This is a genomic window from Zhongshania sp. R06B22, from assembly GCF_040892595.1.
Classification (GTDB): Bacteria; Pseudomonadota; Gammaproteobacteria; order Pseudomonadales; family Spongiibacteraceae; genus Spongiibacter; species Spongiibacter arctica.
The window spans coordinates 516901-978273 of record NZ_JBFRYB010000001.1; the positions used below are offsets into that span (position 1 = coordinate 516901).

Consider the following 461373-nt stretch of genomic DNA (forward strand, 5'->3'; position numbering starts at 1 on the left):
CAGGATCAGCGAGCCCTCAAACTTAATGGTTGCGCTTAATAGGCTGGCGGCGGCGAGGAACTCGCCTAGCAAATTTGCCACCCCTGGCGGGTAGTGGTGGATGCTCAGAATATCTCGGTAGCTTTTTTCTAAACGAACGTGCTCACCGCGAACATCGGTATTGTCGAAAATAAAGCGGTTGATGGTGTCGCTCATGGGGGTATTGAATTCCGTAACTGAGTTGAGGAGGAATTATATCGCTTCCGCTTATATTTATCTGTGTTGAACGTCATTCGAGACTTTGGGCCGGCGGTAATTTTGCGCTCTGGCCAGTGCCAAGGTGAGTTATTCGCCTATGCGTTGAAAGCGATGAATTTGCCTGCGCTGTTTTTTGTTGGGGCGCTCTGGGTGGGCGAAGGCTGAACCGAGGGCTTTGCGATCGGCGGCGTCTTGCTCGCGCTTGGCAATACTGTCGGCGGTTTCCTGATAAAGCAGCGCTGCTTCGCTTGCGCCGCGGCGTTGATCAGACAGTGCGATGACGGTGACGATCTTAGTATCGAAGCCGACCTTAAGACTTAATTCGGCGGCAACTTGGACTTCTTTGCTGACTTTGCAGCGAGCGCCATTGTATTGAACTTTGCCACCCTCGATGGCTTGTTTGGCTAGGCTGCGAGTTTTATAAAAACGCGCTGCCCATAGCCATTTATCGAGACGAATGCCGCTGCTAGATGTTTGTGTCATACCGTTACTTTATATCGAAGATATACGTGAAGGATAGTGCCTAAGCGGTCGGCGGAGTAATAGGTAAAACTTCCGCAAAACTCAGAACCGCGGGATAAGTGAGCAAGTCGCGTGCGGCCTGCTTGCTATCTGGTTGGCGCAAAGTAAGCAGGTGGCGAATACCGAATGTCGCCGCCGCGTCTAGAACGCTGGCAGTGTCATCGACCAAAAGGCTGCGCTCTGGGTCAAAATGCCAGTGTTGCTGCAGTTCACGCCAAAATTCAGGATCTTCTTTGGGCTTGCCGAACTGGTGTGAGCTGATGATTTTACTGATCTGCTGGCCAAGATCGGTGTACTCAAGTTTGAGATTCAGACTGCCGTGGTGCGCATTGGTGACTAGCCAGGTTTCACAATGACTGGCGCTGAGCGCGTCGAGAAAGGCTTTGGTGCTGGGGTGTGGCGCAATCAGGTGAGCGACTTCGCGCTTGAGCGCAACAATATCTACCTTGAGCTGGTCTGACCAATAATCTAGGCAATACCAGTTTAGCGAGCCTTTCTCCGCCATTATGCGATTCATTAATTGTTCGCTAACGCGATCTGGATCTCCACCATGGATTTCGACGTAGCGTCGTGGCAGATGTTGGGTCCAGAAAAAGTTGTCGTAGTGCAGGTCTAAAAGGGTGCCGTCCATATCGAGAAGGACAGTGTCTATTGCTTGCCAGTCAATCATAGGGTGCCATAGCTGACGGCACAGGTCTTAGTTGGTGACTCTGGCCGAATTGAATTTGGTGCTGACCGCATCACGCATTTCGATGACTTCAGCGTAGTTTACATTTAACCACCACTCGGCGCGTTTGCTACCGAATTGGCTGATAGCATTCAGATTGCGACGAATTTCCTGGAAAATAGCGCTGTCTTGTTTGCCTGATGCATTCATTGTGAAACCCTCGTGTTCTTGTCAGCTGGATAAGTACTGCTTACCGAGTGATCAAGGTACAGCTGGGGCCGTGAACGAAGTATAGGGAAAAGCACTTACTGAGTGAAGCCGCATGCTTAAAGTGTGAGCTGCGTCTACTTTTTGCTGTCGCAGCGGCACCCGATTTGGCACTTCATGGCCAAAATCGAATGCCAGCGCGAAGTTTAACGACTTTGATTGCCGCTGGGAATGTCACTAAAGGCTAGGCCTTTATCGGCGCGTGGCTCCTGGGGCAAGCCTAGGACTTGCTCGGCAATTACGTTGCGCATGATTTCGTCGGTACCGCCAGCGAGTCGTATGCCTGGCGAAAACAACACGGTTTTTTGGAAGTGTGCCTGTTGCTCGGCGAAATCTGGCTCGCTAATGACGCCTGATTCGCCCATCAGCTGAATGGCGTAATCAGCGATGTCCTGGTTCATGACCGCGCCGACTAGCTTACCTAAGGCTGCTTCCGCGCCCGGCATGCCGCCCTTGGCAACAGCAGTGAGCATGCGATTAGTGGAGGCTTTGATGCCGGCATGTTTGTAATACCACTCGGCGAGGTGCTCGCGTACCGCTGGATTTGCACTAATAGGCTCGCCATCGATATGAAGGGTTTTTACCAGTTGCAAAAACTCGGGAAAGCAGTCGGGCTGAACGCCAGCTATTGCCAGGCGCTCATTCATTAATACCAGTAGCGCTGCGCCCCAGCCACCGCCGACTTCGCCGAGTCGATAGGCATCAGGGATAATCGCATTATTGAAAAACACTTCATTAAAATGCGAGCCGCCATCCATTTGTTTGATGGGCTTTACTTCAACGCCGGCTTGATTCATGTCGATAAAGAACATGGTCATGCCGCGATACTTAGAAATTGTGGGATCGGTGCGGCATAGAATCACGCCGTAGTCTGAGTGTTGGGCACCGGATGTCCAAATCTTTTGGCCATTGATAATCCAATTATCGCCGTCGGCAACTGCAGTGGTGCGCAGTCCGGCAACGTCCGAGCCAGCGCCGGGTTCTGAAAACATTTGGCACCACACGGTCTCTGCGCTGGCCATTGGGGGCAGTAGTGCTAGCTTCTGCTCTTCTGCGGCAAAATGCATGATGGCTGGGCCACAATTGCCAATACCAATCACAAAATAGCCGTCTGGTTCAGCGTAGTTGCCAACTTCTTGTGACCAAATGACTTTGTGAATATCGCTGAGCCCAGCGCCGCCATATTGCTTAGGCCAGTTCAGCGAGGCGTAACCGGCATCGGCGACTTTTTTGTACCATGCTTTGGCGTCTTCATAAGCTTCGGACTGATCTTTGCGTCCGCCGGTGGCTGATTTTGGTCTGGCATTACTTTCTAGCCAGCTGCGTATTTCGGCGCGAAACGCCGCTTGTTCTGGTGAATCTTTAAAATCCATGAGTATTCCTCAAAAATCATCTAGCAGCTTAGGCTGCTAGCAGCCGGTCGACGAGCAGACTTTTCCAATAGGGATTGCCGCCTAGCAGTGTCGATAGCGCTTGCGCGCGGCGGTAGTAGAGATGGCAGTCAAATTCCCAGGTGAACCCCATGCCGCCGTGGGCCTGAATGTTTTCTTTGCTGCAGAGATAGTAGGCGTCAATGGCGCTAACTCGTGCAGTGGCTGCGGCAAGGGCAAGTTCGGGTGCGTTGGCTGACAGTGCCCAAGCGCCATAATAGGCGTTGGACTTGGCGAGCTCTTTAGCCACAAACATATCGGCCATTTTGTGCTTGATGGCTTGAAACGAGGCAACTTGGCGGCCAAAGGCGTAGCGATCAGTGGTATAGGCTTTGGCCATATCGATGGCCGCTTCACAGCCACCGACTTGTTCAAATGCCAGCAGGACTGCCACTCGATCGCAAACTGTTTGAATCGCTTGCGACGCGCTTATTGTGCCTTCAAGCGCAACGGCGGGCGTGTCGCTAAAAATTAGCTCGGCTCGGGGTAAGCTGGGGTCTAGGCTATTTTGCTCGGTGCGGCTAACGCTGCTGTGCTTAAGCTCGACCAGATATAACCCCAACTCATCAGCATCATTGGTGGCTGCGACAATGGCATGATCGGCGATCATGCCATGCAAAACGGCTGATTTACGGCCGTTCAGCTTATTCTCTTTTACGTGGCATGATGTCATATCGCCGCTGATGGCAGCGGTACTGATAACGTCGCCATTGGCCAGCGCCGGCAGCCACTTGGCTTGCTGTTCGTTTGAAGCAGCGGTTTTGATTAACTCTGTGCCGAGATATACCGACGCGATAAACGGAACCGGGGCTAAAGAGCGTCCCAATTCGGTGGCGATAACGCACAGTTCAAGATAGCTGAGGCCGAGTCCGCCATGCTCTTCGGCAATGGTGGTGGCCGGCCAGCCGAGGGCAACAATTTGTTGCCAGAGCTTGGCGTCGAAGCCGGTGTTGCCATCAATGACTTGGCGTACTACAGCGCTGTCGCATTCTTTGGCCAGCATTGAGCGGGCTTGCTCTTGGATGTTTTTTTGGTCGTCAGAAAAGTCGAAATTCATAGTTTGCTCCTAGGCACCTCGCCGCGGTTTAACACGGCAGGACGATGCCTTGAAGCATAGGCTTGCGCTTAATTCGGCACAATGGCAAAACTGACCAAGAGAATACCCGATGGGGCCAGCGGGCTAGGTGCCCGCATAGATTAGAGCATTAAGGCTTTGAGGCTGGCTTTGAAGCTTTCTTTGGTGGCAGGTTGCTGCCGGTAAGATATTACTAGGCGGCCCACAATTCTTATAAGGTCGTCGAGATCAATGTTGCGATTGTTACGCGTATTGTAAGCATCAAGAGGCTCTTTGAGTAGCTCGCGCCAATGCTCGTCGGATTCGTCAGTGTCTACATGCGGCGCTGCTTCCGAGGCGTTGGTGCCGGAAACTAGGTCGAGCTTGCCAGCTTCTGGCGGCTTGTAGCTAGAGGCAAACCAAATGCATTCTTCCAGCATCAGCGGGAAGTTATTATCATGCAGGGCGGCAATGTCATGAATTTTGATAAACATGCGTTCGCGTTCGATATCAATCAACGCAGCAATGATGTCAGACTTGCCGTTAAAATAGCGGTAGACGGTACGTCTGGTTACGTTAGCAACTTTGGCGATATCTTCTATAGTCGTCGATTTAATGCCCTTGGTAATAAAGCAATCTATCGCGGATTTTAGGAGGATTTTTTTCCCGGTATCGAGATCGTCAACTCTGGCTCCACTTCCCCAGCGCTTGTTCGTTTTCATTCAGTGCACCTAGCTAAATTGGCATTGTCACCATCTTAACATGTTGTAATCTTGTGTTTGAGCCAAAATGGGTCTTATTTCATAAGGGATTGTACGCATTCTGGCGGTGATTCAGCCCTTTGGCAGAGGGCTGGGTCGAGCTGCATTAGCGATCGCATCGGTTTGGATATAAAAAAGGCCGCGTGTGGCAGCCTTTTTGATGGGTTTTGTTTAGTTATCTACGCCGCGGGTTTCTCGAGCACAAATTGGTAAACATCGATTGAATTTCCTCGGAAGCCACCTTCACAGTAGGTCAGATAGTAGTGCCACATTCTTTGGAAACGCTTATCGAAGCCCAGCGGCACGATTTCTTCCCAGCGCTGTTGAAATGCATCGCGCCAGTCTCTGAGTGTGCGGGCGTAACCCATGCCAAAGGCCTCTTCGTCAGTGACCTTTAAGCCCGCCGATGTGGCCTGTTCTTTAAAGATGTCTGGTGTTGGCAGCATGCCGCCAGGAAAGATATAAGTTTGAATAAAATCGGGACTGCTGCTGTAAGGTTCAAAACGCTTGTCTTCAATAGTAATAACTTGAATTGAGGCGCTGCCACCCGGCTTTAAACGTTTGTACACAGTGTCAAAATACGTTGGCCAATATTTTTCTCCAACCGCCTCCAGCATTTCTATAGACACGATATGGTCGTATTCGCCATCAGCGTCCCGGTAGTCAGTGAGAGTAAAGTCTGCTGTACCCAAGGTGTCTGCTTTGGCTAAGCGCTGTTGGGCGAATTCTAACTGGCGTTCAGATAGCGTGATGCCGTGCAAAGACACTTTTTTCTGGCGGCATACTTGCTCTGCGAACCCGCCCCAGCCACAGCCAATTTCCAGAATACTGTCGCCGTCTTTAATATCTAGAAAATCAATGATGCGCTGATATTTGGCGTATTGCGCCTCGGCGAGAGTTTGGTGCTCAGACGTATAGTACGCCGCTGAGTAGGTCATGCTCGGATCTAGCCAGTGCTGATAGAACTCATTGCCCAGATCGTAGTGGTAGGAAATATTGCGGCGACTGCCGCGCTTGCTATTGGCATTGCGCTGATGCCGCCATTTTTGAAAGGCGCCTTCAACCTTGCCACTGTCTAGCATGCCGCCAAAGTTTTCTTCATTGACGACAATCCATTCCACCAACATGGCGATATCAGGACTGTCCCAGTCTCCGTCCATATACGCTTCACTCCAGCCTAAATCGCCGCCGGTAAAGGCCTTGCGTACGGCTTTCCAATTGTGAAGCACAATGACGGGGTTTAGATGTTCGCAGCTGTGTTCTCCAAACTCGACACTATTGCCGTTTGGCAGAGTCAGACTCAAAACTCCGCGAGAGGCATTTGCGAGGGGAGCGAGAACTTTAGCGACCATCTGCTGTTGGCGTTTTGCCCACCAGCCAGAACCTATATTATTTTCTAGAGCAGCAGTGGCTGTCTTCATTGTGACCCCTTATAGTTTTCTAATGCAATTATTGGTCGATACGTGAAATAGATGTCTTTGGTTCAGGGGGGCGGGGTACTAATTTCACTCCCTTGATAAAAAGTTTCAAGGCTTCCCAGTGAATACCAGCAACTGCCTTAATGGTCATTAGCGGTAAGCTAAAAAAATTCTTAATTAACTCGTGGTCTGAGAAAGAGCGGCGTCCGCCGCGGAATACCGCGTGAAGAAGGGCCTTGTCTTGCTCGGTCTCTCTAATTGCTAAGCCAATATATTCGCCCGGTAGATGCATGCGAAAATGGTAGCGCACTGCCATGGGAATAAACGGCGAGACATAAAAGTTCTTATCGCATTGCTGGCGGACAATGCCCTTGCGCTGTTCGCTCTCGGAGACCGGAATTAAATAGCTGTGCCGTTCTTTGAAGGTGTTACTGACTTCATACAAAATAGCGAATAGCTGTCTATCTTCGTTGTAGCAGTAATACACACTCAGGGGGTTAAAGGTGAACCCCAAGATGCGCGGGTAGCAAAGTAAGCTTGCCGAGCCCAGGGTGTCACTGACGCCGTGTTCCCGAAGGGCGCGCTCCAAGTATTGGCGCGGGGCTTCTCCACTGCCATTGCCGAAGTCGCGATGATAGAAGCTAAATATATTAAATTTATTGACCGAAAACAGTTTGCAGCGCTGAGCGGTCTCGCTCAGCTTGTCGAGATCAAATAAAAAACTACTCATGCGATAGACAAAGCGATGTCGACGCGGGTAGAAGCGGTGGTGCAGCACTTCTCCACTGTAGATTGCAGTGTGATCGTCGCTATTCATGCGGCAGCAGTGAGAGGGTCGGGGGTGCTTACATGGATGCGACCGCTGGCATTTTCTACGCTCCAGGGACGTGGGCTGCCTCCCAGTTGTTCCGCAACGGCTAGGCCCGATTGAATACCATCTTCGTGGAAGCCATAGCCAAAATAGCTGCCGCAAAACCAAGTTCTCTGCGTGCCTTGTAGGCTCCAAAGGTGCTTTTGAGCATCGAGGGCGGCGTCATCGAATACTGGATGCTGGTAGCTGAACTGTTTATACACCAGATGTTTACGAGGCTCTCTCAAGGGATTTAGTGTTACAACAATCTGCTCTGAACAAGGTAGATGCTGCAGAGAGTTCATCCAGTAGCTGACAGAAACCTTGCTGCCCTGCTGGTCATTATCGGCGAGGTAGTTCCAGCTAGACCACACTTGGCCCAACACTGGCATCAGCTTTTCATCACGGTGAAGTACGGCGTCATTTTGTTCGTAGGCAAAGGTGCTGAGCAGCCTTTTTTCGTCGGCACTGGCGTCTTCGAGTATGCTTAGAGATTGGTCGGCATGTCCGGCCATAACAATGTGGTCAAAACGATGACTGTCGCCGTGGCTGTCAGTGACCATGACGTGGTCTGAAAAGCGACGCACCTTGGTGATTCCGCAGTTAAGACGGATATCGCCAGTGAAAGCCTGCTTAATACGCTTCACGTATTCCCGCGAGCCACCTACTACGGTTTGCCACTGGGGGCGCTCGTTAACTTGTAACAGGCCGTGATTGTCGCAGAAGCGCAGAAAAGTTTTGGCTGGGTAGGCCATAAATTTTTCTACTGGGGTCGACCAAATGGCGGCGCCCATTGGCAGTAGATGATCTTCCCGGAAACCTGGGCCAAATTTTTCACGCTCTAGTAGTTGCCCCAAAGACATATCGTCCGGCAGGGTCTCCATCCACTCGGCACTTTGCTTGTAAAAACGCAGTAGGTCGCGAATCATGCCCCAAAACCGGGGGCGAAATAAATTGCGCTTTTGCGCAAATAAAGTAGATATTGAATCAGAGCCGCTGTATTCCAAACGACCTTTGTCCAGCGAAACGCCAAAGGACATGTCGGTGCCTTGGTAGGCCACGCCCAGCTCTTTAAATAGGGCCACTAAATTTGGGTAGCAGCGCTCGTTAAATACAATAAAGCCGGTGTCTACCGCGATAGTACCCGCGCTGGTTGAGATGTCGACGGTGTTGGTGTGACCGCCTAAGCGCGAGTCTTGCTCGAACAAAGTAACCTTGTGATTTTTGCTAAGCAGCCACGCACTGCTTAGGCCCGCAATACCGGAGCCGATGACAGCGATGTTTAGAGGTGTGTGGGGTGATGAGTTTGGCATAGTATTATCAGTGATCTCTCGGACTGGTTGGTACGTATAAAGCCTTTTTCCAGATCACGTTGAGTGGGTCTGTCTTGGGCTAGTCATTGCCTCTACGGAGTAAGTATGCGCATTTCATTTCAGTATTGGCGATTTTTTCGCTATGCGCTGCCGGGTTTACCGTTAGCGGCTTTAGGCCTGCCTTTCTATATATACGCCCCGCTGTGGTTGGCTGAGCAAGGTGGTTATGGCTACACCCTAGTCGGAGCGATCTTCTTTTTGGCGCGGATCAGTGACGTTGTCAGTGATTTGCCGCTAGGCGCTTGGGTGGATCGTCGAGGCAGTCATCGAGCCTTATGGCTAGGTTCTTGGCTTTTGATCACCGTTAGTGCGCTTTTATTAGTATTGCTTCCCCACCCATGGTCAGCGAGTGCTTTGGCACTCGCATTAGTGCTGCTGATGCTGGGCTGGACCGGAATAACTGTACCGTGGTTAGCGCTTCCTGTGAACCTTTCGCGGAACAATATTGATCGCCTACGGTATAACAGTAGCCGCGAGGGTATGTTGTTACTGGGCACCTTAATGGCGATGCTTGCGCCCGCGATTGTGGCGCCGTCTGCGCTGCCTTGGGTGTTGGTATCTTTATTACTGATCTTGCTTCTTGCGGTGTATTTGCAAGGCAGCCAGGGTGCCGCTGAGACCACAAAAAACATCCTGAGTTTTAAGGTGCTGTTGGCAGACGTTCGAGTGCGGAGTTTGGCTTTACCGTGGTTTTTGAATATGCTGGCCAATGCGATTCCGGGAACTGTTCTCCTGTTATTTATGCGCGAAGTGCTGGGGGCCGAGGATGCAGTTCCACTGGCTTTGTTGAGTTATTTCTTGGCGGGTTTGATCGGCGTACCGTTCTGGTATTTGCTAGCGAAAAAGTTGGGTGATTTAAGATCTTGGCGAATCGGTCTTTGTAGCTCGGCAATTTTATTTAGTTTTGCGGCATTGCTTGGTGACGGTGATGTGTATTGGTTTATTGCCATTAGCATTGGCACCGGTCTCGCTTTAGGTGCCGACCAAGCGCTGCCATCGGCAATGCAAACAGGCTTGGCGCAGGCCTTGTCCGCAGAGCATGGCGGCGCGGCACTGGGCGCTAGAATGTTTGCTTTGTGGAGTATGCTGAGCAAGGCCGCCATGGGATTAGCGGTGGGCGTGTCATATTTGTGGCTGGGTAGTCAGGCTGATATTAATGTGCCGCCGGTATGGGCGATTACGGCAGTGTACGTGCTTGCTCCAGTGATATTAAAATTAGTGGTTTTTTACATGCTGGGACGCTCAACAGTGGCGTGGATTGGCAAGAGGGAGATGTATGACTCGTGATATTAAAGTGCAAACTTCAGTTTGGCTGAAGCCCCTTCTGTTAATACTTATGTTAACAGCGCACAGTGCGGCCTATGCAGTTGATTGGCGCACGGTCAGCAGTGAGACCTACACTCTGTTGTGGAAAGACCTGACGTTTACTCAGCTGCAAGTGGACCCAGGGCAAGCACGACCTGAAGATGCCGATATTTTGGATCCAGCCTATGCCAAGCAAATAATTATTGAATATAAGGTCGGGGTATCGGCGGATCGATTTAAGAAAATGACGAATAAGGCCTTGGAAGGCGCATTTAGTGAGACCGAGCTAGCACCTGCGGCTGACGACATCGCTCGCTTTTCCAGCTGGTATTTGGCGGTGGAGAAGGGGGATCGCTACCGGCTCACGTGGCTGCCTAGTATCGGTTTAGGTTTGTATCTCAACGACAAGCCGCTGGGCGTGATTACTGCGCCAGAATCGGCTGCACTTATTCTAAGCGTTTGGCTGGGTCGCGCGGCAGTCAGCGAAGAGCAACGTGACATCATGCTTGCAGCTTGGCGGGCGACCTTTCTAGGTGCCTAGTCGCTAGCGCCTGCGCTAGTGTTTTTCTGCAAGCGAAGGGTTTGAAAATATTGCCTAATAACTTATTGATCTAAGCTTAGAATATTTGGCGCAACAAGGTCCTGTCTGCTTGAAATGCCAAGGCCGAATCCCTAGCATGCGCTGCTGATAGCGTGCTGGGAGAAGGTCTGGGTGAACACTGCAACAAAAATGACATTGATACTACTGGGTGTAGTTCAGACTGCGGCTATTAACGCGCAAGAAGATAGCCAAAATCGGCGGGGCCTCAGTATTGAAGAAGTCTTGGTTACCGCGCAAAAGCGTGAGGAGGGCGCCAACGATATTCCCCTTGCTATTGTCACTTATACCGGCGAAGACCTGATTGCCCTAGGCGTTAGCGATACTCGCGATCTCGGTAAGTTACTGCCTGGCTTTACCTATGCCGATGGTGGCTTTAATACCCCGATCTACACCCTGCGCGGCGTGGGCTTTAATGAAAATAGTCAAACCGCCAGTGCCACGGTTGGGGTGTATATAGACGAATTTAATTTGCCCTTCCCAATTATGACCAAGGGCAGCAATTTAGACCTTGCTCGGGTGGAGGTGTTAAAAGGCCCGCAGGGCACGCTCTATGGCCGCAACACCACCGGCGGCGCCATAAACTATATCGCCAATAAGCCCAGTGACAGCCTGATCTATGGTGGCAGCCTAGGGTATAGCAGTTATGAAACCAGCGAAGCGAGTGGCTTTATTAGTGGGCCGCTGGCGGAGACCGTGAGCGCGCGTTTAGCGCTGCGTACCATCATGCGTCGCGACGGCTGGCAGCGCAGTCGTACCCGTCACCCTAGCAGCGAAGCTTACAACGGAAAAACGGGCCGCAATCTCGGTGGTGAGTACCAACAGTTTGGCTATGATACCTTGGGCGAACTCGACAAGCAGAGTGGCCGTTTTTCATTGAGCTGGCTGGCTGCTGACAATATTGATGTTAGCTATCACCTCGACGGCTGGCGTGACCGCTCCGAGCCGCAAGCCCTGCAAGTTATTGCTATTGAATCCCAGAACGCGATTTTAGGCGCCGCCGGCTTGCACCCTGAAGTGGCCGATTACCCCGTTAATGACAAGAACACTCAAGATAGTCGCGCTGCCGACTGGCCGAGTAACGGTATGGAGTTCCGTTTAAACGACAGCTTTTATTCTAGCGGTGTGCGAGTGGGCTGGACCTTGTCAGAAAATTTGGACGCGGTATTTTTGGCGTCGCTAGGTCGTTTCGAGTCCGATGGCAGCTTTATCCCCCAGTCCGGCGTGGATACCGTGAATACCGAGCGCAATGTGTTTGCGACCACCGACTACTATAATTTGGAGTGGCGTTTATCGGGCAATTACAGCGATGACGTGTTCTGGCAGTTCGGTGTCAATTACAGTGAAGACGATGTTGCCGAATTCCAGCGTTTGCATCATGAGACAGTAAGTATCATTTTCCCGGTGGATGCGCCGAATGGTGACGGTTTGGCTGGCTTGGATAATCGCTCGGGTTTTGGCGGCAATCAGTTGGCCGAAGTCGCCGCCGTGTTTGTTCATAGCGAATGGGATGTTACCGACAGCCTGACCCTGAGTGGCGGTGCGCGCTACACCGACGAATCACGTAAGTTTAATGGCTGTGGTCAAGACGTTGACGTTGGCGATGAGCCTGGGGCTGACCAAGACTCAGCCGGAGCGCGGGACGAGGGCGTGGGTTTAGCCACGGCCTTTAGCGCCTTAAGCTTGCTGCAATCGCCGCTGGCAGGTTATCTACCCGGCACCGCTGCGAGGGGTGGCTGCTTTACTTTGGACAGCGAAACCCGTCGTCCTGGCCGCTATTTTGGCGAGTTGCACGAAGATAATGTATCTGGCCGGCTGGCACTCGATTGGCGCTTTGCTGAAGACATGCTGGGGTATATTGCACTGAGTCGCGGTTTTAAGTCAGGCAGCTTTCCAGTAATTAATATTTCCGATTCGGTGCAGTTTGAACCGGTGACACAAGAGCAGCTTGATGCCGTGGAGATTGGCGGTAAATTTACCCTGCTAAATAAAACCATGCAGCTCAATGCCTCGGTGTTTGATTATCGCTATAAAGACAAGCAGCTGGTCACTAATTTCCGCGACCCGGTGTTTGGCGCGCTACCGATTTTGCGCAATGCTCCTAAGTCCACGGTGCGTGGCGCGGAGCTGGACATAAAATACACGCCGGTCGAGGGCTTATATTTGTCATTGGCGGCGGCGTATTTAGATACCGAGGTTAAGGAGTTTGTCAGCGGCGATAGCAATGGCGATGAGTTCGATTTTGCCGGCAAGCCGTTTAATTACAGTCCGCGCTGGGAATACACCTTGCTGCTTGACTATGTGCTGCCGGTATTCGAACGCTATGACTTGTCAGTGGGTATCGACTATAGCTACAGCGGCGAAACTAATGCCTCGCTGGAGCAGGATGAGCGCTTCTTTATTGACGATTATGGCGTGATCAATGCGCGACTGGCTTTTGCGCCGAGTGCAGGGCCTTGGCAGTTGATGTTTTGGAGCCGCAACCTCAGTGATGAGTACTACTATAATAATGTGACTAATCAGCTCGACACGATTGGCCGTTACACCGGAATGCCGGTGACCTATGGCGTCAGCTTTACTTGGCAGCCGTAAACAAGCTGGGGGTTATGTGCGCAAAGGCCTATATTAAAAAATAGTATAGGCCTCGTGGCAGTTGCTGATTTAGTTGTTTATCTCGACCCAAACATAATAGGCCATGCCTAAGTCAACGCGTCCAGAGACGGCTGGCGTAGGCAGGGTGTTTATCGTTTGCGAAGAATTAGGCTGCCAATAGAGTAGCCCGCCCCGAAAGAACAAATCACGCCAATATCGCCGGCGGCTAAATCTTCATGAAACTTAGCAAAAGCAATAATAGACCCTGCAGACGCGGTATTTGCATACTCGTCTAGCACAACCGGCGCTTCTTCAAGTGTGGCACTGCGTCCTAATAATCGCTTGCTGATCAACAAGTTCATATTGAGATTGGCTTGATGCAGCCACCAGCGTTTTAATTCCGATACTTGAATGCCTTCGCTGAGCAAATGGCTCTCGATGTGATCGGCTGCCATTGGGCAAACTTCTTTAAAGACTTTACGGCCATTCTGATGGAATAATTTATCCGGCGCATACGGGTCTTCGTCAGTCGCGCGTGTGGTATAGCCAAAGTTCGAGCGAATATTATTGGAGTATGAGGTCACGCATTTGGTACTGATAACATCAAAGGAGTGAGCAGACTGACACGTGTCACCGCTTTCTACTACGACGGCGGTCGCCACATCACCAAAGATAAAGTGTGAGTCTCTATCCATAAAATTGACTTGAGGCGAGGTCAGCTCTGGATTAATGACCAGCACACCTTTTGAGGTGCCGCCTTTAACGGCGTCAACTGCCCGTTCTAGACCAAAGGTTGCGGCGGAGCACGCCACTAACATGTCAAAGCCAAACCCTTGAATCCCTAGAGCTGCTTGCACTTCAATGGCAATGGCAGGGTAGGAGCGCTGGGTATAGGCGCAGGACACAATTACCATATCAATATCGGCGGCGGTTTTATTCGCAGCGATGAGGGCTTTCTTTGCAGCGAAAATAGCCATTTCTGCTTGATGCGAGACTTCATCGTCACCGCGTGCATCAAGCAGCGGACGCATGCGATTTATATCTAAAACGCCCTCTTTTGCGTAGACATAGCGACTTTTAATACCGGACGCTTTTTCAATAAACTCAGGGCTGGAAAGTGGCTTAGCGTCTAGTTCTCCGGTTTCAATGGCGGCTTGGTTTTCTTGGTTAAACTGGTCTGCCCACGCGTTGTAACTTATAACGAGTTCTTCATTGCTAATGCTATTTGCTGGAGTCCATAGGCCCACTCCGCTAATAACGACTGAGGAGTTCATGTGAGTATTCCTGATATTGTTTTAAGTAAGGTAAAGAAGAGAGTGTGGCCGACATCGCTCATGCAGTCCATATATAGGAATAACAAATGCCAAATGGCACTCAAAATACATAAATTTAGACCCGCTTGTACCGAATGGTCTTAAAGCACCGTGTATTGATGAGGCCTTAGTAGTGTTAATGCAATCGCTACCGGGACGGCGTAGCATGGGGGGCAGATATACTGATCTAAGTGCTTGCCTTGCAAATTACTACGACTCAGAGAGCTTATTATGACTGGCCTATTCGCATTTCTTGCAATCATTATCGTCACCGCCGTTATTTTTTCATTGCGTTTGTCCCGTCGCAGCGGCTGTATCGCTTTTGCCGGAGCCTGGTTATTGGCAGGCTTGTGCAGCGACTTCTTTGTTCACCCCTTGGCACTGCTGGCATTGTTACTGGTATTGGCAGTGATTATTGTCGACAGTTTACGTATTCGGTTTGTTAGTTCGCCAGCGATGGTGGCCTTAAAGAAAATGATGCCGCCCATGAGCAGCACTGAGCGCGAGGCACTTGACGCCGGCACCACGTGGTGGGAAAAGGATCTATTTTCTGGCCATCCCGACTGGTCTAAATTTGAGAAAATAGCCCTTTCAACCCTAAGCGAATCCGAACAAGCTTTTCTGGACAATGAAACTGCAGAGCTGTGCGCTATGCTCGACGAGTGGCAAATCCACCACCACGATAAAGACCTCAGTCCAGAGGTTTGGCAGTTCATCAAAGATAATGGCTTCTTGGGGCTGATTATTCCCAAGGAATACGGGGGGCTCGAATTTACGCCTTATGCCCAAAGTCGCGTGGTCAGCAAAATTGCCAGTCGCTCAGCGGTGGCGGCAGTGAGTGTGATGGTACCGAACTCACTGGGGCCGGGTGAATTGCTAATGAAGTACGGCACCGCTGAGCAAAAAGATTTTTGGCTGGCGCGCTTGGCGAAAGGCGAAGAATTACCCTGTTTTGGCTTAACCGGCCCAGAAGCGGGCTCAGATGCTGGCGCGATTCCGGACACCGGTGTGGTGTGCGAGCAGGAGTTCAAGGGTGAGAAGGTCTTGGGCGTAAAGCTTAATTTTTCTAAGCGTTGGATCACCCTTGCACCGATCGCAACGGTGGTGGGCTTGGCGTTTCGGCTGAGTGACCCAGACGGCCTAATTGGCGATGAGATTGAACGTGGCATTAGCTGCGCCTTAGTCCCTGCGGATTTGGCGGGGATGGAAATTGGCCGCCGCCACTATCCCGGTTCGGCCTTTATGAATGGCCCCATCACGGGGGTGGATGTATTTATTCCCATGTCGATGTTAATCGGCGGGCAAGCATATATTGGTCAGGGTTGGATGATGTTGGTGGAATGTTTGGGTGCTGGGCGAGGTATTTCTCTGCCCGCGCTATCCACCGCCGGTGGTGAAATGAGCTACTTACTGGTTGGCGCTTTTGCCCGGATTCGTCGCCAATTCGGGATTCCGGTGGGTAAGTTTGAAGGCGTTCAAGAAGCTAGCGCGGAGATTGCTGGCGGCGCCTATATGTTGGAAGCTTACCGCGCTCTCGTCACCCGGGCCTTGGCGGATGGTGCGCCGTCAGTGTTGACGGCAATGGCCAAATATCACGCCACAGAGAATATGCGTGTTCTTGTTAATCACAGCATGGATATTCTGGGTGGCCGCGCTATTCAAATGGGCCCACGTAACTTTATGGCCTTGTTGTACCAGACGGTTCCCATTGCGATCACCGTGGAGGGGGCCAATATTCTCACCCGATCGATGATTATATTTGGCCAGGGCGCAATGCGCTGCCACCCCTATTTGGCGGATGAATTAGAAGCCTTGTCCGACGAAAGCGACGGTGCAGTGGAACGGTTTGATGGCTTGTTGAGCAACCATCTAGCGCATACCGCTGGGGTTTTTAGTCGCGGCTTTCTGCTGGGTTTAACGGCCGGAAAATTTACTAAGTTAGCATGCGGAAACAGCGAGCTGTCGACGCGTTGGTATCCAAAGATTGATCGCTACAGCGCAGTTTTTGCCGCCACGGCTGACTTTGCCTTGCTGCTGCTTGGCGGTGATCTCAAGCGTCGAGAGCTGCTCTCTGCACGCTTAGGGGATATCCACAGTCAACTTGTTATCGCCTGCGCTATTTTGAAGTTCCACGATCATCAAGCCCCTAGCGAAGCAAATACACTGCACGCAGAGTTTGCCTTAAAACGCAGCTTTTCCGACTTGAATAAGGCCTTGTTAGGTTTTTATCGAAACATGCCGCAGCGGTGGATGGGTCGGGTATTACAGACAGTATTTTTCCCTTGGGGCGTGCCAAATTTTGAGGTGTCAGATAATGATATTCGCGGTTTGGGCGAGATGATAATGAAGCCTAACTCGGTGCGTAGCATGTTCGCTGAGGCGGTATATATGAGTGCCGACGATCAGGATGCACAAGGGCGTATTCATTGCGCTTTTCAATTGCTAACGGAAATTGACAAGGACTATAACCAGTTTCTTGAATACGAGCATCGTGGCCGTTTACCCGGAGAGACCATGGCTGAAAAATTACAGCTAGGGGTTAGCCAAGGCTTATTCAGTGAGGAGCAGGCTGCGCGCTTAGCTGAGTACGATGAGCGTCGCTACGACTGTTTACTGACGGATGCCTTTGATGCCCAGTTGAATAATGTGGATGTGCGACCTGTTCGGCCAAAGTCATTGGAGCGGTAGGTGAAGAAGATATTTACTGACCAAAATTTGATGATGGTTGTGCATGTGCAAAATTTATTGGCGACCGCTGGGGTGTCTGCTGAGCTGAGAAATGTCTATGCTGGCGGTGCATCTGGTAGCTTGGCGTTTACCGATGTTTGGCCGGACCTGTGGATTGATGCACAGAGCGTGGCGCGGGCAGAGGCATTATTGATACAGATGCGCAGCCAGTCGGAATCGGTATGGACGTGTTCGGCTTGTGATGAAGAGAATGCTTCGAGTTTCGATTATTGCTGGCAGTGCGGTGAGGCCTCGCCGGAAATAGTGATTGATTAGCGCGTGTTCACACGGTAGTGACAAGATAGATATCTCGGGAAATACTAGGGGTAATTGCCTATCAAAAAGCGCAAATGCTTGCGCTATATTGAAAGCTGTTATCTTTTTGACAATGAGCTTTGTTAAAAGATGATGGGACAGGTCTTGTCTTCTGTTGCGTGAAGATGCGACTGATTTTTTGGGGCCTCGCGGCCCCTTTTTTATGTCTAAAAAGTGATTACAGCTGGCTTATATCCCTCACCGCGCCTTTGTCGGCACTAGTGGCCATTTTGGCATAGGCTTTTAGCGCCGCTGACACTTTTCGTGGACGCTCATTTAGCGGCTTCCAAGCCTCGGCGCCCTTGGCGTCCATCGCCTTTCTGCGCTTATTAAGTTCGCTTTCGTCTATCAGCACATTAATACTGCGATTGGGGATGTCGATACGAATAATATCCCCTTGTACTACTAGGCCAATCGCACCGCCGGCTGCGGCTTCTGGTGAGGCGTGACCGATAGATAAGCCAGATGTGCCGCCCGAGAAACGACCATCAGTGAGCAGAGCGCAGACTTTGCCTAAATCCTTCGATTTAATATAGCTCGTAGGGTAGAGCATCTCTTGCATACCGGGGCCGCCTTTGGGGCCTTCGTAACGAATAATAACCACATCGCCTGCTTTAACACGGTCGTTGAGAATATCGTCAACCGCACCTTCTTGGCTCTCGCAAATATGCGCCGGGCCTTCAAAGACCAGTATGCTTTCATCAACGCCCGAGGTTTTTACCACACAGCCGTCTTCGGCAATATTGCCATGCAAGACCGCTAAACCACCCTCGGTAGAAAAGGCATGCTCTAGGTTGCGGATACAGCCATTGTCGCGGTCGGCATCTAGGGACGTCCAGCGAGTGTCCTGACTAAAGGCCGTTTGGGTTGGAATGCCTGCTGGGCCAGCCTTGAAGAAGTTTTTCACTGCCTCGTTGTCGGTGGTCATAATATCCCACTGCGCCAGTGCCGCGCCCATCGTGCTGGCGTGAACTGTGGGTAGACTGACGTCAATTAAGCCAGCGCGGTCAAGCTCGCCAAGAATAGCGAAGACACCACCGGCTCTATGCACGTCTTCCATGTGGTAGAGCGGGGTATTCGGCGCGACCTTGCACAGCTGTGGTACTTCACGAGATAGCTCGTCGATGTCTTTAAGGGTGAAATCCAGCTCAGCTTCTTGCGCGGCGGCTAATAAATGCAAGATGGTATTGGTGGACCCGCCCATGGCGATATCCAGCGTCATCGCGTTTTTAAAGGCGCCGTAGGAGGCAATGTTGCGTGGCAGCATCGTCTCGTCGTCTTCTTCATAGTAGCGTTTGGTAATCTCTACAATGCGGCGACCAGCTTCCAAGAACAATTTTTTGCGATCGGCATGGGTGGCCAGCATAGAGCCGTTGCCGGGCAGCGACAGACCGAGGGCTTCGGTTAGACAGTTCATCGAGTTGGCGGTGAACATACCAGAGCAAGAGCCGCAGGTTGGGCAGGCAGAACGTTCGTATTCAGCGACTTTTTCGTCGGATGCCGTGTCGTCTACCGCAATGACCATAGCATCGACCAAGTCGAGTTTATGTTCAGACAGCTTGGTCTTGCCTGCCTCCATGGGGCCGCCAGACACGAATACCACGGGGATATTTAGGCGTAGCGCAGCCATCAACATACCTGGGGTGATTTTGTCGCAATTCGAGATACACACCATGGCATCGGCGCAGTGGGCATTGACCATGTATTCCACTGAGTCGGCGATGATATCGCGGCTGGGCAGGCTGTAAAGCATGCCGTCATGGCCCATGGCGATACCGTCATCCACTGCTATGGTATTGAATTCTTTGGCAACGCCACCTGCGGCTTCGATTTCACGGGCCACTAATTGGCCCATATCTTTGAGGTGGACGTGGCCGGGAACGAATTGCGTAAAGGAGTTAACCACCGCAATAATAGGCTTATCAAAATCGCCGTCGGTCATGCCGGTTGCGCGCCACAAAGCGCGGGCGCCCGCCATATTGCGGCCGGCGGTGGTGGTTTTTGAACGATAAACAGGCATAAATAGTCCTCGTAGGCGGTCGTCAGGCCCTGTCGTGCATATAGTGTAAAGCGCGGCAGTTTAACACAGCGCGGGCTGCCGTCGCATAGTGTAAAACCCGGGGTGTTTATGCTGCTTATGCGTTAATCTGATTATAGTTAGCAGATAATCTATCTTGCTTGCAGATCGGTCAATTCTGATAATGACCTTGGCCAGCTAATAAAAAGACATACCACTCTTGGAGTTAAATAATGGATGAAGCCTTAGGCGCAGTAAGCAGCGTCGCACCGGATTGGCTTGGTGAGTGGGGCCCGTTTGCGGTACTCATGGTGTTGTTATTCGCTGTATGGCTCTTTACCCGTAAAATCTTTGCGGTACAGAAGGATCACGGCGCAGACATTCGTTATCGGGAGCAGGGTACCAAGCTGGTCTTTCGCTTGAGCGGGGTGTTGTTGGGCATTACCACGTTTCCCATGGATAGCGAGCTGCGCGGTCAATTGCTGAGCCTGGTTGGCTTGCTAATGAGCGCGGCAATAGCCCTGTCTTCAACATCGGTGATGGGTAATTTGATGGCGGGATTCATGCTGCGGACGGTGAATAGCTTTCGCGCCGGTGATTATATTGAGTTTCGCAACGAACTCGGCCGCGTTTCTCAGCGTGGTTTACTGCATGTGGAATTTCAGAACGAAACCAGTGAGCTGGTTACCGTGCCGAACCTATTGTTAGTGCAAGAACCCTACAATGTAGTGCGATCGTCCGGCACGGTGGTTTCAGCGGAAGTGTCGCTGGGTTATGACGTCGATCGCCGTGATATTGAAACGGCCTTGCTAAAAGCTATTGAAGCTGCGGAACTTGGCGATGGCTTTGTCCAAATTCGTAATTTGGGCGATTTTTCTGTTAATTACCGAGCCAGTGGCTGGCTTAAGGAAGCGGCTCTACTAGTCAGCGCGCGTTCTCGCCTACGCGGCAAAATGATCGACGCCCTTCATGACGCTGGTGTTGAGATTGTGTCGCCTTCCTTTATGAATCAGCGACCCTTGCCACCTGAGTTAAAATTTATTCCCAAGCGCAAAAAGGTGATGCATCCAGAGGAAGATAAAAGTGGTCATGCGGAAGAGATTCTCTTTAGCAAGGCCGAGGTTGCTAGCGCAGTTGAAAATTTAGAAGGGAAAATCAAAAAATTAAAGGAAAAATTGAAAGCTGAACCTGAAGAAGGGGCCGAAGAGCTGGATAGGGACGCAGTAAAAGCAGAGTTATCAGCGTTGACCGAAGAGCTTGAGCAGGCAAGAGACAATGCCAAGGAAGATGCAGCAAAAGATCGCCACACCAAAGATGATAGCGACCTTGATGACAGTAATGAGGAAAAAAATATCAAAAATTAGACTAGGATGTAGTGGCCCCTGCTATAAGTGACGCTGCAGCGGTTTCGCGATTGCGCTTGCCTGTCTTGAGGGTGGCGAAGGTGTGATTATTAGAACTATAGCAAAGTTAGGTGGATGCGATGGATCACGACAAACGCAGGGGTGAAGACCCAGTGCCGCATAATGCGGAAAAAATGCTTAATGAATTACAACGCTTGTCATTGAAGCGGTTAGAAGGCTATGGCTGGCGGCTTCATTTTATCCGTAGGCCATTATTCCAAGAAGTTGTGGTAGTGGTGATTGACTCCGCCGGTGAAAAAATGGGCATTCTAGAAGAAGATGGAAGTGTTGATATGTCGCCAGCTATTAAGCTGCGCGAGTAAAAATAATGAACGAGTATAAGCGCCGATAAAGATGGCGCTTATACTCTCGGTTTTACAATCAAGTTATCAAAATCATTAGTTAATTTGCGTTTTTATCCAATCGCTTAATGCCAGACCTGTGCCCATCGGCCAAGGTTTAATGTCTTGCACAGGCACAATTTTGTAATCGTCTAACTCGTGATTAAGTTTTACTTCTCCAGCCGCTTTTACGTGATAGGCAATAATCACCTGATTTTGCTGTGCGAAGGGATATACGCCAACGAGTGACGTTTCCAGAGCGTGGAGATTTAGCTCTTCCATGGTTTCGCGGCGCGCGCACTCTTCCGGGTCTTCACCGGCTTCTAAAAAGCCTGTGATAATAGAGTAAAAGGTTTTTGGCCAGCTCACGTTATGCGCCATCACTACGCCACCTTCCACTTCAACAATCATGGCCACCACGGGCACCGGGTTGTTCCAGAGCACGAATCCACAGCTTGTATCGGAGCAGCCCTTGCGGATTTCACTTTCTATTAAAATTTCGGCAATGGGGTTTGCGCATTGGGGGCAGAAATTCATGGTGGGGCCTCGTCATTATTGTCGTGTAAAATCCTTAAGTTCGAGATTTTGCCACAGACAGGCTGTGCGCGACCATGTTTACGGCTAAGGTAATGCCTACAATAGAAACAAATAGCGAGTTGGTATGGATCTGAAATTAGTTAATAAAACCGCCCTAGTGACAGGAAGTAATCGTGGCACGGGGGAGGTGATCGCCCAGACCTTAGCAAGAGAAGGCGCTATTGTGGTCTTTCACAGCAATGAAGAAGGTGCTGCGCTTGAGCCGGCGGCCGCAACCAAGTTTGCTCACGCGGTGTGGGGGGATATTGCCACGGCGGCTGGCTGTGATCAGGTGTTGGCGCAAACTAAAAATGCCGTAGGCGATATCGATATTCTGGTTAATAACTATGGCACGGCGACTGCGGGAAAGTGGGCGGTGAGTGCGACAGATGATTGGCTGGATATGTATCAGAAAAATGTCTTGTCAGCGGCGCGCTTAATCCAAGGTTTGACCCCCGCAATGACAGCCCGAGGCTGGGGCCGAATAGTGCAGTTAGGTACTATCGGCAGCCATCAGCCCAATAATATTATGCCGCATTACTATGCCTCTAAAGGCGCTTTGGCGACCATGAGCGTGAGTTTGACCAAAGAGCTTAGTAATACCGGCATCACCGTGAATACCATCTCCCCAGGTTATATTCGTACTGCGGAGCTGGAAGCCGGCTTTCGTCGTCGGGCGGAGAAAAAAGGCTGGGGCGATGACTGGAGTGAGATTGTCAAAAAAATTGTCGAAACCGAATATCCAAACCCATCTGGCCGTATCGCGGAGCGTCAGGAAGTTGCTGATCTGGTGGCCTTTATTTGTAGTGATCTAGCTGGTTTTATCAACGGACAGAATATTCGTATTGATGGCGGTGCCGTGCGTTATGTATAAGATCTTTAGACCTTGCCCAGCAAAGTCACTCGGGTAAGAACTCCGCTAACACGCTATCGAGCATGTCATAGCCTCGCGGGCTTGGCCTATATTTACCGTCGGTCTTTTGGAGTAAGCCGGATAACATCAAATCATCTACGGTGCGGGCAATATGTGACCATGGTAAGCCGCTGCGCTGCTCAAACAATTCGCTTGAAAAGCCCTGCTGTAAGCGCAATGCATTCATCATGAATTCTAGTGGCAGATCAGCGTTTTCTATCTTAGTGGTCTTGCTACTTCGCGACGGGCTGCGCTGCAGGTAGTCTTCAGGCGTGCGGGTTTTCTGATAGCGAATAATATTGCCCTTGGCCTGGGTGATTTTTCCGTGCGCGCCAGCACCTATCGCCAGATAATCGCCAAACTGCCAGTAGTTGAGATTGTGGCGTGACTCATGCCCCGCCTTTGCAAACGCCGACACTTCGTAGCGCTGAAAGCCGGAATAGGACAGCGAGTTAACACCGGCACTTTGAATGCGGTGCATCTCGGTTTCTAGCGGCAAGCTTGGCGGACGTTTAAAAAATTCTGTATTGGGCTCAATAGTAAGTTGATACCAGCTGATGTGCGGCGCACCGGCGTCGATAGCTATTTGTAAATCACTCAAGGCGTCCGTCTGGGTTTGATCATTAAGGCCGTGCATAAGATCGACATTAAAATTATCGAAACCAGCTTTTTGGGCACAGTGAATGGCACGCAGCGCGTCGTCACTATTGTGTATTCTGCCGAGTTTTTTGAGCTGACGGGGATCAAAACTCTGTACGCCGATTGATAGTCGGTTGATACCTGCATGTCGATAACCATCAAAGCGGGTTTGCTCAACGGTGCCGGGGTTGGCTTCCAAGGTAATTTCGATATCACTGGCAAAATCTATGCGCTCACGCAATTTGGCAAAAAGTGTTTGGTAAGCTTCAGGGCTAAACAAGCTGGGTGTGCCGCCGCCGATAAAAATACTTTGCAGTTCTCGACCTTGAATAAACCCTAAATCCTGGTCAAGATCCTCCAGCATCGCATCGATATAGGCCTGTTCTGGCAGATCCCCTTTTTGTTCGTGGGAATTAAAGTCGCAGTAGGGGCATTTGCGCACACACCAGGGAATGTGAACGTATAGCGATAAAGGCACCGGTTTTAGTAGGCGCGGTCCGGCGTTCATGGTCGATAATGTGGAATTATTCATAGCCGGATTTTACTTTTGCTGGCCTGCTGCGGGCGCCAAGTTTAGCATTATTAAGCGACTTGTTTTTACCTTCTAGCGCAGTTAATAATGGCCTGATTGGTCCTCGATGGGTTTTGTAGGTTTGCTGCGAGTCTTGGTTTTGTCCTGCGCTTCGCAAGCACCGGCGCGGCCAACGTGCCCCGGAAATAACTGCCCTTCGGCTCAAACAGTTTCCCTTGCTGCAGTGCTCAGCATTGCTGAAGGGAAATTGGCGTAAGCTGCGAGTCTCTTGGTAAAAATAAGCAGTAATCAGATAGCAGATTGCGGGACGGTTTTAAGTCCCGCTTTTGAACGCACCGAGCATCGCTGCCGTATCGGAGCATCAGCACCAATAGCTGCGCCTGTCGCAAGGAGCCCGCTTCAGCCGCTCAGTGTCCCAGAGACTTCATACGCGCCGATGAAAATCCAGCACACTGTTTTTTTACCTCCAGTACAAGCGGCCATTTTTACTCAACGAGATTGTTTCACCAGGGCCACCGTTGTCATCGATCGAGGTGTAAGTCGTTTCTAGGTACATATAATCCCAAGTCAGAGACTCCAGAAACCTATCATCGTCACTGGACGCGTTCACCTGGATCGTTGCGAGAACCGCCTGGGTAAGAACCGCTTGGTACACAACGACTGGTCTTGAACACCCTTCTTCAATTTCAATAGTAAGTTTTTCATATGGTCTTCCCGTAACTAAGGCGGAACGGAATGCAGGACTGTAGGAGTCGATGTCTTTGATCATGTGCACTTGTTGTCCGACTTCCTCAACGCGGGCCACAGAAATCCATTCTTTGCGGTGCGCCTCATCCGTGCTGCTTGTCCGGGCCGGGGAAGGATGGGGGGCTTGGGCGATCATATACATCCGTTTCCCAGGGTCGCAGCGCGCTGCGACTTCTGGCGGCGCAGCGCCCACCCTTTCGAGGCCGTCTATCTCTACGTTATTCGCCTCGCATGCCGTCAGAAACAGCATCAAGACAAGGACCGAAATACTAAGTTTCATCGGTGTGCCCGATTCTCTACAAAGTCCCAGCCTTCTATCACATCGGTATCCGGGGCCCCATTGGCCTTCTGTGGGGTATACGTCCATACAACTTTTTGAAAGGTCAGCTCAACTTTCTCACTCAAGCGAGCATCTTCGCCACCCCCACCCATCGATACCTTCGTTACATACACCTTTTTGAGTTTGATGACAAAATAAACGAAAGGCTCGCTACCTCCTTTTCTCACTCTGAGTGTCACCTCTTGTATCATACGACCTTCCACGAGCGCCTTCCGTAGTGCTGGACTGGAACTATCAAGGTACTTGGTCACAGCGAGGGCGTTTGCAGTTGGTCGCCCGTTGCTCTGTCCGCCGTACTGTCCGGTATTTGGGTTACTACTCATGCCTTCCGAAAATTCCAAGACATCTATTTGACCCTCGGAATCTCGGTCCTGCGTCTCACCTCGAATTCCGCTCTCGCTGGAGAACTCCAAAAACATGGAGATGCCCGCCTGGGCGGTATAGGGCAAGATCATAAAGAGTGGCAGCAGGAGCCAGGAAACTCGCTTCATCATTGAATGTGATTTTTTCATGGTGGGTTCCGTTGTGGATATGCTTATGGCTTGCAGGATGCCACTAGCCGAGAGAGTTTATTGTTGACGGAGGGTACGGGTATTTGCGTACACATCATAGCGCTATTCCTGATTCTCCTCTTCCGCTTGTATGCGGCGGCGCCCCGGTGCACTGCGACCTCAAGCGGAGCCTTGCTGCCGATACGCACTTGATTGCTGGGTCGAGTGCTGCGATGGCGGGTATTCTTTAGTATCTCGTCATACCCGACCCCGATCGGGTATCCATTTGAGTGCAGCGAATGCCGTTGTTTCGATATCTGATCTTCGGAATATTTTGTGCGCCGACTGCTAGCCTCGATTTCGCCCCGCTGGGTGACTCACTTTATTCGGCACTACGTGCCTCACCCTACGGGTCGCCAAAAAGCGGCGATCAAATAGGAAGCTTTGTCTTTTTGCTTGGCCCAAAAATAAAGTAAGCAAAGAAAAAGGGCACCCGTGCATCACCGTTGATGGCAAAAAACGCCATCGATGTAACTCGGGGCTTCCTGCCCCTCGGCCTAAAGGCCGACCCTACGGGCGTTCAAAACGGCTATCCTGCCGTTTTGTCATCCGCGCTTCGCAAATAACGGCGCGTGCAGCGTGCCCCGGGAAAAACTCGCCTTCGGCTCAAACAGTTTCCCGCTTAATCCCTTACTTGCTGAAGTGCTCAGCGGTGCTGAAGGCGATTGATGTATGCTGGGAGTGTTGTGGTGACAACCGTCGTTTTCGTAATGGCTAGTTTCTTTATGATGCCGCCATACCCGACCCCGATCGGGTATCCATGTGAGCGCAGTGAATGCCTTTGTTAGATGCCAGATCGATAGCCTGTTGTGTGGTTTTACCGCTAGCCCGGTTTTCGCCCTCGCTGGGCGACTCACTTTCTTTTTGCTTTGCCCAAAAATAAAGTAAGCAAAGAAAAAGGGCACCCTGCATCACCGTCGATGGCAAAAAACGCCATCGATGCCTTCCGCGCTTCGCAAGTAACGGCGCGTGAAAAACTCGCCTTCGGCTCAAACAGTTTCACGCTTGAATCCGTTACTTGCTGAAGTGCTCAGCGGCGCTGAAGGGAAATTGGCGTAAGCCGCTAGTTCTGTGCTAAAACAAAATTGTTTATTATTTGATACCAGAACGTGGCACGGTTCTTAGCCCCGCTTTTGAACTCACCAAGCATCGCAGAAATTCAATGGGATGTTTTTAGCGAGGACTGTCTGACCCGAAGGCGAGTTCCGCAGCGATCCCATTGGATTTTTGCGAGGTGAGGGTACCCGAAGGGTGAGTGATAGCGGGCGAATTTCTTGCTTACTTCTTTTTTCGCAAAAAGAAGTAAGTCGCCCAATGAGGGCGAAATAAAAGCAAGCAGAAGGTCTTAATAATGCAATGCAGAATGATTTACCGACTTGTTTGGAGTTTTACTTGGCCCCAAAAATCTAAATGGAGTTCATTATGAAGCAAACAACTGATTACCTAAGACTTAATGCCTTTAACAGACCGTTGTGGACAACAGATGTTTTTTTTGGGGAAAAAACGGCCTTTTTCCGTCTGTGTTTCCATGCGTAACGCGGGCTGTCAAATTTACGCCAGACGTTTCCTGTCCAAGAAGTATTGAAAAGTATACTAAGTATTTTTTCAGCATGCTCCTCGTCCAATCCGTACTCCTTTAGACTGTTTTTAAAGTCTTCAGTTTCAAATCTTGGGCCTATGTCTGATAATATGCCTCCAATATTACTTCTCACATCTTCGTCAACTAAACCAACTAAAGAGTCACCTAATTCTGATGCGAACCACTCGGAATAGGAGTTAATTGCGGAGAAAACATCTTGTTCAGTAAATGGCGGCTCTTTCTTTAAAGACTGCATTGCCCGAAAGAAGCTTATTAGATCTCTCGGCAAGTATCTCGTGCTATCTAAAACAAAAAGAATGCTATCTTTCCCTGCAATTTTTGTCGGAAACCATTCCTTCCATAAATAACGAATATCTTTATTGAAACCAAAAAGATGTGCTCTATTTTCAATCACCCTTAAAAGGTAGCTGTCAAATGGTTTTCCTTCCTTATCATACCAATCTAAAGGAATTCCATTGTCATTGGCACGTTTAGTGAGATTAGGATCGGGAACCAAGTCGAGGACTTCATCGCGAAACAAAATTATAACTTTGCTGTTATTTTTTTTCTCGGAAAAGAAATTATTAACTTGTCTTATGGCTGCAACCAAGTCAGCTAAGTATCCCGCATGACTTCGCCCATTTCGCAAAAGATAGTCTAAGCCATCTAAAACCAAAAAATGCGAAGCATCTATATTTGGAAGCTCGGATAAAGCTAACTCAATGGTTTCGACCAATTCTGCAGGATCTTTCACCTTAGAATCTGCAGATTTATCATACTTCCCTTGTATGGACAATATTGTAGACGCAAATTTTGAATAGAGGCCCTTTCTAGATGTTTCTTGAACCACCTGCACCAAGCTATTTGAACCGAGTAAACCATACTTTTTTAGATCATCAAATAATGCAACAGCAGAGCTTCCTGAATCAGTTAGATTAGCATTGCCTTGGTAAAGGGATACTATTCTTATGTATAGAAGTAACTTCCATACTGTTACGCTACCTCCAACCTTTTCACCTGAAGTGCCTGATGTTTTCTTTAGCAGATTAAACTCAAATTCTTCTAGATCATCTACCTCACAGAAAAAGTCCCACCTTGACTCGGACATTGCTTTAAGCTTCGAGGCTAGAGCTGATTTTCCTGCTCCTTTCGAGCCGTAAACAAGATATTTGTTTCGCTTGAATATTTCTTCAGTAATGCCATTTATGTCGACATATGCAGAGTCAACTAATTCTGGAGCGTGAATACGCTCTTCTTGAGCATCAGTATATTCAAAGTTTATTTCTGAAAATCTCATTTATCCCTCGGTGTTAATATTATTTGTAACTGTCCACAAGGCTCATCCGTCTCAAATTGATTGTCAGGAGCTCTTGATTTTTGGATGCGAGTAAAGAAGCTTATAATATGCTGATTAACATCAATATTTTCAAAGACTCAATAACCCCGCAAAATTAAACCGGTCAGTAGGCCATGCTATTAAAAAGCTGCGCTATACCAAATATGAGGAAAGTCTATTGAATGCCCGCTGCGGGACGATGCATTTCCTTTGCTCGTGGATTAGAACAGCCATGTTCATTGTTGAGTTCGAACAGTAGTCCCTTAGGAACGACTTAACAAGCCATTCCCGTGGAAAGTTGATGTAGAAGTGGCTCTACTTGAAGAGTGTGCTGGGCTTAGCTTAAGCCCAGCTGATCCCAAATATCGTCTATTTTCTGAATAACGGCAGGATCTTTTACAATCGGTCGGCCCCATTCACGGGTGGTTTCGCCGCCCATTTTATTGGTGGCGTCCATTCCCATTTTGGAGCCTAGGCCAGAAACCGGTGAGGCAAAATCGAGATAATCGATAGGCGTGTTTTCTACCAGTACGGTATCTCGCGCTGGGTCCATGCGGGTGGTAATCGCCCAAATAACATCATTCCAGTCACGGGCGTTTACATCGTCGTCACAGACGACAACGAATTTGGTATACATAAACTGACGCAAAAACGACCACACACCAAACATGACGCGCTTGGCGTGACCGGGGTATTGTTTCTTAATGGTAACTATCGCCATGCGGTAAGAGCAGCCTTCTGGCGGCAGATAGAAATCGACGATTTCTGGAAATTGGCGTTGTAGCATGGGTACCAAGACTTCGTTTAAGGCGACGCCAAGTACTGCTGGTTCGTCAGGCGGACGGCCAGTATAGGTGCTGTGATAAATTGGTTTTTTGCGGTGACTGATATGCGTAACGGTGAATACCGGAAAGCTATCTACTTCGTTGTAGTAGCCGGTATGGTCACCGTAGGGTCCTTCATCGGCCATTTCTTCTGGGTCGATATAACCCTCAAGAATAAATTCCGCGGTTGCCGGCACCTGTAAATCATTACTTAAACATGTGGTGAGTTCGGTTTTGCTGCCGCGCAATAAACCGGCGAAAGCATATTCACTAAGTGAGTCTGGGACTGGTGTCACGGCGCCCAAGGTGGTTGCCGGGTCTGCGCCTAGCGCGACTGATACCGGAAACCGTTCTCCGGGATGAGTCGCTTTAAATTCTTGGAAGTCTAAGGCGCCACCACGGTGAGACAGCCAGCGCATAATCAGCTTATTTTTGCCGATCAATTGCATGCGATAAATGCCGAGGTTTTGCCGTTCTTTATTCGGGCCGCGAGTGATGACTAGCGGCCAAGTGATTAGTGGTGCGACGTCGTCGGGCCAGCAGGTTTGGATGGGCAGGGTGTTTAGGTCAACAGCATCGCCTTCAATGACACATTCCTGACAGGGGGCATTACTCACCATTTTCTGACCCATATTCAAAACTTGCTTGAATATTGGTAGCTTGCTCCAGGCGTCGCGCAGTCCTTTAGGGGGATCGGGTTGGCGCAAGAAGGCGAGTAATTCCCCTACTTCATGCAAGGCCTTAACATCGTCCTTGCCCATGCCCATGGCGACACGCTTGTCGGTGCCAAATAAATTCGCGAGAACCGGAATGCTGTAGCCAATAGGGTTTTCAAATAACAGGGCCGGACCGCCGGCACGCAGCACGCGGTCGCAGATCTCGGTCATTTCCAGATTTGGATCAACAGGATAGCTGATGCGTTTCAGCTCACCCTGCTTCTCTAAATGCCGAATAAATTCTCTGAGATCTTTATACATAAGCTCGACGTGGTTGCTGAATCTGGAGAGTTAGTAATCTTGTACGGCTAGATCTATAGATTGGTCTAGCCGCACCGGAATTTATTTACTTCCGCTTCATCGAATCGAAGAATTCTGCATTCGTCTTGGTGTCTTTGAGTTTGTCGATTAAGAACTCAATGGCAGCGGTGTCTTCCATGCCGTGCAGTAATTTACGCAGTATCCACATTCTTGCTAATTCTTCTTCACCGGTCAGCAGTTCTTCGCGACGGGTGCCTGAACGACGAATATTAATAGCAGGGTAGACACGTTTCTCGGCGATTTTGCGGTCGAGATGTAGCTCGTTATTACCTGTGCCTTTAAATTCTTCGTAAATAACTTCGTCCATTTTCGAGCCGGTATCGATCAAAGCCGTCGCGATTATGGATAAGCTACCGCCTTCTTCGACGTTACGTGCAGCACCGAAGAAACGTTTTGGACGCTCTAGAGCGTGGGCGTCAACACCGCCGGTTAGCACCTTGCCAGAGCTGGGAACGATGGTGTTGTAGGCTCGAGCGAGACGAGTGATCGAATCTAGCAGAATTACCACGTCGCGTTTGTGTTCTACCAAGCGCTTAGCTTTTTCTATAACCATTTCGGCTACTTGGACGTGACGGGCTGGTGGCTCGTCAAAGGTAGACGCGACAACTTCGGCGCCGCGAACACCGACCGAGCGTTGCATCTCGGTAACTTCTTCTGGGCGTTCGTCGATCAGCAAAACGATGACATAACACTCTGGGTTGTTGCGGATGATACTCGCTGCAATGTTCTGCAACATCAATGTCTTACCCGCTTTTGGCGGCGCAACGATCAAACCGCGTTGTCCCTTACCGATGGGGGCAGCCAAGTCGATGATGCGACCGGTTAAATCCTCGGTTGAGCCAGTACCTAATTCTAATGTCAGGCGCTCATTCGGGAATAACGGAGTAAGGTTTTCGAATAGAATTTTGTTCTTGGATTGTTCTGGACGGGTGAAGTTAACTTCGTCGACTTTCAATAATGCAAAGTAGCGTTCGCCTTCTTTGGGCGGGCGGATCTTGCCGGCAATGCTGTCGCCAGTGCGCAGATTAAAGCGTCTGATCTGGCTAGGAGATACGTAAATATCGTCTGGCCCTGCTAAGTAGGAGCAGTCCGCAGATCGCAAGAAGCCGAAGCCGTCCTGCAAGATTTCCAAGACGCCATCGCCATGAATATCTTCACCACTTTTGGCGTGGCGCTTGAGGATGGAGAAGATAATGTCTTGTTTGCGAGAGCGGGCAACATTTTCTAGGCCGCTTTCTTTGGCAATATCGAGTAATTCTTGGGCTGATTTTGTTTTTAGATCGGTCAGATTCATAGGTATATGGGTTTAGTGGTATCAATTAGACAGGATATGAGCGAGACGTGGGAACGGCAAAAAATGATAAGCCGGGACGAACTCGACGAGTTAAGCTGAAGCGAATATAAGGTTATTTATTGGGTATTGTTTGAAGAATCTTGCGCACTCTAGCACTGAAAAGACAGGTCGTCCAGCTTTTAGAGTAAGCCCGCACAGTTAAATTTGTACGGGCTGCGATAGCACTACAGTGCTGAGTTTACGAAATCTAGCAGCTGTGTTTTAGACAGAGCGCCAACTTTAGTCGCCTCTGCATTGCCACCTTTGAAAATCATCAGTGTTGGGATGCCGCGAACGCTGAACTTAGCTGGCGTATCACTGTTTGCATCAACATCGATTTTGCAGATTTTCAATTTCCCAGCAAACTCGCCGGAAATCTCATCAAGAATGGGGGCTATCATTTTACATGGGCCACACCACTCAGCCCAAAAATCGACCAGTACAGGCAAATCAGACTTAAGCACGTCTTCGTCAAAGCTGCTGTCGGTGACGTGAACGATGTTGTCGCTCATGTTAGTTCTCCGAATAGAAAATTATAAGATTTAGGATGTGCGATGATAGCACAGGAATTAACGGTATGTGAAAAGGGGTAGCAATGTGAATTTGGCCGTCGGCTCGTATTTAGCGGCTATCGACATGGGCTCGAATAGTTTTCATTTGTTGATTGCACAGCGGGAGTTTGATGGTTGGCGAGCTATTCATACCGAAGAACGCCGGGTGCAGCTGGCGGCAGGTAGTGACACCGGCCGCTTGCAATCTGAGGCTCAGCACCGCGCCCTGCAGTGCTTGCGGGATTATAGAGAAATCATCGCGCGCTACGCTATTTCTGAAATACACGCGGTGGCTACGGCGTCTTTGCGCGACGTCAGTAATGCGGAGCCTTTTTTATCATTAGTTGAAGGTGAGTTGGGAGTGCGGCCCACTATTATTAGTGGTGAGCGAGAGGCCGAGCTGGTTTTCCGCGGTGTGACGGCGGGCTTGCTGTCACCCAATGATGGCCAATACTTGGTTGTGGATATCGGTGGTGGTAGCACTGAACTTGCCTGGGGTTCTGCGACACAGATGCATGGAGGAGTCAGTGTTGACGTTGGTTGCCTGCGTTATTTACGCCATTTTCCCGGTGGTGAATTGCAGCAGCGGTATTTTGCTGCGGCCCGCGACGCTGCTGCAAAAAGCTTCCGGCATGCGCTTGCTGATTTCCCAGTGTCATTTACCGCGTCGCCACCGCAGGTGATTGCCTGTTCCGGGACGGCATTGGCGGTGGGGCAGGTGCTGATGGCGCAGCCCGGGTATCCGCAAAGCGCGGGTATTCGCTCGATGGAGTTACGGGGGCTGGCGGCCGATTTATCGTTTTTTAACTCAGTAGAAGAAGTGCATTATCCCGGCTTAGCAGAAGATCGGCGGTCTATTTTTGCCTCGGGAGTCGCTATTGTTTTGGCGCTGTTCGAGGTTTTAAATATTGATACCATGCAACTCTCACAGCGCTCACTGCGTGAGGGTATTATCGAAAATCGGCTCGCTTAAAGCGGGCTAAAATGTCAGCAAGGGGAGCAGCAATAATGAAAAAAGTCGCACTGATATTATCTGGTTGTGGAGTTTACGATGGCTCTGAGATCTATGAGTCGGTACTTACTATGTTGTCTCTAGAGAATCATGGCGCCAGCTACCAGTGCTTTGCGCCGAATGTGGAGCAACTTCACGTTATAAACCACCTAGTGGGTGAGGTGGCCGAGGGTGAGAGTCGCAATGTGCTGGTTGAAGCGGCGCGGTTGGCAAGGGGCGAGGTAAAAGATTTGGCGGACGCGCAGGCAGCGGATTTTGATGCAGTGATTGTTCCCGGTGGTTTTGGCGCGGCTAAGAACTTGTCAGATTTTGCAGTTAATGGCGCGGCTATGAGCGTGCAAGAAGATGTATTGCAGTTTGTTCGGGCCATGCACAAAGCCGGTAAGCCTACCGGTTTGATATGCATTGCACCCACCATGGCGGCGCGAATTTTTGGTGATGGCGTCAAATGCACAGTGGGTAATGACGCTGATGTCGCCGCGGCCATTAACAGTATGGGTGGCTTTCATCAGGCCTGCGCAGTCGATGAGGTATGTATTGACGACAAAATGAAGTTGGTGACAACCCCTGCATACATGTTGGCGACTAGTATTGGCGAAGCCGCTAAAGGTATTAATCGCTGTGTGCGTGAAGTGCTAAATATGGCCTAGAGCAGCTTTTGCCTGCGGGTTTGTAGTTTGCGGCTGGTCTGTTGATGCGCTGGCCGTTATGCTTGCCGCATTTGCTTGAGTATGGGAATGCATCTTCGATATGCCCCGATTTTTATACAGCGTGTTTTTTTATCTGATCTTACCCTTGGTGCTGCTGCGCCTGCTTTGGCGCGGCCGGCAGGCGCCGGCTTATCGAAGCCGTATTGCTGAGCGCTTCGGTTTTTTTAAGGCCCCTGCGCAAAAAAATGGTCTTTGGGTGCACGCGGTTTCCGTCGGAGAGAGTATCGCTGCCGCGCCAGTCATCGAGCATTTTTTGGCGACATATCCGAATTTATCTGTGGTGGTAACCACCATGACGCCAACCGGCTCTGAGCGTGTGAGGGCGATGTTTGGCGACCGGGTCTTCCATGTTTATGCGCCCTATGATTTACCTGATGCGGTCGAGCGATTTCTCAAGCGCGTGCAGCCTAGCGTGGCCGTTATTATGGAAACTGAGATTTGGCCTAATATGGTCTGCCAGACGGCGGCCAAAGGTATTCCGGTGATATTGGCGAATGCGCGCCTATCGGCCCGCTCCGCTCGCGGTTATTCGCGATTATCAGCATTAACGCAGTCGGTGTTTTCGCAGTTTTCTCAGGTGGTGGCGCAGTCAGCGGATGATGGTGCGCGATTTGTGAGTCTGGGGGTGGCGGCTGAAAAAATGACGGTGTCTGGCAGCATTAAGTTTGATTTGGCGATTTCTCTATCACTTCGTGCCCAAGCTCGCGCATTGCGTGAGCGATGGCTTGGATCTCGGCCGGTGTGGATAGCAGCGAGTACCCATGCAGGTGAGGATGAAATATTACTGGCGGCGCACCGCAGTTTATTGCTGCAGGAGCCCAGTGCACTATTGCTATTAGTGCCAAGGCATCCTGAACGCTTCGCCAAGGTTGCCGAGCTAATAGCCGTTAATGACTTCAATTTCCAACGTCGCAGTGACTATCAAGATGGCATTTGCGCTGCTAATACCCAGGTGATTTTGGGCGATACCATGGGCGAGCTATTACTCTTGCTCGGTTGTGCGGATATTGCCTTTGTTGGCGGTAGTCTCATCGAGCATGGCGGCCACAATACCTTAGAACCCGCTGCTTGGGGCTTGCCAGTGCTAAGCGGTCCTAGCGATTTTAACTTTGCAGAGATTAGTGCCTTGTTAGAGGCTGCGGGCGGCTTGAGGAAGGTTGCCGACCGCGAGGCGCTGGCAGTTGAGTTGCAGCGGCTGTTTGCCAGTCAAGACTGCGCTCAACAGCAAGGGGCAGCGGCAAAGCAGGTAGTGGATAATAATAGGGGGGCTTTGCAGCGCTTGCTTGCGGTAATCAAACAAGCGCTATTAGAGCGCGAGGCCATTTAAGGCCTGCGCTGGGGCGTTTAGCTTTTATTGCTCAATGACACCGGTTTAGGCAGTTGTAGCGACTTATTCAGACCGATAATGTCGCTGGGGCTGAGCGTGCCGGCATTCAATTTCAACTTCAATACATCAATAACGTAGTCATAGCGCGCGTTAGTGTAGTCGCGCATCGCCCCATATAGACGACGTTGGGCTTCCAGGACGTCCACAATATTTCGTGTTCCTACTTCATAGCCAGCCTCGGTGGCATCCAGTGCGCTTCTGGTCGAGATAATGTTTTGACGGCGTGCATTGACGATTTGAACATCTGTGTAGACGGCAATGTGCTGCGCGCGAGTGCCGGTAATGACTTGGCGCTGGGTGGCCTGGGCATTGTAGGTGGCCGCATTGTATTGCTCATAAGCCTGGCGACGGCCTGCGCTGATACCACCACCGGCAAATAGAGGCATTGTTAAGGTGATGCGAAGCGCCTCGGATTCATTGTTGGCATCAGGCGGTAAAGCAAAGGTGCTGCTGGGGTTGAAGCGGGTCGTGCCGTCTAGATTATCTTTGTTCGCGGTAAAGCTACCGACTACTTTAGGTAGGTGCTCCATTTTTTTGGACTGTGCTGACTGATAGGCGGAGCTTGCACCGGCGTTTGAAACCTGCAGTAACTTGTTGTTGGCTAGAGCAAAATCAACCCATTTAGCTCGGTCCGCCGGTTCGGGCATCACAATCGGGAAATCGGATTTTAAGGACCACAAATTATTGTGTACTTGGCCGGTTAAGTTGCTTAGATCTTCCCTTGCGATTGCCAGCGTTCCTTCAAAACCTAGGCGCTGAGCCACCGTGCTGTCGAAGACGGCGCGGGCCTCATGAACGTCGGTTATGGCAATTAGCCCCACATCAAAGCGCTGTTGGGTCTGTTCAAGCTGGCGTTTTGCAGCGCGCTCTTCCGCTTTGGAGGCGTCTAGGTTTTCGCGGCCGCGCAAGACATTGAAATAGGCCTCTGCGGTGCGCACGATCAGTTGCTGTTGGTCATAGGCTAACTGGGCTTCGGCTTGCTCCGAGATTTTTTTGCCAGCCTGAAAAGTAAACCATGCAGGCAAATCGAAAATGGCTTGGCTTAGTGACACAGAGTAGGACTCGGTTTCGCTGTCAGTCGATGATTGTTGGTCGATGATCGTAGCGGCGCCAAAGTTTGAGGTGGTGATGCCTTTTCGCTGTGATTCGCTTTCAGTGTCTTGGTAAGACGCTTGCGCTGTAACTTGGGGCAGCAGTGCGGCGCGGCTTAAATTCTTGGCTTCGATATTGGCGCGGTAACTCGCTTTAGCGGCTTGAAGCTGCGGATCATTTTTAACCGCGAGTTCGTATACATCGAGTAAAGTGTCGGCGCGGACAAGTTGGCTGCTAAATATTACAGCAATTGAGATACTGAGAAGATGACGTTTGGCAATCATAAAGGTAACCTGTCCCCAAAGAGCGAAGGTGTAAAGCGCCAAAGTGTATCAAACTAACGCGCATTGAGAATGAAAATTAACTAAAGTTATGGATTGGCTGTACATTCCATTGGGAGGGATGTGGATAAACATCAGTACCGCATTGACCTCAACGGTCACCTTGCTGACTGTGAAATGAATTTTCGCCGTTTGCAAAAACTGCTGCCGGCCGACGCGGCGGCCGGTGATTGCTTGCGCTTCGCGGTAGCGGCAAATGCAGTTGAGTTGCGCATTAAAGAGCGCGCGCCGTATACAACGATGATCGAGTTGTGCCTGGAAAAACCCTTGTTTGCTGAGCTTCCCGTCCCGTCTTTGCAGGTGCGAATATACCACGACGCCAGTCTTGCCGAAGTTATGGGTGCCCGGGGTTTACGGCCGGTGAAACCACGTTATACCTACCCCAATGTCGCCATGTATCACCGCGATGAAAAGGCCCAGCAAAATCGCTACCTCGGCGAATGGCTTAGCTTGTGTCTTAGTCATGGTCGATCTTTAGATAATCCCCTGAATATTCTCGAAATATGACGCCGTTCGCGTAATTTCTCTGGCGGATGGCGAGGGCATCCCGTATAAAATAAACATGTAATCATGGGGTATCCAGTGACTTTTCCTGTTCAAACAAATTCAGCGCCGCTCACGGTGGTGCAAATTACCGATTGTCATCTCGGCAGAGAGCTGGGCGACGATTTGCTGGGCATGGACACTGACAATAGTCTAGAAGCCGTGTTGGCAACCATGGTTGAGGAATGCCCGCAAATTGATTTATTGGTGGTCTCGGGGGATATTGCCGCCCACGGCGACGCAGAATCTTATCGACGTCTGCATGCGCGCTTAGACGGCATTGCGCCGCAGATGGTTTGGCTGCCAGGGAATCACGACGACGCCAATTTAATGCGCAGCGTGGTTGGTGATCAGATGATGCCGTCGGCTGTCGACTTGGGCGCCTGGCGTTTGGGGTTTTTAAATTCTGCGGTGAAGGACGAAGTAGGCGGCTTTTTGGCGGACGACCAGTTGGCGGCGCTGGCCGGTATTGCCGAAAGTGGGCGGCCTAGCCTGGTGTTCTTACATCATCATTTGCGCCCGCTAGGTTGCGCATGGCTGGATGAACAGCGGGTAAAAAATGCGGATAAGGCGTTTGCCACCATCGCTGACATGCCCCAAATTAAGGCCTTTGTTTCCGGGCATGTCCATCAGCAGTCAGAAGCGCTGTTTGAGGGTGTGGGTTTGCTGACCACGCCGTCGACCTGTATTCAGTTTGCTCCCTGCAGTGACACCTTTGCACTAGATGACTGTAATCCTGGATACCGCATATTTTACTTGGCTCAAAACGGGCAATTTCAGACAAGAGTGTCACGGGTAAAAGGTGTAACATTCGCGGTCGACAATCTGGCAAGTGGTTACGAATGACAGCAGGACTTATTTATATACACGGGTTTATTTCTTCCCCTCAATCGCTTAAAGCACAGCAGTTGGGGGCTTACGTCGCTGAACATCATCCTGACCTCCATTATATGGTGCCCTCGTTGGCGAACACGCCGGCCGAGGCATTTCGTCAATTAGATCAATTAGTGCAAGATTTTTTGCAAAAGAAGACCGGGCCACTGGGCTTGGTGGGGAGCTCAATGGGTGGTTTTTTTGCAACCGCCTTAGCTGAGCGCTACCGCTTGCCCGCGGTACTAGTGAATCCGGCGGTTCAGCCCCATACCTTTGGTGAGCATTTCACCGGCGCTCACCACAATCCATACACCGGTGTGGATTTCACCTTGGGCCAGGCCGATATTGATGTACTGCAATCATTGGTGGTAAAACCGGTGACTGGTCGCTATTGGGTCATGGTTCAAGAGCAAGACGAAACCTTGAACTACCGCGATGCGGTGCAATTTTATAGCGGCGTAGAGATGACAGTGGAGGCGGGTGGCGATCACAGCTTTCAGCATTTTGATCATCATTTAGAGGCTATAGTGGCGTTTCTGGATTTACAGCCCTTAGTGAATTAGCTGGTAACAACACATAATATTGTATCCACCCCCCTGTCTTGGTGTGGATTTTTAGTTTAATTAGTCGATGCGGCGCAGCCGCTAACAATGGTTTTAGATGTCACAATATAACGCGCAATCAATTGAAGTACTTACGGGTTTAGAGCCGGTGCGCAAGCGCCCGGGTATGTATACCGATACCACTAAACCTAATCATCTCGCCCAGGAAGTGATCGACAATAGTGTTGATGAAGCGCTAGCTGGGCACGCGAGTGAAATTGTCGTCACGCTGTTTGCTGACGGATCGCTTGCCTGTTCTGATAATGGTCGCGGTATGCCAGTAGATATTCATGCTGAGCAGGGCCTACCGGGTGTTGAGGTTATTTTGTCGACGCTGCACGCGGGCGGTAAATTCTCTAACGACAATTATCAGTTTTCAGGTGGCTTGCACGGTGTCGGCGTGTCGGTGGTCAACGCGCTGTCAGAAGCGCTGGAAATCATCATTAAACGCGATGGTGAAGTTCACCAGATGTTTTTTGCAAACGGCGACAAAACCTCTGAGCTTGCGGTGATTGATAGCTGTGGCAAGCGCAATACCGGCACCTATATTCGGTTTACCCCCAATCCAAAATATTTCGATACGGCAAAGTTTTCGGTGCGGCGCTTAAAGCATGTGCTGCGCGCAAAGGCGGTATTGTGTCCAGGTCTGCATGTTCGCTTTGTTGATGAAACTGGTACTGAGAGCGAGGAGTGGTATTACGAAGATGGCTTGCGCGATTATTTGGCCAACCATACCCGCGAATACGAGACCCTACCAGCGGAGCCATTTATCGGTCATTTCAGCGGCCGCAGCGAGGCCGTTGATTGGGCTGTGCAGTGGTTGCCAGAAGGTGGCGAACCATTAGCGGAGTCCTATGTAAACCTAATACCCACCGCGCAGGGTGGTACTCACGTCAACGGCTTGCGCAGTGGTTTACTCGATGCCATGCGCGAGTTCTGTGAGTTTCGTAGCTTAATTCCCCGCGGAGTGAAGTTGGCACCAGATGATATCTGGGAAAAATGTAGTTACGTGCTGTCGTCCAAATTGGCTGACCCCCAATTTTCTGGGCAAACCAAAGAGCGTCTTAGCTCGCGGGAAGCCGCCGCCTTTGTCGCCGGCGTTGCCAAAGATGCCTTTAGCTTGTGGTTGAATCAGCACACTGAAGATGCAGAAAAGCTTGCAGAACTGTGTATAAATAATGCCCAAACTCGGCTTCGCAAAGCCAAGAAAGTAGTGCGTAAAAAAATCTCTGCTGGGCCGGCACTGCCCGGTAAATTAGCGGATTGCTCCGGTGTTGATACCGAGCGCTCGGAACTGTTCTTGGTAGAGGGAGATTCGGCGGGTGGTTCTGCCAAGCAGGCCCGTGACCGGCAGTTTCAAGCGATACTACCGCTGCGCGGTAAAATCTTAAATACCTGGGAAGTCGACTCTCAGCAGATCTTGGCTTCCCAAGAGGTACACGATATTTCGGTCGCCATGGGGATAGACCCAGAGTCCGAGGATTTAAGTGGTTTGCGCTACGGTAAAATTTGCGTGCTCGCCGATGCGGACTCCGACGGGCTGCATATAGCGACCTTGCTATGCGCTTTATTCTTGCGTCATTTTCGACCCTTAGTGCAGCAGGGGCATGTGTATATTGCGATGCCACCGCTATACCGTATCGATATTGGTAAAGAAGTATATTACGCCCTAGATGACGCTGAAAGGCAGGGCATAATGGATAGACTGGAGGCGGAGAATAAGCGGGGCAAAGTTTCCGTTACTCGCTTCAAAGGTTTGGGTGAAATGAATCCGCTTCAACTCCGCGAAACCGTTATGGATCCCAATACTCGTCGTCTGGTGCGTCTCTCTATAGAAGACGGTGATGAAACCGATGGATTGATGGATATGTTGCTATCCAAAAAGCGGGCGCCAGATCGTAAAACTTGGCTGGAAGCCAGCGGCGACGAAGCCGAGGTTTTGCTGTAGAGTCACTGGGAAATAGCTTGGAAGCCTTGCTACAAAAGCTCTTTAATAGGGCTTTTTTTATCTTCGAATCAACATAACGCTCGTCTTTACGTAGTAAAAGTTTTGATAAGTGTTCCTTTGAATTACATAAGTGGAGAATAAAAAATGTTTAGTCATATGATGGTTGGTGCAAACGACGTCCAGGAATCTAAGGTATTTTACGATGCCATATTAGGCGCTATGGGCCACAAACCCGGTGTTATCGATGAGAAAGGCCGTTGCTTTTATTTCACTGAAACCGGTATTTTCGCGGTTACGCCGCCGATCGATGGTAAACCGGCTACCCACGGCAACGGTTGTACCGTAGGTTTTGCAGCGAAGGATCCTGCGCAGGCTGATGCGTGGCATGCTGCGGGTGTGGCGAATGGTGGCGTAAGTTGTGAAGATGCACCGGGCGTGCGTGAAGGTGGCTTGGGTAAACTGTACCTAGCGTATTTGCGTGACCCTTCAGGCAATAAGGTTTGCGCTCTGCACATGATGGGGTAATAACAGGTAATAGAAAGGGCTGGTTATTGGTGCGGAAGCGTATTGGTAGCTGGCCTTTTTTTATTCTGGGATCAGTCATCTATTCTTATAGACTGGACAAATAATAAAAACAGGATCAGTCGAGATGAAAATCACCTTGTTTGGTGCGACCGGCGCGGTGGGTGGCGAATGCCTTCGCCAAGCCCTTGATGCGGGGCATGATATAACAGTGTTGGTGCGTTCAGCGGCGAAGTTGCCGGCAGACTTGCGCGATCGTATTGGTGTTGTAGAGGGTGATGCGCTGTGCGCGGATGATGTGTGGCGAGTGATCAGTGCGGATACCGAGGCGGTATTGTTTGCGATTGGCGTCGATAAGCGGTCTATGCCAGGTCTGTGTACGGATGTTAGTCGCCATATTCTAGATGCTCTGCGTGATGAGCCAGCAGTTCGTTTTATTTGGTGCGGTGGTGGCAGCACCTTTGTCGAAGACGATCACATTACCTTAGGAGGCCGTTTTGTCAGGAAGTTTGCTGCGGTCTTTATGAGTTTGCGGCATGAGGACAAAGAGCATCAGTATGCCTTGCTGAAGCAGTATTCCGATGTGTCGTGGTTTGGTGTGCGTCCCTTGCAAATGCGCAAGGGTGAGCTAACTGGCCAATATCGCATGGGTTTCCATGCCTTCAATGGTTTTGCGGCGATAAGCTTTGCGGATTGTGCCCATGCCATGTTGAGTATGCTGGAAGGTGATGTTTGGCTGCATAAAGCCCCTATTATTCAGTATTAATGGGGGCCATAGTTTGGCGGCAACAGTCTCTGTTGTTCTAAAAGTGGAACTAGGGTCTTTATGGGGTGGAATACTATCTTTGGTGACCATCCTATTGGAGTAATCGCGGTCATGCCGTTATAATGCCCACCAGATTATTATGCGGGGTCGCTAGGCCTTGTAAGCAATGAGGACGTTAACGGTGAATAGTGCAGTATTAAAGAAATTGGCCGCCACCCTTGGTTTGGTGATGGTATGTGCGTCTGCTTGGGCGTTAACGGACAAGCAACTTGCTGATGTCGAAAGTCGTATTCAGCCTGCGGGTAAAGTATGTTTGCAAGGTGACAATGCTTGCGGTGCAGCGGTTGCCTCAGTGGGTGGAGCGGCCAAGTCTGGTGAAGAAGTTTATAAAAGCAGCTGTCAGGGCTGTCATGCTTCTGGTGCGGGTAACGCTCCGAAGTTTGGCGACGTAGCTGACTGGGGCAAGCGTGCTGAACAGGGCCTAGATACTGTGTATAAGCACGCAATAGAAGGCTTTAGTAATATTGGTATGATGCCGGCCAAAGGTTTGTGCATGAGCTGTTCTGATGACGAAGTGATGGCAGCGGTGGATTACATACTGGAAAACAGCAAGTAATAGACAGTGATTTCGATAAGCCGCGCATTGCGCGGCTTTTTTTTGCCTATATAAATCTGCCGCAAGTATATTGACGTAGTAATTCCGTCTTAGGATTTGCATTGTAGACTGATAAAGACCGCGTTTCTGCGCTACTCTGTAAGCAATAATAATTATATGGATGCTGCTCTTATGGATCGTTGGCTAGCTTTTATTTTTGTGGCGTTGTTGTCCGCGTGTGGCGGCTCATCCAATTCGAGTTCGTCAAACGCGGCGAACGACAGCGATACTAATGGCGAAATGACTTCCTCGCCCGGCGGTGGTGGCAACGCTGCCGTTCCAGGCAGTCCGTCCTCTTTTGGTGTGCCGGTGGCTAATCAAATACGGCCTGGCGTTGAAATCAGCGCAGATGGCAGTGGTTGCACAGGCAATTTTTTGTTTTCACCCAATGCCCAAACTGTATATATCGGTGTCGCGGCGCATTGTTTCAGTGAAGATACCAACAGTGGGGTTGATGCCTGCGAAACGAATAATTTGCCAATAGGGTTTAATCAAGTCGTTATTGAAAACGCGACCCAAGCCGGCGAAATAGTCTACTCCAGTTGGCGTGCAATGCAGGAGAGCGGTGAAACCCCTGGCTCTAATGCCTGTGTTTACAACGATTTTGCGCTGGTAAAAATTCACCCGGACGATTTGGCAAATATTCATCCTGCAGGTTTTGCCTTTGGTGGACCGGTGTCATTGCGCACTGGTTTAGCGGCAGTGGGCGATGATGTGTTCGCCTATGGGCGCTCGCCCTTCCACTTTGGCCAACGCAATTTAGAGGCAAAAAGCGGCACTATTACTGGGGTGTCAGGGGATGGCTGGGCCTACCAAATCCAAACGGATAATCCCGGTGTTCCGGGTGACAGCGGCGGTCCCATCTATGGTCCTAATGGTGAGGCCTTGGCGGTACTCAGCGTGTTGTCGGCAGGGGTCGGTGGGCTTAGTGTGATTAATGTCAGTAATGGTGTGACCAATCTGGATCGTGCATTGCGGTACGCGATTGACGGCGGATTCATTAATGCCAACACCAAAGTACTGCTTTGGCCGGACTTTTATCCCGCGGGCGATTTTTAGATATTAGCCGGCGAGTTAGCCGAGAATATCTCGCAGACTCGCCAGGGTTTCGCCACCGCGCTTCTGGTTTTGAGCTGGATCGTTATCGCCGCGACCCTCCCACTCCAGATCCTCTTGCGGTAGCTCCGCCAAAAACCGGCTGGGATCACAGCTGCTAAATTCACCAAAGCTTTTGCGCTTGGCGCAGTAGCTCATCGTCAGAGTGCGCTGGGCGCGGGTGATGCCTACATAGCAAAGTCGGCGTTCTTCTTCGATCATGCCGTCATCTATGCTGTTTTGATGGGGTAAAATGCCCTCTTCCAAACCAATCATGAATACATGCGGAAACTCCAAACCCTTGGCCGCGTGTAGGGTCATGAGCTGTACTTGGTCATCGCTTTCTTTTTCGTCTTCCTGACGCTCCATTAAATCCCGCAGTACCAAACGGCTTATCGCACCCTCGATGGCATTTTCACTGTCGTCGTCTTTTATTGATTTTTCTAGGGAGCTAATCAGGATATGAACGTTGGCCATGCGACGTTCAGCGATGGCAATCGAGGAGGCGTTTTGTATCAGCCAGTCTAGGTAGTCGATGTCATTGACTAACTGGCGAACGCTGGCAACGGGGTCGCCTTCGTAGCACTGGCGGCGCAGATTGCCTAGCCAGCTGGTAAATTCTCGCAGACGTGACACCGCCGCTTCCGGCAGGTGTTGGCTTAGACCCATTTCATCGCAGGCGTCGTACATGCTGACTTCACGCTCGGTGGCGTAGCGGCCCAAACTTTCCAGCGTAGACGTGCCGATCTTGCGGCGCGGGATATTCACAATACGCAAAAAGGCATTGTCGTCGCCGGGATTAATGATCAGCCGCAAATAGGCCATGATGTCTTTGATTTCATTGCGGGCAAAAAACGAGGTGCCGCCACTGAGCTTGTAGGGAATTTGATGTACCTGCAATTTCAATTCAAGCAGGCGAGACTGATGGTTGCCTCGGTATAGCACCGCGTAATTACCAAAACGTCCCTGGGTGCGCAGTTTATGGTCAAGGATTTCGGTGACGACGCGCTCGCACTCGGCATCGTCATTGCGACAGCGAATGATGCGAATATGCTCGCCGTGGCCCAGCTCTGACCACAACGCTTTGATGTGTTCGTGAGGATTATTGGCGATAACAGTATTGGCGGCCTTGAGAATGCGCGCAGTGGAGCGGTAATTTTGCTCCAATTTGACCACCTTTAGATGCGGATAATCCTTGCCCAGTAGCGACAGGTTTTCTGGCTTGGCCCCGCGCCAAGCGTAAATCGACTGATCGTCATCGCCTACCACGGTCAGTCCGCCGCGATCGCCAACTAGCTGCTTGACCAAATGGTATTGCGAGCCATTGGTGTCTTGATATTCGTCTACCAGCATATAGCGAATTTTCTGCTGCCATTTTTCTAAAATCGCAGGCTGTTGTTCAAATAATAGCGCCGGCAGCATAATCAGATCATCAAAATCTAAGGCATTGTAAGCTTTTAAGGCATTTTGATAGCGCAAATATGCCTGTGAACACAGAATGTCGGCTGGACCTTCGGCAGTGGCAATGGCCTGCTGCGGAGTAATGAATTCGTTTTTCCACTGCGAAATGCGGTGTTGGATACGATCGGCATTGTCGCTCTCCGCGCCGTGATCTTGCATCAGCAAATCGCGGATCAGGGTTTGCGCGTCTTGGCCGTCAAAAATTGAAAAGCCAGATTTATACTGCAGTGCCTTGTATTCGCTGCGCAGTATGGTCATTCCCAGATTATGGAAGGTGGATACCGTTAAGCCTCGTGCTTGCTTGCCTTTAACGAGGTGCGACACCCGCTCTTTCATTTCGCGGGCCGCTTTATTGGTAAAGGTCACCGCGGCGATATGACGCGCTGGAATACCGCATTCCTCGATTAAATACGCCATTTTGCGAGTGATGACGCTGGTCTTACCGCTGCCCGCGCCGGCCAAGACCAAGATCGGACCGTCGATATAAAGCACCGCTTCGCGTTGTTTGTCGTTGAGTTTGCTCACGCGGTTGCTGTGTCCTGGGCCGAGGTTGAAAAGGCTGGGCATTGTAGCAGTGGTGGCGCTCTACAAGAACTGTTGTTAGTGATGCTTGCTAAAGACCTTGGCTCCCAGCCCGATAAACCACTATTGCTAGCCTTGATCGCGGGCGTGGCGATTATTGTGGGGTGTGTACTTGTTGGCAGCTTGATATATTCAGGGTAGTATTTTCATATTGTTTCCAATGGCTTGCGTTATATAGCGGCCTTTAAATATGTAAGAAAGAGTTTAGCTGATGAGTCGTAGTGAGTTTTCTCAAGAAAAGCCTTGGCAACAAGCGCTCAATATTGGAATTTTTGGTCGGGCTTTAGTGTGGTGCTTGGGTAAGGCTCAAGCCTGGGGTTTGAATTACCCAGATTTCTCGGAAGAGAAGCTATTGGCGGCGGCGCGTAAAAAAACCGGGCTTGACGATTTTGGTAATGAGCGCTTTCTTGAGCCGTTTCGTTTGCGCTTAGAGCATTCGAAGCATAATCAGCGCCTGAGTCCACTGGGTCGAGTGGTCGCTTGGCAGGTCTTGCTAGCGCCGCTGGTGAATCGTCTGCGTATCCAGGATCTGCTGAAGCGCCATCCTGAAATTCGTGAGCAACGTATTGAGCGGCCTTTATTTGTTACTGCTTTTCCGCGTACGGGCACAACCTTATTAAGTCAATTATTAGCTCTGGATCCGAATGCGCGGCCATTGCTGTTTTGGGAGGCGATGCAGCCAACCCCGGATGAAAGTCACGCCCCCGGTCAAGCAGACCCGCGAATGGCTAGAGCAGATACTGTTATCGGTCGTATGCGGCGGATGATACCCGCCATCCGGAAGATTCATGACATCGATCCACGCGGGCCTGACGAGTGCGCAGGCTTGCTCGCCAATGCCTATATCACGCCGAATTTTGAGGAGGATGATATTAATTATCGGCGATGGATTGAGGGCCTAAGTACGGAGCAGGTGTGTGCAGCTTATGAAGAATACAAAGAGCAGCTGCAAATTTTACAATGGCAGCGAGGCGGTGGCCATTGGGTACTGAAGAGCCCGTTGCACTTGAATTGGCTCGATGCATTATTGACGACTTTTCCCGATGCTTGCGTAGTGCAGACCCATCGCGACCCAAAACAGGTTTTACCGTCTATCTGTAGCTTGGTCGCCGTTATGCAGGACGCGGCCTGTGACCAAGTGGATTGCATTGAGGTGGGTCGGCATTTGAGTAGTCAGCTCTCTGATTCGCTGCAACGCGGTATGCAGGCCCGGCTTCGTCATTCACCCGAGCGGGTGTTTGATGTTCAGTATGCCGATTTACTTAGTGACCCTGAGGCGGTGGTGCGCAATATCTACGCCCATTTTGGCTATGGGTATTCAGATGTGATGGCTGGCAAAATTGCTGACTATTTAGCGGCCAACCCCCAGCATAAGCACGGCAGTCATAAATATCAGCTCAGCGACTTTGGTCTTACTGGCGAGGGTGTCGACCGCTCCTTTGCGGATTACTGTCAGCGGTTCCAGATTCCACTTGCGACAGGTGGATAGCCCATGGCCAAAACCGATACCGATACCGATAATAAGCGAGTGACAAAGTCGCCGTGGCGACCGCGCCATCTAATCCTGCGTGGTAGTTACGGGCTATTTAAGCTCTGCGGGAAGTTACCTCTACACAGACAACTCGCTCTGGGCCGAGGCTTAGCGGTGATCCTGTGGCCTTTGCTTGGCCAGCGTATGCATGTGGCGCGCACCAATATAGCCCTGTGCTTTCCTGAGCTGGACGAGGCCGAGCAAGAAGCGCTGCTACGCCGCCATGTTCAGGCTTTAGGAATGGGCATCTTTGATTCGGTAGCCAGTTGGTTTAGCGCCGATGCGCTCCTGAGGGATCAATATCGTATTGAGGGCATGGAATATTTAGATGAAGCATTGGCCCGCGGCAAGGGGGTGTTGCTATTAGGTGCGCACTTTACCACTCAAGAACTGGGTGTGCGTATGCTTAGTTTTCATTACAAGATTCACGGTGTCTACCGGCGTCACAGCGATCCAGTGCAAGAGGCAACCGTGTTAGAGGCGCGCTTAGCGCGGTTTGCCGATATGATTCCCAGTGACGATATGCGCAAGGCGCTCAAATACCTGCGCCAGGGAAAAATTGTCTGGTATCCGCCAGATCAAGACTTTGGTGAGTACGGTATGGACCATAGCGCTTTTTTGCCCTTCTTTGGAATCGACGCGGCCACGGTCACGGTTCCGGGCCGATTGGCGCGAAGTACCGGCGCGGCTCTGGTACCGTTCTTTTTCCGTCGTGAAGAAGATGGCAGATACCTCTTGCGTATTCGGCCCCCTCTCGACGAGGTGGCGAGTGACCCAGTTGCTGTAGCCGGGGTGTTTAATGATTTGCTGGAAAGGGAAGTTAAAGAAGTGCCAGAACAATACCTCTGGGTTCATCAGCGCTTTAAGACCCGTCCTAATCCCGCAGATCCCTCGCCATACCTTTTAGCAGGGGAATAAACTAGGCGGGCAGGATATTTAAACTCTCCTGGGTAAACTACTGCTACATTGGGTTGGGGCCGCACTGTGCGCTACTTTCTTCATTGCTCGAGTTTTGCAGAATTCCGCACGGAAGCTTTGGCGAGGAGATACACAAATTAATGCGGTCTAAAAGCGGGGCAGATAATTTACTGCGACTGGCAGCTGGAAATGACCTGATTTCTTCCCTGCTCTTTGGCTCTATAAAGGTTGAGGTCAGCAGCGTGGATGCTGGCGTCGAGCTGTTCATTCTGCACACTGGAAATACCAATACTGACAGAAAATCCGAATTGGTAGTTGTCTTCATGTACGAGGCTGTCTGCAACTTTGCGTCTAAATTCGTCAAAGCGTTTATAAGTATTAGCGCTATCGGTGGTACTTAAAATACAAAACTCTTCACCGCCAAAACGTGCAACGAGATCATCTGGAAATTCACCACGCAGTAGATCCGCCATATGCTTCAATGCGGTATCGCCTGCCTCGTGGCCATAGCGGTCGTTGATTTTCTTAAAGTGGTCAATGTCAATCATGGCTAGCGATAGCGGTGTTTCTTGAAACAGTGCTCTTTGATGCAAGAGTTTCCCTTCGTTAAAGAAATAGCGACGATTGTGAAGCTTGGTTAAGTAATCGCGGTTGGCGGCGTCGCGAATATCTTGAATATGATCGAGATAGTCGAGATTCTGATTAACCCGGCACAGTAACTCTTCATAGCTAAAAGGCTTGCCAATAAAATCGTTGGCGCCACTCTTGAGCAGCTGCGCGGACAGTCGCGCCTCCCCAGAACTGGATAGGCCAATAATAGCGAGCTGGTCTTTGGGGTGGCGTATCCTAAGTTGTTGAATAAGTTCGAAGCCATCCATTTCTGGCATATTGTAGTCTGTGATAACCAGTTTGATATCTGGATGCTCGGCCATTTTGAGCAAGGCATCTTTGCCGTTTTCGGCGGTGATAACTTGCAGGCGCTGGATCTCCAAATGACGTTTCAGCATTAATAATGCTGACTTTGAATCGTCGACAATAAGGACTTTGGTCGAGTGATTGCGATGCACTCGCTGGGCTAGGTGGCAGGCGTATTCGTAGGCGCTAATATTTTTCTTTAGGACGTAATCTACCACGCCCAGTTCAATCATTTTTTTACGCAATTCGTCGCCGAAATAACCGGTGAGCACTATCACCGGAATATCGTATGATTGCACGACAGGTACTATTTCGCCGTTAGGTGCATCTGGCAGATTTAGGTCCACCAGTGCGACGGTAAAGCGCTGAGGGTCATTCTTTAGCAGGGATTTGGCCTCCGCCCCATTGCGGGCGACACAAGCCGTGAAGCCAATAATATCTTCGATGATCGCTTTCGCCATGCTGGCTAGCGCCGCGTTATCTTCTACAACCAGGACGCTTGGCATTGCTATTAGTGCCTTATTATCGGTTCATAGGTCGGTTCATAGAAGGGAGTCTACAATTCGCTCCTTGTAAGGGGGATCAGTAATGTTGCCTATGCGTTTGAGTGAGCCAGGGTCTATTGGTCACCGCGATACATAATGGCTTCTTGTAAGTGTGCAAGGCTAATGCTCTTGTCGCCCGCAAGATCGGCAATCGTGCGGGCGATTTTGATCAGGCGGTGGTGGGCGCGGGCGCTCAGACCTAGCTTTTGCTCGGCGCGGAGCATGAATTTCTTACTGGCTTCATCTAACTCGCAGAATCTGGCTACTTCCTCGGCGCTAAGTCTCGCATTGATATTGGGGCTGCGCTCATGCTGGCGGTTTCGAGCTGCACAAACACGCTCCCGAACCACTGCGCTAGTTTCTGCCTTACTCGCATCTTGCAGAACACCGGGCGGAAGCCTAGGCACGGTGATACGCAGATCAATACGGTCTAAAAGCGGGCCGGATAATTTACTGCGGTAACGCTGAATCTGGTCGGGCGTGCAGCGGCAATCTTTACTTTCGTCCCCGTCATAACCGCAGGGGCATGGATTCATTGCCCCTACCAACTGAAATTTTGCCGGAAATGTTAGTTGTTGCATGGCTCGGGAGATAATGACTTCCCCCGATTCCATCGGTTCACGTAATACTTCCAGCACTTTGCGCGGATATTCCGGCAGCTCATCTAAGAACAAAACGCCGTTGTGGGCCAGGGATATTTCGCCCGGCCGAGGATAGCTTCCGCCGCCCACTAAGGCTGCAGCAGAGGCGGTGTGATGGGGCGATCGGAAAGGTCGATGCAGCCGCAATGGCTGGCCGGCGACAGATTGCACGGTGGCGATATCTAGGCGCTCTGATTCGGTTAAGGGCGGCAAAATTCCGGGTAGACGATTGGCGAGCAGGGTTTTCCCGGTTCCCGGTGGGCCGCATAGTAATAAGCTATGGCCGCCAGCCGCCGCAATCTCTAGCGCACGCTTGGCACCGACTTGCCCTTTAACGTCGCAGAGATCGGGGTAGTTATTGCTATCTATGGCCTCAACGCTGGCGCCCGCGAAGGGTAGGGCGTTTTGGCCGTGTAAGTGTGCGGCCACCGCGAGTAAGGAGTCCGCTTCGCGCAGGCCAGTGTCGTCGACAATGGAGGCCAGTCCGGAATTTGCAGCGGGTAAAATGAGAATATGACCTGCCAAATTTGCCTGAATAGCGGCTGGCAGGGCGGCGTCGACGGCGCGTAGTTCGCCGCTTAAGCCCAGCTCGCCAATAAGCTCCAAATCCTTTAAGGGCGCGGCTGGCACCTGCCCGGACGCGAGTAAAATGCCAACTGCAATTGGCAGATCAAAGCGGCCGCCCTCCTTGGGTAAATCCGCCGGCGCGAGATTGACGGTTATGCGACTGACGGGAAAGTCGAAGCGCGAATTAATCAGCGCTGAGCGCACCCGGTCGCGACTTTCGCGCACAGAGGCTTCAGGTAGACCAACAATATTGAAGGCGGGAAGCCCGCCAGATAAGTGGACTTCAACGGTGACTAGCGGAGCATTAATGCCCAGTTTGGCGCGACTGTAAATGGTGGCTAGCGGCATGTCTTCATCCTTGAAGGCTGCTTAATGGGGTATTTCCATACCGAGAATAAAATCCCGGCCCAGGTAAAAACCGCAGATAGCTTGGGCTTGAAACTTACGTCTTGTCTGCAGCTTGGCTTTCTAACTGAGCGCTCAGTTCGGCAAGTTGTTTTTCTAGGGCTTCTAGCTTGCTGCGGGTCCGATTGAGTACCGCGACTTGGGCGTCAAATTCGTCGCGAGAAACCATATTTAAGCGACTGAAACCGCCTTGCAGTAAGACCTGCACTTTTTCTTCGATGTCCTGCTGAATTTCAGGACCGTTGTTAATTAAGCGGCCGGCTTGCTGCGCCAGCTGAGAAATAAAATCGGGTTTGGCCATGGGGTATTCGCCTCTGTAATAAGGCTAAGTGTATCTTAAAAATGCCATTGGCATGAAGTCACGCGCCGCCTGTCACTGAGATTAAAACCGATTCAATACTGTCACGCGCTTTACCTTGGTGCGCTAATATTAAATATAGGAACTGATTTGGCGCAGCTCGGTGCCGCTATGCACAGTGATGGTACAGATATTGCTGTTGTTCAGGAGTGACGTCGCGCTGGAGTAAACATAAACATGCCGTGCGTCATCGCTAACTCTAACGATAAATGCCCCTATAAAAGGATCCTTCCTTGACGGCCCGTGCAAGCACACCAGACCTATCGCCAGTGACAAGCGCCGAGCTGATACCAACTAAATCTTGGCAAGCGTCGATTGAGCTAGGTTTTCGAGCAGGCAAGATCCGCACTGATTTGGTGCGATCTCTACATAAGGGGCCGTTGCGTGTGCAGCGTCCGTTCTACCCAGAAGAAGAATGCTGTCACGTTTACCTACTTCATCCGCCCGGAGGAATGGTGCCGGGTGACGCTTTGCGGGTGGCTTTGAATCTTGATCCTGGTGCCCATGCTCTGCTAACCACGCCATCCGCCGGTAAGGTCTATCGCAGTGACGCAGCTAAAACTGTCCAGTCGCAGGGTGTGTCGGCATACATCGGCAACGATGCCTGTCTTGAGTGGCTCCCGCAGGAGACCATTATTTTTGAAGGCGCAGAGGCCGAGTTGAGTAACCACTTTGCTCTGCATGGCAATGCCTCTCTATGCGCTTGGGATATTGTGGTGCTTGGGCGTCGCGCCAGTGGTGAATGTTTTAGCCGTGGTCGCTGTACCCAGAAAATTGATATTAGTCGAGATGGTGTTGTGTTGCTGAAAGAGCGCACCGAGTGGCTTGGCGGCAGCAGAATGCTGGATGCACCCTGGGGGATGGGGGGAATGTCGGTCAGCGGCACCTTATTTGCTACGCTGCAATGCGACCAACACATGATGGACACCTTGCGAGAGGGCTTGGCCGAGCTTGTTGTCAGCCGCGGCTGGTTGCCGGCAGAGTGGGGCCTATCGCAAAAGCGCGATATTTTTCTGGCGCGTTACTTGGGGAATTCACCGGAACAGTGTCGCAAAGGTTTTATTTGGTTGTGGTCGCAATTGCGGCCTTTATTGAATGGTCGGGCCGCGTGTCCGCCGCGAATTTGGAATACTTAGGTGTGCTTAGATAAGAGCACACAATGTGAAAACGGGAAGTTACTGCGATGGAACTGAGTCCGAGAGATAAAGATAAATTATTGATTTTTACCGCCGCGCTGCTCGCGGAGCGTCGCAAGGCCAAGGGCTTGAAATTAAATTATCCAGAGGCGATTGCACTGATCTCCGCCGAGGTGATGGAAGGCGCAAGAGAAGGGCGCAGCGTGGCAGAAATGATGAGCGCAGGGCGCGAGATCTTGGGTCGCGATGATGTGATGGACGGCGTCGCCGAGATGATTCATGAAGTGCAGGTTGAGGCCACGTTTCCAGATGGCACCAAGCTAGTTACCGTGCACAACCCCATTGTTTAAAAGAATTTGCGGCTACTCGCTGCAAGAAGGGAGGCTCTATGATTCCAGGTGAAATGCATGTTGCGCAGGGCGATATTATTTTAAATGTGGGCCGCGAGACCTGCACCATAGACGTTGCGAATAGCGGTGATCGGCCTATTCAGGTGGGTTCGCATTATCATTTTTTTGAGGCCAATCCCGCCTTGGTATTTGATCGCCAAGCCAGTCGCGGATTTCGTTTAAATATTGCCGCGGGAACGGCGGTGCGTTTTGAGCCGGGTCAGAGCCGAGAGGTCGAGTTAGTAGCCTTGGCCGGTAAACGCGAAGTCTACGGTTTTCGCGGTGAGATTATGGGGCCCTTGGATGGTGCGGCAAATAAAGGAGCAAAGTCATGACAACGATTGACCGCCGCGCCTATGCGGATATGTATGGCCCGACTGTGGGCGATCGGGTTCGTCTCGCAGATACGGAATTGTGGATAGAGGTGGAAAAAGACTTCACTACTTACGGTGAGGAAGTGAAGTTTGGTGGTGGCAAAGTTATTCGCGACGGCATGGGTCAGAGCCAATTAGGTGATGCCCTGACACCGGATACCGTCATTACCAACGCTCTGATTTTAGACCACTGGGGTGTTGTGAAAGCCGATGTGGCCATTAAGGCGGGTCGAATTACCGCTATCGGTAAGGCCGGTAATCCAGATATTCAACCAGATATCGATATTATTATTGGGCCGTGCACGGAAGTGATTGCCGGTGAGGGGCAGATATTAACCGCCGGTGCCATAGACGCGCATATCCACTTTATATGCCCTCAGCAAATTGAAGAAGCGCTGATGAGTGGCGTGACAACCATGCTCGGCGGAGGCACTGGCCCCGCGACTGGCACCAATGCCACAACCTGTACGCCGGGGGCGTGGCATCTGGGTATAATGCTGCAGGCAGCAGAAAGCTTTCCCATGAACTTGGGTTTTCTAGGCAAAGGTAATGCGAGCTTGCCGGCTGGTTTGGAAGAACAATTACAGGCCGGCGCAATGGGTTTAAAGCTCCATGAAGATTGGGGCACCACGCCAGCGTCCATAGACTGCTGCTTAAGCGTAGCGGAAAAATACGATGTGCAGGTGGCAATTCACACCGACACCCTCAATGAATCGGGTTTTGTTGAAGATACCTTAGCCGCCTTCAAAGGCCGGACGATTCATACCTATCACACCGAAGGTGCCGGTGGTGGTCATGCGCCAGATATTATAAAGGCCTGTGGCTCGGCTAATGTCCTGCCGTCGTCAACCAATCCAACCCGTCCCTATACTGTGAATACGGTGGATGAGCATTTGGATATGTTGATGGTCTGTCATCACCTTGATCCTAATATTCCTGAAGATGTAGCTTTTGCGGATTCCCGTATTCGCAAGGAAACGATTGCGGCCGAAGATATTCTTCATGATCTAGGTGCATTTTCGATGATCTCATCTGACTCGCAGGCCATGGGCCGAGTGGGGGAGGTGGTCTGCAGAACGTGGCAGACCGCTCACAAGATGAAGGTGCAGCGCGGCCCGCTGGTGGAGGATAGCAGCGGCAATGATAACTTCCGCGCCCGCCGCTATATTTCTAAATACACTATTAATCCCGCTATCGCCCACGGCATCTCCCATGAAGTAGGCTCTATTGCCGTCGGTAAACTGGCAGATTTAGTTTTATGGAAACCCGCCTTCTTCGGGATTAAACCGTCGATGATTATCAAAGGTGGCGCTATCGCCGCTGCCCCAATGGGTGACCCAAATGCCTCAATCCCCACGCCGCAACCGGTGCATTACCGCATGATGTTTGGGGCCTTTGGCAAAGCCTGTGTGCAAACCTCGGTGAGCTTTGTGAGTCAGGCTGCTATCGATGGCGGTTTAGCAACAACATTGGGGCTAGAACGGCCTTTGGTGGCCGTAAAAAATTGCCGTAACGTCACCAAGGCTGACATGGTATTAAACAATTATCAGCCGCTAATGGAAGTTGATCCCGACACCTATGAGGTGCGGGCCGATGGGCAATTATTGATTTGCGAGCCGGCCAGCGAACTGCCGCTGGCGCAGTTGTACTGTCTGTTTTAAAGACTGCCTTGCAGCTAAGAATAGGAATTTAAAAAATGTTGGAATGCTATGAGCTGGGTGATGGCACTAGCGACATCCGCTTGGTATTAAATTATCAGGAGCGGCAGCGCAGTCGCTATCGCGCAAAATCGGTGTGCGGCTTAGATGTGGCCTGGTTTGTTGAGCGTGGAAAAGTGCTCGCCGACGGCGAAATATTAGTCGCCAATAGTGGCGAGAAAATCATGGTGGTGGCGGCCGAAGAAACCGTGTCAGAAGTGTGTAGTGACGATGTCTTACTGCTGACGAAAGCGGCCTATCATTTAGGGAATCGCCATGTCCCCTTGCAAATTGAGGCGGGCGAACTGCGTTATCAGCACGATCATGTGCTCGATGATATGTTGCGGGGTCTCGGGCTTACGGTGTTAGTCACCGATAAAACCTTTCATCCAGAAAACGGTGCCTATCACAATAGCGGTGGCCATGCGCAAAGCCACAGCCATGACGACGGCCATAGCCACTCTCATCATGAGCATCAACATGGCTAAACCATTATTGCACCTCATGCAGATAGTTAGCCCGGCCCTGCCGGTGGGCGCCTATGCCTATTCTCAGGGTTTAGAGTATGCGGTAGAGCGCGCATGGGTTAGTGATTTGGATGGCGCCGCTGACTGGATTGGCGAAGTACTGAGTCACAGTGTGGGTGGGCTAGATTTGCCGGTCCTGCTGCGTTTGTTAGCCGCATGGCGGCACAATGATATACAGATGGTGCAATATTGGAATCACACCTTGCAGGCGTCGCGAGAGTCGCGCGAGCTACTGCTAGAGGATGTGCAAATGGGTGAAGCACTGCTGCGCCTTTTAGTTTCCTTGGAGGTCCCCTCTGCGGTTCAGTGGCCTTTAGCTGAACCCATCAGTTTTGCTACCGGATTCGCGATGGCCGCTCGTCATTTTGAAATAGATGATGATGACGCGCTTAGTGGTTTCGCGTGGAGTTGGCTGGAAAATCAAGCGGCCGCCGCAGTCAAGCTAGTGCCGCTGGGTCAAACCGATGGCCAGCGTTTATTAATGGCGTTAATGCCCCGCATCGAAAAGACCGTGGCAGATGCCTATCTGTGTGCAGACGACGATATTGGTGCGGGCTTGCCGGGTTTGGCGATGGCGTCTATGCAGCATGAAACCCAGTATTCAAGATTATTTCGCTCTTAATGTAGTGCAAATAAATGATCGCAAATATTTTTTAAAGAGTTGGAGTTAGAATTATGAAAAAGCCCGCCTTACGGCTTGGTATTGGTGGACCGGTTGGCTCCGGTAAAACGGCCTTGGTGAAAACCCTGTGCGCTGAATTGCGTGGCCGTTTCGATATTGCGGTCATCACCAATGATATTTATACCCGCGAAGATGCCGAATTTTTATTGCGTCATGAGGTCCTGTCTCAGGATCGTATCCTCGGTGTAGAAACCGGTGGCTGCCCCCACACCGCTATTCGGGAAGATGCCTCTATGAATCTTTCTGCGGTGGCTGAGCTAAGTGGCCGCTTCCCAGATCTTGAATTGATCATGATAGAGAGCGGCGGCGATAATTTAGCTGCCACGTTCAGCCCGGAGCTGTCTGATCTTACTATCTATGTGATCGACGTTTCTGCCGGTGACAAAATCCCCCGTAAAGGCGGCCCCGGTATTACTCGCTCCGATTTACTGGTGATCAATAAAACCGATTTGGCGCCGCTGGTAGGTGCTGACCTAGGGGTGATGGATAGAGACGCGAAAAAAATGCGTGGCGACAGGCCGTTTATTTTTAGTAATTTAAAAGACGGAAGTGGCGTTGCCGAGATCGTTAGCTTTGTCGTCGAACAGGGCATGTTGGGACGCTAAAGTAGGATCGTGAAGGAGCAATATTAATGGCTGACATGGCGCCCTTATTAAGTATGTTGCTGCTGGGGTTTTCGGCAGGGGTTATCCACGCCTTTGATGCTGATCATATCGCCGCTGTGAGTGGCATTGGTGGGCAGAATGGCGGGCGTCATAGTTTTCGATTTGCCCTGCACTGGGGTTTTGGCCATGGCATTGCAGTGATCGCTGTCGCGACGCTTGTATTGGTGGCCGGCGCGGCAATACCTACTCAATTTAGCGCGGTCGCAGAGTCTGCGGTGGCGTGGATGCTGATTGCGATTGGCGCGATGACATTTATCCATCTGTGGCAGCAGCATCAGAACACAGAAGCCGCCGCACCGCGGAGCCACAATGCAAGCTTGATCGGTTTGGTCCATGGTAGTGCAGGATCGGCGCCCTTATTGGCCGTTATTCCGGCGGCGGGTATGACCAGCCCCACTCTGGGGATGTTGCATGTCGTGGTGTTTAATATTGGTTTAATATTGGCGATGGCTGGCGTGGGTGCCGCACTGCGCAGCGGTTTGTCGGCGGCGGGTCGTTATCATCACGCATTCCAGCTTTCTATCCAATCGGCCTTGGGTGTATTCGCTACCAGCTTCGGTGTTTTTCTATTGTTATCTCATTAAATTGCATAAGAGTTTATTTTGGTGCGGGCGCACTAATGTTGCGCGCTGCACTGCACTTTTATAAAAAGATGTGTCTTCTCAGATTGTGTATTTCCACCTGATTTTTCGCCTCTATCGTCATTTACCGTATGGCTTTTTAAGCAAAAGCATGCCGCTTCTGCAGTGCATCTCCTTCTTTTATACCTATTGGCACCAATTCTGCAGACACCCAGTGGAGTTTTGCCAGGGTTCGTTAATCGCCAGTGTGCAGATTAACGATATATACAAAAAAAAGAGTATGGAGCTAAGCATGAAGAGTCCTAAATCTATAAAGGCTTTTGCCAAGCACAGTAGTATTGTGCTGGCAGCCGCGACGCTGTCGTTAAGCGCCTCGATTGCACAGGCCGCAGACACTATTAAAGTCGGTGTACTGCATTCGCTGTCCGGTACGATGGCAATCAGTGAAACAACCTTGAAAGATACGGTGTTGATGCTGATTGAAGATCAAAACAAAAAAGGTGGAATTTTAGGCAAAAAGTTAGAAGCCGTGGTTGTTGACCCCGCATCTAACTGGCCGCTATTTGCAGAAAAAGCGAAGGAGCTATTAGACAAAGACAAAGTTGATGTCATCTTCGGTTGCTGGACTTCGGTTTCTCGTAAATCAGTACTGCCCGTTATCGAAGAATTAAATGGTCTTATGTTCTACCCCGTTCAATACGAAGGTGAAGAATCTTCTAAGAATGTTTTCTACACCGGCGCTGCGCCTAATCAGCAGGCTATCCCTGCTGTTGATTATTTGATGAGTGAGTCAGGTGGTTCTGTTAAGCGCTGGGTATTGGCAGGTACGGATTATGTTTATCCCCGTACTACCAATAAAATTCTTGAAGCCTATCTTAAAAGCAAAGGTGTTGCTGAAAAAGATATCATGATCAACTACACGCCTTTCGGTCATTCTGACTGGCAGACTATTGTCTCTGATATCAAGAAATTCGGCTCACAAGGTAAAAAGACCGCTGTTGTTTCTACCATCAATGGTGATGCCAACGTGCCCTTTTACAAAGAGCTGGCTAATCAGGGTATGTCTGCAGAAGATATTCCTGTAGTGGCTTTCTCGGTTGGCGAAGAGGAGCTTAGCGGTTTCGACACTGGTCCGCTGGTTGGGCATCTTGCCGCATGGAACTACTTCATGAGCGCAGACGCAAAAGCGAATGATGAGTTCATCGACAAGTGGATTGCCTATATTGGTGATGACAAGCGCGTGACTAACGATCCAATGGAAGCTACTTACATTGGCTTTAACATGTGGGTAAAAGCCGTTGAGAAGGCTGGTACAACTGATGTGGATAAAGTTTCATCTGCGTTGATTGGTGTTAGCGTGCCTAACTTAACCGGTGGCGTTGCAACGATGCTGCCAAATCACCACCTGACTAAGCCGGTTCTTATTGGTGAAATTCAGGAAAATGGTCAGTTTGATATTGTTTGGCAAACTGAAGCTGCCGTGCCTGGTGATGCCTGGACTGACTTCCTTCCAGAAAGTGCCAAATTGATTGCGGATTGGCAAGATCCAAAAATCATGTGTGGTAACTACAACACTGAAACTAAAAAGTGTTCAGGTCAAAACTACTAGTCCACTAAGGAAGCGTCTCGGCCGAGACGCTTTTATCAGTGCTACCCCGCCACTGCAAGGTGGCGGGGCCTTGATCGCAAATGGATGTTTCGATGAAACTTTGCCATGTATTCCGTGTATTTGTATTGTCGCTTTTTCTCCTTGGTTTTCAGGGAGTACAGGCCGAGCAAGTTACGCCAATAGAAAATAAAGCTGACAGCGCGCTTTTACTCAATCAATTAATAACGGCGAAATCAACGGCAGATAAGACAAATCTTATCAACATGATTGCGCATTCAAATTTAGCTCAACGTGCAGAGGTTTTAAATGCTTTGCAAGACGGTGAGCTCTATTACACCAAGGCAGATGATCAATTGGTCTACGCCTATCCCCATCCAGATGGCTATGAAATAAGGTCGGTTATAGAAGGCGAGAGCCTAGGGGTAATAGGTAGTCGAAAAGTCAGGAAAATAAGTATCAATAATGAATTGCGTACTTTGTTGCGTGGTGTGTTAGCGGAATTGTCCCTGCGCAGTGAAGATGTCGGCGTGCGCTTAGCAGCGGCCAAGGATCTGATTCGCAGTCCTGCGCCAGAATTCTTGCCTGCGATAGAGCGCGCAAAATCGATTGAATCTAGCAAGAAAGTTTTAACGTCTTTAAATATCGCGTCGGCGATGATCAACTTAAATTCAGATCAGCAGGTATTACGCCTGGATGCTATTGAAGCCTTCCGTGGCAGTTTAGATAGTGATGCAATGTCGATCTTGGCTGGGATGCAGTTGAAAGATGACGATGGCAATTATCGTGAAGAAGATGAGCTAGTTCGAGAGTCTGCAGCTGCGGTATTAAGCGAAATGCGCGCTGAGGCAAAGATTTATAAGTTAGTGGAAAATGTATTTTTCGGTCTAAGTTTAGGTTCGGTATTACTGCTTACAGCGGTAGGTTTGGCCATTACCTTCGGGGTAATGGGGGTAATTAATATGGCCCATGGCGAAATGATGATGCTGGGCGCGTATACCACCTACGTTATTCAATTGTTGATGCCAAATTATATCGACTACTCCATTATTGTCGCGATTCCCGCCGCGTTTATGGTGTCGGGCTTAGTTGGAATTGTGATTGAGCGCGGTATTATTCGCCATCTCTATGGCCGTCCTTTAGAAACCTTGTTGGCAACGTTTGGCGTTAGTCTTATTTTGCAGCAAGCGGTGCGCAGTATCTTCTCACCGCTGAATAAATCGGTAACTGCGCCGAGCTGGTTAAGCGGTTCATGGGAAATCAATGGCGCCTTATCGCTCACCTATAATCGTCTTTACATTATTATTTTCAGCTTGATTGTGCTGTTGCTACTGGTGTTTCTACTTAAGAAAACCTTTGTCGGTTTGCAAATGCGCGCCGTCACCCAAAACCGGGCTATGGCAAACTCCATGGGAATTCGCGCTGGTTGGGTAGATGCGCTGACCTTCGGGCTAGGATCAGGTATTGCCGGCATTGCCGGTGTTGCGCTGAGTCAGTTAACTAATGTCGGCCCCAATCTTGGTCAGTCCTACATTATTGATTCCTTTATGGTGGTGGTGTTCGGCGGTGTGGGGAATTTATTTGGTACCTTCTTCGCCGCAATGAGCCTGGGTGTTGCGAATAAATTTTTAGAGCCTTTTGCGGGCGCGGTACTGGCGAAAATATTTGTATTGGTTTTCATCATTCTGTTTATTCAGTGGCGGCCCCGGGGCTTGTTTGCCCTGAAAGGTCGCTCGGTAGAGGATTAATCGGCAATGATAAATAACAAAATATTTGAGCGCAGCGCGATTGGCAGATTATTACTAGCCGATAAGGCCGGCCGCTATTTGGTCGCCGCTCTCTTGGCCGTCACTGTGCTAGTGCCGCTGTGCAATTTACTTATGCCAGCAGGCAGCTTTTTCCATATTCCCACATATGTTGTGGTCTTGCTGGGTAAGTACCTCTGTTACGCGCTATTGGCCTTGGCATTAGATTTAATTTGGGGTTATTGCGGGATTCTCAGTCTGGGCCACGGTGCCTTTTTTGCCTTGGGTGGCTATGCCATGGGTATGTACCTGATGCGTCAGATTGGCGAGCGCGGCGTATATGGTAATGCTGATCTGCCTGATTTTATGGTGTTTTTAAATTGGACTGAATTGCCTTGGTATTGGTACGGATTTGATAACTTTTTCTTTGCGATGTTTATGGTTGCGCTGGTGCCCGCGGTGCTCGCCTTTGTGTTTGGCTGGCTGGCATTCCGTTCGCGAGTGAGCGGAGTGTATTTATCCATTATTACCCAGGCGATGACTTATGCCTTGTTGCTGGCGTTCTTTCGCAATGATATGGGTTTCGGCGGTAATAATGGCTTGACCGATTTCAAAGATATTTTGGGCTTTAGTTTGCAGTCTGATATCACTCGCTGCGTATTGTTTGCGCTATCAGCATTAAGTGTCGCGGGGGCCTATGTTTTGTGCCGGGCGATTGTGACCAGTAAATACGGTCGGGTCTTGGTAGCGATACGTGACGCCGAGAGTCGCACCCGTTTTATGGGTTACCGTGTTGAGCACTTTAAATTATTTGTGTTTGTGGTGTCGGCAATACTTGCTGGTATCGCCGGGGCCTTATACGTGCCGCAGGTCGGTATTATTAATCCCGGTGAGTTTGGCCCCATTAACTCGATTGAAATTGTGATCTGGGTTGCTATTGGTGGGCGGGGCACCCTATACGGTGCGGTGATTGGCGCGATTGCGGTTAACTACGCCAAGACCTATTTTACCGGTGCATTTCCAGAGGTGTGGTTGTTTATGCTCGGCGCCCTATTTGTGATCAGCACCTTGTATTTACCCAAGGGTATTGTTGGTGTGGTGACCCAAATACGTGAGCGGCGAGCGGAGCGCGATGCGACGTCGACACCAGAACCGGGAGCAGGCTCATGAGTGCAGTGATTAAAAGTCCTGGATTTCATAGCAGTGAAATCCAGAGCATGTTGTACCTGAACGGCGTCACCAAAAGTTTTGACGGTTTTAAGGCGATTAATAATTTATCGCTGGATATTGCGCCGGGGGAGTTGCGGGCGATTATTGGTCCCAATGGTGCCGGAAAAAGCACCATGATGGATATTATTACCGGCAAGACCCGGCCAGATAAGGGTGAGGTTCGGTTTAGGGACACCATTGATCTTATTCAATACGATGAGGCCGATATCGCCAATCTTGGTATTGGTCGCAAGTTTCAGAAGCCTACCGTAGTTGAAACCCTGACAGTGTGGGAAAACGTGGAGCTGGCGTTGGCAGGCACGCGCAGTGTGCTTCGCGCTTTATTTCATAAGCTGAGCAGTGAGCAGGGCGATAAAATTAATGAGGTCATTAAGCTTGTGGGGCTAAAGGCAAAAACCAGTGATCTGGCTGGCAGTTTGTCCCATGGCCAAAAGCAGTGGTTAGAAATCGGTATGTTGATTGTGCAGGGTCCTGAGCTTTTGCTGGTAGATGAGCCGGCGGCGGGAATGACCGATCATGAAACGATGGAAACCGCGGCACTGCTAAAAGAAATTAATAAAGACCATACCGTGGTGGTCGTTGAGCATGATATGGATTTTATTAAAGCGCTGGACAGTAAAGTGACGGTCTTGCATGAGGGGAGTGTATTAGCTGAGGGGCGGCTTGAAGTAGTCTCAGCCAACCCCCGTGTTATCGAAGTCTATTTGGGGCGCTGATATGTTGCTTGTGAATGAAATTGATCTTTATTACGGCGCGAGTCAGGCGCTTAAGAAAGTAGATGTGGTGGCAGAGAAAGGCCAGGTAACCTGCATATTAGGGCGTAACGGGGTAGGAAAATCTAGCTTGGCGCGGGCGATAACTGGCCGTCATCCGATTCGTGGTGGCAACATTACGTGGGAAGGCAAAGATATTAGCGGCATGGGCCCAGCCGATCGGGCGCGGGCGGGAATTGCCTATGTGCCCCAGGGCCGAGAAATCTTTTCGCAGCTCACTGTTCAGGAGAATTTGTACACGGGTTACGCGCCGTTAAAGCGCAGTCAGCGGACTATTAGCCCGGAGATTTTTGATTTGTTTCCAGTACTTAAAAGCATGCTGCGTAGACGCGGCGGAGATTTATCTGGTGGTCAACAGCAGCAGCTGGCGATTGCCAGGGCCTTAATCACGCGGCCGCGCTTATTGGTGCTGGATGAACCCACAGAGGGTATTCAGCCCTCTATTATTAAAGATATTCAGAACGTGATTACCATATTGCGCCAGCAGGGTGAGATGGCAATTGTCTTGGTTGAGCAATATTTCGATTTCGCTCGGGCATTGGCGGACAATTACGCGGTGATGGATCGCGGCGAAGTCATTCTTTCCGGCCGCGGTGACGATATGGTGGAAGAAGACGTGCGCCGGCATATGACGGTGTAAGGCCAGGGTTTATACTATTAAGCTTATGTCTTTCCCGTTAAAGGATAAATCGCTCATGAAATACCTTGCCACTCTAGCGCTGGCGTTCACACCACTTGCCGGTCTAGCTGCGGACCTTAGCATTCCCGCCGGTAAAACCTATGTCGTAGGTATCGATCAGCAGGAAATGGTACTAGACACCCTGCGAATTGGCGACGGCGCCAAAATCACCTTTTCCTCGGCGGTTGTGGGTTGGCGTGTTCAGGCTCGGCATGCCTATATCGGTAAAGATGTTGTGATTGAAGGCAATGGTAGTGCAGGTGTTGCTGGCGGCGCAGCGAAGCCAGCGTCAGATTGCGCTAACGGTGAGATAGGCGGTAATGGCGGCGACGGCAGTGACGGCGTAGAAATTCGCTTGCAGCTAGGTATAGAGGCGCTCGGCGATCTCAAGATCCTGGCTAACGGCGGCAATGGTGGCGATGGCGGCGCCGGCAGCGATGGCGCCGATTGTGATGGGGCGAATGCTGGCGAAGGCGGTAATGGCGGAGACGGCGGCGAAGGCGGTCGCGGCGGAGATATTACTATTCTTTACCAAGTGCTTGCCAAGGGTGTTTCTGGCGATGACCTAGTCAAGCGAATTAACATTAGAAGTGAGGGTGCCGACGGCGGTCGCGGCGGTGACGCGGGTTCTGGCGGTGCTGGTGCAGATGGATACTACATTAATAGGAAAACCCTTACAGGGTCTCGCAAATGGGTTGAGGGCGGAGAAGGTGGATTGGCGGGTAGCCCCGGGTCGACAGGATCGGCTGGCAATCCTGGCCGTATCTTGGTGGATCAGTTGATTTTATCGTCGGCGCAGCCTGTTGAAGTGAAGTCTTCGGCCACAACTATTATGGAGCTGCAGCGCCAAATTGAGCGCCTGCGCGCTCGTGTTGATAAGTTAGAAGCTAAATCGAACGGGCAGTAAGCTGCAAGTGCAATATTTTTAAAGGGATGCCAAATGGCATCCCTTTTTGCATTCTAGGCATCATTAAATTGCATACCCACTGAAATACAGTGCACCAGCACTGAATTGGTGCGTCGGTTTTTTTACTACTCTAATAGAAGGATCAAAATGAGGCAAAATACAGTTTAACCTATTGTTTTTATTTAAATTATTAATAATTTATTAAGTTCAGAAGGTCACGCTTGCCGGGCTGTAAAGTACATATAGTGCTTATTTTTGATGCACTAAATGGCAGCATTATTAAAAAGTGCTCTATATTTGAGCGTAACGATCGCGTGAAGTTAAGCCCCGCAACGCATCCGTAAGCACTAGTATTGCGGCATAGCTTAAAGCTCTCTCTAAGTCATTGTTTTAAATAATAAAAAATATAGTTGGCATTGAAAGTGCTAAAGCTTGAGCAGGATTGTGCTTGAACACTTCCTTAATACCTTAGTGGAGACTAAAGACATGAAAAAAATGAAAACCCTTTTGGCTGCAAGCGTTGCAGCTGCATCAATGACCATGGTTGCTGCTCCCGCTTCTGCAGAAGTAAGTGCCAGCGTTAGCGTTGCTAGTTTGTACCTTTGGCGTGGTTTCGACCTAAGTGATGGATCGCCTGCAGTTTCTGGTGACATTACTTATAGCACCGGTGGTTTTTACGCGGGTGTTTGGGGATCTAGCGGTGATGATACATACGGTCAAGAAGTTGACTACTATGCTGGCTTCGCTACTGAAGTAGGACCATTAAGCGTTGACCTAAGCGTATGGAACTATGTGTATCCAGGTGTATCAGCGGGCTTTGCTGACAATGGCGACACGTTTGGTGATCTGAGCGAGATTATTCTTGGTTTGGGCATGGGTCCGGTTAGCGTAACAATCTATGACAATATTGCTGGTGCCAATGGTTACTTCTACTACACTGCCGGTCTTGATGTAGGGAGCTTCTCTTTCCTAGCCGGTGGTACTGACAATAAAGACGAAGATGCAAACTACGCTCACTTCGACGTGTCTTACGCTTATAACGACAATGTGAGCTTTACTTTTAGCCAGATGATTGACGAAGATAATGATGACGATTTGAGATTCGTTGTTTCTTATAGCTTGCCAATCGCAATGTAATACCCTGGCCGGCGGCAAGGTTGTCGCCGGCCATTTTCTTAACTCAATCCTAATGTGTGGCTAACGCACATTGACAGGAGATATCCGATGAAATTGATTACGGCTGTTATTAAGCCATTCAAACTCGATGATGTGCGCGAAGCGCTGTCTGACATCGGCGTACAGGGCATAACTGTCACCGAAGTAAAAGGTTTTGGTCGTCAGAAAGGTCACACTGAACTTTACCGTGGCGCTGAGTATGTTGTCGATTTTCTGCCTAAGGTGAAGATTGAAGTCGCTGTCGCAGATGACTCGGTTGAACCGACCATCGAAGCAATAAGCAAGTCAGCTAACACTGGCAAAATAGGCGACGGCAAGATTTTTGTCACTGCGCTTGAGCAGGTTATTCGAATTCGTACCGGTGAAACTGGCGAAGAAGCCATTTAGTAATACCGCTGCGTTTTCTGTTAACTAATTAAATTAAAAGACTTATCTCTTTCCCTTTGGAGGGCATGTGATGGAAGACATCATACAGGTCAAGTACGCCCTGGACACATTTTACTTCCTGGTTATGGGCGCGTTCGTAATGTGGATGGCAGCAGGTTTTGCCATGCTCGAAGCCGGTTTGGTTCGTGCAAAAAACACCACAGAAATCTTAACCAAGAACATCGCGCTATTTGCGGTGGCTTGTACTATGTACTTATTGTGTGGCTACACAATTATGTACGGCGGTTCAGAAGGTGGCATTCTGCCAGACGCATGGTTCGGTAATTCAATTGCTGACGCGTCGGTAGAAGAAGTGCTGGCTTCAAACGGTGACACTTACTACTCTGGTTCATCTGACTTCTTCTTCCAAGTGGTATTCGTGGCAACCGCTATGTCTATCGTTTCGGGTGCGGTTGCAGAGCGTATGAAGCTGTGGGCTTTCTTGGCCTTTGCAGTTGTCATGACTGGTGTTATCTACCCACTTCAAGGTTCTTGGAGCTGGGGCGGCGGTTTCTTGTCTGAAGCAGGTTTCTCTGACTTCGCAGGTTCCGGTATTGTCCACATGACAGGTGCTTCTGCAGCACTGGCTGGTGTATTGCTGCTTGGCGCTCGTAAAGGCAAGTATGGCGAGAGCGGTCAAGTGAATGCGATCCCTGGTGCGAACATGCCAATGGCAACATTGGGTACCTTCATCCTGTGGATGGGCTGGTTCGGCTTCAACGGCGGCTCTGAGTTGATGGTGTCTAACATCGACGAGGCGAACGCAACTGCTCAGGTATTTGTTAATACTAATGCTGCGGCAAGTGGTGGTTTGATTGCTGCGATGATCGTTGCTCGCTTGTTGTTCGGCAAGACAGATTTAACCATGGTGCTGAACGGCGCGCTGGCTGGTCTGGTTGCAATTACTGCTGACCCGCTTTCTCCTGATCCAGTTGTTGCTACATTGATTGGTGCTGTTGGCGGTGTGTTGGTTGTGTTCTCAATCCTAGCCCTAGACAAAATCAAGATTGACGATCCAGTGGGCGCTATCTCTGTCCACGGTGTTGTTGGTCTTTGGGGTGTGATGGCGGTGCCATTCAACAACAGCGATGCTACTTTCGGTATGCAGATCTACGGTGCGTTCGTGATCTTTGCTTGGACCTTCGTGGCCAGCCTAGTGATCTGGGGTATCTTGAAAGCAGTCATGGGTATCCGTGTATCAGAAGAGGAAGAGTACGAAGGTGTCGACCTCTCTGAATGCGGCATGGAAGCTTATCCAGAATTCACCAACAAGTAAGTCTCCCCCGTTAGGTGATTTTCAGGGCGCTCTTTGAGCGCCCTTTTTTTGTTTGAAGTAGCGGTTTTGGCGCTTATTTCGCTCTAATGTGGGGATAACCTTGCCAAATCCGTGTTGCCTGAGCTAACTTAACGGCAGGTAGTTATTCGTAGTAAGCTCTGATTAATTACTGCGCTCGGTATTTTAAATGTCAGCGGTGCTCAGAATGCCCAAGGCACTCTCATTACTTGCGGACAGGCTCTACACATTTCTCGCGTGTTAAGCTGTTTCCTCCGCCCTGGAGGTCTTTAAACTACCCTCGCTCGCTACAGTAATGAGAGCTTGCCTTATCATAAGAGGAAGAATTGGCGATGAAATTAGTCAGTGCGGTGATCAAACCGTTTAAGTTAGATGATGTCCGTGCGGCGCTGTCAGAGATTGGCGTGCAAGGTGTAACCGTGACCGAGGTAAAAGGCTTTGGTCGGCAGAAGGGGCATACCGAGCTATATCGCGGCGCCGAGTACGTGGTCGATTTTTTACCTAAGGTAAAACTAGAGATTGCGGTTGCAGACGATTTACTTGAAAAAGTGATCGATACTGTGACCAAGGCGGCGAATACCGGCAAAATTGGTGATGGCAAGATTTTTGTTACCACCCTCGAGCAGGTTATTCGTATCCGCACCGGCGAAACCGGCGAAGACGCAATTTAGCACCGCGTTTGCACATGAAGTAGGCGGCCACAGGCCGCCTTTTTTGTGCTCGGTATTTTTACATATAGCTCGAAAAGTGATGACGATATTTGTTTGTAATAACAAAAAAGCCTAATCATTTGCTTGTCAAAACGCCTTATATACACGTATAAATCGCTTCGTAAACGCGGATTTTTTATTCTCGGGAGGCGGTCTTATGGGCTCGCATATTCGTAGTAGCAATATTCAAACCTCAAGCGCGCAGCTGCATGCTTCATCACTCACAATACGCGATCGTATGCGTGACCAATTAGCCAAAGATATAGAGGCTTATCTTGCCCAGGGTGGTGAGATTAAACATTTAGATCCGCATATGCGTAGCACCCCAAACGATATCGACACCGATACCGAATCAGACAGCTACTAGGCTGCCACTGCATCAGCAAGGTCTGGTGGTTAGCGTGATGTTAGCCGCTGGATCTTGTCCGGTAAATCTCGCCAATCATGAAAGTGATCGTCGGCGAGGGCGTGAGGCAGCGGTGAATCTGGCTTCAGACAAGCCTGAATGGCGAGTAAGCCGAGTGCCTTGGCGCCGCTGACATCATCAATCACATGGTCACCAATGTGTATCGCCTCATCTGCTTGGCAGTCGGCGATCTCTAAGGCTTTTAGAAAAAGCTCAGGGCTCGGCTTGGCGGCCTTTACGTGCTCGGCTTGGTAGTTGGCGCTGAAGTATTTACCTACCGCTTGTCTGCTGAGGTCGGCATTACCGTTAGTTAAGCTGATGAGTATATAGTTTTCGCTGAGTCTTCCTATGACGTCTTCGCAGTGTGGGAAAAGCGTAATTTTTTGTCTTGCTTCAAGAAATACCTCAAAAGCTTGGCGCGCTAAATTTGCGCTTTGGCTTTGGTAGCCGCTGAGTGCTAATGCTTCGGTAAGGCTTGCAGTGCGCCACTGAGAAATTTGGTGTTCAAGCTCGGGGTGGCGGCTTAAATATTCTGCGCGGTGGGCACGGAGGGACTCTGGGCTGAAGCGCTTAGTCAGTTCAGGTGTTATATCTGACAGATAATTATAAAAAACCTGCTCAGCTTGTTCGATGACGGGCCTACTTAGCCATAGCGTATCGTCTAGGTCGAAGCATAGTAGTTTAATCTTTTTCATATCTGAGAGTTTTACCTTAACTAATTTGTGTTGTGCGCAAGCGATTGCCAATAGCATTGCTTACGTGTGTTGCAGTAGCCTAGATGCGATTCATTAGCTGCATCGCCTGTAATTACACAGTATAAGTATTTTACTTAGTTTCGAGACATTATAAGATGGCGGGATGATATTCATTTTATAGTGTTGATATAGACCCTATGGTGCAACAGTGGCCTAGTAGAAGCCTGTTCACGGTGAAATTTCAGCAAATAATAGATTATGGTCGAGACTAAACTTATGGCAAAAACTTCGTTGCAGCCAGTGAAAAAATCGCCGCCGTGGTGGCGGTCCTTGCCTGACGACTTTTATTGCCAGTCTGATGGCACCGAACTTGACAGCGAATACCCGCTAAAAGTTTACGGCACGGCGATGATGGACCGGGTGATGCGGACGGGCTTGTCCCTGATGATTTCTGGTGCTTTGCTGCCCCAGGTAATAAAGCGCGAGGGTTTGAGCCGCGAGCGTGAATGGATGGATTTTTATGCTCATTTAGCCGAGCAGCGCGATGTCGATCAGGTTTTTATAGCCCCGCCAAAAGTAGATATTACTGAGCATAAAATTGGCAAGTTCGCCTACAAGCCCAAAGATATCCCGGCGGTAGAGTTACGCTTTGAAAGCCCGTTTACTCCCTTAAATCCCGCACTTACCGAGAGCTATTTAAGCTACACCCGCAACCGCACTGCCAGAGCGCAGTATTGGCGTCATCCTGACGGGCCTCGTCCAACCTTAATTTTTGTACATGGGGTCGTTGAAAGCTCGTATGCCTTTAATAGTCTGTTTTTCTCGCTCAAAACGTTTTATGACAACGGCTACGATGTGTTGCTAATGATTCAGCCTTTTCATGGTGATCGTGCCGAGCGCTGCCATCCATTTAGCGGCTATGGCTTATTTTCCGGGGGCTTCTCGCAATTGAATGAGGGCCTGCTGCAGGCGGTGTCAGATTTAAGAGTCTTTGTAGATTACTTGTTTGAGCGCGGCGCTCCCCATGTGGGAATTAGCGGTTTGAGTTTGGGCGGATACTTAAGTTCGGTGATGGCGGTGGTGGAACCACGGCTGGCGTTCTGTATCCCCAATTCACCGCTGGTTGCGCCGGTGGACACCGTGCGTGACTGGGTGCCTATTGGTCGTGCAATGGAGATAGTTGGTAAGCGTATTGGCTTGAGCCCCTTAGATTTACGACGTGGAATGGCGATACACAGCCCGCTTAGCTATCAGCCGAAACTCGATCCAGACAGGGTGATGATAATTGGTGGTGCGGGCGATAGATTTACACCGCCACGCTTCGTGCGATTATTGCACTCGCATTGGCCTGAATCACATTTGCATTGGTTCCCCGGCAATCATCTTGTGCATCTGGGGCAGCAAGAATACTTGAAGCTAATGCGTCATTTTATGGATAGTCACTGCCAGAACATAAGCTATTCGTAGGTGGGGGGCTTAAATAAATGGCCCTTTCATTAGCTTTGGTAGCGTACGGTTAACAACGTCGGCAATATATTCTAGGAATATTGTGCCCATGCTGGATTTAAAGTGTTGTGGGTCCTTGCTGGCGATAGCGACAACCCCGTCAATATTGCCAGCTTGAATAGGCATCAAGGCAGCGGAGCCAATATGATCGGCATGTTTGCCAAACAGAAAGCTCAATTCCTCGCCTCGCAGCACACCGCAGACCGCTTTTTTACCGCGTAACAAACTACCAATTTGTTCTTGTGCTTGCTCGGGGCTCACAACTCTTAGGGCATTGCCGCCAACCCTGTTGGGGTCGGCAAATATAATCAGGCTTGCGTAATCGATATCTTTAAAGTCGCTTACCAAATGACGACAAAGGCTATTGCTGAACTCTTCCGCACGGCGCGCCTCTAGAAGCGCTAAAATCAGGGTTTTGCTCTTCTCGAACAGCAGATCATTGCGCTGGGCATTGTCTAGCATACTGCTGATGCGTGAGCGCATGTCCATATTGCGCTCGCGCAATACTTCTACCTGCCGCTCTAACAAGCTGACCGCTTTTCCGGTTTTGTGGGTGATCTTAAGTTCTGTCAGTAGATCTTCGTTATTCAGAAAGAAACCGGGATGATTGCGAAGATAACGCGCTACTTCGCTTTCGCTGGGAAGTCCGTCTTTTTTCGAGCTTACAGTGTCCACAGGGTATCCTATATTTGTATCTGGCCTTCAAAAACCGTCGCTGCTGGACCGGTCATAATAACGGGCTGTCCTGGGCCTTGCCAGTGAATACTTAAGTTGCCGCCCGGCAGGTGTACGGTCACCGTTGTGTTGAGCTTGCCCTGAACGATGCCGCTTACCACCGCTGCGCAGGCGCCAGTGCCGCAGGCCAGCGTTTCGCCAACACCGCGTTCGAATACTCGCAGCCGAATCGTGTCTCGGTCGACTATCTGCATAAACCCAACGTTGACGCGTTGCGGAAAGCGCGGGTGGGACTCAGTGACTGGGCCAATGGTTTCTACCGGCGCGGTATCGACATCGGTAACCGGGAAAATGACATGGGGGTTCCCCATCGAAACCGCGCCAACGTGCCAAGTATCGCCGTTTACATCCAAAGCGTAGTCGCTTGCTTGCTGGTCTGCTGTGAAGGGAATCCGCTTCGGGTCGAGTATGGGTTCGCCCATATCGACGCGAACTTGCCGATTTTCAGTAAGTTCTAGCTCAATGATGCCGGCCAGTGTTTCAACTTTGATCTTGTGCTTGCCGGTCATCCGTTTGTCGCGAATAAAGCGCGCAAAGCAGCGCGCGCCGTTACCGCACTGTTCAACTTCACTGCCTTCGGCATTGTAAATCCGATAGCAAAAGTCGACATCAGGCTGAGTGGGAATTTCGACGGTAAGAACTTGGTCACAGCCAATGCCAAAATGGCGATCAGCTATTTTGCGAATATGGTGCGGTTTGAGCTTGAAGCGCTGGGTAATGAGGTCGATAACGACAAAATCATTCCCCAGGCCATGCATTTTGGTAAAGCGTAATAGCATCGTAGAACCCTATGTTGCGCCTCACCGGTGGCGCTAAGTAACGATACGGGCGCGATGCTATTGTCTGAGAGAGGGGAAGGTAGACGCGATTGCGTCAGCATTTCTCTCAGGGCAGCAAAGTTTCACCACGCATCAAGTCGGTGACAGTTTCGCGTGCGCGGATGAGGTGGCATTTATCGCCGTCCACCATGACTTCCGCCGCACGTCCTCGGCTATTGTAATTGGAACTCATGGTAAAGCCATAGGCTCCGCTAGATGCTAAGGCTAGTAAATCCCCTTCTTCAATGCAAAGTTCACGGTCTTTAGCTAAGAAATCGCCGGTTTCGCAGACTGGGCCTACAAAATCATAGCTGCGTGAGACGCCGTCTTCCCGAGGTTGCACGGCCATTAAGTCCATCCATGCGGAGTACAGCGCCGGCCGAATCATGTCGTTCATGGCGGCATCAATAATGGCAAAATTCTTGTGTTCGTTGAGCTTTAAATATTCTACGCGGGTTAGTAATACACCTGCATTGGCGGCAATAGAGCGGCCGGGCTCAAACATTAGGGTTACTTTGCGTTCGCCCAGCTTCGCCCTAATGGCGCGAATATAATCACCGGTATCTGGCGCAGTTTCGTCGCGATAGCGCACACCTAAGCCGCCACCTAGGTCGAGGTGAGAGATAGTGATGTTCATGCTCGCCAAGACCTCGACCAGCTTTAAGACCCGCTCAAGGGCGTCTAGGAATGGGCTGGTGTCTATGAGCTGTGAACCGATGTGACAATCTACGCCCTTAATTTTAATGTTGGGCAGGGATGCAGCGCGACGGTAGACCTCGGGAGCACGTTCAATGTCGATACCAAATTTGTTGTCACGCAGGCCCGTCGAAATATAAGGGTGGGTTTTGGCGTCTACATCGGGGTTGACGCGTATCGAAATTGGCGCCTTAACGTTCATCGCCTCGGCAACACTGTTTAGGCGCTCTAGCTCGGCTTCGGACTCGACGTTAAAGCAATGGATACCGACTTCTAATGCGCGCTGCATTTCTGCCGCAGTTTTACCGACCCCAGAAAACACAATGCGATCGGGTTTGCCACCGGCCGCAAGCACCCGCTCTAATTCGCCACTGGAAACAATATCAAAGCCCGCCCCAAGTCGAGCCAATACATTGAGCACCGCAATATTAGAATTGGCTTTTACTGCGTAACACACCAAATGATCCTGGCCTTCCAGTGCCTCGGTATATTCTGTAAAGCGCTGCTCAAGGTAGGCGCGCGAATAGACGTAGCAGGGACTGCCAAACTCCTCAGCAATCTTACTCAGCGGCACGGATTCGGCATGGAGTTCGCCATGCAGGTAATGAAAAGGAGACATATAGGCTTACTCGGCAGGCGACGTGGTCGCCGTATTGGTGTTGGTTTGCTGACGCGGCTTGGGGCTTGTCGCTATATTGGCACTGCTACTGTCTTCATTCGCTTTTGTGCCGTCGTCTTCGGCGAGTATAAGCGGACCAGTTTGGCCGCATGCGCCTAACAGAACAGCGCTGCACAATGCGAAAATGCGAATGTTAACCATAACAATGCCCCGAAATTAGCGTAGTCGCGCATTATACCTAGCTGAGGCATCAAGCCCAATGCCCATGTTCTACTGCAGATTGATTCGAGGCTTAGTATACTGCCGCCACCAATCCAAACTGAAAGCCTAATAGTGGATGCCACAAATGAATGAAGTCGAATTCAACGATAATATTGATGAATTGTTTACCACCATCGAAGATGCCATTGATGAGCTAGAGGCGGATGTAGACTGCGAAATTAGCGGCGGCGTACTCACTCTGAAATGTCCAGACGGCAGCGCCTTAATATTTAGCCGCCAAACCCCCAGTAAAGAACTGTGGCTAGCCGCACGCTCGGGCGGTTTTCACTACACGTGGAAAAATGAAGAGTGGTACTGCGCGCGAACGGAGCAAACATTGGTGGAAATGCTGGATGAAATTGGCCGCGAACAAATTGGCGAAGCATTAATAATTAATTGATTGGGTTTGTTATTGAATGATTAAATTCTTAAATCATTCAAACGATGAATCATCGATTACACCTACCGCTCAAGCTCGACGTCCCCAGTCAGCTGATACTTCCCGTCATGCTATGCCCGCATCGGCCTAGGCCAAACCCCCCGTCATACTTTGCTCGCATCGGCCTACGCTAAAACCCCGTCATCCCCGACCCCGATCGGGGATCCACGTGAGCGCAGCGAATGCCTTGGATCTTTCCGGAATATTCCTTAACTCAAAGCCCGAGGCTTATGGATCCCCGGTCGAGCCGGGGATGACGGCTTTATACCATTTGAATGGCGCGCGACGATGATTTATTTCTGGGGCAGTGTGTGGTCTGTAGTAAGCCTTTTAACGCGGGCGCCATATAGCATTTGTATAGGGCCGCTTAACACCGACTCCATACTGGGTTTGAACCGAGCCTCTTAACATGGACGCCATGCTGAATTTGCGCCAAACCTTTTAAGATGGAAGTCATACTAGATTTGGCTGAGCCTTATAAAAACCCGGTCATACTATGCTCGCATCAGCCTAGGCCAAACCCTCCGTCATACTATGCTCGCATCGGCCTAGGCTAAAACCTCGTCATCCCCGACCCCGATCGGGGATCCACGTGAGCGCAGCGAATGCCTTGGATCTTTCCGGAATATTCCCTAAATCAAAGCCCGAGGCTTATGGATCCCCGATCGAGCCGGGGATGACGGCTTTGTACCATTTGAATGGTGGGTGACGATGATTTATTTCTGAGGCGCTTAATGGTCTGTAATAAGCCTTTTAACGCGGGCGCCATACAGCATTTGCACCGAGCCTCTTAACATGGACGCCATACTGAATTTGCGCTAAACCTTTTAACATGGAAGTCATACTAGATTTGGCTTAGCCTTATAAAAACCCCGTCATCCCCGACCCCGATCGGGGATCCATGTGAGCGCAGCGAATGCCTTGGGTCTTTCAAGAATATGCCGTAACTCAAAGCCCGAGGCTTATGGATCCCCGATCAAGCCGGGGATGACGGCTTTGTACCCATTTGAATGGTGGGCGACGATGACTTATCTGTGAGGCGTGAAGTGGTCTGTAATAAGCCTTTTAACGCGGGCGCCATACAGCGGTACCGAGCCTTTTAACATGAACGTCACGCTTGATTTGCGTCGAGTCTTTTCACACCGACGTCATATTAGTCTCGCGCCGAGCCTTTTAAAATGGAAGTCATACTAGATTTGGCTGAGCCTTATAAAAACCCGGTCATACTATACTCGCATCAGCCTAGGCCAAACCCCCCGTCATACTATGCTCGCATCGGCCTACGCTAAAACCTCGTCATCCCCGACCCCGATCGGGGATCCACGTGAGCGCAGCGAATGCCTTGGGTCTTCAGAATATGCGGTAACTCAAAGCCCGAGGCTTATGGATCCCCGATCAAGCCGGAGATGATGGCTTTTGCGCTAGATAATAAAGCCCGCCGCACAGCAAGACCTCTAGCGCGCTAACACGGAGGTATTTAATATTTCCTCAATATGCTGTTTATAACGCATATACACGCAGGTTTGCTGCGGCGGCATGATGCTAAGGTCGACTCGATCTAGGTGGTAATGTTGTGGTGCGTCGCTGAGGAGTTGCAGCTGTTTGGCTAGTTTATCAAATAATTCCTGGCCCGCTTGGGCGTAACTAAATAGCTGATCGCCGCAGCGCATATCAAACACTAAGCGTCCAGATTCTTGGATTTGCGCTATGGCCTCAAGGTGGATTTGTGGGTCTTTCTGGTGGTCGTAAACTGTACCGTCTAAGTCTGGTTTATATTCAGTTTTGGCTTCGCTGCGCCACTTGTCGTTTTCCTGATGTAGTTCAAATACATGATATTGATGTTTGCTCTGCTGCTGCTTTTTACATTGGTACAAAAACGCTAAGAGTGGTTGGATCAGCGCATCGGTGCTTGTATACGCGACGGTGTTGAAGTGCAGAGAGCCGCGTTCATCACGTAAAAACAGGTCGGCCTTAGGGCCTCTCCGATGGAAAAACACATAGCAGTCAGCGGTATTTGCGGTGTGGACGATATTGGCGAGGGCGGAGTTAGGAGCGCAGTAGCGGTCCATAATAATAGGGCTATATTCCGGCTGCCCGCGGCCAAGGCATTGAATCAGTGTGTCGTAGCCGGCCGCGTGAATACTTTGTAGCTCGTCGTTTTGCGATTGCAGAATATAAAAGCCATTGCTCAACTTTATGAGCAAGCGCTTATTACTTGGTTTGGTGTAAAAAGCACGGTAGAGCAATTTGGGCAGATGCCGGATACCGTTGAGTAATTTATCGTCGGGGTCGTTAAAACATAGGGCATGTATCATAGGTGGATGACTGCCGCTCGAGGCTGCAACCATCATTTGTTGATAGGTTCTAAATGCTTCCAGTAAGGCTTCTGCGCCTTTAAAGGCGATAGACGCAACTTCCCCCCAGCTATTGATAATGACGACCTCTATCTGATCAATAGGGTAGTTATTACTGTGGTTGCTGAGGCCAGCGGCACCAAGTGCATTTAGGGAGTGTTGTCCCAGATTAAGGTAAAACAGCATTGTCTCCGGCACTTTTGGCCGATTAAACGCTTCGTGTTTGTCAGGGTCAGCGGCGTAAGCGTGGCGCGGCAGATACTGACCTAAATGTTCTGCCAATCGACGCAAATCCGTTTCAGTTATCCCGTCTTGTCTACCATTGAGGCGCAGGCGGCTGTAGTCGTTGATGAGACCGTTGCAGTAACACCAACAGAGCAACTCGCTGAGGTGATCGTGCTCTTGCAATATGGCGTCAGCTTCAATGTCATGGCGGGCGCTAGTACTCACCGCCCAGCGGCGCTGGCTGCCGAAGCCGGACGAGTGGAAAAACAATTGCTCTTCCGACAGATCGGGTGCGATTCCGGGGTTTAGCCATTCAACTTTATAGCGCTTGCGCTCAAAGGCGGCGTATAGCTTGCGGCCCAGCAGCGTCATTTCTTGCGACTTGATCAGTGCCGGCCGTTTACTGCGTGCAGCAAAGTCTTGCAGAAACCGATAGCTATTCGTTAGTTCAGCCACCAAAAAACGATGCTCTTCTCGCACTCGGCGTAATTTCCAGCGGCTGCGGGTATCGAGGTTGAGAAGTTGCTCTGGCCGCCACTGCCATTCCGTTATCAAATTTTGTAGTAGTTGCTGGCGCCACGTCGTATTGCTAGTACTGACCTGCGACAGCCGTATACCAACTTTGAAATAAAAGGCGCGACGTATTAATTCTAGGCGATCAAGTTCATTGCGCTCGCTCAAATAACTGGCCAGTCGTTGATACACCATAATATATGGGTCGAGGATGTCGGCGTCGGTTATGCCTTGATAAATAGAGCGTTTAAGACTCACACACAGCGGTAATACTCCAGGGAAGTCGCGCGCATAGGCCTCGGTGAGCAGTAATTTCAGAACAGCTTTATAGGGTGAGCTAATCGCCTTATAGAGCTGCCAAACCCCGGCGCCGATAAACTCACCTGCAGGGATTTGTGAGACGCCACCGAAATCGATAGATTCATGAGGGCCAACGAAACCCTGGGAATGGAGCAGGGCGATATATTCCTGATAATTAACCTCTTCCTCCGGTGGCACCAACCACCAGATTGGGTACCGTCCCGCCACCAGCAAAGCGCTGCGGTAAAATTCATCTAAGAGTAAAAAATGCTGACTGGTGCCCGCTGACTCAGCACTAATACGGTCGCGCTGCCCACGCCGAAACTGGTCGTTATTCATTAGGAAGAAGTGGATTTCTAATCCCAAGCTTTTTGCCCACTCAGAAATCGCGCCAGCCTTGTGGTAGAGCTTCTCTAAACCGGCTTCATCGATGCTGGCGTGGTGGCAAAGCCATACATCTAAGTCAGAATTTTCTGCTTGCGCTATCGTGCCGCAGGAGCCCATCAGGAACACGCTGTGGATCAGCGGCGCGGCTTGGTCTTCGGGGCGGTATTCAACACTGCGGGCGATATTGTTGCGCACTCGATCCAAGGTCAAAGTATCGGGTTGATAGCCGTCGATCCCGCAGGGTGCACTTAGGCTGTTATAGCCGGGTAATATGGGGTGGTTGATGTGAATTAGCAGTGGCAGTAAATCTAAAAATATTTGCTGTCGGGGGAGTAGTGCTGTGCGGGTGCGAATCAGGCGCTCACGATTTAGGTTTAAAAAACGCTCGCGAACCAACGCCAGTCCATCGTGGGTAATGCCACGATCGAACAAGGGGTTGTGGGGATAATTGTGGGTGGACGTATCCGCCATGCTGTGTGACCCGATATAACGCTAGCACTACTTTACCGGCAATGACGACCTGTTGTCATGTACGGTATTACCTCAGTCTATGGTGCTGCTATTAATGTGCTAGAGTTTGCGCTTATGCCGGTGTTATTCACAACGACTGAGTATTAGATGCCCCTGCCGATCTACCCGAGCCTGCCATTTTTTTTCTAACCACAGGGTGGCAACCGCATCGCTAATCAGGGCAGGGCCATGGATAACTTGATCGCAGTTAAGCTGCGGTCGCTCGTAGCGCGGTACATTGGCTAGCGCTTGCGGGTTATTTTTCGTCGCTGCGATCATGACGGTTTGGGTTTCTACTGCTGAGGCAGGCGGACCTTCGGCAATGCTAGGGAGGGTGATGGACAGGGTTTCTGCTCGTAAAGCCTGGCGAATATTAATCAGTTGGACTGGGATTGCCAGCTCATGTCCATAGAGTTCGCGGTGAGCGCGATGAAACCCGCGTTCGAGGCTGTCGAAATCTTCCTGCCATGCAATATTCAGAGTATAGGACTGCCCTAGGTAGCAAAGGTCGACTGTGGGGTGGGCAGTAATTTGATCGGGGTTAATACCCTCTGCCAATAACTGCTGACGGCCAGTGTCTGCCAGTTCGTCTAAGGCGCGGCGTAAATTCGCAGCATCGGTTTCTGCTAGACCAGTGTTGATCGTGCGGGAAAGTTGCCGCTCCCTTGGCGCTAACAGCATACCCAGCGCTGAAAAAACGCCCGCGTAGTTGGGTACAATAATCTCTGGGCAGTTCAATGTATTGGCCAGCGCACAAATATGAAGGCCGCCCGCGCCACCAAAACAACATAGACTAAAATCTGCAGGATCATGGCCGCGTTGCACTGAGATTACTCGCAGCGCGCGCACCATATGTTCATTGGCAATATCGATAATCCCTTCGGCGGTGCTTTCAATGCTCACCCCAAGTGTCTTGGCAAGCTCGCCCACGGCTGCTCTTGCCGCATCGCAGTTTATCCCCATGGCGCCGCCCAGGCGCGCGCTGGCGGGTAGTCGTCCTAGCACCACATTGGCATCAGTGACGGTAGGTTTTATACCCCCCTTGTTGTAGCAGGCAGGGCCGGGGTCAGCGCCTGCAGATTCTGGTCCTACCCGCAGCATGCCGCCCTCGTCGAGATAGGCAATAGAGCCGCCACCTGCGCCGATGGTATGCATATCAACCATTGGAACCGCCACCGGATAGGGCCCAATACGCCCTTCGTTAGTCAGCTTGATGTCGCCATTAATCAAGGCCACATCGCTTGAGGTGCCCCCCATATCAAAGGTCATTAATTTAGGCCGATGCAATATTTGACCAAGGTGCTTGGCGGCGGCTAAACCGCCTGCAGGACCAGAGAGCAATAAATTCACGGCGCGCTGGGCGGCATTGGCGGCGTCGGTGGTGCCGCCAGAAGATTGCATTACTGAGATCGGCGTGGTTTTTAAGGCATCCTGTAAATTACCTAAATAAGTCGCCACTTTGGGGCCTAGCCACGCGTTAAGCCACGTTGCCATCCCGCGCTCGTACTCCTTGTATTCAGGCAACACCTCCGAGGAGCGTGATACAAAAACATCATCGGGAATATGCGCCGCAATAGCTTTTTCAAAATCAGGATTAATAAATGAGAATAATAGATTTATCGCTACTGCTTCGGGCTTAAGCGCCTTTAAGGAGGCACTAAGTGTGCTTAAGTCATCGGCAGTTAGTGCTTCGACAACGCTGCCATCAGCGCCTAATCGGCCACCGGTCTCTAGGCACAACGATTTTGGAACAGGAACCGTCTTTGCTCGGGGCCTGAGATCGTAAAGTGCTTCTCGGGTTTGCCGAGCAATGGTCAATGTATCGGCAAAACCGCGGTTGGTAATAAAAACGGTCTTTGCACCCTTGCCCTCTAAGGCCGCGTTTGTTGCAACGGTTGAGCCGTGAACAACCACCAAGCGACCGGCTTCAACTAAATCCATCAAACCCAATTCGCGAATACCATTTAAGATGGCGAGTTCAGGATTATCTGGCGTGGATGGGCATTTAAAGCAGCGAATTTGCTGATCTTGAAATAACACAAAATCAGTAAACGTACCGCCGGTATCAACACCAAGATAAGCAAGTGGGGCTAGCTTAGACATAGCAAACTCGAATTAGGACATAGCGCTATTGTCGCTAGCCAAGCGGCGTTTGTCATTGTTTGGTGGTGGATTCGCTTTGCTCATATGGATCCCCGATCGGGGCCGGGGATGACCGGAGTTATTTGTGATCGTAGAATTCTTGTACGAATGCCGCTTTGATCCGAACTGCAATCAGCGTTGAGCTTCGCATACTCCTTCATCGTCATCCCCAACTTGATTGGGGATCCATAAACCTCGGGCTATGGGCCAGCACATCTCACGCAGGATCACAGGCATTCGCTGCGTTCATATGGATACGCGATGGGGGTCGTGTATGACGGTAGTTTTTGGGACCGGGTATGACGTGAGCATCAAAATGGTTTTGGAGCACGTCAGGTATAGTCGGACTATTGAATGGCTGCCCCAGCGCTTCATTGTATCCACCGTCGTCATCCCAGCTTGATTGGGGATCCATAGACCTCTGTCTACGGTCAAGTGCATCTCACTCAGGATCTAAGGCATTCGCTGCGCTCATATGGATACCCGATCGGAGTCGGGTATGACGGTGGTTTTTGGGACCGGGTATGACGTGAGCATCAAAATGGTTTTGGAGCACGTCACGTATAGTCGGACTATTGAATGGCTGCCCCGACGTTTCATTGTATCCACTGTCGTCATCCCCAACTTGATTGGGGATCCATAGACCTCTGTCTACGGGCCAGTGCATCTCACTCAGGATCTAAGGCATTCGCTGCGCTCACATGGATACCCGATCGGAGTCGGGTATGACGGTAGTTTTTGGGACCGGGTATGACGTGAGCATCAAAATGGTTTTGGAGCACGTCAGGTATAGTCGGACTATTGAATGGCTGCCCCAGCGCTTCATTGTATCCACCGTCGTCATCCCCAGCTTGATTGGGGATCCATAAACCTCTGGCTACGGGCCAGTGCATCTCACTCAGGATCTAAGGCATTCGCTGCGCTCATATGGATACACGATCGGGGTCGGGTATGACGGTGGTTTTTGGGACCGTGTATGACGTGAGCATCAAAATGGTTTTGGAGCACGTCACGTATAGCCGGACTATTGAATGGCTGCCCCGACGTTTCATTGTATCGACTGTCGTCATCCCCAGCTTGACTGGGGATCCATAGACCTCGGGCTATAGGGGCCCTGTAAAGTTCTAAAGCAGTCATACATCCAAAAGTTAACAATGCTTCTATGCCCACGCATTACGGCAGCCACCAAGCTGATATACAATCGGCATCCACAAATAATCCTGAAAGAGAATGTTGTGCCTGAATTACCCGAAGTCGAAACCGTGAAGCGCGGTATTGAGCCGCATCTTGTGGCGAGACGTTTTGAAAAAGTCGTCGTTCGAGATCATCGTCTTCGCTGGCCGGTCGATCCTAATTTAGCGGATCATTTGCTGGGCCATGAGATCCTCAGTGTAGAGCGGCGAGCGAAATACGTTTTGGTACGCTTAGCCACTGGGTATTTGGTAATACATCTAGGTATGTCGGGCCGCTTGTACTTTGTCAGCGCCGACACGCCGGTTGCCAAGCACGACCATCTAGATTGGCAACTGAATGATGGCCAGGTATTGCGTTACACCGATCCACGGCGGTTTGGCGCGGTGATTTGGATCGCGGGCGATGACGTGTCGGCACATAAGTTATTTGCCCTACTTGGACCTGAGCCCCTGCAGGAAGAATTTGATGCCAAGTACCTATTTAAGCGCTCAAGAAAGCGTAAAGTGCCGATAAAGAGCTTTTTGATGAATGCACATGTAGTTGTGGGTGTCGGGAATATCTACGCCAACGAAGCGCTTTTTATGGCGGGCATATCACCTCTTCGTGAGGCCGGTAGCATTAGTCTCGCTCGCTATACCCGTTTAGTGAGCGCGGTAAAACAGGTGCTCGAAAAAGCGATAGCGCAGGGCGGTACGACCTTAAAAGACTTCGTGGGCGGGGATGGCAAGCCGGGATACTTTAAGCAAGAACTGCAAGTCTACGGTCGCGGCGGCGAAGCATGCGCAAACTGTGCAAAATTACTGCAAGAAATTAAATTGGCGCAGCGCACAACGGTGTTTTGTATAACATGCCAGCGCTAGATGGTTGAATATTTATGACGTCTGGATACTGAGCTGGTGCACTAGATTCTGCGTGGTTTGTTGCAGGTCATAGCACGAGGTCTATGGATCCCCAATCAAGTTGGGGATGACGAAGGTCTGGGACTTTATACTTGGTACCCACTTTCTAAGCCCCTCCACGGTCATACCCGACTCGATCGGGTATCCATGTGAGCGAAGCGAATGCCTTTGATCTTTCCGGAGTACGCATTCACTCATAGCCCGAGGTCTATGGATCCCCAATCAAGTTGGGGATGACGAAGGTGTGAAACTTTATACTTGGTACCCACTTTCTAAGCCCCTGCACGGTCATACCCGACTCGATCGGGTATCCATGTGAGCGAAGCGAATGCCTTTGATCTTTCCGGAGTACGCATTCACTCGAAGCCCGCGGGCTATGGATCCCCAGTCAAGCTGGGGATGACGAAGGTCTGGGACTTTGTACTTTGCACCCGCGTTCTAGCCCCTGCACGGTCATACCCGACCCCGATCGGGTATCCATGTGAGCGAAAGCGAATGCCTTATAACCTCTCACCAATGTATAAAATCAAAACCCCAGCACTTGCCCCTCTCTGCGAGGATCGGCAGCGCCTTCTAAGCCTGACTCTTTAATCACAATTCCATGTAAGCCGCTGGTTTGATCGCGCTCTGTAAATTGGTGGCCGCGCAGCTGTAGCTCATTTTTTACTTCCTCTGAAAAGCGGCCGGTCTCTAACTCGGTAGTATCGCCCATGGCAATCACATGCCCTGCGCTTATTGCGTGGGCAATATCTTCGTCTTCAGCGAGAATGCGATAAAGACTAGCCGCGACATAATCAATAATACGTGCACCACCGGGCGAGCCGATCGCCAGCAGCGGCTTATCATCCTTAAAAACGATCATAGGTGACATCGATGAGCGCGGGCGTTTTCCAGCCTGAATGCGATTTGCTATTTTGCTGCCATCAGCATTTTCAGGGGTGAAGGAAAAATCAGTGAGCTGATTGTTAAGTAAAAAACCATCGACAAAAATACGTGAGCCAAAGGCGGTTTCAATACTACTTGTCATGCTCAGTACATTGCCATTGGCGTCCACAATGCTGAAATGGCTGGTAGAGGGAAGCTCGGGTGACGCACTCCTTATCCGGATTGGCGCCGCAGGCGGTTTCCCGGCGGCAACGCTCAAAGCGCGTTTTTCAATATCAATTAGAGCCGCCCTTTGGTTTAAATACCCCGAGTCCACCAACCCAGCGGTCGGAACTTCCACGAAATCAGGATCGGCTACAAAGGCATTCCGATCTTCGAATGCCAGCCGCGATGCCTCGATAAAGGTATGTAAAAAATCCGCCTCTGAGAATGCTGGGCTGCGATCTTCGACTGCTTCAATCATTTTTAAAATGGCGATAACCGTGGTGCCGCCAGACGAGGGTGGCGGTGCGCCACAGACTTTGTACGAGCGAAAGGTGGCGCATACCGGTGCTCTTTCGCTAGCTTTGTAATTCGCTAAGTCTGACTTGCGTAATAAACCAGCGCGGTTTGGGTCTGACTTAACCGCTTTGACGATATTGTTCGCGATATCACCTTTATAAAAGACCGCACTACCTTTGGAAGCTATCTTCGATAACGCTCTAGCGTAGGCAGGATTTTTAAGTACCGTGCCAATAGGTTTCGGCGTCTTCGCATCGCTAAAGAAATAAGACTCAATGGCCGGGTTAACTGCCACCTTCGGCATTTTCACAAGCAGGGTATGTAAGCGGGGCGATACAATAAATCCATTGCTCGCTAGTGAAATTGCGGGAGCAAACAACGCCTCCCACGGTAGCTTGCCGAACTTATTATGTGAAGCTTCCAGCATAGCTAATACACCGGGAACGCCAACTGAATAGCCCCCGATAACAGCATCAAAGAATCCCATCGGCTGACTGTCTGACGTTAAAAAGTGATTTTCATCAACTAATTGCGGCGCGGTTTCCCTGCCATCCCAGCTACTTAGCTGCTTTTGGCTCGCATCCCAATACAGCATGAATGCACCGCCGCCGATACCCGAGGACTGTGGCTCTACAAGACCAAGCACTAATTGCGCTGCGATGCCCGCGTCGATAGCCGAGCCTCCGGCGCGCAATATCTTTTCCGCGGTATAAGTGGCGTAAGGATTGGCGGTAACTGCCATTGCGGATTTGGCGCTGACGGTGGTGGTATCCCTAAATCCACTAGCGGCCTCGGGAATAATGACCGGATCGCTGGCGTAGGTTGCGGAACTCATCGCCGCAAATAGAATGGCTGCAGTAATTGAAAGGCGTGGTTTATTAAAAAACGTAGACATGGCAAGATTCGCAGAAAATGAGATCAAAGGCAGCTTGCCACGCTGCAAGAAAAAGCGCAAAGGAGAGGCTCCTGAAAAAGCTCGTGAACCGATGCTAACCCACCGTCATCCTATGTTCGCATCGGCCTATGCTAAGACCTCGTTATCCCCGAATCACCCGGTACTAAATTAAAACCCCGTCATCCCCGACTCACACGCTCCTAAACTAAACCCTCCGTCATCCCCGACCCCGATCGGGGATCCACGTGAGCGTAAGCGAATGCCGTTGATTTTAACGAAGTGCGTTCCAGCTCAAGGCCCGAAGGCTGTGGATCCCCAATCAAGTTGAGGATGACGGCATAAATGAGCTGAAGAGCCCCGTCATTCCCGATGCATATGCTGCTAACTGTAAAACCTGTCATCCCCGACCCCGATCGGGGATCCACGTGAGCGAAGCGAATACCGTTGATTTTAACGAAGTGCGTTCCAGCTCAAGGCCCGAAGGCTGTGGATCCCCAATCAAGCTGGGGATGACGGTATAAACGAGTTGAAGAGCCCCGTCATCCCCGACTCACACGCTCCTAAACTAAACCCTCTGTCATCCCCGACCCCGAACGGGGATCCATGTGAGCGTAAGCGAATGCCGTTGATTTTAACGAAGTGCGTTCCAACTCAAAGCCCGAGAGATATGGATCCCCAATCAAGTTGGGGATGACGGCATAAATGAGCTGAAGAGCCCTGTCATTCCCGATGCATATGCTGCTAACTGTAAAACCTGTCATCCCCGACCCCGATCGGGGATCCATGTGAGCGCTAGCGAATGCTTTTGATTTTAACGAAGTGCGTTCCAACTCAAAGCCCGAGGCTTATGGATACTCAATCGAGTTGAGGATGACGGCCAAGAAGTGTGCTGTAACTAAATTGGTGTAGGCGCCAACCTGCATCATTCACAAAATACTAAAATAAAGGTCTTCCCAAATTGGGTTCTCGGACTCAATAAGCTGAATCTTCCATGCTCGATTCCAGCGCTTTAGCTGGCGTTCCCTACAAATAGCCGCGTACATATCGTCGCACTGCTCAAAATACACTAGCGAATGCACGCCATATTTTGTGCAAAAACTATCGACCAAATCACGTTTATGCTGCCAAACACGCTGGGTCAAGTTGCTTGTTGAACCTATATACAGCGTGCCATGTGGCTTACTGGCGAGAATATAAACAGTGGGGGAAATCATGCGTGACCATCCTTGGTGACGTGATTTAAACTATTGACCTAAGCGACGGCGATTAACTTCTCGTACTTCTCCATTAACTGCTCTTCGGTTTCCATAAATGCGGGATCGAGGGGAATACAGTCTACGGGACAAACCTGCTGACACTGGGGTGCGTCAAAATGGCCAACGCATTCTGTGCATCGATTAGGATCGATTTCGTAAATACTGTCGCCCTGGTAAATGGCCTCATTCGGACACTCGGGTTCACAGACATCACAGTTAATGCACTCGTCAGTGATGATTAGAGCCATAGCATACTCATTTGCGCGGCGGGAAGCGGGCGTTCAGCGCCTTGCTGACGTTATCTGGCACAAAGCGTGAGACATCACCGCCCATGCTAGCAATTTCGCGCAGCAGCGAGGAAGAAACATAAGAAAGGGATTCGCCGGGAGTGAGGAACACCGTTTCAATACCGGGAGCGAGTGAGCGGTTCATATTAGCGAGTTGCAATTCATACTCGTAATCGGCCACGGTGCGAACGCCTCGCAATATAATTTTACAGTTCTGCGCCTTGGCTAATTCAACCGTCAAGCCAGTGAAGCTGCAGACCTCAATATTCGGTACATGGGCTAGGGCCTCAGCACACAAATCCATCCGCTCTTTCAGTGCGAACATAGGCTGTTTTTTCTCACTATTGGCAACCCCAATAACAACGGTATCAAACAGCTGGCAAGCACGCTCTACCAAATCAATATGTCCGCGTGTGATAGGGTCAAACGTGCCAGGATAAACAATACGCTTCATAAAACACCGCTGGGTCTGTGGGTCGGAAATGGTAGCGAATATAGACGGAGGTAACAAGGTGATACTGATTGGGACGCGATATGCCTAATATTGCGACGGAATTAAAGACTCCGTCATGGCGGTTCACGCAGCACTAATTTACAACCCCCTTAATCCCCGAGTCTCACCATACTAAATTAAAACCTCGTCATCCCCGACCCCGATCGGGGATCCACGTGAGCGAAGCGAATGCCTTTGACTTTACCGAGGTACGTTCCGGCACAGAGCCCAATGACTATAGGTTCCGAATCAAATTGGCGATGACGTAGCAGAGTAATGCGTCTTGTTTTATTGGTAAGAAAAAGCAGGAAGTGCTGGCAGGAAGAAGCAACAAGAAATATCAACGGATACCCAGCCAGGCCAGGTATCCGTTAAGAAAGAGCTTAAGACTTATCAGACTTATATTCGTATTGGTAATAGCCATAACCATAGCCGTAACCATAGCCATAACCGGCAGCACGACGTTCAACGGCATTCAACACAACGCCTTTGACCGTAATACCATTTTGCTCAAAGCGCTGCTTGGTCACTTCCAGCTCTTTAATCGGGTTCAAACCAAAGCGTGCAACAATCATGGTTACGCCACACTGGCGGCCTACAATCGCAGCATCGGTTACCGCCATAATTGGCGGAGTATCAACAATAATTAAATCGTACTGATCTCGGACTGTTTCGAACAGCTCGCTTAAACCCTTGCTCATCAATAGCTCAGAGGGATTGGGCGGAATAGCGCCGCGGGGCAATATAAATAGCTCATTTATTTTGGTGGGTCTAATCGCTTTTTCTAAGTCTACGCGCTTAGCCAAAACATCAGATACGCCATCCTCTGGGCCCATATCAAACATTTTGTGCATATAGCCTTTGCGTAAGTCCATATCGATTAGCAGCACGCGTTGGCCGGCCTGTGCTATAACCGCAGCTAAGTTACCCGACACAAACGATTTACCCACGTTGGGGCTTGGGCCAGAAATCATCATGATGTTGTTACTGGCTTCCAGCATGGCGAAGTGCAAGCTGGTGCGCAGGCTGCGCAGTGCCTCAATAGTAATGTCGGTAGGATTGCGATGCGCCAGTAAGGCAGTGGGGTGTTGGTTCTTTACTTTTCTTAGATTTTTCGCGGACCGGCGGCCACCAAAGTCTAATTTACGTTGTTCGTCAGACAGTGGAATAGATGCGTAAACGGGTAAACCAATTGCCTCTAGGTCGTCTGGGTTTTCAATGCCTCTATTCAGCGCTGCGCGCACAAGCACCAAGGCCACACCTAAAAATCCACCTAATAGCGTAGCAATAACGACAATTAAGGCTTTCTTAGGTTTGACGGGTTCTTCAACATTCACCGCCGCGTCATCGATAATACGCACGTTACCCACTGTGCCGGCACGAACAATATCCAACTCTTGAATATTGTTGAGCATTTGGGTGTAAATTTCTGTGCCCACTTCTAGGTCGCGCTTTAAACCTAGTAATTCTTGCTGAGTGGCAGGTAAGCCTTTTATGCGCTCGCTGAACTCTTCTTTTCTTGATCGCTGCTCAGCCATTTGCTCGCGCCATGCTTGGTAGGCTGGGTGGTCGCGGGTGTATAGGCGGTCTAGTTCGGCCTTTTTAAGCTGAAGTTCAGCAATACCAGATTCAATTTCAACAACTTGTTCAAGCAAGGCTTCAGCTTCTGCGCTGATGTTCACAGAGCCCGCTTTAACCTGATAGGCGTTAAATTTACGTTCGGCCTCTTCCAAATCTTTTTTGATGGTGGGCAATTGCTCGGTCAAAAAATCTAGACTTTTTGCCGCTTCAGCAGATTGACGTTCTACATTTTGACGAAGATAGGTTTTGGCCACCACATTTAGTATATCTTCTGCATGGCTGGGCGTGGTGTCTTCAAGCGACAAGGCGATTATGCCGGAGTCCTTGCCCCGCTCAGAGGCACCAAGTGATTCCTGAAGCGCAATGATCGCGCTCAAGCGACGCTGACGGCTGAGCGCAAACTCAGTGCCCTCCCGAGCCTTCAGCGAGCCGACGTATAGTGAATAACCAGAGGCTGTTGCCGTAACGCCTTCTTGGCCACTTAAAATTTCATCGCCATCGGGTGAGACTAAAGTGTAACTGCCATTACCACTGGCAATCAGGGTATGTACTTCATTGAAGAATGACGCGGGAACATTGAACTCAGTGACGTTAATGTCTTCGCCGCCCCAAGCATAACTACCCAATCCTAAGAAAGGCGCATTGAACTCCTCTTCTTCGGGGGTGAAACGGCGAGCAATGGCCTGACCAATAATCGGGAAATAGTTGGGCTCAACTAAAATATCTAAATGTAGGTCATCAACTGCCGTACCAATCACCTTGCGGCTTTTGAGTAGTTCAATTTCAGTTACCGCTGCAGATTCACCGCCAAACATTTCAGTTACATCGCTCATGCCGGGCAGGCTGGGCGACTTTTCTTCTACTTGGACAATCGCATTAGCACGGTATACCGGGGTAGCCAGCAAAGCATAGCTCACACCAATAACCATAAATATGGCGGTGCTGGCGGCAATAATCAGTTTTTGATTCCACAAAGTGCCGAATAGCGCGAGTAAGTCTATTTCGTCATCTTGTTGCTGCCTTGGACTTACTCGATCTGGTGTATTACTTTGCGCTGCTGTTGTCATAAAATCTAATACCGAAAATGTTGTCGTTAGCGACAGGTCATTCCTGCTGAATGTGTTAAAACGCGCAACTGCGGAGCCGCAGTGGCAAATGCTTAGTTACTTTCAATATCTCCAATTCGGTCGGTAGCGAGAATTGAGGGCAATAATTGGCTTAAAAAGCGATTCCAGCGTGTAATTGGCGCGGGTGACACGTAAACTACGTCGCGAGCTTCAAGCGGAAATTTGTCGGCCAACATAAAGCCAACGGCAGACGAAGCATTCAAATGATAGATAGTGGCCTGATAAACCGGCAGCCCTTCAGTGTCTTTACTGATTCCCGCATTCCGCAAAACGTAAATGCCGCGGCCATCGGCGCGGTTCTCGTTTATGCCGTTTGCATCAGCTAGAGCCTCCGCCAAGCTAGTACCGTTGCGAGACATATTTAAGCTTTGCGGCCGATTAACTTCACCCAAAACAAAAATCTTTTCGGCGTCATTGCGTGGCACATGAATTAAATCGCCATTTTGCAGCAATAAGTTCTCTTCCCAGCGACCATCTTCATATAAGGAGCGTAATGATATGTTGCTAGCTATACCGTTGCGGGTAAGTGTAATAGAGCCCCAAGCCGCGGTGTCGGTCAAACCGCCAAGGCGTTCAATAGCGTCTAACAGCGTGAGTGGTACAGCTGTTATTGGAATAATTCCCGGCTGCATAACAGAACCGCTGACATAAACCATTTGGCTGTTAAAAGAGGCAACGCGCACATCTAGTTGGGGTTTCTTGATTACTGAGCTAAGCCTGTTTTCCAGTAAAGTCTTAACTTCATTGGTCGTTAAGCCAGCGACAGCAAAGTTGCCTGCATAGGGATAAAACACGGTGCCGTCTGCTTTAACCTCGTTACCGCCTTCTGCGGCCGTTCTAAATGAACCCGCCGGAATCGTTAGCTCAGGGTGTTCCCATACTGTAATGGTCAGCACGTCACCGGGCCCAATACGGTATTCGTAATTTGTTAGGGCATCTTGCAAGGCTAAGTTTAGCGATGGTTTCTGCGGTGCAAAGGTATTCAAATGGCTTAGAACGGTGGCATTTATCGGTATGTAGCTTGTTACTGTCGTTGCCGGAGTGTAATTCTCTGGAGTGTCATCAAACCATCTTGAATTAAAAGAGTTCATACTGCTGCCCGGAATAATAGTGCAGGCAGAGGTAGTAGCGATTAACACCGCTAACGCTGAGGCTTTGATTATATTCATGCAGAAAAATCCATTACAACAGTCATTGTTGAGCAGTTAACAAAGGCGATCGTTGAAACAAGCGAGCCTTTAAGTAATTTAACGAGCGGGCGATGTCTATAACACCCCATCCCTGTTTTATGTCGCGGCATAGTTTACCATCCTTGAAGCATTTCTTTGAATTTGTATACAGATCCGACTCAAGGGCGCTAATCATATCGACATAGCCTAATTCCTACCAGCGCTCTTTTAGTGCAATACAGCACAAAACGGGCCACCCTAACATCGAAAATGTGGCAATCAAGCATTATTACGCCTTTTCGTCGCTTGCCTTAAGTTTTTTGAGATTAATGCGTGGATTCCCGTTAAGGCCCGTCATCCCGGGTCTCTTCAAGTACCGTTATTCCAGCCCCAGTCAGGCTGGGGGTGCTAAGTAGGTCGCGCCGACCTCCTTAAATGCCGTCATCCCCGACCCCGATCGGGGATCCACGTGAGCGCAGCGAATGCCCTTGGTCTTTAAAGGCTCAAAGCCATCAGTCTCCGCATTGCCATCCCGGGGCTTTTTAAAAGCCGTCATTCCAGCCCTAGTCAGGCTGGGGGTGCTAAGTAGGTCACGCCGACCTCTTTAAATACCGTCATCCCCGACTCCGATCGGGGATCCATGTGAGCGAAGCGAATGCCCTATGTCCTTCTAACTGCTCAATGCTCAAGAAAACCAACTATTAACGTTAGCCCATCAAAACCTTGGCCTATTAATTGCTGTAACTACAGCCAGATGAGTTACTACGATCCAATTTGATACCTACTGCAACAAATGCCTACCTGTAACATAGGCCAAGCATAATGTGCTTTAAAATGACTTATTCACGATCAAATGCGCGGGGCAGTACTTGGAATTCGCCCCTAATTGGCGCAGAATTGCGCGCTTGGTGCGAACAGTGAGTCAGATTTAGTGCAAAACTCTGTTTTGCCACTAAACTTTAATGCCTTGAATGTTAACGTTCGGCTGGTATGAAGTTTTTGAGCCAATAGTTCGAAACATGCAGAAGGTCGTCAAAGGATTGCCCGCTTTCTATCTATAGTAAAAGACCAGATTCCTAAGCGAGGGAGATGCTATGAGCGGTTGTGTTAAATTTGGCAGCATATTTTTCTATTATAAGGAGCCCTTATTTGAGGTTGTTTATAATAGCAGCTCCCTTCATCCTGAAAATCCGCGTTTGTTGTTTGGGCAAGCTAGAGCTAATAGTGTCGGTGCGTGTGATGCAAAATAAACCTTTTATTTCAGAGTCTAAATTACGTTTAGCGCTGCTTCATCGAATAGGCGATCTCGCAGTTATTCCATTGACAGCGTATTTTTCTCACGGGCTTATATACCAAAGCTTGAGTTTGAATAATTTCTTGGGTTTAAGTGTCGCTATGAGTGTGCTCATAGCTTTGTGGTTGTACCCCTCTTTTGGGCTTTACCGGGCATGGCGCGGGGAAAGCGCCGGGAAGGAGTTGTTAAATGCCGCCCAGGCTTGGACGTTCAACTTTATTGTCTTGGCATTCGTACTCTATTTCACCAAGAACGGAGATCCCTCACGCTTAGACTTTTTTTCGGCTTGGTTTTTGTCGGGTCTATTTGGAATAATTCTAGTGAGAGGGTTCGTCAGAGAGATTCTAATTGGGATGCGCAAGAGGGGAAGAAATAAAACGCATGTGGTTGTTGTTGGTGATAACGGATTGGCTACGAGTACGATCAAGAATCTAAGGAATGCCGAGTGGGCGGGCTTTAATGTTCGTGGGTATTTTGGGGAGGGTGAGATAAAAGGTGAGCATCGCTTAGGCGGCTTCCATGAAATCTATAAATTTTTAGACGACTCGGATGAAGCGGTCGACCAAATTTGGATTGCAATGCCTCTCTCCAGAGAGAAAGAGATAAATCAAATATTGGCCGAACTACGTTTTGCAACCCAAGATGTTCGTCTAATTCCAGGGATAGATGGATTCCGATTGATCAATAATTCTATTGCGCAAATTGCAGACATGCCCGTTATTAACCTTCAAATCTCACCAATGACAGGTATGAATAGGGCGGTGAAAGCAATTGAGGACAGGGTTCTCGCCGCGTTAATTCTTTTAGCAATTAGCCCGGTTATGATAGCGCTTGCGATTGGGGTGAAACTATTCTCTAACGGGCCTGTTTTTTATCGCCAAGAACGAGTGAGCTTGGCAGGTAAGCCGTTCATGATGTACAAATTTAGATCAATGCCGGTGGATACCGAGAAAGACGGTATTCAGTGGGGGAATGCCGGAGCAAAAGCAACGAATAAATTCGGCCAATTTATCCGAAAGACAAGCCTTGACGAATTGCCGCAGTTTTTAAATGTATTGTTCGGAGATATGTCGATCGTCGGGCCGCGACCAGAGCGAACTCAATTTGTGCATGAGTTCAAGCATGACGTTGACGGCTATATGCAAAAGCATATGGTTAAGGCGGGTATTACCGGTTGGGCGCAAGTTAATGGGTGGCGCGGTGATACGGATCTTTCTAAACGAATTGAATGTGATTTGTATTATATCAATAACTGGTCAGTATGGTTGGATATGAAGATTATATTTATGACGTTTTTAAAAGGGTTTATGCACGAAAGTGCAGTTTAATGGTGGGGTGTGATTGTGGGCAGTATATATGTAATGGGATACGGTAGGAGTGGCTCAACTGTGTTCGAATCAATACTTGTCAAAAGGGATGGTGTGAATTCCTTTGGAGAGGTTAAATATTTCCCAGATCGAGGCTGTCTGAAAAATGAGCTATGTTCGTGTGGTGTGAGCGCCTGTGACTGCAGTTTTTGGGCTCCGGTAATTAGTAAGATGGCTTATTGGGATCATTCTGAGATGGCGTCTATTACTAGGCAGTTCGAGTCAACAAAATATTTTTTGTGGAATCTGATTTTAATAAAACTGGGTGTTTACCGCAATAAGCTGAAGTTATATCAGAAATATAATTACGAGTTATATTCGATTTTAGAAGAGCATGGCAAGTTTGTCGACTCTTCAAAAATGCCTGCTAGGGTTTATTTTTTAGCAGCTGGAGCTGGTGTGCGTTCATTCCCATTTGAGCGTATCTATTGGGTTGTTCGAGATCCCAGGGGTGTGGCATGGTCGTGCGGTAAATCGGTTGCGCGGCCTGAAGCAACTGCGTCTGAGGACAGGATGATGCCGAAATTTGGATATTTCTCGTCGCTGGGTAAGTGGTTCTTAAATGTTTTAGTTTCAGGTTTTGTTTATATCAAATATCGTGAGTATGTTGAGCTCGTTAAATATGAGGACCTTAGCGCTATGACCGTTGGTCAGAGTGGTCCGCTAGATTCTGTGGTTAGCCTGCATTCCATTTCAGGGAACCCTAGGAGGTTTACGGGTGGGTTAAAGGAAATAAAAATCGATGTCGAATGGAAGAGTGGTTTAACTACCTGGCAAAAAAAAACTGCCTATTACTTGCTTTACCCGTTAATGAAATCATTTGGTTATAAAAGTGTATAAAATAATAGCAAAGATAAGAAACAGCAAAGTTTCAAGATTGGATTTTGTGGAGTACCTTTTGTCAAAAGGTGTTTTTAGCTTTTTAAGGGGTTTAATCGCGTCACCTTTTTTGTCTCGGCGGTTTCCTTTTTTTATGGGGGCGGGGGTCAGAATTTTTCACGCGAACAATGCAAAGCTTGGGGCTTGTGTCTATATAGGTGATTATTCGGTTCTGAATTTTCTGTCGCTAGGAGGGGTCCTGATTGAAGATAATGTCACAATTAGAGAGTTTTGCTGGATGCAGCTCACTAGCTCGTTGAGCAATCCAGGTGGCAGTATTTATATCGGTGAAAACACATATATCGGGCCTAGGGCAAACCTTGGTGCTGCGGGGGATTTGGTTATTGGTGCTCGATGTCAAATAGGCGCTTCTGTTAGCTTTATCGCGGAGAATCATAATTATTCAGGTGGCGTTGAAATATACGGTCAAGGTGTTAGTCGAAAAGGTATTGTAATTGGCGAAGATTGTTGGATTGGGAATGGCGCCATTATTTTAGATGGGGTGGAGCTTGGTAATGGGGTTGTTGTTGGTGCAGGCTCTGTTGTTACAAAATCCTTTCCGGCAGGCGCGGTGATAGTTGGTAATCCCGCGCGACTACTGAAGTGCAGGGTTTAGTGTGCTGTCAAAGGTATCAATTTTAGCAGCAGCCTTGTTGTTGTTTTCTTTTAAGTACCCTTTGGACGGATTTTATGATTCCGGTTTGCGCATGGATGACGCCATAATATTGGTATATATTATATTTTTTGTGTATTTAACAGGAGTTGTAGATGCTCCCGTGTTTATAAAGCTGATTAGCGTATTTGTTCTATTGGGAGCGATATCGGGATTTATTTCATCTCTTGCGGGTACCGGGGTAAGTTTTCTAACGTCACTGCTTTATTCGCTTCGGCATCTTGAGTATATGTTTATATTTAGCATAGGAAGGTATGTCGGGTTGCGTACATTCTCACGCATGCTGAAACTCTTTGTTTTGTATCAATTTGCTATTGTTCTATTACAAAAATTTGGTTATTTAAGTTTCGGCACTTTGTATAACGTGGTCGAGCGTCAGGTTGGGAGTACGGGCGGACCATGGGAGCTTGCTGTTATTATATCAGCGCCGCTTTTCTTTTTTATTTGGGAAAAAAAGTATTTTTATGTTGCAATCTCGATTTTCATTCTTTGGTCAACTGGTTCGAGAATAACCGTAGTCGCTGTCTTTTTGGCTTTGTTGGCACTGCTTTTTTTGTCGGAGATTCGACGTAACCGAATTGCGCCTTTCGTTGTTTTTGTAGTAGGGGTCATTTTTGTACTTGCGAGCTTTTTTTATGGTGTCGGAACTGCATTTTTCGATAGGCTTTTTTCGTTGGTTAATTTTGATTTTTCAATTCTGTCAGTTGCGCCTGAAATGGCGTTGTCACAGACACAATATTCGGACTTTGACGCGAAATATATAAAAAGCGGACTGTCTGAGCTTGGTGATGAAGCATCGGCAATATCTAGATTCTCTCGGTGGGCTCTTGCATTGTCGGTTTTCAATAGTTACCCATTTTACTTTCAGATATTCGGGCTGGGACCAAGTTTTTTTGGTGACGCTTTAGATGGATCATTTTTGCGAATTTTTTTGACGACCGGTTTTATGGGATTAGGATTGTATTTGCTTTTTGTCTATAAGGTTCTTACGTTTTATCGTCGATCGAATTATTATCTACTATGTTTTGTGGGGGTTTTCTTTGTCTCTGCAATTTTCATTGATGTGGTTTACGCATTAAAGGCTAATGTGATGTTTTGGTTGTTGTTGGGGGTGATGTATTCATATGAAAAAGAACGCCAAAAAGATATTGGTGGTTCATCGCTCTGACGGCGTTGAGAAGTACGGTGGTGATATAAGCCTGTTACAGGCTTTTGGTCGAGAGTTGTCAAAGAAATACTTGGTTTCCGAGTACTATGGGGTACCGCCTCGACACATTATTTCTGATTTTGATGCGGTACTCGGATGTAATTTGGATAGGCCTGTTCAGGCTTGCTTGACGCTTCGGCGGTGCAAGCAGGAGTCTGTGAAGTTTATTTTCTATACGCTGCATCATCCGCATGATGGTATTGAGGCATATCTAAAGCAAGGTGTGAGCGGTTGGAAGCGGCTTGTGGCTCGCGTTGCTAGGTATTCGCCAGTAATTTATGAAGAGTTTCTATGGGTTCTGCGGGTGTTTTTTTCGTTGCTCCGATATCGTACGTTTATCGGGTTTGTCCCAGTTAAGCGGGCTCAAATTGAGTTGCTGCAACACGCTGATGCGCTTTTAGTATCATCTCAATTGGAGCATTCGCAGATAGAGAAAGATATGGCGGTTCCGCTTCGCTCGCACGTTGTGGCTCATGTGGACGATTCACTTCCTCGCAAACGATGCCCTGTTGACAATAGAATATTGGTGCCTGGTAGGATCGAGTGTAGAAAGAATCAAATTTTGATCTTGGATGTTGCTCGAAAATTTCCCAATTTTGAATTTGTTTTTGTTGGGGTGGGGACGAAATCTGAACCTGAGTATGTTAACGAGTTTAATCGGATTTTGTCACTTTCGGATAATTGCAGAAGCATAAATGGGTTGGAGAAGGAAGCGTTCTATGATTTGTTGGCAACGTCTTATTTTGTAGTAACAGCCAGCTGGTTTGAGGTTACGTCGTTAATTGAGCTTTATTGTTTGAATAATGGTATTCCATTGGTTTGTTCGAAGTACTCATACTTGAATGGCAAGGGGGCTGTGGTGAAGTGCGATCCGTCATCGAGTGATTTTCTGGCGAGCGGCATTTTGGACATGCTAGACATACTTAAATTCTGTAATGTTGCTGTTAATGCAGAGCAAGCCGAGAAGAAGCTTGCCGATATAATCGGTGAGGTGCTATGAGAGTTTTAGTGGCTGGAGCTAGCGGATTTGTTGGTGCGGCGCTAATTAGTCGCCTAGTAGATTTTGAGAGCTACGAAATCATGGCTTTGTCGAGAACAGGAGTGGTGCACGATGGTCTTCGTTCAATTAAATGCGATTGGAAAGACGCATATTGTAATAAACAAGTTCTAGCTTATTCTCCGCATATCCTTATTAATCTAGTTGGAAGCTCGCATCCTCGCTCGTCGATTGGCAAGGAGATCGACGAGATTGAAAATGCGCTGCTGCCATTTATGAAACTGATTAAGGCCTTGGAAAGCGCGGAACTGAAGATGGTTGTTTTTGCTTCGAGCGCTGGAGCTATATATGAGTCAGGTGTTAGTAGAGTTGTTCGCTTTCCAGTTGATTCGGCATATGGTGCTACTAAAACAAGTGTAGAAGTTTACATGCAGGCCTTGAGTCAGAGCCTTCATTGTTCTTTTGTTTCGTTAAGAATTTCCAATCCAGTCGGTTTTCACAATAAAGAAGGCTTCGGTGTCGTAAATTCATTTAGTGAGCTGGTGCTTCATAATTTAAGCCCAGTTTTTATAGGAGATTTTGAGGTACGGAAAGATTACATCGATGTTTCAGATGTTGCTGATGCAGTAGTGTCTGTTTTGTCCTTTGCCGACAGCTTCAGTGGATATAGTTGCTATGACGTTGGAAGTGGGCGTGCGTTGAATGCAGTTGAAATATACGAGTTAATAAGTTTATTTAGTGAGTGTCGGGACTTTTCGGATTTCCCCTTTACGTCCAGCGCTCTGGATATTGATAAGCTTTATAGGGTGACTAAGTGGCGGTCTAAGATCGATGTTGTAAGCTCTATGTGTAAAATATTTGAGGTTAAAAAGAATTTTTTGGGAGAATTTTTGTGAAGGTATTAGTCACCGGCGGTGCCGGCTTTATAGGTAGTGCGGTCGTCCGACATATTCTCGAAGATACTGACGCGTCGGTGATCAATGTTGATGCCCTGACCTACGCAGGTAATTTAGAGTCCATACCCGGCGCGGAAGGCAGTGGTCGTTACGCGTTTGCCCAAGTCGATATCTGCGATTTTGCTGCTTTAAGTGCCGTCTTTACTGAACATCAGCCTGACTTAATCATGCACCTCGCGGCAGAGAGTCACGTTGATCGTTCAATTGATGGTCCCGGTGATTTCATTCAGACCAATATTGTCGGCACATACAATATGCTCGAAGTTGCTCGCAGCTATTGGCATAGTTTGAGCGGAGACAAGAAAGCAAATTTTCGTTTTCATCATATCTCCACCGATGAAGTTTACGGCGATCTGCACGGCACCACTGATCTGTTTACCGAAACCACGTCCTACGAACCTAGCTCACCCTATTCGGCCAGTAAGGCAGGGTCAGATCATTTGGTTAGGGCTTGGGGTCGCACCTTCGGCTTGCCGATTGTTGTTACCAATTGTTCAAACAATTATGGCCCCTACCATTTCCCCGAAAAGCTTGTCCCCCACATTATTTTGAATGCCCTGCACGGCAAGCCCCTGCCGGTGTATGGCGATGGCAGTCAGATTCGTGATTGGTTGTATGTGGAGGACCATGCTCGCGCGCTCTATAAAGTCGTTACCGAAGGCAAGTTGGGCGAGACCTACAATATCGGTGGCCACAATGAGAAGCGCAATATTGAGGTGGTACACACCATCTGCGACTTGCTGGAAGAGTTGGCATCAGAGAACGAAAATTCCCGCGCCAGTGGTAAAGGCTTCAAAGACTTAATCACCTTTGTGAAAGACCGTCCCGGCCACGACGCTCGCTATGCCATCGACGCTAGCAAGATACAGCACGAGCTGGGCTGGACACCGCAGGAAACCTTTGAGTCGGGCATTCGTAAAACCGTGCAATGGTATCTCGACAATCCACAATGGTGGCAGCGGGTACTATCTGGGGATTACAAATTGGATCGGATTGGTGGTGCGGACGAATAATGATTGGGTGATCTAAAGTACGTCATACCCGACCCCGATCGGGTATCCAAATGAGCGCAGCGAATGCTTTTGGTTTTTACGACGCGCGGTGTTGCTTAAAGCCTGAGGTATGTGGATCCCCAATCAAGTTGGGGATGACGGTAGGCTTGCGGGGATGACGGTAGGCTTAGTGGGAATGACGAGAGGCTTCGCTGGGAGTGATGTAAAAAGTACGTCATACCCGACCCCGATCGGGTATCCAAATGAGCGCAGCGAATGCTTTTGGTTTTTACGACGCGCGGTGTTGCTTAAAGCCTGAGGTATGTGGATCCTCAATCGAGTTGGGGATGACAGGGGCGTTGGGGATGACGGGAGGCTTTACTGGGATGACGGTAGGTTTCGCGGGGATGACGGTAGGCTTCACTGGGATGACGGTAGGCTTGCGGGGATGACAGTAGGCTTAGTGGGGGATGAGGAGAGGCTTCGCTGAGAGTGATGTAAAAAAGTACGTCATACCCGACCCCGATCGGGTATCCAAATGAGCGCAGCGAATGCTTTTGGTTTTTACGACGCGCGGTGTTGCTTAAAGCCTGATGTATGTGGATCCCCAATCGAGTTGGGGATGAGGGGGCGTTAGGGAAGACGGAGTGTGTTGGGGATGACGGTAGCCTTCACCGGGAGTGATGTAAAAAGTATGTCATACCCGACCCCGATCGGGTATCCAAATGAGCGCAGCGAATGCTTTTGGTTTTTACGACGCGCGGTGTTGCTTAAAGCCTGAGGTATGTGGATCCCCAATCAAGTTGGGGATGAGGGGGGTGTTGGGGATGACGGTAGGCTTGTGGGGATCACGGTAGGCTTAGTGGGAATGACGAGAGGCTTCGCTGAGAGTGATGTAAAAAGTACGTCATACCCGACCCCGATCGGGTATCCATGTGAGCGCAGCGAATGCGTTTGTACAACAAGAATGCTAGGCACGTTAATTGAATTTTAGGGATATCGAATGAGCAAGAAATACAAAGGCATTATTCTCGCGGGCGGCTCCGGCACTCGGCTTCATCCGATCACTATGGGCGTTTCCAAGCAGTTGCTGCCGATCTACGATAAGCCGATGATTTACTATCCCTTGTCAGTGCTGATGTTGTCAGGTATTCGGGATATTTTGGTTATTTCTACGCCAACTGATTTGCCTGGCTTTCAGCGCCTATTAGGCGACGGTAGTAGGTTCGGTATTAATATCTGCTACGAAGAGCAGCCTAGCCCCGATGGGCTGGCACAGGCATTCACCATTGGCGCCGACTTTATTGGCAATGACAATGTCAGCTTGGTGCTGGGTGATAATATATTCTACGGCCAGCACTTCTCAGATAATCTCAAAAGCGCTGTTTCCAAGGACACAGGTGCCACCGTGTTTGGTTACCATGTGACCGACCCGGAGCGCTTTGGGGTAGTGGAGTTTGGTGATGACGGTAAAGCGATCAGCATCGAAGAGAAGCCGGCCAAACCAAAGTCTGCCTACGCGGTAACGGGTCTGTATTTTTACGATAATGACGTGATTGAGATCGCTCGTAGCATTAAACCCAGTCCCCGTGGCGAGCTAGAAATCACCGATATCAATCTCGCCTACCTCCATCGTGGCGACCTAAACGTGGAAGTGCTGGGCCGCGGCTTTGCATGGTTAGACACCGGCACCCACGATTCTCTTATCGATGCAGGGCAGTTTGTACAAACCGTTGAGCACCGTCAGGGGCTTAAAGTGGCCTGCTTAGAAGAGATAGCCTATCGTCAGGGCTGGGTGAGCGCCGATGAATTGATACAACAGGGCGAGCTTCTAAAGAAAACCGGTTACGGTCAATATCTGCTGCGTGTTGCCGCTGGCTACAAATAATATAAAGGCAAAGAATGAACGTTATCCCAACCAAGCTCAAAGACTGTGTGATTATCGAACCCAAGGTGTTTGGTGATCATCGCGGTTTTTTCTTAGAGACCTTTCAGGCTGACCGCTACCGCGAGCAGGCTGGAATAACGCTGCCCTTTGTGCAAGACAACCACTCCCGCTCCGCCAAAGGCGTGCTGCGCGGACTACACTTCCAAAAGACCAAGCCGCAGGGCAAATTAGTGCGGGTGGTGAGTGGCGAAGTCTATGATGTTGCAGTAGACATTCGTCAGGGCTCACCCAGCTTTGGGCTGTGGGAAGGCGTGTTTCTCTCTGAAGAAAACAAGCGCCAGTTCTGGGTGCCGCCGGGTTTTGCCCATGGCTTTTTGGTGCTCAGCGATACCGCTGATTTTGAATATAAGTGTACGGACTATTACGATCCCAGCGATGAAGGTAGCCTGGTTTGGAATGACCCCGCGATGGCTATTACTTGGCCCTTGGATAAGCCCACCCTGTCAGACAAAGACAGCAAGGCCCCGACCTTTGCCGAGTTATTTGAAGCATGAGCCAAGCTAATAATGATATGCATCTACTTGTAACCGGTGCCAACGGCCAATTGGGTCAATGCTTGGCTGATCAGCTTAAAGCCCAGGGCATAGTCCATACACTGCTAAGCCGACAAGACGCCGATATTAACGACACCGTGGTTTTGGAAAAAATCGTTGCCGATAAAGGCGTCACCGCCATCATTAATGCGGCTGCTTATACCGCCGTAGACAAAGCTGAATCCGAACCGGAGTTGGCGAAACGCATTAACGAAGACGGCCCTGCGGCGCTGGCCAAGTTGTGCAGCCGCTTTGATATTCCCTTGCTGCATGTTTCAACGGACTATGTGTTTGACGGCAACAATCAAACACCCTACGTCGAAACCGACCAAACCAACCCTAGCGGTGTGTACGGACACACCAAGCTCAATGGCGAAATCGCGGTGCAGCGCCATTGCCCCAAGCACATCATCCTGCGTACTGCGTGGGTGTTTAGTGAGTACGGCAATAACTTTATGAAAACCATGCTGCGCTTAGCCAAAGAGCGTGACACCTTGGGCGTTGTGGCAGACCAGTTTGGTTGCCCGACCTATGCCGGTGATATCGCGAAAGCCCTGATTAGTATCGCCCAGCAAATACACGCGGCAGAGCAAGACAAAAGCGGGGCGCAAGCCCGCTATGGGGTTTACCACTATGCAGGTGATGAGGCGGTAAGCTGGCATGGCTTCGCAATGGCCATTTTTGAAGAAGCTCACCAGCAAGGTGTGCTTAAAAGCTTGCCCACAGTCAATGCGATAGCGACTGAGGCCTACCCGACGCCGGCTAAGCGTCCGGCGTACTCGGTCTTAAGTACGGCAAAGATTGAGGGTGATTATGGTGTGCAGCCTAGTGAGTGGCGCCTAGCTTTTGCAATATTACAAAAGAATCGAATGGCGATGTAATTTTAATTTAGGCTAACCTTATGAGTTTTACTGTAGTAATACCTACCTACAACGCAGGCGATATTTGGAGTGAAGTTATTGGTGCTTTACAAGGGCAGTCGATTAATCCGGATAAAATCATAGTGGTTGATTCAAGCTCAACCGATAATACTGTGGAGTTAGCGCGAGCAGCTGGATTTGAAACACATACAATAGACAAAAAGGATTTTGATCACGGCGGTACGCGCTCATTTGCGTTGGGTTTCGTGGTTACAGGAATAGTTGTCTTTCTCACGCAAGATGCAATTTTAAATGATGCTCGAGCTGTGGAAAATTTATTGGGCGCATTTGACAATGATGATGTGGGTGCCGCATTTGGGCGGCAGCTTCCACATAAAAATGCTAATCCGTTAGCGATATATGCCAGAAATAACAGCTATGGTTGTGAAGGCTATTTGACTGACTTGAAAAGTAGTTATCCGTCAGGTTTTCGTAAAGCGTTTTTGTCTAATTCTTTTGCTGCGTATCGATGTAGCGTTCTTCGCAGGTTCGGGGGGTTTCCTTCAAAATTGATTTTAGGTGAGGACTCTTACATAGCTGCGAAAGTACTGTTATCTGGTGGTAGTGTCGCCTATGTCGCAGATGCTTTAGTTCGCCATTCGCATAATTATTCTATTTTGGAAGAATTTAAAAGATATTTTGATATTGGTGTGTTTCATGAAACACAGAAGTGGATGCTTGAGGAGTTGGGTTCTGTAGAGGGTGAGGGTGTCAAGTTTGCTTTGGGACAAATCCGGTTTTTGATGTCTAGATCCGAATACTATTATGTGCTGGTTTCTCTTCTTGCATCATTAGCTAAATTTATTGGGTATAGAATGGGAAGAAATTATCATGTGTTTTCTGTTAAGCAATGTCGAAATTTTTCTATGTATAAAAGCTATTGGAATCGCTGATCGCTTTTTGAAAGTGGCGGTTGAAAAAATGAAATTTTGACAGTTGATGCATGTGAAATTACGTTTTAAAAATGGACAAATTTTTCTCCGGAATTGAGATTTTTTTTGTAATTTGATTAACTTCCATGGTGATTCTATTGCTTCGTTATAAAATAAAAAAAATACTAGATAACGAGGATAACAAGAGTCTGATAGTAGGTAGTTTTTTTGCTTTTATTATTCGTATTGTAGGTGCGTTAAGTGGGTTTGCAGCAACATTTTTTATAGCGCGCAATTTAGGTCCGGGAGAATCTGGTTATTATTTTTTAGCATTCTCAGTCGTGGTGGTAGTCTCGGCCTTTTCACGGACTGGTTTGGATAATACAGTATTGCGTTTTACGGGAGGTTCGCCCGAGCTAGCGGTGGATGCAATTTTTAAGTCATTGCTGTTGATTTTGTCGGTTAGCTCGCTTAGCGCGATGGCTTTATATTTTTGTGCGCCATACCTGGCTACGCAGCTCTTTTCGAAACCTGAATTGGATCCCGTCTTAAGATATATGTCTTTAGGGGTTGTAGGGCTATCGGTTTTGACTATTTCTGCGATGGCTTTACAGGGCATGAGACGAGTGTTGGCATCTGTTTTTGTGCTAAATATTGCGGCTAATTTATTGCTTATTGCGAGCTTGTACCTGGTTTCTGATTTATCTGCTGTACAGTTGGCTGGTCTATATGCTTCTGCATCCTTGCTGGTAGGCGGTGTGGGTTTTAGCTTTTTTTATCTGTATAGGCCGCGTGAACGTAAGTCAGCCATTTCGTGGCGCGATTTGTTTGCTAGCTGCGGCCCACTTTGGATTGTGGTTATTATGTCGCAAATGGTGGAGTGGTCAGGGCAGTTTATGGCTGGTGCTTATGTGAGCAGCGAGGCTTTGGCCCAGTTAGCGGTTGCGCAGCGTACGGCAATGTTAAGTAGTTTTATTTTGATTGCAGTGAATTTGTTCGTTGCGCCGAGGTTTGCTAGTTTATATCGCAATAACGACATGCTGGCTTTGGAACATTTGGCGATAAAATCGGTTAAATTAATTAGTTTATTTGCCTTGCCTGTAATTGGTGGCATGCTTATTTTTCCTTCCTTTTTAATGGGCTTGTTTGGGGCGGAGTTTGCGGAAGGTGCTGTGCTATTGCAGATTTTGGCAGTAGGGCAGTTTATTAATGCTATTACCGGTTCGGTTGGTTTTCTCCTTATAATGTCGGGGCATGAGCGCGATATGCGTAATGTAACGCTTATTTCTGGTTTTTCTGCAATTTTTTTGGCTTGGTTTTTAACGGCACAGTTCGGCATCATTGGTGCAGCTACGGGTACAGCAATAGCGGTGGCTACTCAGAATTTACTTGCCGTCTATTTTGTTAAGAAGCGCTTGGGTTTTAATACTTTGGCGGTTTGGCGATAAAACGAGTAAGTTACAATAATATCGAGTTTTAAGTTACCAATGGTGATTTTATGAATGTAGTTGTCATGGCGGGTGGAAGCGGAAGCCGATTATGGCCATCGAGCAGGGGTTTGTTTCCTAAGCAGTTTCTTTCTGTCGCGTCAGAAAACACCATGCTACAAGAGACGTTGGCTAGAACTGATGGTTTGGCTTCTGATATCACAGTGATCTGTAATGAAGAGCACCGGTTTATTGTTGCTCAGCAATCTCAAGAATCTAAACACCATTTAACTTCAATTATATTGGAGCCTGTGGGCCGCAATACAGCTCCGGCAGTCGCTCTTTCTGCATTTGAGGCGCTCGAGTCGGCTATCGACGAATCCTCTGCTCCGTTACTCTTAATTATGGCCGCCGATCATGTGATTGAGGATGTAACCGCCTTCCACGACGCTGTTGCCGTTGCGAAGGTCCAAGCTGAAAGCGGGAAAATTGTAACTTTCGGTATTGTGCCTGATTCAGCTCATACAGGTTACGGGTATATTCATCGCGGAGATGAGTGTGGTGTAGGTTCGTTTTCGGTTTCTCGGTTTGTAGAAAAGCCTGACGCTAAAACTGCTCAGTCTTATTTAGAGGATGGCGGTTATTATTGGAATAGCGGCATGTTCTTGTTTGCCGCTGATGTGTATCTGGCTGAGCTAAAAGCATTTCGTCCCGATATATATGAAGCCTGTGAAAAGGCTTATTTAGGGAAAAATCGTGACGTAGACTTTTTGCGGGTTGATGCTGATGCGTTTAAAGCGTGTCCTGGTGAATCTATTGATTACGCGGTAATGGAAAAAACAGATAAGGCGGTGGTTGTGCCTTTGTCTGCTGGTTGGAGTGATGTTGGTGCTTGGTCTTCTCTTTGGGATATTGGCAATAAAGATGCTGCTGGCAATGTGAGTAGCGGGGATGTCTTGAGTCACAATACGTCTAATTCTTATATCCGTGCTGAACATCGTTTGGTGGCAACTGTAGGTTTGGATAATATTGTGGTAGTTGAAACCAATGATGCGATATTGGTGGCCGCGAAAGACCAGGTTCAGGATGTTAAGAAGATTGTTGAGTCTTTGAAGGCAAAAGGCCGTAGCGAGGTGAGCCAACACCGGCATGTATATCGCCCCTGGGGTGTTTACGATTCCATTGATAATGGTGATCGTTATCAGGTTAAGCGGATTACCGTAAAGCCGGGCGCGAAATTGTCAGTACAAATGCATCACCACCGGGCAGAGCATTGGATTGTTGTGTCGGGTACCGCCAAGGTTACTAATGGCGATAAAGAGATAATGCTAACAGAAAACCAATCAACCTATATTCCGGTTGGCGTTGTGCATGCTTTGGAAAACCCTGGTGTGATTCCGCTGGAGTTGATTGAAGTGCAGTCGGGCTCGTACTTGGGGGAAGACGATATAGTGCGTTTTGAGGATCGGTATGGACGGGTGCCTAAGGGTTGAGGCATATGGATCCTCAGTCAAGCTGAGGATGACGGAATAAAAGGGCGGGGAGTACGGCCGTCATACCCTACCCCGATCTGGTACCCATGTGAGCGAAGCGAATGCACTTGGCTTTAATGGAGTACATAGCGGCTCAAGGCTCGAGGCTTATGGATCCTCAATCGAGTTGAGGATGACAGAAGGGAGGTGACAAGGAATATTGTCATACCCGGCCCTGACCGGGTATCCGCGTGAGCGGGTACAAACCGAGCACATAGGTTACAGATTAGCCTGATCAGATGGGTAACACTGCTTATTCCTCAGTGATAAGGAGTGTGGATCATGCCTTGGCAGAAGACTAACCACGTGAACGAAAGGCAGCGATTTTTAGATGCATGGTTAACGGGTCGACATACGATAGCAGCCCTTTGCCGTGGTTTTGGCATAAGTCGTAAAACAGGTCACAAATGGATTGACCGCCTTAAAACAGAGGGTATGAGTGATTTAAGTGATAGGTCGCGCGCGCCTCATCAGCAGGCGCTCCAGACTACCGATGCCGTCATTCAAGTCCTTCTCGACACCAAGTATGTGTTTCCTGACTGGGGCCCTCGGAAAGTTGTTGAATATTTAAAGCGTACCCAGCCTAATATTTGCTGGCCAGCTCATAGTACGGTTAGTAGCATATTTACTCGTCATGGTCTCGTAAAGCCTAGAGGGCATCGACATTACAAGTCCCCCGCTAGGACGGCGCCACTATCACATGCAAGCGATTCTAATTGTGTTTGGAGTGTCGATTTTAAGGGCGACTTCCTCATGGGTGACCAGAATCGGTGTTATCCGCTCACGGTTTTTGATAATTACAGTCGCTACCTTCTTGACTGTAAAGGCTTGTACTCAACAAAGTCAGGGGCCGTTATTAGTGCTTTTGAACGCCTTTTTATGGAATACGGTCTTCCAGAGTACGTGCGTTCGGACAATGGTTCACCATTTGCGTCTACTCGTATCGGTGGGCTGAGTCGATTTAGTGTATGGCTGTTGAAGCGAGGAGTGATGCCTGAACGCATACGACCTGGGTGTCCTCAAGAAAATGGTCGCCATGAGCGTTTTCATCGAAGCTTAAAGGCTGCTGTGTCTCCTAAAGGAAATCTATCAGCGCAGCAGCGGGCATTTAATAAATATCGACATAGCTATAATTACTATCGCCCACATGAAGCTCTCAACGATGCCCCGCCGATAAGTCACTACCAAAAGTCTTTTCGAAGCTATGCCGGCCAAGAAATTGAGTTTGTTTACCCAGATCACTTTGAGATAAGAAAAGTGCGATCAGATGGCAATATGAAATGGAAACAACAAATACTCTATGTGGCGAATCTACTTGCTGGTGAGCACATTGGTTTAGAGCCGGTAGAGGAAGGACGTTGGATGGTATACCTATCAACATTGAAATTAGGTGTGTTGGATGAACAAGAAAAGCGGATAATAAGACCCGGTTAATATGAAAAATGTGTTACCTATGTGACTGGGCTAATCTGTAACCTATGTGGGTGTTTGTACAGCGAAGCGAATGTCGTTGATTTTAATGGAGTGCATAGCGGCGCAAAGCCTGAGGCCTATGGATTCTCAATCGAGTTGAGGATGACAGAAGGGAGGCGACAAGGAATATTGTCATACCCGACCCTGATCGGGTATCTATGTGAGCGAAACGAATGCCTTCGGTTTTATTCGATTGCATAGCGGCGCAAAGCCTGAGGCCTAAGGATCCTCAATCAAGTTGAGGATGACAGAAGGGCGGCGACAAGGAATATTGCCGTCATACCCGACCCTGATCGGGTATCTATGTGAGCGAAACGAATGCCTTTGGTTTTATTCGATTGCATAGCGGCGCAAAGCCTGAGACTTATGGATCCTCCATCGAATTGAGGATGCCGTGATGAAGGCGGATGACCGAAGGAAAATCGCTTAGTGTCTATTTGAAGTCGCTCTGCTGTTTCGGCGGCGGACACTCCACTGATATCGATGGGCTAAGCTCGATTCTGGGAATCACGCATCAATGCGTCCAATATTTTACGAATCTGTAGATTGAATTTTACCAGTTCGCGTACTCACATTGTCTGGGGGAGTGCAGTGGCTACTTGATTCGAGATTGGTAAGGTTCGCTAAGGTGCTCTGGCGATCTGTTCATTCATTGGGGCTATTACTGTTAACTACGGCGGATATTCGCCACCAGTTTATAATACTCCTATTCTTCCTTCTAATTGCGCCTAACACCGGCAGTGAGAATACCTTTGCCGCTAGAATGCGAGCTGTTTGCTTATAGGTGGGGCATCGATACGGCTATTATCGATTTTAATCGGTAAATATCTAGGAAGTGCGCTAGCATTAGAACAAAGCTTATGGCCATTGAGTGATTCTTTAGCTGAGGTCTTGGGGCTCCCGAAAGATCACTCACCGAGATGCGCGACGATCACCATTCTAGACGAGGAGAAGTTTCTCGAATATTTTCGTCGCCAGATAAGATAGCAAATATTTAGCTTGAGAGGTTTTTGTGAAAGTCGCGCTAATAACGGGTGTAACAGGGCAGGATGGATCGTACTTGGCTGAGTTTCTCCTTGAAAAAGGTTATGAAGTTCATGGCATTAAGCGTCGCGCGTCGTCGTTTAATACCGAGCGCATTGATCATATATATCAAGATCCACATACAAACGACAAAAATTTCATATTGCACTACGGGGATTTGTCGGACTCTTCAAACCTTACTCGGATTTTAAAAGAAGTTCAGCCTGATGAGGTTTACAACCTAGGCGCGCAGTCTCATGTGGCGGTCTCTTTTGAAAGCCCTGAATATACCGCAGATGTTGATGCGCTCGGCACATTACGTATTCTAGAGGCTATTCGATTATTGGGCCTAGAAAAGAAAGTCAGATTTTATCAAGCGTCTACCTCTGAGCTTTATGGCAAAGTTCAGGAAACGCCACAGACCGAAACTACGCCATTTTATCCGCGCTCGCCTTATGCCGCGGCGAAGCTCTATGCATACTGGATTACAGTCAATTATCGTGAATCTTATGGTATGTATGCGTGTAATGGCATTTTGTTTAATCATGAGTCGCCGCGTCGTGGTGAGACATTTGTAACGCGAAAAATTACTCGCGCAGTCGCGAATATCGCGCTGGGGTTAGAGAAGTGTTTGTACTTGGGTAATATGGATGCGCTCCGTGATTGGGGGCACGCAAAAGACTATGTTCGTATGCAGTGGATGATGCTTCAGCAAGAGCAGGCTGACGATTTTGTAATAGCAACGGGTCGACAGATATCGGTGCGAGAGTTTGTTCGTATGTCTGCCAGAGAGGCTGGTATAGAGCTGGAATTTTTTGGTAATGGACTTGATGAAGAAGCGACCGTCGTCTCGGTGAATTCTGATCTAGCTCCCAGTGTAAACGTTGGGGACATTATCGTACGTGTTGATCCAAGGTATTTCCGCCCTGCTGAGGTAGAAACTTTATTGGGTGACCCGAGTAAGGCGAAAGAAAAATTAGGTTGGGTGCCGGAAATTACAGTTGAGCAAATATGCGCTGAAATGGTGGCTTCTGATCTTGATAAAGCAAGGCGAGATGCGCTATTAAAAGATCATGGCTTTGATGTGTCTGTAGCTCGTGAAAATTAAAAGGAGTTCGTCTTTGTGAGGCGTGTTTTTGTTGCGGGCCATAATGGCATGGTTGGTTCTGCTATCGTGCGTCAGCTCAATATTGCTGGTGGCTGTGATGTGATTACTTGCGATCGTCAAGAATTGGATTTGCTAAAACAGTCGTCAGTAGCAGAATTTTTTGCGGGACAAGAAATTGATGAGGTGTATTTAGCCGCCGCAAAAGTAGGTGGCATCCTAGCGAACAATACATACCCCGCAGATTTTATCTATGAAAACCTGATGATCGAATGCAATATTATTCATTCAGCATTCAAGTCTGGTGTGCGCAAATTGTTGTTCTTAGGCTCTTCATGTATTTATCCAAAACTTGCGGAACAGCCTATGTCGGAATCTGCCTTGCTTACAGGTGCTTTAGAGCCGACTAATGAGCCTTATGCCATAGCGAAGATTGCCGGTATTAAGCTTTGCGAATCGTATAATCGGCAATATGGTGTCGATTATCGCAGCGTGATGCCGACTAATCTTTATGGTGAGAATGATAATTTTCATGCTGAAAACAGCCATGTTATTCCTGCAATGATGCATCGCTTTCATTGTGCGGCGAAAAGTCAGGCTGCGGAAGTTGTTGTTTGGGGTACGGGTACACCAATGCGTGAGTTCTTGCATGTAGACGATATGGCTCAAGCTAGTTTATTTGTAATGAACCTAGATAGAAAATCATATGAATTGAATACCGAAGCAACGCTGTCGCATATAAATGTAGGTACTGGAGTTGACTGTAGTATCGCAGAGCTAGCTTATACGGTGGCGAATATTGTTGGGTTTGAGGGCCAGATTATCTTTGATAAAACAAAGCCTGATGGTGCGCCTCGTAAGTTGGTCGATGTTTCGCGCTTGAAGGGGATGGGCTGGCAGTCGAAAACTACTCTCGAAGAGGGGCTTCGTTTAACGTACGAGTGGTACTTAAAGAATGAAGCTAATATCCGATTGTGAGTGCTGGGCTAGCTTGTCATTGTAAGTTTTTACGCTTTTCGATTATTCGGGAGCCCATGGGTCGAATTCCCGTTTTTATAGGGGATACGAGTTTCCTGATTCTAGCGGTGATGAGCGCGGATTAGATAATCGAGGATTTAGGCGCGTTTCGCGCCGAGGTAGATATCCTTAGTTACATATCTTGATATTCATACGTTCACGAGGAATACTGGCTAGCTGCTTCGATGCCAGTGAAAGCTGTGGCAGATATCCTATTTGAAAGTTCTGTTTTGCCCAGAGTGAGAGGTATATGAATCCTTGCGTTCGTAAGGATGACAGTTGAGGAGGGGGAAGGAATATTGCCGTCATACTCGACCCCGATCGGGTATCCACGTGAGCGAAGCGAAGGCTTTTGGTTTTAGTGGAGTGCATAGTGGCGCAAAGCCCGAGGCCTATGGATCCTCAATCGAGTTGAGGATGACTGAATAAAAGTCCGGGGGGAAAAGTGGCCGTCATACCCGGCCCCGATTCGGGTATCCATGTGAGCGGAGCGAATGCACTTAGCTTTGGAGCACATAGCGGCGCAAAGCTCGAGGTTTATGGATCCTCAATCTAGTTGAGGATGACAGAATGGGAGCGCGACCGGAAATATCCCCGTCATACCCGGCCCTGATCGGGTACCCATGTTAACGAAGTGAATGTATTTTGTTTTTCCACGACCCGCCTTTTTCACGTGCTAGAATCTCCCTCCTAAACATAATTTGATTTGCGAGACTGTTTTATGAGAGTCACGGTTTTCGGTATTGGCTACGTTGGCCTCGTTCAGGCGGCAGTGTTGGCTGAGGTGGGGCATGACGTTGTTTGTGTGGATGTAAATGTTGAGCGGGTCGAGAATTTAAAAAAGGGCATTATTCCGATTTATGAGCCGGGCCTAACGCCCTTGGTGCAGCGGAATTTTGACGCAGGTCGTTTGCAGTTTACAACTGATGCTGAGCTTGGTGTGAAGCACGGGCGCATTCAGTTTATTGCGGTGGGAACGCCACCCGATGAAGACGGCTCTGCGGATTTGCAGTATGTGTTGGCGGTGGCTAAGACGATTGCGACGTATATGGTTACGCCTAAGATTATTGTGGATAAATCCACTGTGCCGGTGGGGACTGCAGATAAGGTGGGGGCTTGTGTCAGTACTGTATTGAAGGAGCGAGGGCTTGATCTTGGCTTTGATGTTGTGTCTAACCCGGAATTTTTAAAGGAGGGTGCTGCGGTTGCGGATTGTCAGCGACCTGATCGGATCGTTATTGGTACAGATAGCCCTGCTGTAGAAAGTAAGATGCGTGAGTTGTACGCTCCCTTTAATCGCAATCATGAAAAGTTAATTGTGATGGATGTGCGCTCTGCAGAGCTGACAAAGTATGCGGCCAATTGCATGTTGGCGACCAAGATTAGTTTCATGAATGAGATGGCTAATTTGGCGGAAAAGTTGGGCGCCGATATTGAGAAAGTGCGTCAGGGGATTGGTTCTGATCCGAGGATTGGCTACCACTTTATTTATCCTGGCTGTGGTTATGGCGGTTCTTGTTTTCCCAAAGATGTTCAGGCCTTGGTGCGTACCGCTGAGAAAGTCGGTTATGTGCCAGAGTTACTAAAATCTGTTGAGGCAGTGAATAGTCGTCAAAAAGAAAAGTTGTTTACGCATATTCAGGCATATTTTGGTGGTGATTTACTTGGCAAGAAAATAGCGCTGTGGGGTTTGTCGTTTAAGCCTAATACCGATGACATGCGTGATGCCTCAAGTCGCGTACTGATGGAAAGTTTGTGGGCTGCAGGTGCGGTGGTTCAGGCTTATGATCCGGAGGCGATGAATGAGGCTCAACGTATTTATGGTACGCGCTCTGATTTAACGTTGATGGGTACTAAAGAGTCGGCATTGAATGCTGCTGATGCTTTGGTTGTGTGTACAGAATGGAATGCGTTTAAGGCGCCTGATTTTGATTTGGTGAAAGAGCGTTTAAGCCATGCAGTCATTTTTGACGGTCGTAATTTGTACGATCCAGCAATGTTGGAGCAGCAGGGTATAGCCTATTACGGCATTGGCCGTGGGCGCAGTGTGTTGAGCTTTTCATAGTGCGATGTAGTCATGATTAGGTGGTTTAGGTAATAAGGTGTTTATTCAGCACCGGCGGTATTTGGATCCCCGATCACGTCGGGGATGAAAGAGCGGATACTGGAGTAATGTGTTTCCCCACCTAGTGTTGCGGCAAGGTGTGCTTTTCCTAATGACCCCTGAGTATTCTGGTGACAATCCTTCCCCGCTGGGGCTCCAATCCTTCTATCGTCATACCCGAGAACGATCGGGTATCCATGTGAGCGCAGCGAATACTTGCCGTGATGATGAGTTCGGAATAGCCCATAGCCTGAGGTTTATGGATCCCCGATCAAGCCGGGGATGACGGTTGGTGGGTTTATGTGCGAGTGCTGGTAGAGCAACGTTCTGTATAAGTGGCAGATCAACAGCCTGTAGCCGACTTAGAGCAGCGGTCTGCAACAGAGCTAGAACAACGGTCTGGAGCAGAGCTCGATAAAACCTGCGGTCATACCCGACTCCGATCGGGTATCCATATGAGCGCAGCGAATACTTCCCATGATGATGAGCGCGGAATTGCCCATAGTCCGAGGTCTATGGATCCCCGATCAAGCCGGGGATGACGGTTGGTGGGTTTAGGTGCGAGTGCAGGTAGAGCAACAGTCTTTAGCTGAGTTAAAACAACGGTCTGTGACAGGCATGTAGCAGCTTGGAGCAGAGCTCGATAAAACCTGCGGTCATACCCGACACCGATCGGGTATCCATATGAGCGCAGCGAATGCCTGCAGTGATGATGAGTTCGGAATTGCCCATAGTCCGAGGTCTATGGATCCCCGATCAAGCCGGGGATGACGGTTGGTGGGCTATGTGCGAGTGCAGGTAGAGCAACGGTCTTTAGCTGAGTTAAAACAACGGTCTGTATCCGAGTTAGGGCAACCTCTGTAGCTGGGGTAGAGCAGACTGGAACGGAACTGGATAAAACCTGCTGTCATACTCGACCCCGATAGGGTATCCATGTGAGCGCAGCGAATACTTCCCATAATGATGACTGCGGAATTGCCAATAGTCCGAGGTCTATGGATCCCCGATCAAGCCGGGGATGACGGTCAAATTCAGTGAAGAGTAAAAACTTCGTCATACCCGACCTCGATCGGGTATCCATGTGAGCGTAGTGAATGGTTCTGTTAGTCGTTCGGAGTTTACTGGGGTTCAACGTTCGAGGTATATGGGGGCTCGCGTCTGCATGAGTGACGGCTAGGGAGCTTAAAGCACTAATTGCATGGCGAAGTTAAGTCACTGAAATATAAGTGTAATGTGGTGCTGGTTGGGGCAATGATTATATCCGGAGCGGACAAATAATCTTTTCTATATTACTTCTATGCCGGAGGCCGATCCGGTATCTATATGAGCTTAAACGAGAGTTTATGCTAGTTTTTAGTTAATGTTGTGTTACTTAAAATTATTAAATAAATATAGTTGCCTTGCGATGATGGTCGCGCTATCGAGATATTTAATTTGCATTTAGCGTTATCGACGTTAAACTTAAAATTGCTCAGGAAGAGCACTTGGCAGGGACGCTGACCAAGGAACGGTCATGCGTAAAGGACTATGTACATGAATAGATCTCAAGGCGTTCCTGCCACCTTTTTTTACTCTCCGGTCTTTTTTACTCTGTAATGGAGTAGAGTTTTAGCCAGTTTTAAATTTCCCACATACCTTTCGCCGACACATAGTTTAGGTCTTATTTGATGTGAATGGCTTTATTAGTTGTTGGGAGCCCCGAGTATTTCAAAGCCCATTGCCTATGGATCCTCACGGTCGCAAGGATGCCGGTTTGGGAGCTTGATATGTTTGTTAAATATTTGCCTGAGTCTAATCCGTAGTGATTTGGAGCTATGCTGATTTGTCTTAAGTTATGGAGTAGTCGGCGCATCCGGATAGCTAGCGATTCTATAGCTAAGTTATAAATTCGGCCTCATTTGCTTTAGAATACCTGTTTATTTATTGGGTATCGCACATGAAGTCAATTCTCGTCACTGGTGGCGCTGGGTATATCGGTAGCCATACCGTCGTCGAATTACAGGCGGCGGGTTATGGGGTTGTTATTGTCGATAATCTTGAGAATAGTAATCCTGCGGTCCTTGAGCGGATTGAGAATATCTCTGGTATTCCCCCGGTTTTTGTTAAAGCGGATATACGTGATGCCGACGCTTTAGCGGCAGTATTCTCCCAGCATAGTATTGATGCGGTTATTCATTTTGCAGGTTTAAAAGCGGTTGGTGAGAGCGTCGAGCAACCACTTCGTTACTACGATAACAATGTCCATGGCACGATGGTCTTGTGTCAGGCCATGGCTGATGCGGGCGTTTTTAAACTGGTGTTTAGCTCTTCGGCGACAGTTTACGGTCCTGATGCGCCGGTGCCTTATGAAGAGTCTATGCCTCTAGGGCAACCCTCTAGTCCCTATGGTGCGTCTAAGGCGATGGCCGAGCGTGTGCTGGCTGATTTATGTGTGTCTGATTCGCGCTGGGCGGTAGCTGCCTTGCGGTATTTTAACCCCATAGGTGCGCATTCCTCTGGCTTGATTGGCGAGGATCCCTTGGGAATTCCAAATAATCTAATGCCTTTTATAAGCCGTGTTGCCGTTGGTAAATTAGCCGAGCTATCAATCTTTGGTGGTGACTACGAGACGCCTGATGGCACTTGCGTACGCGATTATTTGCATGTAGTGGATTTAGCTGTAGGTCATTGTCGGTCCTTGCTGTCTTTGGAGAAACCGGGCTTGCATGCGTTTAATTTAGGCACGGGTCAGGGAGTCTCTGTATTGGATATGGTTAAGGCATTTGAGTCCGTTACTGAGCAGCGGGTGCCATATAAAATAGCTCAACGCCGTAGCGGTGATTTACCGGCATTTTGGGCGAATGCAGATAAAGCAAAGCATGAGTTAAATTGGGTTGCTGGAAGTTCGCTCGAGCAAATGATGGCGGACACATGGCGCTGGCAAAGCGGAAATCCTGACGGTTATGGTGGGGAGTAAAGTCCTAGCATTGTCGCGCTTAGTTTTTATGAAAATAGATTCTGATGGGTGTCTAGGTTGGGGGTGTTGCTAAGCTAGTCCGTCATTCTTTATTTATATTATGTCTGGCGGAGATAGTGCGAGCGGCTTAATACTTTCGTCATCCCCAACCCCGATTGGGGATCTAGGTGAGCGAGGCGAATGCCTTGGATCCATCAGGAATATGCAGTAACACAAAGCCCGAGGCTTATGGATCCCCAGTCAAGCTGGGGATGACGTGTGCCGGTAGGACGACATAGCGCGTGATTTTGAGTATATGCCGTATCAACGCTCCGTATACCCAAGACCCAAGACCCAAGGCTCAGGACTCAAGACTCAAGACTCGCCCCTGGCTTCGCTAAAACCTCTGTCATCCCCGACCCCGATCGGGGATCCGCGTGAGGGTAAGCGAATGCTTTGGATCTTTCCGGAATATGCAGTAACACAAAGCCCGAGGGCTATGGATCCCAGATGACGTTGGCAGAGAGGATATAGCGCGACGTTGAGTATATGCCGTTTTAAAGTTACGGATACCCAAGACCCAAGACCCAGGACTCAGGACTCAAGACTCGCCCCTGGCTTCGCTAAAACCTCTGTCATCCCCGACCCCGATCGGGGATCCATGTGAGCGTAAGCGAATGCTTTGGATCCTTGCGGAATATGCAGTAACACCAAGCCCGAGGTTATGGATCCCCAATCAAGTTGGGGATGACGGTTGGTGGGTTTGTGTGCGAGTGCAGGTAGAGCTGTGGCCTTTAGCAGAGTTAGAACAGTGGTCTGGAGCAGGGGTGGAACAACAGTCTGGAGCAGAGCTCGATAAAACCTGCCGTCATCCCCGACCCCGATCGGGGATCCATGTGAGCGAAGCGAATGCTTTGAATGTTATATCTTATTTAAGGTTTTATCTTTTTCTAATTGATAGCTTTGTAAATCCTCAGCCAGCTGCAAATTCCCTTGATAATAATTCTGCGCTTCGTCGTATAGGTCCTTCACGGTATGTTCTTTGGTGCTTTTTTCTGCTCGGTAACGTTGGCTAAAGTGGGTAAGTATAAGGTGCTTTAGTTCTGCATCGGCTGCTGTTTTGGCGACCATCGCTGCAGTGCTATGCATATATTGTGGGCCGACGCGGGCGAGCACGTCTTCTGTGAAAGTGGCCTCGTGAATTAGTAGGTCACTCTTCTTTAAAGTCTCTAACAGTAAATCCGGTTTGTCATTGTCACCACCGATGACGGCACTGCGAGGTGGCCACGCGACATTGCGAACGTGTTCGGCTCGAACAACATCGCCGTTTTCAAGAGTAACGTCGTTCCCTAATTGTAATTCGTGCCATAGTGGGCCGCGCGGAATGTCGAGAGAATCCAAAACACTTTCATTAATATGATACGGCGGTTTTTCGGTAACGTGATAGGCGAAGCAGGGTACTCGGTGTGACATGGCTATCGCGTCAACCGAGATGTGGCCGTCGTCATAGTGGAAGTCGTCCTGGTCCGAGCGCACAAAGTTGAGGGGGAATCGTAAATTATGTACGTCGGTGTAGGCGAAGGTGTTTCGTACATATTGCTCAATACCATCGGGGGCGCAGACGGTGAGAGGCGCTGTGCGGCCACTCATATTTGCACTGGCAATCAGGCCCGGCAGACCGTAGCAGTGATCGCCATGTACGTGAGTAATAAAAATGGTTTTAAGTTTAGCGGATGAGTAGCGACTTTTTAATACGCGATGCTGTGTGCCTTCGCCGCAGTCGAATAAATACCACTCGCGATGGTCTTCAATTGCCAGCGCGAGTGCGGTGACATTGCGACTAACGGTTGGCGTGCCGGCGCTGGTGCCTAAGAAAGTAAAACGCATAAGCTGAGTATATTCATATCGTAAATAAGATTCATGATGACATTGTGGTCTATTTTACATAAATGTGCCTGTTTGGCGTGGCTGACTATTTGTATTTTCTGGGTACTTCATTGGTGGTGGCGGCAATTAAGTCATATCGTCGCTACCTAAGTGAGTGTTAGTCAAAGCCCGAGGTCTATGGATCCCCGATCAGGTCGGGGATGACAGTTGGATTGCCTAGCACATGGCCCGTCATACCCGACTCCGATCGGGTATCCAGGTGAGCGCGAGGGAATGCCTTTACCGCAGTCTTTCTACAGTGGTCTGATTTCTTGAACTCGCTGCGCCATTCGGATGAGGCGGCGGGTTTTGGTTTGTATTATTGTCAACCAATCATCGCTTGCGAGCGTATGTCTTGATCAAACACCAAAACAATAATGCCGGGAAAGGACGTAGCAATGAAATTCGCGTATCACCACAGTATGTGCCCCAGTGAGCAATATATTCCGCTGACCTTGGAGGCAGAGAAGTTAGGCTTCGATACCATTACGATGCCTGACAGTATTTGTTACCCCAAAGAGGGTAGCTCTAAATATCCGTATAACAGTGACGGCAGCCGCGAATTTTTAGATGGTGTGCCGTTTATGGAGCCCTTTTTACTGACCGCTCACTTGGCTGCGCTGACCAGTAATGTGCGCTTTACTACCTCGGTACATAAACTTGCCGTTCACGAGCCGGCTTTGATTGCTAAGTCTTTGTCTACTCTGGCTATTCTTACAGGAAATCGCTTTGGCTATGGTGTTGGTATTAGCCCGTGGTCAGAAGATTTTGAGGTGACGAATGTTGCGTGGGACAAGCGCGGCAAGCGTATGGACGAAATGATCGAGATCATTAACGGTTTAATGAGTGGCGAGTACTTTGGCTATAAGGGCGCGATGTTTGAGATGCCTGAGATTAAAATTTGTCCGGTGCCAACTGTGCGACCACCGATTTTGGTTGGTGGACATTCAAAACCTGCGCTGCGCCGCGCCGCGCGTTTAGGTGATGGCTGGATCGCCGCCGGCGGCGATTTGGACTCCATCAAGGAAATGGTTGATCAGATTAACGAGTTTCGTAAAGAGTATGGCCGTGATCATTTGCCCTTTGAATTCCATGCCATGACGGCTGAGGCCTACTCTGCAGACGGCATAAAGCGCCTTGAAGACATTGGTATTGATGAGGTGCTGGTTGCCTTCCGTGATGTTTACGCATCTGAAGCCGATGATAAGACGGTGGAAGAGAAAGTGGGCATGCTGAGCTGGTATTCGAACGAGGTCATTGCCAAGTCTCGATAAGCGATTGCTATGGCTAGTGCGTCTTATCTAATTGTGATGGGACGTATATATTCGCGCCACGGTAACACCCTAGCTTTGGTGGACATAGATAAAACCCACTGTCATACCCGACCCCGATCGGGTATCCATGTGAGCGCAGCGAATGCTTGCCGTGATGATGAGTGCGGAATTCCCCAAAGCCCGAGGTTTATGGATCCCCGATCGAGCCGGGGATGACGGTTGGTGGGTTTATGTGCGAGTGCAGGTAGAGCAACGTTCTGTATAAGTGGCAGATCAACAGCCTTTAGCCGATTTAGAGCAGCGGTCTGCAACAGAGCTAGAACAACGGTCTGGAGTCGAACTCGATAAAACCCACTGTCATACCCGACCCCGATCGGGTATCCAGATGAGCGCAGCGAATGCTTGCCGTGATGATGAGTACGGAGTTACCCAAAGTCTGAGGTTTATGGATCCCCGGTCAAGGCGGGGATGACGGTCGAATTCAGGGGAGAGTAAAAACTTTGTCATACCCGACCCCGATCGGGTATCCATGCGAGCGTAGCGAATGCTTGCCGTGATGATGAGTTCGGAATTGCCTATAGTCCGAGGTCTATGGATCCCCGATCGAGCCGGGGATGACGGTCAAATCCAGTGAAGAGTAAAAACTTCGTCATACCCGACCCCGATCGGGTATCCATGTGAGCGCAGCGAATGCTTGCCATGATGATGAGTGCGGAGTTACTCAAAGTCCGAGGTTTATGGATCCCCGATCAAGCCGGGGATGACGGTTGGTGGGTTTGTGTGCGAGTGCAGATAGAGCGACGGTCTGCAGTAGGGGTAGATAAAACCCGCCGTCATACCCGACCCCGATCGGGTATCCATGTGAGCGCAGCGAATGCTTGCCGTGATAATGAGTGCGTAATTACCCAAAGTCCGAGGTTTATGGATCCCCGGTCGGGCCGGGGATGACGGTCGAATTCAGGAGAGAGTAAAAACTTCGTCATACCCGACCCCGATCGGGTATCCATGTGAGCGTAGCGATTACGTGCCGTGATGATGAGTACGGAATTGCCAAAAGCCCGAGGTCTATGGATCCCCGGTCAAGCCGGGGATGACGGTCAAATTCAGTGGAGAGTAAAAACTTCGTCATACTCGACTCCGATCGGGTATCCATGTGAGCGCAGCGAATGCTTTCCGTGATAATGAGTATGGAGTTACCCAAAGTCCGGGGTTTATGGATCCCCGATCAAGCCGGGGATGACGATTGGTGGGTTTGTGTGCGAGTGCAGGTACAACAACGGTCTGTATTAGAGGTAGAGCAACAGTCTGGGGCAGAGTTAAAACAACTCTCTAGAGCAGCGGTCTGGAGTCGAGCTCGATAAAACCCACTGTCATACCCGACTCCGATCGCGTATCCATGTGAGCGCAGCGAATGCTTTTCGCTTAGGCCGGCTGTTTTAGCAGCTCGATCAGCTTAAACAGATATTCAGCTTTTTCTTCGCGTTCTTCAAAGGGGCACATTAGTAGATTTTTGGCCATTCCGTTGACTAGGTCGAAGGCGACGCTGGTGATCTCCTCAGCGCTTAGCTGTTTGGTGACATGTCCTTTGGCCTGCATGCCGGCAATCATAATGGTCATTAAGTCTCTGAACTGCTTATTTTTTTCGCGCTCGGCCTGCAAGCTATCACCGTGAGTTAGCGCAAAAGTCTGTAGATTTAGGCGCACACGCCACTCTAGGTCTGACTCCGCATCCAGCGGCAGACCGGCTTTAATCACGGGGAAAAACGACTCTATATTTGGGCTGTCGTCGGCGATTGCTTCCTGCATCCGCAGGTCTATACGTTGGTCTGCCCAGCGAAAGGCGGCAATCACGATTTCTTCTTTGCTGCTGAAGTAGTGCGACAGCACGCCGATAGAGCAGCCCAGCTCTTTGGCTAATGCGCGCGTAGTTAGTGCTTCCAAACCTCTATTTGCGATTAGGCTTGCTGCTGCGCCAGCCACTTCTTCGCGGCGGCTGTCGTGGTCTACTTTCCTCAATTTTCTTACCTTGTGTTCATTTATCGGGTCAGCGTGATGCGATTATAGGACGTTAATATACCGAAGATGACTAAAGTTTCATATCGGACGCTTGATATGTATGTTGTCCAAGCCTATGATTGGTGAAAATAACAAGTTCATCGAACCCCGCTTGGAGGGCCGATCATGACCACTACAGTTAACCCTGAATACAAATTAGCCAAAAACAACACCAACTTGGACCATATTCCAGGTTCCTTCGGCATCCCTATTATTGGCCAGACGTTTCAGCTAGTTAACGATCTGTATGGCACGATCGACAATCAATACAAGAAATACGGCAACGTTAGTCGTTTTGGTTTGGCGGGATTTCGCGGTGCGCTATTGGTTGGGCCTGATTTATATAAACAGGTCTACCTAGATAAAGATAAAAACTTCTCTGCCGAAATGGGCTATATGGGGTCTTTGGGCCGCTTCTATAAAGGCGCCTTGTTACTGCGTGATCACGAAGAGCATAAATTTCAGCGTCGCATGATGCAGTCCGCCTTTAAGAACGATGCAATGAAAGGCTATATCGGCACCATGGGGCCGATAATCGGCGAAGGTATTGCCGACTGGGGCGACGGCGACGGTAAGTTACTGTTTTTCCCTGCGATAAAGCAAATACTGTTAGATGTGGCCGCGAAGATTTTTGTTGGTCTGGAAGAGAGCGATGAACGGGCAGCCAAATTAAACAAGGCATTCTTAGATATTGCCAATGGCTTGATGGGCCTTATCACTAAGGAAATCCCCGGCACTAAGTACCGCAAGGGCAAAATTGGTGAGCGTTATCTTAAAGAGTTTTTCGGTAGCTTAATTGAAGAGCGTCGTGCTGGTGATGGCACAGATACCTTCAGTTTCTTCACTCGTGAAAAAACCGAAGACGGCGAATATTTCTCTGATGATGACATCATCGCGCATATGAGCTTTTTGCTGTTTGCTGCTCATGACACGACTACTAGTGCATTGAGCCACATCCTCTTTTATCTGGGTCAAAACCCAGAGTTACAGCAGCGTTTGCGTGACGAAGCAATGGCGATAGATAAGCCGTTCTTAGAGTACGAAGATTTAGAAAAAATGCCTTTGATGGAAATTGCGGTTAAAGAGGCGCAGCGTTTACATCCTTCGGTAATGATGATGCAGCGCCGCACTATTAATGATTGCGAGTTGGGCGGTTACAAAATACCAGCAAACACCATTTTATTTATGGCGCCGCAGCACAACCATCGCATGGCTGAGTATTGGGATCAGCCAGAAAAATTCGATCTTGACCGTTGGTTAGAGCCGCGCAATGAGCACAAGCGTCATACCTTTAGCTTTGTTGGCTTCGGTGGCGGCGCGCATAAATGTATCGGTATGCACTTTGCGTTGATGCAGGTGAAAAACTTTATGCATCAGTTTTTACGTCAGTATGAATTCCGTTTGGCGGATAATTTCAGCACTAAAATGCAAACTGTACCCCTGCCAAAGCCAATGGATGACTTGCCGATTGTGGTAAAGCGCTTAGCTTGAAGTAGGCCGCAACGCCCCTAAGGCTGAGGTCCCCGACTAGTTCGGGATCTCGGCTGGGGAGTGCTTCACCTCCGCGCATACGCGCCAAACCTGCCGTTAGACCCTATCCCATCCGGTATTCAGCTTAGAGCATGCGAATGCTCTTGCCCGTCCCCGCTATTTTAGTAAACACGCGATGAGCTTTTTCGTCACTCCCTAATGATGATATTTGAGCGGAGATGTCACCGTTACAGTGCTATCGGCCCCGTATAATCTTTGCAGCGTCACAGGAATAATAAAGAGGATTTAGCATGAAACTCGGACTACATCTTGGATACTGGCAAAAACAGCCAACAGACCGTTTTATAGAATTGGCTCAAGCTGCCGAGAATATGGGTTTCGATTCGGTATTTACCGCAGAGGCCTACGGCTCAGACTGCTTTACGCCATTGGCTGCAATTGCGGCGACAACGAGTAAGATTCGTCTGTGTACCGGGGTGATGCAGTTATCTGCCCGCTCACCAGCGTGTGCAGCGATGACAGCCATGACCTTGGATCACATATCTAATGGTCGCCTGTGCTTGGGCGTGGGTGTTTCTGGGCCGCAGGTCGTAGAGGGTTGGTACGGCCAGCAGTTTAAGCGTCCGCTTGAGCGTACCCGCGAATGGTTGGAAATTTTTCAGCAAGTCGTGGCGAGAGAAGCGCCGGTAGAGTTTCAAGGCAGCCAATATAACTTACCCTATCAAGGTCCAAATAACCTGGGTCTGGGCAAGCCACTAAAAAGTATTACTCATCCCCTACGTAAAAAGATCCCGGTATTTCTGGGTGCCGAGGGGCCAAAAAATATTGCCTTGGCGGCGGAAAAATTTGATGGTTGGATGCCGATTTTTGTATCGCCTTACCGCTTGAATATTTTTGACGACAGTCTCGCCAATAAGCCCGATGATTTTGAAATTAACGCGATGGTGAATTGCATTGTTAACGACAATCTCGAAGAGGCCATGTACCCGGGAAAAATGACCATGGCTCTGTACTTGGGTGGCATGGGCGCACGGCACGACAACTTCCATAAAAACCTCATGGGCCGAATGGGCTTTGGCGATGAGGCCGAGAAAGTGCAAGACTTGTGGTACGACGGCAAGCACGACGAGGCAATTAAGGCGGTACCCGATGCCCTGGTCGATGAAATCTCATTGCTTGGTCCCAAGGAGCGGATTAGAGAGCGTCTACAGGATTGGAAAAAGTCGGGCGTAACAACCTTGATGATTGGTCATAGCGATCACTTTGATACGTCGATTAAAACGATGGAGTTTATTGCCAACGAAGTGGTTTAAGTGCAGTGCTCGGCATAAGCGCTTAATGCGAGCTTTAAAAGTCCATCAAATTATTGATGGGCTTTTTTTATGTGCAGCGGAAAGTGAATTAGGCAATAACGGCGTTGAGCTCGAAAGGTTTGCTTTGATCATTTGCCAGCAGGGTTTGTAAGACCGGCATAATTTCTTGCATCTGCTCTTTAAGCTGCCAAGGCGGATTGATGACAAACATGGCGCTGCCATACATGCCGTGGCTGCCTTGTTCGGCTTGAACACAGAGCTGGGCGTGCAGGTAATTATCTGATGATAAGCCTCTGAGGCGACGGCCTAGATCCTTAGATTCATCTCTGGGAATAAGCGGATACCAGATTGCATACACCCCTTTCGGAAAGCGGCGTTGGCTATCTTTTAAGGCGTTAATTACATTGCGATAGTCGTTTTTATCTTCGTATGGCGGATCGATTAATACCAATGCGCGTTTGCTCGGTGGCGGTAGTAAACCCTTCAAGCCAGCAAAGCCATCGCTGTCGTGAATGCGGGCACGATCTTTAAAGCGTTTACTTAAGTTTTGGTGATCGTTGGGGTGTAGTTCAAATAGCTGGGCCTTGTCTTGGTTGCGCAGCATGGCGAGCGCAATTGCGGGCGAGCCAGGATAGCCCGCAGCCTCATTGGCGCAGCAGGCATCAATGATTTCTAAGTATCGCTTTAGTGGTGCTGGAAGCTCGCTATCGGCATTGCGCAGTTTAGCAATGCCGGTTTCAAACTCACGGTTTTGGGCGCTGAAGGCACTGGCAAAGTGATAAAAGCCAGCCCCAGCGTGGGTGTCTATATAAGAAAGCGCGGTGGGCTTTTGAATAAGGTAGTCGAGGATAAGTACCTCGACCACGTGCTTTAACACATCGGCGTGATTGCCGGCGTGAAAACCGTGGCGATAACTAAGCATTGCCGTATATTCCGGTATTGGCGCTGAGTGGTCTCAGCGCTGGTGATAGTCGACGCATAGCGCGACTTCATTGGCAGCGCCCAAAATAACGGGAACGCGTTGGTGGATATGTTCTGGTTGGATATCGAGAATCTTACCGTCTGGGGTCCAAACTTCGCCGCCAGCTTGCTCTACCAAAAAGCCCATTGGATTAGCTTCATACATAAGACGCAGCTTACCGGCTTGCTCAGGTTTGCGACTGTCCCAGGGGTAGGTGAACAAACCACCGCGACACAAAATACGGTGTACGTCTGCGACCATAGCGGCTACCCAGCGCATATTAAAGTCCTTGCCGCGAGGCCCGTCTTTACCTGCAATCAGATCGGAGATGTAAGTCTGCATGGGCGCAAGCCAATGGCGCTGGTTGGACATATTGATCGAGAATTCTTTGGCTTCAGCAGGAATATTAACGTCAGATTCGGTGAGCAGGTAGCTGCCGGTATCTTGATCCAAGGTAAACATCACCACGCCATTGCCAGTACTTAGCACCAGCATCACAGAGGGTCCATATAATACATAGCCCGCTGCACTTTGATTGCGACCCGGTTGCAGGAAATCTTGTTCAGTAACCGTTGCGTCGCCGGTGTGTGGAAGCACTGAAAAAATAGTGCCGACCATGCTGTTGATATCGATATTTGATGAGCCGTCTAAGGGGTCAAATGTAACTAAGAAGCTGCCGCTGGTGTGGCAGGGTACAACGTCAGTTTCTTCTTCAGAGGCAAGGCCACGCACAGCGGGTAAAGCCGCAAGTGCGTCTTTGATCATATCGTTAGCAATAACGTCTAACTTCTTTTGATCTTCGCCCTGCACATTTTCTGCGCCGGCAGCGCCAAGAATGCCGGCGAGGGCGCCCTTGGCCAAGGCTATGCTGATATCTGCGCTGACTTCAGCCAAGCCGATAATAATGGATTGGAGCTCGGCTGCCACTGAGGCATCCGCTAAATACTGGGGCAGGGCGATTCTGCTCATGTAATAAAAATTCCGTTTTGCGGGATAACAGCCCGCTATTATGTCATTCAGACGGGCGATAAGACAGGCGAACCGCTGCAGGTGTTGAGAAATAGGGTCGAGAATTTTACAAATTAGCGGCCAGTGGCCTATTGTTAAAGTGCTACTTTCAACTATGACAAGGAGGTCATTATGAAATTCCGTCTGATCTTATGGGTATGCTGCATGGCTATAATTCCTGGCGTTCATGCCGCGAGCTGGGAAGCCTGCCGCGCCAAAAAAATCGAAGCAGTGCGGCTTGAACAAGCACTTGGCGATGGTAAAAAGTTAAAGGGTTATGCCAGCGGCGCTGCAATGAAAAAGGCGCGTCGAGCAAAGGAAGATTGGATCTGGAAAAATTGCCGATACTACTCAAGCCGTTTGCGAGATATAGAGCGGGACATGATGTGATGGTGGGGTGACCACCTTCGTCGATGACGTTTCATTATAAATCGAGGTCTATGGATCCCGGATCCCTATTTGGTGCCCAGAGGAGCGCAGCGAATGGGTTTGGGTCTATTGTGTTTGATTGTCATCGTTAAGGGGCTATATTCCGTATGATCTGGATTGTTATTTGAGGAAATTCTAATGAGATTTTTAACCTTATTACTTGTCACCGCGTTTGCGACTTCGTTTTCAAATGCGGCGGTTGTTGAAGAAAAGCTTACGTTACCTAATGAGCTTGGAACTGCGGTGATGTATCACGATAATGCAGCGACTAAACCGGCCCCCGCTGTGGTAGTGGTTCATGAATGGTGGGGTTTGAATGATTACGCGCGCAAGCGTGCGCATCAGCTAGCTGAGTTGGGTTATACGGCGATAGCGGTAGATATGTATGGCACGGGTAAGTCGACTAGCCACCCGAAAGATGCAATGTCATTTATGAATGCGGCGCTCGCCGAACCAGAAAAAATGAATGCGCGCTTTGATGCGGCCTTGGCGATTTTGCGCAAGCAGCCATCAACCGATAGCAGTAAATTATTTGCGATTGGCTACTGTTTCGGTGGCGCGGTGGTCTTAAATCAAGCTCGTCGCGGACTGGATCTTGCCGGTGTGGCTAGTTTCCACGGCTCATTGGGTACCGAAACCAAAGTAGAGCCGGGTACTATTAAGGCCAAGGTGCTAGTGGCTACCGGCGCCGCCGATGCAATGGTCCCAGTAACGCAGGTGGTGGGTTTTGTCGAAGAGATGACCGCTGCTGGTGTAGATTTTGAGTTGCTGAGTTTCCCCGGCGTGATGCACAGTTTTACAAATCCCGGTTCAACGGCCCTCGGTAAAAAATACGATATGCCACTGGCCTATGATACTCACGCAGACCAAGTCAGTTGGGCCGCACTGATGACTATGTTGGCGCAGTGATTGCTACGTCCTGTTGTTTGAATCATTCAGGCAGCAGGACGGTGATCACATCTTGTCTCTGTTTTGTAAGACCTGTTTCTTATTATGATTCTTAGTTTCTATCGTAATTAGAACGACCGAGGTGAGATATGGCAGAGTGCTACCGGGTGCAAAAAAGCGCTATTCATGGCAAGGGATTATTTGCCCGTGCAAACATAGTGGCAGGGGCGGTGCTGGGTAACTGCGCAACACGGCCAGTGAGTGAGGCAGGTTTGCACACACTGACTCTGCCAGATGGTAGTTTGGCTGATGTGGTTTGTAGCTTGAAGTACATCAACCACAGCAAATATCCGAATGTTATTTATTACGATGACTTTAGTGTGGTTGCGCTGCGGGATATTGCCGCTGGCGAGGAGCTTTTGCATGATTATGGTGATGAGTGGAGTTAAGCCGAAGCCTGCTTAAGTAGTGACGAACTAGCCAGCTTCTAGACAACTCATCATGAGATAAAATACTGCCCACCAATAAATGAAAATACAATCAATGCGATGACAATCGCGCTATTGCTCACAAGGCCATAGCGTAAAGCGGGTGCAATAATCCGGTTGTTTAAGTAGAGCAGAGTGAGTGCCAAAAATGGCATAAACAAGGCGCCAGTCACCGAATATAAAATAATCAGCCAAACCGGTTTACCCATATATAGCAGGGCGATGGGGGGTATGGCGATATACACCAAGGCCAATCGGTAGCCTTTATCCTCTACCCCGGTGCGTGTTAGTTTACCGCGCCAGTGTGCAGTGGCGTCGGTGAAAATATATGGCACGCCCTGCCAAACACCCAGCATAGAGCTGAATACCGCAGCCCACACGCCGATTAAAAACAGCTCTCTAAAGATTGGATTGAGTAGGACTCCAAGCTGATCGGCCATGGCTAACAATATATGCGTGCCCGATTCTGATGCCGGCGCAGACTGAGCGGCGAGGATCATAATGCCCATGCCAAATAAGGCGGTAATCGAGTAGGCAATGAGTAGATCTAAACGCGCTAGTTTGAGTGAATCGGTGTTGTGCCAGCCTTTTTCACGCATCCAATAGCCGTAGCAGAGCAAGGTAACGCTGCCGCCGACACCGCCAATAAGGGCAAGGATCAAACTAAAATCTTGTGCGCTCTCGCTGCTTATCGTTGACGAGGCACTGGCAATACTTGACCAATCGCTGGCCAGCAGCGCCGCCATTACAGTGGCAAACATCAGTAGGATGAGAATTTTCATTGCCTGCTCAAACAGCGAGTAGCGTCCGAACAAGACTAATACAATGGCGAGCAATGAGTGCAGAGACGCCCAGCTATTGATAGACAGCTGAGGCATTAGTGCATGGGCTGCCAAGCCGCAAGCGGCCATTAGCGCAGCGCCGACTAAAAATGCCCAAATAAATAGATAGACCAGAAAATAGTAATGTATCCAGCGCGGCAGGTACTCTAGCCATCCTGCCAGCAAGGTCTTACCGCTGCTCAGTTGCCAGCGTGCTAGGCCCTCGTTGAGAGCGAGTTTAATGAGTGCGCCGAAGGCAATGGCCCATAACAGCTGAGTGCCAAGACGTGCGCCAGACACCGCAGCCGCCACTAAATCGCCGGCCCCTAAGCCCGTGGCGGCGACCACAAAGCCGGGGCCAATTAGGGTTAGGCTGCGGAGATGTTTCATGCAGAGTGTCCTGTTAGGATAGTGTGTGCCCTTGCCGTGTGGGCTTTATGTCTGAATGTAAACCAATAGTAAGATACTGCTGGCGTCTTCGGTAGTGATGGTTGTTATTGAAATAGGTGTACTTGAAGGTATGAGTGAAAAAGATAAATCACTTCATCAGCTTAAAACCGGGCCGTTTTCCCGTCGTTTTGAGCTCTCTAAGCTTGGCGTTCGCTACGGAGCGCGGGCGGTGCGGCAGAGTATTTGGCAGCGCATTGGCGGTGACAACGACGCCGCCTTGGCTAAGCGAACTGAAAACATCGATTTTTTTGTTGAAGAGCTTGGACGCCTAAAGGGCAGCGTGGTGAAAATTGGCCAGATGATGGCCACCTACGGCGATTATATGATGCCGCCAGAGGTTGCCGAGGCCTTACACAAATTAGAAGACAATACCCCGCCCATGTCGTGGAGGGCGATTAGAAAAGTGATCGCCGAGGAATTGGGAGAAGAGACACTTTCTCTGCTGGATATTGATTCGGAGCCCTTGGCTGCCGCCTCACTGGGACAAGTGCATCGCGCGGTACTGCGTGAAACGGGTGAATTGCTCTGTATTAAAGTGCAGTACCCGGGGGTGGACGAGACTATCGACGCGGATTTTGGCGCGGTTATGCAGTTAATGAAGGTGTCGCGTTTAATACCCAGCACCCGCAATTTAGACGATTGGTTTGGTGATATTCGTTTGCTGCTTCATAAAGAGGTGGACTACGAGCAGGAGCGTTGCGATCTGGATTTCGTGAGACATTCCTTGCGTGAAGACCCCCGGTTTGTGGTGCCTAAAAGTTATCCGCCGTTTTGCACACGGCGAGTTTTGACCATGAGCTATGAAGAGGCGACATCGGTTAACTCGGCAGAGGTTGCTGCACTCGCTCAGCCGCGTCGGGATCGCTTGGGGCGGGCGGTACTAGATATGTTTCTTACGGAATTGTTCGAGTGGCGTCGTATGCAGACCGATCCCAATTTTGGTAATTATCGGGTGCGTATAGATGAAAATGGCGGTGATGATAAATTAGTGTTGCTAGACTTTGGCGCCATGCGGCTATTACCCGAAGGCTTTGCCAGCGAGTTTTGCGATATGTTACTGGCGGCCTGCGCCCGCGATAAACCGCGTTTTTTAAGCCGCTCGATAAGCCTCGGCTTTATGAAGTCGCATTTCCCTCAATCGGTACTCGACAACTTTGTGGATATCGGTGTCGATATTGCCGAGCCGCTGCGTAAAATCGATAGCAGCGTGCCGGCGCGCGCGATCACTGAGGGTGGCCAATATTGGTGGCGCAATAGCGGCCTGCCGCAGCGTATTGCCAAGCGCGCAGTCGCCGCGTCGATAAGTAAATATTTCGCGCTGCCGCCGAAAGACTTCCTCTATGTGATGAGAAAATTAATGGGGGTTTACGCCTTGATTGCTCTTCTTGATGCGAAGTTCGCCGCTGATGATGCGCTAGAAAAGTACGTGGCTGAAGCCCAGAAATAAAAAAGGCCGCAAAGCGGCCAAAATTTTTGAGACTGACAGGGTGGTAATTCCAATCATTTGTACGCAGAAAACGTATATTTGGTTCACATCATTGATTGTGCGATGCCTTCTACGTCAAGAGTCAGTTCCACAATTTGCGAGGCAGGGCCTAGATCGAAGTCGATACCGAAGTCTTTGAGGGCAATTTCAGTGGTGCCGTGAAAGCCGTGACGGACACCGCCCCAAGGATCTTTGCCGCCGCCAATTTCAGTTACGGCAATGGTTACTGGCTTGGTCACGCCGCGCAAGGTTAGAGTGCCTATCATCTCCGCTTTACCGTCGCCAAGGGCTTTGAAACTAGTACTTTTAAAGGTTGCTGTGGGGTATTTATCTACCGCTAAAAAGTCTTTGTCGCGCAAATGCTTGTCGCGCTCGGCGTGATTGCTGTCGATACTGGCGGTTTTAATAGTGACATTTACAGACGATGCTTCGGGCTTGTCGGGGTCGTAATTGAAGCGGCCTTCAAAATCATTAAAGCGACCATATAACCAGCTATAGCCTAAGTGTTTAATTTTAAATTGCACAAAGGCATGGGCGCCAGCGGTGTCGATTTTGTATTCGGCTGCATGCAGTCCACCACTCAAACTAAGTAGTGCGGTGAAGCCTAGGGCGATGAGTTTTTTCATAGTTCAGGTTCCTTTTGAGGTGAGTTCGCAATAGTGTTGTTGGCGTCACGCCCCAGCATTTTTAGCAGGGTTGAGTCGCGGTTTATGAAGTGATGTTTCAATGCGGCAAGCGCATGAACACCGGCGAGTAAAATAAGTGTCCAGGCGAGAATTTCGTGTATCTCGCCGGCAATATCTTCTTGGTTTTCTATGCCCTGCACGGTGGCGGGCACGCTGAATAAGTTAAAAACCTCTATTTGTCGGCCATCTGCGGTCGAGATCAAATAACCCGCAGTCATCAGCATCAACATCAAGCCATACATTGCAAAATGGGTGAGGTGCGCGGTCGTCCGCTCCCAGTTTTTTAGTATCGGGTCGTCATTGGGGCGGATATTGATACTGCGCCATCCAATACGAGCCAGCAATAATATGAACAATAAAACGCCAATGCTTTTGTGAATGGTCGGCCCATCCTGGTACCAGGGGTCGTAGTAAGACAGCTGACGCATCCAAATACCTAAGGCAAACATGCCGATTACCACTATGGCCATCAGCCAGTGGATGGCTACGCTTACCCAGCCGTAGCGACTGCGGGTATTCTTTGCTGGCATGACGGCTCCCTGTGTCTAGTTATTTCTTATAGCCTGAGTATATAAACAATTTATTAATAGAAAAGTGCAAAATCCTGGCTGAATTAATCTAATTATCAGATGAACGGTATGTATTACTTATTTAGTACGCCCATTGGACCGGCATCATCCAGATCCTGAGCTCAATGTAGAAGCAGTATTGAGTTTAGGAAAGCTAAATAAGCGAGGCATGCTCTTTAGCGTGGTTAGAATGACCGCAAAGAGGACTGCGGTCATTGATAGTAGTACAAGTGACGTTTATTGCACTAGGCGAAAGAGTTGACCTAGATAGTGGCCATGAAGTTTGCTGAGCTAGCCGAATTATCGGCCGGCCAACATATTCGCAAGGCGATCAACTTCCGCAACCTCAGAGCTTGCGGGTACCAATTGAATCTCATCGCAACCTAAGGCCTCTATCGCATCTAAGCCGTCTTTGATTGCGATGGGGTCGTGCATCGTCATGGTCTTGGCAATATTGCGCGCGTCTTTCTCGCCAAAGGTTTTTAAGTAATCAAAAACATAGTCGCTAAGTGCTGTTTCGGCATTTTGTGCCAGTGAATACCAGAAGCCACCCATACGGTAGGGCTTTTGTTCACGGCCAGATTCCTGCCACGCAGTATCGGCTGAGGTGAAAAAGTGATTGATAAGGTCGGCGTTGCCGTCCATGGCAAAGCCATACAGACCGTCGGCCCATTTAGAAACCCGTTGAATACTTTTGGGCCCCATCGCGCCCACTAAAATGGGTGGCCCGCCGGCTTGGATGGGGGTGGGGCCGACTTCCTCTAAGCCTTCTAGCAGTTCGCCGCGCCAGACTTTCTTCATAATAGCAATTTGATCATCCATTTTCTGAAAGCGATTTTTAAAGCTGGCATCGAGTGCCTCGTAGTCTTTTTCACGTCCGCCGACACCGACGGTTACCATAACGCGGCCCTCAGATAATATGTCGAGGGTGGCGATTTCTTTGGCCGCTTGTACCGCGCTGTGCATAGGCAAAACATATAGCGCAGGAATAATCTTGACGCGCTCGGTGCTTGCCGCGGCGAAGGCGAGAATATTGCGCATTTCATAGCTGTAGCCCGTCACTCGTTCGCCGCAGGACAAGCTTGAGAATGGCCCTTGGTCGATGATTCGGCACCAGTCTTTAAAATTTTGGCGACTAATCCCGCGCTGCATATAGGGAAGGCAAACACCTATTTTCATATCAAATCCTGTGTGCTTATTTTTATATTGATGGAGGCCTTTGCCTGAGCGAGATATGGCCACAGTGCAAAGTCGTTAACAGCTATTGTACGTGCTCAATTTATACGGCGGGCAAATACTGCAAAAACACATGCCAAAGGTATAAGTAAATAGACTAGCTTATTGGGCGCTGCCGATATTGATGATTATTTGTCGCCATATTGGGCTCAGATTATCAATGACGACAAGGAATAAAGAGATACTCGTTATGGACGAGTTTTTGGTCTGGGAAAATAACTAGATGGTCATGGTCGCACTGCCGACATTCGCGCTGAAGAACTTTGCGCATGGGCGCAATGACGTCTCAAGCGTCATCCGCAAGTTGCTTGGGTATCCACGGGAATAGTATTGGGGCTCGGGTCATGCTCGGTTCGAAAAGCATTCGCTGCGCTCATCTGGATACCCGATCGGGGTCGGGTATGACGGTGTATGGAGTGATTTACTGGATGGTCGGCTGTGAAGCGGTATGGAGTGATTTACTGGATGGTCGGCTATGAAGCGGTATGGAGTGGTTTATTGGATGGTCGGCTATGACGGGGTATTGATTGGTTTACTGGATGGTCGGCTACGACGGGGTATGGGGTAGTTTTGCTGTGTGGTCGGGTATGACGGGGTATGGAATGGTTTGCTGGATGGTCGGGTATGACGGGATATGGAGTGGTTTACTGGAAGGTCGGCTATGGCGGCGGATGGAGTGGTTTAGCTGTGCGGTCGGGTATGACCTAGTGTGGAGTGCCTTTAATGAGCGACTGGGTATTCTGGGATATAGTGCGGTGAAAGTATTGGGTGACATCTAGGCAAGCTAGACGTCACCGCTAACAGTATTAAGGGTGTGACTGCATCACTGCTTCGGCAATGCTTTTAATAGGCTCTATCTGATTCATGCTGTAAAAATGAATACCAGGTGCGCCGCCTTCCATAAGAATGTGGCAGAGTTCAGTTACAAACTCATTGCCGAATTCAATAATGCTTTGCTGGTCGTCGCCGTAACCGTCTAATTTCTGGGATAACCAGCGCGGTATTTCTGCGCCGCAGTTGCGTGAGAAACGCGCTAGATTCTTATAGTTGGTGATGGGCATGATGCCGGGATAAATCGGTTTATCAATGCCGGCTTTTTCGCAGGCATCTAAAAAGTAAAAATAGGAGTCGGCACTAAAAAAGTATTGGGTGATCGCGCTGTTTGCGCCAGCATCTAATTTGTCTTTAAGAAAGCGAATATCGGCGTCGTAGTTTTTAGCGTCGGGATGGATTTCAGGATACGCCGCAACTTCTAATTGAAAATGATCGCCGGTGTGTTTGCGGATGAACTCTACTAATTCCCGCGCGTACACTAAACGGGTTACGCCCGTGCCAGAAGGTATGTCGCCGCGCAGGGCAACAATGCGATCAATGCCAGCATCTTTGTAGTTGTTTAATAGCTCTAAGATTTCGGACTCTTCATCGCCACCAAAGGACAAATGCGGAGCCACGGATAAGCCGGCCTTTTTTGTTTCCAGGACGATATCGCGGGTATTGTCGCGGGTGGAGCCGCCTGCGCCATAAGTGACGGAGAAAAACTCTGGATTGAGCGCGGCCAATTGGCTGCGAATATCTTTTAATTTCTCCCGGCCTATTTCGGTTTTAGGCGGGAAAAATTCAAAGCTGTAGCGGTTTGCCATGATAGGTTCCGGTCAGAAAGGCATTAAATCCCTTCGTAAATATGTGGTTTAAAAATGAGTTAACAAGATTATTGGCGTGCCGCGGGCGACACGCCAATACACACTACTTAGTACTTATAGCTTTCTGGTTTAAACGGACCTTCAACGCTAACACCAATGTAGTCGGCCTGATCGGTACTGAGTTTAGTCATGACGCCGCCAAATCCAGCAACCATGTCGGCAGCCACTTCTTCGTCTAGCTTCTTAGGCAATACCTCAACGGTGATCGCGCTCGCTTTAAAGCTGGGCTCTAAATCGGCGAAGCGACGCTCGTACAAGTACATTTGAGCTAGCACTTGGTTGGCGAAAGAGCCATCCATAATACGGCTGGGGTGGCCAGTTGCGTTGCCTAGGTTTACCAAGCGGCCTTCTGAAAGCAGAATCAAATGGTCGTTAGCGGCCTTGCTGCGGTAGATCAGGTGAACCTGTGGTTTAACTTCTTCCCACTCCCAGTTCTTGCGCATAAAAGCGGTGTCGATTTCATTATCAAAGTGACCGATATTGCATACTACGCAGCCATTTTTTAAGCTTTTTAGCATATTAGAATCACACACATTGACGTTACCGGTGGTGGTGACCAGCAAGTCGGTGGTGCCTAATACTAAAGTATTAATGCAGTCTAAGGTGCCATCGTTGATGCCGTCGATAAACGGTGATACCACTTCATAGCCGTCCATGCACGCTTGCATAGCACAGATGGGGTCGATCTCGGTGATCTTAACAATCATGCCTTCTTGGCGAAGCGACTGTGCAGAACCCTTGCCCACGTCACCGTAGCCAATAACCAGCGCTTTTTTACCAGATAGTAGGTGGTCGGTGCCGCGCTTGATGGCGTCGTTTAAGCTGTGACGGCAGCCATATTTGTTGTCATTTTTAGACTTGGTAACCGAATCATTAACGTTGATGGCAGGCACTTTCAATTCGCCTTTCTTCATCATTTCTTGCAGACGGTGAACACCTGTTGTGGTTTCTTCGGTAATACCGTGAATGGCATCCATCATTTGTGGATACTTCTGGTGAAGCAGGCCAGTTAAGTCGCCGCCGTCATCCAGTACCATATTCGCATCCCAAGGCTTGCCATCTTTTAAAATGGTTTGCTCAAGACACCACTCGTATTCTTCATCGGTTTCGCCTTTCCAAGCAAAAACTGGAATACCCGCAGCAGCGATTGCCGCGGCGGCGTGGTCTTGGGTAGAGAAGATATTGCACGATGACCAGCGAACTTCTGCGCCGAGCTCGACCAAGGTTTCGATCAGTACGCCGGTTTGAATCGTCATGTGAATACAGCCAAGAATCTTGGCGCCAGCCAATGGCTTGTCTGCGCCGTATTTATTGCGCAAAGCGATCAGTGCAGGCATTTCGCCTTCGGCGATATTGAGCTCTTTACGGCCCCATGCTGCCAAGCTGATATCGGCTACTTTAAAGTCAGTAAATTCAGTTTTAATCTTCGTTGCAGTGCTCATAGTCATGTCCTTTCATTTTGTTAAATGACGCCGAATTACAGCGCACTTTTAAGCGCGTCGGCGCGGTCGGTTTTTTCCCAGCTAAATGCTGTGCTGGTTTCAGATTTAGTTTCGCCGTTTTCCTTCCACGTATACGTGTGCTGATAAGGATCCCGACCAAAGTGACCGTAAGCTGCGGTCGGTTGGTACATGGGGTGAGCCAGGTCCAACATTTTTGTTATCCCGTAGGGGCGTAGGTCAAACACTTCACGCACCGCCGCAATCAATTTTGCGTCGCTTACTTTACCGGTGCCGAAAGTATTAATAGCAATTGAGGTTGGCTCAGCAACACCAATGGCGTAAGACACTTGGATTTCACAGCGATCTGCCAGGCCTGCGGCAACAATGTTTTTGGCAACATAGCGGCCAGCATACGCCGCGCTGCGGTCTACTTTTGACGGGTCTTTGCCCGAGAATGCACCGCCACCGTGACGGGCCATACCGCCGTAAGTGTCGACAATAATCTTGCGACCGGTTAAGCCGCAGTCGCCAACGGGGCCGCCGATAACGAAGTTGCCTGTTGGGTTGATGTGGAATTTTGTGCCCGCATGCAGCAGTTCAGGCGGCAATACGTGTTTGATGATTTCTTCACGTACGGCTTCTTGTAAATCAGCTTGTGAAATTTCGGGATTGTGTTGGGTAGACAATACAACGGCGTCTATCGCAACCGGCATGCCATTCTCATAGCGCAGCGTAACTTGGCTTTTCGCGTCTGGACGCAACCACGGCAATACCCCGTTCTTGCGAAGATAAGCTTGACGCTCAACCAAGCGGTGAGAGTAAAACAGCGGAGCGGGCATTAGCGATTCGGTTTCGTTAGTAGCGTAACCAAACATCAAACCTTGGTCACCGGCGCCTTGGTCTTCTGGTTTGGCGCGGTCAACACCTTGGTTGATATCAACGGATTGCTTGCCAATGGCGTTCAGTACCGCACAGCTTGCGCCGTCAAACCCGACGTCTGAGCTGTTATAGCCGATATCGATAATTACGTTACGAATAATGTCTTCTAGATCTACATAGCATGATGTAGTCACTTCGCCAGCAACAATCGCCATGCCGGTTTTAACCATGGTTTCAACCGCCACGCGAGCGTGCTTATCGCGGGCAATAATGGCATCTAGCACGGCATCAGAAATCTGATCGGCCATTTTGTCGGGGTGTCCTTCCGATACCGACTCTGATGTGAATATGCTGTAGTCAGACATTTTATTGGGTCCTCTGTGTTTGCCGGCGCTTATTAAACGCTGCGGGGCTGGTGTGTTGATAAAGTAGTGTGTGAGTAAAGGTGATCTGGCTTAACAAATTGCCGAACCTGTACTCGAAATCCATTCAATTGTGCTAAATACGCTGCGGGGCCATCCTGCAAACCATTGGCTTGCGCCCACTCGGTTAAATCGTCGGGCTCAAAGCCCAGCCATAAATCGCCGCATGCCTCTCTTGCCCAGCTTTGATCGTGACGGCATAAATCCGTCACGCAAAATAAACCGCCGGGCTTTAGCAAACGCGCTGCGTCTTTAAAGATGTCAGCCGGCGACGGCACATGGTGAAGCACCATATTGCTGATCACGCAATCTGCAGCATTCTCTTGCAAGTCAGGATTGCGGCTGTCACCAAGAATGAACGATACGTTGTTAAGCGCCTGCTGGTTTATAAAGGCACTGGCGCGGGTAAGCATGGCATCGGCATTGTCTACGGCAACGACGTTCTCATAGTGCGGCGAAAGTTCGGCTAAAAAGGCGCCTTCGCCGGGACCGATTTCCACCGCCAATTTACCACCGGCGGGCTGGCTGCTGCGCAGTAACTCTAGACAGCTTTGGCCGTAAACGCCGTAGGCCACCATCTGCTCCTGCTGTTCGCCAAACTCGCCGGCGTATTCTGCAAAAAATGCGCGTGACCGGTCTGCTCGTTCCACATAAACCTGTTCCAAGCGAGTTTGCTGCTCTGGGCTTAGGCTCATTAAATCAGCGCTGCTGAGCAGGGCGTCGTGTAGCTCACATAAAGAGGGATGGCTCGATGTATAGGTGCGGCGATAAAACAGGCTATTGCCTTCGCGCCGCTTGGTAATCAATCCAGCCGTGGTCAGAGTTTTAAGATGATGGCTCATACCAGACTGACGGCAGTCGAGGATGTGACACAGCTCTTGCACCGAATAGGCGTCGCGACTCAACACTCTTAGCACCTGCAGACGCAGCACATCGCCGCCCGCTTTGCAGAGCTGCAAAAGCTGGGTGTTGAGGGCTGGCGGAGCAGCAATTGGCGTGGGTGCAGTTTTCATGACGGGCAGTGTAGCAGGGCTTTGTTACTATATCAAAATATATTGATATAGATCTGTGGCTGTAGACGGTGCTTTGCTTAAGGCGGAAAAGTGCTGAAGATCTTGGCTTAGCGCGTAACTGGCTTTGAGGCAGTTATGACTGGTAGGAGGGTATTGAAGAGTCGGGAAGCGAGGCTAGGGTGTTCAGGGTATAACCGAGCGCAGCGGGTATGGCTGCGATCGGTATACATTGGTGCGGTCCTTAATGGGTGAGCGCGAATACTAGTCACCTCTCTCCCAGCGTGACGTCACACGCCCATCGCGGGGACTGCGCTGCTTGGCTTCGACGGCAATGCGTGGCGAAAAATCCGATAGAGAACTTGGCCAAACTGAGAGGGTAGTGAGCCGCTGTTGTAGTTCTGACCGTATTTCTTGCAGACTTCTTGAACTTTCACGGACAGTTCTGCGTAGCGACGTGCCGGCACGGTTGGGAATAAATGGTGCTCAATCTGGTGGCTGAGATTGCCCGATAGAATATGAAAGATCTTGCCGCCACGTAGGTTGGATGAGCCGCGCAGCTGGCGTAAATACCAGTGACCGCGACCTTCTTTTTCCATAATGGATTTTGGGAAGACTTCGGCGTCGGCGGTAAAGTGACCGCAGAAGATAATCATATAGGTCCAGAGATTACGCATTAAGTTGGCGGTTAAGTTGCCGCTAAGCACCGCGAAAAACATAGGTCCGCCAAGCAGGGGGAAAAACACATAATCCTTAAGAAGTTGGTAGCGGGCTTTTTTCAATACCGGCTCTAACTCTTTCTTAATCACTGCCTTGGATTTCCGGCCGCTAAATACTTTACCCAGCTCAAGTTCTTGAATCGCCACGCCCCATTGAAATAGCACGGCAAGCAAAAAAGCCCAAATTGGCTGCAGCAGATAAAACGGGCGCCAGCGCTGCTCCGGGAATAAGCGCAGCAGTCCGTAGCCAATGTCGGCGTCCATACCTTTAATATTGGTGTAGGTGTGGTGCAAATAGTTGTGGCTCTGGCGCCAGTTGTCAGATGTACCAGCGATATCCCATTCGAAGGTTTTGCCATTGAGAGCCGGGTCGTTCATAAAGTCATATTGGCCGTGCATAACATTGTGACCGAGCTCCATATTGTCGAGTATTTTGGATATTCCCAACACTAGAGTCCCGAGAATCCACGCGGGCGGAAAAAAGCTGAAATACAGCAGGGCCCGGCCGATCACTTCGCTATAGCGCACGGTTTTAAGCACGCGGCGAATATATCGGGCGTCGACGTCGCCGACGTCCTGTAGGGCCGTCTGCTGGATGGCATCGAGTTCGGCGCCAAAGGCGTCTAATTGTTCAGGGCTTAACGGTCGATTTTTGACATGGCTCATGGTGGGTTTTCCTCTGTTATAGGTCGAGCTGCAGCGGGCCATTGGCTCTGCTGATACACAAGCGGATTGACGAATTGGTCGCGTTGTTCTGCTCGCCGCTAAACTGATTGGTGGTGCTGCCCTGTAATTTCTGGCAGCTGCAGGTATTGCAGATACCCATGCGGCACCCAGACTCAACGGCTATTCCTTGGGCTTCTAGCGCATCGAGCAAACTCTCTTGATTGGAGACGGTAATAGTTCTGCCGCTGCGGTTTAATTGAATGGCTATCTGTTGCTGGACCTCACTGTTGGCGGTAGTAGCCGGCGGCGTGAAGGCTTCAGCAGTGAAGTCGCGAGCTTGAGTGCTTAGCAGTGCGCGGGCAGCTTCAACAAAGTCGCTGCCGCCGCAGGCATAAACCATCGTGTCGCGGCAGTCGCCATGCAGTTGTTTGATTTGCTCTTCACTTATGCGGCCATCGGCTTGCGCCGCAGATCGCGTTGTCAGCCGGTGGACGTGCAGTTGCGGGTTATTGGCGCACAACTGGTTCAGCTCGTCCTTGAAGCAGAAATGCGCGTCATCATAATCCCAATACAGCAAGGTGGTCGGTGGGCAAGTCTTCGTCTCGCAGCGTTGGCGGAGTAAACCCATCAGGGGGCTGATACCACTACCGGCAGCGAGAAGTAGCGCAGGATTTTCGCATTCGGGGCCGCTTGGCAAGCTCATGCCACCAAAGGCCTGGCTAATTTCAAGGACGCTGCCGACCTTGATTGCGGTATGTAAATGCCCGCTCATTTTACCCTGTGGGTCATGACGCACGGTTATTTCAAGATTCATTGCAGAGTTTGCTGTGTTCGATAGGCTGTAACTGCGCGTCAGCCGGCGCCCCTCGATTTCGGCAGTGACATTGATATGCTGCCCCGCCTGGAAGCCAGCGAAATTTTTGTTGGGCCGCAAATGAATACTAAGGCTATTGCAGCCATTGCGTTCTACACAGAGCACCCGGGCAAAGCAGCGTTGCCAGGCGGCTGTTGTGCCGAACTCTCGCGCCCAAAAATCATAGCCGTCTGGGCCGATAAGGCTGGCGAGTGCGCGCTTTGAAAAGCTTTGCTTGCTTGTTTGCAGGCTCATAATGACGATGTCCGAGTGTTGATTTCCGGCCAAGTATACACATGTATATACGCTCGTGTATACAGTTGTGTATTCATCTGTATATACAGGCGCCTAAACATGCATTAGGCTGTCGGCATGAATTCAGGTGGTGATGCTTAATGAGCAGAATAGAATTAGAAGCAGTGGCTTTAACTGAGCGTGAAGCTCGCAAGGGCTCTGTGGCGGCGCAAGACCTTATGGATGCTGCTGTGGGCTTATTGGATTCGCACCGCAGCGTGTCGACCTTAAGCTTGCGAGAAATAGCCCGCGCCGCAGGGATTGCGCCAAACACCTTTTATCGTCACTTTCGTGACGTCGATGAATTGACGGTGGCGGTGATTGATCAGGCTGGTCGCAGCTTGCGCGGGATTATTCGAGAGGCGAGGCAGCGCCTGTCGATTGAACGCAGCGCCATCCGCACTTCGGTTGAGGCCTTTATGGATCAACTTGACGCTGATCAGCGATATTTACATGTCTTGCTGCGGGAGATGTCCACTGGCTCCGAAGCCTTTCGCCAGGCGGTAGACCGCGAACTTAGTTATTTTGAAGATGAGTTGCGGGAAGAGCTGGAAAAAATATCCGCTGCCACAGGCCATAAAGTTCATGAGCCGGGTTTGGCGGCCAAGGCGATTACCCGCTTGGTAGTGGCTATGGGCGCCAGTGCGGCGGACGCATCTAAGGAGCGTCGCGGCGAGATTACTGAGCAAACAGTGGTGATGATTCGTATGATTATGGAGGGTGCAGAGCAATTGGCGCGGAAAGCCGCCGAGGCTTGAAGTGTTACTAGCTTACAAAAAGCGTCATGCCGGATTTGATCTGACTGCGGCGCTATCCTCTGCGGTTTCCCTCCATTGCCTTTATAGGTACTTCAGCCAGTCGTCGGTGAATTTGTCTATTTGCCCGTAAACATGTTCAAAGGCTTCCACGCTCTTCCGATAGGGATCCGGAACCGGCTGATTTTCTGACCACTTACCCAGCAGAAAGGTTTTGCCGCTCACTTGCTGGGCAAGGTCGGTGACGCCTTTAATGTGTCGTTGCTCCATAACCAAAATTAAATCTGCCTGCAACAGCATCTCGGTAGTGAGTTGGCGCGCACGGTGTTCACTGGCGTCTACGCCATTGTCGATAAGGAGTTGGCCGGCGCTGGGATCAATAGGCTTGTCGACTAAAGCGCCTAAACCCGCCGAGTGAATGATGGTATTGGGTTTGTGGGCGAGCTTGTGTTTTAACAGGTATTCTGCAGATGGGCTGCGGCAAATATTACCTATACATACCATCAGAATATTATTGAACATGGGGTTTGGGGCCTGAATGGTTTGTCGAGGGCATGATTTTCGCTGTCGAAGAGCCGTGGTGCAAGTAAATTGGCCATTTTTACGGTTCTGTTGTTTGCTGTCTGGTCGCCGGTAGGGGAAAATACCGCCACTTTGCAGCCCGCATAAATTTCAGGAGCCACCGATGCCCTCACGTAGTGATCTAGCTAACGCGATTCGCGCCCTCAGTATGGATGCCGTTCAGAAAGCCAAATCTGGTCATCCAGGCGCCCCGATGGGGATGGCCGATATTGCCGAAGTATTGTGGCGCGATTATCTCCAGCACAACCCCAATAATCCGTCTTGGGTAAACCGTGATCGCTTTGTGCTTTCTAACGGCCACGGCTCGATGCTTATCTATTCACTGCTGCATCTCTCAGGTTACGACCTAGCCATTGAAGACTTGCAGCAGTTCCGCCAATTGCACAGTCGCACCCCGGGCCATCCTGAATACGGTTACACACCGGGTGTAGAGACAACTACCGGTCCATTGGGGCAGGGACTTGCCAATGCGGTGGGTATGGCAGTGGCAGAGAAGGTGTTGGCTGCGCAATTCAATCGCGCCGGATTCGATATTGTCGATCACTACACCTACACATTCCTCGGCGATGGCTGCATGATGGAAGGTATTTCCCATGAAGTGTGTTCATTGGCGGGCACCTTGGGTTTAGGCAAGCTGATTGCCTTTTACGACGACAACGGCATTTCGATTGACGGTGAAGTAGAAGGTTGGTTTACCGACGACACCCCAGCTCGCTTTGAAGCCTACGGCTGGCATGTTATTCCCGCGGTGGATGGCCACAATAGTGCGGAGATTGCCCGCGCCATTGAAGCAGCCCACGCAGAAAGTAATAAACCGACGCTGATCTGCTGCAAAACTATCATCGGCAAAGGCTCACCCAACAAGCAAGGCAAAGAAGAGTCGCACGGCGCCGCCTTAGGTGATGCTGAAATTGCCCTTACCCGCGAAGCCTTGGGCTGGCCGCATGCCCCCTTTGAAATTCCAGAAGAAATCTACGCTGAGTGGAATGCGCAAGAGAAGGGCAAGGCACTAGAAGCTGATTGGGATGAAGCCTTTGAAGCCTACGCAACTCAGTATCCCGAACTGGCAGCCGAGTTTGGACGTCGTGCGGCCGGTGATTTGCCAGCAGATTTTGCCGATAAGGCCACGGCCTATATTGCCCAGTGCCAGGCAGAATCTAAGGAAGTGGCTACCCGTAAAGCCTCACAACTGTGCTTGGAAGCCTACGGCGCAATGCTGCCAGAGCTGTTTGGCGGTTCGGCAGATTTGGCCGGTTCCAACCTCACGATTTGGAGCGGTGCCAAAGCCATCGACGCCAAAGACGCCAGCGGCAACTACCTGCATTATGGGGTTCGCGAGTTCGGTATGTCGGCGATGATGAACGGTATCGCCCTTCACGGCGGCTTCATTAACTATGGCGCGACCTTTCTAGTATTTATGGAATATGCTCGCAACGCCGTGCGTATGGCGGCCATCATGGGCCAGCGCTTAATTCATGTTTATACCCATGACTCAATCGGTCTAGGTGAAGACGGCCCAACGCATCAGCCAGTTGAGCAAATTGCGAGCTTGCGCGGCACGCCTAATATGTCGTTGTGGCGCCCCTGCGATATGACTGAATCTGCGGTAGCGTGGAAAGCCGCTCTTGAGCGCACAGACGGCCCAAGTGCATTAATCTTTACTCGCCAAGCACTGCCGCATCAGCAGCGCAGCGACGAACAGCTTGCCGCAGTGGCTCGCGGTGGCTATGTATTGAGCGACTGCGACGGTGAGGCAGAGGCCATCATTATTGCCACTGGCTCAGAAGTTAAATTGGCCATGGCGGCTCAGGAAATTTTGAGCGCTAAGGGCAAAAAAGTGCGGGTTGTGTCCATGCCCAGCACCGATGTCTTCGATAGCCAAGACGGCGATTACCGCGAATCTGTGTTGCCAAGCAATATACCCACCCGCGTTGCTGTTGAAGCAGCGCATCGTGACTACTGGTATAAATATGTTGGTTTAGATGGGCGTATTGTGGGTATGGATAGCTTTGGCGAATCGGCACCTGCAGAGGCTTTGTTTGAATATTTTGGTATCACCACCGAGGCTGTTGTTGAAGCCGTTGAGGATTGCCTAGACTGATGTTGCGACTGGCCATAAACGGATACGGCCGCATTGGGCGCTGCGTATTGCGCGCCCTTTACGAATCGCCTTTGCGGGCAAGTATGCAGATTGTCGCCATTAATGAGCCGGCAGATTTGGCGACGATTGCACATCTGACCAGATACGACAGCACCCACGGGCGCTTTCCCGGTTCGGTAGAGTATCGTCATGGCAGCTTGGTGGTGAATGACGATGTGATCGCGGTAAGTCACCATGACGACATGGCGAACGTGGATTGGAGTCGTCACAATATTGACGTGGTGCTGGAGTGTTCTGGTGTTATTAGTCGCTATGCGGATTTAGAGGCACATATCGAGCGCGGCGCTCGTCATGTGCTGCTTTCTCAGCCCGGCGAATCGGGTATCCCCACTATTGTGTATGGCTTAAACCATCACGAGTTGGATCCTGAGCAGCGCATTGTGTCCAATGCATCCTGCACAACCAATGGAATTGTGCCGGTCATCGATGTTTTAAATAAAGCCTTCGGCGTGCGCTCTGGTTGCATTACCACCATCCACTCGGCGATGAATGATCAGCCAGTGCTAGACGCTTATCATCACACCGATTTGCGAAAAACCCGTGCAGCAGGCTCCTCTATGATTCCGGTAGATACCGGTTTGGCCGCGGGCATTGGTCGTATTATCCCTGAGCTTGATGGTCGCTTTGCCGCTCGTGCGGTGCGCATTCCAACCCACAATGTTTCTGCTATGGAATTAACGGTGAGCTTGGAAGCCGATGTGAGTGTCGAGGATGTAAATGCGGCGCTTAAAATGGCTGCGAATGGGCGCCTGTCCGGTATTTTGGGTTATAGCGATGAACCCTTGGCGTCTTGTGATTTTAATCATGATTCGCGCTCGGCGATTGTGGATGCAGGGCAGACCCGTGTTGCAGGGGAACTGGTGAGTTTATTTACCTGGTTCGACAATGAATGGGCTTATGCAAATCGAATGCTGGATGTGACGGCGCACTGGCTTCAACAAGGCAGCTAAGCGCGATTCTTGCATAGATAGTTTTTGGTGATTGCTGGCGAGTTGACGCCGGTAAAACAGTTAAATGGGTCAAGCCCAGCGATGGCTAAATGACCCTCGGAAAACAGGGAATAGAACATGGCAGTAATTGATATGCGGGATTTGGATTTGGCCGGCAAGCGCGTGCTTATTCGCGAAGATCTGAATGTACCTATTGCCGATGGCAAAGTGAGTTCAGATGCGCGTTTGCGCGCCGCCTTACCAACCTTGAAGTTGGCGCTTGAAGCGGGTGCCAAAGTGATTGTGATGTCTCATCTTGGTCGTCCTACCGAGGGCGAGTTCGATGCGCAATACTCGCTTAAGCCAGTAGCGGACTATTTAAGTGAGGCGCTAGGTATTCCCGTTGCCTTACTGGACGATTGGCAAAGCGGCGTGTCCTTAGAAAATGGCCAGCTTGCCCTGCTTGAAAATGTGCGTTTTAACGTCGGCGAGAAAAAAGACGCTGACGATTTGGCCAAAGCCTACGCCGCACTTTGTGATGTCTTTGTGATGGACGCCTTCGGCACCGCGCATCGCGCACAGGCGTCTACCCACGGCGTTGCTAAATTTGCACCGATTGCCTGCGCTGGGCCACTGTTGGCTAGTGAGTTGGATAATCTAGAGCGCGCACTGGCAAATCCGGCGCGCCCTTTTGTCGCCATTGTCGGTGGCTCGAAAGTGTCGACCAAATTAACTGTGCTCGAAACCTTGTCAGACAAGGTAGATCAGCTGATTGTTGGCGGTGGTATTGCCAATACGTTTTTAGCGGCGGCGGGCCATAACGTGGGTAAATCGCTGTATGAAGAAGACCTTATTCCTAAAGCCAAAGCGTTGATGGAGAAGTGTCATATTCCTATTCCCACCGACGTTATTACCGGCAAAAAATTCGACGCCAATGAGCCGGCGACTCTGCGTCCGGTTGAAAATGTGGGTGATGACGATATGATTTTTGATATCGGTCCGGTGTCTGCCGCCTGTGTTGCCCAAATTTTGAAACAAGCGGGCACTATTATATGGAACGGCCCAGTTGGGGTATTTGAATTCGATCAGTTTGCTGACGGCACTGAAGATATTGCCCGTGCTATCGCTGAATCCAGTGCATTTTCCATTGCCGGCGGTGGTGATACCCTAGCCGCAGTGGACAAGTTTGGTATTGCCGATCAAGTGTCGTATATCTCGACTGGTGGTGGCGCATTTTTAGAATATGTAGAAGGCAAGGTATTGCCTGCTGTAGCGATCTTGGAAGAGCGCGCTAAAACCTAATTTATTAGGTTTTATATAGTGGCCTGCTCGGATCTAAACGAATTTAGTAAAACTTAAAAGGAACTCACAATGGCACTTATTAGTCTGCGTCAAATGCTGGATCACGCCGCCGAATACGGTTATGGCGTCCCCGCGTTTAATGTTAACAACCTGGAGCAAACCCGGGCCATTATGGAGGCGGCTCGCGAAACCAATAGCCCCGTTATCATGCAGGCATCTGCTGGCGCGCGTAAATATGCAGGCGCACCTTTCCTGCGTCACATGATTCTCGCCGCAATTGAAGAATTTCCAGAAATTCCAGTGGTTATGCACCAAGATCACGGCACCAGCCCCGCTATTTGCCAGCGCTCTATGCAGCTGGGTTTTAGCTCGGTAATGATGGATGGCTCATTATTAGAAGATGGTAAAACGCCGGCTGACTATGACTACAATGTTGCTGTTACCCGTAAAGTCGTTGAAATGGCGCATGCCTGTGGCGTATCGGTTGAAGGCGAGCTGGGTTGCCTAGGTTCACTGGAAACCGGCCAGGCCGGCGAAGAAGATGGCGTTGGCGCTGAAGGCATATTGTCTGCGGAGCAAATGCTCACAGACCCAGAAGAAGCCGCTGATTTTGTTGCTAAAACTGGCGTTGATGCCTTGGCGATTGCCTGTGGCACTAGCCACGGCGCCTACAAATTTACCCGTCCACCGACTGACGATATTCTTGCGATCGACCGCATTAAAGCGATCCATGCACGTATTCCCGATACGCATTTGGTGATGCACGGCAGTTCAAGTGTGCCCCAAGACTGGTTGGCAATTATTAATGAATACGGCGGCCAAATCCCTGAAACCTATGGCGTGCCGGTTGAGCAAATTGCCGAAGGTATTAAATACGGCGTACGTAAGGTGAATATCGACACCGATTTGCGTTTGGCATCAACGGGCGCGATTCGTCGTTTCATGGCTCAGAATCCTAGTGAATTTGATCCACGTAAATATCTGCAAGAAACCATTAAAGAAATGAAGGCGATTTGTATTGCCCGCTATGAAGCGTTTGGTACTGCGGGTAACGCCTCTAAAATCAAACCAATGAGCTTGGAAGCCATGTATATGGAATACGACTCAGGCCGTTTGAACCCTAAAGTAAGGTAATCCCCTCTGGCTGCCTGAGTTTTCAGGCAGCCGCATTAACTGCACTCCGCATAGTATTTCCTGTCTTAAAATGCCAATGGCTTCCTCCGTGGCGATTGCCACGCTATAGAATTGATCGCCTAGAAGTGGATGGCCGCGCCAATATTGTCGTGGGGCGACTGTGGACGCCGTGCTTATTGGGATTCCGGTTTATATCACCCTGTTTAATTCGCGATTTTTCCCCACTTCTGTATTATTCAGTAGTTAAGCGTAAGAAAAATTTCGTGCTTGGTCGGTGTCTGCGTTGGCTAAGCTAGTCGGCGTCTAAAACTGCGACGGGGGAGTGTGGGGGTATCGTTACGTCCTTAGAGCTTCGGGAGTATGATCAAACACATGAGCATTTAAATACCTGCTGTGTCTAAGGGTTATGCTCAATTGCTAGAAATCTAAACGGGAGTGTAGTGACATGAACAGTAGTGTAGAGATATCGGACAATATTGAGCAGGCATCTATTCTGCGTGCCGCCTTCGATGCGCAGCGAGCGGCTTACCTTGCTGCGCCGGTGCCAGATTACGCGCAGCGTAAGCAGGACTTACTTACCCTGAAGCGCATGATTAATGAGAACCGCGACGCAATTATTGCGGCCATATGTGAGGATTACGGCAATCGTTCTCGCCATGAGAGCCTATTTGCTGAAATTATCACCGTTACTGACGGCATAAACGGCATCATTAAACAGATGAAAGGCTGGATGAAAGTGCAGCGTCGTCATGTTGACCAAATGATGTTCCCCGGTGGCAAGAACCGAGTTATTCCGCAACCGCTGGGCGTCGCAGGTTTAATCATCCCCTGGAACTTTCCGATTAACCTGAGCATGACTCAAATTACTGCAGCCTTTGCGGCGGGCAACCGTGCAATGGTGAAAATGTCAGAAAACTCAATTGCGCTTACACGGCTATTGATCTCGGTGGTGCCTAATTATTTCCCACCCGAGAAATTGATGTTCTTTGAAGAAACAGGACAGGTTGGGATCGAGTTTTCAACACTGCCTTTTGATTTGCTCGTGTTTACTGGTTCTGGGCAAACAGGTCGAGCAGTCATGGCCGCAGCGGCCAAAAATTTAACGCCGGTGGTATTGGAATTAGGGGGCAAAGCGCCTGCCATTGTTGACCCCGATTATCCTTTGGAAAAAGCCGTAGACCGCATTTTATTTATCAAGCAGTTTAATGCCGGACAGATCTGTACCAACGTCGATTATGTCTTTGTTCACCAAAGCAAAATTGAAGAGTTTGTCAGCGCCGCGCAGAGCTGGGTAAATAAGCATTGCCCAGATATAAATAGCCCTGACTACACCTCTATTATCGATAATCGCTCATTGCAGCGCCTCGAAAGTACGCTGGAAGATGCGCGCAGCAAAGGTGCGCGAGTGATTAATTTACACGGTGAGCAAACTAGCGATCCAGCAACGCGCAAGATGCCTCTGCATTTGGTTTTAGATAGTAGCGCCGACATGAATATTCGCAGCCGCGAAACTTTCGGTCCTCTGCTTCTAGTTATGGCCTACGATCAGCCAAGTGATGTCATTAACTATGTAAACGCCAATGATCGCCCTCTGGCGATTTATCCTTTTACCAATAAACGCGCACTGCAAGACCAATACATTGAGAACATTATGTCTGGTGGCGTAACCGTAAATGATGCGCTTTTCCACGTCGCCCAGCACGACATTCCCTTTGGTGGTGTTGGTCCGAGTGGTATGGGGCATTACCATGGTTACGAAGGTTTCGTTACCTTCTCGAAATTAAGGCCAATATTCTATCAAGCCTCCTTTTCGCCAATGCGTTTCTTGCGCCCACCGTACGGTAAATTTGCTACCAAATTCTTCGACTTTTTAGTTAAGTTTAAGAGCTAATTACACTGTAATTGGCAGATACTGTATCTTGGCGTAGTAGCATTATTTAAATTGCTGATAGCTGGGGAGCCTTGTCCTTATGGGACGGGTTTCCGGTGGTTTTGGAAATGTTGACCTGTTGATTTTGCGCATAGTAAGCGCTTGATCATTCTGTTATACCTTTCTTCTACCATTGTTTTCAGCGGCCAAGATACCGATCTATGCAAGTAGACTCATCTCAAAATCATTGGTACGACGTGGTTGTTGCCACTGTCGACCGTCAGCACTTTATTCGAAATGCCAAGCAAGAACTGGTGACTGGGCGGAGCATTCCGTCTCGCGAGTTACTCGAGCGGAGTTTGGCGCTATGTAAGATACCTGCGCGCGCACGGATTTTGCACCTAGGTGCGGGGGTGGGCTATGCCACAGCCGTATTAGCCCGTGTCGCCGAGCACATAGTCGCGATTGAAAAGAATAGTCTGCTCGCCGATATCGCAAGTGAAAAATTGGCTGCACTGGGCATTCATAACGTTGAGATACGTGTAGCCGAGGGTGATGACGGCGCCGCAGCTGATGGGCCTTTTGATCTGATATTGGTTTCTACGCCGAATATTTCTAAGCGCGAGCATTTGTGGGAACAGTTGTCGCTTGGCGGCCAATACATCTGCATGGAAATGGGTGACGCAGCGCGCCTAGTACTTGTGAAATACGATAATCTTGGTCGCCATAAGATTGCGCGCACAGAGCATGGCTATGTTGATCCGCTCCAAGATGACGATCAGATTTTTGTTGAACTTGGTCTGGTCACTCCTGAGCTGTTGGCCAGGGCGCGCAAACTTGCCGAGGCAAACCACTCCCTAATTGTTGATGAAATTAGCAAGTTTCAGCATCTCGATGAGCTGAAGCTGTATCAGTCTATGGCCAAGCAATACGGCTTGCCACTGCGCTCTATGGACGAGCTGCTCAGCTGTGTAGATCCAAGTGTTTTCTCACGATTCCCCAAAGCCTTTCTCGACCATCAGCAGGCTATTCCGCTCTGCGTCGAAGATACCAATCTGGTGGTAGCCTGCTCTAGCCCCGGTATTTCTATGCGGGAAATTCAACTTGTTTATCCAGAGTTACAAGTTGAGAAAGTACTAGTAACCCCGGTCGATTATCGGCGTTTATGGAGCTCTTTAAATCGCGGGATGAGAGACAGCCGGCCCGCTATAGAGCCAATAGAGGCTAAGTCTGACGAGCAAGATAAAGATCTGCTAGATAGCGACACACCCAATGCGAAATTGGTGGCGGTGTACGAGGCATTGTTACTCGACGCGGTGGCCGACCGCGCCAGTGATATTCATTTAGAGAAGTATCACGACCGGGTGCGGGTGCGCTTGCGGATTGATGGTGAATTGCGAGACTTGCGCCATTACCAAATCAGCGCTGCGGGCTACCGTGGACTAGTCAATGTGGTGAAGCTGCGCGCCGAGATGAATATTGCCGAGCGACGCTTGCCACAGAGCGGCCGTTCCCAGGTGCGGGTGGGTGAGGCGCGCTTTGATTTGCGGGTGCAGGTTCAGCCCTCATTACACGGCGAGCATGTGGTAATTCGACTGCTTCCGCAGAACTCGCCCTTGATCAATATCGACAGCCTCGGCCTGGCGCCGCAGATAGCGGCCCATTATCGCCGACTGTTGAATAATCCCGCCGGCTTGGTGTTGGTGGCAGGCCCTACGGGGTCGGGTAAGAGCACGACCCTAAATGCCGGCTTACAAATGTTGGCACAAGACACCAGCCGTAAGGTCATCACTGTTGAAGATCCTATTGAGTATTCCATTGACGATATTCAGCAAACCCGAGTGCGCCCAGAGATCGGCTTTAGTTTTGCGGATGCCATGCGGTCATTTGTTCGGCAAGATCCCGATGTCATTTTGGTGGGCGAAATTCGCGATCACGAAACCGCGCTAGAGGCTATCAGGGCCTCGCAAACTGGGCATATTGTGCTGTCTACCTTGCACTGCAATGACGCTATTGATGCGGTGCAGCGCTTGTTTGACCTTAATGTGCACCCCAATTCACTTGCCAGTGAATTACTGGCAGTGATTGCGCAGCGCCTTGCTAAGCGTATATGTGAGCACTGTAAGGTTGAGGCGGAGTCTGATCCCGCGATATTGAAAGAGCTTTTTCCCCGCGAGGTCCCCAAATATTTTAAAACTTTCCGAGGCAAGGGCTGCGAGCATTGTCATGGTAGTGGCACCCACGGACGGGTGGCGGTTATTGAGTATCTGCAGCTGAATGCGGAACTGAGAGATAGTATTTCGCGTCGTGTGCCGATGGGTGAGTTGCGCTCGCAGGCCTTGGACTCGGGTTTGGTTACTATGCGTGATAGCGCTCTGGATCATGTCGTACAGGGCAATATCCCCCTTACTGAATTGCCGCGTATTTTACCCGAAGAGCGAATGGCGCCAGAAAAGCGCGGTCAGTGGCAGGCTTAGTGAGTGAGGAACTGTAATGGTAGATAAAGCAATACAACGACCCGCCGCTGAAGACATCTACAGCGACGAGTTGGCTAAGTTGCGTGAGTGGGACAGCACGCCAGTGCCACCTGGGTGGTTGCTATCTCCGTTTGCGGTGGAGCATTTTATACTTGGCAACAAAGAACTCGGTATAGAGCGTAAATTTGTCGCGCCCCGGGAATTAGTTAGTCGAGTGATTATTTCCCTGGTTACCAACCGTGGTGTGATGCTCATAGGTGAGCCTGGGACGGCCAAGTCTTTACTGTCTGAGCTATTGGCATGTGCGGTGTCAGGTCATTCTAATTTAACGATACAAGGCGGGGCGATATCTGACTATAGGCAGCTGTTATACGATTGGAATCAGGCCTTGTTGCGGCGCGAGGGGCCGTCTAAGGCGGCATTGATTCCCGGCCCGATATATCGCGGTATGGCGGCGGGGCAATTAGTCCGGTTTGAAGAATTAGCGCGCTGCCCGCAGGTAGTACAAGACGCCATCTTGGCCGTTTTATCTGAGCGCCAATTACAAATTCCAGAGCTGAGTGGCGAGGATTCAATACTATACGCCCGTGATGGTTTTAACATTATTGCCAGCTCTAACTCGCTAGACAAAGGCCTATTTGACATGAGTGCGGCGTTAAAGCGGCGGATGAATTTTGAAACCATAGAGGCCATTAATGACGTGCATGACGAAATGGATGTGGTGCAGCGCGAAGCGACTAAATTATTGCGGCGATCGGGGGTGAGCCTAGCGCTCGATCCAATGATTGTCGATATGCTCGTCACGGTATTTCACGAACTGCGAAATGGCCAAACCCTAAGTGGGCGCAGTACCGATCGTTTGGCGGCGGCGGTGATGTCTACTGCTGAGGCGGTCTCTGTAGCCCACGCTATGGGAATATATGCCCACTATTATCGCGATGGAAAAATGTTGGCGGCCGACCTAATTCACTTTTTATTGGGCGCAACACTAAAAGACAATCTTCAGGATCGCCGTCGGGTAAAACACTATTTCGATACCGAGGTCGTTAACAAGCCGGGGGACCACTGGCAGCAGTTATATACGCAGAGCCATATGCTCAAAACTTGATGGCGTCGCCTTATATGGCGCCACCGTTTGGCCGTATTAGGGCGTGAGCCAGCGAACTGCCGTAGCTGAGATTTCTGCCCGCTGATGCCCTTCGGAGCTGAGTGACAACCAATCCATATGTATCACCTCGGCGCTGATAATAGCCAAATGAGGGCTCTCATCTAAAGCTGTAGTTACCGTGTTGGGCAACGCATCACCCGGAGCAAACGGCGAAAGATAATCTTGGCGCGCGGGGCCTAGTTTGATTCCTTGCCATGCCTTGTCCACCTCGGCACCGCTAGTTTCAACTCGCGCCTGGGCGCTAACTCTAAGCTGCCATTTCAGCGCCGAGCTCCAAAATACCAGTTGAATTTGGCCTGAGGCCCTTAGCTGCGCTACTTTAGGGCTGCGAGCGTCGCTAAAAAATTGCAGTGTTTGGGTGTGGTGGCAGGCTTTTCTTAACACCACTGTGCGAGCTTGAGGTAAGCCATTCGTATCAATGCTAGCCAGTACGGGTGTTCGCCATTGGTGTTGCCGATCAGTATTGGCCAGCTCAAGTTCCCGCCATATACTACCGGTCAGTGTGCTCAGATCCATAACAGCAGCTCATATTGCTAAATTAATTAAAGGCTAATCATAGACTTTAATTTGCTGTATGTATGGGTGAGTCGCCAGTAATTTCTTGGTTGCGTAAGTGCTCACTTGCGTATGTGAAATATAAATGTGCAGATCTGATACTTCTGCCTGGCGGGTGATATTTTTGAAGCCGATAAATTATCGCCATTTTAAATATTAAATAGGACGTATGGTGTTTTCTCCTGTTGCGCTTAAATTAAAGGCGACGGCTGTATTTAAAAATAGATAGATTATTATTTAAATCATTAAAAATACTGGCGTATAAGCTACATTTCGCTTGCCATTTTTGTCGATTGGCGAATTTGAAAAAGTACTAATTACTAAGAGATCGCTTTATGAGTATACCTGCGCAGATTAATTCCTGGGTCATTGATCATTATATAAAAGATAGGCTTGATGGCTCGGAGCTGCGTTGGGTGTCGCGTCCCATGCCAGCCATAGAGTCTGGTCAAGTATTGATTAGAAGCTGTCTACTATCAATCGATGCCTCTAATTTGTTGTGGCTAAGCGAAAAAGAAGACTATCTGCCGCAGCTGCAAATTGGCGATATTATGCGCGGCAATATTATTGCTCGTATTGAATATTCAAACCATCCTAGCTTCGCCGAGGGTGAGTATATTCTTAGTCTGCAAGGCTGGGCAGATTATATGGTGATTGATGGTGATGCTTTACTAAATAATAAATTAACCATTAAATTTAAACCTCATCCGCAGGTGCCCCTCGATGCTTACATTGGCACTTTGGGAATTACTGGGTGGTCGGCCTATATCGGAATGATGGAGATTGGAAGGCTCAAAGCAGGTGAGCGAGTGTTGATTAGTGGCGCTGCGGGAGCGACAGGGATCATGGCAGCGCAAATTGCTAAAGCGGCCGGTGCAAAAGTCTACGGCTTAGCGGGTGGTGCTGATAAATGCCGTTTCTTAGAAGAGACGATAAACCTGGACGGTACTATAGATTACAAGGCGGCAGAAGATTTGCGGGGAGCTATTGTCCAGCTAATACCTGACGGTGTTCAAGTCTTCTTTGATAATGTGGGTGGCGAGACCCTCGATGCCGTATTGCCGAATATGTGTATCAATGGCCGAATCGTCGCGTCCGGAAGCGTATCTCAATATGGGCGGTCGGAGCAGTACGGCATTAAGAAATTGCCTCTAATCACCTCCAAGCGCTTGCGAATGGAAGGCTTCTTAATACTCGATCATTTACATGAAATAAATGCGGTCCTGGCGACGATGGAGGAATGGTTGCTGGAGGGTAAACTCATTAATAAAAATTATATTATCCATGGTCTTGAAAATGCCCCAGATGGGCTGGCTAAATTGACCTCAGGTGGAAATATTGGCAAGCTTGCGGTGTATATAAACTCATGAGTATGAATAGATACTTTTAATCTGATTTTTATCGTTAGAATAAGTAGCTATCAATTCGCATAGAAATTAGTCTGCTATGTCCTTCCGATTCTACGGCTGTTTTTGGTCTATCCTAAACAGCTGTATATGATGAATTTCTATCCTCGGCTTGCGGTGTGCGCTAAAAATATTACAACCAAAGGCTTTAATTCACATATTCTTACATCAAATTTAGTTATTTAAACAGTAGTTTATTTAGCGCGGCATTATCCCTTCGACACCATAATTTATATGGCAATGACAATAGATTTTCGCGCTGGACAATCGATCAGGCGTTCCGTATAAATGCATCATAAGAATGATAATAATAAACTCGAAAAGAGATAATCATGAAATTACGCTTATTAGCCATAGCGCTACTGGCCGTCGCGGCCGCACCAACCATTTCCCAAGAGAGCAGCGGAGTTAAGCGAAGCGGTGTACTGGAAGAAGTTCTAGTCACCGCCCGAAAGCGCGAAGAAAATATTCAAGAAACGCCGCTGGCAATAACTGCCCTTAGCGGCAAAGACCTTAAAGACGCGGGCATTGAAAACATCAACGAATTGTCCAAGAGTGTCCCAAGTCTGCAAATTAACAAGGGCCAATCTAATCAGATATATATTCGCGGCATCGGTGAGCGAACCGGTTTTGTGAGGGTGGACCCCACGGTTGGCGTCTATATGGACGGCTTATTTCTACCCAGAGCCGACGGCCAGCTATTGGATACACTGGATGTTGCGAGCTTGCAGGTACTGCGAGGTCCACAGGGCACGCTATTCGGTAAAAACACAACCGGTGGGGCCTTGGTGCTCACGCTCGAGAAGCCCAGTGACCAATTTGAAGGTTATATCGAAGCCGGCATAGGTAACTATCAAGCGCGCAAAATTCGAGGCGCTATTAACGTGCCTATCAGTGATACATTCCTTACCAGAATCTCAGCCAACGTCGCTAAAAATGACGGATATATGGAAGACTCTGGAGCGGGTAGTAGCTCAAATTCAAGTGATGGCAAATCCATACTACTGCAAACCCGCTGGGATGCCTCAGACGATTTTACCTTGGAAAACTTACTGTTTTTCGGTAGTAGTGACGAAGTCATGACAAATACCAACTGCAATATCGTCAACGACGACGCGCTGTTTGTAGATGGACTTGCTCTGCTCTGGGCTGGTGACACTGATGCATCTCAGGGCACCGCCTACCGTGAAAACTGTGAGTCCAATAGCCGCGAGCGTCAAGGTGATCTCACCGCCAATAAAGGCGAACATCCGCGACTTAATAAAAAGTTTGACTCAATACTGTTTGGCGCCACCGGCACTTGGGTTGTGAATCAAGACGTTAGTATTAAAGCGGTACTGGGGCTGCGCACCGCCACTGAAGGACCGATCATGAGCGCCGACAACGACGGCGGCCCAGAAGACTACAACGAGGCATTTAACGTTGGCGACAGTGATCGAAATTCTCTTAGCCTAGAGTTACAACTCAATGGCTCCGCGTTTGAAAGTCGACTGAATTACACCACAGGCATATTCTTCGCGGCGGAAGATAATGATGAAATCTTCGGTTTGCTAACCAACTTTGTCGGCTTGGATGCCACCTCTGCACTCCAGCTTGCAGCAGGTCAAGACCCCACCAGACCGCTCTCACCGCTTGGAACGGTTCCCGTGGTTGCAGCTATCACAGGCGATCCGCTGCTTAAAAACGAATTCACCCTAAAAAATCAGTCTTTGGCGGCGTTTTTCCAAGCCTCTTACGACGTCACTGAGGCATTCCAAGCCACACTTGGTGTGCGTTGGACGGAAGAAACGCGGACCTCCGAGCTGAAAACGGTGGGTACTGATATGACTGACGTTGAGAATCGACTGACAGGTACCGGCCGATTTACACCGCTGGTAGGTCAGCCCGGCTTCTATTCGTTTAATGGTCGCTGGGCGGAAGATCCCGTACGAATAGCCAGCGACTTGTATCCGGACGCTGACGGCGATGGCATTCCCGACTTTGTATACGACGAAGCCAACCCCACTTACGCAAAGGCTGATGAGGTATTCCGTCAGGTCACTCCCATGGTGTCGCTGAGCTATAGCTTTGCTGATTACGTCCTGGCCGATACCTTTATCGATGTGGCCACTACCTACGTTACTTGGAGCAATGGCTTTAAGTCCGGGTTCTCTGAGCCCCGGGGCGTCGATGGCCTCGCCAGAATAGAACCAGAAGAAGTCGAAAACTTGGAAATCGGCATTAAAACCGACATGTTTGATCGCTCGATGCGTTTCAATGTGGCGGCGTATCGAACCGACTATAAGAACATTCAGCTGATCACCGTTTCTTCCGATACCTCTGGCAACCTTATTGTGGTGTTCACCAACGCAGGTCAAGCCGTTATCGAAGGCGCGGAGATGGAGCTGAGCTGGTTGCCTCTGCCCGGCACCATGATCACGCTGAATTACAGCAACAATAATTACTATTATGAAGAATTTACGGATACCAACCTTAAAGAACTGTCTTTACGCCAAAACCGAGTCGAAGTTGATCGTTCTGCCGAACCCTTCCCAGCCACGCCGGGTGAAAGCGCTGCCTTGGGAATTATGTATAGCCTAGAGACTGGCTTCGGCACCATCACACCGCGTTTGGATGTCAGCTACAAAGGCCCAGTGTTCTTTGGCTTAGATGCCTCCTCAGCGGTGAAGTACGGAAATGACAGCGCTCTGGCCGGTGCCAAGGAATATGTACTCGCCGATTTTCGACTTAGCTGGACCAGTAAAGCGGGTAGCACTCGACTGACCGCCTACGTCAAAAACATCACCGATGAGCGCTTCATTGGGGGCACGGTTGCCGTCGCAGATTCGCTGGGTACATTCAATCAGTCCTACGGCGACCCTAGAATCTTTGGCGTAGATATGAGCTATAACTTTTAAAATGAGCTAATGGCGAGGGAGTGCAACATAGAAATACCGAAAAGAGCCTAAACCAGACTTTGGTTTTAGAGCCTTTTCTAATTCCGGCTCGCTGCACTTCCCTACCTAACATAGACACTTAGCGCGCCAATTTTGAGGCTGTTTCAAATGCCTCCGGACTTACGCCACCGATGTGATTCTGGCGTAGACTTTAGATCCGAGTATCGGGTTATTCTGATGGCTATGGGAGACCTTAGAATATCGGGGGAAACCACTAGAAGTGGTGCCCAGAGACGGAATCGAACCGCCGACACGAGGATTTTCAATCCTCTGCTCTACCGACTGAGCTATCTGGGCATATATCGAGGGCTTTGGCTGCCTCTCAGAAGGCGCGTATTAAACCTGTTCCTAAAGAGTGAGTCAAGCCCCTGAAACATAGACTTATTCGCTGGGGGGTACGTAGCCCTCAGCTTTTTCGTACTCTTCGCCTGATAGAAACTTTTGCATTTCTTCTTGCAGGAATTTTCGCGACGAGGGATCCATCATGCTGAGGTGCTTTTCATTAATGAGCATGGTTTGGTGGGCGTGCCATTCTTCCCAGGCTTTTTTGGAGACGTTTTCGAAGATGTCCTGGCCTTTGGGGCCCGGGTAGGGCGCTTTGCTCAGGCCTTCAAGCTCTTGCTGGTATTTTTTGCAGAATACGGTACGGGTCATAGTGAGGCTTCTCTTAATAAATCAGAGCTGAATACAGCGTCGAGTAATTTTTTTACTGGTGCGGCAAGGCCGACTTGTTGTTCAGGGTGTCCCTTATACCAAAGCTGAGGTTTGTCTTCCATGATTGCGTTGATATCTGTGTTGAGATGAATATGGACTGGAGTGATGTCTAAGTGGAAATGGCTGAAGGTGTGGCGTATGACTGGCCACTGCTGTTTTGTGCCCTTGGCGTTGAGCTTGTTGTGAAGATAATGCTCTAGCTCGTCGGTATTTGCAGCTTCAGGAAAGCTCCACAGGCCGCCCCATATACCGCTGTCTGGGCGTTGCTCTAACAATATCTCGCCATTCTTGTTCTCTAAGATCAGCATGTGGACTTGGCGGGTGGGAATTTGCTTGCGCGGTTTTTTACCAGGATATTGTGTTTGGGAGTTAGCTGCGAAGCTCTGACAGTTGTTTTGCACCGGGCAGCTTGGGCATTGGGGTTTGCTGCGGGTGCATAAGGTGGCGCCTAGGTCCATGATAGCTTGGGTGTAATCGGCAACCCGGTTTTCTGGCGTAAGTTCTTCGGCAAGCTCCCAGAGTTGCTTCTCTACCTGTTTTACGCCGGGCCAGCCGGCTATTGCGGCGTAGCGTGTGAGTACGCGTTTGACGTTGCCATCAAGTATGGGCGCGCGGCCATTGCAGGCAATGGAGAATATAGCGGCAGCGGTTGAGGGCCCAACGCCGGGGAGAAGTTGCAGCTGCTGGTGGTCGTGGGGGAATTCGCCGCCAAAGTCGTCGCAGACTAGCTTGGCGGCCTTGTGTAGGTTTCTGGCGCGGGCGTAGTAACCGAGGCCGGTCCACAGCGCGAGAACGTCATCAGTGGGCGCCTCAGCCAGGTTTGTCACCGTGGGGAAGCGCGCCATAAAGCGCTGATAGTAGTCGATGACGGTGGTGACTTGGGTTTGCTGGAGCATAATTTCAGACACCCACACCCGATAGGGTGTGATGTCTTGTTGCCAGGGCAGGTCTTTGCGGCCGGCGATGTCGAACCATGCCAGCAACTGTTGGCTAAAGATCTGCTGATTGCTTGATTTCATTAAGAGTTTCGCTGCCAACACCAGAGGCCGTTGCTGGCCTTAAAACCGAGCTCTGCAAATAAATTGATGAGTTCTGGTGCGCTGCGCAGATCGGCGGAGATAGATTGCAGCTCAGGAGGCAATTGCTTCATGGCCTGAATGATTAACTGCCTTGCCACGCCTCGACGGCGAGTGACCTCGCGCACCGATAAGCGCGCAATTTGGTAGTCGCCACCGTATATGGGGGTGAGTGTGAAAGCCGACAGAATTCGACCATTAAAGCGACCACCATAGATAATCAGCTTTCCGGATACGGCAGATGCCAGTAGTTTAATACTGTCGTTGGGATACAGTATTTCGAGGTCAGCGGCATCCTGAGGATCGGGCTGAGTGATAATTTCTGCATATACGGGCATTTATGACGCTTCTGCTTGGTGTAATACGGTTCGGGATTTTTTATAATACGCTATTGTAAGCAAATAACCGATGAGGCGTCGATGAACGAGCGCAAAGCTACGATCAGCCGTAACACCCTAGAAACCCAAATTACCGTGACCGTCAATTTAGATGGTACGGGCACGTCGCATTTTGAAACTGGGATTCCCTTTCTAGATCATATGATGGACCAGATTGCTCGCCACGGTCTGATTGATTTGGTGGTGCACGCCAAGGGTGACTTACACATTGACGCCCATCACACAGTGGAAGACATCGGTATTACCCTGGGCCAGGCCTTTGCCGAGGCGGTGGGTGATAAAAAAGGCATGACTCGTTATGGTCACGCCTATGTGCCGCTGGACGAAGCTTTAACGCGGGTGGTGATTGATTTCTCTGGTCGTGCCGGCTTGGAATACCACGTGCCTTATACTCGCGGCAGCGTGGGTGGTTTCGATGTGGATTTGTTCTCTGAGTTCTTTCACGGTTTTGTGAATCACGCCAAAGTGACTCTACACATTGATAATTTGCGCGGTAAAAACACCCATCACCAAGCTGAAACCGTGTTCAAGGCCTTTGGCCGTGCAATGCGTATGGCTTTGCAGGCTGATGAACGCATGGCCGGTATTATGCCTTCCACCAAAGGCAGTCTCTAGGATTTATCTTTATGAGCTCTTCTTCCGTTGCCGTCGTTGATTACGGCATGGGTAATTTGCACTCCGTTGCCAGTGCGCTTGAAAAAGTGGGCAATGGGGTAAAAGTTTTGGTCACCGATTGCCCCGACACCATACTCAGTGCAGATCGCGTTATTTTTCCTGGCGTTGGCGCTATTCGCGATTGCATGGCTGAATTAAAAGCGCGCGGTCTCGATGAGGTAATTCAGGAAGTGGCGGCGCAAAAGCCCCTGCTCGGTATTTGCCTTGGCATGCAGGCACTGCTGGAAAGTAGTGAGGAAAACGGCGGTATAGCGTGTTTGGATGTGCTGCCCGGCGCAGTAAAGTTTTTTGGTGCTGATTTACATGACAGCGCCGGCACTCGCCTTAAAGTGCCGCATATGGGCTGGAATAACGTAGCGCACACTATTGAACATCCGCTGTGGGCGGGCATTGCCAACGACAGTCGGTTTTACTTTGTGCATAGCTACTATGTGGACGCGCCAGATTTTGTTGCTGGCACCGCAGATTACGGTGTGCAAGTACATGCGGCGCTGGCCTGTGAAAATGTTTTTGCGGTGCAGTTTCACCCTGAAAAAAGTGGTGAGGCCGGCTTGCGCCTACTAAGCAACTTCTTGAATTGGGATCGCCCGACGGCGAGTTTCTTCCCCGTCACAGATTAATGTTTACCCCAGAATTTTATCTTTAGGTTTGTATTATGTTGATTATCCCGGCAATAGATTTAAAAGACGGACAATGCGTGCGCCTGCGTCAGGGCGAAATGGGCGACTCTACGGTATACGGTAACGATCCCGTGGAAATGGCCGCGCGCTGGGTTGCCGAGGGTGGACGTCGTCTGCATTTGGTTGATCTCAATGGTGCCTTTGAAGGCAAGCCTGTCAATGGCGAGGCCGTAAGGGCCATTGCCAAGGCCTACCCCGATCTGCCCATTCAAATTGGCGGTGGTATTCGCTCAATGGACACCATTGAGCAGTATTTAGATGCTGGCGTGAATTACGTGATTATCGGCACCAAGGCGGTTAAAGATCCTAAGTTTGTGGCCGAGGCCTGCAAAGCCTTTCCGGGTTCGGTCATTGTTGGTTTAGATGCCAAAGAGGGTTTGGTCGCCACCGATGGTTGGGCAGAAGTGTCCACTTTGCTGGCCACTGAATTGGCAAAGCGCTTTGAGCAGGATGGTGTGACCTCAATCGTATATACCGATATTAGCCGTGACGGCATGATGCAGGGTGTCAATATTGATGCCACCGTGGCCATGGCAAAAGCCTCTGGCTTGCCGGTCATTGCCTCTGGCGGTGTGACTAATATGGATGATATTCGGGCGCTTAAAGCGGTAGCGGGTTCCGGAATATTGGGCGCTATTACTGGCCGCGCGATTTACGAAGGCGAGCTTGATTTGCGCGAAGCTCAGCGCTATTGCGACGAACAGCAGTAAAGGGAAGGCACTATGGCTCTGGCTAAACGTATTATTCCCTGCTTGGATGTCGACAAGGGGCGCGTCGTAAAGGGCGTTAATTTCGTCGGTATTCGTGACGCCGGCGACCCCGTTGAGGTTGCCAAGCGCTACAACGAACAGGGTGCTGACGAAATCACGTTTTTGGATATTACCGCGACCCATGAAGGTCGTGAGACCACAGCGCATATCGTTGAGCAAATTTCTGCAGAGGTATTTATCCCGCTCACGGTTGGCGGTGGTATTCGCGAGATTAAAGATATTCGTGCCATGCTCAATGCCGGTGCCGACAAGGTTTGTATTAACTCGGCGGCGATACACCGTCCCGACTTTGTGACCGAGGCCGCCGACCGTTTTGGCACTCAGTGCATTGTGATTGCCATAGATGCCAAGCAGGTTGCGAATGAGGCCGACGGCAGTCCGCGCTGGGAAATCTTTACCCATGGTGGCCGCAAGCCAACCGGTATTAATGCGGTGGAGTGGGCCATAAAAATGGTGAAAAACGGAGCGGGTGAAGTGCTGTTAACGAGTATGGATGGCGACGGCACCAAGGCCGGTTATGACTTGGCGCTAACCCGGGCCATTTCCGAAGCGGTGCCGGTGCCAGTTATCGCGTCTGGCGGGGTGGGTAACCTCGATCACATGGTAGCGGGTATCAAAGAAGGTTTGGCCGATGCGGTATTGGCAGCCAGTATCTTTCATTTTGCTGAATACACGGTGCCAGAAGCTAAAGCTTATATGGCTGCGCGGGGCATTGAGGTGCGTTTGTAATTGCTTGTCCGGAAGCGAGAAAGCGGGCCAATGGCCCGCTTTTTTTATGCTCGCTTATTGGGTCACCGTGTCGGTGTTGAGCAAAGCGGTTTTGGGCATAGACATAATCTTTAAGCCCTTGAGAAGATTCAGTGCTTCATAGAGTTGGTTGTCATTGGCGGCTAAATTCTCGCGCTTACTTTTTTCGGCTTTGCGGCTTACGCTGGTGCTTTCTTCGCCGTTACCATCGCCCCGGCCCAAGTGGCCCGCTAAGTCGGCTTCGGTGATCTCCATGCCACTACCCGTTAGAGCTTCAACGCGGGCGCGTTCAACAATGATGTCTGGCTCTATACCCTGCGCCTGTATAGATCGCCCGCTGGGGGTGAAATAGCGGGCGGTGGTTAATTTAATGGCGCTTTCTTCAGACAGCGGTAAAACGGTTTGCACCGAGCCTTTACCAAAGCTCCGTGTTCCCATAATTACGGCGCGGCGATGATCTTGCAGTGCGCCAGCAACGATTTCAGAAGCCGATGCCGAGCCGCCATTAATGAGCACTACCATCGGTGTTTCATCAGCGGGTTTTTGCGCGTTAGCCATAAAACGGCTATAGGCATTGGGTAGGCGACCTTGGGTGTATACGATCATGCCTTCATTAATAAATTCGTCGACCACTTGTACAGAGGCTTGCAGCAGCCCGCCGGGATTATTGCGTAAGTCTAATACTAGGCCGTTTAAATCCTTGGCGCCGGCCTTGAGTTTGGCGAGTTCCTTTTTCAAATCTTCGCCGGTGCGGCTCTGGAATTGCGAAATGCGGATATAGCCGTAACCGGGTTCAAGCACTTCGCTGCGCACACTGGCCACAGTAATCACGTCGCGCTTTAGTTGCACTTCAAAGGGTGCGCTAACGCCGTTGCGGAGTATGGTTAGCACAATTTTACTGCCTGCCGGACCGCGCATAAGGGTTACGGATTCCTGCAGGTTGAGCCCCTTAATAGGCTTGTTATCGATTTGAATGATCAGGTCGCCGGTTTGAATGCCCGCGCGTTCAGCGGGCGTGTCGTCGATGGGGGTAATGACTTTGATGAAGCCATTCTCCATGCCGACTTCAATTCCTAGGCCACCAAATTCGCCGGTGGTGTGGTTTTGTAGATCTTCAAAGGAGCTGGCGTCTAGATAGTCGGAGTGCGGGTCTAGTCCGCTGAGCATTCCGCGAATGGCATTTTCGAGCAGGGTTTTGTCGTCGACTTCCTCTACATAACTAAGACGAATTTGATTGAATACGTCGGCGAAATTTCTCAAGGCCTGCAGCGGCAATTGGCCCTGCGGTTCGGTGGGGCTGTCTGTATCGCTGGCTTGGCCTTCTGCAAGCGCGGCTAAGGGGCTGGCCAAGAACACGATTAAAAGTGCAGAAAGTGTGTGGCGAACGATATGTGGCATGGCTGTAAATTCCCGAAACGACGTCAAACGACAGTTATTGTATCTTGCTTTATCGGCGATTACTTCGCCCTTACTTGCACCAGCTGCGTGGGTCTGTTGGTTGACCTTTATAGCGAATTTCAAAATAAAGCCCGGCTTGGCGTTGGCCGCCGCTGTTCCCTACAGTAGCAACAGCTTCGCCGCCTTTAACCCAGTCGCCTTCGGCGCGCAGCAGACTTTGGTTGTGGGCGTACAAGCTGAGATAGCCACCACCGTGATCGACAATAATCAGTAAGCCTGCGCCGCGCAACCAGTCGGCAAACACCACGCGGCCATTGTGGATGGATAGCACCGAGTCACCCTCGCGACCGGCAATTTGAATGCCTTGCCAGGTGACTGCGCTGCCTTGGCGAGATGCCCCGTAGCGATTAAGGAGTTTGCCGGTGACTGGCCAGGGCATTTTTCCGCGCATGGCTTTAAACGGCTGATAGCTTTCTGGCATGGCGATATTGGTGATTTCTCGCTCAACCGCTTGTAAGACGCTTTCTAGGCTTTTACGTTCCTTGTCGAGCTTGTTTAGTGAGCTGGTGTTGCTCAGTATTTCTCGGTCTAGGCCTGTCAGTGCCTTGGCGCGTTGCTGTTTTTGCTGCACAAGCGCTTGTTGCTGACGTTTTAGCTCAGCGCTGGTGTTGGCTAAAGCTTGGGCTTCGGTTTTGATCGCTGGCTTTAGCAAGTCTAATTCTGACAGCGTGTCGCGGTATTTGCTGAGTTCTTCACTGCGCGCGCGATTAAAATAGTCAAAGTAGGTGAGTGTGCGGCTGAGCTTTTCGGGTTGCTCTTGATTCAGCAGCATCTTCAATTGGCTTTCTTTACCGAGGATATACGCGTTGCGAACATGCTCGGCAATCAGCGATTTTTGACTGAGCTGCTTTTTGCGAAGTTGCTGTTGGCGTGTTTCTAGCTCGGCTAGCTTGCGCTGCTGCTGATCGCGTTTAGTGCTGGTTTGACGAAGTTTTGCAGCTAGCTTACCGATGTCGGTCTCGATCTTACGCAGCGCCTTGGCGGTGCTGCTGCGATCGTCCTGCTGCTTGCCAATCGATTTTTTCAGCGAGCCGATTTTTTCATTAAGACTGTCGAGCTGACGTTGGGTGTTTGCGTCATTGGCGGCTACTGCAGTGCTGGTCAGTAGTAATAAAACCCAACATAGCGTGCGTAAATTGACAGCGCGAGGCAGCACCTTAAATAGCCTCAGACGTCGCGCAATAAATTAACGCCGGTCATTTCGTCCGGTTGCTCAATGGTCATCAGCGCCAACATAGTGGGCGCGATATCGGCGAGCTTGCCGCCAGTTTCTTGCAGGGCGCGGCCTTGGCTGCCGACGTACACCAGAGGCACTAGCTCGGTGGTGTGTTGGGTGTGTGCCTGGCCGGCGTCGTAGTCAACCATTTGCTCGCAGTTGCCGTGGTCGGCGGTAATTAGGCAGTGACCATTTACTTCCATTACGGCATCGGTAACACGTTTTATGCAGGTGTCTAGGGCTTCAACAGCTTTAACCGCGGCTGCAAATATACCGGTATGGCCGACCATATCGCCGTTGGCATAATTACACATGATGGCGTCATATTTGCCGCTGCAAATTGCGGCAACTAGTTTATCCGTGACTTCAGGCGCGCTCATTTCGGGTTGCAGGTCATAGGTGGCCACATTGGGCGATGCGATGAGCTCGCGGTCTTCGCCTTTATAGAGTGCCTCACGGCCACCACTAAAGAAGAAGGTGACGTGGGCGTATTTCTCGGTTTCGGCAATGCGCAGTTGGGTTTTGCCGTTTTTCTCTAATACTTCGCCCAAGCTGTTGTGCATTTTTTCTGGGGGGTAGGCCACGGCCGCTTTGATGCTGTCGGCGTATTCGGTGGTCATCACAAACTCAGCCAACGCGGGCACGGTGTTGCGCTGGAACCCGTCAAACTCTTTATCGACAAAGGCGCGGGTGATTTCTCTGGCCCGGTCGGCGCGAAAGTTCATGAATATGACGCTGTCACCGTCTTTGATGCTGCCGTCGGCTTGGCCTTGGGCCTGAATAACTGAGGCGTCGACAAACTCATCATTTTCATCGCGGCTATAGGCAGCGGCGAGGGCGTCGGTCGCCGAGTCGTAGCGGTAATCGGCGCCGGCTTCGGTCAGCAAATTATAGGCCTTTGCCACGCGATCCCAGCGGTTGTCGCGGTCCATGGCGTAGTAGCGACCAATCACCGAGGCTAAGCGGCCACGACCGAGTTCAGCAAATTTTTGGTCTATTTTGGTCAGCGACTTTTGGGCGCTGCGCGGCGGCGTGTCGCGACCATCTAAAAACGCGTGTACATAAATGTGCTCTGCACCGCGTTTGGCGGCCAGCTCCATCATGGCTAATATGTGATTTTCGTGGCTGTGTACGCCACCCGCAGAAAGCAAGCCTAGAATGTGTACTGCTTTGCCTGCGGTCGCGGCTTTGTCGACGGCTGCGGTGTAAGTCGGGTTGCTAAAAAAATCGCCGTCGGCAATGTCTTTGTCGATACGAGTAATACTTTGATACACAATGCGACCGGCACCGAGGCTCATGTGGCCAACTTCGGAATTACCCATTTGGCCGTCTGGGAGGCCGACGTCTAGCCCCGAGCCGGAGATGAGTGTGTGCGGCGAAGTTTCCCATAGCGCGTCCCAGTTAGGGGTTTTAGCGTGGAAAATTGCATTGTCTTTGGGGTCTTCGCGATAGCCAAATCCGTCGAGTATAATCAGTACAACAGGTTTTTTGGTCTGCGTGTCGGCCATAATAAATCACTTCAAATCGGCTGGAATTAGCTCGTTAGTGTAACTTTTTAGCTACAACGAGGCTATGCAGGGAAGGGTGAGAATTGCACAGTGGCAGTGTATACTCTCGCTTTTTTCGCGAATTGTGTTCACCGCGACGTATAAAGAGAGTTTTCATGGAAAAATTAATCCCTTTTGTAGCTGAGCAGTGGATACTTATCTCAGCGTTAATCTCGTGCCTGCTGTTGTTGAGCTTTCACGAGTCACGACGCGCGGGTAAGTCGATTACTCCCCAGCAGATGGTGATCTTGATAAACCAGCAGGGCGCGGTGGTGGTAGATCTGCGGGATAAAGCTGAGTATACCAAGGGTCATATTCTCGACTCTGTGAATGTGCCCTTTGCGAAGTTAGACAAAGAACTTGAAGATTTAGGCGATAAAGAAAAACCGATAGTATTGGTGTGTAAGCTTGGTCAGCACGCCACTGCGGCGGGCAAAAAACTAGGTGCTAAAGGTTATACCCAAGTCCACCGTTTGAAAGGTGGTATTTCGGAATGGCAGGCGATGCAGATGCCGCTGGTAAAATAATCGGTCAATATCCAAAAGTAATGGTATAAACGGGGAGAACGATTATGGCGAAAGTGACAATCTACACAACACGATTCTGCCCATACTGTGTCCGCGCTATGCAGATACTTAGTAATAAAGGCGCAGATGTTGAAGAAATTGCGGTCGATGGTCGCAATGATCTTCGCAAGGACTTATTGACTCGCACCGGGCAGCGTACGGTTCCACAAATTTGGGTAGGTGATACTCATGTTGGTGGCTGTGATGAGTTGATGGCTCTTGAGCGCAGCTCTAAGCTTGATGGAATGCTCGCCTCGTAATCAAGGCCGGCAATATTTTTTTAGTACCTAGAATTAGGAAGTAGAAAGTAATGACAGATGAAGCACAAGCAAAAGCCCCGGCTCAAGCCAAGTTTGCCTTGCAGCGCATTTACATTAAAGACGCGTCGTTTGAATCGCCAAGCGCGCCCGTCATATTCACTAAAGCCTGGAAGCCAAAAATACAGGTTGATTTGAATACCCGCAGTGCGGCAGTGGCTGATAATAATTTTGAAGTTATTCTTACGGTCACCATCACTGCCAAACTCGAAGACGATGAGACTGCATTCTTGGTAGAAATTCACCAAGGTGGTCTGTTCGTGGTAGAGGGCGTGGAAGGTGAGCAGATGCGTCAGCTCCTGGGTATCGCTTGCCCGAATATGCTGTTCCCGTATTTGCGTGAAGCGGTTGATTCTTTAGTGATAAAAGGTGGTTTCCCCGCCCTAGCATTGCAGCCTGTTAATTTTGAAGTGCTATATCGTCAGGCACAGCAGCAGGCAGAGCAAAAAGCGGCAGCCGAACCTAAAACACACTGATCTACTGGCGGCGCAGAGCTTTTACTAGCCTCTGCGCCGCAGATACCCTATATGTTTCATATTGCCCTACATGAGCCGCGTATTGCCCCCAATACCGGTAATATTATCCGCTTGGTTGCGAATAATGGCTGTCACCTGCACTTAATAGAACCGCTCGGTTTTGATCTTGAAGAAAAGAAACTCCGCCGTGCAGGATTGGATTACGCCGATTTGGCGCGTGTGAGTCGCCACGCCAACTATGAAGATTTTCTAAAAGAGATGGCAGGCAGGCGCATTTTTGCCCTAACCACCAAAGGCAGTCGCAACTACGCCGATGCCGAATTTAAACCGGATGATGTGTTGTTGTTCGGTTCTGAGACCGCGGGCTTACCGCAAAATATTCGCGATGATTTAGGTATCGAACACTGCTTGAGAGTACCAATGATATCGAGCTCTCGCAGCCTTAATTTGTCGAATACCGTGGCGTTGGTGAGTTACGAAGCTTGGCGACAAAATGGGTTTTTAGGCGTTTAGTCATTCCCCTCGTTTAATTTTCGCGTCGAAGTAATTCCCCCTTTGAGCTCGCCGAGCATCTCATAAACTCCATGGGAGTCTTTTAGCGAGGACTGTTTGAGCGCAGCGAGTTCCGCAGCGTTCCCATTGAGTTTCTGGGAAGCGCAGGGCAGCCGAAGGCCGAGTGATGGGGGCGAATTTTCTTGCCTACTTCTTTTTTCGCAAAAAGAAGTAGGTCGCCTTAGGAGGCGAAAACCATATTGGTCGTGGGCTGAATTACTAAATTAGCCTAGTTTCGCCCAGCTGGGCGAGTGCCTTTTCTTTGAGCGGCTAAAGAAAAGGCACCAAAAGAAAGGCCGCCCCGGCTTCGCTGCCGATGGCAAAATGCCGCCATCGGTACTCTGCGCGCTTCGCAAGTAACGGCGCGTGAAAAACTCGCCTTCGGCTCAAACAGTTTCCCGCTTAACCCGTTACTTGCTGCAGTGCTCGACAGCTACTCAAGGGTGGTGTGCTAATCTGAATGTTTATATAGCCAGCGAAACCTAAATAATTCTTTTGCTCTAATCCGGACAATGTTCGCGCGCGGAAGTAAATCCCCCTTTGAGCTCGCCGAGCATCTCAGAAACTTAATGGGAGTTGTTTAGCGAGGACTGTTTGAGCGCAGCGAGTTCCGCAGCGTTCCCATTGAGTTTCTGGGAAGCGCAGGGCAGCCGAAGGCCGAGTGATGGGGGCGAATTTTCTTGCCTACTTCTTTTTTCGCAAAAAGAAGTAGGTCGCCTTAGAAGGCGAAAACCATATTGGTCGTGGGCTGAATTACTAAATTAGCCTAGTTTCGCCCAGCTGGGCGAGTGTCTTTTCTTTGAGCGGCCAAAGAAAAGGCACCAAAAGAAAGGCCGCCCCGGCTTCGCTGCCGATGGCAAAATGCCGCCATCGGGTTAACTCGGGCCATCCCTGGCCCTCGGCCTGAAGGCCGTCTTTTAGACGTTCAAAACGGCTTTCCTGCCGTTTTGTCATGGCTTACGGCGCGGGCAGCGTGCCCCGGAAAGAACTCGCTCCGCTCAAACAGCTTTTCGCTTAATCCGCAGTCCACTCCAGTGCTTAGCAGTTCCTCAAGGGTGAAAGAGTATCCGAGTGGAGGAGCTAATATCTAGGCTGTTGAGTTTTTGGCTATTATTAAAATTAAGCAGGATGTAGTTCTGAGCGCAGACGTTAACCCCCTTTGAACTCGCCGAGCATCTCAGAAACTTAATGGGAGTTGTTTAGCGAGGACTGTTTGAGCGCAGCGAGTTCCGCAGCGTTCCCATTGAGTTTCTGGGAAGCGCAGGGCAGCCGAAGGCCGAGTGATGGGGGCGAATTTTCTTGCCTACTTCTTTTTTCGCAAAAAGAAGTAGGTCGCCATAGAAGGCGAAAACCATATTGGTCGTCGACTGAATTACTAAAATGGCTTTTGTTTCGATTAGCTGGGCGAAACCCAGGCTTAACCTAGTTTGTGAATATCTAATAAATAGATCAGACGACGAAATCAATCATCGTCGTCATCACCACCCATCCCCAATTCTTTAATCTTACGCGTTAGCGTATTGCGACCCCAGCCAAGTAAGTTGGCAGCATCGCGTCTACGCCCATGGGTGTGCTTGAGGGCGGACTCAATCATAATTCGTTCAAACTGGGGTACTGCGCGATCTAGCAACTTATCTCGTCCGAGCATTAATTCCTGATCCGCCCAGCGCTTGAGATTGTCTTGCCAGTTGGAGGCTGGTGCCGCTTCGCCCTGCGGTCTTTCTAGTAGCTCTGGGGGTAGGTCATCTATATGTATTTCACGGCCGGCGGCCATGACGGTAAGCCAGCGGCAGGTGTTTTCTAGCTGACGAACATTGCCCTGCCATTCCATTTGGCAGAGATACTCTTCGGTTTCTGGACGTAGGCGTTTGGGCTCCACATTAAGCTCGTTTCCCGCGCGCGTGAAGAAATGTTGCATGAGCTTGGGAATATCTTCCCGGCGCTCAGACAGGCGCGGTAAATGTATGCGGATAACATTGATGCGGTGGAAAAGGTCTTCCCGGAAAGTGTTGTTCTTTACCAATTGTTCAAGGTGTTGGTGGGTTGCAGCAATAATGCGTACATCCACTTTAACGGAGGTGTGACCACCAACGCGGTAGAATTCGCCGTCTGCCAGCACTCGCAGCAATCGGGTCTGCGTGTCTGCGGGCATGTCGCCGATTTCATCTAAAAATAGTGAGCCGCCATTGGCTTGTTCAAAGCGGCCTCGGCGCTGCGCGCTCGCGCCGGTGAATGCGCCTTTCTCATGGCCAAATAGTTCGGATTCCATTAAGTCTTTGGGGATAGCCGCCATGTTTAAGGCGATAAAGGGTTTATTCGCTCTCGGGCTGTGGCGGTGTAAGGCTTGGGCAACTAACTCTTTACCGGTACCTGATTCACCGTTGATCAGAACGGTAATATTGGACTGTGCCAGACGGCCAATGGCGCGAAAGACTTCCTGCATTGCCGGTGCTTCACCGATGATCTCGGTGGTTTCGAGTGGCTCTTGCTCGGGCAGTAAATTGCGGTTTTTGTTGGCGTGCTGCAGCGCGCGTTGGGTGGTGGCTACGGCCTCATCAACGTCAAAGGGCTTTGGCAGGTATTCAAATGCGCCGCCTTGATAGGAGGCTACTGCGCTGTCTAAGTCTGAATGCGCGGTAGTAATAATAACGGGTAGACCTGGATGGGCGGCGGTAATTCTGGATAATAACTTCAGACCATCGATGCCGGGCATGCGAATGTCGCTGATGATGGCGTCGGGGACCTCATCTTCAAGATGTCCCAATAATTCGTCGCCGTTCTCAAAGCAGCGGGTAATGATGCCGGCTTGAGTGAGGGCTTTTTCGAGTACCCAGCGTATAGATTTGTCGTCGTCTGCTATCCAGACAGAATTGGCTTGGCTCATGAGGCGTGCTCCAGGGGAATGTGTAGCGAAAACACGGTGTTGCCGGGTTCGCTACTGCATTCGATAAGGCCGTTATGTTGGTAGAGTATTGACTGAGCAATAGATAGTCCGAGCCCGGTACCTTGAGCGCGGCCGCTAACCATAGGTAAAAATATTGAGGCGCGAAGGTCTGCTGGAATACCTGGACCGTTGTCGATGATGTCAGTGCTGCACACTAGGCGGTGGCGGTTTGAGCCAATAGTGAGTTGGCGTATGGTGCGAGTGCGTATAGTGATGGTTGGATCTCTATCGCTGGCGGAATCTTGCCGAAGCGCCTGCTTGGCGTTGCGGACGACATTTAGGAAGGCTTGAATAAGTTGTTCGCGATCGCCAAGTATGTCTGGAATACTGGGGTCGTAGTCGCGAATAATGTGAATGCTACCTTCGTTTTCTACTTCAACAAGCTGCCTTACCCGCTCTAATACCTCGTGAATATTAGTCCTTTGTTTCTCTGGTGCGCGGTGGGGCCCTAGCATTGTGTCGACTAGATTTCGCAGGCGGTCAGCTTCCTCAATAATAATATTGGTGTAGTCGTGTAGCTTGGGGTCGCTAAGTTCGCGAGCCAGTAGCTGGGCCGCACCGCGCAGGCCGCCCAAGGGGTTTTTAACTTCGTGGGCAATGCCGCGAATTAGCGCTTGGCTATTTTGCTGCGATGACAGCAGGCCTTCTTCGCGGCTGATACGGATAAGTCTGTCTAATGGCTGTAGTTCGATGATTAGTGAGGTGCGGCGGTTTTCGGTCACCGGGGTCACCGCGTAGTCGACCGTTATCTCTGCGCCGGAACGCAGGGTTAAAACAGTTTCTCGCTTGGTATAGGCCTCACAGTTATTGATGGCGTCTAGCAGCTTAACGAGGGTGTCTTCCTGTTCATGAAATAGCTTAGTAATAGCTTCGCCGTGAATACGTTGGTCAGATACCGCCAATAGTGACTCTGCAGCCGGATTAATATAATTAACAGTCAGGTTCGGCTCTACCAACAGTATTGCTGTTTTTAAGTTGTCGAGAATTTGATGGTACATATTGATCGGAGGCATAAGGTCGCCAGTGTGTGCGTTATGTCTTGCCTAGTAGCAATTTCTAGGCCAAGCGAAAGCTACGGGGGTTTATGGGTGATTCAGCAAATTTATCAAGCAGAATGATCTAAAAGCCCTGTTTTGGGGCTATATCCACAGTAAGTACACGGCTTTTTCTTGGGGCGGAATTGCCATGATATTTCATATTATGCACACATAAGGTGCAAACAAATACTTAATAATAAAGTGCAGAGAGATTAGTTCGTCGGCCGATAAACCGTAATGTTGATGCTGTCTTCCGAGAGCGTTTTGCTGTTCTGGTCAATGAGGGTGGCCTTAATACGACGTTGGCCGCGGGGAAGTCGTGGAATGGCGGTGCTCATTGATGTCGATGTGCTGAGAACTTCACCGTCAAGACTGATACGTACTTGCTGACCTTTGCGAAGTGCTTGATCTGTAGAGGTGCTTACGGTTATGCCGACTAGGCCATTGGCTATAATGGCGCCGTCGCTGGGGGAGTTTATGCGTATGGTATTGCGATCTAAATTCACGGCTTTCTTAGGTGTGCGCTTAGGTTCATCAATGTCTATTGCGGGTGTGGTGTTCAGTGTGGGGAGCGTGATTGGTTCTGCACTTTTGGGGGCTTTATCGGAATATACGGTGCGGCCGTTGTCATCGGTATAGCGATAGATTTCCGCATGTAGGGCCTGCGAGCATAAAGCAAAAATACAGCTTAAAACGAGTATGCCGCGCATAGTTGCTCCGGGGGTGATGGCTAGATTTAATGATGTGACTAGATTGAGTTTACTACAAGCATAAAAAAACCCGCCATTGGCGGGTTTTTTTACAGTAGACGCAAGTGTTACACGCTGTAGTACATGTCGAACTCAACGGGGTGAGTTGTCATGGCTAGGCGCTCAACGTCTTGTGCTTTCAGTGCGATATAGGCGTCGATGGTATCGTCGTCAAATACGCCGCCAGCGGTCAAGAACGAGCGGTCTGCATCTAGGGCTTGCAGTGCTTGATCTAAGCTAGAGGCAACGGTTGGAATTGCCGCTGCTTCTTCTGCTGGTAGATCGTAAAGATCTTTGTCAGCAGCATCGCCAGGGTGAATCTTGTTTTTGATGCCGTCTAGGCCAGCCATCAGCATAACCGCAAACGCAAGGTAAGGGTTTGCAGATGGATCTGGGAAGCGTACTTCTACACGACGTGCTTTCGGGTTTGGTACAAACGGAATACGGATTGACGCAGAGCGGTTACGCGCTGAGTAAGCCAGCATAACAGGTGCTTCAAAGCCGGGAACCAAGCGCTTATACGAGTTAGTAGATGCGTTGGTGAAAGCGTTGATAGCGCGAGCGTGCTTGATGATACCGCCGATGTAGAACAGTGCAGTTTCAGACAGGCCGCCGTAAACGTCGCCAGCAAACAGGTTTGTGCCGTCTTTGCTCAGAGACATATGAACATGCATGCCGCTGCCGTTATCGCCAACAATCGGCTTGGGCATAAAGGTTGCCGTTTTGCCATAGGCGTGGGCTACATTGTGCACGCAGTACTTGAGGATCTGTACTTCGTCAGCTTTCTTAACGCAGGTGTTTGGACCAACGCCGATTTCACACTGACCGGCAGTACCCACTTCGTGGTGATGTACTTCAATAGTCAGGCCCATATCGGTCATGGCATTACACATGGCGCCACGCAGGTCGTGCAGGCTGTCTACTGGTGGCACTGGGAAGTAGCCGCCTTTAACGCCAGGGCGGTGACCCGTGTTGCCTTCTTCAAAGTTGTCGCCAGATTTCCATGCCGCTTCGTCAGACGCAATAGAGTAGCTCGCGCCTTCCATTGCGATCTTCCACTTAACGTCGTCGAAAACGAAGAACTCTGGCTCAGGGCCAAACAGTGCGTTGTCAGCAATGCCGCTTGCGCGCATATAGTCTTCAGCGCGCTGGGCGATAGAGCGTGGATCGCGGTTATAGCCCTGCATAGTCGTAGGTTCGACGATGTTGCAACGGATGATAATGGTGGATTCTTCGGTAAATGGGTCTAAGACAGAAGCATTGTCATCTGGCATGAGAATCATGTCTGATTCGTTAATGCCTTTCCAGCCGGCGATTGACGAACCATCAAACATTTTGCCGTCTTCAAAAAAACCGGCGTCAATATCGGTGGCCGGAATGGTGACGTGCTGTTCTTTGCCTATAGTGTCGGTGAAGCGCATGTCTGCCCATTTCACGTCGTTGTCGGCGATTAACTTCAGAGTGTTCTCTGACATTATGTACGTCCTCCAGATAGAGAGAGTCTGTTAAAAGTTCGGCAGGGCCGAATTGCTGGTGATTATATTCGAAGCGTATTGTGCCGCATAGTAGAGCGGCGTGGGAACCGAAAAAGCGATATATATGCGGTTTAATTGTGCTAAAGGATGGAGTTTTCGGGTCATCTTGCTCTATCCGTGATTAAAGATTGTGCGTCGCCGCCCAAAAAGCGAGTCATTTCGGTGCGCAAGCTGGTTTTGTGTTCTTTTTTGGTGCGCTCCATTCTTTGGGCTGCACCGCGAGCGGTGGGCCGCTATAATACCCGCCCATTTATTCGCGCGGCCTTTTAATGAAGTTTATCGTCAAGCTGTTTCCTGAAATTATCGTCAAAAGTAAGCCTGTGCGGAGGAAATTTACCCGTCAGCTTCGCGACAACCTCCGCAAATTACTTATGCAGCTGGATCCAGCAGTGGTCGTTGTTCGTGAGTGGGACCGCATAAGCTTGGAAACTGATAGTACCGACCCCGTCGTGCTCCAGGGTTTTGTGACGGTATTATGCCAAACACCGGGCATTGCTCACGTTATTGAAGTGGCTGAATACCCCTTAGTCGACCTGCATGATGTGTATGAAAAAACCCGCGATGCCTTAGGCGATAGCCTGCGAGGTAAGCGGTTTGTGGTTCGTTGCAAGCGCTCAGGCGAACATGATTTTAGCTCAGGCGAAGTCGAGCGCTACGTCGGCGGTGGCTTGAATCAGCATCTTGAGTCGGCGGGTGTCGATTTGCATAATCCTGACGTCACGGTGCGAATTGAGATACGAGACCAGCAGTTATACATCGTTAATCGTCGTATAAAAGGCTTGGGTGGCTACCCCATGGGCTCTGTTGATGCGGTGATGTCTCTTATCTCCGGCGGCTTTGATTCTACCGTGTCTAGCTATATGACGATGAAGCGCGGTGTTCGTACCCATTTTTGCTTTTTTAACCTGGGTGGTCGCGAACACGAGGTGGGTGTTAAGGAGGTGGCACTGTATTTGTGGCTTAAATATGGGGCTTCGCATCGCGTTAAGTTTGTCACTGTGCCGTTTGAGGATGTTGTTGCCGAGATTCTGAAGAATGTCGAAAACTCACAAATGGGTGTCATTCTTAAACGCATGATGTTGCGCGCGGCGTCTGAAGTTGCAGCTCAGCTTGAAGTCCCGGCACTGGTCACTGGTGAGGCGATTGCGCAGGTTTCCAGTCAAACGCTGCAAAACCTATCCGTTATTGATCAAGTTACCGACACCCTGGTGCTAAGACCGTTAATTACCATGGACAAGCTCGATATAATTAAAATTGCTGCGCAAATTGGCACTGAAGACTTTGCCGCGAATATGCCTGAATATTGCGGTGTTATATCTGTGAGACCGACGATCCGTGCAAGGCCGGACAAGATTGCAGCACAGGAAGGAAAGTTCGATTTTGCAGTGTTAGAGCGGGCGATAGCCGCCGCAGATTTTATTAATATTGATCAGCTGGCGGACGAAGACAGAACGGCGGTTGATGTTGAAACACTGCCCATTCCATTGCCTGACTCGGTGATATTGGATGTGAGGCACCCCGATGAGGTTGATCGCAAACCGTTGAAATTGCCCGGTGGGGAATTGCAAACAGTGCCGTTTTACGAGCTCCACCGTCGCTTCGCCGACTTAGATCAAACGCGAACTTACCTGCTTTACTGCGAGAAAGGTGTAATGAGCCGCTTGCATGCCTCGCATTTGATTGAGCAGGGTTTTACTAATGTGAAGGTATATCGTCCGTCATGAGAGAAGTAGCTATTACTACCCCGCCATTATTTAGTGTTTTGATTTCGCCGCGCTGGGGGGATCAAGACAGTATGGGCCATATAAATCACGTTCAGTATTTCCGGTATTTAGAAGAGGCTCGGGTTCAGTGGATGTTGGATACTGGCTTTGGCGTGGGCAGCGGCAATGAGTTATCTGGAATGCTTGTAGCGGCCATCGGTTTGAATTTCCGCAAAGAGTGGCACCACGATAAGCGCCTGTGCGCAAAAGCGTGGGTGACTCATATTGGCAATAGCAGTTTTCGCTTATTGCAGCGTCTGTATTCCGAAGACGGCAGTGAAGTGGTTGCTGAGGGCGAAATAAGCTTGGTGTGTATTGATGGCGAGCATCGTCCGACACCAATAGCGGATAAGGAGCGCAGTCGCTTGCAGGCCTGCGCTCTGGACTAGTGGATTTACTCGGTGGCCGGTTTACCTAGGTTCAGGTTGTAGTATTTAAAATGCTGGCCCTCCAGCGTAAGGGTTGCCGTCATGATGGCGCTGCCGTGCTCAAAGCGCACATTGCTGCTGTAGCTCAATTTTGGTGGATGATTGAGAATCGACAAGGCGCCGCTCAAGCGCGAGAACAGCGGCTCATCCATACTTTCGAACGCTCCCAAATGCCGGTAACTTGCAGTCAGCTCTTGCAATTGTTCCTCGCTGACCTGTTCTAGGGTTTCTTTGCCCAACTCTGCTTGCAGGTCGTTGACGTCCCAGCTTGAAATTTTTGCTAGAGAGGCTGCTAAGTAGCGATCGGCATTCACCTTATAATGGGCTTCGACCTCTCCGCTGTAATAATAAAGACCGCCGAAGCCGAGCAGGCCAGAAATAACAAATACGTTCACGGTGATATTGCGCACAGATTAAATCCTGTTTAGATAAGTTTAAGGCTGTTTAAAAATACAAGAATTATACCGATAGGGGCAAAATAGCGAAGCACAAACCACCAGCTTTTAAAAAGTATACCGCTGCCCATGCCGACTTCCTCGGTAACGGTGTTGCGGGGAAGCGCTCTACCCACAAAGATCGCGATCATAAGCCCGCCAAGCGGCAGCATAATGTTGGCGGTTAGGTAGTCTAGGGCATCGAAAACCTCGCCGTAGTAAATACAGGCGATGCCGCCTAGCCAGGCGAGGCCGGTAAAGCTGAACGTCGATATAGGCCGCTTGATGCCATATTTTTCCAGCCACGCGACACCCGGTTCTATTAATGAAATTGACGAACTCAAAGCAGCAATACTGACTAGCGCAAAGAAGATGGTTCCAAAAAATTGACCACCAACCATATTCGAGAACGCTATGGGCAAGGTCACAAACATCAGGCCGGGCCCCTGGCCGGGGGTTAGATCATTGGCAAAGACCAGCGGGAACATGGCCATGCCTGCGACGAGGGCAATTACTGTATCGAGTGCAGCTATGGTTAATACGGTTTTGCCAATCGACGCTTTTCCTGGGAAGTACGCCCCATAGGCCATGATCGCTCCCATGCCCAGGCTCAGGGTAAAGAAGGCATGACCCATCGCCACTAACACGGCTTCGCTGGTGAGCTTGCTAAAGTCCGTATCGAACATAAAGTGCAGGCCGGCGCTAAAATCGCCGTTAAACCAGCTGTAGCCTAATAGAAGTAGCAAGAAGCCGAAGAGTATCGGCATCAATATATCGACCGATTTACCAATGCCATTAGTTACGCCAACAGCAACAATTGAGCCTGTAATAAGGCAGAAGATGCTGTGCCACAGTAATTGCTCAGAGGGATTGTTTAGCAGCTGTGAGAAGTTTTGTTCTATTGATGCAGTGGAGGCTTGGTAGTAGCTACCACTAATACTTTGGGCAACATAATCCAGCGCCCAGCCGGCTACTACGCTGTAAAACATCATAATCATTAAGCCGGCTAAAATGCCAATAGCGCCGACGGCTCCCCAGTTACCGCTTTTGCCAGCAGATTTACCCATCTTGCTCATGCTGTGGACGGGATCGCTGCGGCCTGACCTGCCGACCATGATTTCTGCAATCATCACCGGAATGCCGATAAGTAAAATACAGCCCAGATACACAAGCACAAAAGCACCGCCGCCATATTCGCCGGTGATATAGGGAAACTTCCAAATATTGCCTAGCCCGACGGCGGAGCCTGTGGCGGCAAGAATAAAGGTCCAGCGGCTTTTCCATGTGACATTGGTGGTCATCGTGTTCAGTGTCTCTGGTGGAAAGGTTATTGGCTTGGTTTTGATTGTAACGGCTATCGGAGATATGCCCAAGCGGCAAACTTTGTTGTTTTATTGTGGTAATAGTTGTTTAGCGTGAATATAAATTGATCAGTTGCTGCTATGAAGGGCAGGGCTGTTGTATAATTCGCGACCATTTTATTCAACGACGAATTTCATTCCATGATTGATACGCTGCGCAATATCGCCATTATCGCCCACGTTGACCACGGTAAAACCACATTGGTGGATAAACTGTTGAGTCAGTCGGGAACCCTTGACCGCCGCAACCAAGATTCCGAGCGGATCATGGACTCCAACGACCAGGAGAAAGAGCGCGGTATTACTATCCTTGCAAAAAATACCGCCATCGAGTGGAACGGCTACCGTATCAATATTGTTGATACCCCTGGCCACGCCGACTTTGGTGGTGAAGTAGAACGCGTCCTGTCGATGGTCGATAGCGTTTTGCTGCTAGTTGATGCGGTTGACGGCCCTATGCCGCAAACCCGCTTCGTAACCCAAAAGGCGTTCGAGCAAGGCTTGAACCCCATTGTGGTTGTGAACAAAGTTGACCGTCCAGGCGCGCGCCCTGACTGGGTTGTTGATCAGGTGTTCGACCTGTTCGACCGTTTAGGTGCGACTGACGAACAGCTAGACTTCCCCATTATGTTTGCATCCGCAATCAATGGTGTTGCTGGTCTGGATCATGAAAACCTTGCTGAAGACATGACCCCCTTATTCCAAATGATCGTCGATAAAGTGCCTACGCCAGAAGTTGATGCTGAAGGCCCGCTGCAAATGCAAATTTCGGCGCTCGACTACAATAGCTATGTTGGTGTAATCGGTGTTGGTCGTATTACCCGCGGCACTATGAAAGCCAATGACCAGTTGGTTGTGGTGGGTGCAAACGGTAAAGCTCGCAAGTGTAAATTGCTGAGCGTGATGGGCTATTACGGCCTTGAGCGAGTTGAAGTGCCTGAAGGTAAGGCGGGTGAAATCGTTTGTGTTACGGGTATCGAAGGCCTGAATATCTCCGACACACTTTGTGCCCCAAGCCATCCTGAAGCAATGCCGCCACTGAGCGTTGATGAGCCTACCGTTAGCATGACTTTCCAAGTAAACGACTCACCGTTTGCTGGTAAAGAAGGTAAGTTTGTTACATCGCGGAATATCCGCGATCGCTTAGATCAAGAATTGATCCACAACGTTGCATTGCGCGTTGAGCCAGGTGAAACCCCAGACAAGTTTAAAGTATCTGGTCGTGGTGAATTGCATCTTTCAGTATTGATTGAAACCATGCGTCGCGAAGGTTTCGAGATGGGTGTGTCTCGCCCAGAAGTAGTGCAAAGAGAAGTTGACGGCGTTATTCAAGAACCATTTGAACACGTTGTGATTGATGTTGAAGAGCAGCACCAAGGCTCGGTTATGGAAGAGCTTGGTTTGCGTAAAGCCGAGCTGAGCAATATGGAGCCCGACGGCAAAGGTCGCGTTAAGCTTGAGTTTATGGCTCCGGCACGTGGCTTAATCGGCTTCCGTGGTCACTTCCTGACGATGACTTCTGGTAGCGGTATTATGACTACCGTTTTCGATCACTACGGCGAAGTGAAAGGCGGCGAGTTAGCTGGCCGTCAGAATGGCGTAATGGTGTCGATGGTTGGTGGTAAAACACTGAGCTATGGTTTGTTCAACCTGCAGGACCGCGGTCGTTTGTTTATGGGCCACGCAGCTGAAGTGTATGAAGGTCAAATCATTGGTCTTCATAACCGCAACAACGATTTGGTGGTTAACCCTACTCGGGCTAAGCAGCTAACCAACGTTCGCGCCTCTGGTACTGATGAAGCGCTGACCTTGTCGCCGCACATCAAGCATACCTTGGAGCAAGCGCTGGAATTCATTGAAGATGATGAATTGGTGGAAGTAACACCTAAGAGTATTCGTCTGCGTAAGAAGTTACTGAAAGAGAATGAGCGCAAGCGCGCTCCTAAGTCTTAAGTCAGTAAACGTCTCGGCGGCCGTTCAAGGCCGCCGATTTTATCTTTTCTACCCTCCCCTTCGATAGACTACTTACCGATACGCCGATGACTGCGCTACACTAAATAGGTGTATTTCTCACATTGGTCATCGCTATGCTTACCTTGTTTCCCGATATTAAACCTTATCGTACTCATCTTTTGCCGGTCCAATCGCCGCATGTATTGTATGTGGAGGAGTCGGGTAATCCAGATGGCATCCCGGTACTATTCGTTCATGGTGGACCAGGTGCAGGTTGCAGTCCCAGGGCGCGATGCTTCTTTGACCCTGAGCGCTACCGTATTGTCATTTTTGATCAGCGCGGTTCTGGGCGATCAGAGCCACATGCCTGTTTAGATCATAATACGACCCCCGCGCTGGTTGCCGACATGGAACTTATTCGTCAGCATCTCGATATTGAAAAATGGGTTTTGTTTGGCGGTTCTTGGGGCTCAACATTGAGTCTTGCCTATGCGCAGGAACATGCTGATCGCGTGCAGGCGATGATTCTGCGAGGCATATTTCTGTGTCGTCCAAAAGAGTTGGAATGGTTTTATGGCGAGGGTGGTGCGAGCAAAATCTTCCCGGATTACTGGCAGGACTTTAACGACTGCGTTCTACCACGGGATGGCGAAAATCGGATTCAAGCCTATCATCGCGTGCTCCATGGCGAAAATGAGTTAGCCCGAATGTCGGCGGCCAAGGCTTGGTCGATATGGGAAGCCCGCTGTTCAACATTAAGGCCTCATCATGATGTTGCGGACCATTTAATGGATGCGCATACCGCGGTGTCGATGTCGCATATCGAAACCCATTATTTTGTAAACAATGGGTTTATGGTGGAAAATCAGCTGCTAAATAATATGGCTGCGATAGAAAACATCCCGGGCATTATCGTGCATGGTCGTTACGATATGGTCTGCCCACTAGAGAGCGCGATGGAGCTTCATCATCATTGGCCAAGCTCTGAGCTGCATATTATTCGCGATGCCGGTCACTCCGCTTTTGAACCCAGTATTTCTGATGCCTTAATCAAGGCGGGCAATGATATTGCAGACTTACTTAGCAACGGTGAACTAAGCTATTAATGGTTTTGCTGGTTTGCGTACAAAGCTTGCGCTAGCGAGATTTTAGAAAGGGAAAAGAAGAGGGAAAATGAAAGCATTACTACAGCGCGTGCGCTCCGCTAGCGTGGAGATAGATGGTCAATGTGTGGGTGCCATTGAGCAGGGCTTGTTGATTTTTCTTGGTTTAGAAAAACATGATGACGAAGCGGCAGCGGAAAAATTGATGGCGCGAATTTTGGCCTATCGAGTGTTTGCCGATGGCGAGGGTCGAATGAATAAATCGCTTTCTGATATTAATGGTGGGGTGTTACTTGTATCGCAGTTCACTTTGGCGGCGGATACCAAAAAGGGACTGCGCCCTGGCTTTTCGACGGCAGCGGAACCTGCCCGAGCGGAGCAGCTATACGAGTTTGCGCTGGCTCACTTACGCAGTGTGCACGCTGCGGTGGCGAGCGGCCGCTTTGGTGGTGACATGCAAGTCAGTCTAGTTAATGATGGGCCAGTGACATTTATGCTGGAGGCATAACACAGCAAGATTTTAAAAAAGTTCACTATTTATTCTACATTGGTATTAATGCAAGAGACCAAGGTTTATAGGAACTGATTGCTCGAGCGCAGTCTAAATCGCTGTCCATACTACGGAGAGCGAAAATCATGTTAAATAAGAAAACGATACTAATTGCTGCGGGTTTCACTAGCGCACTTGCTGCAGGGCCTTTGCTGGCAAAAGATTTTAGCTATACCTATGTTGAAGGTGGCTTTGCCGATGTCGAAATCGCCAATGACGATGCAGATCAGGTGTACCTTGGCGGTTCCTTGGCTTTAGATAAAAATATTTTTGTTCGCGGCTCACTCGGCAATCTTGACTACAATAGAAACCAAGAGTTCGACACCGTCACTATTGGTGTTGGCAGTGCAAGTAGAATGTCTGATCGCAGCGATTTAGTGGTGGCTTTGGATTATGGTTTTGCTGAGTCAGAAAGTACAAATCCGCTGTTAGATAATATAGATGTCGACACCTTAACGGGTAGCGTAATGTCACGTACGTGGCTCACTAATAACATCGAAGGTAACTTAAGCGCAGGTCTGGCTTATCAAGATGTTGATGGTGATTCTGACTCGGGCGCGGTATTGGGTGCCGGTTTGCGGGTTTACTTTATTCCGCAGTTTTCGGTAGCGGCTAATATCAGCCGCAGTTTTGTCGGGGACTATGATACGGATTCGGTAGGCATTAACGCTCGTTTACAGTTCTAAGAACGTAAAAACCAGTAAAGTTGGTTTTAAAAAGGGCGCCTAGCGCCCTTTTTTTGTGACCGTCTTTAGAAAGATGGTCGTTGTTGGAAGCGCTGCTTCTTCCGGTAAGGGAATACATCTGCCACATAACCGTTGCGAATGGTTTGCTGGAGCCCTTGCCAGTATGCGGGGTCGTATAGATCGCTGTGTAGTGAGTCAAAAACTTTCTTGGCGCGCTGGTTGCCAGAAAAGAATAAACGGAACTCCTCGGGGAAAACATCTTCCGGGTTGACTTCATACCACGGTTGAGTGGCCATAGCCTGCTCATCATTTTTGGGTTCTGGAAGCTTTCTGAAATTGCAGTCGGTGAGCGGGCAAATTTCATCGTAGTCATAGAACACCACGCGACCGTGACGGGTAACCCCAAAGTTTTTCAGCAGCATGTCGCCGGGGAAAATATTACCTGCGGCCAATTGTTTAATGGCATTACCGTATTCACCCATCACGCTTTCAAGTTGCTGTGTGTCGCAGTCCTTGAGGTAAAGGTTGAGGGGAATCATCTTACGTTCTATATAGACATGCTTTAGTAGCAGGGCATTGCCACTCACACTGATTTTAGAGGGGGCTTCTTTTTCTAATTCGGCAAGAAGTTCGTCGGAGAAGCGGCGACGATCAAATGCTAAATTATTAAATTCTTGGGTGTCTGCCATGCGTCCGCCGCGATCCCAGCGTTTTACCAAGCTGTAGCATTGGCGAACATGTTCTTGGCTCATATCTTTGGGGGGTGTGAAGCGGTCTTTTATGACTTTATATACATAGCCGAAGTCGGGACGGGTAAATACCAGCATAACCATGCCTTTTATTCCCGGAGCGATAATATAGGGTGCATCGCTATTTTGGGTGTCATCGACGGCAAAGCGATAGAACTCGGTCTTGCCGTGTTTGGGCATGCCGATGGCGCTATAAAGTTCGAAGATTTCTTTGTTGGGCATAAGCCGATTTAAAAAGGCGATATACTCTGAGGGAATAGAGGTGTCGACCATAAAATAGCTGCGGCTAAAACTAAATAGAATCGAGATGTCGTCTGGGTCATGCAATACCGTGTCGACGAAAATAGATTTATTTTCGCTGTGCAATATGGGTAACACAAAGGGCATATTAAAATCGCCGCTGACAATGCGCCCCACCAGATAAGCGGCCTTGTTACGAAAGAATAATGACTCCAGAGTTTCCACGACCACTTCTTTGCCATTGTCGCGAATTTTTGGAATTAATACCTGGTTGACCACCTTCATGATAAAACCGATATCGCGCTCTTGATCTTCCCAGGGAATATTGAATTCACAGTCGTCTAACATTGAGCGAACGATGCTGGCGGCATTGTCGCCGTTAAAGCGATAGCGTTTAAGTATCGAGTCACTGGCAATCGGTGGGCGCTCATGATTCGAAGTTAGTGCGAAGGTGTGGATGTCACGGATTTTTTCGTGGTCAAAAACATGGCAATAGATGGAGTTAAAAAAAGACTGAGCAATTTCGTAATTGTCATGATTTTGAATAAGTTCGGCGTATTCCTGTTTTGCTATTTCCCAGTTGTCGCGATTTTCAACGCTGCCACCGGTGATGGTGTAAGCCGCTTCTGCAACGATGGCGCGCTTTTCCTTCCAGAGCACTAGCCGGTCGCGAATTGCCTTTTGGGCACCATGCCAGTCGGCGGCCTCAAAACGCGCTTGGGCGCCAAGGGTGATGTTTTTGTATTCCGCGAAAAACGCATCAAAGCCATTTAATATAGCCATGGCAAGCCGGCGAGTATTGGTGGTCACGTTAGGGTGTCGTCCTATTGTTGCGGTCTTGCGGATTGCGTGTGGTTTGTAGCAACTGATTAAGCGTGATCAGGCTAGCATGCGGCGCTGACCACGTCTGCACGGTATTTTAGTGCATATTGATTTAAAGGAAGCAGTCCGCCATGACTTCCATTGCTTCGGGTTGCGCGCAGTTGAGTAGCATAGAATTTATTTCGCCGCGTTTTGATGCTGCCTTCCAGTCGGCGGCTCGTTCGCGAATACGCGCTTCGGGGCCGACAAGGGCAACTTCATCTACTAGTTCGTTGGGTATGGCGTCGCGTGCTTCATCTTTTTTGCCGGCTAGATATAGGTCTTGTACTTGTTCTGCAGCATCGCCGTAGCCCATGCGTGAGGCGTAGTCAGTATAGAAATTTTTGCCCTTGGCGCCCATGCCGCCAATATAGAGGGCAAGGAAGTCTTTAACAAAGTGACGACAGCCGTCAAGGTTGTCGTCCATGATAACGCCAACAAAGGGAGCAACATCGAAGTCGGCCTTACTGCGGCCACTTTTCTCCAGGCCTTTATCTATGCTGGGTTTGAGAACAGAGTATTTCTCTGGGCTCATCCAAACAGGGAATACGCCGTCTGCGACTTCCGCTGAGGCGGCAACCCCGGCCGGTGTTATTGATGCGGTATAAATGGGAATGCTTGGGTCGCCGTGCAAAATCGACTTTAAGGGTTTGCCAAGGCCGGTTGCACCGGGGCCTTTATAGGGCATTTGGTACATAACACCGTCAAATTCTACTGGGCCTTTACGCTCGAATATTTCCTTCATGATTTGAATATATTCACGGGTGCGAGTGACCGGCTTGCCATAGGGGACGCCATGCCAGCCTTCTACGACTTGAGGGCCTGAGGCGCCGAGTCCGACAATAAAGCGGCCGCCGGATAGTTGGTCTAGGCTCATGGCTGTCATTGCCGCCATGGCAGGGGTGCGAGCCGGCATTTGCATGATGGCAGTGCCCACTTTAATTGTGCTAGTTTGTGCCAGTATCCACGCCGCAGGAGTAACGGCGTCTGAGCCATAGGCCTCGGCTGTCCACACAGAATCAAAGCCTAGTTTTTCAGCCTGTTTAACGGTATCCATGGGCACTGTTAGTTTTGCGCCCGAATAGCCGAGTAATAGTCCAAGTTTCATGTGCGTCTCCCGCGTTCAGTTTTATTGTTTGCTTATTAGGATAAAGAATAGCGTAATTACGGCGTTACTAGCGCCTCTGATGACACGATAATACCGCTTAGATCTGCGTAGAGATACTCGCCGGCGCCAATCGTGGTGCCGCCAAATTCGAGTTGAATATCACAGCGACCATCACCTAGTTTTTCGGTTTTGCGCGGCACGCAGCCCAGCGCCATAATGCCTATCGGCATGGTCGCAATTTCTTCAACATCGCGAAGATAGCCATAAATAACAATGCCGGCCCAGCCATTGTCGGCAGCGGCCTTGGCGAGATTATCGCCGAGTAATGAGCGCCGCGGTGAGGCGCCGCCATCTACGACTAATACGCGGCCGTGACCGGCTTCCTTTACTCGCTCTGCCACTTTGGAATTGTCTTCAAAGCATTTGATGGTGGCAACCGGGCCGTGAAAATTTTGTTTGCCACCGTAGTGATGGAATTGGCCTTCAATAACGCGGACGTTGTCGCCGTGTTCATCACAGAGATCTGGGGTGGATATATTATGCATGACTCACTCCTTGGCTTTGAATTGTGTAGAAATTCGAGGCTGTGTTGTTGATCATTGTTTTGTATCTTGGTGCTGGCGTCCAGTATCTTTCGCAAAAAGGCCGCCATTGCCGTCCGATTTTGTCTGCCGTGCTAAGCATTGATCAGATGGGTTTATTTAGCCAGTAATGATCTCTAGGTATGAGGCATCAATATCAGCGTTAATATAGGCCATGCCCAATACACTTAAGTACTTTAGGCGATCAGCTTTCATCAGGTCTATTTCGGGTATGCCGAAACCGTTGTCCTGATAAATGCCGGCTAGATAGCCCATAAAGTCCTCGCCTTCCTTGAGTAGCAGCAAGCTCGCTGCGCCCACATCGGGTTTTACTTTGAGGTTCAATTCTTCTGGCAGCGTTACCGCAACCACGACGGGCTGTTCATCACCGTCAACTCGCACGCTGCGGTCTCTTACCGTTTGCTCAGCCCAGTAAAAAGCTAACTCCTTGCTTTGGGTTAAGAAAACTGGCTCGATCGATTCCGTATAGCTATTGCCGATAGCGGCCATGGTTTTCTTTGCGGCGTCCTTTAGCGCTTTATCGCCTGAGCGCTTTAAGCCCTGTTGTGTGATTGAGTCGACCAGTGCAGATGAGGTGCCGTGATACCAGATGTTGCTCGTCGCAAACCCCTGGTCACTTAGCACGTCTTTAGCGTCTTTAAGAAAAGTAGGTGTGTCAGTCATATTTGAAATCACTTAATCAGTTTTAGGTCGTTATCTTAGTCTATTAGGGCCTGTTCACACTAATTCGATTATTACTGCTGGCGGTAATTTTTGCATCTAGCTAGGTGGTAGCTACGTTGTTTGGTCGCAGCAGGAGCAATCGAATTCCCCAGTAAAAAAGGCGACACCTTTTGCAAGGGGCCGCCTTTCTTTCATCGCTGGAGTGACCAGCGATGGGGTGTGCTAAACGCTAATTGAGCTTAGCCGAACTGGTTAGACGTGTTTTTCGCGCCGCCAGCTTTCAGTGCAAGTTCACCAGCATAGTATTCTTTGTGGTCGTCACCCATGTCTGAGCCAGACATGTTTTGGTGCTTAACACAGGCAATACCTTGACGGATTTCTTTACGCTGTACGCCAGCAACATAACCCAGCATACCTTGCTCACCGAAGTACTCTTTAGCAAGGTTGTCAGTAGACAACGCAGCAGTGTGGTAAGTCGGCAGAGTGATCAGGTGGTGGAATACGTTCGCTTCACGAGCAGTATCTGCTTGGAAAGTCTTGATGCGAGCATCAGCGACTGCAGCCAATTCAGTTTCGTCGTATTCAGCTGACATCAGGCTCGCACGATCGTAAGCAGATACGTCTTTGCCTTCAGCAGTCCAAGTATCGAAAGTTTGCTGACGGAAGTTCAGAGTCCAGTTGAAAGAAGGAGAGTTGTTGTAAACCAACTTCGCATCTGGGTGAACTTTACGAACATCGTCCATCATGCCTTTGATTTCGTGAACGGTCGGAACGGCTGTTTCAATCCACAGCAGGTCAGCGCCAGCATTGATAGCTTCGATACAGTCGAATACGCAACGCTCGTGGCCAGTGCCTTCGCGGAATTGGTACAAGCCAGAAGGCAAGCGCTTAGGACGAACTAGCTTGCCGTTACGGTTGAAGCATACGTCGCCTTCAGCCATGTCAGCTACGTTGATTTCTTCAACATCAAGGAAAGAGTTGTATACGTCGCCCTGATCGCCTGGCTCTTTAACAACAGCGATTTCTTTGGTCAGGCCAGCGCCTTCAGAGTCGGTACGTGCAACGATAACGCCGTTGTCGACACCCAGCTCCAAGAAAGCGTAACGCAGTGCGCGCAGCTTATTGTGGAAGTCGGCGTGGGGTACGGTTACTTTGCCGTCCTGGTGACCGCACTGCTTTTCGTCAGCAACTTGGTTTTCGATCTGCAGGCAGCAAGCGCCAGCTTCGATCATTTGCTTGGCCATCAGGTAAGTCGCTTCGGCGTTACCGAAACCAGCGTCGATGTCAGCAACGATAGGTACTACGTGAGTAACATGGTTGTCGATTTGATCTTGGATCTTGGCTTCTTCAGCAGTGTCGCCAGCTTCGCGAGCAGCATCTAGGGCGCGGAACAGACCGCCCAGTTCACGTGCATCGGCTTGGCGCAGGAAGGTGTACAGCTCGCGTACTAGGTCGGCAACAACTGTTTTTTCGTGCATTGACTGGTCAGGCAGGGGACCGAATGCAGAGCGCAGTGCAGCAACCATCCAACCAGACAGGTATAAGTAGCGGCGATCGGTTTTGCCGTTGAAGTGTTTCTTGATAGAAATCATCTTCTGCTGACCGATAAAGCCGTGCCAGCAACCCAGAGACTGAGTGTATTTGGTCTTGTCTTTGTCAAACGCTGCCATGTCTGCGCGCATGATGTCGGCAGTGTACTTGGCAATGTCTAGGCCAGTTTTGAATTTGTTCTGTGCACGCATACGTGCTGCAGATTCAGGGTTGATGGCGTCCCAGCTGCTTCCGCCTTCTTGCTTAAGTGCGGCAACTGCTTGGATGTCTGCTTGTAGAGTTGACATATGTGGTCCCTATTTTGTTGCGAGTTGGGTGGTGAACGCTGGCTAGTCTACGCGCGGCGGTTAAATTTTTCTAATTTATAGTTATTATGTCGAGTATTCATATTGAGAATGTCGCGTGTTTAATGTTTTTTTAGGGTTTATGTGACGACCGAATACTAAGTGCTACAGGGTAAATAAGGTGGCGCCTGGGCTCAAAAAGTCCTTTGATTTCACTTTTGCATTCACAAAAGAAATAGCAGTGATAATATGGATAAATTTGCAGAATTATCCCTAGCTGCTAGGATAGCTGTCTAATTATCGTTAAATTCTGTTTCAAAAAGGAGTGTTTATGTCTTCGGCCATTTCCAGAGTACAGCACAGCGGTCTTCAAATTGCCGATGTACTTTATCGTTTGGTTAATGATGAAGTTGCTCCGGGTACTGGGATCAGCCCAGATACGTTTTGGGCCGCGATGGCGGATATATTAAAGGATTTAGCGCCTAAAAATCGCGAATTGCTGCAAAAACGCGAGCAAATCCAAGCTCAGATTGACGACTGGCACCGTGCCCACGCTGGCAAATTCGATGCTGCGGCTTATAAGGCTTTCTTGCAAGACATTAACTACCTGCTGCCAGAGCCAGCAGACTTTAGCGTTGCTACCGAAAACGTAGATGAAGAGATAGCGACTCTTGCTGGTCCTCAGCTGGTTGTGCCGGTAATGAATGCACGCTATGCACTTAATGCAGCGAATGCGCGTTGGGGCAGCTTGTACGACGCACTTTACGGCACCAACGTGATCTCAGAGGCTGACGGCGCCGATAAGGGCAAGGGTTACAACCCGGTGCGCGGCGCTAAAGTTATCGCCTATGCACGCCAGTTTCTCGATCAGCACACCAGCTTGAGTGCTGGCAGCCACGTGGACGCTACTTTATATAGCGTCGTTGACGGTGCTTTGGCCGTTACCTTGGCCGATGGCAGCGTGACGGGCTTAGAAGATCCTTCGCAGTTTGTCGGCTATTTGGGTGACGCGACAGCGCCGACCAATATTTTGCTGATCAATAATGGTCTTCACATTGATATTCAGATTGATGACCAACACCCGATCGGAAAAGATGACGCGGCACGCGTGAAGGATGTTGTACTCGAGTCTGCCCTCACTACGATTCAGGATTGTGAAGATTCTGTTGCTGCGGTCGATGCAGACGACAAAGTTGAGGTCTACCGCAACTGGGTGGGTCTGATGAAGGGCGATCTTCAAGAAGCCTTTATGAAAGGTGGCAAGGAGCTTACTCGTACCCTGGCCTCCGACCGTGTATTCACCGCGGCCGGTGGTGGCGAAACCGTATTGCACGGACGCAGCTTATTGTTAGTGCGTAATGTCGGCCATTTAATGACCAATGGCGCGATTATTGACGCCGATGGTTTTGAGGTGCCAGAAGGCATTATGGATGCCATGGTGACCGTGCTTGCGGCTATGCACGACCTGAAGCAAACCGGCGCATTGCGTAATTCTCGCGCTGGCAGTGTGTATATCGTTAAGCCCAAAATGCATGGTCCTGAAGAAGTTGCCTTCGCCGCAGAATTATTCTCTCGCGTTGAAGATGCCTTTGGTCTAGCTCGCAATACCTTGAAAATCGGCATCATGGATGAAGAGCGCCGCACTACGGTGAATCTAAAGGCCTGTATTGCAGCAGTACCTGAGCGCGTTATCTTTATAAACACAGGCTTCTTGGATCGCACTGGTGATGAAATTCACACCAGCATGGAAGCGGGCCCCTTTGTTCGCAAAGCAGATATGAAGAAGCAGGCGTGGATCAATGCCTACGAAGATTGGAATGTTGATATCGGTTTGGCTTGCGGCTTAAGTGGTCACGCTCAGATTGGTAAAGGTATGTGGGCAATGCCCGATGAAATGGCGGCGATGATGGATGCCAAAATTGGTCACCCGAAAGCCGGCGCAAACTGCGCTTGGGTACCTTCACCCACCGCGGCGACCTTGCACGTGATGCATTATCACCAAGTAAATGTGCTGTCGGTGCAGGAGCAATTGGCCAGCCGTCAGCGTGCGGCGCTGGATGATATTTTGTCCATACCCGTTGCCCAAAACCCAAGCTGGAGTGCGGAAGATATTCAGCAAGAGCTGGATAACAATGCGCAGGGCTTGCTGGGTTACGTGGTGCGCTGGATTGATAACGGTGTAGGTTGTTCCAAGGTGCCAGACATTAATGATGTTGGGTTAATGGAAGACCGTGCCACGCTGCGTATCTCTAGTCAGCATATCGCTAACTGGTTGCGTCATGGTATTTGCACCGAAGCACAGGTGCTTGAAACTTTGAAGCGTATGGCGGCCGTTGTTGATGGTCAGAACGCGAGTGATGCCGAATACACCCCCATGGCGGCTAATTTTGACGGCAGCGTGGCGTTTCAGGCGGCCTTAGAATTGGTTCTAAAAGGATGCGAGCAGCCCAGCGGTTACACCGAGCCGGTTTTGCATCGCCGTCGTATAGAGTACAAGGCAAAACAAGCGGGCTAAATAGCTTAGCTACCGTTTGCTGCAACAGTTCCTGTCAGTGAGGTTTGGCCCGGATTTTCCGGGCCTTTTTTATTTTCGGCTTCGCACTTTTTCACTCCGCGCTAAGTTGTGGTGCGCTGGCGCGTGTTTGCGGGGCTAACTGGCAGAGTCTAGAAAAAAACCTCATAATCACTGCTAATTATAAAATTAAGCGGAGTTATTTTTGTTATGAATCTGTCGCGTATTGACCTAAACCTGCTTGTTTATCTCGATGTATTGCTGCGGGAAAAAAATGTCACCCGGGCCGCCGAGCAATTGGGGATTACTCAGCCGGCATTGAGTAATGGTCTGCGACGCCTGCGTGACTTGTTCAATGACCCTCTGCTGGTAAGAACCAGCGAAGGCATGACTCCGACCGAGCGCGCCCTAGAATTGCAGCCGCAGGTGCGGAATATTCTGTCATCGGTTGAGCAGGCAGTGTTGCCGGTATCTGATTTTGAAGTGACAGAAAGCACCCGTGTGTTTCGGATTATGGCCAGTGACTATGCAGAATCGACCTTGTTGGCACCGCTATTGTTCAAGCTGCGGGACGAGGCGCCGAATATCACCTTAGATGTTCTTACCCCCAGTGATGTTACCTTTCAAGATTTGGAGCAGGGCAAGATCGATATGGCGATTAACCGCTTTGATCGTCTGCCGCAGTCTTTCCATCAAGCCACCGTTTGGCGAGATAGCTTTTCGTGCTTAATGAGTAGTAATAATAAGGCTCTCGCTAATTTCGATATGGATGCATTTTTGGCGGCACCGCACATCTGGGTAAGTAAGACGGGTATGGGGGTGGGTCGAGGGATGAGCCAACGCGATAGCCAGCGGCTGGGCTGGGTCGATGAGGCCTTGGCTGAGTGTGGCCACGAGCGCCAAATTCGCGTGTTTACCCGCCATTATCAAGTGGCGGCACTGCTGGCTAAGCATCCAGACTTGATCGCTACGCTGCCGACCCAGGTCGCTCGCCTGTATGACGAAGACCCGCGCTTGGCGACCCGCAAGCCGCCATTTATGATTATTCCCATTGAGTTGAAACTGGCATGGAGTCCGCTGCTACAGCACGACCCCGGCCATATTTGGCTGCGCCGTCGCATTGTTGAAGTTGGCCAAGAAATCACTAATCCAGACTGAGTTAGTTCAAGAGTTTGCCCGTCGACGCGGTGGAAAACCTTGTGAGCCGTGTCTGTTCTGTCTAGGCGTGCCCTCAGTCTTAGTCTGGGCTAATTTCGGTATGGCTCGTCGATAACGGTGAATACGGCGTTAATATCGGCCAATTTCTAATAATTTATGGCTCTTGCGTGACCTCGTCGGGCAAAACTGTCATGCTTAACGGCTTACTTTAACGGGAGGCTCCCATGATTATAGCGAATGATTGCGTAGTGGCATTTCACTACACCCTGACTGATGAAAGCGGTGTTGAAATTGATACATCAAAAGGTCAGGAGCCATTGGCATATCTACACGGCCACGGCGGCATCATTCCGGGGCTTGAGCGCGAATTGACGGGTAAAACCATCGGTGATGCGATGAAAGTAACGGTACAGCCAGCAGATGGCTACGGTGAGCAAAATGCTGAATTGATTCAGCCAGTGCCCCGCGCTGCGTTCCAGGGCGTTGATCAGATTGAAGTTGGTATGCAATTTCAGGCTGAGGGTGCCGGTGGTCAAATGCAAACAGTGGTAGTCAAAGAAGTGGATGACGAGAATGTCACTGTTGATGCCAACCACCCCTTGGCAGGCCAAGTACTGAACTTTGATGTCAGCATTGAATCAGTGCGCGCTGCAAGCGAAGAAGAATTGGCCCACGGCCACGTTCATTAATTTCTTCTGATGCTATATGCGAGCGTCGCTCCGGCGCTCGTAATCTCTCTAATATTTAAAATTTGGCAAGAAACCTGCTTATTAGGGGTATTTCCTCGAGCCAGAATTTTGATCTCTGCCGCGAAAAGTGCGCAGGGAGTCAGGGGGCTCATCCCTGTTCAGCGCCGCTAGAGCGCGCTTGTTGCCAGCAATAGCCGGGCTTAGGCCTAGTGCCGCAGCAAAGGAAGAATAGTGCCAGAGACTCAATTTGCTTGTGGGACTTGGCGGGCAATATGGTCTAAGGTAAAGATAAATACGCTCGCTTAGGAGGGATGTTTTGGCTAGCGTCACAGATAATCTGAATATATTCCTCGAAAGAGAGCGATTGCCCGATAGCTATCGGGAGCAGGCGCAAAACAGTTTTATCCCCTTTATCGAATCGCTTCGTCCCCTGTTGGGAGTCAAGAAGCATGTTCCGGTCTTGGGAATTCACGGCTCCCAGGGCAGTGGTAAATCTACCCTCGCAGAATTTATTTATTGGTATTTACATGAGGGCGACGGGCTCAATATTGCGCAGCTGTCCCTAGATGATTTCTATCTCACTTTGGCGCAGCGCCAGCAGCTAGCCAGCAGCATTCATCCGCTTTTGCGCACCCGTGGGGTGCCCGGCACCCATGACGTATCTTTAGCTTTGGAGACCATTGCCAAGCTTCGCGCACTGGGCTCAGGCCAAGTATTGCGACTACCACGGTTTGATAAGGCTCGCGATGATCGGGCACCCGAATCCAGTTGGCCAGAGGTACGTGGGCCAATAGATTTAATTGTGTTTGAAGGGTGGTGTGTGGGCGCTAGCCCGCAAATGCCCGATGAACTGGCGTCGGCAATGAATGACTTGGAACAGCGGGAAGATGCTGATGGCAGATGGCGGCAATATGTGAACACTTGCTTAGCCGATGATTATCAAACCTTGTTTTCGGAATTAGATTATTTGCTCATGTTGCGCGCGCCAAGTTTTCATTGTGTTGCAGATTGGCGGGGTGAGCAGGAGGAAAAGTTAGCCCAGCGTCAACAGGATGGTGCGTCAACGCCAGGCTTGATGGATAGTGCCGCGATACAGCGCTTCATCCAGCACTACCAGCGCTTAACAACACATTGCTTAAATACCCTGCCAGCCAGCGCAGACTGCGTGATGTCTTTGGGAACCCAGCGAGAGATTTTGGCTGTGGAATATCGAGAGGAAAAATGACAGTGGGTTTAGCAAAAAATATCATTTTTACTGACCTTGATGGCACGCTCCTAGATCATGATAGTTACTCCTTTGATGCCGCGGCACCAGCATTGGCGGTCATCGCAGAGCAATCGATTATCTGGGTGTTAAACACCAGTAAAACCTGCGCAGAATTACTCCCGCTCTCGCGTCGTCTTGGCAATCCCTATCCCTTTATAATCGAAAACGGCGCCGCAGTGGTTGTTCCCCCGGGATGCGACTTTCTGGCTGATGTCAAAATGGAAGAGATAGACGGAGCGCGTCATAAGCGCTTTGCTCCCCATCGCCGCGACATTGTCGCGCTTATCCACGGTTGGCGAGAAGACAAGGCTTACCGTTTTTCAGGCTTTAGCGATTTTGATGCTCCCGCCCTACAGGACATCACCGGACTGAGCATCGCCGATGCCGAGCTGGCCCTGCAGCGGGATTACTCCGAGCCAATTTGCTGGCAGGACACTGAGGAGCAATGGCAGCGGTTTAGCGCCGACCTCCGCGCAGCCGGTTTGCAGGCTCTGAAAGGGGGGCGCTTCCACCATATTATGGGGCCGGCAAACAAAGGCTTGGCGATGTCGTGGCTGGTTTCTTGCTTATACCCCACAGGTGCCCAACCACGGGTGATTGCCCTGGGTGATAGTGGCAATGACGTGGCCATGTTGGCCGCTGCGGATGTTGGTGTGGTGGTGAGATCTGATCATCACGCGCCACCAAAGATAAATGACCCGCATGGCAGCATTTTGCTTACCGAGCAGTGTGGCCCTGCAGGATGGAATGAGACCTTGCTAGAATTATTAAAGTGATACGTATTGCGAGCTATGCTTAGTAATTGGTATTGAAACGATAAAAAATAAACGAGATTGTTATGGCCGATTTTTATCAGAATGGCATTATTACTACCCTTCATAATTTAGTTGATAGGCCGATTGAAGACTTAGAAGCCGAGTTACTAGGTTTTTCCAAGCGGCGGCCTATGGCGTTAATTTTGCCGTCATTGTTTTCCGAATTAGAAGGTTCGGCATTGCCCGCCATCATCGATGAAATTGCCAAAGTAGATTATATCGATGAAATTATTATCGGCCTCGATCAGGCGAACGAGGAGCAGTATCGCCACGCACTAAAATTCTTTAGCCGGCTACCTCAGCGCCACCGCGTATTGTGGAATGACGGCCCGCGTTTACAGGCAATTGATCAGCGCCTTAAGGGTCGGAGTCTGTCACCCGCAGAGCCAGGCAAGGGCCGTAATGTATGGTTTTGTATTGGCTATATACAGGCTTCTGGGCGGGCCGAGGCAGTCGCCTTGCACGACTGCGATATTTTAACCTATGACCGACGCATGCTGGCGAAATTATTTTATCCGGTCGCCAACCCCGGTTTTAACTATGAATTCTGCAAAGGCTACTATGCCCGTGTTGCCGATGGAAAAATAAATGGCAGGGTAAGTCGTTTATTAGTTACCCCCTTGATTCGTTCACTCAAAAAAATATTTGGTTCCTTAGATTATTTAGATTATCTCGACAGTTATCGCTACCCTTTATCGGGTGAGTTTTCTATGCGCAAAGATGTTTTGAATGATCTAAGAATACCCAGTGATTGGGGCTTGGAAATTGGTGTTTTGTCAGAAATGTATCGGAATTATTCGACCAACCGTTTGTGTCAGGTTGATATCGCTGATGCTTATGACCACAAGCACCAAGAACTATCTGAGGAAGATGATGCCGGTGGCTTATCTAAAATGTCTATCGATATTGCCAAGGCGGTGTTTCGAAAGTTGGCAACCAATGGCGTGGTATTTAGTAGCGAAACCTTCCGTACTATTAAGGCAACCTACTATCGTGTGGCCTTAGATTTTGTAGACAGTTATCGCAACGATGCAGTGATGAACGGCTTGAATTTAGATTTACATCGCGAAGAGCAGGCGGTCGAATTATTTGCTCAAAATATTGTTAAAGCCGGCAATATGTTTTTAGAAAATCCCATGGAAACCCCGTTTATTCCGAGCTGGAATCGAATATGCAGCGCCGAACCAACGCTGCTGGACGACATGATGGCGGCCGTCGTTGCCGACAATGAGGAATTTTCTTGAATGACAGATTTATCGCCACAGCAGCATTTGCGTGAACGGCTTAGCGCCCATCTAGAGGTTTTATATCCCAACCTCGACAAGGTGTCGCTGCTGGACGATATGATTTCTCTCATGGCCTTGGATCACCGGTGTTTTATGCCCGAGGCGCATAAAAATCTGTGGACTGAAAGTGACGCTCTAGTGATTACTTATGGCGACTCGATCATGCGAGATGGCGAGTGGCCTCTGCATACCTTGCATGATTTTCTGCGCAAAGAGTTGCGCGGTTTAATTAGTGGCGTTCATATTTTGCCATTCTACCCTTATAGCTCGGACGATGGTTTTTCGGTAATTAACTATGTCGAAGTCAATCCATCACTGGGCGATTGGAAAGACATTAATGCGATTGCCCGCGATTTCGATTTAATGGCAGATCTAGTGATCAACCATTGCTCAAGTCGCAGTGTGTGGTTTGAAAACTTTAAGCAACGCCGCGATCCAGGTATGGATTATTTTGTTGAAATTGATCCCGCTACAGATTTGAGTGAAGTGGTTAGGCCGCGTACCAGTCCGCTTCTAAACGAGGTGCAAACCTTAGACGGTAAACGTCATGTTTGGTGTACGTTTAGTCATGACCAAGTTGATCTTAATTTTCAAAACCCGACAGTACTATTAGAATTCGTAAAAATAATTCGTTATTACCTCGATATGGGTGTCAAAATTTTCAGGCTCGACGCCGTGGCCTTTTTATGGAAAGTGCCGGGCACAACAAGCCTGAATTTAGAAGAAACCCACGAGGCGGTGCGGCTGCTGAGAACCTTGATAGAGCATGCGGTGCCTGAAGCCATTATTATTACTGAAACTAACATTCCACTGCGGGAAAATTTGGCCTACTTCGGTAACGCCAACGAGGCGCACTTAGTTTATAACTTTTCCCTGCCGCCGCTGTTAATTAACACAATGGTTAGCGGCAGTTGTAAGGCTTTAAAAACCTGGATGATGGGAATGCCTGCCGCACAGGACGGCACCACCTATTTTAATTTTATTGCCTCCCACGATGGAATTGGCCTGCGCCCGGCAGAAGGTTTATTGGATGACACTGAAATTAACCAGCTAGTCACACTTATGCAAAAGAGCGGCGGTCGAGTGTCTTGGCGCGCTCTGGCCAGTGGGGAGAACCGCCCCTACGAAATTAATATTAGTCTCTTTGATGCAATGCGCCGTCACCTGCACGCTGAAAACGAAAATGATGGCGAAGACGGTTTTCAGGAGCAGCGTTTTATCTGTGCCCATGCCCTGATGTTGGCAGTTCAAGGCGTACCCGCATTTTATATTCATAGCTTATTGGCAACGGAGAATGACGAAAATCGAGTGCTTCACACCAGTCATAACCGCTCGATAAACCGCCATCAATGGGTAGCCGATGACCTTGAATCGCAGCTGGGGACAAACAGTCATCACGCGCGGGTGTTCAAGGTGTTAAAGGAGCTTATTGCACTGCGCTCCGCACAAGCGGCATTTCACCCCAATGCTGCACAGTATCCTCTGCACCTGGGTGACAAGGTGTTTGGTATTCGCCGCGAAAGTCATGCCAGTGGCGCAGCGATTGTGGCGGTTTACAACATCAGCGCTGAGCCCCAAGAGATCTTGCTGGCAGACTTAAATTTAGATGAGTCGGCGCACTGGCTAGACATATTAAATGATGACGCGGATTTACGAAGCCAGGCAAGCCTTGCCCTTGAGCCTTATGGCTACTGCTGGCTACGTCGCTGCGATAAGGTAGATGCGGCTAGTTAAAATGTGAAATGCTTGGTATTAGGCTGTGATTCTGCTTCTATAGGCCGGCAATATCACTGCCGATAGCCCCGTCGCTTTCGTCTTGTAGAAATAAAGCATTTTGGGCTATTGAATTGCGCCGCGCGTCCCCCCAACTCTCGGTTGGCGCTAGAGAATAATAGCTAAATTCATTCCCTGAGGTGATCAACCATGTTTTACGATCTTACTGTTGTACAAGCCAGTAAAATGCTGGGCAATTTAAAAACGATGCTAGAGAAAGCGGCGTTATTTGCCGAGGCCAAAACAATCAATCCTGAGGTACTCTTAACCTCGCGCTTGGCGCCCGATCAATTTTCCTTGATTCGCCAAGTACAAATTTGCTGCGACACCGCCAAGCTCGGTGCGGCAAGACTCGCAGGAAAGGCAGAAAGCGCACCAAAGCATGAAGACACCGAGACTACCCTAGATGAACTGTATGTTCGTATTGCGGCGGTGCAGGAGTATTTGGCTAGCTATAAAGAGGCCGACTTTGCCGATACCGCAAGTCGTGAAATTAGTTTGCCTTGGTTAGATGGCAAGAAAATGCTGGGCAGTGCCTTTGCCATTAATTTTGTCATTCCCAATCTCTACTTTCACGTCACTACCGCCTTTTCAATACTTCGCCACAACGGGGTAGACATCGGTAAGCTGGATTATCTGGGCAGCATTCCTTTCCTAGATTAAATGGCCATAGCACAGCTAGTTAGAGGGGCCGTGCTATTTTATATAGTCGGCCATTGAGCTTCTGATGGAAGACACCATAGCTCGCACGCATTCCATGCGAGAGTAATTGGGTCGCACCAGTAAGCAAATCTCCCTGCTTGGCACGGGCGCCTCAAAGTGAGTGTATCGCAGCCCGTGTTCCCCTTCTTTTATTGCCAATTCTGGTATCAGGGTGATACCCATGCCGCTGGCGACCATATAGCGCAAAGTTTCTAAGCTCGTCGCCTGAAATCGCGAATCTTCCTTCGCGCCAGCAGAGAAACAATAGCCCAGGGCCTCGTCACGTAAGCAGTGCCCGTCTTCAAGTGTGAGTACCCACTGTCCGTTTAAGTCTTTTAAAGTCAGAGCGTCATGTTGCGCCAAAGGATGGTTAACGGTCGAGGCCAATACCAAGGGCTCATCAAACAGGGTATAGCGCTCCACATTTTCCATATTGTCCAGCCAGCTCAGAATCAACACATCGAGCTTGCCTTCATCTAATTGCTTTAGCAGCACATCGGTTTGGTTCTCGTGCAGAAAGAAATTGATATTGGGCATTGCGGCGCTGAGCTTCGCCATAATGTGTGGCAGCAAATACGGCGCGACCGTAGGTATTAAACCAAGATGCATATCGCCGCTTAGCGGGTCGGACAAGGTCCTAGCCTTGTCTTCAAAATCTTCAGCCGAGCGTAATACTTGCCGCGCGCGTATCAACAGCGCTTCGCCAGCGGGGGTGAGCATGACTTTTTTGCGGTGACGCTCAAACAGCGCTAAGCCGAGCTGATCTTCTAGCTTCATGATCTGCCCGCTGAGGGTGGGTTGGCTAACAAAGCAGGCTTCGGCGGCTCGGCCAAAGTGACCGTGCTCGGCTACGGCATCGAAGTATTGAAGATCACGGATTTTAATCACGGGCTTGCTCGCATTGTATTGGCTAAAGCTATCAATATCATAATAACGATCGATTAGATATGAATATTGCCCTTCCGTAGTATGTCTCCTGAGCTTAAGGCAAACGATTTTTCCTTTATCAAAACGTCAGGAGTGACATTATGTTTCCAACTATTATCAACACAAAAGTACAGCCCTTCAAAGCAACTGCCTACCACAATGGCGACTTTATCGACGTAAGCGATACCGACCTGCTGGGTAAGTGGTCAGTCATTATGTTCTACCCTGCTGACTTTACCTTTGTCTGTCCCACCGAGTTGGGCGACATGGCAGACCATTACGCACAGCTGCAAGAAATGGGCGTGGAAGTGTATTCAGTATCAACCGATACCCACTTTACCCACAAAGCGTGGCACGACACATCCGACACTATTGGCAAAATTCAGTACCCAATGATTGGCGACCCAACAGGCAAGATCTCACGCAACTTCGGCGTGATGATTGAAGAAGACGGTTTGGCATTGCGCGGCACCTTCGTGATTAACCCAGAGGGCGAAATCAAAGTTGCTGAACTACATGACCTCGGCATTGGCCGCTCAGCCAAAGAGCTACTTCGTAAAGTACAAGCTGCTCAATATGTTGCTGAACATGATGGCGAAGTATGCCCAGCTGCATGGCAGCCCGGCGAGGCGACATTGTCTCCTTCACTAGACTTGGTCGGTAAAATTTAATACACCTCTTGGCCTCGGCAACGGGGCCTTTTTAAAGTTTATATCCTTGAAAGAAAAAACCAATTTACGGGATGAGGTAGTCACCATGTTAGACGCGAAAATGAAAAGCCAGTTGGAGGCCTACCTCCAAAATCTTAAAACTCCGGTAGAGCTGGTCGCGTATCTCGATGGCCAAGCCAAATCCCGGGAGCTTGAAACCCTAATGAACGACGTGTCAGCGCTGTCTGCCCTGGTGTCGGTTGTTCAGGGCGAAGATACTGCGGCGCGCCGTCCGGCAATGGGCGTGCGCTCAGTAGCCAAAGGCACAGAAATGCGATTTGCTGGTGTACCGCTTGGCCACGAATTTACCTCATTGGTATTAGCCGTTTTACACAGCGGCGGGCACCCAATGAAAGTCGATAAAGACTTGATAGAACAAGTGCGCAAGCTCGACGGCGAATACCGCTTTGAGACCTATATTTCATTGAGCTGCCAGACCTGCCCAGAAGTTGTTCAGGCGCTGAATATGATGGCGGCAATCAACCCGCAAATCAGCAACGAAATGATCGACGGATCGCTGTTCCAGCAAGAGGTAGATGATCGCAAGGTTATGGCGGTTCCCACCGTCTTTATGAATGGCAAGCAGTTCTCTCAAGGCCGAATTGGCTTGGCCGATATTTTGAAGAAAATCGACAAAAATGCCGGTGCACGCAGCCTTAAGAAACTGGATGAGAAGGGCGTGTTTGACATGCTTATTGTCGGCGGCGGCCCAGCTGGCGCATCGGCTGCTATTTACGCAGCGCGTAAAGGTATTCATACCGGCGTGCTAGCCGATAAGTTCGGCGGCCAATTACTAGATACCGTCAGCATTGAAAACTTTATTTCAGTAAGCGAAACGGAAGGCCCTAAATTAGTCGCCAATCTAGAAGCCCACGTTGGCGCCTACGATGTCGATATTATGCGCGGCCACAAGGCATCTGCGTTGAACGTTGCAGCAGACGGAAGCATAGAAATTAGTGTTGAAGGCGGAGCAGTATTACGCAGCCGTTCGGTACTGCTAGCCACCGGCGCGCGCTGGAGAGAAATGAATGTACCCGGCGAGCAGGAATACCGTGGTAAAGGTGTGGCCTACTGCCCACATTGCGACGGCCCCTTGTTTAAAGGTAAATCCGTTGCAGTAATCGGCGGTGGTAATTCAGGTATAGAGGCCGCAATCGACCTTGCCGGAATAACCGCGCACGTCACGGTGCTGGAATTCGACAGCAAATTACGCGCAGATGAAGTGCTGCAGCGCAAAGCGCGGTCGATGAAAAATATTGAAATTATTACCAGCGCCCAAACCACAGAAGTGCTCGGCGATGGCCAACGTGTTACCGGTTTGCAGTACACAGATCGCAAAACCGGCGACGCGAAGAGCGTCACTCTAGCGGGTATATTTGTGCAGATCGGTTTGATACCCAACACCGAGTTTTTGAAAGGCAGTGTGGCATTAACACCCCGTGGCGAAATTGAAATTAACGCGCGCGGCGAAACATCCATACCCGGTGTGTTTGCGGCGGGTGATGTGACCACCGTGCCTTTCAAACAAATTGTTGTGGCAGTAGGCAGCGGCGCAACGGCAGCGCTGGGTGCCTTTGACTACCTTATTCGGCAAGTGGTTGATGAGCAGGTGGCGTCAGTAAAAACTGAGGAGGGGCAGGCGGCCTAGCCACAGTAAATGTTATACACCTCTTTGCCCCTCATTTGAGGGGCTTTTTTTGTCTGGATATTGATCAATGGAAAGTCCATTTCCTCTTGCCTTTTCACTGAGAGGAGGTAGCTCACTGGCATTAGCTCTCTGCCATTAATACGACTATCTGCTAACAAAGCTGCATATCAAGCTAAGCGAGTTTCGGGCATAAGCAAAACACTATGTCGACAATGCACCCCTAATTTGACATAAGGGCGGTCTGGGGCATATTTCGGCACCAATGTGGTATTTATCGAGCGAATAAGCTGTTTAGGCAGCTTGTCAGTGAACTACTAGAGCAGTTTAATCGTCAGTGAAAATGGCGCTAATATAAGGAAAATCAGCCAGGCTTCTGGCTTTTGAGCCGAATAGCGCTTATTATTCGGCTCATATTGTGATCCAAATGCAGGCTTTATTTGGCTCAAGGCCATTACAGCAATTTGTCATAACCACGCGCAGTGTACGCAACTATGCAATACATCTGGCAACTTCCGGCTTGGCAGCAGGGCACCGCCCCAGCATTTCGCTGGCGGGAAGAAACCTTGCGCCCGCAGCTAGAGCGAGTGCGCCTGCAACAGGGGCGGCTGCTCGGCCAGTCAGAATCCCTAAGCACAGAAAACCAGGCCGCGCACTTGGATGCGCTAGTACAAACCGCCCTGCGCACCAGTGAAATAGAGGGCGAAAAGTTGGATGCCGCCTCCGTGCGCTCCTCGGTCGTTCGGCACCTGGGGCTAGAGCAGGCAGCTTTTGTCGGCACCCCGAAAACCGAAGCACTGGTTAAACTGCTGATCGACGCCTCCAGTAATATTCATCAAGCCCTTAGTCAAAATACACTGTGCCAATGGCAGGCAGCCTTATTCCCTGAAGCGCCAGAACTGCAAACCCTGTATACGCCTGTTTTAAAAGGCCAGTTGCGCAGCGATGCGCCTATGCAAGTCATCTCTGGTCGTATGGATAAACCCACTGTGCATTTTGAGGCGCCGCCTCGGCAAGGCTTGGAAGATGAGCTACAGCGTTTTACCCAGTGGTTTAACAAACCATCTGCGGATGTCGACGCCTTGCTGCGTGCTGCCATTGCCCATCTGTGGTTGATTACATTACACCCCTTCGATGATGGCAATGGCCGTGTTACCCGCGCCGTCACCGACCGCGCGCTGGCCCAAGCCGAATCCAACAGCATTCGTTATTATTCCCTAAGCGCCGCCATCATGGCCCGCCGCAAGGAATACTACGAGCAACTGGAGCAGGCGCAAAAAGGCGACCTGGAAATCACTCCATGGCTACAGTGGTTTTTATCGGTATTAGAAGATGCCATTGCCAAGGGCCTGCAACGCTTTGAACGGGTACTCAATAAAACCCGCTTTTGGCAACAGCACGCGCAAACCGTATTAAGCGAGCGCCAGATCAAGGTACTTAACCGTCTGTTAGATACGCAAGGCGAAGAATTTATCCAAGGTATCAGCGCCAGTAAATATCAGGCAGTGGCCAAGGTCAGTAAAGCCACCGCCACCCGTGAGCTGGCTGACCTTGTACAAAAAAATTGTTTAGCGAAATTATCCGGTGGCGGCCGCAGTACCCGTTATGCATTGGCCATTTCCCTTACAGCAAACGTCACCCAAATAAATAATACCTAATGAGCACACAAGATCTTGTCGCCAAGTTATAGAGTCTCTGTAGCCTGCCTGCGCGGCGACGGCGTGAGTATCACGAGTACATCAACAAGCTTACCTTTTTAGGATGTTTAAAAATAAACTGCTTACCAAAATAGATAAGCTCGAATGGAGCAGCGCCAAGAAAGAAGGGTTGGGCGATAGTTACGAAGGTCTGCTGGAACTTAAGGCCACTGGGAAAACGTCCGGCGTATTAAAGGCGTTGGTCGGCTAATGGCAGAGCGGTACTAGCCACGAATACGGTAATAAACGATTGCTAATTTGTATCCGATTGATTCGATGCGCTTTTATAGGTTAAGCATGATTGCACATATGGGTATTGTGTGGTCTAGTCCATACTTGATTTTCGTTTCCTAACGGAAATTTTGGGCAGAGAGGATTTGCTCAACGCATCCCAGAATAATTACAAAATATTTTGATCCTAGGCGCAAACTTAAACATGATGGTCATTGCAGATTCTGGCTACCAAGTTTATCTCGGTCTTCACAGGGAGAGCCGTGCTCGGCATAAGTGACGATGACAGCACCCACAGACAAGCTAGAAACGCAAACTCGCCAAGAAATCGATGAAAAACTCACTGTCGCTGGTTGGGTGATCCAAGACAAAAAACGCATCAATTTACATGAAAGCCTTGGTGTTGCCGTTCGTGAATTCGATACTGACACTGGCCCTGCCGACTACATGCTGTTCATAGCCGGTAAAGCCTGTGGCATCATTGAAGCCAAGCGCGAAGGCGCCAGTCTCGGCCACGTCGCCGAGCAATCCGGCCGTTACGCCACCTCTAAAACCAAGCATATCCACCGCTGGGCGGCCAATGATGAAGCTCTACCATTCTTGTATGAGGCCACCAATCACGTCATTCGCTTTCGCGACGAACGCGACCCAGCGCCACGTTCGCGCAACATTTTCCATTTTCACCGGCCAGAAACCCTAAAAGACTGGTTAGAACAAAACGACACCTTTCGTGCTCGCTTACAACAGCTGCCCGCACTGAACACCATGGGTCTGCGTGATTGCCAAATCGACGCCGTCCACGGTATCGAAGCCTCACTCAAACAAGGTAAGCAGCGCGCCTTATTACAAATGGCCACCGGTGCCGGAAAGACCTTTACCGCCTGCACCCAAGTCTATCGCCTGGCCAAATTCGCTAAAGCCAAGCGCGTATTGTTTCTGGTTGATAGAGGCAACTTAGGCCGCCAAGCCCACAAAGAATTCCAGCAATACACCACGCCCGACGATGGCCGCAAATTCACCGAGCTCTACAACGCCCACATCCTTGGCCCCGGTGGCATTGGCGATGAAATAAAAGTCACCATCTCCACCATCCAGCGCATGTACTCACAATTGTGCGGCAAAGAAATGGATGAAGAGATAGAAGAGCATTCCACTTTTGAGATGGGCGCCAGCACCATCGCCGCGCAGGAAGTGGTCTACAATCCCCATATTCCGATAGAAACCTTCGACGTCATCATCATCGATGAATGTCACCGCTCCATCTACAACCTGTGGAGCCAGGTGCTCGATTACTTTGATGCCTTCTTAATCGGCCTTACCGCCACGCCCACCAAAAAAACCATCGGCTACTTTCACCAAAACGTGGTTTCGGAATACACCCACGAAGATGCCGTCATCGACCGCGTTAACGTCGGTTACGACATCTACCGCATTAAAACCGAAAAGTCCGAGCAGGGCGGTTTAATGGAGGCCGGTACCAATATCGAAGTGCGCGACCGCCTCACCAAACAAAAACGCTGGGAGCTACTCGACGAAGACGAGCAATACCAAAGAACCCAGCTCGACCGCAGCGTGATCGCCCCCAACCAAATACGCACCGTGATTCAAACCTTTAAAGACCGCTGCCTGCCCGAATGCTTCCCCGGCCGCAGTTGGGTACCCAAAACCCTATTCTTCGCTAAAGACGACGACCACGCCGATCGCATCGTCGATGCTATCCGTGAGGCCTTCGGTGAAGGCAACGACTTCTGTAAAAAAGTCACCTACCGTGTTGGCAAAAAAGGCGCAGAACAAACCATCCAAGAATTCCGCACCAGCCCACGCCTGCGCATCGCCGTCACTGTCGATATGATCGCCACCGGCACCGACATCAAACCGCTGGAGTGCCTGGTGTTTATGCGCGATGTTCGCAGCCAAGCCTATTACGAACAAATGAAAGGCCGTGGCACCCGCGTCATCGCTGATGACGTACTGCTTAAAGTCACACCCGATGCCCCCACCAAAACCCGCTTTGTGCTGGTCGATGCCGTCGGCGTCACCGAAACCGACAAAACCGAAACAAAAAGTCTTGAGAGCAAACCCTCAGTCACTACCGAAAAACTCATGCAGCAAATCGCCATGGGCGATAGAAGCCCCGAAAGCCTGCAAACCCTGGGCAATCGCTTAATCCGTTTAGATATGAAACTCAGCGACGGCCAGCGTAAGCAAATCAATAAATTATTAGAAAAGATAATGGGCCATCCTCTCCCTAAGGGAGAGGACCGAGGAGAGGGTATAAAGGGTACAGAAGAGGCCAACCTAACCCTCGTCGCGGCCAAATTAGTCCACGCAGGCAATACCGATTTTCTCGCTGAACAACTCAAAGCCCAATACGGCAGCGATGAAGTCAGCGACGAACAACGCAAAGCCGTCTATGAACCACTGGCCGACGCGGCCATTACACCCTTTCATAACCCCGATTTGCGTGAGCTATTAGAAACCCTGCGCCGCGACACCGATCAACTGGTCGACGACAGCGCCGATGAATTGCTAGAGGCCGGCTACGATGCCGAAAAAGCCCAGGGCATCATCAGCCGCTACGAAAGTTTTATTAAAGAACACAAAGACGAACTCGATGCCATCCAGCTGATCTACGCCAAACCCTATACCCAGCGCCATTTAAGCTACCAACAAATTGAAGAGCTGGCAGAAGAAATAAAACAGCCCCCTTACAATATCGCACCATTAGAGGTGTGGAAGGCCTACGAGCAACTGGAAAAGGCCAAAGTCAAAGGCGTACCCGCCAAAGAGCTACTTACAAATATTGTTAGCTTAATTAGGTTTTCTACCGGTTTAAGTGATGTGCTGGAGCCATTTCCTGAGTTGGTCAATCTGCGTTTTGAGACTTGGTTGGCTCAGCAAGAAGCAGAGCAAGGAGCCTTCAGCGATGAAAAGAGAGTGTGGTTGCAACGCATCAAAGACCAAATCGCCAATAACGCCGAATTTGAAATGGATGATTTTGAATTAATACCCGAATGCAAAGGCGAAGGTGGGCTATTAAAAGCACAACAACTTTTTGGTGAAGAGCTCAATACAATCGTCCAAGAATTAAACGGGTACTTAATCGCATGATGCCGGCGTGTAAAGACAAAACGCCAGCACAGCCGTTTTGCACAACGAACGTTGCCCGTAGGGCGAAGCACATGGATGTGCTGAGTGAATTACCTGTGATAGTGCAGGAGCTTAATGGATACCTCATTGCATGAGTGTTGTTGAAAGTAACCCGATTAACGAGATTTTAAAAATCCGGCGCGCTACTTGGGAGGAGCTTGAGCTTGAACGTATGGATAGGCGCGGCATGCTCCCTAAATCAGATGCTTGGAAAGCAAAATATAAAGAACCGCGAAGCGCAGATATTGATGGCGTTGGTGCCCTCCCTGAGTATTGGTATTGGGCATCAGTTGCCCAAGTTGGATTTGTAATCAGTGGACAGACTCCTAAGGGCGTTGCTGATGTCGAGGGTGAAGCTGGTATACCTTGGTTCAAAGTTGGGGACATGAACACAGAGGGGAATGAGCTGTTCATCCATAAAGCAAACACCTATCTTACTGTGGGCCAGCTGAACTCATTAAAATTACATGTACAGCCAGAGGGTACGGTGATTTTCCCTAAAAGAGGCGGTGCAATTGCTACTAATAAGAAAAGGGTTCTTTTTCAGCCTAGTGGTTATGACTTAAATACGATGGGTGTTTTCCCCGTTGGAGTTGACAAGAAGTACTTTTGGTATTGGTTTCAAACAGTTGATCTGGGCGCTATAGCGGACGGAGCGATAGTGCCACAAATAAATCATGGGGATATTGAGCCGCTATTAATACCGGTCGCCCCGCCCGAACAACAAAAACGCATCGTCGCCAAAATCGAAGAACTTTTCTCCCATATCGACGCCGGCATAGCCGCCCTCAACAAAGCCAAACAACTGCTCAAACAATACCGCCAATCCGTCCTTAAGGCCGCCGTTACCGGTGAGCTCACCAAACACCTGCCTGGCCGGCAGGCAGGATGGCGTGATCCTCTGTTTAGAAATAAGTGCGGGAAGCTCGTGCCCAAAAATAGCGATAAATACTTTGCTTATGTTTTGGAGTGCGAGAATGGTTCTCTTTATAAGGGGTTTTCCAAGAACCTTTACATGCGAATAGATCAGCATTTATCTGGACAAGGCGCAAAATGGACTAAAGAGCACAAGCCTGTTTCGATTATCCATTTCGAAGAATTTGAAACCGAAAAAGAAGCCGTTGAGCGCGAAAAGTATTTTAAGTCGGGTTCCGGTCGTGAATGGATAAACGAAATACGTGATAAAAATAATCGAAGGTTTGAACCCGCCAGCCAACTGCTAGAACGCATCCTGCTAGAGCGCCGCCAAAAATGGGAAGCGCAGCAGCTTGAGCAGTTTAAAGCGAAAGGTAAAGTGCCGAAGGATGATGGGTGGAAGGGGAAGTATAAAGACCCTGAAGCTTTTGATTCTGAGTTTGAAGTCCCTGAAGAGTGGATTGTTTGCCAGTTTGAGCAGCTAATTTTGGAATTAAAAAATGGTATTTCAAAAAAACCGTCCGAAGCTAAAGGCTTAGCAATACTTCGAATCAGTGCCGTTAGGCCTATGGTTGTATACAAAGATGATGTCCGTTTCTTACCTGAAAATTTTGATTCAAAGGACTTTGAAATAGAAGATGGTGACTTGTTGCTTACTCGTTATAACGGAAACCCTGAGTTTGTTGGGGTGTGCGGAAAGGTAAAAGGACTGGAAAATAAAACGGTTTATCCAGATAAGTTGATGAGAGCTAGACCTGTGAGCACAAAAAAACTCTGCACTGATTATTTGGAATTATCTCTTAATTGTGGGATTTCCAAAGATTTTATTCGTTCAGTAACGAAAACGACAGCAGGGCAATCCGGAGTGGCCGGACGTGATGTGAAAAAATGTCCAACTGTATTGCCGCCTTATGACGAGCAAGTAGAGATAGCAAATATCGTTTCTGGAAAACTTGAAGCTATGAAACGACTAGATGTTGAGGTTGATATCCACCTCTTGAAAGCAGAGAAAAACAAACAGTCGATTTTGGCTTCGGCATTCAGTGGAGCGCTACAGTGAGTGAGAGTGATTTAAGGGAAATAAAGCCGAATCCTCCGCATGGTCTTTACAGCGATGAGCATGTTATCGCTGGTATTCCAATGCCAAAACAGTCGAGGATTGAAAAGTTTTCTGACAGTGAGTGGGAGGAGTTTTCCGAAGAATATGCATATTCACTTAAAGGTTCTTATCATAAGGTTCAAAGGTTTGGCGGTGCTGGTGATAAAGGTTTAGATGTAGCTTGTTTCATTAAAGACCATACTTTTGAGGGTGGGTGGGTTAACTATCAGTGCAAATTTTATGATCATTCTTTATACCCAGGCGATGTCTGGCTAGAATTTGGGAAGGTCATCGTATATTCGCATAGAGGGGATTATCCCACTCCGAATAAGTATTACTTTGTTGCGCCACAGGGTTTAGGCACTTCGTTAGCAATGTTAATTGCAAAACCTAATAAACTAAAAGAAGAAATTAGAAAAAACTGGGCTGATAAAATTGAGTCTAAAATATCAACAACTTTTAGTGCGCCCCTAACTGATGAGCTTTTAGATCACTTTGAAACCTTTGATTTCGGTATATTTGATTCTATTTCAGTTTTAGATATGGTCGCGAGTCATGCTAAAACACCATTTCACGCAGTGAGATTTGGAGGTGGGTTGCCACCAAGACCAGAGAGTGAGTCTCCTCCAGACTTAGCTCATAGCAAGGAGCAGATTTATATCCAACAAATTCTATTGGCTGTTGGAGACAAGGAAAAAGTGGAGGTGGATGATAGATGGATTGATGCAAATGGTTCGTATCAAAAGAACCTGCAAAGGCAGCGTGAAAGGTTTTATTCGGCTGAGTCTTTGAGAAACTTTTCTAGAGACAATGTGCCTCCTGGTACATATGAAAATTTGCAAGAAGATGTCTTTCAAGGCGTTGTTGATATATGTGAAATGAGTTATCTCGATGGATTTGAACGAATGACAGCTACGGTGAATCATTCATCAAAATTGTCTTTTGATTCGAGTCCTCTTCGTTCAGTAACAGGGTTAAAGGATAAGCAGGGTATTTGTCATCAACTAGTAAACCAAAAAAGGTTGAAATGGGTGAAAATTGATGATGAATAAAATTGAAAGATCGCCTTTTAATAGCTCTCTTGAGTCTGGTGTTAGGTCAGTGATTATTCTTCATTCGCTTTTCCCAAATAGTGTTGATTTGCATAGGTTGGTTGACTTTGATTATTTAACTGTTCATTCAGGTGATGTAAATGGCCCTGAGAGTTTGCATGCACCTTTGCCAATGAGGGCAGGTGAGTTGCTCGTGCGAAGAGAGATTGTCGAAAAAGGACTTCTGTTAATGATGAGTAGAGGTTTGTTAACTCGTATTGCTACAGATACTGGTATCGAGTACATGGCTAGTGATAAGTCTTATTCATTTGTATCAAACCTGGCGTCACCATATTTAGTTAAATTGATTGAAAGAGCGGATTGGGTAGCTGAAAATTTTGGTGAAAAATCTGAAGTTGAAATCAAGGTAATGGTTAAAGGTTTTTTTGATCACTGGACTAGTCAATTTCAGCCTGTAAATGCAAGGTCGGGAGAGATGCATGAGTAATGAATTTGTTCAATTGAGAAAGCTAGCTTTCTTGGGTGATAGTAAGGAGCCTGCTGTATTAGGCTTTGATGCTGGATTGAATGTTGTGTGTGGCGCTTCAGATACAGGAAAGTCATTCTTAATTGAGGCAATTGACTTTATGTTAGGTGGTAATAAGGATCTAAGAGATATACCTGAGCGTGTTGGCTATGATCGAATTAGATTAGCTGTGGAACTGGCCAATGAAGAAAAGTTTACCTTCGAAAGAAGCTCGGAAGGCGGTAATTTCAATTTATATAAGGATATTATTGGGGACGAACTTCAGTTTGATGGAGGTGTACCTATAAAACAAAAGCATGGTCATGGTGCGACTGATAACCTATCTGGTTGGTTGTTAAAAAGAATTGAGTTGTTTGAGAAAAGGCTTAGAAAGAACGCTCACGGCGATACTGTAAGTCTTAGTTTTAGGCACCTAGCTAGATTGGTTGTGGTGGATGAGAGTGAAATAATAAAAAACACATCACCTTTTTTAACAGGTAATCCAGTATCTAAAACAGCAGAATATTCGGCTTTAAAACTTTTGTTAACTGGTGCAGACGATAGCGCGATTGTTCCGGCAGAGAGAGACGAGACTAGGATTGTTGGCCAAGCCGCAAAGGTTGAGTTGCTTGATCAAATGATCGCAGACCAAAGCGATGAGATAGAAAGTAGAAACATCGATGAAGATGAGCTTAATGAACAATTGGAAAAGCTATTTTCCTCTATCGATCAAAAGAAGGAAGAGATGGCGAGCTTTCAATCGAGTTTAAATACATTGATAGAGCAGCGGCGAAATTTTCTCGACTCAAAGGAGGCAATTAGAAGTCGAAACTCCGAAATTGATGAAATGTTAGAGAGATTCGGTTTGCTCAAGCAGCATTATAAAAGTGATATTGAAAGACTGAAAGGCGTGGAGGAAACTGGATCTCTCTTTGTTCATTATGACAAGTCACCTTGTCCTTTATGTGGGACTTTAGTAGATGAGAAGCAACATGATGAGGATTGTGACGGTAACGTGGAAGGCGTTGTATTGGCAGCAAAAATGGAGATAGAAAAAATAAACATTTTAGTTTTAGATCTAGATGGAACTGTAGGCGAGCTGGAAGTAGAAAAAGTGAATCTTTTCCCGATGTTGAGAGGATTTGAGGAGGAGTACAAGGTCGTAGATGAGAAAATACGTGATGCAGTTTCACCTGATTTTCAAAATAGCCAGCGAGAATATAGCGCCTTAATGGAAAAAAGGAATGAAGTGATACTCGGGCTAGATGTGTTTTTACGTTTGGCGAAGCTAGAGAAAAAAAGGGTTGAGTTAGCAAATGTGGATACTGAAGATGTAGAGGAGATAAAGCCTACAAAGTTATCCAAGGCGACACTAAACAAATTCTCTAAGGTGGTTGAAAATATTCTGACGGAGTGGGATTTTCCTGAATCTTCAAATATCTATTTTGATGAGTCTGAAAAAGATTTTGTCATAGCGGGTAAGCCAAGAGGTAGTCGTGGGAAGGGGCTTAGGGCAATAACGCATGCGGCAGTTACTATTGGTTTAATGGAATATTGCAAGGAGAACTCTTTGCCACATCCGGGTTTTGTTGTTTTGGATTCACCCTTGCTGGCATATTACAAGCCTGAGGGTGATGACGATAATTTGGTTGGGTCTAATTTGAAAGATAAATTCTATTCTTACCTTATTAATAATCACTCCGATAGCCAGATTATTATTGTCGAGAACGAGCACCCACCAGAGCAATTTGAAGAAAATATGAAATTACATATTTTCACTAAAAATCCTCAAGAAGGCAGGTTTGGTCTTTTCCCTATGTAGAGTTGCTAAATGAGCGCATCAGAAATAGTCAACAAAGTCTGGAACTACGCTCACGTATTGCGTGACGATGGCGTATGCTGCGGTCTTTTTGTATGGCTGAAGGCTCCCGTCGAAAAAATTACTGTTAATATGATTGAGAAAAGTTATCTATGAGTGCGTCTGAGATCGTAAACAAAGTCTGGAACTACGCCCACGTCTTACGCGATGACGGCGTAGGTTATGGCGACTATGTAGAGCAGATAACATTTCTCATTTTCCTGAAAATGGCCGATGAACGCGAAGAGTCCGGCCAACAAGTCGCCGTTCCTGAAAAATACAGCTGGTCAAAACTGGTCAAGCTCGACGGTGATGCGCTGGAAATTCAGTACCGCCATACCCTCGAAGAGCTGGGCAAGCAAAACGGTATGTTAGGCACTATCTTCCGCAAGGCGCAAAACAAAATCCAAGACCCGGCCAAGCTCGAACGCCTGATCAAGCTCATCGAAAAAGAAGCCTGGTCAACTTTGCCGGTGGACGTTAAAGGTGAGATCTATGAAGGCCTGCTAGAGCGCAACGCTCAGGATGTAAAAGGCGGCGCCGGCCAATACTTTACCCCGCGCGCCTTAATTCAGGCCATGGTCGACGTAATGCAGCCCAAGGTAATGGACACCGTCGCCGACCCTGCAACCGGCACCGGCGGCTTTTTGTTGGCGGCTTATGATTATATGGCCCCACAAGCCACCTCAAAAAAAGAACAAAAGCATTTACGTGAAAGCGCTCTGCGCGGTAATGACATCGTCGATAGCGTCACCCGCTTATGCGCCATGAACCTCTACTTACATGGCATAGGCAGCGCCGACGGCGAATGCCCTGTTATTAGTCAGGATGCCTTAGCCAAAGAAGTGAATGAAAAAGATTTGGTGGATATCGTCTTAGCCAATCCACCCTTCGGTAAAAAAAGCTCCATTACCATTATTAGCGAAAAAACCGGTAAAGCCGAATCTGAAAAACTCACTTACGAGCGCGAGGACTTCTGGGCCACCACCTCCAACAAACAACTTAACTTCGTTCAGCATATCTATAACATGCTAAAAATCGACGGCAAAGCTGCCGTCGTTGTACCCGATAACGTCCTCTTCGAAGGCGGCGCCGGCGAAACCATCCGCAAAAATTTATTAGAGCGCACCAACCTCCACACCATTCTGCGCCTACCCACGGGTATCTTTTATGCACAGGGCGTAAAGGCGAATGTTATTTTCTTTGACAATAAACCTGCCTCAAAAAACCCCTGGACTAAAAAGCTCTGGATCTATGACTTTCGCACTAATATCCATATGACCCTAAAAACCAATCGCCTCAAAAAGACCGACTTCGAGGAATTCATCAAACTCTACAAACCCGATGACATTAGCAAACGCAAAGCTACTTGGGATGGCGCAAAAGGACAGGGCAGATGGAGAAGCTACAGCTATGAAGAAATCATAGCCAGAGACAAAACTAACCTCGATATCTTCTGGTTGAGAGATGATTCGCTAGAAGATACCGAAAACCTGCCTGCGCCTGAAGTATTGGCCGCTGAGATAGTTGAACAGTTGGCGGCAGCGCTGGAGGAGTTTCGATCTGTTGAAGAGGTGCTTTTAGGCAATGGCGATGGCTTATGAGTTGTTTTCTTCGGGAGAAATATCTAGACGTATTCTAGATATGTGTAATATGTTGGGCCGTTTCCTGACCTGGTAAAAAAGAGCAATCAGGAAGCTGACAAGCGATCGAGTATGCAACTGGCTGAACGTAATGATTGCCTGAAGCATTTCTAAGTCTACTAAGGTGGCCACGAAGGTAGATTAGAATTTGGTAAAAGTGAGAGCCCGACAGAAATATGCTTTTCTGTCTTTCCATAAGCAGGCTTTGGGCCGTGTAAATACCATTTATTTTAACGCGATCGATTGAGAAAACTATGGCACTAGCAATCATCATGATCTTGTATGTCAGCGTTGGCGTTTTGGCTGCGGTTGGTTCGATGTATCTCTCCTACCGTTTTGTGCCGGTTCGGTTCGAGGCTGCTTTGTATGGCGTGTTTCTCATTTTTATCGCTGCGTTCTATATTGCATTCACTTCCTATTTTGGCGACGAGTCGGCATGGCGTCTCGAAACAACAGCGATTGCTGCCTTTGCTATTTTGGCTTGCCTCGGCATAAAGTTTCCAATATTGCTGGTCGCCGGCTATGCACTGCATGGCGCGTGGGATCTTCTTCATGAGGTTCATCAGCACAGCGGAGCAGACGTGTTCGGCGGTAGGCAATCCACGCAGGTACCACTCGCCTATGGCGCATTCTGTGCAACCTTTGATTTGGCTGTGGCGACGTACATTGTGTATCGACGCAATGACTGGCTCGCAGCTTGGGCGTCATCGGGAACAAAGAATATTGCTGCGTAGATACTACAGGGCTGATCTTATAATCATTTCTAGCCCTCTTCCAAAACCCTTCGTTGCCTTGTTTAGATGTTGCTGCATCAAGCGCGGCCTTAAAAACATCTCATTCCCTTAACCCGCTTAAATAGTCAGCGCTTCCCGCTTATCGCCGCTAATCCCAACTGTTTTTCTGTTGCCGTCTATACTCCCTTAACACTATGTAAGTTGACACTGCACATTTTCGCTATAAAGTATCGTAGCGATTTTGTTTAGTAGAACAGCTCGCCTGCGTGCGAGCAGAGGGTATTAGCAGTGAATAGAAAAATAATAACGGTTCTTGTTGCCTTGGCCTTGGCCGGATGCGGCGGCAGCTCTAGTAGTTCTAGTGGGTCAGGAGCTGGCCCCGGAGACACGGCGGAAGACACGGCGCAGCTTAGGGTGTTGTCGAACCGGCCTGACTTGGTGTCGGCGGGTGACGTGTTGGTGGAAGTGGTTTTAGATAACGCCGCGGCGGCGGATGAGTTGGTATTGCTGCGCAATGGCAGCGATGTCACCAGTGTCTTGCAAGCGACGGCAGACAACCCGCTGCGCTTATTGGGTGTGGTTGACGGCTTGGCCGTGGGCGACAATACCCTCAGTACCAATATTGGCAATGACCTTACCGTGGTAAATCATCCCTCGGGTGGGCCGGTGTTTACAGGCCCTCATATTCAACCTTGGAACTGCCAAGATACCGCCGCCGATGAGGATTGTAATCAGCCGGTGGAGTACAAATGGTTGTATAAATCTACCAATCCGCTAAACGGTGGTTTGCAGCCCTACGACCCGGAAAGCCCGCCGGACGATGTGGCAATGACGACTACCGATACTGGCGAAACTCTGCCGTTTATTGTGCGTCAGGAAATTGGCTATCAAGCGCGGGATCAGTACACGATTTTTACTCTACAGAAGGTAGGTGAAGGTTGGACACCGCTGCAGCCTCAGTCTCAGTGGAATGGTCGTCTGTTAGTTACCCACGGCGGCAATTGCCGTGGTGATCGCGATACAGCTTCGCCGAAAACGGACGATTATTCCGGCACGATTCCAGGTAACCCGCTGATCGATCAGTCTTATATTACGGCGCTGGGCTCGGGCTGGTCGGTGTTGTCTACCGCGCAGTTGAATCTTGGCCATAATTGCAATCTCAGCTATCAGGCGGAATCGCTGATGATGGCGAAAGAGCGCTTTATAGAGCAATACGGTGAGCTTCGTTACACCGTGGGTACAGGTTGTTCCGGCGGTGCGATCACTCAAAATATGATTGCCAATGCCTACCCCGGTCTTTATCAGGGTTTGCTAACCACCTGCACCTATCCAGATGTGATGAGTACTGCTACCCAGTTTGCGGACTACCATATTTTGCTGCGCTATTTTAAAACCAATCAGAATGATCCGGCGCTTTTGGCACGCGACGGTACGCTATTTACGGTACTTCAACAGAACGAGGTCTACGGTCATCTCAATGGTATTGTGAATGCGTCAATTGCTGACTCGGCGCTGTTTGCCGAGGCGGTTGACCCCGCGTCTAGTTGTGGTGGTATCAGCGACGAAGAGCGTTTTGATCAAGACACCAATCCGGATGGCGTGCGCTGTGATGTGCTGACGTTTATGCAGAATATGATTGGTGAGCGTGAGCGCTTCCCGGCCGAGGATCAGCTGCGTGATCATTGGTCGCAAATTGAAAAAGATCTCGGCTATGGTTTTGCTGGTTTTCCACTGGGCAATGAGGGCGTGCAATATGGCCTAATTCCCCTGCAGCAAGGCATTCTCCTCCCTGATCAGTTTTTAAAGCTGAACGCCAATATTGGCGGACTTGATCCCAGCTTGAATGTGACCGCTGAGCGTTTAAAACCGGACTATCCAGCGCTGCCGAATGCTTACCGCACAGGCATTCTGAATACTGTCGTTAATATGGATACGGTGCCGATTATTAATATGACCGGGCCTGATCCTGGCGCTGCCCACGACAGTGTGCATGGCTATTGGGTGCGCTGGCGTCTTGAGCGCGAATTCGGCAACCGCGATAACTTCGTTCACTGGGGTGGCGCAACGCCTTTGATAGGAGATATTCGCTATATGAGTGAATCTCTGGTCGCCATGGCGTCTTGGTTAGATGCTATTGAGGCCGATACTAGCAATGCGCCTCTGGCGGAGAAAGTCGTTAGTAACAAGCCTGCCAGTGTGCAGGACCAGTGTAGTGGTGTACCCGGTCAAATGTGTCCAGAAGAGCTTATGCTGGTGTTTGGTACGCCGCGCACTCAGGCGGGCGCCGACAAGTATGGTGATCAGGTGCAGTGCCAGTTAAAACCGTTTAGCCGCGCTGATGATTACGGTTTAGGCAATGTCGTATGGCAGGAAGCGGACTGGCAGCTGCTAGAGCAAACTTTCGCCACCGGTGTGTGCGACTGGTCGAAACGGCCCCTAGAATGGCAGCGGACGATTACCTGGCTGAAGTATCAAGATGATAGCGGCGATGTAATTACTGGCGGTGAGCAAATGGCGCCGGCAGATTTCCCCGCTGGCTGGGCTAGCCCAGCCTTTAGTAAGACTTGGACGCCTGGTTGGCAGTAGCGGTAGTCCCTTAGTTGGAATACTAAGTCATAGAAACAGATGGGGCCCTGGTGAAAAAGCCAGCTTGGCCCCATTTTTTCACTTAGCCCGCAATGGGTGGGTGGTCGTCGTAGTCATCTGCGATGGGGTAGATTTCCGGCTCAAAGGCTTCTCTAAAGGCATTAACCTGTTCCAGCGCTTCTTCGATATCGGCCTTGTATTTGGCAATATGAAAGAGCGCGTCGCCTTCGTAAACCAGCGGTAAAAAGGTTCTGCCGATCACAATGCCGTCTTCACTGGCGAGTATTTCCACATCAGAGCTACTGTCGCCAAGGGGGTCTGAAATAATAGCGAGTACCGAGCCTTTGGCGACAAACGCGCCCAGTGGAACCAGCGCGCTTAAGGTTCCGCTGCTAGTGGCCCGCAGCCATGCCGACTGGCCGGTAATCATACTGCTGCGTTTTGGTTTTTTGCTTCGCGAGGCGGGTAGCATGCCGATATGCCGCATGACATTAAGAATGCCGCTGACGCCGGCGCGGATGGCAACTTCGTCGAAGCGCAGCGCTTCGCCGGCCTCGTAAAGTAAGACTTGGATATTATTTGCGCTGGCGATTTCTCGCAGCGAACCGTCCCGTGTTGCCGAGTGTAAAATCACCGGTGCACCAAAACTTTCGGCCATGGCGAGGGTGCTTTTATCTTTAATGTCGGCGCGAATTTGGGGTAGGTTGCTGCGGTGTCTGGCGCCGGTGTGTAAGTCGATGCCGTGGGTGCACTGCAATACCACGTCATTGAGAAAGGTGTGCGCCATGCGACCGGCCAATGAGCTTTTTGGTGAGCCCGGAAATGAGCGGTTAAGATCGCGGCCGTCGGGTAGGTAGCGGCTGTTGTTTAAAAAGCCGTGAACATTAACGATGGGAATGGCGAGCAGTGTTCCGCGTATTGAGCGCAGCGCCTTGTGTTGCAATAAGCGCCTAACGATCTCTACACCGTTTATTTCGTCGCCATGAATTGCCGCGCTAACAAATAGCGTTGGGCCTTCTCGGTGGCCGCGTATCGACTTCACCGTCATGGATAGCTCGGTGTGAGTGTAGAGCTTGGCGACCGGCAATTCGATCTGCTGGCGAGTACCGGCGAGAATCTCGACGCCGGCTATAGTTAATTTTTTCATACTGGCTTTCTCAGCCTGTTCCTCGGGTTTTGTTTTTATTTGGGGCAGCATTTTCTTCTATGAATTTTATGATTTCAGCGGCAACATTTTTCTTACTGGCGGTTTCTATACCCTCTAGACCTGGCGAAGAATTAACCTCCATGACTAAAGGCCCGCGTGAGGAACGTAAAATATCTACGCCGGCAACATTCAGTCCCATAATTTGGGCGGCTTTAACGGCCGTGGCGCGCTCAGCAGGAGTTAGGCGGGTTAACTCGGCGGTGCCGCCCCGGTGTAGATTAGAGCGAAATTCGCCACTCGCGGCGGTGCGCTGCATGGCGGCAACCACTTTTTTGCCTATCACTAGGCAGCGCACATCGGCGCCGCCAGCTTCTTTAATAAATTCCTGCACAAGGAAGTCGGCCTTTAGCTCGCGAAATGCGTCGATAACGCTTTCGGCCGCTTTGGCGGTTTCTGCCAGTACAACTCCGCGCCCCTGGGTTCCTTCCAGTAGCTTAACGACTACCGGTGCGCCGCCCACCAACTTGATCAGTTCTTTGGTGTTGTGAACGTCGTGGGCGAAACTTGATATTGGCATGCCCACGTTCTTGCGAGATAACAGTTGCAGCGCGCGGAGTTTATCCCGCGACCGGCCAAGTGCGACTGACTCGGTGAGGCTGTAAGTACCTAGCATTTCAAATTGGCGGATAACGGCCAGACCATAGGGCGTTATCGAGGCGCCAATACGGGGAATAATGGCGTCAAAATGCTCTAATTGCTCGCCCTTATACCACACGATAGGTTCGCGAGAGCTGAGTTCCATATAGCACTTTAGAGTGTCTAGGACGCGCACTTCGTGGCCTCGTTCGGTGCCCGCTTCAACTAGGCGACGGGTGGAATATAGGCGTCGATTACGTGACAGTATTGCTATTTTCATAATGAGCTCATCTTGATCTTATTGCGGATATATTGGCTGTGGCGTGCTGTGATTCGCCGAAGGCGTATTTAGTTCCCGATATTTTTTGGGGGGTTCTGGCTAACACAGTAGGACCTACTGGGATCTACCGTGTAGCGATTTCTCATTGCAGTGCGACCCACCAACATGCGGAACATCATTTCAGAGCGGCCTGCCAAGGTCATTTCTGCAGTGAATTGTTCTTCGCCGATACAAATAGTGGTTTCTATAACATAGCGCATGCTGCGGTGACCGCCAGAATCAGTGACTTGGCGGTAGTCTTTTATGCGCGCTTTGCATGACACGGTAGTGCTGTCTTCGTGCTGTAAGGGGTGGACCTTGAACGCCACCCACGGCTCGCCATCTACATCGAATTTTTCAATATTGAAAGCGTGAAGTGAGGAGCTGCGGGCACCGGTATCGATCTTTGCCTTGATACCCGTGATTCCTAGGTCAGGTAGGCTGACCCATTCGCGCCATCCCAATATTTTCTGTGCCAAGCCATACCCCTGTTAGAGACATCTCAAGCGGCAAGCATAGCGACTTAGAATGTCTGGGAATAGCGTTTAGAAATGGTATTTTTGCAGAGCAGTGCTAGCGTGAGCGGGCCGCCAGCACTGCTTATGAGGCGAGGGACTTATTTTTTGATCATGGTCTTTAGGGTCTTATCGCATTTTTCGCCATAGGGGGGCAGCATGCCACCTAGTTTTTGCAAGTTGATGCTGCTTTGTTTATATACAGCTTTGGCATGACTAAAGGTTTTGAAGCCGTCGAAGCCGTGGTAGCTGCCCATGCCGCTGGGGCCAATCCCGCCAAAGGGTAAGTCTTCGCAGCTAACGTGGAAGATTACATCGTTAATGGTCACGGCGCCGGAGACCGTGGAGTCCAGAATGTGGCGCTGTTCCGCGCTGTCTTTGCCGAAATAGTAGAGCGCCAGAGGCCGGGGATTGGCGTTAACGTAGGCGATGCAGTCATCCACAGTGGTGTAAGTTTTGACACAGATGATGGGGCCAAAGAGCTCTTCTTGCATAACCAGCATGTCATCGCTGGGGTTTATGACCAAGGTGAGCGGGAGTTTGTGAGTGCCCTTCTGCAGACTGAAATCTTCATTGGCAGGGTTTATCTCGCGAATGTCACCACCTTTCTGGCGGGCATCCTCTATGTAGCTCAGCAGGCGTCGGTAATGGCGCTCATTGACGACGGAGCTGTAGTCAGGGTTATCCAGCAGATTGGGGAATAAATTGCAGATATAGGTGCTCGCCGCGGTAGTAAATTCTTCCAATTGATCTTCTGGTACAAAAACATAGTCCGGAGATAAGCAGACCTGGCCAACATTGAGAATTTTACCGGCAAAAATGCGTTCTACGGCGTCTTGCAGGGGGTAGCTTTTGCTAATAATCACCGGCGATTTACCACCCAATTCCAGGGTGACTGGGGTTAAGTTGTCCGCTGCGGCCCTTAGAATATGACGAGCGATACTGGTTGCGCCGGTAAAAATAAGATGGTCGAAGGGCAGTGCCGAAAAGCTAGCACCGACGTCTGGTCCGCCATTGAAGACGGCGACCTCGTCGCTGGAAAAGTATTTGGCGGCAAGGGTTTCTAGGAGTGCGCCAGTTTGCGGCGTCACTTCTGAACACTTGATCATGGCGCGGTTACCGGCGGCGAGTACGCCGGCCAGTGGCGCGAATACGGTGTTGAGTGGGAAGTTCCAGGTACCAATAATCCCGATGACGCCTTTGGGTTGATACTCGACTGAGGCCTTGCCGCCCATTAAGTTCATGGGGACTGGCGCTTTACGTCGCTCAGTTTTCATCCATTTTTTAAGATGCTTTTTACTGTGTTTCAGGCACTCAATGGTTGCATAGATGTCAGACATCAGTGACTGATGGCTGCTGCGGTGGCCAAAGTCCAGTGCCAAGGTTTCGACAATCGCCTCGCGATTATCAAAAACCAGATCAACGGCGCGTGATAGCCGGTCGATACGGACTTCGGCACTGACAGCGCCCTCTTTGATGCTGAGTGCTCGCTGGCTGTCGAGAGTGGCGCGCATGGCTGAAATCACTGAGTTTTCGTTGAGGTTAGTCATTGTATTCTCCCTGTCGTACTCGTTAATGTTATTGCTGTGGTGTTAAGGGTAAGTGCTGTAGCCGTTATCGGCCAAGCCTGAAAAAACAAATAAGGAATTTGCGAATGAAAAGTCGGATGGGTATTAATTTTATGCGCAATATTGCGCTTGTCATGTGTACTTTGCTGCCGGTGTTTGCCACAGCTGCCACCTTGCCGAACGAGCCCCATGTGGTGGTTGCTGCGCGCGGTGAAGTAGAGGCTTTGCCAGATATTGCGCGCCTGCAGCTGCAGATTTCTGAAACCCGCGCTAGCGCGGTAGATGCCAAGAACACGGTGGATGAACGTACTGCCAGAGTATTGGCCGCAGTGCGCGAGCAGGGAGTGCAGGACACTGATATTCGCGCCTCGCAGATTCGCATTTATCCCGACTACGAATGGCAAGATGGCAAGCGTTTGCTGCGTGGTCAGCGAGTGGAGCGCAGTGTTGACCTGACTTTGAATGATTTGAGTCGCTACGGCGCGGTGCTTGATGGTTTGGTTCGGGCGGGAATCACTGAGTTGGGTAACGTCAGTTTTGATTTGTCCAATCGCGATGCCCTGATGGCAGAGGCTTTGCAGGCGGCGATGGCTGATGCCAATACCAAGGCGGCGGTCTTGGCAGCAGGCTTTGGACGTCGAGTTGCCGGTGTTTATCACATTGATGAGGCGACGGCGGGGCCGATTCGTCAAGAGCGCATGCTTATGATGGACGCCAAAATGAGCGCGGCGCCGATGTTGCTGGGTAAAGAAACCGTGAGCGCGACTTTGAACGTGGTGTTCTTGCTGAAGTAATGCTGAACCGGCGGTCGGCCTTGAATTGTTTAAAGGCCGTCCATAAAAAAAGCACCCATAAAATGGGTGCCAAGCGGGGGTGCTACTATGGAGACCCTTGGTGAGGGGGTTAGTCATTGACAGTGAAGTTAGACTACTCGTAATAGCGCCGCGAAAATATTCGTAATTATGCGTACGCATGTGACTTCTTGCGAAGTGGCTCATCTCAATGTTGGCTCAGCGAAAGTAAGCAGTTGCGCTGGGGTGTCACTAAAGTCGCGAGTGCTGCCGGCGGTGCGTCTGGCGACCTCGATTTGCGGTGAGCTGTAGCTAAAGCAGACGCCCAGCATCACATCGCTGTGTTCAAGGGCAGAATCGCCAGCTTGGGCGTCAATGTTATAGCGCCGGGCACTGGATACAAAGTAGCCTTTTTGCAGCGCAAATGCTGCCTCTTTGGCATCTCCACTAAAGGCCTCGTTCGCCCATTTGCTAAAACCTTTGTATAGCACCTTGCCCGCCAGGGCTGCGGGCTCTTGGATCCCCCAGTTTAGGGTTTGCCAGCTATGAATTAACTCGCCGTTGGCAAATATCTCCGCACATACGGCTTCGTCAGTGGGCTGGTCCTCGATGCAAATGTCGTATAGCCACTCTGTTTCTTTCCGGCTGGCATGACGAATAGCCATAAGTGCTAAATCTAGCAGGTGGGTGCAATTACCGCCGGTGTCGACCTGTGGAATAAGTTCTTGGATATCGTCACACAGTGCTAGGCCGATAAGCTTGCGAATAGGCTTTACAGCGCCGGGGCAGGTGTCAAAGGGGATGCGGATGACCTCGCTTTGAATGTCGGTGACGTGTGCGCCATCGTGGGTGATTGTGCAGCGAAATGCGTGATTGGTATCCTCAAGCTCGCTAAAAACGGAGTTGCCGGTGGTCGATAAACGGATACGGCGTCGATAGCGACCTTGACCGTAATTCGGGTTTTCGGGGTAGTCTGTTGCCGCTGGCATACGTGTCCTCCACAATAAGATACGATATTAGCGTCTTAGTGACTAAAGAGAGTGACCGTTGCGGTCTATTTCAGTGACGGTTTCGGTCATCTCGATATCGTTAAATAACATTACAAAGTGAGGTAGTGGCTTTCATGGCGATATTTTTAATCTATTTGATGTTGTCTTGGTGGGGCATAGGCGCATGGCTGCTATTCGATCCCGCTGCCCTAGAAGCTTATGCGGGGGTGGCAGCATTAACCCCGACTGGCCTAACAGAATTGCGGGCGATGTACGGCGGTATGGAATTAGCCATCGGTAGCGCGACTTTACTGGCTTTGTTGCGTCCCTACTGGCGCTGCCATGTTTTGTTTTTAAATGGCGTTATTCTCGGCGGTATTGCTGCTGGTCGCTTGGTGGGAGTTGCCCTGGACGGTAATATATCGGTATATACCTTAGCAGTGTTGACCTTTGAGTTGAGCGCGGTGGCGATATGCTTGCTCCTAGCTCGTGGATTGCAGCGAAGCGGAGAATAAGACAGTGGAAGAATATCAGCAGCTAATTGGGGTTATCTCCCTAACGATGGGGGTGGCATGGGCGAGTGGTCTTAATCTCTATGCTGCCATTCTGGTGTTAGGTTTTGCTGGCTCTACCGGCGGTATTGAACTTCCGGAAAATTTGCAGATTGTGCAGGACCCGGCGGTGATGTTGGCTGCAGGATTGATGTACGCGGTGGAATTTTTCGCCGACAAAATACCTGGCGTCGATACCGGTTGGGATGCCTTGCATACCTTTATCCGGATTCCGGCTGGCGCCTTGCTCGCTGCCAATACGGTCGGTGATGTTACCCCCGCACTGCAGCTTGCGGCAGGTATCGTTGGTGGCTCGGTCACATCGGTAACGCATGCGGCCAAGGCCAGTACGCGAGTGCTAATTAATACTTCTCCGGAGCCGGTTAGTAATTGGCTGGCGTCCATCTCTGAAGACGTCGCGGTTTTTGGTGGCCTATGGTTGGCGCTAAATCACCCGGTGTTGTTCTTGATCGGTTTTATTGCATTCCTATTTTTGCTTATTTGGCTATTGCCAAAACTGTGGCGGGGGATTGCGCGAATTTTTCGCAAGATTGGCCAGTGGCTGGGCTTGACGGATGAGACCCGCGAGGCAATAGAAGATCCTTCTGCGCTTAAGGGCGCGGCGCTGCACCCAGAGTCGACAGCAGCGTCATCAAGTCAGTCGCTGGTGGATGCGCTTCAGGGACTGGACACTATGCATAAGTCTGGTGCCCTGAGCGATATGGAATTTGAGCAGGCGAAAGCGTCGGTGATTGCAAAACATGAGTTGGCATAGCGGGTTATTTTGTGATTATGGTCACAAAACACCTTCCTGAAAGACGCCCTAGCGTGAAAAGGGGCGTCATCGCGAATAAACATCATGCGCTGCTGTAATAAATACGATTTAATCTGTGCGGGGCCTGCTCATACTAATATCAAATAGTGTGATCGGGCCCTCGTTAATTTACACGCTGTATCACGGAGGTGAGGCGGCGTTCAGGGGTCGAGTTGTCTAGATGATGGAACATAAAACAAATTACTCATATATAACCGCATTATTCTTAGCCGTGCTGCTTTTTGGCGGGCCGGCTCACGCTGGTTTGTTGCGAGACGTACTGACTCAAACCGGTATTCTTGCCATTGTGACACCGGTGACGACAGCGGTGGGAATTGAGCTGGACGATACGATTACGACCTTAGACGGTGTGGTTGACGGCGTCCTTGGCGGTGATGGCGCCGCAACGGACTTGAGCATGTCGGCACAGGAAAGCAGTAACTTATTGGCCATGGATGCGCCGGTTCTGTCCGTGGTGAGTAATGTTGTGGCAGTGATCTTTGCGCCTGCACCTGCGGACGATCAGCCGGCTTTAGTTCCCCTTGTTAACCTAGACCCAGTATTTGTGGTGGGACAAATTCAGACCAAAGCATATCGCTGCAGTGATGGCGATGGCGATGGTGTTTGTGATCAAGATGACCAGTGTTTAAAAACCCCGGCAGGGATCAAAGTGCTCGGCAACGGATGTTATCTCGACGGTCCCCGCGGAGTGGCGCTAGAGGGGGTTTATTTTGCCAACGACAGCCAAGAGTTGAGTGTGATGGCGCAGCAAGTTCTTCGCAATGTTGCCGAGGTGATTCGACAGTCGTCGGCGAATCTTATTGAGGTCGGCGGCTTTACCGATAATGTCGGTAACGCAGATTATAATTTGCGTTTATCGGCGGCGCGGGCAATGGCTGTCCGTGATTATTTATACAGTCTCGGCATTGAGCGATCGCGCCTGCAGGTCAAAGGCTACGGTGAAAACTCGCCAAGAGCCGAAAACACCAGCGCAGAAGGGCGTGCTAAGAATCGCCGAGTAGAATTAAAAATAGTAGAGCGCGACCAATAATAGCGAATCATGATGTGGCGCGTTCTGTCGCGTCGCAGTCTAAATGTATTAGGAGAATATGAATGGCAATTGATCTGCCTCCCGTCATGCCGCCGCAATTGGCGACCCATACTCAGATTGAGGCCGCAGCCCAGACTAATGCCGAAGCGATCACCGCAGTTGTGGCCGGCATTACAATGCGCGTTGTGGGTAATAAATATTTATCTCCGACTCAGATTACAGCGATATTAGCGGCGGCAGAAACGCCCTCTGCGGCGATCACGGCATTAACGCGACGTTATTACAATGCGGGTTATTTGCTGGTGAGTGTCAGTTACTTTCGTGTTGATGACACCGTTACCGTTTTAGTGAACCAGTCCACGGTAAAAGGGATGCGCGGCAATGCGGCGATTACAGCGCACTTCGACGGGCTTATTGGCGACCCCGATTTAAGTTTGGCCGAATTTGATCGCGCTCGCGTTCTGGCAGATTTACAGGCGCAGCGAGCTGGCCTAGCGTATAGCATTGCGTATGAGCAGCACTACGATAATCAGGTCATTCTCGATTTTCGTGAAGTGCCAGTTGAGGATGTCGACGCCACTGATGTGGTGCTGGAAATGAACAATAAGGGCAGCCGTTTTCTTGGCCGTTACTTTGGTTTGGCTGGCCTGCGGCATCGCTTTGATAGCGGCACCGAAGCGAGCTTAGCTTATAAAACTATATTCGAAGATTTGGGTGAGGCGGGTGACGGCGAAGGCTATGAACAGCTTGATATTAGTATTGAGCACCCGTTCACCTTTGGTTTGTATGGTGTAGATGCCACACGTATTCAATACCAACGTCAGCCAAGGGTAGCGACTACCGGGGGTGGTGGGCTTGGCTTTTGCTTGCCACCATTAATTGCTTGCACGCCTGCTGCCGGCGGGACGGTGGTAAATCTTGATGCTGAAATCGACATTGTCACCCTGTCTGGTGAGCAGGTGTTGTATAGCAATCCCGTTCGGCGCTGGTCGGTGTTTGAGCGTCTTGAGTATGTTAATTCCGAGATTCAATCTGACGTGCAATCCCAGCCCTTGCTAGATGAGTCATATCAAACCATCGAGTTAGGCGCTAAGTATTCAGTTCGGGGTGCACTGGCAGATGCGCCCTCTTACTTTAAAGCACAGTTATCAGTCAGGGCAGGTTTTGGTGATGGCGGTAGCTTAGAAAGTGATAGCAGCGATGGGGTTGGGGTAGGCCAGCGATCGGCAGAATTTTTCATGCTGCGCCCAAAGCTGGGCTATAAATTTGCCTTGGCCCCGCATTACGAATTAGCCGTCAATCTAGATGGTCAGTTTGCAGATGACACCCAGCTGCCGCAGCAACAGCAATATGTCTTGGGGGGTATGAACAGTCTTAGCGCGTATTTGCCGGGGGTATTGATTGGTGATAATGGCTATTTTGTGCAAACGAGCATAACCGCAAAACACCGGGTTTGGGGAATGCCCTTGGAAGCATCCCTTTTCGCCGAGTACGGTGCGACCAGCTTTAATGCCGTGTCTGGTGAATTGGCGTCGGCGCAGGCCTTGGCGGATGTCGGTGTGCGTTTGAGTGCCACACTGGCTTATGGCTTTGAAACCGAGTTCGTGGCGGCGACGCCACTGCTGGATGATGTGGTCGATAAAGCGCGTCTTGATGCTTTAGAAGCTGATTTTTTTTGGCGCTTACGCTGGACCTTCTAAGCCGCTCTTAGCTTATCAAGGCCGTTACTGATATTTATGTAAACGTATTTATTTTCAAACCGTGGTCTAATGGTCTCTGCTGTATGGCGCTTAAATAGCGCCGCCGAGCAGGGTGTCATTAGGCTATCGCGCCGACGATGTGTTCAATTCATTATTTCCTTTCCGTGCAGAGCCTCACTAATACACGGCGGCCAAGCTCGGTGCTGGCTGTGCAGTTTGAACACTGCTGCCGTTGTTGTTCATGGATCGCCTCTCAATGAGTCTATGCCTGTGAGCGAATCACAGATGTTGGTTTTAGTGGATAGGCAGATGCGATCTAACATTGAAATTTTGTCTTTCTAATAATATTAATATGGAAACTTTATGACACCCTCTCTGCCGCCGATGCGACTAATAATTTCCTTGGCGCTTATTTTTGCGCTATCGCCATTGGCTATCGATATGTACCTGCCGACGATCCCCGCGATAGCGGGAGAATTGGCGGTGCCTGTGCAAGACGTCGCAATCACGGTCAGTTTGTATATTTTGGGCTTAAGCTTCGGTCAGTTCTTTGGTGGCCCAATCAGCGACTATATTGGGCGGCGGCCGGTGCTGTTCATTGGTCTGGTTATTTTTGCGCTGGCGAGTTTGCTGATAGCGTATACAGATTCCCTTGAGGTGTTTTGGGTCGCACGCTTTGTGCAGGCTTTAGGGGGTGGTTTTGCTGCCGTAGTGGTACCGGCGATTATTCGCGATCATACCGAAGGTCAGGCTACCGCCAAGCTATTCTCACAAATCATGCTGATTACTATTATCGCGCCGGCCATCGCCCCAAGCATAGGTACATTTCTATACAGCGTGAGCGGCTGGCGTATGATATTTGTAGTGCTGGCAGCGTACGCGGCGTTGGTGTGCCTTATGGGCGCCATTTTTATACGCGGCGCGCCTAAGTTATCAGCGGTGGATGATACGCTGGCTAAAGATGGCTTGTTGACGCGCTACCGCTTTGTTTTGAGTAATACGACGGCGATGCGCTACTTATTTTCTCAGGCTTTAGCTTTCAGCGTTATGGTGACCTTTTTAGCGAATGCGGCGCTGGTATATATTCACCAATATGGTGCCACTGAAACCCAATTTGCGATGTTGTTCGCTGCCAATGTGGTGACATTGGGTGTCGCAAACAGGATCAACAATTATTTATTAAATACCATTCCGGCGCCGCGAATTTTGCCTAAGGCGATGATGTTGCAATGCGCGGGCACGGCGGGATTATTATTGATCAGCGACTTTACGCCCGCCTTGTGGGTAGTTGTGCCGTTGATCATGCTGAGTATTGGTGCTCTCGGCGGTGTGATGGGTAACTCGCAGGCTAGTGCACTGCAATTTTTCCCCAAACACAGTGGTATTGCGTCGGCCTTGCTCGGCAGTGCGCAGTATCTCATTGGTGGGCTTATCAGCGGTGTGTCTACTTTATTTTTAAGTGACAAAATGTGGCCAATGACAGTTACGATGTTTGTCGCCGCCGCTGCCGCATGGTGGATCGTGCCAAAACCTAGCGCTAGTAAGGTGTCAGTGTAAATTCCTTGAGCAATAGGGATTATTTGTGAGCACAGCTAAGCTAATCGTGAGCGACAGCAAAGATGCTTGCTACCACAGGGAGATTCAAACGAGTGAAAATCATTTTATTCGTCCTGCTTACTGTTTTACTCGGACTGGCCGGCTGCGGCCATAGTAGTTCTGGCGGCTTGCCAGATGACCCGCTCGCCGGTGGCGAGTTTATATCAGCGGTGACTGGCCTAGAGGTGAGCTTTGCTGAGCAGAGCGGCCGCTTGAGTGTTCCCAGCGACGCCGTTAGCGAAGACACGCCATACAGCATATCTGTCTCTGAAAGCACGGGCTTTCCTAATGCGGATAAACTCGCTTCCTTGGTGTTTGAGTTTTCTCCAAGCGATTTAAGGTTTTCTAAACTGGCAACCATAACCCTGCCTATTTCAGGCGCGATTGCGGCCAGCGATTCATTTTATATAGCTAAGTTGGTCGGTCAGCAGTGGCAGGCTAATGCATCTTCTTCGCGTGTCGGCCGCGCAGTAAGCGCATCAATAAGTGAATTTGGTCAGTATGCGGTTTTGCGCCGTGAATCGCGCGTGGCAGATAAAACCATTGGTCCTGAATGTGTCGCGAATAAGGTAGAGCAATCGGTGCGATTTATTCATGTCGCCGATTTACACTCCCGTTTTGGCTATCGGGAGCAGCTTTACAGTCGACTTAAAGCGGCGCATCTCCAAGCCGCAGGGGAAGAGCCCTATACCGTATTTACCAATGGCGGCGATGATTTTGAAAAGGGCACCGTTGCTGAGCTGCTCTCTTCGGGTTCGGCCACTATTGCCGCGACTAGGGCGATGGGCTTTGACGTCCGTGTGGTGGGTAATCATGACTATGCCTGGGGGCCCGAGCAGTTGCTCGAATACTCGCAGGATGACAGCGCGGTGGTGTTGGCGAGTAATACTTGGTACACCGGCAGCAGTGGCGAATTTGCGGCAGTTGAGTTTGCGACGCTGAATGTTGGTTGTATCACGATTGGTGTGTTCGGCATGACGTCAGTGCCCTGGAATGAATTGGATGAGCCGATAGAGGCGGCGCCAATCCCCGATTTTATTGCCGACTTCTCTATGAACTGGTCTTGGCAGGCGGTAGCTCAATCTATTGTTGATCAATATCGCGGCGATGTGGACTACATGGTTATGTTGAGCCATATGGGGCGCGGGCCGGATGAAGATCTCGCCGCAAAAGTCAGTGGCGTAGACTTGGTCCTGGGTGGCCATACTCATGGCGGTGAGAATTTCGAAACACTTGATAATGGAACCCTAGTTATTCAGCCGGAGTTTTATGGCAAAGGCTATACAGACCTAAAGTTAGTATTTCGACTTAGCGATAAGGTCGTTACAGATGTCGATTACAAGACATACGCCACTGCCGATGTTTTAAGCGTCGATGCGAATACTGCGGCGACCATTGACGAGATCATGGGGCTTTATGCACCGGATGCTGAGACTGAAATAGCAGTGTCTGAAAATTATCCTGATCAACTGGGTATTGCGCGAATTGCTGCAGAAGCAGCGATGCATGTTCACGGCGTCAATGCTGCATTATTAGATCCCGCTCAGGTTACGGCGCTATGGTTGCCGGGCAGCTTGAGTCAGGAAGATTTTATCAATAGTTACCAAGTTGAACGTCAGCCTTCGAATACACCGGGATTTAATGCCATGTATGGTGTTGCGGTGAGTGGCGTGCAGTTAGAGGGAATGGCAGTAGAGCAGCCGGCGTGGTTTGCAAAATTACCGAGTCCACTCCTGGCTGGTAAAACCTATACCGTGGTGTTGCAAAAAGGCCCGGCGCTTAATTTACCCCTGTTTTTCCCGCAGACGTTTAATGAGCAGTCTAATGTCAGCGCGGCACTATTGTCTGAGAGTTGGTTTGCATTAGATCAGTATGCGCGATATCGAACGAGTCAATGCTTACATCTGGATACTGACAAGGCCCTCATTGCCTGTATTCCGAAAACGCAAACCACGGTGTGGCAGTTTGATGATTCGACGCAGCCATTTGCCGCGGATTTTGGGCCGGCGCAATTATCTTTTTATGACCCTGGTGCAAGCGGTGGCAGTGCCGCAGTGACTCGATTCCTTAGCACGACGGATGTTGGTGTTGGCGATCTTCCAGATGGCGCCTCAGGGGTTTTGGCGTTTGGTGATTACCGCCCAGATGAGGGCTTAGTGTTGCGCCACAATGGCGCCGCCAATGGGGCGTTTGCTGAACTTGGTTTGGTTTCTGACTATACGGTAGTCATGGATTTGTATTGGCCGCAGGCCAGCGACAACCGGTGGCGCGCGCTATTGCAGACCTCGTTAAATAATAGCGATGACGCCGATATTTTTGTTGAGCGGGCTATTGCCGGTGGTGTGGGGGTGGCGACATCTGATTCGGGATATTTTGGTAGCTTGCCTGCCGATAGCTGGCATCGCCTGGCCTTGGTATTTTATGCGGCGCCAAGCGGTGAAGGTGCGGGTGGCACCTTTAAGGTGTTTATTGATGGTGAGCTGGTTGGCCAAAAAACTGACGGCGATATAGGGCAGCGCTGGGCGCTAGATGAGTTCGCAATATTGTTTTCGGATAATAGCTTTGAAACGGAGCCTGGCTATCTTAATGCGCTTCTTTTTTCGGGGCGCGCACTGTCTGATGGTGAGGTCGCCGCTTTAGCCGGACCGTCGCGACAAATGGTGTTCAGCCCCGATGTGCGGACGCTAAATCAGAGTGTCTTGCGTCACTCTATGTCTTCTCCGGATGCAGCTACTTTGCATGCGCATTGAGCTTGTTGGTGCTTAGCTGTTTTTGCACAGTTCTAGCCAGCGCAGGATTCCTTCGCTGCGGTATTTTTGACGGTGCAAAATAAAGTAAAAGTGGCGTTTGAAATCGCGATTGGCAGCGGTGAGCGGCACTAAGCGTCCGCTGTCGAAGGCAGTCTGCAGCGACAAGGTCGACAGGCAGCCGATACCTAGTCCGGTTTCGACCGCGCGTTTAATTGCTTCGGTGTGTTGCAACTCGAGGCGAATATTCAGTTCTGGCAATAGCTCATGAATGGCGCGGTCAAAGGCTTGACGGGTGCCGGAGCCTCCCTCTCGTAAAATCCACTGGGCGGAGAGTAAATCTGCATCAGTGAGATTTTGTTTGCTGGCCAGAGGGTGGCGGGGGCTGCAGAAGATTTGCAGCTCATCTTCTCGCCAGCGTGTCACTTCTAAATCTGGGTGGTGCAATTCGCCTTCGATCAGACCGATATCCAAGTCAAAGTTTAAAACCTGTTGACTGATGACCGCGGTGTTGGCGACATTGAGTTTTACTTTGGCTGCGGGGTAGCGGTTTATAAATTCGGCCATGATATCGACCGCCAGATAATTGCCAATGGTCAGCGTGGCGCCCACCTTGAGCTCCCCCACCTGATCGTGGCGGCGGAAACCCTGTTCCAGCGCGAGTGCTTGATCTAGGAGCGCCTCTGCCTGGGGGCGCAGCGCGCGCCCTAATTCATTAATTTGTAGACGTTTACCAATGCGGTCAAACAGCTGTATTGAAAATTGCTGCTCAAGATCTTTGAGGGCGCTAGAGGCTGCCGACTGGGACATAGAGAGCTGTTCTGCCGCCCGGGTTATGTTCTCGGTGTGGGCTGCGGCTAGAAAAACTTCGAGTTGGCGTAGTGTATAGTGCATATTTGCAAAACCGATATTAAAAATCATTATAAGTCGTTTTGCCGATAGCATAGCTTTCCCTTACAGTGTTGGCAAGCAAGAGGGGATAGCGCCTGGACATGGCGCTAATACTGAGGAGAGGTTTGCAATGAGTAATATAGTTTCTGAGCGAGTGACCAGCGTACATCACTGGAATGACACTTTATTTAGCTTTAAGACTAGCCGTGATCCATCGTTCCGGTTTGAAAACGGCCATTTCACCATGATTGGCTTAAAGCAGGGCGATCGTCCCTTGATGCGGGCCTATAGTATTGTGAGTGCAAATTATGAGGAGGAGCTTGAGTTCTTCAGCATTAAAGTAGCCAATGGTCCGCTGACGTCCAAGTTACAGCAGATCAAGGTGGGTGATGAGATTTTAATCAGTCGTAAGCCGACTGGCACCTTGGTGGCAGACAATTTATTGCCTGGTAAGAATTTATACCTTCTCAGCACTGGCACCGGTTTGGCGCCTTTTATGAGTATTATTAAAGACCCAGAAGTGTATGAAAAGTTTGAGAAAATAGTGCTGGTACACGGGGTCCGTTATGAGAGTGAGTTGGCTTACCAAGATTTCATTCGCAATCACTTGCCGCAACATGAATATTTTGGCGATATAGTTCGCGACAAGCTGGTCTACTACCCCACGGTCACACGTGAGAAGTCCGAAAATCAGGGGCGTTTGACCGATTTAATTCGCAGCGGTAAGTTGATGCGAGATGTAGGTTTGCCGGCGCTAAATATCGACGATGATCGGTTTATGATTTGCGGCAGCCCTAGCATGCTCAAAGATACTTGCGGTCTGCTTAATGCGGTTGGCTTTCAAGAAACACGTGGCGGTCAGTATGGGCATTTTGTGATTGAACGTGCTTTTGTAGAACACTAGTTCCCTTTGTACGGTATTTTAAGGCCCTTCTTAAGCCCCTTGATAGGGGCTTTGTTCTATGTGGGCGGGATGAGATTTGGTCGAGCTGCTTGAAGTAATCGGCCCTTATTCTTTTTTGTGTGATACGTCCATTGACACGACTCACTATCCTGCTGCTTCCTCAGTATTGGCGACGCTAAATACACTGTTGTTGGCCCTAAGGTATTAATTTCACTATTTATAAGTTGATTAGGGCTTTATTGTGGAGTCCTGTTGGCAGGCTTGATAACTTAGGGCTTGGAATTGATCTGGTTACGAGAGCGCTATGTTTAAAAAAATCTTATTATCCCTGCTGTTGTTGCTGCTTGCTTCCGGTGCATACCTTCAGTTTGGCAATTTGCCCCAGCCCTTGTCGGCGGATACCCAGGGTAGTCGTTGGCTAGAAAAAGGCATTTACGACGTCAGCTATTTCGATGTAGAGCTGGTCGATGATACTCGCCCCACCCAGAAAAACGGCGAGTACCTCGGGAGTAGTGAGCGTCAGTTGCAAACACGAATTTGGTATCCCGAGGACTTGCTTGCTGCGGCGCCGTTGCTTATTTATAGCCATGGTTTTATGTCGTCGCGCACCGGGGGCAGCTATCTCGCTGAGCACTTTGCCAGTCACGGTTATATTGTTGCGGCGATGGATTACCCGCTTACTACGATGAGCGCGCCTGGTGGGCCATTGGTAAAAGATGTTGTTAGTCAGCCCGGCGATGTTAGCTTTTTAATCGATCAGTTTGTGTCATGGAATGCGGATTCGGGCAATCAGTTTTATGAGCGTATCGATGACAGGCATATTGGAGTGATGGGTTTATCTTTGGGTGGTATGACGTCGACCTTGGCGACCTTCCATCCTCGCGGCGCTGATTTGCGCATATCTGCAGCGGTATCGATTGCGGGTCCGGCCTTTATGTTTGGACCGGCCTTCTATGATTCTAGAGATGTTCCTTTCATGATGATTGCGTCGCCTATAGACGCCATGATTGACTATCAAACTAATGCGGCAACTATTCTCCCCAACGTGAAAGGCGCTGTTGTAGTGACTATGAATAACGCCTCTCATACCGGCTTTGCCGCGCCGGGTCGGTATTTGAGATGGTTTGAGAATGCGGATTCATTGGGCTGTGGCATGTTGACGCGTGGTCTAGAAAAAACCGCTGACGAAAACTGGGCCAGCGAGTTGGGTGAGGCTGAAGAAGGTATTTTGTTAGTGCCGCAGACGGCGCTGTGTACTACCGATCCGCTGCCGCCGGCAATGAACCCTGTGCGTCAGCAATGGTTAACTACGCTGGCGGTGTTCCCGTTCTTTGAGTCACAATTTGCCTTGAGTGAGTTGCGTCGCCAAGAGGCTCGTGATTATTTGTTCAGTACTTTTGCTAGCGAAATTCCTGAAGTGAGCGTTGCGCGCGCAATAAAGTAAGGACTTGCGATGCCAATGCCGAAGTCCCAGGGTTTTGGCTACCGCAGCGCGGGGTGTCAGCTTATAATGTCGGCACGGTCGTCAGCATTCGAATGTGACGGCTTTGACAATATAAAATCGAGAAGTACTAATAATAAAATACTAGGAAAAAATAGAATATGACAGTTGCGTTCTGGTGTGTGTTTATTGCGTGTTTGCTTCCCATAGTAATGGCGTGGGTGTGTGGATATTTTCGTGCCAAACAGTTTGGTAAAGTCGATAACAAACATCCCCGCCTGCAATATGCCCAGCTTGAAGGCCCGGGTGCGCGCGCCTACGCCGCGCAGCAAAATGCTTGGGAAGCGCTGCCAGTATTTGCGGCAGCGGTGATCATTGCACATTTGGCGGGAGTTGATCCAGCCAAGTCGGCGCTTGCCGCTCAGGTGTTTATTGTTGCGCGGGTTTTGTATCCCATTTTTTACATCGCCAATAAGGATGTGCTTCGCTCATTGGCGTTTCTTATTGGTCTGGGTGCTTGCATCGCTCTATTTGTCATGGCGGCGTAAAACCAATGATTGCAGTAATGCAAAAGTGGCTGAGGGTATTGTGCTTGTCTGTGGGCCTAGCTATTTGTCTCACTGGCTATGCCTCGGCCCAGACTGACGATGATACTGGTCTTGCCACTATGGAAGAGTTTTTGCCAGTAGCGGAGGCGCCACCGCCACCGCCATCCCTGCTTCGCGCCGAACAAATTAAGTTGGAAACCTTCGATAGTTTCCCCCGCGGTGGCCCAGACAGTATTGCTGGGCTGGGTGATTGGTGGCTGTCTAACGGCAAAATTTGTGTGGCTGTTAGCGATGTTAATCATCACGCGGGGATTGTTGCCGGTGGTGGCACGCTTATCGATGTGGCCCATTGCGACCGCGGTAATGACCAGTGGACTTACGCGAATATTTTAACGGGGCTGGCAAAGGAAACTGCTATTCCGGTTTCAAAAATCACTACGCTAATAGAGGGCGATCACGCCGATATTATTACCGTGGGCGAGGGCGATGGTATTCGTCAAACAGTGACCTACCGTTTGCGAGAGAATGGTGAGGAACTCGAAATCAATGTGCAGATAGAGCGCATTGGCGAAGGTCGCCCGGTACAAATGAGCGGCTTGTTTACCCTGTATTCGCAGCGCGCATTAACGCCCTTCAGTCTGTCTAGTTATATTCCAGATGCCACCCTAGGTTTTCAGCACCCGGCCATCGACCGCAATAAAGTGTCGTCGCTACTAGGCGGCATGATGCCCAGCGACTGGAATATATTGGTAGGCGCTGATACCTATGACAGCAAGGTGAGTTATGGGGTGCAGCTGGGGTCTGCCGAGTTGATTAAAGCGAATGGCAGCCGCCAGCCATTGCCGCGGTTTCTGGCCGTATTTCCTGATTATAGCCTGCACGGCTGGATGACCCGCCCTTTATGGTTTCAAAGCGAGCGCCTGACTTGGCTGTCACTGCTGCAAAACCAGTTTATGGATTTAGAGAAGGGCGAGCAGATGCTTGCTAAGTTTAAGGTTTTGTTGGGCGATCGTGCGGATGTGGCATCGGTCACTGATCAAATCTACAGCGGCCCGCGAATACGAGGTTACGCCAATAATTTTGACGTGTCGGTGGCAGTCTGGGACCAGGATGATCGACCTGTAACCCAGGGTCGAGTCGCCGCCGATGGCAGTTTTAATATTCGTCTGCCGAAACATGTGCAGTGGATAAAAATGCAGGCCACCGCGCCGTGGGGGCAGAAAATTAGTCGCGAATTATCGCTTGCCGACGCGCGCAACGATAGCGGTCGATGGGTCTTTCGGAAAAATGGTGCGCTGCGCTTGCCGCGAGATATGCCAATGAGCCTGTATTTCTTTGGTTTTGGGAATACTGATACGCCGGAGTTTGGTAATGACTTACTGGGCTTTACCGAGCAGGGGCTGTCGCTGCCTGGCATGATGCGCCGCAACCGTATTGATTTGGCCGGTGTTGACTCAGATTTAGAGCAAGTTAACTTGCCGCCTGGCCAGTATCGAGTTCTGGCTGCGCGGGGCTTGGAATTCGATGTAAAGGAGTATTTGCTTACTGTTGTTGCGGGCAAAACAAGCCAGCTTCCTATCATCCCTCTAAAGCGAATTTGGTACGGCGGTGATTGGCATTCAGCCGACTTACACGTCCACAGCGGGGCAAGTTTTGACTCGGTCTTACCCTTTGATGAGCGCTTGCGAAGTTTTGTCGCGCAGGGCGCCGAGGTCTTGGTGGCCAGCGAGCACAATCGCTTGATTGATCAAAGTGGGCTGGTTGCAGCGCTGGGCTTGGAGGGTAGGGTGCAGGTTATAACCGGCAGTGAACTCACCGGTATGTCGCGCACAGCCAATGCACCGACTACCGTAGGCCACAGTAATGCCTTTCCACTAAAGGCCCGGCCAATGGAGTTTGCCGGCGGCACTCCGGCGGTAGAAAACCGCGCCCTGCGTGAGGTGATTGCCGGTGTTCGCGAGCAAGCGCCAAACGCGCTATTCCAGCTGAATCATCCACGGGCGGCCAATCCGATTGACGCCGATTTAGCCTTTTTTGATCACCTGTCGATTGGTAAAAGTTACGATCCAGCACAGGCTTTAGACAGCGTAAATAATGGCAGTTTACTGCTTCCAGACCCGGTCTCGGGTTTTCGTGATATCGATTTTGACGTCTTAGAAGTACTCAATGGGGCCGAGTTTTCGGTGTACTCGCAAATTCGTGATGACTGGTTTTCGATTCTGAATCAAGGCGCGCGCCGCGCCGCGACGGGGAATAGTGATTCCCACGGGATTCGCAGCGTGGTCGCCGCGCCGCGCACTTATGTCTATGTTGCGGCTTCGGATAATCAGCTACCACTCGATGAGAGTGCCTTTGTAGGCGCTGTGCGAGATGGGCACAGCTTTATGACCACCGGGCCGTTTCTGGCGGTAACACTTCGCGATGACTATTCAGAAGCCGGCATGGGCGATACGTTTTCGGGACGGCGTGGTGAGCTGCATATTCAGATAGATGCGGCGCCGTGGGTGTCGGTTAATACCATGACGATTTGGGTTAACGGGGAAGTTTATCGGCAGTTGAAGGTGGCGGTTGGTGATCACAAGGTCATTGAGCTTATCGTCGACACTGACTCCTATATAGTGGTTGAAGTCAGTGGCGACCCTGGTGCAGTGTATCGCGCGCTGATGCCCGACTTGGCACCGCTGGCCTTGAGTAATCCTATATATATCGACGCAGATGGCAACGGGGAGTGGCAAGCGCCTAAGATAATGAACTAGCCTTGGGGTTGGGCTGTCGTAGTCCGCATGGGGTAAGTGTGAAGAGTTCACTGATGCGGATGAACTAATGCTGTGAATATTGGCATGTTTTTTTTGATAATAGCTGTGTCATGATAGTTTCAGGGCACTTAGAAAGATAATGGATAAGGGGATTCACCAATGAAAATGTCTATTAATATTAGCCGTTGGGCGACATTGCTGACCGCAGTGGTTTTTGCAACAGCGTGTAGTATCGATCCGTATACTGGAGAAGAGAAGACCAGTAATACTGCCAAAGGTGCTGGCTGGGGTGCTTTGGGTGGTGCCGTATTAGGGGCCGCAGTATCAAGTAAGGACGATCGCAAAAAAGGTGCGCTACAGGGCGCAGTGGTAGGCGCAGCCGCCGGTGGTGGCTACGGTTATTATATGGATCGCCAAGAAGCAAAATTGCGCGCCCGCCTTGAAGGCACTGGTGTGGGTGTGCAGCGTGTTGGCGATACCATTAAGCTAATTATGCCGGGTAACGTGACTTTCGATACTGGCAGTTCTGCCATCAAAGGTGGTTTTACCGACGTTTTGGACAGCGTTGTGTTAGTTGCTAAAGAGTTTGATAAAACGCTGATGCAAATTAATGGTTACACAGACTCTACTGGTAGTTTCCAAACTAACCAGTCATTGTCTGAGCAACGCGCAGGTAGCGTTGGTCGCTATTTCATGAATCAAGGTGTGGCATCAAGCCGCATTCGGACTTCAGGCTATGGTCCGCGCGATCCTATTGCAGATAACAGCACTGCATCGGGTCGTGAGCAGAATCGCCGTGTGGAAATTGAGATGTTGCCAACTCAATAAGCAGCGACATACTCACAAAGGGGCGTCATCAGTGACGCCCTTTTTTTGTCTGGCTATTATGTTCACTGGCTTGGGGCCTTAAAAATGATAAAGACACTCTATAGATCTGGAATAGTTTTCCTTGCGGTATTGGCGCTCGCAGCCTGTGCGGCATTTAATCCTATTGAGAAGCCAAAGGTATCTATTACAAATATCCAAATGGCACCGGTCATTGGTTTCCAGCAGAAGTTATTAGTCGGTTTGCAGCTCGATAACCCCAATGGCTTCACTATTAACCTTGCTAGATTGCGATATACCTTGGAATTACAGGGACAGTCTCTGGCGGGCGGTAGTTTAAATGAAGCGATCAGCTTACCGGCAAATGGTCAGACTCAACTGGTGGTTCCGGTAGAGGTGAATTTACTCAGCGGTATAGGTGTGTTGAGTAAGATCTTAGGCGGTATGCAATCTGACCTTGATTACAAACTCAGCCTGACGGCGGCGGTTAGCAATTTTGGCCTTGGCGATATTACAATCGATAAGGTGGGTAAGGTTGGAATTGGGACTACTGCACCCTAAACGGGATGGGTTGATAGTCCGCGGCAGGATGGCTGCCGCGGCGAGATATTAGCTTAAGCGCTTTTAGCGGATTTGTTTTTTTTACCGCTGTCTAGTGTGTCATGAAGACTGACTAGCTGCTGGGTGAGTTTATGCGACGGCGCGTAGTGAATCAGTGGTATTTGCCTGCTGCGAGACTCTTTCATCTTGACCGAGCTGCTTAGATATTGATCAAAGATTGGCAGGCCGTCAGCTTTCATACTTTCGATAAGCTGGGTCGGCAAGCTGGCTTGGGCTTGAAACTGGTTAACGATGATGCCTTCGAGCTTCAGCTCTGGGTTGTGGTCTTCGCGAATTTCCTCAACCGTTTCCATTAAACCAATCAATGCGCCCTTGGAAAAGCTGTCGCAATCAAAGGGAATTATTAGCGAGTCGGCGGCGATAAGGGCTGAGCGGCTATAAAAGTTTAGGGCCGGTGGGGTGTCGATGTAGATATGCTCGTACTCTGCCTGTAGCTTGTTCAGGGCATCGCGGAGTTTATAAATTTTGTGGCGAGTTTCTAGTTCGCGCTCGATCACCGCGAGTTCAGGGTGAGAAGGCATTAAATAGAGATTGTCGAATTCGGTTTCGTAAATGCAGTCACTAGCTTCTTTGCTTTTGCCGAAGAGCGAGAGCTTTTGCTTAAAGAAGTCTGCTGCATTGTCTTCAAGGTCGCGAAATTGGGGGCCAATTAAGTACTCGCTGCTATTGCCTTGAATATCAAGATCGATAAGCAGCGTTTTATAGCCTTTCCATGCACTAATTGCCGCCAAATTACAGCTTATGCTGGTTTTGCCGACACCGCCTTTTTGATTAAATATTACCCGCTTCATTGTTCTACCCTGACAAAGTGTTGCTGGGAAAAAGTAATCCTAGCAGCTCTAGTGCCAAGGCGCTACGGTCGCAATTTGCGAGGTGTCTTGGCGGGGCTACTCAGGACGTTGATGTAGACTTTTTGCGCATCCATTCACCGGTGCGCAGAACGCCAAACAGCAATACCACAATATAACCTTCTATTGGATTACTGTAATCACGGTGAATATCCTTTCTAAATACTAGGCACTCAAGGATGTGTGCGGCAAGTATGGCGAAACCACCCCACATGAGCCAGACGCTATTCTCACCCAGCAGTGGGAACACGAAATTTACTAGAAAGGCGACCCAAAAACCGAGTTGGCCAATTTTTAAAATCGTCATCATAAAGTGTGAATCCTTCGTTATTTTTCTAAGTGGCTGCATAATGCAGTATTGATTTCAGAGCTTCAAGTTTTGTTACAATCTTGTCACTTAAAACTCCATTTAAATAGAGACAGTTAATTTATGTATACGGGAATTGTGCATGGTGCTTACCCACTGGCGGCGGTAATACGTAAGCCGGGTTTGCATCAGCTATTTATCGACTTGCCGCCGGTACTACTTGAAGACTTAGTCATTGGCGCGAGTGTTGGCCTGGATGGCGTGTGCATGACCGTGACAAGTATCGACGGCGCGCGGGTGTCGTTTGATGCCATGCAGGAAACCCTGTCATTGACGACCTTGGGTCAGCTTAATAGCGGCGATAGCGTTAATGTTGAGCGCTCGGCCAAACAGGGAGCGGAAATCGGCGGTCATAATATTTCTGGCCATGTCGATGGTTGCGCGGAGCTTGTTGCAGTTGAAGAGTCTGAAAATAATTGTACGCTGCGCTTTCGTCTGCCTCATGCTTTAAGTAAGTATGTGTTTAAAAAGGGTTTTATCGGGATTAGTGGTTGCAGTTTGACAGTGGCTGATTACAAGCGTGATGAAGCCGAGTTCACGGTGTGGTTAATTCCAGAGACGCTGCGGGTGACTACCTTTGCGCAGAAACGCGTGGGTGATTGGGTGAATATCGAGGTGGATCGCCAAACTCAGGTCATTGTCGATACTGTCGAGCGGGTATTGGCTGAGAGGGAATAGCATAAGGGTCTCCGCCAGTAAGGCTTACTGGCGGAGGAGGCGATTATTATGCTTCGTCTGGCATGAGGCTATTGATTCGCTCCAATGCGTCGACGTACTCGGTGACTAAGCGGAAAATCACGGAGCGAGTTGATTCAACATGGTTGATCTGGCCAACTACTTGGCCGACTGGGTTAAAAGCCACTTTCTGGCAATCGCCGACTGAGGCATAGCGAGCGGTGCGGCGAATGCCGTCGCCACTCACCAAACCCTGCAGGGGCATGCCGAGAGCGTCTGGCGTGTCTGCGCGCTCCCACGCTTCGGTCCACTCGTTTTTCAGCATACGGCAGGTTTTCCCTGTCCACGCACGTGAGCGCACAGTGTCTTCGCTAGAGGCGGCGAGTAGAGATTCTTTTTGCGCAGGTTCGGCATGCGCTTCTTCAACCGTCAACCATAATGAGCCGGTCCACACGCCCTCACAGCCCATGCTCATTGCTGCCAGCATTTGCTGACCGTTGCCGATACCGCCAGCGGCTAGCACTGGTACGGGTGCTGCAGCAGCAACCGCTTGCGGCCATAATACTACCGAGCCAACGTCACCAGCGTGACCGCCGCCTTCACCACCTTGCGCGACAATAAAGTCTAGGCCAGCTTCTTTGTGTGCTTTGGCTTGCTTAACGCGGCCACAAAGTGCGCCGACCAGCCGGCCACTGTCTTGAATTAACTTCACTTTATCGGCAGGCGGGGTGCCCAATGCATTGGCGATTAATTTGCATTTGGGGCGAGTGAGCGCCTCCATAAGCAGCGGGGTAGCAGTGGCTTCAGTCCAGCCAAGCAGGCCCATATTACTGGTGCCGTCCGGCCATTCGGGTACACCGGCATCGGCTAATAATTTTTGCGCAAAGTCGATATGACCCTGTGGGACCATTTTCCAAAGTTCTTTTTCAAGATCTTCTGGGCTCATGTCGCCCATGCCTTCGTATTTTTGCGGAATGACAATATCAACGCCGTAGGGAAGATCGCCGATATGTTCATCAATCCAGTCTAATTCGGCCTTTAGTTCTTCCGGAGAAAACCCAACCGCGCCTAATACACCAATACCGCCTGCTTTACTGACGGCAACCACAACGTCACGGCAGTGGGTGAACGCGAAAATAGGGTATTCAATGCCGAGCTTCTTACATATTTCGGTATACATTTTTGGCCTCTGACTTATTTTGGCGCGGAGTACACGGCGCCATGAGTTGACCTGATTAGTATTGCGGACGCCCTCGACGCCGACAATGGCGTAAGTAATCAATCGCCATTGACTAAAAAGATCAGTATTCTCTGCCTCAGGGCCTGATAATTTTGATAGTGTCGACAATCTTGAGGCTAATAAGCACTAAATTTAAGCTCTTACTTGCTTTTGAACTTGTGTGTTCGGGCGGTGCAGAGTAAAAAGTGTGATTACATTCTCGTACTCCCCCCTTATAGGAATTTCGCTTAAAAATGGAAAGAATGCCCTCTATAAGCGCCCGTATTCTACTTTTGCAAATTCGTCATCGCGCGCTGGACACGGAAATCACTGAGCTGGCCTTGAATCCCTACCAAAATCAGCTGTTGTTGCAGCGCCTAAAGAAAGAGAAGTTACGTATAAAAGACGAGATACAGTGGTTAAAAGACGAGCTTATTCCTGATCTAGATGCGTGAACCGGCTAGAGCAGCACACCTTGTGAGACATATCTCACAAGGTGTGCTGCTGTTGTCTTCTTTCACTACTTTGGCAGCGCGTCATAATAGGCACTGTCAGGAAGACATGAGCATTCAAAGGATTGGGTGCGACATTGGATGTCGAAATTCTAAAAGCCGGAGCGGATGCTCCGGCTTTTTTTTGCATTGAGCTTTTGCCTCTGCTTGCTTAAGCTGCTCGTCTTTAGCCCCACCCTCTGATGATGTCCATTCTATGGTCGCATGGTTGATTGATGACAGATCGTAACTTTGACGGTATCGCCGAACGCTTTAAAAAGAATATCTATGGCAATGCCAAGGGGGAGTTGCGGCTCGCCCTGTGTTGGCGCGAGCTGCTCGATAAGTTGCCAGCGCTTAGCGATGTTCGCTCGATGTCGGTATGGGACGCCGGTGGCGGCTTGGGGCAAATGAGTATCCGTCTAGCAGAGCTGGGGCACTCGGTGTTGCTCAATGATATTTCCGCCGACATGTTGGAATTAGCGGCTAAAGATATTGCCGCCGCGGGTTTAACTCCTCAGCTTGATATCCGCAAGGCATCCATCCAAGCAATCAGTGCTGGGCAGAAACAATCTTTCGATTTGGTGCTTTGCCATGCGGTGCTTGAGTGGGTAGCTGATCAGGAAGATATCATTTCGGCACTAGTAGCTGGAATGCGTCCCGGCTGCCATTTGTCGTTGATGTTTTATAACCGCAATGCGCTTATTTTGAGCAATATGGCCAAGGGTAATCTCTACAAATTGCGCGATAGAGATTTTGCCGGGCACCCGGGTGGCCTTACACCACCGGGGCCCTGTGAGCCGCAGCGGATTATTGAATTATTACAGCAAGCCGGCCTTGAAATTGTCGCTAAGCGTGGTATTCGCTTGGTCTATGATTTGATGCCAAGGGCGGTGCGAGCAGAGCGAAGTATCGCTGATGTGCAAGCCCTTGAGTGGCAGTACGGCGCCGATGAGCCTTTTTGGTCATTGGGGCGTTATGTGCATTTGCTCTGTCGTTTGCCGGAGTGAAGGCCTAGCGGGCGGCTAGGCGTTGCGGAAGCGAATACCTAGCTTGTCGTATAGCGCGCCTAAAATCCAAAGTGGACCAATCAATAAAAACAAGACATCAGTAAAGAATGAGGGCTTTTGGGCTTCTTCTTTGTGGCCAACAAATTGAAAAATCCAGGCGATAATCCAAATGGCAGCCGCGGGAATCCACAGCGGAAATGCCACATAACTTTGGTAGGCCATAATACCGGCGGCCAACAAGATCACAAAAGGCATCATGCCCAGCGCGAGTCGCCCCGACAAATAACCATAGAAGAACATGCTGCCGATCAAAATCACTTGGCCTAGATTGACGGGTGTCGCAGGTATTTGTACCAGCCACAGCAAGGCAACGGTGCAAACCGCAATTGCCGGTACGCACCAATAATGAATGCGCTTATTGCGCGGATTCTGGTGGGAGGCATTATATTCGTCTAGCCATTGGTTTAGGGTGCGCACAGGCAATCTCCGTTGCTAAATCAAAAAACAGCTACGTTAGGTTAAGTGTCAATGTGGGTCAATGACCGCAGCGACATAACAAAGACGCAATTTAAGTCAGATCTATGCGAATAAAAGCGCGTTTATTTTTGCGGCCGCTGAGAGCAGAGCTAATATCTAGTAGGCGCATTTGAAAGCCGTATTTTTTCACGAGCAGGCTGTGCGCGATCTTGCTTTCCGCTGAGTCAATTAAATAGGCATTGCCATTACTGGCATCGCCAAGCGGTTTGCCGATTACCGTGCAGGGCCCAATTTTACACTCGCTGAAATTGCGCAGGCGCTTAACCTTACCGGCGTTCCCCGCTGAAAAAACATACAGTGTTTTGTCGTCGCCGGCACACCAAACTGGTGTTGCGACAAAACTGCCGTCGCGTTTCTTGGTGCTAAATAAGATATAGCTGGATTGGTGTAGTGCTGTCATGTTGGTAAGTCCGCAGGATATTTAATATTGCATAGTGTGCTTGGTGCGTGGGCGTCTTGCAATAATTCTGCCTGCAGAATGATGTGATGTTTTAGCGAAGACTCGGGGTATTTTGGAAGTTGACTGTAAGCTTAGGAAAGGGGAATTGCCGCCGATGGTTGGCGGCAAATTTTACTTCATGTCTGAGCGTGGTAATGGATAGTTGGGTAACTCAGACGAGTGTCGCGATACAATAATACAAGCCTGTAAAGACGATGGAAATCAGGCTAAATTTCGCGCTCTGTTGAGCAAGATCGCTTATGTTGCACGTCGTACTGGTGTGCGGTGTCATTTTCATATCCTCCTGGTGAGTGCTGCTTAAAGTAGGCCTGCAAAGCAAGATGCGATGCCCACTGCAATAATGGCGATAAGGCTATATTGAGCTGCTAATTCGGCAACTGCGCTAGCGTCGTGGTTTTGTACTGCTTGTTGTAATTGAGTCATGGTGTTGCTCCGTTTATAAAGTTTCGTAGGTGTCTTGATGACGAAACCAGTATACAAACAAGCAAGAAATATTTGGGTTACATAGGCCGTGTGATAGCAGTTGCTAAATACGGTTTGCCGCCATTTTTTTAATCTTTTGGACAGATTGGGTGGGGAGTAAAAACAAGGACTTAGCGTATCTATTAACAAATATTTAAGCAGCGGTTAAGTGGCGGTAATGATGGCGTGTGGGTTAAATTGTTGTAATAACTAGAAAGCTTACTAGGTCGTGGCGATATTTTTGTAGGTCTTACACGGTATTTAATGAGAATTCTTTGAGCAGTTCACCAATCAAAAAGCTTTCTACGGCGACCGCGCCACGTGCAAACCAATCCTCGGCCTCGGCTTTAGTGCCCACCTCGTAAATTAGGATCGGCCAAGGCACTGCGGTGAAGTCAGCGCTGTTAGGTACACAGTTGCGGTCACAGAATACAACTTCGGGTTTGAGTTCAGTCAGTGCCGCAGACTGCCAGTCAGGCCATGCGTCAAAAACGGCGCCAAAGCGTTGCCAGCCCTCGTGAAGAGCAAGGTGTAGCGCATTCAATTCAAAGCTAATGAGAATGCATTGCGAGGCGACTGGGCGCAGGGTGTTAATGATGGCATCGACGACTATCTGTTCGCCAAAATGGGTCAGGCTCTCTTCCTTGATTTCAACGTAGGCGTTTATCTTGGGCTGGGCCTGAAGTAAAGCCACAATGTCGCTGAGCCGGCACATGGGATTGTCTTGAAATGCCGCGCCTAGGCGATAGCTTTCGGCGGCGGAGAATGTATCGAGCTCGGCGGCGGTATATTCCCAGATTAAGCCTTTGCGCTGACACATACGCATCAAGTTGGCGTCGTGGAAAACAAACGGCACCTGATCTGCGCTGAGTTGAATGTCGAGTTCGATATTAACGGCGCCAGCTTCAATCGCCTTTGCAAACGCGATGAGGGTGTTTTCAGGGTAGTGTTGACGCCAGCCGCGGTGGGCCACAAAGTTTTCTGCTCGCATAGCGGTTTCGTCGCAAATGGAAGTTTGCAGTAGTATCCGATTAATTCTGGTCAGAATAAAGCGAGGCAGGCCTAGTCTGATTAAAAGACAGCGCCGGCTATGACTATTGCTATTGGCGCTGCACGCATATAATGCGGCCTTAGCCTAATTTTTTTGGAGAACATAATGTCTGCGGTATCGATAAAGGCCTTGTTGGCGGGGCAGTGTGAGCCGGGATGCGAGGTAACAGTAAAGGGCTGGATTCGGAGCCGTCGAGATTCCAAGGGTGGCTTTTCGTTTTTGGCCGTCCACGACGGATCGGCGCAGGCAGCAATACAGGTTGTCGCGCCAGGTGAGCTGGAGAATTACGAGGCGGAGATTTTAAAGTTAACGGCGGGCTGTTCGGTTATTGTCAGCGGCGATTTGGTCGCCTCGCAGGGCAAGGGTCAGAGTGTCGAAATTCAGGCTAAGCATATTGAGGTCTGCGGCTGGGTAGATGATCCAGATACTTACCCTATCGCCAAAAAGCGTCATAGCTTCGAGTATTTGCGCACTGTGGCCCATCTTCGGCCGCGCACCAATACCTTTGGCGCAGTTACACGGGTGAGGACCGTGCTCGCGAATGCGGTGCATCGCTATTTTTATGAGCGGGGTTTTCAGTGGATTAATTCTCCGCTGATTACGGCGAGTGACTGTGAGGGCGCCGGCGAGATGTTTCGTGTCAGCACCTTAGATTTAATGAACTTACCTCGCACCGAAAGCGGCGGCATCGATTTCAGCGAAGATTTCTTTGGCCGCGAAGCCTTTCTCACTGTGTCTGGGCAGCTAAATGCCGAGGCCTACTGTTTGGCCATGTCTAAGGTATATACCTTTGGTCCGACCTTTAGGGCGGAGAACTCAAATACTAGTCGCCACCTTGCCGAGTTCTGGATGGTGGAACCTGAAATCGCCTTTGCCAATCTCGACGATGATGCTGCGCTGGCTGAAGATTTTTTGCGCTACCTGCTGTCGGAGGTGTTAGAGCATTGCGAAGACGACCTCGCCTTCTTTAATGAGTTTGTGGATCAGGGCGTCTTAGCTCGTCTCCAAAAAGTGGCTGGCACCAGCTTTGAGCGCATGGACTATAGCGAAGCGATTAAAATACTGGAGAAGTCTGGCAAGAAGTTTGAATTTCCCGTGCGCTGGGGGGTAGATATGCAGTCTGAGCATGAGCGCTATCTCTGTGAAGAGCACGTTGGCGGCCCGCTGATAGTGACCAATTACCCCAAAGATATAAAAGCATTTTACATGCGCATGAACGACGACGAGAAAACTGTTGCGGCGATGGATGTGCTAGCGCCAGGCATCGGTGAGATTATCGGTGGCAGTCAGCGTGAGGAACGTTTAGATGTGCTTGAGAGACGCATGGCGGAGCAAGGCCTAGATGGCTTGGAGTGGTACCGGGATTTGCGCCGCTATGGCACGGTGGCCCATGCAGGTTTTGGTTTAGGATTCGAGCGCCTGTTGAATTACATCACCGGCATGGACAATATTCGCGATGCTATTCCCTTTCCCCGCACGCCAAAACATGCCGACTATTAATGGCTGATGGGCTGATATATCAGCGTTAGTGCGCCTGTGTTTAGGCGCCTAATTTTCTAAAAAAAGAATGGCCTGGGTTTCATCGTCAAGTAAATCGGCCAATGTATAGCCGGTTAAGGCGGTGAGAAAAGCCTGCATCGCGTTAGCCAGTAAGCCCTTTAGTTTGCAGCCTTTGATAATCCGGCAGGGTTGTTCATTGCAGTTAATGGGGTTTAGGGTTGATTCAAAATGCCTAACAATATCAATCAGGGCGATCTCTTCCGCGGGCTTGCCTAGTCGAATGCCGCCGCCTTTTCCTCTTATTGCTTCTACGTACCCTAGGCGCACGAGCTCCATGACTACTTTGGATATGTGGTTTGACGAGATGCTGTAGAAATCGCAGATATCTTGAATTGTGCTTAGTTCGTTCGCCGGGCAATGCCCTAGGTAGATCAGGGACCTAAAGGCAAAATCTGTTTTGCTGCTTAATTTCATCGTTAGGGCTTGTGCTTTGCTTAAAGATGCGGATATTATACCTCTTTAGAACATGCATTTAATATGCATGTTTAAATTTTAGGAGCATTAACATGACAACACTGTATGAGCGGATTGGTGGTGAGCCAGCGGTAGATAAGGCAGTAGACATTTTCTATGACAAAATTATGGCCGATGATCGAATTAAGTCATTTTTTGAAAATATCGATATGTTTGCCCAGGCTCGCAAACAGAAGGCGTTCCTAACGATGGTGTTTGGCGGTCCCAGTGACTACACCGGTCGAGATATGCGTGCGGCGCACGCGGGAATGGGTATTGATGATAGCCATTTTAATGCGGTGGTAGAAAACCTAGCTGCTACTCTGGCCGAGCTTGGTGTGAGTGGTGATGATATTGGTGAGGTTGCAAAAATAGCAGAAAGTGTCCGAGAGGATATTTTAAATCGCTAGTGTGTTTGACTTCTAGTTGTGCTGATTATTAGCCCTCAGGACCTTTAGTGTTGCTGCTTTCTGGTCCCTGCGGCTGGTGTGCAGTGAACAAGAACGACCCCCCCTTTCGGCCGAAGTAGCTCGTAGGGGAGTCGTTCTGACTTCTTTGAAACACGGCTTAGCGTGGTAACTACGGAACCAGTAAGAACATAAGTTTACGTTGGAAGTCATCTAACTCAGATGTTTTAACTTTAACCAGTTGGTCGAGTTGGAATGAACTTTTATCGTTGAACAGCCGCAGCGCGTCCGCGTCGAAGCTTAATTTTTCTGGAATAGTGCGAGCTTCAACGAAGCCGCTAATCCCAGTATCAAGCAATTCAACAGTAAAGCCGCCGCCATTAACGTGTGCGATGCGAGCATCGTAGACTGTATCTGAGGTATTGCCTGCCAGATATTGATACTGCAGCCACTGCTCCATTTGCTTGCTGGCTTGGCGACCGTTGCGAATAGTCTCTTGCAGCACAGCGAGTTCGGTATCGCTGGGCAGGCTTGGGTTTTCTTTATCGAGTTTGGCGCGAATACTGCGCTGAACTAGCAAGTCACTATATTTACGCAGCGGCGACGTAAATGTGGTGTAGCGTTCCAAGCCAAGTCCAAAATGCGGTTTCGGCGTTAGGCTAATATCCCCCGGTTGGAGCATGCGTGCAAAGATACTGCGCAGAGGCAGCGTAGATTCGTTGCTATCGCTGGCCTTAATAAGCGCTTTATAGCCCGGCAGTGCGCTTAAGTCACAGCCAGCCAAGCTGGGTATTTCTTTGTTGATGACCGCGCGTATATTGTCGTAGCGATCTTCGCGCAGGCCGGCATGACAGATATACACCGCCGGCGAATCTGCTAGCCATATCGCGGCGCTGCGATTGGCGGCCAACATACACTCTTCAACTAGGCGATGCGCGTCATTGCGCTCGACCTTAGTAATACTCTCAATTTTGCGTTGCTCGTTGAGCTGGAAATGAAAGTCCGGCTGCTCCGGCATGATGATTTGGTGTTCGCTGCGATATTTCCTCAGTGCTAAGCTCGCCGCGTATAAATCTTTTAGACAGTCTTGATTTAAATCCATCTCCCCGTGAAGGTGGGCGTGTACATCGTTGTAGGTCAATTTGGCCCGCGAGCGAACACGCGCTTCGCTGAACTGAATGTCGCTGATCTCGCCATCGGCACTTACTTGAACGCTACATACAATCGCAGCGCGCTCTTCATTGGCCATTAATGAGCAGCTTCCCTGCGACACGGGATTTGGCAGCATGGTTTGGGTGAAGCCGGGTAAATAGACGGTGTTGGCACGTTGTCTGGCGGCAATATCTAGCGGGCTGCCTGGGGTGATGAAGGCGCCGGGATCAGCAACCGCGATATGTAAAGCCCAGCCATTATCGTTGGCTTGTGCCCAGAGGGCGTCATCGATATCACGGGTTTCTGCGGCGTCGATGGTGACGAAGGGGATATCGAGTAAGTCTTTGCGGGTGTCGGCGCGAATATCGTCGCCAATACTGCAGTCTTTAGGCCAGTCTCTGGGTAATTTGAACTTGCGTTGAATGTACTTGCCTTCAATGCCGACGGTATCGGGGCTGCCGATGTTCTCTAATACTTTGACCTGAGACTTGCCATCTTTGAATGGGTGTTGGGCAACTTGGCAGTAAAGGAAGTCACCTTCGCTGCATTTTTTGCGCTGTGAGGGCGGAATAAAAAGCAGCTTATTGAAACGGGGTAAGTCCGGCTCGATAAAGTGACCTTGGCCGCGAACGACGTAGCGACCAGTAAAGCAGTCTAAGGGGCTTTCTAGTAGCTTTTCTAGCTCAGCCTTAAACTTACCTTTGTCATCGGTAATAACCGTGATTTTAACGCGGTCACCGGGGAAAACCCGCTGCATATCATCTGGGGCGAGAAATACATCGCGGCCATCATCGAGGCGGACAAATCCAAAACGTCGCTGGCTACCGCGAACTTCGCCTTCACCTTGGTCTTTAGATTCTATAATTTTGGATTTCAGCTGATTTAGCTGCTGCAGGGCATTTTTGTCGAACATGAATCAATGTTACCTGTATTCGGGGCGCGAAAAAGGGGTACAGGGTAGCGGAAATGTGGGGCTGAGTCTTCCGATATAAGCGCGATAACGGTTGACAAGGATGGCCATCGCTTTTAATAATCAGGCTACGCTGTGTTGTATGGATCGCTATATTGCCGTCACACGTTCAATGCCTCCGGGCATACAGTCACCATACTTTTGCGCGCTGTATCCACTCAAGCTCGCGACCATCGCCCTGCGCTCCGCGACATGGCGGCCTCTTTCCCCTGATACCCCCCTTGTCTGGTTTCGTAAACTGGCTTTTTTACGGCAGTCGCTGGCGCCAGCTTTCTTTTATGTTGTTAACAGAGAGTGCCCTATGGAAAAAGTCTATGTGCTTGATACCAATGTTTTATTGCATGATCCAATGGCGATAAATGCCTTTCATGAGCATCGGGTGGTGATTCCGATGACCGTGCTGGAGGAGTTAGATCACATTAAAGACCGGCGCGACAAAGACGTCAGTCGCGAGGCGAGGATAGCAATCAATGCTATCGATAAAATTCTATTTAATGCCAGCCCCAAGGCGATTCAGGAGGGAGTGCCAATTCCCAGTGCGCTCGGTGGCGAAGAGACCGGTAGTTTGGCCATTTTTCCTGATCAATTAATTAACCACGATGTACCCGCACCCTATCTTGATGGCAGTCAGCATCAAGCAAATGATAACCGTATCATCAATGTCGCACTGAATTTACAAGTGAAAAACCCGAATGCCTATGTGTGTTTGGTAACTAAAGACATCAATATGCGATTGAAAGCCAAGGGTTCGGGGCTGGAAAATGTAGAGGATTACCGCAAAGACCGCGTACTTGAAGATATTCAATACATGGCAAAGGGTTACGAGCATTTGCCCGGCAGTTTTTGGAGTCAAGTGGACAAGGTGGACACTCTCAGAGATGGGGGGCAGACCTTGCATGTATTGAACCGGGAGGTGCTCCCCAAGGTCCACATCAACGAGTTTCTCTACGATGATAGCGGCTTCGTTAGCATGGTGCGGTCGCTGGATGAAGAAAAGCTAGAACTGTTGGACTTAAGTCGAGACCAGCTGATGAATCAACGTATGTGGGGGCTCAGCCCGCGTAACTTTGAGCAGGCCATGGCTTTCTTTTTGATTTCTCGACCGCACATAGATATGACCGTGCTAACTGGGCCTGCGGGCTCTGGTAAAACCCTAATTGCACTCGCCTATGGACTGCACGCGATTTTAGAGGAAAAGCGCTTCGATAAAATGATTGTGGCGCGGTCTACGCCGCCTATGGCCGAAGATATCGGCTTCCTGCCCGGCACGGAAGAGGAAAAAATGGCGCCTTGGTTGGCTGCGTTTGAAGACAATCTTGAAGTCTTACACGGCACTGATGAGTCACCCTATAGCAGTATCGAGTATGTAAAAGACAAGGCCAATATTCAGTTTAAGTCCTTGAATTTTATGCGCGGTCGCTCCTTCAATAACGCCTATATCGTTATTGACGAAGCCCAGGGACTGACCCAATTTCAGCTTAAATCTATTATTACCCGGGTCGGGGTGAATTCTAAAATTGTGGTCTTGGGTAACCTAGCCCAGATTGATAACCAATATATATCGCCATTAACCTCGGGTCTTACCTATCTTGTTGAAAAGAGTAAGAACTTTGAGCACGCGGGGGTGATGCATGTAAACGGTATAGAGCGTTCGCGTTTAGCTGCGTTTGCAGAGGAGAATTTGTAAGTCGGTTTTGAGATCTGCAAATAGTGATGGCAAGGCGCTTCGCGCTCTCGCTGCGTAATCGCATTTTTTTCCGCCTGTCAATACGGTGATATGCGCCTGTTCCTAATCATGGTCGTGGCGTATGTTCGTAGTTTTTAGAACCGTGGTGGCGTTGGTGAGACTATGACACTTATTCAGGAGCAGCGTGAAGCGCGTCCGGCGATTCCTGACAATGCGCTTGAGTTGCTAACAGACATGCAAAAAGCATCCTTGCGTCGTATCGAAAACTTTGGGTGGACGCTTAAATTTATCCGTCAGCCGAGTTTTGAGCCGCCGCTAGTGGTGGTCGAGAACTCAACGGGCGTGAATATCGGCGTATTAGAAGAGGACGGCGGTGTGAACCTCAGTCCGAGGATTATTTTGCGCGATTAAGCTTAATTGAAAAATTTGACAACCTGCTCATCGGGATCGCGACTGGCATTATTTTTCTCGAGCTTTTGCAGATACGCCTTCCATAGACTCTCTTGCTGATCACACAATTCCCGCAAATACGTCCACGAGAAAATCCCGCTGTCATGCCCATCACTAAATACTAATTGCAGGGCGTAATTACCGACTGGAATGAGTTCGGTGATTTCTACTTTGAGCTTGCCGGTTTGTAGCGTTTCTTGACCCGCGCCGTGGCCGCGCACTTCCGCCGATGGTGAGTGTACGCGAAGAAATTCGCTGTTCAGTGAAAACTCCTCTCCATTGGCGTAGCTGATTTCTAGCTGTTGAGATTGCTTTCGAAATTTTATATTCGTCGGATTAGTTTGTGGCAGGGCAGTCATATCGATTTACCGGTGTCGACAAGAGTGAGGTGTAAAGAGCGATGCGCACCTCATAGGCTTGGGGTGCAGCATCGCCAAGTTTAAAGCCGCTATTTAAAGAATAAAGCGACTCAAGTCTTCGTCTTTTGCTAATTCGCCGAGTTGTTCAGAGACATATTCAGCGTCTATTGTTACCGCTTGTTTATCACCGGCATCAAAGGAAATGCTTTCTAGTAAGCGTTCCATAATCGTGTGTAGGCGGCGGGCACCAATATTCTCGGTGCGCTCATTTACTTCCCATGCGGTTTCCGCAATACGCCGTATGCCATCTTCAGTAAAGTCTATTTTTAAGCCTTCAGTGGCGAGTAGCGCTTGGTATTGCTCCGTTAGTGAGGCGTGTGGTTCGGTCAGAATACGCTCAAAATCTTCAGGCGTGAGTGCGGATAGCTCGACTCGAATAGGCAGGCGGCCCTGTAACTCGGGTATTAAGTCTGAGGGTTTGCTCAGGTGAAATGCGCCGGAAGCCACAAACAAAATATGGTCAGTGCGAATGACGCCGTGCTTGGTGCTAACGGTACACCCCTCTATCAATGGCAGTAAATCTCGTTGCACACCTTCGCGTGAAACATCGCCGCCACTCGCTTCTTGGCGTTTGGCCACTTTATCAATTTCGTCAATAAAGACAATGCCGGTTTGCTCAGCGGCTTCTAGGGCGCGTGTTTTTAGGTCTTCTTCATTCACTAATTTAGCGGCCTCTTCATCTTGGGCCTGCTTAAACGCTGACTTTACCGTCATGCGTCGGGTTTTCTTTTTCTCACTGCCGAGCTTAGAAAACATGCCCTGCAATTGGCTGGTCATTTCTTCCATACCCGGTGGAGCCATGATTTCTACGCCAAGCGGTGTCGCGTTTAGCTCAATGTCGATCTCACGATCATCTAGCTCACCTTGACGCAGCTTTTTACGGAAAACTTGGCGGGTATTGTCGCTGCGGTCTTCGCCACTGCTGTCGCCTCTAGCAGGGGGGAGCAGAATGTCGAGTATGCGTTCTTCCGCAGCATCGGCGGCGCGGTGGGCAACCTGCTCCATGGCTTGTTCACGGTATAGCTTTATTGATACGTCAACGAGGTCGCGAATAATGGATTCGACGTCGCGGCCAACATAGCCAACCTCGGTAAACTTGGTGGCCTCTACTTTAATAAAAGGCGCATTGGATAGCTTGGCCAAGCGGCGAGCGATTTCAGTTTTACCGACGCCAGTGGGGCCAATCATCAAAATGTTTTTTGGGGTGATTTCCTCGCGCAGCGATTCTTCCAGCTGCATGCGGCGCCAGCGGTTGCGCAGGGCAATAGCGACGGCCCGTTTGGCGTTGTTTTGGCCGATAATGTGTTTGTCTAGTTCGTGAACAATTTCACGGGGTGTCATATTTGACATCAGATACTCCGAGGGCGCCGTGGCGCTAGTATTCCAGTGATTCGATAGTGCGGCTGTGGTTGGTATAAATGCAGATGTCGCCGGCAATAGTCAGGCCTTTTTCTACAATGTCACCCGCACTTAATTCGGTGTTGTCCATTAGCGCGCGGGCCGCCGCAGTGGCAAATGAGCCGCCAGAGCCAATCGCAATAAGGTTGTCTTCTGGTTCGATAACGTCACCATTACCACTGATTACTAGGGTGGTTTCTTTGTCCGCGACAATTAACAGCGCTTCCAATTGCCGCAATGAGCGCTCACTACGCCAGGCTTTGGCTAGTTCTACGGCTGCTCGCACTAATTTACCAGAGTGCTTTTCAAGCTGGGCTTCAAATAATTCAAAGAGCGTAAAGGCGTCAGCAGTGCCGCCGGCAAACCCTGCCAGAACTTGATCTTTATAAAGGCGGCGGACTTTGCGGGCGTTGCCCTTCATAACCGTATTGCCCATGGTGACTTGGCCGTCGCCGCCGATGACAACGTGATTGTTACGGCGAACGGAGAGAATTGTGGTGCCGCGAAACTGTTCCACGCGGGACTCCTTATCATTAATAAAAGGTGGATTTTTTAGTGGAAGATGACATTTCATCCCTACAGGGATGTGGGGGCACCCCTGACGATTTCAAGGGCGCCTTGCGTGGATTGGGGTCGCTATTTTTTCTGGCGAATAACCAAGGTATCAATGCTTTCGTTGATGAGTTTGCTGCGTGCATCGGTGAGAGTGTTGTGGGATTGAAAGGGGCCGACATACACCCGGTGCCAGCGATCACCGTTGGCTTCAACAGATTCCACCTTAGCGTCTAGGCCAAGTAGCAGGATTTGTGCTCTGCGGCGATCTGCATCGGCGCCTTGTCGAAACGAACCTGCCTGCAGGATGTAGCGTTCGCCGCTGATGTCGGGCTGATCTACTGGGGGCTTATCGGCTTGCTTTACTGTGCTTTTAGGCCTAGGCGCAGAGCGTGCTTCGTCGGTCACAATCACTTCGCGTTCGGGCAGCACAGTGAAAAAATCAAATTTGGTGTTAGAGGTCACATTCTTGCGGTCTTGCTGGGCCTTTTCTTTTGCAGCAGCAGCTTTGCTCTCGGCCAACTTAGCCTCGCGCTCGGGGTGTTTACTGATGATGGTGGAATACACCAGCACCGAGCATATAATGCCGGCGATAAAGCCAGTACCTAGTAGGGCGGAGGCGGGAAGCCCCTGCCGGCCGGGGCTGCGAGTTGCGCCTCGGGTGGTCTTTTTTTGTGTTGCCATGCCTTACATTTCCTCTGGGGCGGATACCCCCAGCAGCGTCAGTCCATTGCGTAATACCTGCTGTACGGCGCAAGCCAGAGTAATCCTGGCATCTCGTACGGCGGTTTCCCCACCCAGCATCTTGTGGGCGTTGTAATAGGTGTGGAAGTCACCCGCTAATTCTCGCAGATAGTGCGCGAGAGCGTGGGGCTCAAATTGCTCAGCCGCACTTTTTAGTATTTCTGGGTAGCGAGATAATTTAACCAGCAAATCTTTTTCAACATCGTGACTGAGTTCTGCTAATTGCTTAAGGCCAGTTTCAGCGGTCCAGGTTTCACCCTGATCGTCCAGCTTGCGTAAAATACTGGCAACCCGCGCATGGGCATATTGAATATAGTAAACCGGATTGTCTTTGCTTTCTGACTTGGCCAGCTCTAGATCGAAGTCGGTTGCTTGGTCGGCTTTACGCATGATGTAGAAGAAGCGCGCCGCGTCATTACCAACGTCTTCACGCAATTCCCGCAGGGTGACAAACGAACCCGAACGCGTAGACATTTGCAGTTGCTGGTCACCACGATACAGCGACACAAACTGAACCAGCCGCACGACTAATCTGTCGGGGTCTATATTCAAGGCCTGCAAGGCAGCTTTTACACGGGCGATATAGCCGTGATGATCCGCGCCCCAAATATTGACCACGGTGTCAAAGCCGCGCTCAAATTTATTCAGATGGTAGGCGATGTCAGAGGCGAAGTAGGTGGTTTGGCCGTTGTCGCGTTTTACCACGCGGTCTTTGTCGTCGCCAAAGCGGGTGGACATAAACCACAGGGCGCCATTGCGTTCTTCAACAAAACCGTTTTCTTGTAGTTTGCTAATAGCGCGTTCAACTTGATCCGGCGCTTGAGTAAGACTGCGCTCAGAGAACCACTCTTGAAATTCAATGCCAAACTCCGCGAGATCACTGCGGATATCGCCGATAATAGCGTTTAAGCCTTTGTTAAAGACAATGCTGTAATTGTCACCGAGCAGGGCTTTGGCGTTTTTGATAAAACCGTCAATGTGCTTCTCTTTATCACCGTCGGGGCCGTCGGCGCAGACATTGGCAAGAGCATCGCCGGCGCTGTGGTGCAAAATTTTGCCATGTTCGGCTAATAGGTCGCGGCCGTAATCGGCAATGTAGTCGCCTTGGTAGCCATTGCTTGGGAAGGTGATGTCTTCACCGCAGGCCTGTAAGTAACGCAGCCATACGCTGGTGCCCAGAATGTCCATTTGGCGACCGGCATCATTGATATAGTATTCGCGGCAGACGTCATAGCCTGCAGCTTCGAGCATATTGGCAACACTCGCGCCGTAGGCCGCGCCGCGACCGTGACCGACGTGGAGTGGGCCGGTGGGGTTGGCCGAAACAAATTCTACTTGTACTGATTTGCCGCGCGATGCTTGGCGGCCAAAGTTATCGCCCTGCTCGAAAATATCGTGCAGAACGTGGAAGTTACTCTCTTCAGTGACGAAGAAATTAATAAATCCGGGGCCGGCGATTTCGACTTTGACGATATCGCTATTGTCGGGCAGTGCCTCAACAATTTGCTGGGCGATCACGCGGGGGTTGGATTTTAATGGTTTTGCCAGCGTCATCGCGACATTGCAGGCGAAATCGCCATGGGCTTTATCGCGGGTGTGCTCTATTTGAATGGATGCCACCAAGTCGTCTGGCCAAGACTGAGCCGCACGCAAGGTCTGCAGGGCCTGTTCAATATATTGGGCGACTTTCTCTTTCATGGTGTGGCAGCAGCTCTTTGGTCAAAACAAGGCCGCGTATTATCACCGTTTACGAAGCTCGCCGCCAGTGCTGGGGGCGCTGGCAGTGGTCTTGATTGCGCTTTAAAAGAGATCGATAGGGTCTACGTCGACCGACCAGCGCAGATTTTGCGGTTTGCTTAATTGGTCGCCAATATGACAGGCGGTATGCAGCTGCCTGTGCAGCACGCTGCGGCGTTCGGCCTGCAAAATGAGTGCGGCTCTAAACCGACCCGCTTTTCGGGTCATCGGCGCAGGCAATGGGCCGACGATACTCCAGCTGGTGTCGCCAGGAGCTAGCGAAGCTCTAAGGCGTTCCAAAAACGCTTCGGCGCCCTCCAGTGAAGTCGCATCTGCGCGGATCACGGCACTGAAGCTAATGGGTGGCAGTGAAAATAGTTGGCGCTCCGCCAGTAATTGGCGGGCAAAAGGTTGATAGCCATCGTTGACTAGAGCTTGTAGCGCCGGATGTTCAGGGCAGTGGGTTTGAATGTAGACGGTGCCGAGTTTGTCAGCGCGTCCGGCGCGTCCGGCGACTTGCACGAGTAGCTGGCCGCTCCGCTCTGGGCCGCGGAAATCGGCGCTAAATAAGCCGCCATCAATATCTACAATGCCAACCAAAGTGACATCGGGGAAATGGTGGCCTTTGGCTAGCATCTGCGTGCCCACCAAGATGCAGGGCTTGCCGGTGCGAATGTCATCTACCAGTGATTGCATACTGCCTTTGGCTGAGGTGGTGTCGCGGTCTATGCGAATAACCGGCACCTCTGGAAAATGCCGCTTCAAGCTAAGCTCCAGACGTTCGGTGCCGGGGCCTTGGTAGATAAGTTGATGATGGTGGCACTGAGGGCAAATAGTCGGCAGGGTGTCGCTGGCATCGCAATGGTGGCAGCGAAGTTCGCGGCGGCCAAAATGGACCGTCATTTTGGCATCGCAGGCTTTGCAATTTGCCAACCAGCCGCAGCTATGGCATTGCAGCTGGGGCGAAAATCCACGGCGATTTAAAAAGATAAGCGCTTGGTTGCCGGCTGCTATTGTGCGAGTGGTGGCGTCTAGCAATGATTTGCTAAGGCCTTCATCTAATGACTCATTGCGAATATCGAGTAGGCGAATTGCCGGCGCGCTGGCACCGCCGGCGCGTTCTCTCAATTCCAATAATTGATAGCGATTTTGGGCGACGTTATGAAGGCTGTCCAAGCTGGGGGTTGCGCTGCCCAGGACGACGGGGCAGTTATGATCGGAGCCGCGTTTTACGGCAATGTCTCTGGCGGAATAGCGCCAGCCGTCTTGTTGTTTGTAAGAGGCATCGTGCTCTTCATCGACAACGATTAGCCCCAAATTATTAAAAGGGGTAAAAACTGCCGAGCGGGTGCCGAGCAAAATTTGATGCTCGGCTGATTCAATTTTGCGCCAATTTTGAAACCGCTCGCCGTCACTTAGCCCTGAATGCAGGGTGCTGACGCAGCCTGGGAAACGTTGTTCAAAGCGCTGTAGCGTTTGCGGTGTGAGGCCAATTTCAGGAATAAGCACCAGTGCCTGCTCGCCCCGCGCGAGGCAGTACTCGATGGCTCGCAGGTAAACTTCAGTTTTGCCGCTGCCGGTTACGCCATCGAGTAAAAAACGATCAAAGTGGCCAAGTCGTGCGGAAATGGCAGTAACAGCTGCATCTTGCTCACTATTTAAAACCGGCTTATCCACGTGCATATAACTGCCATCGGCAACTGGCGCATTCGCCTTGCTCAGGTAGCCGCCGTTAATTAGGGGGTTGAGAATATTATTGCTATAGCCCAAATCTTTAATCTGACGCCGGGACAGTTGCCCCGACTGCTGAATGACTGCAAGTAGGCTGCGCTGCTGGTGCGCGCGTGCCGAAAGCGGCGGTAATTGCTTAATGTCCTGGCTGCACTGCCAATACTGTGCTGGTTTTTCTTTCGCTTGCTCGGCTTTGCGCAGGGTCACGGGCAGCATCTGTTGAATGCAGTCGCCAACAGGGTGGTGATAGTAGTCGGCCGCCCACTGCCCAAGCTGAACAAGGTCTAAGGGCAGTGTCGGTTTTTCGTCCAGCACCCTGAGTACGGCTTTCATCTTATTACTGGGAATATCGTTGCTGGAATCGGTGGCAATAATCACCCCCACTAAGCGTCGTGGGCCGAAGGGTATGCTCACCCTCATACCGATCGCGGGCTCCTTTCCTAAGCTGTCTGCCCACAGATAGTCGAAGCCTCGGCGCAGGGGGCAGGGGACGGCAACGGTCACAAATCTTGGCATGGTAGAGCGGTTTCAATGCAGTAAAGAGCCACAGTGTATAAGAAATAATGCGCGGGTAAGAGTAGTGATTTTTTCCTAGGTCGCGGCGTGCTTGCTTCTTGAGCAATTTCTGTTAATATTCGCCGCCTGAAATTCAAGCTATTTTTGAGGCTTGTCAGCCCTGCGCGGTGCCCGGCAAAAGATCGGGTGGCGGCGACCATTGAGGAAAGACCCATGAAAGCAGATATCCATCCTAATTATGTTGCTATCAACGTAACGTGCAGCTGCGGTAACGCCTTTGAAACGCGTTCTACCCTCGGTCAAGCACTTCACGTTGACGTATGTGCATCGTGTCACCCGTTCTACACTGGTAAGCAGAAAATGCTAGATACCGGCGGCCGTGTTGACAAGTTCCGCAAACGTTTCGGCAGCCGCGGTACCGCTAAAGCGTAATATCGCCTTAGTGCTTGGTGGTCTGCGATTGCAGCCACGCTAAGGAAGTGCCCGGTTAAGAATTTGACCGGGCATTTTTGTCTACAGCTTTTGGTTTTTAGCATCTAGATTAGATGTCGCGATAGTGGCGGGTAATATGTCGCGCTATGGGATCGCTAGAGCAAGGCATGACTCTGTATCTGCGCTTTTTATCGCGCGGCTAAGTGTTGTCTGAACACTTGAATCTTCTTATTCAGCTGTAATGCAGCGTTGTCACACTCCTGCTATGGTAAGTGACGATACTTTTACAACCGCTTTTGCACCCTTCTGTGAAAAAGCGAAAATCGGGAAATAAAGAATGTCCAAAGATGTGAAGCAAGCGGCTCTGGATTACCACTCTCTCCCCACGCCGGGCAAAATTGGCATTATGTTGACCAAGCCGGCTGAAACCCAGTACGACCTGTCGCTGGCATACAGCCCAGGGGTAGCGGAGCCTGTTCGTGAAATCGCAAGGGACCCTATCAATGCCTATAAGTACACCAGCAAGGGTAATTTGGTCGCGGTAATTTCTAATGGCACGGCAATTTTGGGACTGGGTGACCTCGGTCCGCTGGCAAGTAAACCGGTTATGGAAGGCAAGGCGCTGCTCTTTAAGCGTTTTGCTGATATAGATTCGATTGATATCGAAGTGGATGCAGAAGACAGCCAGTCCTTTATCGATACCGTTAGGCGTATTTCAATCACGTTTGGTGGTATCAATTTAGAAGACATTAAAGCGCCAGAATGCTTTGAGATTGAGCGCGTTTTGAAAGAGCAGTGTTCCATTCCTGTTTTTCATGATGATCAGCACGGCACTGCCATAGTGACGGCGGCGGGTATGTTGAATGCCTTGGAAATTCAGGGCAAAGATATTGCTACGGCAAAAGTTGTTTGTCTGGGCGCGGGTTCTGCGGCCATTGCCTGTATGAAATTGCTGGTGAGCTTGGGTGCGAGCTACAAAAATATATATATGATCGATCGTCGTGGTGTTATTTATCCCGGTCGCGCTGGCTTGAATAAATACAAAGAAGAGTTTCAAAACGATACCGATGCGCGGACCTTGAGCGATGCGATTAAGAATGCGGATGTGTTCGTCGGGCTTTCTGGTCCCAACTTGCTAAGCGCCGAAATGCTGTCTTCTATGGCGCCAAAACCCATAGTGTTTGCATGTTCAAATCCCGACCCTGAAATTGAGCCCGAGCTGGCCCTGTCGGTGCGCGATGACTTAATCATGGCGACCGGTCGTTCTGATTACCCGAATCAGGTTAATAATGTATTGGGTTTTCCGTTTATTTTCCGGGGCGCTTTAGACGTGCGTTCAACGGCGATTAACGAGGAAATGAAAATTGCGGCAGTTCATGCAATTCGTGAGCTGGCAAAAGAAGAAGTGCCGCAGGTGGTTCTCGATGCCTGTGGCGTGGATGAGCTTATTTTTGGCCCTAACTATATTATTCCAAAGCCGGTTGATCGCCGTCTATTAGGCCAGGTTTCTGCTGCTGTTGCCCAGGCTGCTATTGATAGTGGTGTGGCGCAATTACCATATCCTGAGCATTACCCCTTAAGCTAAGCGTCACTAGTTTGGCGTAAAAGCTGTCCAGCATAGATGCGGGCGGCTTTTTTTATGTCCTTAGATTGGGCTTTTCTCAGCTGGCTACCTTATTGCCGTTTTGGGAAATAATCGTTTGAATACACCCTCTCAGCCATTCATGCGCGGCATCGTTATTAGCGCTGCTATGCCAGTACATCATCATCTCTAGTGCCGGAATTTTAAGGGGCAGTGGCATGATGTGCAGCGGCAAAAATTGTTGGAAACGCTGGGCTAAATGCTGGGGCAGGGTCAGTAGTAAATCAGATGTGGCAGCAATATGGCTTGCGGAGTAATAGCTTTGGCCGCGTAAAATAATATGCCGATTTAATCCTTTGCGGTTTAGGGTGGCGTCTTCTAATACCGTGCCGCGGCTGCGTCCCGACACGGTGATATGCCCTGCATTTAAATACTGTTTCAAACTTAGAGCCTGCTTCGCCAGTGGATGATCTTGGCGCATCAGCACGCATAAATTATCTCTAAATAAAAATTGCTGTTGGATGCCGCTGTCCACCGGCTGCGGAATATCTATCGCCATAGAAACTTCACCGCTGATCAGTTGGCGGCTTAACTGATCCCGCACCAAGCGCTGACTCTGCAGCGTAATAGCCGGGGCGTGCTGCTGTAGCAGAGAGATTAAATCTGGCAGTGCCACAAACTCGATGGGATCACCCATGCTGACAATGAACTGACGCTTCGAGGTGCTGGGGTCAAACTCTTGCCCTTTGTGCAGGCTTTCTTGCAAGGTCATTAGGGAGTTGGCGATATCAGCGGCGATGCTATCAGCGAGCGGGGTTGGTGCAATGCGGCGGCCTCGGCGCACAAATAGCGGGTCGTCAAAGTGCTCGCGCAGTCGTGACAGGGCGTTGCTTACCGCGGGTTGTGTAATGTGCAGATCTTTAGCTGCCTCGGTGAGAGAGCTGGCGCGGTAGACCGCGTCAAAGACTTTAAATAAGTTTAAATCCATAGCTAAAATCACCACTAGAGTCATTCAATGCATTCATGCTGGTGATTATAGTTCATTTATATAATAAATTAGACTGATGTATTGTGGGGCGCTATCTTTAGCCGGTTAACTACAGGAGAGCGAATCATGGATTTTAGCCATAGCCCACGTTGCCAAGAATTGATCGATCAAGTCCGCGCCTTTATAAAGGACCGTATAGAACCCTTAGACGCCGAACTATTGCCTGCAATGCTCGCTAGTAGCAATGGCGGCGATTGGACAAAGTGGAAGGTTGATCCAAGAATTGAAGAGCTCAAAGCCGAGGCCAAGGAGTTGGGTCTGTGGAATTTCTTTTTGCATGATGCAGAGCGCGGTGCTGGCTTGTCCACGCTTGAATACGCTCCCTTGGCCGAAGAAATGGGCCGATCGCATATAGCGGCGCAAATTTTTAACTGCAGCGCGCCAGATACCGGCAATATGGAAGTGTTGTGGAAGTACGGCAGTGAAGAGCAGAAGCAGCAGTGGTTAGAGCCCCTGTTAGAAGGCAAAATTCGCTCCGTGTTCTTTATGACTGAGCCCGATGTCGCTTCTTCAGATGCAACTAATATGGAAGCCACCATTATTGAAGATGGTGACGACCTTATTCTCAATGGTAAGAAATGGTGGTCATCAGGTGTAGGTGATCCGCGATGTGAAATTGGTATCTTTATGGGGGTGAGCAACCCTGAAGCGGCGCGCCATAGCCAGCACTCAATGGTGTTGGTGCCGATGAAAACGCCGGGCGTAGTTATTAAGCGCATGTTGCCGGTTTTTAATGCCTATGATGAGCCAGAGGGTCACGGCGAAGTATGGTTTGAAAATGTACGGGTTCCCAAAACAAATATGATCTTGGGTGCCGGTCGCGGCTTTGAAATTGCCCAGGGGCGTCTTGGGCCTGGCAGAATACATCACTGCATGCGCGCGCTGGGCGCGGCAGAGAAAGCCCTAGAGCTGATGATTAAACGCGGCATGTCGCGGGTTGCCTTTGGTAAGCCACTGATGAAATTGGGCGGCAACCAAGAGCGCGTAGCTAATTTGCGTATTGCCATCGATCAGGCGCGTCTGCTGACTTTGTACGCGGCATGGAAAATAGACAATGTTGGTGCGCTGTCTGCTTTAACTGAAATCTCTGCGATCAAGGTCGTGGCGCCGAATGTATTGCAAGATGTGGTTGATGCGGCTATTCAAATGCACGGCGGTGCCGGGGTGTCCAACGATACGCCGCTGGCTGGTATGTTTGCTATGGCGCGAGTGCTGCGCTTAGCTGATGGCCCCGATGAAGTGCATCGTGGCTTAATTGCCCGAATGGAATTAGCTAAATATAAATAGCAAAAGATACGTAACTTGCTAGAAATAACTAGGTACAACAAATATAGCGCGGGAGCAGGGTAGCGATGGGATCTAAACGAGTTTTTATCACCGGTGGTGCGTCGGGTCTAGGGCGTGCCCTAGCAAATCGCTTTGCAGATGCCGGATATTCGGTATGTATTGGTGATGTTGATGATGGTCGCGGCGCAGAGGCGCTGGCCGAATTAAAAGCCAAAGGTACGGCGCATTATGTGAATTGCGATGTGACTCATGAGAGCGCCCTGCAAAGCGCAGCAGATTGGTTACAGAGCAATTGGGGTGGCGTGGATGTTGTTATCAATAATGCCGGCGTCGCATCTGCGGGCGGTATTGGCGAATTTTCGATGGATGACTGGGAGTGGATTGTAAATATCAATCTGCTCGGCGTTGTGCGCGGCTGCAAGGTATTCACAACCTTGATGCGTGAGCAGGGCAGCGGCCATATCGTTAATATCGCCTCGCTGGCGGGCTTGATTTATCCACCTAAAATGGCCTCTTACTGCGCTACCAAAGCGGCGGTCGTTGCGCTGTCTGAGACCATGACCTTGGAGCTAGATCCCGACAATATAAAAGTCTCGGTGGTGTGTCCAAGTTTCTTTAGAACCAATCTCGCCGAATCGGTGCGAGCCTCTGATCCAGACAGTCAAGCGGCAACCCAGCGCTTGGTAAACAAGGCCAAGCTCGGCGCAGAAGAAATTGCCGGACGGGTTTTTAACTCTATAGAGAAAGGCGAATTCTATATTCTGCCTCATCCAGAAGGTCGTTCGATCTGGCGTTTAAAGCGCTTGCTACCGTTTAATATCTATCGCGCCAGAATGTTGAAGCAGACTGCGCGAATGATGACCAAACGGCCCAGGAGCTGAGCGCGAAATGGAGAATAAGTCAGTGATCGATGTCGCCGGCAAAGTGCGGAGCGGAGAAGAGCTTGATATTGAAGCCGTAGATGCATGGCTAAAACCGCGCATTGATGGCTTGTCTGGCGAGCCCCTAGTAACGCAATACAGTGGCGGGGCCTCTAACTGGACTTACCGTTTAGAATACCCTAGCCACGATCTTATTTTGCGGCGGCCGCCCAAGGGCACCAAGGCAAAATCTGCCCACGATATGGGGCGGGAATACAAGGTGCAATCAGCCTTGGCGCCGGTGTTCCCTTTTGTGCCAGAGATGCTTGCGTTTTGCGATGACTCTTCGGTTATTGGCTGCGATTTTTATGTTATGCGCCGCATCGAGGGTTTAATCCCCCGAGCCAATATGCCAAAGGGTTTGGAGCTGTCTGCCGCCCAAACGCGCGATTTATGTTTGTCGGTTGTCGATAAGTTAGTCTCCTTGCATCAAGTCGATTACCACGCCGCTGGCTTGGTCTCGCTGGGTAAGGGTGACGGTTATTGCGAGCGCCAAGTAGGTGGTTGGAGCGGCCGCTATCAAAAATCTAAAACGTGGAATGTACCTAGCTTTAAGAAAGTGATGGCGTGGCTTGCTGAGAACACTCCGCAGGATGTGCGCAGCTGCGTTATTCACAATGACTTCCGCTTCGACAATGTGGTGCTTAATCCACAGCAGCCCTCAGAGGTGCTGGGTATTCTAGACTGGGAAATGGCAACTCTTGGCGATCCGCTGATGGACTTAGGCAGTGCCTTGGCGTACTGGGTGCAAGCCGATGACGATAAATTATTACGTAGCACCCGGCGCCAGCCCACGCACCTACCGGGCATGTTAAGCCGTGACGAAGTGGTAAGTTATTATTGCGAAAAAATGGGTTTAAGCACCGATAAATGGGCCTTTTATGAAGTCTTTGGTCTGTTTCGCTTAGCGGTCATCATTCAGCAAATTTACTATCGCTACTACCATAAGCAGACTAGCAATCCGGCTTTTAAAAACTTCTGGTTAATTGTGTGGTATTTAGATCGTCGCTGTCAGCGAATCATTCGGGAGCAGCGCTAATGCCCGCCCTGTATTTAATTCGTCACGGTCAGGCGTCATTTGCCGCAGCAGATTACGACCAACTTTCCGAGCTCGGTGCCAAGCAGTCGCAGCACTTGGGTGAGTACTTTGGCGCCCAAGGGGTCAGTCCAGATACCGTGATTTGCGGCGGCATGAAGCGCCACCGTCAAACGGCGGAACACTGCTTAAATGCCTTAAAGCGAGAGCCAAATACGGTCTCATGGCAGGACGACTGTGGTTGGAATGAATACGATCACACTGGTTTGCTAGAGGCCTACACCGCCTTGCCTGGCAAAGCTGATGAATTAATGGCTGATATGTCGGGCGAAAATCCTCGCGCCGGATTTCAGCGCCATTTTGCTGCTGCTATGACCCGTTGGGTTAATGGTGATAATGATCGGGACTATGCAGAATCTTGGAGTGAGTTTTGCCAGCGGGTGGAGCGCGGATTAATGGCTGCGGTGGAGGGGCGCAAGGGCAATGTCTTCGTGTTCACCTCGGGTGGTGCGATCTCGGCAGTATGTCGAGATTTGCTGGGTTTAAATAACAGCAAGACCGCAGAGTTAAGTTGGCAGCTGGCTAACGCCGGATACACCAAAGTGCTGGCCGGTTCAGCCGGAATAAAATTAGCCAGTATTAACGAACACAGTCATTTTGATGGCCGCCATCGCGAGCTATTAAGTTATCGTTAAATTATTATTTCAGGAATTCTTATGCGTAAAAATATACTCATTACCGGCGCCAGCTCAGGTCTAGGTGAAGGCATGGCCCGCGAGTTTGCAGCCAAGGGCTGTAATCTAGCACTTTGCGCAAGGCGCTTAGAGCCAATGCAGTCCTTAAAAGCCGAACTAGAGGCGGCGAACCCAGGTATTAAGGTGTTTATTCGCGAACTGGATGTGTGTGATTATCCCCAAGTGTTTGAGGTGTTCAAAGCTTTTCGTGAAGACCTTGGCAGTCTCGACCGGGTTATTGTTAACGCCGGTATGGGCAAGGGTGCGTCCTTCGGCACTGGCTATTTTGAGGCTAATCGCAAGACCGCAGAAACCAATTTTGTCGGCGCGCTGGCCCAGTGTGAGGCGGCCTTGGAAATTTTCCGCGCCCAAAATAGCGGTCACCTAGTAACGATATCATCCATTAGCGCCGTGCGCGGTATGCCCCGCGCCATCAATATATATGCGGCTACCAAGGCCGGCTTGCGCACCATGACCGAAGGTATTCGCGCCGATTTATTGGGAACGCCGATCAAAGCCAGCTGTATATTGCCGGGCTTTATTCTTACCCCGATAAACTCTGATTTGAAAAAAGCACCTATGCGGGTAGATTTGAAAACCGGTTGTAAGGCGCTGGTGAAAGCCATAGAAAGAGAGCCCGCCGAAGCCAAAGTGCCGGCTTGGCCTTGGGTGCCGGTGGCCCTGGCAATGAAGTATTTGCCGCTGTCAGTTGTCGCCAAGATGACCTAGGTGGCTTTGGGTGTTCGCGGCTTTGTGTGGGCGTAGAGACCTTTAAATGCCCGGATAAGCTTGGTCTTGTCGTCTTGCAGAAATAAGCGAATCTCAGGTATTAAAAAGGCGGGGGCACATAGTGCTTCCCGCCTTTTTATTGGCTAATTTATTATTTTAGCTTTTTATATTTCACCCGCTTTGGTCCCGCGTTCTTTCCTTTGCGAGCCACAAAATCTTCGTGGTATTCACTGTAATTACCTTCAAAGAACACGATATCACTATCGCCTTCGTAGGCAAGAATATGAGTCGCGATGCGGTCGAGGAACCAGCGATCATGGGATATCACCAATGCGCAACCGGGAAAGTCCAATAGCGCATCTTCTAAGGCGCGCAGGGTCTCAACGTCCAAATCATTTGAGGGCTCATCTAGCAGCAAGACGTTGCCGCCTTCCTTGAGTGTGCATGCTAAATGTAGGCGGCCACGCTCACCACCGGATAACTCACCGACTCGTTTTTGCTGGTCGCTGCCTTTAAAGTTAAAGCGACCGAGATAGGCTCGTGAAGGCACTTCATAGCTGCCTATGCGTAAAATATCTTGGCCTTCAGATACGGCTTCCCATACGGTTTTCTTATCGTCGAGGCCGTCGCGCATCTGCTCTACCGAAACCAGCTTGACGGTTTCGCCGAGGTCGATGGTGCCGCTATCTGGAGATTCTCTGCCGGTAATCATGCGCAGCAAGGTCGATTTACCCGCACCGTTGCCGCCGATAATGCCGACGATGGCGCCTTGAGGGATCGACAGGCTCAGGTCATTGATCAGCAGGCGGTCGCCATAACTTTTGCTGACGCCGTTAACCTCAATAACCTTATCGCCAAGACGCGGTCCTGGCGGAATATAAATTTCATTAGTTTCGCTGCGGCTTTGGAATTCTTGAGAATTCATTTCTTCAAAGCGGGCTAGGCGCGCCTTGCTCTTGCTTTGGCGACCTTTGGCATTGCTGCGCACCCACTCTAATTCTGCTGCGATGGTCTTTTTCCGAGAGGCGTCAGATTTTGACTCCTGCGCTAAGCGCGCATCTTTGGCTTCAAGCCAGTCAGAGTAATTGCCTTCGTATGGAATGCCGCGACCGCGGTCTAATTCCAAAATCCAGCCAGCAGCATTGTCGAGGAAATAGCGGTCATGCGTAATGGCGACCACTGTGCCGGGAAAGTCACATAGGAAGCGCTCTAGCCAGTGCACTGACTCGGCGTCCAAATGGTTGGTGGGCTCGTCCAATAACAGCATGTCGGGGTTGGAGAGCAGTAATTGGCATAGTGCGACGCGGCGGCGCTCACCGCCAGACAGGGTGGAGACCGCCGCATCCCATGGTGGCAGGCGCAGCGCGTCGGCGGCCACTTCAAGTTTGTGGTCGAGATTGTGGGCATCGGTGGCCTGAATGATGTCTTCTAGCGCCGCTTGGCGCTTCGCCAAAGCGTCAAAATCCGCATCCGGTTCGGCATAATCTGCGTAAACTTTATCGAGTTCGGCGAGTGCATTTATAGCTTCAGCCACACCTTCTTCGACGTTGCCGCGCACATCTTTGCTGTCATCTAAGGGCGGCTCCTGCGAGAGGTAACCTATTTTAGTGCCAGGTTGGGGGCGAGCTTCGCCATTAAATTCGGTATCTAAGCCTGCCATTATTTTTAGCAGGGTAGATTTCCCCGACCCGTTTAGGCCGAGTACACCAATTTTGGCCCCGGGGAAGAAAGACAATGAGATGTCGTGCAGAATTTCGCGCTTGGGCGGTACAACCTTGCTTACGCGGTTCATGGTAAAGACGAATTGCGCCATGCTGACTCCTGACAAAGCACTAAGTCGCCGAGGCTCGGCGACAATTAAATAGGCGAAAAGGTACCGAAAGCGGCGCCGTTCCGCAATGTTTTGTCGAGCTGGGGCGCGGCGCATCAAAAATTAAAGTTTGAGTGGGCGTGAATGGCATTAAACGGTGCCGAATGCGCGCATATATTGTACAATGCGCGGCTTTTCAAAGCCTGTGTATGCCTCGGGGGTAGTGATGTTTAGCAAAGAGATGACAATTGCCGGATTCGACGATGAAATCTGGTCTGCGATTCAAGAAGAAGAAGTGCGTCAGGAAGAGCATATCGAGCTAATCGCTTCTGAAAACTACACCAGCCCGGCCGTTATGCAGGCGCAGGGTACCGTGCTCACCAATAAATACGCTGAAGGTTATCCCGGCAAGCGTTATTACGGTGGTTGCGAATACGTCGACAAGGCCGAAACACTGGCTATCGACCGCGCAAAAGCCCTGTTCGGTGCAGATTACGCCAACGTTCAGCCACACTCTGGCTCACAGGCCAACGGTGCTGTGTATCAGGCGCTGATGTTGCCAGGCGAAACTGTGCTGGGTATGAGTCTTGATGCCGGTGGTCACTTGACCCACGGTGCCAAACCGAACTTTTCGGGCAAGACTTATAACGCGGTTCAATACGGTTTGAATAATGAAACCGGCGAAATCGATTACGCCCAGGTTGAAGCCTTGGCGCTAGAGCACAAGCCTAAAATGATTGTTGCCGGTTTCTCTGCATACTCAGGTATTGTCGACTGGGCCAAATTCCGTGAAATCGCCGATATGGTCGGTGCTTACTTGATGGTCGACATGGCTCACGTTGCGGGCTTGGTTGCTGCGGGTGTGTACCCAAATCCCATTAAATATGCGGACGTGGTTACCACTACTACCCATAAAACCCTGCGCGGTCCCCGCGGCGGTTTGATTTTGGCCAAGGCCAATGAAGCCATCGAGAAGAAACTTAACTCGGCGGTATTCCCCGGTGGCCAAGGTGGCCCGCTGATGCACGTGATTGCTGCTAAGGCTGTTAGCTTTAAAGAAGCAATGGCGCCAGAGTACGTGGTTTACCAGAAGCAGGTTATCGCCAATGCTAAAGCCATGGCTAAGACGTTTATCGAGCGCGGTATTAACATTGTGTCCGGCGGTACTGAAAACCACCTGATGCTAGTTGACCTGATCGGCAAATCGTATACCGGTAAAGATGCTGACGCTGCACTGGGCGCGGCGAATATTACCGTGAATAAAAACGCCGTACCCAATGATCCCCGCTCGCCGTTTATCACCAGTGGCTTGCGTGTTGGTACGCCTGCGGTGACCACGCGTGGCTTTAAAGAAGCTGAGTGTGTCGAGTTGGCTAACTGGATGTGCGACATTTTGGAAGCCTTGGAAGCTGGCGATGCCTCTGCCAAGATCGACGAAGTGAAAGCCAAAGTATTAGAAATTTGTAAGCGTTTCCCCGTTTACGCCTAACGAAAGATGGTCGAGGGGCGGTGCTTCGGCGCTGCCCTTTTTAGAGCGCGAAGTCTCGTGCTGAAATACCTAGCGCAAAAGAGCGTGTGCTAGACTTCGACCAAGTCCCCAGCCCTTGAGGCCAAATCATGCGTTGTCCGTTTTGCAATTTTGACGATACCAAAGTTATCGACTCCCGGCTGGTAGCTGAAGGTGGTCAGGTTCGTCGTCGTCGCGAATGTCTGTCGTGCTCGGAGCGGTTTACAACCTATGAGAGCGCCGAGCTGTTGATGCCTAAAATCATCAAAAGTGACGGCTCACGGGAACCGTTTGACGAGGCGAAACTGCGTTCAGGTGTTTTAAAGGCACTGGAAAAACGGCCGGTCAGCGTTGAACATATCGAAGCTGAAGTTAGCGGTATCAAGCGTCGCCTGCAGGCCACTGGCGAGCGCGAAATTGATAGTCGCGACGTCGGTGAGCAAGTTATGGAGGCCTTAAAGGCCTTAGATCATGTCGCCTATGTTCGCTTTGCCTCGGTCTATCGCAGCTTCCAAGATTTAGATGAGTTTCGCGCTGAAATTGACCGGTTATCTGCAGAGCCGCGTTCAGAGCATAGTGAGTAGCCGTGAACTTTAGTAATTTTGATCGGCAGATGATGGCGACTGCTTTGCAATTGGCAGCGCGCGGTCGTTATTCCACCAGCCCTAATCCTCGTGTGGGCTGCGTGATTTGCCGTGACGCCAAGGTCATTGCCCAAGGTTGGCATCAGCGCGCAGGCGATGGCCACGCTGAGGTTAATGCCTTGGCACAGCTAAGTGATACCCGCGCGTCCACCGTCTATGTCACGCTCGAACCCTGTAGTCATCAAGGACGCACGCCACCCTGTGCAGATACCTTAATCAACGCTGGCGTAAGCCGCGTTGTGGTCGCCTCTGAAGATCCTAATCCGCTGGTTGCTGGTCGCGGTATTGCGCGTTTGCAGCAGGCCGGTATTCAGGTCGATGTCGGCTTGATGGCGGTGCAGGCAGAGGCATTAAATGTCGGTTTTATGCGCCGTATGCGCGGCGGCTTGCCGTGGTTGCGTTTAAAGTCAGCCAGCAGCATTGATGGCAGAACGGCAATGGCCTCCGGCGAAAGTCAGTGGATTACCGGCCCCGAGGCGAGAGCCGATGTGCAAAAATTACGGGCCCAGAGCTGTGCGATTCTGAGTGGCGTAGAAACTATTTTGCATGACGACGCAGCGCTCACAGTGCGGCCACAAAGCTTTTCAGCAGATGACCCTGCGGTACTGGCGTTAACAGAACCGTGGCGTCAACCACTGCGGGTGATTGTTGATTCCTCCCTGCGCACACCGTCCACCGCAACATTGTTTGCGGCCGGCGGCGAGCTGGTTATTGCCACGCGGGTGACAAATATTAAACGCCATAAGCCACTGATTGCGGCGGGGGCAACGATTGTTGTCATCGACGATGACGGACGCGGCAAGGTCTCGCTGCCCGCAGTGATGAAGTATTTGGCTGATCGCAGCTGCAATGAAGTCTTGCTAGAGGCGGGCGCGGTATTAGCTGGCGCCGCCTTGCGAGCCGGTCTGGTCGATGAGTGGTTTTTGTATATGGCACCCTGTCTAATGGGCAGTAGCGGTCGGCCATTGATAGATTGGCCGATGACGGCGATGTCAGAGCAGCAGGCCATCGACATCTTGGATATTCGCGCGGTCGGTAAAGATTGGCGAATACAGTGTCGCGTCCCTAAGCTTGCGGAGCCGCAGTAAATGTTCACCGGCATTATAGAGGCGCTGGGGACTATCGCCGCTACTGAAATGCGCGGTGGCGATATGCGCCTGCGAATTAGCAGTGCTAGCCTGCCGATGGCCGATGTTAAGCTCGGCGATAGTATTGCCACCAACGGCGTGTGCCTAACGGTCGTCGCCATGGTGGGCGATGGCTTTTGGGCCGATGTGTCAAACGAGACCCTATCGCTGAGCACCTTCGCCAAGATTAATATCGGCCAGACCGTAAACTTAGAGCGGGCGATGTTGGCGAGCAGCCGTTTCGACGGCCATATTGTCAGTGGTCATGTTGATGGCGTAGGGCGCGTGTTAAGTTGTAGCAAAGATGCGCGCTCTATTAGGCTGAGTATCGAGGCACCGGCTAATATTGCGCATTATATTGCGACCAAGGGCTCGATCTGCGTGGATGGTGTTAGCCTGACCGTGAACAAGGTCACCGGCAACGTATTTGAATTGAATATTGTGCCTCATACGGCAGCGGAAACCATTATTCAGCATTACCGTGTGGATGCAGAGCTTAATCTGGAGGTGGATGTGATCGCGCGTTATCTTGAGCGATTATTACAGGCAGACAAGCCTGCAGGGCGCGGGATTTCAATGGCCAGTTTGGCCGACAATGGGTTTTTGAGAACGCGGAAATAAGCGCGTCTAATATTTCTAATTCTAGCGGCTCATTTAGCGCTACGAAAAAGGCAAGGCAGCACTATGGCAATGAGCAAAATAGAAGACCTCATTCAGGATATCCGTCTAGGCAAGATGGTTATCTTAATGGACGACGAAGATCGCGAGAACGAGGGCGACCTGGTGATGGCGGCCGAATGTGTGCGTCCCCAAGATATTAACTTTATGGCTAAATTTGGTCGTGGTTTAATTTGTATGCCAATGACTCGTGAGCGCTGTGAGCAGCTTGCGCTGCCCTTGATGGTAGATCGCAATGCCTCGGGTTTCGGCACCAAATTCACCCTCTCTATAGAGGCCACCCACGGCGTGACCACCGGTATTTCTGCCGCCGATCGGGCCCACACGGTAAGAACCGCAGCTGCGCGTAATGCAGTGGCAGCTGATATTGTTCAGCCCGGTCATATTTTCCCGCTGATGGCTGAGCCCGGTGGCGTTTTGAGTCGCGCCGGTCATACTGAGGCTGCCTGTGATTTGTCGCGCTTAGCTGGTTTTGAAGCGACCGGTGTTATCTGCGAAATCATGAATGAAGACGGCACCATGGCGCGCCGCGCAGATCTCGATATTTTTGCCGCAGAGCACGATTTAAAAATGGGTACCATTGCTGACCTGATTCACTATCAGGTGTTAAACGAGCAAACCATTGAAAAAATTAGCAGCGGCACGATTGCAACGGATTTTGGCGATTTTGTCCTTCACGCCTATAAGGATTCAGTGGCGGGTGAAATACATTTTGCGGTTCAAAAAGGTGATATCAGTGCCGACTCGCCAACACTGGTGCGGGTGCACTTGGGCTCGTCGGTGCGCGACCTTTTGCAAACCCAATCGCCGGGCTCTACCACGGGCTGGAATATGCATCGCAGCTTAGAAACTGTCGCTAAACATGGCGGCGTAGTCGTGCTACTGGCCAACCGCGAAACCCCAGAATCAATCTTGGCCGAGCTAGGTATTGCCCAGGGCACCAAGTCGCCTCTGCAGGGTGATAGCATTCAGTATAAAACCACGTATTTTAATATCGGCCTAGGATCACAAATCTTGCGTGATGTTGGGGTAGGCAAGATTCGCTTGATGGGTGCGCCGGTTAAATATAATGCAATCTCTGGTTTTGACTTGGAAGTCGTTGAATTTGTTAGTCCCGATAATATTGTCGCCAATAGCTGATTGAATATTGTGAGCCGTCGATGATGTCAATGGCTGTAAATGAGAAAGGAAATAAAAGATGAAAACTATCGAAGGTAATTTTGTTGCGGTAGCCGGTAAATTCGCAATTGTAGTGGGTCGCTGGAATAGCTTTGTAGTTGAAAGTTTATTGGACGGCGCCTTAGACACGCTGCGTCGTCACGGCGTGGCAGACGACAATATCACTATTGTGCGTGCACCGGGTGCGTTTGAAATACCGCTGGTCTGCCAAAAAGTAGCAGAAAGTAAAAACTATGATGCCATTATTGCGTTGGGCGCCGTTATTCGTGGCGGCACGCCGCACTTCGAATATGTTGCCGGGGAATGTGTCAAAGGGCTAGCGCAAGTAACTATGCAACACGGTGTGCCGGTCGCATTTGGTGTGTTGACCGTAGATACTATTGAGCAAGCGGTAGAACGCGCAGGCACCAAGGCAGGTAATAAGGGTGAAGAGGCGGCGATGTCCGCTATTGAGATGGTGAGCCTTCTCAAACAGTTATAAATTTTATTAAAAAGCTGAGCGTAAGTTCAGTATTGTTTCGTGCTGCCCTCAGGCGGTAGTACGGTTTTTTAAGTGTGGTTTTATCCACCAAGCATGAGAATATTTTGTGGCAAATCGTCTTCAGAACCCATCCCGCAATCAGCTAGCGGCAGACCGGCGCAAGGCGCGCCATTATGCAATGCAGGCTTTATATCAATGGCATATGGCTGGCCAGGCATTGAACGAAATCGAAGCGCAGTTCCAAGCTGACTATGATATGACTCATGTCGACAAAGAGTTTTTTCACGACCTAGTACATAATATTCCCGCACAGTTAACGGTATTACATGAGCTCTTCGACAAGCACTTAGATCGTAAAGTTACCGATCTAGATCCTATCGAATTGTGCTTGCTGCGCATGGGTTCCTATGAATTACTGCGCCGTATTGATGTACCTTATAAAGTTGCCATCAATGAAACCATTAATCTTGGTAAGCGCTTTGGTTCCACCGACGGTCATCGCTATTTGAATGGCATACTTGATCGGGTCGCAATGGAGTGCCGCGCGGTTGAAGTGGCGGCAGAAAAAGGCAAATCCCCAAAAGTTAACAAGCCGGACGACGCAGAATAGTCTGCGGACACAGCTATTATGCCGGTATCAGAATTCGACATAATTCAACGTTACTTTCGTGAAGGCGCCGGTAAAATTATTGGCGCCGGCACCAGCGCAGTTCGCTGTGGTATTGGCGATGACTGCGCGGTGTTATCCCTAGCTGTTGGTCACGAGCTGCTGCTGTCGGTAGACACTTTGGTCGAGTCGGTTCATTTCCCTGTTAATTATTCGTCGGCATTACTCGCCCGTCGCGCACTTGCGGTCTGCGCCAGCGATCTGGCTGCCAGCGGTGCATCACCACTGGCTTTTACTTTGGCGCTAACGCTACCCACTGTTGATGAAGATTGGCTAAGCGCTTTTTCTGTATCGCTGGCCGACGCCGCTGCCGAATTTGGCATGGTCTTAGTGGGTGGCGACACGACCCGTGGCCCCCTGTGTTTAAGTTTGCAGGTAATGGGTTCTGCCCCTGCTGGCCAAGCGCTATTGCGAAATGGCGCTCAAGTCGGCGATGTCATTTATGTGTCTGGTAGCCTGGGTGACGCCAGCGCAGCCTTGGCATTTTTAAATACCGAGCCTGCCGAGCTGCAGGCAGATCAAGCTGATCTTTTGGCGCGCTACCACGCGCCAACACCGCGTTTGGTCTTGGGCCAGAACTTGCGTAATCTTGCTACTGCCGCTATCGATATTTCCGATGGCTTAGCGGCAGACTTAGGTCATATTTTGAAAGCCAGTGGTGTTGCCGGCGTTGTGCGCGTGCAAGACCTGCCCTTGTCGGCGGCGCTGCTTAATCATGGCTCTGCGCTTGACGCTGCACTGAGCGGCGGTGATGACTACGAACTTTGTTTTACGGTGCCGGCATCGCGTCGTGCAGATGTGGCATTCTTAAGTGCTAGTTTAGATTTGGCTTTAAGCGAGATAGGTTATATTGAGGTGGGTCATGGACTGCGCTGCATAGATGCGCAAAATAAAGTGTATTCACCCGCTAATGGTTACCAACATTTTTAAAATTTGGCTCCTTAAATTATGGCTACAAAAATTCCAGTTTCACTATTAAAAAATCCTGTGCATCTGCTTTCGGTAGGTTTTGGGAGTGGCTTGGCCACAAAGGCGCCGGGAACCTTTGGTACTCTAGCGGCGCTGCCGTTTTGGTTTTTACTTCAGCACTTGTCACCAGCCAACTATATTATTGCCCTGCTACTGGCGTTTGCAGCGGGGGTGTATTTTTGTGGCGAAACGGCAAAAGCCCTAGGTGTGCACGATCACGGCGGCATTGTCTGGGACGAATTTGTCGGTGTATGGATTGCTTTGTTTTTGGTTCCGCCCAATATTTTCTGGGTGGCCTTGGGCTTCGGTTTATTCCGCCTATTTGATATCTGGAAGCCTTGGCCGATTCGAGTATTGGATGCCAAAGTACACGGTGGCTTCGGTATTATGATTGACGATGTATTGGCCGGCGTATACGCATTTTTAATTTTGCAGTTGTGCTTTGTATTAACTTAATCCCAGATCTTTTTCGCGAGAGATACTGACGCGTGGCGTCATTAAATTTTAAGAGGAATAGTATGATTACTTTAGGCACGCCATTTAGCAGCAAAGCATGTAAGGTTTTACTATGTGGCGCAGGGGAGTTGGGTAAAGAAGTCGCGATTGAATTACAGCGTCTAGGGGTAGAAGTGATTGCCTGCGATCGCTACGAGAACGCGCCTGCCATGCAGGTGGCAGATCGCAGTTACACCTTTTCGATGTTAGACGGCGCAGAATTACGCCGGGTGATCGAATTGGAAAAGCCTGATTATATCGTGCCAGAAATTGAAGCGATCGCCACAGACACCCTAGTTGAGTTAGAGCGCGAGGGCTTTAATGTGGTGCCAACCGCCCGCGCAGCACAGCTCACCATGAACCGCGAAGGTATTCGTCGCCTGGTCGCAGAAAAGCTGGAATTACCGACCTCTAGCTACCGCTTTGCAGACAGCAAGGAAGAGTTTGATCTCGCCATTGCCGAGATCGGTTTGCCATGTGTTATCAAGCCTATTATGAGTTCTTCAGGCAAAGGTCAAAGTTTAGTAAAGCGCTTAACGGATGTGGATGCGGCGTGGAATTACGCGCAAGAAGGCGGTCGCGCCGGTGCGGGCCGAGTAATTATTGAAGGCTTTGTGGATTTCGATTACGAGATCACCCTTTTAACTATTCGCCATCGCGGCGCTCATGAAGACACCGACACCAGTTACTGCGCGCCGATTGGTCATTTGCAAAAAGACGGCGATTATCAGGAATCTTGGCAGCCGCAGCCTATGTCTGAAAAAGCCCTGCAGCGTTCACAAGAAATTGCCGAACAAGTCACCACTGCGCTGGGCGGCTGGGGTCTTTTTGGTGTTGAACTGTTTGTTAAAGGCGATGAGGTTATCTTTAGTGAAGTCTCGCCGCGGCCGCATGATACCGGTCTGGTTACTTTGATATCCCAAGACCTCTCAGAATTTGCTCTTCATGTTCGGGCTATCCTCGGTTTACCTATCCCCAATATTCATCAAACTGGTCCATCGGCCTCCGCTGTTATTTTGGTGGAAGGTGAATCTAAGCGGGTCACTTTTGGCAATCTTGAGTTTGCGCTTGAAGCGCCCGATACCCAGCTGCGCTTATTCGGTAAACCAGAGGTGAGCGGCAAGCGCCGTATGGGCGTGGGCTTGGCGCGCGGCGGCGATATCGAAGAAGCTAGGGGCAAAGCGCTCGCAGTCGCCAGCGCAGTGATAGTTACTTTGTAACTCGGAACTCAATAAAGATTGGGCGCCGTATTTCGGAGTTCCTTTAATTGTTGACGCAGGTATTGGAAAGTCATCCTAGGCGTTGCCAGCTTTAGAGTTAAGCCTACGACGGTCCTTTACTGAATGCTGGATTGTGCTGGCCGGCAACGCTGTGCAGGTCAGGTGGCGCGGCTTTTATACATGCAGTTGAAACTGGAGAATACGTGACCCTAACTTGTGCAATGCCAGAGCGCAAAACAGCATCGGCCTCGACGCGGGCTTTAGATATGCCCTTTTGGCATTAAACTTAGAGAGCATGGCTCACTAATTCATTCTAATAAATAGTGAAATTTTAGGAAGGTTGGAGTTTATGCCGGTTAGTTTACAACCAGCGAATATTGTGATGTTATATTTAAGCGGCCAACTAATTCGAGTGGTTTAGCTCAAGCTCTCGCTATGGATTGCGAGAATAATTACATAACAAGGAAGTATCCGTATGAATGTGCAACGACTTTCGCTGTATTTACTGATTTTGGTTTCCAGTTTTTTAGTCGCTTGTGGCGGCGGTGGCGGCGATAGCAGCAACCCAGATCCTGTCGTAGAAATACAACGCACTGGGGCAGTAGCAGGTATCGTTTCTGATACCGTTAGTGGAGAGCCACTTACTAATGTCACTGTATCATCCAATAGCAGAAGCACTCAAACTAATGACAGCGGTGAATTTGTGTTGTCAGGGATCCCCGAGTCAGCTCGTGCGGTAATACAGTTTGTGCTTGCTGGTTATGAGCCTGCATTTCGTCCTACCGAAATTGCCGATGGTGAGCAAACGGATGTTACAGCTTTAATGGTGCCGATCGGTGCTTTTAAAACTATAGATCCCGTGACCGGTGGGGAGGTGTCCATCCCTAATTCCACTGCTATGGTTATGTTGCCCCCCGGCTCCATAGATTCGTCTAATCCCGTTGTTGTTAGCCTTACGGATATCGACCCTGGCAGTTCGGCAGCAAATATGCCGGGTGATTACACTGCTGGCAGTAATGAAAGCCCATCGCCGATAGAGTCTTTCGGCGCCATTTCAGTAAATATTACTTCTGAATCGGGCGAGGAGGTTGATCTGTTGCCCGGTGCGACGGCAACAATTCGGATACCCCTCAGCTCGAGAAATAGTAACGCGCCAGCAATAATTCCCTTATTTTACTTTGATGAGGCTACAGGTCGTTGGGTTGAAGAGGGTTCAGCAACTCTGCAAATGATTGATGGTGAGTCCTTCTACGAAGGAACGGTGGAGCATTTTACAGTGTGGAATGCGGATGACTATTTGCAGACGGTCCAGTTAACGGGCTGTGTTGAAAACTCAGATGGTGAGCGTTTAGCTAATGTGCGTATCACGTCTAGTGGGATCGATTACACAGGGACTTCTCAAGCAGCAACCAATAGTTTAGGCGTGTTTACGATTCCGGTCCGATCAAATTCTAGTATGACGATTCGTGGGCAGCGTGGTGGCGATATTACGTCTACCCGAGCTATCACGACAAATGATTCTGATCTTGATATTAGTAATGCGTGTTTGGCTACCATTACACTCGGTGAGCAAAGACCTATTTCTATACAATTAACATGGGGGGAGTTTCCCGACGATCTGGATTCTTGGTTGTACCTCCCAGAAGGCGGCTTTATTTCCTATCAAAATAGCGGGTCTTTAGAATCATTGCCGTTTGCGAATTTAGATGTCGATGATACAAGTTCTTATGGTCCAGAGGTTGTTACAGTATTGCGCCCACGAGTTGGCCGCTATCGCTATTTCGTCCATAATTATTCTAGTTCACGCCCTGGTATTGCCGCGTCTCCCGCCCGTATTGAGTTGACAACCCCCAGCGGTACGCGTGTTTTTGTTCCACCAGCTGGAGAGGTTCCTGCAGAAACTAATTATTGGACAGTATTTGATTTACTCGTTGCGGCGGATTGCAGCGTTACCGTAGTCCCGGCCTCATCGCCAGCGTATAGTGAATTTCCGCCAGAGTTACCTGAGAACGATTCTAGCGACTTCGAATTTTGTCAGGTAAATAATTAGTGAGAATTGAGCTGGCGATCATCAATATTCGAACTAAACGGCCTGTAGTGCGTGGCCTTTGACGAATGTATGATTTTACATAGAGTCCATAGTGTGTTTTATCTGGAGCGCACTATGCACTCGTCGCGGTCTACTCTATCAAATTAGTTAGAGACTCTTGTGCTAATAACTTTGAATTTTCTTACTGACTGACAAGTTTTACTGTGTCTGCTGTACCTTATGCTATGACGACATTTTGGTTGATGCGTATACAGAGTTAGTGAGAACTTGACCGCTCTTTGATCTATTCTCGTTGGGTGATTGCTGCTGGCATTTTTTGACTGTTAAACTTCGTATTCTTAATATTCCCTCGTCTAATGTTATATCGCTGCATCCATTGGCCCGCCTGCCAGACCTTTGGCTTGATTCAGATAGAGTACTCATTACGCAACGATGCTTAAGCCAGCACCTGCAGATGATGATGTATGATCTAGGGCAAAAATAAATAACAACAGAGGAGAGTCTTATGCTAAAAATTCATCATTTGGGTATGTCTCGTTCAGATCGCAGTATCTGGTTGGCAGAAGAGCTGGGTTTAAAATACGAGTTGGTAAACCATACTCGCAACCCAAAAACCTTTCGGTCCCCTCAGTCTCTATGGGATGTCAGCCCCATGGGTAAGGCGCCAGTGATTGAAGACCAAGGACAGACCATTCCTGAGTCTGGGGCCATCGTTGAGTATCTTATCGATAACTATGGCGAAGGCCGCTTGCGACCTGAGCGCGGTACACCGGCGCATATCGACTATTTGCACTGGATGCATGCGGCGGAGTCGACCCTAATGCTGCCGGTAATGATTGATATGCTCAGCGCTATGACAGCGGCAGATTCGGCGGGTCTAAAAGGCTTTTGTGACGGCGAGTTTAAAACCGTTTTCACTTATATGAATCAGCTGCTTATTGATCGCGACTATATTGCCGGTGAGTTCTCCGGTGCCGATATTATGGTGGCCTTCCCTTTAATGATGGCGGAATCACCTATGTTTGCGCCTCCCGGTCAGGAGAAAGGCAAGGCGTTTATTGCCTATCCTGCCATTCAAGCGTATTTAAATCGCTTGCGTGCTCGGCCCGCGTGGGTAAAGGCTGAAGCGATTTTTAAGGCCGCTTAAATCTGCGTGAAAAATTAGAATGCCGACTAGGCTGTAGCTTCAAAATAGCTAGGCGGCTTCTATTGTTAATCCCTCTAAATGTAATATCCTCAGCGATAGTGACTGCACACTATTCATGACCGCTCTGTTCATTGTTAGCCTCATCAAAGTGGGGTATGTAAGCCGTCACAACGGTGTTTTAAACTGTAAGCATATGAAATAACAATAAGAGGCGATCATATGCATCTCGGTTTTAGCTCCATGAACACCGTCAATGACCAAGATCCGGCAACACTGGCACGCATACTAGAAGACGCGGGTTTTGAATCGCTTTGGTATGGCGAGCACAGCCATATCCCCCGTTGTCGCACAACTGCGTATCCCCCCGGTGGCGAGCTACCTGAACCCTATAAAGAAATGATGGACCCTTATATTGCATTGATGGCTGCGGCCTCTGCCACGTCCACCCTGAAATTGGGAACGGGCATAGCACTTTTAATGGAGCGGGAACTATTTTCTCAGGCCAAGACCATCGCAACCCTAGATCGGCTATCGGGTGGACGAGTCATTATTGGCACCGGCGTAGGTTGGAATCAGGAGGAGTTTGAAAACGTCACTAGCCTGCCCTGGAAGCGTCGCTATTTGGCTATGAAGGAAACCGTCGCGGCAACCCGAGCATTGCTTAGAGACGAGGCCCCAGAGTATCACGGTGAATTTATCGATTTTGATCCGGTATGGTTTGAACCCAAGCCACTGCACGTCCCCGATATGGTGTTTGGCGCAATGGGCCCTTTGGGCGTAAGACATGCCGCGCAGTGGGCGGATGGTTGGATGCCGGTCGATGTTGCCCTGCCCGATGTCGCCGCTTCCATTAAAGACTTTCGGCGGCAGGTAAGTGAATTCGGTCGCGACCCCGATAAGGTTGAAATCACCTTGGTGGTAATGGCCGAGGTCACCCCAGATATTCTTAAACACTACCGCGACTGCGGGGTGAGCCGCTGCAATATTGGCGTGGGTATGCAAAATTGGAACAAGCCAGAAATTGTCATGCCGATGATTGAGGAATACGCCAAAATTATCAGTGAGTTATAAAGGCGATTGGTAGTGAGCACCAATACACCCATAAGAGGGTGTGAATCTTAATAACGGCAAAGAAAAGGCCTCTCCTTATGAGTGGCCTTTTATCGAAGACCTTGAAATCATGATGGCGTGCCGCCTGCGGACATTAGACTGCATCTATTTTTAGAGTCGTGATTCATAGAATGGAATTCTTGTTAAGAATAGAATAGCGCTAAATGCTGAGCTTGATATTTAATTTTATAATTTTTAGTTAATAAAAATTAAACCAATATTTTTTCTTCTTTTATTAAAATCATCATATACGCTTTACCGGAAATAAATATGTCCAAAAGCATGGCGGCAGCGATTTCTTTGACTGAAGATCGGCGCAATTTGGAGCTCGGGTCTGTGCGCAAGCTCAAAGCGAATGAGCTTCGGCGGTTCGCTGAGGTACTTGCGCTGGCCTTCAATGATGACCCGCCTACTCGATGGATCTTGCCTGACGATAATCGCCGCCAAGCATTACTGGCCAAGGGCTTGCATCTCTGGGCTCGCAAGCTGTGGTTTCCGCTGGGCGAGTGTCTGACTACCGAGAATGTGCTGGGTGCCGCCGCATGGATACCTCCGGGTGGCTGGGAGATTAGTCCCTTGCGGCAATTGCTGTTGCTTCCGAGTATGGCCTTGGTATTTGGCCGCTCGACTACCAGAGTCGTTTCGGCAATATTAGCGCTGGAGGCAAACCATCCTAAGGAGGCGCATTTTTACCTGCCTTTTGCGGGGGTTATTCCTGAGTGGCAGGGCAAGGGGCTTGGCACGGCGCTGCTGGCGCCGGTGCTTGAACGCTGCGATAGTGAGGGCATTCCGGCGTATTTGGAGGCGTCATCCCCCACCAATCGGCGACTTTATGAGCGCCACGGCTTTGTGGTCACCGAGGAATTTAGCTTTGGCGATGACGCACCGCCGCTTTGGCGTATGTGGCGAGCGCCGAATTAGCGCGGCATAAACCTATCAGATAACAAACTCAGATCTTTAATTGGCCGGGTAAGTGCGCGGGCAGTATTTGCTTTCTGGGCACAATCCATAAACAATTAATACCTGAACCATAATCTGTAGCCCCTATGAAAAATAGCTATGCCTGCATTGGCTTGTTCAACCCTAAATCCCCTGACAATGTTGGCGCAGTCATGCGCGCTGCCGGTTGCTATGGTGTTAATTCGGTGTTTTATACTGGAACGCGATACGACCACGCCAAGCCCTTTTACACCGACACCCAAAAAAGCTATGAAACATTGCCGCTTATCTGCGTTAAAGATTTAAAAGATACGATCCCTTTTGGCTGCGTTCCGGTGGCGGTTGAGCTGATCGAAGGCGCCAAGTCACTCACCACTTATAAGCATCCCGCTCGAGCTTTCTATATTTTTGGTCCGGAGGATGGCAGCTTGAAAAAAGCGATTACCGATTTTTGCGACGATATTGTATATATCCCGACAAATGGCTGTATGAATTTGGCGGCCACTGTAAATGTTGTGCTCTATGACCGCCTCGCCAAGGGTGAGGACTTCTCTCATCATCAAGATGCTTTGCGTAAACAGCCCAAGTAAGTGAGCCAGGCTGGGCTTAAAGTACAGCGGTCTTCAGGTGCTAGCTTTAATACCTCTTGCCGTATTGCCGTGTCGCTAGGCCTCAAGGCCTGTATCTTGCTGGTGCTAAAGTATCTGCAAGTAGAATTCACATTTGTGAAAGTACTCGCTTGCTTGCCTAAGTAGCTATGATAGTTAACTAGATCTTTTTCTTGTTCGTATTACCGTTGGGAGTTGTGTATGCCACATGAAGGTAGCTTGCTGCAGGCAACACTGGTTTTGTTGCTAGCCGCAGTGTGTGTGGTGCCGCTCGCCAAGCGTTTGCAGCTTGGCGCAGTATTGGGCTATTTAATTGCGGGTGTTGTCATTGGTCCTGCGGCATTGCAGTTAATACACAAGCCGGAAAACGTAGCGCACTTTTCTGAATTTGGTGTGGTGTTACTGCTGTTTATCATCGGCTTGGAATTGTCGCCGCGTCGCCTGTGGCTAATGCGCAAGTCGGTATTTGGGGTCGGCTTGGCGCAGGTTGCCTTAAGTGGCTTGGTGATAGGTGGCGTTGCGTATTTGGGATTCTCGCAGCCATGGCAGGTCAGTGTGGTGTTGGGGCTTGGGCTGGCTCTGTCTTCCACGGCGTTTGGTTTGCAAATCCTGGCCGAACGTAAACAACTTAATAGTTCTCATGGGCGTTTGGCCTTCGCTATTTTGCTATTTCAAGATATTGCGGCGATTCCTTTGATCGCCTTGGTGCCTTTATTGAGCGGCGGCATGGGCGTAGATGATGCGGCAACGCCATCGGTATTGCGCATTTTGGCGACTATCGCCGCCGTTATTGTCGGCGGGCGTTATTTGCTGCGGCCAGTCTTCCGTATGGTTGCGAAAACTGGCTTGCAAGAAGTGTCGACCGCCACTGCCCTATTAGTGGTGTTGGGCACGGCATGGTTGATGGATGCGGTGGGCGTGTCGATGGCGCTGGGTGCATTCTTGGCGGGCTTGCTGCTGGCCGATTCCGAGTATCGACATGAATTAGAGTCGCAGATAGAACCCTTTAAAGGTCTGCTCTTGGGTTTGTTCTTCATTAGCGTGGGGATGAGTGCGGACGTAAAATTATTGGTCACCATGCCCTTGGCCGTGCTGGGTTTGACGGCCTTGCTGATGGTAATCAAACTGCCGATTTTAGCGCTGGTAGGGAGTGCGCTGGGTGGCTTGGATCGTCGCAGCGCCTTGAAGCTGGGTATTGTGTTGGCAGCCGGCGGCGAATTTGCCTTTGTGATATTTCAAATTGCCAAAGACCAGCAATTGCTGAATACAGAATTGCATAGCACCTTGATACTCGCTATTACGCTGTCTATGGCAGTCACGCCCTTATTGATTATTTTATTGAGTAAGCTACTTAAGCCCTTACCTGTAGCGACGAAAGCGGTACCGCCGGAGTATGAGGACATAGAAAGCCATGAGCCCCGGGTGGTGATTATTGGAATGGGGCGAATGGGCCAAATTGTTGCGCGTATTTTGCGAGCGCAGCGGGTGCCCTTTGTGGCACTGGATTTGTCGGTAGACACCATTGAGCTGTCCCGCAGTATCGATAGCATGTCGGTATTTTATGGCGACCCGCTGCGGCCCGAGATACTGCGCGCGGTAGATGCCGACAAGGCCGAGTATTTTGTTCTGACCGCAGACGACCCTGAAACCAATATTAAAATTACCGAATTGGTTAGTCGTCTTTATCCGCATATTAAGTTTATTGCGCGGGCCCGCAGTCGCTTCCATGTGCATCGCTTATTAGAACTTGGCGCCAAGCCGATTCGCGAGACCTTTCATTCCAGTCTTGAAATTAGCCGGGAGACCTTGATGGGATTAGGCTTGAGTCCGGAGCGCGCCGAGGCGCGTATACAGCGATTCCAACGTCATGATGAAGAATTGCTGGCAGAGCAGCACGCGGTATTTAATGATCGCGAAGCGCTGATTCAAAGTGCGCGCGATGCCCACGACGAATTGCAGGCGCTCTTTGATGCCGATGTGATTGAAGAGAAGGGGGTATAAGCCCAAAGTGCGATTGCCCTGATAATAGAAAAAGGAAAATTAACAAGACAGTGTGTTAGACGATAAATGGTTTTGCGCCGTGGGTTTTGGGCAGAGTGCTAATGTGAAAATCGCACTCGAAAGTATGATTTAGATTTTATTAAATAAGGTTTTTATTCTGGTGATCGTAGACCCCTTCTTTTACTTTTGTGCCGTGCCCGCGATACTGATTTTTGGTATGGCGAAGGGTGGATTTGGCGGCGGTATTGCGGTGGTGTCGGTGCCGCTGATGAGCTTAGCTATTTCGCCGGTGCAGGCAGCGGCAATATTGCTGCCGATACTCTTGGCAATGGACGCGGTAGCGCTGTGGAGTTTTCGTGGCCAGTGGGACAAACCCAATATAAAAATCTTATTGCCGGGTGCGGTGATCGGGATTGTGCTTGGCAGTCTGGGTTTTCATTATTTATCTGAAGATATGATTCGGATTTTGATCGGCCTGATTGCAGTTATTTTTTGTTTGAATTACTGGCTTACAAAGCCGCCGGTGACAGCGCAGGGGCCAAGTATTATTCGCGGTGGGTTTTGGGGAGCGGTCGCTGGTTTTACCAGCTTTGGTATTCATGCCGGTGGGCCGCCGGTGAATATGTACTTGCTCCCGCAGCGTATGGAAAAGTCTTTATTGATGGGCACCATGGCGATATTTTTTGCCGTGGTAAATGTCATTAAGCTAGTACCCTATAGTTTGCAGGGCAGCTTTGATCACACCAATTTACTTACCGCAGCAGTGTTAATGCCCTTGGCTCCAGTGGGTGTGCGGCTGGGGTTTTACTTATTGCACAAGGTGAGTGAGCAGACGATTTACCGCATCTGCTATTTCTTTTTGTTTGTGGTGGGCGTTAAGCTCTTATTCGATGGTTGCGTGGGCGCTTTTGCATAGCGTAGAGACTAGCCCTTACTAGCTGGGAATAGCGTAGGTGCCCACCGCGTGAGCGACCATGCGATCATCGCCCTCAGAATATAATGCCACTTCCCCAATAATTAATCGGCGTCCCACTTTGATGAGCTTGCACTCACCGATGATGTCTTTGCCTGCGCTGGGTTTACGTAAAAAATTAATATTCAGGTTGGTGGTTACCGCCAGCGCGACGATGCCTATCTCACCGAGAATAGCCGCGTATAAGCCAACATCTGCGGTGGTCATTAATACCGGGCCAGACACCGTGCCACCTGGGCGCAATGATTGAGTGTCAACTTGGTAGCGCACCGTGGCTGACTGTGGACCAATAGCTTCTACTAAGCAGGGACTTTGTGGGAATTCTTTGGCTAGGAAGTCGCAAATTGCTATTAGGGTAGTCATTAATCATTCTCGCTGCTGTTCAGCTTAGTGTATTGCATAAATAGGGAGCTAGGAAATTTGGCGTTTGTACTTTGCTTGTTTATATCTTCGTGGGCCTAATTTTTCTTGATCTGTACTTTATCTTGCGGGATTATTACTGCGCTATAAGACGTGGTGTTTAGCAAGGCGGTAGGCTGTGTTCAGCTAATCAGCATTTAAAAGGAATTTAATTTATAACGTAGGGACGATGATATATGTCGCGTAGTTTTTTTAGTTTGGTTTTAATGTGCTTAGCCGCCTTATGGAGTTTGGGTGCTCAGGCTGAGGAGCCTAAAGCAGAGGGAGGCTTTTCAGCTCGTCCCTTGGTGACGGCAGGCTATACAAGCGGTGGAGATACCCTAGTAGAAGTAGAATTTGAGAATGGCGATAAGGACAAGTTAAAAGCCGGAGGCGCGTTTCTATTAGGTTTTGGGGTCGAGTTTGTATCTGCGGACGGAGAACTGGCGGTTCAGTTAACAGCGAATTATCATTTTGATAGTATTAATGCTGAAAATGGTGAGGCCACATTCGAGCGCTACCCCATTGAATTAGTCTTTTTTGACCAAGGAGAAAAACATCGTTACGGGGCGGGCTTTACGGTTCATTTGTCGCCAACAGCGCAGGTAAAAGCAGATGGTGGAAGGCGAGATTCCCTAAATTTTGACCCTGCAGTGGGCTTTCTTTTTGAATACAATTATTTAGTCGGCAAGGGGCTGTGGCTTGGGCTTCGCTACACCTTGATTGATTATGATACTCCCGGTTCGTTTAATTCCGTAACAGTGGATGGTAATCATTTTGGTTTGATGGCCCATTTCCGGTTTTAATTTCAGGGCGCGGGTTTAATTGACCGCGCTTCTATTTACTAAACGCTAGGGTGTTAACCGGCTGGACTGTTCGCCGATTGTTAACGCCGAGTTTGATGATTGGGTCTTCTGCTTATATATTTCCTTCGCGCTCTGTCGCCTTTGCCAGCCTCCGCTATACTCACGGTAGTCGCACCTAAAGAATTGAGAATTTATGGCAAGTCGTAGAAAACCTATTGCTTGGAGTATCGCCGGCTCGGATTCAGGCGGTGGCGCAGGTATTCAGGCCGATCTGGCAACCTTTCATGATTTTGGCGTGCACGGCTGTACGGTCATCACTGCCATTGCTGCGCAAAATAGCTTTGCCGTCGGTCATGTTTCTGTCACGCCGCGGCGCACACTTGCAGCGCAAATTAACGCCCTAGATAGTGATCTCCAAGCCGATGTTATTAAGCTCGGGATGTTGGCCTCGGAAGAGGTCGTTGCGATGATGAGCAAGTATCTAGAGACCTTTCCAGGCTTTGTAGTGTGCGACCCGGTTATGTCGTCTAGTATTGATGGCGAGCTAATGCCTGAAGGCATTTGCAATATGTTGATAGAAAAAATACTGCCCCGCGCTGATTTGCTCACACCGAATCTGCATGAGGCAGAGAGCCTCTTGAATCGATCTATCGATAGCCTCGATGACGTGGAGCGGGCAGCGGCTGATATTGTCGCGCTGGGCGCGCGCTCAGTCTTGCTTACTGGTGGTCATTCAAATGCGCGCAATAATGAACGTCATGATTATTGGACTGACGGCGAGCAGGGGTTTTGGCTTAGCGGCCCAAATATAGACACTCTCAATACTCGTGGTGCTGGCTGTACTTTATCGTCGGCGATTGCGGCGGCGGTGGCTCGCGGTTACGCCCTGCGCGACGCCATGGTGATCGCTAAAGCCTATGTGAGCCAAGGCTTGCGGATGTCGGTGCAACTTGGCGGCGGCCCCGGCTCGGTTGGTCATATTGGTTGGCCGCAGCGGTTGGCTGATCTACCTAGTTTGAGTCGTCATTTGCCGGACCATGGCCGCCGTCTGAGCTTTGCATCCTGTGATGGTGGCTTGGGTTTATACCCGATAGTGGATAGTGCCGCGTGGGTTTCACGGTTATTAGCCTGTGGGGTGAAGACCATTCAGTTGCGAGTGAAACATTTAAGCGGCGAAGCGCTGGAGCAAGAGGTGCGCGAGGCTGTCGCTTTGGGTAAGCAGTTTAATGCCCGGGTTTTGATTAATGATCACTGGCAGCTCGCTATTAGCGAAGGCGCTTATGGGGTTCACTTGGGGCAGGCAGATTTGGATCTTGCCGATATGACCGCGATAGCTGATGCTGGTCTGCGCCTGGGTATCACTACTCATACTTATAATGAAGTTGCGCGAGCCCACAGTTTACGGCCCAGCTATATTGCCATTGGGCCAATATACGCTGCTGCTGATAAAAATATACCTTGGACGCCCCAAGGTGTGCCGCAATTGCGACGTTGGGTGGGGATGTTGTCGGCAGATTATCCCCTAACGGCGGTTGGCGGTATTGATTTCAAACGCGCCAAAGACGTATTGGCGACGGGGGTGGGTAGCGTGGCGTTGGTCAGTGCGATTACCCAAGCAGACAACCCCGAAGCGGTGGTGGCTGAGCTGATGGCGATGCACGAGACGGCGGCGTGACCTCGCGTTTTATGGCGGGCGTGTTGCTCGCTATGTTAAGTGTTACCTTGCAGGCCGCGCCTGCGCAGATAGTGGTGCGCGGGCTATTCGAAAAGGCGGCCCTACTAGAAATTGACGGTCGTCAGCAATTTCTTAGAGCCGGTCAGCGAGATACGTCTGGATTATTGCTGGTGTCTGCGACACCCCGAGAGGCGGTGATAGAGTTTGATGGTCAGCGCAAAACCCTGACTCTGAGCAATCGGATTGGCACTATTTATCGCGAGTCCTCACAAGCTTCGGTGTCTTTGCACAAGGACAATCGCAAGCAATATCGCACCCGCGTCACCATTAATGGCCGCAGTGCTGATGCCCTAGTCGATACCGGCGCAACATCGGTGGCGATGAGCGCTAGTCAGGCCGATCAGTTGGGAATTTCTTATTTAGATGGCAGGCCTACCTCGGTGGCGACTGCCGGCGGAGTAAGAAAGGCCTTCAGTATCGTTTTGAGGCGGGTAGAAATCGGTAATATCAAGACCCAAGAGGTCGCCGCAGTGGTGATTGAGGGCGATGATCCCCAGCTGATTCTGCTGGGAATGAGCTTTTTAGAGCATGTCGATCTGCAAGAGCGCGACAATATTTTGGTTCTTACGCCACGTTACTAATATTGCTTGCAAGGATTCTTGGCGCAATAGTCGCCTCGCGGCCGCGGTGCTGATAAAATGCGCCACCGGTTTTGCTCGTGGAGATACCCGTGGCAGTTAGTTTTATAGAAGCCTCTAAACTTCCCACCCCATGGGGGGTGTTTGATATTCATGGTTTTGAGGACACCGATAACGGTAAAGAGCACGTCGTTCTTACCCTTGGCGACGTCGGCAATGGTGAGCCTGTGCTGGCGCGGGTGCATTCAGAGTGCCTGACGGGCGATGCTCTATTCAGCATGCGTTGCGACTGCGGCTCACAATTACGTGCAGCTCTAGAGAAAATCGCGGAGCAGGGCACTGGCGCGCTATTCTATTTGCGGCAAGAAGGTCGTGGCATTGGCCTGCTGAATAAGATTCGCGCTTATAAACTCCAAGATGCTGGGGCCGATACTGTTGAAGCGAACGAGCAGTTGGGCTTTGGTGCAGACATGCGCGACTACAGTTTGTTGGCGGTAATGTGCGAACACCTGCACATTAGCAAAGTGCGATTAATGACCAATAACCCACGCAAGGTGAGTGCGCTTACCGATCAGGGCGTAGAGGTGGTTGAGCGCCTGCCTCTGCAAACTGGACAAAACCCCCACAATGCAAAATACCTAGCAACCAAGTCGGGCAAGCTTGGACATTTGTATTAGGCTGATGCTATTCAAATTAATAAAGCCTAGTAGTTAGGCGCTTTATTAATTTTCAGCGTGTCATTCTGATCTATGTCGTTTTTCAATATAAGATTCTCACCGGCGGTCGCAGCCTCTTTCCGCATGGCGCTAAACGGCTCCGTACACTCGTCTCACGCAATACTCATATCGTCGATTTAGTGCTGCGCAGCTGCCGCTAGGCTGGCCTGAAGTTCGGGGATGGCTGCGGCGCGGCGGCGAATGCTGGCGATGATGCCCTCGCTGTCTAAGCCGATATCACGCAGTAACTGCTGATGTTTGCCGTGGTCAATAAATTGATCTGGCAGACCTAATTGCAGCACCGGTAACCAGCGGCCTTGCTGGTTGAGGTATTCGCACACGGCGCTGCCGGCACCACCGGCAATAACGTTCTCTTCTAGAGTGACCAGCAGGGTGTGATCGTCAGCTAGGGCGTCTATCAGTTCAGTATCCAGCGGTTTTACAAAGCGCATATCGGCAACCGTGGCACCTATTGTGTCTGCGGCGCTGATGGCCGCGCTCAATAAGGTGCCAAAGCTAAGAATCGCAATTTTTGTGCCTTCGCGAACAATGCGGCCCTTGCCTATTTCCAATGGCGTCATCGCCTCTTGAATTTCTACCCCAGGACCGGTGCCGCGCGGGTAGCGAACAGCTGCTGGGCCGGGGTAGTGATAAGCGGTGTGAAGCATTTGCCGGGTTTCGTTTTCATCGGCGGGTGCCATTACGATCATATTCGGGATGCAGCGCAAAAAGCTAAGGTCAAAGGCGCCGGCATGGGTTGGGCCGTCTTCACCGACCAGTCCAGCGCGATCAATACCAAAGGTGACATCCAAGTTTTGCAGTGCGATGTCGTGGATTAACTGGTCGTAGGCGCGCTGTAAGAAGGTGGAGTAAATAGCGACGACGGGCTTTAGACCGTCGCAGGCCATACCCGCAGCAAAGGTCAGGGCGTGTTGCTCGGCAATGGCAACATCGTAGAAGCGATCGGCAAAGCGCTCAGAATACTCGAGCATGCCAGAGCCTTCGCACATGGCGGGTGTAATGGCGACTAACTCGGGGCTTAGCTCGGCTTGATCACAAAGCCAGCTACCAAAGATATCTTGATATTTAGGTAGCTTGGCTTTGGCTGCGGGAATCTGGCCATTTTTGGGTTTGGGCTCAATTTTAGAGATGGCGTGAAAACCCACCGGGTCTTCTTCTGCAGGCGTATAGCCTTTGCCCTTGCGCGTCATGATGTGCAGCATTTGCGGGCCGGGAAGCTCGCGCAAGTTGCGCAGTGTTGGCACCAAAATATTGAGGTCGTGGCCGTCTATGGGGCCAATATAATTAAAGCCTAGTTCTTCAAACAGGGTTGCCGGTGACACCATGCCCTTCATATATTCTTCGAGTCTGGCGGCAATGTCGGTGGCTGAGCGCGGGAATTTTGAGAGGACGGATTTACCGCTGCTGCGTATTTGGTTGTAGGTTTTAGACGCCCACATTTTGGAGAAGTAAGTGTTCAGGCCACCGGTATTTTTGGAAATCGACATTTGATTGTCATTGAGCACAACCAGCATATTGGCGCCGGTGTGACTGGCATGGGTGATGGCTTCAAAGGCCATGCCGGCGGTCATCGCGCCGTCGCCAATCACCGCAACGGTGTGGCGGTCGAGTTCTTGCTGGCGAGAGGCAATCGCCATGCCTAATGCGGCGCTGATACTGGTGCTAGAGTGGCCTACACCAAAGGTGTCGTAAGGGCTTTCTTCGCGTTTAGGAAAACCTGCAAGCCCGCCAGCTTTGCGCATGCCGCCCATAAGGTCGCGGCGGCCGGTCAAAATTTTGTGGGGGTAACACTGATGACCAACATCCCATACCAAGCGGTCTTCTGGGGTGTTGTAAATATAGTGGAGGGCAATCGTTAGCTCGACTACGCCGAGTCCCGCGCCAAAGTGGCCGCCGGTTTGTCCCACGGTGTATAGCAGGTATTCCCTTAGTTGCAGGGCCAGATCGCCTAATTCATTTTCGTCTAGGCGACGCAGATCGGCTGTGGAGTCGATCGTATCCAGCAATGGTGTGGCTGGCCTTGTAAGGGGGATTTCCTGAAACATCTAACGTAAACCCAGAACCTGTGAAAGGGGCGAGATTGTAAACGAATTTGCACTATTTTACCTATCCGTATATAGCATTATGGCTATTTCCGCATGGGCCTATCAAGCAATCGAAAAAACCTGACCCGGCCGCGCCGCGCCTGCGCGCTAATATTGGCGGTCAATAATATAGTGCGACAGAGCGCGCAGCGGGTCGGCTCGCTCGTCAAAGTCACTGAGGGCGGTCAATGCGCGCTGATGTAATTCCGCAGCCAGTGCTTTAGCGCCATCTAGACCCAAGAGGGCTGGGAAAGTCGGTTTGTTTAGGGCTTGGTCGGCGCCCTGGGTTTTGCCCAGGGTTTCGGTGTTACTTTCAATGTCGATAATATCGTCTTGGACCTGAAACGACAGACCTATTGCTTTGCCGTATTCATCCAGTTTGGTGATCTGGTCTGGGAGAGCCTGGCACCAGCTGGCCGTCATGCTCAGGGCGACTCGGATTAGCGCGCCGGTCTTAAGCTGATGCATGGTTTGCAATGCGCTTAGGTCTAGTTGTTGATTTATTGCCGCGAGGTCAATGGCTTGGCCGCCGACCATGCCCCGTGGACCGGCTGCGGCGCTAAGCTGACGGATTAACGCGAGCTTGGTGCTGTCTTGCTCGCCAGGCAGATTGGCGAGCAGTTCAAAGGCGCGTGCCTGCAGGGCATCACCGACCAGAATGGCGGTCGCTTCGTCGTAGGCGATATGGCAGGTGGGCTTGCCTCGGCGCAGATTGTCATTGTCCATGGCGGGTAAATCGTCGTGAACCAGAGAGTAGGCGTGCACCATTTCAATAGCGCAGGCAATATCATCTAGCCCTTCGATGTTGCTGCCTAGGGCTTGCGCCACAGCGTAAACCAAGGTGGCGCGCACTCGCTTGCCGCCATTGAGAAGGCTGTATAGGCTGGCTTCGCTTAGAGTGTGTAGACGGGTAGAGGCATCAATCGCGGCAAATTCGCTGCCGGTATTTTGCATTCGCTCTGGTAGTGCGCTTTGTACCCGTTGCTGACAGCTAGCGAGAAAGTCCGAAAACTCCCTATTCATCAATTAGTTATCCGTATCTAAGGTTTTGCTGACGATGTCGCCGTCTTTTTCCATTAGTAACTGCACTTTTTGTTCGGCGTCAGCGAGTGCACGCTGACAATCACGGCTTAATTGCATGCCGTTTTCGAAGGCTTTTAGTGAGTCTTCTAGGCTTAGTTCACCAGACTCCATGCTCTGCACTAGCTTTTCTAGATCAGTGAGCGAAGTTTCGAAATTAACTGTTTTTGCTTTGGGCATCGGCCTCTCCTGAACACTGTGTGGCCTCGTTGCCGTGACATATTCTAACAGTGTCTGACGGAATCAGGGTAATTCCGCACTTTCAGTTTAAGGATTTATGGTGATAATAGGCAGTGTTTGTAAGAAACAAGGAATAGCCGCTAGCTATGCATTACCGCGTAATAATGGAATTTTGGTTCGCTGAGCTGCCGCCTTCAGCATGGTTTGGTAGCAGCGCTGAGCTTGATAACACTATCGCTAGTCGCTTTGGTGATATTCATCAGGCGGCGATAGCCGGAGAGCTATACTCTTGGCGCCATAAGCCAATGGGTCGGCTAGCGGAGATTATTGTATTGGATCAGTTTTCTCGCAATATCTTTCGCAATACCCCGAGGGCCTTTGCCGCTGATGGTCAGGCCTTGGTCTTGGCGCAGGAAGCGATTCGCGTTCACGCCGAGGCTGAATTGACACCGGAGCAACGCGTCTTTTTATATATGCCTTATATGCATAGTGAGTCGCTGGCGATTCAGAGCGCATCTCTGCGACTTTACAAGACCTTAGGCATAGAAAAGAATTACGACTTTGCACTTGCCCACCAACAGATAATTTCTCGCTTTGGTCGTTACCCGCATCGCAATGAGATTTTGGGACGGCCGTCTTCAGCTGAAGAGCAGGCATTTTTGCAGGAAGCGGGATCGTCATTCTAATAGAAACCTCGAAGCACTTAGGTTTTGCTTTTGAGGCACTTTAAAGCCCTTGTTTTACCACGTTACGCTTACGCTAGTGGTGGCTGAATCAGACCTTTCATTGTAGGCTTCTGTAGGATAATCGTAATTGGAGTGGAGACATGCGAAAACTTTTGCCGCTGAGTATCTTATTTACTTGCTTATTCGCGGCGCCGGTATGGGCTGAATGTGCTTATCCGGATAGCGACCGGGGCGAGGCCCCTGCCTGGGTGTGTAATCTCGATGTTTATGAGGGCGCTGACTTCCTCGCTTATGGTGATAAAAGCCGCCTGCCATCTATTTCACTTCAGAGCCGACTTGCCGCAAAGGTTGCGATGGTCGCTGTAGTGAGTAAGTTGCTCGACTATGCCAAGGCTGAACTTGCTGCCGAATTACCCCCAGAAACACTTTTGGTGTCGCCGGCTACAGATGATTGGTCTCGGGTCGCCAAATTCAAGGGAATGAGAATTTTGGAGAAAACGGCAAGCCCGCAGCGCCATTTATATGTTCTGGCTGGGGTTGAGCCAGACGTCCGCGATGAGTTGATCGCGGTAGCCAGAAAAGAAGTGCTAAACGCAAATAAAAAGAGTTTGATTGCGCAGCTCGGTCAGGACGGTTGGAAAAAGTTGCTAGTCTCTAAATAGAGGCAGTCATCAGTGGCGCTGGCGCCGACCAATGACCGTCATGAGATTTTTATTTCTTTAAGTGAGTTCTGATGTACAGCTTGGACAGCGCGTCGCCTTTAGAGCAATTTGGCTAATGCAGTGTGGGCACTCTTTGTTAGTCGGTTCGGCGGGTGCCGCTTCCTCTTCTTTGCGTTTCATATTATTCATACCTTTGATAAGCAGAAATACTGAAAACGCGACAATAATAAAGCTGATCATCGTATTGATGAATACGCCGTAATTTATAGTGACCGCACCTGCAGCCTTTGCGGCCTCCACCGTGACATAAGGCCCGGCAACTTCGGCGCCTTCTTTTATGGTGATAAACAGTTCTGCAAAGTTGACACCACCCATCATAATGCCAATCGGAGGCATGATGATGTCAGCGACCAAGCTTTTTACAATGGTGGTAAATGCGCCGCCGATAATAATACCCACAGCCATATCGACAACATTGCCGCGCATGGCAAACTTTTTGAATTCATTCAGCATAGTTAACCCCTTTTTCAATGGATGAAAATAATTTCTGGTGAATATGGTGTTGCCGTTTCCTACTGAAAATAAACCGCTCACTGCTTCTGAATTAAGTGTGGCGAGAGTGTAGTGCAAGTTCAGAGGTGCAAATTGTTAGCGCGCTAAGCGAATACTTAAAGCGGCGGCAAGCCCCCAGACGCCATTCACCAATAAAACCAATATAGGTGTGTATATCCCTAACTCGGTGCCACCGAGGCCCTTTCCTGCTTGGGGGAATATTAGCAGTAGCTGCACTGCTGTTGGTGCTAAACTAATCAGTAGTCCTTTAAATAATAGGCGAGATTGCAGCATGGGAAGGATGAAAAGTAATCCCCAGAGACCGCCCCAAACTATTCTTGGGTAAAGCCAAGCCGGATCAAGGTGGGGCGCAATAGAGATATTAAAGCGCGCAGTAAATCCGTAATAGCCCAGCCACCAGAGCGCCACACTATTGGCCAGCGCACCGATGCTGCCCGCCGCAAAATAAATCATTAATTTTTTCATTTAAATTTTTCCGTTGCCCAAGGAGGCCGTAGCAAATTGCCTTGGCGCAGTGTAATAGCTTGTCGATGAATTGATATGACAATCTAGCCGTAGTTGAGTCACTTTTGCATTAAGTCTTAAAAGATTCCGGCAATCCCGCTGCGAGTTCGGCCAGTACTTGTGCGGCCGGTATATTGCGGCAATGCTGATTATTGCTGCCCGCCCAGAGCGGAGAAAAATCCCCGCTTGCTAGTTTTTCAGCCTTGCTGCGCAGTGGGCCGATGGCCGTACTCGCAAAGGGAAAGGCAGGGGCGAGTGCATTGATAGGGCCGATTTCTTTGATAAGCCGATTGATGATTCCGCGCGCGGGTCGACCCGAAAAGACATTGGTTAAGGTGGTGGCCACACTGCATTCATTTTGCAATGCTCCACGATGAACTGCGCTGGTGTCGGCTTCTGGACACAGTAAAAAGGCAGTGCCGATTAATACCCCAGCAGCGCCGAGCGCCATTATTTCGGAAATATCTGCGGCGCAGCCAATGCCCCCGGCGGCGATGACTGGTAGGTCGACACTGTCTTGTATTGCCGTGAGCAGCTCCCTCAGTGGGAGTTGCGACGCAACATTGTCGCTTAGAAACATACCGCGGTGTCCACCCGCCTCAAGTCCTTGAGCAATGATGATATCGGCGCCATGTGTTGCTAGCCAGCGCCCTTCATCGGCGGTAGTGGCAGACGCTAATATGATGCTCCCCCAAGATTTCAGCCGATCTAATAGCGGCGGCTCAGGTAATCCAAAGTGAAAACTAATAATGGGTGGCGCGAATTTTTCTATAAGGTCGGCGGTGTCACTGCTGAAGGCCTTGCGCGCAGGCCCTGCTGTTATGGCCTTGGCATCCAGGCCAAGTTCATCATAGTAGGGGCGAAGCAGCTGCCGCCAAGCGGCTTCGGCTGCTGGATCGGGCTGCGGGGAGGTGTGGCAGAAAAAGTTTAGGTTATAGGGCTTGTTGGTCTGGCATGTCAGTGTGTTCAGCTCGGCTTCTAATGCCTCGTCGCTAAGCATGGCGCAGGGCAGCGAGCCCAGGCCCCCGGCATTTGATATCGCGACGGCTAGCTTATGGTTTTGCACCCCGGCCATCGGCGCTTGGATAATGGGCAGGGCGGTGCCTATTAGTGACCTTAGAGTCTTGGCGGCGTCAGCGGGCATTGTTGGTACTCCAAATCATGGGTCTGAAAATTATCCTATCTAGCTTAGCCTAGGGAGCCGCTCAGTCACAAACCTCAGTTTTGGAGCAGTGTATATATCGAGTGATTCTGCTTAGTGGTTTGCCAGCAATATCAGCTAAGGTACTATATCGCACTGCTTGGGGTCGCAATGATTAGTGTTGTAGCGATTAGTCGGGCCGATTAAATGGTAAATAAAAAAAGGATAGGGAATGACTACGCCTTCGCGGACAGAAATTGCATTGATCACAGGTGCCTCGGCAGGAATAGGACGGGCATTTGCGTTGCAGCTTGCACCCCGCTGCAAGGACATGATTTTGGTCGGTCGTGACCCAGCTAAGCTAGCTAAGGTCGTGGCCGAGCTAGAGAGCCCCGGTCTAACTATTACTAGCTTTGCCCTAGACTTGACAGTTACCGAGGGCGTTACTCGGGTCATGGAGGCGATTCGCCAGAAAGGCCCAGTCACTATACTAATTAATAATGCCGGCTTTGCTAGCTTTGGAAAATTTGCCGAATCTGATTTGGATATAGAAATGGCCATGGTGAATTTGCACTGCAATGCCAGTTTGGCACTGTGCCGCACGGCCTTACCCTATATGAAAAATGAAGGGCGTGGCGTGGTGATAAACGTATCATCACTTGGCAGTTTCTTCCCATTAAAATATTCTGCAGTGTATGGCGCGAGCAAGACGTTTTTGACCATGTTTTCACAAGCGCTTCAGCTGGAGGTGCAAGCAGATGGTATTCGGGTTCAGTGTTTGTGTCCTAGCTATACTCATAGTGATTTTGGTGATCGAGAGCCTATGGCTAAGGCCGATGTTACTAAGGTGCCGGATGAGCTTTGGTGGACGGCGGAAGACATTGTTGCGGTTAGCCTCGCTCAACTTGAAAGTGAGTCTGGCGGTGTGCTTTGTTTGCCTGACGAATCTAGTCGTAAACTTGTGCAGCAGGCCTTGTCGGCTCAGGCTGCTGAATTTGCCTAGGGCTTAGATAGATTCCCTCTGCTTATTTTCGGTCGCGCTTGAGATTGTGTGTTTGTAATCGACTTAATTGAATAATCTATTTTTGGAGTAACTCCATTGACTACTTGGTCTGTAGATTTTGACCCGTTCAACTTGCCATCGCTGCCAGATATATCTGCGGACAGCCTGATTGCGGATATCGATTGGGCGCTAGATTACAGCAGCTATTTCGACACCAATTTTGAGGAGGCCTATCCGGGGCTTAGACATTTATTTGGTGGTTTTGATAGCGCTGGCGAACGCATTGCAATGCAGGTTTTTAGTTTGCCGGATGCCCACAGTACGGCGTTTGTTTATCACGGTTACTACGACCACGTTGGTTTATTTAATAATGTTATTAATTATTTTTTAAAGCATGGCTATTCCGTTGTTGCCTATGACCTGCCCGGCCACGGTTTATCGACCGGGGAGCGTGCGGCCATTAATGACTTTATGAGTTATCGGCAAGTCTTGAGCGATGCATTTGGGGTTGTTGCTGACTTTGGCTTGCCGGCGCGGCGGGTTGGCTTGGCACAAAGTACCGGTTGTGCGGTGCTAATGTCGCATCTATTGAGTGGTGGTGAGGCTGATTTTGATCGGGTGGTGTTGTTGGCGCCGCTACTGCGTCCGACCAAGTGGCACTGGGGCAGACCAGCACATGCGTTGTTGAAATATTTTATCCATAGCTTGCCGCGTAAATTTGCGGATAATTCAGACGATCAGATTTTTCTTGAATTTTTGCGAGAGCGAGATCCCCTGCAGGCGAGAATATTGCCTGTGAGTTGGGTGGGTGCATTAAAGAAATGGCAGTCATGGTTTCTTCGCCAGGCGCCGGTACCCAGCTCGGTATTGATTTTACAGGGTGATGAGGACGAGACAGTTGACTGGCGATATAACTTGCCGCGCATTAAGCGTAAATTTCCCAATGCCAAAATTATCCATGTGCCAGGCGCTAGACATCATTTGGCGAAAGAGGGTGAGGCGTTTCGGGAACAGTTATGGCAGGCCTGCGATGATTATCTTTAATTATTTTGTAAAAACTAAAAGCGCCTAAATAAAAATAGTGTTGATACTTGAATGTCATGGTTGAGTAAAAGCGGGCATTTGTGCTTGCGAGATATGTTCTGATTTTGCTTATCTTATCACTCCCCTGATCGTCTTGAGACTCTGTGTTTGTTACCATTATTCTTGTTTAGTTTGCCGGGTTGGTGAATCAACTTTATGGGACGAATAGTGTAGAAATATGACTCACATTAGAATTGTAAGCGTAGTGTTGAATAAAAATTATCGATCTAGTGTCACGTAAATACCCATCATTGTGCGCGACGAACTGTATTTGGGTGTGGCGCTACTCAAAGATGCTCGTGTATTGATAAGTGCCTCCACATAAAAAGTATAGATCAGCCTCGAATAAAATATATAATTATTTAGTCTCTGAATTTTCTTTACTTCGCGCAAATTTTGCTGCTATGGTTTTTTGACTGTGACAATTTTGTGTCAGCTATGTCACAAAATAATATAAATATAAATTATCAGGAGACTGGCCAATGCAATTTTCCCGATCGGGCAGCGCTGCAGGCAAAGCTGCGTGCACCGTCCTTCTTTCGGCCGCGCTTGCTGCATGTGGAAGTGATGGAGGCGGCGGTGGCGGCGCCAATCAATCCGGTAATGTATCAGGTAGTGCAGTTAAAGGACCCATGGCTAACGCTGTCGTTAGTATTTATCAATTTTCTAGCGGTGCCAGTAAATTTCAAGGAACACTATTAGATACTGGTTCGACTAGTTCACAGGCGGAGATTCAGGGCCTTCAAATCCCCGGTGATCATAGCGGTGTTATTATTTTTGAGGTCACGGCAGACGATGACACTATTGACCTTGCCTCCGGCGCTGCGCCTGCGGTAACTGTTTTTAGGACAGTGCTTGCTGATACAGCAACCGCCTCGGCAAACCCTATTTATCCGTCCCCGTTGACTACACTTGCTTATGACTTGGCTGTGCTTAAGGCCGACAGCAATACCGGTGGGTTTTCGGGCAATAATGACGGCACCACAACGGAAGCAGAATTTCTGCAAGGGTTTAGTGTTGCCGCCGCAAAGGTGGCCAGCAGTTTGGGCTTCGGTATCCCTAGCAACCTTGATCTGAATAGCACGCCACCTATGGTGACGGCGGCGACTACCACCACTGAGTCTCTTAGTCAGGCTGCTTCTTATCGCACAGCTATCGAGGCTGTCAGCGCGATATTGTTAAATATTCGGGCCGCAGCTCAGGCGAGTAATGCTAACTCTCCGGAAACAACCGACAGCTTGCTTTCGGCTTTAGCGGCAGATCTTAGTGATGGCGAGATTGACGGCCAAGCCGACGGTCAGGCGATTTCTGCGTTCAGTGATGTCGCTGATATTGTTAGTCAGATCAATGTTGATCCCGCGACGCTGACAATACCGGGCACTAATATTTTGGTGGCTGACGTCGAATCGATTTTGGTTAGCGAGAAGCAAGGCACCGGCGTTAGTACCGATAGTAGCGACTTGGAAGATGGCACTGCATCGGCAACACCTGTACCAGCTGAGACCACCTCAGATCTTGATGACGATGGCGTAGCGGACGGCGTGGATAATTGCCCTAATACTGCCAATCAGGGGCAGGCTGACTTCGATGAGGACGGCGTTGGTAATGCCTGCGATAGCGATGATGACAATGACGGCGTAGCGGACAGTCAGGACGCATTCCCTCTTAATGCCGCTGAAGATACTGATAGTGATCAGGATGGGGTGGGTGACAATGGCGATAACTGTCCTGCGGTAGCTAACGCTAATCAAGCAGATCAAGATCAAGATGGCTTGGGCAATGCATGCGATGTCGACGACGACAACGACGGCGTTGACGACGAGATCGACGCCTTCCCGCTGGATGCTAGCGAAACCATTGACACCGATAGTGATGGCATTGGCAATAACGCTGACACTGACGACGACGGCGATGGTGTGAATGACGGCGCAGATGCCTTCCCGTTGGATTCTACTGAGTCTGTAGATACCGATGGAGATGGTGTGGGCGATAACAGTGACGCCTTCCCTGATAACGGCGACGAAACTGTGGACACTGACTCAGATGGTGTGGGTGATAATAGTGACAATTGTCCTAGCATAGCTAACGCTACTCAAACTGATACCGACGGCGACGGTATAGGTGACGCCTGTGATGGCGACAGCCCAGACGCAGTGTGGGACAGCTTCAATTGGAACGGCGCTAACTGGCAATAGAAAGCGTATTCCATTAACGATCAAGACGAACGTTCTAAAATTTTGGAGAATAATATGAAAAAAGTAATCGCACTTACCGCCGCATTGGCTCTCTCCGCTGGCTCATTGATTGCCGGTCAGGTGAATAACAGTGGCGTCTCAACTTTTACAGCCGGGCAACCGGCGGTAGCCGCTGATGTTAACAGTACATTTCAGGCGCTGATTACGGCCATTAACGACAACGCGACGCGCATTGCTGCGCTGGAGGCCGCCGCACCTAGCTTAAGCGTTGCAGGTAAATCATTTAGCGTGCGTAGTATAATCAGTGAAGTTGCTGTGGGTGAAAATCCTAATGATGGCGACGGACAATCATACAATCCTGCGGGAGGCAACGACTTCGTCAATATCTCTAACGGAACATTACAGGCGACAGTTTCTTTTGATGCTAATGGTGGGGGCGGTACCTTTGTCCTTGAGTCTGACAAGTACTTCGAGGCCAATATCCCAAATAATAAATTTCAAGACTTTTCTGACGCTAATGCAACCGACGTAATAACCTTCATTCAGGTGGGTAACGCGGTGACTGTCACTTTCCCTGATAATGGTACGGCGGAGTTCTTGGTGGCGGCTAACGGCACAATGTTGATTTCAGCAGTTAGTGAGCTTGAAACGGCTGCCGAGTTCGATGATGGTAGTACCGGTGAGGCGTCGTATGTTGAGTTTCTTATAGGTGTACAAAATACGGCACAATAATTTTCAGTAGTTTTGTTATTGAAATAGCCCCGCATTGGCGGGGTTTTTTTTGCGCTGTATTTTATGGGGTAAGTCGCCCAGCAAGGGCGAAACCAAGGCTTACAGTAAATCGCCAAAACATTTCAATTAGCGAGCATCAAAACAACGGCATTCGCTTCGCTCACATGGATACCCGATCGGGGTCGGGTATGACGGAGGTCTTTACGTGCGATCCACTTTATTCTGTCATCCTCAGCTCGATTGAGGATCCATAGACCGCAGACTTTGCACCGCGACGTGCTCCGCTAGAACCAAAGGCAATCACTCTGCTCACATGGATACCCGATCGGGGTCGGGTATGGCGGAGGTCCTTGCTTGCGAGTCACTTTATTCTGTCATCCTCAACTCGATTGAGTATCCATAGACCGCAGACTTTGCACCGCGACGTACTCCGCTAGAACCAAAGGCATTCGCTCCGCTCACATGGATACCCGATCGGGGTCGGGTATGACGGAGGTCTTTGCTTGCGAGTCACTTTATTCTGTCATCCTCCGCTCGATTGAGGATCCATAGACCGCAGACTTTGCACGGCGACGTGCTCCGCTAGAACCAAAGGCAATCACTCTGCTCACATGGATACCCGATCGGGGTCGGGTATGACGGAGGTCTTTGTTTGCGATCCACTTTATTCTGTCATCCTCAACTTGATTGAGGATCCATAGACCGCAGACTGTGCGCGGCGACGTGCTCCGCTAGAACCAAAGGCAATCACTCTGCTCACATGGATACCCGATCGGGGTCGGGTATGGCGGAGGTCCTTGCTTGGGATCTACTTTATTCTGTCATCCTCAACTCGATTGAGGATCCATAGACCGCAGATTTTGCACGACGACGTGCTCCGCTAGAACCAAAGCCAATCACTCCGCTCACATAGATACCCGATCAAGCTAGGTATGACGAGCTACTAGAGAATACCCGCCCTTGCGAAGAGGGTGCGGCGTTTGTTGCCGCCAAGGAATTCCTGCTTTGGTCTAAGCTCATTGCAGAGGTTCGAGGATCAACCCACCGACGGTGGCGTAGTATTCGCCACCCATTCCCACCATTGGTGCTCGCCTTCTGGCTTGTCTGTGTCCTGGCAGCGATGCACATCCCAAGTGACTAAGTAATCTGGATTGCTAATTGCTTCGCCGTCACCGGTTTTGTAATCACCCGCTGGAGCGATAAACCACGGCGCCATTGATGAGGGCAGAGTGAATTCTTCCTCATTAGTTTGGCGCAGGGTGATACCTTCTTTTATCGTTACTCTGACTACCGTGCCGGCTAGCATTCTTTGCTGCAGGGCATCGCCGTTGAGATCAAAATAACTGATTCCTACGAGCGCGCGCTTGTCTAGTAAGGCGGCGAGTTCGGGGGATAGAATGTCAGCCATTTTCGACAATGCTTCCTGTAGTAAGTGGTTTTAAAACAAAACGCGGCAGCGAATAGTGCCTTTCACATGTAATAATTTCTCAACCGCAAATTCGCTGGAGCCTTCGTCGATATCCATGACTACGTAACCGACTTTCTCGCTGGTTTGCAGGTATTGGCTGCAAATATTGATGTTGTTGTCAGAAAAAATCAGGTTTATTGCGCTGAGTATTCCCGGAACATTGTGGTGAATATGCAGAATACGGTGTTTGCCGGGGTGAGCTGGCAGCGCCACTTCCGGAAAGTTAACCGATGAGGTGCTGGTGCCGTTGTCTGAATATTTGACCAGTTTATCTGCGACTTCCATGCCGATATTAAGCTGGGCTTCGACGGTTGATCCGCCAACATGGGGAGTCAGAAATACGTTGTCGAAGTCGCGCAGCGGTGAAATAAATTCGTCGCTATTGCTGCGGGGCTCTTCTGGGAAGACATCGATTGCCGCGCCAGCTAATTTATTGTCGCGCAGTGCATTCACTAGGGCGTCAATATCAACGACGGTGCCGCGCGCCGCATTAATTAGAATCGCACCAGTCTTCATTTGGGCAAATTCATTGGCGCCGATCATCATCTGAGTCGACGGCGTTTCCGGCACATGCAGGGTGATAATGTCAGAAGTAGCAAGTAACTCGCCCATGCTGACTTGGCTGGCATTACCCAGTGGCAATTTATTGACCACGTCGGTAAAACACACTTCCATGCCCAAGCTCTCGGCAATAACAGACAGCTGCATACCAATTGAGCCATAGCCAATAACGCCAAGGCGCTTGCCGCGAATCTCATAGGACCCAACGGCCGTTTTCATCCACTCACCGCGGTGAGCGGCAGCATTTTTTTCAGCCAGACCGCGCATCAATAAGATGGCTTCGGCGATAACCAGTTCGGCGACCGAGCGGGTGTTTGAGAACGGGGCGTTAAATACCGCAATCCCGCGCTCGGTGGCAGCCTGTAAATTAACTTGGTTGGTACCAATGCAAAAACAGCCGACAGCGATCAGTTTTTTCGCTTCATCCAATACTTCTTCAGTGAGCTGGGTGCGCGAGCGAATGCCGACAAAATGGGCGTCGGCGATCTTTTTCTTAAGCTCGTCGTCAGGCAGGGCTTTTTGGTAGTAGTCGATATTGGTGTAACCCGCCGCATGCAGGGCATCGACAGCGGACTGGTGAAGTCCTTCCAATAATAGGAATTTGATTTTGGCTTTGTCGAGGGATGTTTTTGCCATGAGTTTGCTCGCCCCACTCTGAGGTACAGTGAAAGCGCAGTATGGTATCATAAGCGCCTTTCCCAAGTGCTATTCAGAGAGGCATTTTTACCATGTCGGCAAGCCCCTTACCGTCTTCCGAAGCCATTATTAGTGAGCTACAGGCAATCGTCGGCAACGACAAAGTACGCAGTGACGCTGAAATCCTGTTAAGTCATGGCCGAGACTGGACTAAAGTCCATACTCCGGCGCCTTTGGCAGTGGTATTTCCCCGCACCACTTCAGAGGTGCAGGCGGTGGTAAAGCTGGCGAATCAATTGGAATTTGCCATAGTGCCGTCGGGTGGGCGCACCGGTTTGAGTGGCGGCGCGGTAGCGGCGAATGGCGAAGTGGTGGTGTCCTTTGATTATATGAGCCATATCAGTGACTTCGACCCGATTGATCGCACGGTGGTGTGTCAGGCTGGGGTGATTACTGAGCAGCTGCAGAATTTTGCCGAGGAGCACGCACTATTTTATCCGGTTGATTTTGCATCGGCTGGTTCGTCGCAAATTGGCGGTAATATCGCCACCAACGCCGGCGGTATCAAAGTGATTCGCTACGGTATGACCCGCGACTGGGTTGCGGGTTTAAAAGTGGTCACAGGCAATGGTGACATGTTGGAGTTAAATCGCGGCTTGCTGAAAAACAATGCGGGCTACGATTTGCGTCAGCTTTTTATTGGCGCTGAGGGCACCTTGGGCCTGATTGTAGAGGCCACCATGCAACTCACGCGACCGCCCAAGAATCTCACGGCTTTTGTGCTGGGGGTTGAAGATTTTAGCGGCATTATGAGTTTGTTTAATCGTTTTCAGGCTGAGATGGATCTGACGGCGTTTGAGTTTTTCTCTGAACAAGCACTGCAAAAAGTGGTGGCCCATAGCAAGGTGCCGCGGCCCTTTGAATCGACCTGTCCCTATTATGCCTTGCTAGAATTTGAGTGCTTGAACGACGAGGTTGAGGCCCAGGCGATGGCCTTGTTTGAGGCTTGTGTAGAAGAGGGCTGGGTTACTGACGGCGTGATGAGCCAGAGTTTGGAGCAGCTTAAAAACTTATGGCGCCTGCGTGAGGATATCTCGGAAACCATTTCTAAGTGGACGCCGTACAAGAACGACATTTCGACTATTATTTCTCGCGTACCGGACTTTCTAGAGTCGGTTGAAGCCTTGGTTAGCGCCCAATACCCAGATTTCGAAATTATTTGGTTTGGCCATATTGGCGACGGTAATTTACACCTTAATATTCTTAAACCCGACGACATGGATAAAGACGAGTTCTTTGATAAATGCGGCACGGTGAGCGTGGGCGTATTTGAAATTGTTGCCAAGTTTGGCGGCAGCGTGTCGGCGGAACATGGCGTGGGATTACTGAAAAAAGCCTATTTGCCTTACTCCCGCTCCGAGACCGAAATCGCCCTGATGCGCCAAATTAAACAGGTTTTTGATCCCAAGGGGGTTATGAATCCGGGCAAAATTTTCGATCTATGAATCTTGGAGCATGGCTTATAAGTCTGCGGAGTATGTAAATGTATCGCCATCGCTTGCTGGGTAATGTCGAATTCCCTTACCTACCGGGTAAGGTAGTGTGTGTTGGCCGCAATTATGCAGATCACGCCAAAGAGCTTGGCAATGAGATCCCTAAATCGCCGCTGTTGTTTATGAAACCGGCGACCGCCATGGTGGCAATGGCTGAACCATTGGCGCTGCCCGAGGGTATGGGCGCCTGTCACCACGAGTTAGAAATGGCGCTGCTCATTGGCGAACCGCTAACAAAGGCGGCGCCAGAGGAATGTCGCGGAGCCATTGCCGGAATTGGACTTGCCTTGGATTTAACACTGCGAGAGCTGCAAGACGAGCTCAAGAAAAAGGGTCACCCGTGGGAGCGCGCCAAAGCCTTTGATGGCGCCTGCCCGCTTGCTGAGTTTGTTCCCTTTGATCCGAGTTTGGATTTTAAGTCGCTGACCTTGCGATTAACGCGTAACGGTGGCCTGCAGCAGCAAGGCAGCTGTGGGGATATGCTGTTCAGTGTTGAAAATTTATTGAGTGAGATTAGCCACAGTTTTAGCTTAGTGCCCGGTGACGTGGTGTTAACGGGAACACCGGCTGGCGTCGGGCCGCTAAATTCTGGTGATAAATTGCTGGCTGAGCTGGGCGATTTTTTGCAGGTTGAGACGATCGTCGCTTAAGTGGTGTCGATACGACGCCCTAGAATTAGCGCGTCGTGTTTAAGATCATGCTTTCAGTATTTTTACACCGTCCGCAGTGCCAAGTAATAATATATCCGCTGGCCGGCAAGCGAAAAGTCCATTGGTGACCACGCCGGTAATGTTGTTTATCTCTTCTTCGGTTTTACGCGGCGTGCTAATCATAAAGTCATAGACGTCGATAATGATGTTGCCATTATCGGTTACTACGCCTTCGCGATAGACCGGGTTGCCACCCAATTTAACGAGTTCTCGCGCCACATAGCTGCGCGCCATTGGAATGACTTCTACGGGGAGGGGAAACGCGCCCAGTTGGCCGACCAGCTTGCTGCCATCAGCAATACAAACAAACTCTTTGCTGGCTGCGGCGACAATTTTTTCTCGGGTGAGGGCTGCGCCGCCGCCCTTAATTAGCTCAAGTCGCTCGTTGGCTTCATCTGCGCCATCAACGTAAACCGCGATGGTGCCGGTGGTGTTCAGCTCAAAGACTTCTATACCGTGTTTGCGTAGGCGCTGCGCAGATGCTTCTGAGCTGGCAACGGTGCCCTTGATATCGCCTTTAAATTTTGCCAATAAGTCGATGAAAAAGTTGGCGGTAGAGCCGGTGCCAATGCCGATAATTTCGCCATCGAGTATGGCGGGTGTGATGTGATCAATTGCGGCCTGTGCTACCGCAAGTTTTAGCTCATCTTGTGTCATTGTCGACCTTTGCTGTTGCGCTGGGGGTAGATTGCGAGCAAGTATAAAATTGCTAGCGGCCAATTGCGAGGTGCAAATATCGGCGGTTCGCGGGACTCCTTGTCGGGTCTTGCGATGTGCCGCTCTAGTTAAGCTGTAAGAAGGGCATAAACGAGGCGGCTGAGGCCGATACTTGTTTTGCCCTGGATGCTGCGGGTTTGCTGCGCTTTGTTCTTAGACGCGGTAGACTGGCCAGCTGAATTTTTGCGTATTTTTTGCGCAGTAATGGAGACCGCACAGAGCCATGCCCGAGAGTTATGTTAAAAAAATCCTGAAAGCTCGCGTCTATGATGTCGCTATAGAGTCGCCTGTTGATCGCATGAACTTATTGAGCAAACGACTGGATAACGAAGTCTTGTTGAAGCGCGAAGATTTGCAGCCGGTATTTTCTTTCAAGCTGCGCGGCGCCTACAACAAAATGATGAGTCTTACTGCCGAAGAGCTCGGCAGAGGCGTGGTTGCGGCTTCGGCCGGTAATCACGCCCAAGGTTTGGCGCTGGCTGCTTTAAAGCTTGGCGTTAAAGCGACTATCGTGATGCCTAGAACGACGCCGCAAATTAAAGTTGATGCGGTGCGGGCCCGTGGCGGCAAGGTTATATTGCATGGCGATACTTATGACGAGGCTTCGGTCTTTGCCAAAAAACTGGTGGAAGACAAGGGCATGGTTTATGTCCATCCCTATGATGACCCAGAGATTATCGCAGGTCAGGGTACTGTCGGCATGGAAATTCTTCGTCAGGTGACAGGCCCGCTGGACGCAGTTTTTGTACCCGTTGGCGGTGGTGGTTTAGCTGCCGGTGTTGCGGCATACATCAAATATGTTCGTCCGGAAGTGAAGGTGATCGCGGTAGAGCCAGAAGATGCGGCGTGTCTGAAGTTGGCCTTGGAAAAAGGTCGTCGAGCCATATTGCCGGAAGTGGGTATATTTGCTGACGGTGTTGCGGTCGCGCAGATTGGTAAAGAAACCTTTCGGGTATTACGCAAAACCATTGATGGTGTCATTACTGCAAGCACCGATGAAATGTGCGCGGCGATCAAGGATATTTTTGATGATACCCGCTCGATTGCAGAACCTGCTGGCGCGCTCGCCTTGGCGGGCTTGAAAAAATACGTTGAAGAGAACGACTGCAAAGGCCAAACACTGCTGGCGATAGACAGTGGTGCCAATACCAATTTTGATCGTTTGCGTTACATTGCCGAGCGCACTGAAATTGGCGAGAAGCGCGAAGCCATTTTGAGCGTTACTATTCCCGAGCGCCCTGGCAGCTTTAAGAAATTCTGCGGGGCCTTGGGGCGTCGCAATATTACCGAGTTTAATTATCGCTTTGGCGATGACCGCGACGCCCAAATTTTTGTGGGTGTATCAGTGGCGGCCGGAGGGGGTGATCGTGAAGAACTGGTAGAGACCCTGCGGAAAATGGATTATCTGGTGGCAGATTTCACCGACAATGAAATGGCGAAGTTGCATATTCGTCACATGGTGGGCGGCCATCGACCAGCGGCAGTGACAACTGAGTTGCTGTATCGTTTTGAGTTTCCAGAGCGCCCCGGCGCCTTGATGAACTTTTTAACCAAGCTGGGCAATCGCTGGAATATTTCTTTATTCCATTATCGCAATCACGGCGCTGCCTATGGTCGGGTTTTAGTTGGTCTGCAGGCAGATAAAAAAGAAAGGGCTGAAATAGAGTCCTTCCTTAAAAAACTGGCCTACCCCTTTCACGAAGAAACTGATAACCCAGCCTATGAGCTTTTCTTGAGCTAGCGTGAGTTTGGTTTAGAAAGTTGTTTGCAGGTAATGGCTTATTTAAAGCCTTGCAGGTGTTGATTAAAAAGGCTCTCCACGTGAGAACCTTTTTTTTGGTTTTTGTATGAAGTGCGCTGCACGACAGAGGTAGTGGCAGACGCTAGTCCGGTAGCACAGTCACAGCCTAGCTGCGCAGTCTGCCCGCAATGCAAGCAACCCGCTTTGCGTATTGTGGGAGAACGCCCTTCGGAGGGCCGACGACGATGATGCGAAGACGGTAGATAGCATTACATCAATCGCATTGATCAGCACAGTGCGTCACGCCACTGGGATAACGTGTGGACATTTACCGGAAAAGTGCTTAAATAGAGCTAGAATCTGCACGTCAGCGCCACGCTACAATAGGGAAATACCAGAAATGGATCAGACAGCTAAGGATGGTTGGCCTTCAATGGCTACAGTAGATACAGGTGTTCTAAACAATAATAGATGCCACCACCGCAAAGCGGCTCAGTCCAAGAGGCGTTTATATGTCGTGCTACGCACAACAGATAAGCGCTAAGTAGTTAGGCAGCACAAGAATATGAGTCCAAGTAAACAGTTTTGTATAATTTCATGCATTGCTGCATTCCTTGGAGTTGTAGGCTCATATCTCTGTAATGCATATTATCATTTTGATATTGTTCGCTATCTATGGTTAGCGGTTACGCTTTGGGTGTTTGGAGCAGTTTTTCCAACAATAGCGCTTGGTCTAGTTTTTAGAACTTATAGGCAATTACATCTAGCACCACTCGTGCTTATCATTACCAGTTCGGTTTTATATTTTGGTATTGGTCAACGGTTTGCAATATTAGCAGTAGGGGTTGGTATTGCATTTATAATCGCATTATTAATACCTCATGTATGGGCTGTAATAACTGTTCGGCGGGGTAAATAAAATGCCTAACAAAAAGCTGCACCTGACATTTTTTGCTACGCTCAATTGCGTATGTCGCTGCGCTTCATTTTACATAATTGCTCCCAGCAAAAACTGCAGGTGAGCTTGGCGTTAGGGAGATATAAGTGACTTGGGAGTATCAGTCAGAGACATGGATGTTTTATGGTCTGAGCGACCTCTATTATTCCTTTCATACATCTGAAGAATGGGTGTTTGATTACCATTGCTCATTTTTTGCGGTTACTGCGCTAGAGAAATATCTTAAGAGTAGGCTCATCTACTCAAGAAAGGACTTGGATCCAGATGCTACCGAGCCGGAGATTGAATCAAAATTTCTTCTTTATGCTAAGCGATATAGCCATAAATTCGAGGAAATGATACATGAAGCTGAGTCGCTCCTTGGCGGAGAGAGGCTAAGTTCGATATTAGACCGCAGTCATGATGGTTATATAGGTCGAGAGCTGGTAGCGGTGCTCAAAGATGCTTATATGGAAACGCGATATCCAACATCGCAATTTGTCTCACAAGCGTTCCCTCTCGGAGACAATGTCTACCATAATCCACTGTCTTCGTCAGGACTTTTGCATTTTGTTCAGGCAATGTGCAGAGAGCTTACGTATGGATTGGCGGGGAACATCAGCGTACCTAAAGTCTACGAGAATGTGGAAAAGACATACTCCCACTTGGAGCCTTTCTCGAGGTTTAGAAATCTATATACGCCAGAACTGTGGAGTAAATCTCCCTAACAAGAAACTGCAGCCGATCGCTAACGCGCCGGATGAGTAAAGCGTTAAGCGGCCAAGACTGAATCCATGCGAAGAATTCAAGTCGTTGAAGATGGCAATGAATAAGCTCATCGATTTGAGCATGAAAAAATTATTAATCGCAATTTCAACCATTAAAAATTCGGATTCACAATCTTAGTGATACGGCAGTAAGCGGACTTCAGCTAAACCAGTAATTGATATGTAGCTAGATTTTATTTCGCCCTCGCTGGGCGACTCACTTCTTTTTGCGAAAAAAGAAGTAAGCAAGAAATTCGCCCGCTATCACTCACCCTTCAGCACCGCTGAGCACTGCAGCAAGTAACGGATTAAGCGGGAAACTGTTTGAGCCGAAGGCGAGTTTTTCCAGCGCCGTTACTTGCGAAGCGCGGAGGGGATCGATGGCGCTTTTTTGCCATCGACGGTGGTGTAGGGTGCCCTTTTTCTTTGCTTACTTTATTTTTGGGCCAAGCAAAAAGAAAGTGAGTCGCCCAGCGAGGGCGAAATCTAGGCTAGCAGTCGGCGCACAAAACATTCCGAAGATCAGATATCGAAACAACGGCATTCGCTGCGCTCATATTGATACCCGATCGGGGTCGGGTATGACGGCATCAGAAAGAAATCTGCCATTACGAAAACGACGGTTGTCACCACAACACTCCCAGCCTGCACCAATCCCCTTCAACGCCGCTGAGCACTGCAGTAAGTAACGGGTTAAGCGGGAAACTGTTTGAGCCGAAGGCGAGTTTTTTCCGGGGGCACGCTGCCAGCGCCGTTACTTGCGAAGCGCGGAAGACAAAACGGCAGGATAGCCGTTTTGAACGCCCGTATGGGCGGCCTTTAGGCCGAGGGGCAGGAAGCCCCGGGTTAATGCGATGGCGCTTTTTGCCATCGACGGTGATGCAGGGTGCCCTTTTTCTTTGCTTACTTTCTTTTTGGGCATGCAAAAAGACAAAGCTTTCTATTTGATCGCCGCTTTTTGGCGACCCGTAGGGTGAGGCACGTAGTGCCGAATAAAGTTAGTCGCCCAGCGAGGGCGAAAACCGGGCTAGCGGTAAAACCACATAACAGGCTATCGATCTGGCATCTAGCAAAGGCATTCGCTGCACTCACATGAATACCCGATCGGGGTCGGGTATGACGGTACTAAAGAACCGTCTCCCTTGCACAGGGCGGAGAGTGTCTAAAAAAGCAATCGCTTCGCTCATGTGGATACCCGATCAAGTCGGATATGACGGGACTCTCATCGCTTTTTCACTTTCATAACCTGCCTATCTGTCACAATAAAATCGAGAGGAATATCCCAGTCGTCGCTGGGCAGTGAGTTTACTTCCTGGCAGTGGTGGGCAAGGCCAATCATGATGGGTTTGCGCGCTTTAGTGTTTCGTTTAAAAGCGAAAGCGCGGTCGTAATATCCGCCGCCCATCCCTAGGCGTCGTCCTGCTTTGTCAAATGCTGTTAACGGTAGAAGCACAATATCGAGCTTGTTTGCGGCTTGTGCTTGGCGATGAAGGCCAGGGGGTTCGCCAATGCCATATCGATTTGGGCGAAGTTGTTGGCGGTGGTGGTAGGGGTAAAACGCCATACTATTGCTTGATGCGGCCTGAGATATTTTTGGCAGGTAGCAATGCTTTGCGCACAGGTCGGCGTGACGCAATAGTGTTGCGGGTGATATTTCTCCATCGCTGGCGATATAGCCTGCAATGTGCCGAGCGCTGCGAAATGCAGGAAGTTGAATTAGTCGCCGCATTAGCTGTGATGCTGCGATGGACTGCTGTTCCCGACTTAGACTTTGGCGTCTGGCGCGAAGATTGAGGCGGAGTTTTGACTTAATGGCAGAGTTCATACTGGCAGTATAGCGTTGGCTTGGTAAAATTGTGATGGCTTAACACGGAGTATGATTGCGCGGAAATTTGAAAAGGCCCCAAGATACCGCCGGCTACGTGGCCCTTGAACCCAGCGGTTCAAGGTGGAGTTCTCCGCGAGATTATTAGGCTTTCCGACAAGCGGACATGCACACCAATCTCGGCTAGAGCACTCCGGGGTAAAAAGCATCGGCTCAGGGGTCTAAGCAGCCTAGCTAATATCCCAGGGTAGGACCGAGTATACCGCCTGCCCCTGTCTAATAACAGGGCGAGCCTATAAGGGAATTAACTAATATCTAACTGTCTGCAACGCTGCAAGGTCTGCTCAACTTTGTCGCTGATACGGTTTACCGTTTGGGTTTCTGCTTCTGTTGGCGTAGCGTTTTGTTTAGCTTGCAGTAACTCATAGCTGATATTCAAAGCCGCCATGACGGCGATGCGTTCGAGGCCAATAACTTTGCCAGAGGTGCGAATGCCACGCATCTTTTGATCGAGAAATTGCCCTGCCTGCATTAAGGCTGCTTGCTCTTCCGGCGGGCACGCTACCTGATACTCTTTATCCAATATTTTGAGGCTGATGGTGTTTGTGCTCACGACTCTTTCTCCAGCGCGCGCAGGCGTTGAATCATAGACTCAACTTTGGCGCGGGCAGTATCTGTTTTTTCAATCAGCTGTTCGCGCTCGGTACGCCAGTGGAGGGCGTTGGCTTTTAGGGCGCGATTTTCCTTGTCTAATTGCTCACACAACTGGACAATTTCGTCTACTTTGTTTTCCAAAAGTTGCAACTGTCGCTGATCCATCTTGAGATTGCGTCCGTTTGTAGAAATATATTTGATAATAGTAGAGCGGGCCTTACGGGTGGGTCAATGTAATTAAATGCGACGTGTTTCGTCAATGCATTGAGATTCGATTTTATGGGGCTTCGGCGCTACCATTGCCGGCCAACGACGTATTTATGGATTTGTATACATGACAGCCAGTTTAGAGCACGACGATCTCGCCAATTTATTTTTGAGTTTAGGGGCGCTGCAGCCACCTGCTGAGTTACATGGCTATGCGGCGGGGTTTGTCTCGGTGGGTGGGCGTATCACGGCGGATGGCTGGCTCAAGCACTGTATGGACTTGCTCGATTGCGAGACCCCTGACCCAGAGCAAAGTCAGGCTTTGTATACGGTTTACACCTCTGCGCTGGAGAATATGGAATCTGGCGAAATGAGTTTAGATTTACTCCTGCCAGATGATGAGTTTGACTTGGATCAGCGGATATCGAGCCTGGGGCAGTGGTGCCAAGGTTATTTGACGGGTTTTGCCATGGCTGGCAAGCAGCAGAGCGTTGATCAGCAGAAGACCTATTCGCCAGATTTAACCGAAGCGATTAGCGATATTGCCGCCATAGCCCAAGTATCGGCAGATGAGCAAACCGACGAAGAGGGTGAGCAAGATTACTTCGCGGTGTGTGAGTATGTTCGGGTTGCGGCAATGACCATTTTTGTTGAGTGTAATGATGGCGAAGTGGCTGCCGATGATGCCAAGACGCCGCGCCTGCATTGATTTAGGTTATACATCTTGTCGCCTTGATCCATTATTGCCTGAAAGCCTTAAGACAAAGGCGCGATCAAAGCTCAGTCTAGGCGTGGCTGTGATAAGATTTTGTAGCAAGCTTGGCGAATGCGCCAGTCCACATAAGGTAGTGAAAACAGCATGACGATTAGTAAGCAGGAATATGTCCGTCGCCGCAAAAATTTAATGGCCCTGATGGAGCCAGACAGTATTGCAGTGGTTCCTTCTGCCAAAATGGTCACCCGCAATCGGGATTCCGAGTACGCCTTTCGTCAAGACAGCGATTTTTATTACCTGACGGGCTTTGATGAGCCCGATGCGGTGCTAGTACTGTTGCCAGGCCGTGCGACGGGTGAGTGCGTGCTGTTCTGTCGAGAGCGCGACCCCGCTATGGAGTTGTGGAATGGCTATCGCGCGGGTCCAGAGGGCGCGGTTTCAGCTTACGGCGCCGACGATGCATTTCCGATTAGTGATATCGACGATATTCTGCCGGGTTTGCTAGAGGGGCGTCAGCGTGTGTATTACGCCATGGGCCGTCACACCGAATTTGATCAGCAGGTGATGCAGTGGGTTAACGTGATCCGCTCTAAGATTCGCACCGGCGCCCAGCCTCCGGGCGAATTTTTAGATTTAAATCATCATCTCCACGATCTGCGCTTATATAAATCGGCGGCTGAGTTAAAGGTGATGCGCCGTGCCGGCGAGATTTCTGCCCACGCTCATGCTCGCGCCATGCGCAAGTGTCGTCCCGGCGTATATGAGTATCAGCTTGAAGCCGAAATTCTGCATGAATTTGCTAGCAACGGTGCGCGCTTTCCCGCTTATAGCACGATTGTAGGTGCTGGTAAGAACGGCTGTATTTTGCATTATGTTGAGAACAGCTGCGAAGCCCGCGATGGTGATTTAGTGTTGATTGACGCCGGTTGTGAGCTGCATTATTACGCGGCTGACATCACCCGCACCTTCCCGGTTAACGGCCGGTTTAGCGCGGAGCAGCGCGCCTTGTATGAGGTGGTTCTGGATGCTCAAAAAGCGGCAATAGCTGCGGTCAAGCCCGGTAACCACTGGAATCAACCCCACGATGAAACCGTCAGGGTCATCACCGAGGGCTTAGTCGCTCTAGGCTTGTTGAGCGGCGATGTAGAGACACTGATTGCCGATGAAGCTTATCGTCCGTTTTATATGCACCGAGCCGGCCACTGGTTGGGCATGGATGTACACGATGTTGGCGACTATAAAGTAGGCGGTGAGTGGCGGGTGCTCGAAGAGGGCATGGTGCTGACCGTTGAGCCTGGCATTTATGTGGCGCCGGACAACACCGATGTGGACGCCAAGTGGCGCGGCATTGGTATTCGTATTGAAGATGATGTGGCGGTCACTAAAACCGCGCACGAGGTGCTGACGGGCGCGGTGCCTAAAGAAGCTGATGAAATTGAAGCCCTGATGGCGGAGGCGCGCCTTGCCGCACACTGATTACGATGTGGTTATCGCTGGCGGCGGCATGGTTGGTGCCAGCTTGGCCCTGTGCCTAGATTGCTTTAGCCGCGCCGGTCTGCGGGTGCTGGTTGTTGAAAGTTTCCCCCTGCCGCCTATTGGCGAAGGCAAGCCTGCTTACCGACCGAGTTTTGATGCCCGCTCGACGGCGTTGTCATTTGGCAGTGCGCAAATTTATCAAGAATTAACGGTATGGCCACTGCTCGCTGAGCATATCGCTACCATCTCCCAGGTTCATGTGTCTGATCGCGGTCATTTTGGCAGCGCCTTAATGACCGCGGCCAGCCAAGGCTGGCCAGCCTTGGGCTATGTTGTCGAGAACGCGTGGCTGGGCAATGTACTGTTGAATCAACTGCGTCTGCACACCAATGTCGAGTTTTTGTCACCGGCCTCGGTCGAGGCAGTGGTGGTATCGCAGGGCTATGCAACATTGACTCTGCGTGAGGGTGATACGCTTCGAGACGTGACAAGCCAGCTAGTCGCTATTGCCGACGGAGCGGATTCCGGTCTGCGTACCCAGCTGGGTATTAGTGCCAGCGTTGACGATTATCATCAAGTTGCGGTGATAGCCAATGTGGGAACCGAAAAGCATCACGGCGGGTGCGCCTATGAGCGTTTTACCGAAAGAGGCCCCTTGGCCTTGTTGCCCTTATCGGAAGATGAGGCGGGTATGTCGCGTTCCGCTCTGGTATGGACCTTTCCCGAAGGCATGGCTGAGGAAGTCGCCAGCTGGTCTGACGAGGCCTTTTTGGCCGAGCTACAGCGCAATTTTGGTTATCGCTTGGGTCGGCTGAGTAAAGTGGGGCAGCGCAATGCGTTTCCACTGCGATTGATGCAGGCCGATGAACAGGTGCGCGGCCAGGTCGTGATATTGGGTAATGCGGCGCACTCGCTGCACCCGGTTGCGGGGCAGGGCTTTAATTTGGCGCTGCGCGACGTAGAGTGTTTAAGTCGTTTGGTGGCCTCAGCGCACATCGCGGGCGAGAATTTGGGTGATTTAAAATTGCTGCAGCGCTACATAAACAGTCAGCGAGGCGATCAGCTGATCACCACCACCTTCTCGGACCAGCTCAGCGGAATCTTCAGTAATCGCAAACCGGTATTAAGTCTTTTCAGAAATCTTGGTTTATCTATGCTGGATGTAAGCCCGTCGGCAAAATCACGGTTTGTAGCCAGGGCGGCGGGTATTTTGCCCGGTGCAGCAGCGGAGTAATACAAATGTCGGCTGAGAATAGTGCTGATTTCGACCTAGTGATTGTTGGCGCGGGTATGGCCGGTGCGGCCCTGGCCTTGGCGGTGGCAGATTTGCCGATAAAGGTGGCCTTAATTGAAGCGCAGGCCGTTCGCGAGGGCTGGCCGGCCATTGACGACAGCGTGTTTGATTACGATGCCAGAGTGAGCGCGCTTACCGAGTCTTCCCGTGGTTTTTTGGACGAGCTAGGTGCATGGTCCGATATTGTCAGTCGTCGGGCCTGTGCATATACCGATATGGAAGTGTGGGATGGCGAGGGCACCGGTCGCATTCATTTTGCCGCCAGTGAGGTCAAGCGAGCCGCACTGGGGCATATCGTAGAGAACCGCTTAATTAACGCATCTTTGATCAACGGTCTGCGGGAGAATGCGCGGGTTAAATGTTTCTTCGGAATGCCTGTTGAGACCATGGACCGGCAGCAGGGCTTGATTAGCTTAAAGCTTGCGGGTGGCAAGCTTGTTCGCAGTCCCTTGGTGGTCGCGGCCGACGGCGCAAATTCAAAGATTCGCGAGTGGGCTGGATTTGTTACCCGCGAGTGGGATTATCACCACCACGCTATTGTGGCGACGGTAGAAACTGAGAGCGCCCATAAAAATACCGCATGGCAGCGATTTTTACCTGAAGGCCCGTTGGCCTTTTTGCCGCTGTCAGACGCGGCCGGTGAGCAGCGTTACTGTTCTATTGTGTGGTCGGTAAAGCCAGATATTGCCGAAGCTTTGATGTCTTTAGGTGACGATGATTTTTGCCGCGAGCTGGCCGCTAAGTTTGAGCATCGGCTGGGCTCGGTGGTGGCGTGTAGTCGCCGCTTTAGTTTTCCGCTCAGGCAGCGTCACGCCGCAGATTATGTTTCTGATGGGGTGGTGTTGCTGGGGGATGCAGCGCACACCATCCACCCCTTGGCAGGCCAGGGCATTAATTTGGGCTTTCAGGATGCAATGGCGCTGGCAGACGAGTGCCGTCGCGCCTGTGAGCGGGGCTTGTCGCTGAGCGATACTGGCGTATTAAATCGATACCAGCGCCGCCGCAAGGGCGGGAATTTAGCGATGATGGCAATGATGGAAGGCTTTCAGCATTTATTTGAAACGCCAGCTATGCCTTTGCGCCTATTGCGCAATACCGGAATGCGTTGGTTGGACTCGGCGCTGCCCTTAAAAAGACAGATTATCGCCAAGGCGATGGGATTGTCTGATAAGCCCTAGTAATCCTTCAATATAAAAACGGCGGCTGGCCTAGCTATTGGCGATAGCGGTCAAAATTTGTACTCAATAAAGTGCGGAATTGATTGAGAATTTTAATGATAATAATTATCATCTACGCCCGAATTTCTTGTAAGAGGCCTCGATGATGCAAAAAATTACCCTGATATTTTTGGCAACCTTGGTGCTGCTTGCATGCGGTAGGAGTGAGCCGCCTGAGGCAAAGAGTCCAGAGCTGGTGATATACAGCTCGCGAATAGAACAGCTGATTAAACCTATCTTTGATGATTTTACTAAGGAAACCGGTATTGTCATTCGGTACGTCACCGATGAGGCGGGGCCGTTATTGGCGCGCTTAAAAGCGGAAGGTGAAAACTCCCCGGCCGATATGTTGATTACGGTTGACGCTGGCAACCTCTGGCACGCCGCAGAAATGGGGGTATTGCAGCCGATACACTCTGAGGTCCTCGCCCAAAATATTCCCCCAGCGCTCCGCGACGAGCAAGGCCGTTGGTATGGCGTGTCAATTCGCGCTCGCACCATCGTCTATGCCACTGACCGCGTAAGCCCCGACGATTTGGCCGGCTATGAAGATCTCGCCAGTCCTGAGTGGAGTGGCCGCTTGTGTTTGCGCACGTCTAAGAAAGTCTATAACCAGTCGCTTGTGGCTAGCATGATCGTTGCCTTGGGCGCAGAAAAAGCCGAGCAAGTGGTTAATGGCTGGGTCAGTAACTTGGCAGTGGCGCCCTTTGCCAATGACAATAAAGTGGTTGAGGCCATAGACGCCGGCCAGTGCGATGTTGGCTTGGTAAACACCTATTATCTTGCCAGGATGCTAATTGATAAGCCCGACTTGCCGATAGGTTTGTTTTGGGCGAATCAGAGTGGCCAGGGCGCGGCTGGCCGCGGTGTGCATGTGAATATTTCGGGCGCGGGTATCACTAAAGCGAGTAAGCACAAAGAAAATGCCCAGCGTTTACTAGAGTGGCTGTCTGGTCCCGCAGCGCAATATGATTTTGCGAATTTGAATCAGGAATATCCTGTGAATGATAAAACCGCAGCTGCTGAGCTTATTGAGCAGTGGGGTAGCTTCCGCGGCGATACTATGCCGCTGAGCGAGGTTGGGCGCTTGCAGGGTGATGCCATCAGATTGATGGACAGAGCGGGATATCGCTGAGTGCCAGCTAGCCCTTCGCCGATCGTCTCGCCTTTGCTGAATCCTGCTGCGTCGCGCAGGGCGGCGGTGGGCTGGTGGCTGTTGCGTCTGATCGGGGTTGCAGCCGTGCTGGGGGTCATGGCCCCCATTTTCGTGGTGGTGTTGAGCTGGAGTTCTGCGCAGACGGAAGTCTGGCAGCATTTAATTGCCACTCAGTTAGGTAGTCTATTATTTAACACCTTGCTGTTATTGGTGGGCGTAGGGCTGCTAGTGAGCGTGCTGGGTATTGGCTTGGCGTGGTTCACGGTGATGTGCGACTTTCCCGGCCGAACTTGGTTTGAATGGTTGTTGATGCTGCCCATGGCGGTGCCCGCCTATGTGATGGCCTTTGTGATTTTGGGCGTGTTTGATTTTGGTGGCCCGTTGCAGAGTTTTTTGCGGCTGCAGTTTGGTCAGCAATACGGCAGCATGGATGTTCGCAACGCAGCCACCGTCATTATTGTTTTTTCTCTGGTTTTATATCCCTACGTGTATATGTTGGCGCGCACGGCTTTTCTTTCTCAGAGCAGTGATACCACTGAGGCTGCGCGGGTGCTGGGGTGCAATCCATGGCAGGCATTTTACCGAGTGGCGCTGCCTATGGCGCGCCCGGCTATTGTGGCGGGTGTGAGCCTGGCGATGATGGAAACCCTAGCTGATTTTGGCACCGTGGCGGTCTTTAATTACGATACTTTTACCACCGCGATTTATAAGTCCTGGTTTGGCTTTTTTAATATTCAAGCGGCGGCGCAGCTGGCGTCTATACTGCTTTTATTTGTAGCTTTAACCGTGTTCGCCGAACGCCGCTCACGCGGTGGTCGGCGGTTTGTGCAGGGCGGGCGTTTGCAGCACCGTTATCGCTTAACAGTGTCGCCAATTAAGGCTTGGACGATGACCGCGATATGTACCTTGGTGCTCGCTATCGCGTTTGTGCTGCCGGTTACACAGCTCATTTTCTGGGCGGTTGAAGAGGGCGCTGTACAATTAGACACTCGTTTTTTTGAGTTGCTAGAGCACACCGTTTTACTGGCTGGCCTTGCGGCGGCGATTACGGTGTTCTTGGCCTTGGTGTTGGCGTTTAACCGTCGCCAAACTAAGCGCGGCGGGTTTTTTAGTATGGCCCAGCTTGGTTATGCCTTACCGGGTTCGGTATTGGCGGTAGGTATTATGCTGTCATTTACTTTTATCGATAACCAGTTATTGATTCCTGCGCAGCGCCTATTGGGGATGTCGCCGGTGCCGCTGTTAGTGGGTTCAATTTTGACCTTATTAGCGGCCTATTGGATTCGGTTTCTGGCGGTGGCTAGTGGGCCACTTGAGTCTTCATTGGAGCGGATTCGGCCAAGCCTGCCTGAAGCGGCGCGCACCTTAGGTGCAAATGGCAGTGAATTGGTTTGGCGTATTTATTTGCCCATGCTTAGGCCCGGTTTACTGACTGCGATGGTCTTGGTTTTTGTCGACGTAATGAAAGAAATGCCGGCGACCTTATTGCTACGTCCTTATGGTTGGGACACCCTAGCTGTGCGAATTTACGAGATGACCGCGGAGGGGCATTGGCAGCTCGCAGCACTACCCGCACTTGCTTTAGTGGCGGCGGGATTGCTGCCAGTCATAATCAGTATCCGCCGCAGTGGTCATTGAACACTTTGTATTTATTGTTAGCGGCGGTAAAATGCGCCTAACTAACATATCGTCATTAGAGGACGGCCTTGAATGAGCAATACCCCCAGCGAACTAAAATACGCCAGCAGCCACGAGTGGGCGCGCCTCGAATCAGACGGCACCGTTACCGTAGGTATTAGTCACCACGCCCAGAATGCACTTGGTGATGTGGTGTTTATTGAATTGCCCGAGGTGGGTGCAGAGTATTCCCAGGGTGATGAGGCAGCGGTGGTGGAGTCTGTAAAAGCGGCTTCTGATATTTATGCGCCGGTCTCCGGTGAGATCATCGAAATAAATGAAGCTTTGGATGAAAGTCCTGAAACAGTGAATGAATATCCTTATAGCGATGGCTGGTTTTTTCGTATGCAGCCGTCTGATCCGACTGAGTTGGATAACTTGCTTGATGCAGAGGCTTACGACGAGCAATGTGACGAGTAATAAAGCGTCGCTCTGCTTCAAAAAAAGCCCGGCAGTGACCGGGCTTTTTTATGTCCGCCGGTTTGGAAATAATCAGCGCAGGCTGATAACTGGCCAGCCTGCCGCTACTGCCGCGGCGTTTAAAGTGTCGTCAGGATCTACCGCAACCGCATGATCTACGGCTTCAAGTAGTGGTAAATCATTGTGAGAATCACTGTAAAAGTAGCTGCCTTCCAGCGAGCGTCCGGTTTCTGCCAGCCAAGCTTGCAGCCGGCTTACTTTGCCGCTTTTGAAGCAGGGTGTGCCGCTGGGCCTGCCGGTGTAGCGGTTGTCGATAATCTCGCCCTCACTGGCCAGCAGAGTTTCTACCCCTAGCGCGTCTGCAATGGGGGCAGTCACAAAGCTGTTGGTGGCTGTTATTATCATCAAAAAGTCCCCAGCATCGCGGTGCCGTTGCAGCAGTGCCTCAGCCTTTGGTAGTCGCAGCGGTGTAATGTATTCAGCCATAAATGTGGCGTGCATCGCGTCTAGTTCGCGGCGGCTGTATTTACTTAGCGGGCTTAAGGCAAAGCGTAAATAGGCGTCAATATCGAGGCCGCCCTGCTGGTATTGGCGATAGAACTCGTCGTTCTTGGCTTTAAATTCGTCGCTGTCGACAATTCCTTTGGCAACTAAGAATTCTCCCCATGCGTGATCGCTATCGCCGGCCAATAGGGTATTGTCGAGGTCGAAAATTGCGAGTGCCATGTCATTCTCCGAAAGCAGGGGTGTTAAGGCGGCATAGCATAGCGTTTGATGATCGCTTTTTCATCTTTATGCCGCGTTAAGCCTAGAGTGAATTCCCAGGGTGGGGAAATTGTGGAACAATAGAAAATGGAAATAAAATCAAAACAATAGGTGATGCAGTGATTGACTCGGATGGATTTCGTCCCAACGTTGGCATCGTACTTGCGAATGAGCAAGGACAGGTGTTGTGGGCGCGCCGTGTTGGTCAAAGTGCTTGGCAGTTCCCCCAGGGCGGTATTCACGAGGGCGAATCTCCGGAGGCGGCCTTGTATCGCGAGTTGTATGAAGAAGTGGGGCTGCGTGAAGATGACGTCAGTCTGCTTGCCTGCACCCGTGGTTGGCTGCGCTATCGTCTGCCGCAGCGCTTGATTCGGCGCGACAATAAACCCCTGTGTATTGGTCAGAAGCAAAAATGGTTTTTGCTGCAAATGAAGGCGGCTGACCATAAAATCAGTTTTAATTGTGGTGATAAGGCAGAGTTTGATCACTGGCAGTGGGTGAGTTACTGGTACCCGCTGGGCCAAGTCGTCGCTTTTAAGCGTGAGGTCTATCGCCGCGCCATGAAAGAGCTGGCGCCTCGGCATGCGCGGTTGGTGAAAGACGCTGTGAGTGGTGAGTTGCAATGATGCTAGAAGCACTGCGGAGTATTGTTCAAGCGGTTAACGCGGCAGACAACCTGCAGGCGGCGCTGGACATTATTGTTAGCCGCATCGCTGAGGTAATGGGCACAGAGGTGTGCACAGTCTATTTGCGTGACCCAGATTCCGGGCGTCTTACCTTTATGGCGAATCAGGGCTTGAATCCTGATCTTATTGGTAAGGTCAGTCTTGGTCCAGACGAGGGTTTGGTAGGGCAGGTCGCGCGTCGCGAAGAGCCGGTCAACCTTGATCACGCCGAAAAACACCCTAATTTCTTATATTTGCCAGGCATTGGCGAGGAGCAATACCACTCCTTTTTGGGCGCGCCGATTATTCATCAGCGTGCGGTGATGGGTGTTCTGGTAGTGCAGCAAAAAGATAGCCGGCGTTTTGATGAAGACGAAGAGGCCTTCTTGGTCACAATGTCGGCGCAGTTGGCGGGTGTTATCGCCCATGCCCGTGCTACCGGTTCCATTTCTACTGCGCAGAATGCGGTTGGCGCCACGGCGTCATTTAAGGGTATTGCCGGCGCGACGGGGGTGGCGATTGGTCGCGCGGTAATTATTGCTCCCGTTGCCGAATTGCATTCTGTGCCGCGTCGGCAGAGCGATGATCCTGCGCTCGAATTGAAGTCGTTTCACGCCGCCTTAGATGCGGTGCGCTCTGATATTCTCGCCCTGAGTGAAAAATTAGTCACCCTGCTACCTGTTGAAGAGCACGCTCTGTTTGATGTGTATTTACGCATTATTGACGATGGCACTTGGGCGGCTGAAGTGGTGAGTAAAATTGACGAGGGTGAGTGGGCTCAGGGTGCCTTGAGTCAGGTCATGTCTAGTCATATTCGCACCTTTGAAATGATGGAAGATGCCTATTTCAAAGAGCGCGCCACAGATATAAAAGATTTGGGGCGGCGAGTGTTGGCATATTTGCAAACTACCGACGTGGAGCCCTCAGAATATCCCGAAAGAACGATATTGGTTGGCCAAGAATTGACCGCCTCTATGCTTGGCGAAGTGCCCCGTGAAAAATTAGTGGGTATGGTTTCGGTCAAGGGCTCGAGCAACTCCCACGTCGCTATTTTGGCGCGGGCAATGGGTATTCCCACCGTAATGGGGGCCAGTGATTTACCGTATACCCAAATTGAACACGCCAATCTGATTGTAGATGGCTACTCGGGTTATGTGCATTACAACCCCTCCGCCGAACTCTACGAGCATTTCCGTTCAGTGTCAGAGGAGGACGAGGTCCTTACCCAAGGCCTTGAGGCCTTGCGCGATCTGCCGAGTGAAACTCTAGATGGCCATCGCATGCCGCTGTGGGTAAACACCGGATTAATGGCGGATGTGGCGCGGTCTCTGGATCGCGGCGCCGAGGGTGTTGGCTTATACCGCACCGAAATTCCGTTTTTGCTGCGTGAGCGCTTCCCCAGTGAAGAGGAGCAGCGGGCTATTTATCGCGAGCAATTGATTGCCTTTGCGCCGCTGCCGGTGACGATGCGCACCCTGGACATTGGCGGTGACAAGGCGCTGCCTTATTTTCCGATTGAAGAGGAAAACCCCTTTTTAGGCTGGCGCGGAATTCGGGTGACTCTTGACCATCCGGAAATATTTCTGGTCCAGGTCAGGGCAATGCTCAAGGCTAGTGAAGGTTTGAATAATCTGCGCATTATGCTGCCAATGATAAGTAATGTGCAGGAAGTTGATGAGGCGCTTGATTTGGTGCGGCGCGCCTACGATGAGTTGGTTGAAGACGGTTGGGATATCACCCTGCCGCCTATAGGGGTAATGGTCGAGGTGCCGGCGGCGGTTTATCAGGCCCGGCAATTGGCGCGGCGGGTTGATTTTCTGTCAGTGGGCTCAAACGATTTAACCCAGTATTTACTGGCGGTCGATCGTAATAACACCCGGGTTGCGGATTTGTATCATGCTTATCATCCCGCGGTGCTGAACAGTTTGCTGCAGGTGGTAGATGCGGCCCACGCAGAGGGTAAGCCGGTGGGAATTTGCGGCGAGCTTGCGGGTGACCCGGCTGCCGTTTTGCTCTTGATGGCGATGGGTTATGACATGCTGTCTATGAATGACAATAGTCTGCTCAGGGTTAAGGCGGTTATTCGCAGCTGCAGATTTGATGAGCTGCAGGGCTTGTTAGATAGCACAATGCAGGTCGATACCGCGGATGAAGTTAAGTCGCTGCTGCGCAAGGTAATGATTGATATTGGTATGGAGCGCCTGCTGCAGCCAATTGGCGCCTGAATTCAGGCGCCTGAATGCACCCTAAAGCTAAAGTGTTGCAGTGCTTCTTGTTGGGATTCGCTGCTAGCATAGTGCTTTTCCCAGAAGTCCCATTGGCCGTTTTTATGGGTGCGTACAATACTGCTTGAGCGTGTGCCATAGCCTTCCAAACTGATAAACCTGCAAGAAAGCGCCCGATTTATATCGTTGTCGGCGTCTATTGTCGGGGTCGCATCACGCAGCATATTCAATAACTCTGCATGGCTAGCATTCTCCGCCATGGCGCTAGTCATATCGGCGCCGCCTTTTTTAGTCTTAGCGTTTTCGGCACTCAGTGGAATATTGCCGATGGCATGATTTCCTGGGCTCAGTACTTGCCATCCGGCTTGGATATTATTGGTGTAAAAAAGCGTCTCGCCGTCACTGGCGATAAAGTTAAAGGGACGGAACTCAGTTTTTTGAGACTCTAACTGGTCGGCAAATTGACGGCTTGTCTGCGAGCTAAGCAGGAAGTCCTTTACTAAATTGCCGCGACTGCGGTCGCCGTTCGATGTGATCTCGCGCAGATTGGTAACCGCGGCAAACCGGCCCTTGCGACTGACACCCAGCCAGCTGCCGCCGCACTCTAAGTCTCGGCCTGCCAAAATGTCTGGGTGCTCTGCCCAAAAGTCTGCCGCGAGGGTGGGGCGCTTAAAAAACTCGTCGCGATTAGCGGCGATAGTTAGGGGGTAGTCCGGGTCTGTCTGCCAGCTTAATAATATCAGGCACATGAGTCCATTCGCTGTTGTTTGGAGAGTTTGGCCGTCATAATAGCAGCTTTGCTAGAGACTTCAGCGGCATGATTCTATTGGTTTATTTAGCCGTTGGCGCATTTGCAGGCCTGTCTGCAGGTTTGTTTGGAGTGGGTGGCGGGCTGGTCATCGTGCCGGCATTGGTCGCCTGCTTTGGTTTTTTGGCTGTGGCACCAGAAGTGGCAATGCAACTGGCGATAGGTACCTCGCTTGCAACCATTGTTGTGACTTCGCTGAGCTCGGTGCGCGCCCACCACCAGCTAAACAATATTGATTGGTCGTGTTGGCGGATATTGGCGCCAGGTATTGCGGTGGGGGTTGTCTGCGGCGTTGCGACCGCGGCACTGCTGCCCGGACAAGTATTGAAGCTTGCCTTTGGCGTGTTTAGTCTAATTATTGCTGCCTATATGGCGTTTGGTGCTGTGCCCATCGCCTCGCGGCAGCTCCCGAAAAAGCTCGGCTTAAGGTCTGTAGGGCTAGTTATTGGTTATTTTTCGGCGATGTTCGGAATTGGTGGCGGTTCTTTAACAGTGCCGTATTTGACGTGGTGTAATGTGCGCATGCAAGCGGCGGTGGCGACGTCGGCGGCTTGTGGGCTGCCTATTGCAGTCGTTGGGTCAGCGAGTAATATGGTCGCCGGTTTTGGGCATCAAGATTTACCTGCCTACAGTTTTGGTTTTATATATTTACCTGCATTTGTTGGTATCGCGCTGTTGAGCGTGCCGTGTGCAAAGTTGGGCGCTCATTGGGCGCAGCGGCTTTCGGCGAAGCGTTTGAAACAATGTTTTGCGATGTTTTTACTGGTGGTGGGTTGTCAGTTTATTTGGGGAGCGCTTTAAGGCATGTTGATACATCCGGATTTTGATCCAGTGGCGGTGCAAATCGGGCCGCTGGCGATACATTGGTATGGCCTGATGTATTTGGCTGGTTTTGCGGCGGCATGGTTTATTGCTAAAAGCCGAACTACGCAGCCTTGGAGTCCCTTGAACGAGGCCCAAGTTGAGGATCTGATTTTTTATAGCGCCGTGGGTGTCATCGTTGGTGGTCGCTGCGGCTATGTTCTTTTTTATAATTTTCCCCAGTTTTTACAAGATCCGCTGTGGCTGTTTCGGGTCTGGGAAGGCGGTATGGCCTTCCACGGAGGTTTACTCGGCGTTGTAGTCGCGGTGGCTTTATACGCGCGTCGCATTAAGGTGCCGGTCTCTGCCTTATGGGATTTTATCGCGCCGCTGGCACCGATTGGCTTGGGTTTGGGGCGTATCGGTAATTTTATTGGTCAGGAGTTGTGGGGCCGGCCCACCGATAAGCCTTGGGGTATGTTATTCCCCAAAGACGCGCTGCAATTGCCGAGACATCCGTCCCAGCTTTACCAGTTCGCGCTTGAAGGTGTGGTGTTATTTATTATTATATTTTGGTTTACCCGCAAGCAGCGACCTCCCTACGCTGCGGGTTCTTTGTTTTTATTGTGTTACGGATGCTTTCGCTTTTTAGTGGAATTTGTTCGTGAACCGGATTCTCATATTGGCATTGATTCGCTGGGTTGGATGACTCGCGGGCAGGAGTTGTCGCTACCGATGATTTTGATTGGTGGTGGCTTGTTGATTTGGACTTACTCGCGCTCAGTCGCTAAGGGTGGGAAATAATATGCAGCAGTATTTAGATTTGTTGCGCGATGTGCGAGATAACGGCACTGATAAAGGAGATCGTACCGGGGTTGGCACGCGCTCAGTGTTTGGTCGCCAGCTGCGGTTTGATTTGCGCAGCGGTTTCCCGCTGCTGACGACCAAGAAAGTGCATTTGCGCAGTATTATTAATGAGCTGATTTGGTTCCTAGAAGGCAGCTGTGACAATAATTGGCTGCTTGAGCGCGGTGTTACGATTTGGAACGAGTGGGCTTTGGAGGATGGCGATCTCGGGCCAATTTATGGAAAACAATGGCGTAGCTGGGCTTGTCCAGATGGCTCGACTATTGATCAGATAAGTGACGTGGTGGATATGATACGTCGCAAGCCAGATTCTCGTCGCCTGCTGGTGAATGCCTGGAATCCGGCAGATTTGCCTGATGAGTCGCTGAGCCCACAAGAAAACGCGCGGCGTGGCAAAGCGGCGCTGCCGCCGTGTCACACCCTGTTCCAGTTTTATGTTGCTGAAGGTCGCCTGTCTTGTCAGCTCTATCAGCGCAGCGCCGATCTGTTCCTGGGAGTGCCGTTTAATATCGCCAGTTATGCACTGCTCACGCATATGATTGCCCAGCAATGCGATTTAGAGGTGGGGGACTTTGTTCACACCTTCGGCGATTGCCACCTATATCAAAATCACCTCACTGAGGAGATCGTTGAAACACAGTTGCGCCGACAGCCCCGGGCACTGCCGAAGTTAGTCATCAAACGGCGTCCCGCGTCGATTTTTGATTACACGGCTGACGATTTTGAGTTTGAGGGTTACGATCCATACCCGGGGATAAAAGCCCCTATAGCCATATAAAAGCGAGGAAACTTAGTGGTTACTGTTTCACTTATTGTAGCCATGGCTAAAAACCGCGTTATTGGCGCGAATAATCAATTGCCATGGCATTTACCCGCAGACCTAAAACACTTTAAGGCGACCACCATGGCTAAGCCAATTGTGATGGGGCGCAAGACTTGGGAGTCGATTGGCCGCCCGCTACCGGGGCGTTTTAATATCGTGATCAGTCGCCAACAAGGCTATATCGCGGAAGGCGCGGCGGTAGTTGGTGATTTGCCCGGGGCTCTAGTGCTTGCTCGTCGTGAAGCCGCTTCTGCCCGGCTTGATGAGGTGTTCATCATTGGAGGTGAAACCATCTACCGACAGGCGCTGGCTGAGGTCGACAGAATGTATATAACCGAGGTCGATATCGAGCCTGATGGCGATGCTTGGTTTCCCGAAATTGTCCCAGAAGAGTGGCGGGAAGTGTCACGTGAGTGTTACCCGGTAACGCCTGATGAAAGGCTAGGCTATAGCCTTGTAACTTTGCAGAGGATATGACCGAGTAACTTGACTTTTGGGCGGTCGTTGTTTTTTGCGTAATTTCGACTAGGCTACAATATTCACACTTTGTGCGTTACTTGGGTGGCGGCCGGTGTTACCACTATTCACGAAAATGTAACTCTTTACCACATAAAATTGGCAAGAAATTTTATATTACGAAAAGTTTAGTTTGTCGTTGATTCTTAGGTTTGCACATGATTAAAATATGCTCCGCTGTATGAAAGCATGGTCTTACGACTGGCCGTACGGCTACTTAAGAAGATAATAAGCTCTGCTTTCACTAAACGTCCCAAATAGGAAAAGCAATTCCCATGAAAACGCAACGATTGAAAACAATCGCGCTGGCGGTCAGTGTGGCTGTTGGTATGCTGGCGGGATCGCCGGCCTATTCAGCTGATACGACTGCTGGGCAAGAACCAGCCGCAGCGCCAGCCAAACCATTAATTCCAGTTAGCAAAGTCCTTGATGTTGGTGTCAAGAGAACCGTAGAAGCAAAACGATCGCAGTTGAAAATCGATCGTTTGGCCGCTGACACTGGTGATTTGCTGCAAGACTACAAAATAGTGATGAAGCAAGTAGACGGTCTCCGTGTCTACAATGCCCGTCTTGAGAAGCAGATTGCTAACCAACTGCGCCGCATTGCAAGCTTGGGTAAATCTGTTGATGAGGCGACTATCATTCAACGCCAAATCACTCCCCTGCTGATTCGTATGATTGACGGCCTAGAGCAGTTTGTTGCTTTGGACGTGCCTTTCCATATCGAAGAGCGCACTGAGCGAGTTGAATTCTTGCGTACCAATATTGATCGCTCGGATATCACTATCGCAGAAAAATTCCGTCAGGTTCTTGAAGCCTACAAAATCGAAAACGAGTATGGCCGTAAAATCGATAGCTACAAAGGTGTCGCTAGCGTTGGCGGTTCTGAGCGTGAAGTTAACTTCCTGCGTATTGGTCGTATTGGCTTGATGTATCAGTCAATGGACGGCGAACAGTCAGGTGCTTGGGACCAGGACAAGCGTCAATGGGTTGAGCTAGATTCCGGCGACTACCGTGGTGCAGTTCAGAAAGGTCTGCGTATCGCACGGAAGCAAGCTTCTATCGATATTATGAAACTCCCGATTCCGGCGCCGGAGGCTGCTAAATAATGAAACGTAATCTATTAAAGGCTGCTGTCTTGGCTTTCAGCGGTGCGATTGCCGTTGCAGCTATGCCAGCAATGGCCGAAGACGCAAAGTCGCTGGACGAATTGTTGAAGATGGTTCAGCAGGGACGTGTATCTGATATTCGCGAGAATAAGCAGCGTGAACAGCGCTTTGCCTCTGCGCGTGCTGATCAGCAAAATACGCTCAATGAAGCTAAGCGTACCTTGGCTTCTGAAGAAAAGCGCTCATCTGACCTTGAGAAAGCGTTCGAAGAAAACGAAACAGTCATTGTTGAGAAACAGCGTCAGTTGAAAGAGCGTTTGGGTACCCTGACAGAACTGTTTGGCCACCTAACATCTACTGCTGGTGATCTGCGTTCAAACTTCATGACGTCTATCATCAGTGTTCAGTTCCCTGATCGTGAACAGTTCGTAGATGACTTGATTGCTAAAATGGCTGGCGCCGAAGAACTGCCAAGCATTGTAGAGATCGAGCGCGTCTGGTTTGAATTGCAACGTGAAATGACTGAATCTGGCCGCATTGTGAAGTTTAAAACTTCAGTAACCAGCGCTGGCGGAGAGAGTGGCGAGCAGGAAGTTGTGCGTGTTGGTACTTTCAACATGGTAAGCAGCGAAGGCGAATACCTTCAGTATATTTCTGAAACCGGTGCTCTTGCGGTGTTATCGCGTCAGCCAGCAGGTCCTTATACTGACTGGGCTGAAGAGCTTACTCAAACCACTTCTGGTATGACTCCTTTCGGTGTTGACCCTACTGGTCCAACGGGTGGTTCTTACCTTGCAGCCTTGATTGACAGCCCTACTCTTGAAGAGCGTTGGCATCAAGGGGGTGTCGTTGGTTATGTCATCACAGCCGTCGGTGCGCTTGCCTTGTTAATTGCCTTTTGGCGCCTGATTGTCCTCAGCTTGGAAGACATGAAAGTAAACAGCCAGCTGAAAAGCAAGAAAGCAAATACCAATAACAGTCTTGGCCGTGTGTTAAAAGTGCATGAAGACAACCCAACAATGGATCCAGAGACACTTGAGTTGAAGCTTTCAGAAGCAATTCTCAAGGAAACTCCACGCTTGGAGAACTCACTGAATCTGCTGAAAATCATTGCTGCGGTAGCGCCTCTGCTAGGTCTGCTCGGTACCGTAACCGGTATGATTATAACCTTCCAGGCTATAACCATCTTCGGTGCAGGTGATCCGAAAGCAATGGCTGGTGGTATCTCCGGTGCACTGGTAACGACCGTACTTGGTCTGGTGGTTGCGATCCCTACTGTTCTGCTGCACACCTTTGTAAGTGGTCGTGCCAAGAAGATTATTCATGTTCTTGACCAGCAAACTACGGGCATCATTGCCGAACACACGGAAGGTCACGCGGGGAAATAGGCGATGTACCTACTGAATGAATGGATCGAGATTATCCGAAGATTCATGGAGTCAGGCGGCAACGTACTTTGGGCCATTGCCGGTCTGACTTTCCTGATGTGGACGCTCGCTCTAGAACGACTTTGGTACTACAAATTTGAGCTGTCGAAAGACGTCGATGGAGCCATTGGTAGCTGGGAAAAGCGCACAGAGCGCAAATCTTGGAATGCCAAGCAAATTCGTGAAAAGTTGATATCTCAGGTATCACTTAAGATAAATGCGAGTTTGCCAATGATCCAAACAATGGTGGCACTGTGTCCACTGTTGGGGTTGTTGGGCACGGTTACCGGTATGATTGAAGTGTTTAACATCATGGCGGTGACGGGTGGCGGCGATGCGAAATCGATGGCTGGCGGTGTTTCCAAGGCAACAATCCCGACTATGGCGGGTATGGTTGCGGCTCTGTCAGGCGTCTTTATCAATACTTATGTAAAAAGTATTGCAGAGCGCGAAAGCGAGCTTTTGGAAGACCATCTGACAACAGATCACTAAGAGAGCGAACATGAGAAGGAATAAAAGAGCCGGAACAGAGGATAATCCCTCTGAAATAGACTTGACGCCGATGCTCGACGTTGTGTTTATCATGTTGATCTTCTTTATTGTAACAGCGTCTTTTATTAAGGAAGCTGGTGTCGAGGTGAATCGCCCTGACGCGTCAACATCTAGTAAGAAAGAGAATGCTAATATTCTGATTGCTGTGACAGCAACTAATGAAATATGGATTGATAAGCGCCGGGTAGATAAGCGTGCGGTTCGCTCTGTTGTAGAGCGTATGCATGCGGAAAATCCTAAAGGTGCCGTGGTGATTCAGGCTGATAAAGCCTCGACTACCGAGACGGTTACTGCGGTTATTGACGCCAGCCGGTCGGCAGGCGTATATGACGTTTCATTGGCAACTGAAGACAGCTGATTAATATGAATATTCTTCGACTATTAATTGGTGCTGTGTTGGCATTTATGGTGACAGCTGCGCTGTTCATCATAATGCCGTACCTTATCGAGATGGCGGATAAAACGCTGGACGAAAAGCCGCGTACGAAGCTAGCCGATATACAAATGCCAGACACCAAAATTGAAACAATGAAAGACAGCAAGCCCGATAAGCCGAAGCAGCCAGATGAGCCGCCACCGGATATGGAGCAACCTGAGATGGAAGACATCAATCCGAACCTGGATGCAGTCAATATGTCGCCAACTCAGAGTGTTGATTTGACAAATACCGCCGGTGGGCTTTCTGCCTCAGACGGTGAGTACTTGCCAATCGTTAAAGTTGCCCCTATTTATCCGCGTCGCGCGCAAAGTCGTGGTGTAACTGGTTACTGTACAGTTGAGTACACAGTAACTAAGGCGGGTACTACTCGGGATATCGTTGCGGTAGATTGTGAGCCTCAAGGTTATTTCGAACGGGCTTCAGTTAAAGCGGCTGAGAAGTTTAAGTACAAACCGCGTGTGTCCGACGGCGAGCCTATCGAGGTGCCGGGCATACAAAACCGGTTCACTTATGAGTTGGAAAAATGATGTCTGATTATCACTCGAGCACTAAATCGTTGCGTCCGGTGTTGGTCAAGCTGGGTTGTTCTATCGCTCTTGGTCTAGCTACAGTGTTTGCCATGCCGATTGTAAGTTCATCCTTACAGCCGATACTTGGTGAGCAAGGCGTGGGTATTGCCCACGCTGCTGAGAAGAAGGAAAAGCCCAAGCGGAGCACACGCAGAACGCCGGCGATCCGCGCTAAAGTTTATGAAAAATTAAACGCAGCGCAGATGGCCGCGGACGATAAGAAATACAATGAGGCCATAGGGCTACTTAATGAACTCCGTGATAAAGAAGGGCGGAATTCACTAAATAGTTACGAGCTAGCCAACCTCTATAATATGTATGCGTTTATTTACTTTACTCAGGAAAAGTATGAGTTAGCGCTAGACGCATATCGTAATGTGGTAAAGCAGCCGGATATTCCGGAAGCAATGGAGTTAAATACTAAATACACCATTGCGCAGCTTTATTTCGTGAAAGAGGATTATAAAGGCGGTGTTCGCACCCTTTTAGAATGGTTTAAGGCTAAGCAAGCGCTAGGTGAAGACCCTGGTGCTGGTGCCTACTCCTTATTAGCTCAGGGCTACTATCAGCTTAAAGACCTTGATCGCTCGCTAAAGTACATTGAAGTTGCTATCAATGACTACACTAGCCGCGGCAAAGTTCCTAAAGAGCAGTGGTGGGGTCTACAGCGCTATTTGTACTATGAGAAAAATGATATCAAGCGCGTAACAGCGATTCTTGAAGAAACTCTCAAGCATTACCAGAAGAAGGCCTATTGGCTGCAGTTGTCAGCAATGTACAACGAGCTAAAAATGGATGCAAAAGCGACTGCCGCAATGGAGACCGCTTACACCGAAGGTGTTCTGGATAACGACAAAGAGCTGATTAACATGGCGTACCTCTTCCTGTCACAGGAAGTGCCATATAAAGCGGCGAAGGTCCTTGATAGAGGCATCAAGAAGGGTGATATCCCCGCGACGTCTAAAAACCTTGAGTTACTTGGCAATGCATGGCGTCAAGCTCAAGAGTTGAAGAAGGCGATCCCAGAAATGGAGAAAGCTGCATCTAAATCCGATAAGGGTGAGTTGTGGTCGCGCTTGGGTAATATCTATCTTGATAATGATCAGTTTGATAAGGCGGCAGAGGCTATTGAGAACGCATTTAAAAAGGGCGACATTAAACGTCCGGATAATGCCTATCTTGTGCTTGGTATGGCTCGCTTTAATCTTCAGGAATATGAAGGTGCGCGTAAGGCATTCAAAGAGGCTGCCAAAAGTGAGAAGTCTGCTGATTACGCCAAGCAGTGGATGGAATTCATGAATAAAGAGCTTGAGCGTCAAGAAGCTTTGAAAGATGGCTGATATGCATTAGACATACTTCGATTAAGGCACCTTCGGGTGCCTTTTTTGTGTCTAATTAATGGACGTATCAGATTCCACTTCCTATAGTTTTACTACTGATCGTAAATCAGCCAGAGCCTTAGTTTGTATGCGGGACAAAAAGCCTTACTTGAAGATATTTCCGCATATAGCATGTTCGCTAATGTTGGCAATGCCTGTTCTAGCGGCGGAATCGCTAGATTCAGACACCCCCGAAGTGGGATTCTTGGGGCGCACCATGAATAGTGCAGAATCCACCCGAGATGAATGGTCTGGCCGTTGGATTGACTTTGCGGAAGGTGTTGATTACTACTTCACTAGCGAAAATTCCCCACCTGACTATAAAAATGAAAGTTACGTTAAGCTCCAGATGCGCCAAACTTGGGAGGAGCGCGGACAAATCCAAACCGATCTAAGAGTGAAGGCCAAGTTCGATTTGCCAAATACTCAACGCAGGGCCAAATTGTTCTTTAGCAGCGACGAATACACCGAAAACTCCCTAGAGGAGAGAGTGAGGAGTAATTCGACTGGGGAGCGATTTCGGCGCAGGGAGTCCGTATCCGGTTTAGAAATCACCCCCGATGACGAGTGGAATAAATGGAAGCGTTCGGCCCGGGTCGGTATTAAATTGCGGGTTCCCTTGGTGACATTTGGACGTTACCGCTTGCGGCGGCCAATGGATAAGTGGGGCGAGTGGGAGCCTGAGTTCACCCAAGAAATATGGTATTTCAGTGATCGGGGCTGGGGCGAAACTAGCGAGTTTGAAATGCAGCGGCGCTTGGGGTCAAATTTCGGCCTGCGTTATTTTACCGTTCTTGAGTTCGAGGACCAGAATGATTTTTTTGAAAATGTCCACGTGCTCTCATTGAGCCAGAATCTATCTGAAAGGTCGGCGCTGGAGTATCGAGTAGGATCGGTGTTTTCCACGGAGTTCAGTACGCAAATGACAGCCTATTTTGTTGGCACCAGTTATAGCTACAAGCTCTACGAAGATTGGATCTTTTTCACTGCAGGGCCGGAGGTGTTTTTCCCAAAAATAGATGACTGGAATGCTGAGGCCAGTTTTACCATCAAGTTAGATGTTTATTTCTCCGAATAATCCTCGCCATCGACTTTCCTCGGGCAAGCTCGACAGGTGCGGGATCGTCTGGCCATTGTGGCGGTCTTTTCAATTTTAACTATTAGTTGGCCTGATGTGTGCTTGATTAGGCTATGCAGTATAGACCGCCCATTTCTCAGTTTGAGTCAGCAAAGCGTTCGGTTTTATTCAGCCCGCGCTGCTTATTTAGTGAGCTTCTAAAGCAAATTGCCTATACTTGAGCACTACCTGAATTTATCAAGGCTATTGTTGTTTGTGGGCCGAGAAGAGTGGGTTTGTTGTTCGGCATTGTATTTTGAATTTTTAAACGGATGTTGACGTAAATGCGGTTATCGCAGGAGAAGTAATGACAATTCGCGTGGCTATTCATCACAAGACATACTACAGCTTTGACCGTTTGGTAGAACTTTCACCGCACGTAATACGCTTGCGGCCTGCGCCTCATAGCAGAACCCCAATTCATAGCTATAGCATGAAGGTGGTGCCCGAGAATCACTTTCTAAACTGGCAACAAGACGCCTTTGGTAACTATCTTGCCCGTTTGGTTTTTCCGGAAAAAACTGAAAAATTTTCTATAGAGGTTGAGGTGATTGCGGATATGACCGTTATCAATCCCTTTGACTTTTTTGTAGAAGAGTACGCTGAAAAATTCCCGTTTTACTATAAAAAGCAGCTCAAAAAGGAGCTTGCACCCTATCTTGCAAAGGAAAAGCAGGGCAAATTATTTAATAAATTACTGAAATCTATTTCGTCAACAAAGCGCCCTGTGAACGATTTTTTAGTTGAAGTAAATCAGGTGCTTGAGAAAAAGATTGAATACTGCCTACGGTTTGAGCCCGGCGTGCAAGACCCTGAAGAAACCCTGCAGCTGAGCAAAGGTTCATGCCGAGATTCCGCATGGCTGGCCGTGCAATTATTCCGGCATTTAGGTATCGCAGCAAGATTTGCGTCTGGCTACTTGGTGCAATTAACCTCAGATGAAAAATCATTGGATGGCCCTAGTGGTCCGGAAGAGGATTTTACTGACTTGCATGCCTGGTGTGAGGTATTTATTCCCGGCGCCGGTTGGATCGGTCTTGATCCCACGTCTGGCCTGTTTGCCAGCGAAGGGCATATTCCCTTGGCCTGTACACCTGATCCCGTATCAGCAGCTCCCATAGAAGGTTTTACCGACGAGTGTGAGGTAGAGTTCGATTATTCCAATATGGTCGAGCGAGTTCATGAGGACCCACGGGTAACAAAACCTTATAGCGATGCTCAATGGGCAGATATTTTGATGCTCGGTGAGCAGGTTGATGCGGATTTAGTTAAGAATGATGTTCGTCTGACAATGGGGGGGGAGCCTACCTTTGTATCAGTAGACGATATGGAATCAGAGCAGTGGAATACCGGTGCGCTTGGCGCTGATAAATTGAGTTTGGCGAAAACCTTACTTCTGAAGTTGCGCGACCACTTTGCACCGCAAGGTCTATTACATTATGGTCAGGGCAAATGGTATCCGGGCGAGGAAGTGCCGCGTTGGGCGCTGGGCTTGTTTTGGCGCAAGGACAAAGAACCGCTGTGGACAGATCCTGATCTGTTGGCCCGAGTAGACAAGGACTATGGTCACACTGTGGCGACTTCAGAGCAATTCGCATTAGGCTTGATTGAGAAATTAAGCTTGGCTAAGGATTATGCTCAGCCTGCCTATGAAGATGCCTTGCACTACCTATTGCAGGAGCAAAAAATACCCAAAAATATCGATATTCTGGCTGCTAAGATTGGTGATGATCTGGGCCGCCGGCGTTTGGCTCGCTTGCTTGAGCAAGGGTTTAAAAAGCCCACTGGCTATATTGTGCCATTGGCGTGGGAGTCTGTGGCCGGCGAATGGAATAGTAGTATTTGGAATGTAAAACGCGAGCGTCTTATTTTGACGCCGGGTGACTCTCCAATGGGCCTGCGCTTGCCACTTGGTGATTTGCCTGAGCTAGAAGAGCCAGAGATTCAGCCAGATCGTGACCCCTTCGAGGAGCGAGATGCCCTACAGGCGCGTCAGGATATTCATTTTCCTGTCGAGGCTAGGGGACCAACACCACAGCGACTGCAAAGCGCATCGCAAGCTGTCGCCGACAAGCTAAAGTGCGCGCAGCCCTTAATTCGCACTGCGATGTGTATTGAGGCCCGAGGTGGAAAAATCCATATCTTTATGCCGCCGTTGCATAGTCTTGAGCACTATGTGGAGCTGGTCGCCGCCATAGAAGAAACCGCCAAAGAGCAGAGTGTGCCGGTGATTTTAGAGGGCTATGAACCTCCTCGCGATCCACGGATACAAAAGCTGCTGGTGACGCCTGACCCCGGTGTTATCGAGGTGAATGTTCACCCCACCTCTAGCTGGAAGGAGTTGGTGGCGAATACCACCGAACTGTATTCGGCGGCTAGAGAGTCACGCCTTGCGGCTGAGAAGTTTATGCTCGATGGCCGTCATACTGGCACCGGCGGTGGCAACCACATTACCCTGGGTGGCGTTACACCTAGTGATAGCCCCATTCTGCGTCGGCCTGATTTACTGCGCAGCTTGGTCACGTTTTGGCAGCATCATCCAAGTTTGTCGTATATCTTTTCGAGCGCGTTTATCGGTCCAACCAGTCAGGCGCCACGGGCTGACGAAGGTCGCGATGAAATGTTGTACGAGATGGAAATCGCCTTTCAACAAATGCCGGATGGGCTTGCAGATCAACCCTGGTTAGTCGATAGATTAATGCGCAACCTACTTATTGATATCACCGGCAATACTCACCGCGCCGAATTTTGTATCGACAAGCTATACGCGCCGGGCAGTGCGACAGGCCGTCTGGGGCTGCTGGAATTTAGGGGCTTTGAAATGCCGCCGCACAGCCGCATGTCTTTGGTTCAGGCCTTGTTGATCCGGACCTTGGTGGCTCGCTTTTGGAATGAACCCTATAAGAAACCCTTGGTTCGCTGGGGTACGGCGCTGCACGATAAATTTATGTTGCCGCATTATTTATGGCAGGACATGAAGGATGTGGTAGCCGATTTAGAACGTGCAGATTATCCCTTTAAAGCTGACTGGTTGTTGCCGTTTGAGGAGTTTCGCTTTCCTCATTATGGTCGCGTTAAACTCGATGAAATTGAAATTGAGTTGCGCTGGGCGGTTGAGCCTTGGAATGTGCTTGGCGAAGAGATCGGTAGCTTTGGCACCGCAAGGTATGTCGATTCCTCGGTCGAACGCTTGCAAGTAAAACTCACTGGGCTAACGGATAGTCGTTTTGTGCTTGCCTGTAATGGCCGCAGAGTGCCGCTGGCGAATACCGGCCGTCATGGTGAATACGTTGCGGGCGTTCGCTACCGTGCATGGGCGCCACCATCGGCCTTACATCCTACTATCGGAGTGCACACACCCTTGGTGTTTGACTTGATCGATACTTGGACGGGACGCTCATTAGGTGGCTGCAGCTACCACGTGTCGCATCCCGGTGGCAGAACTTATGAAACCTTCCCTGTAAATGCGTTTGAGGCTGAGTCGCGCCGTGGTAACCGCTTTAGTACGGTAGCTCACACTCCAGGGCCTTACACGCCAAGGCCGGATCTGGACGCGGTACGTGAATTTTTCACCGAGCCACCGCGGCCGATGGCACCGCCACCAGAAGAGTCGCCGGGCGAGTATCCTCATACTCTGGATCTGCGTCGCAAGCCTAACTGGATTGGTTAATCTCCCTAGCTAAATACAGCCTGCCATCGCTTAAAGTATTAAGTGATGGCAGGCTTTTTTTTGCACTCCAGATGGACGACGCATGAGGGCAGTCAATTCCCGTAAAATCATGGAGTTGATAATTAAGAGAATAAAAAAACATGCCCAAAAAGCTAGATTACGTGAAGACACGTCGGCAAGACGTCGACGAAATACCCTTGAAATGGCAAAAGCGAATCCAGCTAGTGATGAAATATTACACCCGCTTCAATGTGTGGGTGTATAAGAAAAGTGGTGGTCGCTTGTTAAAGAATTTTCCCGGCGGTTATCCAATATGTATCGTGGGTATGACGGGCCGTAAGAGTGGTGAGCGGCGCGAGATAGCTCTGATCCACTTGCCTTGGGATGACAAAAAACTATTGGTTGCTTCTCAAGGTGGTATGGAAAAACACCCTCAGTGGTACTTTAATATCGCCGCCCAGCCGGAGATCGACATCATGGTTCGCGGGGATAAAAACAGGTATCTCGCCCGCCAAGCCACTGATGATCAAAAGCGTGAATTATGGCCGCATTTATTAAGTCTCTACCCTGATTTTGATCAGTACCAAGCCCGCACGGATCGTGATATTCCGGTTTTCATATGTCAGCCTCAGTAAGTCAACTCATCTAACAATAAAAGGGGAACTAGATGTCTAATGTAAATAAGGCAGTTGAACAGCAGCACAGTTTAGCTTTTCATGGCGTCATTATTTTATTTCTGGGGCTGCTCGCGGGGATCGGTTTCTCTATCGCCGCGGCAAGCCAAGAGGTCACCAGCCCCACATATGGCGCGTGGCGATTTGCCCATATGGAAGGCCTTATTAATGGCTTAGTGGTGTTGGCGGTGGCGGGCGTGTGGCAGCGAATGAATGTGGATGGCAAAGGTATTACTCTGGCGCGGGTTTTCTTGGTGCTGGGTTGTTATGCCAATATCATTGGGCCAATCATCAATGCCCTATTTATCGGTAAGCGCTTAATTGCACCCGAAACCAACTTAGAAGCCTTGGTGGTATACGGTTTTTATATACCCGGTACGCTGCCTATTATTTCTTTCCCAATTTTTGCCCTTAATCTTTTTGGTCGCAAAAACAGATAAACCATTGGCGATTATTGAGCGCCTGAAAACTGTGTGCAGTGAATACCTTGCGGGCTTTCAATAGTGCTAATGCAGTCGTTGCAGTGGGTGCAGCGGCTAACGAAGTCAGCGTTTAACTTTGCGCTGTTGACTAGGTCAGGGTCGCTCAGCAGAGTTCGACCTAGTTGAATAAAATCAAAGCCCTGCTCCATTAGTGTGGCAAAGCTTGCATTGCTGCTGGCGCCTCCCACATAGATCATTTTGCATGACACCGCATCACGAATTCGTTTGGCCTGCTCTAAAAAATACAGTTCATGATAGGGGTAATCTTTAAACATAGATTTGCCCGCTAAGCGCAGAATCAGTCGCATGATCAGGCTTGTTTCGGTCTTCAGCATGCTTGGTAAAATGTTGCCGCCGCGAAACATGATCATCGGATTCATGGTGCTGGTGCCGCCGCTGGTAATAATCCCGTCAATCCCAGCCTTATCTAAGAATCTACTGATTGCCACCGAGTCATCATAATGAAGGCCGCCGCGCACCCCTTCGGTCATGCTGATCTTGGCCAGTAGAGGGAAATCCTTGCCGACAGCTTGGCGCACCGCAGCTAATACTTGCAGCGGAAGTCGCATGCGATTTTCTAGGCTGCCGCCGTAATTATCTTTGCGCTTATTCGTTTTCGGACTCATAAATTGGCAGAGGCCGTAACCGTGACCAAGATGAATCTCCAGCGCGTCGAAACCGACAGACTTCATAAAGACAGCCGCTTTGCGATAGTTGGCCACTAGTTCGTCAATATCTCGGAGGGTCATGGCGTCGCAGAACAACATGCCGCGAGACAGGCCAAGGCCATTCAAACCGAAGCTGGGACCCAATGGACGCTTGCGGCTTAGCTCACTGTTTTTGGAAAACCCCCCGCAGTGGCCCATTTGGCCAGACACCTTGGTGCCGCGCCCATGAAGATCCGCAATGAGCTTACTGAGCTGGGAGCGTATGCCTTCGTGCATATACATCATGTTTTCATTCAGACGGCCGTCCATTTCGACTGCGCAATAGCCAAGAGTGGTCATAGCGATACCGCCATCGGCAAATGCGCCGTGGAATATATTGAGACGCTCGCTGGGCATGCCACCGGGCGTCATATTCTCAAAGGTGCCGGCTTTGATGAAACGATTCTTGAGCTCAAGACCATTGATTGATGCCGGAGAAAAGCAATCTGCGGCGCCGTCGCGGGCTAAAGTGTCAGTCATAATGGTTACCGTTGTTATTATATTGAGCTTGTATCTAGCGCTCTAGTATTGGCGGGCGGCTGCGTCATTTGAATAATCAGTTCGGGCTAGTGCTTGTCCATTGGGTCTCTGTGCTGAGTGTGATGAAATCCACCAGAAATAAGGGTTTTTGAAGATTGCGAAAACACTGAAGTTTCTCCCACTGCCGTTTTAAGCCAATCCTTTATGCGTGTCATTCATTAGATTAAGCATGAACGGAAATTAGACGGTAACTAACGTTTCCGGCTCTCTTGTCTTTATCGATATACCAATTCTCGGGGAGTGCGGGCAGCGGCTCATTTGCTGCTGTTTCAACATAAATGAGAGTGCCATTGGCTAGGTGCTGCTTTGCTAGGGCTGCGATGGTCGGGGCTAGCAGGTCTTGGTGAAATGGTGGGTCGATAAAAATAATCTGCTGCGTTACGGCTGTGCTTGCAAGATATGCCTCAGCGGTTTGGCAGTGCACCGCCGCCTTATTGCACTTGAGTGTGATCAGGTGCTCCCGTATTTGCCGACAGGTCTGGGTATCTGCCTCGACAAAGTCACAGTGCGCAGCATAACGCGATAATGCCTCTAGCCCTAGGGCGCCAGATCCGCCAAATAGGTCTAGGCAGCTCGCGTCGTGGATATGGGGGCTAAGCCAGTTAAACAGGGTTTCGCGAATCCGGTCGCTGGTTGGTCGCAGCCCTTCAGCTGCTTTAAAGGATAGTTTTCTGCTGCGCCATTGGCCGCCGATGATTCTTAGCGTGCCCTGTGTTTCTTTGCTGTGTTGACCTTGCGGTTTGCGCATGGGATTCCGGTGCCAGTTACTCAGAGAAATGGTAGGATAAGGCTTTTATTTTTGCTGTAAACCTCACCTCGGAATTTATATACCCGCATGACAGATAACGCCACACCACCGGAACTAGAGTCGGAAGCTAAAAAGAAGGGATTATTCGCCCGGTTTAAAGAGTCTTTTGTTGGTTCAGAGGAAGATCTAGCGGCATTGGCCGCGGCTGAAGGCTTTATTGATGATGCCGAAATTGCCCCATGGCAGCATCTGGAATTGTCACCAGAGGAGCAGGCGTCTCTGCTGGTTCGCTTCCGTGAGGGTCTGAGTAAGACCGGCGCCCAGCTGGGTGAGGGCATGGCCAATTTATTCCTCGGCCGCAAAGAGATTGATGATGAATTGCTCGAAGAGATTGAGACGCATCTCTTAATGGCGGATGTGGGGGTGGATGCGACCCAGGAGATCATTAGTAATCTCACCAGTAGAGTGTCGCGCAAAGAGCTAAATGATCCCGAAGCCTTGTATGTCGCGCTGCAAGAAGAGCTGAGCACCATGCTTGCGGCGGCGGAAGAAGAATTGATAATCCCAGTTAGTGACAAGCCCTATGTGATTTTAATGGTTGGCGTAAACGGGGTAGGTAAAACCACCACAATAGGCAAACTCGCGAAGCAGCTTCAGGTTGGTGGCCGCTCAGTGATGCTGGCAGCGGGCGATACTTTCCGTGCTGCGGCGGTTGAGCAGTTACAGGTGTGGGGTGAGCGTAACGACGTGCCAGTTATTGCGCAGCATACTGGTGCCGATTGCGCCTCGGTGTTGTTTGATGCTCTTCAGGCGGCGAAGGCACGCCATATTGATGTTTTGATTGCGGACACGGCTGGTCGTCTGCATAACAAAGACAATCTAATGGAAGAATTGAAAAAGGTCGTTCGGGTGCTTAAAAAGCTCGATCCCGAAGCGCCGCATGAGGTGATGTTAGTGCTGGATGCCGGAACCGGTCAAAACGCTTTGTCGCAGGTTCAGCATTTCCAGAAGGCGGTTGGTGTTACCGGGCTAACCATAACGAAGCTCGACGGCACAGCGAAGGGTGGTATTGTCTTTGCAATCAGCAAGCAGCTAGGTATTCCTATTCGCTTCATTGGTGTGGGTGAGGGGATTTTGGATTTACGGCCCTTCCGTGCTAATGAATTTGTCGGCGCCTTATTTGGGTGGCAGCAGAAACAATGATTGAGTTTGATCAGGTCTGTAAACGTTACGACGGTGGTTATGAAGCGCTTACTAAGCTGAGCTTTCATATTCCTCGTGGCGAAATGCGGTTTTTAACCGGTCATAGCGGCGCCGGCAAAAGCACATTGCTGAAGCTAATTATGGTGATGGAGCGCGCTAGCTCAGGCCAAGTCATTGTTGGCGGCCGAAATTTGTCGCGTTTGCCGGCGCGCAATATTCCAGAAGTGCGCCGTGAAGTGGGTGTGGTCTTTCAGAATCATCAATTATTGTTTGATCGCACGGTATACGACAATGTGGCATTGCCACTTATTATTGCCGGCTATGGCCATCGAGATGTCGGTCGCCGAGTTCGGGCCGCCTTAGATAAAGTTGGTCTGCTGGATAAAGAGCGAAAAAATCCGGTTACGCTGTCTGGCGGTGAGCAGCAGCGGGTGGGTATTGCTCGTGCGGTGGTTAACAAACCGGCCTTATTGCTGGCCGACGAACCCACCGGTAACTTAGACCCGCAATTATCCGCTGAAATTATGCATTTGTTTGAGCAGTTTAAGCAGGTTGGCGTCACGGTATTAATTGCGACCCATGATTTAGGTTTAATTGCGCGTATGCCATATCGTCTACTGACCTTGCGTAAAGGTCAGCTTGTTAAGCCAGGCGGGGATGGCGATGCGTCCTAATAAGCAGAATAAAATGAACAAGCGGCGCTTGGAGAGGCTGCAGACGCCAGCAGCCAGAAAGGACGTGAAAGGCGCGCGCAAACATAAAACCAGCTTTCGTGATCGCCTTGCGGGCTACCGCAGTCATCACCAGCAAGTGGCCGTCGATAGCTTGAGGCGTTTAGTTATTAGTCCCGCGACCTCGTTGATGACCATCTTGGTGATTGCCATTGCGCTGGCATTACCCGCTGGCCTGTATATCGGCTTGAATAATATTGATGCGGTAAGCGATGGCTGGGAAGGCGCCGCGCGCATCTCCTTGTTTCTAAAGCCAAACGTAAGCGCTCCACAGGCAGAGACCTTGCGGCGTAATATTGCGGAGCGCGACGGCGTGCTCGTGGCGGAATATATCTCCCCCGATACTGCACTGGCGGAGTTTCGCGCTAGTTCTGGTTTTGGCGATGTGCTAGATCAGCTCGACGCCAACCCCCTGCCTGGCTTGATTGTAGTGACCCCCCGCGAGGCCAATGTGTCAGCAAGCGCAGTGACTGCCTTGCAGACCGAGCTGGGGCAACTGCCGCAGGTAGAGCTTGCCAAATTAGATATGGAGTGGCTTCAGCGCCTTAATCGTATTACCGAGTTGGGGCGGCGTTTAACCCTGGCCTTAGCGGCAATGCTCGCGGTGGGCGTGCTGCTTATTATTGGCAACACGATTAAATTAGCAATAGAGGGTCGGCGTGACGAGATTCTGGTTGTGAAATTAGTCGGTGGCACCAATGCGTTTGTACGCAGGCCTTTTTTGTATACTGGTTTATGGTACGGTCTTGGGGGCGGCTTGATGGCTTGGCTGCTCGTGCAGGGTGGCTTGTGGTGGCTGCGCGGCCCCATTGCAGATTTATCTCTTTCTTACCAGAGTGACTTTCACCTATTGGGCCTAGGTTTTCTTGAGACTATAGTGTTGTGGCTTTTTGCCGCGGCCTTGGGTTTATTGGGGGCGTGGTTGGTAGTGGGCCGTGAACTGCGGGCGATAGAGCCGCGATGAGTAGCGCCAGCCCGCGATATAGGGGGTTTTTGGCCCAAGCACTTGAACTTTACTGCGTTTGGTACTCTAATAAGCAGCGGTAAAAAACGTAGTTTCATCAATGAATTTTAGGAGGATGTGCGATGAGTAGTCATTTACAGCCGATACAGCAGCTTGTACCGGGTGGTGATCTCTCTGCATACATTCAATCGGTCGGCAGTATTCCGGTGCTCAGTGCAGAGCGCGAGCGGGAGCTGGCTGAGAGCCTTTTTTATCACGGCAATGTAGAGGCGGCCCGCCAGTTGGTTATGTCGCATCTGCGGTTTGTGGTACATATTGCAAAAAGCTATAAAGGGTATGGCTTGGCGCAAGCTGATTTAATTCAGGAAGGAAATGTTGGCTTAATGAAAGCCGTTAAGCGCTTTGATCCTGAAAAAGGCGTACGCTTGGTATCATTTGCCGTTCACTGGATTAAAGCAGAGATTCATGAATACGTCCTCCGCAACTGGCGTATTGTTAAAATAGCCACCACCAAGGCGCAACGTAAATTGTTTTTCAATCTGCGCAGTGCAAAAAAACAGCTATCTTGGCTGAGCAACGATGAAGTGCATGCGGTTGCTGCTGATTTAGGTGTGGATGTCGCTGAAGTACGACGAATGGAAGGGCGCCTAAGCTCGGTAGATGTTGGTTTCGATGCCGATACTGACGATGAGCGCGGTCCTGTTGCTCCAGTACACTATCTTGAAGATCACAGTACTGATCCTGCTTTGCTGTTGGAATCTGACAATCTGGAAGAGAATAACCACCAGAGTCTGTCGCTGGCCTTGTCTGATCTAGATGAGCGTAGCCGCGACATCCTGCAAAGCCGCTGGTTAAGCGATACCAAAGCAACCTTGCATGACCTCGCTGATCGCTATGGTATTTCAGCAGAGCGTATTCGCCAGCTCGAACAAGCGGCCATGAAAAAGCTGCGTGTGGCGATGGAAGCGTAATTACACCCTCGGTTCATGTCTTTATATTCAAATAAAAGCCTCGCATCGCGAGGCTTTTGCATTATTAGTGCTTAAATTGTCATTCGCCTAGGCCGCTGTCTTTTGTAAGCCCGCTGACATCCGTACAATAAGCCTTCAATTACTATCTGGGCAGGCCCATGGCATCGTTAACGCTTTTTATAGCGGCAATTCTTGGTTTTCTTGCAGTCGGCTTAGGTGCCTTTGGCGCACACGGTTTAAAAGCGACTTTATCTGCGGATATGATGGCGGTTTATCAAACCGCTGTTCAGTACCATTTCTATCATTGCTTCGCATTACTCATCGTCGGCTTGCTTATGTATAGCGGTGTTCAGCATATGTCGCTGCGAGTATCTGCGGTGCTATTTTTTGTGGGTGTACTGGTATTCAGCGGTAGCTTATATGCCATGGCGTTCACGGGAGCGCGGTGGTTGGGAGCGATTACCCCCATCGGCGGCCTAATGTTTTTAGTGGCCTGGGCGTGTCTGGCCTACTCTGCATGGAAAGCAATGTAATGACTGATAACGTCGCACCTATCCGTCGTCGCATTAAGAGCTTTGTCCTTCGCACCGGACGCATGACCGACGGGCAACGGCGCGCCTACGAGATTAATTGGACCGAGCTGGGTTTGCAGCGCAGCGACGGCATGCAAAATTTTGAAGCCACCTTTGGGCGCGTCGCACCGGTCGTATTGGAAATTGGTTTCGGTATGGGCGACTCTCTTGCAGAAATGGCGGGGAGTGCTTTAGAGAATGACTTTATTGGCGTCGAAGTCCACACCCCGGGCGTTGGTCGTTTGATGTACTTGGTGCAGGACGCCGGTCTGACAAATGTTCGCACCTACGAAGACGATGCGGTGGAAGTGCTGGCGCATTGCATTCCCAATGACAGTTTAAGCCGTATTCAAATTTATTTTCCTGATCCTTGGCACAAGCTGCGCCACCATAAGCGTCGCCTCATTCAAGGCCCATTTGTTCAGGTTTTGCGCAGCAAGCTTAAAATCGGCGGTGTTTTGCACTTGGCTACCGACTGGCAGCATTATGCCGAGCATATGATGACGGTAATGAGCGATGCTGAAGGCTATAGCAATGTGGCCGGTGTCAGCCAATATTCGCCGCGACCAGATTATCGGCCGATCACCAAGTTTGAAAAGCGTGGTGAGCGTCTGGGTCACGGCGTTTGGGATTTACTATTTACCAAAACTAACTAGTCCTTCGCACGGCGTGCAATATCTTGGGGCGGGCGCACCACGACCAGATCCATATTGGTGCGCAGGCTCTAATAATGATATTGGGTGCCTGCGGTCACAGTTTGTGAGATCCCAGAGCGCTTACATTTAAACGCGGCAATAGTAACAGCGCATTACTAAATATAGATTCCCCACTTGCCCGTGATTCTCTGGATATTGCTTATCAGCGCAGAGTGTTTGAGTGCCGAATTGACTAGCGTCTAAGTCAGAACATCTACCGAGCAAGACAATTTAATTTTGTAAGTGTTTAAGTGCAATTACTGCTGCGGCAGTGCGGTTTTCAACGTTGAGTTTTCGGAAAATTTGTTCCAAGTGCTTATTCGCAGTGCGCGGGCTCATGCTTAATATGGTGCCGATTTCCCGATTGGTTTTACCGTGAGCAATCCACAGCAACACCTCAGACTCACGTTCGGTCATCGGCAGCGCGGAGCGCAGCCGGTCAACGTCAGAAGGCCGCTCCATGTCGATTAACTGGAGTAAGTATTCGTCGCTGCCAGTTTGACTGATGTAGCGGATTTCCAAGGCCTTTTCGGCAGCTTTAATTAATAAACCTTTTTCTTTATTAAAATGCGGTGCAAGCAGTTGGCGTAGCTGGGTGGGCAAATTTTCGCTCAACCACTGCGTATCTAGCCCGGCGTCTTCAAGTAAGTGATAGGCCTGCGGCGTGGCCCATAAGAGATTGCCATCAGCTGCGGCGGAAAATAGAAATTGCCCCGCGCTATCCAGTGCTACTCTAGCGCTTAATGTCAGGCGCGCATTACTCAGATGCGCCAGCATTCTGGCGATCAACTCGTCGCCTTTTACAGGCTTTGTAATATAGTCGACACCACCGGCTGTAAAACCTTTAACAATGCTTTCAGTATCACTAAGCCCTGTCATAAATATGACAGGGATATGCGCCAGATCCCGATTTTCTTTGAGCCTGCGACATGTTTCAAAGCCGTCCATATTTGGCATCAGTGCGTCCATTAAAATCACGTCTGGCGTAATGTTGGCGGCGATAGTTAGGGCTTGGGCTCCTTCTAAGGCAACAAGTACGGTAATTCCCGCCTGATCTAGGGTGTCGTTCAGCATGCTGAGTGTGTCGGGGGAGTCATCGACAATCAGAACAACGTCTTTTTTACCACGATAAGTGTTCATGATGAGGTGTCGTCCAAAGCATTAATGAGTGCGCCAAACTGAAATCCGGCAGTAAGTTCTTGTAAGGTGCTCACTGTCGCAGGGTCGGCATTACCTTCTTCAGAAATTTTGTCCAAGCAGTGCTTGATTCCCTTTGCGTAACCTATTTTTGCAAGTTGGATAAGTTCGCGGCGATTCTCATCGCTAAGGGGCACACCCAAATTTACCGGCGTGGTGGCGGCGGAAATAGACGCTACACGGTGTTCTTCAGATTCATACTGCCAGACTATAGCGGCGTGCTTAGCTAAATAGTTGAGCAGTTGTGACAGGCGAATGGGTTTAAAAAGGTAGGCGTCGTGGGGCGGGACATCGCTGCTCTCTGGTGTCACTTCGGCGGCATTAGCCGAGATCATAATAATAGTCGCATTGTGAATGCGTTCGCGAATAGTGGCCGCAAGTTCCCAGCCGCTCATTCCCGGCATTGAAATGTCTAATAAGAAAATGTGTGGCTGCGGATCACAGTAACGCAGCATATCCAAGCAGGTGTTGCCATCCGGGGCGGATATTACATTGAACCCAAGTGGCTTAAGAAAATCGTTTAACAAGCTGCGATGAGTGGGTTCATCATCGACAACAAATAGGGTTTTCTCGCCGCCCTTGTAGCCAATAATTTTCCGTTCCAGCGGTGAAGACACTGCTAGGCGGTCAGTACTACTTAACATCAGTGATAATTTTACTTCGCTGCCGACACCCACTTCGCTATGAATGGCGATATCACCACCCATAATATCGGTGAGCAAGCGGGTGATTGTCAGACCTAAACCCGTACCGGTGGTATGCGGTGAGCCCGGCTTGCGAACGCGCTCAAAGGGTTGAAATACCCGTTCTATATCGTCAGCGGCAATGCCGATGCCGGTGTCATTAATAATAAATTCCGCGACCTGATTGCGGTAGCTAACAGTAAAATTTACCCGACCTTCGGGAGTGTACTTAATGGCATTGGAAATAAGATTGATGAGGATCTGACGCAGGCGTTTCTCGTCGGTTTTCACCGTCTCGGGTAATGGCGTCAGCCGGTCATAGCTAAAGCCAATACCTTTTGCCTGCGCTTGAACCTGAAACATGCTGATTATTTGATCCAGCAAATTGCCAATATTGACGTCCGAGGTAGAGAGCTCAAGTCGGCCCGCTTCAATGCGGGAAATATCCAGTAGCCCCTCTATTAGGTCGGCCAAGTGTTCGCTGCTGCGGCGAATAACTTTGAGAGCATCAAGTCTGCTTGCTGGAATACTGGGGTCTTTTTCTAGAAGCTGTGCATAGCCTAGTATTGCATTAAGTGGTGAGCGCAGCTCGTGGCTGATCCCAGTAAGATAGCGGGTTTTGGCTTGGTTTGCTGATTCTGCGATTTCCTTTGCTTGTTGCAATTGCATATCGGTTTGTTTATGAGCCTCAATTTCTGTCATCAGTAATTCGGTTTGACGTTGTGACTCTTCCTGGGCCACGCGGCGACTGTCATGCACCAAGGCAAACATCCACGCGAGAATTCCGGACACAATAAGTAGGATAAAGAAGACATTGCTGAGCGCGCTAGCAGCAAGGCTGCGCTCCATACCTTCGTCAATGGTGATCTGCACATAAACTAGTGCCAATACACTGGCGATCATAAAGCTTATTAGCGTAAATAAGCCGATGAAGTGGCCGGTTCGGGTATTTAGTGAGCGAATCCATGTGAGTGGCAAGATAAAGCTAAGCGCACTAGTTAGCTGTTCTGCCATGCGCGAGTTAGTTTTACACATATCGTGACAACGGCTGTCCAGTGAGCAGCACAGCGAACATATTGGGCCGGAATAGGCGGGGCAGTGACTCATATCCTCGCCTTCAAACTGGTGATAGCAAAGACAACATCGCAGTGAAGCGTGGCTGCTGGCTAAGAGGGGCTCTCTAGCAATATAGAATTTGCCTTTGCTTAACCAGCAAATCAAAGGGGCAAAAATAAATGTACTGCCTAGCGCGATATATGATGCCAGTGCCTGAGCGGTTTCACCTAGCTGACCGAAGTGGGCGAGAAAGCCCAGTATCGATGCAATCAGCATAGAGCCAACGCCCACCGGATTGATATCGTAAAGGTGGGCGCGCTTAAATTCCATAGTAGCGGGGCGCAGACCCAGCGGACGGTTTATGACCAGGTCTGCAACCAGCGATCCTACCCACGCTAGGGCAATAATCGAATAAGCGGTGAGAATCTCTTCCAATACTCGGTAGATGCCAAGTTCCATAAGTAGCAGTGCAATCGTTACATTGAACACTAGCCACACTACTCGACCGGGGTGATTGTGGGTGAGGCGGGAGAAGAAATTGGACCACGCAATAGATCCAGCGTAGGCATTGGTCACATTAATCTTAAGCTGCGACAAAATAACAAAAGTGCCTACTAAAAAGAGCGTTAATTGCGGTGAATTAGTTAGGTAACTAAAGGCAACTAAATACATTCGGTTAGGATCGGAGGCCTCACTAAATGGAATGCCGTGGCTGAGAGCCAATACCGCCAAGAACGAGCCGATTAGAATTTTAATTGAACCGCTAACAATCCAACCAGGTCCGGCGGCAATCAAGGCCAGCCACCAGCGCCTATCGGGTTTTTCTTGGTGGGGTAAGAATCGCAGGAAATCGACCTGTTCGCCTATTTGTGCGATCAATGAAAAGATAACCGCAGAGGCGGCACCAAACGCGAGAAGGTTTAAATTTGGGTCGCTGTCGGGTGCCGTAAAGTCGATCCAATTATCAAAGGCGTCGTCAGATTGAACGACGATACACACTAGCGGCAAGAGCTGCAGTATTACCCAAAGCGGTTGCGTCCACAGCTGAAAACGGCTGATAAATGTAATGCCGTGAGTTACTAAGGGGATAACCACCACTGCGCTAATGAGGTAGCCGTATCGGAGGGGGATATCCAGCGTTAACTCTAGGGCGAGCGCCATAATGGCGGCTTCTAGTGCGAAGAATATAAACGTGAACGAGGCGTAAATTAGCGAGGTTATGGTAGAGCCAATATAGCCGAAACCCGCTCCGCGAGTGAGTAGATCGATATCAACCCCGCGGCGGGCGGCGTGATAACAAATGGGCAAGCCGGTCAGAAAAATAATGATCGTAACCGCAACGACCGCCGCTACGGTGTTACTGAAGCCATAGCTCAGGGTGATCGCACCGCCTATCGCTTCAAGAGCTAGAAACGAAATAGCACCGAGCGCCGTGTTTGATACCCGCGCGACTGTCCAGCGACGGGCACTTTTGGCGGTAAACCGTAGTGCGTAGTCTTCCAGTGTCTCGTTCGCGACCCACCGATTGTATTTGCGGCGAACGCGAAACACCCGTTGCTGGGGATTCATAGCGGTAAACTCATTTCTATGCGCATAAATAGTGCCGATGTGGGGCTGGCAACGGCGCATTGTCTGGGAATGCAAACGAATAGCCTGAAGATATCAATTGGAAAGCACTGCTTGGCTTACTTCTGGCTAGAGACTAGCTAGTGCGTTGCAGGAAAGGTGCCACCACAAAAACTCTCTTAGTCTGCGGCGACGTCTGCGCAAATTAAGAATACGAAAATTTGATACTGCTTAAATATCAATGCCGATCTTTTCACCTGCGATCCATATCCTAGCCCGCTGAGGTTAGAAACTATCTCGCCCGCTCAGTTGGCGGTATACGTCATTTAACATAGTGAGGTGGAGCATTCACCTCATGGTGAGTCGAGGTACTTCTGCGGAAACTGCTAGCTGTCGAATCAAGTAACCGTAGCGTAGGAGAAGTAACGATGAGTGACAAATCCAATAATCGGCGTTTCTGGGGTCGCCGCAAGGTGGTTCGAGCAATAGGCGCTCTGCCACTGGGAATCCTCCTAGCGTCGCAGTTGAGCTGGGCAGCGCCTGCCACAACCACTGGCCAAGCGGTAACTGATGATACCGTCACGGTGGGTATATTACATTCACTAACAGGCACCATGGCGATTAGTGAGACGGGTGCACAAGAAGCTGAAAAACTGGCTATTAAGCAAATCAATGAATCTGGCGGTATTTTGGGTCGCCAAATCAAAATCATTCAAGAAGATGGCGCCAGTGATTGGCCGACCTTTGCAGAGAAAAGTCGCAAGTTGTTGGTGAATGACAAGGTGGCAGCGGTATTTGGCTGCTGGACATCGGCATCCCGCAAAGCCGCACTGCCCGTATTTGAAAAAGAAAACGGTCTACTCTACTACCCAACTTTCTATGAAGGATTGGAACAGTCTAAAAACGTAATTTACACCGGCCAGGAAGCCACTCAGCAGATTCTAGACGGTTTGAATTGGGTAGCTAAAGAGAAGGGTGCAAAGACTTTCTATCTGATCGGTTCTGATTACATTTGGCCACGTACTTCCATGAAAATTGCCCGTAAACACATTGAAACCGTGTTAGGTGGCAAGGTTGTGGGCGAAGAGTACAAGCCGCTGGGCGATACCCAGTTCGGTACGGTCATCAATAAAATCCGTTTGAAAAAGCCTGATGTTATTTATGCCGCGGTAGTAGGTGGTAGTAACGTCGCATGGTTTAAGCAGCTTAAAGCAGCCGGGATAACCTCTAAGAAACAAACGCTACTGACTATCTCGGTAACCGAAGATGAAGTGCTGGGCATCGGTGGTGAAAACCTCGAAGGCTTCTACTCCATCATGAAGTACTTCCAGAGTCAGGATAACCCCAACAACGTGGCCTTTGTGAAAGCGTTTAAAGAAATGTGGGGCGATGACAGCGTAATTGGCGATGTAACTCAAGCCGCCTACCTAGGGCCTTGGTTATGGAAGGCAGCTGTTGAGAAAGCCGGTACCTTCGACGTTGACGCGGTAGTGGCGGCATCTGAAGAAGGTGACATCGAGTTGACCACCGCACCAGAAGGCTATGTAAAGCTTCACCCCAATCACCATCTATGGAGCAAGGCGCGCGTCGGCAAGTGGAAGAAAGATGGTCAAGCTGAAGTGGTGTATACCTCTGAACTGCTCGAGCCAGATCCATTCCCAGAAGGTTACCAATAGGCCCGCGGGCTTGTACTGAAAATATCAGAAATACCGGCGAACATGGATGTTCGCCAATCCCTTTTAAGTAATTAAGTGTGCAAAGAATGTTGACGTATTTATTAGCGGAGGCTAAGTAATGGGCGGTTATAGCTACGATGAGTTAGGCGCGATATTCGCAATGCAAGGCTTCGCCGGCATCAGCTTGTTTAGCGTACTGTTGCTGATGGCCTTGGGGCTCGCAATTATATTTGGACAAATGGGCGTTATTAACATGGCCCACGGCGAATTTATGGCCGCGGGTGCGTATACCACCTATTTGATTTCTTCTTTAACGGAAACGTATATTCCGGCATTCATGCCCTACTATTTCGTATTTTCGATAGCAGCCGCGTTTCTGGTTGCAGGGGTGTTGGGCTATCTAGCAGAATTTATATTAATAAGGCATCTCTATAAGCGGCCTCTAGATACGCTGTTAGCGACCTGGGGTTTGAGCTTAATTATGCAGCAATCCTATCGCTCTATATTTGGCGCAAGGGAAGTCAGTCCTACCTTACCAGATTGGCTGATGGGATCAGTTCAGCCGACAGACATGATCGATATTCCAATCAACGGAATGTTTGTACTCGGTTTGACGATATTTACTACCTTAGCGGTGTTCTATCTCATGTTTAAATCCAGATGGGGTTTGCGAGTGCGTGCCACTACCCAAAACCGGGTGATGAGTGGCGCAGTGGGTATCAATACCAAAAAAGTTGACCGCTACACTTTTGCTCTCGGTTGCGGTATTGCTGGTATGGCCGGCGCGGCATTTACCACTATTGCCTCTACCGGACCAACCACGGGAACACTGTATATCGTCGATACATTTATGGTTGTGGTCTTCGGTGGCGCTGCTAGTTTGTTCGGCACAATCGCTTCAGCATTTTCCATCGCACAGGCGCAATCAATCCTCGAATTCTTTATCAGCGGATCAATGGCCAAAGTCTTTACCTTGCTCACCTTGGTAATAATTTTGATGTTCAAACCAGAAGGCCTATTCGCCAGCAAGGTTCGTCGCTAAGACGAACCTACTTCGGATGTGGCGCGCCTGGTTCTAAATTATTAGGAGTTAATGATGAGCTTTGTTTACGAAAAATTGTTTGGTGATAAAAAAGGCTTAATAGGATTTTGCATACTAGCGACGCTTATCCTTGTTGTCTTTCCGCTGTTTCTCGATTCATTTAGATTGAACCTAGTTGGTAAATACCTGACCTATGCCTTTGCGGCGGTGAGCTTAGTTTTGCTGTGGGGCTACGGTGGTACCTTGAGCTTGGGGCAGGGTATCTTTTTTGGGCTTGGCGGTTACGCCATGGCGATGTTCTTAAAACTAGAGGCGTCGTCGCCAGAGAACACAGCCATCCAGTCGACGCCGGGTATTCCTGATTTTATGGACTGGAACCAGATAACGGAACTTCCGGCGTTCTGGATGCCATTTCACAGCTTCACATTTACCTTGATTGCCATCTTAGTCGTGCCGACCTTCTTTGCTTATATCATTGGTGCGGCGATGTTTAAGCGTCGGGTTGGTGGTGTGTACTTTGCGATAATAACCCAGGTAATTTCGGTTATCTTAACGGTCTTAATCGTCGGTCAGCAGGGCTTAACTGGCGGCATCAACGGTATCACCGATCTCCGTACTCTCAATGGCTGGGATATCACCTCAGATAGCGCTAAAAATCTGTTTTACTTTATCAATTGCTTTCTTTTACTAGCAGTTATTATCGCGTCTCGTTTTGTACTCACCAGTAAGTTTGGTCGCTTATTGCTGGCTATGCGCGACAAAGAAGATCGAGTTCGCTTTTCGGGCTACGACGTTGCCAACTTTAAAATATTTGTATTCTGCTTTGCGGCGATGATCTCAGCCATTGGCGGGGCAATGTTCACCTTGCAGGTTGGTTTTATGTCGCCGTCGTTTGTTGGCATCGTACCCTCTATCGAAATGGTTATCTTCGCTGCCGTTGGTGGTCGTATGTCACTTATTGGCGCGGTGTATGGCACCTTGTTAATCAACTTTGGTAAAACCGTTTTCTCCGAATCCTTTCCTGAGTTGTGGTTGTTTTTGATGGGTGGCTTATTCATTGCCGTGGTGATGTTTTTTCCAAACGGCTTGGCAGGTTTGTGGGATGACTACGGTCACCACATCACTAAGCGCTTAGAGTTTATAAAGAGCTTATTCGAAAAAAACAAAGCTGACACAGACAATGTTGAGCTGGAAGGAACAAAATCATGAGTACGAATACTAATTTTACGCTTGCGATTGAAGACCTAACCGTGTCCTTTGACGGCTTTAAAGCGGTAGATAGTTTAAATTTCTACTTAGAAAAAAATGAACTTCATGTCGTTATTGGTCCAAACGGCGCAGGGAAAACCACCGTGCTGGACTTGATTTGCGGTAAAACTAAATCGACGTCCGGTAGTATTAAATTTCTTAACACCGAACTTACCAATCTCGCTGAACATCAGATTGTTAGAGCGGGTGTGGGCCGTAAGTTTCAAACCCCATCCATTTACGAAAATCTAAGTGTGATGGAGAATTTAGAGATCTCCTATCCACGTGGTCGGGGTGTCTTTGGTTCGCTTATGTTTAAACACGACCGCCAAGTGAGCGACAAAATAATGGAAGTCGCTAAACAAATCATGCTCGAAGATTCCCTAGATACTGAAGCGGGTTTATTAAGCCATGGCCAAAAGCAGTGGCTAGAGATAGGTATGCTGCTGATTCAGGATCCCCAGCTGCTAATGCTGGATGAACCTGTTGCCGGGATGAGCGTTAAAGAGCGAGAGCAAACCGCTGAGTTACTAAAAAAGATTAGCCAGGGCCGTTCGGTATTGGTTATTGAGCACGATATGGATTTTGTGGCGCGTATTGCTCAGAAAGTAACAGTATTACATCAGGGGAAAATTCTTGCTGCGGGTGATATGGAAGACGTGCAGAAAGACCCGAAGGTGATAGAAGTGTATTTGGGGCACTAGCGGGAGTTATATCTAAGTCACTATGTGTTCATTGCGTAAGCTGCCAAACAAGATGCTAGGGTGAGGTGAAAATTTGTATGTTAAATGTTTCTAATTTGAAAGTTTGCTACGGTCAAAGTGAAGTTATTCACGGCCTAAATTTTACCGTGCCGAAGAATGAAACACTGGCAATTATGGGCCGCAACGGTATGGGTAAGACCACCTTATTTAAGTCTCTTATTGGTATTCTGCCGACCTCAGAGGGTAGTATTAGTATTGACGGTATTGACGTCACCGATAAGGAAAGTTTTCAGCGCGTAGCCAGCGGTATTGCCTATGTGCCACAGGGTAGGATGATCTTTCCTTCGTTAACGGTACAGGAAAATATCGAAACCGGTATGGAAGTTTCTAAGCTTAAAAAGATTCCCGACGATATTTACGCCTTATTCCCTGTCTTGGCAGAGATGCGAAAACGCAAAGGCGGTAATCTCTCTGGTGGTCAACAGCAGCAGCTCGCCATCGCCAGAGCGCTGGTGACCAACCCCAAGGTGCTGTTGCTAGACGAACCCACTGAGGGTATTCAGCCTTCAATTATTAAAGATATTGCCAACGTATTGAACGAGATTAAAAAATTACGCGATATTACGATTATCGTTTCTGAGCAGGTCTTGAGCTTCACCATGACAGTTGCAGATCGTATTATTGTGATCGACAAGGGTAACTTTATTCATGAAGACCTGAGAGCCGATGTCGATACCGCGAAAATTAGAGCCTATTTATCGGTCTAATAACTAGTTGGCTGGTGTTTGCGCATAGATAATATTATGGATGTAAGAGCCAGTGCCTAATATCTATTGCCTTATGGTCGGCCGGCTGCCTAGCGCAGTCCGTGGCGTGGCAGTTTTCCCGCTTATCTGTGTAGTACTTTGATTATTCCCATACGCCACCTTTTGTAAGGAGGCTTGACCCCTTCAATATATACCTGCACAATACCTGATTGATCAAGTATTATGCAGGTATATTTATGAGCGATATAGCAGTGCACACCGAAGCCACAGTGCTTCAATTCCTAGAGACTGCTGCGGCCTTGGAGCGTCGATTAGATCGTGTGCTATCGAACACCAAGGGTATTAGCTTTAGTGAATATCGCCTATTAAAGACGCTTGCGGAGGCGAGTGCAGGCGGCTTACCAAGGATCGAATTGGCAAGCTCGGTAGGTCTTACAGCCTCAGCCGTAACCAGAGCGCTCAAGCCGCTGGAGAAGCTTGGCTACATCGCTACCGAGCGCAGCGAGCGCGATGCTAGGCAAAGCCTCGCAAGCATCACCTCGGCTGGGAATGAGTTGTTGGCAGACGCCCAGAGCATACTGCGGGATGGCCTTCGGGAGTTACCCGTTAATACTTTAAATCAACAAAAAGTGACTGAATTCCAGGCTCGCTTAAGTGAATTAAACGGACGCTAAAAATAATATTGGATTTAAATTTCCTTTTTTACGCGGGCAGTATTTTCAGTGGCGCTGTAATACGTTCACCTTGGGTGGCAATGCCTACGCTTCAATTGACTTAGTCAGAGATACTCATGAATAGCAGCTATTTTTACTCCTCTATAATGCTTGTCGCTGGCTTTGGTATTCCGGTCATGGCTGCGCTGAATGGTGGTCTGGGAGCCAAATTAGGTAATCCAGCGTTGGCCTCGACGCTTCTGCTATTGGTGGGCTTGCTACTCAGCGTAATTTATTTGCTAGTTACTGAAGGCGTGCCAACGCGTTTTTATGACACTTCAATCCCTTGGTATTTCTATACTGGCGGCGTTGTAGTTACATTCTACAATTTAGCGATAACGTGGATCGCGCCGCGCTTTGGTATATCTAATACCGTTTCCTTTGTTCTATTGGGGCAGTTGCTAGCGATGACGCTCATTGATCATTATGGTCTTATCGGCGCCCCGCAGTATCCTATTAGCCTGCGTCGTTTAGCCGGCTTGGTGTTGATGGTAGCGGGCGTATTTTTGGTATTGGGTCGGAGTACGAAATAGTTTTTACATGCGATATATTTATAACAGTCACATGGGTGGCTGTGATTACTAAGTAAACGCGACGTGTCTCAGTAAAATGATGGAACATTTTACATATTGTTCGTATAGCGATTCCCATTTTCACTCTTCACCGCCAGCGAGCCAAGTTATTTATATAGAGCTAGGTGGTGGGAAGAATCCGCACTATCCCCCCTTCTTTTCTCCTTTGTCGTGAGACTCGCTAATAGTCTCCTACGTCATTTAACGTAGCTCTATAGGCAATTGACTAATACCGGTTTTGCTATTGATTACCGATAGTAAGGTCATGGCGACGACGGTGTTTTCGGGTATCAGGCCTTGGGCAAGATATAACAATAAACCGGTCGTGGCGCTATTCAGAATTTCCTATGACTGATCCGGAGAAGAACGATGGCTGAAACAATCATCAAAGTTGACTTGAGTAAATCGGCGTACGACAACGACATGATTCATAATCGTTGGCATCCTGATATTCCCATGGTGCAGATGGTAAAACCCGGTGATGATTTTAAAATTGAATGTGTGGATTGGACTGGCGGCCAGATTAACAATAATGACTCTGCCGACGATGTGCGTGATGTTGATTTAAGTAAGGTGCACTTTCTGTCTGGGCCGGTAGGGGTTGAAGGTGCCGAGCCGGGTGATTTATTAGTAGTCGATATTTTAGACATCGGTACTTTTGAAGAAAGCCAATGGGGTTTTAATGGTTTTTTCTCTAAGCAAAATGGCGGCGGGTTTTTAACAGAGCACTTTCCTGAAGCGCAAAAATCGATCTGGGATTTTAACGGTATGTTTACCAAATCTCGCCATGTGCCCAATGTTGAATTTGCAGGCTTAATCCATCCCGGTTTGATTGGCTGCTTACCGTCGCGTGAGATGCTGGACGAATGGAATACCCGTGAGAAAGCGCTGGTTGATACCGACCCGCAACGGGTACCAGAACTAGCAACCTTGCCATACGCAGATACAGCGCACATGGGGCGGATGAAAGGCGACGCAGCGACAGCGGCTGCTGCTGAGGGCGCGCGTACTGTTCCCCCGCGTGAGCACGGCGGTAACTGCGACATTAAAGATTTGTCCCGCGGAGCCAAGGTGTACTTCCCTGTTTATGTTAAAGACGCTGGCCTAAGTGTGGGTGATCTTCACTTTAGTCAGGGTGATGGTGAAATCACTTTCTGTGGTGCTATCGAAATGGCGGGATGGATTCATATCCGGGTGAATTTGATTAAAGACGGTATTAAAAAGTACGGTATTAAGAACCCAATTTTCAAACCAAGCCCGATTACCCCTAAGTATGACGACTATCTTATTTTTGAAGGTATTTCAGTCGATGAAGCGGGTAAGCAGCATTATCTCGATGTCCATATTGCTTATCGTCAAGCGTGTCTAAATGCCATTGAGTATATGACCAAATTTGGCTATAGCCGTGCACAGGCTTATACCATTCTCGGGGTCGCGCCGGTGCAGGGGCATATCAGCGGGGTGGTAGATATACCCAATGCTTGCGCAACGTTATGGCTACCCACCGATATCTTTGACTTTGATATGCAGCCGAACGCTGAGGGGCCAACTAAGATGGTGGATAGCACGGTGGATGTGCCCCTGTCGCCGGACCTTAAGCCTTAAGTTAAGGCTACGTCATAGAGGCTAGGCTTGCCCGTATCTACAGTCTTTCCTGGCGGTGAAACAGGCGAGCAATATAACGTGTTGGACTTGGAGGCAAACGATGCCGGTATACGACTACAAATGTAATGATCATGGTCTATTTCATGACCTGGCGAGCATGAATGAGGCGGCGCTACCCTGTGCTTGTCCGCAGTGTGGCAAGCTTAGCGCGCGAGTAATAATGATACCGCCTGAAGTCTTGGCGATGTCGCCAGCGCGGCGTCAGGCAATAGCTAAAAATGAGAAGGCGGTTCATCAACCAATTATATCGTCAGTGGATTCCAGGGAAGACCTAGCCCAACGGCGTGCACATGCTGCAGCAAAAAAAGGCTGTGGCTGCAGCGATAATGCCCACCCGGATCGCAGTAGCTTGCGCCAACAGGCTATTTACCTGCCTGACGGCAGTAAGGTTTTCCCCTCTCAGCGACCCTGGATGATTAGCCACTGATGTGACTTTGACATTCTCCGTGGAAAGGGGCATTGAAGAAGTAGCGTGTTAGCGTTGCTTCTTCTTTTTTATGGCCTTGGTCGATGACGCTCTTTAGATATGTGATACTTGGCTGATATCTAAGAGCGTTTTTCATGCAGACATTTTTACAATCACTATCGTATTCCTTTTCAATCACTGGCCCCATTTTTGTGGTGCTGGCCCTCGGCGTATATTTAAATCGCGCCCAAATCATTAACGATAATTTTATCGAAATTGGCAGTAAGCTAGTTTTCAATATTACTCTGCCAGCCCTGCTGTTTATTAGTATTAGTCAAACCAGTATTGCCGAGTCGGCCAATCTTAAATTAGTGCTTTTTGGCCTGGTAGCGACATTTGCGGTCTATCTAATGTTAGAGCTTGTGGCGCGATGGCTGATTCCACGGCGTGAAGATCGGGGTGTAGTAGTGCAGGGTGGTTTCCGATCCAATATGGGCATTATTGGTCTAGCGTACTGCGTTAATGCCTATGGTGGGCCAGGATTAGTTGCGGCGTCTTTGTACTTGGCTCTGGTCACGATTCTTTACAATATTCTGGCGGTCATCACTCTTAATCGCAGTATGAATCGAGCGGGCGGCGTGGCCAAAACCTTAAAGGATATTGCCCGCAACCCTATTATTCTCAGTATTGTTGCGGCTTTGCCCTTCGCCACAATGGCTTGGCCGCTGCCGAGTTTACTGTTGCGCAGTGGCGAGTATTTTGCCCAAATGACACTGCCACTTGCCTTGTTGTGCACGGGGGCGAGCTTGAATTTTAAGGCTTTGCGCGCCGATCTAAATAGCGCCTTGGTCAGCGCCATCTGTAAATTGATGGTGGTGCCTATACTGCTGATTAGCGGCGGTATTGCCTTGGGTTTTCGGGGAATGGACTTAGGTGTGTTGGCGCTAATGTCCTCCGCGCCGACGGCGGCAGCCAGTTATATTATGGTGAGGGCGATGGCGGGTAATGCGGCGCTGGCAGCCAATATCATTGTCATGACCACGCTGGGGTCGCTATTCAGCACCAGTTTGATCATGTTTGTTTTACACGGCTTGGGGCTTTTGTAGGTCTGAAATTAAAAGCTAAGCCCCAATGCAAGGTATGACTAGGCTCGCGCCAATTCTGTTTCTACCCAATTAAATACGTCTTGATAATGCTCTGGCAGTAGCTCGCGCAATTCGTGCAAGGCTGTTTGCAGGGCACTTTTTTCTGGGTGATTAAGGTTGATGTGACCAAGCTTGCGACCCGGTCGAACGTCTTTGCCGTACCAATAGCACTGGGTAGATGGAATTTTCATCCAATCGAGTTCACGCTCCACGCCAATGATATTAATCATCACGCTGTAGCCGCGAACCTCGGGGGCCTTAATAGGCAAGCGACTTACCGCCCGTAAATGCATTTCAAATTGGCTGACGCAGGCGCCGGCCTGAGTCCAGTGACCACTATTGTGAACCCGCGGTGCAAGTTCATTGACGATGAGTTGCTCGCCAACACGAAAGCACTCCATAGCCATCACGCCAACGTAGTTAGCCGAGTCCATGATTTTACCCAACATTGCTTCGGCGGTGTCTTGCAAGTGCGCCACCCGGGAGAGCGGGGCGATCGACGCCATCAAAATACCATTGCGGTGTAAATTCAGCGTTAAGGGGTAGAACACTTTTTTACCGTCTTGGTCTCTCGCGCCAATTAGTGACAATTCCTCATCAAATGGTATTTTCTTTTCGGCAATCCCGGTGCCACGCCAGTCGGCAGGAACGTCGCCGCCCTGATCTTGGTATAGCCAATGCTGTCCCTTGCCATCATAGCCACCTTCGCGACGCTTAAGCAGCACATCGCAGCCTAACTCGGCGTGTAGGGCTGCCGCCTTGGTATCAACTTCCACAGAGCACCAGGGTGCGGTGTTGATCTCGAGGCTATCGAGCATGGTTTTTTGGTGAAAGCGGTCGGCTATCTTGCCGAAAATATCGGCATTCATGAAGCTGGCTTGCTGGCTCATGTAGCGCGTTACTGGCGTGTCTGGCCACTGTTCGCGCTCAACAGTAACAATGTCGTCATCCTTTATATTTGGCAGCTGCTCGCTGTCAGGTTCAACCGGCTCAACCCTAAGGGCTAGGGGGTAGGCTGCCTGCTTGAGCATGGCGCCTAATTGTCCGGCGCCGAGAACCCATACCGTTGGCATTACGTGTTCCTCGGGTCCGGATTGTCTAATACGTCTTGGGTTTGCTTGGCGCGAAAGGCTTCCAGGCGACTCGCTAACTCGGCGTCGCTAAGAGCCAAAATTTGGCAGGCCATTAAGCCGGCATTGAAGGCGCCGGCACTGCCAATGGCCAGGGTGCCAACGGCGATGCCCTTAGGCATCTGCGCGATAGAGAGTAAGCTGTCGACACCGTTTAATGCCTTGCTTTGCACTGGCACACCTAGAACGGGTAGACGAGTTTTCGCTGCGACCATGCCGGGTAAGTGCGCTGCGCCGCCGGCGCCCGCAATAATCACCTCAAAGCCACGACCGATGGCCTGGCTGGCAAATTCCATTAACTTGTCCGGAGTGCGGTGGGCCGAGACCACTTCTACATGGTGCTCTACGCCAAGCTCGCTCATGATCTCGGTGGCTGGGCGCATTGTTTCCCAGTCACTTTTTGAGCCCATGATCAGGGCAACTTTTGCGGTCATTGCTTTGCTCTCTTCGCGTGAAAGCGGCGTATTATACGGTAATTCTTTGTTTTAGGCGGAATCTCAGCATAAATCTCATCAAAACATCTAATATGTGTGCGTCATTTCCGCTTCTTAAAGATTTAGCGTGTCGGGTAAGGTATTGTAATTGTGAGAGAAATATACCCATGACGGCAAGTGCCGACGAGGTATTATTTTTGCGTAATAATAGGTTTTTCAATGCCTGCCGACCTTGGTTTGTGGTCTGTTGGCAGCGCTCTGCCGTAGGGGCTCTGTGGGCGTGGCGTGTAACACGGTGTGTAACAACGCTGCGGCTCGCGAGTCAGTCTTAAACATTAGGATAAAATAGGGGCGAAAATGCACGATACTATGGTGCTACTGGAAGTCACCGACTTCCCAGCTATATCCCGTAAGTCACTGGATATCTTGCAGGTAAATCTCGGCTATAAATGTAATCAGCGGTGCTTACATTGCCATGTAAATGCAAGCCCAGAGCGCACCGAAATGATGTCGGCGGAGATGATCGCACTTATTCCCGAGGTCTTGCTGGCTAGAAATATTCAGAAACTCGACCTGACCGGCGGCGCGCCAGAAATACATGAGCATTTTCGTGAGCTTGTCAGCGCCGCGGTAAAAATCGGGGTAAAGGTAATCGATCGCTGTAATCTAACGATTTTGTTTGAGCCAGGCCAAGAAGGCTTGGCAGAATTTCTGGCCGCTAATAAAGTAGAAATAGTGGCGTCGCTACCGTGCTATTCACTAGAAAATGTCGATGCCCAGCGTGGCGAGGGCGTGTTTGATAAAAGCATTGCGGGCCTGCAATTATTAAACTCTTTAGGTTATGGCATGCCGGGTTCGGATTTGGTTTTGAATTTGGTCTTCAATCCCCAGGGGCCCTCGTTGCCGCCAAATCAACAAGCTTTAGAAGCAGATTATCGTCGTGAGCTGCGCGCCAAATTTGATATTGAATTTAATAATTTGTTTGCCTTGGCAAATATGCCGATCAAGCGATTTGGTTCTACTTTGGTGTCGAAAGGACAGTTCAAACCTTATATGGATTTGCTCAAAGATAATTTTAGCGAAGCGAATCTAGAGTCTCTCATGTGTCGAAATATGGTCAGTGTGGATTGGCTAGGTAATTTGTACGACTGCGATTTTAATCAGTTGCTGGAGCTGCCAGTGCCCGCAAAAGGCAACCGTCATCTGCGCGATTTATTGAAAGTAGATATTGATGGTAGTGATATTGCTATTGCGGATCATTGCTTTGCTTGCACTGCGGGTCAGGGCAGTAGTTGTGGTGGTGCGCTGTAACTGGTTGTACTAGCGGACTCTCAATAATATTTATTTTCATCAAAAAGATGGTAGGGGTAGTTAATGGAACTGAAAACAAAAGTCCTAGTAGCACTGTATTGCGTAACCGCGCTACTTGCGCTGCTTCTGGCATGGATGCATCTACCTGCCTATTTTGGGAACGGTATTGTTGGCGCAAATGTTCAATTTTGGAAAGATGCGCTTTTTAATGCCAATCCGGCCGGCAGATTTTTAACCGTGGATATTTTGTTTTTAGCCTTTGTCTGCAATGTATGGATGTTTATTGAAGGTCGACGCCTGGGCGTGAAGTATTTATATGTGTATGTAATTGCGGGTGTTTTTATCGCCATCAGTGTTGCCTTTCCCTTGTTTATGGCTGCTAGAGAGCTTCGCGTCGCGGCATTAGATTCGTCTAAGACTGGCTACAATATTAAGGCGGTTGATGTGCTTGCCCTAATGTTTATATTTGCAATCACTCTATTGGCGAGCATTGCCACCTTTTGAATCTTTTGTCTAAAGTAAATGGCGGCTCCCACTCTTATTTAGGAAATGTTATGCACGACGTAGTTCAAGATTACTATGGTAAGCAGCTGCAGAGTTCGGCAGATCTAAAAACCAGTGCCTGCTGCGATTTCACAGCCATGCCGGAATGGCTAAAGCCGGTGTTGGGCAATATCCACGCAGAGGTTCTATCGCGTTACTACGGTTGCGGACTGGTGTGTCCTCCCTTGCTAGAAGGCTGTCGAGTGCTAGATCTCGGCAGCGGCAGTGGGCGCGACGTATATGCTTTAGCGCAGTTGGTGGGTCCACATGGTGAGGTGGTCGGGGTCGACATGACCGACGAGCAATTGGCGATTGCCATAGAGTATCAAGACTACCATAGCGAAAAATTCGGTTTTGATAACGTCCGGTTTTTGAAAGGCTATATAGAAAAGCTTGATGAGTTGGATTTAGAGCCCGGTAGTTTCGATGTGGTGGTTTCGAATTGTGTGATCAATTTGTCGCCCGATAAAGATGCTGTTATTAAAAGTATAAAGCGCTTATTAAAACCGGGCGGGGAGTTCTACTTCTCGGATGTTTATGCGGATCGTCGAGTGCCAGAGGCAGTAAGAAGTGATCCGGTTTTGTACGGTGAATGTCTGGGCGGCGCGCTCTACTGGAATGATTTTATTCAGCTAGCCAAGCGCCATGGCTTTACGGATTCGCGCTTAGTGGAGGATCGGCCCTTAGAAATCACCGATCCAGTATTGGCGGCCCGCTGCGGGAACATCAAATTCTTCTCGGCTACCTACCGGCTATTTAATCTTGATGCGCTCGAAAGCGACTGTGAAGATTATGGCCAGGCGGTAATTTATCGCGGCAGTATTGCCGATAGCCCTGATCGTTTTGTGCTCGACAAACATCATGATATTCAGGCCGGTAAAGTATTTCCGGTATGTGGCAATACCTGGCGGATGTTGCATGACACCCGACTGGCTCCGCATTTTGAATTCATTGGTGACTTTAACCGTCACTACGGTATTTTTGAGGGCTGTGGTGTTGGCTTGCCGTTTGATAGTGGCCTGATTGACGGCGCGCCTTGTTGTTGATGCTGAAGGCGTAGGTCTTTTGCTGTTCAGACTAAGCCAGCTCGGCCTTAGTCTGAGCGTTGAAGGATGCGCTTTTTAAATGCCTCCTGATCCTCTTTGCGCTCGGAATAGCGATCAACAAAATAATCCGCGCTACCTCTAGTGAGTAGGGTGAACTTCACTAACTCTTCCATTACATCAACAATGCGATCGTAGTATGACGACGGTTTCATGCGGTTATTGTCATCAAATTCCAGCCATGCTTTGGCGATAGATGACTGATTGGGAATGGTCAGCATGCGCATCCAGCGGCCGAGTACCCGCAGCTGATTCACAGCGTTAAAACTTTGCGATCCGCCACTAACCTGCATAACGGCGAGGGTCTTACCTTGAGTTGGACGCACCGCTCCTATGCTGAGGGGGATCCAATCTATTTGCGCCTTTATAATACCGGTCATGGCGCCGTGGCGCTCTGGTGAACACCACACCATGCCTTCGCACCAACTCGCTAATTCGCGCAGCTCTTGTACCTTGGGATGTGAGGCATCGCTGTCATCTGGCAGTGGCAGGCCACTGGGGTTAAAAATACGGGTTTCCGCGCCAAAAAACGTAAGTAGTCGCGCGGCTTCTTCGCATGCCATGCGGCTAAATGAGCGTTCTCGTAAAGAGCCGTATAGCAGTAATATTTGGGGTGGGTGATCCAGAGGTTTGAATAATTTTTGTGCGTCGATGGGCTTCAGTAGGTCCGCTTCGATGTTATTGAGTTCGTGCATGGTGATGTCCGTTTAGTGTGTGCTTTATGCGGGAAACCAATGGCGGCTGCGGTTTATGATCGCCACCAGCGACAGCATGACAGGTACTTCAACCAGTACTCCGACCACCGTTGCCAAGGCCGCGCCAGATTGTAGGCCAAAGAGTGAAATGGCCACAGCGACGGCGAGTTCAAAGAAATTAGAAGTGCCAATTAAACACGCCGGGCCGGCGATATTATGGGGTAGTTTTAGGGCCTTGGCGCCAAAGAAGGCGATAGCAAAGATGCCGTAGGTTTGAATCAGCAGTGGAATAGCAATCAGGACTATGGCCAAAGGCTGTTGCAAAATGACCTCAGCCTGAAAGCCAAAAAGCAAAATGACGGTGGCGAGTAAGCCGGCTATTGAAATAGGCTTGGTGGTATTCAAAAAGCTCTGCAGGCGCTCATGATTATCTGGCCGGTCGAGTGCGCGGCGGGTTAATACCCCGGCAATCAAGGGAATAAGTACATAGAGTACAACCGACAATAGCAGGGTATCCCAGGGCACGGTGACATCGCTAACACCGAGTAGAAAGGCGGCTATTGGCGCAAAGGCAAATATCATAATAATGTCGTTGATAGAGACCTGTGCCAAGGTATAGTTGGCGTCACCTTTAGTGAGCTGACTCCATACAAAGACCATTGCGGTGCAGGGCGCTACGCCCAGTAAAATCATACCAGCGATATATTCGGTTGCGGTTTCTGGGTCGACCCAGTCGACAAACAGAACACGAAAAAACAGCCAGCCCAAGGCGGCCATGGTGAACGGCTTTATCAGCCAGTTGATGACTAAGGTTAATGCCAAGCCTTTGGGCTTTTTGCCAATGTCCTTTATTGCAGAGAAATCAACTTGCACCATCATCGGAAAGATCATGACCCAAATAAATATCGCCACGGGCAAATTTACATGGGCGACTTCAAGCCTGGCAATGAATTGAAATAGTTCAGGCAGTAAATTGCCCAGTAGCATGCCTGTGAGTATGCATAGACCTACCCAGACACTGAGATAACGTTCAAAAAAGCCCATTACAATGTACTCCCTTGATTGGCATTGTTGTGTATTTCGCCCAGTGCCGCTACTAGTGTGGGGGTGTCTAAAGTTTCAAAATCTAGCCCTAATAGGGCGTTAATCCGCGCCTCGATGGCATCGATGCAGGTATTAAAAGCGACTTCAATATCATCATCAGTGCCTGTGAGTTTGGATGGATCGCTAAGCCCCCAATGCACCTTCGGCGAATTCCCCAGCCACAGCGGACAGCTTTCGCCTGCCGCGCTGTCACAAACGGTAATGGCTATATCGATAGTTGTGGCTGCAAAATCATCCCAGGACTGACTGCGCAGATTGCTGATATCAATCCCGCGTTTAGCGAGAAATTTTAGTGACAGCGGATGAACCTCCCCCGCCGGCTGGCTGCCGGCACTAAAGGCATTAATACGACTGCCACTCAGGTGTCTAGTGACGGCTTCGCAAAGAATGCTGCGGCAGCGATTATGGGTGCAAATAAACAATATATTCATGGCAGGCTTCTTTGATTAGGCGCAGCGTTCGGGACGGCATTGCATGGTTTTAAGCTTTTGCAGGCAAGACGCCAGCGGGTCTTTATGGGCCGCGGCGGTGGTCGCCACAATTTGCGTGATCCACGGCTCTAGCTCTGGATGTAGGCGATAATAGACCCATTGGCGGTCGCGACGGTCGGCAAGTAGGCCGCAGCTTCTTAATTGCGCTAGGTGTCGTGAAATTTTGGGCTGGCTGTCCTCCAGCGCGGTCATTAGTTCGCACACGCAAAGCTCGCCTTCGCTATGGATCAGCAGGGTAGAAAACAGCCTGGTATCGTCGGACAGGCATTTGAAAAGCTGGGACGGTGTCATATAACTGAACATTTCTTGATGGCAGCAGCGAGATCTAAGCTTACGTCACCTCTGGATATATGTATATCCATATATTGGCTGTATTTCCCACCTGCTTATGTCGTCGCGTTTAATCATCTCAGGGTGAATTGACGTACACTAAATTGAGCTTCAGTCTTAATAAATAATGAACAGCATAAGAAGGGGATGCTAATGAAAATGCGTGAACTCGGGAAAACCGGAATCAGCGTTAGCGAGATTTGTTTGGGCACGATGACATGGGGTGAGCAAAACACCCAGGCAGAGGCTTTCGAGCAAATGGATTATGCGGTGTCGCGAGGTATTAATTTCTTTGATACCGCAGAAATGTACCCGGTGCCGCCGATCGCCGAAACCCAAGGTAAAACCGAAGAGTATATGGGGGAGTGGTTTCGGCAAAGTGGCCGCCGCCGAGAGATCATTCTTGCCAGCAAGGCAACCGGTCCCGGAAATCTTCATATTCGCGAGGGCAGGCCACTTGGCCGCACTGCAATTTTAGAAGCGATAGAAGGTAGCTTAACCCGCTTGCAAACCGACTATATCGACTTGTATCAAATTCATTGGCCCAATCGTGCCACCAATTTTTTTGGAAAGCTGGGCTACCAGCACAGTGCTGATGATGCCGAACAACATTTACATGAGATTCTTGAAACGCTATCTGAGCTCGTCGATAGAGGCGTCATCAAAGCCATCGGCATTAGCAATGAAACCCCTTGGGGAATGATGAGTTATTTAAACTTGGCAGAACAATATGGCCTGCCGCGTATCGCTACTATACAAAATCCTTATAGCCTACTTAACCGCACTTTCGAAATTGGTTTGGCTGAAATGGCGATTCGGGAGGACGTTGGTTTACTCGCCTATTCGCCTTTGGCGTTCGGTATGTTAAGTGGTAAATACCGCAATGGCGCCCGTCCTGTAGATGGCCGTATTACCTTATTTGAGCGTTTCCGACGCTATAGTAATCCACAGGCGGTGACTGCCACAGAAGCTTATGTGGCCTTGGCAGAGCGCCATAATTTGAGTCCCACTAAAATGGCGCTGGCCTTTGTAAATAGTCAGGCATTTTTAACGAGTAATATTATTGGTGCGACTACAATGGCGCAATTAGAGGAGAATATTGACAGCGCCGAGTTGGAGTTGAGCGAGGAAGTCATGCAGGGAATTGCCGATATTCACGAGCGAATCCCAAATCCTGCTCCATAGGAAGCCATGAATTTTAAATGCAGAAAATCAACTCTCGCTCGATGTAGTACTTGAGTGGAGGTCGATAGTGTGAACACCCGTTAGCCAATGCTTGGATCGTATAATAATAAATTATTATTTTTTTGTCGGGGATTTGGCATGCGATTCCGGCGCAGCGTATTTGGATTCTATTTTTTATAAATATTTTCAATTTATCATTAGTGTAAGTGAAGTCCCGTATTGCTCTTTGTGAGTACTGCAGTAGTCGTGCACTGAGTATACTCCTTGGCGTGTTTCAGTGTTGAGTCTATGTGTTTTAGGCTATTTGTCAGCATGTTGCGCATTGGAATAGTTGTGCTGTTTTATGTAAAACTGGAGGTATGAGCCACCGTAATTTGTTGTATTCCCTGTTCATCGGACTTCGGTGTCTTGCCGTAACACTTACTATCTTAACTAAAGTCCTGATAGCAGGCGCCGTGCCAAAATGATTTGAGCCACGAGAATGTATGCCAAGAAAAATTATGTTAGCGGAGACCATAATGCAGATTATCGTCAGAATCATGTACATGTTTCTAATCTTGGCTGTTACCGCTGCCTGCGGTCAGGGATCATCCTCTGGTAGTGCGGCGGCCGGTCGGACCGTAGCTGAAATAAAAGCCTCGGGTGAGCTCCGAGTGTTAAGCCGAAATGCACCCACCACCTATTATCTTAATCGTGACGATGAAGCTGTCGGTGCAGAATATGAATTAGCTAAGGCGTTTGCAGACTCCCTTGGTGTGACATTGCGTTTTATTGTTGAAGACAATATCAGCGATATTTTAGAAGGAGTGAGAAGCGGAAAGGGTGATTTTGCGGCCGCGGGACTAAGCAAAACAAAGTCGCGTGGGGCTGACTATTTGTTTACCAATCCGATAGACACCGTGACGGAGCAAGTTGTATGTCGGCGTGGCGGTAACGTCGCCAAGTCCCTTGCTGATTTGGCTAGCGTTTCATTGGAGGTGCCAAAATCAAGCAGTTACGAAGAATCACTACTGGGACTGCAAGAAGATAATCCGGAAATTACCTGGAAGAGTAATGAGCGCAGTGGCACCGAGACGCTGCTGCAAAAAGTTTGGGAGCGCAAGCTAGATTGCTCGGTAGCTGATTCCAATATTGTCGCGGTGAATCGTCGCTTTCTGCCGGAATTGATTGTGATGTTTGATTTGGCAGAGCCAAAACACCACGTATGGTTGATGAGCAAGGGCAGTGATGATCTTCGACTAGCGATTAATCAATGGATGGCAAGTACAGACGGAAAGTTGGCGCTAGATCTGGTTCACTACCGTCACTACAGTTATATCGAAAATTTTGACTTTGTTGATACTCGTGCGCTGGTAGAGCGGATTGATGAACGGCTGCCGAAATACGATGGTCTGTTTGAAACAGCGGCAGAAAAACATGCCTTTAGCGACGCTCTGCTTGCAGCGCAGGCCTATCAGGAGTCGCACTGGGACGCCAAGGCAAAAAGCCCCAGCGGCGTCCGCGGTATTATGATGTTGACGCAAAATACCGCCAAATCTCTCGGTGTAAAAGACCGTCTCGATCCTAAGCAAGCGATTCCGGGTGGCGCGACCTACCTTGCCAAAATGCGTGATAGATTTAGTGAAGATATTCCCGAACCTGATCGCACCTATATGGCATTAGCGGCCTATAATATTGGTCGCGCGCATATGCACGATGCGCAAGTACTTGCCCGAAAGCTGGGTAAAGACCCTTTAAGTTGGGTCGATATTAGAGAGGTGCTGCCCAAGTTGTCAGACAAGCGTTACTACAAAGATTTGAAATACGGTTATGCCAGAGGGATGGAACCGGTTATTTATGTGCAGCGCATTCGCAACTACGAAAATATTATTCTTGAAAAGCTAAAATGATAAGGTCCATCAATTTGCTTTCTGCACGAGGGTGGCAGGGCGCTGACACTTAATAAATCAGCACCCTAGCCGTTCGGCGCGTTGCGGCATTCGTCTTTAAAGAAGCTATTCCCCTAAGTAATTTATCCTTTAATACGCCTCTGCGAGGCCGATTTGGTGATGATATTTTTCGGTCAGCAAAAAGACCTACAAACCGCTACTGGTTTTAATGATTTCCTTAGATCCCGCGGGCAGGCTAAATGCGACGCCGTCCTCACCTATGGTGTAGTTCTTAAAGATCTTGTCAGCACCATTCAGGAAGAGCTTCTTTTGCCCCGGCATAACGAGGGGCGGCACAATATGGTAGTACACAAGATGGCCTACGCCGGCATCGCGTGCGGTCTCTGCTGCGTCAACTGGGCTGGCGTGGTAATCAAGAATGTCGAACGTTACGTGCTCGGCAATCGTATTGCCGGTTTTTTTGGCAACCTTGTTCATTAGCATGACCAAATTTGGAGCCAAGGCTTCGTGAACGAGCAAATCCACACCCTGAGCAAACTTTTCGATATTGGCAGATTTTACCGTGTCGCCAGTGATCAATAGGGATCGACCTTTATAAGTAAAGCGATAGGCGACGGCCGGATCAACGGGGGCGTGATTAACCGCCAGAGCTTCAATTGTTAAATTCTCGTCGCTTAGCAGTACAGTCAATTCGCCCTGGATTGGTTTTATGAATGGCTTGGCGATAAGCCCCGCGCCGCTGCTTGGTGCCACGGCATCACCATGGTGGGCATGGCGATAAACGAAGTCGTGGCTATAGGCCATATTAAAGCCATCAACGACCCTTCCCACGCCCTCGGGGCCGAAGACGGGAAGAGGGCTGGTGTTGGCGCCGCCGGCCCAGCGTATGGTCGCCATTTCGCCCAAGCCATCAAGGTGGTCTGAGTGAAAATGGGTGAGAAAGACAGCTTCAATCTGGCCAAAGGGATAGCCCATTCGCATGATATTACGCATGCCGTCGGTACCGGCATCAACAACAAACATGCGGTCCCCGGCAATAACCACTGAACACGGTCCAGATGCATTTGGTGCGGGCATGGGACCGCCAGCGCCGCAAAGTACAAAATGTAAGCCATCCTCTAACTCAGCCATGGCGTTGGCTGATATTCGCATCTCAATACCTTTTTCCATAATCTTGCTGGTAATGCCCGAGGGCATGCATCCTGATAAGGCGATGGCGCTAAGTAAGGTGAGTAATTTATTTTTCATATTTATGTCCTGCTTACTAGGTTGAAAGAAGCTATGTCCGTAACTATCTGGTGCATCTTTTATTGTGCTTATTTGAGATCTACCGTGTCTGAACTGCTGATAATGTTTCTCTGATCTGTAAAGTAAGTGCGACTAATAAATGTGTGTTTTTGAATCATCTGGTATCGTAGCTAGAATCTATCCATTGTTAATATCTTTAATTAACGGAGCAAGCATGTCGCAGCCTGAGCTAAATGAATTTGTGCCAAAAGGGTCGCGTTGGGCTAGCGATCTGGGCAAGGTCGGCCTAGCTATTGATTTGACTATGGTCGGCTTGGCAATTATTAATCTATTGTGGATCATCTTTGATAGCGCATGGTCTGTATCTGAGTTGCGCAACATTATGGCATACATACTGCCGGTTGTCTGGCTGGATAATTACGCCGTTATTAATGAGCGTTTCTTTCGTATTGACCTAGTGTTTGTTTCCATTTTCATTACTGAGTTTTTGTTGCGCTGGATGTTTGCACTCTACAATAAGGTGTATGGCCATTGGTTAGCCTATCCGGTGCTGCATTGGTACGATATTTTGGGTTGTATCCCGGTCGCTGAGTTTCGATGGCTTCGAGTTTTGCGCATTTATGTGGTGTTAGTGCGTTTTAAAGAAATGGGTATTGTCGACTTCACCAAGTGGGCGCCGTATCGCTGGGTAAAGGCGGTGTATAACATTGTGATGGAAGAGATTTCTGATCGCGTTGTAGTTAATGTGCTCGACGGAGTGCAAGCTGAATTGCGCGGCAGTGCAGGCGTTGAGAAGCAGGTTTTGGATGAGGTGGTGAGGCCAAGGCAGGCGCAACTAACTGAGTTGCTGCGCGAGCGCATCGTCGTCGCGGTGCAAACGGTTCATGCTCAGAGTCGAGATGATTTGCGTTTTTTTGTAACAGAGACCGTGAGTAATGCGGTGCACGAAAATCGAGAGATTAAAATTATTGACCGTATTCCGATAGTCGGTGGTGCAGTGGGCGATCTACTTGATCATGCGATCACTGATATTGTCTGCAGAGTGATTGACCAGGGGGTAGGTCGTTTAAATGAAAGGGAATTTGCTGCCTTGTTTGCTGATATTGTGGATGGAGTACTGACCTCCCTAAGTACCGAATCGGAAACGGATCATGAAATGGGTGCGTTTATCATCGACATTTTAGATGTCGTTAAGCGACAAGTGAGCCGGCGCCGGTGGATAGATGGTTGAATAGTGCGCTCGCATTGGCTGGTGCTACCAGCGCGCGCGGTGCCCCCTGGTATCTATGTGTAGGAACGGCCCGTGAGCTGCATTCGCTCGGTAGTGACTCAGCCCGCCTCGGAGGTGGGCGGTTTCTTGGTCTTCGCTAAGCCATCCATCAACTAATTGATATAGATACTTGGCGTCATTCTGATCTCGCTTTCCGTCTTTGTTTACATCATCCATCCTACCGTCACGCGGCGCGCTGTCGATATAGATGTCCGCTGCGCCGCCGTAGAGGTGACGCGAATATTTAGTGCTATTGCCTATGCTTTGATTATACCAAGGGGTGCGGTAACCGCTCATTACCACTACGCCGCTGGTATCAATGCCATTTTTTTCAAACAGTTGCAGTGTTAATTCTAGTTTCACTAAAAGTTTTTCACTTAGGATGAGGTATTTAGGCCAGCTGGACGCTTGCTTGCAAAGAAATTCGCCGAGGGTGAAATGCGGTGATACTTGTAGCTCAGCCAGCTCTTTGCTGACCTCTATAAAACCGCGGGGTTTTTGATACGATGCCAAACCTTTAAGAGGCTGGCTTTGATACTCGCCCATGCGGTATTCGCCTAAGAAACCGTTTTTGATATTACTAGCGGGGCGCAGAACAAATACATTGAGGGAGATAGTTGAACCTTTAGCTTTGACCTGCAAAGTATGGTGTCCGCTGCTTGCCGGCGCTCTCCAGCGCCATTGTTTTCCTGAGCCTTCTAGCTTGCCGCCGCTGGCGCTCACGGTGCCCGCTTGCTCTAGTTTTAACTCCGCAGTTTCGCCTGGCATTAGTGAAATACTGAAAATATTAAATGGCACGCGGCTGCCGTTCACGCTCAATCCAAAGCCAGCAAGTCCTGGCTCAAATGCCAGCACCGTCTGTGAACAGCACAGCATTAGTAGCAACATTTTCAGTAGGGTGCTCATTCCGATTTAGCCCTCAAGTGCCTTGGCAACACGTTGGTCGCGACTATAAAGATCGTTTAGATACACGGGCTTACCATTGGCGTCGATGATGACGGTAAAATAAAGAATGTGTACCGGCACTGGCTTGACCATATTAATCCGGGTTTCCTTGCCGCTTGCTGCGACCGTCGCGATGGTTGTTAGGTCTTGGTCGGGGTTTTTTTCAAGTAACCACTTGGCCAATTCAAGTGCGTTTTGCACGCGTACACAGCCAGAGGAAAAAGCGCGATCAGTTTTCGCGAATAGTTCGCGCGAAGCGGTGTCGTGTAGATAGACATCATGGGGGTTGGGGAACATGATTTTAACTTGCCCGAGGGCATTAAGCGGGCCGGGACGTTGACGCAACCGCAGCGGGAAATAATTTGTACTATAGGCGCGCCAATTAATTTTGTCAGAGTCCAGTAAATTGCCATCGCGGTCGAGGACGTCAAAACCCAGTTCGCGAACTTTCTCGGGATTTTTCTGGAAAGCGGGAATTTTATCTTTGCGGGCGATACTCGATGGCGTCTCCCACCACGGGTTCACAATCATATAGCGAATGTTGTTGGAAAATACCGGTGTCTGCCGGTAATCGCGGCCGACAATGACCTGATGCGTCCGCTCTACAACACCGCCATTCCGAGCTTCTAGATTGTAGTTCGCGATATTCACGCGAATGTGACGCTCGCCTAGGTCTTCGGGCAGCCAGCGCCAGCGTTCCATATTAACGATTAGCTGCTGCTGGCGGTCTTGATCCGTCATGTTTAGTAGCCGCAGCGTGGCGGCGCCGACAATGCCATCATCGGCGAGGCTAGACGCGCGCTGAAATGCGATTACTGCAGCCAGTAAAGCGGGATCGTATACTTCACTCTGGGAGTCGCCAGCATCAAAACCTCGCTTAGCCAACTTTTGGCGCAGCGCTGGGATGCGCGTTGAAGTCATCCCCAGCTTTAACGCCGCGCCCGCCGCTATAGGCGCAGAGTTATCGGAATTTTCCCGTCCTCTAAGGGTCTTGAGCGCGGTTTTTAAGGCGGCGTAGCTTGGCGAATTGGGTTCGAGGTCTCGCAAGGCGTCAATAATTCGGTTCGAAGCAATTGCCTGTTCGAGTGCGCTACCTAGATCTCGTTCGCGGCGCGCGGCGGTCCAATCTGGCTCGATCGTGACCGGGTTGAGCTGGCCGCCGACGATATTCGCGGCCAGTGCCAGCCAAGCGTCCGTCGCAAGGACTTCCAGCGCATCTCCTCGGGCAGACTGTAATATTTCTTGGTGGTAGTTCGCGGGTGACAATCCCTGTTCGCTGGCTGAAGCGATAGCGGCCCGCAGCTGCTCTAAGCGTTGCGGTGTCCATACGGGCGCGTAAAGCCGTTTTGCATAAAAGGAACGTGAAGCTAAGGGTGCCAGTAGTGGGCTGCCCTCAATGGAGGTGTTCGCGAGCACAGAGCGCAGGTCTGCGGAGGCTGGTGCAACTAATAAAGTTAGCAGCATGCTGGCAACAAAAAACGATCTTAGATAGCGATGTTGAGTCAATGTTCTCTCCGAGTATGAAGGCGGTGTGACGGTGTTGATTAGTGCGAAGTATAGGCCGCTGACAAAGGTAATGCTTATGTATTCGAGGCGCGAGCCATGGATTTATTCAGTTCTTCTCAACACTTAGTATTATTATTTTCAAAGGCATCCAGCTTTCCCTGCCAACATCTTATCAGTTGAGGTTTTAGTCTCTCTTACGATATTAGCACTAGTATTGCGGACTATTCATACGTTTGACACTTTACTATGCTAAGAAGGTTGCTGATATGGAGTGGCTTATTCGGCGGTGTTTGATACGCGTCGACATTCCAGCTGAAGCTCGCCAATAGATTAAGGAGCACATGTGAATCCATTACTGAAGGACGTAGAGCGCAAGGGCTGGTCACGGCGCATTTTTCTGCGCAATTTACTGTTTTCTGCGGGTAGCCTTTCGATGGCAAGTTGGTTGACGGCTTGCGGCGGTAGCTCTAGTAGTAGTGGGTCTTCGGCGAGCTTCTCCAGTAAGTTCAAAACTATGGGGCCACTGCTTGAGCCCAATGAAGATGGAATTCGCCTGCCCCAGGGGTTTACCTCCCGTCAGCTAGCAGTGTTTGGCGAAGCTCCGCTACCTGATGTTGACCCGACCTTCCTGTGGCATTCCGACCCCGATGGCGGGGCAACGTTTCGCACCGATGACGGTGGTTGGATTTATGTCAGTAATTCCGAAGCTAGGGATCTGACCACGATTCGTGATCAAGACCCGACGGGCTTGTTTCGTTCCAACTTAAGTCGCGACGCCGCGGAGTTACTTCCGCCCGGTTTTGGCGGCGGTGTGAGTGCGCTGCGTTTCGATGCTTTGGGTAATTTAGTTGACGCCTATCCTTGCCAGCGCGGCACCACTACTAATTGCTCTGGTGGGGCAACGCCGTGGGGCACCTGGATTAATGGCGAAGAGATTTGGGACGGTAAAATGTTTGAATGCAGTCCCCTGCGCGATGGTGGTGAACCCATTGAGTTGCCGCGCTTTGGACGCAAGGCCCACGAAATGGTCGCTATAGATACCGACAACCGCGCTATTTATCACACCGAAGATATCGACTCTGAAACCGATCGCTTTTATCGCACGGTTTGGAATGTAAGCAGCTGGCCAGTTGCCGATGAACGCCCAGACATGGATGCCGGTAAATTACAGGTGCTGTATGTGCCAGCCGGTATTGATGCGGCGAGGGCAGGGCCCACGCCTATTGTATGGAATGACGCCATCGACGACGGCACGCCGCAGCCCGCAACGGTAGATATGGTCGATGCCACTATTTTCGGTGGCAACGAAGGGGTTTGGTGGCTTCAAGGTTTTATCTTTTTCTCCACTAAAAGTGATGACAATATTTGGGTTATCGATATCGAGGGGCAAACCCTCGAAAGTATTTATGAACCCAGTAATGATGTGGCAGGCTCACCCTTCGATAATGCCGAGGAGCCGCTCACCGGGGTCGACAATATTGCGATGACACTCGACGGTGAAATGCTGGTGGTGGAAGACGGCGGCTTTATGCGCTGTATGGTATTACTGCCCGATCGCACGACCATTCCCTTATTGCAACTGCCCGGAAATCCGGCGCTCACCGAAGTGACTGGGGTAGCGATTGCCCCAAGTGGCGACCGTATCTATGTCTCTGGCCAACGCAGTCGTCCGCTAGGACTGTTGCCGCCAGACGTTCAGCCCGGTTCGCCTATTCCCACCCGTGTTGCCGGGGTGACCTACGAGATAACAATGCCATTTTCGGTGCGCGTGAACCCGCCTCTAGCGAAGGCCTTATCTTAAGGACCTAATTGCGCAGCGACGGGCCACTGGTGTTGTAAAACGGAAAAAGGCGAACTGAGATCAGTTCGCCTTTTTTGTTGGCTAAATCGCAAGCGCTTACTGGGATGTAAGCGCATTGCTAGCTGTGTTATCAGCTACTAAAAATCATAGGTTAGCCCGGCAAAGAAGTAAGCGCCATTAAAGCCAAACGGGGCAGAACGGCGTGAGTACTGAAACACCCCCGGAGAGCTTACAAAGACATTGCCGTTGGCGTCTGCAATTGTGCCGGCACGACTCTGACCGATGACATTTTTATCAGGTGTTTCATCAAAAATATTGTTACCACCGAAGTTAAACGTAAGATCGTCTTGCAGACGGTAACTTAAATTTATGTCGGTCAATATCTTGGCACCAAAGGTCTGCCGATTTGATGAGCTATTACAGGAGCCTTCGCACACGGTGTACTCGCCGTAACGATTGAAAGCCAGTACGGCGGTGAAACGTTCCAAGGAGTAATTGAAACTAAGATTGATGCGATCCTTTGGCTGCCATTCCTCAATAATTGAAATATCCTGAGGACTGAATACATCAGAGGGATTGAGCGTTGCCAGTCCACCGCCGGCAAACACCTTGGTGACGTCAGTTTCAGTAAAGTTAGCAGCAAATGAGATCGCTAAATCGCCAGCGCCTGCGGTCATGGAATAGGTGCTAATAATATCCACACCACCGGTTTCGGTATCAGCGCCATTTAAAAAGAACTGCGCACTGCTAGCGCCAGCTGCGTTCAAGGCTGCGGTCAAGTTCGGGTCACCCAAGGCTGATGTTAAACCACCGCTAAGGACAATCCGATCTTGAATATCAATTTGGTAGGCATCTACTGAGACTGTCCAGCTGTCGCTGGGTTCTAATACCACGCCAAAGCTCAAGTTAAGCGACTCTTCTTCTTTCAGCTCAGGTATACCAATTGCGCGGGCAACCGGGCTGTCGTTCCGAAAGGTTCCGCGCTCCTGTGCAGACAGTCCACCCATACCATCTGATACAAACTGGGTACTAATATTATTGAAGTACTGCTGCTGCATAGACGGCGCACGAAAACCGGTACTCGCAGCGCCCCTGAGGGTCACCATGTCGTTTACCCGAAAACTACTGGCGAGTTTGAAATTAAGTGTGCCGCCAAAATCATCGTAGTTATCGTAGCGCAGCGCGCCACTTACCAGCCATGCATCGGAAATGTCGTATTCTGCATCCGCATATAGCGACCACACATCGCGGCTTTCATTCAGTGCATTGCCGGGTTGGAAGCCAGGAAAAACCTGAATGCCTGCATCGGCATTGGCGGCATACAATGCCGCGCCGTTAGCATCAGTGTCGTAGTCGAAGTAGGAGTATTCCTCCCCGGCCTTAATTTCATAATCATCCCGGCGCAACTCCGCGCCCCAGGCCAAACTCCAGGCGCCAAGTAATTTAGTGAAGTCGAAATTGATGGTTTGCAAACCAAGACTTAGCTCACCGGCGTCAGCTGATCTAGACGCTGTTGCCCTAATATCGGCATCGCTGAGGCCTTGGTTAAAGCGCAAATCATTAACAAAGGATGCGTTCACTGAATTGCTAATAAAAAACGCAAAGTCGTTCCAACCAATGGTGTAAGAAACATCCATGGTTAAATCATTGGCAAATTCCTGGTTATAACCTAGGTTTGCAGAGAAATCGTCGATTTGGGTATTGATCAAAGGCAAGAAGCCGTTGGGTGCAAAAGCCTCGCCATCTGCTAGGGTTGGGTTGTTGGCCGCTTGGTTAGCGCGGCGATAGAAGCCCGCCGAGGTGCTTTCACGGTCTGAATAGGTCATAAAACCATATAGCTCGCCAGACTTGAGCTGGTAGGCAGAGTTAAGTACCACCGCAAATTGTTCTGAATCCGCATCACCAATTCTAAAATTGCGACGTGGGAATGTCGCTTCCCGTGGATCAGAAGCCTCATCGATACCATCGGGATCTGCACTACCCGTGCCATCGTTACTGGCATCACAGCCGGCCAAATATTGGCATTGACCGCTGAGTCCCGCGCGATTGGTCGACCCACGATCACGATAGTTCAAGGTCGCGTTCACAAAACCGCGATCTCCCAGAGGAATACCTTTGCTGAGGTCGATATTGAGCGTTTCGCCATCACCCTCAGAGTATTCTCCATAAGACACGGCAACTCGGCCAGCTTCGGGCTCATCACTGAGCACAATATTTATAACACCGGCAATCGCGTCTGAACCGTACTGTGCCGCCGCACCATCTCTCAGTACCTCTATGCGCTTGATGGCTGCACCGGGCACGGCGTTCATGTCGACACCCGAGGTGCCTCGGCCCACTGAGGTGTTGACGTGAATAAGGGCGCTTGTGTGGCGGCGCTTACCATTTATCAGAACCAAGGTTTGATCTGGTCCTAGGCCACGGAGCGTGGCGGGTCTCAGCGCATCGGTACCGTCGCTGATGGATGAGCTGGAAAAATTAAAAGATGGTGCAACAGACTGTAGCATTCGGCCCACTTCGGTTTGGCCGGTTTGGCGAAGCGTTTCTGCACCCAGGGAATCCACTGGAACTGGCATATCAACCGCCGTACGTCCAGGCTTGCGAGACCCCAATACAATGACCTCTTCAATTTCCTGTGTTTTCTCCGATTTGCTTGAGTCCTGAGCGTGGACGTCACTAATAGCAAGTGATAAAAGACAGAGCCCAATGGGCAGTTTGATATTTTTGACTCTGGACATAGATATACCCCTAATTATTATTAAAATCTAATAAAGCCGGTCACTTTATATAGAAAGCCGTCTCCATAGCCTTGCTAACAATATAGGGCAGTTTTCGTTATTCGCAAGCTGAGCACTCTTGACGTGACTATCCGCGAAATTGCTTATCCAATACCCAGTATGCGAATCGTGTGTAGCTCAAATGATTTTTAGTGAGAAATTCACCGCAGCCGTGCCTCTGCGCGGGGGCTGCAGCGGTGAGCGCGCGGACATGAGATTGGATTTAGTGGGAGATAATACGACTTGGTAGTTTAGGGAAAGTGGCTTAGCTATTAATGAGCTGCTGAATGCTAGGCAGGTATTGAGCAATGTTATATGAGCTGACAGCGAGTGCTGTTTGCCAGCGGTAACTGCCAGAAAGGGCGCCTAGCATCAGTGCTTATGGGGCTTACTTAAATGCTTTTTTTAGGCGCTGTGCCTAGACCATCCCAGGCCTGATCTTCCTCGCCCTGAGCCTGCAAGTTCTGGTCTTGCAATGCTGATTGAGCAAGCAGTTGACGCCGGTGCTTGGTGGCAATAATGGTTAACAGTACAGGCATTAATTTATTCCAGTCGGTGCCTGTCACTTTAAAAAAACCATAGGTAGCCAGAGCGAGCCAACCGGGCGGGCCAATAAGCTGGGCAATGGTCGCAGACAGGCCGGTGTAAGCCGCGTATGGCAGAGTGATCCCCACCGCATGCGTTGCAAAGCCCAGCGCTGTTGTTGCCCCAGCATACACTGCCGCCCCGGAGGCATTACTTATGGCAATCACACTAGCTGCCGTGCGCAGGCCAATAAGTCCGCCGCTCTTGATTCCCGCCGCTTCCCACATGGGGCCGGCATTAATATCTTCGCTAAAAAACTGATCTCTTTGCGCCGGATTCATCTTTGCCAACGCGGCAACAATAACCGCCTGCGGGATGTAGCGCTCGTAATCGTCTAGTGATTTACAGTGCTTATGGATGCCAAGTTTTTTGGCTGCGCCTAACAATAGAACTTCGTAGGTGGGGCCGAGCATATCTTTATCGGCACCCTGTCTAGCGATGCGTTTGAAGTTGCGTTTAATACTGTGCCTAGTGCGAGAGTGGTACATCCAGCGTATTTGCTCGACAATCTTGTCGGCCGAATTGGTCGTGAATCCGCCATCAGCGCGGGTGTCGTCTTCAAGGTCGCAGAGAATAGCGATGATGGTTTTATCGCGCTGGTCCCAGCCCGCGATAATGGTTTTTAAGTCAGTCCCGGTGTTCACGCTTTTTCCGTTCTAGCATGATGTCTGCGCGCGAGCGCAAAGGCGCGTTGTGGCGCAAGGCATCAAAGCCATCGTGGTGTTCAACGGGTTTAGCGGGCGGCTTGGTCTTGGCGCGCGACGTCATAGCGCTGCCATCACGCTGAGCGCTTGCAGCTTTAGACGCCTTGGCAATTTTGCGCTCAACAAACCACACATAGCCTATGCCCGCGGCCAACCATCCCAGCCAACGAAAATAAAAGGCCAGCGGCGCAAGGTCGAGTTTCTCGGTTGCCTTAAAGAATGCCAATGCTTCTGACTGGATTAAGTTGACCGCCAATATAATGAACACAGTAACGACTAGACCCAGCGCGCGCTGCCGTATATGGCGCCGCCAAATCATATACAGCACACCGCTGCGCAGTAGGGGGATCAGCATTAAAAGTGACCCAGGGTGAGCGCCGTAATCAGGGCGGCAAGACTGTAATTCTTCAATTTGCCCCGGATTTTTACCTCTTCGTCATGGACTAAAATCTCAAGCTCATCGGGCCCTAATTCCCCTGGTGTTATCCCTTTCAGCGCCAACTGTTTTTTGGCGTTGACGATAGCGCGCTCGCGGATGCGGGTCCGGTACTTGGCGAGTAATTTGTCTTTTGTTTTCGTAATCATGGGCTAAGTGGCTGCTTATTGTTTGCTTGCGCTGTATTGCCTTAAGCTGCGATGGTTGCACATCGATAATAGTCTCATCGCGGCGTGTGGTTTGATGACATACTTATAGAATAGTAGTAAAGGATTATGACGGGCATGTTTGGAAAAATACAGGGCTTTATCGGCGGCGCTAAAATGGCTGAAGTGACATGCTTGCAGGGGCGTCATTTTATTGTGACCGGCTGTGCCGAAGGCTCATTGGGATTTGCCACTGCATTGCAATTGCTGGAGCAGGGCGCGGCGGTATCGGTAACAGTGCGTAAAAACAGTGGCGCTATTGCCGCAGCTTTATGCCGCAAATTGGACTCTCGCTATCACCAAAATATTCACGCCTTTAATTTGGATTTATCACGGTATGCGTCGGTTGAAGCGTTTATACACGCATATAAAACCAAGGCTCTAGCGCTTGATGTGCTGATTAATAACGCGGGCATACATCTTGATCTTCTGTCGAGGTGGACTTCCCCGCAGTTGAGTGCCGACGGTTTTGAACTTCAGTGGCGGGTGAATTATTTAGGTACTGCGCATTTAACTTATCGCTTATTGCCACTGCTGCAAACGTCGGCCGAGATCTCCGGTGATAGTCGCGTGGTAAATGTGGTTTCTCAATTGCACAGCAAAGGTCTTAACACTGAATTTTTTAATCCTCAACGTCCATACAATTCGTGGAATGCCTATGGACAGTCCAAGTTGGCCTTGGTGCATCTAACACGGAGTGTTGATAGACATTTTTCTAAAACGGGTGTTACCGCTTATTGCCTACATCCAGGTGCCGTATACACCAATGTGGCAGGCAAAGGCTTGGCTGATACCGGCATGATAGAAAAAGTACGAAACGCTTTAGCCCCGGTTGAAAAGCTGTTTATGAAAACGCCAAAACAAGGCGCGCAGACACAGATTCATTGTGCTACCGCGGCGAAAGACACATTAGTCTCGGGGAAGTACTACCGTAGCACACACCTAGCATCGGCCAGTGCCGAGGCCGATGATGCGGATGTAGCTGAGAAATTATGGGGTGAGTTACCGCCTTGGGTAATGTCGAACCAGGCCAGCTAGTTAGTTATACCCGCTTTTGGATTTCTACTGGCGTGGAGCTTAGATTTATCTCCCAAAATTGCTGCTGGCCTTGGCGATAACGCGCTCACGGGTACGTGGAGACTGCGGGGGTGGAATCAGGAGAGACGCCGTTATTGAGAATAGCGGCGATTTAAAAATCCCCTGATGCCACGTTATCTATAGGCCATGAAATATGGCGATACCCTCGCCACTACTCAAACTCAGCCGGATCGGGAGCCAAGCCATTGCCGCGATAGACTTTTTCAAGGCCATTTATCCGCGTTGCGCTATCGTGCAAAAACGATAAATGGGGATGACCGCCCTCAAGGACTGACAGCGCTGAGGCGTCGCCGCGCAAATAATAATTCATCCACGCTAAAGAGTAAGTGGCGGCAATATCCCGGCCCCATGTCGCGGTGGGAAGGAAAGGATAATTGGTGTGCTGGCCGTGACTGGAGGCCTCGGCAACAATAAATGCCCTATCGCTTTCAAAACTATCGTATAGCGGCCGAACCACAGCGGGATTAATAAAGGGCAGGGGAGCAATGGGGCCATCGTGATCACCGGTTTGAATCATGATCGGAATCGGACTCGCGCTAACCGACTCACCTACCGGCGCTGCAGCAACCGCGGCCTTGATGCGCACGGGGTTAGCTTCTGTGGCGTTACTCGCTTCCTGTTCTTGCACACGCAGCACCGCAGCGGCGCCCATGCTATGACCTATCACACCGACTTGCTCGGCATTGAGCACGCTGGCCACTGACGACTGCTCAAATAAATACGTCATTGCGTCCTGGGCGTCATGCAGATTATTGCCGGGGTCGCCCTCAACCTCGTCCTCAGAATGGCCTTGGCCACTAAAATCAAAGGCAAACACCATATAGCCATTGTCGGCAAACAAGCGATGCCACCAGCGGTACATGGCAATATTGGTATTCAAACCCTCTAAGGCGATGATCACCGGAAAAGGCCCCTCTCTAGGGCTGCCCGTTGCCGCATACGGCAAAACAATTTCACCGTATAATTTAGTGCCATAGCGATTGAGAAACTCCACCGGAATTAAGGCTACTTCGGCGTTCTCATAGGGGTGGCCATACCAGTGGTAGGCATGCTGTGGGCGCGAGCCATCTTGCAGTTGGGCAAAGGTCGAACGCACCATATGCTCGACAATCACTGGATCGCTTATATCGTTAATGGTGTAACCAAAGGCGACCGGGTCAAACAGACGGTTCACGACATTGCTGGGCAGCATAGCGGCGAGCTCGGCGCCATTGGTGACAATGGGCTCGAATTGCTCTGGAGCTGGTGGCGGGTTTTCACCTTGCTGCGATGCTGGCCATGACGCTAAGCCGCTAGCCGCAGCGGCGCCACCAGAGCTGGAATTACCGCCACAGGCCATCAGCGACACACTGAACAATACCAATAAATATAAACGCATACCGATTCCTGAGCTAAGCTATCAATCAGTCGTGATCTTACGTCATTTAAGGTGCGAAAAACCTAGTCTGTTCAGTGGTACTTGAATCAGTCCCTTGGTAATAGACTTGGTGGCCTAGCCGAGTAGTTGCTGGGCCTCCCGTCTGAGAAGTTGATATTGATCACTCTGACTATCTTTTTGGGCGCAAACCTTTAAAAGATCATCAATAAAATAAGCCAGTGCACGGCCTTCAATCCGTTTGATGAGTTGCTGCTGCGACTCACTCAACATGTGGTACATACTCGCTGCGCCAAAATCACCAAATAGCACATTGGCCTGCTCATCGACCAAGGTGTTGTGGGCATAGAGATCGCCGTGACAAACCTGAGCTGCATGCAAATGCGCAAACACTCCTCGCATCTGTTCTATGACCTTTGCGATTTTCTCTATCGATAAAGTGAAATCGGCCGGAAAGGTGTCGCGGGTGCAGCTGTCTAAACTCGGCGGTAATCCCAAGTTGTGAAACTGCGCCGGAATCAAACGCATCACCAGGGCTAGGTAGTCGACTTCCTTAACCTGCGCCAGCGAGCTGACCAGATTGGGATGACTGCCCACTTTTAAACAGGCTTGCATTTCATCTTCGGGATAGCCGTCGCTGGTCACTTTGCCTTTAAACACTTTTACGGCGATATCGTTTGGAAACTCGGTCTGAGGCTCTGTCCACGTCGCCTTGGAAATAATCCCAGATGCGCCTTGCCCAAGTACATTCTCCACGTGGTAACTCGATGAGGATATTAGCGGCACAGACTGCAGGCTATCACTGCAGCGACTGAAAGGGTTGCCCGAAAACGCGATCCACGCCAGTTTAGGCAGGCTGGAGACTTGCGCTGGAAAGGCGCTGAGTTGGTTGGCAGAAATACGCAGTAATTCCAAGTTTTTGCACTGACGTAGAGATTCCGGAAGTTCACGGAGTCTATTCCCTGCCAGTAGTAATTTTTGTAAGTGTGGTCGCTTGCCCAGCGCTTCTGGTAGAGACTCCATGTGGTTGTCGGTTAGGGTCAGCCACCGCAGCTTGGCTGGCAGCGAGCTAGCCGACACAGTGTGTATCTTATTGGCTTTAAAGCCCACCATCTCCAAATTCTCACATTCCCCCAGTACATCTGGCAGAACGGTAAACTGGTTATTTGAGGCAAAGATAATTTTCAGTTTTTTAAGTTGCGCGATTGACGCCGGCAGTGTCGTCAATTGATTGTTAGATAGGTCAAGAATTTCTAGGCTATCTGCAAGCGACAAAATCTCAAGCGGAAATTCACGCAAATCTGCTGCCAAGCTTAGGCGCTGAATACCGGCTAATTCGCCGGACTGAAGCTGTGCAAGTGTGTGCATAAAATCTATTTCTAGGGAGGTTTTTTAGAAGGGCGCTAGTTTACTGATGTTGTGGGCAAAAAGATAAATTTGCCGGCTCTTTAAGGCAGGCGCTGATGGTGTGATTCTGATTGGCCATCTGCGGCGTATATAACAGGGCGGTATTAAAGGTCTTTGATATACTAGGCTACTTTGATTCAAGCCCTTGTGGCGGGGGCGGCTATTTGCGGTGTTAAACTGAGGCCCGCCTTTCTTTTAAGTCAGCCGCAAAGGCGCTCGCGATACTTTATCTCCCCTAGGCTTAGGAAAATTTCTTATGAATGCTGAGAATTTGGCCATTATATCGGCCGGTGTATTTTTTCTTACCGGTCTCCTTACTGGGGTGTGGAAATACCAACAAATAATGACGTCAGAAGATAGTAGTGCGCACCCCTATGTGGATATTTGCCATAGAGCGTCTCTGCTGTACGCTTTTGCGGCAATATTATTGGCAAAGTTTGCAGAGGTAAGCCAGCTTTCAAATAGAGTTGAGTTAATTTCTGTGGGCGTGGTGGTGTTTTATTTTGCTACAGCGATTACCACATATCTTGTTCATGGCTTATTGAAAGACACCGACAATCAATTAAAGTCACCCCACGCCATGGGCCGGTTAACAATCTCATCAAGGATGATTTCACTGTATATGTGGACCTTGATAGCCGCAGAGATTGGTGGCTTTCTAGTGCTTTTCTACGGTGTTCTTATTGCGATATTGTAGTTGCCTAGGCTTATTTTCATTTAAACCATGAAATAACGCTCTTCTTAAAAATTATTGTTTTTGCGGGCTGGTCAAAAAGGTGTTCTGTGGGTGCTATAGTCTCTTAATCGCACCGTGAGGATATGAGTTTCCCTGCGGTCAGCGCTCCTATATTTCGGCTCTTTACACGTTTGAGTAATGTATTCGATTTCTTTGTTTCGTGGGCGACACTCCGGTTACGATTCAACAGATTAGGACCTTGCCTTAGTCGTTTGAATACCACAGGTGTTGCCGTACATCTCTAATGACCTTTTTGTTTCTGTGAGGCTTATGCATGACCACTTACATTCACGCTGATTTTGAACAGCGTATTGTTATTCGACCAGAGGACTATTGCTGGGTCGATTCCCCCATGCCCGGTGTCGAACGCATGATGCTCGACAGAATCGGCGATGAAGTCGCTAGAGCCACGTCGATTGTTAGATATGCGCCATTCAGCGAGTTCTCACCACACCTCCATTCAGGTGGTGAAGAGTTTTTGGTGCTAGATGGGGTTTTCGCAGACGAGTATCAGGACTATCCCAAGGGCAGCTATGTGCGTAACCCGATTGGAACCTCACACAAACCCAGCATAGGAAAAGATGGCGCAACTATTTTCGTCAAACTACAGCAGTTTAGTAAAGCTGACACCGAGCAGAAGGTGATTGATACGCACACAGCGTCTTGGCGGCAGGGTCTTGTTGGCGGGCTAACCGTCATGCCATTACATGAATTTGAAGGCGAACACGTAGCCTTAGTAAAGTGGGCGCCCAATACACAATTTAGTACTCACCAGCATTGGGGTGGCGAAGAGATTTTTGTTATAGAGGGCACTTTTCACGACGAGCACGGCGCTTACCCAAAAGGCTCTTGGTTGCGTAGCCCCCATCTGAGTAGGCATACGCCGTTTACAAAAGAAGACGGTGCACTTATTTATGTTAAGACTGGGCACTTGAATCTGTAGTAATACCAAGACGCTTATTGATAACAACTGTCTTGGACGGAGTCGGCGTAGTGCTGATGAACCCTAGCGTGACATGAGGCCAGGCGTTTGAATGTGGCTTTTGAGCTGACTAGCTAAACAGACTAAATGCCCGCTAAATTGACGGTGCCAGGCTGGGGCTGAATCAATAGCGCGCGGAAATCATCCGGTATAGTAACTTTCTTATGTTCATTCGCGGTCACCATCACGTAGACGATTTTTGCGCTGGCAATTTCTCGCTGTGTTTCTACGTCGGTGAACTGCAATTCAATGGTATATGATGTCCTTCCCAGTTTAATGTCTGTAATGCTAATAGCGACCACATCGTCGAAGGTGCAGGGTGACTTCCACTCTATTAATAAAGACACCACCTGACTATCAAGCCCCATATCAAGCATATCCTGATAGCTGCCGAAGGCTCGCCGATAAAACTCAGTTACCGCAACGTCGACGTATTCGCCGTAGCGAGCATTAAACATAACGCCTTGGGCATCGCAGTCGGAATAGCGAATTCTAACCAGTACTTTAAATGGGTCTTGCAAGGTCACTTCTCCGGAAATCTAGTTCGTTTTTTAAAGTGAAAAATCTTGGGCAGTGCTAAGCAATAGATTCCCTTAATCAATCATTTTTTTGCGTTTTGAAAGGCACCGAAAGTTGCGACCACCAGCTGGCTGGAATGGAATCATTTTTGATTCCCAGGCGCTCTGGGCCAGATCTTGTCGCATCACGGAATCGGGTGCCAAACACCACATCCCAAAACAGAAAGTTACTACCGTAATTATGATTTGCCTCAGACACATCCTGTGAATGATGCCAGCGATGCATTTCGCCAACGCTGAAGACCCAAGTTAACGGGCCGAGTTTAAAGTTGATATTTGCATGCTGGAACAGGCCAATGAGGGAGTTCGCCAAGCCTACCAGTGCCAACACTTCTGCGCTTGCACCGGCCAGTGCCAGCGGCACCGCGTTGATAACACCGCGAAACACCACTTCGCCAAAATGGGCTCGCGTTGCATTGAGCCAGTACAATCTTTTTGGGTTGTGATGAATGGCATGAAAACGCCATAAGAAAGGCACTTCGTGTAGCCAGCGATGAGGCCAATAGTCGAAAAACTCCACGACTAAGCAAGCCAATAGAAACTGAGCGAGCAATGGCCACTCTGAGGGCCATAGACCTATGCCCAAGGCATTCGACAACATAGCGCCGCCCACTACAACCCCGGCAGCGACCAAGGGCTGCACCAGTGCGTTGATGCCAAAGTAGCTAGGTAAATACAGTAAGTCTGTTCGCAGGTCGCCCTGCCCTTGATTCCACTCTTTACGGTAGGGAAGTAAGCGCTCCAATGTCACCACCAGCACTAGGCTTGTTAATGTTCCGATCCCAGCGACCAGACTCGGCGCATGGCCGGCGTCGATAGCCCAAACTGCGCCAAGCAGCACGGCGGCAACTGTCACCGGAAAGATAGACCATGAAATAACATCAAGCGCTTTCATCGATTACTCACTGTAGCTTTTATTCCCCATAGAATACGGTAGTTTGAATGCGGGTTGAATAGTCTTTGATTTTGCGTCATTTAAGACTGAAATTTGCAAGATAGTTTGAATGTAGTGGCATAGTGAATTTGGCCACCTGATCAGAGGTGATATGATCGCCTCTAGTGTTACAGTAGCGGTCATTCGCTGAAACTATCAAACTCGCATTCAGCAGCATGGCTTCTCACTAATTCTGGTGGAATTCACTTAAGCAATTGATTTTTATTGAGTAGTGATTATGCTCATTGTTAAGGGATTCCACATCAAATGCAGGATGCACACAAATAAAAAACTTCAGGCATACTACTACCCTGATTTAAATAGAATTATCTTGCTTAATCACCTCAAAGCTTAGACTCGCTATGTTCACGAGTTATACATCGCAACGCATTTGAACTTACTGTTAGATGCCAAGGCTAGCTATATGAGAATCGGAGAGCTTGCTGGAGAAGCTAGGGTATCGGTCGAAACCGTTCGGTATTACCAGCGAAGGGACTTATTGGATATTCCAGAGCGTCCATATGGCGAAAATCGTATTTATGTTTCTGAGCATCTGGACAGGCTTCGCTTTATTAAACGAGCCCAAGCTTTAGGTTTTTCGCTTTCTGAAGTTGAATCACTGCTTAGCCTTTCTGCCTCCAGTTGTGCTGAAGCGGAGCAATTAGCGAATCGTAAGCTTATATTGGTTAATGAAAAATTAGCTGACCTTTCTCGAATCCAGTCGGTATTAGAGCGAGCTGTTGCAGGTTGCCGGTCAACCCAACCTTATGAGGGGTGCCCAATCATCGAAAGTTTAATTGATCCCAAGGCTTGAAGCCGTACCTAGGTACGGACTCTATACTGACTCCGTTCTAATACGTGAGGTCAGCCTTGAGCGAATATGAAAAACTCTCTAGATTCAATCGGTGGAATTGGAAGTGTAATTTCAGCGGTACCCGCCGCAGCTCCTTGCTGCCTTCCATTCTTAGCATCAGTCGCGGGCGCTGTTGGCCTTAGCTCACTTTTGCCATATTCAGGATACATCATTTATTTCGTACAGGCGTTTGCTGTTATTGCTGCTGTCGGTGCACTCTTATCGTTCAAAAAACACCATAGGGCTATGCCTTTAACGCTAACAATCATAAGTGTCCTGGCACTCATTTACGCTTATAACGTATCACTGGTCGCGTGGCTTTTGTATGCTGGTTTAGGTGGCCTGGTTGTTGCCGCCATTTGGAATACCATTGAGTTAAAAAGGTGCAATCAATGCCAAACACCAGCGTAGTGCTTCAATCCACAATTCAGTGTCCTCACTGTGGCCATACCCAAAACGAAACAATGCCAACGGATGCCTGCCAGTATTTCTATGATTGCGAGAACTGTAAGAAAGTACTCAAACCAAACGCAGGAGATTGCTGTGTGTTTTGTAGTTTTGGCACTGTAAAGTGTCCTCCAATACAAGAAGGCGAGTGTTGTGGCTAATGGCATCTAATCGGGTAGCCGAGGGCCTCTAAACCTCAGCCCCCACAACACCCTGCATGCAGGTCATCACGCGTCCGCTTATTACCAGATCAGGATGCGGCCCGAAGATGCTGGGTGTGTTTGGCTCTAGCGTCACATTAGCGGACATACAAAAACCGCGCTCTGCTCCCTGAAGTGCCTTCTGGATTCAATTTTGATACGCTTTAGGGACTGATAACACTCAGGGATGACACCAAGCTCAACTCATGCAAACTCACATCCGTACTTTGTTTAATGGTTCTTGCTTCACTAACGCAAGCCGCTAATGAGCCGAGGCGTGATGACTACTCCGTTGAAGATATTACTGCGAGGTATTGCGACGAGCAGTTTGCAAATATATCCGAGCTAATTTGATCGATTACGCCAATTTCATCGGTGGACAAATCTTTACGCGCACACTTGGGCTAGTAGGTCGTTTAGCTTCAGCAATTATGAATTTCCAGATGAGTACGATTTCTACGGTGATGTTGGGGGCAGGCGGAATTGTTTATGAAAAATGAATTTAGCGCAACGCATGTATATAAGACGAGTAGCACGATTGGTGGGACGATATTTATTGCCTTCATGGCGGCTTACTATAATGAGAGTATAAATTATATTTTTCTTGGAGGATTGACTGTTTTTTTGATTTGTTTATTTGAGCCAGGGCTTAGATTTATTTTCCAGATGAATAGAGTTGCTTTGATATCTTTTGGTGTTGCCTATGTCGCTCAGATTGTTATATCTGTTTGTATAGTAAAAATGGGGATAGCCTTAAACGATTGGTTAAAACTTTTGATACCATTAATACAGGGGGGCATCATGTTTTTGTTAGTATTTTGGATGTATAGGCCTAAGATATTAGAGGCCTATGGGTGGGAATCAAAGTAGCCGGAAATAGAAGGCATCATGGATCGGCAGGGTCGGGGTCACCAGGATCGCCAGCAGCACAAGTTGGGTCAGGATTTATGAATTAGGCAGTGTTTGGCTCTAGCGTCACAATAGTGGTCAGTCGCTGAAGCGGTTAAACTCGTATTCAGCAGCATGGCGCTCACTAATTTTGGTGGAATTCACTTAAGTAATTGATTTTTATTGAGAAGTGATTATGCTCAGGGTAAAAGGATTTCACATCAAATGCAGGATGCACGCAAATGAAAAAATCATTTCAGACTTACTATCACCCTGATTCAAATAGAATTATCCTGCTTAATCACCGCAAAGCTTCGACTTGTCATGTACACGAGTTATAAAGCGCAACGCATTTGAATTTCCTGTTAGCACTACAAGGATATATCGCACATGTCGTCAGTTTTTCTAAGTCATAACTCCAAAGATAAGCCTTGGGTGAGGAATCTAGCGGAACGTTTAATTGCGGATGAAGTGATAGTTTGGCTTGATGAAGCAGAAATAAATATAGGGGATTCTTTAATCGAAAAAATATCAGCTGGAATCCACGATATGAGGTTCGTTGCAGCGATTATATCTAAGAACTCGGTCGAATCTAGCTGGGTACAAAAAGAAATAAGTATTGCTATGTCGAAAGAAATATCTGGGCGAGAAGTTACAGTGCTTCCTTTAGTTATTGATAATTGTGATCTGCCTACTTCTCTTTCAGATAAACTATATGCTGACTTTACCAATCCAAATGAATTTGAAATCTCTTATTCAAAACTATTAAGAGCATTAGGAGTTGAAGAAACGCCTAAAGCCATCAAGCAACAAAAATCTTCTCAACCCAAGCAAAGTAAACCTCAATCTTTACCAGGTGATGTTCCGCACGAACAAGAAATTAAAATTGTTGGTATTGTAAAAGAGAGAACTAAGCAAGATAGAGAATACTCTGGCTTGCAAGATTATTATTTACAACTATCCAAAACTCCATCAAGAGACTGGGTGCACTTTTTTGACCAGTCTAGAGGTTTTGCCCGCCACTCAATGTGGCGTAGAGCTTGGATTGAAGGCGATTGTATTGTCGTTAAATGTGCACTTGATGAGTTAAACCGTTATCATTTAAAAGATCTAAAGCACGATGTTGCAGAAGCAAATCGAGAGTTAGAAAAACATATAGACGAATACAATGCTAATTCTCGCATTCAAGCAGAGCTGGAAGAAGCTAAAAGAATTGAACGTGATAAGCATCTGGATGATTTAGATTTTAGCTAATGATACAAGCAGCGCTAACAAACATATCAAATCGACTCCAAAAAGCAGCCGCCTTTGCCGCAGGCGTTAGCACCTCGACGTATACGATACTCCGAGACCATCGAAAGTAGGGGAAGTAAAAATTGTTTGAGCATATCAAGAAGAGAATTATTAAAGGGCTCATTGAAGAAATAACCTGCTTAGACGCGACAGGAATAGAGCTGGTTGGTCATAATTATATTTCACAGCGCGAAAACCAACCTCTCATTCATCATGGTCTAAATAAGGATTACATGCCTTCCGGCTATACAGTAGATACATTTTCTGATGATTCTTCGATTGTCGGAGAATACAGTGCTGAGAAAGGCTACTTTGATTATTCGGGGACCAAAGAGGCCCCTGTTTATTCGAAAATCAACAAAGATATTGCTCATGCATTGGGGCATAAAGGCGAGTCAGACCCAGAAAAGATATACCTCATTAGTAATCAAGAAGAGAACCCATCTTTTCGTTCAAAGTTTAATTCTACACAGATTGGCCAAGAACACGCGGATCGTCTAATAATAATTGATGCAAGAGAGCTTGCAAAAGGTGTGTATGAGCAATCAATAACTAATCCGACTGTAGCCGATTTTTACAAACAATATTTTCCAGCATTTTCTCAAAATATGGATAACTATGAGTACTTTGGAAAATTGCCGAATTCTTGTGAAGGACATGTAAAAGCAGATGAGATAATTGGCGTCATTAGCAATCACTTCGAAAGCGGAAATGCTGTTTGCATACTTTATGGAGTTAGCGGATCAGGGAAGACTCAGTCCGCTATTGATTTCGTTAGACGAAATAATGGTGTTTTTCCAAATTACATATGGATTGGAGGTGAGGATTGGAATTCCGACTCCTCGCTGTGTTCTGTTCAAAGAAGTAGAGGTGGGGCACCGGTTAATGTAGCTGGATTATTTAATGCTGAGAAATCCATCCTTGTTATTGATAATTATACAGCAGGTCTTGAAGAAAGTAACTTCGAAGAACTTAGGGCTGGATTTGAAAAAGGAGGTGTCGTTCTAGTTACTTCGCAAATCTCAGTTCCGCAAAGTTCAGTATATCTATCTATTCCACAGCTTTCGATAGACAGCGCTTTTGCTCTACTAGGAGAAACCGCACAGTCAGCCTCTGACTTATGTAAGGAATTTATATCAAGATGCCGTTTCTCTCCACTAATTCTCTCAATGACCAAAAAGCTATGCCATGACCAAGGGATCGATAAAGAAATTATTTATAGAGAAATTCTAGATGATCCAGAATTAGTTGACGACTCTAGCGGCGCTTCAATTGTCAAAAAAATTCTAACTGGGCTGCCAGATAGCTCTCTTAGTGCATTAAAACAAATCGCTAATTCAGGTAAAAATTACCATGACATTGAGTTTTTGAGGCATTTCATAGGCGCCCTAAAATGTAATTCTCTTCAAAAACTATCCATTCTTGCGCCTGAGAACACAACCGGTGTGCTACGTCTTCATGACCTTATTTCAATTGCTGCTCAGGATGGCGTCGATAGCTCGTCTATTATTGCATCGATTGAAGATTACATATCATTGAAGTCCGGAGATATGACACCAAGTGTGCTTCGACAGATACATTTGTGTTCCGATATTATTTACGATGAGCATTTACGGCGTGGTGGCTCTAGGGATATTGACTGGCTCCATTACTCATTGCTGCAGCTAGAAGGGGATAAAAAAATTGCGCTTCATGAAGAGCTGTTTGATATCGATTTCAACAAGAGTGATAGCTTACCAAAGATTAAGAGTGTAATTGATGCGAAGGAAATCCACTCGTATACGATTACTGATAACAACGCGAGGAAAGACTACTATGCCGTCTGTGCCAACAGGTATAACGAGCTCTTAAAGGATGGTGTACCGGAAGATATTCAACTAGAGCTTCTTCATCATGCGGGTAAATCTCTTAGGCGTTCAGGGAAGTATGCGGAAGCCCTAGAGTCATTCAATCAATTACTAGAGCTAAAACCTAGTTGGCATGCAACTTATGGGCAAATCGCTCATTTAGGAACTCAAAATGGAGTCGATAGAGATGTAAAAGACGCTGGCGAACAAGCTATGCGAGTACTTTTGGGCTTTATACAAGATGAATTATTTTCAGTCCCCCTTCGAGTTTCATTAGCTGCTCTTGCCAGATTAAGATCGTATAAAGAGATTGTTCGAGAAATCAATGATCAGCAAGAACTAGTCAAAAAACTGGCTGATGTGATATCTATATCTGCTTTAGAAGGACTGGATCAATTTTATGAGGCATTCGTCTCTTTTACATCAATGTTCGGATACAAGCATAGCCGTACATGCGTTAGTATCGCAGAATCAATACCAGAATTGATAGCTATCCCGCCGAATCAAGTCGAGAACAAGCAATGGGTAAGTGCATGCGAAGCCCTAACTAATTCATCAGTAGCAGCAGGTCGCGAATCTAACGAAAGACTTGCCAAACTTTTAATTGATTCGGCTTTATCATTTGCAAACGAGATTAGTGATAGCAAACATCTTCGCTCATATGATGCTAGATGTGTCGCAAAGACATATAACATTGGGCATCAGCCAAATAAAGCTTTAATAGCAATCACAAAAGTTCCAGACGAAGATGTAAACCATTGGCTGTTATATGAGAAATCCAAAGCATACTTAGAGTTGGGGAAAGGCCACTACGAAGAAGCATTGGCTAGCGCTAAAGAGTGTTTTGAATCAGCAAGAAAAGATCAAAACGCGCAAGCGAGAATCTCTATCTATCACGATCTGCTTAGCCGTTGCTATATGCAGCTCGATGATCATGATAATTCAATTAGAGAGCTTCGTGAAGCAATCGAAAATTGCTCTAATGAAACATATAGGGCAGAGTTGGAGGTTAAGCTTGCGGATATAACCCAGTGCTAACAAGGCGCTTCTGTCGGACAAATTTTCCGCTACACTCAAAATTTGCCGCAGAGCGCGGCGTTAGTTGCCCACGGATATTGAGTAATGGATGAAAAATTAGAATTAATTATCAGCTACCTTAACAAAGTGAAAACACGTTGTACTTACGGTGTTGTAGCAGAAATAATTGGCACCAACTCGCAGTCTGTTGGCAAGCATCTCGGTGAGCGTCGCCCAGAAGTCTCCTGGGTAGTTAATGCCAGCACAGGAGACCCAACAGGTTACTCAGGCTCAGAAAAGCACCCAGAACTGTACCGCACTGATCGTATTATCGAGTCGGCAGACGTGTTACGGAGAAATATCGGTGTATAAGGCAACTAACAATGCGCGGCAGTACGCCCCTTCGGGGCCGGACGCGCAAACAACCGCGCGCCGCTGCGCTTTGGGTTAAAGTCGTAGATAAGCATACGACTTTCATCAAAATACGTATTTTTGACCGTCTGCTTATTACCCAGGCTGTGTGAAAACGCCTACGACCAAATTAATCACGCAGCGCTACGTAAAATGTGTATTTGATTGGTTAGAAAACTTGGTCAGATTTTGATGTAAGACACATATTCACATCAGTTCTTGTCTAAATTATGAATTGAAAATAGTTTTCACACAGTCTGTACCAGAGCAGGACATGCGGCAGAGAAGGTTGCTAGAGCAAAGGTTCTGCGTCAGGTGGGCACCGTTGAATTTATAATCATCAACCTAACGATTAGCGATATAGGCAATCAGTAATCGCAGGTTCCTTGCTTCAATAAAATGGAGTAAAAGTCTCCTTGAGAGTTCGGGGCGAAGATTTTACATATATTCTGAAATAATACATACACGATTAATGCATAGAGGCAATATTGTGCGTGACCTACGGGCGCTAATAAGACCAATTATCGAATCGCGAGAGACACCTGCTGGTCGGGTGTTCGATTGGGTAATTCAATCAATGATTTTAGTATCGGTGGTGAGCTATACCATTGAGACGATGCCTGAGCGTTCAGAGGCATTTTATGCCGTGCTAAGAAGTATTGAAATATCACTGGTGGCGATATTTACGTGCGAATATTTTGTACGTTTATGGGTTGAAAAACGCCCGTGGAAATTCATCTTTAGCTTCTACGGATTGGTAGACCTGATCTCAATTTTGCCATTCTATTTGACTATGGGTGGGGATCTGCGGGCGCTACGTGCAATTAGGATGTTAAAGATTTTGCGTTACAGCCGCGCAATGAACCGTTTTCGTCTGGCTTTTATAGAAATCCGAGCTGAATTGGCGGTTTTTGGACTAGCGTCCTTGCTGGTTATTTACCTTGCAGCCGTTGGAATCTATATCTTTGAAAACCCAGCGCAGCCTGAAATATTTCGATCTGTGTTCGACGGAATCTGGTGGGCCGTAGCGACGCTGACTACGGTTGGATACGGGGATGTATACCCAATAACGACAGGTGGAAAGACTTTTACATTTCTCGTGCTAGCCGTAGGGCTAGGTGTTGTGGCAGTGCCGTCTGCCCTACTGGCGTCTTCGCTTTCACGCGTACGGGATAAAGACTGATTGGTTAAGGCCGGATAGCGAGCAAAGAGAACACTTAGATTGATGGCAATTCTATGATTGTGAGTGGTAAACATTAAGCATTCCTATACCCCATCCGCTTATTACCAATTGTAGCCCTTCATTCGATAGCTAAGCATTAGCCACAAACGCATCAAATACCAAGTTCTTAATGCCGTCAATTGAAGAGCGCCTCTTTTTTTTGCCTTTGCTATACCGGTGAGGTTATCGGCAGATAGCCGCACGGCCTTTCCAATTTGTGGGGTTGTCTAGGTCTTGGTAATCGGGCGGGGTTTTATTAACTCGTTGAAATTTATAATAAAAAAGCCGCGATATGCGGCTTTTTTATTAATTAAGAATATTTTCTCTAGTGATAGAATATTCTCTCTAGCGTTACTTCGGGGGATCACTTACATCACCAGCTCAACGCCCCACCAGTTTGATATTCAATAACCCGCGTTTCAAAAAAGTTTTTCTCTTTGCGCAAGTCCATGATTTCGCTCATCCATGGGAATGGGTTTTGCGAGCCGGGGAATTGTTCTTTTAGGCCGAGCTGGCACAGACGACGGTTGGCGATGAACTGGAGGTATTCTTCCATCATGCCAGCGTTCATGCCGAGTACACCGCGTGGCATTGAGTCGCGTGCGTATTCGATTTCTAGCTGCATGCCTTCAAGGATCATTTGGGTTACTTCGCCTTGGAATTTTTCGCTCCAGAGGTGTGGGTTTTCCAGTTTGATCTGGTTGATCATGTCGATGCCGAAGTTCAGGTGCATAGACTCGTCACGGAGTATGTACTGGAACTGTTCAGCGATGCCGGTCATTTTGTTGCGACGGCCCATAGACAGTATTTGGGTGAAGCCGCAGTAGAAGAAGATGCCTTCGGTGACGGCGTAGAAGCCGATCAGGTTACGCAGCAGTTCTTGGTCTGTTTCTGGGGTGCCGGTGTGGAAGTTCGGGTCGCCCAGGGCTTTGGTGTGCTGCAGGCTCCACGCCGCTTTTTTGGCGATAGAGGGAAGCTCGCGGTACATATTGAAGACTTCGGCCTCGTCCATGCCCAGTGACTCTACGCAATACTGGTAGGCGTGGGTGTGGATGGCTTCTTCAAAGGCTTGGCGTAGCAGATACTGGCGGCACTCTGGGTTGGTGATATGACGATAGACTGCCAATACCAGGTTGTTGGCGACGAGTGAGTCGGCGGTTGAGAAGTAACCTAGCGACCGCATGATGATACGGCGTTCATCGTCGGTCAGGCCTTCTGGGTTTTTCCAGCAGGCGATGTCGGCGGTCATATTTACTTCTTGAGGCATCCAGTGGTTGGCGCAGCCGTCGAGATATTTCTGCCAAGCCCAGTCGTATTTAAACGGCACTAACTGGTTTAGATCGAGATGGCAGTTGATGATGCGCTTGTCTTCTACGCGTAAGCGCGCGGCGCCCATTTCTAGTTCTTCTAAGCCGGCTGCAAGGTCTAGTTTGGCGATGGCAGCATTGGCTTTGTCGAGCACAGACTGGTCTGCAGCGCTGAGTACTTCTTCGCTGTTCATGGTGTTCAGCGCCGCGCTAACAACGGGCTCTGCTACTTTTGGTTCTTGGGGTTTTGCAGCCGGCGTGGTCGCGGGTGCTTCGTCTTTATCGAATTCGTCCCAACTTAGCATTTTATAACCTCGGTATTCTTGGTGTATGTCAGCGCTAATGTATGAGCGCTGTTTATCTTGCTGGCGCCCTTACTCTTTATAGAGGGGGCGCCGACTTTGCCTTATTGGCAGGCTTCGCAATCTGGCTCGTCCAGTGAACAGGCCTTTGGTAGTGGCGCTGCTTCTGGTTGAGCGGCAGACGCGGTGGCCGCTGCTTTGGGTGCCGCCTGCGACGATACCTTGTTCATTGAGCCTTGAGAAACCGTTGATTTCTCAGTGGAGCTGGCGGCCAATGCGCGGAGGTAGTAGGTGGTTTTTAGGCCACGGTACCATGCCATGCGGTAGGTGATGTCGAGCTTTTTGCCCGAAGCGCCAGCTATGTATAGGTTCAATGATTGGGCTTGATCCAACCACTTTTGGCGACGGCTTGCGGCGTCGACTAACCAGCGCGGTTCTACTTCAAACGCGGTGGCGTACAGTGCTTTAAGGTCGTCTGGAATACGGTCGATTTTGCTGACCGAGCCTTCGTAGTATTTCAGGTCGTTAACCATAACCGCGTCCCAAAGACCGCGTGCTTTCAGGTCTCTGAGGAGGTAGGGGTTAACTACAGTGAACTCGCCCGACAGATTCGATTTCACGTACAGGTTCTGATACGTGGGTTCGATAGACTGTGACACGCCAGTGATATTGGCGATGGTGGCGGTGGGCGCGATTGCCATGACGTTAGAGTTACGCATGCCCTGCGCTTTAACAACGGCGCGCAGGCTGTTCCAGTCTAGCGTCTGGCTTTGGTCTACTTCAATGTAGTCGGCACCGCGCTGGTCGATAAGCAGCTGCACAGAGTCGATGGGCAGAATGCCACGGCTCCACAGCGAACCTTCGTAGCTCTGGTAAGAGCCGCGTTCCACTGCCAAGTCGCTTGACGATTTAATGGCGTAGTAGCTGATGGCTTCCATTGAGCGGTCGGCAAATTCCACGGCTTCGTCAGACGAATAGGGAATGTGCTGCTTGTATAGTGCGTCTTGGAAACCCATCAAACCCAAACCGACAGGACGGTGTTTGAAATTGGAGTTTTTGGCTTGTGGCACGCTGTAATAGTTAATGTCGATAACGTTGTCTAGCATACGCACAGCAGTGGTAACGGTTTTTTCTAGCTTGGCTAAATCTAAGCCATTGTCACCGATATGCTGGGCAAGGTTTACCGAGCCTAGGTTGCAGACCGCGATTTCATCTTTGCTGGTGTTCAGGGTGATTTCTGTACACAGGTTTGATGAGTGAACGACGCCAACGTGTTGCTGTGGGCTGCGCAGGTTGCATGGGTCTTTAAAGGTGATCCATGGGTGGCCTGTTTCAAACAGCATAGACAGAATTTTGCGCCACAGGTCGGCCGCTTTTACGCGCTTGAATAATTTTAGCTCGCCGCTGCGGGTCATCGCTTCGTATTCTTCAAAGCGTGTTTCAAAGGCTTTGCCGTACAGGTCATGCAGATCTGGTACGTTATTGGGTGAGAACAACGTCCACTCGCCGTCTTGGAAAACCCGCTTCATGAACAAGTCAGGAATCCAGTTGGCAGTGTTCATGTCGTGGGTACGACGACGGTCATCACCGGTGTTTTTGCGCAACTCGAGGAATTCTTCAACGTCGATGTGCCAGCTTTCTAAATAAGCACACACCGCGCCTTTGCGTTTGCCGCCTTGGTTTACGGCAACAGCGGTGTCGTTAACCACTTTCAGGAAGGGTACAACACCTTGTGATTTACCGTTGGTGCCCTTGATGTAAGCACCTAGGCCGCGCACTGGCGTCCAGTCATTACCCAAGCCGCCGGCGAATTTAGACAGCATGGCATTGTCTTGAATAGCGCCGTAAATGCCGTGCAGATCGTCTGGCACAGTAGTGAGGTAGCAAGACGATAGCTGCGGGCGCAGGGTTCCGGCATTGAACAGCGTCGGCGTAGAGCTCATATAGTCGAACGAGCTAAGCAGGTCGTAGAACTCGATAGCGCGGGCATTGCGATCTTCTTCGTTCATTGCCAAACCCATAGCAACGCGCATAAAGAAGATTTGCGGCAATTCAATGCGTACTTCATTGCTGTGAATAAAGTAGCGGTCATACAAAGTTTGCAGGCCCAGATAATGGAACTGCATGTCGCGCTCTGGCTTGATGGCGGCGCCCAATGCAGCCACGTCGTATTCAGATTCTAGGCGTGGGTCTAGCAGCTCTAGCTCAGCGCCTTTGCGCAAATAAATAGGCAGCGCTTGGGGATAGTAAATGGTCATGTCGTGCTGGGTTGCGCTTTTGGCAACACCTAAAAAGTTCAGCGATTCAGCACGTAATTTGTCTAGCAGCAGGCGGGCAGTAACTAGGCTGTAGTTGTGTTCTTTTTCAACCATGGCGCGGGCGGTGATGACCAGCGAGGTGTTGACCTCGTCTTCTGGTACGCCGTTGTACAGGCTTTTTAGGGCTTCTTCTTGAACCGCGGCAGCCGAAACATCTTTCAGGCCTTCGCAGGCTTCTTGAACGATGAATTCTAGGCGACCCAGATCGAGCGGAGATTCGCTGCCATCAGCGTGCTTAACGCGAATGCTGGGGTGAACTTTTTCGCCAACAGGAGCCAGCTGGCTGCGTTCTTCAGCGCGGGCCGCGCGATACAAAACATAGCCGCGGGCGATTTTGTGTTCGCCGCTGCGCATTAGCGCCAGCTCGACTTGGTCTTGAATGTCTTCAATGTGCATTGTGCCGCCAGAGGGCATGCGGCGCTTGAACGTGGCGCTGACCTGATCGGTCAGTTTGGCAACGGTTTCATGAATGCGGGTAGAGGCGGCGGCATTGCCACCTTCTACTGCTAAAAAGGCCTTGGTGATAGCGACACTGATTTTGTCGTCGGTGTAAGCCACTACCGAACCGTTGCGCTTAATAACGCGCAATTGACCTGGTGCGGTGGCTTTTAATTCAGTGTCGTTACTGTTTTGTGGGGGTATGCCTGTGGCATTGGTGCTGCTGTCTTGTTGGGTTTGCATGATATCTCCGGGCCCTTGCTGATGTCCTTTAAACTGCGCTGCGGCAATCTTTTTACGTAGCCTCTTTTTTATCACCCGATGGTGGGTAGAGGTTTGATTATGAGCTGTAATAACTTTGAAACAGGGTTTCAGTGTGGATTGGTCGTCCATTGTTATTTTGTCTGGCCAAAACCCTATATATGGGGTTTAGCTAAAGCTGGCATACAAGATAATGCGGTTTGACTAAGTTCGCAAGCACTAGATGCTGTGTGTTTTCTGTGGATAAAGTGTCGATAAGTGGTGTGTAAAAGGGGTGTAAGCTGGCAGGCGCCCGCGAGGCGTGGGTTTCAGCAAGATTGGGGATTGCTAAAGAGCCAGCGCTGATCGGTAGACGGATTGTGAATAAAAACGGTTTTTTTATACTCGAAAAAATCAGGCGCTACCCTGTAGTAATTCTTCGCGGCTGAAGGCAATGAGGTGGTCGGCTTCGGTGTTGATTTGTACGGTTTCATTTATGGCGTAATTGCGGTGACTTGGCAGTAGTGCTTCTACTCGACTGCCAGTGGGCAGGCTTAGTGTATAGAGGGTGGCGCTGCCGGAGAATACCTTTTCTACGACGGTGGCGGTAATGCCGCCAAAATCACTGAGCACAATATCGTCGGGGCGCAGCAGGATCTCAACCGGGGTGCCGGGTGGCCAGTGATAGGCGCGGTTTCCCATTAGAGTGCCAAACTCGGTGGTGACGGTGTTGGCTTCGCTGCCTATGACTCCGGGTAAAAAGCAGCCTTCGCCGATAAAGTCGGCAACGGTGCGATTACTGGGTTCGTGATAGAGATTAAAGGGGATGTCCCACTGTTGAAGCTTGCCGCCATGGAGCAGCCCAATTTGGTCGCTAAAGGCGAAGGCTTCCTGTTGATCGTGGGTCACCAAGATGGCGCTGATACGCAGTTCTTTGAGTATGTCGCGCACTTCAAGACTGAGGCGCTTGCGCAGCTCGGTATCTAAATTTGAAAAGGGTTCATCTAATAGCAGTAAGTCTGGGCTGGGGGCTAGGGCCCTTGCCAGTGCCACGCGCTGTTGTTGGCCGCCAGATAATTCGTGGGGATAGCGGTGGGCAATGCCTTCAAGTCGCACCAGTTCCAGCAAGCGTTTTACGGCGCTGTTTTGCTCGCGTTCATTTTGTTTGCGCAGGCCAAAGCGGATATTGTCCTTAACGCTAAGATGGGGGAATAAGGCGTAGTCTTGAAACACCATGCCGATATTGCGCTGTTCGGGGCCGACTAATTTACCGGGCTGGCTCAGGCAGTGATCGCGCAAAATAACTTTGCCGTGGGTAAGTGGCTGAAAGCCGGCTATGGCCCTAAGAATAGTGGTTTTACCGCAGCCGCTGGGGCCGAGTAAGCTACAAATGTCGCCATCATTGACGTGAAAGCTCACCTTATCGACGACGATATCGCTTTGATACTGGCATTGAATTTCTTGAACTTGCAGCAATGTAAGGGCCTTGATAGTGAGGTCGGTGGTGATGGCTAGCCGATATCTTAAGCGATGTTGCTATGGCCGTGCATGCTAAAGCTTATCATTTCTATTCGCAAAATGGCGGGATTTTCTTGTGCGCAGCCAGCAGCGTTTGTGGCAGTGGGCTAGCTTTGATGCGGATTAGCTTTAGTAATGGAGTCGACAAACCATCCAGAGAATGAGGTCAGGTGGTTTGCCGCGAGCGCAGGCTTAGGCTGCCGCGTGATTAAGCAAGAATTCGAGCAGGGCTTTTTGAGCGTGCAGGCGATTCTCGGCTTCATCCCAAATAACGGTATTGGGGTCGTCCATCAAGTCCGCACTGATTTCCTCGCCGCGCTTGGCTGGCAGGCAGTGCATATACAGCGCGCCGGGGTTGGCTAAATCTACAAGTGTGCGGTTTAGCTGGTAGCCAGAGAGTTTGCGGCGGCGCTCGGCTTTTTCTTCTTCTTGGCCCATAGAGGCCCACACGTCTGTCACCAGAAGGTCTGAGTTGCGAGCGGCATCTACAGGGTCGCGCACTATTTCAACATGGTCTCCGGCAGCGGCGACTAGGTCGGCGCGGGGCTCAAAGCCCTCTGGGCAGGCGACCATTAATTTAAAGTCGAGCATCATGGCTGCTTTAATATAGGACTGGCACATATTATTGCCGTCGCCAATCCAGGCCACTTGTTTACCCTTCATGCTACCGCGATGTTCAACAAAGGTCTGAATGTCGGCCAGTAGCTGGCAGGGGTGGTAGTCGTCGGTCAGGGCATTGATAACTGGCACGCTAGAGTTAGCGGCAAAGCGTTCAATAATCTCGTGCTTAAAGGTGCGAATCATGACGATATCGCACATCGATGAAATAACCTTGCCGCTGTCTTCGATGGGCTCGCCGCGACCGAGTTGGGTGTCGCGTGGCGATAAGAAAATCGCGTGGCCACCCAAATGTGCCATACCGGCTTCAAAGGAAATGCGAGTACGGGTAGAGGCCTTTTCAAACACCATGCCTAAAACGTAATTAGGAAACTGAACGCTGGTTTTGCGGGCTTTATGCTCTTTTTTGAGTTCGATGGCGCGCTGAATTAGCTGCTCCAGTTCGGCTGGACTCAAATCCGTGAGGGTTAAAAAATGTCTTAAGGCCATTCGGCTACCTATACTGCTGAACCGGCATCACGCCGCGCTGCCCTGCTCTGCCCACGCTAAAATAAGCGGGCAAAGAATAGAGAGCAATTCATCAATTTCCTGTTGGTTAATAATTAGTGGTGGTAGTAAGCGTACCACCCGCTCTGACGTTACGTTGATCAGTAGACCTTTCTCCAGCGCTTGACCAACAAGTGCGGCGCAGGGGGTAGTTAACTCGATACCAACCATAAAGCCTTGGCCGCGGACTTCTTTTACGTGCGGCGCGTTGGCGAGCTGTTTCTTAAGGCCGGCCATTAAATAGCGGCCGTTTTCGGCAATCTGTTCAATCATATTGTTGCTGGTCAAGGTATTGACCACTGCGAGCCCTGCGGCGCAAACCAGAGGGTTGCCGCCAAACGTGGAGCCGTGATTGCCAGGCTGAAATAACGACGCGGCCTTACCGTGGGCGAGGCAGGCGCCAATTGGGACGCCGTTGCCTAGACCTTTTGCCGTTACTACCACGTCGGGCATGATGCCGGCGTGTTGATAAGCAAAATATTTGCCGGTACGGCCATTGCCGGTTTGTACTTCGTCTAGCATTAGCAGCCAGTCGTATTTGTCACACAGTGCCCGAAGCTGGGAAAGATATTCTGGTGGCAGGGTGTGAATGCCGCCTTCGCCTTGAATAGGTTCAATTAAAACGGCAGCAACGCTAGTGTTGTTGCGGGCGATAGTTTCCAGCGCCTCAATATCGCCAAACGGCGCGCGGATAAAGCCCCGCACTAGGGGTTCAAAGCCCACTTGAATTTTACGGTTGCTAGATGCGGTTAGCGTTGCCAGAGTCCGGCCGTGAAAGGCTTGCTCCATCACCACAACATGGGGAATTTCAATATTTCGATTATGACCATGCTTACGAGCGAGCTTGATAGCTGCTTCGTTGGCCTCGGCACCAGAGTTTGCGAAAAACACATTGTCCATGCCGCTGGCGGCGCATAGGGCTTCCGCCAATTGCTGTTGTTTTTCCACAGAGTATAAATTGGACGTGTGCAAAAGCTGGCCGGCCTGCGTTTGAATTGCTTCGGTGACGGCGGGATGCGAGTGACCTAAAGCATTGACGCCAATGCCACTAATACTATCTAGGTAGCGTTTACCTTCGGTATCGAACAGGCGTACACCTTCGCCCCGGACAAAAGTGACCGGTAGGCGTCCATAGGTGTTCATTAAAGCCGGTTGAGCCATCAATAGATCTCCGTGCGCTGCAATATCACTAAAGTGCGATAACAACGCAAAAAAAACAGTACAAAGGATTTAAAACGCAAAAAGGCAGCTAGAGCTGCCCAGTCAGACCCTCAATAATATAAGGAACGCCACCCGAATTCTAGGCCTTGGGGTGGGAAAAGCGCCTATCGCGATAATTTCTGTTCCAAAGGTTTAGCACGCTGTTTGGCCTCAGCGAGTAAACGACTGAGGTCATAGGGACATTAATAACAGCTGGGGCGACAACTTAGCCGCCCCAAACTGTTTCATAAAGTGCGGCTATTTGCTCGGCATTTGGAATAAGTGGGTTGTTTGCTGGTGAGCCGGAGCCTAGTGCTTGCTGCGCCATAGTGGGTATGGCCTGCTGCCACTGGGCTTTGCTAATACCGAAACTGGCGGGGGTGGGCACCTGCAAATCACTGCACAGTTGGCGCAGCGCGATGATCAGTTTTTGGTTTGCCAGCTCGTCGCTATCGCTGTTGCTGGCAAATTGCATGGTGCGGGCGCAGCTAGCATAGCGTGACGGCGCGCCGCTAATTGACCACGCGGTAATATCGGGCAGCAGCATGGCGTTGCTCATACCGTGCGGCACATGAAACAGCGCGCCAATGGGGCGACTCATGCCGTGAATGAGAGTGACTGATGCATTTGAGAACGCAATGCCGCCCTGAGTTGCGGCCAGCATCATGGCCTCTCTCGCTTCGCGATTGTCGGGTTCTTGGCATGCGGTGCGCAAATGTTTGGCGATGGCTGCCATGGATGCCAGCGCGATGGTGTCGGTGAAGGGGTTGGCGCGACGGCTCACATAGGCTTCTAGTGCATGGCAGAGACTATCAATACCGGTGTCGGCGGTTAGCCTGAGTGGCATGGTCATGGTGAGCTCAAAATCTACTAATGCTGCGACCGGCATGAGGCCAAGACCCATACACAGCATTTTCTCCTGGGTTTCTGTGTCGGTGATCACCGCCGCGCGGGTGGCTTCTGAGCCGGTGCCGGCTGTGGTGGGGATGGCAATAATAGGAAGGCCATCATCCAAGGTTTGCGGCACTTTATAGCAGCGTATTGGCTGGTCGCGGTTAGCCATGGCGGCGATGGTTTTGGCTGTATCTATGGAGCTGCCACCACCTAGGGCGACGACGCAGTCGTGTTCTCCCTGTTTCAATACCGCCAATCCCGCCGCAATAGCGTCTGTTGTCGGGTCGGGCACCACATCGGTAAATCGATTGTGAGTGAAGCCTTTTTCATTGAGCTGGGCCTCTAAGTTGTCTAGCCAGCCCAGGCTCACAATAAAGTCATCACTGACCAACAGAGGGTCTTTCAGACCGAGTTCATCTAGCACCTCGGGCAGCTGGCGGCTTACGCCAGCGCCAATACGCAGTATTCGAGGTAGGTTGATGTTGGCTGACATAGTCGAATTCTCTTTTTAATTAGCAGGATAGTTAAGCCTGAGTCGCTGCAAAATACAAATCGGACCTTAATTGCTGAAAAACATATGCATTAATACGGTGCATTACGTGGTTGATCTGCTATACAGGAGTGGCACTATTTCGGAACGCTGCGTGGTTTTGGCTTGTGATGTCGGCGTTCAGTCTGTGTGATTCAACATATATAAGAAGAAAAATAAAAACAGGGAGCAGGCAATGATAAATAAACCCAGGTTCAAACGTACTTTCCTCGGGATTTCGGTGGCGATGAGTTTTGCTGTTAGTGCGCCACTTAGCCAAGCAGAGTCTAGCCGTGTTATTGAAGAGGTGCTGGTTACCGCGCGTAAACAGTCTGAGACCTTGCAAAATGTGCCGTTCTCTATTGCGGCAATGACCGAGGATAAGTTGCAGCGAAGTGGCGCAACCGATATCGAGTCCATGGCCGCGAATGTGGCGGGCATTACTATTCAAAATCTTGGTCCGGGTCAGAGTCAGGTCGCTATTCGCGGCATTTCTGCAGGGCAAATTGTTCGTGACCAGCCAGGTGTAAAAGAGCAGGTTGGTGTTTATATGGATGAGTCAGTGATTTCGATGTCGCTGTTCACGCCAGACTTGGATTTTTATGATGTTAACCGGGTGGAAGTCTTGCGCGGCCCCCAGGGAACCTTGTTTGGTTCGGGCTCACTTGCCGGCACGGTTCGCTATATCACCAATCAGCCGGATGTGATGGCAATGAGCGGTTCAGTTCAGCTCGGTGGCGAAACCGTGGACGGGGGAAGTGAAGGCGGCAATGTGAAAGGCCATTGGAATGTCCCTTTAAGTGAGACTTTGGCGCTTAGAGTTGTCGGCTACCATCAGCAGTATGCGGGTTATATCGATGCCCATCAGCCCAATGGCAGCGTAAAAGACGATGTCAACGATGGGAGTCGGGAGGGCCTGCGTTTAGCGCTTAGTTTTCAACCCAGTGATGCGCTCACCATTACGCCTAAATTGGTCTATCAGTCCATTGAGATGAACGGCTTTAATCGCGAAGACGATTACAATCTGCTTGGCAACCCCTACACCACCAGTCGCACGCCACTGACTATTGGCGACTACGAGCAGTTTACCCAGCTGGAAGAAAAGTTTGAGGACGACTTTTTACTGCTGGATTTAACAATAAATTATGATTTGAATGAGAATTTATTGCTCACCTCAGTCAGCTCTTACACCGACCGCGATGTGCTGGTAGTGCGCGATGCCTCGTCGCTCAATGCCAGTGTTCTCGGCGGCTCGTTTGGCGAATCAGCGGCGGTATACGAATTAGATGCGCCATTGGTTGACGCGACCGAGGCTGAAGTGATGACCCAAGAGCTGCGCTTGAGTGGCTCGCAGGATAGCTTGCAGTGGGTCGCCGGTGTTTTTTATAGTGACGTTGAACGTCACTATGGCCAGTCACTACCGGTGAGTGGCTACGATGCTACTACCCGCACCGCCGCACCTGATTCTCAGGATCCCGGCGTAACAGCGGGTCGCAATGCGGTTGATGAATTGTATTATTCAGATATCCCCTATCAGCTTGAGCAGGTCGCGGTGTTTGGTGAGCTTTCCTATGACTTAAGTGAAAAAACCATGTTGGTGGTAGGTGCACGGTTCTTTGATTATGAGGAGACTCGGGTCTTAAGCTTTGATGGTCTTTATGCCGACAGCGTGTTGGACAAAAAGTCCAAAGTGTCTTCCGATGGGGTCTCGCCTAGGGTGATGTTGCGCTATGACGTTAGCGATGATGTGATGCTGAATGCCCAGGTCTCGAAGGGGTTTCGCCTTGGCGGGATTAACGACCCCGTGAACGCGACGCTTTGCACGCCGGCCGACGCGGCGACCTTCGGGGGCCGAGATGCCTTTGAAGATGAGACCCTGACAAACTATGAAGTGGGCAGCAAGCTGACCTTATTGGGTGGTAGTGCCACCTTGAATACGTCGTTATTTTATAGCGATATTAAGGATTTGCAGGCAACCGTCAATGCCGGTAGTTGCTCGTCACGCCTGATTTATAATGTGCCCAAGGCTCACAGTACCGGTATCGAGCTGGAGCTCTTGTCGCGACCCACCACGAATCTTGAGTTCAGTGTGTCGGCGAGCTACGTTAATACCGAGCTGGATTCAACGGTGACCTCAACCAATGGCGCTAATGTCACCACTGTCGTTGGCGGGATTCGCGAAGGCAATGAATTACCAACCGCGCCGGGCTTTGAGTTGGCGATATCTGCAAGCTATTACTTCCCCGTCACAGAGACATGGGAGGGTTATGCAAATGCCACCTACCAAAATATTGCTAAGCGCTATACCCAAATTGGCGATCAAGAAAATGGCGGCAAAGATAGTGTTGCGCTGCATGATGGTGCCAATATTGGTGGTCCTCTAACCCAGTCTAATTATGACTACGATCGCTCTTTAGAGGGTTATCAAATTGTCAATCTTCGCCTTGGTATGAAGAATGACAGCTGGGATACCGGGATATTTGTTCGGAATGCGGGAAATGAGCGCGCCGAGCTGTCCCTAGATACCGAGCGTGGTGGTCAGGCCAGAGTGAGTCATTATGTTAATCAGCCGCGGACAATTGGTTTTAATGCGCGCTATAGCTTCTAAGTAAGCACCGTAGTGACAAAATGGCCCTGCGGGGCCATTCTTGTTTTTGCATGATGGCTTTGGTGCTTGGTATCAGCGGGGATATTAGCGATACTTTCGGCTTTTACGCCCACACATATACTTACGCCCACACATATACTCAGGCACACGTTCCATGGCTGCATCTTCATCCTCATCAGCACTCCAGCTTGACCCGGTTAAGCTAGGTCTATTTGTTAGCCGGCTGGAGTCGGTGTGTGAAGAGATGGGCGCAGTCCTGCAACGTGCGGCGTTCTCACCAAATATAAAAGACCGCTTGGATTTCTCCTGTGCCATTTTTGATGCCCGTGGTGATCTGTGCGCGCAGGCGGCGCATATCCCTGTGCACCTTGGCAGTATGGCCTATGCGATGGCAGACATCGTCAGCGCCTGCGAGTGGCATGCGGGTGATATGGTCGTGGTTAATGACCCCTTTCTTGGTGGCACGCATTTGCCCGATGTTACGGTGATTGCTCCCGTCTTTGGCGAAGAGGACGACTTGCTGGCGTTTGTCGTAAACCGCGCCCACCACGCCGACATTGGCTCATCCACACCGGGTTCCATGCCCTTGTCTCAACATCTTGATGAAGAGGGTGTGGTTATTCCGCCAAGCTACTTGGTGCGTAATGGTGTCTTAGATTATGGGCTTTTGAATAGCTGGTTTGGCGAAGGTCAACACGGTGACTTTATTGCACAGGTCAGTGCCAATCGCAGTGGCTTATTGCGATTGACTGAGGTGATTTCGACGCTGCCGCTGGACTTTGGCGTCGCGGTAAATCAAGTTCAGGATTACGCCGAGGGCATTGCTCGGCGGCGTTTGGCAGAGCTGCCCCATGGCCGGTATCACTTTACTGATTACATGGATGACGATGGCTTTGGCAATTGTCATCTGCCAATCGTCGTTAGTATTGAGTTGGGAGCACTCGGTGTTGTCGTCGATTTTAGCGGCACCTCGGCGCAGGTCGTCGGCAATATTAACTGCCCACTATCAGTGGCGGCCGCTGCGGTGTATTACGTGTTTCGCTGTTTGATGCCCGATGAAGTGCCAGTGTGTATGGGCTTGTTTCGGCCCATAACATTATCAGCCCCTGAAGGCTGCTTAGTGAATGCGCAGCGCCCGGCCGCAGTGGCGGCGGGAAATGTGGAAACCTCAATGCGAATTACTGATGCAGTGCTGGGCGCTTTGGCGCAGGCGGTTCCTGATCTTATTCCAGCCGCTAGTCAGGGCAGTATGAATAATGTTGCGATGGGCGGCGTGGTGAACCCCTTGGGCGGGCGCGAGGTCTGGAATTACTATGAGACAATCGCAGGCGGAATGGGCGCACACGCCGACGGCCAGGGCCTGACGGCGGTACAAAGCCATATGACCAACACCCTAAATACCCCGATAGAAAGTTTGGAAATGCACTACCCGCTAAGGGTGCGGCGCTATGCTGTGCGTGCTCACTCAGGGGGTGGCGGTCGGCATCGCGGCGGCGACGGGGTAGTGCGCGAATTTGAGTTTTTGGCACCCACCCAATTCACCTTGCTGACTGAGCGCCGCTCGCTGGCGCCCTGGGGTCTTGCCGGTGGCGATGACGCTGAGCCGGGTCGAAATCTCTTTAATGGCGAGCGCCTGCCAGCCAAGGTCAGTATGCGCGCCAATAGCGGCGATGTTTTGACCATTGAAACACCCGGTGGCGGCGGCTGGGGAAAGGTTTAACAATAGGCGGGCATTACTTTTGCAACCGATATTGCTAGAATGGCGGCAACATTCTCCGGATAAGCGCTACTCTAATCAGGCCTTATCGTCGTTTTCAGACCAGCAGGTGATCCATGGACACTATCGAAGCAATCAAACAGCAAATTTCATCTAACCCCATTATCCTTTATATGAAAGGTTCTCCTAGCCAACCGCAGTGTGGTTTTTCTGCGCGCACATCCCAGGCCCTAATGGAATGTGGTGAGCGTTTTGCGTTTGTTGACGTTTTGGCTAATCCGGACATTCGCGCAAAAATGCCAGAATTCGCTAATTGGCCAACGTTTCCACAGTTGTGGGTTGCCGGCGAGTTAGTGGGCGGCTGCGATATTATTTGTGAGATGCATGAAAGTGGCGAGCTAAAAACATTGGTGCAAGAGACCTCTGCAGCGCAAGCAGCCGCTGAATAATATAAGTCTTCGTTTTTAAAAAGCCCGGTGGTGTTGCCACTGGGTTTTTTTTGCGCCGCTTAATCTAAATAAGAATGCTTTTCATTTAGCTTCGTGTTTGGTAGGATTCCGTCCGCTGTGCGTAATGAGGTGTATGGCTGAAAAAAACAAAATAAGTGGTTTTTAAAATCACAATGTCGAGTTGGAGAAGTAAACATGAAGAAAACCGCATTAGCATTGGCCATATGTGGGTTGCCGTTGGTCGTGAATGCAGCGTCAGCGCCAAGCCAAGAAGAAATGTGGCAGATTATTCAGCAGCAGCAAAAAGAGATTGAGCGTTTAAAGGCAGATCAAAAAGTTGCAGATAGCAAAATTAACGCCACCGCGGATGCTGTTGAAAAAACAGCGACTGTTGCCAGCTGGGCTAGCCGCACCACGATTGGCGGTTATGGTGAGCACCATTTCAATCACTTCAAGAATAAAGACGACCAAGTGGATGCACACCGTTTTGTGATCTATGTTGGCCATCAATTTAGCGACACCGTGCGTTTTTTCTCCGAAGTAGAGATTGAACACGGTTTCGTTGAAGACACCAGCGATGGCAGTGGCCCGGGCGAGCTTGAAATTGAGCAAGCCTACATCGCGTGGGACTTTACTCAAGGTCAGACCTTAACCATGGGTCAATTTTTGATCCCGGTCGGTATCATTAATGAAACCCATGAGCCTGATACCTTTTACGGCGTAGAGCGCAATAATGTAGAAAGCGCCATTATCCCTGCAACATGGTGGGAAACGGGCGCAATGCTGAGTGGCGAAATTTTGCCGGGCTTTAATTACAACCTTGCGGTACATAGCGGTTTAGCAATTGATCCTACTGGTAATGGCGCTGTGCGCGGCGGTCGCCAAAAGTCCGCTAAAGCAACAGCGGAAGATTTCGCCTATACCGGTCGTTTGGTTTACAACGCGATTTCTGGTCTTGAATTGGGCGCCACCTATCAATATCAAGCTGATGTGACACAGGGTGCCGCAGAGGGCGAAGCGACGTTTTATGAATTGCATGCGCGCTATCAAATTGCGAATTTGACCTTGACGGCCTTAACCGCTGAATGGGATATCGATGGTGCCACGTTTGCTGCCAATGGTAGTGATAAGCAAGAAGGCAGCTACATTGAGGCGTCTTACAAAATTACGCCAAAGCTCGGTGTGTTTGTTCGTCAAAGCCAATGGGACAACCTTGCAAGCAGCGCAGCCGATACTGAAATCGAACAGTTTGATGCCGGTATCAATTATTGGTTAACGCCCACGGTGGTTGTTAAGGCCGACTTTGCCGATCAAGTGAATGCTAAAGGCGATGCGGTTAATCTAGGCTTAGGTTGGAGCTTTTAATAAGTGGCTTCTTGCTGCATTAAACCAGGTCACCGCAGGTATAAGCCTGTGGTGATCTTGGTGTTTCTAGTGTCTGTTATGCTCCCAAATCTTGTGTTTGCTGGTAGCGGAAGCAGTGACGTGGCAGGGCAGTATCTTACGGTCGAAGAATTTTTGCAGCTGTCATTTGAGGGTCGTGCGGAACCAAGTCCGACGGTTTATTGGTTGCCGGCTGATGTAAAAGCGCGCATCAAATTGCTAAATGGTCGAGACTTTCCCCTGCTGCGTGTGCGTTATTGGTCTGTTAACGATGATACCGCCTGGATATTGGAAGAAATTGGTAAGGAGATGCCAATTACCATTGGCGTAGTGATTGATGGCCAATCCATGGCTGTTAAGCGCGTAGAAATTTTAGCCTTCAGAGAAAGTCGGGGGTGGGAGGTTCGCCATCCCTTTTTTACACGTCAATTTGATAATGTCGCTTTAAATAAAGATGACCGTCTTAGTGGCCACATCGATGGAATTACCGGTGCAACCTTGTCTGTGCGCGCTGTAAAGCATGTGGCACAAGTTGCACTTATCTTAGCAAGTGCGGTACAACGTGCGGCTGACATTGCTGCTTCGGAATAAGTTGTGAGCCCATTTCGCTATTTTAGAATGTTGTTACTGAGGTGGCATCGCCGTCTTGGCGTTGTGCTTTTGGTATTCATTGTGATGCTGGTCGTGACTGGTATTGCGATAAATCACAGCGCATCGTGGGGATTAGATAAATCCTTTGTGCAACAAACGTGGCTGTTAAATTACTACGGTATTTCCGAACCAGAGCTTCGCAGTTATCGCGATCAAAATGATTGGCTGGCTCAATCTGGCGCAAGTTTGTACTTAAACGAAAATCCAATTGGTTCTTGCGATGGGCTGCTGTTAGGCGCAGTTAAGCAAGGTGAAGACTGGCTGGTTTTGTGCGAAGGCCGACTTCAAGTATTTAATCTTCACGGCGCCCGCCTTGATGATATTAGTGAATCTTTAGGTCTGCCGCCGGCGGTAAGCGCGATAGCGGCGAACAATAACAATATATACCTGCGAACAAGCACGGCGACTATTCAGTTTGATCCCGCCCTTTTAACATTTACGTCGCTCGAAAATCCAATGCCGGAGGCTAAGTGGGCAGCCCAGCTCGCGCCGCCGCAGACATTGCGCGAGGTCTGGTTGAGCGCACATCGCGGCAACGGCGTGAACTGGGAACGGGTTTTATTAGATTTGCACAGTGGCAGATTGTTTGGTCCTGTCGGCGTGATCCTAACTGATATTGCAGCGGTATTATTGCTGTTGCTAGCGCTGAGCGGTGTCTGGGTGTGGGTGAGTAAGCCAGGTCGCTGGCGATAATTGACCGCGGGTGTCGTGAACCTGGATTTTTTAGTCAATGGTTTACGACTAGCCCCGTGCTCTGATGCCCCTTAAATAGTTGGTGCTGTTACGATGGAACAAAATCTATAGGGATGAAAGAGTTCTTCGGAGGGCTCTAAGACTTAATAAACTTGTATTGGAAAAAATTTCACCTATTTCTAAATCTACGGCGCTTCATAGTTGGAGCCAAATACGGTTGCTAATGCTGACTCGACCAGCATATCAGTGATTGCTGCATGATCAATTCCTGGTTTTTTAATGATCTGCATTCTCAGAGTTACAGCCAATATTGAGGTAAACACCACGAATACCGCTGATGGTAAATTAGTATTGGGGAGTTCGGAGTGGTGTTGTAAAGCATAGTTTCGAAATACATCAGTAAAATGACCTTCAATTTTTTCTGCGGCAACGCTGAGTCGTCGTTCAGCGTCTGAGCTTAGCAAGGCGCGTATAAGAAGTGGCTGTGAGCCAACGTAAAAAATAATGCTGGAGATGAGTACGCGGCTAAAGTCTCTAAATCCGCTGAGTATTTCACTGCCGGCCACCAAATCAAGTTGTTCTTTGATTTCTTCGGCTAATGTTAGTGAGACCGCGTCTAATAGTTGTTCTTTATTCTCGAAATACTGGTACATAGTGCCGACACTCACGCCGGTGCGATTGGCTACGGCCGATGTATTGAAGCCCTCAAGGCCATTCTCATTTAAGTGCTCGCGGGCCGCTTGCACGATATCTCTAACAATAAGTCTCGAGCGCTGTTGTTTTGGTTGGCGGCGCATAAATGTGAATGCTCCCTGCTGATAGTTGAATTATTTTACTCAGACTGCCTCTGCTCATAGTACAACATCATTGATATATATAGAGAAATTTATGATCGCTAAGGCGAATATTAGCTGAGTAATTCATTGAGATAGAATTTGCAGCTTATAATTTTGCATCTGCGCCGCCATGGAGGTCAATCGTTTAGGGACAGGCGCAATATGACTGCACACATCCCTCAATTAATATATCGAGCTGCGCAACTTCACTTAGATTGTCCTGCGCTTGAACTCCAAGGGCTAATAAGAACGTGGCAGCAGACCGGGTGTGTGCCGGTGGACTCCATAAAATCGGCGTAGCAGCGAATCAGAAGGTGGCTATTTTAGCCCTAAATAGCGCGTCGTATTTTGAATGCTTGTTTGCCGTTCCTGCAACCGGCGCACGGATCGTGCCGTTTATATACGTTGGGCAGTTGCCGAAATTGAATTTGCTATAAATGACTCTGAGAGTCAGACCTTGATTTTTGATCATACATTTTTGCCTGTGGTAGAAAAGATCCGCCAAGGTGGGGCAGGTATAGCTAATTATGTGTTTTTGGATGATGGAGGAGGCTGCCCGTCTTGGGCTATCTCCATGGAGAATTTACTCGGCTCATCAAAACCATACCTCGATTTAACTAGTAGTGATGAGAGCCTCGCCGGAATTTTCTATACCGGGGGTACAACTGGTCTTCCGAAGGGGGGTATGTTGCAACAAGCCGCTTTAACAAGCAGCGCCCTTTGCGTTGTTGCTGCTGTTGATGCTAATAGCGCTAGCGTTACGCTTCACGCTCCACCTATGTTCCATCTTGCAGATCTATTATCGTGTTTTGCGTATACGATGCTCGGTGCCAAACATGTGAAAGTCCCAATGTTTGAACCTCAGTCTGTGCTTACCTGCCATAAGCAGTGCCGGGTAACAGACTTGCTTTTAGTGCCCACAATGATTCAGTTACTCATGGATAACTCAGCCTTCAGAGAGCATGGTTTCTGTAAGGTCAATAATCTGCTTTATCGCGCTCCCCAATGCCAGAGGAGCTCTTATTTCGGATTTTAGGGCAGCACCCAAACGTAAGTTTAATCCAAGCGTTTAGTCAAACAGAGATGGCGCCAGTTATCAGTCTTCTTGTTGGAACAGACCACTCTCTGACGGCTGATAAAAACACTTACTACGGTCGGCTAGCCGCGCTGTACCTTCGGTCGGTGTTGTAATTTAAAGCGAGAACGTAGCTCTGCTTGAAGCTGGTCAAATCGGTGAAGTATCTGCTCGGGTCCTTGGGATTATGGCGGGCTATTGGCGTAGCTCCTCGGTTACGAAAGAGACCATCATAGATGGATGCTTGCATACCGGGGACGCCGCTTACATTGACGGGGATGGTACTTATTCATTGTTGATTGGATTAAGTGATGATTTTTACGGGTGGTGAAAATGTCTACTCGGTAGTAGTTTGAAAATGTAATGCCGATAATGCTAGGCGTCCAGCAAGTGGCAGTAATCGGTATTCCAGACTCCCTGTGGGGTGAGCGTGTACACGCCATCGTCGTGCTTGGTTCTAGCGCAAACTACACATCATCAGATCTTCTCGATCATTGTAAAAAACATATCGCAAGTTACAAATGTCCGAAATCCGTGGAATTTACCGATAAATCACTTCCTCTGTCCGGGCCGGTAAGTTTTTAAAGCATAAGTTACGTAACGTTTATATCGTTGGCGAGAAAGTTTGACATTGTCGATGATTTTTCAAAACGCGAATAAATGTTGAGTGGAGCGCCGAAACGCATTGATGGATAACAATTATATGCGGTAATTATAAATTTAACTTTTTGAATTTAAAGGTTTTTTATAGTTTAGGAAATGGCGAGTTTTTGGTGAGGAAAAAACTGAGTAGTCTGTATCTTCGATAATAACAAATTAGAAAGGTGTCTGTGTTGTTGAATGTTGAATCACTGGATAGTGGAGTAACTCATCTGGAACGGGATCCGATTGTGATCATCGGCGCTGGGTTTGGTGGGCTAGCAATGGCCAAACGTTTAATTGACCAAGGTATTGAAGACTTTCTTGTTTTTGAACGAGCCGATGAAGTCGGTGGTACCTGGCGTGATAACAATTATCCTGGTTGTGCATGTGATGTAGCCAGTAATCTGTACTCCTTTTCATTCGCGAAAAATCCTGATTGGACGCGCACCTATGGCAAGCAAAAGGAGATATTTGAATATCTTCGCGATGTCACAGAGAAGTTAAATCTACGTCAAAAAATTCGTTTTGGGCATGAGCTGCTGAGTGCCCGATGGGTTGAAGAGCGACTGGCGTGGTGTATTGAAACCCCCGTTGGTCACTTCTATGCTCGAGCGTTGATAACTGCTACCGGTCCTTTCGGAAGTCCAGTAATCCCAGTGTTGGAAGGACAAGACTTATTTGGTGGGAGCTACTTTCACAGCTTTAATTGGGATCACGATTACGACTTTAGCGGCAAGCGAGTGGCCGTTATTGGTACGGGCGCGACAGCCGCGCAGATTGTTCCGGAACTGCAAAAGAATGCAAAAAAAGTCAATGTCTTTCAGCGCACGCCAACGTGGATACTACCCCGGCTCGATTCCGAAACAAGCGCATTCAAGCGTGGAATATACAGGCGTATTCCGGTATTACAAAAGCTGGTTAGGGGCGTTTGGTATTCAGCCTATGAGGGTATTGTTGGCCTTCCCCAGTATGTTCATCCCATTTTTCTTGGTGGCTTTGAGGCGCTCGGGCGTTGGCATATTCGCCGCAATATTGATTGCTATGAATTACGATCGAAACTAACACCGGACTTTCGATTTAATTGTAAGCGGACTCTACTGAGTAATGCTTACTACTCATCGCTAAACGAACCAAATGTTGAGCTAATTACTGACGGCGTGGCCCGATTCTATGAAGACTGTATTGAGACAAATGAGGGCGATAAAATCGATGCTGATGTGGTGATATATGCAACTGGATTTGAAGTGCCCAACGATCAATTTAAACGCATATTTGGCTGTGATGGAAAAAGTCTGTCGTCGGTATTTAAAGACGATATGAGCGGTGCTTACCTTGGTACCTCAGTAAGTCGTTTCCCAAATATGTTCACGATGCTTGGCCCATTCTCGGCAGCAGGAAATCAATCAGCCATTTATATGTTGGAGTCTCAGGCTGAATACATAGCTATGGTGATGGCGGAGCTTGATAGAGACGAGATTGCCAGCATTGATGTGAAGCCTGCAGCACAGGCTCGATTTGTTGCTGATGTTCATAAAAAGAGCCAGCGAGTGAGTTGGGTTGCCGGAGGATGCAAGAGTTATTACCAGGATCAGAATGGCCAAAACCTGGGCTTATGGCCAGACTGGAGCTTCCGATATCGGCGGGCTTTGTCGTCATTTAGGCGTCAAGATTTTAATTGTGTGTACCGGAGTAATACGAAAGTAGCGCCTACCCAATACACACAGTCATCAAGTTCTGTGTGCTAGAGACAGGGGAGGTTTGATTTATGTATCGACTTCAAAACAAGACGGTTTTCATTACCGGGGCCGCACGAGGACTAGGCGCTTCAATAGCACGTAGGCTTCATCAGCTAGGTGCTAATGTAGCGTTAATTGGTTTAGAGCTGGAGTATATGGAAGCGACTTGCGCCGATCTGGGAAGCTGCTGTATTGCCATCGAGGCTGATGTCACTGATGCCCAATCCTTAGTTAATGCTGCCGAGGAGGTCAAACGCCGTTTAGGGCCGATTGATATCGCAGTAATGAACGCGGGAATACTGCATATCGGCAATTTCGATTGCGCTGATAGCGCAGGATTCGACCGAACTCTCACCGTAAATTTGCATGGCGTAATAAATAGCATCAGAGCTGTTTTACCACAGATCGTCAGCCAGCGTGGATACATTCTTAATGTCGCTTCAGTGGCAGCGGTAATAAACGGCCCCTTGGTTGGTGCCTACGCTGTAGCGAAAGCTGGGGTGGATGCATTGAGTAATAGTTTGCGTATTGAGCTCGCTCGCAAGGGCGTTTCAGTTGGGTGTGCGTATTTCGGTGCAATTGATACTGATCTTGTTCATGGATCAAGACAACATCCCGCCATGGCAAAGATGGAGGCGTCCTTGCCGAATTTTCTCGGTGCTGAGATTAGTGTCCATAAAGCTGTAGCGGTGATCGAAAATGCCATAACCAAGCGCTCGAGCCGAGTTTGGGCGCCAAACTGGATCTCTCTGATTTATGCATTTCGTGGTGTGTTGCAACCTATTGTGGAGTGGCGATATTCGGGTGGTAAGGATTTAGCTGAGGCATTAGATATCGCCGATAGTGAAGAGCAAAAAGGTGACCGTCATCAAAATTTTAAGCTTGGTGAGGCGGTAAATATATTGGTAGATAAGGCATAGTATTTTGATGGAGAGCGATATGACTGTACATAAAATAAAACCTCGCAGAATGGATTTTCAACTTGTTGGAGACGTCGATAGAGACTGGCTGGCAAATAATCCTTTCCTTACGCATTTTTTTACAGGTTTTGCTGCGCAATTCCCAGAGGGGGAGCGCTTTATGATTGATGCGGTTAAGCACTACCGCAATCAACTTGACAAACACTCTGCACTTAGCGATGAGGTCTCAGGGTTTATCGGCCAGGAAGCTCATCACGCGAATGCCCATGATCAACTGAATGACTTTCTGGCCGCACAAGGTGCGCCCACCGCGGCAATTGATAAGCAGACGAAATGGGCTATCAATGTTATTCGGAAAATTTTCGGGCCAAAACAGCAGTTGGCGATGACCGCCGGTTTGGAGCATTTTACGTCGATGTTTGGTACTGCGGTACTACGCCATCCAGAGATCGCGGAGTCAGTGCATCTGAAGATTCGTCCAATGTTTGTTTGGCATGCAATCGAAGAAGTTGAACATAACACCGTTGCTTACGACGTATATCAAAAACTTGATGGCAGCTACGCGCGTCGAATTACTATGTATCTTGTTTCAACTCTACTACTTATTAGCTTCATATTGCTTTCGCAATTGCGTCTGACCATTAATGATCCGCGTGCCTTGGCACCTTCATCTTTATGGGGAGGTTTAAAGTGGATGTTTGGGTTTGGTAAGAATGCTGGGTATATCAGGCGTATGACGCCGGAATTTCTGCAATATTTCAAGCCTAGCTTTCATCCCGCAAGTGATGAAAAGCAAGTGATGCTGGAAACCTGGCATAGTGAGATGGCGTCTTTGGAAGAAAATTTTTTGTTTAAGCGTACTGCATAATACGCGCTTAAAAATAATAACTACTTAAATGTGAATATGATGAATTCTAAATTAGAAAATCTAAAATCTTTTCTACCCCTAGCATTAATTTCAATCCTCAATTCCCAGCAAGCGCTGTCAGCGGGGATGCTTGAAGAGGTCGTGGTTACGGCACAGCATCGCAGTGAAAGCATGGGGGATGTGCCGGTATCGGTAAGCGCGGTATCGGGTGACAAACTGTTTGAGGCGGGTATCACAAAATTAGAGGACCTCGCCGCGTATGTTCCCAATCTTAAAATGGCGGAAGGTGGACTTGGCACATTAATCTTCATTCGCGGGATTGGCTCAGGGGAGAACCAAGGCTTTGAGCAGTCAGTTGGCACCTACGTTGATGGTGTATATTACGGTCGCGCGCAGCTTGCCAGAGCGCCGTTTCTGGATTTGGCGCAGGTCGAAGTGCTAAGAGGGCCACAAAATATACTGTACGGTAAAAACAGTGTCGGTGGTGCTATTTCCGTTCGTACAGCTAGCCCGGGTCAGGATAGTGAATTGCTAGCTTCTTTGACCGTTGATCCTGAATATAACGAATATACAACAGACCTCGTTGTTTCGGGACCAGTAAGCGATAGCTTTGGGCTACGTTTTGCGGTAAGAGGCAGGCAGTCGGATGGTTATATGTTTAATCAAATTACAAATGAGCCCGAGCCACAAAGAGATGAGCTTACAACAAGAATTAAGGGCGTATGGGATGTTAATGACAACACTACACTGACGGTCAAGTTTGAACACGGTATTTTTGATGTAGTGGGGAGGCAGTTCGAGGTGATATCCGATGAACCGTCGCAGTCGGACATTTTTCTCTTTACCGGCAGAACTTATGGTGAAATTGTTAGTGATACTAATGTAGGCCTACCGATTGGAAATACCACTTACGGCTTAGCACTTGATGAGCATCCTTCCGTGCGTGACCACTCTCCGGACTATAGAACATCTCGCCAAGAAGATTACAGCAATAACAAAACATACAATGTTACTGGTCAGTTAGATTGGGGCGGGGCTGATGGAGGTTCATATAATCTTATTTTTGCCCATATGATGTACAAGTATGATGAGCTTTGCGACTGTGATTACACTGGTGCCGATCTTCTTAAAGCCGAATTCAATGAAGAATATCAACAAACCAGTTTAGAGTTTCGATGGTTATCTGATTTGGGGGGTAAGTGGGAATATATTAGCGGCGCATACGCTCAATATAGTGAGGTGGACTTTAATGATAGCGTTATTGTCCCTAGTGATTTAGCTCCTCAGCTAATAAATGCTGCTGATATACTCGAATTAGGGGGTCGAGGTGATATTGACCCTGGTCTTTCCAATCTACTAGACCCAAGAGAAATTCTCGGGGTGGGGGATGCAGGCAACCAATTGGTAGGGTTTTCCGCGCCTAGAACTTTCCTCTCTGAATCCATTATTGCCTCTGCCTTTCTACAGGCGACTTGGGTCATGAGCGATTACTCACGGCTCATTTTTGGTGGACGATATACCTGGGAGTCAAAGATGGGGGCTCGTAGATTTGATTTTGCCGGTCCAGATGGAAGTATTCTGCCTATTGGCGAGATTGATACCGTCGCAGCGATTAGCTTCGCGGGCGAGCGACACGATTTAACTGGCGACCGCACAGAGGTGCAATTTGCGCCGTCATTAAAGTACCAATACTACCCTAGCGATGAGGTTATGGTGTACGCCAGCTGGGCCCGCGGTTTTAAATCTGGTGGTTATGACGCTAGATCGAACTCGAGCCCAGATCCTGGCTTAACGCCACTTAATCCGAATGTATTCGGTTGTACTGATGGCGGTGTTTTAGATGGCTGTAACCAAATATCGCTAGCCGGTAGCTTTGAGTATGACCGGGAAGCAGCCGATAGCATCGAACTTGGTAGTAAATCTAGCTTCCTTGGTGGCGCTGCAGAGCTAAATATGGCGTTGTTTTATACTAATTTTCGTGACTTACAAGTCTCTATTTTTGATGGCACCCTCGGATTCAATGTTGGCAATGCAGCGAGTGCAATATCCTATGGTTTGGAGTTGGACGGGCGGATAGCGCTAAGTAGTCACTGGCTCCTTGCTGCCGGTATGTCGATAATGTCATTTGAGTATGAAGATCATAAAAGTGGGACATGTATTCAGGGGCAAGCACCAGATGTTGAAGGTTCACCTAACTGTGATTACTCCGGAAAGACGGGGCAGTTTGTCGCCGACTACTCAGGCAATATCACGCTTGGATATGAATCTGAGTTAACCGAAAACTTACTGTTCAGAGGTAATATCGACGTAATATTCAGTGGCTCTTATAATCCGTCACCGAATCTTGATCCGCGGGTTGAACAAGACGCATACATTGCGCTTAATGGCCGGCTGAGCGTAGCGACAATCGACAATATGTGGGATCTGGCACTGGTCGGTAAGAACCTGGCTGACGAGCGCATCTATCTATATGCTAACGATACCCCATTGGTGAATACCATTACTGAGGGCATCTCACATATTGCCGTAGTCGGTCCACGTCGTAGCGTTAGTATGCAAGCGACCTACAGGTTCTAGACATGCGGATCTTATGGAAGATATAGCGCCATTCATCATGCCTTTTGTGGTGGTATTTGTAGACTGGGCGACAAATGTTGTTGGACTGCAAATGATGTTTTATCCCGTAAGGTGGCGGGGAGTGTGGTCCTGCCGGTGTGATCCTAACCGATATTGCAGCGGTATTATTGCTGTTGCTAGCGCTGAGCGGCGTCTGGGTGTGGGTGAGTAAGCCGGGTCGCTGGCGATAATTGACCGCGGGTGTCGTGAACCTGGATTTTATAGTCAATGGTTTACGGCTAGCGCCGTGCTAGTGTTCCCTCACTATTTAGAGGGCCGACCATGAATCCGACATTAAAACTTTGGCGCAAACTTTCCGCCTATCCCGCCGGCAAGCAAATATTCTCTAAAGGGGTCTGCCTTAAAGCACCTTACTTCGCTACGATTAAACCGGTTTTTGAAGAGCTGGAAACTGGCTACGCCGTGGTGAGAATTAAAGAGCGGCGCTCATTACACAATCATATTCGGAGCGTTCACGCGATTGCCATGTGCAATTTGGCTGAGGTTGCCGCTGGTGTTGTTAGCGAGGCCTCAATGCCCTCGGGTATGCGTTGGATTCCGGCAGGCATGACGGTGCGCTATCTGGGTTCAGCAAAAGGCGTACTTCGCGGCTATGCAACAATGCGAGAAATTGTCCCCGGTGAGAAAGGCATCGTCCCCGTTAAAGTTGAAGTCAAAAATGCGCTTGGCACTGTAGTTTTTGATGCAGAAATATCCATGCATATTTCGCCTAAAAAATAATCGCCGCAGTCTCCCTGATAAATAATGCGGTGCTCACGGTCTCGCGGGGCGGTGATGCCGCCGCGTTTTAAATCTCATCTCATTTCAGTGTCGCTCTGCTCACCCTTGGCTTATGTTCGTCCTTAAAAAAAGCGATACTCTAGGCTTTACTCAAGCTTAGGGTTTGCCCGCGCTTTCCGTTTCGGCGGAACTTGCCGCGATGTTAAGGAGGACAATATGCACTACTTCAGATCAGCAGGGCAGCGCGGCCATGCGAGTTTTGGCTGGCTAGACAGTCATCATAGCTTTTCCTTTGGTAGTTACTACGATCCCGAGCATATGGGCGTGTCTGTGCTGCGGGTGATTAATGATGATACCGTGGTCGAGGGCGCTGGCTTTGATACCCATGGGCATCGCGACATGGAGATTATCTCCTATGTCCTAGAGGGTAGTGTCGCCCATGTTGATAGCATGGGCCACCGACGCACTGTTTCCTCTGGCGAGGTTCAGCGCATGAGTGCCGGTAGCGGTGTTACTCATTCTGAGTTCAATGCATCGGCGACGGAGAAATTACGTTTCTTGCAGATATGGCTGCGGCCTAATGTTAAGGGTATAAAACCTGAGTATGAGCAGGCGCGCATACCACAAAGTAAGACCTTAACGCTTTTGGTAAGCCACGATGGTCGCGACGGCTCCTTAATGATGCATCAAGATGCTTCGATATATCGCCTGCGTTTGCAGCAGAATGAAGGCTCGCCAATATTGTTGAGTGAGGGGCGGGTTGGGTATTTACATGTCGTGTCTGGCGGCGCCGAACTCGATGATAGCGTGTTATCGGCCGGTGATGGTCTCGGCGTTTACCAAGCAAGAGAGCTTGAGATTATAGCCAAGAGTGATAACTTTGAGGCACTGTGGTTTGACCTGCCGCCAGAGGAAAAATAGTAATAATAAGGGTTTATCGCCTGAGAATAACTTCTCTGGCGCTGTGAAATAAAGCAGTAAGAGTGAAACTATTTTTACTTAATTGAGGAGTTGATGTATGTCTCATCCACCGTTAGGTCGCGACCCGAAAGAGGGTGTATCCGCACTATTTTATGAACGCTGGTCGCCGCGCGCATTTGCCAACGCGGCCCTAGATGACGCTGCGGTGGCCCGCTTGATCGATGCTGCTCGCTGGTCCCCATCCTGTTTTAATGCTCAGCCCTGGCGCTTTTATACCGCCAATGCGAGCAGCAATGCAGACCGTTTTGGCGAATTCCTTAATTTACTATTGGAAGGCAATCAGTCCTGGGCGAAAGACGCCTCTGTTCTTGGCTTTCTTGTTGGCAAAAAACACTTTGAACATAACGGCAAGCCCAATGCGAGTTATGCACTAGATTGCGGTGCCGCGTGGATGGCGATGACCTTGCAAGCGCGCCAAGAAGGTTTATATACCCACGGTATGGCGGGTATAAAACACGCTGACATTTTGGAACACCTTGGCTTAGATGCCGAGCAATATGAAGCGGTTATGGGCTTTGCGATAGGCAAAAAAGGCGAAGCTTCCCAGCTTGACGAAGGCATGCAAGACAAAGAATTTCCATCGCCGCGTAAGCCTTTAGATGAAATTTGGCTAGACAAATAAAAGTCGATTTAGAGAGTTTGCGACTTCAAATAGTCGGGCATCTAGACTGATGCTCGATTCTCCTCGCGCTGGTGTTCTGAATTATATTTGTTAGGTGTCCGCTAAGGTATTTAACCTTGTAAAGGCTGAGCCAGAATCCAAAGACCAGCGCCGGTAAAAATTACCATCAGTATAAGCATGGGCAATTGACTAATACTCGCCTGTCTTTGGTTTGGAAAACTGCGCAGTGCTTCGGCGTGAGCCAAATAAACACTGGCAACGTGACCAATTAAAATCAGCCAGACCTGACTATTCCAAATCAAACCCATGTCAGGAAGGATGGGCAGCCTGCCGCTAATAGCCGTGCCAAATAAATCCCAACCCCAGCCAAAGGGGTCTGAGAATAAACCCCGAATCTTCACCCCTTGGCTTAGCACCAGCGTGTAGTAATGCGTAATGTGGTAAACCAAGGCAATCGGCAGCAGGCTATACCCAAAACGCAGCGATAATTCGGTCACGCTTAGATCGCTTCGCGTTAGGCGTTTCCCTAGCCATAAAAAGAATAAAAACAAGCTCAAATAAATAAAAGGTGATAGCAGCAAACACAGCGTCTCAAAGCCGATATACCAGGGGCGCAGGGTAATGTAAGCGTGCAGTGGGTGTTGGCCGAGTAAGGGCTCGATAATGTTTAGCGGATCTCGCCAGAAAATATTAAACCACAAACTGGTTTCACGGAGGCCGTCATAGGCGGTAGACGACAGCATAAATAATAAAAAGATTAGCAGGCTGCGGTGCTCTATTCGCTCATGTAGTAAGCCACTGAACGGGAAGCGCAGGGTAATTTCAAATCGATTTTCGGCCGTAGTTTGATAGTGAAGGGGTGACATTTTGGCGATAAGCCTAAACATCACCGAGAATAACTCGCCATAGTGAAACCACGCCTTGCTGCCGACCAAATACACCGCCAGCATATTAATTGCGCTGTAAGTGATTAAAATCATGGATAGAGAAAACGGTCGCGTATTGCCAAACAGCTCAAGAGTAATAAACCCCATATATAAAATAACGGCTGGCCAGTAAGCAAATTGGGCGGGGTAGGTGTAGCGGCCACGGCTGAAATTTTTGGAGGTGGAGCAGACCACTTTCCAGGGATTGAGGTAGTCATACCAGTTGCCAAAAATGGCGCTGAGGTAGCTGGCACCCAAGGCAAAGCTAATCCAGAAAAAAGTCATATTAAAATTGCGATAAGGGTCTTGATTGCCAATCAGGCCGCTAATAATGGCGAGGCAAAAACACAATAGTAGACTGGCTTTCATGATGCTTGCCAGCCTAAGTCTGCGGGCAATTTCCCTTAGGCGGGGGCTGCCAATTGTAATTTGTCTGGAGGCTCGATTTGCGTGTTCTGCGCTGTAGAAAAAAACCAGAACTAAAAAAGACAAAATAAGCGCCGCCATGGCCCCGTAGATATACATCCAGTAGGGCATGGGTAGTTTATAGGGCTCGCCGAATGAGTGCGCAAAGCAGTTGTTCGATAGCGCGAGGGTGGCGAATAAGACGAGGTGAAATTTACTCCGCATCAGCGCGGATAGACTTCAATAGCGCCAAGCTGCATTTCGGTATCGTGTACCTCAAGGGCGAATCGGCCCGCCTGAGTGGCGTCAAATTTAACTTGCTGGGTTACGTCCGCGTTTAAGACGATGTGCATATCTACGCCATGAATATGAACGGCGGCGTCGCTATCGCTCATAAAGTTGAGTTGTGCCGTGTCGCCAATCTTAAGTTGAATCACTTGTGGATCAGGGATGCTGCCGCTTTGAATAGTGAAGTAAAACTCTTTGGCCTCGGCTACCGCGCCGCTGTTTGGCAGCGACCCGGAATCTGGCTTCATCACCAGCCAAAGGCCGGTGAGAAGCAGTATTGCGCAAGTTAAAAATAGAAGCTTTTGGCGCATGGCTTAGTTTCCGTTGCGGTTGTAGGCGCGCTCCCACATTTGTACATAGCCTTCAGCAGAATTGTACAAAGCGTCGAGTGCTTCTTTGCCGCCTTCGAGTCTAACCTCTTCGACAAAGTCGGCAACCAAACCGTAGTGAGACATACCGGTTTCGTCAATATGCCAGTACTTGCCACTTTCCGGGATCACTAACATATCGACAGTGACGGGTTTGAAGTTGGCAAATTGCGGCCCCCAGTCGTCGCCGCTAAATAGCGTGATGGGATATTGAACTGGTTCTGAGTCGCCGCCGCGGGGGCCGGGATGGCCGCCAAAGCCATTAGCATCAGCGCCGTAACCCAGTGCTAAGGGTTGTTGGGCATCGGTGATGCCGGCTTTGCTGCGCCAGAATTTTAATTTTGCCAAAAATTCTTTGTGCTTTATGCCGTTGCCTTTATAGGGGTAAACCGTGCCGCCGTTTTTCAACATGCGTACCACTTGGTCGCTGGTTAAACCGCCGTGGGCATCATGAGATGAGGCCAAGGGGTAGGCCGGTGTTTGCTCGTCGGCAATGTCTAGCATAATGTCTTTGCTGTGGTAGGCGGCGTGGTCAATATCAATCACCATGCCGCGTGCCATTAAGGCGCGCAGAGCGTATTCGCCCAAGTCGGTTACTGTGCGCTCATTGCAGCGCTTGCCCTCAGGATAAAGCGGTGTAAGGCCAGCGGTGGCTTCAAAGAGAGCTTGAGATATTGGATCGCTACCGCTGCCTGGAATGGCGGTGGTCATCTCTGTGCCGGGGGTCCGAACCGAGGGTTCATCTACTGGGTAGTCTCGACACTCGGTGGTTTTAAAGAAGGCTTTGGTGTCTAGGAAGTTGAGCAGGTTCATGGTGTCGCCATTAAATATACCGGCGCCGCCCAAGGAAGTATTTATGTCGTGGAAGGGGTAGACGTGACGAACGCCAAGATCCCATAGGCGCTGTATTTCACTGTCTATTTGCGCTTGGTCACAATTGGCCTGCTCAGTTCCACCCGGTAATACGGTCATGCCGCAGTCAAAGACTTGCGCAACCTCTACACCAAGCACGACGGCCATTTTGCCATCGTTAATAACTTCGCGCGCTTCTTGTGGGCTTTTAACAATGCGGTACCAGCCTTTGCCAGGCCCGCCACTTTGGGCGTCTACATAATCTTGCACGTCATAGAGGTATTCAACCTGCTTTACGGCCACGCTCATGTCGTTGCAGTCGGCGCCAGGATTGCCAGAAATCGTTTTACCCACATCGCACAGTGCTTTGATATTGGTGCCGTGGTTGACCATCAGGCGCAGGCCAGATAAGTAGGCACGCTCTACCCATTTGTAGTACATAACCTGGTGGGTTAAATAGTCTCTGCGCGGCCAGCCTACAAACGTCGGCCAACCTTCAGTTTCGTGGGTGTCGGTGGGGTTGAGGCTAATAACATTATTGCCGTCCCTAATCCCGTTCGGACCGTGAAAGTCTTCACAGTTTTCCAGCGCGTGATCAACACCAAAGCGGTTAATGACTTCGCCGTACAGCACGCCGCCGGCTGAGGGGCCGACATTGCCGGCGTAAGACATCTCACTGGACATGCCCATATGAGTGTGAACATCTGCAAAGCCAACAATGGGTTTGTCGACGCCGTTGCCTTTAAAGGTTTCGGTAGAAACGCCTGTGGGCATTTCAGGGTAGCTAGTGCAATTGCGGCGTGGCGCAAACTTAAATTTTGAATTGGGGCCGCTGGTCTCGGGGCCAGCAATTAGCAGCCCGCTATCATCAAGCTGCATTGTTTGTGATGTGCTGTCCGACACAATGGTAAAGCTGCCACCGCCGGGCACTAAATCAATGGTCCAAATAGCGGCATCACTGGCGATGCTCTCTGCGCTTACTGCGCCATCGCCAGCGGTCAGTAGCTTTTGGTCAGCAGTGTAAAACAGATATTTTCCTAAAGTAGCCGGTTGCATGAAGAGAGCATCGCCCGCGCTAGCTGAACTGGCGCTGCTGGTAAAGCTGCCATCTGTGCCCGCGACAAGATATTTATTTGTTTGCGCCGATTGCAATGCATAGCAGTTATTGGCCATGTCGAATCTGGTGACCGGGGTTTCGGTGCTTGGTGGGTTGTTGTCTTGGCCCCCTCGTGAACTAGAGGAGCTGGACCCGCCACAGCCGGTGACTAAGGCGCTGGATAAGAGAGCTAGAATCAATAGACGAGTATTCATAAGTTCTTCCGTGAGTCAGGGGTCACGCTCGCAAACAATGCCTTATTGCAGGGAATATGGCGATTTGGGCAGTCAATGATGTATTTATTGCCGACAGGTTACCGCAAAACTATAAAAGCACAAAATAGTGGCGGAGTGAAATAGTGGTGTTATTTCTTAAATTTGAGATGTGGGTCGCTCTGCAGTCCAGCAATGGGCCGCACACGGAGGGATTGCAGATCGGTAGGTCGCGCTGATGCTGCTTTACTCATTAGCGCTGTCTTCAATGAGGCTGTTGCTAACAAGGGAATATAACTCTTCGGCCAGGGCCTTGAGTTGCCGTGCATCTTCCGGCGCCATCTTAATTTGGCAGCTAATATTATCGGGCGTTTGCTTGGCTCGTTGGGCTAGCTTCCTGCCAGTATCGGTAAGCAATACGAGTTTTTGGCGGGAATCTTCATCGGCTTTGATCATGCTGACGAGTTGCTTGCTCTCTAGTCGTTTAAGAATCGGGGTGAGTGTCCCCGCGTCGAAGCGAGTGCGCTGGACAAGGTCTTTTATGATGACTTTATCTTGATCCCACAGCGCCAGCATCACCAGATATTGAGGATAGGTTAGGCCAAGCTGTTCTAGTAGCGGTCGGTACGCGCGAATCAAGGCATTGGTCGCCGAATATAGCGAGTGGCAAATTTGATTTTTGAGCTTAAGTTGGGGGATGTCAGTCAATGTTGTTCTCCAGAGTCGAAACTATTTTGCGCACAAATCATTGACAGGTCAATGCTGGCCTGCCATTATTTTGCGCACAAAGTATTTTTCATTTATCGAGGTCTTTATGAGGAATAGAGTCGTGCAAATTGTTTTGGGTGTAATCGGGATTCTTGTTGTGGCGTTTCTGGTCCGGGTGGTCATTGAGGGTAATCGCGTGCCTGAGCTGGGCGTGAAGGATGGCAAGCTGGCTGCAATCAGTAGCAAGCCCAATAATGTGTCTTCACAGGTGGACGATCCTAAGAAGAAAGTGGCTACGCTGGCGTTTAAAAATTCGGCGGCCGAAACCATGAGCGCCTTAAAGGCGGCGGTCGCGGCCTATGGCGGTGGCAGTATTGCAGCGGAGTCTGAAGATTATTTGTATGTGATCTTTACCACCTCATTAATGCGCTATCGCGACGACGTCGAATTCTGGCTCGATGTTGACAACAAGCTTGTTCATTATCGATCTTCAAGCCGCGCCGGCCATTCCGATATGGGCTTGAATCGCAAGCGTTACGACAAGATTGCCGAGCTATATCAAGGTCTTTAATTTCATCATCACCACTAAATGGAGGCCAATATGAAGGTGTTCGATCTGATTGTTATCGGCTCTGGTGCTGCGGGATTGACCTCGGCGTTTACAGCACTGGGCTTTGGCAAAAAAGTCCTGATAGTTGAAAAACACCGCAGTGGTGGTGAGTGTACTTGGTCTGGGTGTGTGCCCAGCAAAGGCCTGATCAATGAGGCAAGCGATGTGCATATTGCTCGTCAGTTTGCCGATATCAAGGTAGATACGGCGGCGATTCTCAAGCGAGTTCGTCTGATTAGCGAGGGTATCTACGAGCACGAAACGCCAGAGGTGTTAGAGAAAGCCGGCGCGGTGTTTGTGCAAGGTGGCGCCGAGTTTGTATCCCCTAATATTATCTCGGTAAACGGCGAGCAATTTCAGGCTAAGAAAATTGTGATCGCCACCGGCTCGTCGCCGATGGTGCCGCCAATACCGGGTTTGGATGCCGTACCGTTTCTGACCAACGACAATTTCTTTGAGCAGGATAGCTTGCCGGCTTCCATGGTCGTATTGGGAGCGGGTGCCATCGGTATGGAATTGTCTCAGGCGATGTGCAGGCTGGGTGTGAAGGTCACGGTCGTTGAAATGACCCCTGAGGTTATGTTTCGAGAAGAGCCGGAATTCTCAGCCATCATTCGCGACAAGCTAACTGCCGAGGGAGTGAGCTTTTATCTGGGTGCCAAGGCGAGCAAATTCGAGCGCAGTGAACTCGGCGTTAAGGTGTATGCCGAGCAGAATGGTAAAGAAATTATTGTAGAGGCCGAAGCCCTATTAGTGGCTTTGGGGCGCTCGCCAAATACCGCTGATCTAAACCTAGACGCGGCCGGTATTGAGACTGATCGCGGTATAAAGGTCGACGCTTATCTGCAGACAGCGGCCAAGGGCGTATATGCCTGCGGCGATGTGGCGGGTCCGTATCTATTGAGTCACATGGCTAATTTTCAGGGCAAGATTGCCACTATGAATGCGGTGTTACCTATTAGGCGCAAAGCCAATTACGAGCATGTGGCTTGGGCGACGTTTACCGACCCCGAATTTGCCCGTGCCGGTTTAACCGAGGCCGAAGCGCGTGAGCAGTGCGGAGATTCGATTCGGGTATATAACTATGATTTCGACAAGCTTGACCGCGCCAAAACCAAGGCCGGTGATATGGGTCGCATAAAGCTCATTACCAGTCGAAAAGGCAAGGTACTCGGTGCTCATATTATTGGCAAACGGGCGGGTGAGCTTATTGCTGAAGTGCAGGTGATGAAAACCCTTGGGCTGAACTTTGCAAAATTACAGGGCGTGATTCATCCCTATCCCACCTATGCAGACGCGCTCCGCCAGATTGCTCAGCAAGTATTTTTAGACAATTTATTGAACCACCCCGTGGTGCGATTTTTCCGCTGGGTCGGCGGTATTTTTAAATCCAAGTAGACCTGCGGAAAATAATTTTTAGGTGTTGCCCGGCATTTATCTGGCAGCGCACATTGTAAGGAGCAAGATATGTTAAAAGCACAGTACAAGGTACGCGGGAAAATTCCCCAAGACGTCATTGAAGCGGTTGAATTTGAGGTGCCCGAGCTGGCAGAAGATGAGGCTTTGGTGGAATTGATCGCGTCACCGATCAACCCGTCTGACGTGCTTACCTTAACGGGTGACTACGGTATATTGCCGCCCCTGCCGGCCATTGGTGGCAATGAAGGTGTGGGTAAAATCGTCAAGCTCGGCGGCAAAGGTCCTGCACTTGGACAAACCGTGATGTTGCCCGTAGGTATAGGTACTTGGTCTACGCACATGGTGTGCAAAACAGCGCAGCTTATTCCGGTTCCTAATGAAGCGGATCCAAAGCAATTGGCGATGATGACCATCAACCCGCCAACCGCGCTTCTGATGCTCGAAGAGTTTGTTGATTTAAAGCCTGGCGACTGGGTGATTCAAAACGCCGCTAACTCTGGTGTGGGCAGCTACCTAATCCAGCTGGCCAAGATTAAAGGTTTGAAGACCATCAATGTGGTGCGCCGCGAGTCCGCTGTTGAAGGCGTTAAAGCCCTGGGTGCAGATGTCGTCCTAGTTGACGGTCCCAAGTTAGCGAAAGAAGTGGCCAGCGCCACTGGTGATAATCTGCCCAAGTTAGCCATTGATGCCATAGGTGGCGCTGCTACCGACAGATTGGCTGCCTCGGTTGCGATGGGCGGTACGCTGGTCAATTACGGTTTAATGAGCGGTGAGCCCTGTCAGGTTTCGGCAACATCCTTTGTATTCCGCGATGTGACCCTAAAAGGCTTCTGGTTGGCCCGCTGGTTCCGCAATGCTACGCCAGAAAAGCAAATGGCGGTGTTTGGCCAAATTACCAAGTACATTGTAGAGGGCAAGCTGCAAACTAAAATACATGCTGAATATCCGGTGAGTGAAATTAAACATGCTGTTGCCGCGGCGGCCGAGGGTGGCCGAGATGGGAAAATATTAGTGACTGGCTGATGTTTAGCGAGTGAAGAAAAGGGCGAGCTGTACTCAGTTCGCCCTTTTTTTTGCTTAACTGGGCGGGCTATCAATCAGCTAAGGGATTGGATATATTGGCATATGCTAAGTCAATTCTTTTGATGAGAGTCGCAATGAGTATCCATTCTAAAAATAATAAGATGAATAACAGGCTGTGTTTGTCGGTATTTGCCATCGCGCTGTTTGGCCTGCTGCTAGCGACTACCCCGGTACTTGCGCAGACCTCACCGAATATTGTGGTGATTCTTGTTGATGATGCCGGCTTGATGGACTTTGAGCCCTTTGGCGGTGAAGCGCGTATGCCTAGCATTCAACGCTTGGCAGACCAGGGTGTTCGTTTTAGTAACTACCGAACATCGCCGCTTTGCGCACCGTCGCGCGCCATGTTGCTAACGGGTGTTGATAATCATCTTAACGGCGTGGCGACAATCCCCGAAGTCATACCCAAAGAACATGAAGGTAAACCCGGTTACTCGCTAGCCCTTGAGCCGGGTGTAAAAACCATTGCGGATCATTTGCGGGCGGCGGGCTACCGAACGTATATGACGGGCAAATGGCATATGGGGCGGCGAGTTCAAGACTTGCCCGTGAGTCACGGCTTTGACCGCTCCTTTGCTTTAGATGCCTCTGGTGCAGATAACTGGGAACAAAAACCGTATATGCCGTATTACACCACGGCGCCCTGGTATGAAGATGATCAGCCCGCCACCTTGCCAGAAGACTTTTACTCCTCCGCTTTTATCGTCAATAAAATGATCGACTATATTGATGCCGACAACAATACCGCAGATAAAAGCGCGCAACCCTTCTTTGCCTATTTAGCCTTTCAAGCCATTCATATTCCCATTCAAGCGCCAAGAGAATTCACCGAACACTACGACGGTGTTTACGATCAGGGTTGGCATGTATTGCGCGAGCAGCGTTGGCAAAAAGCCAAACAGCTTGGCCTCATTCCCGCTGATGCCGCCTTGGCCGCGATGCCAGAAGGGCTGCGCGATTGGCAAAAGCTCAGTGATGAAGAGCGGCGTTTTTATACTAAAGCCATGGCAGTCAATGCCGGTATGCTCGAAGCCATGGATCATCATATCGGCCGCCTTATCAACTGGCTTGAGCAGAGCGGCCAATTGGAAAATACACTCTTCGTAGTAACGTCTGACAACGGCCCCGAGTTTAACGATATTGTTAATACCGCAGGCATAGGATTGTGGAAAGTAGTCAGTGGCTACAATAGCGATATTGATACCATGGGTGAAAAGGGCAGCTTGGCTTCCATAGGCCCAGAGTGGGCATCCGCGGCGGCATCGCCTAATAAAATGTTTAAATTTTATAGCAGTGATGGCGGTATTCGGGTTCCCCTAATTATTGCAGGACCGACGATACCCCAAGGCACAATGCAATCGTCGCTGGCTATGGTCACCGATATCACACCAACCATATTGGACTATCTCGGTCTGCCTGCATCGCTAAGCGAAAACGATATTGGCATCACCGGTCGCAGCTTAAAGCCGGTGCTAAACGGTAGTCGCGAGCAGACCTATGGGCCCAGCGAAGCCGTCGGGCTGGAAGTGGCGGGTAATGCCGCGCTATTTAAAGGCCAGTATAAATTGGCGCGCAATCTGCCTCCCCACGGCGATGGTATTTGGCGCCTGTACAATCTCCATAAAGATCCCGGTGAAACCAGTGATCTAGCCGAAGCCGAGCCTGTGGTCTTCAGCACCATGCTCGCCGACTACCAGCAGTACGCAGCGACGCACGGCGTGCAGAGCATGCCCGAAGGCTATGACGCCCTTGAACAAATTAAACGCAACACCTATAAAAAACTCTTTAGCGCCTATTACTTCTACATAATTCCGCCACCGCTGTTATTGCTGGCAGTGTTGGTTTGGCTAATCAAGCGTCGGCGGCGAGGGCAATAGCGTGGCTGCTGATATTACCAACCGCAATGCTGTTGCCAGCGGATACTACAATAGTCCCTGGTCTTGTGAAGATGGCGGCCCTGAGCGCTTGCAAATGCCAACCGCCACTAAAGGCCTAAATATTCTAGCGACAGATAGGGTGAAGCTGGTGAGCCGGCGGCTGCTAATAGGTAATATGGTGCTGTTGCGAGACCCCGGCGAAGTGTATCTCATGCACCATGATACTCTGCGAAGAGGCCTGGGATTTGACTGCCACTCTTACATTGAAAAAATTGACCCGCAAACATTGGTACCCCTTAAAAAGTCTCCCAAGCTTGCCGGCGGTCCATTTTGGCCGGGTGGCTTTGCCATTCATCGCAACGGCGATCTCTATGTGACATTTGGCCGTTACATGCATCGCTTGAACCCAGACTGCGAATGCATCAATAGCTTAAAGCTGCCGCAAAACTTACCGTATAACTCCCACGTAATATTGGATGGCGGCTATCTCGTCACCAAACCGATTGCCGAGGACGGCCAAACACAATTACTACTCATTGATCCCGATACCCTGACTATCAGTCATGCCATCGAGATGCCAGAGCCGTCAATCTCGAGGTTAAGCGCGGTGGGGAACACCGTGTATGTCACGGGTGTTACCACCATTTATCGGTATCATTTTAATGCTGCCGGTAAAACATTAGAGCGCGATAGCGACTGGGCGTTTAACTATATCGACAATGCCCTCCAAAATCCGGGGCAAAGCTATGGCTGGGACCCCGTCATTGATCAGCACAATATTTGGTTTATGGACAACGGCAAGCATACCGCCAATAAAGCACTATCGATGCTAAATGAGGGTGTGGCGACAAGCCCCAATAATATTATCCGTGTCAGTGTTAGTGACAGCAGTGATTTTAGTATTACGCCTATTAGCGGCATGAGTGGGGGAAGCATCAGCAATCCGCCACTGTACTGTAGCCAGCGTCGTATTTTAGTGGCCTACGACTCGGCCAATGCATTTGTAAAGGCGTGGCGGCATGATCTTAAAACTAATGAGCTAACAGCCTTATGGCAACGTGACGACTTTGGTATGGCTGGTCACGGGCTCTATTTTGCAGATACCGGTGAATTGGTCACCGAAGACTATCGCAGCCTAAAAACCTGGCGAGGTCTGAAAAACGGCGAAGAAAACGTCATTCTCGATATTGAAACCGGCGAGGAAAAAGCCCGTTTTGCGATGAATAATTACGTGCAGTCTTTTTGTTTCTCCGCGCCCGGTTTTGCGCGTGATTATTACTGGCTAGGCTTAGACAAGCTGACCCATGTGACTTTTGATTAAATTCTGCTGCGGCCTATCATAAAAGCCTTGTCCTCTCCCTTCGCACTGACGTCGCTTGGCCACACGGTTGGCGCTATAAAACCGTCTGCTGCAAGTAGCCCTTCAGCTGTCACATTACGATAAGGTAATCTTGGCTCTTAACGATACGTTTGGGGTCGGCCGCTGCCAAGATGAGGCGCCTGAGGACTAACCCCACAACGGCGACCCTGATAGCCTAGCGTCTTACTTATGATCATCTATTAATAATAAGTGTTTAAGTAGCGCGCCGTTTTTTCGGCGGTCTTGGTGCTGTACTCTTTCTTCACGATAATTACTTAACGCCTGTAAATATGTTTAGAATAGGGTTTGGCTGATATATAGCCGCTGATGTTCAAACTAGGTTTATGATTGAGCCCTTAAAGTGTCGCGAGTCACCGGCTGGTCTCAAAATGCCCAAGCACTTCGCGTAGCTAAGCGCGCTGCTTAGGCATTGCAGCACTAAGATGCTGAATAAAGAACAGTGGCTAAATACTGTTCCCAAATACCAAGGCGAAACGGCGTAGCTGCCGATGACCCGCGCTCTAGGGGGCGGTTTGTGTCGCAATATTTGACGTGATTTTCTGTGATCGACTAGTGGAGTTTAGAATGAGTAAGTTTTTTAGAACCTTATTGCAGCGCACCTACTTAGCGTTGATTACGATTCCTTTTAAATTGATGCCATCGCTGGCCTATATGGCGTTTACTGGCCAAGGCAGCACCGCGCAACTGTGTCGTCACATTGCGCGCCAGGGCATTCGTAGAGTGTTAGTGGTCAGTGATAAGCCCCTAGTGAACTTGGGTATTGTTGCCCGGGCGGTGGATGTCCTTACCGAAGAAGGGGTTAGCTGCACAATTTATGACGGCACCTTGCCTGACCCAACCTTTGCCATGGTCGATGACGGATTAGCACTGCAGGCGCAATACAATTGCGACGCGGTACTGGCGATTGGCGGTGGTTCATCTATTGACTGCGCTAAAACCATTGCATCGGCAGCAACCAACGGCAGAGATGCCACTAAACTGGTTGGCTATTTCAAAGTTAAGAAAGCTCCTTTGCCACTTTTTGCTTTACCAACAACCTCAGGCACTGGCTCAGAGGCGACTATTGCTGCGGTTATCTCTGATCACCACAGCCATGAGAAATTCTTTATTGCCGACGCCAAAATGCTGCCAGACGCGGTTGCCCTAGATGCCGATTTACTACTCGGTATGCCCGCGCCGATTACCGCCGCAACAGGAATGGATGCCTTAACCCACGCAATCGAAACGTACATTAGCCTGTGGGGTACAGACAGCAGTGACGCCCATGGTTACGCCGCTGTAAAAATGATTTTTGAATATTTGCCCCGCGCTTATAAAGACGGTAACGATGCGGTAGCTAGAGAGCAAATGTCGATTGCCGCCTACTATGCCGGCATGGCAATTAACGATGCTGGCGTGGGTAATGTGCACGCTATTGCTCACCAGTTGGGGCGTCACTATGGCACGCCTCACGGCTTAGCTAATGCTTTGGTCATGCCAGAAGTTCTGCGCTTTATGGCCAAGACGTCGCAACAGCCACTGGCTAAACTAGGACGACTTATTGAAGTCGCCACTAGCAGCGATAGCGATCTGCAAGCAGCTGAAAAATTCATTGATGCCGTTGCAGATTTAAATAAACGCCTAGGTGTGCCCGATCAACTGGATCGTTTAAAGGAAGCGGATATTCCAGAAATTGCCATCGCAGCAGTAAAAGAATGCTCAGGCTACCCGGTCCCTATTTTGATGAGCCGTGACGATTGCCAAGCTATCTTACGTACTCTGCTAAGCAGCCCAGAAGGTGCACCAGTGCTAGCCTCATGATTGAGTAGCGATTTCGCGCAAGCATAAAAAAAGCCGGCAATTGCCGGCTTTTTTTATGAGCGAATGCTTATAGTTGCGTTAGTTTAGGCGGTCTTGCTAGGGCAAGGTAGGCAAATAGGGTCATGCAGCGGGGAGTGAGTCTTGATTTTCCGTAGCAGATGATTAACTCTCTCAATACAGAGGCGGCCCGCTCAGGTATGGCGAGCTAATTTATAATAAAGATTTAGTTAGTTGAGCATGTGGAAGATATTCTCCACTCATCTAATCCTTGTCGGTTTCAGGGATGAAATATGCAGATTGTTAGGTTTGCGTTTGCGATAGTTGCTATTTGTCTTGGTTCGGCGGTATCGGCAGAAGTCTATCAATGGACAGATTCAAATGGCCGCGTTCAATACTCGGACGTGAAGCCTAGCGATGGCACGCCATATAAGTCACGGCATGAGTTTGACTTGCCCTACCTTCATCGCGCCGATCCAGTAAAACCTCAGCGGTATTCCCCGCCCACAAAACCCAAAACATCTAGGCCGCAAGCAACAATGATTGAGCGACAACGTATTGGGCGCTCTAGGGATGATTCTTACCCGTGCAAAGGGTATTTGGAAGCATTGGAGCAAATACAAGACAGGATGCGTCGAGGTTACAATGTGCGCCAGAGCAATTACTATCGTGAGAAAAAACGTGATATCTCAGACCGCTACTACAAAGAGTGCCGCTAGGGCCAAGGAGTTACATGCCAGAGCATAAAAGAATAGCGCTTCTTATCGATTGCGATAACGTAAGCCATAATTCTATTGAAGGTGTGCTAAAAGAATTGGCCAAGTATGGGATGGTTAATGTTCGCCATGCTCATGGAGATTGGAATAATCCATCCTTATCTGGTTGGATTGAGCGACTGCATCCACATGCAATAAGACCAATGCAGCAGTTTGCTTATACGAAAGGGAAGAATGCAACCGATTCAGCGATGATCATTGACGCCATGGATCTTCTATACAGTAACAATGTTGATGCATTTGCTCTAATGACGAGCGATAGTGACTTTACTCCTCTGGTGCTTCGGATTCTTGAGAGCGGTTTACCCGTATACGGATTTGGTGAAAAGAAGACACCGAAGCCCTTTGTCGACGCATGCTCCCCGTTTATATACACAGAAAATCTTGTCACCGAAGACGACGAAAAGTCGATTAGCGGCTCTAATGTTGAGAAGCACGATAGAACTAAACTAAGGTCTAATACCTCGCTAGTTAAGTTACTCAGAACCGCGGTTGAACAGTCATCAGAAGATGATCATTGGGCGCACATGAGTAGAGTTGGCCACTACATATCAAATAATAGTTCATTTTCTGCAATAAATTATGGTTACACAAAGCTTGGCGACTTAATTCGGGCAACAGAGTTGTTTGAGGTTCAAATGCGAAACAATGGTTCTGCCATGTATATCAAAGACGCTCGGAAATAAATTTATCACGGGTGTGGGCAGTTGGATTTTGGCTTTGCTTAACGCCTCTAGTAATTGGCTTGTTATTAGCGAGGCATAACTCAGATTGGGGGCAATAAAAAACCCCAGCCCTTTCAGGCTGGGGTTTGATACTTGGTGGAGCCGGCGGGAATTGAACCCGCGTCCGTCAGTCCGCCACTCAGGGCTCTTCACATGCTTGGTTTCCGTCAATTAATTTAACCGCAAACAGCCCGACGGGCAGGACGTTATTGGCGATTCCGATAAGTGTTTCGCGGCTCGGTCTCAGACATACCTTACTCGCTAGCTTGTTCTATATGACAGTCGCGTCCCATTTACAAGCATCTGGTAGCGACCGCTAACCGGGGTTTAAGCGGCTAGAGCGTAGTTGTCGTCGTTGGCAACTATTAGGTTTACAGCTTTGGATTTACGTGATTGGCTGTCATCACGGCATGCACCACAGAGCGTTGTAACCGGCGTCGAATCCAAATCGGCCCCAGACCGGTAAGTGTAACGCTTTGCGTTGCCTGCGGCCAGTGTGTTGCCGCGCTTAGTTTTTACGTTTGATACTTAGTTTGATGTTTAGTGACTTATTGAGTAGATCAGCTTCGTCTTCTAGATCTGCGGCAATGAGAGGGTTGATGCTTAGCCAGTCGTCGGGAATGGAGAGGGTAAGTTCCTCTGCCCCTGTGCTAGTTAGGTTAATGCCTTCTGGGAGTTTTTTAGGTTGCCGGCGTCGATATAAAATACAGGCTAAGCGAAGCACGCAAATTAATGGCCAATCAGCGGTTACTCCGTACGTCAGAGTGCTGGGCTGTTTGGGTTTGCGGCGATGGTTGGCTACTAAAAAGCTGAGCCGCGCTTGTTCTTGCCGTGAAAATCCGGGCATGTCTGCATTGCCGAGAATATAAGCACCATGTTTATGATAACCGCCATGCGCTATGGCAAGACCGAGTTCGTGGAGTTGTGCTGCCCAGCGCAGTAACGGTTCTGCCTCGTGTTGAGGGGTGCTTATTTGATCGGCGAGACTGGGCAGGAGCCTTGCGCATAAATCGGCAATGCGATTGCCTTGGGCGCTGTCGATGCCGTATTGAACAATAAACTGATTAATGGTGTCTTCGCGTTTGTCTCGGTGATGCAGTCGGCCGGCGAGGTCGTGGATAATGCCTTCCCTGATGGCGTAGGCCGAGACGTGTAAGCCTTGCATGTCCAGTTCTTGGAAGATGGCGTAAAGCACGGCAAAACCGCCAACGAAGACCTCTTTGCGATCATCACTGAGGCCGGGAATATTCAGGTTGCGGCTGGTGTCAGTGGCGAGCAATTGATCTTTAAGCTTTTCCAAACCCTCTGCAGAGATATAGCCAGCGTCGCTGAACTTTTGCTCTGAAAGTATTTTGCCTATGCTACGAATTGTGCCTGAGGAGCCGACGGCTTCGTCCCATTGGTCGCGAAAGGGTTCTACGTAGGGGCCAATCATTTGCCTAGCGGCATTAACCGCCTTTTTAAACGCTTTTTCGCTGATGTCGCCGTTTTTGAAATAGCGCATACTGAAGGTGACACAACCCATGGGTAGGCTTTCGAGCTGGCGCGGCGTGTTAGTGCCAATGACCAGTTCGGTGGAACCACCACCGATATCAATGACGAGGCGGCGTTGTTTTTCTGGCGCGAAGTCATTGGCGACGCCAAGGTATACAAGGCGAGCTTCCTCGGTGCCAGATATAATGTTGATAGGCAGTCCCAGTACAGCTTCCGCTTTGGCCATAAACTCGTTGGCGTTGGTAGCTGCGCGCAGGGTGTTGGTACCCACGATGCGAATTTGTCTGCGCGGCACGCCCCGTAGGCGATCGGCCATTTTTGTGAGGCTTTCGAGCGCGCGCATTTGTGCATCTTCGCTTAGGCAGCCATCATCATCTAAGCCGGCCGCGAGCCTAACCATGTCTTTATGGCGGTCTATGACACGGAGCTTGCCCTCTTGAAAGCTGGCAATGAGTAGGTGGAAACTGTTCGAGCCCAAATCTAGGGCCGCGTAAGAGTCGCAATTTTGAGCCATGTAGTAAAAATTCCTTGATGGGGGTTTAGTGTATCGGCTGGGCAGGTCAAAATCGACAGCTTAAAGATGTCATATTAGTGACATCATAATTTATTAAGCTGATAGGTGGTTTTTATTAGATTTTTAAGTGGAAAGGGTTGGTGATGAGCGGGCAGAGCGAAGTAACAACGTGGATTGCTAAAGAACTGAGTTGGCTATCGTTTAATGAGCGAGTTTTGCAGGAGGCCGAAGATCCTGAGGTGCCTGTTATTCAGCGTATTCGCTACTTAGGTATTTTCTCAAATAACCTTGATGAGTTTTTCCGTGTGCGGGTTGCTGACGTGCGGCGTTTGGCGGCGTTCTCGCCACCGTCAAAACAAGATGAGTACAAGGCACTGTTGGAAGAAATTCGGCAGATGGTGATGAAGTTACAGCATCGCTTTGATGCTGTGTACCAAGAAAACTTAAAGGAGTTGCGGCGTCGCAAGATTTATTTGGTTAGTGAGCGCCAGTTAGATGAGACCCAAACTAAGTTTGTGCGAGAGTATTTTCATTCGCATATTCAGCAAGAGTTAGTACCGATCATTTTAGATGATGCTAACCCGATTCCGGAGCTCAATGATGCTTCGATTTATCTGGCTATTAAGTTGAGTAGCGAGCAGCAAACTCGTTTCGCACTGCTTGAAATCCCCACTGTCAGATTAGATCGCTTTATTCGTATTCCCGGCCGCAAAGGCAAGCATGGCAAGGTGCTTATAGCCTTAGAAAATATGATTCGCGTGTGTTTGCCAGAGGTCTTCCGCGGCATTTTCCCTATGGGTGAGACAGCGGCATATACTCTAAAGCTAACACGAGACGCAGACTTAGAATTGGGTGAAGAGGTCACGCACACCTTTGTAGAAAAAATGACCCAAAGCCTGAAGCGCCGGAAGAAGGGCGATCCGGTGCGCTTTGTTTACGACGGCGCCATGCCTAAGGATCTGCTCGAATATTTGGTGAAGCGTTTGGGCTTAGGACGTTTGGATTCTATGATTCCGGGCGGGCGTTACCATAACTCTAAAGACTTTATGAGTTTTCCAAATTTGGGCCCCGCGTATCTGGATAATAAGCATCTGCCTGTGATCCCGGTGCCGGCGATTGATCAGGCGGAAAATATTCTTAGCTGCTTGCGTGAGCAAGACATATTGCTGCATTACCCCTACCATAGTTTTAATTATCTAACCGACCTGCTCAAGACGGCGGCGATTGATCCCGCAGTAAAAACCATTAAAGCCAGTCTTTATCGCGTAGCCTCTAACTCGCATGTGGTCGATGCCTTATTGAATGCGGTGGCTAATCACAAAGAAGTGACAGTGGTCGTTGAATTGCAGGCACGGTTTGACGAGGCCGCAAATATAGCCTTGTCGCAGCGTCTTACTGATGGTGGCGTGAATGTGATACTCGGCGTGCCTGGGCTAAAAGTGCACAGCAAGTTGATTTCGATTGTGCGTCAGGAAGGCAGTGTTCAAAAATACTACTCCCATATTGGCACCGGTAATTTTAATGAGAAGACGGCCAAGGTTTACACTGATTTTAGTTTGTTGACCTATGATCAGGCCTTAGGCGATGAGGTTGCAAAAGTATTTGATTTTATTGCCTACAACTACAAACGTCATGAGTTTAAACACCTTGGTGTGTCGCCGCTTAATAGTCGTGAACGTTTGCTGGGCTTGGTTGAAACCGAGATTCGCAATGCTAAAAAAGGCCGCGAGTGCGGTATTACGCTGAAATGTAATAATTTGGTTGATCGTGAACTGATTGATAAATTGTACAAAGCCAGCTCGGTTGGCGTGCCGGTGCGCTTAATTGTCCGAGGCATGTGTTCATTGGTGCCGGGGGTTAAAGGGCTTAGTGACAATATTGAAGCGATTAGTATTGTGGATGGGTTTTTAGAGCACCCTCGTGTCTATATATTCCGCAATGCCGGTGAGCCGCGCTACTTTATTTCGTCTGCAGACTTAATGACGCGAAATATTGATTTTAGGGTTGAAGTGACTTGCCCTGTTTATAGCAAGACCTTGCAGCACACCTTGCAATCTATTATAGATTTGCAGTGGGCTGATAACGTGAAGGCGAGAATACTTGATGCGTCACAGAGTAATGTCTTTAAGCCTAGAAAGAAGAGTGCGGCTAGAATTCGCTCGCAACTATTAACTCACAAGTTTTTGAGTACTGGTAAGTTACCGCGCATGGCAAAGCTGGAATACCGGCCGCGATTGAAGCCGAAGCCGGTGAAAGTGAAGGTGAAAACCAAGACGAAGAAATAGCGCTTTTACCTACTGAGAAATAATCAGCAGTTCGCCGCTTAGCTTTTTAGGGCTGCTGATTTCCCGTGATACCAAGGTCGCACCAAAGGCTTTTTGACAGCGTTTTGCCAATTTGTGAAACGGCGGTCTGCCCGGATCGGCAATGATGATGGTGCTAACACCGGCATCGCGAGCGGCGGTTATCGCTGAAAACAAAGGTTTTACCAAGCTATCCCAAAAGCAGATGTCGCCACCTAGCATATGGCTATGGCCTTTTAGGTCTGCCGGCTTTAGGTTTTCGTAGCGCGCCGTTCGGGTGGAAATTTTAACGTCATTTAGCAAGGCGTGAGCATCTAGATAGGGAAAGACATGTTCGTCCGCATCTACGGCGGTGACCTTTGCTTTAAATTGCTGCGCGCAAGAAACGCCTAGAATTCCCCAGCCACAGCCAATCTCAGTGATCTTGGCTTTTTTCTTGGGCGGATTTTCTAGCAGGTAATCCATGATCAGAAACGATGATCCCCAGACTTGATAGCCATGTATTTCTGGCCCAGGTAATGCTCTTTGCATGCGGCGAATAAGTTTATGGTTCTTTTTTAAAATGAGTACGTCATTAACGATGCTGATGTCTTTTAATGCCGGATGCGCGGTCATTGTCGGCTAGTGTCCTATGTCGCAGATGACGAGTTAGCGAAATTGCTTGGGGCGAATAATATCGGAGAGTTTTGCGCTGTCGGCTCTGAGTTGATCCCAGTACTCGATGTTGATTTCGAGCTCTAAAAAAGTACAAGTGCCAACATTGCCAATCTTGCCGTCATATAAATAATTCGCCAAATCTGCGAGGGCAGGATTGTGACCGATAATGAAGGCGCTGTCTTTTGACTGCGGAAGCTCTTTTAACCAGGCGAGTAATTTTGCCGCTTCAAAGGTGTAAATGGCATTTTCATGAACGATTTCAGCGTCGTCAAATACATCGGACTCTACTTGAAAACGTTTGAGGGTTTCCTGGGCGCGCTTCGCCGTGCTGCAATACACATGAGCAATGTGCTTGCCATTGCGTTGCATTTCTGCCGCAACTAACTGGCAATCGCGCTTCCCGCGCTTGCTTATGGGGCGGTCCGCGTCCGTGAGTTTGTCGTCATCCCATGCGGATTTGGCGTGGCGCAGCAAATAGAGAGTTTTCATGATTGAAGGGCGGGTAACTCGTATTAGTTGTGGTCGCGCACAATGCGCATTTTTTGTCGTTCCCAATCGCGGTTCTTCTCAGTCTCACGTTTGTCGTGATCCTGCTTGCCTTTGGCTAAACAAATCTCAGCCTTAATCAAATGCTTTTTCCAGTACAGCGCTGTGCATATGCAGGTGTAGCCTTTTTGTTGAACCGCTTCCTGTAGTTTGCTTAGTTCTTTTGCGTGTAGCAAGAGTTTACGAGTGCGGGTGGGATCAGTCACATAGTGGGTGGAGGCGCTGAGTAGTGGGGTGATGTTGCAGCCCAGTAAAAAAGCCTCGCCATCTTTAAGTATGACGTAGGTGTCAGTAATTTGGATTTTGCCTTGGCGTAGACTTTTAACCTCCCATCCGCGCAGCACAAGGCCAGCTTCAAATTTGTCGGTGAGGCTGTAGTCGTGACGGGCCTTCTTGTTTTGGGCGATGTTGCCGCTGGTGTTTTTTGATTTGTTTTTACTCATGGGGGCGATTATAGAGGGAGTTGCTGGCAAAACCTATTGGGGTCAGGTAAAAAGATGGCTGCTTTTCAGAAATTGATGTTGTCGGTCTATGACCTTAAAGAAACGAAAAATACAAGGTATCTGGTCTAGCCGTTGGACTTTCCTTGCTGCAGCCACCGGTTTGGTGGTCAGTTTGGGGAATTTCTGGAGGACGCCACAGGAACTTGGTCAGAATGGCGGTGGTGCTTATCTCATTGCGTATGTGGCGTGCTTATTTCTTGTCATGCTGCCGATCGCGATAGCTGAAGTACGCATTGCAGTGCGCGCTCGGGGCAATCCAATACACGCAATGGATCAGTTGGCGCATTACGCTAAGGCGAGTAAGCACTGGTCTTTGGTGACTCAAATAGCCTGTATTGCCGCTTTATTGCTAGCGGTTAATTATTCGATTATATCTGGTTGGCTGCTCGCCTATGTGGCGAAGATGGCATCTGGAGTGATGGATGCCGCTAGTGTGGATGTGGTTGCTAAAGAGTTTCAGGAGTTGTTGGCGTCGCCTGAGCTTATGCGGTTTTGGCAGCGCTTGTTTCTAGTAATGGCCGTCAGTCTATCTGCGTTAAATGTGGTGTGGGGCATGGCGGCGGTGTTGCGCGTTATTCTGCCGGTGTTGTTGCTGGTACTGGTTGGTCTGCTTTATTACGGCTACGCCTTGGGCGACTTTAATTCGGCCTTGCGTTGGATGTTTGAGTTACGGCTGGAGGATCTGACGTGGCGAGGCGGATTTTCGGCCTTGCAGCACGCCTTCTATACCCTAAGTATTGGTACTGGCGCGCTGATGGCCTACGGCGCGTATTTTCCCTCGGGCAGATCGGTTACCCGCCAGCTGATTGCCTTAGCGGTGTTTGACACGGTGGTGCTGATTATTGCGGGTGTCGCTATTTTGGCGCTGGTATTTGACCAGCATATTGTTCCGGGCTCTGGGCCGGCGTTGTTGTTTATCAGTCTGCCATATTCTTTTGGTAATTTGGTTTTTGGTGACATTGCGGGCACGGCGTTTTATCTGCTGCTGTTTATTCTGTCTTTGACTACGGTGGTGGCATTGATGGAGCCGGTGGTTGCCTACTTGGTTGAGCGCTGGGGTTTTATGCGTTGGCTTGCGGCCATGCTGGTAGGCGCCATGGTGTTTTTGATGGGTGATTTGTCGATTTCGTCGATGATGACAGATTCTGGAATGCGCTGGTGGTCACGTAGTTTGATGGAGTGGTTAGATATTCTTGCGGCTAATGTGCTGCTGCCCTTGTGTGCTTGGTGTTTTGTTTTGTTTGCCGGTTGGCGGGTGCCTAAACTGGTGTACGGGGTTCGAGAAGGCTGGTTTGAAGGGGTGTTTTTTTGGCTTTGGCAGGCCTTATTGCGGTATATTGCGCCCCCGGCCGTGTTGGCTGTATTAGTTGTTGGTCTGTATTTGCGTATTGCTGCGTAGATTGTATACCCCGTACTTTTGAATGATTCAGGACCCCCGTATGACCGAGATTCGACGCAGTGCCTTACTGCCGTATTCTGCGGATGTGATTTATCTGCTGATTAATGATGTTGAGGCTTATCCGAAATATATGGATGGCTGTGTGGGTGCGGAAATATTGGCGCAGACAGACGAAACCATGGATGCGCGTTTAGATTTGTCCCGCGCCGGTATTCGTCTTAGTTTTGTCACTCGCAACACCTTGACGCCCGGTCGCAGTGTGAAATTAAGCTTAATTGATGGCCCTTTTGAAAATCTTACTGGCGAATGGGTGCTGCTGCCCTTGGGTGCCGGCGCCTGTAAGCTTAGTTTACATTTGGAGTTTGCCTTGACCAATAATGTGGTCGGGGTAGCAACGCGACAGTTATTTAATTCGGTGGCTAATAACTTGGTCGATGCCCTTGTGAAGAGAGCGAATGAGCAATATGGAAAATAACAGTAATACGATTCACGTTGAAGTTGCTTATGCCCTGCCCGATAGGCAGCGCATTGTTGCTTTGGAGGTTCCTGAGGGTTGCACGGTGCGCGCGGCGGCAATGCAATCAGGCTTAGATAAGCAATTTGCAGACTTGGATCTAAGCTCAGTCGATTTAGGGATTTTCGGAAAATCAGTAAATGCGCCAGACAGCCAAGCGCTTAAAGCTGGCGACCGCGTAGAAATATATCGACCTCTGCTTGCCGATCCCAAAGAGGTCCGCAAGCAGCGAGCCGCCAAAGTAAAGGCGGCTCGCAAAGACGCCAAGTAATTATTACTCGTCGGCCGCTTCTTCAGTGTCAGGTGCGGTTTCTGCGGCCTGCTCTGGACTTGGTTTGATGTCGGTGCGGAATTCACTTAGCTTGTCGTCAACAAAAAACGCCGTCAGGTGGTGGCGCTCTTGCTTCTCGTTGTTCCGATCATTTAGGGAGTAGATATAGTCCCAGCGATTGGGGCTAAAAGTGTCGCGCACTAGCGGCGTGCCCATAACGTATTCAACCTGGCTGCGGGTCATGCCGATCTTGAGCTGATCTACCATTTCCTGGGTGATAACGTTGCCTTGATCGATGGGCAGACGGTAAACACCAGGGAATTCCAAGGAGCTGCAGGCGGCCAAAGAGACGAGTAGGCAGGCTGTGGCAAGGAGTCTATACATTCTAAGGGTTCCAATCGCTTATAGAGGCGTGGGATAATAGCGCAAACCCAATCGCAACGCTAAGGTCCAAGGCATATGTCTATAGAAAATCAAGAGCTTCGTAAGGCTGGGCTCAAAGTTACTTTGCCGAGAGTCAAGATTTTGCAGCTGCTAGAGCAGGCTGAAAGCGACAATCAGCACTTTAGCGCTGAAGATGTTTACCGCGCTTTGATGGAGTCGGGCGAGGATGTGGGTTTGGCTACGGTTTACCGAGTGTTGACCCAGTTTGAGGCCGCTGGTTTGGTAACGCGACATAACTTTGAGACCGGTCATTCGGTGTTTGAGTTGGAGAAAGGCGATCACCACGACCACATTGTGTGTATGGAGTCGGGTGAGGTTATCGAGTTTTACGATGATGTTATTGAGTCGCGCCAGCGTCAACTAGTTGAAGATCGCGGTTTCGATTTGGTTGATCATAGTCTTGTTCTATACGTGCGCCCCAAAAAGAGCTAACGGCATATTAGTGTTTTCTAAGGGCGACGATAGCTCGCCCTTATGGTGTGTCGATGCCGCGCTGCCTCTCTTAATGGCGTATTCCTAGCATTTCTCTAGCGTGAGCGAGGGTGTTTTCAGTAATGGCGATCCCGCCTAGCATCCGCGCAATTTCTTCAATCTTTTGATTCGCTTCCAATGGCTCCAGGCTTGTTGTTAGCTTGGTTTTGTTGCCGACTTTCTGCACCCTAATGTGATGATCACCTTGGCTGGCGACTTGAGCTTGGTGGGTAACGCACAGCACTTGGCTGCGTTGTCCCAAGGACTTGAGCAGTTGGCCAACAATTTCTGCCGTAGCGCCGCCAATGCCGACGTCAATTTCGTCAAAGATCACGGTAGGTATCGCGGCAACTTTGGCGGTGATCACTTGAATGGCAAGACTGATGCGCGATAGTTCGCCACCCGAGGCGATCTTGTTGAGCGGGCCCTTGGCACTGGCAGGGTTGGTGCTGATTAATATTTCAATGTCTTCTTGGCCGTGGCTGTGAGGCTCATTACTGCTTAGCGGATGCATGGCAAATTCGATTTCGCAGTGTTTCATTGCCAGCGCTTGAAGTTGTTCTTCTATCCCTTGCTTCATAAGCTTGGCGGCTTTGGCTCGCTTTTTACTCAAGCTTACCGAGGCGCTCTGATACGCCTTTAGGGCCTGATCTTGCTCACTGCGCAGCTGGTCAATTTTTTCGTCGCTGGCATCCAGTTCCTCAAGCTGGGTTTCTAGTGAGGCTTGTAATGCCGCGAGTTCATCGGCCTGGATACGATGTTTGCGCGCGGTTTGGTAAATGGCGTCTAGTCTTGCTTCGGTTTCGATTAGGCGCGCCGGGTCGAGTTCTGTGCTATCGATGACGTGTTGAAGTTCGCCGGCGGCCTCTTCAATTTGAATGCGGGCGCTTTCAATAAGTTGTGCGGCGTTATCCTGCGCAAGGCTGCTGTGCTGGCTGCTTTGAAGAGAGGATATTGCCTGATGCAGAATGCCCATGGCGTTGACTTCGCCGTCTCGGCAGAGGTTTAGGCTATGGTGATTGGCGGCCAATATTTGTTCTGCATTGGCCAGTTGCTTCTGTAGGTTTTCAAGCTCCTCGACTTCACCTGCCTTGAGGTCGAGTCTATGTAATTCTTCAAGCTGGTAGCGCAGCAGCTGTTCCTGGGCATTTTGCTCAGCGAGATTGGTTTCTAGTGCCGCTAAGGTTTTTACGCAGTGTTGGTATTGGTGGCAGTGCTCGCTTACCTGCTTGGCTAGCTTGGTGGTGCCGGCATAGGCGTCTAATAGTTCGCGCTGGTAGGGCTTTTGCAGCAGAGATTGGTGTGCGTGCTGGCTGTGAATGTCGATGAGTAATTTGCCGAGTTCACGAACATCTTGCAGGGTGGCTGGCTGCCCATTGATATAGGCGCGTGAGCGACCATCCGCAGAAATGACTCGTCTTAGCATGCATTCATCGCTGTCGTCCAAGTCCCGTTGTTGTAGCCAGGCGTGAGCTGCTGGAATGCCGCTGATATCGAACAGGGCGTGAATGTCTGCGCGATCTGCGCCGATACGAACAATATTGCTGTCTGCGCGGTCGCCCAGCGCCAGCCCGAGTGCGTCGAGCATGATGGATTTGCCTGCCCCGGTTTCGCCTGTTAGCACTGTCATGCCTGGATTGAGTTCAATGTCGAGGCGTTCGGCAATGGCGTAATTGCTGATGTTGAGATTGCTCAGCATGATGATCTCTCACAATAGTTAAAAAAATAGACTGTATATGTATACAGTAAAATACTGCTGGTGGAGGCAATCGTCAATCACTAGTGGTAAAAATATTGATCATTGCCTTGAATTAGCCATGCTAAACCCCATATACGCGTCAACGCGGCAATTGTCCGCAAGACCAAATACGTGTGACGGAGAGTGGATACGTGACAGAGGAACAAGATAAAGCAGTGCAGCCAGATGAAGAGCTTCAATCTGAGGAGCTGCAGCAGGACGATGATGTTGAGCTTAGTGGCGAGCTGGAGCTTAGCCTTGAAGAGCAGCTAGAGGCGGCAAAGCAGGCGGTTATCGATGCGCGTGAGCAATCATTGCGCGCTGCAGCGGATGCGCAAAATATCCGTCGCCGAGCCGAGAAAGATGCCGAGAATGCGCGGAAGTTTGCGCTGGAAAAGTTTGCCGGCGATATGCTTCCGGTTGTCGATAACTTGGATCGTGCATTGGCTTCTGCAGATGTTGCAGACGAAGCCTTAAAGGCTATTTTGGAAGGCGTGGAGTTAACTCGAAAAACACTGGTAGATGCCTTGGCGCGTCACAATGTTGAGCAGTTGAATCCGGTAGGCGAACCGTTTAATCCCGAGTATCACGAGGCGATGGCGATGGTGCCTAATCCTGACGTTGAGCCAAATTCAGTAATGGACGTGATGCAAAAGGGCTACACCCTTAATGGCCGTTTGCTGCGTGCGGCAATGGTTGTGATTGCTAAAGCGCCATAATTGTTAATTGTATTAAAAATGGCCTATGCCCCCTTGAAATGTGTGGATAAGGGCCAATATATGTCAACAAGACAAAGAATTTCGCCGCAGGTGGCGACAGTTAGATTAAGTGGAGAATGATGATGGGAAAAATTATTGGTATTGACTTGGGTACTACTAACTCTTGCGTTGCAGTAATGGACGGAGACAAAGTTAGGGTAATTGAGAATTCAGAAGGTACGCGTACTACACCTTCTATTGTCGCCTATACCGACGACAAAGAAGTGTTGGTAGGCCAAAGCGCTAAGCGTCAGGCTGTCACTAACCCGCACAACACACTTTACGCGGTAAAGCGTTTGATCGGCCGTCGCTTCAAAGATGATGTCGTTCAAAAAGACATCAAAATGGTGCCATACAATATCTGCGAAGCAGACAATGGTGACGCGTGGATAGAAGTGAAGGGCGAGAAAATGGCCCCTCCACAGATTTCTGCTGAAGTTCTGAAAAAAATGAAGAAGACGGCAGAAGACTACCTCGGTGAAAAAGTAACCGAAGCGGTTATCACTGTGCCAGCTTACTTTAATGATTCTCAGCGTCAGGCGACTAAAGACGCTGGCCGCATCGCGGGTCTAGAAGTAAAGCGTATTATTAACGAGCCTACTGCGGCGGCGCTAGCCTACGGTATGGACAAGTCTAAGGGCGATCGCACTATTGCGGTATACGACTTGGGTGGCGGTACCTTTGATATCTCGATTATTGAAATTGCTGAAGTAGATGGCGAGCACCAGTTTGAAGTGTTGGCGACTAACGGCGACACCTTCTTGGGTGGTGAAGATTTCGATATGCGCCTGATCGATTATTTGGCGGAAGAGTTTAAGAAAGAAAGCAGTATTGATCTGAAAGGCGATTCTCTTGCTGTTCAGCGTTTGAAAGAAGCGGCTGAGAAAGCCAAGATCGAATTGTCTTCTAGCCAGCAGACCGAGATTAACCTGCCATACATCACGGCGGATGCAACCGGTCCTAAGCATTTGGTAGTAAAGCTGAGCCGCGCGAAGCTCGAATCTTTGGTTGGCGATCTAGTGGCGCGTTCATTAGAGCCAATGAAGGTTGCCTTGAAAGATGCCGGCTTGTCGGTTTCTGAAGTAGACGAAATCATTTTGGTCGGTGGTCAGACCCGTATGCCTTTGGTGCAAACCAAAGTAACTGAGTTCTTTGGTAAAGAAGCGCGTCGCGATGTGAATCCAGATGAAGCGGTTGCCATGGGCGCGGCATTGCAAGGCGCGGTACTGTCTGGCGAAGTGAAAGACGTATTGCTGCTTGACGTTACTCCGTTGAGCCTGGGTATTGAAACCATGGGTGGCGTTGCTACATCACTGATTGAGAAAAACACCACGATTCCTACTAAGAAATCACAAGTGTTCTCGACCGCTGATGACAACCAAACTGCGGTAACTATTCACGTTGTCCAGGGTGAGCGCAAGCAAGCATCGGCCAATAAATCATTGGGTCGCTTTGATTTAGCAGACATCCCGCCTGCACCACGTGGTTTACCGCAAATTGAAGTAACCTTCGACATTGATGCCAACGGTATTTTGCATGTGTCGGCCAAAGACAAGGCGACGGGCAAGGAGCAGTCTATCCGTATTACTGCTTCTAGCGGTTTGAAGGAAGAGGAAATCGAACAAATGGTGCGCGATGCCGAAGCCAATGCTGAGGCGGATAAGAAGTTTGAAGCACTGGTTGTGGCTCGTAATACCGCCGAAGGTTTGGCTAACGCGACTCGCAAAACACTAGAAGAGGCTGGCGACAAAGCGACCGACGAAGAGAAGGCTGCAATTGAAGCCGCCTTGGTTGAAGTTGATGAGGCAGTCAAGGGTGACGATGTCGAGAAAATCGAAGAAGCCACTAAGAAGCTAACCGAAGCCTCTGGCGGCCTTGCTCAGAAGATGTACGCCGAACAAGCAGCCCAAGCGGAAGCGGCTGGCGGTGGCGAAGAGCAGCCCCAGTCTGGCGCTGACGACGTTGTCGATGCCGAGTTTGAAGAAGTGAAAGACGACGATAAGAAGTAAGGTGCGGGGCTTTACGGCCCCAAACTTGCATTCTGCTTAACGGGAGACGTGAGACGCTGGAGCTATAAGTTCTTTAAGTGGTCTAGCGGTTTCCCGTTTGGCGTTTAACAACAGTCATCAATTTATCTGGTAGAGCGGCACGGCGGTTTGATTGCCTTCACTCTCCTGAACAGTGTAAAGCGAAGCTATGTCAAAACGAGATTACTACGAAATTTTGGGTGTGTCGCGAGACACGGATAGTAAGGAAGTTAAAAAAGCTTACCGTCGTATTGCGATGAAAAACCATCCTGACCGCAATCCAGATGACCCGAAAGCAGAAGATATTTTTAAAGAGGCCACAGAGGCCTACGAAGTGCTTTCCGATGAAGAAAAGCGCGCTGCTTATGACCGTTTCGGTCATGAGGGTGTAAATGCGGGCGGCGGTTTTGGTGGCGGTGGCGGCGGTGCCGGTGGTTTCAGCGACATCTTTGGTGACGTCTTCGGCGACATCTTCGGTGGCGGCGGTGGAGGCGGTCGTCAGCGCGGGCCACAGCGCGGCTCAGATTTGCGTTATACCCTGGAAATTGATCTTGAGCAGGCGGTTCACGGCTCAACGGCAAAAATTCGTATTCCTACCTTGGTGGCGTGTAAGCCCTGTGACGGTAGCGGTGCCAAAAAAGGGTCTAAGCCGGTTACCTGTACTACTTGTAACGGCGTAGGCCAAGTTCGTATGCAGCAGGGCTTCTTTGCCGTGCAGCAGGCCTGCCCAAACTGTCGTGGCAAAGGTAGCACTATTTCCGATCCGTGCTCAGAGTGTCACGGGCAGGGTTTGAATGAAGAGACCAAAACCTTGTCGGTGAAGGTACCCGCTGGTGTTGATACTGGTGATCGTATTCGCCTTACTGGTGAAGGTGAGGCTAGTCCTAACGGTGGGTCAACGGGTGATCTATACGTGCAGATGTCGGTGCGTCCGCATCCGATCTTTAAGCGCGACGGTAAGAATTTGTACTGTGATGTGCCGATCAGCTTTGCTGATGCTGCCTTGGGTGGAGAGTTGGACGTGCCGACCTTGGAAGGGCGCGTAAAACTCAAAATTCCGGCTGAAACCCAAACGGGTAAATCCTTCCGCTTGCGTGGTAAGGGTATTACACCGGTTCGCGGTGGCAGCACCGGCGACTTAATCTGTAAAGTCACTTTGGAAACGCCGGTCTCGCTAACCAAGCGCCAAAAAGAGCTTTTACAAGAGTTGCAGGCGAGCATGGAAGGCGATGATAAACAGTCACCGCGAAAAAAAACGTGGTTTGACGGTGTGAAAACGTTTTTTG

General features: G+C 49.7%; 416 protein-coding genes, 1 tRNA gene and 2 other RNA genes (2 of these 419 cut by a window edge). 263 read left to right on the forward strand and 156 right to left on the reverse strand.

Features of this window, described 5'->3' with window-relative positions; all coding sequences use genetic code 11:
* The 10 genes from hslO to AB4875_RS02400 form a co-directional block, all read right to left on the reverse strand.
* Nucleotides 1–195, reverse strand: the 5' end (the start) of a protein-coding gene (hslO, locus tag AB4875_RS02355; RefSeq protein WP_368374434.1) for an Hsp33 family molecular chaperone HslO. The gene continues 657 nt to the left of window position 1, outside the view; the window shows 195 of its 852 coding nt (coding positions 1–195); it begins with the start codon at nucleotides 193–195; the stop codon falls past the left edge of the window.
* Nucleotides 196–324: 129 nt separating this feature from the next.
* Nucleotides 325–720, reverse strand: a complete 396-nt coding sequence (hslR, locus tag AB4875_RS02360; protein ID WP_368374435.1) for a ribosome-associated heat shock protein Hsp15 — start codon at nucleotides 718–720, stop codon at nucleotides 325–327.
* 40 nt (nucleotides 721–760) lie between these two features.
* On the reverse strand, nucleotides 761–1429 hold the full coding sequence (gene yrfG / locus AB4875_RS02365; protein WP_368374436.1) for a GMP/IMP nucleotidase: 669 nt from the start codon (nucleotides 1427–1429) through the stop codon (nucleotides 761–763).
* A 27-nt stretch (nucleotides 1430–1456) separates the two neighbouring features.
* On the reverse strand, nucleotides 1457–1636 hold the full coding sequence (locus tag AB4875_RS02370; RefSeq protein WP_368374437.1) for a hypothetical protein: 180 nt from the start codon (nucleotides 1634–1636) through the stop codon (nucleotides 1457–1459).
* Nucleotides 1637–1839: 203 nt separating this feature from the next.
* The gene (locus AB4875_RS02375) at nucleotides 1840–3066 is read right to left on the reverse strand and encodes an acyl-CoA dehydrogenase family protein (protein WP_368374438.1); all 1227 of its coding nucleotides are present in this window, start codon (nucleotides 3064–3066) and stop codon (nucleotides 1840–1842) included.
* Nucleotides 3067–3094: 28 nt separating this feature from the next.
* A complete protein-coding gene (locus AB4875_RS02380) occupies nucleotides 3095–4180 on the reverse strand; it encodes an acyl-CoA dehydrogenase family protein (protein ID WP_368374439.1) in 1086 nt (361 codons plus the stop codon).
* A 140-nt stretch (nucleotides 4181–4320) separates the two neighbouring features.
* Nucleotides 4321–4899 carry a TetR/AcrR family transcriptional regulator gene (locus tag AB4875_RS02385; protein ID WP_368374440.1) on the reverse strand — a complete coding sequence of 193 codons (579 nt, stop codon included), beginning with the start codon at nucleotides 4897–4899 and terminating at the stop codon, nucleotides 4321–4323.
* A 218-nt stretch (nucleotides 4900–5117) separates the two neighbouring features.
* Entirely contained in the window at nucleotides 5118–6359 is a 1242-nt protein-coding gene (locus AB4875_RS02390; protein ID WP_368374441.1) for a class I SAM-dependent methyltransferase, read from the reverse strand.
* Nucleotides 6360–6387: 28 nt separating this feature from the next.
* A complete protein-coding gene (locus AB4875_RS02395) occupies nucleotides 6388–7173 on the reverse strand; it encodes a DUF1365 domain-containing protein (RefSeq protein ID WP_368374442.1) in 786 nt (261 codons plus the stop codon).
* Nucleotides 7170–8519, reverse strand: a complete 1350-nt coding sequence (locus AB4875_RS02400) for an NAD(P)/FAD-dependent oxidoreductase (RefSeq protein ID WP_368374443.1) — start codon at nucleotides 8517–8519, stop codon at nucleotides 7170–7172. The genes AB4875_RS02395 and AB4875_RS02400 overlap by 4 nt, the downstream gene beginning before the upstream one ends.
* A 105-nt stretch (nucleotides 8520–8624) precedes the next feature.
* Here AB4875_RS02400 and AB4875_RS02405 point away from each other — a divergent pair, with 105 nt between their 5' ends.
* The 3 genes from AB4875_RS02405 (at nucleotide 8625) to AB4875_RS02415 (ending at nucleotide 13074) form a co-directional block, all read left to right on the forward strand.
* Entirely contained in the window at nucleotides 8625–9866 is a 1242-nt protein-coding gene (locus AB4875_RS02405; protein WP_368374444.1) for an MFS transporter, read from the forward strand.
* Nucleotides 9856–10425, forward strand: coding sequence for a chalcone isomerase family protein (locus AB4875_RS02410; protein WP_368374445.1), 570 nt, complete (start codon nucleotides 9856–9858; stop codon nucleotides 10423–10425). The genes AB4875_RS02405 and AB4875_RS02410 overlap by 11 nt, the downstream gene beginning before the upstream one ends.
* 171 nt (nucleotides 10426–10596) lie before the next feature.
* A complete protein-coding gene (locus tag AB4875_RS02415; RefSeq protein WP_368374446.1) occupies nucleotides 10597–13074 on the forward strand; it encodes a TonB-dependent receptor in 2478 nt (825 codons plus the stop codon).
* 149 nt (nucleotides 13075–13223) lie between these two features.
* Here the strand turns inward: AB4875_RS02415 and AB4875_RS02420 are convergent, their stop codons facing one another.
* Nucleotides 13224–14348: a beta-ketoacyl-ACP synthase III gene (locus AB4875_RS02420; protein WP_368374447.1), complete on the reverse strand. Its 1125-nt coding sequence runs from the start codon at nucleotides 14346–14348 to the stop codon at nucleotides 13224–13226.
* A gap of 270 nt (nucleotides 14349–14618) precedes the next feature.
* On the opposite strand from AB4875_RS02420, the gene AB4875_RS02425 reads away from it, so the two are divergent.
* Together AB4875_RS02425 and AB4875_RS02430 are read left to right on the forward strand one after the other, a co-directional pair.
* A complete protein-coding gene (locus tag AB4875_RS02425) occupies nucleotides 14619–17075 on the forward strand; it encodes an acyl-CoA dehydrogenase (RefSeq protein WP_368374448.1) in 2457 nt (818 codons plus the stop codon).
* The gene (locus tag AB4875_RS02430) at nucleotides 17076–17390 is read left to right on the forward strand and encodes a putative signal transducing protein (protein WP_368374449.1); all 315 of its coding nucleotides are present in this window, start codon (nucleotides 17076–17078) and stop codon (nucleotides 17388–17390) included.
* 217 nt (nucleotides 17391–17607) lie between these two features.
* Here AB4875_RS02430 and ilvD read toward each other — a convergent pair whose 3' ends face one another.
* Nucleotides 17608–19449: a dihydroxy-acid dehydratase gene (gene ilvD / locus AB4875_RS02435; RefSeq protein WP_368374450.1), complete on the reverse strand. Its 1842-nt coding sequence runs from the start codon at nucleotides 19447–19449 to the stop codon at nucleotides 17608–17610.
* A gap of 230 nt (nucleotides 19450–19679) precedes the next feature.
* Between ilvD and AB4875_RS02440 the strand changes: the two genes are divergently transcribed.
* On the forward strand, nucleotides 19680–20810 hold the full coding sequence (locus tag AB4875_RS02440) for a mechanosensitive ion channel family protein (RefSeq protein WP_368374451.1): 1131 nt from the start codon (nucleotides 19680–19682) through the stop codon (nucleotides 20808–20810).
* A 119-nt stretch (nucleotides 20811–20929) separates the two neighbouring features.
* Complete coding sequence (locus AB4875_RS02445; RefSeq protein ID WP_368374452.1) at nucleotides 20930–21172, forward strand: hypothetical protein; 243 nt, start codon at nucleotides 20930–20932, stop codon at nucleotides 21170–21172.
* A gap of 75 nt (nucleotides 21173–21247) precedes the next feature.
* Here the strand turns inward: AB4875_RS02445 and AB4875_RS02450 are convergent, their stop codons facing one another.
* Nucleotides 21248–21727: an NUDIX domain-containing protein gene (locus AB4875_RS02450; RefSeq protein ID WP_368374453.1), complete on the reverse strand. Its 480-nt coding sequence runs from the start codon at nucleotides 21725–21727 to the stop codon at nucleotides 21248–21250.
* A gap of 124 nt (nucleotides 21728–21851) precedes the next feature.
* On the opposite strand from AB4875_RS02450, the gene AB4875_RS02455 reads away from it, so the two are divergent.
* Nucleotides 21852–22640, forward strand: coding sequence for an SDR family NAD(P)-dependent oxidoreductase (locus tag AB4875_RS02455; RefSeq protein WP_368374454.1), 789 nt, complete (start codon nucleotides 21852–21854; stop codon nucleotides 22638–22640).
* Between the two features lie 25 nt (nucleotides 22641–22665).
* Here AB4875_RS02455 and hemW read toward each other — a convergent pair whose 3' ends face one another.
* The 7 genes from hemW to trxA all read right to left on the reverse strand — a co-directional run bounded on the left by hemW (nucleotide 22666) and on the right by trxA (nucleotide 32109).
* The gene (gene hemW, locus AB4875_RS02460; protein WP_368374455.1) at nucleotides 22666–23850 is read right to left on the reverse strand and encodes a radical SAM family heme chaperone HemW; all 1185 of its coding nucleotides are present in this window, start codon (nucleotides 23848–23850) and stop codon (nucleotides 22666–22668) included.
* A gap of 460 nt (nucleotides 23851–24310) precedes the next feature.
* Nucleotides 24311–24877, reverse strand: coding sequence for an Hcp family type VI secretion system effector (locus AB4875_RS02465; protein ID WP_368374456.1), 567 nt, complete (start codon nucleotides 24875–24877; stop codon nucleotides 24311–24313).
* Nucleotides 24874–25449 carry an Hcp family type VI secretion system effector gene (locus AB4875_RS02470; protein ID WP_368374457.1) on the reverse strand — a complete coding sequence of 192 codons (576 nt, stop codon included), beginning with the start codon at nucleotides 25447–25449 and terminating at the stop codon, nucleotides 24874–24876. Before AB4875_RS02470 ends, AB4875_RS02465 begins: the two co-directional genes overlap by 4 nt.
* A gap of 1478 nt (nucleotides 25450–26927) precedes the next feature.
* Nucleotides 26928–28364, reverse strand: coding sequence for a P-loop ATPase, Sll1717 family (locus tag AB4875_RS02475; protein ID WP_368374458.1), 1437 nt, complete (start codon nucleotides 28362–28364; stop codon nucleotides 26928–26930).
* Between the two features lie 376 nt (nucleotides 28365–28740).
* Nucleotides 28741–30204, reverse strand: a complete 1464-nt coding sequence (gene ubiD, locus AB4875_RS02480) for a 4-hydroxy-3-polyprenylbenzoate decarboxylase (protein ID WP_368374459.1) — start codon at nucleotides 30202–30204, stop codon at nucleotides 28741–28743.
* Between the two features lie 85 nt (nucleotides 30205–30289).
* On the reverse strand, nucleotides 30290–31558 hold the full coding sequence (gene rho / locus AB4875_RS02485; RefSeq protein ID WP_368374460.1) for a transcription termination factor Rho: 1269 nt from the start codon (nucleotides 31556–31558) through the stop codon (nucleotides 30290–30292).
* Nucleotides 31559–31782: 224 nt separating this feature from the next.
* Nucleotides 31783–32109: a thioredoxin TrxA gene (gene trxA / locus AB4875_RS02490; RefSeq protein WP_368374461.1), complete on the reverse strand. Its 327-nt coding sequence runs from the start codon at nucleotides 32107–32109 to the stop codon at nucleotides 31783–31785.
* Nucleotides 32110–32194: 85 nt separating this feature from the next.
* Between trxA and AB4875_RS02495 the strand changes: the two genes are divergently transcribed.
* The 3 genes from AB4875_RS02495 to waaA all read left to right on the forward strand — a co-directional run bounded on the left by AB4875_RS02495 (nucleotide 32195) and on the right by waaA (nucleotide 35197).
* Nucleotides 32195–33121 (forward strand): Ppx/GppA phosphatase family protein, encoded by a 927-nt coding sequence (locus AB4875_RS02495; RefSeq protein ID WP_368374462.1) that lies wholly within the window; start codon nucleotides 32195–32197, stop codon nucleotides 33119–33121.
* 35 nt (nucleotides 33122–33156) lie between these two features.
* Nucleotides 33157–33810, forward strand: a complete 654-nt coding sequence (elbB, locus tag AB4875_RS02500; protein ID WP_368374463.1) for an isoprenoid biosynthesis glyoxalase ElbB — start codon at nucleotides 33157–33159, stop codon at nucleotides 33808–33810.
* 100 nt (nucleotides 33811–33910) lie between these two features.
* Nucleotides 33911–35197 (forward strand): lipid IV(A) 3-deoxy-D-manno-octulosonic acid transferase, encoded by a 1287-nt coding sequence (gene waaA, locus AB4875_RS02505; RefSeq protein ID WP_368374464.1) that lies wholly within the window; start codon nucleotides 33911–33913, stop codon nucleotides 35195–35197.
* Nucleotides 35198–35214: 17 nt separating this feature from the next.
* On the opposite strand, the gene AB4875_RS02510 is transcribed toward waaA, so the two are convergent.
* The gene (locus AB4875_RS02510) at nucleotides 35215–36633 is read right to left on the reverse strand and encodes a TolC family outer membrane protein (protein ID WP_368374465.1); all 1419 of its coding nucleotides are present in this window, start codon (nucleotides 36631–36633) and stop codon (nucleotides 35215–35217) included.
* A 120-nt stretch (nucleotides 36634–36753) separates the two neighbouring features.
* Between AB4875_RS02510 and AB4875_RS02515 the strand changes: the two genes are divergently transcribed.
* The 8 genes from AB4875_RS02515 to AB4875_RS02550 all read left to right on the forward strand — a co-directional run bounded on the left by AB4875_RS02515 (nucleotide 36754) and on the right by AB4875_RS02550 (nucleotide 43658).
* On the forward strand, nucleotides 36754–37197 hold the full coding sequence (locus AB4875_RS02515) for a DUF1249 domain-containing protein (protein WP_368374466.1): 444 nt from the start codon (nucleotides 36754–36756) through the stop codon (nucleotides 37195–37197).
* A 75-nt stretch (nucleotides 37198–37272) separates the two neighbouring features.
* The gene (locus AB4875_RS02520; protein ID WP_368374467.1) at nucleotides 37273–38079 is read left to right on the forward strand and encodes a phosphodiesterase; all 807 of its coding nucleotides are present in this window, start codon (nucleotides 37273–37275) and stop codon (nucleotides 38077–38079) included.
* The gene (locus tag AB4875_RS02525; protein WP_368374468.1) at nucleotides 38076–38669 is read left to right on the forward strand and encodes a YqiA/YcfP family alpha/beta fold hydrolase; all 594 of its coding nucleotides are present in this window, start codon (nucleotides 38076–38078) and stop codon (nucleotides 38667–38669) included. Before AB4875_RS02520 ends, AB4875_RS02525 begins: the two co-directional genes overlap by 4 nt.
* Nucleotides 38670–38766: 97 nt before the next feature.
* Nucleotides 38767–40656, forward strand: a complete 1890-nt coding sequence (gene parE / locus AB4875_RS02530; RefSeq protein WP_368374469.1) for a DNA topoisomerase IV subunit B — start codon at nucleotides 38767–38769, stop codon at nucleotides 40654–40656.
* Between the two features lie 144 nt (nucleotides 40657–40800).
* Nucleotides 40801–41181 (forward strand): VOC family protein, encoded by a 381-nt coding sequence (locus AB4875_RS02535; RefSeq protein ID WP_368374470.1) that lies wholly within the window; start codon nucleotides 40801–40803, stop codon nucleotides 41179–41181.
* A gap of 124 nt (nucleotides 41182–41305) precedes the next feature.
* Nucleotides 41306–41944, forward strand: a complete 639-nt coding sequence (locus AB4875_RS02540) for an NAD(P)-dependent oxidoreductase (RefSeq protein WP_368374471.1) — start codon at nucleotides 41306–41308, stop codon at nucleotides 41942–41944.
* A gap of 166 nt (nucleotides 41945–42110) precedes the next feature.
* The gene (locus AB4875_RS02545) at nucleotides 42111–42560 is read left to right on the forward strand and encodes a c-type cytochrome (RefSeq protein ID WP_368374472.1); all 450 of its coding nucleotides are present in this window, start codon (nucleotides 42111–42113) and stop codon (nucleotides 42558–42560) included.
* 171 nt (nucleotides 42561–42731) lie between these two features.
* The gene (locus AB4875_RS02550; RefSeq protein ID WP_368374473.1) at nucleotides 42732–43658 is read left to right on the forward strand and encodes a trypsin-like peptidase domain-containing protein; all 927 of its coding nucleotides are present in this window, start codon (nucleotides 42732–42734) and stop codon (nucleotides 43656–43658) included.
* Between the two features lie 15 nt (nucleotides 43659–43673).
* Here the strand turns inward: AB4875_RS02550 and rep are convergent, their stop codons facing one another.
* Entirely contained in the window at nucleotides 43674–45680 is a 2007-nt protein-coding gene (rep, locus tag AB4875_RS02555; protein ID WP_368374474.1) for a DNA helicase Rep, read from the reverse strand.
* A gap of 9 nt (nucleotides 45681–45689) precedes the next feature.
* Between rep and AB4875_RS02560 the strand changes: the two genes are divergently transcribed.
* The 3 genes from AB4875_RS02560 (at nucleotide 45690) to AB4875_RS02570 (ending at nucleotide 48186) form a co-directional block, all read left to right on the forward strand.
* On the forward strand, nucleotides 45690–45878 hold the full coding sequence (locus tag AB4875_RS02560) for a hypothetical protein (RefSeq protein WP_368374475.1): 189 nt from the start codon (nucleotides 45690–45692) through the stop codon (nucleotides 45876–45878).
* A gap of 70 nt (nucleotides 45879–45948) precedes the next feature.
* Entirely contained in the window at nucleotides 45949–47226 is a 1278-nt protein-coding gene (locus AB4875_RS02565) for a sulfotransferase family protein (RefSeq protein WP_368374476.1), read from the forward strand.
* Nucleotides 47227–47229: 3 nt separating this feature from the next.
* Nucleotides 47230–48186 (forward strand): LpxL/LpxP family acyltransferase, encoded by a 957-nt coding sequence (locus AB4875_RS02570; RefSeq protein WP_368374477.1) that lies wholly within the window; start codon nucleotides 47230–47232, stop codon nucleotides 48184–48186.
* 167 nt (nucleotides 48187–48353) lie between these two features.
* Here AB4875_RS02570 and AB4875_RS02575 read toward each other — a convergent pair whose 3' ends face one another.
* The 3 genes from AB4875_RS02575 to AB4875_RS02585 form a co-directional block, all read right to left on the reverse strand.
* Nucleotides 48354–49607: a diguanylate cyclase gene (locus AB4875_RS02575; RefSeq protein WP_368374478.1), complete on the reverse strand. Its 1254-nt coding sequence runs from the start codon at nucleotides 49605–49607 to the stop codon at nucleotides 48354–48356.
* 113 nt (nucleotides 49608–49720) lie between these two features.
* Nucleotides 49721–51202, reverse strand: a complete 1482-nt coding sequence (locus AB4875_RS02580) for a YifB family Mg chelatase-like AAA ATPase (protein ID WP_368374479.1) — start codon at nucleotides 51200–51202, stop codon at nucleotides 49721–49723.
* Nucleotides 51203–51296: 94 nt separating this feature from the next.
* Complete coding sequence (locus AB4875_RS02585; protein ID WP_368374480.1) at nucleotides 51297–51560, reverse strand: accessory factor UbiK family protein; 264 nt, start codon at nucleotides 51558–51560, stop codon at nucleotides 51297–51299.
* A gap of 290 nt (nucleotides 51561–51850) precedes the next feature.
* On the opposite strand from AB4875_RS02585, the gene AB4875_RS02590 reads away from it, so the two are divergent.
* From AB4875_RS02590 to AB4875_RS02680, 19 genes are all read left to right on the forward strand, one after another.
* Nucleotides 51851–52753: an urease accessory protein UreD gene (locus AB4875_RS02590; protein WP_368374481.1), complete on the forward strand. Its 903-nt coding sequence runs from the start codon at nucleotides 51851–51853 to the stop codon at nucleotides 52751–52753.
* A gap of 47 nt (nucleotides 52754–52800) precedes the next feature.
* Nucleotides 52801–53103: an urease subunit gamma gene (ureA, locus tag AB4875_RS02595; RefSeq protein WP_368374482.1), complete on the forward strand. Its 303-nt coding sequence runs from the start codon at nucleotides 52801–52803 to the stop codon at nucleotides 53101–53103.
* A 38-nt stretch (nucleotides 53104–53141) separates the two neighbouring features.
* Complete coding sequence (locus tag AB4875_RS02600) at nucleotides 53142–53477, forward strand: urease subunit beta (RefSeq protein ID WP_368374483.1); 336 nt, start codon at nucleotides 53142–53144, stop codon at nucleotides 53475–53477.
* A complete protein-coding gene (ureC, locus tag AB4875_RS02605) occupies nucleotides 53474–55177 on the forward strand; it encodes an urease subunit alpha (protein WP_368374484.1) in 1704 nt (567 codons plus the stop codon). The genes AB4875_RS02600 and ureC overlap by 4 nt, the downstream gene beginning before the upstream one ends.
* A gap of 35 nt (nucleotides 55178–55212) precedes the next feature.
* Nucleotides 55213–55701 (forward strand): urease accessory protein UreE, encoded by a 489-nt coding sequence (gene ureE / locus AB4875_RS02610; protein WP_368374485.1) that lies wholly within the window; start codon nucleotides 55213–55215, stop codon nucleotides 55699–55701.
* A complete protein-coding gene (locus AB4875_RS02615; RefSeq protein WP_368374486.1) occupies nucleotides 55694–56362 on the forward strand; it encodes an urease accessory protein UreF in 669 nt (222 codons plus the stop codon). Before ureE ends, AB4875_RS02615 begins: the two co-directional genes overlap by 8 nt.
* 53 nt (nucleotides 56363–56415) lie before the next feature.
* Entirely contained in the window at nucleotides 56416–57027 is a 612-nt protein-coding gene (gene ureG, locus AB4875_RS02620) for an urease accessory protein UreG (RefSeq protein WP_368374487.1), read from the forward strand.
* A 26-nt stretch (nucleotides 57028–57053) separates the two neighbouring features.
* Nucleotides 57054–57671 carry a HoxN/HupN/NixA family nickel/cobalt transporter gene (locus AB4875_RS02625; protein ID WP_368374488.1) on the forward strand — a complete coding sequence of 206 codons (618 nt, stop codon included), beginning with the start codon at nucleotides 57054–57056 and terminating at the stop codon, nucleotides 57669–57671.
* A 289-nt stretch (nucleotides 57672–57960) separates the two neighbouring features.
* On the forward strand, nucleotides 57961–59277 hold the full coding sequence (urtA, locus tag AB4875_RS02630; RefSeq protein WP_368374489.1) for an urea ABC transporter substrate-binding protein: 1317 nt from the start codon (nucleotides 57961–57963) through the stop codon (nucleotides 59275–59277).
* A gap of 92 nt (nucleotides 59278–59369) precedes the next feature.
* Nucleotides 59370–61022, forward strand: a complete 1653-nt coding sequence (urtB, locus tag AB4875_RS02635; RefSeq protein ID WP_368374490.1) for an urea ABC transporter permease subunit UrtB — start codon at nucleotides 59370–59372, stop codon at nucleotides 61020–61022.
* A gap of 6 nt (nucleotides 61023–61028) precedes the next feature.
* On the forward strand, nucleotides 61029–62189 hold the full coding sequence (gene urtC, locus AB4875_RS02640) for an urea ABC transporter permease subunit UrtC (protein ID WP_368374491.1): 1161 nt from the start codon (nucleotides 61029–61031) through the stop codon (nucleotides 62187–62189).
* Nucleotides 62186–62965, forward strand: coding sequence for an urea ABC transporter ATP-binding protein UrtD (urtD, locus tag AB4875_RS02645; RefSeq protein WP_368374492.1), 780 nt, complete (start codon nucleotides 62186–62188; stop codon nucleotides 62963–62965). Before urtC (AB4875_RS02640) ends, urtD (AB4875_RS02645) begins: the two co-directional genes overlap by 4 nt.
* Before the next feature lies 1 nt (nucleotide 62966).
* Complete coding sequence (urtE, locus tag AB4875_RS02650; RefSeq protein WP_368374493.1) at nucleotides 62967–63662, forward strand: urea ABC transporter ATP-binding subunit UrtE; 696 nt, start codon at nucleotides 62967–62969, stop codon at nucleotides 63660–63662.
* Nucleotides 63663–63717: 55 nt separating this feature from the next.
* Nucleotides 63718–64608, forward strand: a complete 891-nt coding sequence (locus AB4875_RS02655) for a hypothetical protein (RefSeq protein WP_368374494.1) — start codon at nucleotides 63718–63720, stop codon at nucleotides 64606–64608.
* Between the two features lie 486 nt (nucleotides 64609–65094).
* Entirely contained in the window at nucleotides 65095–65745 is a 651-nt protein-coding gene (locus AB4875_RS02660) for a TorF family putative porin (protein ID WP_368374495.1), read from the forward strand.
* An 87-nt stretch (nucleotides 65746–65832) separates the two neighbouring features.
* Nucleotides 65833–66171: a P-II family nitrogen regulator gene (glnK, locus tag AB4875_RS02665; protein ID WP_103685170.1), complete on the forward strand. Its 339-nt coding sequence runs from the start codon at nucleotides 65833–65835 to the stop codon at nucleotides 66169–66171.
* A 70-nt stretch (nucleotides 66172–66241) separates the two neighbouring features.
* Entirely contained in the window at nucleotides 66242–67486 is a 1245-nt protein-coding gene (locus AB4875_RS02670) for an ammonium transporter (RefSeq protein ID WP_368374496.1), read from the forward strand.
* 350 nt (nucleotides 67487–67836) lie between these two features.
* Nucleotides 67837–68175: a P-II family nitrogen regulator gene (glnK, locus tag AB4875_RS02675; RefSeq protein ID WP_368374497.1), complete on the forward strand. Its 339-nt coding sequence runs from the start codon at nucleotides 67837–67839 to the stop codon at nucleotides 68173–68175.
* Between the two features lie 196 nt (nucleotides 68176–68371).
* Nucleotides 68372–68581 (forward strand): hypothetical protein, encoded by a 210-nt coding sequence (locus tag AB4875_RS02680; RefSeq protein ID WP_368374498.1) that lies wholly within the window; start codon nucleotides 68372–68374, stop codon nucleotides 68579–68581.
* Between the two features lie 29 nt (nucleotides 68582–68610).
* On the opposite strand, the gene AB4875_RS02685 is transcribed toward AB4875_RS02680, so the two are convergent.
* A complete protein-coding gene (locus AB4875_RS02685; protein ID WP_368374499.1) occupies nucleotides 68611–69315 on the reverse strand; it encodes an HAD family hydrolase in 705 nt (234 codons plus the stop codon).
* A 276-nt stretch (nucleotides 69316–69591) separates the two neighbouring features.
* On the opposite strand from AB4875_RS02685, the gene AB4875_RS02690 reads away from it, so the two are divergent.
* On the forward strand, nucleotides 69592–70782 hold the full coding sequence (locus AB4875_RS02690) for an alpha/beta hydrolase family protein (protein WP_368374500.1): 1191 nt from the start codon (nucleotides 69592–69594) through the stop codon (nucleotides 70780–70782).
* Nucleotides 70783–70791: 9 nt separating this feature from the next.
* On the opposite strand, the gene AB4875_RS02695 is transcribed toward AB4875_RS02690, so the two are convergent.
* The 4 genes from AB4875_RS02695 to lptM all read right to left on the reverse strand — a co-directional run bounded on the left by AB4875_RS02695 (nucleotide 70792) and on the right by lptM (nucleotide 73890).
* The gene (locus AB4875_RS02695) at nucleotides 70792–71496 is read right to left on the reverse strand and encodes a DUF484 family protein (protein WP_368374501.1); all 705 of its coding nucleotides are present in this window, start codon (nucleotides 71494–71496) and stop codon (nucleotides 70792–70794) included.
* A gap of 8 nt (nucleotides 71497–71504) precedes the next feature.
* On the reverse strand, nucleotides 71505–72335 hold the full coding sequence (dapF, locus tag AB4875_RS02700; protein ID WP_368374502.1) for a diaminopimelate epimerase: 831 nt from the start codon (nucleotides 72333–72335) through the stop codon (nucleotides 71505–71507).
* 106 nt (nucleotides 72336–72441) lie between these two features.
* On the reverse strand, nucleotides 72442–73689 hold the full coding sequence (lysA, locus tag AB4875_RS02705) for a diaminopimelate decarboxylase (protein ID WP_368374503.1): 1248 nt from the start codon (nucleotides 73687–73689) through the stop codon (nucleotides 72442–72444).
* A gap of 6 nt (nucleotides 73690–73695) precedes the next feature.
* Nucleotides 73696–73890: an LPS translocon maturation chaperone LptM gene (lptM, locus tag AB4875_RS02710; RefSeq protein ID WP_368374504.1), complete on the reverse strand. Its 195-nt coding sequence runs from the start codon at nucleotides 73888–73890 to the stop codon at nucleotides 73696–73698.
* Between the two features lie 145 nt (nucleotides 73891–74035).
* Here lptM and cyaY point away from each other — a divergent pair, with 145 nt between their 5' ends.
* On the forward strand, nucleotides 74036–74350 hold the full coding sequence (cyaY, locus tag AB4875_RS02715; protein WP_368374505.1) for an iron donor protein CyaY: 315 nt from the start codon (nucleotides 74036–74038) through the stop codon (nucleotides 74348–74350).
* Between the two features lie 1493 nt (nucleotides 74351–75843).
* On the opposite strand, the gene AB4875_RS02720 is transcribed toward cyaY, so the two are convergent.
* The 4 genes from AB4875_RS02720 to AB4875_RS02735 all read right to left on the reverse strand — a co-directional run bounded on the left by AB4875_RS02720 (nucleotide 75844) and on the right by AB4875_RS02735 (nucleotide 81713).
* A complete protein-coding gene (locus AB4875_RS02720) occupies nucleotides 75844–78639 on the reverse strand; it encodes a class I adenylate cyclase domain-containing protein (RefSeq protein ID WP_368374506.1) in 2796 nt (931 codons plus the stop codon).
* A 123-nt stretch (nucleotides 78640–78762) separates the two neighbouring features.
* Nucleotides 78763–80781: a hydantoinase/oxoprolinase family protein gene (locus AB4875_RS02725; RefSeq protein WP_368374507.1), complete on the reverse strand. Its 2019-nt coding sequence runs from the start codon at nucleotides 80779–80781 to the stop codon at nucleotides 78763–78765.
* Between the two features lie 256 nt (nucleotides 80782–81037).
* Nucleotides 81038–81235: a hypothetical protein gene (locus tag AB4875_RS02730; RefSeq protein ID WP_368374508.1), complete on the reverse strand. Its 198-nt coding sequence runs from the start codon at nucleotides 81233–81235 to the stop codon at nucleotides 81038–81040.
* 253 nt (nucleotides 81236–81488) lie between these two features.
* Nucleotides 81489–81713: a hypothetical protein gene (locus AB4875_RS02735; RefSeq protein ID WP_368374509.1), complete on the reverse strand. Its 225-nt coding sequence runs from the start codon at nucleotides 81711–81713 to the stop codon at nucleotides 81489–81491.
* A gap of 342 nt (nucleotides 81714–82055) precedes the next feature.
* On the opposite strand from AB4875_RS02735, the gene mutM reads away from it, so the two are divergent.
* Nucleotides 82056–82874, forward strand: coding sequence for a bifunctional DNA-formamidopyrimidine glycosylase/DNA-(apurinic or apyrimidinic site) lyase (gene mutM / locus AB4875_RS02740; RefSeq protein ID WP_368374510.1), 819 nt, complete (start codon nucleotides 82056–82058; stop codon nucleotides 82872–82874).
* A 565-nt stretch (nucleotides 82875–83439) separates the two neighbouring features.
* Here mutM and ggt read toward each other — a convergent pair.
* The 7 genes from ggt to AB4875_RS02775 form a co-directional block, all read right to left on the reverse strand.
* Nucleotides 83440–85254, reverse strand: coding sequence for a gamma-glutamyltransferase (ggt, locus tag AB4875_RS02745; protein ID WP_368374511.1), 1815 nt, complete (start codon nucleotides 85252–85254; stop codon nucleotides 83440–83442).
* 866 nt (nucleotides 85255–86120) lie between these two features.
* Complete coding sequence (locus AB4875_RS02750; RefSeq protein ID WP_368374512.1) at nucleotides 86121–86408, reverse strand: GIY-YIG nuclease family protein; 288 nt, start codon at nucleotides 86406–86408, stop codon at nucleotides 86121–86123.
* A gap of 38 nt (nucleotides 86409–86446) precedes the next feature.
* Nucleotides 86447–86698: a YfhL family 4Fe-4S dicluster ferredoxin gene (locus tag AB4875_RS02755; RefSeq protein WP_368374513.1), complete on the reverse strand. Its 252-nt coding sequence runs from the start codon at nucleotides 86696–86698 to the stop codon at nucleotides 86447–86449.
* 7 nt (nucleotides 86699–86705) lie between these two features.
* Nucleotides 86706–87191, reverse strand: a complete 486-nt coding sequence (gene coaD, locus AB4875_RS02760; protein ID WP_368374514.1) for a pantetheine-phosphate adenylyltransferase — start codon at nucleotides 87189–87191, stop codon at nucleotides 86706–86708.
* A gap of 422 nt (nucleotides 87192–87613) precedes the next feature.
* Nucleotides 87614–89878: a polysaccharide biosynthesis tyrosine autokinase gene (locus tag AB4875_RS02765; RefSeq protein ID WP_368374515.1), complete on the reverse strand. Its 2265-nt coding sequence runs from the start codon at nucleotides 89876–89878 to the stop codon at nucleotides 87614–87616.
* Between the two features lie 92 nt (nucleotides 89879–89970).
* A complete protein-coding gene (locus tag AB4875_RS02770; protein ID WP_368374516.1) occupies nucleotides 89971–91107 on the reverse strand; it encodes a polysaccharide export protein in 1137 nt (378 codons plus the stop codon).
* Between the two features lie 394 nt (nucleotides 91108–91501).
* Nucleotides 91502–91663, reverse strand: coding sequence for a hypothetical protein (locus tag AB4875_RS02775; protein WP_368374517.1), 162 nt, complete (start codon nucleotides 91661–91663; stop codon nucleotides 91502–91504).
* 683 nt (nucleotides 91664–92346) lie between these two features.
* On the opposite strand from AB4875_RS02775, the gene AB4875_RS02780 reads away from it, so the two are divergent.
* The 18 genes from AB4875_RS02780 to AB4875_RS02865 all read left to right on the forward strand — a co-directional run bounded on the left by AB4875_RS02780 (nucleotide 92347) and on the right by AB4875_RS02865 (nucleotide 113387).
* A complete protein-coding gene (locus AB4875_RS02780; RefSeq protein WP_368374518.1) occupies nucleotides 92347–93729 on the forward strand; it encodes an undecaprenyl-phosphate glucose phosphotransferase in 1383 nt (460 codons plus the stop codon).
* Nucleotides 93730–93789: 60 nt separating this feature from the next.
* The gene (locus AB4875_RS02785) at nucleotides 93790–94608 is read left to right on the forward strand and encodes a hypothetical protein (protein WP_368374519.1); all 819 of its coding nucleotides are present in this window, start codon (nucleotides 93790–93792) and stop codon (nucleotides 94606–94608) included.
* Entirely contained in the window at nucleotides 94601–95263 is a 663-nt protein-coding gene (locus tag AB4875_RS02790) for an acyltransferase (RefSeq protein ID WP_368374520.1), read from the forward strand. Before AB4875_RS02785 ends, AB4875_RS02790 begins: the two co-directional genes overlap by 8 nt.
* Before the next feature lies 1 nt (nucleotide 95264).
* A complete protein-coding gene (locus AB4875_RS02795; RefSeq protein WP_368374521.1) occupies nucleotides 95265–96488 on the forward strand; it encodes a hypothetical protein in 1224 nt (407 codons plus the stop codon).
* Nucleotides 96445–97527 carry a glycosyltransferase family protein gene (locus tag AB4875_RS02800; RefSeq protein WP_368374522.1) on the forward strand — a complete coding sequence of 361 codons (1083 nt, stop codon included), beginning with the start codon at nucleotides 96445–96447 and terminating at the stop codon, nucleotides 97525–97527. The genes AB4875_RS02795 and AB4875_RS02800 overlap by 44 nt, the downstream gene beginning before the upstream one ends.
* Entirely contained in the window at nucleotides 97524–98420 is an 897-nt protein-coding gene (locus tag AB4875_RS02805) for an NAD-dependent epimerase/dehydratase family protein (RefSeq protein ID WP_368374523.1), read from the forward strand. Before AB4875_RS02800 ends, AB4875_RS02805 begins: the two co-directional genes overlap by 4 nt.
* The gene (rfbB, locus tag AB4875_RS02810; protein ID WP_368374524.1) at nucleotides 98417–99493 is read left to right on the forward strand and encodes a dTDP-glucose 4,6-dehydratase; all 1077 of its coding nucleotides are present in this window, start codon (nucleotides 98417–98419) and stop codon (nucleotides 99491–99493) included. Before AB4875_RS02805 ends, rfbB begins: the two co-directional genes overlap by 4 nt.
* Nucleotides 99494–99735: 242 nt before the next feature.
* Nucleotides 99736–99924, forward strand: a complete 189-nt coding sequence (locus tag AB4875_RS02815) for a hypothetical protein (RefSeq protein WP_368374525.1) — start codon at nucleotides 99736–99738, stop codon at nucleotides 99922–99924.
* Nucleotides 99925–100475: 551 nt separating this feature from the next.
* Nucleotides 100476–101360 (forward strand): glucose-1-phosphate thymidylyltransferase RfbA, encoded by an 885-nt coding sequence (gene rfbA / locus AB4875_RS02820; RefSeq protein ID WP_368374526.1) that lies wholly within the window; start codon nucleotides 100476–100478, stop codon nucleotides 101358–101360.
* 14 nt (nucleotides 101361–101374) lie between these two features.
* On the forward strand, nucleotides 101375–101914 hold the full coding sequence (rfbC, locus tag AB4875_RS02825) for a dTDP-4-dehydrorhamnose 3,5-epimerase (protein WP_368374527.1): 540 nt from the start codon (nucleotides 101375–101377) through the stop codon (nucleotides 101912–101914).
* Nucleotides 101911–102834, forward strand: a complete 924-nt coding sequence (gene rfbD / locus AB4875_RS02830) for a dTDP-4-dehydrorhamnose reductase (RefSeq protein ID WP_368374528.1) — start codon at nucleotides 101911–101913, stop codon at nucleotides 102832–102834. The genes rfbC and rfbD overlap by 4 nt, the downstream gene beginning before the upstream one ends.
* Nucleotides 102835–102854: 20 nt before the next feature.
* Nucleotides 102855–103766: a glycosyltransferase family 2 protein gene (locus tag AB4875_RS02835; protein WP_368374529.1), complete on the forward strand. Its 912-nt coding sequence runs from the start codon at nucleotides 102855–102857 to the stop codon at nucleotides 103764–103766.
* Between the two features lie 125 nt (nucleotides 103767–103891).
* A complete protein-coding gene (locus AB4875_RS02840) occupies nucleotides 103892–105193 on the forward strand; it encodes an oligosaccharide flippase family protein (RefSeq protein WP_368374530.1) in 1302 nt (433 codons plus the stop codon).
* 50 nt (nucleotides 105194–105243) lie between these two features.
* Nucleotides 105244–106665 (forward strand): mannose-1-phosphate guanylyltransferase/mannose-6-phosphate isomerase, encoded by a 1422-nt coding sequence (locus AB4875_RS02845; RefSeq protein ID WP_368374531.1) that lies wholly within the window; start codon nucleotides 105244–105246, stop codon nucleotides 106663–106665.
* 321 nt (nucleotides 106666–106986) lie between these two features.
* Nucleotides 106987–108138, forward strand: a complete 1152-nt coding sequence (locus tag AB4875_RS02850; RefSeq protein WP_368374532.1) for an integrase core domain-containing protein — start codon at nucleotides 106987–106989, stop codon at nucleotides 108136–108138.
* A 1051-nt stretch (nucleotides 108139–109189) separates the two neighbouring features.
* Nucleotides 109190–110308 (forward strand): GDP-mannose 4,6-dehydratase, encoded by a 1119-nt coding sequence (gmd, locus tag AB4875_RS02855; RefSeq protein ID WP_368374533.1) that lies wholly within the window; start codon nucleotides 109190–109192, stop codon nucleotides 110306–110308.
* A 15-nt stretch (nucleotides 110309–110323) separates the two neighbouring features.
* Nucleotides 110324–111283: a GDP-L-fucose synthase gene (gene fcl / locus AB4875_RS02860; protein WP_368374534.1), complete on the forward strand. Its 960-nt coding sequence runs from the start codon at nucleotides 110324–110326 to the stop codon at nucleotides 111281–111283.
* A gap of 760 nt (nucleotides 111284–112043) precedes the next feature.
* A complete protein-coding gene (locus AB4875_RS02865; RefSeq protein ID WP_368374535.1) occupies nucleotides 112044–113387 on the forward strand; it encodes a UDP-glucose dehydrogenase family protein in 1344 nt (447 codons plus the stop codon).
* Between the two features lie 633 nt (nucleotides 113388–114020).
* Here the strand turns inward: AB4875_RS02865 and AB4875_RS02870 are convergent.
* Entirely contained in the window at nucleotides 114021–114158 is a 138-nt protein-coding gene (locus AB4875_RS02870) for a hypothetical protein (protein WP_368374536.1), read from the reverse strand.
* Nucleotides 114159–115362: 1204 nt separating this feature from the next.
* Here AB4875_RS02870 and galE point away from each other — a divergent pair.
* Complete coding sequence (galE, locus tag AB4875_RS02875) at nucleotides 115363–116382, forward strand: UDP-glucose 4-epimerase GalE (RefSeq protein ID WP_368374537.1); 1020 nt, start codon at nucleotides 115363–115365, stop codon at nucleotides 116380–116382.
* 900 nt (nucleotides 116383–117282) lie between these two features.
* On the opposite strand, the gene AB4875_RS02880 is transcribed toward galE, so the two are convergent.
* Nucleotides 117283–118248 carry a ribonuclease Z gene (locus tag AB4875_RS02880; RefSeq protein WP_368374538.1) on the reverse strand — a complete coding sequence of 322 codons (966 nt, stop codon included), beginning with the start codon at nucleotides 118246–118248 and terminating at the stop codon, nucleotides 117283–117285.
* 437 nt (nucleotides 118249–118685) lie between these two features.
* Here AB4875_RS02880 and AB4875_RS02885 point away from each other — a divergent pair, with 437 nt between their 5' ends.
* Nucleotides 118686–119561: a TIGR03619 family F420-dependent LLM class oxidoreductase gene (locus tag AB4875_RS02885; RefSeq protein WP_368374539.1), complete on the forward strand. Its 876-nt coding sequence runs from the start codon at nucleotides 118686–118688 to the stop codon at nucleotides 119559–119561.
* A gap of 1422 nt (nucleotides 119562–120983) precedes the next feature.
* On the opposite strand, the gene AB4875_RS02890 is transcribed toward AB4875_RS02885, so the two are convergent.
* On the reverse strand, nucleotides 120984–121577 hold the full coding sequence (locus AB4875_RS02890; protein WP_368374540.1) for a TetR/AcrR family transcriptional regulator: 594 nt from the start codon (nucleotides 121575–121577) through the stop codon (nucleotides 120984–120986).
* A gap of 165 nt (nucleotides 121578–121742) precedes the next feature.
* On the opposite strand from AB4875_RS02890, the gene AB4875_RS02895 reads away from it, so the two are divergent.
* A complete protein-coding gene (locus AB4875_RS02895; protein ID WP_368374541.1) occupies nucleotides 121743–123107 on the forward strand; it encodes a cytochrome P450 in 1365 nt (454 codons plus the stop codon).
* Nucleotides 123108–123397: 290 nt separating this feature from the next.
* Complete coding sequence (locus tag AB4875_RS02900; RefSeq protein WP_368374542.1) at nucleotides 123398–124420, forward strand: LLM class F420-dependent oxidoreductase; 1023 nt, start codon at nucleotides 123398–123400, stop codon at nucleotides 124418–124420.
* Nucleotides 124421–124508: 88 nt separating this feature from the next.
* Here the strand turns inward: AB4875_RS02900 and AB4875_RS02905 are convergent, their stop codons facing one another.
* Nucleotides 124509–125342 (reverse strand): 23S rRNA (adenine(2030)-N(6))-methyltransferase RlmJ, encoded by an 834-nt coding sequence (locus AB4875_RS02905; protein ID WP_368374543.1) that lies wholly within the window; start codon nucleotides 125340–125342, stop codon nucleotides 124509–124511.
* 33 nt (nucleotides 125343–125375) lie between these two features.
* Nucleotides 125376–126350, reverse strand: a complete 975-nt coding sequence (locus AB4875_RS02910; protein ID WP_368374544.1) for a class 1 fructose-bisphosphatase — start codon at nucleotides 126348–126350, stop codon at nucleotides 125376–125378.
* Nucleotides 126351–126554: 204 nt separating this feature from the next.
* On the opposite strand from AB4875_RS02910, the gene AB4875_RS02915 reads away from it, so the two are divergent.
* The 3 genes from AB4875_RS02915 (at nucleotide 126555) to AB4875_RS02925 (ending at nucleotide 128155) form a co-directional block, all read left to right on the forward strand.
* Complete coding sequence (locus AB4875_RS02915; protein WP_368374545.1) at nucleotides 126555–126779, forward strand: hypothetical protein; 225 nt, start codon at nucleotides 126555–126557, stop codon at nucleotides 126777–126779.
* A gap of 177 nt (nucleotides 126780–126956) precedes the next feature.
* Nucleotides 126957–127727: a dienelactone hydrolase family protein gene (locus AB4875_RS02920; protein ID WP_368374546.1), complete on the forward strand. Its 771-nt coding sequence runs from the start codon at nucleotides 126957–126959 to the stop codon at nucleotides 127725–127727.
* Between the two features lie 128 nt (nucleotides 127728–127855).
* Nucleotides 127856–128155: an SET domain-containing protein gene (locus tag AB4875_RS02925; RefSeq protein WP_368374547.1), complete on the forward strand. Its 300-nt coding sequence runs from the start codon at nucleotides 127856–127858 to the stop codon at nucleotides 128153–128155.
* 50 nt (nucleotides 128156–128205) lie between these two features.
* Here AB4875_RS02925 and AB4875_RS02930 read toward each other — a convergent pair whose 3' ends face one another.
* Nucleotides 128206–129405 (reverse strand): Nramp family divalent metal transporter, encoded by a 1200-nt coding sequence (locus AB4875_RS02930; RefSeq protein WP_368374548.1) that lies wholly within the window; start codon nucleotides 129403–129405, stop codon nucleotides 128206–128208.
* 97 nt (nucleotides 129406–129502) lie between these two features.
* Here AB4875_RS02930 and AB4875_RS02935 point away from each other — a divergent pair, with 97 nt between their 5' ends.
* Nucleotides 129503–130912, forward strand: a complete 1410-nt coding sequence (locus tag AB4875_RS02935; protein WP_368377039.1) for an ABC1 kinase family protein — start codon at nucleotides 129503–129505, stop codon at nucleotides 130910–130912.
* Between the two features lie 83 nt (nucleotides 130913–130995).
* On the opposite strand, the gene AB4875_RS02940 is transcribed toward AB4875_RS02935, so the two are convergent.
* The 3 genes from AB4875_RS02940 to AB4875_RS02950 form a co-directional block, all read right to left on the reverse strand.
* Nucleotides 130996–131577 carry a YceI family protein gene (locus tag AB4875_RS02940; RefSeq protein ID WP_368374549.1) on the reverse strand — a complete coding sequence of 194 codons (582 nt, stop codon included), beginning with the start codon at nucleotides 131575–131577 and terminating at the stop codon, nucleotides 130996–130998.
* A complete protein-coding gene (locus AB4875_RS02945) occupies nucleotides 131574–132167 on the reverse strand; it encodes a cytochrome b (protein ID WP_368374550.1) in 594 nt (197 codons plus the stop codon). Before AB4875_RS02945 ends, AB4875_RS02940 begins: the two co-directional genes overlap by 4 nt.
* 339 nt (nucleotides 132168–132506) lie before the next feature.
* The gene (locus tag AB4875_RS02950; RefSeq protein WP_368374551.1) at nucleotides 132507–133385 is read right to left on the reverse strand and encodes an LLM class flavin-dependent oxidoreductase; all 879 of its coding nucleotides are present in this window, start codon (nucleotides 133383–133385) and stop codon (nucleotides 132507–132509) included.
* A gap of 326 nt (nucleotides 133386–133711) precedes the next feature.
* Here AB4875_RS02950 and AB4875_RS02955 point away from each other — a divergent pair, with 326 nt between their 5' ends.
* Both AB4875_RS02955 and AB4875_RS02960 read left to right on the forward strand, forming a co-directional pair.
* Complete coding sequence (locus AB4875_RS02955; RefSeq protein WP_368374552.1) at nucleotides 133712–133921, forward strand: hypothetical protein; 210 nt, start codon at nucleotides 133712–133714, stop codon at nucleotides 133919–133921.
* Nucleotides 133922–133969: 48 nt separating this feature from the next.
* Nucleotides 133970–134221 carry a hypothetical protein gene (locus AB4875_RS02960; protein WP_368374553.1) on the forward strand — a complete coding sequence of 84 codons (252 nt, stop codon included), beginning with the start codon at nucleotides 133970–133972 and terminating at the stop codon, nucleotides 134219–134221.
* Between the two features lie 27 nt (nucleotides 134222–134248).
* Here AB4875_RS02960 and metF read toward each other — a convergent pair whose 3' ends face one another.
* The 6 genes from metF to AB4875_RS02990 all read right to left on the reverse strand — a co-directional run bounded on the left by metF (nucleotide 134249) and on the right by AB4875_RS02990 (nucleotide 141388).
* Nucleotides 134249–135082, reverse strand: a complete 834-nt coding sequence (gene metF, locus AB4875_RS02965) for a methylenetetrahydrofolate reductase [NAD(P)H] (RefSeq protein ID WP_368374554.1) — start codon at nucleotides 135080–135082, stop codon at nucleotides 134249–134251.
* A gap of 107 nt (nucleotides 135083–135189) precedes the next feature.
* Nucleotides 135190–136584: an adenosylhomocysteinase gene (ahcY, locus tag AB4875_RS02970; RefSeq protein WP_368374555.1), complete on the reverse strand. Its 1395-nt coding sequence runs from the start codon at nucleotides 136582–136584 to the stop codon at nucleotides 135190–135192.
* Between the two features lie 35 nt (nucleotides 136585–136619).
* Nucleotides 136620–137828: a methionine adenosyltransferase gene (gene metK, locus AB4875_RS02975; protein WP_368374556.1), complete on the reverse strand. Its 1209-nt coding sequence runs from the start codon at nucleotides 137826–137828 to the stop codon at nucleotides 136620–136622.
* A 32-nt stretch (nucleotides 137829–137860) separates the two neighbouring features.
* Nucleotides 137861–138898, reverse strand: a complete 1038-nt coding sequence (locus AB4875_RS02980) for an ArsR/SmtB family transcription factor (protein WP_368374557.1) — start codon at nucleotides 138896–138898, stop codon at nucleotides 137861–137863.
* A 287-nt stretch (nucleotides 138899–139185) separates the two neighbouring features.
* The gene (locus AB4875_RS02985; RefSeq protein WP_368374558.1) at nucleotides 139186–140280 is read right to left on the reverse strand and encodes a fatty acid desaturase family protein; all 1095 of its coding nucleotides are present in this window, start codon (nucleotides 140278–140280) and stop codon (nucleotides 139186–139188) included.
* 16 nt (nucleotides 140281–140296) lie between these two features.
* Nucleotides 140297–141388 (reverse strand): flavin reductase family protein, encoded by a 1092-nt coding sequence (locus AB4875_RS02990; RefSeq protein WP_368374559.1) that lies wholly within the window; start codon nucleotides 141386–141388, stop codon nucleotides 140297–140299.
* Between the two features lie 140 nt (nucleotides 141389–141528).
* Between AB4875_RS02990 and fabR the strand changes: the two genes are divergently transcribed.
* A complete protein-coding gene (gene fabR, locus AB4875_RS02995; RefSeq protein ID WP_368374560.1) occupies nucleotides 141529–142185 on the forward strand; it encodes an HTH-type transcriptional repressor FabR in 657 nt (218 codons plus the stop codon).
* 81 nt (nucleotides 142186–142266) lie between these two features.
* On the opposite strand, the gene AB4875_RS03000 is transcribed toward fabR, so the two are convergent.
* Nucleotides 142267–142704, reverse strand: a complete 438-nt coding sequence (locus AB4875_RS03000) for a low molecular weight protein-tyrosine-phosphatase (protein WP_368374561.1) — start codon at nucleotides 142702–142704, stop codon at nucleotides 142267–142269.
* Nucleotides 142705–142867: 163 nt separating this feature from the next.
* Between AB4875_RS03000 and tkt the strand changes: the two genes are divergently transcribed.
* From tkt to AB4875_RS03035, 7 genes are all read left to right on the forward strand, one after another.
* The gene (tkt, locus tag AB4875_RS03005) at nucleotides 142868–144865 is read left to right on the forward strand and encodes a transketolase (RefSeq protein ID WP_368374562.1); all 1998 of its coding nucleotides are present in this window, start codon (nucleotides 142868–142870) and stop codon (nucleotides 144863–144865) included.
* Entirely contained in the window at nucleotides 144865–145875 is a 1011-nt protein-coding gene (locus AB4875_RS03010) for a type I glyceraldehyde-3-phosphate dehydrogenase (protein ID WP_368374563.1), read from the forward strand. Before tkt ends, AB4875_RS03010 begins: the two co-directional genes overlap by 1 nt.
* A 117-nt stretch (nucleotides 145876–145992) precedes the next feature.
* Complete coding sequence (locus AB4875_RS03015) at nucleotides 145993–147156, forward strand: phosphoglycerate kinase (RefSeq protein ID WP_368374564.1); 1164 nt, start codon at nucleotides 145993–145995, stop codon at nucleotides 147154–147156.
* Nucleotides 147157–147225: 69 nt separating this feature from the next.
* Nucleotides 147226–148290 carry a class II fructose-bisphosphate aldolase gene (fba, locus tag AB4875_RS03020; RefSeq protein WP_368374565.1) on the forward strand — a complete coding sequence of 355 codons (1065 nt, stop codon included), beginning with the start codon at nucleotides 147226–147228 and terminating at the stop codon, nucleotides 148288–148290.
* A gap of 445 nt (nucleotides 148291–148735) precedes the next feature.
* Nucleotides 148736–150181 (forward strand): coniferyl aldehyde dehydrogenase, encoded by a 1446-nt coding sequence (locus tag AB4875_RS03025; RefSeq protein ID WP_368374566.1) that lies wholly within the window; start codon nucleotides 148736–148738, stop codon nucleotides 150179–150181.
* Nucleotides 150182–150381: 200 nt separating this feature from the next.
* The gene (locus AB4875_RS03030; protein WP_368374567.1) at nucleotides 150382–152637 is read left to right on the forward strand and encodes an ATPase, T2SS/T4P/T4SS family; all 2256 of its coding nucleotides are present in this window, start codon (nucleotides 150382–150384) and stop codon (nucleotides 152635–152637) included.
* Between the two features lie 16 nt (nucleotides 152638–152653).
* A complete protein-coding gene (locus tag AB4875_RS03035) occupies nucleotides 152654–153745 on the forward strand; it encodes an ATP-binding protein (RefSeq protein WP_368374568.1) in 1092 nt (363 codons plus the stop codon).
* Nucleotides 153746–153781: 36 nt separating this feature from the next.
* On the opposite strand, the gene AB4875_RS03040 is transcribed toward AB4875_RS03035, so the two are convergent.
* A complete protein-coding gene (locus AB4875_RS03040) occupies nucleotides 153782–154321 on the reverse strand; it encodes a pyridoxamine 5'-phosphate oxidase family protein (protein ID WP_368374569.1) in 540 nt (179 codons plus the stop codon).
* Nucleotides 154322–154695: 374 nt separating this feature from the next.
* Between AB4875_RS03040 and AB4875_RS03045 the strand changes: the two genes are divergently transcribed.
* Nucleotides 154696–155730, forward strand: a complete 1035-nt coding sequence (locus AB4875_RS03045) for an MDR family NADP-dependent oxidoreductase (protein ID WP_368374570.1) — start codon at nucleotides 154696–154698, stop codon at nucleotides 155728–155730.
* A gap of 368 nt (nucleotides 155731–156098) precedes the next feature.
* Complete coding sequence (locus tag AB4875_RS03050) at nucleotides 156099–158663, forward strand: TonB-dependent receptor (RefSeq protein ID WP_368374571.1); 2565 nt, start codon at nucleotides 156099–156101, stop codon at nucleotides 158661–158663.
* A 260-nt stretch (nucleotides 158664–158923) separates the two neighbouring features.
* Here the strand turns inward: AB4875_RS03050 and AB4875_RS03055 are convergent.
* The 4 genes from AB4875_RS03055 to AB4875_RS03070 form a co-directional block, all read right to left on the reverse strand.
* Nucleotides 158924–158999, reverse strand: a tRNA-Phe gene (locus tag AB4875_RS03055).
* 84 nt (nucleotides 159000–159083) lie between these two features.
* Nucleotides 159084–159356: an oxidative damage protection protein gene (locus AB4875_RS03060; RefSeq protein WP_368374572.1), complete on the reverse strand. Its 273-nt coding sequence runs from the start codon at nucleotides 159354–159356 to the stop codon at nucleotides 159084–159086.
* Complete coding sequence (gene mutY, locus AB4875_RS03065; protein WP_368374573.1) at nucleotides 159353–160435, reverse strand: A/G-specific adenine glycosylase; 1083 nt, start codon at nucleotides 160433–160435, stop codon at nucleotides 159353–159355. Before mutY ends, AB4875_RS03060 begins: the two co-directional genes overlap by 4 nt.
* Nucleotides 160435–160830: an acetyl-CoA sensor PanZ family protein gene (locus AB4875_RS03070; RefSeq protein WP_368374574.1), complete on the reverse strand. Its 396-nt coding sequence runs from the start codon at nucleotides 160828–160830 to the stop codon at nucleotides 160435–160437. Before AB4875_RS03070 ends, mutY begins: the two co-directional genes overlap by 1 nt.
* Before the next feature lie 81 nt (nucleotides 160831–160911).
* On the opposite strand from AB4875_RS03070, the gene hisB reads away from it, so the two are divergent.
* From hisB to hisF, 4 genes are read left to right on the forward strand one after another with little or no spacing between them, the layout of a single operon-like run.
* Nucleotides 160912–161505: an imidazoleglycerol-phosphate dehydratase HisB gene (hisB, locus tag AB4875_RS03075; RefSeq protein WP_368374575.1), complete on the forward strand. Its 594-nt coding sequence runs from the start codon at nucleotides 160912–160914 to the stop codon at nucleotides 161503–161505.
* 11 nt (nucleotides 161506–161516) lie between these two features.
* A complete protein-coding gene (gene hisH, locus AB4875_RS03080) occupies nucleotides 161517–162185 on the forward strand; it encodes an imidazole glycerol phosphate synthase subunit HisH (protein ID WP_368374576.1) in 669 nt (222 codons plus the stop codon).
* Nucleotides 162186–162220: 35 nt separating this feature from the next.
* Nucleotides 162221–162955 (forward strand): 1-(5-phosphoribosyl)-5-[(5-phosphoribosylamino)methylideneamino]imidazole-4-carboxamide isomerase, encoded by a 735-nt coding sequence (gene hisA, locus AB4875_RS03085; protein WP_368374577.1) that lies wholly within the window; start codon nucleotides 162221–162223, stop codon nucleotides 162953–162955.
* Between the two features lie 12 nt (nucleotides 162956–162967).
* The gene (hisF, locus tag AB4875_RS03090; RefSeq protein WP_368374578.1) at nucleotides 162968–163744 is read left to right on the forward strand and encodes an imidazole glycerol phosphate synthase subunit HisF; all 777 of its coding nucleotides are present in this window, start codon (nucleotides 162968–162970) and stop codon (nucleotides 163742–163744) included.
* 54 nt (nucleotides 163745–163798) lie between these two features.
* On the opposite strand, the gene AB4875_RS03095 is transcribed toward hisF, so the two are convergent.
* The 3 genes from AB4875_RS03095 to gpmM are packed head-to-tail and all read right to left on the reverse strand — an operon-like array spanning nucleotide 163799 to nucleotide 167944.
* Nucleotides 163799–165283, reverse strand: coding sequence for a S41 family peptidase (locus AB4875_RS03095; RefSeq protein ID WP_438273513.1), 1485 nt, complete (start codon nucleotides 165281–165283; stop codon nucleotides 163799–163801).
* Nucleotides 165231–166376, reverse strand: a complete 1146-nt coding sequence (locus tag AB4875_RS03100; protein ID WP_368374579.1) for a murein hydrolase activator EnvC family protein — start codon at nucleotides 166374–166376, stop codon at nucleotides 165231–165233. Before AB4875_RS03100 ends, AB4875_RS03095 begins: the two co-directional genes overlap by 53 nt.
* Nucleotides 166377–166387: 11 nt before the next feature.
* Nucleotides 166388–167944, reverse strand: coding sequence for a 2,3-bisphosphoglycerate-independent phosphoglycerate mutase (gene gpmM / locus AB4875_RS03105; protein ID WP_368374580.1), 1557 nt, complete (start codon nucleotides 167942–167944; stop codon nucleotides 166388–166390).
* A 155-nt stretch (nucleotides 167945–168099) separates the two neighbouring features.
* On the opposite strand from gpmM, the gene AB4875_RS03110 reads away from it, so the two are divergent.
* Genes AB4875_RS03110 through AB4875_RS03125 form a run of 4 tightly spaced genes read left to right on the forward strand, consistent with a single transcriptional unit; the run spans nucleotide 168100 to nucleotide 169855 of the window.
* On the forward strand, nucleotides 168100–168510 hold the full coding sequence (locus AB4875_RS03110; RefSeq protein WP_368374581.1) for a rhodanese-like domain-containing protein: 411 nt from the start codon (nucleotides 168100–168102) through the stop codon (nucleotides 168508–168510).
* Nucleotides 168511–168554: 44 nt separating this feature from the next.
* A complete protein-coding gene (gene grxC / locus AB4875_RS03115; protein WP_368374582.1) occupies nucleotides 168555–168809 on the forward strand; it encodes a glutaredoxin 3 in 255 nt (84 codons plus the stop codon).
* A gap of 50 nt (nucleotides 168810–168859) precedes the next feature.
* Nucleotides 168860–169342: a protein-export chaperone SecB gene (gene secB, locus AB4875_RS03120; RefSeq protein WP_368374583.1), complete on the forward strand. Its 483-nt coding sequence runs from the start codon at nucleotides 168860–168862 to the stop codon at nucleotides 169340–169342.
* Nucleotides 169343–169393: 51 nt separating this feature from the next.
* The gene (locus tag AB4875_RS03125; protein ID WP_368374584.1) at nucleotides 169394–169855 is read left to right on the forward strand and encodes a tRNA (cytidine(34)-2'-O)-methyltransferase; all 462 of its coding nucleotides are present in this window, start codon (nucleotides 169394–169396) and stop codon (nucleotides 169853–169855) included.
* Nucleotides 169856–170650: 795 nt separating this feature from the next.
* Here AB4875_RS03125 and AB4875_RS03130 read toward each other — a convergent pair.
* The 5 genes from AB4875_RS03130 to glnA all read right to left on the reverse strand — a co-directional run bounded on the left by AB4875_RS03130 (nucleotide 170651) and on the right by glnA (nucleotide 176099).
* A complete protein-coding gene (locus AB4875_RS03130) occupies nucleotides 170651–170848 on the reverse strand; it encodes a hypothetical protein (RefSeq protein WP_368374585.1) in 198 nt (65 codons plus the stop codon).
* 508 nt (nucleotides 170849–171356) lie between these two features.
* Nucleotides 171357–172778, reverse strand: coding sequence for a nitrogen regulation protein NR(I) (gene ntrC, locus AB4875_RS03135; protein ID WP_368374586.1), 1422 nt, complete (start codon nucleotides 172776–172778; stop codon nucleotides 171357–171359).
* Nucleotides 172775–173851 (reverse strand): nitrogen regulation protein NR(II), encoded by a 1077-nt coding sequence (gene glnL / locus AB4875_RS03140; protein WP_368374587.1) that lies wholly within the window; start codon nucleotides 173849–173851, stop codon nucleotides 172775–172777. The genes ntrC and glnL overlap by 4 nt, the downstream gene beginning before the upstream one ends.
* Before the next feature lie 236 nt (nucleotides 173852–174087).
* Nucleotides 174088–174585: a DUF4124 domain-containing protein gene (locus AB4875_RS03145; RefSeq protein WP_368374588.1), complete on the reverse strand. Its 498-nt coding sequence runs from the start codon at nucleotides 174583–174585 to the stop codon at nucleotides 174088–174090.
* A 107-nt stretch (nucleotides 174586–174692) separates the two neighbouring features.
* Nucleotides 174693–176099 carry a glutamate--ammonia ligase gene (gene glnA / locus AB4875_RS03150; protein WP_368374589.1) on the reverse strand — a complete coding sequence of 469 codons (1407 nt, stop codon included), beginning with the start codon at nucleotides 176097–176099 and terminating at the stop codon, nucleotides 174693–174695.
* Between the two features lie 329 nt (nucleotides 176100–176428).
* On the opposite strand from glnA, the gene thiI reads away from it, so the two are divergent.
* On the forward strand, nucleotides 176429–177883 hold the full coding sequence (gene thiI / locus AB4875_RS03155; RefSeq protein WP_368374590.1) for a tRNA uracil 4-sulfurtransferase ThiI: 1455 nt from the start codon (nucleotides 176429–176431) through the stop codon (nucleotides 177881–177883).
* Nucleotides 177880–178311, forward strand: a complete 432-nt coding sequence (locus tag AB4875_RS03160; RefSeq protein ID WP_368374591.1) for an acyl-CoA thioesterase — start codon at nucleotides 177880–177882, stop codon at nucleotides 178309–178311. Before thiI ends, AB4875_RS03160 begins: the two co-directional genes overlap by 4 nt.
* Nucleotides 178312–178316: 5 nt before the next feature.
* On the opposite strand, the gene AB4875_RS03165 is transcribed toward AB4875_RS03160, so the two are convergent.
* On the reverse strand, nucleotides 178317–178760 hold the full coding sequence (locus AB4875_RS03165; protein WP_368374592.1) for a hypothetical protein: 444 nt from the start codon (nucleotides 178758–178760) through the stop codon (nucleotides 178317–178319).
* A 14-nt stretch (nucleotides 178761–178774) separates the two neighbouring features.
* Nucleotides 178775–180085, reverse strand: a complete 1311-nt coding sequence (locus AB4875_RS03170) for a sodium-dependent transporter (protein WP_368374593.1) — start codon at nucleotides 180083–180085, stop codon at nucleotides 178775–178777.
* A gap of 201 nt (nucleotides 180086–180286) precedes the next feature.
* Here AB4875_RS03170 and typA point away from each other — a divergent pair, with 201 nt between their 5' ends.
* The 4 genes from typA to AB4875_RS03190 all read left to right on the forward strand — a co-directional run bounded on the left by typA (nucleotide 180287) and on the right by AB4875_RS03190 (nucleotide 184437).
* A complete protein-coding gene (gene typA, locus AB4875_RS03175) occupies nucleotides 180287–182098 on the forward strand; it encodes a translational GTPase TypA (protein WP_368374594.1) in 1812 nt (603 codons plus the stop codon).
* A 134-nt stretch (nucleotides 182099–182232) separates the two neighbouring features.
* Nucleotides 182233–183204, forward strand: coding sequence for a prolyl aminopeptidase (gene pip, locus AB4875_RS03180; RefSeq protein ID WP_368374595.1), 972 nt, complete (start codon nucleotides 182233–182235; stop codon nucleotides 183202–183204).
* Between the two features lie 67 nt (nucleotides 183205–183271).
* The gene (dtd, locus tag AB4875_RS03185; protein WP_368374596.1) at nucleotides 183272–183709 is read left to right on the forward strand and encodes a D-aminoacyl-tRNA deacylase; all 438 of its coding nucleotides are present in this window, start codon (nucleotides 183272–183274) and stop codon (nucleotides 183707–183709) included.
* Between the two features lie 128 nt (nucleotides 183710–183837).
* Nucleotides 183838–184437 carry an outer membrane beta-barrel protein gene (locus AB4875_RS03190; protein WP_368374597.1) on the forward strand — a complete coding sequence of 200 codons (600 nt, stop codon included), beginning with the start codon at nucleotides 183838–183840 and terminating at the stop codon, nucleotides 184435–184437.
* 65 nt (nucleotides 184438–184502) lie between these two features.
* Here AB4875_RS03190 and aceK read toward each other — a convergent pair whose 3' ends face one another.
* From aceK to AB4875_RS03215, 5 genes are all read right to left on the reverse strand, one after another.
* Nucleotides 184503–186236 (reverse strand): bifunctional isocitrate dehydrogenase kinase/phosphatase, encoded by a 1734-nt coding sequence (gene aceK, locus AB4875_RS03195; protein WP_368374598.1) that lies wholly within the window; start codon nucleotides 186234–186236, stop codon nucleotides 184503–184505.
* Nucleotides 186237–186360: 124 nt separating this feature from the next.
* A complete protein-coding gene (locus AB4875_RS03200; RefSeq protein WP_368374599.1) occupies nucleotides 186361–187395 on the reverse strand; it encodes an LLM class F420-dependent oxidoreductase in 1035 nt (344 codons plus the stop codon).
* A gap of 56 nt (nucleotides 187396–187451) precedes the next feature.
* The gene (rraA, locus tag AB4875_RS03205; protein WP_368374600.1) at nucleotides 187452–187940 is read right to left on the reverse strand and encodes a ribonuclease E activity regulator RraA; all 489 of its coding nucleotides are present in this window, start codon (nucleotides 187938–187940) and stop codon (nucleotides 187452–187454) included.
* Nucleotides 187941–188096: 156 nt separating this feature from the next.
* Entirely contained in the window at nucleotides 188097–188660 is a 564-nt protein-coding gene (locus AB4875_RS03210; RefSeq protein ID WP_368374601.1) for a hypothetical protein, read from the reverse strand.
* 239 nt (nucleotides 188661–188899) lie between these two features.
* Nucleotides 188900–190498 (reverse strand): isocitrate lyase, encoded by a 1599-nt coding sequence (locus tag AB4875_RS03215; RefSeq protein ID WP_368374602.1) that lies wholly within the window; start codon nucleotides 190496–190498, stop codon nucleotides 188900–188902.
* Between the two features lie 328 nt (nucleotides 190499–190826).
* On the opposite strand from AB4875_RS03215, the gene AB4875_RS03220 reads away from it, so the two are divergent.
* From AB4875_RS03220 to AB4875_RS03255, 8 genes are all read left to right on the forward strand, one after another.
* On the forward strand, nucleotides 190827–193010 hold the full coding sequence (locus AB4875_RS03220; protein ID WP_368374603.1) for a malate synthase G: 2184 nt from the start codon (nucleotides 190827–190829) through the stop codon (nucleotides 193008–193010).
* A gap of 207 nt (nucleotides 193011–193217) precedes the next feature.
* Complete coding sequence (locus AB4875_RS03225; RefSeq protein ID WP_368374604.1) at nucleotides 193218–194165, forward strand: LysR family transcriptional regulator; 948 nt, start codon at nucleotides 193218–193220, stop codon at nucleotides 194163–194165.
* Between the two features lie 224 nt (nucleotides 194166–194389).
* Complete coding sequence (locus AB4875_RS03230; RefSeq protein ID WP_368374605.1) at nucleotides 194390–194854, forward strand: FKBP-type peptidyl-prolyl cis-trans isomerase; 465 nt, start codon at nucleotides 194390–194392, stop codon at nucleotides 194852–194854.
* A gap of 364 nt (nucleotides 194855–195218) precedes the next feature.
* Complete coding sequence (locus tag AB4875_RS03235; RefSeq protein WP_368374606.1) at nucleotides 195219–196079, forward strand: phosphoribulokinase; 861 nt, start codon at nucleotides 195219–195221, stop codon at nucleotides 196077–196079.
* Nucleotides 196076–196897 (forward strand): HAD-IIB family hydrolase, encoded by an 822-nt coding sequence (locus tag AB4875_RS03240; protein WP_368374607.1) that lies wholly within the window; start codon nucleotides 196076–196078, stop codon nucleotides 196895–196897. The genes AB4875_RS03235 and AB4875_RS03240 overlap by 4 nt, the downstream gene beginning before the upstream one ends.
* 62 nt (nucleotides 196898–196959) lie before the next feature.
* Nucleotides 196960–198180 carry a glycosyltransferase family protein gene (locus AB4875_RS03245; RefSeq protein WP_368374608.1) on the forward strand — a complete coding sequence of 407 codons (1221 nt, stop codon included), beginning with the start codon at nucleotides 196960–196962 and terminating at the stop codon, nucleotides 198178–198180.
* Nucleotides 198181–199956: a sugar phosphorylase gene (locus AB4875_RS03250; protein ID WP_368374609.1), complete on the forward strand. Its 1776-nt coding sequence runs from the start codon at nucleotides 198181–198183 to the stop codon at nucleotides 199954–199956.
* Between the two features lie 189 nt (nucleotides 199957–200145).
* A complete protein-coding gene (locus AB4875_RS03255) occupies nucleotides 200146–200658 on the forward strand; it encodes a DUF1993 domain-containing protein (protein WP_368374610.1) in 513 nt (170 codons plus the stop codon).
* A 33-nt stretch (nucleotides 200659–200691) separates the two neighbouring features.
* On the opposite strand, the gene oxyR is transcribed toward AB4875_RS03255, so the two are convergent.
* Complete coding sequence (oxyR, locus tag AB4875_RS03260; protein WP_368374611.1) at nucleotides 200692–201585, reverse strand: DNA-binding transcriptional regulator OxyR; 894 nt, start codon at nucleotides 201583–201585, stop codon at nucleotides 200692–200694.
* 140 nt (nucleotides 201586–201725) lie between these two features.
* Between oxyR and ahpC the strand changes: the two genes are divergently transcribed.
* The 11 genes from ahpC to AB4875_RS03315 all read left to right on the forward strand — a co-directional run bounded on the left by ahpC (nucleotide 201726) and on the right by AB4875_RS03315 (nucleotide 219449).
* The gene (gene ahpC, locus AB4875_RS03265) at nucleotides 201726–202295 is read left to right on the forward strand and encodes an alkyl hydroperoxide reductase subunit C (protein WP_368374612.1); all 570 of its coding nucleotides are present in this window, start codon (nucleotides 201726–201728) and stop codon (nucleotides 202293–202295) included.
* An 85-nt stretch (nucleotides 202296–202380) separates the two neighbouring features.
* Nucleotides 202381–203982: an alkyl hydroperoxide reductase subunit F gene (gene ahpF / locus AB4875_RS03270; RefSeq protein WP_368374613.1), complete on the forward strand. Its 1602-nt coding sequence runs from the start codon at nucleotides 202381–202383 to the stop codon at nucleotides 203980–203982.
* A gap of 491 nt (nucleotides 203983–204473) precedes the next feature.
* The gene (locus AB4875_RS03275) at nucleotides 204474–205637 is read left to right on the forward strand and encodes a Fic family protein (protein WP_368374614.1); all 1164 of its coding nucleotides are present in this window, start codon (nucleotides 204474–204476) and stop codon (nucleotides 205635–205637) included.
* Between the two features lie 552 nt (nucleotides 205638–206189).
* Nucleotides 206190–209018 carry a type I restriction endonuclease subunit R gene (locus AB4875_RS03280; protein ID WP_368374615.1) on the forward strand — a complete coding sequence of 943 codons (2829 nt, stop codon included), beginning with the start codon at nucleotides 206190–206192 and terminating at the stop codon, nucleotides 209016–209018.
* A 130-nt stretch (nucleotides 209019–209148) separates the two neighbouring features.
* Nucleotides 209149–211032, forward strand: coding sequence for a GIY-YIG nuclease family protein (locus tag AB4875_RS03285; RefSeq protein ID WP_368374616.1), 1884 nt, complete (start codon nucleotides 209149–209151; stop codon nucleotides 211030–211032).
* Nucleotides 211029–212123 (forward strand): ABC-three component system protein, encoded by a 1095-nt coding sequence (locus AB4875_RS03290; protein WP_368374617.1) that lies wholly within the window; start codon nucleotides 211029–211031, stop codon nucleotides 212121–212123. Before AB4875_RS03285 ends, AB4875_RS03290 begins: the two co-directional genes overlap by 4 nt.
* Nucleotides 212113–212610 carry an ABC-three component system middle component 2 gene (locus AB4875_RS03295; protein ID WP_368374618.1) on the forward strand — a complete coding sequence of 166 codons (498 nt, stop codon included), beginning with the start codon at nucleotides 212113–212115 and terminating at the stop codon, nucleotides 212608–212610. The genes AB4875_RS03290 and AB4875_RS03295 overlap by 11 nt, the downstream gene beginning before the upstream one ends.
* Nucleotides 212603–214450, forward strand: a complete 1848-nt coding sequence (locus AB4875_RS03300) for a hypothetical protein (protein ID WP_368374619.1) — start codon at nucleotides 212603–212605, stop codon at nucleotides 214448–214450. Before AB4875_RS03295 ends, AB4875_RS03300 begins: the two co-directional genes overlap by 8 nt.
* 149 nt (nucleotides 214451–214599) lie before the next feature.
* Nucleotides 214600–216090, forward strand: coding sequence for a type I restriction-modification system subunit M (locus AB4875_RS03305; protein WP_368374620.1), 1491 nt, complete (start codon nucleotides 214600–214602; stop codon nucleotides 216088–216090).
* Between the two features lie 293 nt (nucleotides 216091–216383).
* The gene (locus AB4875_RS03310) at nucleotides 216384–216863 is read left to right on the forward strand and encodes a hypothetical protein (RefSeq protein ID WP_368374621.1); all 480 of its coding nucleotides are present in this window, start codon (nucleotides 216384–216386) and stop codon (nucleotides 216861–216863) included.
* A 288-nt stretch (nucleotides 216864–217151) separates the two neighbouring features.
* Entirely contained in the window at nucleotides 217152–219449 is a 2298-nt protein-coding gene (locus AB4875_RS03315; RefSeq protein WP_368374622.1) for a DUF6351 family protein, read from the forward strand.
* A gap of 82 nt (nucleotides 219450–219531) precedes the next feature.
* Here the strand turns inward: AB4875_RS03315 and AB4875_RS03320 are convergent, their stop codons facing one another.
* The 4 genes from AB4875_RS03320 to AB4875_RS03335 form a co-directional block, all read right to left on the reverse strand.
* Entirely contained in the window at nucleotides 219532–220596 is a 1065-nt protein-coding gene (locus AB4875_RS03320) for a succinylglutamate desuccinylase/aspartoacylase family protein (RefSeq protein WP_368374623.1), read from the reverse strand.
* Nucleotides 220597–220606: 10 nt separating this feature from the next.
* A complete protein-coding gene (rimK, locus tag AB4875_RS03325; RefSeq protein WP_368374624.1) occupies nucleotides 220607–221512 on the reverse strand; it encodes a 30S ribosomal protein S6--L-glutamate ligase in 906 nt (301 codons plus the stop codon).
* A 68-nt stretch (nucleotides 221513–221580) separates the two neighbouring features.
* On the reverse strand, nucleotides 221581–222030 hold the full coding sequence (locus AB4875_RS03330) for an ATP-dependent zinc protease family protein (protein ID WP_368374625.1): 450 nt from the start codon (nucleotides 222028–222030) through the stop codon (nucleotides 221581–221583).
* 137 nt (nucleotides 222031–222167) lie between these two features.
* Nucleotides 222168–223616 carry a coniferyl aldehyde dehydrogenase gene (locus AB4875_RS03335; RefSeq protein ID WP_368374626.1) on the reverse strand — a complete coding sequence of 483 codons (1449 nt, stop codon included), beginning with the start codon at nucleotides 223614–223616 and terminating at the stop codon, nucleotides 222168–222170.
* 104 nt (nucleotides 223617–223720) lie between these two features.
* Between AB4875_RS03335 and AB4875_RS03340 the strand changes: the two genes are divergently transcribed.
* Entirely contained in the window at nucleotides 223721–224428 is a 708-nt protein-coding gene (locus tag AB4875_RS03340) for an SIMPL domain-containing protein (RefSeq protein WP_368374627.1), read from the forward strand.
* A 200-nt stretch (nucleotides 224429–224628) separates the two neighbouring features.
* Here AB4875_RS03340 and AB4875_RS03345 read toward each other — a convergent pair whose 3' ends face one another.
* On the reverse strand, nucleotides 224629–225414 hold the full coding sequence (locus tag AB4875_RS03345; RefSeq protein ID WP_368374628.1) for a DUF2889 domain-containing protein: 786 nt from the start codon (nucleotides 225412–225414) through the stop codon (nucleotides 224629–224631).
* Nucleotides 225415–225548: 134 nt separating this feature from the next.
* Here AB4875_RS03345 and AB4875_RS03350 point away from each other — a divergent pair, with 134 nt between their 5' ends.
* From AB4875_RS03350 to AB4875_RS03375, 6 genes are all read left to right on the forward strand, one after another.
* A complete protein-coding gene (locus AB4875_RS03350; protein ID WP_368374629.1) occupies nucleotides 225549–225929 on the forward strand; it encodes a DUF4345 family protein in 381 nt (126 codons plus the stop codon).
* A gap of 4 nt (nucleotides 225930–225933) precedes the next feature.
* Nucleotides 225934–226740: a DUF4126 domain-containing protein gene (locus tag AB4875_RS03355; protein ID WP_368374630.1), complete on the forward strand. Its 807-nt coding sequence runs from the start codon at nucleotides 225934–225936 to the stop codon at nucleotides 226738–226740.
* A 220-nt stretch (nucleotides 226741–226960) separates the two neighbouring features.
* Nucleotides 226961–227830 (forward strand): OmpA family protein, encoded by an 870-nt coding sequence (locus AB4875_RS03360; RefSeq protein WP_368374631.1) that lies wholly within the window; start codon nucleotides 226961–226963, stop codon nucleotides 227828–227830.
* A gap of 62 nt (nucleotides 227831–227892) precedes the next feature.
* Entirely contained in the window at nucleotides 227893–229530 is a 1638-nt protein-coding gene (locus AB4875_RS03365) for a ShlB/FhaC/HecB family protein (RefSeq protein ID WP_368374632.1), read from the forward strand.
* 363 nt (nucleotides 229531–229893) lie between these two features.
* Nucleotides 229894–231087 carry a multidrug effflux MFS transporter gene (locus tag AB4875_RS03370; protein ID WP_368374633.1) on the forward strand — a complete coding sequence of 398 codons (1194 nt, stop codon included), beginning with the start codon at nucleotides 229894–229896 and terminating at the stop codon, nucleotides 231085–231087.
* 92 nt (nucleotides 231088–231179) lie between these two features.
* Nucleotides 231180–233876 carry a metallophosphoesterase gene (locus AB4875_RS03375; RefSeq protein ID WP_368374634.1) on the forward strand — a complete coding sequence of 899 codons (2697 nt, stop codon included), beginning with the start codon at nucleotides 231180–231182 and terminating at the stop codon, nucleotides 233874–233876.
* A 12-nt stretch (nucleotides 233877–233888) separates the two neighbouring features.
* Here AB4875_RS03375 and AB4875_RS03380 read toward each other — a convergent pair whose 3' ends face one another.
* The gene (locus tag AB4875_RS03380; protein WP_368374635.1) at nucleotides 233889–234767 is read right to left on the reverse strand and encodes a LysR family transcriptional regulator; all 879 of its coding nucleotides are present in this window, start codon (nucleotides 234765–234767) and stop codon (nucleotides 233889–233891) included.
* A gap of 127 nt (nucleotides 234768–234894) precedes the next feature.
* Between AB4875_RS03380 and AB4875_RS03385 the strand changes: the two genes are divergently transcribed.
* The 6 genes from AB4875_RS03385 to AB4875_RS03410 all read left to right on the forward strand — a co-directional run bounded on the left by AB4875_RS03385 (nucleotide 234895) and on the right by AB4875_RS03410 (nucleotide 241799).
* Nucleotides 234895–235668 (forward strand): ferredoxin--NADP reductase, encoded by a 774-nt coding sequence (locus AB4875_RS03385; protein ID WP_368374636.1) that lies wholly within the window; start codon nucleotides 234895–234897, stop codon nucleotides 235666–235668.
* A gap of 304 nt (nucleotides 235669–235972) precedes the next feature.
* Entirely contained in the window at nucleotides 235973–237112 is a 1140-nt protein-coding gene (locus AB4875_RS03390; protein ID WP_368374637.1) for an alpha/beta hydrolase family protein, read from the forward strand.
* Between the two features lie 158 nt (nucleotides 237113–237270).
* Nucleotides 237271–237657: an MAPEG family protein gene (locus tag AB4875_RS03395; protein ID WP_368374638.1), complete on the forward strand. Its 387-nt coding sequence runs from the start codon at nucleotides 237271–237273 to the stop codon at nucleotides 237655–237657.
* Between the two features lie 5 nt (nucleotides 237658–237662).
* Nucleotides 237663–240413 carry a CehA/McbA family metallohydrolase gene (locus tag AB4875_RS03400; protein WP_368374639.1) on the forward strand — a complete coding sequence of 917 codons (2751 nt, stop codon included), beginning with the start codon at nucleotides 237663–237665 and terminating at the stop codon, nucleotides 240411–240413.
* Between the two features lie 159 nt (nucleotides 240414–240572).
* Complete coding sequence (locus AB4875_RS03405) at nucleotides 240573–241241, forward strand: YiaD family glycine zipper/OmpA-like lipoprotein (RefSeq protein ID WP_368374640.1); 669 nt, start codon at nucleotides 240573–240575, stop codon at nucleotides 241239–241241.
* Between the two features lie 84 nt (nucleotides 241242–241325).
* Nucleotides 241326–241799 carry an LEA/WHy family protein gene (locus AB4875_RS03410; RefSeq protein ID WP_368374641.1) on the forward strand — a complete coding sequence of 158 codons (474 nt, stop codon included), beginning with the start codon at nucleotides 241326–241328 and terminating at the stop codon, nucleotides 241797–241799.
* 53 nt (nucleotides 241800–241852) lie between these two features.
* Here the strand turns inward: AB4875_RS03410 and AB4875_RS03415 are convergent, their stop codons facing one another.
* Both AB4875_RS03415 and AB4875_RS03420 read right to left on the reverse strand, forming a co-directional pair.
* Nucleotides 241853–242650, reverse strand: coding sequence for a ParA family protein (locus AB4875_RS03415; protein ID WP_368374642.1), 798 nt, complete (start codon nucleotides 242648–242650; stop codon nucleotides 241853–241855).
* Nucleotides 242651–242750: 100 nt separating this feature from the next.
* A complete protein-coding gene (locus tag AB4875_RS03420) occupies nucleotides 242751–243017 on the reverse strand; it encodes a DUF1145 domain-containing protein (RefSeq protein ID WP_368374643.1) in 267 nt (88 codons plus the stop codon).
* A 120-nt stretch (nucleotides 243018–243137) separates the two neighbouring features.
* On the opposite strand from AB4875_RS03420, the gene AB4875_RS03425 reads away from it, so the two are divergent.
* Complete coding sequence (locus AB4875_RS03425) at nucleotides 243138–243752, forward strand: riboflavin synthase subunit alpha (protein ID WP_368374644.1); 615 nt, start codon at nucleotides 243138–243140, stop codon at nucleotides 243750–243752.
* 46 nt (nucleotides 243753–243798) lie between these two features.
* Here AB4875_RS03425 and AB4875_RS03430 read toward each other — a convergent pair whose 3' ends face one another.
* Entirely contained in the window at nucleotides 243799–244929 is a 1131-nt protein-coding gene (locus AB4875_RS03430) for a nitronate monooxygenase (RefSeq protein WP_368374645.1), read from the reverse strand.
* A gap of 293 nt (nucleotides 244930–245222) precedes the next feature.
* On the opposite strand from AB4875_RS03430, the gene AB4875_RS03435 reads away from it, so the two are divergent.
* Both AB4875_RS03435 and AB4875_RS03440 read left to right on the forward strand, forming a co-directional pair.
* A complete protein-coding gene (locus AB4875_RS03435; RefSeq protein WP_368374646.1) occupies nucleotides 245223–245423 on the forward strand; it encodes a YdcH family protein in 201 nt (66 codons plus the stop codon).
* A gap of 272 nt (nucleotides 245424–245695) precedes the next feature.
* The gene (locus AB4875_RS03440; RefSeq protein ID WP_368374647.1) at nucleotides 245696–246469 is read left to right on the forward strand and encodes a methyltransferase domain-containing protein; all 774 of its coding nucleotides are present in this window, start codon (nucleotides 245696–245698) and stop codon (nucleotides 246467–246469) included.
* 15 nt (nucleotides 246470–246484) lie between these two features.
* Here the strand turns inward: AB4875_RS03440 and AB4875_RS03445 are convergent, their stop codons facing one another.
* From AB4875_RS03445 to AB4875_RS03460, 4 genes are all read right to left on the reverse strand, one after another.
* Nucleotides 246485–246946: an Mpo1 family 2-hydroxy fatty acid dioxygenase gene (locus tag AB4875_RS03445; RefSeq protein WP_368374648.1), complete on the reverse strand. Its 462-nt coding sequence runs from the start codon at nucleotides 246944–246946 to the stop codon at nucleotides 246485–246487.
* 91 nt (nucleotides 246947–247037) lie between these two features.
* Entirely contained in the window at nucleotides 247038–247406 is a 369-nt protein-coding gene (locus tag AB4875_RS03450; protein WP_368374649.1) for a PPOX class F420-dependent oxidoreductase, read from the reverse strand.
* Between the two features lie 357 nt (nucleotides 247407–247763).
* Entirely contained in the window at nucleotides 247764–247889 is a 126-nt protein-coding gene (locus AB4875_RS03455) for a hypothetical protein (RefSeq protein ID WP_368374650.1), read from the reverse strand.
* A 289-nt stretch (nucleotides 247890–248178) separates the two neighbouring features.
* On the reverse strand, nucleotides 248179–248919 hold the full coding sequence (locus AB4875_RS03460) for a glycerophosphodiester phosphodiesterase family protein (RefSeq protein WP_368374651.1): 741 nt from the start codon (nucleotides 248917–248919) through the stop codon (nucleotides 248179–248181).
* 165 nt (nucleotides 248920–249084) lie between these two features.
* Here AB4875_RS03460 and asnS point away from each other — a divergent pair, with 165 nt between their 5' ends.
* Nucleotides 249085–250479: an asparagine--tRNA ligase gene (gene asnS, locus AB4875_RS03465; protein ID WP_368374653.1), complete on the forward strand. Its 1395-nt coding sequence runs from the start codon at nucleotides 249085–249087 to the stop codon at nucleotides 250477–250479.
* Nucleotides 250480–250527: 48 nt separating this feature from the next.
* On the opposite strand, the gene AB4875_RS03470 is transcribed toward asnS, so the two are convergent.
* Nucleotides 250528–250953 (reverse strand): Rrf2 family transcriptional regulator, encoded by a 426-nt coding sequence (locus AB4875_RS03470; protein ID WP_368374654.1) that lies wholly within the window; start codon nucleotides 250951–250953, stop codon nucleotides 250528–250530.
* A gap of 92 nt (nucleotides 250954–251045) precedes the next feature.
* Between AB4875_RS03470 and AB4875_RS03475 the strand changes: the two genes are divergently transcribed.
* Entirely contained in the window at nucleotides 251046–251402 is a 357-nt protein-coding gene (locus AB4875_RS03475) for a group I truncated hemoglobin (protein WP_368374655.1), read from the forward strand.
* Nucleotides 251403–251571: 169 nt separating this feature from the next.
* Here AB4875_RS03475 and AB4875_RS03480 read toward each other — a convergent pair whose 3' ends face one another.
* Complete coding sequence (locus AB4875_RS03480) at nucleotides 251572–253464, reverse strand: VacB/RNase II family 3'-5' exoribonuclease (protein WP_368374656.1); 1893 nt, start codon at nucleotides 253462–253464, stop codon at nucleotides 251572–251574.
* Nucleotides 253465–253822: 358 nt separating this feature from the next.
* Here AB4875_RS03480 and AB4875_RS03485 point away from each other — a divergent pair, with 358 nt between their 5' ends.
* Both AB4875_RS03485 and AB4875_RS03490 read left to right on the forward strand, forming a co-directional pair.
* A complete protein-coding gene (locus AB4875_RS03485) occupies nucleotides 253823–255208 on the forward strand; it encodes a PhoH family protein (protein WP_368374657.1) in 1386 nt (461 codons plus the stop codon).
* A 162-nt stretch (nucleotides 255209–255370) separates the two neighbouring features.
* On the forward strand, nucleotides 255371–255619 hold the full coding sequence (locus AB4875_RS03490; protein WP_368374658.1) for a hypothetical protein: 249 nt from the start codon (nucleotides 255371–255373) through the stop codon (nucleotides 255617–255619).
* A 2-nt stretch (nucleotides 255620–255621) separates the two neighbouring features.
* Here AB4875_RS03490 and AB4875_RS03495 read toward each other — a convergent pair whose 3' ends face one another.
* The 6 genes from AB4875_RS03495 to AB4875_RS03520 all read right to left on the reverse strand — a co-directional run bounded on the left by AB4875_RS03495 (nucleotide 255622) and on the right by AB4875_RS03520 (nucleotide 262755).
* Complete coding sequence (locus AB4875_RS03495) at nucleotides 255622–256017, reverse strand: gamma-butyrobetaine hydroxylase family protein (protein WP_368374659.1); 396 nt, start codon at nucleotides 256015–256017, stop codon at nucleotides 255622–255624.
* 93 nt (nucleotides 256018–256110) lie between these two features.
* Nucleotides 256111–257427: an ATP-dependent protease ATPase subunit HslU gene (gene hslU, locus AB4875_RS03500; protein ID WP_368374660.1), complete on the reverse strand. Its 1317-nt coding sequence runs from the start codon at nucleotides 257425–257427 to the stop codon at nucleotides 256111–256113.
* 25 nt (nucleotides 257428–257452) lie between these two features.
* On the reverse strand, nucleotides 257453–257992 hold the full coding sequence (gene hslV, locus AB4875_RS03505; RefSeq protein ID WP_368374661.1) for an ATP-dependent protease subunit HslV: 540 nt from the start codon (nucleotides 257990–257992) through the stop codon (nucleotides 257453–257455).
* 119 nt (nucleotides 257993–258111) lie between these two features.
* The gene (locus AB4875_RS03510) at nucleotides 258112–258711 is read right to left on the reverse strand and encodes an SPOR domain-containing protein (RefSeq protein ID WP_368374662.1); all 600 of its coding nucleotides are present in this window, start codon (nucleotides 258709–258711) and stop codon (nucleotides 258112–258114) included.
* Nucleotides 258712–258714: 3 nt separating this feature from the next.
* Nucleotides 258715–260469: an arginine--tRNA ligase gene (gene argS, locus AB4875_RS03515; protein ID WP_368374663.1), complete on the reverse strand. Its 1755-nt coding sequence runs from the start codon at nucleotides 260467–260469 to the stop codon at nucleotides 258715–258717.
* Nucleotides 260470–260571: 102 nt separating this feature from the next.
* On the reverse strand, nucleotides 260572–262755 hold the full coding sequence (locus tag AB4875_RS03520) for a primosomal protein N' (protein WP_368374664.1): 2184 nt from the start codon (nucleotides 262753–262755) through the stop codon (nucleotides 260572–260574).
* A 213-nt stretch (nucleotides 262756–262968) separates the two neighbouring features.
* On the opposite strand from AB4875_RS03520, the gene rpmE reads away from it, so the two are divergent.
* Both rpmE and AB4875_RS03530 read left to right on the forward strand, forming a co-directional pair.
* Nucleotides 262969–263187, forward strand: coding sequence for a 50S ribosomal protein L31 (gene rpmE / locus AB4875_RS03525; protein ID WP_368374665.1), 219 nt, complete (start codon nucleotides 262969–262971; stop codon nucleotides 263185–263187).
* A 337-nt stretch (nucleotides 263188–263524) separates the two neighbouring features.
* The gene (locus AB4875_RS03530) at nucleotides 263525–264772 is read left to right on the forward strand and encodes a malic enzyme-like NAD(P)-binding protein (RefSeq protein WP_368374666.1); all 1248 of its coding nucleotides are present in this window, start codon (nucleotides 263525–263527) and stop codon (nucleotides 264770–264772) included.
* A 76-nt stretch (nucleotides 264773–264848) separates the two neighbouring features.
* On the opposite strand, the gene AB4875_RS03535 is transcribed toward AB4875_RS03530, so the two are convergent.
* Nucleotides 264849–265757 carry a LysR family transcriptional regulator gene (locus AB4875_RS03535; protein ID WP_368374667.1) on the reverse strand — a complete coding sequence of 303 codons (909 nt, stop codon included), beginning with the start codon at nucleotides 265755–265757 and terminating at the stop codon, nucleotides 264849–264851.
* Between the two features lie 126 nt (nucleotides 265758–265883).
* Here AB4875_RS03535 and AB4875_RS03540 point away from each other — a divergent pair, with 126 nt between their 5' ends.
* The 5 genes from AB4875_RS03540 to AB4875_RS03560 all read left to right on the forward strand — a co-directional run bounded on the left by AB4875_RS03540 (nucleotide 265884) and on the right by AB4875_RS03560 (nucleotide 270523).
* Nucleotides 265884–267104 carry an acyl-CoA dehydrogenase family protein gene (locus AB4875_RS03540; protein ID WP_368374668.1) on the forward strand — a complete coding sequence of 407 codons (1221 nt, stop codon included), beginning with the start codon at nucleotides 265884–265886 and terminating at the stop codon, nucleotides 267102–267104.
* A gap of 65 nt (nucleotides 267105–267169) precedes the next feature.
* Nucleotides 267170–267985 (forward strand): SDR family oxidoreductase, encoded by an 816-nt coding sequence (locus AB4875_RS03545; protein ID WP_368374669.1) that lies wholly within the window; start codon nucleotides 267170–267172, stop codon nucleotides 267983–267985.
* A 7-nt stretch (nucleotides 267986–267992) separates the two neighbouring features.
* Nucleotides 267993–269063 carry a phosphotransferase family protein gene (locus AB4875_RS03550; RefSeq protein WP_368374670.1) on the forward strand — a complete coding sequence of 357 codons (1071 nt, stop codon included), beginning with the start codon at nucleotides 267993–267995 and terminating at the stop codon, nucleotides 269061–269063.
* Nucleotides 269063–269755: a histidine phosphatase family protein gene (locus AB4875_RS03555; protein ID WP_368374671.1), complete on the forward strand. Its 693-nt coding sequence runs from the start codon at nucleotides 269063–269065 to the stop codon at nucleotides 269753–269755. The genes AB4875_RS03550 and AB4875_RS03555 overlap by 1 nt, the downstream gene beginning before the upstream one ends.
* Before the next feature lie 21 nt (nucleotides 269756–269776).
* Nucleotides 269777–270523 carry an SDR family oxidoreductase gene (locus tag AB4875_RS03560; protein ID WP_368374672.1) on the forward strand — a complete coding sequence of 249 codons (747 nt, stop codon included), beginning with the start codon at nucleotides 269777–269779 and terminating at the stop codon, nucleotides 270521–270523.
* Nucleotides 270524–270674: 151 nt separating this feature from the next.
* On the opposite strand, the gene ettA is transcribed toward AB4875_RS03560, so the two are convergent.
* Nucleotides 270675–272336 (reverse strand): energy-dependent translational throttle protein EttA, encoded by a 1662-nt coding sequence (gene ettA, locus AB4875_RS03565; protein WP_368374673.1) that lies wholly within the window; start codon nucleotides 272334–272336, stop codon nucleotides 270675–270677.
* A gap of 223 nt (nucleotides 272337–272559) precedes the next feature.
* Here ettA and glyA point away from each other — a divergent pair, with 223 nt between their 5' ends.
* From glyA to AB4875_RS03650, 17 genes are all read left to right on the forward strand, one after another.
* Entirely contained in the window at nucleotides 272560–273822 is a 1263-nt protein-coding gene (glyA, locus tag AB4875_RS03570; protein ID WP_368374674.1) for a serine hydroxymethyltransferase, read from the forward strand.
* Between the two features lie 128 nt (nucleotides 273823–273950).
* Complete coding sequence (gene nrdR, locus AB4875_RS03575; protein WP_368374675.1) at nucleotides 273951–274424, forward strand: transcriptional regulator NrdR; 474 nt, start codon at nucleotides 273951–273953, stop codon at nucleotides 274422–274424.
* Between the two features lie 2 nt (nucleotides 274425–274426).
* On the forward strand, nucleotides 274427–275572 hold the full coding sequence (gene ribD / locus AB4875_RS03580; protein ID WP_368374676.1) for a bifunctional diaminohydroxyphosphoribosylaminopyrimidine deaminase/5-amino-6-(5-phosphoribosylamino)uracil reductase RibD: 1146 nt from the start codon (nucleotides 274427–274429) through the stop codon (nucleotides 275570–275572).
* A complete protein-coding gene (locus AB4875_RS03585; RefSeq protein ID WP_368374677.1) occupies nucleotides 275573–276232 on the forward strand; it encodes a riboflavin synthase in 660 nt (219 codons plus the stop codon).
* A gap of 63 nt (nucleotides 276233–276295) precedes the next feature.
* Complete coding sequence (ribBA, locus tag AB4875_RS03590; protein ID WP_368374678.1) at nucleotides 276296–277429, forward strand: bifunctional 3,4-dihydroxy-2-butanone-4-phosphate synthase/GTP cyclohydrolase II; 1134 nt, start codon at nucleotides 276296–276298, stop codon at nucleotides 277427–277429.
* A gap of 58 nt (nucleotides 277430–277487) precedes the next feature.
* The gene (ribH, locus tag AB4875_RS03595; protein WP_368374679.1) at nucleotides 277488–277949 is read left to right on the forward strand and encodes a 6,7-dimethyl-8-ribityllumazine synthase; all 462 of its coding nucleotides are present in this window, start codon (nucleotides 277488–277490) and stop codon (nucleotides 277947–277949) included.
* A 106-nt stretch (nucleotides 277950–278055) separates the two neighbouring features.
* Nucleotides 278056–278559 (forward strand): transcription antitermination factor NusB, encoded by a 504-nt coding sequence (nusB, locus tag AB4875_RS03600; protein ID WP_368374680.1) that lies wholly within the window; start codon nucleotides 278056–278058, stop codon nucleotides 278557–278559.
* 18 nt (nucleotides 278560–278577) lie between these two features.
* The gene (thiL, locus tag AB4875_RS03605; RefSeq protein ID WP_368374681.1) at nucleotides 278578–279546 is read left to right on the forward strand and encodes a thiamine-phosphate kinase; all 969 of its coding nucleotides are present in this window, start codon (nucleotides 278578–278580) and stop codon (nucleotides 279544–279546) included.
* Nucleotides 279547–279564: 18 nt separating this feature from the next.
* Complete coding sequence (locus AB4875_RS03610; protein WP_368374682.1) at nucleotides 279565–280041, forward strand: phosphatidylglycerophosphatase A family protein; 477 nt, start codon at nucleotides 279565–279567, stop codon at nucleotides 280039–280041.
* Between the two features lie 62 nt (nucleotides 280042–280103).
* Complete coding sequence (gene purT, locus AB4875_RS03615; RefSeq protein ID WP_368374683.1) at nucleotides 280104–281300, forward strand: formate-dependent phosphoribosylglycinamide formyltransferase; 1197 nt, start codon at nucleotides 280104–280106, stop codon at nucleotides 281298–281300.
* 475 nt (nucleotides 281301–281775) lie between these two features.
* Nucleotides 281776–283350 carry a carboxypeptidase regulatory-like domain-containing protein gene (locus AB4875_RS03620; protein WP_368374684.1) on the forward strand — a complete coding sequence of 525 codons (1575 nt, stop codon included), beginning with the start codon at nucleotides 281776–281778 and terminating at the stop codon, nucleotides 283348–283350.
* Nucleotides 283351–283855: 505 nt separating this feature from the next.
* Nucleotides 283856–284497 carry a glutathione S-transferase family protein gene (locus AB4875_RS03625; protein WP_368374685.1) on the forward strand — a complete coding sequence of 214 codons (642 nt, stop codon included), beginning with the start codon at nucleotides 283856–283858 and terminating at the stop codon, nucleotides 284495–284497.
* Between the two features lie 219 nt (nucleotides 284498–284716).
* Nucleotides 284717–285568, forward strand: coding sequence for a TIGR03619 family F420-dependent LLM class oxidoreductase (locus AB4875_RS03630; protein WP_368374686.1), 852 nt, complete (start codon nucleotides 284717–284719; stop codon nucleotides 285566–285568).
* A 309-nt stretch (nucleotides 285569–285877) separates the two neighbouring features.
* Complete coding sequence (locus AB4875_RS03635) at nucleotides 285878–286528, forward strand: GNAT family N-acetyltransferase (protein ID WP_368374687.1); 651 nt, start codon at nucleotides 285878–285880, stop codon at nucleotides 286526–286528.
* Nucleotides 286529–286653: 125 nt separating this feature from the next.
* Nucleotides 286654–287136 carry an RNA methyltransferase gene (locus AB4875_RS03640; protein ID WP_368374688.1) on the forward strand — a complete coding sequence of 161 codons (483 nt, stop codon included), beginning with the start codon at nucleotides 286654–286656 and terminating at the stop codon, nucleotides 287134–287136.
* Between the two features lie 219 nt (nucleotides 287137–287355).
* Nucleotides 287356–289155 (forward strand): monovalent cation:proton antiporter-2 (CPA2) family protein, encoded by a 1800-nt coding sequence (locus tag AB4875_RS03645; RefSeq protein ID WP_368374689.1) that lies wholly within the window; start codon nucleotides 287356–287358, stop codon nucleotides 289153–289155.
* Between the two features lie 160 nt (nucleotides 289156–289315).
* A complete protein-coding gene (locus AB4875_RS03650; RefSeq protein ID WP_368374690.1) occupies nucleotides 289316–290071 on the forward strand; it encodes a sulfite exporter TauE/SafE family protein in 756 nt (251 codons plus the stop codon).
* A gap of 18 nt (nucleotides 290072–290089) precedes the next feature.
* Here the strand turns inward: AB4875_RS03650 and AB4875_RS03655 are convergent, their stop codons facing one another.
* Nucleotides 290090–290491, reverse strand: coding sequence for a PaaI family thioesterase (locus AB4875_RS03655; RefSeq protein ID WP_368374691.1), 402 nt, complete (start codon nucleotides 290489–290491; stop codon nucleotides 290090–290092).
* Between the two features lie 233 nt (nucleotides 290492–290724).
* Between AB4875_RS03655 and AB4875_RS03660 the strand changes: the two genes are divergently transcribed.
* The 4 genes from AB4875_RS03660 to ribA all read left to right on the forward strand — a co-directional run bounded on the left by AB4875_RS03660 (nucleotide 290725) and on the right by ribA (nucleotide 294323).
* On the forward strand, nucleotides 290725–291333 hold the full coding sequence (locus AB4875_RS03660; RefSeq protein WP_368374692.1) for a hypothetical protein: 609 nt from the start codon (nucleotides 290725–290727) through the stop codon (nucleotides 291331–291333).
* A gap of 193 nt (nucleotides 291334–291526) precedes the next feature.
* Nucleotides 291527–293008, forward strand: a complete 1482-nt coding sequence (gene thiD / locus AB4875_RS03665) for a bifunctional hydroxymethylpyrimidine kinase/phosphomethylpyrimidine kinase (protein ID WP_368374693.1) — start codon at nucleotides 291527–291529, stop codon at nucleotides 293006–293008.
* Nucleotides 293005–293649: a TIGR02281 family clan AA aspartic protease gene (locus tag AB4875_RS03670; protein ID WP_368374694.1), complete on the forward strand. Its 645-nt coding sequence runs from the start codon at nucleotides 293005–293007 to the stop codon at nucleotides 293647–293649. Before thiD ends, AB4875_RS03670 begins: the two co-directional genes overlap by 4 nt.
* Before the next feature lie 89 nt (nucleotides 293650–293738).
* Nucleotides 293739–294323 (forward strand): GTP cyclohydrolase II, encoded by a 585-nt coding sequence (gene ribA / locus AB4875_RS03675; RefSeq protein ID WP_368374695.1) that lies wholly within the window; start codon nucleotides 293739–293741, stop codon nucleotides 294321–294323.
* 176 nt (nucleotides 294324–294499) lie between these two features.
* Here the strand turns inward: ribA and dxs are convergent, their stop codons facing one another.
* From dxs to AB4875_RS03690, 3 genes are all read right to left on the reverse strand, one after another.
* Nucleotides 294500–296428 carry a 1-deoxy-D-xylulose-5-phosphate synthase gene (dxs, locus tag AB4875_RS03680; RefSeq protein WP_368374696.1) on the reverse strand — a complete coding sequence of 643 codons (1929 nt, stop codon included), beginning with the start codon at nucleotides 296426–296428 and terminating at the stop codon, nucleotides 294500–294502.
* A 147-nt stretch (nucleotides 296429–296575) separates the two neighbouring features.
* Nucleotides 296576–297490, reverse strand: a complete 915-nt coding sequence (locus tag AB4875_RS03685) for a polyprenyl synthetase family protein (protein WP_368374697.1) — start codon at nucleotides 297488–297490, stop codon at nucleotides 296576–296578.
* Between the two features lie 3 nt (nucleotides 297491–297493).
* A complete protein-coding gene (locus AB4875_RS03690; protein WP_368374698.1) occupies nucleotides 297494–297727 on the reverse strand; it encodes an exodeoxyribonuclease VII small subunit in 234 nt (77 codons plus the stop codon).
* Between the two features lie 164 nt (nucleotides 297728–297891).
* Here AB4875_RS03690 and AB4875_RS03695 point away from each other — a divergent pair, with 164 nt between their 5' ends.
* A complete protein-coding gene (locus AB4875_RS03695) occupies nucleotides 297892–298413 on the forward strand; it encodes a DUF924 family protein (protein WP_368374699.1) in 522 nt (173 codons plus the stop codon).
* A 140-nt stretch (nucleotides 298414–298553) separates the two neighbouring features.
* Entirely contained in the window at nucleotides 298554–299075 is a 522-nt protein-coding gene (locus AB4875_RS03700) for a hypothetical protein (protein WP_368374700.1), read from the forward strand.
* 57 nt (nucleotides 299076–299132) lie between these two features.
* Here AB4875_RS03700 and mscL read toward each other — a convergent pair whose 3' ends face one another.
* The 3 genes from mscL to AB4875_RS03715 all read right to left on the reverse strand — a co-directional run bounded on the left by mscL (nucleotide 299133) and on the right by AB4875_RS03715 (nucleotide 301296).
* Nucleotides 299133–299588, reverse strand: coding sequence for a large-conductance mechanosensitive channel protein MscL (mscL, locus tag AB4875_RS03705; RefSeq protein WP_368374701.1), 456 nt, complete (start codon nucleotides 299586–299588; stop codon nucleotides 299133–299135).
* A 135-nt stretch (nucleotides 299589–299723) separates the two neighbouring features.
* Nucleotides 299724–300113 carry a hypothetical protein gene (locus AB4875_RS03710; RefSeq protein ID WP_368374702.1) on the reverse strand — a complete coding sequence of 130 codons (390 nt, stop codon included), beginning with the start codon at nucleotides 300111–300113 and terminating at the stop codon, nucleotides 299724–299726.
* A 109-nt stretch (nucleotides 300114–300222) separates the two neighbouring features.
* Nucleotides 300223–301296: an NAD(P)H-dependent flavin oxidoreductase gene (locus AB4875_RS03715; protein WP_368374703.1), complete on the reverse strand. Its 1074-nt coding sequence runs from the start codon at nucleotides 301294–301296 to the stop codon at nucleotides 300223–300225.
* A 229-nt stretch (nucleotides 301297–301525) separates the two neighbouring features.
* On the opposite strand from AB4875_RS03715, the gene AB4875_RS03720 reads away from it, so the two are divergent.
* From AB4875_RS03720 to AB4875_RS03735, 4 genes are all read left to right on the forward strand, one after another.
* Nucleotides 301526–302296: an SDR family NAD(P)-dependent oxidoreductase gene (locus AB4875_RS03720; RefSeq protein ID WP_368374704.1), complete on the forward strand. Its 771-nt coding sequence runs from the start codon at nucleotides 301526–301528 to the stop codon at nucleotides 302294–302296.
* 96 nt (nucleotides 302297–302392) lie between these two features.
* Nucleotides 302393–303340 (forward strand): alpha/beta hydrolase, encoded by a 948-nt coding sequence (locus AB4875_RS03725; RefSeq protein WP_368374705.1) that lies wholly within the window; start codon nucleotides 302393–302395, stop codon nucleotides 303338–303340.
* 521 nt (nucleotides 303341–303861) lie between these two features.
* Nucleotides 303862–305574, forward strand: coding sequence for a thrombospondin type 3 repeat-containing protein (locus tag AB4875_RS03730; RefSeq protein ID WP_368374706.1), 1713 nt, complete (start codon nucleotides 303862–303864; stop codon nucleotides 305572–305574).
* 54 nt (nucleotides 305575–305628) lie between these two features.
* A complete protein-coding gene (locus AB4875_RS03735; protein ID WP_368374707.1) occupies nucleotides 305629–306306 on the forward strand; it encodes a hypothetical protein in 678 nt (225 codons plus the stop codon).
* Nucleotides 306307–307342: 1036 nt separating this feature from the next.
* On the opposite strand, the gene AB4875_RS03740 is transcribed toward AB4875_RS03735, so the two are convergent.
* A complete protein-coding gene (locus AB4875_RS03740; RefSeq protein ID WP_368374708.1) occupies nucleotides 307343–307714 on the reverse strand; it encodes a hypothetical protein in 372 nt (123 codons plus the stop codon).
* A 30-nt stretch (nucleotides 307715–307744) separates the two neighbouring features.
* Nucleotides 307745–308971, reverse strand: a complete 1227-nt coding sequence (gene serA, locus AB4875_RS03745; RefSeq protein WP_368374709.1) for a phosphoglycerate dehydrogenase — start codon at nucleotides 308969–308971, stop codon at nucleotides 307745–307747.
* Nucleotides 308972–309063: 92 nt separating this feature from the next.
* Between serA and AB4875_RS03750 the strand changes: the two genes are divergently transcribed.
* Together AB4875_RS03750 and AB4875_RS03755 are read left to right on the forward strand one after the other, a co-directional pair.
* Nucleotides 309064–310476 carry a D-2-hydroxyglutarate dehydrogenase gene (locus tag AB4875_RS03750; RefSeq protein WP_368374710.1) on the forward strand — a complete coding sequence of 471 codons (1413 nt, stop codon included), beginning with the start codon at nucleotides 309064–309066 and terminating at the stop codon, nucleotides 310474–310476.
* Nucleotides 310477–310514: 38 nt separating this feature from the next.
* Entirely contained in the window at nucleotides 310515–311174 is a 660-nt protein-coding gene (locus tag AB4875_RS03755; protein ID WP_368374711.1) for a fumarylacetoacetate hydrolase family protein, read from the forward strand.
* A 45-nt stretch (nucleotides 311175–311219) separates the two neighbouring features.
* On the opposite strand, the gene rpiA is transcribed toward AB4875_RS03755, so the two are convergent.
* The gene (gene rpiA / locus AB4875_RS03760) at nucleotides 311220–311891 is read right to left on the reverse strand and encodes a ribose-5-phosphate isomerase RpiA (protein ID WP_368374712.1); all 672 of its coding nucleotides are present in this window, start codon (nucleotides 311889–311891) and stop codon (nucleotides 311220–311222) included.
* Between the two features lie 283 nt (nucleotides 311892–312174).
* Here rpiA and ilvA point away from each other — a divergent pair, with 283 nt between their 5' ends.
* From ilvA to AB4875_RS03775, 3 genes are all read left to right on the forward strand, one after another.
* On the forward strand, nucleotides 312175–313692 hold the full coding sequence (gene ilvA / locus AB4875_RS03765) for a threonine ammonia-lyase, biosynthetic (RefSeq protein WP_368374713.1): 1518 nt from the start codon (nucleotides 312175–312177) through the stop codon (nucleotides 313690–313692).
* A 565-nt stretch (nucleotides 313693–314257) separates the two neighbouring features.
* Nucleotides 314258–314611 (forward strand): hypothetical protein, encoded by a 354-nt coding sequence (locus tag AB4875_RS03770; protein WP_368374714.1) that lies wholly within the window; start codon nucleotides 314258–314260, stop codon nucleotides 314609–314611.
* Nucleotides 314612–314736: 125 nt separating this feature from the next.
* Nucleotides 314737–315357 (forward strand): hypothetical protein, encoded by a 621-nt coding sequence (locus AB4875_RS03775; protein ID WP_368374715.1) that lies wholly within the window; start codon nucleotides 314737–314739, stop codon nucleotides 315355–315357.
* A gap of 1261 nt (nucleotides 315358–316618) precedes the next feature.
* Here the strand turns inward: AB4875_RS03775 and AB4875_RS03780 are convergent.
* The 4 genes from AB4875_RS03780 to AB4875_RS03795 form a co-directional block, all read right to left on the reverse strand.
* Complete coding sequence (locus AB4875_RS03780; protein WP_368374716.1) at nucleotides 316619–317221, reverse strand: 5-formyltetrahydrofolate cyclo-ligase; 603 nt, start codon at nucleotides 317219–317221, stop codon at nucleotides 316619–316621.
* Between the two features lie 71 nt (nucleotides 317222–317292).
* Nucleotides 317293–317473: non-coding RNA, 6S RNA (gene ssrS / locus AB4875_RS03785), on the reverse strand.
* A 52-nt stretch (nucleotides 317474–317525) separates the two neighbouring features.
* Complete coding sequence (locus AB4875_RS03790; RefSeq protein WP_368374717.1) at nucleotides 317526–317834, reverse strand: cell division protein ZapA; 309 nt, start codon at nucleotides 317832–317834, stop codon at nucleotides 317526–317528.
* Nucleotides 317831–318040 carry a TIGR02449 family protein gene (locus AB4875_RS03795; RefSeq protein WP_368374718.1) on the reverse strand — a complete coding sequence of 70 codons (210 nt, stop codon included), beginning with the start codon at nucleotides 318038–318040 and terminating at the stop codon, nucleotides 317831–317833. Before AB4875_RS03795 ends, AB4875_RS03790 begins: the two co-directional genes overlap by 4 nt.
* Before the next feature lie 169 nt (nucleotides 318041–318209).
* Here AB4875_RS03795 and AB4875_RS03800 point away from each other — a divergent pair, with 169 nt between their 5' ends.
* The 7 genes from AB4875_RS03800 (at nucleotide 318210) to gcvH (ending at nucleotide 326037) form a co-directional block, all read left to right on the forward strand.
* Nucleotides 318210–318791 (forward strand): UPF0149 family protein, encoded by a 582-nt coding sequence (locus tag AB4875_RS03800; RefSeq protein ID WP_368374719.1) that lies wholly within the window; start codon nucleotides 318210–318212, stop codon nucleotides 318789–318791.
* 150 nt (nucleotides 318792–318941) lie between these two features.
* Entirely contained in the window at nucleotides 318942–320273 is a 1332-nt protein-coding gene (gene pepP, locus AB4875_RS03805; protein WP_368374720.1) for a Xaa-Pro aminopeptidase, read from the forward strand.
* Nucleotides 320260–321507, forward strand: coding sequence for a 2-octaprenyl-6-methoxyphenyl hydroxylase (gene ubiH / locus AB4875_RS03810; protein WP_368374721.1), 1248 nt, complete (start codon nucleotides 320260–320262; stop codon nucleotides 321505–321507). The genes pepP and ubiH overlap by 14 nt, the downstream gene beginning before the upstream one ends.
* 5 nt (nucleotides 321508–321512) lie before the next feature.
* Nucleotides 321513–322745 (forward strand): UbiH/UbiF/VisC/COQ6 family ubiquinone biosynthesis hydroxylase, encoded by a 1233-nt coding sequence (locus AB4875_RS03815; RefSeq protein ID WP_368374722.1) that lies wholly within the window; start codon nucleotides 321513–321515, stop codon nucleotides 322743–322745.
* 142 nt (nucleotides 322746–322887) lie between these two features.
* Nucleotides 322888–323919 (forward strand): extracellular solute-binding protein, encoded by a 1032-nt coding sequence (locus AB4875_RS03820; RefSeq protein WP_368374723.1) that lies wholly within the window; start codon nucleotides 322888–322890, stop codon nucleotides 323917–323919.
* Nucleotides 323920–325578, forward strand: coding sequence for an ABC transporter permease (locus tag AB4875_RS03825; RefSeq protein ID WP_368374724.1), 1659 nt, complete (start codon nucleotides 323920–323922; stop codon nucleotides 325576–325578).
* A gap of 72 nt (nucleotides 325579–325650) precedes the next feature.
* On the forward strand, nucleotides 325651–326037 hold the full coding sequence (gcvH, locus tag AB4875_RS03830) for a glycine cleavage system protein GcvH (protein ID WP_368374725.1): 387 nt from the start codon (nucleotides 325651–325653) through the stop codon (nucleotides 326035–326037).
* A gap of 72 nt (nucleotides 326038–326109) precedes the next feature.
* Here gcvH and AB4875_RS03835 read toward each other — a convergent pair whose 3' ends face one another.
* Complete coding sequence (locus AB4875_RS03835; RefSeq protein ID WP_368374726.1) at nucleotides 326110–326763, reverse strand: histidinol-phosphatase; 654 nt, start codon at nucleotides 326761–326763, stop codon at nucleotides 326110–326112.
* Nucleotides 326764–326921: 158 nt separating this feature from the next.
* Here AB4875_RS03835 and rppH point away from each other — a divergent pair, with 158 nt between their 5' ends.
* Together rppH and ptsP are read left to right on the forward strand one after the other, a co-directional pair.
* On the forward strand, nucleotides 326922–327428 hold the full coding sequence (rppH, locus tag AB4875_RS03840; protein WP_368374727.1) for an RNA pyrophosphohydrolase: 507 nt from the start codon (nucleotides 326922–326924) through the stop codon (nucleotides 327426–327428).
* A complete protein-coding gene (gene ptsP, locus AB4875_RS03845) occupies nucleotides 327428–329692 on the forward strand; it encodes a phosphoenolpyruvate--protein phosphotransferase (protein ID WP_368377041.1) in 2265 nt (754 codons plus the stop codon). Before rppH ends, ptsP begins: the two co-directional genes overlap by 1 nt.
* A gap of 2 nt (nucleotides 329693–329694) precedes the next feature.
* Here the strand turns inward: ptsP and AB4875_RS03850 are convergent, their stop codons facing one another.
* On the reverse strand, nucleotides 329695–330441 hold the full coding sequence (locus AB4875_RS03850; RefSeq protein ID WP_368374728.1) for an NRDE family protein: 747 nt from the start codon (nucleotides 330439–330441) through the stop codon (nucleotides 329695–329697).
* A 68-nt stretch (nucleotides 330442–330509) separates the two neighbouring features.
* On the opposite strand from AB4875_RS03850, the gene AB4875_RS03855 reads away from it, so the two are divergent.
* From AB4875_RS03855 to AB4875_RS03920, 14 genes are all read left to right on the forward strand, one after another.
* Nucleotides 330510–331301, forward strand: coding sequence for a sulfite exporter TauE/SafE family protein (locus tag AB4875_RS03855; protein ID WP_368374729.1), 792 nt, complete (start codon nucleotides 330510–330512; stop codon nucleotides 331299–331301).
* 3 nt (nucleotides 331302–331304) lie between these two features.
* Nucleotides 331305–332105: a prolipoprotein diacylglyceryl transferase gene (lgt, locus tag AB4875_RS03860; RefSeq protein ID WP_368374730.1), complete on the forward strand. Its 801-nt coding sequence runs from the start codon at nucleotides 331305–331307 to the stop codon at nucleotides 332103–332105.
* Nucleotide 332106: 1 nt separating this feature from the next.
* On the forward strand, nucleotides 332107–332946 hold the full coding sequence (locus tag AB4875_RS03865) for a thymidylate synthase (protein WP_368374731.1): 840 nt from the start codon (nucleotides 332107–332109) through the stop codon (nucleotides 332944–332946).
* A gap of 15 nt (nucleotides 332947–332961) precedes the next feature.
* Nucleotides 332962–333468: a dihydrofolate reductase gene (locus AB4875_RS03870; protein ID WP_368374732.1), complete on the forward strand. Its 507-nt coding sequence runs from the start codon at nucleotides 332962–332964 to the stop codon at nucleotides 333466–333468.
* Between the two features lie 314 nt (nucleotides 333469–333782).
* The gene (locus tag AB4875_RS03875; RefSeq protein ID WP_368374733.1) at nucleotides 333783–334616 is read left to right on the forward strand and encodes a DUF3450 domain-containing protein; all 834 of its coding nucleotides are present in this window, start codon (nucleotides 333783–333785) and stop codon (nucleotides 334614–334616) included.
* Entirely contained in the window at nucleotides 334616–336004 is a 1389-nt protein-coding gene (locus tag AB4875_RS03880) for a MotA/TolQ/ExbB proton channel family protein (RefSeq protein ID WP_368374734.1), read from the forward strand. The genes AB4875_RS03875 and AB4875_RS03880 overlap by 1 nt, the downstream gene beginning before the upstream one ends.
* 3 nt (nucleotides 336005–336007) lie before the next feature.
* Nucleotides 336008–336535 carry a MotA/TolQ/ExbB proton channel family protein gene (locus tag AB4875_RS03885; protein WP_368374735.1) on the forward strand — a complete coding sequence of 176 codons (528 nt, stop codon included), beginning with the start codon at nucleotides 336008–336010 and terminating at the stop codon, nucleotides 336533–336535.
* 10 nt (nucleotides 336536–336545) lie between these two features.
* A complete protein-coding gene (locus AB4875_RS03890; protein ID WP_368374736.1) occupies nucleotides 336546–336953 on the forward strand; it encodes an ExbD/TolR family protein in 408 nt (135 codons plus the stop codon).
* 5 nt (nucleotides 336954–336958) lie between these two features.
* A complete protein-coding gene (locus tag AB4875_RS03895) occupies nucleotides 336959–337561 on the forward strand; it encodes an energy transducer TonB (protein ID WP_368374737.1) in 603 nt (200 codons plus the stop codon).
* Nucleotides 337558–338943 carry a tetratricopeptide repeat protein gene (locus AB4875_RS03900; RefSeq protein WP_368374738.1) on the forward strand — a complete coding sequence of 462 codons (1386 nt, stop codon included), beginning with the start codon at nucleotides 337558–337560 and terminating at the stop codon, nucleotides 338941–338943. Before AB4875_RS03895 ends, AB4875_RS03900 begins: the two co-directional genes overlap by 4 nt.
* Nucleotides 338944–339124: 181 nt before the next feature.
* A complete protein-coding gene (locus AB4875_RS03905; RefSeq protein ID WP_368374739.1) occupies nucleotides 339125–340060 on the forward strand; it encodes a hypothetical protein in 936 nt (311 codons plus the stop codon).
* Nucleotides 340061–340406: 346 nt separating this feature from the next.
* On the forward strand, nucleotides 340407–343769 hold the full coding sequence (locus AB4875_RS03910; protein WP_368374740.1) for a transglutaminase family protein: 3363 nt from the start codon (nucleotides 340407–340409) through the stop codon (nucleotides 343767–343769).
* Nucleotides 343770–343909: 140 nt separating this feature from the next.
* Nucleotides 343910–344404, forward strand: a complete 495-nt coding sequence (locus AB4875_RS03915) for a nitroreductase family deazaflavin-dependent oxidoreductase (RefSeq protein WP_368374741.1) — start codon at nucleotides 343910–343912, stop codon at nucleotides 344402–344404.
* Nucleotides 344405–344436: 32 nt separating this feature from the next.
* Nucleotides 344437–344883 (forward strand): styrene oxide isomerase, encoded by a 447-nt coding sequence (locus AB4875_RS03920; protein ID WP_368374742.1) that lies wholly within the window; start codon nucleotides 344437–344439, stop codon nucleotides 344881–344883.
* 11 nt (nucleotides 344884–344894) lie between these two features.
* Here the strand turns inward: AB4875_RS03920 and AB4875_RS03925 are convergent, their stop codons facing one another.
* Together AB4875_RS03925 and rsmD are read right to left on the reverse strand one after the other, a co-directional pair.
* On the reverse strand, nucleotides 344895–346112 hold the full coding sequence (locus AB4875_RS03925; protein ID WP_368374743.1) for an NADH:flavin oxidoreductase: 1218 nt from the start codon (nucleotides 346110–346112) through the stop codon (nucleotides 344895–344897).
* A gap of 223 nt (nucleotides 346113–346335) precedes the next feature.
* Entirely contained in the window at nucleotides 346336–346920 is a 585-nt protein-coding gene (gene rsmD, locus AB4875_RS03930) for a 16S rRNA (guanine(966)-N(2))-methyltransferase RsmD (RefSeq protein WP_368374744.1), read from the reverse strand.
* A gap of 87 nt (nucleotides 346921–347007) precedes the next feature.
* On the opposite strand from rsmD, the gene ftsY reads away from it, so the two are divergent.
* The 6 genes from ftsY to trmB all read left to right on the forward strand — a co-directional run bounded on the left by ftsY (nucleotide 347008) and on the right by trmB (nucleotide 352017).
* Entirely contained in the window at nucleotides 347008–348123 is a 1116-nt protein-coding gene (gene ftsY / locus AB4875_RS03935; protein WP_368374745.1) for a signal recognition particle-docking protein FtsY, read from the forward strand.
* On the forward strand, nucleotides 348120–348797 hold the full coding sequence (gene ftsE, locus AB4875_RS03940) for a cell division ATP-binding protein FtsE (RefSeq protein WP_368374746.1): 678 nt from the start codon (nucleotides 348120–348122) through the stop codon (nucleotides 348795–348797). Before ftsY ends, ftsE begins: the two co-directional genes overlap by 4 nt.
* Nucleotides 348798–348810: 13 nt before the next feature.
* The gene (gene ftsX, locus AB4875_RS03945; protein ID WP_368374747.1) at nucleotides 348811–349818 is read left to right on the forward strand and encodes a permease-like cell division protein FtsX; all 1008 of its coding nucleotides are present in this window, start codon (nucleotides 348811–348813) and stop codon (nucleotides 349816–349818) included.
* Between the two features lie 122 nt (nucleotides 349819–349940).
* Complete coding sequence (rpoH, locus tag AB4875_RS03950) at nucleotides 349941–350789, forward strand: RNA polymerase sigma factor RpoH (RefSeq protein ID WP_368374748.1); 849 nt, start codon at nucleotides 349941–349943, stop codon at nucleotides 350787–350789.
* A gap of 158 nt (nucleotides 350790–350947) precedes the next feature.
* Nucleotides 350948–351322 (forward strand): DUF423 domain-containing protein, encoded by a 375-nt coding sequence (locus AB4875_RS03955; protein ID WP_368374749.1) that lies wholly within the window; start codon nucleotides 350948–350950, stop codon nucleotides 351320–351322.
* A complete protein-coding gene (gene trmB, locus AB4875_RS03960) occupies nucleotides 351322–352017 on the forward strand; it encodes a tRNA (guanosine(46)-N7)-methyltransferase TrmB (RefSeq protein WP_368374750.1) in 696 nt (231 codons plus the stop codon). Before AB4875_RS03955 ends, trmB begins: the two co-directional genes overlap by 1 nt.
* 270 nt (nucleotides 352018–352287) lie before the next feature.
* Here trmB and AB4875_RS03965 read toward each other — a convergent pair whose 3' ends face one another.
* Together AB4875_RS03965 and AB4875_RS03970 are read right to left on the reverse strand one after the other, a co-directional pair.
* A complete protein-coding gene (locus AB4875_RS03965; RefSeq protein ID WP_368374751.1) occupies nucleotides 352288–353196 on the reverse strand; it encodes a response regulator in 909 nt (302 codons plus the stop codon).
* Complete coding sequence (locus AB4875_RS03970; protein ID WP_368374752.1) at nucleotides 353193–356561, reverse strand: hybrid sensor histidine kinase/response regulator; 3369 nt, start codon at nucleotides 356559–356561, stop codon at nucleotides 353193–353195. The genes AB4875_RS03965 and AB4875_RS03970 overlap by 4 nt, the downstream gene beginning before the upstream one ends.
* 425 nt (nucleotides 356562–356986) lie before the next feature.
* On the opposite strand from AB4875_RS03970, the gene urtA (AB4875_RS03975) reads away from it, so the two are divergent.
* From urtA (AB4875_RS03975) to AB4875_RS04020, 10 genes are all read left to right on the forward strand, one after another.
* Entirely contained in the window at nucleotides 356987–358234 is a 1248-nt protein-coding gene (gene urtA, locus AB4875_RS03975) for an urea ABC transporter substrate-binding protein (RefSeq protein WP_368374753.1), read from the forward strand.
* A 118-nt stretch (nucleotides 358235–358352) separates the two neighbouring features.
* Nucleotides 358353–359276 (forward strand): urea ABC transporter permease subunit UrtB, encoded by a 924-nt coding sequence (gene urtB / locus AB4875_RS03980; protein WP_368374754.1) that lies wholly within the window; start codon nucleotides 358353–358355, stop codon nucleotides 359274–359276.
* 54 nt (nucleotides 359277–359330) lie between these two features.
* Nucleotides 359331–360485 carry an urea ABC transporter permease subunit UrtC gene (gene urtC, locus AB4875_RS03985; protein WP_368374755.1) on the forward strand — a complete coding sequence of 385 codons (1155 nt, stop codon included), beginning with the start codon at nucleotides 359331–359333 and terminating at the stop codon, nucleotides 360483–360485.
* Nucleotides 360482–361228, forward strand: a complete 747-nt coding sequence (gene urtD, locus AB4875_RS03990) for an urea ABC transporter ATP-binding protein UrtD (protein WP_368374756.1) — start codon at nucleotides 360482–360484, stop codon at nucleotides 361226–361228. Before urtC (AB4875_RS03985) ends, urtD (AB4875_RS03990) begins: the two co-directional genes overlap by 4 nt.
* Nucleotides 361229–361305: 77 nt before the next feature.
* The gene (gene urtE / locus AB4875_RS03995) at nucleotides 361306–361995 is read left to right on the forward strand and encodes an urea ABC transporter ATP-binding subunit UrtE (RefSeq protein ID WP_368374757.1); all 690 of its coding nucleotides are present in this window, start codon (nucleotides 361306–361308) and stop codon (nucleotides 361993–361995) included.
* 236 nt (nucleotides 361996–362231) lie between these two features.
* Nucleotides 362232–362669, forward strand: coding sequence for a MarR family winged helix-turn-helix transcriptional regulator (locus AB4875_RS04000; RefSeq protein ID WP_368374758.1), 438 nt, complete (start codon nucleotides 362232–362234; stop codon nucleotides 362667–362669).
* A 116-nt stretch (nucleotides 362670–362785) separates the two neighbouring features.
* Entirely contained in the window at nucleotides 362786–363241 is a 456-nt protein-coding gene (locus AB4875_RS04005; RefSeq protein WP_368374759.1) for a DMT family transporter, read from the forward strand.
* 408 nt (nucleotides 363242–363649) lie between these two features.
* Nucleotides 363650–364885 carry a formamidase gene (gene fmdA / locus AB4875_RS04010; RefSeq protein WP_368374760.1) on the forward strand — a complete coding sequence of 412 codons (1236 nt, stop codon included), beginning with the start codon at nucleotides 363650–363652 and terminating at the stop codon, nucleotides 364883–364885.
* Between the two features lie 100 nt (nucleotides 364886–364985).
* Complete coding sequence (locus AB4875_RS04015) at nucleotides 364986–365372, forward strand: FmdB family zinc ribbon protein (RefSeq protein ID WP_368374761.1); 387 nt, start codon at nucleotides 364986–364988, stop codon at nucleotides 365370–365372.
* 134 nt (nucleotides 365373–365506) lie between these two features.
* A complete protein-coding gene (locus tag AB4875_RS04020) occupies nucleotides 365507–366457 on the forward strand; it encodes an AEC family transporter (RefSeq protein ID WP_368374762.1) in 951 nt (316 codons plus the stop codon).
* A gap of 38 nt (nucleotides 366458–366495) precedes the next feature.
* Here AB4875_RS04020 and purK read toward each other — a convergent pair whose 3' ends face one another.
* Together purK and purE are read right to left on the reverse strand one after the other, a co-directional pair.
* Nucleotides 366496–367569 carry a 5-(carboxyamino)imidazole ribonucleotide synthase gene (gene purK / locus AB4875_RS04025; protein WP_368374763.1) on the reverse strand — a complete coding sequence of 358 codons (1074 nt, stop codon included), beginning with the start codon at nucleotides 367567–367569 and terminating at the stop codon, nucleotides 366496–366498.
* Nucleotides 367569–368060, reverse strand: a complete 492-nt coding sequence (gene purE / locus AB4875_RS04030) for a 5-(carboxyamino)imidazole ribonucleotide mutase (RefSeq protein ID WP_368374764.1) — start codon at nucleotides 368058–368060, stop codon at nucleotides 367569–367571. Before purE ends, purK begins: the two co-directional genes overlap by 1 nt.
* A gap of 357 nt (nucleotides 368061–368417) precedes the next feature.
* On the opposite strand from purE, the gene arsS reads away from it, so the two are divergent.
* The 3 genes from arsS to AB4875_RS04045 all read left to right on the forward strand — a co-directional run bounded on the left by arsS (nucleotide 368418) and on the right by AB4875_RS04045 (nucleotide 370960).
* A complete protein-coding gene (gene arsS, locus AB4875_RS04035) occupies nucleotides 368418–369371 on the forward strand; it encodes an arsenosugar biosynthesis radical SAM (seleno)protein ArsS (RefSeq protein WP_368374765.1) in 954 nt (317 codons plus the stop codon).
* A gap of 63 nt (nucleotides 369372–369434) precedes the next feature.
* The gene (locus AB4875_RS04040; RefSeq protein ID WP_368374766.1) at nucleotides 369435–369875 is read left to right on the forward strand and encodes a DUF2834 domain-containing protein; all 441 of its coding nucleotides are present in this window, start codon (nucleotides 369435–369437) and stop codon (nucleotides 369873–369875) included.
* A 50-nt stretch (nucleotides 369876–369925) separates the two neighbouring features.
* The gene (locus AB4875_RS04045) at nucleotides 369926–370960 is read left to right on the forward strand and encodes a methyltransferase domain-containing protein (protein ID WP_368374767.1); all 1035 of its coding nucleotides are present in this window, start codon (nucleotides 369926–369928) and stop codon (nucleotides 370958–370960) included.
* A gap of 47 nt (nucleotides 370961–371007) precedes the next feature.
* On the opposite strand, the gene arsH is transcribed toward AB4875_RS04045, so the two are convergent.
* From arsH to AB4875_RS04065, 4 genes are read right to left on the reverse strand one after another with little or no spacing between them, the layout of a single operon-like run.
* Nucleotides 371008–371712 (reverse strand): arsenical resistance protein ArsH, encoded by a 705-nt coding sequence (gene arsH, locus AB4875_RS04050; RefSeq protein ID WP_368374768.1) that lies wholly within the window; start codon nucleotides 371710–371712, stop codon nucleotides 371008–371010.
* A gap of 24 nt (nucleotides 371713–371736) precedes the next feature.
* Nucleotides 371737–372756 carry an ACR3 family arsenite efflux transporter gene (gene arsB, locus AB4875_RS04055; protein WP_368374769.1) on the reverse strand — a complete coding sequence of 340 codons (1020 nt, stop codon included), beginning with the start codon at nucleotides 372754–372756 and terminating at the stop codon, nucleotides 371737–371739.
* Nucleotides 372756–373247 (reverse strand): arsenate reductase ArsC, encoded by a 492-nt coding sequence (locus AB4875_RS04060; RefSeq protein ID WP_368374770.1) that lies wholly within the window; start codon nucleotides 373245–373247, stop codon nucleotides 372756–372758. Before AB4875_RS04060 ends, arsB begins: the two co-directional genes overlap by 1 nt.
* A gap of 15 nt (nucleotides 373248–373262) precedes the next feature.
* The gene (locus tag AB4875_RS04065; RefSeq protein ID WP_368374771.1) at nucleotides 373263–373598 is read right to left on the reverse strand and encodes a metalloregulator ArsR/SmtB family transcription factor; all 336 of its coding nucleotides are present in this window, start codon (nucleotides 373596–373598) and stop codon (nucleotides 373263–373265) included.
* Between the two features lie 192 nt (nucleotides 373599–373790).
* Here AB4875_RS04065 and AB4875_RS04070 point away from each other — a divergent pair, with 192 nt between their 5' ends.
* Nucleotides 373791–374822 carry an NADP(H)-dependent aldo-keto reductase gene (locus AB4875_RS04070; RefSeq protein WP_368374772.1) on the forward strand — a complete coding sequence of 344 codons (1032 nt, stop codon included), beginning with the start codon at nucleotides 373791–373793 and terminating at the stop codon, nucleotides 374820–374822.
* 518 nt (nucleotides 374823–375340) lie between these two features.
* The gene (gene mltF, locus AB4875_RS04075) at nucleotides 375341–376711 is read left to right on the forward strand and encodes a membrane-bound lytic murein transglycosylase MltF (protein ID WP_368374773.1); all 1371 of its coding nucleotides are present in this window, start codon (nucleotides 375341–375343) and stop codon (nucleotides 376709–376711) included.
* 186 nt (nucleotides 376712–376897) lie between these two features.
* Here mltF and AB4875_RS04080 read toward each other — a convergent pair whose 3' ends face one another.
* The gene (locus AB4875_RS04080; protein WP_368374774.1) at nucleotides 376898–377959 is read right to left on the reverse strand and encodes an MBL fold metallo-hydrolase; all 1062 of its coding nucleotides are present in this window, start codon (nucleotides 377957–377959) and stop codon (nucleotides 376898–376900) included.
* Between the two features lie 214 nt (nucleotides 377960–378173).
* Between AB4875_RS04080 and AB4875_RS04085 the strand changes: the two genes are divergently transcribed.
* A complete protein-coding gene (locus AB4875_RS04085; protein WP_368374775.1) occupies nucleotides 378174–379190 on the forward strand; it encodes a hypothetical protein in 1017 nt (338 codons plus the stop codon).
* A gap of 24 nt (nucleotides 379191–379214) precedes the next feature.
* Here the strand turns inward: AB4875_RS04085 and AB4875_RS04090 are convergent, their stop codons facing one another.
* Both AB4875_RS04090 and AB4875_RS04095 read right to left on the reverse strand, forming a co-directional pair.
* On the reverse strand, nucleotides 379215–380135 hold the full coding sequence (locus tag AB4875_RS04090) for a D-Ala-D-Ala carboxypeptidase family metallohydrolase (protein WP_368374776.1): 921 nt from the start codon (nucleotides 380133–380135) through the stop codon (nucleotides 379215–379217).
* A 6-nt stretch (nucleotides 380136–380141) separates the two neighbouring features.
* The gene (locus AB4875_RS04095) at nucleotides 380142–381680 is read right to left on the reverse strand and encodes a L,D-transpeptidase family protein (protein WP_368374777.1); all 1539 of its coding nucleotides are present in this window, start codon (nucleotides 381678–381680) and stop codon (nucleotides 380142–380144) included.
* Between the two features lie 343 nt (nucleotides 381681–382023).
* On the opposite strand from AB4875_RS04095, the gene AB4875_RS04100 reads away from it, so the two are divergent.
* Nucleotides 382024–383481 (forward strand): alkaline phosphatase PhoX, encoded by a 1458-nt coding sequence (locus AB4875_RS04100; protein WP_368374778.1) that lies wholly within the window; start codon nucleotides 382024–382026, stop codon nucleotides 383479–383481.
* Nucleotides 383482–383618: 137 nt separating this feature from the next.
* On the opposite strand, the gene AB4875_RS04105 is transcribed toward AB4875_RS04100, so the two are convergent.
* The 4 genes from AB4875_RS04105 to AB4875_RS04120 form a co-directional block, all read right to left on the reverse strand.
* A complete protein-coding gene (locus tag AB4875_RS04105) occupies nucleotides 383619–386219 on the reverse strand; it encodes a TonB-dependent receptor plug domain-containing protein (protein WP_368374779.1) in 2601 nt (866 codons plus the stop codon).
* 431 nt (nucleotides 386220–386650) lie between these two features.
* Nucleotides 386651–387487: a VIT1/CCC1 transporter family protein gene (locus AB4875_RS04110; protein WP_368374780.1), complete on the reverse strand. Its 837-nt coding sequence runs from the start codon at nucleotides 387485–387487 to the stop codon at nucleotides 386651–386653.
* Nucleotides 387471–387902, reverse strand: coding sequence for a hypothetical protein (locus tag AB4875_RS04115; RefSeq protein WP_368374781.1), 432 nt, complete (start codon nucleotides 387900–387902; stop codon nucleotides 387471–387473). Before AB4875_RS04115 ends, AB4875_RS04110 begins: the two co-directional genes overlap by 17 nt.
* On the reverse strand, nucleotides 387902–388132 hold the full coding sequence (locus AB4875_RS04120; RefSeq protein ID WP_368374782.1) for a hypothetical protein: 231 nt from the start codon (nucleotides 388130–388132) through the stop codon (nucleotides 387902–387904). Before AB4875_RS04120 ends, AB4875_RS04115 begins: the two co-directional genes overlap by 1 nt.
* 135 nt (nucleotides 388133–388267) lie before the next feature.
* Between AB4875_RS04120 and AB4875_RS04125 the strand changes: the two genes are divergently transcribed.
* Nucleotides 388268–389227 (forward strand): SDR family NAD(P)-dependent oxidoreductase, encoded by a 960-nt coding sequence (locus tag AB4875_RS04125; protein WP_368374783.1) that lies wholly within the window; start codon nucleotides 388268–388270, stop codon nucleotides 389225–389227.
* Nucleotides 389228–389438: 211 nt separating this feature from the next.
* Here AB4875_RS04125 and AB4875_RS04130 read toward each other — a convergent pair whose 3' ends face one another.
* Complete coding sequence (locus tag AB4875_RS04130) at nucleotides 389439–390665, reverse strand: alpha/beta hydrolase family protein (RefSeq protein ID WP_368374784.1); 1227 nt, start codon at nucleotides 390663–390665, stop codon at nucleotides 389439–389441.
* A gap of 114 nt (nucleotides 390666–390779) precedes the next feature.
* The gene (locus tag AB4875_RS04135; RefSeq protein ID WP_368374785.1) at nucleotides 390780–392030 is read right to left on the reverse strand and encodes a protein kinase; all 1251 of its coding nucleotides are present in this window, start codon (nucleotides 392028–392030) and stop codon (nucleotides 390780–390782) included.
* 295 nt (nucleotides 392031–392325) lie between these two features.
* On the opposite strand from AB4875_RS04135, the gene AB4875_RS04140 reads away from it, so the two are divergent.
* Nucleotides 392326–392766: a hypothetical protein gene (locus AB4875_RS04140; RefSeq protein ID WP_368374786.1), complete on the forward strand. Its 441-nt coding sequence runs from the start codon at nucleotides 392326–392328 to the stop codon at nucleotides 392764–392766.
* A 313-nt stretch (nucleotides 392767–393079) separates the two neighbouring features.
* Nucleotides 393080–393748, forward strand: coding sequence for a cupin domain-containing protein (locus AB4875_RS04145; protein ID WP_368374787.1), 669 nt, complete (start codon nucleotides 393080–393082; stop codon nucleotides 393746–393748).
* Between the two features lie 122 nt (nucleotides 393749–393870).
* On the opposite strand, the gene AB4875_RS04150 is transcribed toward AB4875_RS04145, so the two are convergent.
* Nucleotides 393871–394314, reverse strand: coding sequence for an acyl-CoA thioesterase (locus AB4875_RS04150; protein WP_368374788.1), 444 nt, complete (start codon nucleotides 394312–394314; stop codon nucleotides 393871–393873).
* A gap of 70 nt (nucleotides 394315–394384) precedes the next feature.
* Complete coding sequence (locus tag AB4875_RS04155; RefSeq protein WP_368374789.1) at nucleotides 394385–395260, reverse strand: sterol desaturase family protein; 876 nt, start codon at nucleotides 395258–395260, stop codon at nucleotides 394385–394387.
* A gap of 463 nt (nucleotides 395261–395723) precedes the next feature.
* Between AB4875_RS04155 and AB4875_RS04160 the strand changes: the two genes are divergently transcribed.
* From AB4875_RS04160 to AB4875_RS04195, 8 genes are all read left to right on the forward strand, one after another.
* Nucleotides 395724–396113: a MerR family transcriptional regulator gene (locus AB4875_RS04160; RefSeq protein WP_368374790.1), complete on the forward strand. Its 390-nt coding sequence runs from the start codon at nucleotides 395724–395726 to the stop codon at nucleotides 396111–396113.
* A 66-nt stretch (nucleotides 396114–396179) separates the two neighbouring features.
* On the forward strand, nucleotides 396180–396563 hold the full coding sequence (locus tag AB4875_RS04165) for a MerC family mercury resistance protein (RefSeq protein ID WP_368374791.1): 384 nt from the start codon (nucleotides 396180–396182) through the stop codon (nucleotides 396561–396563).
* On the forward strand, nucleotides 396545–396760 hold the full coding sequence (locus AB4875_RS04170; protein WP_368374792.1) for a GDCCVxC domain-containing (seleno)protein: 216 nt from the start codon (nucleotides 396545–396547) through the stop codon (nucleotides 396758–396760). Before AB4875_RS04165 ends, AB4875_RS04170 begins: the two co-directional genes overlap by 19 nt.
* A 528-nt stretch (nucleotides 396761–397288) precedes the next feature.
* Nucleotides 397289–397669 (forward strand): hypothetical protein, encoded by a 381-nt coding sequence (locus AB4875_RS04175; protein WP_368374793.1) that lies wholly within the window; start codon nucleotides 397289–397291, stop codon nucleotides 397667–397669.
* Between the two features lie 408 nt (nucleotides 397670–398077).
* Nucleotides 398078–398941, forward strand: a complete 864-nt coding sequence (locus AB4875_RS04180) for a toll/interleukin-1 receptor domain-containing protein (RefSeq protein WP_368374794.1) — start codon at nucleotides 398078–398080, stop codon at nucleotides 398939–398941.
* Nucleotides 398942–399063: 122 nt separating this feature from the next.
* Nucleotides 399064–401865: a tetratricopeptide repeat protein gene (locus AB4875_RS04185; protein ID WP_368374795.1), complete on the forward strand. Its 2802-nt coding sequence runs from the start codon at nucleotides 399064–399066 to the stop codon at nucleotides 401863–401865.
* 84 nt (nucleotides 401866–401949) lie between these two features.
* Nucleotides 401950–402216, forward strand: a complete 267-nt coding sequence (locus AB4875_RS04190) for a hypothetical protein (RefSeq protein ID WP_368374796.1) — start codon at nucleotides 401950–401952, stop codon at nucleotides 402214–402216.
* A gap of 511 nt (nucleotides 402217–402727) precedes the next feature.
* A complete protein-coding gene (locus AB4875_RS04195; RefSeq protein ID WP_368374797.1) occupies nucleotides 402728–403438 on the forward strand; it encodes an ion transporter in 711 nt (236 codons plus the stop codon).
* Nucleotides 403439–403850: 412 nt separating this feature from the next.
* On the opposite strand, the gene AB4875_RS04200 is transcribed toward AB4875_RS04195, so the two are convergent.
* The 6 genes from AB4875_RS04200 to AB4875_RS04225 form a co-directional block, all read right to left on the reverse strand.
* The gene (locus tag AB4875_RS04200) at nucleotides 403851–405089 is read right to left on the reverse strand and encodes a ribonucleotide-diphosphate reductase subunit beta (protein WP_368374798.1); all 1239 of its coding nucleotides are present in this window, start codon (nucleotides 405087–405089) and stop codon (nucleotides 403851–403853) included.
* A 101-nt stretch (nucleotides 405090–405190) separates the two neighbouring features.
* The gene (locus AB4875_RS04205) at nucleotides 405191–408085 is read right to left on the reverse strand and encodes a ribonucleoside-diphosphate reductase subunit alpha (protein WP_368374799.1); all 2895 of its coding nucleotides are present in this window, start codon (nucleotides 408083–408085) and stop codon (nucleotides 405191–405193) included.
* Between the two features lie 411 nt (nucleotides 408086–408496).
* On the reverse strand, nucleotides 408497–409558 hold the full coding sequence (locus tag AB4875_RS04210; RefSeq protein ID WP_368374800.1) for an ABC transporter ATP-binding protein: 1062 nt from the start codon (nucleotides 409556–409558) through the stop codon (nucleotides 408497–408499).
* 234 nt (nucleotides 409559–409792) lie between these two features.
* Nucleotides 409793–410707, reverse strand: a complete 915-nt coding sequence (gene argF, locus AB4875_RS04215) for an ornithine carbamoyltransferase (protein WP_368374801.1) — start codon at nucleotides 410705–410707, stop codon at nucleotides 409793–409795.
* Nucleotides 410708–410734: 27 nt separating this feature from the next.
* On the reverse strand, nucleotides 410735–411925 hold the full coding sequence (locus AB4875_RS04220) for an acetylornithine transaminase (protein WP_368374802.1): 1191 nt from the start codon (nucleotides 411923–411925) through the stop codon (nucleotides 410735–410737).
* 265 nt (nucleotides 411926–412190) lie between these two features.
* Nucleotides 412191–413351 (reverse strand): iron-containing alcohol dehydrogenase, encoded by a 1161-nt coding sequence (locus AB4875_RS04225; RefSeq protein WP_368374803.1) that lies wholly within the window; start codon nucleotides 413349–413351, stop codon nucleotides 412191–412193.
* Nucleotides 413352–413583: 232 nt separating this feature from the next.
* Here AB4875_RS04225 and AB4875_RS04230 point away from each other — a divergent pair, with 232 nt between their 5' ends.
* The 6 genes from AB4875_RS04230 (at nucleotide 413584) to AB4875_RS04255 (ending at nucleotide 420888) form a co-directional block, all read left to right on the forward strand.
* Nucleotides 413584–415995 (forward strand): TonB-dependent receptor, encoded by a 2412-nt coding sequence (locus tag AB4875_RS04230; protein ID WP_368374804.1) that lies wholly within the window; start codon nucleotides 413584–413586, stop codon nucleotides 415993–415995.
* Between the two features lie 154 nt (nucleotides 415996–416149).
* Nucleotides 416150–417715: a hydantoinase B/oxoprolinase family protein gene (locus AB4875_RS04235; protein WP_368374805.1), complete on the forward strand. Its 1566-nt coding sequence runs from the start codon at nucleotides 416150–416152 to the stop codon at nucleotides 417713–417715.
* 113 nt (nucleotides 417716–417828) lie between these two features.
* A complete protein-coding gene (gene grxD, locus AB4875_RS04240) occupies nucleotides 417829–418161 on the forward strand; it encodes a Grx4 family monothiol glutaredoxin (RefSeq protein ID WP_368374806.1) in 333 nt (110 codons plus the stop codon).
* A 195-nt stretch (nucleotides 418162–418356) separates the two neighbouring features.
* Complete coding sequence (locus AB4875_RS04245) at nucleotides 418357–419526, forward strand: putative porin (RefSeq protein WP_368374807.1); 1170 nt, start codon at nucleotides 418357–418359, stop codon at nucleotides 419524–419526.
* A 78-nt stretch (nucleotides 419527–419604) separates the two neighbouring features.
* Nucleotides 419605–420135 (forward strand): FMN-binding protein, encoded by a 531-nt coding sequence (locus tag AB4875_RS04250; protein ID WP_368377042.1) that lies wholly within the window; start codon nucleotides 419605–419607, stop codon nucleotides 420133–420135.
* Between the two features lie 3 nt (nucleotides 420136–420138).
* The gene (locus tag AB4875_RS04255; RefSeq protein ID WP_368374808.1) at nucleotides 420139–420888 is read left to right on the forward strand and encodes a PepSY domain-containing protein; all 750 of its coding nucleotides are present in this window, start codon (nucleotides 420139–420141) and stop codon (nucleotides 420886–420888) included.
* A gap of 185 nt (nucleotides 420889–421073) precedes the next feature.
* Here AB4875_RS04255 and AB4875_RS04260 read toward each other — a convergent pair whose 3' ends face one another.
* Nucleotides 421074–421685 carry a TetR/AcrR family transcriptional regulator gene (locus AB4875_RS04260; RefSeq protein WP_368374809.1) on the reverse strand — a complete coding sequence of 204 codons (612 nt, stop codon included), beginning with the start codon at nucleotides 421683–421685 and terminating at the stop codon, nucleotides 421074–421076.
* Nucleotides 421686–422076: 391 nt separating this feature from the next.
* Between AB4875_RS04260 and AB4875_RS04265 the strand changes: the two genes are divergently transcribed.
* From AB4875_RS04265 to AB4875_RS04310, 10 genes are all read left to right on the forward strand, one after another.
* Nucleotides 422077–422760, forward strand: a complete 684-nt coding sequence (locus tag AB4875_RS04265) for an AMP-binding protein (RefSeq protein WP_368374810.1) — start codon at nucleotides 422077–422079, stop codon at nucleotides 422758–422760.
* Between the two features lie 402 nt (nucleotides 422761–423162).
* The gene (locus tag AB4875_RS04270) at nucleotides 423163–423384 is read left to right on the forward strand and encodes an AMP-binding enzyme (RefSeq protein WP_368374811.1); all 222 of its coding nucleotides are present in this window, start codon (nucleotides 423163–423165) and stop codon (nucleotides 423382–423384) included.
* Between the two features lie 248 nt (nucleotides 423385–423632).
* A complete protein-coding gene (locus tag AB4875_RS04275; protein WP_368374812.1) occupies nucleotides 423633–425186 on the forward strand; it encodes a flavin-containing monooxygenase in 1554 nt (517 codons plus the stop codon).
* Nucleotides 425187–425206: 20 nt separating this feature from the next.
* The gene (locus tag AB4875_RS04280; protein WP_368374813.1) at nucleotides 425207–426097 is read left to right on the forward strand and encodes a short-chain dehydrogenase/reductase; all 891 of its coding nucleotides are present in this window, start codon (nucleotides 425207–425209) and stop codon (nucleotides 426095–426097) included.
* A gap of 19 nt (nucleotides 426098–426116) precedes the next feature.
* Nucleotides 426117–426965, forward strand: a complete 849-nt coding sequence (locus AB4875_RS04285) for a metal-dependent hydrolase (RefSeq protein ID WP_368374814.1) — start codon at nucleotides 426117–426119, stop codon at nucleotides 426963–426965.
* Nucleotides 426966–427004: 39 nt separating this feature from the next.
* Nucleotides 427005–429542, forward strand: a complete 2538-nt coding sequence (locus AB4875_RS04290; protein ID WP_368374815.1) for a TonB-dependent receptor — start codon at nucleotides 427005–427007, stop codon at nucleotides 429540–429542.
* Between the two features lie 13 nt (nucleotides 429543–429555).
* Nucleotides 429556–429753, forward strand: coding sequence for a hypothetical protein (locus AB4875_RS04295; RefSeq protein ID WP_368374816.1), 198 nt, complete (start codon nucleotides 429556–429558; stop codon nucleotides 429751–429753).
* 110 nt (nucleotides 429754–429863) lie between these two features.
* A complete protein-coding gene (locus AB4875_RS04300) occupies nucleotides 429864–430322 on the forward strand; it encodes a hotdog fold domain-containing protein (protein WP_368374817.1) in 459 nt (152 codons plus the stop codon).
* A gap of 216 nt (nucleotides 430323–430538) precedes the next feature.
* Nucleotides 430539–431243: a pirin family protein gene (locus tag AB4875_RS04305; protein ID WP_368374818.1), complete on the forward strand. Its 705-nt coding sequence runs from the start codon at nucleotides 430539–430541 to the stop codon at nucleotides 431241–431243.
* A 97-nt stretch (nucleotides 431244–431340) separates the two neighbouring features.
* Complete coding sequence (locus AB4875_RS04310; RefSeq protein WP_368374819.1) at nucleotides 431341–431925, forward strand: nitroreductase family protein; 585 nt, start codon at nucleotides 431341–431343, stop codon at nucleotides 431923–431925.
* A gap of 110 nt (nucleotides 431926–432035) precedes the next feature.
* Here AB4875_RS04310 and AB4875_RS04315 read toward each other — a convergent pair whose 3' ends face one another.
* The 4 genes from AB4875_RS04315 to AB4875_RS04330 all read right to left on the reverse strand — a co-directional run bounded on the left by AB4875_RS04315 (nucleotide 432036) and on the right by AB4875_RS04330 (nucleotide 436780).
* Nucleotides 432036–433220 carry a hypothetical protein gene (locus tag AB4875_RS04315; RefSeq protein ID WP_368374820.1) on the reverse strand — a complete coding sequence of 395 codons (1185 nt, stop codon included), beginning with the start codon at nucleotides 433218–433220 and terminating at the stop codon, nucleotides 432036–432038.
* 260 nt (nucleotides 433221–433480) lie between these two features.
* Entirely contained in the window at nucleotides 433481–433855 is a 375-nt protein-coding gene (locus tag AB4875_RS04320; protein ID WP_368374821.1) for a cupredoxin domain-containing protein, read from the reverse strand.
* Nucleotides 433856–433858: 3 nt separating this feature from the next.
* Nucleotides 433859–436075, reverse strand: coding sequence for a peptidase M19 (locus AB4875_RS04325; protein ID WP_368374822.1), 2217 nt, complete (start codon nucleotides 436073–436075; stop codon nucleotides 433859–433861).
* 243 nt (nucleotides 436076–436318) lie between these two features.
* Nucleotides 436319–436780 carry a MarR family winged helix-turn-helix transcriptional regulator gene (locus tag AB4875_RS04330; protein ID WP_368374823.1) on the reverse strand — a complete coding sequence of 154 codons (462 nt, stop codon included), beginning with the start codon at nucleotides 436778–436780 and terminating at the stop codon, nucleotides 436319–436321.
* 121 nt (nucleotides 436781–436901) lie between these two features.
* Between AB4875_RS04330 and AB4875_RS04335 the strand changes: the two genes are divergently transcribed.
* The 8 genes from AB4875_RS04335 to AB4875_RS04370 all read left to right on the forward strand — a co-directional run bounded on the left by AB4875_RS04335 (nucleotide 436902) and on the right by AB4875_RS04370 (nucleotide 446409).
* Entirely contained in the window at nucleotides 436902–437351 is a 450-nt protein-coding gene (locus tag AB4875_RS04335; RefSeq protein WP_368374824.1) for a DUF1499 domain-containing protein, read from the forward strand.
* Nucleotides 437352–437381: 30 nt separating this feature from the next.
* Nucleotides 437382–438788, forward strand: coding sequence for a dihydrolipoyl dehydrogenase family protein (locus tag AB4875_RS04340; protein ID WP_368374825.1), 1407 nt, complete (start codon nucleotides 437382–437384; stop codon nucleotides 438786–438788).
* Between the two features lie 69 nt (nucleotides 438789–438857).
* Nucleotides 438858–439832 carry a zinc-dependent alcohol dehydrogenase family protein gene (locus tag AB4875_RS04345; protein WP_368374827.1) on the forward strand — a complete coding sequence of 325 codons (975 nt, stop codon included), beginning with the start codon at nucleotides 438858–438860 and terminating at the stop codon, nucleotides 439830–439832.
* A gap of 134 nt (nucleotides 439833–439966) precedes the next feature.
* The gene (locus AB4875_RS04350; RefSeq protein WP_368374828.1) at nucleotides 439967–441769 is read left to right on the forward strand and encodes an arylsulfatase; all 1803 of its coding nucleotides are present in this window, start codon (nucleotides 439967–439969) and stop codon (nucleotides 441767–441769) included.
* A 1-nt stretch (nucleotide 441770) separates the two neighbouring features.
* The gene (locus AB4875_RS04355; RefSeq protein WP_368374829.1) at nucleotides 441771–443090 is read left to right on the forward strand and encodes a hypothetical protein; all 1320 of its coding nucleotides are present in this window, start codon (nucleotides 441771–441773) and stop codon (nucleotides 443088–443090) included.
* Nucleotides 443091–443714: 624 nt separating this feature from the next.
* Entirely contained in the window at nucleotides 443715–444950 is a 1236-nt protein-coding gene (locus AB4875_RS04360) for an iron-containing alcohol dehydrogenase (RefSeq protein WP_368374830.1), read from the forward strand.
* A 290-nt stretch (nucleotides 444951–445240) separates the two neighbouring features.
* On the forward strand, nucleotides 445241–445666 hold the full coding sequence (locus AB4875_RS04365) for a DUF4124 domain-containing protein (RefSeq protein ID WP_368374831.1): 426 nt from the start codon (nucleotides 445241–445243) through the stop codon (nucleotides 445664–445666).
* Between the two features lie 14 nt (nucleotides 445667–445680).
* Nucleotides 445681–446409, forward strand: a complete 729-nt coding sequence (locus AB4875_RS04370) for an NYN domain-containing protein (RefSeq protein WP_368374832.1) — start codon at nucleotides 445681–445683, stop codon at nucleotides 446407–446409.
* Between the two features lie 133 nt (nucleotides 446410–446542).
* Here the strand turns inward: AB4875_RS04370 and ssrA are convergent.
* Together ssrA and ppx are read right to left on the reverse strand one after the other, a co-directional pair.
* Nucleotides 446543–446904: a transfer-messenger RNA gene (gene ssrA, locus AB4875_RS04375) on the reverse strand.
* Between the two features lie 52 nt (nucleotides 446905–446956).
* Entirely contained in the window at nucleotides 446957–448456 is a 1500-nt protein-coding gene (gene ppx, locus AB4875_RS04380) for an exopolyphosphatase (protein WP_368374833.1), read from the reverse strand.
* Nucleotides 448457–448599: 143 nt separating this feature from the next.
* Here ppx and ppk1 point away from each other — a divergent pair, with 143 nt between their 5' ends.
* Nucleotides 448600–450741, forward strand: coding sequence for a polyphosphate kinase 1 (ppk1, locus tag AB4875_RS04385; RefSeq protein ID WP_368374834.1), 2142 nt, complete (start codon nucleotides 448600–448602; stop codon nucleotides 450739–450741).
* A 9-nt stretch (nucleotides 450742–450750) separates the two neighbouring features.
* Here ppk1 and AB4875_RS04390 read toward each other — a convergent pair whose 3' ends face one another.
* From AB4875_RS04390 to smpB, 3 genes are read right to left on the reverse strand one after another with little or no spacing between them, the layout of a single operon-like run.
* Nucleotides 450751–451374 (reverse strand): class I SAM-dependent methyltransferase, encoded by a 624-nt coding sequence (locus tag AB4875_RS04390; protein ID WP_368374835.1) that lies wholly within the window; start codon nucleotides 451372–451374, stop codon nucleotides 450751–450753.
* A 33-nt stretch (nucleotides 451375–451407) separates the two neighbouring features.
* The gene (locus AB4875_RS04395) at nucleotides 451408–451905 is read right to left on the reverse strand and encodes a SixA phosphatase family protein (RefSeq protein WP_368374836.1); all 498 of its coding nucleotides are present in this window, start codon (nucleotides 451903–451905) and stop codon (nucleotides 451408–451410) included.
* 23 nt (nucleotides 451906–451928) lie between these two features.
* Nucleotides 451929–452405, reverse strand: coding sequence for an SsrA-binding protein SmpB (smpB, locus tag AB4875_RS04400; RefSeq protein WP_368374837.1), 477 nt, complete (start codon nucleotides 452403–452405; stop codon nucleotides 451929–451931).
* 88 nt (nucleotides 452406–452493) lie between these two features.
* Between smpB and AB4875_RS04405 the strand changes: the two genes are divergently transcribed.
* Genes AB4875_RS04405 through AB4875_RS04415 form a run of 3 tightly spaced genes read left to right on the forward strand, consistent with a single transcriptional unit; the run spans nucleotide 452494 to nucleotide 454649 of the window.
* A complete protein-coding gene (locus AB4875_RS04405) occupies nucleotides 452494–453864 on the forward strand; it encodes a sodium-dependent transporter (protein WP_368374838.1) in 1371 nt (456 codons plus the stop codon).
* A gap of 40 nt (nucleotides 453865–453904) precedes the next feature.
* Complete coding sequence (locus AB4875_RS04410; protein WP_368374839.1) at nucleotides 453905–454339, forward strand: type II toxin-antitoxin system RatA family toxin; 435 nt, start codon at nucleotides 453905–453907, stop codon at nucleotides 454337–454339.
* On the forward strand, nucleotides 454329–454649 hold the full coding sequence (locus AB4875_RS04415) for an RnfH family protein (protein WP_368377043.1): 321 nt from the start codon (nucleotides 454329–454331) through the stop codon (nucleotides 454647–454649). Before AB4875_RS04410 ends, AB4875_RS04415 begins: the two co-directional genes overlap by 11 nt.
* 3 nt (nucleotides 454650–454652) lie before the next feature.
* On the opposite strand, the gene AB4875_RS04420 is transcribed toward AB4875_RS04415, so the two are convergent.
* Nucleotides 454653–455033: an outer membrane protein assembly factor BamE gene (locus AB4875_RS04420; RefSeq protein WP_368374840.1), complete on the reverse strand. Its 381-nt coding sequence runs from the start codon at nucleotides 455031–455033 to the stop codon at nucleotides 454653–454655.
* 75 nt (nucleotides 455034–455108) lie between these two features.
* Between AB4875_RS04420 and fur the strand changes: the two genes are divergently transcribed.
* Nucleotides 455109–455525, forward strand: coding sequence for a ferric iron uptake transcriptional regulator (gene fur, locus AB4875_RS04425; RefSeq protein WP_368374841.1), 417 nt, complete (start codon nucleotides 455109–455111; stop codon nucleotides 455523–455525).
* A 70-nt stretch (nucleotides 455526–455595) separates the two neighbouring features.
* Here the strand turns inward: fur and recN are convergent, their stop codons facing one another.
* A complete protein-coding gene (gene recN / locus AB4875_RS04430) occupies nucleotides 455596–457263 on the reverse strand; it encodes a DNA repair protein RecN (RefSeq protein WP_368374842.1) in 1668 nt (555 codons plus the stop codon).
* A gap of 191 nt (nucleotides 457264–457454) precedes the next feature.
* On the opposite strand from recN, the gene grpE reads away from it, so the two are divergent.
* The 3 genes from grpE to dnaJ form a co-directional block, all read left to right on the forward strand.
* Nucleotides 457455–458021: a nucleotide exchange factor GrpE gene (gene grpE / locus AB4875_RS04435; protein ID WP_368374843.1), complete on the forward strand. Its 567-nt coding sequence runs from the start codon at nucleotides 457455–457457 to the stop codon at nucleotides 458019–458021.
* A gap of 122 nt (nucleotides 458022–458143) precedes the next feature.
* Entirely contained in the window at nucleotides 458144–460069 is a 1926-nt protein-coding gene (dnaK, locus tag AB4875_RS04440; protein WP_368374844.1) for a molecular chaperone DnaK, read from the forward strand.
* Between the two features lie 187 nt (nucleotides 460070–460256).
* Nucleotides 460257–461373: the 5' portion of a molecular chaperone DnaJ gene (gene dnaJ, locus AB4875_RS04445; RefSeq protein ID WP_368374845.1), read on the forward strand. 17 nt of this gene lie beyond the right edge of the window; only the first 1117 of its 1134 coding nucleotides appear in the window; its start codon is at nucleotides 460257–460259; its stop codon lies off the right edge, out of view.

Coding starts and splice junctions, on each gene's coding strand:
- AB4875_RS03460 (WP_368374651.1), bottom strand. CDS start 248,919: ATGCGAGCAGAAAACTTTGTGGCCCACCGCGGCTGGCGTCAACACTAC.
- rraA (WP_368374600.1), bottom strand. CDS start 187,940: ATGCATAATATATCCACCCCAGATCTCTGTGATGAACACGGCGACAAC.
- AB4875_RS04395 (WP_368374836.1), bottom strand. CDS start 451,905: ATGAAAACTCTCTATTTGCTGCGCCACGCCAAATCCGCATGGGATGAC.
- AB4875_RS03610 (WP_368374682.1), top strand. CDS start 279,565: ATGGCTACAAAAATTCCAGTTTCACTATTAAAAAATCCTGTGCATCTG.
- AB4875_RS03815 (WP_368374722.1), top strand. CDS start 321,513: ATGTCGGCTGAGAATAGTGCTGATTTCGACCTAGTGATTGTTGGCGCG.
- AB4875_RS03835 (WP_368374726.1), bottom strand. CDS start 326,763: ATGGCACTCGCAATTTTCGACCTCGACAATACCCTATTGGCCGGCGAT.
- parE (WP_368374469.1), top strand. CDS start 38,767: ATGTCACAATATAACGCGCAATCAATTGAAGTACTTACGGGTTTAGAG.
- AB4875_RS02725 (WP_368374507.1), bottom strand. CDS start 80,781: ATGTCTAAGCTAGCCCCACTTGCTTATCTTGGTGTTGATACCGGCGGT.
- AB4875_RS02660 (WP_368374495.1), top strand. CDS start 65,095: ATGAAAAAAATGAAAACCCTTTTGGCTGCAAGCGTTGCAGCTGCATCA.
- waaA (WP_368374464.1), top strand. CDS start 33,911: ATGCCCCGATTTTTATACAGCGTGTTTTTTTATCTGATCTTACCCTTG.
- AB4875_RS02545 (WP_368374472.1), top strand. CDS start 42,111: ATGAGGACGTTAACGGTGAATAGTGCAGTATTAAAGAAATTGGCCGCC.
- AB4875_RS02865 (WP_368374535.1), top strand. CDS start 112,044: ATGAGAGTCACGGTTTTCGGTATTGGCTACGTTGGCCTCGTTCAGGCG.
- AB4875_RS03110 (WP_368374581.1), top strand. CDS start 168,100: ATGGAAAAATTAATCCCTTTTGTAGCTGAGCAGTGGATACTTATCTCA.
- purK (WP_368374763.1), bottom strand. CDS start 367,569: ATGCCAACGGTATGGGTTCTCGGCGCCGGACAATTAGGCGCCATGCTC.
- AB4875_RS04065 (WP_368374771.1), bottom strand. CDS start 373,598: ATGACACCGTCCCAGCTTTTCAAATGCCTGTCCGACGATACCAGGCTG.
- AB4875_RS03970 (WP_368374752.1), bottom strand. CDS start 356,561: ATGAATCCCCAGCAACGGGTGTTTCGCGTTCGCCGCAAATACAATCGG.
- AB4875_RS04295 (WP_368374816.1), top strand. CDS start 429,556: ATGGAAGATATAGCGCCATTCATCATGCCTTTTGTGGTGGTATTTGTA.
- AB4875_RS03440 (WP_368374647.1), top strand. CDS start 245,696: ATGACAGATCGTAACTTTGACGGTATCGCCGAACGCTTTAAAAAGAAT.
- urtE (WP_368374757.1), top strand. CDS start 361,306: ATGTTAAATGTTTCTAATTTGAAAGTTTGCTACGGTCAAAGTGAAGTT.
- AB4875_RS03215 (WP_368374602.1), bottom strand. CDS start 190,498: ATGTCAACTCTACAAGCAGACATCCAAGCAGTTGCCGCACTTAAGCAA.
- AB4875_RS03220 (WP_368374603.1), top strand. CDS start 190,827: ATGTCTTCGGCCATTTCCAGAGTACAGCACAGCGGTCTTCAAATTGCC.
- fmdA (WP_368374760.1), top strand. CDS start 363,650: ATGGCTGAAACAATCATCAAAGTTGACTTGAGTAAATCGGCGTACGAC.
- AB4875_RS03320 (WP_368374623.1), bottom strand. CDS start 220,596: ATGAAAAAATTAACTATAGCCGGCGTCGAGATTCTCGCCGGTACTCGC.
- AB4875_RS02730 (WP_368374508.1), bottom strand. CDS start 81,235: ATGGATCCCCAATCAAGCTGGGATGACGACGGTGGATACAATGAAGCG.
- galE (WP_368374537.1), top strand. CDS start 115,363: ATGAAGTCAATTCTCGTCACTGGTGGCGCTGGGTATATCGGTAGCCAT.
- AB4875_RS02685 (WP_368374499.1), bottom strand. CDS start 69,315: ATGAAAAAGATTAAACTACTATGCTTCGACCTAGACGATACGCTATGG.
- AB4875_RS02470 (WP_368374457.1), bottom strand. CDS start 25,449: ATGAAAAAATCACATTCAATGATGAAGCGAGTTTCCTGGCTCCTGCTG.
- AB4875_RS03170 (WP_368374593.1), bottom strand. CDS start 180,085: ATGACCACCAATGTCACATGGAAAAGCCGCTGGACCTTTATTCTTGCC.
- AB4875_RS02600 (WP_368374483.1), top strand. CDS start 53,142: ATGATTCCAGGTGAAATGCATGTTGCGCAGGGCGATATTATTTTAAAT.
- metK (WP_368374556.1), bottom strand. CDS start 137,828: ATGTCTGACTACAGCATATTCACATCAGAGTCGGTATCGGAAGGACAC.
- urtC (WP_368374755.1), top strand. CDS start 359,331: ATGAGCTTTGTTTACGAAAAATTGTTTGGTGATAAAAAAGGCTTAATA.
- AB4875_RS04130 (WP_368374784.1), bottom strand. CDS start 390,665: ATGCGTTTATATTTATTGGTATTGTTCAGTGTGTCGCTGATGGCCTGT.
- ureA (WP_368374482.1), top strand. CDS start 52,801: ATGGAACTGAGTCCGAGAGATAAAGATAAATTATTGATTTTTACCGCC.
- AB4875_RS03640 (WP_368374688.1), top strand. CDS start 286,654: ATGAAAAATAGCTATGCCTGCATTGGCTTGTTCAACCCTAAATCCCCT.
- trxA (WP_368374461.1), bottom strand. CDS start 32,109: ATGAGCGACAACATCGTTCACGTCACCGACAGCAGCTTTGACGAAGAC.
- AB4875_RS02535 (WP_368374470.1), top strand. CDS start 40,801: ATGTTTAGTCATATGATGGTTGGTGCAAACGACGTCCAGGAATCTAAG.
- AB4875_RS03210 (WP_368374601.1), bottom strand. CDS start 188,660: ATGACTGACACACCTACTTTTCTTAAAGACGCTAAAGACGTGCTAAGT.
- AB4875_RS03735 (WP_368374707.1), top strand. CDS start 305,629: ATGAAAAAAGTAATCGCACTTACCGCCGCATTGGCTCTCTCCGCTGGC.
- AB4875_RS04155 (WP_368374789.1), bottom strand. CDS start 395,260: ATGAAAGCGCTTGATGTTATTTCATGGTCTATCTTTCCGGTGACAGTT.
- AB4875_RS04325 (WP_368374822.1), bottom strand. CDS start 436,075: ATGAATACTCGTCTATTGATTCTAGCTCTCTTATCCAGCGCCTTAGTC.
- AB4875_RS02420 (WP_368374447.1), bottom strand. CDS start 14,348: ATGAACTCCTCAGTCGTTATTAGCGGAGTGGGCCTATGGACTCCAGCA.
- AB4875_RS02980 (WP_368374557.1), bottom strand. CDS start 138,898: ATGAAAACTGCACCCACGCCAATTGCTGCTCCGCCAGCCCTCAACACC.
- AB4875_RS03695 (WP_368374699.1), top strand. CDS start 297,892: ATGGAATTTTGGTTCGCTGAGCTGCCGCCTTCAGCATGGTTTGGTAGC.
- AB4875_RS04265 (WP_368374810.1), top strand. CDS start 422,077: ATGCTTGTTTGCCGTTCCTGCAACCGGCGCACGGATCGTGCCGTTTAT.
- AB4875_RS03715 (WP_368374703.1), bottom strand. CDS start 301,296: ATGCCCGCTGACGCCGCCAAGACTCTAAGGTCACTAATAGGCACCGCC.
- ribH (WP_368374679.1), top strand. CDS start 277,488: ATGAAAACTATCGAAGGTAATTTTGTTGCGGTAGCCGGTAAATTCGCA.
- mltF (WP_368374773.1), top strand. CDS start 375,341: ATGCAGATTATCGTCAGAATCATGTACATGTTTCTAATCTTGGCTGTT.
- AB4875_RS04370 (WP_368374832.1), top strand. CDS start 445,681: ATGCCAGAGCATAAAAGAATAGCGCTTCTTATCGATTGCGATAACGTA.
- hemW (WP_368374455.1), bottom strand. CDS start 23,850: ATGAATAATTCCACATTATCGACCATGAACGCCGGACCGCGCCTACTA.
- urtA (WP_368374489.1), top strand. CDS start 57,961: ATGAAGAGTCCTAAATCTATAAAGGCTTTTGCCAAGCACAGTAGTATT.
- AB4875_RS02880 (WP_368374538.1), bottom strand. CDS start 118,248: ATGCGTTTTACTTTCTTAGGCACCAGCGCCGGCACGCCAACCGTTAGT.
- AB4875_RS03255 (WP_368374610.1), top strand. CDS start 200,146: ATGTTTTACGATCTTACTGTTGTACAAGCCAGTAAAATGCTGGGCAAT.
- AB4875_RS03250 (WP_368374609.1), top strand. CDS start 198,181: ATGACAGATTTATCGCCACAGCAGCATTTGCGTGAACGGCTTAGCGCC.
- AB4875_RS04350 (WP_368374828.1), top strand. CDS start 439,967: ATGAGTATCCATTCTAAAAATAATAAGATGAATAACAGGCTGTGTTTG.
- AB4875_RS04160 (WP_368374790.1), top strand. CDS start 395,724: ATGAGAATCGGAGAGCTTGCTGGAGAAGCTAGGGTATCGGTCGAAACC.
- ilvA (WP_368374713.1), top strand. CDS start 312,175: ATGCCCGAGAGTTATGTTAAAAAAATCCTGAAAGCTCGCGTCTATGAT.
- ptsP (WP_368377041.1), top strand. CDS start 327,428: ATGCTAGAAGCACTGCGGAGTATTGTTCAAGCGGTTAACGCGGCAGAC.
- AB4875_RS04090 (WP_368374776.1), bottom strand. CDS start 380,135: ATGAGCACCCTACTGAAAATGTTGCTACTAATGCTGTGCTGTTCACAG.
- AB4875_RS03030 (WP_368374567.1), top strand. CDS start 150,382: ATGCAAGTAGACTCATCTCAAAATCATTGGTACGACGTGGTTGTTGCC.
- ahcY (WP_368374555.1), bottom strand. CDS start 136,584: ATGAGCACTGCAACGAAGATTAAAACTGAATTTACTGACTTTAAAGTA.
- AB4875_RS03480 (WP_368374656.1), bottom strand. CDS start 253,464: ATGTTCGACAAAAATGCCCTGCAGCAGCTAAATCAGCTGAAATCCAAA.
- AB4875_RS02885 (WP_368374539.1), top strand. CDS start 118,686: ATGAAATTCGCGTATCACCACAGTATGTGCCCCAGTGAGCAATATATT.
- AB4875_RS02895 (WP_368374541.1), top strand. CDS start 121,743: ATGACCACTACAGTTAACCCTGAATACAAATTAGCCAAAAACAACACC.
- AB4875_RS04290 (WP_368374815.1), top strand. CDS start 427,005: ATGAATTCTAAATTAGAAAATCTAAAATCTTTTCTACCCCTAGCATTA.
- glnK (WP_368374497.1), top strand. CDS start 67,837: ATGAAATTAGTCAGTGCGGTGATCAAACCGTTTAAGTTAGATGATGTC.
- AB4875_RS03430 (WP_368374645.1), bottom strand. CDS start 244,929: ATGTATACCGAAATATGTAAGAAGCTCGGCATTGAATACCCTATTTTC.
- hisA (WP_368374577.1), top strand. CDS start 162,221: ATGTTGATTATCCCGGCAATAGATTTAAAAGACGGACAATGCGTGCGC.
- AB4875_RS02905 (WP_368374543.1), bottom strand. CDS start 125,342: ATGCTTAGTTATCGCCACGGTTTTCACGCCGGCAATCACGCCGATGTG.
- AB4875_RS03295 (WP_368374618.1), top strand. CDS start 212,113: ATGATGAATAAAATTGAAAGATCGCCTTTTAATAGCTCTCTTGAGTCT.
- AB4875_RS02935 (WP_368377039.1), top strand. CDS start 129,503: ATGGTTGTTATTGAAATAGGTGTACTTGAAGGTATGAGTGAAAAAGAT.
- glnA (WP_368374589.1), bottom strand. CDS start 176,099: ATGTCAGAGAACACTCTGAAGTTAATCGCCGACAACGACGTGAAATGG.
- ppk1 (WP_368374834.1), top strand. CDS start 448,600: ATGAGCGGGCAGAGCGAAGTAACAACGTGGATTGCTAAAGAACTGAGT.
- pepP (WP_368374720.1), top strand. CDS start 318,942: ATGACGATTAGTAAGCAGGAATATGTCCGTCGCCGCAAAAATTTAATG.
- AB4875_RS03720 (WP_368374704.1), top strand. CDS start 301,526: ATGACTACGCCTTCGCGGACAGAAATTGCATTGATCACAGGTGCCTCG.
- AB4875_RS03470 (WP_368374654.1), bottom strand. CDS start 250,953: ATGAAATTAAGCAGCAAAACAGATTTTGCCTTTAGGTCCCTGATCTAC.
- AB4875_RS04085 (WP_368374775.1), top strand. CDS start 378,174: ATGTCGCAGCCTGAGCTAAATGAATTTGTGCCAAAAGGGTCGCGTTGG.
- AB4875_RS03545 (WP_368374669.1), top strand. CDS start 267,170: ATGGGATCTAAACGAGTTTTTATCACCGGTGGTGCGTCGGGTCTAGGG.
- AB4875_RS02440 (WP_368374451.1), top strand. CDS start 19,680: ATGGATGAAGCCTTAGGCGCAGTAAGCAGCGTCGCACCGGATTGGCTT.
- AB4875_RS03710 (WP_368374702.1), bottom strand. CDS start 300,113: ATGAAAAAATTAATGATTTATTTTGCGGCGGGCAGCATCGGTGCGCTG.
- AB4875_RS02840 (WP_368374530.1), top strand. CDS start 103,892: ATGGTGATTCTATTGCTTCGTTATAAAATAAAAAAAATACTAGATAAC.
- AB4875_RS04270 (WP_368374811.1), top strand. CDS start 423,163: ATGCCGATAATGCTAGGCGTCCAGCAAGTGGCAGTAATCGGTATTCCA.
- AB4875_RS02615 (WP_368374486.1), top strand. CDS start 55,694: ATGGCTAAACCATTATTGCACCTCATGCAGATAGTTAGCCCGGCCCTG.
- AB4875_RS02405 (WP_368374444.1), top strand. CDS start 8,625: ATGCGCATTTCATTTCAGTATTGGCGATTTTTTCGCTATGCGCTGCCG.
- AB4875_RS04405 (WP_368374838.1), top strand. CDS start 452,494: ATGACCTTAAAGAAACGAAAAATACAAGGTATCTGGTCTAGCCGTTGG.
- AB4875_RS03360 (WP_368374631.1), top strand. CDS start 226,961: ATGATGGAACATAAAACAAATTACTCATATATAACCGCATTATTCTTA.
- AB4875_RS03435 (WP_368374646.1), top strand. CDS start 245,223: ATGGAAAGAATGCCCTCTATAAGCGCCCGTATTCTACTTTTGCAAATT.
- AB4875_RS03560 (WP_368374672.1), top strand. CDS start 269,777: ATGCGTAAAAATATACTCATTACCGGCGCCAGCTCAGGTCTAGGTGAA.
- AB4875_RS03385 (WP_368374636.1), top strand. CDS start 234,895: ATGAGTAATATAGTTTCTGAGCGAGTGACCAGCGTACATCACTGGAAT.
- purT (WP_368374683.1), top strand. CDS start 280,104: ATGATTACTTTAGGCACGCCATTTAGCAGCAAAGCATGTAAGGTTTTA.
- AB4875_RS04280 (WP_368374813.1), top strand. CDS start 425,207: ATGTATCGACTTCAAAACAAGACGGTTTTCATTACCGGGGCCGCACGA.
- rsmD (WP_368374744.1), bottom strand. CDS start 346,920: ATGCGCAAACCGCAAGGTCAACACAGCAAAGAAACACAGGGCACGCTA.
- AB4875_RS03550 (WP_368374670.1), top strand. CDS start 267,993: ATGGAGAATAAGTCAGTGATCGATGTCGCCGGCAAAGTGCGGAGCGGA.
- AB4875_RS03145 (WP_368374588.1), bottom strand. CDS start 174,585: ATGCGCGGCATACTCGTTTTAAGCTGTATTTTTGCTTTATGCTCGCAG.
- thiI (WP_368374590.1), top strand. CDS start 176,429: ATGAAGTTTATCGTCAAGCTGTTTCCTGAAATTATCGTCAAAAGTAAG.
- AB4875_RS03855 (WP_368374729.1), top strand. CDS start 330,510: ATGATTCTATTGGTTTATTTAGCCGTTGGCGCATTTGCAGGCCTGTCT.
- urtE (WP_368374493.1), top strand. CDS start 62,967: ATGTTGCTTGTGAATGAAATTGATCTTTATTACGGCGCGAGTCAGGCG.
- recN (WP_368374842.1), bottom strand. CDS start 457,263: ATGCTGAGCAATCTCAACATCAGCAATTACGCCATTGCCGAACGCCTC.
- AB4875_RS03555 (WP_368374671.1), top strand. CDS start 269,063: ATGCCCGCCCTGTATTTAATTCGTCACGGTCAGGCGTCATTTGCCGCA.
- AB4875_RS03850 (WP_368374728.1), bottom strand. CDS start 330,441: ATGTGCCTGATATTATTAAGCTGGCAGACAGACCCGGACTACCCCCTA.
- AB4875_RS04415 (WP_368377043.1), top strand. CDS start 454,329: ATGGAAAATAACAGTAATACGATTCACGTTGAAGTTGCTTATGCCCTG.
- tkt (WP_368374562.1), top strand. CDS start 142,868: ATGCCCTCACGTAGTGATCTAGCTAACGCGATTCGCGCCCTCAGTATG.
- AB4875_RS03620 (WP_368374684.1), top strand. CDS start 281,776: ATGAATGTGCAACGACTTTCGCTGTATTTACTGATTTTGGTTTCCAGT.
- AB4875_RS02900 (WP_368374542.1), top strand. CDS start 123,398: ATGAAACTCGGACTACATCTTGGATACTGGCAAAAACAGCCAACAGAC.
- AB4875_RS03200 (WP_368374599.1), bottom strand. CDS start 187,395: ATGAAACTTGGACTATTACTCGGCTATTCGGGCGCAAAACTAACAGTG.
- AB4875_RS04060 (WP_368374770.1), bottom strand. CDS start 373,247: ATGAATATATTGTTTATTTGCACCCATAATCGCTGCCGCAGCATTCTT.
- AB4875_RS03730 (WP_368374706.1), top strand. CDS start 303,862: ATGCAATTTTCCCGATCGGGCAGCGCTGCAGGCAAAGCTGCGTGCACC.
- AB4875_RS04125 (WP_368374783.1), top strand. CDS start 388,268: ATGTTTGGAAAAATACAGGGCTTTATCGGCGGCGCTAAAATGGCTGAA.
- AB4875_RS02390 (WP_368374441.1), bottom strand. CDS start 6,359: ATGAAGACAGCCACTGCTGCTCTAGAAAATAATATAGGTTCTGGCTGG.
- AB4875_RS02870 (WP_368374536.1), bottom strand. CDS start 114,158: ATGGGCAATTCCGAACTCATCATCACTGCAGGCATTCGCTGCGCTCAT.
- ubiD (WP_368374459.1), bottom strand. CDS start 30,204: ATGTATAAAGATCTCAGAGAATTTATTCGGCATTTAGAGAAGCAGGGT.
- ureE (WP_368374485.1), top strand. CDS start 55,213: ATGTTGGAATGCTATGAGCTGGGTGATGGCACTAGCGACATCCGCTTG.
- rpoH (WP_368374748.1), top strand. CDS start 349,941: ATGAGTAGTCATTTACAGCCGATACAGCAGCTTGTACCGGGTGGTGAT.
- AB4875_RS02585 (WP_368374480.1), bottom strand. CDS start 51,560: ATGGCCAAACCCGATTTTATTTCTCAGCTGGCGCAGCAAGCCGGCCGC.
- AB4875_RS02910 (WP_368374544.1), bottom strand. CDS start 126,350: ATGAGCAGAATCGCCCTGCCCCAGTATTTAGCGGATGCCTCAGTGGCA.
- AB4875_RS04200 (WP_368374798.1), bottom strand. CDS start 405,089: ATGCTAAGTTGGGACGAATTCGATAAAGACGAAGCACCCGCGACCACG.
- AB4875_RS03400 (WP_368374639.1), top strand. CDS start 237,663: ATGATTGCAGTAATGCAAAAGTGGCTGAGGGTATTGTGCTTGTCTGTG.
- AB4875_RS02410 (WP_368374445.1), top strand. CDS start 9,856: ATGACTCGTGATATTAAAGTGCAAACTTCAGTTTGGCTGAAGCCCCTT.
- AB4875_RS02845 (WP_368374531.1), top strand. CDS start 105,244: ATGAATGTAGTTGTCATGGCGGGTGGAAGCGGAAGCCGATTATGGCCA.
- fba (WP_368374565.1), top strand. CDS start 147,226: ATGGCACTTATTAGTCTGCGTCAAATGCTGGATCACGCCGCCGAATAC.
- AB4875_RS03310 (WP_368374621.1), top strand. CDS start 216,384: ATGGCACTAGCAATCATCATGATCTTGTATGTCAGCGTTGGCGTTTTG.
- AB4875_RS04305 (WP_368374818.1), top strand. CDS start 430,539: ATGCACTACTTCAGATCAGCAGGGCAGCGCGGCCATGCGAGTTTTGGC.
- AB4875_RS04230 (WP_368374804.1), top strand. CDS start 413,584: ATGATAAATAAACCCAGGTTCAAACGTACTTTCCTCGGGATTTCGGTG.
- AB4875_RS02395 (WP_368374442.1), bottom strand. CDS start 7,173: ATGAATAGCGACGATCACACTGCAATCTACAGTGGAGAAGTGCTGCAC.
- AB4875_RS04120 (WP_368374782.1), bottom strand. CDS start 388,132: ATGATTACGAAAACAAAAGACAAATTACTCGCCAAGTACCGGACCCGC.
- AB4875_RS02800 (WP_368374522.1), top strand. CDS start 96,445: ATGAAAAAGAACGCCAAAAAGATATTGGTGGTTCATCGCTCTGACGGC.
- AB4875_RS02930 (WP_368374548.1), bottom strand. CDS start 129,405: ATGAAACATCTCCGCAGCCTAACCCTAATTGGCCCCGGCTTTGTGGTC.
- AB4875_RS03395 (WP_368374638.1), top strand. CDS start 237,271: ATGACAGTTGCGTTCTGGTGTGTGTTTATTGCGTGTTTGCTTCCCATA.
- AB4875_RS04245 (WP_368374807.1), top strand. CDS start 418,357: ATGAAGAAAACCGCATTAGCATTGGCCATATGTGGGTTGCCGTTGGTC.
- AB4875_RS03225 (WP_368374604.1), top strand. CDS start 193,218: ATGAATCTGTCGCGTATTGACCTAAACCTGCTTGTTTATCTCGATGTA.
- AB4875_RS03885 (WP_368374735.1), top strand. CDS start 336,008: ATGTACCTACTGAATGAATGGATCGAGATTATCCGAAGATTCATGGAG.
- trmB (WP_368374750.1), top strand. CDS start 351,322: ATGACTGATAACGTCGCACCTATCCGTCGTCGCATTAAGAGCTTTGTC.
- AB4875_RS04135 (WP_368374785.1), bottom strand. CDS start 392,030: ATGCACACACTTGCACAGCTTCAGTCCGGCGAATTAGCCGGTATTCAG.
- ntrC (WP_368374586.1), bottom strand. CDS start 172,778: ATGAGCCAAGCCAATTCTGTCTGGATAGCAGACGACGACAAATCTATA.
- AB4875_RS04145 (WP_368374787.1), top strand. CDS start 393,080: ATGACCACTTACATTCACGCTGATTTTGAACAGCGTATTGTTATTCGA.
- glnL (WP_368374587.1), bottom strand. CDS start 173,851: ATGCCTCCGATCAATATGTACCATCAAATTCTCGACAACTTAAAAACA.
- rfbA (WP_368374526.1), top strand. CDS start 100,476: ATGAGCAAGAAATACAAAGGCATTATTCTCGCGGGCGGCTCCGGCACT.
- AB4875_RS04070 (WP_368374772.1), top strand. CDS start 373,791: ATGAAAATGCGTGAACTCGGGAAAACCGGAATCAGCGTTAGCGAGATT.
- AB4875_RS03335 (WP_368374626.1), bottom strand. CDS start 223,616: ATGACTAACCTCAACGAAAACTCAGTGATTTCAGCCATGCGCGCCACT.
- AB4875_RS03535 (WP_368374667.1), bottom strand. CDS start 265,757: ATGGATTTAAACTTATTTAAAGTCTTTGACGCGGTCTACCGCGCCAGC.
- AB4875_RS04005 (WP_368374759.1), top strand. CDS start 362,786: ATGAATAGCAGCTATTTTTACTCCTCTATAATGCTTGTCGCTGGCTTT.
- AB4875_RS03915 (WP_368374741.1), top strand. CDS start 343,910: ATGCCCAAAAAGCTAGATTACGTGAAGACACGTCGGCAAGACGTCGAC.
- AB4875_RS03685 (WP_368374697.1), bottom strand. CDS start 297,490: ATGAATAGGGAGTTTTCGGACTTTCTCGCTAGCTGTCAGCAACGGGTA.
- AB4875_RS03345 (WP_368374628.1), bottom strand. CDS start 225,414: ATGCCAGCGGCAACAGACTACCCCGAAAACCCGAATTACGGTCAAGGT.
- AB4875_RS02385 (WP_368374440.1), bottom strand. CDS start 4,899: ATGAAAACGAACAAGCGCTGGGGAAGTGGAGCCAGAGTTGACGATCTC.
- AB4875_RS03060 (WP_368374572.1), bottom strand. CDS start 159,356: ATGACCCGTACCGTATTCTGCAAAAAATACCAGCAAGAGCTTGAAGGC.
- AB4875_RS03585 (WP_368374677.1), top strand. CDS start 275,573: ATGTTCACCGGCATTATAGAGGCGCTGGGGACTATCGCCGCTACTGAA.
- AB4875_RS04390 (WP_368374835.1), bottom strand. CDS start 451,374: ATGACCGCGCATCCGGCATTAAAAGACATCAGCATCGTTAATGACGTA.
- AB4875_RS03690 (WP_368374698.1), bottom strand. CDS start 297,727: ATGCCCAAAGCAAAAACAGTTAATTTCGAAACTTCGCTCACTGATCTA.
- AB4875_RS04165 (WP_368374791.1), top strand. CDS start 396,180: ATGAAAAACTCTCTAGATTCAATCGGTGGAATTGGAAGTGTAATTTCA.
- AB4875_RS02950 (WP_368374551.1), bottom strand. CDS start 133,385: ATGAAAATAGGTGTTTGCCTTCCCTATATGCAGCGCGGGATTAGTCGC.
- AB4875_RS04180 (WP_368374794.1), top strand. CDS start 398,078: ATGTCGTCAGTTTTTCTAAGTCATAACTCCAAAGATAAGCCTTGGGTG.
- AB4875_RS03125 (WP_368374584.1), top strand. CDS start 169,394: ATGTTTCATATTGCCCTACATGAGCCGCGTATTGCCCCCAATACCGGT.
- AB4875_RS03965 (WP_368374751.1), bottom strand. CDS start 353,196: ATGAACACTTATCGTGGTAAAAAAGACGTTGTTCTGATTGTCGATGAC.
- hisH (WP_368374576.1), top strand. CDS start 161,517: ATGAGCTCTTCTTCCGTTGCCGTCGTTGATTACGGCATGGGTAATTTG.
- AB4875_RS04000 (WP_368374758.1), top strand. CDS start 362,232: ATGAGCGATATAGCAGTGCACACCGAAGCCACAGTGCTTCAATTCCTA.
- AB4875_RS03910 (WP_368374740.1), top strand. CDS start 340,407: ATGACAATTCGCGTGGCTATTCATCACAAGACATACTACAGCTTTGAC.
- elbB (WP_368374463.1), top strand. CDS start 33,157: ATGAAAAAAGTCGCACTGATATTATCTGGTTGTGGAGTTTACGATGGC.
- AB4875_RS03045 (WP_368374570.1), top strand. CDS start 154,696: ATGAGTATACCTGCGCAGATTAATTCCTGGGTCATTGATCATTATATA.
- AB4875_RS04040 (WP_368374766.1), top strand. CDS start 369,435: ATGGAACTGAAAACAAAAGTCCTAGTAGCACTGTATTGCGTAACCGCG.
- AB4875_RS03490 (WP_368374658.1), top strand. CDS start 255,371: ATGACACTTATTCAGGAGCAGCGTGAAGCGCGTCCGGCGATTCCTGAC.
- AB4875_RS02690 (WP_368374500.1), top strand. CDS start 69,592: ATGGCAAAAACTTCGTTGCAGCCAGTGAAAAAATCGCCGCCGTGGTGG.
- AB4875_RS02370 (WP_368374437.1), bottom strand. CDS start 1,636: ATGAATGCATCAGGCAAACAAGACAGCGCTATTTTCCAGGAAATTCGT.
- yrfG (WP_368374436.1), bottom strand. CDS start 1,429: ATGATTGACTGGCAAGCAATAGACACTGTCCTTCTCGATATGGACGGC.
- AB4875_RS02380 (WP_368374439.1), bottom strand. CDS start 4,180: ATGAATTTCGACTTTTCTGACGACCAAAAAAACATCCAAGAGCAAGCC.
- AB4875_RS04045 (WP_368374767.1), top strand. CDS start 369,926: ATGCACGACGTAGTTCAAGATTACTATGGTAAGCAGCTGCAGAGTTCG.
- typA (WP_368374594.1), top strand. CDS start 180,287: ATGATTGATACGCTGCGCAATATCGCCATTATCGCCCACGTTGACCAC.
- AB4875_RS02775 (WP_368374517.1), bottom strand. CDS start 91,663: ATGACGGCTTTTAAAAAGCCCCGGGATGGCAATGCGGAGACTGATGGC.
- AB4875_RS02780 (WP_368374518.1), top strand. CDS start 92,347: ATGCAAAATAAACCTTTTATTTCAGAGTCTAAATTACGTTTAGCGCTG.
- glnK (WP_103685170.1), top strand. CDS start 65,833: ATGAAATTGATTACGGCTGTTATTAAGCCATTCAAACTCGATGATGTG.
- AB4875_RS04175 (WP_368374793.1), top strand. CDS start 397,289: ATGAAAAATGAATTTAGCGCAACGCATGTATATAAGACGAGTAGCACG.
- AB4875_RS02940 (WP_368374549.1), bottom strand. CDS start 131,577: ATGAAAAAACTCATCGCCCTAGGCTTCACCGCACTACTTAGTTTGAGT.
- AB4875_RS03230 (WP_368374605.1), top strand. CDS start 194,390: ATGATTATAGCGAATGATTGCGTAGTGGCATTTCACTACACCCTGACT.
- dapF (WP_368374502.1), bottom strand. CDS start 72,335: ATGCTATTACGCTTTACCAAAATGCATGGCCTGGGGAATGATTTTGTC.
- AB4875_RS02465 (WP_368374456.1), bottom strand. CDS start 24,877: ATGAAACTTAGTATTTCGGTCCTTGTCTTGATGCTGTTTCTGACGGCA.
- AB4875_RS02755 (WP_368374513.1), bottom strand. CDS start 86,698: ATGGCTCTAATCATCACTGACGAGTGCATTAACTGTGATGTCTGTGAA.
- AB4875_RS03380 (WP_368374635.1), bottom strand. CDS start 234,767: ATGCACTATACACTACGCCAACTCGAAGTTTTTCTAGCCGCAGCCCAC.
- mutY (WP_368374573.1), bottom strand. CDS start 160,435: ATGAAATCAAGCAATCAGCAGATCTTTAGCCAACAGTTGCTGGCATGG.
- AB4875_RS02750 (WP_368374512.1), bottom strand. CDS start 86,408: ATGATTTCCCCCACTGTTTATATTCTCGCCAGTAAGCCACATGGCACG.
- urtA (WP_368374753.1), top strand. CDS start 356,987: ATGAGTGACAAATCCAATAATCGGCGTTTCTGGGGTCGCCGCAAGGTG.
- AB4875_RS03365 (WP_368374632.1), top strand. CDS start 227,893: ATGGCAATTGATCTGCCTCCCGTCATGCCGCCGCAATTGGCGACCCAT.
- AB4875_RS02815 (WP_368374525.1), top strand. CDS start 99,736: ATGAGCGCAGCGAATGCTTTTGGTTTTTACGACGCGCGGTGTTGCTTA.
- AB4875_RS03300 (WP_368374619.1), top strand. CDS start 212,603: ATGAGTAATGAATTTGTTCAATTGAGAAAGCTAGCTTTCTTGGGTGAT.
- metF (WP_368374554.1), bottom strand. CDS start 135,082: ATGGCAAACCGCTACAGCTTTGAATTTTTCCCGCCTAAAACCGAAATA.
- AB4875_RS03390 (WP_368374637.1), top strand. CDS start 235,973: ATGTTTAAAAAAATCTTATTATCCCTGCTGTTGTTGCTGCTTGCTTCC.
- thiL (WP_368374681.1), top strand. CDS start 278,578: ATGCCGGTATCAGAATTCGACATAATTCAACGTTACTTTCGTGAAGGC.
- hisF (WP_368374578.1), top strand. CDS start 162,968: ATGGCTCTGGCTAAACGTATTATTCCCTGCTTGGATGTCGACAAGGGG.
- ftsE (WP_368374746.1), top strand. CDS start 348,120: ATGATTGAGTTTGATCAGGTCTGTAAACGTTACGACGGTGGTTATGAA.
- AB4875_RS02510 (WP_368374465.1), bottom strand. CDS start 36,633: ATGATTGCCAAACGTCATCTTCTCAGTATCTCAATTGCTGTAATATTT.
- nrdR (WP_368374675.1), top strand. CDS start 273,951: ATGCGTTGTCCGTTTTGCAATTTTGACGATACCAAAGTTATCGACTCC.
- AB4875_RS02580 (WP_368374479.1), bottom strand. CDS start 51,202: ATGCCGCTAGCCACCATTTACAGTCGCGCCAAACTGGGCATTAATGCT.
- smpB (WP_368374837.1), bottom strand. CDS start 452,405: ATGAGTAAAAACAAATCAAAAAACACCAGCGGCAACATCGCCCAAAAC.
- AB4875_RS03050 (WP_368374571.1), top strand. CDS start 156,099: ATGAAATTACGCTTATTAGCCATAGCGCTACTGGCCGTCGCGGCCGCA.
- AB4875_RS03015 (WP_368374564.1), top strand. CDS start 145,993: ATGGCAGTAATTGATATGCGGGATTTGGATTTGGCCGGCAAGCGCGTG.
- AB4875_RS02375 (WP_368374438.1), bottom strand. CDS start 3,066: ATGGATTTTAAAGATTCACCAGAACAAGCGGCGTTTCGCGCCGAAATA.
- AB4875_RS04140 (WP_368374786.1), top strand. CDS start 392,326: ATGAATGCTGAGAATTTGGCCATTATATCGGCCGGTGTATTTTTTCTT.
- dtd (WP_368374596.1), top strand. CDS start 183,272: ATGAAAGCATTACTACAGCGCGTGCGCTCCGCTAGCGTGGAGATAGAT.
- rpiA (WP_368374712.1), bottom strand. CDS start 311,891: ATGACACAAGATGAGCTAAAACTTGCGGTAGCACAGGCCGCAATTGAT.
- AB4875_RS04225 (WP_368374803.1), bottom strand. CDS start 413,351: ATGTCAGCCAACATCAACCTACCTCGAATACTGCGTATTGGCGCTGGC.
- AB4875_RS03420 (WP_368374643.1), bottom strand. CDS start 243,017: ATGATGACGATTTTAAAAATTGGCCAACTCGGTTTTTGGGTCGCCTTT.
- AB4875_RS03900 (WP_368374738.1), top strand. CDS start 337,558: ATGATGTCTGATTATCACTCGAGCACTAAATCGTTGCGTCCGGTGTTG.
- urtD (WP_368374756.1), top strand. CDS start 360,482: ATGAGTACGAATACTAATTTTACGCTTGCGATTGAAGACCTAACCGTG.
- AB4875_RS02565 (WP_368374476.1), top strand. CDS start 45,949: ATGAGTCGTAGTGAGTTTTCTCAAGAAAAGCCTTGGCAACAAGCGCTC.
- AB4875_RS02680 (WP_368374498.1), top strand. CDS start 68,372: ATGGGCTCGCATATTCGTAGTAGCAATATTCAAACCTCAAGCGCGCAG.
- AB4875_RS03880 (WP_368374734.1), top strand. CDS start 334,616: ATGAAACGTAATCTATTAAAGGCTGCTGTCTTGGCTTTCAGCGGTGCG.
- ppx (WP_368374833.1), bottom strand. CDS start 448,456: ATGGCTCAAAATTGCGACTCTTACGCGGCCCTAGATTTGGGCTCGAAC.
- purE (WP_368374764.1), bottom strand. CDS start 368,060: ATGACCGCAAAAGTTGCCCTGATCATGGGCTCAAAAAGTGACTGGGAA.
- lptM (WP_368374504.1), bottom strand. CDS start 73,890: ATGGTTAACATTCGCATTTTCGCATTGTGCAGCGCTGTTCTGTTAGGC.
- urtC (WP_368374491.1), top strand. CDS start 61,029: ATGATAAATAACAAAATATTTGAGCGCAGCGCGATTGGCAGATTATTA.
- AB4875_RS03875 (WP_368374733.1), top strand. CDS start 333,783: ATGAAAACGCAACGATTGAAAACAATCGCGCTGGCGGTCAGTGTGGCT.
- urtB (WP_368374490.1), top strand. CDS start 59,370: ATGAAACTTTGCCATGTATTCCGTGTATTTGTATTGTCGCTTTTTCTC.
- hisB (WP_368374575.1), top strand. CDS start 160,912: ATGAACGAGCGCAAAGCTACGATCAGCCGTAACACCCTAGAAACCCAA.
- AB4875_RS04300 (WP_368374817.1), top strand. CDS start 429,864: ATGAATCCGACATTAAAACTTTGGCGCAAACTTTCCGCCTATCCCGCC.
- AB4875_RS02915 (WP_368374545.1), top strand. CDS start 126,555: ATGGCTATAATTCCTGGCGTTCATGCCGCGAGCTGGGAAGCCTGCCGC.
- AB4875_RS03305 (WP_368374620.1), top strand. CDS start 214,600: ATGAGTGCGTCTGAGATCGTAAACAAAGTCTGGAACTACGCCCACGTC.
- AB4875_RS02425 (WP_368374448.1), top strand. CDS start 14,619: ATGACTGGCCTATTCGCATTTCTTGCAATCATTATCGTCACCGCCGTT.
- AB4875_RS03425 (WP_368374644.1), top strand. CDS start 243,138: ATGTATACGGGAATTGTGCATGGTGCTTACCCACTGGCGGCGGTAATA.
- AB4875_RS03370 (WP_368374633.1), top strand. CDS start 229,894: ATGACACCCTCTCTGCCGCCGATGCGACTAATAATTTCCTTGGCGCTT.
- secB (WP_368374583.1), top strand. CDS start 168,860: ATGACAGATGAAGCACAAGCAAAAGCCCCGGCTCAAGCCAAGTTTGCC.
- AB4875_RS03475 (WP_368374655.1), top strand. CDS start 251,046: ATGACAACACTGTATGAGCGGATTGGTGGTGAGCCAGCGGTAGATAAG.
- AB4875_RS03635 (WP_368374687.1), top strand. CDS start 285,878: ATGTCCAAAAGCATGGCGGCAGCGATTTCTTTGACTGAAGATCGGCGC.
- AB4875_RS02525 (WP_368374468.1), top strand. CDS start 38,076: ATGACAGCAGGACTTATTTATATACACGGGTTTATTTCTTCCCCTCAA.
- AB4875_RS03630 (WP_368374686.1), top strand. CDS start 284,717: ATGCATCTCGGTTTTAGCTCCATGAACACCGTCAATGACCAAGATCCG.
- AB4875_RS04410 (WP_368374839.1), top strand. CDS start 453,905: ATGACCGAGATTCGACGCAGTGCCTTACTGCCGTATTCTGCGGATGTG.
- AB4875_RS03800 (WP_368374719.1), top strand. CDS start 318,210: ATGACAGCCAGTTTAGAGCACGACGATCTCGCCAATTTATTTTTGAGT.
- AB4875_RS02400 (WP_368374443.1), bottom strand. CDS start 8,519: ATGCCAAACTCATCACCCCACACACCTCTAAACATCGCTGTCATCGGC.
- AB4875_RS03520 (WP_368374664.1), bottom strand. CDS start 262,755: ATGCCAAGATTTGTGACCGTTGCCGTCCCCTGCCCCCTGCGCCGAGGC.
- cyaY (WP_368374505.1), top strand. CDS start 74,036: ATGAATGAAGTCGAATTCAACGATAATATTGATGAATTGTTTACCACC.
- AB4875_RS03740 (WP_368374708.1), bottom strand. CDS start 307,714: ATGGCTGACATTCTATCCCCCGAACTCGCCGCCTTACTAGACAAGCGC.
- AB4875_RS03240 (WP_368374607.1), top strand. CDS start 196,076: ATGACAGTGGGTTTAGCAAAAAATATCATTTTTACTGACCTTGATGGC.
- AB4875_RS04235 (WP_368374805.1), top strand. CDS start 416,150: ATGGCTGCATCTTCATCCTCATCAGCACTCCAGCTTGACCCGGTTAAG.
- AB4875_RS03645 (WP_368374689.1), top strand. CDS start 287,356: ATGCCACATGAAGGTAGCTTGCTGCAGGCAACACTGGTTTTGTTGCTA.
- AB4875_RS04105 (WP_368374779.1), bottom strand. CDS start 386,219: ATGTCCAGAGTCAAAAATATCAAACTGCCCATTGGGCTCTGTCTTTTA.
- AB4875_RS03010 (WP_368374563.1), top strand. CDS start 144,865: ATGTTGCGACTGGCCATAAACGGATACGGCCGCATTGGGCGCTGCGTA.
- AB4875_RS03130 (WP_368374585.1), bottom strand. CDS start 170,848: ATGACAAAACGGCAGGAAAGCCGTTTTGAACGTCTAAAAGACGGCCTT.
- AB4875_RS04420 (WP_368374840.1), bottom strand. CDS start 455,033: ATGTATAGACTCCTTGCCACAGCCTGCCTACTCGTCTCTTTGGCCGCC.
- AB4875_RS02550 (WP_368374473.1), top strand. CDS start 42,732: ATGGATCGTTGGCTAGCTTTTATTTTTGTGGCGTTGTTGTCCGCGTGT.
- mscL (WP_368374701.1), bottom strand. CDS start 299,588: ATGCTGAATGAATTCAAAAAGTTTGCCATGCGCGGCAATGTTGTCGAT.
- AB4875_RS02805 (WP_368374523.1), top strand. CDS start 97,524: ATGAGAGTTTTAGTGGCTGGAGCTAGCGGATTTGTTGGTGCGGCGCTA.
- argF (WP_368374801.1), bottom strand. CDS start 410,707: ATGGCCTTAAGACATTTTTTAACCCTCACGGATTTGAGTCCAGCCGAA.
- argS (WP_368374663.1), bottom strand. CDS start 260,469: ATGAAAGAGAAAGTCGCCCAATATATTGAACAGGCCCTGCAGACCTTG.
- rfbD (WP_368374528.1), top strand. CDS start 101,911: ATGAGCCAAGCTAATAATGATATGCATCTACTTGTAACCGGTGCCAAC.
- AB4875_RS04360 (WP_368374830.1), top strand. CDS start 443,715: ATGAGTAAGTTTTTTAGAACCTTATTGCAGCGCACCTACTTAGCGTTG.
- serA (WP_368374709.1), bottom strand. CDS start 308,971: ATGGCAAAAACATCCCTCGACAAAGCCAAAATCAAATTCCTATTATTG.
- hslR (WP_368374435.1), bottom strand. CDS start 720: ATGACACAAACATCTAGCAGCGGCATTCGTCTCGATAAATGGCTATGG.
- AB4875_RS03275 (WP_368374614.1), top strand. CDS start 204,474: ATGCAATACATCTGGCAACTTCCGGCTTGGCAGCAGGGCACCGCCCCA.
- AB4875_RS04315 (WP_368374820.1), bottom strand. CDS start 433,220: ATGAAAGCCAGTCTACTATTGTGTTTTTGCCTCGCCATTATTAGCGGC.
- AB4875_RS03245 (WP_368374608.1), top strand. CDS start 196,960: ATGGCCGATTTTTATCAGAATGGCATTATTACTACCCTTCATAATTTA.
- AB4875_RS03410 (WP_368374641.1), top strand. CDS start 241,326: ATGATAAAGACACTCTATAGATCTGGAATAGTTTTCCTTGCGGTATTG.
- rpmE (WP_368374665.1), top strand. CDS start 262,969: ATGAAAGCAGATATCCATCCTAATTATGTTGCTATCAACGTAACGTGC.
- AB4875_RS03655 (WP_368374691.1), bottom strand. CDS start 290,491: ATGACTACCCTAATAGCAATTTGCGACTTCCTAGCCAAAGAATTCCCA.
- gcvH (WP_368374725.1), top strand. CDS start 325,651: ATGAGCAATACCCCCAGCGAACTAAAATACGCCAGCAGCCACGAGTGG.
- urtB (WP_368374754.1), top strand. CDS start 358,353: ATGGGCGGTTATAGCTACGATGAGTTAGGCGCGATATTCGCAATGCAA.
- urtD (WP_368374492.1), top strand. CDS start 62,186: ATGAGTGCAGTGATTAAAAGTCCTGGATTTCATAGCAGTGAAATCCAG.
- AB4875_RS03925 (WP_368374743.1), bottom strand. CDS start 346,112: ATGACTGACACTTTAGCCCGCGACGGCGCCGCAGATTGCTTTTCTCCG.
- AB4875_RS03895 (WP_368374737.1), top strand. CDS start 336,959: ATGAATATTCTTCGACTATTAATTGGTGCTGTGTTGGCATTTATGGTG.
- rho (WP_368374460.1), bottom strand. CDS start 31,558: ATGAATCTGACCGATCTAAAAACAAAATCAGCCCAAGAATTACTCGAT.
- AB4875_RS02835 (WP_368374529.1), top strand. CDS start 102,855: ATGAGTTTTACTGTAGTAATACCTACCTACAACGCAGGCGATATTTGG.
- AB4875_RS02770 (WP_368374516.1), bottom strand. CDS start 91,107: ATGAATATAATCAAAGCCTCAGCGTTAGCGGTGTTAATCGCTACTACC.
- arsH (WP_368374768.1), bottom strand. CDS start 371,712: ATGCACGAACTCAATAACATCGAAGCGGACCTACTGAAGCCCATCGAC.
- AB4875_RS04220 (WP_368374802.1), bottom strand. CDS start 411,925: ATGGCTCAACCGGCTTTAATGAACACCTATGGACGCCTACCGGTCACT.
- arsB (WP_368374769.1), bottom strand. CDS start 372,756: ATGGGCTTTTTTGAACGTTATCTCAGTGTCTGGGTAGGTCTATGCATA.
- AB4875_RS04285 (WP_368374814.1), top strand. CDS start 426,117: ATGACTGTACATAAAATAAAACCTCGCAGAATGGATTTTCAACTTGTT.
- AB4875_RS02850 (WP_368374532.1), top strand. CDS start 106,987: ATGCCTTGGCAGAAGACTAACCACGTGAACGAAAGGCAGCGATTTTTA.
- AB4875_RS03285 (WP_368374616.1), top strand. CDS start 209,149: ATGAGTGTTGTTGAAAGTAACCCGATTAACGAGATTTTAAAAATCCGG.
- AB4875_RS03280 (WP_368374615.1), top strand. CDS start 206,190: ATGACAGCACCCACAGACAAGCTAGAAACGCAAACTCGCCAAGAAATC.
- AB4875_RS04340 (WP_368374825.1), top strand. CDS start 437,382: ATGAAGGTGTTCGATCTGATTGTTATCGGCTCTGGTGCTGCGGGATTG.
- AB4875_RS02985 (WP_368374558.1), bottom strand. CDS start 140,280: ATGAGCCATGTCAAAAATCGACCGTTAAGCCCTGAACAATTAGACGCC.
- AB4875_RS03415 (WP_368374642.1), bottom strand. CDS start 242,650: ATGAAGCGGGTAATATTTAATCAAAAAGGCGGTGTCGGCAAAACCAGC.
- grxD (WP_368374806.1), top strand. CDS start 417,829: ATGGACACTATCGAAGCAATCAAACAGCAAATTTCATCTAACCCCATT.
- AB4875_RS04365 (WP_368374831.1), top strand. CDS start 445,241: ATGCAGATTGTTAGGTTTGCGTTTGCGATAGTTGCTATTTGTCTTGGT.
- AB4875_RS03530 (WP_368374666.1), top strand. CDS start 263,525: ATGTCCAAAGATGTGAAGCAAGCGGCTCTGGATTACCACTCTCTCCCC.
- AB4875_RS03755 (WP_368374711.1), top strand. CDS start 310,515: ATGTATCGCCATCGCTTGCTGGGTAATGTCGAATTCCCTTACCTACCG.
- AB4875_RS02575 (WP_368374478.1), bottom strand. CDS start 49,607: ATGCCAAGCGTCCTGGTTGTAGAAGATAACGCGGCGCTAGCCAGCATG.
- AB4875_RS03920 (WP_368374742.1), top strand. CDS start 344,437: ATGTCTAATGTAAATAAGGCAGTTGAACAGCAGCACAGTTTAGCTTTT.
- thiD (WP_368374693.1), top strand. CDS start 291,527: ATGGCAAGTCGTAGAAAACCTATTGCTTGGAGTATCGCCGGCTCGGAT.
- coaD (WP_368374514.1), bottom strand. CDS start 87,191: ATGAAGCGTATTGTTTATCCTGGCACGTTTGACCCTATCACACGCGGA.
- AB4875_RS02625 (WP_368374488.1), top strand. CDS start 57,054: ATGGCTGACATGGCGCCCTTATTAAGTATGTTGCTGCTGGGGTTTTCG.
- ribBA (WP_368374678.1), top strand. CDS start 276,296: ATGGCAATGAGCAAAATAGAAGACCTCATTCAGGATATCCGTCTAGGC.
- AB4875_RS03350 (WP_368374629.1), top strand. CDS start 225,549: ATGGCGATATTTTTAATCTATTTGATGTTGTCTTGGTGGGGCATAGGC.
- AB4875_RS04195 (WP_368374797.1), top strand. CDS start 402,728: ATGCATAGAGGCAATATTGTGCGTGACCTACGGGCGCTAATAAGACCA.
- AB4875_RS02955 (WP_368374552.1), top strand. CDS start 133,712: ATGGGCGCAATGACGTCTCAAGCGTCATCCGCAAGTTGCTTGGGTATC.
- AB4875_RS03660 (WP_368374692.1), top strand. CDS start 290,725: ATGTCGCGTAGTTTTTTTAGTTTGGTTTTAATGTGCTTAGCCGCCTTA.
- AB4875_RS03160 (WP_368374591.1), top strand. CDS start 177,880: ATGAGAGAAGTAGCTATTACTACCCCGCCATTATTTAGTGTTTTGATT.
- AB4875_RS03795 (WP_368374718.1), bottom strand. CDS start 318,040: ATGGATCAGCGACAGTTGCAACTTTTGGAAAACAAAGTAGACGAAATT.
- AB4875_RS03750 (WP_368374710.1), top strand. CDS start 309,064: ATGTCGGCAAGCCCCTTACCGTCTTCCGAAGCCATTATTAGTGAGCTA.
- AB4875_RS02455 (WP_368374454.1), top strand. CDS start 21,852: ATGGATCTGAAATTAGTTAATAAAACCGCCCTAGTGACAGGAAGTAAT.
- AB4875_RS03190 (WP_368374597.1), top strand. CDS start 183,838: ATGTTAAATAAGAAAACGATACTAATTGCTGCGGGTTTCACTAGCGCA.
- AB4875_RS03700 (WP_368374700.1), top strand. CDS start 298,554: ATGCGAAAACTTTTGCCGCTGAGTATCTTATTTACTTGCTTATTCGCG.
- AB4875_RS03450 (WP_368374649.1), bottom strand. CDS start 247,406: ATGACAGCACTACACCAATCCAGCTATATCTTATTTAGCACCAAGAAA.
- AB4875_RS03035 (WP_368374568.1), top strand. CDS start 152,654: ATGGTAGATAAAGCAATACAACGACCCGCCGCTGAAGACATCTACAGC.
- AB4875_RS02570 (WP_368374477.1), top strand. CDS start 47,230: ATGGCCAAAACCGATACCGATACCGATAATAAGCGAGTGACAAAGTCG.
- pip (WP_368374595.1), top strand. CDS start 182,233: ATGCTTACCTTGTTTCCCGATATTAAACCTTATCGTACTCATCTTTTG.
- AB4875_RS02445 (WP_368374452.1), top strand. CDS start 20,930: ATGGATCACGACAAACGCAGGGGTGAAGACCCAGTGCCGCATAATGCG.
- AB4875_RS02540 (WP_368374471.1), top strand. CDS start 41,306: ATGAAAATCACCTTGTTTGGTGCGACCGGCGCGGTGGGTGGCGAATGC.
- grxC (WP_368374582.1), top strand. CDS start 168,555: ATGGCGAAAGTGACAATCTACACAACACGATTCTGCCCATACTGTGTC.
- ftsY (WP_368374745.1), top strand. CDS start 347,008: ATGACAGATAACGCCACACCACCGGAACTAGAGTCGGAAGCTAAAAAG.
- AB4875_RS04205 (WP_368374799.1), bottom strand. CDS start 408,085: ATGCAAACCCAACAAGACAGCAGCACCAATGCCACAGGCATACCCCCA.
- AB4875_RS03625 (WP_368374685.1), top strand. CDS start 283,856: ATGCTAAAAATTCATCATTTGGGTATGTCTCGTTCAGATCGCAGTATC.
- AB4875_RS03890 (WP_368374736.1), top strand. CDS start 336,546: ATGAGAAGGAATAAAAGAGCCGGAACAGAGGATAATCCCTCTGAAATA.
- glyA (WP_368374674.1), top strand. CDS start 272,560: ATGTTTAGCAAAGAGATGACAATTGCCGGATTCGACGATGAAATCTGG.
- AB4875_RS03455 (WP_368374650.1), bottom strand. CDS start 247,889: ATGACTCAATTACAACAAGCAGTACAAAACCACGACGCTAGCGCAGTT.
- fur (WP_368374841.1), top strand. CDS start 455,109: ATGTCTATAGAAAATCAAGAGCTTCGTAAGGCTGGGCTCAAAGTTACT.
- AB4875_RS02450 (WP_368374453.1), bottom strand. CDS start 21,727: ATGAATTTCTGCCCCCAATGCGCAAACCCCATTGCCGAAATTTTAATA.
- AB4875_RS04320 (WP_368374821.1), bottom strand. CDS start 433,855: ATGCGCCAAAAGCTTCTATTTTTAACTTGCGCAATACTGCTTCTCACC.
- AB4875_RS02765 (WP_368374515.1), bottom strand. CDS start 89,878: ATGACAACAGCAGCGCAAAGTAATACACCAGATCGAGTAAGTCCAAGG.
- AB4875_RS03000 (WP_368374561.1), bottom strand. CDS start 142,704: ATGTTCAATAATATTCTGATGGTATGTATAGGTAATATTTGCCGCAGC.
- AB4875_RS02475 (WP_368374458.1), bottom strand. CDS start 28,364: ATGAGATTTTCAGAAATAAACTTTGAATATACTGATGCTCAAGAAGAG.
- AB4875_RS03340 (WP_368374627.1), top strand. CDS start 223,721: ATGAAAAGTCGGATGGGTATTAATTTTATGCGCAATATTGCGCTTGTC.
- ettA (WP_368374673.1), bottom strand. CDS start 272,336: ATGGCGCAATTCGTCTTTACCATGAACCGCGTAAGCAAGGTTGTACCG.
- AB4875_RS03040 (WP_368374569.1), bottom strand. CDS start 154,321: ATGGATCTGAGCACACTGACCGGTAGTATATGGCGGGAACTTGAGCTG.
- ftsX (WP_368374747.1), top strand. CDS start 348,811: ATGAACAAGCGGCGCTTGGAGAGGCTGCAGACGCCAGCAGCCAGAAAG.
- AB4875_RS04115 (WP_368374781.1), bottom strand. CDS start 387,902: ATGCTGATCCCCCTACTGCGCAGCGGTGTGCTGTATATGATTTGGCGG.
- AB4875_RS02735 (WP_368374509.1), bottom strand. CDS start 81,713: ATGCACTGGCCCGTAGCCAGAGGTTTATGGATCCCCAATCAAGCTGGG.
- AB4875_RS04345 (WP_368374827.1), top strand. CDS start 438,858: ATGTTAAAAGCACAGTACAAGGTACGCGGGAAAATTCCCCAAGACGTC.
- dnaK (WP_368374844.1), top strand. CDS start 458,144: ATGGGAAAAATTATTGGTATTGACTTGGGTACTACTAACTCTTGCGTT.
- rimK (WP_368374624.1), bottom strand. CDS start 221,512: ATGAAAATAGCAATACTGTCACGTAATCGACGCCTATATTCCACCCGT.
- AB4875_RS02945 (WP_368374550.1), bottom strand. CDS start 132,167: ATGCCAGCAAAGAATACCCGCAGTCGCTACGGCTGGGTAAGCGTAGCC.
- AB4875_RS03540 (WP_368374668.1), top strand. CDS start 265,884: ATGGATTTTAGCCATAGCCCACGTTGCCAAGAATTGATCGATCAAGTC.
- AB4875_RS02990 (WP_368374559.1), bottom strand. CDS start 141,388: ATGAGCCTGCAAACAAGCAAGCAAAGCTTTTCAAAGCGCGCACTCGCC.
- rfbC (WP_368374527.1), top strand. CDS start 101,375: ATGAACGTTATCCCAACCAAGCTCAAAGACTGTGTGATTATCGAACCC.
- AB4875_RS02670 (WP_368374496.1), top strand. CDS start 66,242: ATGGAAGACATCATACAGGTCAAGTACGCCCTGGACACATTTTACTTC.
- AB4875_RS03955 (WP_368374749.1), top strand. CDS start 350,948: ATGGCATCGTTAACGCTTTTTATAGCGGCAATTCTTGGTTTTCTTGCA.
- gpmM (WP_368374580.1), bottom strand. CDS start 167,944: ATGGCCGACACGCAGACCAAAAAACCTGTTGTACTGATTATACTCGAC.
- lysA (WP_368374503.1), bottom strand. CDS start 73,689: ATGTCTCCTTTTCATTACCTGCATGGCGAACTCCATGCCGAATCCGTG.
- arsS (WP_368374765.1), top strand. CDS start 368,418: ATGCACGATACTATGGTGCTACTGGAAGTCACCGACTTCCCAGCTATA.
- AB4875_RS03770 (WP_368374714.1), top strand. CDS start 314,258: ATGAGTCCAAGTAAACAGTTTTGTATAATTTCATGCATTGCTGCATTC.
- AB4875_RS03510 (WP_368374662.1), bottom strand. CDS start 258,711: ATGGCAACACAAAAAAAGACCACCCGAGGCGCAACTCGCAGCCCCGGC.
- AB4875_RS04310 (WP_368374819.1), top strand. CDS start 431,341: ATGTCTCATCCACCGTTAGGTCGCGACCCGAAAGAGGGTGTATCCGCA.
- AB4875_RS03865 (WP_368374731.1), top strand. CDS start 332,107: ATGCAGCAGTATTTAGATTTGTTGCGCGATGTGCGAGATAACGGCACT.
- dxs (WP_368374696.1), bottom strand. CDS start 296,428: ATGTTTCAGGAAATCCCCCTTACAAGGCCAGCCACACCATTGCTGGAT.
- ureC (WP_368374484.1), top strand. CDS start 53,474: ATGACAACGATTGACCGCCGCGCCTATGCGGATATGTATGGCCCGACT.
- fabR (WP_368374560.1), top strand. CDS start 141,529: ATGAGCAGAATAGAATTAGAAGCAGTGGCTTTAACTGAGCGTGAAGCT.
- AB4875_RS04015 (WP_368374761.1), top strand. CDS start 364,986: ATGCCGGTATACGACTACAAATGTAATGATCATGGTCTATTTCATGAC.
- AB4875_RS03405 (WP_368374640.1), top strand. CDS start 240,573: ATGAAAATGTCTATTAATATTAGCCGTTGGGCGACATTGCTGACCGCA.
- AB4875_RS02925 (WP_368374547.1), top strand. CDS start 127,856: ATGGCAGAGTGCTACCGGGTGCAAAAAAGCGCTATTCATGGCAAGGGA.
- ureG (WP_368374487.1), top strand. CDS start 56,416: ATGAAAAAGCCCGCCTTACGGCTTGGTATTGGTGGACCGGTTGGCTCC.
- AB4875_RS03025 (WP_368374566.1), top strand. CDS start 148,736: ATGAACAGTAGTGTAGAGATATCGGACAATATTGAGCAGGCATCTATT.
- AB4875_RS03820 (WP_368374723.1), top strand. CDS start 322,888: ATGATGCAAAAAATTACCCTGATATTTTTGGCAACCTTGGTGCTGCTT.
- AB4875_RS04020 (WP_368374762.1), top strand. CDS start 365,507: ATGCAGACATTTTTACAATCACTATCGTATTCCTTTTCAATCACTGGC.
- AB4875_RS04260 (WP_368374809.1), bottom strand. CDS start 421,685: ATGCGCCGCCAACCAAAACAACAGCGCTCGAGACTTATTGTTAGAGAT.
- AB4875_RS03780 (WP_368374716.1), bottom strand. CDS start 317,221: ATGAACTCTGCCATTAAGTCAAAACTCCGCCTCAATCTTCGCGCCAGA.
- AB4875_RS02920 (WP_368374546.1), top strand. CDS start 126,957: ATGAGATTTTTAACCTTATTACTTGTCACCGCGTTTGCGACTTCGTTT.
- AB4875_RS03070 (WP_368374574.1), bottom strand. CDS start 160,830: ATGCCCGTATATGCAGAAATTATCACTCAGCCCGATCCTCAGGATGCC.
- AB4875_RS03905 (WP_368374739.1), top strand. CDS start 339,125: ATGTTGGCAATGCCTGTTCTAGCGGCGGAATCGCTAGATTCAGACACC.
- ahpC (WP_368374612.1), top strand. CDS start 201,726: ATGTTTCCAACTATTATCAACACAAAAGTACAGCCCTTCAAAGCAACT.
- hslU (WP_368374660.1), bottom strand. CDS start 257,427: ATGTCAAATATGACACCCCGTGAAATTGTTCACGAACTAGACAAACAC.
- AB4875_RS04170 (WP_368374792.1), top strand. CDS start 396,545: ATGCCAAACACCAGCGTAGTGCTTCAATCCACAATTCAGTGTCCTCAC.
- AB4875_RS04250 (WP_368377042.1), top strand. CDS start 419,605: ATGCTCCCAAATCTTGTGTTTGCTGGTAGCGGAAGCAGTGACGTGGCA.
- AB4875_RS03485 (WP_368374657.1), top strand. CDS start 253,823: ATGGAAAAAGTCTATGTGCTTGATACCAATGTTTTATTGCATGATCCA.
- lgt (WP_368374730.1), top strand. CDS start 331,305: ATGTTGATACATCCGGATTTTGATCCAGTGGCGGTGCAAATCGGGCCG.
- ilvD (WP_368374450.1), bottom strand. CDS start 19,449: ATGCCTGTTTATCGTTCAAAAACCACCACCGCCGGCCGCAATATGGCG.
- AB4875_RS04080 (WP_368374774.1), bottom strand. CDS start 377,959: ATGAAAAATAAATTACTCACCTTACTTAGCGCCATCGCCTTATCAGGA.
- AB4875_RS02720 (WP_368374506.1), bottom strand. CDS start 78,639: ATGGCGGATACGTCCACCCACAATTATCCCCACAACCCCTTGTTCGAT.
- AB4875_RS03495 (WP_368374659.1), bottom strand. CDS start 256,017: ATGACTGCCCTGCCACAAACTAATCCGACGAATATAAAATTTCGAAAG.
- asnS (WP_368374653.1), top strand. CDS start 249,085: ATGTCTGCGGTATCGATAAAGGCCTTGTTGGCGGGGCAGTGTGAGCCG.
- AB4875_RS04190 (WP_368374796.1), top strand. CDS start 401,950: ATGGATGAAAAATTAGAATTAATTATCAGCTACCTTAACAAAGTGAAA.
- ahpF (WP_368374613.1), top strand. CDS start 202,381: ATGTTAGACGCGAAAATGAAAAGCCAGTTGGAGGCCTACCTCCAAAAT.
- AB4875_RS02655 (WP_368374494.1), top strand. CDS start 63,718: ATGAAATACCTTGCCACTCTAGCGCTGGCGTTCACACCACTTGCCGGT.